This window comes from Sulfitobacter faviae (genome assembly GCF_029870955.1).
Lineage (GTDB): Bacteria > Pseudomonadota > Alphaproteobacteria > Rhodobacterales > Rhodobacteraceae > Sulfitobacter > Sulfitobacter faviae.
Window position 1 is genome coordinate 728,504 of record NZ_PGFQ01000001.1, and the last position, 461,373, is coordinate 1,189,876.

352 protein-coding genes, 7 tRNA genes, 3 rRNA genes, 84 pseudogenes and 1 riboswitch (2 of these 447 only partly in view) are annotated in these 461,373 nt (G+C 62.0%); of the genes and pseudogenes, 170 read left to right on the forward strand and 276 right to left on the reverse strand.

The genetic code is table 11. The features are described 5' to 3' along the window. From CUR85_RS03930 to CUR85_RS03990, 13 genes and pseudogenes are all read right to left on the reverse strand, one after another. Nucleotides 1-516 carry the 5' portion of a response regulator gene (locus tag CUR85_RS03930; protein WP_067268069.1) on the reverse strand. Its footprint begins 435 nt before the window's first position, so only the first 516 of its 951 coding nucleotides appear in the window; it begins with the start codon at nucleotides 514-516; its stop codon lies beyond the left edge, outside the window. A 271-nt stretch (nucleotides 517-787) separates the two neighbouring features. Beyond that, nucleotides 788-1,933 (reverse strand): hypothetical protein, encoded by a 1,146-nt coding sequence (locus CUR85_RS03935; protein ID WP_280321819.1) that lies wholly within the window; start codon nucleotides 1,931-1,933, stop codon nucleotides 788-790. After that, nucleotides 1,930-3,822 carry a glycosyltransferase family 2 protein gene (locus CUR85_RS03940; RefSeq protein WP_067268074.1) on the reverse strand — a complete coding sequence of 631 codons (1,893 nt, stop codon included), beginning with the start codon at nucleotides 3,820-3,822 and terminating at the stop codon, nucleotides 1,930-1,932. Before CUR85_RS03940 ends, CUR85_RS03935 begins: the two co-directional genes overlap by 4 nt. 6 nt (nucleotides 3,823-3,828) lie before the next feature. After that, complete coding sequence (locus tag CUR85_RS03945) at nucleotides 3,829-5,658, reverse strand: cellulose biosynthesis cyclic di-GMP-binding regulatory protein BcsB (protein ID WP_343245468.1); 1,830 nt, start codon at nucleotides 5,656-5,658, stop codon at nucleotides 3,829-3,831. 125 nt (nucleotides 5,659-5,783) lie between these two features. Then, nucleotides 5,784-6,119, reverse strand: coding sequence for an Hpt domain-containing protein (locus CUR85_RS03950; RefSeq protein WP_067268078.1), 336 nt, complete (start codon nucleotides 6,117-6,119; stop codon nucleotides 5,784-5,786). Between the two features lie 244 nt (nucleotides 6,120-6,363). Further along, nucleotides 6,364-8,664: a xanthine dehydrogenase family protein molybdopterin-binding subunit gene (locus tag CUR85_RS03955; protein WP_067268080.1), complete on the reverse strand. Its 2,301-nt coding sequence runs from the start codon at nucleotides 8,662-8,664 to the stop codon at nucleotides 6,364-6,366. A gap of 4 nt (nucleotides 8,665-8,668) precedes the next feature. Then, nucleotides 8,669-9,139 carry a (2Fe-2S)-binding protein gene (locus CUR85_RS03960; protein WP_067268082.1) on the reverse strand — a complete coding sequence of 157 codons (471 nt, stop codon included), beginning with the start codon at nucleotides 9,137-9,139 and terminating at the stop codon, nucleotides 8,669-8,671. Between the two features lie 152 nt (nucleotides 9,140-9,291). Next, nucleotides 9,292-10,041, reverse strand: coding sequence for an SDR family NAD(P)-dependent oxidoreductase (locus CUR85_RS03965; RefSeq protein ID WP_231886447.1), 750 nt, complete (start codon nucleotides 10,039-10,041; stop codon nucleotides 9,292-9,294). A gap of 36 nt (nucleotides 10,042-10,077) precedes the next feature. Then, nucleotides 10,078-11,699: pseudogene (locus tag CUR85_RS03970) on the reverse strand (ABC transporter ATP-binding protein). Next, nucleotides 11,696-12,535 carry an ABC transporter permease gene (locus tag CUR85_RS03975; RefSeq protein WP_082852163.1) on the reverse strand — a complete coding sequence of 280 codons (840 nt, stop codon included), beginning with the start codon at nucleotides 12,533-12,535 and terminating at the stop codon, nucleotides 11,696-11,698. Before CUR85_RS03975 ends, CUR85_RS03970 begins: the two are co-directional and overlap by 4 nt. After that, entirely contained in the window at nucleotides 12,532-13,503 is a 972-nt protein-coding gene (locus tag CUR85_RS03980) for an ABC transporter permease (protein ID WP_067268087.1), read from the reverse strand. Before CUR85_RS03980 ends, CUR85_RS03975 begins: the two co-directional genes overlap by 4 nt. Before the next feature lie 75 nt (nucleotides 13,504-13,578). Beyond that, nucleotides 13,579-15,153, reverse strand: a complete 1,575-nt coding sequence (locus CUR85_RS03985) for an ABC transporter substrate-binding protein (RefSeq protein WP_067268089.1) — start codon at nucleotides 15,151-15,153, stop codon at nucleotides 13,579-13,581. A 99-nt stretch (nucleotides 15,154-15,252) separates the two neighbouring features. Beyond that, nucleotides 15,253-16,071: a GntR family transcriptional regulator gene (locus CUR85_RS03990; protein WP_067268091.1), complete on the reverse strand. Its 819-nt coding sequence runs from the start codon at nucleotides 16,069-16,071 to the stop codon at nucleotides 15,253-15,255. On the opposite strand from CUR85_RS03990, the gene CUR85_RS03995 reads away from it, so the two are divergent. The 7 genes from CUR85_RS03995 to CUR85_RS04025 are packed head-to-tail and all read left to right on the forward strand — an operon-like array spanning nucleotide 16,036 to nucleotide 22,372. After that, nucleotides 16,036-17,064, forward strand: coding sequence for a histone deacetylase family protein (locus CUR85_RS03995; protein ID WP_067268092.1), 1,029 nt, complete (start codon nucleotides 16,036-16,038; stop codon nucleotides 17,062-17,064). The genes CUR85_RS03990 and CUR85_RS03995 overlap by 36 nt on opposite strands. Then, nucleotides 17,061-17,234, forward strand: a complete 174-nt coding sequence (locus CUR85_RS04000; protein ID WP_280321833.1) for a thiamine pyrophosphate-binding protein — start codon at nucleotides 17,061-17,063, stop codon at nucleotides 17,232-17,234. Before CUR85_RS03995 ends, CUR85_RS04000 begins: the two co-directional genes overlap by 4 nt. Beyond that, complete coding sequence (locus tag CUR85_RS04005; protein ID WP_280321835.1) at nucleotides 17,231-17,500, forward strand: thiamine pyrophosphate-binding protein; 270 nt, start codon at nucleotides 17,231-17,233, stop codon at nucleotides 17,498-17,500. Before CUR85_RS04000 ends, CUR85_RS04005 begins: the two co-directional genes overlap by 4 nt. Next, nucleotides 17,410-18,621, forward strand: a complete 1,212-nt coding sequence (locus CUR85_RS04010) for an acetolactate synthase large subunit (protein WP_280322862.1) — start codon at nucleotides 17,410-17,412, stop codon at nucleotides 18,619-18,621. Before CUR85_RS04005 ends, CUR85_RS04010 begins: the two co-directional genes overlap by 91 nt. A gap of 17 nt (nucleotides 18,622-18,638) precedes the next feature. Continuing rightward, nucleotides 18,639-19,928, forward strand: a complete 1,290-nt coding sequence (locus CUR85_RS04015) for an ArgE/DapE family deacylase (protein WP_067268095.1) — start codon at nucleotides 18,639-18,641, stop codon at nucleotides 19,926-19,928. After that, nucleotides 19,925-21,037: a phosphotransferase gene (locus CUR85_RS04020; protein ID WP_067268097.1), complete on the forward strand. Its 1,113-nt coding sequence runs from the start codon at nucleotides 19,925-19,927 to the stop codon at nucleotides 21,035-21,037. The genes CUR85_RS04015 and CUR85_RS04020 overlap by 4 nt, the downstream gene beginning before the upstream one ends. A 3-nt stretch (nucleotides 21,038-21,040) precedes the next feature. Continuing rightward, nucleotides 21,041-22,372, forward strand: coding sequence for an aspartate aminotransferase family protein (locus CUR85_RS04025; RefSeq protein ID WP_067268099.1), 1,332 nt, complete (start codon nucleotides 21,041-21,043; stop codon nucleotides 22,370-22,372). A gap of 10 nt (nucleotides 22,373-22,382) precedes the next feature. On the opposite strand, the pseudogene CUR85_RS04030 reads toward CUR85_RS04025, so the two are convergent. The 4 genes and pseudogenes from CUR85_RS04030 to CUR85_RS04045 all read right to left on the reverse strand — a co-directional run bounded on the left by CUR85_RS04030 (nucleotide 22,383) and on the right by CUR85_RS04045 (nucleotide 27,449). Beyond that, nucleotides 22,383-23,998, reverse strand: a pseudogene (locus CUR85_RS04030) (ABC transporter ATP-binding protein). Nucleotides 23,999-24,017: 19 nt separating this feature from the next. Further along, complete coding sequence (locus tag CUR85_RS04035; RefSeq protein ID WP_082852164.1) at nucleotides 24,018-24,836, reverse strand: ABC transporter permease; 819 nt, start codon at nucleotides 24,834-24,836, stop codon at nucleotides 24,018-24,020. A 2-nt stretch (nucleotides 24,837-24,838) separates the two neighbouring features. Next, nucleotides 24,839-25,795: an ABC transporter permease gene (locus tag CUR85_RS04040; RefSeq protein WP_067268104.1), complete on the reverse strand. Its 957-nt coding sequence runs from the start codon at nucleotides 25,793-25,795 to the stop codon at nucleotides 24,839-24,841. Nucleotides 25,796-25,877: 82 nt separating this feature from the next. Beyond that, entirely contained in the window at nucleotides 25,878-27,449 is a 1,572-nt protein-coding gene (locus CUR85_RS04045; RefSeq protein ID WP_067268106.1) for an ABC transporter substrate-binding protein, read from the reverse strand. 707 nt (nucleotides 27,450-28,156) lie between these two features. Here CUR85_RS04045 and CUR85_RS04050 point away from each other — a divergent pair. Continuing rightward, nucleotides 28,157-28,912 (forward strand): substrate-binding periplasmic protein, encoded by a 756-nt coding sequence (locus CUR85_RS04050; RefSeq protein WP_280321845.1) that lies wholly within the window; start codon nucleotides 28,157-28,159, stop codon nucleotides 28,910-28,912. Next, a complete protein-coding gene (locus tag CUR85_RS04055) occupies nucleotides 28,909-29,925 on the forward strand; it encodes a cation efflux transmembrane domain-containing protein (RefSeq protein ID WP_280321847.1) in 1,017 nt (338 codons plus the stop codon). Before CUR85_RS04050 ends, CUR85_RS04055 begins: the two co-directional genes overlap by 4 nt. Nucleotides 29,926-30,023: 98 nt before the next feature. On the opposite strand, the gene CUR85_RS04060 is transcribed toward CUR85_RS04055, so the two are convergent. The 12 genes and pseudogenes from CUR85_RS04060 to CUR85_RS04110 all read right to left on the reverse strand — a co-directional run bounded on the left by CUR85_RS04060 (nucleotide 30,024) and on the right by CUR85_RS04110 (nucleotide 38,994). Further along, the gene (locus CUR85_RS04060) at nucleotides 30,024-30,599 is read right to left on the reverse strand and encodes an SDR family oxidoreductase (RefSeq protein ID WP_231886282.1); all 576 of its coding nucleotides are present in this window, start codon (nucleotides 30,597-30,599) and stop codon (nucleotides 30,024-30,026) included. 7 nt (nucleotides 30,600-30,606) lie between these two features. Beyond that, entirely contained in the window at nucleotides 30,607-31,029 is a 423-nt protein-coding gene (locus CUR85_RS04065; protein WP_394376322.1) for a c-type cytochrome, read from the reverse strand. 10 nt (nucleotides 31,030-31,039) lie between these two features. Beyond that, complete coding sequence (locus CUR85_RS20050) at nucleotides 31,040-31,636, reverse strand: multicopper oxidase family protein (RefSeq protein WP_343245404.1); 597 nt, start codon at nucleotides 31,634-31,636, stop codon at nucleotides 31,040-31,042. After that, the gene (locus CUR85_RS20055; protein WP_343245405.1) at nucleotides 31,612-32,325 is read right to left on the reverse strand and encodes a multicopper oxidase family protein; all 714 of its coding nucleotides are present in this window, start codon (nucleotides 32,323-32,325) and stop codon (nucleotides 31,612-31,614) included. Before CUR85_RS20055 ends, CUR85_RS20050 begins: the two co-directional genes overlap by 25 nt. A 1-nt stretch (nucleotide 32,326) precedes the next feature. Further along, a complete protein-coding gene (locus CUR85_RS04075) occupies nucleotides 32,327-32,938 on the reverse strand; it encodes a potassium channel family protein (protein WP_082851957.1) in 612 nt (203 codons plus the stop codon). A gap of 30 nt (nucleotides 32,939-32,968) precedes the next feature. Continuing rightward, the gene (locus CUR85_RS04080; RefSeq protein WP_067261666.1) at nucleotides 32,969-33,520 is read right to left on the reverse strand and encodes a helix-turn-helix transcriptional regulator; all 552 of its coding nucleotides are present in this window, start codon (nucleotides 33,518-33,520) and stop codon (nucleotides 32,969-32,971) included. A 69-nt stretch (nucleotides 33,521-33,589) separates the two neighbouring features. After that, nucleotides 33,590-34,324, reverse strand: a complete 735-nt coding sequence (locus CUR85_RS04085; RefSeq protein ID WP_067261667.1) for a copper-binding protein — start codon at nucleotides 34,322-34,324, stop codon at nucleotides 33,590-33,592. 45 nt (nucleotides 34,325-34,369) lie between these two features. After that, a complete protein-coding gene (locus CUR85_RS04090) occupies nucleotides 34,370-35,728 on the reverse strand; it encodes a multicopper oxidase family protein (RefSeq protein ID WP_136720723.1) in 1,359 nt (452 codons plus the stop codon). 17 nt (nucleotides 35,729-35,745) lie between these two features. Continuing rightward, the gene (locus tag CUR85_RS04095; protein WP_067261668.1) at nucleotides 35,746-37,209 is read right to left on the reverse strand and encodes a TolC family protein; all 1,464 of its coding nucleotides are present in this window, start codon (nucleotides 37,207-37,209) and stop codon (nucleotides 35,746-35,748) included. After that, nucleotides 37,209-37,487: a hypothetical protein gene (locus tag CUR85_RS04100; RefSeq protein WP_136720722.1), complete on the reverse strand. Its 279-nt coding sequence runs from the start codon at nucleotides 37,485-37,487 to the stop codon at nucleotides 37,209-37,211. The genes CUR85_RS04095 and CUR85_RS04100 overlap by 1 nt, the downstream gene beginning before the upstream one ends. A gap of 81 nt (nucleotides 37,488-37,568) precedes the next feature. Next, nucleotides 37,569-37,838, reverse strand: coding sequence for a hypothetical protein (locus CUR85_RS04105; RefSeq protein ID WP_280321859.1), 270 nt, complete (start codon nucleotides 37,836-37,838; stop codon nucleotides 37,569-37,571). Between the two features lie 254 nt (nucleotides 37,839-38,092). Further along, nucleotides 38,093-38,994: pseudogene (locus tag CUR85_RS04110) on the reverse strand (DUF305 domain-containing protein). Between the two features lie 198 nt (nucleotides 38,995-39,192). Between CUR85_RS04110 and CUR85_RS04115 the strand changes: the two are divergent. Next, nucleotides 39,193-39,471 carry a metal-sensitive transcriptional regulator gene (locus tag CUR85_RS04115; RefSeq protein ID WP_067261676.1) on the forward strand — a complete coding sequence of 93 codons (279 nt, stop codon included), beginning with the start codon at nucleotides 39,193-39,195 and terminating at the stop codon, nucleotides 39,469-39,471. 24 nt (nucleotides 39,472-39,495) lie between these two features. Here the strand turns inward: CUR85_RS04115 and CUR85_RS04120 are convergent. Continuing rightward, a pseudogene (locus tag CUR85_RS04120) lies at nucleotides 39,496-40,593 on the reverse strand (ABC transporter ATP-binding protein); the annotation flags it as partial. Nucleotides 40,594-40,659: 66 nt separating this feature from the next. Here CUR85_RS04120 and CUR85_RS04125 point away from each other — a divergent pair. Beyond that, nucleotides 40,660-41,342: pseudogene (locus CUR85_RS04125) on the forward strand (transposase); the annotation flags it as partial. Between the two features lie 21 nt (nucleotides 41,343-41,363). On the opposite strand, the pseudogene CUR85_RS04130 reads toward CUR85_RS04125, so the two are convergent. Then, a pseudogene (locus CUR85_RS04130) lies at nucleotides 41,364-41,822 on the reverse strand (integrase core domain-containing protein); the annotation flags it as partial. Nucleotides 41,823-41,884: 62 nt separating this feature from the next. Here CUR85_RS04130 and CUR85_RS04135 point away from each other — a divergent pair. Further along, nucleotides 41,885-43,014, forward strand: a protein-coding gene (locus CUR85_RS04135; protein ID WP_280321862.1) for an IS3 family transposase whose coding sequence is annotated in 2 segments (ribosomal slippage) — nucleotides 41,885-42,128 and nucleotides 42,128-43,014 — 1,131 coding nt in all. Because the reading frame shifts where the segments join, the coding sequence is not laid out codon by codon here. A gap of 39 nt (nucleotides 43,015-43,053) precedes the next feature. On the opposite strand, the pseudogene CUR85_RS04140 reads toward CUR85_RS04135, so the two are convergent. From CUR85_RS04140 to CUR85_RS04170, 7 genes and pseudogenes are all read right to left on the reverse strand, one after another. After that, a pseudogene (locus CUR85_RS04140) lies at nucleotides 43,054-43,796 on the reverse strand (transposase); the annotation flags it as partial. 185 nt (nucleotides 43,797-43,981) lie between these two features. Further along, a pseudogene (locus tag CUR85_RS04145) lies at nucleotides 43,982-44,137 on the reverse strand (transposase); the annotation flags it as partial. Nucleotides 44,138-44,191: 54 nt separating this feature from the next. Further along, the gene (locus CUR85_RS04150; RefSeq protein ID WP_067263845.1) at nucleotides 44,192-45,802 is read right to left on the reverse strand and encodes a BCCT family transporter; all 1,611 of its coding nucleotides are present in this window, start codon (nucleotides 45,800-45,802) and stop codon (nucleotides 44,192-44,194) included. 48 nt (nucleotides 45,803-45,850) lie between these two features. After that, nucleotides 45,851-46,978: a mechanosensitive ion channel family protein gene (locus CUR85_RS04155; protein WP_136720669.1), complete on the reverse strand. Its 1,128-nt coding sequence runs from the start codon at nucleotides 46,976-46,978 to the stop codon at nucleotides 45,851-45,853. Between the two features lie 3 nt (nucleotides 46,979-46,981). Then, complete coding sequence (locus CUR85_RS04160; protein WP_136720670.1) at nucleotides 46,982-48,583, reverse strand: sodium:solute symporter; 1,602 nt, start codon at nucleotides 48,581-48,583, stop codon at nucleotides 46,982-46,984. A 60-nt stretch (nucleotides 48,584-48,643) separates the two neighbouring features. Next, nucleotides 48,644-49,411 carry a PRC-barrel domain-containing protein gene (locus tag CUR85_RS04165; protein WP_082851996.1) on the reverse strand — a complete coding sequence of 256 codons (768 nt, stop codon included), beginning with the start codon at nucleotides 49,409-49,411 and terminating at the stop codon, nucleotides 48,644-48,646. 92 nt (nucleotides 49,412-49,503) lie between these two features. Then, entirely contained in the window at nucleotides 49,504-50,520 is a 1,017-nt protein-coding gene (locus CUR85_RS04170; protein WP_067262704.1) for a sodium:calcium antiporter, read from the reverse strand. 207 nt (nucleotides 50,521-50,727) lie between these two features. Between CUR85_RS04170 and CUR85_RS04175 the strand changes: the two genes are divergently transcribed. The 8 genes and pseudogenes from CUR85_RS04175 (at nucleotide 50,728) to CUR85_RS04210 (ending at nucleotide 59,004) form a co-directional block, all read left to right on the forward strand. Next, nucleotides 50,728-51,339, forward strand: coding sequence for a gluconate 2-dehydrogenase subunit 3 family protein (locus tag CUR85_RS04175; RefSeq protein ID WP_231886308.1), 612 nt, complete (start codon nucleotides 50,728-50,730; stop codon nucleotides 51,337-51,339). Continuing rightward, nucleotides 51,339-53,123, forward strand: coding sequence for a GMC family oxidoreductase (locus CUR85_RS04180; RefSeq protein WP_067262700.1), 1,785 nt, complete (start codon nucleotides 51,339-51,341; stop codon nucleotides 53,121-53,123). The genes CUR85_RS04175 and CUR85_RS04180 overlap by 1 nt, the downstream gene beginning before the upstream one ends. A 22-nt stretch (nucleotides 53,124-53,145) precedes the next feature. Continuing rightward, nucleotides 53,146-53,964, forward strand: a complete 819-nt coding sequence (locus CUR85_RS04185) for a c-type cytochrome (RefSeq protein WP_067262698.1) — start codon at nucleotides 53,146-53,148, stop codon at nucleotides 53,962-53,964. Nucleotides 53,965-53,972: 8 nt separating this feature from the next. Further along, entirely contained in the window at nucleotides 53,973-54,473 is a 501-nt protein-coding gene (locus CUR85_RS04190; protein ID WP_209217573.1) for a c-type cytochrome, read from the forward strand. Beyond that, on the forward strand, nucleotides 54,470-55,411 hold the full coding sequence (gene coxB / locus CUR85_RS04195; RefSeq protein WP_067267234.1) for a cytochrome c oxidase subunit II: 942 nt from the start codon (nucleotides 54,470-54,472) through the stop codon (nucleotides 55,409-55,411). Before CUR85_RS04190 ends, coxB begins: the two co-directional genes overlap by 4 nt. Continuing rightward, nucleotides 55,408-57,944, forward strand: a pseudogene (gene ctaD, locus CUR85_RS04200) (cytochrome c oxidase subunit I). Before coxB ends, ctaD begins: the two are co-directional and overlap by 4 nt. Continuing rightward, nucleotides 57,941-58,270 carry a hypothetical protein gene (locus CUR85_RS04205; RefSeq protein ID WP_067267230.1) on the forward strand — a complete coding sequence of 110 codons (330 nt, stop codon included), beginning with the start codon at nucleotides 57,941-57,943 and terminating at the stop codon, nucleotides 58,268-58,270. Before ctaD ends, CUR85_RS04205 begins: the two are co-directional and overlap by 4 nt. A gap of 74 nt (nucleotides 58,271-58,344) precedes the next feature. Continuing rightward, complete coding sequence (locus CUR85_RS04210) at nucleotides 58,345-59,004, forward strand: cytochrome c oxidase assembly protein (protein ID WP_280321888.1); 660 nt, start codon at nucleotides 58,345-58,347, stop codon at nucleotides 59,002-59,004. A 5-nt stretch (nucleotides 59,005-59,009) separates the two neighbouring features. Here the strand turns inward: CUR85_RS04210 and CUR85_RS04215 are convergent, their stop codons facing one another. The 12 genes from CUR85_RS04215 to CUR85_RS04270 form a co-directional block, all read right to left on the reverse strand. Beyond that, entirely contained in the window at nucleotides 59,010-59,651 is a 642-nt protein-coding gene (locus CUR85_RS04215) for a potassium channel family protein (protein WP_067267226.1), read from the reverse strand. A gap of 10 nt (nucleotides 59,652-59,661) precedes the next feature. Continuing rightward, on the reverse strand, nucleotides 59,662-59,844 hold the full coding sequence (locus CUR85_RS04220) for a potassium transporter TrkG (RefSeq protein ID WP_425520109.1): 183 nt from the start codon (nucleotides 59,842-59,844) through the stop codon (nucleotides 59,662-59,664). A gap of 205 nt (nucleotides 59,845-60,049) precedes the next feature. After that, entirely contained in the window at nucleotides 60,050-60,685 is a 636-nt protein-coding gene (locus CUR85_RS04225) for a hypothetical protein (RefSeq protein WP_280321892.1), read from the reverse strand. Continuing rightward, the gene (locus CUR85_RS04230) at nucleotides 60,661-61,128 is read right to left on the reverse strand and encodes a hypothetical protein (protein WP_280321894.1); all 468 of its coding nucleotides are present in this window, start codon (nucleotides 61,126-61,128) and stop codon (nucleotides 60,661-60,663) included. The genes CUR85_RS04225 and CUR85_RS04230 overlap by 25 nt, the downstream gene beginning before the upstream one ends. Nucleotides 61,129-61,164: 36 nt before the next feature. After that, nucleotides 61,165-61,860: a c-type cytochrome gene (locus tag CUR85_RS04235; RefSeq protein ID WP_067267224.1), complete on the reverse strand. Its 696-nt coding sequence runs from the start codon at nucleotides 61,858-61,860 to the stop codon at nucleotides 61,165-61,167. A 3-nt stretch (nucleotides 61,861-61,863) separates the two neighbouring features. Beyond that, nucleotides 61,864-62,298 carry a c-type cytochrome gene (locus CUR85_RS04240; RefSeq protein ID WP_082852120.1) on the reverse strand — a complete coding sequence of 145 codons (435 nt, stop codon included), beginning with the start codon at nucleotides 62,296-62,298 and terminating at the stop codon, nucleotides 61,864-61,866. Nucleotides 62,299-62,301: 3 nt separating this feature from the next. After that, entirely contained in the window at nucleotides 62,302-63,591 is a 1,290-nt protein-coding gene (locus CUR85_RS04245) for a flavin monoamine oxidase family protein (protein ID WP_280321895.1), read from the reverse strand. Nucleotides 63,592-63,992: 401 nt separating this feature from the next. Beyond that, nucleotides 63,993-64,961: a Gfo/Idh/MocA family protein gene (locus tag CUR85_RS04250; RefSeq protein WP_169306115.1), complete on the reverse strand. Its 969-nt coding sequence runs from the start codon at nucleotides 64,959-64,961 to the stop codon at nucleotides 63,993-63,995. A gap of 17 nt (nucleotides 64,962-64,978) precedes the next feature. Next, a complete protein-coding gene (locus CUR85_RS04255) occupies nucleotides 64,979-65,623 on the reverse strand; it encodes a hypothetical protein (protein ID WP_136720673.1) in 645 nt (214 codons plus the stop codon). Nucleotides 65,624-65,827: 204 nt separating this feature from the next. After that, complete coding sequence (locus CUR85_RS04260; protein WP_156505615.1) at nucleotides 65,828-65,974, reverse strand: hypothetical protein; 147 nt, start codon at nucleotides 65,972-65,974, stop codon at nucleotides 65,828-65,830. A 17-nt stretch (nucleotides 65,975-65,991) separates the two neighbouring features. Then, the gene (locus CUR85_RS04265) at nucleotides 65,992-67,182 is read right to left on the reverse strand and encodes a zinc-dependent alcohol dehydrogenase (protein ID WP_067261967.1); all 1,191 of its coding nucleotides are present in this window, start codon (nucleotides 67,180-67,182) and stop codon (nucleotides 65,992-65,994) included. Between the two features lie 10 nt (nucleotides 67,183-67,192). Further along, on the reverse strand, nucleotides 67,193-67,888 hold the full coding sequence (locus tag CUR85_RS04270; RefSeq protein ID WP_082851966.1) for an SRPBCC family protein: 696 nt from the start codon (nucleotides 67,886-67,888) through the stop codon (nucleotides 67,193-67,195). Nucleotides 67,889-68,094: 206 nt separating this feature from the next. Between CUR85_RS04270 and CUR85_RS04275 the strand changes: the two genes are divergently transcribed. The 3 genes from CUR85_RS04275 to CUR85_RS04285 are packed head-to-tail and all read left to right on the forward strand — an operon-like array spanning nucleotide 68,095 to nucleotide 69,862. After that, entirely contained in the window at nucleotides 68,095-68,343 is a 249-nt protein-coding gene (locus CUR85_RS04275) for a hypothetical protein (RefSeq protein ID WP_280321899.1), read from the forward strand. Next, nucleotides 68,292-68,849 (forward strand): transporter substrate-binding domain-containing protein, encoded by a 558-nt coding sequence (locus tag CUR85_RS04280; RefSeq protein WP_280321900.1) that lies wholly within the window; start codon nucleotides 68,292-68,294, stop codon nucleotides 68,847-68,849. The genes CUR85_RS04275 and CUR85_RS04280 overlap by 52 nt, the downstream gene beginning before the upstream one ends. Further along, nucleotides 68,846-69,862, forward strand: a complete 1,017-nt coding sequence (locus CUR85_RS04285; RefSeq protein ID WP_209274061.1) for a cation efflux transmembrane domain-containing protein — start codon at nucleotides 68,846-68,848, stop codon at nucleotides 69,860-69,862. Before CUR85_RS04280 ends, CUR85_RS04285 begins: the two co-directional genes overlap by 4 nt. Nucleotides 69,863-69,960: 98 nt before the next feature. On the opposite strand, the gene CUR85_RS04290 is transcribed toward CUR85_RS04285, so the two are convergent. Together CUR85_RS04290 and CUR85_RS04295 are read right to left on the reverse strand one after the other, a co-directional pair. Then, nucleotides 69,961-70,815 (reverse strand): SDR family oxidoreductase, encoded by an 855-nt coding sequence (locus CUR85_RS04290; RefSeq protein ID WP_067264324.1) that lies wholly within the window; start codon nucleotides 70,813-70,815, stop codon nucleotides 69,961-69,963. A 356-nt stretch (nucleotides 70,816-71,171) separates the two neighbouring features. Beyond that, nucleotides 71,172-72,523 (reverse strand): IS3 family transposase gene (locus CUR85_RS04295; protein WP_280321906.1). Its coding sequence is split into 2 segments (ribosomal slippage): nucleotides 71,172-72,187 and nucleotides 72,187-72,523, totalling 1,353 coding nucleotides; the frame shifts between segments, so codons are not numbered across the junction. Nucleotides 72,524-72,615: 92 nt separating this feature from the next. On the opposite strand from CUR85_RS04295, the pseudogene CUR85_RS04300 reads away from it, so the two are divergent. The 3 genes and pseudogenes from CUR85_RS04300 (at nucleotide 72,616) to CUR85_RS04310 (ending at nucleotide 75,806) form a co-directional block, all read left to right on the forward strand. Then, a pseudogene (locus CUR85_RS04300) lies at nucleotides 72,616-73,852 on the forward strand (IS3 family transposase). Nucleotides 73,853-74,081: 229 nt separating this feature from the next. Beyond that, on the forward strand, nucleotides 74,082-74,390 hold the full coding sequence (locus CUR85_RS04305; protein ID WP_280321908.1) for a hypothetical protein: 309 nt from the start codon (nucleotides 74,082-74,084) through the stop codon (nucleotides 74,388-74,390). 156 nt (nucleotides 74,391-74,546) lie between these two features. Further along, nucleotides 74,547-75,806 carry a DGQHR domain-containing protein gene (locus CUR85_RS04310; protein ID WP_067260810.1) on the forward strand — a complete coding sequence of 420 codons (1,260 nt, stop codon included), beginning with the start codon at nucleotides 74,547-74,549 and terminating at the stop codon, nucleotides 75,804-75,806. Between the two features lie 473 nt (nucleotides 75,807-76,279). Here CUR85_RS04310 and CUR85_RS04315 read toward each other — a convergent pair whose 3' ends face one another. Next, the gene (locus CUR85_RS04315) at nucleotides 76,280-77,389 is read right to left on the reverse strand and encodes a hypothetical protein (protein ID WP_067260816.1); all 1,110 of its coding nucleotides are present in this window, start codon (nucleotides 77,387-77,389) and stop codon (nucleotides 76,280-76,282) included. 316 nt (nucleotides 77,390-77,705) lie between these two features. Between CUR85_RS04315 and CUR85_RS04320 the strand changes: the two genes are divergently transcribed. Further along, nucleotides 77,706-78,698, forward strand: a complete 993-nt coding sequence (locus tag CUR85_RS04320) for an IS1595 family transposase (protein WP_169306096.1) — start codon at nucleotides 77,706-77,708, stop codon at nucleotides 78,696-78,698. 63 nt (nucleotides 78,699-78,761) lie between these two features. Here the strand turns inward: CUR85_RS04320 and rsgA are convergent, their stop codons facing one another. The 4 genes and pseudogenes from rsgA to CUR85_RS04340 all read right to left on the reverse strand — a co-directional run bounded on the left by rsgA (nucleotide 78,762) and on the right by CUR85_RS04340 (nucleotide 84,151). Then, on the reverse strand, nucleotides 78,762-79,838 hold the full coding sequence (gene rsgA, locus CUR85_RS04325) for a ribosome small subunit-dependent GTPase A (protein WP_067260820.1): 1,077 nt from the start codon (nucleotides 79,836-79,838) through the stop codon (nucleotides 78,762-78,764). A gap of 4 nt (nucleotides 79,839-79,842) precedes the next feature. Further along, entirely contained in the window at nucleotides 79,843-80,382 is a 540-nt protein-coding gene (locus tag CUR85_RS04330) for a GNAT family N-acetyltransferase (protein ID WP_067260823.1), read from the reverse strand. Nucleotides 80,383-80,444: 62 nt separating this feature from the next. Further along, nucleotides 80,445-81,614, reverse strand: a complete 1,170-nt coding sequence (locus CUR85_RS04335) for a MerR family transcriptional regulator (protein ID WP_067260824.1) — start codon at nucleotides 81,612-81,614, stop codon at nucleotides 80,445-80,447. Nucleotides 81,615-81,873: 259 nt separating this feature from the next. After that, nucleotides 81,874-84,151 (reverse strand): annotated as a pseudogene (locus CUR85_RS04340) (adenosylcobalamin-dependent ribonucleoside-diphosphate reductase). Nucleotides 84,152-84,272: 121 nt separating this feature from the next. Between CUR85_RS04340 and CUR85_RS04345 the strand changes: the two are divergent. Beyond that, on the forward strand, nucleotides 84,273-84,737 hold the full coding sequence (locus CUR85_RS04345; protein WP_281429838.1) for a DUF1489 family protein: 465 nt from the start codon (nucleotides 84,273-84,275) through the stop codon (nucleotides 84,735-84,737). Nucleotides 84,738-84,740: 3 nt separating this feature from the next. Here the strand turns inward: CUR85_RS04345 and CUR85_RS04350 are convergent, their stop codons facing one another. From CUR85_RS04350 to hisS, 9 genes and pseudogenes are all read right to left on the reverse strand, one after another. After that, nucleotides 84,741-86,561: an AMP-dependent synthetase/ligase gene (locus tag CUR85_RS04350; protein ID WP_067260832.1), complete on the reverse strand. Its 1,821-nt coding sequence runs from the start codon at nucleotides 86,559-86,561 to the stop codon at nucleotides 84,741-84,743. Between the two features lie 11 nt (nucleotides 86,562-86,572). Beyond that, nucleotides 86,573-87,415: an ABC transporter ATP-binding protein gene (locus CUR85_RS04355; RefSeq protein ID WP_067260834.1), complete on the reverse strand. Its 843-nt coding sequence runs from the start codon at nucleotides 87,413-87,415 to the stop codon at nucleotides 86,573-86,575. Nucleotides 87,416-87,418: 3 nt separating this feature from the next. Then, a complete protein-coding gene (locus tag CUR85_RS04360) occupies nucleotides 87,419-88,627 on the reverse strand; it encodes an ABC transporter substrate-binding protein (RefSeq protein WP_231886255.1) in 1,209 nt (402 codons plus the stop codon). A 28-nt stretch (nucleotides 88,628-88,655) separates the two neighbouring features. After that, complete coding sequence (locus tag CUR85_RS04365) at nucleotides 88,656-89,726, reverse strand: branched-chain amino acid ABC transporter permease (RefSeq protein WP_067260836.1); 1,071 nt, start codon at nucleotides 89,724-89,726, stop codon at nucleotides 88,656-88,658. Beyond that, the gene (locus CUR85_RS04370; RefSeq protein ID WP_067260843.1) at nucleotides 89,723-90,727 is read right to left on the reverse strand and encodes a branched-chain amino acid ABC transporter permease; all 1,005 of its coding nucleotides are present in this window, start codon (nucleotides 90,725-90,727) and stop codon (nucleotides 89,723-89,725) included. Before CUR85_RS04370 ends, CUR85_RS04365 begins: the two co-directional genes overlap by 4 nt. Nucleotides 90,728-90,800: 73 nt before the next feature. Continuing rightward, a pseudogene (locus CUR85_RS04375) lies at nucleotides 90,801-91,615 on the reverse strand (ABC transporter ATP-binding protein). A gap of 211 nt (nucleotides 91,616-91,826) precedes the next feature. Beyond that, on the reverse strand, nucleotides 91,827-92,516 hold the full coding sequence (gene hisG, locus CUR85_RS04380) for an ATP phosphoribosyltransferase (RefSeq protein WP_067260848.1): 690 nt from the start codon (nucleotides 92,514-92,516) through the stop codon (nucleotides 91,827-91,829). Next, nucleotides 92,513-93,595, reverse strand: a complete 1,083-nt coding sequence (locus tag CUR85_RS04385) for an ATP phosphoribosyltransferase regulatory subunit (RefSeq protein ID WP_067260851.1) — start codon at nucleotides 93,593-93,595, stop codon at nucleotides 92,513-92,515. The genes hisG and CUR85_RS04385 overlap by 4 nt, the downstream gene beginning before the upstream one ends. Then, nucleotides 93,595-95,234, reverse strand: a pseudogene (gene hisS / locus CUR85_RS04395) (histidine--tRNA ligase). The gene CUR85_RS04385 and the pseudogene hisS overlap by 1 nt, the downstream one beginning before the upstream one ends. A gap of 177 nt (nucleotides 95,235-95,411) precedes the next feature. Here hisS and CUR85_RS04400 point away from each other — a divergent pair. After that, nucleotides 95,412-95,594 (forward strand): annotated as a pseudogene (locus tag CUR85_RS04400) (SlyX family protein); the annotation flags it as partial. A gap of 692 nt (nucleotides 95,595-96,286) precedes the next feature. Here CUR85_RS04400 and dnaE read toward each other — a convergent pair. Continuing rightward, nucleotides 96,287-99,823: a DNA polymerase III subunit alpha gene (gene dnaE, locus CUR85_RS04405; RefSeq protein ID WP_280321926.1), complete on the reverse strand. Its 3,537-nt coding sequence runs from the start codon at nucleotides 99,821-99,823 to the stop codon at nucleotides 96,287-96,289. A gap of 200 nt (nucleotides 99,824-100,023) precedes the next feature. Here dnaE and xdhA (CUR85_RS04410) point away from each other — a divergent pair, with 200 nt between their 5' ends. The 10 genes and pseudogenes from xdhA (CUR85_RS04410) to CUR85_RS04455 all read left to right on the forward strand — a co-directional run bounded on the left by xdhA (CUR85_RS04410) (nucleotide 100,024) and on the right by CUR85_RS04455 (nucleotide 111,812). Further along, nucleotides 100,024-101,415 (forward strand): xanthine dehydrogenase small subunit, encoded by a 1,392-nt coding sequence (xdhA, locus tag CUR85_RS04410; protein WP_067260861.1) that lies wholly within the window; start codon nucleotides 100,024-100,026, stop codon nucleotides 101,413-101,415. Beyond that, entirely contained in the window at nucleotides 101,412-103,826 is a 2,415-nt protein-coding gene (xdhB, locus tag CUR85_RS04415; RefSeq protein ID WP_067260866.1) for a xanthine dehydrogenase molybdopterin binding subunit, read from the forward strand. Before xdhA (CUR85_RS04410) ends, xdhB (CUR85_RS04415) begins: the two co-directional genes overlap by 4 nt. Next, entirely contained in the window at nucleotides 103,823-104,578 is a 756-nt protein-coding gene (xdhC, locus tag CUR85_RS04420; protein ID WP_136720549.1) for a xanthine dehydrogenase accessory protein XdhC, read from the forward strand. Before xdhB (CUR85_RS04415) ends, xdhC (CUR85_RS04420) begins: the two co-directional genes overlap by 4 nt. Further along, nucleotides 104,575-106,090: pseudogene (locus CUR85_RS04425) on the forward strand (ABC transporter ATP-binding protein). The gene xdhC (CUR85_RS04420) and the pseudogene CUR85_RS04425 overlap by 4 nt, the downstream one beginning before the upstream one ends. Before the next feature lie 42 nt (nucleotides 106,091-106,132). Next, nucleotides 106,133-107,214, forward strand: a pseudogene (locus CUR85_RS04430) (ABC transporter permease). Further along, on the forward strand, nucleotides 107,214-108,134 hold the full coding sequence (locus CUR85_RS04435) for an ABC transporter permease (protein WP_067263609.1): 921 nt from the start codon (nucleotides 107,214-107,216) through the stop codon (nucleotides 108,132-108,134). Before CUR85_RS04430 ends, CUR85_RS04435 begins: the two are co-directional and overlap by 1 nt. A 71-nt stretch (nucleotides 108,135-108,205) precedes the next feature. After that, nucleotides 108,206-109,279, forward strand: a complete 1,074-nt coding sequence (locus CUR85_RS04440) for a BMP family ABC transporter substrate-binding protein (RefSeq protein WP_067263602.1) — start codon at nucleotides 108,206-108,208, stop codon at nucleotides 109,277-109,279. Between the two features lie 159 nt (nucleotides 109,280-109,438). Then, nucleotides 109,439-110,377: an aldo/keto reductase gene (locus tag CUR85_RS04445; protein ID WP_067263586.1), complete on the forward strand. Its 939-nt coding sequence runs from the start codon at nucleotides 109,439-109,441 to the stop codon at nucleotides 110,375-110,377. Further along, nucleotides 110,374-111,027 (forward strand): DUF938 domain-containing protein, encoded by a 654-nt coding sequence (locus tag CUR85_RS04450; RefSeq protein WP_067263584.1) that lies wholly within the window; start codon nucleotides 110,374-110,376, stop codon nucleotides 111,025-111,027. The genes CUR85_RS04445 and CUR85_RS04450 overlap by 4 nt, the downstream gene beginning before the upstream one ends. Then, nucleotides 111,024-111,812: a glycoside hydrolase family 25 protein gene (locus CUR85_RS04455; protein ID WP_136720551.1), complete on the forward strand. Its 789-nt coding sequence runs from the start codon at nucleotides 111,024-111,026 to the stop codon at nucleotides 111,810-111,812. Before CUR85_RS04450 ends, CUR85_RS04455 begins: the two co-directional genes overlap by 4 nt. A 187-nt stretch (nucleotides 111,813-111,999) precedes the next feature. On the opposite strand, the gene CUR85_RS04460 is transcribed toward CUR85_RS04455, so the two are convergent. The 4 genes and pseudogenes from CUR85_RS04460 to CUR85_RS04475 form a co-directional block, all read right to left on the reverse strand. Beyond that, the gene (locus tag CUR85_RS04460) at nucleotides 112,000-112,710 is read right to left on the reverse strand and encodes a hypothetical protein (protein WP_169306097.1); all 711 of its coding nucleotides are present in this window, start codon (nucleotides 112,708-112,710) and stop codon (nucleotides 112,000-112,002) included. 32 nt (nucleotides 112,711-112,742) lie between these two features. Further along, nucleotides 112,743-115,232: pseudogene (locus tag CUR85_RS04465) on the reverse strand (GcvT family protein). Nucleotides 115,233-115,665: 433 nt separating this feature from the next. Continuing rightward, nucleotides 115,666-117,069 (reverse strand): FAD-binding oxidoreductase, encoded by a 1,404-nt coding sequence (locus CUR85_RS04470; RefSeq protein WP_067262984.1) that lies wholly within the window; start codon nucleotides 117,067-117,069, stop codon nucleotides 115,666-115,668. Nucleotides 117,070-117,169: 100 nt separating this feature from the next. Continuing rightward, nucleotides 117,170-118,154 (reverse strand): annotated as a pseudogene (locus CUR85_RS04475) (2-hydroxyacid dehydrogenase). 185 nt (nucleotides 118,155-118,339) lie between these two features. Here CUR85_RS04475 and CUR85_RS04480 point away from each other — a divergent pair. From CUR85_RS04480 to CUR85_RS04495, 4 genes and pseudogenes are all read left to right on the forward strand, one after another. Further along, nucleotides 118,340-118,819, forward strand: coding sequence for an SH3 domain-containing protein (locus tag CUR85_RS04480; RefSeq protein ID WP_067263001.1), 480 nt, complete (start codon nucleotides 118,340-118,342; stop codon nucleotides 118,817-118,819). Between the two features lie 76 nt (nucleotides 118,820-118,895). Continuing rightward, a pseudogene (locus CUR85_RS04485) lies at nucleotides 118,896-119,887 on the forward strand (NADPH:quinone reductase). 69 nt (nucleotides 119,888-119,956) lie between these two features. Continuing rightward, nucleotides 119,957-121,300 (forward strand): mechanosensitive ion channel family protein, encoded by a 1,344-nt coding sequence (locus tag CUR85_RS04490; RefSeq protein WP_067262993.1) that lies wholly within the window; start codon nucleotides 119,957-119,959, stop codon nucleotides 121,298-121,300. A gap of 62 nt (nucleotides 121,301-121,362) precedes the next feature. Continuing rightward, nucleotides 121,363-121,437 (forward strand) — tRNA-Gln (locus tag CUR85_RS04495). A gap of 1,418 nt (nucleotides 121,438-122,855) precedes the next feature. Here CUR85_RS04495 and CUR85_RS04500 read toward each other — a convergent pair. Together CUR85_RS04500 and CUR85_RS04505 are read right to left on the reverse strand one after the other, a co-directional pair. After that, nucleotides 122,856-124,178, reverse strand: coding sequence for an ATP-binding protein (locus CUR85_RS04500; protein ID WP_067264127.1), 1,323 nt, complete (start codon nucleotides 124,176-124,178; stop codon nucleotides 122,856-122,858). A gap of 431 nt (nucleotides 124,179-124,609) precedes the next feature. Further along, nucleotides 124,610-125,739 (reverse strand): IS3 family transposase gene (locus tag CUR85_RS04505; protein ID WP_156505796.1). Its coding sequence is split into 2 segments (ribosomal slippage): nucleotides 124,610-125,496 and nucleotides 125,496-125,739, totalling 1,131 coding nucleotides; the frame shifts between segments, so codons are not numbered across the junction. 63 nt (nucleotides 125,740-125,802) lie between these two features. On the opposite strand from CUR85_RS04505, the pseudogene CUR85_RS04510 reads away from it, so the two are divergent. Next, nucleotides 125,803-126,744, forward strand: a pseudogene (locus tag CUR85_RS04510) (IS3 family transposase); the annotation flags it as partial. Between the two features lie 203 nt (nucleotides 126,745-126,947). After that, a pseudogene (locus tag CUR85_RS04515) lies at nucleotides 126,948-127,815 on the forward strand (bifunctional allantoicase/(S)-ureidoglycine aminohydrolase). Here the strand turns inward: CUR85_RS04515 and bhcR are convergent. After that, nucleotides 127,796-128,644 (reverse strand): HTH-type transcriptional regulator BhcR, encoded by an 849-nt coding sequence (bhcR, locus tag CUR85_RS04520; protein WP_067265067.1) that lies wholly within the window; start codon nucleotides 128,642-128,644, stop codon nucleotides 127,796-127,798. The pseudogene CUR85_RS04515 and the gene bhcR sit on opposite strands and share 20 nt — an antisense overlap. 169 nt (nucleotides 128,645-128,813) lie before the next feature. Between bhcR and bhcA the strand changes: the two are divergent. From bhcA to CUR85_RS04550, 7 genes and pseudogenes are all read left to right on the forward strand, one after another. Continuing rightward, nucleotides 128,814-130,002: pseudogene (bhcA, locus tag CUR85_RS04525) on the forward strand (L-aspartate--glyoxylate aminotransferase BhcA). Beyond that, nucleotides 130,002-130,973, forward strand: a complete 972-nt coding sequence (gene bhcB / locus CUR85_RS04530) for a beta-hydroxyaspartate dehydratase BhcB (RefSeq protein ID WP_067265072.1) — start codon at nucleotides 130,002-130,004, stop codon at nucleotides 130,971-130,973. Before bhcA ends, bhcB begins: the two are co-directional and overlap by 1 nt. A 32-nt stretch (nucleotides 130,974-131,005) precedes the next feature. Further along, nucleotides 131,006-132,169, forward strand: coding sequence for a 3-hydroxy-D-aspartate aldolase BhcC (gene bhcC, locus CUR85_RS04535; protein ID WP_067265073.1), 1,164 nt, complete (start codon nucleotides 131,006-131,008; stop codon nucleotides 132,167-132,169). A gap of 195 nt (nucleotides 132,170-132,364) precedes the next feature. After that, nucleotides 132,365-133,330 (forward strand): iminosuccinate reductase BhcD, encoded by a 966-nt coding sequence (bhcD, locus tag CUR85_RS04540; RefSeq protein WP_067265076.1) that lies wholly within the window; start codon nucleotides 132,365-132,367, stop codon nucleotides 133,328-133,330. An 87-nt stretch (nucleotides 133,331-133,417) separates the two neighbouring features. Next, nucleotides 133,418-133,930 (forward strand): AmiS/UreI family transporter, encoded by a 513-nt coding sequence (locus CUR85_RS04545; protein ID WP_067265087.1) that lies wholly within the window; start codon nucleotides 133,418-133,420, stop codon nucleotides 133,928-133,930. Continuing rightward, nucleotides 133,927-134,265, forward strand: coding sequence for a glyceraldehyde 3-phosphate dehydrogenase NAD-binding domain-containing protein (locus tag CUR85_RS20065; RefSeq protein ID WP_331711015.1), 339 nt, complete (start codon nucleotides 133,927-133,929; stop codon nucleotides 134,263-134,265). Before CUR85_RS04545 ends, CUR85_RS20065 begins: the two co-directional genes overlap by 4 nt. Next, nucleotides 134,177-134,926, forward strand: a complete 750-nt coding sequence (locus CUR85_RS04550; protein WP_343245407.1) for an aldehyde dehydrogenase — start codon at nucleotides 134,177-134,179, stop codon at nucleotides 134,924-134,926. The genes CUR85_RS20065 and CUR85_RS04550 overlap by 89 nt, the downstream gene beginning before the upstream one ends. Before the next feature lie 121 nt (nucleotides 134,927-135,047). Here CUR85_RS04550 and CUR85_RS04555 read toward each other — a convergent pair whose 3' ends face one another. The 3 genes and pseudogenes from CUR85_RS04555 to puuE all read right to left on the reverse strand — a co-directional run bounded on the left by CUR85_RS04555 (nucleotide 135,048) and on the right by puuE (nucleotide 138,424). Beyond that, a complete protein-coding gene (locus CUR85_RS04555) occupies nucleotides 135,048-136,472 on the reverse strand; it encodes a uracil-xanthine permease family protein (RefSeq protein ID WP_067264941.1) in 1,425 nt (474 codons plus the stop codon). 61 nt (nucleotides 136,473-136,533) lie between these two features. Continuing rightward, nucleotides 136,534-137,016, reverse strand: coding sequence for an ureidoglycolate lyase (locus tag CUR85_RS04560; RefSeq protein WP_067264940.1), 483 nt, complete (start codon nucleotides 137,014-137,016; stop codon nucleotides 136,534-136,536). Continuing rightward, nucleotides 137,013-138,424 (reverse strand): annotated as a pseudogene (gene puuE / locus CUR85_RS04565) (allantoinase PuuE). Before puuE ends, CUR85_RS04560 begins: the two are co-directional and overlap by 4 nt. Before the next feature lie 147 nt (nucleotides 138,425-138,571). Between puuE and uraH the strand changes: the two are divergent. Next, entirely contained in the window at nucleotides 138,572-138,925 is a 354-nt protein-coding gene (gene uraH, locus CUR85_RS04570; protein WP_067264937.1) for a hydroxyisourate hydrolase, read from the forward strand. A gap of 21 nt (nucleotides 138,926-138,946) precedes the next feature. On the opposite strand, the gene CUR85_RS04575 is transcribed toward uraH, so the two are convergent. Continuing rightward, a complete protein-coding gene (locus tag CUR85_RS04575; protein WP_067264935.1) occupies nucleotides 138,947-139,846 on the reverse strand; it encodes a LysR family transcriptional regulator in 900 nt (299 codons plus the stop codon). A 100-nt stretch (nucleotides 139,847-139,946) separates the two neighbouring features. On the opposite strand from CUR85_RS04575, the gene CUR85_RS04580 reads away from it, so the two are divergent. Then, nucleotides 139,947-141,179: a urate hydroxylase PuuD gene (locus tag CUR85_RS04580; RefSeq protein ID WP_067264931.1), complete on the forward strand. Its 1,233-nt coding sequence runs from the start codon at nucleotides 139,947-139,949 to the stop codon at nucleotides 141,177-141,179. A gap of 84 nt (nucleotides 141,180-141,263) precedes the next feature. Here the strand turns inward: CUR85_RS04580 and CUR85_RS04585 are convergent, their stop codons facing one another. Beyond that, nucleotides 141,264-142,166: a LysR family transcriptional regulator gene (locus tag CUR85_RS04585; RefSeq protein WP_067264954.1), complete on the reverse strand. Its 903-nt coding sequence runs from the start codon at nucleotides 142,164-142,166 to the stop codon at nucleotides 141,264-141,266. 158 nt (nucleotides 142,167-142,324) lie between these two features. Here CUR85_RS04585 and xdhA (CUR85_RS04590) point away from each other — a divergent pair, with 158 nt between their 5' ends. The 5 genes and pseudogenes from xdhA (CUR85_RS04590) (at nucleotide 142,325) to guaD (ending at nucleotide 150,003) form a co-directional block, all read left to right on the forward strand. Then, a complete protein-coding gene (gene xdhA / locus CUR85_RS04590) occupies nucleotides 142,325-143,788 on the forward strand; it encodes a xanthine dehydrogenase small subunit (protein WP_067264924.1) in 1,464 nt (487 codons plus the stop codon). Nucleotides 143,789-143,804: 16 nt separating this feature from the next. Next, nucleotides 143,805-146,123 (forward strand): annotated as a pseudogene (gene xdhB / locus CUR85_RS04595) (xanthine dehydrogenase molybdopterin binding subunit). 3 nt (nucleotides 146,124-146,126) lie between these two features. After that, nucleotides 146,127-147,008, forward strand: a complete 882-nt coding sequence (xdhC, locus tag CUR85_RS04600; protein ID WP_067264922.1) for a xanthine dehydrogenase accessory protein XdhC — start codon at nucleotides 146,127-146,129, stop codon at nucleotides 147,006-147,008. A gap of 42 nt (nucleotides 147,009-147,050) precedes the next feature. Then, nucleotides 147,051-148,651: pseudogene (locus CUR85_RS04605) on the forward strand (xanthine/uracil/vitamin C permease). 56 nt (nucleotides 148,652-148,707) lie between these two features. After that, nucleotides 148,708-150,003, forward strand: a complete 1,296-nt coding sequence (gene guaD, locus CUR85_RS04615; protein WP_067264916.1) for a guanine deaminase — start codon at nucleotides 148,708-148,710, stop codon at nucleotides 150,001-150,003. Between the two features lie 515 nt (nucleotides 150,004-150,518). Here the strand turns inward: guaD and CUR85_RS04620 are convergent. Next, nucleotides 150,519-151,158: pseudogene (locus CUR85_RS04620) on the reverse strand (IS3 family transposase); the annotation flags it as partial. 201 nt (nucleotides 151,159-151,359) lie between these two features. Between CUR85_RS04620 and CUR85_RS04625 the strand changes: the two are divergent. The 5 genes and pseudogenes from CUR85_RS04625 to CUR85_RS04645 all read left to right on the forward strand — a co-directional run. Next, nucleotides 151,360-151,515 (forward strand): annotated as a pseudogene (locus tag CUR85_RS04625) (transposase); the annotation flags it as partial. 461 nt (nucleotides 151,516-151,976) lie between these two features. Continuing rightward, nucleotides 151,977-152,348 (forward strand): hypothetical protein, encoded by a 372-nt coding sequence (locus CUR85_RS04630; RefSeq protein ID WP_067264910.1) that lies wholly within the window; start codon nucleotides 151,977-151,979, stop codon nucleotides 152,346-152,348. A 139-nt stretch (nucleotides 152,349-152,487) separates the two neighbouring features. Beyond that, nucleotides 152,488-152,882: pseudogene (locus tag CUR85_RS04635) on the forward strand (copper chaperone PCu(A)C). A gap of 33 nt (nucleotides 152,883-152,915) precedes the next feature. After that, a complete protein-coding gene (locus tag CUR85_RS04640; protein ID WP_280321953.1) occupies nucleotides 152,916-153,275 on the forward strand; it encodes a hypothetical protein in 360 nt (119 codons plus the stop codon). Nucleotides 153,276-153,316: 41 nt separating this feature from the next. After that, the gene (locus tag CUR85_RS04645) at nucleotides 153,317-154,726 is read left to right on the forward strand and encodes a PepSY-associated TM helix domain-containing protein (RefSeq protein ID WP_082852073.1); all 1,410 of its coding nucleotides are present in this window, start codon (nucleotides 153,317-153,319) and stop codon (nucleotides 154,724-154,726) included. A gap of 42 nt (nucleotides 154,727-154,768) precedes the next feature. Here CUR85_RS04645 and CUR85_RS04650 read toward each other — a convergent pair whose 3' ends face one another. The 5 genes from CUR85_RS04650 to CUR85_RS04670 all read right to left on the reverse strand — a co-directional run bounded on the left by CUR85_RS04650 (nucleotide 154,769) and on the right by CUR85_RS04670 (nucleotide 160,092). Then, nucleotides 154,769-155,683, reverse strand: coding sequence for a D-amino acid aminotransferase (locus tag CUR85_RS04650; protein WP_067264895.1), 915 nt, complete (start codon nucleotides 155,681-155,683; stop codon nucleotides 154,769-154,771). Nucleotides 155,684-155,993: 310 nt separating this feature from the next. Further along, nucleotides 155,994-156,800, reverse strand: coding sequence for an ABC transporter permease (locus CUR85_RS04655; protein WP_197470906.1), 807 nt, complete (start codon nucleotides 156,798-156,800; stop codon nucleotides 155,994-155,996). Then, entirely contained in the window at nucleotides 156,793-157,560 is a 768-nt protein-coding gene (locus CUR85_RS04660; RefSeq protein ID WP_067264894.1) for an ABC transporter ATP-binding protein, read from the reverse strand. Before CUR85_RS04660 ends, CUR85_RS04655 begins: the two co-directional genes overlap by 8 nt. A gap of 81 nt (nucleotides 157,561-157,641) precedes the next feature. Next, the gene (locus tag CUR85_RS04665) at nucleotides 157,642-158,730 is read right to left on the reverse strand and encodes a cation:proton antiporter (RefSeq protein WP_280321958.1); all 1,089 of its coding nucleotides are present in this window, start codon (nucleotides 158,728-158,730) and stop codon (nucleotides 157,642-157,644) included. A gap of 342 nt (nucleotides 158,731-159,072) precedes the next feature. Beyond that, nucleotides 159,073-160,092 carry an ABC transporter substrate-binding protein gene (locus tag CUR85_RS04670; RefSeq protein WP_067267069.1) on the reverse strand — a complete coding sequence of 340 codons (1,020 nt, stop codon included), beginning with the start codon at nucleotides 160,090-160,092 and terminating at the stop codon, nucleotides 159,073-159,075. Between the two features lie 123 nt (nucleotides 160,093-160,215). Here CUR85_RS04670 and CUR85_RS04675 point away from each other — a divergent pair. After that, a pseudogene (locus tag CUR85_RS04675) lies at nucleotides 160,216-163,421 on the forward strand (4Fe-4S dicluster domain-containing protein). A gap of 65 nt (nucleotides 163,422-163,486) precedes the next feature. After that, the gene (gene rpe / locus CUR85_RS04680; RefSeq protein ID WP_067267065.1) at nucleotides 163,487-164,176 is read left to right on the forward strand and encodes a ribulose-phosphate 3-epimerase; all 690 of its coding nucleotides are present in this window, start codon (nucleotides 163,487-163,489) and stop codon (nucleotides 164,174-164,176) included. A 33-nt stretch (nucleotides 164,177-164,209) separates the two neighbouring features. On the opposite strand, the pseudogene CUR85_RS04685 reads toward rpe, so the two are convergent. The 15 genes and pseudogenes from CUR85_RS04685 to lepA form a co-directional block, all read right to left on the reverse strand. Continuing rightward, nucleotides 164,210-165,708 (reverse strand): annotated as a pseudogene (locus tag CUR85_RS04685) (class I adenylate-forming enzyme family protein). Between the two features lie 53 nt (nucleotides 165,709-165,761). Further along, entirely contained in the window at nucleotides 165,762-166,529 is a 768-nt protein-coding gene (locus CUR85_RS04690; RefSeq protein WP_067267062.1) for an oxepin-CoA hydrolase, alternative type, read from the reverse strand. Continuing rightward, complete coding sequence (locus tag CUR85_RS04695) at nucleotides 166,526-166,933, reverse strand: PaaI family thioesterase (protein WP_231886399.1); 408 nt, start codon at nucleotides 166,931-166,933, stop codon at nucleotides 166,526-166,528. The genes CUR85_RS04690 and CUR85_RS04695 overlap by 4 nt, the downstream gene beginning before the upstream one ends. After that, nucleotides 166,914-168,047, reverse strand: coding sequence for an acyl-CoA dehydrogenase family protein (locus CUR85_RS04700; RefSeq protein ID WP_067267058.1), 1,134 nt, complete (start codon nucleotides 168,045-168,047; stop codon nucleotides 166,914-166,916). Before CUR85_RS04700 ends, CUR85_RS04695 begins: the two co-directional genes overlap by 20 nt. Continuing rightward, nucleotides 168,044-169,243 (reverse strand): acyl-CoA dehydrogenase family protein, encoded by a 1,200-nt coding sequence (locus CUR85_RS04705; RefSeq protein WP_067267057.1) that lies wholly within the window; start codon nucleotides 169,241-169,243, stop codon nucleotides 168,044-168,046. The genes CUR85_RS04700 and CUR85_RS04705 overlap by 4 nt, the downstream gene beginning before the upstream one ends. 11 nt (nucleotides 169,244-169,254) lie before the next feature. Next, nucleotides 169,255-170,430, reverse strand: a complete 1,176-nt coding sequence (locus CUR85_RS04710; protein WP_067267055.1) for an acetyl-CoA C-acyltransferase — start codon at nucleotides 170,428-170,430, stop codon at nucleotides 169,255-169,257. Continuing rightward, on the reverse strand, nucleotides 170,427-172,523 hold the full coding sequence (locus CUR85_RS04715; RefSeq protein WP_067267053.1) for a 3-hydroxyacyl-CoA dehydrogenase NAD-binding domain-containing protein: 2,097 nt from the start codon (nucleotides 172,521-172,523) through the stop codon (nucleotides 170,427-170,429). Before CUR85_RS04715 ends, CUR85_RS04710 begins: the two co-directional genes overlap by 4 nt. A gap of 17 nt (nucleotides 172,524-172,540) precedes the next feature. Continuing rightward, nucleotides 172,541-173,329: an IclR family transcriptional regulator gene (locus CUR85_RS04720; RefSeq protein ID WP_067267052.1), complete on the reverse strand. Its 789-nt coding sequence runs from the start codon at nucleotides 173,327-173,329 to the stop codon at nucleotides 172,541-172,543. Further along, nucleotides 173,326-174,666, reverse strand: coding sequence for a TRAP transporter large permease (locus CUR85_RS04725; protein ID WP_067267050.1), 1,341 nt, complete (start codon nucleotides 174,664-174,666; stop codon nucleotides 173,326-173,328). The genes CUR85_RS04720 and CUR85_RS04725 overlap by 4 nt, the downstream gene beginning before the upstream one ends. Next, a complete protein-coding gene (locus CUR85_RS04730; protein ID WP_067267049.1) occupies nucleotides 174,666-175,199 on the reverse strand; it encodes a TRAP transporter small permease in 534 nt (177 codons plus the stop codon). Before CUR85_RS04730 ends, CUR85_RS04725 begins: the two co-directional genes overlap by 1 nt. Nucleotides 175,200-175,225: 26 nt before the next feature. Continuing rightward, entirely contained in the window at nucleotides 175,226-176,281 is a 1,056-nt protein-coding gene (locus tag CUR85_RS04735) for a C4-dicarboxylate TRAP transporter substrate-binding protein (RefSeq protein WP_067267047.1), read from the reverse strand. Between the two features lie 267 nt (nucleotides 176,282-176,548). Further along, complete coding sequence (locus tag CUR85_RS04740) at nucleotides 176,549-177,319, reverse strand: MBL fold metallo-hydrolase (protein WP_067267045.1); 771 nt, start codon at nucleotides 177,317-177,319, stop codon at nucleotides 176,549-176,551. A gap of 80 nt (nucleotides 177,320-177,399) precedes the next feature. Then, a complete protein-coding gene (locus CUR85_RS04745) occupies nucleotides 177,400-178,230 on the reverse strand; it encodes a 3-oxoadipate:acetyl-CoA acetyltransferase (RefSeq protein ID WP_136720465.1) in 831 nt (276 codons plus the stop codon). A 207-nt stretch (nucleotides 178,231-178,437) separates the two neighbouring features. Beyond that, nucleotides 178,438-179,460, reverse strand: coding sequence for a hypothetical protein (locus tag CUR85_RS04750; RefSeq protein WP_280321973.1), 1,023 nt, complete (start codon nucleotides 179,458-179,460; stop codon nucleotides 178,438-178,440). A 202-nt stretch (nucleotides 179,461-179,662) separates the two neighbouring features. Beyond that, nucleotides 179,663-181,465: a translation elongation factor 4 gene (gene lepA, locus CUR85_RS04755; protein ID WP_067266602.1), complete on the reverse strand. Its 1,803-nt coding sequence runs from the start codon at nucleotides 181,463-181,465 to the stop codon at nucleotides 179,663-179,665. A 235-nt stretch (nucleotides 181,466-181,700) separates the two neighbouring features. Here lepA and CUR85_RS04760 point away from each other — a divergent pair, with 235 nt between their 5' ends. Continuing rightward, nucleotides 181,701-182,042, forward strand: coding sequence for a hypothetical protein (locus tag CUR85_RS04760; protein ID WP_082852108.1), 342 nt, complete (start codon nucleotides 181,701-181,703; stop codon nucleotides 182,040-182,042). Between the two features lie 4 nt (nucleotides 182,043-182,046). Here the strand turns inward: CUR85_RS04760 and CUR85_RS04765 are convergent, their stop codons facing one another. The 7 genes and pseudogenes from CUR85_RS04765 to CUR85_RS04795 form a co-directional block, all read right to left on the reverse strand. Beyond that, nucleotides 182,047-182,508, reverse strand: a complete 462-nt coding sequence (locus CUR85_RS04765; protein ID WP_067266605.1) for an arsenate-mycothiol transferase ArsC — start codon at nucleotides 182,506-182,508, stop codon at nucleotides 182,047-182,049. Beyond that, a complete protein-coding gene (locus tag CUR85_RS04770) occupies nucleotides 182,509-183,012 on the reverse strand; it encodes a UPF0262 family protein (RefSeq protein ID WP_269451601.1) in 504 nt (167 codons plus the stop codon). Nucleotides 183,013-183,160: 148 nt separating this feature from the next. Continuing rightward, nucleotides 183,161-184,461, reverse strand: a pseudogene (gene hisD, locus CUR85_RS04775) (histidinol dehydrogenase). A gap of 50 nt (nucleotides 184,462-184,511) precedes the next feature. After that, nucleotides 184,512-184,841, reverse strand: coding sequence for a hypothetical protein (locus CUR85_RS04780; protein ID WP_136720467.1), 330 nt, complete (start codon nucleotides 184,839-184,841; stop codon nucleotides 184,512-184,514). A 30-nt stretch (nucleotides 184,842-184,871) separates the two neighbouring features. Continuing rightward, nucleotides 184,872-185,342: a DUF2948 family protein gene (locus CUR85_RS04785; RefSeq protein WP_067266611.1), complete on the reverse strand. Its 471-nt coding sequence runs from the start codon at nucleotides 185,340-185,342 to the stop codon at nucleotides 184,872-184,874. Then, nucleotides 185,339-186,608 (reverse strand): annotated as a pseudogene (murA, locus tag CUR85_RS04790) (UDP-N-acetylglucosamine 1-carboxyvinyltransferase). Before murA ends, CUR85_RS04785 begins: the two are co-directional and overlap by 4 nt. Nucleotides 186,609-186,611: 3 nt before the next feature. Then, nucleotides 186,612-186,788, reverse strand: a complete 177-nt coding sequence (locus tag CUR85_RS04795) for a hypothetical protein (RefSeq protein ID WP_168612795.1) — start codon at nucleotides 186,786-186,788, stop codon at nucleotides 186,612-186,614. A gap of 85 nt (nucleotides 186,789-186,873) precedes the next feature. On the opposite strand from CUR85_RS04795, the gene CUR85_RS04800 reads away from it, so the two are divergent. Then, a tRNA-Thr gene (locus CUR85_RS04800) sits at nucleotides 186,874-186,948 on the forward strand. A gap of 392 nt (nucleotides 186,949-187,340) precedes the next feature. Here CUR85_RS04800 and CUR85_RS04805 read toward each other — a convergent pair. After that, the gene (locus CUR85_RS04805) at nucleotides 187,341-187,862 is read right to left on the reverse strand and encodes a superoxide dismutase family protein (RefSeq protein ID WP_067264691.1); all 522 of its coding nucleotides are present in this window, start codon (nucleotides 187,860-187,862) and stop codon (nucleotides 187,341-187,343) included. A gap of 104 nt (nucleotides 187,863-187,966) precedes the next feature. On the opposite strand from CUR85_RS04805, the gene CUR85_RS04810 reads away from it, so the two are divergent. Then, nucleotides 187,967-188,043, forward strand: a tRNA-Arg gene (locus tag CUR85_RS04810). A 28-nt stretch (nucleotides 188,044-188,071) separates the two neighbouring features. Here CUR85_RS04810 and CUR85_RS04815 read toward each other — a convergent pair. From CUR85_RS04815 to CUR85_RS04825, 3 genes are all read right to left on the reverse strand, one after another. After that, nucleotides 188,072-188,431 (reverse strand): response regulator, encoded by a 360-nt coding sequence (locus tag CUR85_RS04815; protein WP_067264689.1) that lies wholly within the window; start codon nucleotides 188,429-188,431, stop codon nucleotides 188,072-188,074. Nucleotides 188,432-188,437: 6 nt separating this feature from the next. Further along, nucleotides 188,438-189,919, reverse strand: a complete 1,482-nt coding sequence (locus CUR85_RS04820) for a sensor histidine kinase (RefSeq protein WP_343245408.1) — start codon at nucleotides 189,917-189,919, stop codon at nucleotides 188,438-188,440. A 313-nt stretch (nucleotides 189,920-190,232) separates the two neighbouring features. Then, nucleotides 190,233-191,753, reverse strand: a complete 1,521-nt coding sequence (locus tag CUR85_RS04825; RefSeq protein WP_280321985.1) for a sensor histidine kinase — start codon at nucleotides 191,751-191,753, stop codon at nucleotides 190,233-190,235. 396 nt (nucleotides 191,754-192,149) lie between these two features. Here CUR85_RS04825 and CUR85_RS04830 point away from each other — a divergent pair, with 396 nt between their 5' ends. After that, nucleotides 192,150-193,955, forward strand: a complete 1,806-nt coding sequence (locus CUR85_RS04830) for a sensor histidine kinase (protein ID WP_231886362.1) — start codon at nucleotides 192,150-192,152, stop codon at nucleotides 193,953-193,955. Between the two features lie 15 nt (nucleotides 193,956-193,970). Here CUR85_RS04830 and CUR85_RS04835 read toward each other — a convergent pair whose 3' ends face one another. Both CUR85_RS04835 and CUR85_RS04840 read right to left on the reverse strand, forming a co-directional pair. Further along, nucleotides 193,971-194,678 (reverse strand): SDR family oxidoreductase, encoded by a 708-nt coding sequence (locus tag CUR85_RS04835; RefSeq protein WP_067264682.1) that lies wholly within the window; start codon nucleotides 194,676-194,678, stop codon nucleotides 193,971-193,973. Between the two features lie 67 nt (nucleotides 194,679-194,745). Continuing rightward, a complete protein-coding gene (locus CUR85_RS04840; protein ID WP_067264680.1) occupies nucleotides 194,746-195,465 on the reverse strand; it encodes a helix-turn-helix transcriptional regulator in 720 nt (239 codons plus the stop codon). A 621-nt stretch (nucleotides 195,466-196,086) separates the two neighbouring features. Between CUR85_RS04840 and CUR85_RS04845 the strand changes: the two genes are divergently transcribed. From CUR85_RS04845 to arsJ, 3 genes are read left to right on the forward strand one after another with little or no spacing between them, the layout of a single operon-like run. Then, nucleotides 196,087-196,929, forward strand: coding sequence for an arsenate reductase/protein-tyrosine-phosphatase family protein (locus CUR85_RS04845; protein WP_067264678.1), 843 nt, complete (start codon nucleotides 196,087-196,089; stop codon nucleotides 196,927-196,929). After that, nucleotides 196,926-197,924 carry an ArsJ-associated glyceraldehyde-3-phosphate dehydrogenase gene (locus CUR85_RS04850; protein WP_067264676.1) on the forward strand — a complete coding sequence of 333 codons (999 nt, stop codon included), beginning with the start codon at nucleotides 196,926-196,928 and terminating at the stop codon, nucleotides 197,922-197,924. Before CUR85_RS04845 ends, CUR85_RS04850 begins: the two co-directional genes overlap by 4 nt. Then, complete coding sequence (gene arsJ / locus CUR85_RS04855) at nucleotides 197,921-199,183, forward strand: organoarsenical effux MFS transporter ArsJ (protein WP_067264674.1); 1,263 nt, start codon at nucleotides 197,921-197,923, stop codon at nucleotides 199,181-199,183. Before CUR85_RS04850 ends, arsJ begins: the two co-directional genes overlap by 4 nt. A gap of 3 nt (nucleotides 199,184-199,186) precedes the next feature. Here arsJ and CUR85_RS04860 read toward each other — a convergent pair whose 3' ends face one another. From CUR85_RS04860 to CUR85_RS04915, 13 genes and pseudogenes are all read right to left on the reverse strand, one after another. Beyond that, nucleotides 199,187-200,692, reverse strand: a complete 1,506-nt coding sequence (locus CUR85_RS04860; RefSeq protein WP_136720469.1) for a mannitol dehydrogenase family protein — start codon at nucleotides 200,690-200,692, stop codon at nucleotides 199,187-199,189. A gap of 72 nt (nucleotides 200,693-200,764) precedes the next feature. Beyond that, nucleotides 200,765-201,769 (reverse strand): ABC transporter ATP-binding protein, encoded by a 1,005-nt coding sequence (locus tag CUR85_RS04865; protein ID WP_136720470.1) that lies wholly within the window; start codon nucleotides 201,767-201,769, stop codon nucleotides 200,765-200,767. A 15-nt stretch (nucleotides 201,770-201,784) separates the two neighbouring features. Further along, nucleotides 201,785-202,615 carry a carbohydrate ABC transporter permease gene (locus tag CUR85_RS04870; protein ID WP_136720471.1) on the reverse strand — a complete coding sequence of 277 codons (831 nt, stop codon included), beginning with the start codon at nucleotides 202,613-202,615 and terminating at the stop codon, nucleotides 201,785-201,787. Between the two features lie 12 nt (nucleotides 202,616-202,627). After that, the gene (locus CUR85_RS04875) at nucleotides 202,628-203,494 is read right to left on the reverse strand and encodes a carbohydrate ABC transporter permease (protein ID WP_136720472.1); all 867 of its coding nucleotides are present in this window, start codon (nucleotides 203,492-203,494) and stop codon (nucleotides 202,628-202,630) included. Nucleotides 203,495-203,611: 117 nt separating this feature from the next. Then, on the reverse strand, nucleotides 203,612-204,916 hold the full coding sequence (locus tag CUR85_RS04880) for an ABC transporter substrate-binding protein (protein WP_136720473.1): 1,305 nt from the start codon (nucleotides 204,914-204,916) through the stop codon (nucleotides 203,612-203,614). A gap of 115 nt (nucleotides 204,917-205,031) precedes the next feature. Beyond that, entirely contained in the window at nucleotides 205,032-206,063 is a 1,032-nt protein-coding gene (locus tag CUR85_RS04885) for a LacI family DNA-binding transcriptional regulator (RefSeq protein WP_067264013.1), read from the reverse strand. A gap of 227 nt (nucleotides 206,064-206,290) precedes the next feature. Then, nucleotides 206,291-206,865: pseudogene (gene eda, locus CUR85_RS04890) on the reverse strand (bifunctional 4-hydroxy-2-oxoglutarate aldolase/2-dehydro-3-deoxy-phosphogluconate aldolase); the annotation flags it as partial. Between the two features lie 3 nt (nucleotides 206,866-206,868). After that, complete coding sequence (gene edd / locus CUR85_RS04895; protein ID WP_067264006.1) at nucleotides 206,869-208,677, reverse strand: phosphogluconate dehydratase; 1,809 nt, start codon at nucleotides 208,675-208,677, stop codon at nucleotides 206,869-206,871. Next, a pseudogene (locus tag CUR85_RS20510) lies at nucleotides 208,674-209,572 on the reverse strand (glucose-6-phosphate dehydrogenase (NADP(+))). Before CUR85_RS20510 ends, edd begins: the two are co-directional and overlap by 4 nt. A gap of 63 nt (nucleotides 209,573-209,635) precedes the next feature. Next, nucleotides 209,636-210,136 (reverse strand): annotated as a pseudogene (locus tag CUR85_RS20515) (glucose-6-phosphate dehydrogenase); the annotation flags it as partial. Between the two features lie 148 nt (nucleotides 210,137-210,284). After that, nucleotides 210,285-211,211, reverse strand: coding sequence for a carbohydrate kinase family protein (locus CUR85_RS04905; RefSeq protein WP_067264000.1), 927 nt, complete (start codon nucleotides 211,209-211,211; stop codon nucleotides 210,285-210,287). A 3-nt stretch (nucleotides 211,212-211,214) separates the two neighbouring features. Continuing rightward, nucleotides 211,215-212,342 carry an ROK family transcriptional regulator gene (locus tag CUR85_RS04910; protein WP_082852037.1) on the reverse strand — a complete coding sequence of 376 codons (1,128 nt, stop codon included), beginning with the start codon at nucleotides 212,340-212,342 and terminating at the stop codon, nucleotides 211,215-211,217. A gap of 199 nt (nucleotides 212,343-212,541) precedes the next feature. After that, nucleotides 212,542-213,612, reverse strand: coding sequence for an alcohol dehydrogenase family protein (locus CUR85_RS04915; protein ID WP_067263994.1), 1,071 nt, complete (start codon nucleotides 213,610-213,612; stop codon nucleotides 212,542-212,544). 88 nt (nucleotides 213,613-213,700) lie between these two features. Between CUR85_RS04915 and CUR85_RS04920 the strand changes: the two genes are divergently transcribed. Genes CUR85_RS04920 through CUR85_RS04930 form a run of 3 tightly spaced genes read left to right on the forward strand, consistent with a single transcriptional unit; the run spans nucleotide 213,701 to nucleotide 215,187 of the window. Continuing rightward, nucleotides 213,701-213,865: a TetR/AcrR family transcriptional regulator gene (locus tag CUR85_RS04920; protein ID WP_280322004.1), complete on the forward strand. Its 165-nt coding sequence runs from the start codon at nucleotides 213,701-213,703 to the stop codon at nucleotides 213,863-213,865. After that, nucleotides 213,847-214,233, forward strand: coding sequence for a hypothetical protein (locus CUR85_RS04925; RefSeq protein ID WP_280322006.1), 387 nt, complete (start codon nucleotides 213,847-213,849; stop codon nucleotides 214,231-214,233). Before CUR85_RS04920 ends, CUR85_RS04925 begins: the two co-directional genes overlap by 19 nt. An 18-nt stretch (nucleotides 214,234-214,251) precedes the next feature. Then, nucleotides 214,252-215,187 (forward strand): DMT family transporter, encoded by a 936-nt coding sequence (locus tag CUR85_RS04930; protein ID WP_067266966.1) that lies wholly within the window; start codon nucleotides 214,252-214,254, stop codon nucleotides 215,185-215,187. A 13-nt stretch (nucleotides 215,188-215,200) separates the two neighbouring features. Here CUR85_RS04930 and CUR85_RS04935 read toward each other — a convergent pair whose 3' ends face one another. The 7 genes and pseudogenes from CUR85_RS04935 to CUR85_RS04965 all read right to left on the reverse strand — a co-directional run bounded on the left by CUR85_RS04935 (nucleotide 215,201) and on the right by CUR85_RS04965 (nucleotide 222,066). Continuing rightward, nucleotides 215,201-216,160: a 2-hydroxyacid dehydrogenase gene (locus tag CUR85_RS04935; protein ID WP_067266964.1), complete on the reverse strand. Its 960-nt coding sequence runs from the start codon at nucleotides 216,158-216,160 to the stop codon at nucleotides 215,201-215,203. Nucleotides 216,161-216,163: 3 nt separating this feature from the next. Continuing rightward, nucleotides 216,164-216,325: a hypothetical protein gene (locus CUR85_RS04940; protein ID WP_169306085.1), complete on the reverse strand. Its 162-nt coding sequence runs from the start codon at nucleotides 216,323-216,325 to the stop codon at nucleotides 216,164-216,166. Between the two features lie 10 nt (nucleotides 216,326-216,335). After that, nucleotides 216,336-217,691: an amidase gene (locus CUR85_RS04945; RefSeq protein WP_136720474.1), complete on the reverse strand. Its 1,356-nt coding sequence runs from the start codon at nucleotides 217,689-217,691 to the stop codon at nucleotides 216,336-216,338. After that, nucleotides 217,681-219,099, reverse strand: a complete 1,419-nt coding sequence (locus CUR85_RS04950; protein WP_067266963.1) for a TRAP transporter large permease — start codon at nucleotides 219,097-219,099, stop codon at nucleotides 217,681-217,683. The genes CUR85_RS04945 and CUR85_RS04950 overlap by 11 nt, the downstream gene beginning before the upstream one ends. Continuing rightward, nucleotides 219,096-219,679, reverse strand: a pseudogene (locus tag CUR85_RS04955) (TRAP transporter small permease subunit). The gene CUR85_RS04950 and the pseudogene CUR85_RS04955 overlap by 4 nt, the downstream one beginning before the upstream one ends. Nucleotides 219,680-219,754: 75 nt before the next feature. Then, nucleotides 219,755-220,884 (reverse strand): annotated as a pseudogene (locus tag CUR85_RS04960) (TRAP transporter substrate-binding protein). 234 nt (nucleotides 220,885-221,118) lie between these two features. Continuing rightward, a complete protein-coding gene (locus CUR85_RS04965) occupies nucleotides 221,119-222,066 on the reverse strand; it encodes an SDR family oxidoreductase (protein ID WP_136720475.1) in 948 nt (315 codons plus the stop codon). A 155-nt stretch (nucleotides 222,067-222,221) separates the two neighbouring features. On the opposite strand from CUR85_RS04965, the pseudogene CUR85_RS04970 reads away from it, so the two are divergent. Together CUR85_RS04970 and CUR85_RS04975 are read left to right on the forward strand one after the other, a co-directional pair. After that, a pseudogene (locus CUR85_RS04970) lies at nucleotides 222,222-222,694 on the forward strand (AraC family transcriptional regulator); the annotation flags it as partial. After that, the gene (locus CUR85_RS04975; RefSeq protein ID WP_280322019.1) at nucleotides 222,695-223,096 is read left to right on the forward strand and encodes a helix-turn-helix transcriptional regulator; all 402 of its coding nucleotides are present in this window, start codon (nucleotides 222,695-222,697) and stop codon (nucleotides 223,094-223,096) included. It abuts the pseudogene before it with no gap. A 42-nt stretch (nucleotides 223,097-223,138) separates the two neighbouring features. Here the strand turns inward: CUR85_RS04975 and CUR85_RS04980 are convergent, their stop codons facing one another. The 8 genes from CUR85_RS04980 to CUR85_RS05015 form a co-directional block, all read right to left on the reverse strand. After that, entirely contained in the window at nucleotides 223,139-224,026 is an 888-nt protein-coding gene (locus CUR85_RS04980) for a M20/M25/M40 family metallo-hydrolase (RefSeq protein WP_280322021.1), read from the reverse strand. Beyond that, on the reverse strand, nucleotides 223,945-224,277 hold the full coding sequence (locus tag CUR85_RS04985; protein WP_280322023.1) for a hypothetical protein: 333 nt from the start codon (nucleotides 224,275-224,277) through the stop codon (nucleotides 223,945-223,947). Before CUR85_RS04985 ends, CUR85_RS04980 begins: the two co-directional genes overlap by 82 nt. 69 nt (nucleotides 224,278-224,346) lie before the next feature. After that, on the reverse strand, nucleotides 224,347-225,519 hold the full coding sequence (locus CUR85_RS04990) for a M20 aminoacylase family protein (RefSeq protein ID WP_067266954.1): 1,173 nt from the start codon (nucleotides 225,517-225,519) through the stop codon (nucleotides 224,347-224,349). Continuing rightward, nucleotides 225,516-227,201 carry an ABC transporter ATP-binding protein gene (locus CUR85_RS04995; RefSeq protein WP_067266952.1) on the reverse strand — a complete coding sequence of 562 codons (1,686 nt, stop codon included), beginning with the start codon at nucleotides 227,199-227,201 and terminating at the stop codon, nucleotides 225,516-225,518. The genes CUR85_RS04990 and CUR85_RS04995 overlap by 4 nt, the downstream gene beginning before the upstream one ends. Before the next feature lie 3 nt (nucleotides 227,202-227,204). Further along, on the reverse strand, nucleotides 227,205-228,092 hold the full coding sequence (locus CUR85_RS05000) for an ABC transporter permease (protein WP_067266950.1): 888 nt from the start codon (nucleotides 228,090-228,092) through the stop codon (nucleotides 227,205-227,207). A 1-nt stretch (nucleotide 228,093) separates the two neighbouring features. After that, nucleotides 228,094-229,035, reverse strand: a complete 942-nt coding sequence (locus tag CUR85_RS05005) for an ABC transporter permease (protein ID WP_067266948.1) — start codon at nucleotides 229,033-229,035, stop codon at nucleotides 228,094-228,096. A gap of 112 nt (nucleotides 229,036-229,147) precedes the next feature. Next, on the reverse strand, nucleotides 229,148-230,758 hold the full coding sequence (locus CUR85_RS05010; RefSeq protein WP_067266946.1) for an ABC transporter substrate-binding protein: 1,611 nt from the start codon (nucleotides 230,756-230,758) through the stop codon (nucleotides 229,148-229,150). Between the two features lie 33 nt (nucleotides 230,759-230,791). Then, complete coding sequence (locus tag CUR85_RS05015) at nucleotides 230,792-232,366, reverse strand: M81 family metallopeptidase (protein ID WP_231886393.1); 1,575 nt, start codon at nucleotides 232,364-232,366, stop codon at nucleotides 230,792-230,794. Nucleotides 232,367-232,495: 129 nt separating this feature from the next. On the opposite strand from CUR85_RS05015, the gene CUR85_RS05020 reads away from it, so the two are divergent. Beyond that, nucleotides 232,496-233,302 (forward strand): IclR family transcriptional regulator, encoded by an 807-nt coding sequence (locus CUR85_RS05020; RefSeq protein ID WP_067266943.1) that lies wholly within the window; start codon nucleotides 232,496-232,498, stop codon nucleotides 233,300-233,302. Nucleotides 233,303-233,448: 146 nt separating this feature from the next. Continuing rightward, complete coding sequence (locus tag CUR85_RS05025; RefSeq protein WP_067266941.1) at nucleotides 233,449-234,867, forward strand: amidase; 1,419 nt, start codon at nucleotides 233,449-233,451, stop codon at nucleotides 234,865-234,867. A gap of 161 nt (nucleotides 234,868-235,028) precedes the next feature. Here CUR85_RS05025 and CUR85_RS05030 read toward each other — a convergent pair whose 3' ends face one another. Continuing rightward, nucleotides 235,029-236,483: an alanine/glycine:cation symporter family protein gene (locus CUR85_RS05030; RefSeq protein WP_067266940.1), complete on the reverse strand. Its 1,455-nt coding sequence runs from the start codon at nucleotides 236,481-236,483 to the stop codon at nucleotides 235,029-235,031. Nucleotides 236,484-236,683: 200 nt separating this feature from the next. On the opposite strand from CUR85_RS05030, the pseudogene CUR85_RS05035 reads away from it, so the two are divergent. Continuing rightward, a pseudogene (locus tag CUR85_RS05035) lies at nucleotides 236,684-237,574 on the forward strand (IS110 family RNA-guided transposase); the annotation flags it as partial. 234 nt (nucleotides 237,575-237,808) lie between these two features. Here the strand turns inward: CUR85_RS05035 and CUR85_RS05040 are convergent. The 4 genes and pseudogenes from CUR85_RS05040 to CUR85_RS05055 all read right to left on the reverse strand — a co-directional run. Next, nucleotides 237,809-238,405: pseudogene (locus tag CUR85_RS05040) on the reverse strand (IS3 family transposase); the annotation flags it as partial. A gap of 337 nt (nucleotides 238,406-238,742) precedes the next feature. After that, a complete protein-coding gene (locus CUR85_RS05045; protein WP_067266938.1) occupies nucleotides 238,743-240,020 on the reverse strand; it encodes a TRAP transporter large permease in 1,278 nt (425 codons plus the stop codon). 1 nt (nucleotide 240,021) lies between these two features. Continuing rightward, nucleotides 240,022-240,495 carry a TRAP transporter small permease gene (locus tag CUR85_RS05050; protein ID WP_280322036.1) on the reverse strand — a complete coding sequence of 158 codons (474 nt, stop codon included), beginning with the start codon at nucleotides 240,493-240,495 and terminating at the stop codon, nucleotides 240,022-240,024. A 148-nt stretch (nucleotides 240,496-240,643) separates the two neighbouring features. Next, the gene (locus tag CUR85_RS05055) at nucleotides 240,644-241,627 is read right to left on the reverse strand and encodes a TRAP transporter substrate-binding protein (protein ID WP_067266937.1); all 984 of its coding nucleotides are present in this window, start codon (nucleotides 241,625-241,627) and stop codon (nucleotides 240,644-240,646) included. 396 nt (nucleotides 241,628-242,023) lie between these two features. On the opposite strand from CUR85_RS05055, the gene uxaC reads away from it, so the two are divergent. The 3 genes from uxaC to CUR85_RS05070 are packed head-to-tail and all read left to right on the forward strand — an operon-like array spanning nucleotide 242,024 to nucleotide 245,308. After that, nucleotides 242,024-243,430: a glucuronate isomerase gene (uxaC, locus tag CUR85_RS05060; RefSeq protein WP_067266935.1), complete on the forward strand. Its 1,407-nt coding sequence runs from the start codon at nucleotides 242,024-242,026 to the stop codon at nucleotides 243,428-243,430. Beyond that, on the forward strand, nucleotides 243,427-244,881 hold the full coding sequence (locus CUR85_RS05065) for a mannitol dehydrogenase family protein (protein WP_067266933.1): 1,455 nt from the start codon (nucleotides 243,427-243,429) through the stop codon (nucleotides 244,879-244,881). Before uxaC ends, CUR85_RS05065 begins: the two co-directional genes overlap by 4 nt. Before the next feature lies 1 nt (nucleotide 244,882). Then, entirely contained in the window at nucleotides 244,883-245,308 is a 426-nt protein-coding gene (locus tag CUR85_RS05070; protein WP_067266931.1) for a GlcG/HbpS family heme-binding protein, read from the forward strand. Here CUR85_RS05070 and CUR85_RS05075 read toward each other — a convergent pair. From CUR85_RS05075 to CUR85_RS05095, 5 genes are all read right to left on the reverse strand, one after another. After that, complete coding sequence (locus CUR85_RS05075; protein ID WP_067266929.1) at nucleotides 245,305-246,183, reverse strand: NAD(P)-dependent oxidoreductase; 879 nt, start codon at nucleotides 246,181-246,183, stop codon at nucleotides 245,305-245,307. The two genes, CUR85_RS05070 and CUR85_RS05075, sit on opposite strands and share 4 nt — an antisense overlap. Nucleotides 246,184-246,256: 73 nt before the next feature. Further along, nucleotides 246,257-247,408 (reverse strand): mannonate dehydratase, encoded by a 1,152-nt coding sequence (uxuA, locus tag CUR85_RS05080; protein ID WP_067266927.1) that lies wholly within the window; start codon nucleotides 247,406-247,408, stop codon nucleotides 246,257-246,259. A 12-nt stretch (nucleotides 247,409-247,420) separates the two neighbouring features. After that, on the reverse strand, nucleotides 247,421-248,332 hold the full coding sequence (locus tag CUR85_RS05085; protein ID WP_067266925.1) for a sugar kinase: 912 nt from the start codon (nucleotides 248,330-248,332) through the stop codon (nucleotides 247,421-247,423). An 8-nt stretch (nucleotides 248,333-248,340) separates the two neighbouring features. Beyond that, nucleotides 248,341-248,652, reverse strand: a complete 312-nt coding sequence (locus tag CUR85_RS05090) for a cupin domain-containing protein (RefSeq protein ID WP_067266924.1) — start codon at nucleotides 248,650-248,652, stop codon at nucleotides 248,341-248,343. Nucleotides 248,653-248,661: 9 nt separating this feature from the next. Then, a complete protein-coding gene (locus CUR85_RS05095) occupies nucleotides 248,662-249,405 on the reverse strand; it encodes an SDR family NAD(P)-dependent oxidoreductase (RefSeq protein WP_067266922.1) in 744 nt (247 codons plus the stop codon). A gap of 334 nt (nucleotides 249,406-249,739) precedes the next feature. On the opposite strand from CUR85_RS05095, the gene CUR85_RS05100 reads away from it, so the two are divergent. The 3 genes from CUR85_RS05100 (at nucleotide 249,740) to kduD (ending at nucleotide 252,086) form a co-directional block, all read left to right on the forward strand. Beyond that, complete coding sequence (locus CUR85_RS05100) at nucleotides 249,740-250,435, forward strand: GntR family transcriptional regulator (RefSeq protein WP_067266920.1); 696 nt, start codon at nucleotides 249,740-249,742, stop codon at nucleotides 250,433-250,435. A gap of 72 nt (nucleotides 250,436-250,507) precedes the next feature. Then, the gene (gene kduI, locus CUR85_RS05105; RefSeq protein WP_280322049.1) at nucleotides 250,508-251,410 is read left to right on the forward strand and encodes a 5-dehydro-4-deoxy-D-glucuronate isomerase; all 903 of its coding nucleotides are present in this window, start codon (nucleotides 250,508-250,510) and stop codon (nucleotides 251,408-251,410) included. Then, nucleotides 251,331-252,086, forward strand: coding sequence for a 2-dehydro-3-deoxy-D-gluconate 5-dehydrogenase KduD (gene kduD, locus CUR85_RS05110; RefSeq protein WP_067266909.1), 756 nt, complete (start codon nucleotides 251,331-251,333; stop codon nucleotides 252,084-252,086). The genes kduI and kduD overlap by 80 nt, the downstream gene beginning before the upstream one ends. A gap of 63 nt (nucleotides 252,087-252,149) precedes the next feature. Here the strand turns inward: kduD and CUR85_RS05115 are convergent. The 4 genes and pseudogenes from CUR85_RS05115 to CUR85_RS05130 form a co-directional block, all read right to left on the reverse strand. After that, nucleotides 252,150-252,592: pseudogene (locus CUR85_RS05115) on the reverse strand (dihydroxy-acid dehydratase); the annotation flags it as partial. A gap of 73 nt (nucleotides 252,593-252,665) precedes the next feature. Beyond that, nucleotides 252,666-254,017 (reverse strand): IS3 family transposase gene (locus CUR85_RS05120; protein ID WP_280322053.1). Its coding sequence is split into 2 segments (ribosomal slippage): nucleotides 252,666-253,681 and nucleotides 253,681-254,017, totalling 1,353 coding nucleotides; the frame shifts between segments, so codons are not numbered across the junction. Between the two features lie 285 nt (nucleotides 254,018-254,302). Beyond that, on the reverse strand, nucleotides 254,303-254,806 hold the full coding sequence (locus CUR85_RS05125) for a hypothetical protein (protein WP_067268112.1): 504 nt from the start codon (nucleotides 254,804-254,806) through the stop codon (nucleotides 254,303-254,305). A gap of 465 nt (nucleotides 254,807-255,271) precedes the next feature. Then, the gene (locus CUR85_RS05130; RefSeq protein ID WP_067268114.1) at nucleotides 255,272-255,583 is read right to left on the reverse strand and encodes an ETC complex I subunit; all 312 of its coding nucleotides are present in this window, start codon (nucleotides 255,581-255,583) and stop codon (nucleotides 255,272-255,274) included. Between the two features lie 141 nt (nucleotides 255,584-255,724). On the opposite strand from CUR85_RS05130, the gene CUR85_RS05135 reads away from it, so the two are divergent. Next, nucleotides 255,725-256,009 (forward strand): antifreeze protein, encoded by a 285-nt coding sequence (locus tag CUR85_RS05135; RefSeq protein WP_067268115.1) that lies wholly within the window; start codon nucleotides 255,725-255,727, stop codon nucleotides 256,007-256,009. Nucleotides 256,010-256,096: 87 nt separating this feature from the next. Then, nucleotides 256,097-258,301: an excinuclease ABC subunit UvrB gene (gene uvrB, locus CUR85_RS05140; protein ID WP_067268117.1), complete on the forward strand. Its 2,205-nt coding sequence runs from the start codon at nucleotides 256,097-256,099 to the stop codon at nucleotides 258,299-258,301. Nucleotides 258,302-258,361: 60 nt separating this feature from the next. Here uvrB and CUR85_RS05145 read toward each other — a convergent pair whose 3' ends face one another. Together CUR85_RS05145 and CUR85_RS05150 are read right to left on the reverse strand one after the other, a co-directional pair. Next, on the reverse strand, nucleotides 258,362-258,631 hold the full coding sequence (locus tag CUR85_RS05145) for a hypothetical protein (RefSeq protein ID WP_067268119.1): 270 nt from the start codon (nucleotides 258,629-258,631) through the stop codon (nucleotides 258,362-258,364). 233 nt (nucleotides 258,632-258,864) lie between these two features. Then, nucleotides 258,865-259,221, reverse strand: coding sequence for a PRC-barrel domain-containing protein (locus CUR85_RS05150; RefSeq protein WP_067268120.1), 357 nt, complete (start codon nucleotides 259,219-259,221; stop codon nucleotides 258,865-258,867). A 181-nt stretch (nucleotides 259,222-259,402) separates the two neighbouring features. On the opposite strand from CUR85_RS05150, the gene CUR85_RS05155 reads away from it, so the two are divergent. After that, nucleotides 259,403-259,588 (forward strand): PLDc N-terminal domain-containing protein, encoded by a 186-nt coding sequence (locus CUR85_RS05155; protein WP_067268122.1) that lies wholly within the window; start codon nucleotides 259,403-259,405, stop codon nucleotides 259,586-259,588. A gap of 128 nt (nucleotides 259,589-259,716) precedes the next feature. Beyond that, nucleotides 259,717-260,118 carry a hypothetical protein gene (locus tag CUR85_RS05160; protein WP_280322065.1) on the forward strand — a complete coding sequence of 134 codons (402 nt, stop codon included), beginning with the start codon at nucleotides 259,717-259,719 and terminating at the stop codon, nucleotides 260,116-260,118. 327 nt (nucleotides 260,119-260,445) lie between these two features. Here the strand turns inward: CUR85_RS05160 and CUR85_RS05165 are convergent. The 3 genes and pseudogenes from CUR85_RS05165 to CUR85_RS05175 all read right to left on the reverse strand — a co-directional run bounded on the left by CUR85_RS05165 (nucleotide 260,446) and on the right by CUR85_RS05175 (nucleotide 264,937). Beyond that, nucleotides 260,446-262,733: pseudogene (locus CUR85_RS05165) on the reverse strand (glycosyl hydrolase family 28-related protein). A gap of 148 nt (nucleotides 262,734-262,881) precedes the next feature. Then, on the reverse strand, nucleotides 262,882-263,295 hold the full coding sequence (locus tag CUR85_RS05170; RefSeq protein ID WP_082852165.1) for a DUF4864 domain-containing protein: 414 nt from the start codon (nucleotides 263,293-263,295) through the stop codon (nucleotides 262,882-262,884). 61 nt (nucleotides 263,296-263,356) lie between these two features. Continuing rightward, nucleotides 263,357-264,937 carry a lysine--tRNA ligase gene (locus CUR85_RS05175; protein ID WP_067268127.1) on the reverse strand — a complete coding sequence of 527 codons (1,581 nt, stop codon included), beginning with the start codon at nucleotides 264,935-264,937 and terminating at the stop codon, nucleotides 263,357-263,359. A gap of 122 nt (nucleotides 264,938-265,059) precedes the next feature. Between CUR85_RS05175 and CUR85_RS05180 the strand changes: the two genes are divergently transcribed. Continuing rightward, a complete protein-coding gene (locus tag CUR85_RS05180) occupies nucleotides 265,060-265,482 on the forward strand; it encodes a tellurite resistance TerB family protein (RefSeq protein ID WP_067268129.1) in 423 nt (140 codons plus the stop codon). A gap of 127 nt (nucleotides 265,483-265,609) precedes the next feature. Here the strand turns inward: CUR85_RS05180 and dacB are convergent. After that, nucleotides 265,610-267,102 (reverse strand): annotated as a pseudogene (dacB, locus tag CUR85_RS05185) (D-alanyl-D-alanine carboxypeptidase/D-alanyl-D-alanine endopeptidase); the annotation flags it as partial. 100 nt (nucleotides 267,103-267,202) lie between these two features. Here dacB and CUR85_RS05190 point away from each other — a divergent pair. Further along, nucleotides 267,203-268,035: pseudogene (locus tag CUR85_RS05190) on the forward strand (DMT family transporter). Here the strand turns inward: CUR85_RS05190 and CUR85_RS05195 are convergent. The 3 genes and pseudogenes from CUR85_RS05195 to CUR85_RS05205 form a co-directional block, all read right to left on the reverse strand. Beyond that, the gene (locus tag CUR85_RS05195) at nucleotides 268,027-268,620 is read right to left on the reverse strand and encodes a nicotinate-nucleotide adenylyltransferase (RefSeq protein ID WP_082852167.1); all 594 of its coding nucleotides are present in this window, start codon (nucleotides 268,618-268,620) and stop codon (nucleotides 268,027-268,029) included. The pseudogene CUR85_RS05190 and the gene CUR85_RS05195 sit on opposite strands and share 9 nt — an antisense overlap. 82 nt (nucleotides 268,621-268,702) lie before the next feature. Then, nucleotides 268,703-270,249: pseudogene (locus tag CUR85_RS05200) on the reverse strand (alanine/glycine:cation symporter family protein). Between the two features lie 11 nt (nucleotides 270,250-270,260). Continuing rightward, nucleotides 270,261-270,698 (reverse strand): universal stress protein, encoded by a 438-nt coding sequence (locus CUR85_RS05205; RefSeq protein ID WP_067265219.1) that lies wholly within the window; start codon nucleotides 270,696-270,698, stop codon nucleotides 270,261-270,263. Nucleotides 270,699-271,051: 353 nt separating this feature from the next. Between CUR85_RS05205 and ettA the strand changes: the two are divergent. Continuing rightward, a pseudogene (gene ettA, locus CUR85_RS05210) lies at nucleotides 271,052-272,706 on the forward strand (energy-dependent translational throttle protein EttA). A 288-nt stretch (nucleotides 272,707-272,994) separates the two neighbouring features. On the opposite strand, the gene CUR85_RS05215 reads toward ettA, so the two are convergent. Together CUR85_RS05215 and CUR85_RS05220 are read right to left on the reverse strand one after the other, a co-directional pair. Further along, complete coding sequence (locus tag CUR85_RS05215) at nucleotides 272,995-273,144, reverse strand: hypothetical protein (RefSeq protein ID WP_280322071.1); 150 nt, start codon at nucleotides 273,142-273,144, stop codon at nucleotides 272,995-272,997. After that, nucleotides 273,141-273,971, reverse strand: coding sequence for a response regulator (locus tag CUR85_RS05220; protein WP_280322073.1), 831 nt, complete (start codon nucleotides 273,969-273,971; stop codon nucleotides 273,141-273,143). The genes CUR85_RS05215 and CUR85_RS05220 overlap by 4 nt, the downstream gene beginning before the upstream one ends. Nucleotides 273,972-274,343: 372 nt before the next feature. Between CUR85_RS05220 and CUR85_RS05225 the strand changes: the two genes are divergently transcribed. After that, a complete protein-coding gene (locus CUR85_RS05225) occupies nucleotides 274,344-274,550 on the forward strand; it encodes a cold-shock protein (protein WP_067265226.1) in 207 nt (68 codons plus the stop codon). 141 nt (nucleotides 274,551-274,691) lie between these two features. Next, nucleotides 274,692-275,243: a L,D-transpeptidase gene (locus tag CUR85_RS05230; RefSeq protein WP_067265327.1), complete on the forward strand. Its 552-nt coding sequence runs from the start codon at nucleotides 274,692-274,694 to the stop codon at nucleotides 275,241-275,243. Between the two features lie 243 nt (nucleotides 275,244-275,486). Here the strand turns inward: CUR85_RS05230 and CUR85_RS05235 are convergent, their stop codons facing one another. The 6 genes and pseudogenes from CUR85_RS05235 to CUR85_RS05260 form a co-directional block, all read right to left on the reverse strand. After that, nucleotides 275,487-276,467: an ABC transporter substrate-binding protein gene (locus CUR85_RS05235; protein WP_067265228.1), complete on the reverse strand. Its 981-nt coding sequence runs from the start codon at nucleotides 276,465-276,467 to the stop codon at nucleotides 275,487-275,489. 27 nt (nucleotides 276,468-276,494) lie between these two features. Then, nucleotides 276,495-277,334, reverse strand: a complete 840-nt coding sequence (locus CUR85_RS05240) for an ABC transporter permease (RefSeq protein ID WP_067265231.1) — start codon at nucleotides 277,332-277,334, stop codon at nucleotides 276,495-276,497. Continuing rightward, on the reverse strand, nucleotides 277,334-278,194 hold the full coding sequence (locus CUR85_RS05245) for an ABC transporter permease (protein WP_197470916.1): 861 nt from the start codon (nucleotides 278,192-278,194) through the stop codon (nucleotides 277,334-277,336). Before CUR85_RS05245 ends, CUR85_RS05240 begins: the two co-directional genes overlap by 1 nt. Continuing rightward, the gene (locus CUR85_RS05250) at nucleotides 278,194-278,979 is read right to left on the reverse strand and encodes an ABC transporter ATP-binding protein (protein ID WP_067265237.1); all 786 of its coding nucleotides are present in this window, start codon (nucleotides 278,977-278,979) and stop codon (nucleotides 278,194-278,196) included. The genes CUR85_RS05245 and CUR85_RS05250 overlap by 1 nt, the downstream gene beginning before the upstream one ends. Before the next feature lie 74 nt (nucleotides 278,980-279,053). Then, nucleotides 279,054-280,514 carry a dihydropyrimidinase gene (gene hydA / locus CUR85_RS05255; RefSeq protein WP_067265239.1) on the reverse strand — a complete coding sequence of 487 codons (1,461 nt, stop codon included), beginning with the start codon at nucleotides 280,512-280,514 and terminating at the stop codon, nucleotides 279,054-279,056. 73 nt (nucleotides 280,515-280,587) lie between these two features. After that, nucleotides 280,588-281,837: pseudogene (locus CUR85_RS05260) on the reverse strand (Zn-dependent hydrolase). Between the two features lie 156 nt (nucleotides 281,838-281,993). On the opposite strand from CUR85_RS05260, the gene CUR85_RS05265 reads away from it, so the two are divergent. Both CUR85_RS05265 and CUR85_RS05270 read left to right on the forward strand, forming a co-directional pair. Beyond that, nucleotides 281,994-282,632 carry a TetR family transcriptional regulator C-terminal domain-containing protein gene (locus tag CUR85_RS05265; protein WP_067265245.1) on the forward strand — a complete coding sequence of 213 codons (639 nt, stop codon included), beginning with the start codon at nucleotides 281,994-281,996 and terminating at the stop codon, nucleotides 282,630-282,632. Nucleotides 282,633-282,731: 99 nt separating this feature from the next. Beyond that, the gene (locus CUR85_RS05270) at nucleotides 282,732-282,944 is read left to right on the forward strand and encodes a hypothetical protein (RefSeq protein WP_067265247.1); all 213 of its coding nucleotides are present in this window, start codon (nucleotides 282,732-282,734) and stop codon (nucleotides 282,942-282,944) included. Nucleotides 282,945-282,968: 24 nt separating this feature from the next. On the opposite strand, the gene preA is transcribed toward CUR85_RS05270, so the two are convergent. After that, nucleotides 282,969-284,282 (reverse strand): NAD-dependent dihydropyrimidine dehydrogenase subunit PreA, encoded by a 1,314-nt coding sequence (gene preA, locus CUR85_RS05275; RefSeq protein WP_067265250.1) that lies wholly within the window; start codon nucleotides 284,280-284,282, stop codon nucleotides 282,969-282,971. A 25-nt stretch (nucleotides 284,283-284,307) separates the two neighbouring features. Then, nucleotides 284,308-285,638, reverse strand: a pseudogene (locus CUR85_RS05280) (NAD(P)-dependent oxidoreductase). A 331-nt stretch (nucleotides 285,639-285,969) separates the two neighbouring features. Between CUR85_RS05280 and CUR85_RS05285 the strand changes: the two are divergent. Then, nucleotides 285,970-286,176 carry a cold-shock protein gene (locus tag CUR85_RS05285; protein WP_067265254.1) on the forward strand — a complete coding sequence of 69 codons (207 nt, stop codon included), beginning with the start codon at nucleotides 285,970-285,972 and terminating at the stop codon, nucleotides 286,174-286,176. Nucleotides 286,177-286,225: 49 nt separating this feature from the next. On the opposite strand, the pseudogene CUR85_RS05290 reads toward CUR85_RS05285, so the two are convergent. After that, a pseudogene (locus tag CUR85_RS05290) lies at nucleotides 286,226-286,881 on the reverse strand (arylesterase). A gap of 50 nt (nucleotides 286,882-286,931) precedes the next feature. Between CUR85_RS05290 and CUR85_RS05295 the strand changes: the two are divergent. Both CUR85_RS05295 and CUR85_RS05300 read left to right on the forward strand, forming a co-directional pair. Then, on the forward strand, nucleotides 286,932-287,600 hold the full coding sequence (locus CUR85_RS05295) for an ABC transporter ATP-binding protein (RefSeq protein WP_067265258.1): 669 nt from the start codon (nucleotides 286,932-286,934) through the stop codon (nucleotides 287,598-287,600). Next, nucleotides 287,597-290,126: pseudogene (locus tag CUR85_RS05300) on the forward strand (ABC transporter permease). The gene CUR85_RS05295 and the pseudogene CUR85_RS05300 overlap by 4 nt, the downstream one beginning before the upstream one ends. 34 nt (nucleotides 290,127-290,160) lie before the next feature. Here CUR85_RS05300 and gcvP read toward each other — a convergent pair. The 3 genes and pseudogenes from gcvP to gcvT form a co-directional block, all read right to left on the reverse strand. Next, nucleotides 290,161-293,006: pseudogene (gene gcvP / locus CUR85_RS05305) on the reverse strand (aminomethyl-transferring glycine dehydrogenase). A 107-nt stretch (nucleotides 293,007-293,113) separates the two neighbouring features. After that, a complete protein-coding gene (gene gcvH / locus CUR85_RS05310) occupies nucleotides 293,114-293,473 on the reverse strand; it encodes a glycine cleavage system protein GcvH (RefSeq protein WP_067265267.1) in 360 nt (119 codons plus the stop codon). A gap of 21 nt (nucleotides 293,474-293,494) precedes the next feature. Then, the gene (gene gcvT / locus CUR85_RS05315; RefSeq protein WP_067265270.1) at nucleotides 293,495-294,628 is read right to left on the reverse strand and encodes a glycine cleavage system aminomethyltransferase GcvT; all 1,134 of its coding nucleotides are present in this window, start codon (nucleotides 294,626-294,628) and stop codon (nucleotides 293,495-293,497) included. Nucleotides 294,629-294,777: 149 nt separating this feature from the next. Further along, nucleotides 294,778-294,864: riboswitch (glycine riboswitch) on the reverse strand. Nucleotides 294,865-294,965: 101 nt separating this feature from the next. Here gcvT and CUR85_RS05320 point away from each other — a divergent pair. Beyond that, a pseudogene (locus tag CUR85_RS05320) lies at nucleotides 294,966-295,554 on the forward strand (gamma-glutamylcyclotransferase family protein). Nucleotides 295,555-295,660: 106 nt separating this feature from the next. On the opposite strand, the gene gltX reads toward CUR85_RS05320, so the two are convergent. Together gltX and CUR85_RS05330 are read right to left on the reverse strand one after the other, a co-directional pair. Beyond that, a complete protein-coding gene (gene gltX, locus CUR85_RS05325) occupies nucleotides 295,661-296,998 on the reverse strand; it encodes a glutamate--tRNA ligase (RefSeq protein WP_067265275.1) in 1,338 nt (445 codons plus the stop codon). A 65-nt stretch (nucleotides 296,999-297,063) separates the two neighbouring features. Beyond that, nucleotides 297,064-298,608 carry an MORN repeat-containing protein gene (locus tag CUR85_RS05330; protein WP_136720537.1) on the reverse strand — a complete coding sequence of 515 codons (1,545 nt, stop codon included), beginning with the start codon at nucleotides 298,606-298,608 and terminating at the stop codon, nucleotides 297,064-297,066. A gap of 205 nt (nucleotides 298,609-298,813) precedes the next feature. Between CUR85_RS05330 and CUR85_RS05335 the strand changes: the two genes are divergently transcribed. After that, the gene (locus tag CUR85_RS05335; RefSeq protein WP_280322098.1) at nucleotides 298,814-299,848 is read left to right on the forward strand and encodes a nitrilase-related carbon-nitrogen hydrolase; all 1,035 of its coding nucleotides are present in this window, start codon (nucleotides 298,814-298,816) and stop codon (nucleotides 299,846-299,848) included. Beyond that, nucleotides 299,752-300,243, forward strand: a complete 492-nt coding sequence (locus CUR85_RS05340; protein WP_280322100.1) for an NAD(+) synthetase — start codon at nucleotides 299,752-299,754, stop codon at nucleotides 300,241-300,243. The genes CUR85_RS05335 and CUR85_RS05340 overlap by 97 nt, the downstream gene beginning before the upstream one ends. Here CUR85_RS05340 and CUR85_RS05345 read toward each other — a convergent pair. Further along, nucleotides 300,240-301,765, reverse strand: a pseudogene (locus CUR85_RS05345) (cryptochrome/photolyase family protein). The gene CUR85_RS05340 and the pseudogene CUR85_RS05345 sit on opposite strands and share 4 nt — an antisense overlap. Next, nucleotides 301,762-302,442, reverse strand: coding sequence for an SDR family NAD(P)-dependent oxidoreductase (locus tag CUR85_RS05350; protein ID WP_248646544.1), 681 nt, complete (start codon nucleotides 302,440-302,442; stop codon nucleotides 301,762-301,764). Before CUR85_RS05350 ends, CUR85_RS05345 begins: the two are co-directional and overlap by 4 nt. Before the next feature lie 284 nt (nucleotides 302,443-302,726). Between CUR85_RS05350 and CUR85_RS05355 the strand changes: the two genes are divergently transcribed. After that, nucleotides 302,727-304,295 carry a 2-isopropylmalate synthase gene (locus CUR85_RS05355; protein ID WP_067265283.1) on the forward strand — a complete coding sequence of 523 codons (1,569 nt, stop codon included), beginning with the start codon at nucleotides 302,727-302,729 and terminating at the stop codon, nucleotides 304,293-304,295. Nucleotides 304,296-304,516: 221 nt separating this feature from the next. On the opposite strand, the gene CUR85_RS05360 is transcribed toward CUR85_RS05355, so the two are convergent. Further along, nucleotides 304,517-305,098, reverse strand: coding sequence for a VOC family protein (locus CUR85_RS05360; RefSeq protein WP_067265286.1), 582 nt, complete (start codon nucleotides 305,096-305,098; stop codon nucleotides 304,517-304,519). 189 nt (nucleotides 305,099-305,287) lie between these two features. On the opposite strand from CUR85_RS05360, the gene CUR85_RS05365 reads away from it, so the two are divergent. The 7 genes and pseudogenes from CUR85_RS05365 (at nucleotide 305,288) to CUR85_RS05390 (ending at nucleotide 311,883) form a co-directional block, all read left to right on the forward strand. Further along, complete coding sequence (locus CUR85_RS05365; RefSeq protein WP_040700660.1) at nucleotides 305,288-306,334, forward strand: rod shape-determining protein; 1,047 nt, start codon at nucleotides 305,288-305,290, stop codon at nucleotides 306,332-306,334. Between the two features lie 71 nt (nucleotides 306,335-306,405). After that, nucleotides 306,406-307,308, forward strand: coding sequence for a rod shape-determining protein MreC (mreC, locus tag CUR85_RS05370; RefSeq protein ID WP_067265288.1), 903 nt, complete (start codon nucleotides 306,406-306,408; stop codon nucleotides 307,306-307,308). Further along, nucleotides 307,305-307,565 carry a hypothetical protein gene (locus CUR85_RS20075; RefSeq protein ID WP_343245409.1) on the forward strand — a complete coding sequence of 87 codons (261 nt, stop codon included), beginning with the start codon at nucleotides 307,305-307,307 and terminating at the stop codon, nucleotides 307,563-307,565. Before mreC ends, CUR85_RS20075 begins: the two co-directional genes overlap by 4 nt. Nucleotides 307,566-307,635: 70 nt before the next feature. After that, a complete protein-coding gene (locus CUR85_RS20080) occupies nucleotides 307,636-307,842 on the forward strand; it encodes a hypothetical protein (protein ID WP_343245410.1) in 207 nt (68 codons plus the stop codon). A 15-nt stretch (nucleotides 307,843-307,857) separates the two neighbouring features. Beyond that, nucleotides 307,858-309,806, forward strand: a pseudogene (mrdA, locus tag CUR85_RS05380) (penicillin-binding protein 2). Beyond that, nucleotides 309,803-310,941, forward strand: a pseudogene (rodA, locus tag CUR85_RS05385) (rod shape-determining protein RodA). Before mrdA ends, rodA begins: the two co-directional pseudogenes overlap by 4 nt. 3 nt (nucleotides 310,942-310,944) lie before the next feature. After that, on the forward strand, nucleotides 310,945-311,883 hold the full coding sequence (locus CUR85_RS05390) for a 2-hydroxyacid dehydrogenase (RefSeq protein ID WP_067265299.1): 939 nt from the start codon (nucleotides 310,945-310,947) through the stop codon (nucleotides 311,881-311,883). 19 nt (nucleotides 311,884-311,902) lie between these two features. Here the strand turns inward: CUR85_RS05390 and CUR85_RS05395 are convergent, their stop codons facing one another. From CUR85_RS05395 to CUR85_RS05415, 5 genes and pseudogenes are all read right to left on the reverse strand, one after another. Next, nucleotides 311,903-313,915 (reverse strand): M3 family metallopeptidase, encoded by a 2,013-nt coding sequence (locus CUR85_RS05395; protein WP_067265302.1) that lies wholly within the window; start codon nucleotides 313,913-313,915, stop codon nucleotides 311,903-311,905. Nucleotides 313,916-313,963: 48 nt separating this feature from the next. Beyond that, nucleotides 313,964-315,001: a HesA/MoeB/ThiF family protein gene (locus CUR85_RS05400; RefSeq protein WP_067265304.1), complete on the reverse strand. Its 1,038-nt coding sequence runs from the start codon at nucleotides 314,999-315,001 to the stop codon at nucleotides 313,964-313,966. Then, a pseudogene (gene dut / locus CUR85_RS05405) lies at nucleotides 315,001-315,451 on the reverse strand (dUTP diphosphatase). Before dut ends, CUR85_RS05400 begins: the two are co-directional and overlap by 1 nt. A 9-nt stretch (nucleotides 315,452-315,460) precedes the next feature. After that, nucleotides 315,461-316,653: pseudogene (coaBC, locus tag CUR85_RS05410) on the reverse strand (bifunctional phosphopantothenoylcysteine decarboxylase/phosphopantothenate--cysteine ligase CoaBC). A gap of 81 nt (nucleotides 316,654-316,734) precedes the next feature. Continuing rightward, entirely contained in the window at nucleotides 316,735-317,613 is an 879-nt protein-coding gene (locus CUR85_RS05415) for an RNA polymerase factor sigma-32 (protein ID WP_067265311.1), read from the reverse strand. A 98-nt stretch (nucleotides 317,614-317,711) separates the two neighbouring features. On the opposite strand from CUR85_RS05415, the gene cobU reads away from it, so the two are divergent. The 3 genes and pseudogenes from cobU (at nucleotide 317,712) to CUR85_RS05430 (ending at nucleotide 320,399) form a co-directional block, all read left to right on the forward strand. Continuing rightward, nucleotides 317,712-318,233 (forward strand): bifunctional adenosylcobinamide kinase/adenosylcobinamide-phosphate guanylyltransferase, encoded by a 522-nt coding sequence (gene cobU / locus CUR85_RS05420; protein ID WP_067265314.1) that lies wholly within the window; start codon nucleotides 317,712-317,714, stop codon nucleotides 318,231-318,233. Further along, nucleotides 318,230-318,810 (forward strand): annotated as a pseudogene (locus CUR85_RS05425) (histidine phosphatase family protein). Before cobU ends, CUR85_RS05425 begins: the two are co-directional and overlap by 4 nt. Before the next feature lie 72 nt (nucleotides 318,811-318,882). Continuing rightward, nucleotides 318,883-320,399: pseudogene (locus CUR85_RS05430) on the forward strand (YifB family Mg chelatase-like AAA ATPase). On the opposite strand, the pseudogene CUR85_RS20520 reads toward CUR85_RS05430, so the two are convergent. From CUR85_RS20520 to rsmI, 4 genes and pseudogenes are all read right to left on the reverse strand, one after another. Continuing rightward, nucleotides 320,362-321,185 (reverse strand): annotated as a pseudogene (locus CUR85_RS20520) (alpha/beta hydrolase). The pseudogenes CUR85_RS05430 and CUR85_RS20520 sit on opposite strands and share 38 nt — an antisense overlap. Nucleotides 321,186-321,274: 89 nt before the next feature. Next, nucleotides 321,275-322,210 (reverse strand): glutathione synthase, encoded by a 936-nt coding sequence (gene gshB, locus CUR85_RS05445; RefSeq protein WP_067265317.1) that lies wholly within the window; start codon nucleotides 322,208-322,210, stop codon nucleotides 321,275-321,277. A 105-nt stretch (nucleotides 322,211-322,315) separates the two neighbouring features. Beyond that, complete coding sequence (locus CUR85_RS05450) at nucleotides 322,316-322,714, reverse strand: YraN family protein (protein ID WP_067265340.1); 399 nt, start codon at nucleotides 322,712-322,714, stop codon at nucleotides 322,316-322,318. Between the two features lie 22 nt (nucleotides 322,715-322,736). After that, nucleotides 322,737-323,594 (reverse strand): 16S rRNA (cytidine(1402)-2'-O)-methyltransferase, encoded by an 858-nt coding sequence (gene rsmI / locus CUR85_RS05455; RefSeq protein WP_067265320.1) that lies wholly within the window; start codon nucleotides 323,592-323,594, stop codon nucleotides 322,737-322,739. A gap of 87 nt (nucleotides 323,595-323,681) precedes the next feature. Here rsmI and CUR85_RS05460 point away from each other — a divergent pair. From CUR85_RS05460 to murJ, 4 genes and pseudogenes are all read left to right on the forward strand, one after another. Continuing rightward, nucleotides 323,682-324,862: pseudogene (locus tag CUR85_RS05460) on the forward strand (penicillin-binding protein activator). Beyond that, a pseudogene (locus CUR85_RS05465) lies at nucleotides 324,822-327,643 on the forward strand ([protein-PII] uridylyltransferase). The pseudogenes CUR85_RS05460 and CUR85_RS05465 overlap by 41 nt, the downstream one beginning before the upstream one ends. A 127-nt stretch (nucleotides 327,644-327,770) precedes the next feature. After that, on the forward strand, nucleotides 327,771-328,421 hold the full coding sequence (locus CUR85_RS05470) for a CHAP domain-containing protein (protein ID WP_280322120.1): 651 nt from the start codon (nucleotides 327,771-327,773) through the stop codon (nucleotides 328,419-328,421). Between the two features lie 10 nt (nucleotides 328,422-328,431). Beyond that, on the forward strand, nucleotides 328,432-329,973 hold the full coding sequence (gene murJ / locus CUR85_RS05475) for a murein biosynthesis integral membrane protein MurJ (protein WP_136720534.1): 1,542 nt from the start codon (nucleotides 328,432-328,434) through the stop codon (nucleotides 329,971-329,973). Here the strand turns inward: murJ and CUR85_RS05480 are convergent. Continuing rightward, the gene (locus tag CUR85_RS05480; protein ID WP_343245411.1) at nucleotides 329,970-330,629 is read right to left on the reverse strand and encodes a rhomboid family intramembrane serine protease; all 660 of its coding nucleotides are present in this window, start codon (nucleotides 330,627-330,629) and stop codon (nucleotides 329,970-329,972) included. The two genes, murJ and CUR85_RS05480, sit on opposite strands and share 4 nt — an antisense overlap. A gap of 101 nt (nucleotides 330,630-330,730) precedes the next feature. On the opposite strand from CUR85_RS05480, the gene trpS reads away from it, so the two are divergent. From trpS to CUR85_RS05500, 4 genes and pseudogenes are all read left to right on the forward strand, one after another. Continuing rightward, the gene (gene trpS / locus CUR85_RS05485; RefSeq protein ID WP_067264097.1) at nucleotides 330,731-331,747 is read left to right on the forward strand and encodes a tryptophan--tRNA ligase; all 1,017 of its coding nucleotides are present in this window, start codon (nucleotides 330,731-330,733) and stop codon (nucleotides 331,745-331,747) included. 209 nt (nucleotides 331,748-331,956) lie between these two features. Further along, a pseudogene (locus CUR85_RS05490) lies at nucleotides 331,957-333,061 on the forward strand (class II histone deacetylase). Nucleotides 333,062-333,070: 9 nt separating this feature from the next. After that, nucleotides 333,071-333,643 (forward strand): nitroreductase family protein, encoded by a 573-nt coding sequence (locus CUR85_RS05495; protein ID WP_067261520.1) that lies wholly within the window; start codon nucleotides 333,071-333,073, stop codon nucleotides 333,641-333,643. Then, nucleotides 333,634-334,368 carry an EI24 domain-containing protein gene (locus CUR85_RS05500; protein ID WP_067261519.1) on the forward strand — a complete coding sequence of 245 codons (735 nt, stop codon included), beginning with the start codon at nucleotides 333,634-333,636 and terminating at the stop codon, nucleotides 334,366-334,368. The genes CUR85_RS05495 and CUR85_RS05500 overlap by 10 nt, the downstream gene beginning before the upstream one ends. On the opposite strand, the gene CUR85_RS05505 is transcribed toward CUR85_RS05500, so the two are convergent. Further along, a complete protein-coding gene (locus CUR85_RS05505; protein WP_067261517.1) occupies nucleotides 334,301-334,594 on the reverse strand; it encodes a DUF1467 family protein in 294 nt (97 codons plus the stop codon). The two genes, CUR85_RS05500 and CUR85_RS05505, sit on opposite strands and share 68 nt — an antisense overlap. A gap of 2 nt (nucleotides 334,595-334,596) precedes the next feature. Continuing rightward, entirely contained in the window at nucleotides 334,597-335,001 is a 405-nt protein-coding gene (gene mce, locus CUR85_RS05510; RefSeq protein ID WP_067261515.1) for a methylmalonyl-CoA epimerase, read from the reverse strand. 126 nt (nucleotides 335,002-335,127) lie between these two features. Between mce and CUR85_RS05515 the strand changes: the two are divergent. Continuing rightward, nucleotides 335,128-335,846 (forward strand): annotated as a pseudogene (locus tag CUR85_RS05515) (response regulator). 9 nt (nucleotides 335,847-335,855) lie between these two features. On the opposite strand, the pseudogene CUR85_RS05520 reads toward CUR85_RS05515, so the two are convergent. Continuing rightward, nucleotides 335,856-336,577: pseudogene (locus CUR85_RS05520) on the reverse strand (GNAT family N-acetyltransferase). A gap of 149 nt (nucleotides 336,578-336,726) precedes the next feature. On the opposite strand from CUR85_RS05520, the gene CUR85_RS05525 reads away from it, so the two are divergent. From CUR85_RS05525 to CUR85_RS05540, 4 genes are all read left to right on the forward strand, one after another. Beyond that, on the forward strand, nucleotides 336,727-336,900 hold the full coding sequence (locus CUR85_RS05525) for a hypothetical protein (RefSeq protein ID WP_209274039.1): 174 nt from the start codon (nucleotides 336,727-336,729) through the stop codon (nucleotides 336,898-336,900). A gap of 58 nt (nucleotides 336,901-336,958) precedes the next feature. Then, entirely contained in the window at nucleotides 336,959-337,435 is a 477-nt protein-coding gene (locus CUR85_RS05530) for a hemerythrin domain-containing protein (RefSeq protein ID WP_067261510.1), read from the forward strand. A 112-nt stretch (nucleotides 337,436-337,547) separates the two neighbouring features. Further along, nucleotides 337,548-338,180 carry an MT-A70 family methyltransferase gene (locus CUR85_RS05535; RefSeq protein WP_067261508.1) on the forward strand — a complete coding sequence of 211 codons (633 nt, stop codon included), beginning with the start codon at nucleotides 337,548-337,550 and terminating at the stop codon, nucleotides 338,178-338,180. Then, on the forward strand, nucleotides 338,164-338,895 hold the full coding sequence (locus CUR85_RS05540) for a BglII/BstYI family type II restriction endonuclease (protein WP_231886277.1): 732 nt from the start codon (nucleotides 338,164-338,166) through the stop codon (nucleotides 338,893-338,895). The genes CUR85_RS05535 and CUR85_RS05540 overlap by 17 nt, the downstream gene beginning before the upstream one ends. A gap of 29 nt (nucleotides 338,896-338,924) precedes the next feature. On the opposite strand, the gene aspS is transcribed toward CUR85_RS05540, so the two are convergent. The 6 genes and pseudogenes from aspS to urtA all read right to left on the reverse strand — a co-directional run bounded on the left by aspS (nucleotide 338,925) and on the right by urtA (nucleotide 346,766). Next, nucleotides 338,925-340,700 (reverse strand): aspartate--tRNA ligase, encoded by a 1,776-nt coding sequence (gene aspS / locus CUR85_RS05545; RefSeq protein WP_067261506.1) that lies wholly within the window; start codon nucleotides 340,698-340,700, stop codon nucleotides 338,925-338,927. A 157-nt stretch (nucleotides 340,701-340,857) separates the two neighbouring features. Next, nucleotides 340,858-341,551 (reverse strand): annotated as a pseudogene (gene urtE, locus CUR85_RS05550) (urea ABC transporter ATP-binding subunit UrtE). Then, nucleotides 341,538-342,293 carry an urea ABC transporter ATP-binding protein UrtD gene (gene urtD, locus CUR85_RS05555; RefSeq protein WP_067261503.1) on the reverse strand — a complete coding sequence of 252 codons (756 nt, stop codon included), beginning with the start codon at nucleotides 342,291-342,293 and terminating at the stop codon, nucleotides 341,538-341,540. Before urtD ends, urtE begins: the two are co-directional and overlap by 14 nt. Next, nucleotides 342,290-343,471 (reverse strand): urea ABC transporter permease subunit UrtC, encoded by a 1,182-nt coding sequence (urtC, locus tag CUR85_RS05560; protein ID WP_067261501.1) that lies wholly within the window; start codon nucleotides 343,469-343,471, stop codon nucleotides 342,290-342,292. The genes urtD and urtC overlap by 4 nt, the downstream gene beginning before the upstream one ends. A 3-nt stretch (nucleotides 343,472-343,474) precedes the next feature. Further along, nucleotides 343,475-345,403 (reverse strand): urea ABC transporter permease subunit UrtB, encoded by a 1,929-nt coding sequence (gene urtB, locus CUR85_RS05565; protein WP_067261499.1) that lies wholly within the window; start codon nucleotides 345,401-345,403, stop codon nucleotides 343,475-343,477. A 76-nt stretch (nucleotides 345,404-345,479) separates the two neighbouring features. Continuing rightward, entirely contained in the window at nucleotides 345,480-346,766 is a 1,287-nt protein-coding gene (gene urtA / locus CUR85_RS05570) for an urea ABC transporter substrate-binding protein (RefSeq protein WP_067261497.1), read from the reverse strand. A 355-nt stretch (nucleotides 346,767-347,121) separates the two neighbouring features. Between urtA and CUR85_RS05575 the strand changes: the two are divergent. Together CUR85_RS05575 and CUR85_RS05580 are read left to right on the forward strand one after the other, a co-directional pair. Beyond that, a pseudogene (locus CUR85_RS05575) lies at nucleotides 347,122-347,870 on the forward strand (CobW family GTP-binding protein). Continuing rightward, nucleotides 347,851-348,197, forward strand: a pseudogene (locus CUR85_RS05580) (GTP-binding protein). Before CUR85_RS05575 ends, CUR85_RS05580 begins: the two co-directional pseudogenes overlap by 20 nt. A gap of 285 nt (nucleotides 348,198-348,482) precedes the next feature. Here the strand turns inward: CUR85_RS05580 and CUR85_RS05585 are convergent. The 3 genes and pseudogenes from CUR85_RS05585 to CUR85_RS05595 all read right to left on the reverse strand — a co-directional run bounded on the left by CUR85_RS05585 (nucleotide 348,483) and on the right by CUR85_RS05595 (nucleotide 351,669). Beyond that, nucleotides 348,483-350,032, reverse strand: a pseudogene (locus tag CUR85_RS05585) (TRAP transporter large permease). Next, nucleotides 350,032-350,526, reverse strand: a complete 495-nt coding sequence (locus CUR85_RS05590; RefSeq protein WP_067261494.1) for a TRAP transporter small permease subunit — start codon at nucleotides 350,524-350,526, stop codon at nucleotides 350,032-350,034. Before CUR85_RS05590 ends, CUR85_RS05585 begins: the two are co-directional and overlap by 1 nt. A 57-nt stretch (nucleotides 350,527-350,583) precedes the next feature. Beyond that, nucleotides 350,584-351,669, reverse strand: coding sequence for a TRAP transporter substrate-binding protein (locus CUR85_RS05595; RefSeq protein ID WP_067261492.1), 1,086 nt, complete (start codon nucleotides 351,667-351,669; stop codon nucleotides 350,584-350,586). A gap of 554 nt (nucleotides 351,670-352,223) precedes the next feature. On the opposite strand from CUR85_RS05595, the gene CUR85_RS05600 reads away from it, so the two are divergent. Further along, nucleotides 352,224-352,913, forward strand: coding sequence for a histidine utilization transcriptional repressor HutC (locus CUR85_RS05600; RefSeq protein ID WP_067261491.1), 690 nt, complete (start codon nucleotides 352,224-352,226; stop codon nucleotides 352,911-352,913). A gap of 193 nt (nucleotides 352,914-353,106) precedes the next feature. On the opposite strand, the gene CUR85_RS05605 is transcribed toward CUR85_RS05600, so the two are convergent. After that, complete coding sequence (locus CUR85_RS05605) at nucleotides 353,107-353,664, reverse strand: HutD/Ves family protein (RefSeq protein ID WP_082851949.1); 558 nt, start codon at nucleotides 353,662-353,664, stop codon at nucleotides 353,107-353,109. A 463-nt stretch (nucleotides 353,665-354,127) separates the two neighbouring features. Here CUR85_RS05605 and CUR85_RS05610 point away from each other — a divergent pair, with 463 nt between their 5' ends. Together CUR85_RS05610 and CUR85_RS05615 are read left to right on the forward strand one after the other, a co-directional pair. Then, nucleotides 354,128-354,766, forward strand: coding sequence for a hypothetical protein (locus CUR85_RS05610; protein ID WP_067261488.1), 639 nt, complete (start codon nucleotides 354,128-354,130; stop codon nucleotides 354,764-354,766). Nucleotides 354,767-354,768: 2 nt separating this feature from the next. Then, on the forward strand, nucleotides 354,769-355,569 hold the full coding sequence (locus CUR85_RS05615) for an ImmA/IrrE family metallo-endopeptidase (protein WP_280322143.1): 801 nt from the start codon (nucleotides 354,769-354,771) through the stop codon (nucleotides 355,567-355,569). A gap of 807 nt (nucleotides 355,570-356,376) precedes the next feature. Here the strand turns inward: CUR85_RS05615 and CUR85_RS05620 are convergent. The 3 genes from CUR85_RS05620 to CUR85_RS05630 all read right to left on the reverse strand — a co-directional run bounded on the left by CUR85_RS05620 (nucleotide 356,377) and on the right by CUR85_RS05630 (nucleotide 358,693). After that, nucleotides 356,377-356,919: a hypothetical protein gene (locus CUR85_RS05620; protein ID WP_280322145.1), complete on the reverse strand. Its 543-nt coding sequence runs from the start codon at nucleotides 356,917-356,919 to the stop codon at nucleotides 356,377-356,379. A gap of 384 nt (nucleotides 356,920-357,303) precedes the next feature. After that, complete coding sequence (locus tag CUR85_RS05625) at nucleotides 357,304-357,804, reverse strand: hypothetical protein (RefSeq protein WP_280322147.1); 501 nt, start codon at nucleotides 357,802-357,804, stop codon at nucleotides 357,304-357,306. 10 nt (nucleotides 357,805-357,814) lie between these two features. Beyond that, on the reverse strand, nucleotides 357,815-358,693 hold the full coding sequence (locus CUR85_RS05630) for a DUF4747 family protein (protein WP_280322149.1): 879 nt from the start codon (nucleotides 358,691-358,693) through the stop codon (nucleotides 357,815-357,817). 446 nt (nucleotides 358,694-359,139) lie between these two features. Between CUR85_RS05630 and CUR85_RS05635 the strand changes: the two genes are divergently transcribed. Continuing rightward, nucleotides 359,140-359,514: a hypothetical protein gene (locus tag CUR85_RS05635; protein WP_280322151.1), complete on the forward strand. Its 375-nt coding sequence runs from the start codon at nucleotides 359,140-359,142 to the stop codon at nucleotides 359,512-359,514. Here CUR85_RS05635 and CUR85_RS05640 read toward each other — a convergent pair. From CUR85_RS05640 to CUR85_RS05700, 14 genes are all read right to left on the reverse strand, one after another. Further along, a complete protein-coding gene (locus CUR85_RS05640) occupies nucleotides 359,511-360,359 on the reverse strand; it encodes a lysozyme (protein WP_280322153.1) in 849 nt (282 codons plus the stop codon). The two genes, CUR85_RS05635 and CUR85_RS05640, sit on opposite strands and share 4 nt — an antisense overlap. Before the next feature lie 63 nt (nucleotides 360,360-360,422). Next, a complete protein-coding gene (locus CUR85_RS05645; protein ID WP_280322155.1) occupies nucleotides 360,423-360,992 on the reverse strand; it encodes a hypothetical protein in 570 nt (189 codons plus the stop codon). 528 nt (nucleotides 360,993-361,520) lie between these two features. Continuing rightward, entirely contained in the window at nucleotides 361,521-362,276 is a 756-nt protein-coding gene (locus CUR85_RS05650) for a LamG-like jellyroll fold domain-containing protein (RefSeq protein WP_280322158.1), read from the reverse strand. A 12-nt stretch (nucleotides 362,277-362,288) separates the two neighbouring features. Then, nucleotides 362,289-364,112 (reverse strand): hypothetical protein, encoded by a 1,824-nt coding sequence (locus CUR85_RS05655; RefSeq protein ID WP_280322160.1) that lies wholly within the window; start codon nucleotides 364,110-364,112, stop codon nucleotides 362,289-362,291. A gap of 57 nt (nucleotides 364,113-364,169) precedes the next feature. Further along, nucleotides 364,170-366,284: a phage tail protein gene (locus tag CUR85_RS05660; protein WP_280322162.1), complete on the reverse strand. Its 2,115-nt coding sequence runs from the start codon at nucleotides 366,282-366,284 to the stop codon at nucleotides 364,170-364,172. 75 nt (nucleotides 366,285-366,359) lie between these two features. After that, entirely contained in the window at nucleotides 366,360-367,151 is a 792-nt protein-coding gene (gene istB / locus CUR85_RS05665) for an IS21-like element helper ATPase IstB (RefSeq protein WP_067266994.1), read from the reverse strand. Further along, complete coding sequence (gene istA, locus CUR85_RS05670) at nucleotides 367,141-368,670, reverse strand: IS21 family transposase (protein WP_136720741.1); 1,530 nt, start codon at nucleotides 368,668-368,670, stop codon at nucleotides 367,141-367,143. Before istA (CUR85_RS05670) ends, istB (CUR85_RS05665) begins: the two co-directional genes overlap by 11 nt. 186 nt (nucleotides 368,671-368,856) lie before the next feature. Further along, nucleotides 368,857-368,997, reverse strand: a complete 141-nt coding sequence (locus tag CUR85_RS05675) for a hypothetical protein (RefSeq protein ID WP_280322164.1) — start codon at nucleotides 368,995-368,997, stop codon at nucleotides 368,857-368,859. A gap of 56 nt (nucleotides 368,998-369,053) precedes the next feature. Continuing rightward, nucleotides 369,054-370,289 carry a phage major capsid protein gene (locus CUR85_RS05680; protein ID WP_280322166.1) on the reverse strand — a complete coding sequence of 412 codons (1,236 nt, stop codon included), beginning with the start codon at nucleotides 370,287-370,289 and terminating at the stop codon, nucleotides 369,054-369,056. Between the two features lie 19 nt (nucleotides 370,290-370,308). Next, nucleotides 370,309-371,130, reverse strand: a complete 822-nt coding sequence (locus CUR85_RS05685; protein ID WP_280322168.1) for a head maturation protease, ClpP-related — start codon at nucleotides 371,128-371,130, stop codon at nucleotides 370,309-370,311. Continuing rightward, nucleotides 371,117-371,683, reverse strand: coding sequence for a phage portal protein (locus tag CUR85_RS20085; protein WP_343245470.1), 567 nt, complete (start codon nucleotides 371,681-371,683; stop codon nucleotides 371,117-371,119). The genes CUR85_RS05685 and CUR85_RS20085 overlap by 14 nt, the downstream gene beginning before the upstream one ends. Further along, nucleotides 371,680-372,363 carry a phage portal protein gene (locus CUR85_RS20090; RefSeq protein WP_343245412.1) on the reverse strand — a complete coding sequence of 228 codons (684 nt, stop codon included), beginning with the start codon at nucleotides 372,361-372,363 and terminating at the stop codon, nucleotides 371,680-371,682. Before CUR85_RS20090 ends, CUR85_RS20085 begins: the two co-directional genes overlap by 4 nt. Before the next feature lie 9 nt (nucleotides 372,364-372,372). Next, nucleotides 372,373-374,082, reverse strand: a complete 1,710-nt coding sequence (locus CUR85_RS05695) for a terminase large subunit domain-containing protein (RefSeq protein ID WP_136720684.1) — start codon at nucleotides 374,080-374,082, stop codon at nucleotides 372,373-372,375. Then, nucleotides 374,069-374,443 carry a hypothetical protein gene (locus CUR85_RS05700; protein WP_120350094.1) on the reverse strand — a complete coding sequence of 125 codons (375 nt, stop codon included), beginning with the start codon at nucleotides 374,441-374,443 and terminating at the stop codon, nucleotides 374,069-374,071. Before CUR85_RS05700 ends, CUR85_RS05695 begins: the two co-directional genes overlap by 14 nt. A 125-nt stretch (nucleotides 374,444-374,568) precedes the next feature. Between CUR85_RS05700 and CUR85_RS05705 the strand changes: the two genes are divergently transcribed. Next, a complete protein-coding gene (locus tag CUR85_RS05705) occupies nucleotides 374,569-374,751 on the forward strand; it encodes a hypothetical protein (RefSeq protein WP_280322174.1) in 183 nt (60 codons plus the stop codon). A 311-nt stretch (nucleotides 374,752-375,062) separates the two neighbouring features. Here the strand turns inward: CUR85_RS05705 and CUR85_RS05710 are convergent, their stop codons facing one another. The 4 genes from CUR85_RS05710 to CUR85_RS05725 form a co-directional block, all read right to left on the reverse strand. Next, complete coding sequence (locus CUR85_RS05710; protein WP_211243586.1) at nucleotides 375,063-375,719, reverse strand: hypothetical protein; 657 nt, start codon at nucleotides 375,717-375,719, stop codon at nucleotides 375,063-375,065. Next, nucleotides 375,719-376,330, reverse strand: coding sequence for a hypothetical protein (locus tag CUR85_RS05715; protein WP_136720686.1), 612 nt, complete (start codon nucleotides 376,328-376,330; stop codon nucleotides 375,719-375,721). Before CUR85_RS05715 ends, CUR85_RS05710 begins: the two co-directional genes overlap by 1 nt. 19 nt (nucleotides 376,331-376,349) lie before the next feature. After that, complete coding sequence (locus CUR85_RS05720; protein ID WP_280322183.1) at nucleotides 376,350-376,982, reverse strand: helix-turn-helix domain-containing protein; 633 nt, start codon at nucleotides 376,980-376,982, stop codon at nucleotides 376,350-376,352. Between the two features lie 169 nt (nucleotides 376,983-377,151). Then, nucleotides 377,152-377,616 (reverse strand): hypothetical protein, encoded by a 465-nt coding sequence (locus CUR85_RS05725; RefSeq protein WP_136720688.1) that lies wholly within the window; start codon nucleotides 377,614-377,616, stop codon nucleotides 377,152-377,154. Between the two features lie 320 nt (nucleotides 377,617-377,936). On the opposite strand from CUR85_RS05725, the gene CUR85_RS05730 reads away from it, so the two are divergent. From CUR85_RS05730 to CUR85_RS05740, 3 genes are all read left to right on the forward strand, one after another. Next, nucleotides 377,937-378,170: a helix-turn-helix domain-containing protein gene (locus CUR85_RS05730; RefSeq protein ID WP_136720689.1), complete on the forward strand. Its 234-nt coding sequence runs from the start codon at nucleotides 377,937-377,939 to the stop codon at nucleotides 378,168-378,170. Nucleotides 378,171-378,254: 84 nt separating this feature from the next. Beyond that, a complete protein-coding gene (locus tag CUR85_RS05735; RefSeq protein WP_136720690.1) occupies nucleotides 378,255-378,455 on the forward strand; it encodes a hypothetical protein in 201 nt (66 codons plus the stop codon). A gap of 303 nt (nucleotides 378,456-378,758) precedes the next feature. After that, nucleotides 378,759-379,016 (forward strand): hypothetical protein, encoded by a 258-nt coding sequence (locus CUR85_RS05740; protein WP_120350088.1) that lies wholly within the window; start codon nucleotides 378,759-378,761, stop codon nucleotides 379,014-379,016. A 296-nt stretch (nucleotides 379,017-379,312) separates the two neighbouring features. Here the strand turns inward: CUR85_RS05740 and CUR85_RS05745 are convergent, their stop codons facing one another. Further along, the gene (locus tag CUR85_RS05745; RefSeq protein WP_280322186.1) at nucleotides 379,313-379,759 is read right to left on the reverse strand and encodes a hypothetical protein; all 447 of its coding nucleotides are present in this window, start codon (nucleotides 379,757-379,759) and stop codon (nucleotides 379,313-379,315) included. Between the two features lie 88 nt (nucleotides 379,760-379,847). After that, nucleotides 379,848-380,099 carry a hypothetical protein gene (locus CUR85_RS05750; RefSeq protein ID WP_280322187.1) on the reverse strand — a complete coding sequence of 84 codons (252 nt, stop codon included), beginning with the start codon at nucleotides 380,097-380,099 and terminating at the stop codon, nucleotides 379,848-379,850. A 93-nt stretch (nucleotides 380,100-380,192) separates the two neighbouring features. On the opposite strand from CUR85_RS05750, the gene CUR85_RS05755 reads away from it, so the two are divergent. The 6 genes from CUR85_RS05755 (at nucleotide 380,193) to istB (CUR85_RS05780) (ending at nucleotide 384,199) form a co-directional block, all read left to right on the forward strand. Continuing rightward, nucleotides 380,193-380,840, forward strand: coding sequence for a S24 family peptidase (locus tag CUR85_RS05755; protein ID WP_280322188.1), 648 nt, complete (start codon nucleotides 380,193-380,195; stop codon nucleotides 380,838-380,840). Continuing rightward, a complete protein-coding gene (locus tag CUR85_RS05760) occupies nucleotides 380,837-381,118 on the forward strand; it encodes a hypothetical protein (protein WP_136720694.1) in 282 nt (93 codons plus the stop codon). The genes CUR85_RS05755 and CUR85_RS05760 overlap by 4 nt, the downstream gene beginning before the upstream one ends. Beyond that, nucleotides 381,108-381,392: a hypothetical protein gene (locus CUR85_RS05765; RefSeq protein ID WP_136720695.1), complete on the forward strand. Its 285-nt coding sequence runs from the start codon at nucleotides 381,108-381,110 to the stop codon at nucleotides 381,390-381,392. Before CUR85_RS05760 ends, CUR85_RS05765 begins: the two co-directional genes overlap by 11 nt. Before the next feature lie 220 nt (nucleotides 381,393-381,612). Next, nucleotides 381,613-381,783 carry a hypothetical protein gene (locus tag CUR85_RS05770; protein WP_280322191.1) on the forward strand — a complete coding sequence of 57 codons (171 nt, stop codon included), beginning with the start codon at nucleotides 381,613-381,615 and terminating at the stop codon, nucleotides 381,781-381,783. Nucleotides 381,784-381,888: 105 nt separating this feature from the next. Next, complete coding sequence (gene istA, locus CUR85_RS05775) at nucleotides 381,889-383,418, forward strand: IS21 family transposase (RefSeq protein ID WP_136720741.1); 1,530 nt, start codon at nucleotides 381,889-381,891, stop codon at nucleotides 383,416-383,418. Beyond that, the gene (istB, locus tag CUR85_RS05780) at nucleotides 383,408-384,199 is read left to right on the forward strand and encodes an IS21-like element helper ATPase IstB (protein WP_067266994.1); all 792 of its coding nucleotides are present in this window, start codon (nucleotides 383,408-383,410) and stop codon (nucleotides 384,197-384,199) included. The genes istA (CUR85_RS05775) and istB (CUR85_RS05780) overlap by 11 nt, the downstream gene beginning before the upstream one ends. A gap of 261 nt (nucleotides 384,200-384,460) precedes the next feature. Here istB (CUR85_RS05780) and CUR85_RS05785 read toward each other — a convergent pair whose 3' ends face one another. The 9 genes from CUR85_RS05785 to msrP form a co-directional block, all read right to left on the reverse strand. Then, complete coding sequence (locus CUR85_RS05785; protein WP_231886287.1) at nucleotides 384,461-384,598, reverse strand: hypothetical protein; 138 nt, start codon at nucleotides 384,596-384,598, stop codon at nucleotides 384,461-384,463. A 94-nt stretch (nucleotides 384,599-384,692) separates the two neighbouring features. Then, nucleotides 384,693-384,769 (reverse strand) — tRNA-Met (locus tag CUR85_RS05790). 224 nt (nucleotides 384,770-384,993) lie between these two features. Then, nucleotides 384,994-385,108 (reverse strand): 5S ribosomal RNA (gene rrf, locus CUR85_RS05795). Between the two features lie 179 nt (nucleotides 385,109-385,287). Further along, a 23S ribosomal RNA gene (locus CUR85_RS05800) occupies nucleotides 385,288-388,190 on the reverse strand. A 457-nt stretch (nucleotides 388,191-388,647) separates the two neighbouring features. Beyond that, nucleotides 388,648-388,724 (reverse strand) — tRNA-Ile (locus CUR85_RS05805). Nucleotides 388,725-388,889: 165 nt separating this feature from the next. Then, nucleotides 388,890-388,965: transfer RNA gene (locus CUR85_RS05810), tRNA-Ala, on the reverse strand. Between the two features lie 149 nt (nucleotides 388,966-389,114). Beyond that, a 16S ribosomal RNA gene (locus CUR85_RS05815) occupies nucleotides 389,115-390,576 on the reverse strand. The 16S, 23S and 5S rRNA genes sit together here with 3 tRNA genes alongside, the layout of an rRNA operon. A 614-nt stretch (nucleotides 390,577-391,190) precedes the next feature. After that, nucleotides 391,191-391,838, reverse strand: a complete 648-nt coding sequence (gene msrQ / locus CUR85_RS05820) for a protein-methionine-sulfoxide reductase heme-binding subunit MsrQ (RefSeq protein ID WP_067265840.1) — start codon at nucleotides 391,836-391,838, stop codon at nucleotides 391,191-391,193. A gap of 64 nt (nucleotides 391,839-391,902) precedes the next feature. Further along, nucleotides 391,903-392,808: a protein-methionine-sulfoxide reductase catalytic subunit MsrP gene (gene msrP / locus CUR85_RS05825; RefSeq protein WP_067265838.1), complete on the reverse strand. Its 906-nt coding sequence runs from the start codon at nucleotides 392,806-392,808 to the stop codon at nucleotides 391,903-391,905. Nucleotides 392,809-392,931: 123 nt separating this feature from the next. Between msrP and CUR85_RS05830 the strand changes: the two genes are divergently transcribed. Then, nucleotides 392,932-393,369 carry a DUF302 domain-containing protein gene (locus tag CUR85_RS05830; protein WP_067265836.1) on the forward strand — a complete coding sequence of 146 codons (438 nt, stop codon included), beginning with the start codon at nucleotides 392,932-392,934 and terminating at the stop codon, nucleotides 393,367-393,369. Between the two features lie 121 nt (nucleotides 393,370-393,490). Here CUR85_RS05830 and clpB read toward each other — a convergent pair whose 3' ends face one another. After that, nucleotides 393,491-396,106, reverse strand: a complete 2,616-nt coding sequence (gene clpB, locus CUR85_RS05835; RefSeq protein WP_067265833.1) for an ATP-dependent chaperone ClpB — start codon at nucleotides 396,104-396,106, stop codon at nucleotides 393,491-393,493. A gap of 355 nt (nucleotides 396,107-396,461) precedes the next feature. Between clpB and CUR85_RS05840 the strand changes: the two genes are divergently transcribed. Together CUR85_RS05840 and pyrF are read left to right on the forward strand one after the other, a co-directional pair. Then, nucleotides 396,462-396,776 carry an orotidine 5-phosphate decarboxylase gene (locus CUR85_RS05840; protein ID WP_067265831.1) on the forward strand — a complete coding sequence of 105 codons (315 nt, stop codon included), beginning with the start codon at nucleotides 396,462-396,464 and terminating at the stop codon, nucleotides 396,774-396,776. A 244-nt stretch (nucleotides 396,777-397,020) separates the two neighbouring features. Then, nucleotides 397,021-397,716, forward strand: coding sequence for an orotidine-5'-phosphate decarboxylase (pyrF, locus tag CUR85_RS05845; protein WP_067265828.1), 696 nt, complete (start codon nucleotides 397,021-397,023; stop codon nucleotides 397,714-397,716). Between the two features lie 96 nt (nucleotides 397,717-397,812). On the opposite strand, the gene CUR85_RS05850 is transcribed toward pyrF, so the two are convergent. After that, the gene (locus CUR85_RS05850) at nucleotides 397,813-398,322 is read right to left on the reverse strand and encodes an NUDIX hydrolase (protein ID WP_280322198.1); all 510 of its coding nucleotides are present in this window, start codon (nucleotides 398,320-398,322) and stop codon (nucleotides 397,813-397,815) included. A gap of 60 nt (nucleotides 398,323-398,382) precedes the next feature. On the opposite strand from CUR85_RS05850, the pseudogene CUR85_RS05855 reads away from it, so the two are divergent. After that, nucleotides 398,383-399,635 (forward strand): annotated as a pseudogene (locus CUR85_RS05855) (DNA polymerase IV). Between the two features lie 2 nt (nucleotides 399,636-399,637). Here CUR85_RS05855 and CUR85_RS05860 read toward each other — a convergent pair. Then, a complete protein-coding gene (locus CUR85_RS05860) occupies nucleotides 399,638-400,498 on the reverse strand; it encodes an N-formylglutamate amidohydrolase (protein ID WP_067264175.1) in 861 nt (286 codons plus the stop codon). 145 nt (nucleotides 400,499-400,643) lie between these two features. Between CUR85_RS05860 and CUR85_RS05865 the strand changes: the two genes are divergently transcribed. From CUR85_RS05865 to CUR85_RS05880, 4 genes are all read left to right on the forward strand, one after another. After that, a tRNA-Val gene (locus tag CUR85_RS05865) sits at nucleotides 400,644-400,718 on the forward strand. 76 nt (nucleotides 400,719-400,794) lie between these two features. Next, nucleotides 400,795-400,920 carry a type B 50S ribosomal protein L36 gene (ykgO, locus tag CUR85_RS05870; protein WP_005850168.1) on the forward strand — a complete coding sequence of 42 codons (126 nt, stop codon included), beginning with the start codon at nucleotides 400,795-400,797 and terminating at the stop codon, nucleotides 400,918-400,920. A 126-nt stretch (nucleotides 400,921-401,046) separates the two neighbouring features. Next, entirely contained in the window at nucleotides 401,047-401,922 is an 876-nt protein-coding gene (gene yghU, locus CUR85_RS05875) for a glutathione-dependent disulfide-bond oxidoreductase (RefSeq protein WP_067264177.1), read from the forward strand. Between the two features lie 128 nt (nucleotides 401,923-402,050). Further along, nucleotides 402,051-403,067 (forward strand): Fe(3+) ABC transporter substrate-binding protein, encoded by a 1,017-nt coding sequence (locus tag CUR85_RS05880; RefSeq protein WP_067264182.1) that lies wholly within the window; start codon nucleotides 402,051-402,053, stop codon nucleotides 403,065-403,067. Nucleotides 403,068-403,508: 441 nt separating this feature from the next. Here the strand turns inward: CUR85_RS05880 and CUR85_RS05885 are convergent, their stop codons facing one another. The 9 genes and pseudogenes from CUR85_RS05885 to CUR85_RS05925 form a co-directional block, all read right to left on the reverse strand. Continuing rightward, complete coding sequence (locus CUR85_RS05885; protein WP_136720266.1) at nucleotides 403,509-405,179, reverse strand: ABC transporter permease; 1,671 nt, start codon at nucleotides 405,177-405,179, stop codon at nucleotides 403,509-403,511. Between the two features lie 54 nt (nucleotides 405,180-405,233). After that, nucleotides 405,234-406,460, reverse strand: a complete 1,227-nt coding sequence (locus CUR85_RS05890; RefSeq protein WP_067267745.1) for a phenylacetate--CoA ligase family protein — start codon at nucleotides 406,458-406,460, stop codon at nucleotides 405,234-405,236. Between the two features lie 93 nt (nucleotides 406,461-406,553). Next, entirely contained in the window at nucleotides 406,554-407,390 is an 837-nt protein-coding gene (locus CUR85_RS05895; RefSeq protein ID WP_067267747.1) for an ABC transporter ATP-binding protein, read from the reverse strand. 67 nt (nucleotides 407,391-407,457) lie between these two features. Beyond that, a complete protein-coding gene (locus CUR85_RS05900) occupies nucleotides 407,458-408,738 on the reverse strand; it encodes an ABC transporter substrate-binding protein (protein ID WP_067267748.1) in 1,281 nt (426 codons plus the stop codon). Nucleotides 408,739-408,820: 82 nt separating this feature from the next. Then, nucleotides 408,821-409,897: a branched-chain amino acid ABC transporter permease gene (locus CUR85_RS05905; protein WP_067267750.1), complete on the reverse strand. Its 1,077-nt coding sequence runs from the start codon at nucleotides 409,895-409,897 to the stop codon at nucleotides 408,821-408,823. 159 nt (nucleotides 409,898-410,056) lie between these two features. After that, nucleotides 410,057-411,045, reverse strand: a pseudogene (locus CUR85_RS05910) (branched-chain amino acid ABC transporter permease). Nucleotides 411,046-411,101: 56 nt separating this feature from the next. Beyond that, a complete protein-coding gene (locus CUR85_RS05915) occupies nucleotides 411,102-411,920 on the reverse strand; it encodes an ABC transporter ATP-binding protein (RefSeq protein ID WP_067267781.1) in 819 nt (272 codons plus the stop codon). Nucleotides 411,921-411,970: 50 nt separating this feature from the next. Further along, nucleotides 411,971-413,941: an AMP-binding protein gene (locus CUR85_RS05920; protein WP_067267753.1), complete on the reverse strand. Its 1,971-nt coding sequence runs from the start codon at nucleotides 413,939-413,941 to the stop codon at nucleotides 411,971-411,973. A gap of 159 nt (nucleotides 413,942-414,100) precedes the next feature. After that, a complete protein-coding gene (locus CUR85_RS05925; RefSeq protein WP_067267755.1) occupies nucleotides 414,101-414,523 on the reverse strand; it encodes a c-type cytochrome in 423 nt (140 codons plus the stop codon). 127 nt (nucleotides 414,524-414,650) lie between these two features. On the opposite strand from CUR85_RS05925, the pseudogene CUR85_RS05930 reads away from it, so the two are divergent. After that, nucleotides 414,651-416,560: pseudogene (locus CUR85_RS05930) on the forward strand (PAS-domain containing protein). Further along, a complete protein-coding gene (locus CUR85_RS05935) occupies nucleotides 416,557-417,273 on the forward strand; it encodes a response regulator transcription factor (RefSeq protein WP_067267759.1) in 717 nt (238 codons plus the stop codon). Before CUR85_RS05930 ends, CUR85_RS05935 begins: the two are co-directional and overlap by 4 nt. A 6-nt stretch (nucleotides 417,274-417,279) precedes the next feature. On the opposite strand, the gene CUR85_RS05940 is transcribed toward CUR85_RS05935, so the two are convergent. Both CUR85_RS05940 and fdhF read right to left on the reverse strand, forming a co-directional pair. Further along, nucleotides 417,280-418,473: a Zn-dependent hydrolase gene (locus CUR85_RS05940; protein WP_067267760.1), complete on the reverse strand. Its 1,194-nt coding sequence runs from the start codon at nucleotides 418,471-418,473 to the stop codon at nucleotides 417,280-417,282. A gap of 15 nt (nucleotides 418,474-418,488) precedes the next feature. Next, nucleotides 418,489-421,253, reverse strand: a pseudogene (gene fdhF, locus CUR85_RS05945) (formate dehydrogenase subunit alpha). Between the two features lie 173 nt (nucleotides 421,254-421,426). Here fdhF and CUR85_RS05950 point away from each other — a divergent pair. Genes CUR85_RS05950 through CUR85_RS05960 form a run of 3 tightly spaced genes read left to right on the forward strand, consistent with a single transcriptional unit; the run spans nucleotide 421,427 to nucleotide 423,778 of the window. Continuing rightward, nucleotides 421,427-422,077 (forward strand): histidine phosphatase family protein, encoded by a 651-nt coding sequence (locus CUR85_RS05950; RefSeq protein ID WP_067267764.1) that lies wholly within the window; start codon nucleotides 421,427-421,429, stop codon nucleotides 422,075-422,077. Between the two features lie 25 nt (nucleotides 422,078-422,102). Continuing rightward, nucleotides 422,103-422,726, forward strand: a complete 624-nt coding sequence (locus CUR85_RS05955; protein ID WP_067267765.1) for a glutathione S-transferase family protein — start codon at nucleotides 422,103-422,105, stop codon at nucleotides 422,724-422,726. Then, complete coding sequence (locus tag CUR85_RS05960; RefSeq protein WP_067267767.1) at nucleotides 422,723-423,778, forward strand: saccharopine dehydrogenase; 1,056 nt, start codon at nucleotides 422,723-422,725, stop codon at nucleotides 423,776-423,778. Before CUR85_RS05955 ends, CUR85_RS05960 begins: the two co-directional genes overlap by 4 nt. A gap of 3 nt (nucleotides 423,779-423,781) precedes the next feature. On the opposite strand, the gene CUR85_RS05965 is transcribed toward CUR85_RS05960, so the two are convergent. From CUR85_RS05965 to CUR85_RS06020, 12 genes and pseudogenes are all read right to left on the reverse strand, one after another. Next, complete coding sequence (locus tag CUR85_RS05965; protein WP_067267769.1) at nucleotides 423,782-424,513, reverse strand: SDR family NAD(P)-dependent oxidoreductase; 732 nt, start codon at nucleotides 424,511-424,513, stop codon at nucleotides 423,782-423,784. Beyond that, nucleotides 424,510-425,075 (reverse strand): annotated as a pseudogene (locus tag CUR85_RS05970) (DUF3833 family protein). The gene CUR85_RS05965 and the pseudogene CUR85_RS05970 overlap by 4 nt, the downstream one beginning before the upstream one ends. After that, a pseudogene (locus CUR85_RS05975) lies at nucleotides 425,072-426,306 on the reverse strand (MFS transporter). The pseudogenes CUR85_RS05970 and CUR85_RS05975 overlap by 4 nt, the downstream one beginning before the upstream one ends. Beyond that, nucleotides 426,303-427,090, reverse strand: a pseudogene (locus CUR85_RS05980) (DUF1365 domain-containing protein). The pseudogenes CUR85_RS05975 and CUR85_RS05980 overlap by 4 nt, the downstream one beginning before the upstream one ends. Then, nucleotides 427,087-428,406, reverse strand: coding sequence for an NAD(P)/FAD-dependent oxidoreductase (locus CUR85_RS05985; RefSeq protein ID WP_067267777.1), 1,320 nt, complete (start codon nucleotides 428,404-428,406; stop codon nucleotides 427,087-427,089). Before CUR85_RS05985 ends, CUR85_RS05980 begins: the two are co-directional and overlap by 4 nt. Before the next feature lie 137 nt (nucleotides 428,407-428,543). After that, on the reverse strand, nucleotides 428,544-429,557 hold the full coding sequence (locus CUR85_RS05990; protein ID WP_082852155.1) for a pyridoxal-phosphate dependent enzyme: 1,014 nt from the start codon (nucleotides 429,555-429,557) through the stop codon (nucleotides 428,544-428,546). After that, the gene (locus tag CUR85_RS05995) at nucleotides 429,558-430,802 is read right to left on the reverse strand and encodes a DNA recombination protein RmuC (protein ID WP_067267779.1); all 1,245 of its coding nucleotides are present in this window, start codon (nucleotides 430,800-430,802) and stop codon (nucleotides 429,558-429,560) included. Next, nucleotides 430,799-432,687: pseudogene (mutL, locus tag CUR85_RS06000) on the reverse strand (DNA mismatch repair endonuclease MutL). The gene CUR85_RS05995 and the pseudogene mutL overlap by 4 nt, the downstream one beginning before the upstream one ends. A gap of 296 nt (nucleotides 432,688-432,983) precedes the next feature. Beyond that, a pseudogene (locus CUR85_RS06005) lies at nucleotides 432,984-433,912 on the reverse strand (metal ABC transporter permease). After that, nucleotides 433,909-435,113, reverse strand: a pseudogene (locus CUR85_RS06010) (metal ABC transporter permease). Before CUR85_RS06010 ends, CUR85_RS06005 begins: the two co-directional pseudogenes overlap by 4 nt. Beyond that, entirely contained in the window at nucleotides 435,110-435,904 is a 795-nt protein-coding gene (locus CUR85_RS06015; protein WP_067266714.1) for a metal ABC transporter ATP-binding protein, read from the reverse strand. Before CUR85_RS06015 ends, CUR85_RS06010 begins: the two are co-directional and overlap by 4 nt. A gap of 3 nt (nucleotides 435,905-435,907) precedes the next feature. Next, a complete protein-coding gene (locus CUR85_RS06020; RefSeq protein WP_067266715.1) occupies nucleotides 435,908-436,897 on the reverse strand; it encodes a metal ABC transporter solute-binding protein, Zn/Mn family in 990 nt (329 codons plus the stop codon). Nucleotides 436,898-437,074: 177 nt separating this feature from the next. On the opposite strand from CUR85_RS06020, the gene deoC reads away from it, so the two are divergent. Continuing rightward, nucleotides 437,075-438,088, forward strand: a complete 1,014-nt coding sequence (deoC, locus tag CUR85_RS06025; RefSeq protein ID WP_067266716.1) for a deoxyribose-phosphate aldolase — start codon at nucleotides 437,075-437,077, stop codon at nucleotides 438,086-438,088. 44 nt (nucleotides 438,089-438,132) lie between these two features. Then, nucleotides 438,133-440,477 (forward strand): annotated as a pseudogene (locus CUR85_RS06030) (aldehyde dehydrogenase family protein). Between the two features lie 57 nt (nucleotides 440,478-440,534). Here CUR85_RS06030 and CUR85_RS06035 read toward each other — a convergent pair. The 6 genes and pseudogenes from CUR85_RS06035 to CUR85_RS06060 all read right to left on the reverse strand — a co-directional run bounded on the left by CUR85_RS06035 (nucleotide 440,535) and on the right by CUR85_RS06060 (nucleotide 447,682). Continuing rightward, nucleotides 440,535-441,967 (reverse strand): annotated as a pseudogene (locus CUR85_RS06035) (M16 family metallopeptidase). Next, entirely contained in the window at nucleotides 441,853-443,181 is a 1,329-nt protein-coding gene (locus CUR85_RS06040; protein WP_425520154.1) for a M16 family metallopeptidase, read from the reverse strand. The pseudogene CUR85_RS06035 and the gene CUR85_RS06040 overlap by 115 nt, the downstream one beginning before the upstream one ends. Before the next feature lie 82 nt (nucleotides 443,182-443,263). Continuing rightward, nucleotides 443,264-443,776, reverse strand: a complete 513-nt coding sequence (locus CUR85_RS06045) for a DUF3035 domain-containing protein (protein ID WP_067266722.1) — start codon at nucleotides 443,774-443,776, stop codon at nucleotides 443,264-443,266. Nucleotides 443,777-443,828: 52 nt separating this feature from the next. Further along, entirely contained in the window at nucleotides 443,829-444,317 is a 489-nt protein-coding gene (gene lspA / locus CUR85_RS06050; RefSeq protein WP_067266723.1) for a signal peptidase II, read from the reverse strand. 15 nt (nucleotides 444,318-444,332) lie between these two features. Further along, nucleotides 444,333-445,919 (reverse strand): bifunctional phosphoribosylaminoimidazolecarboxamide formyltransferase/IMP cyclohydrolase, encoded by a 1,587-nt coding sequence (gene purH, locus CUR85_RS06055; RefSeq protein ID WP_067266725.1) that lies wholly within the window; start codon nucleotides 445,917-445,919, stop codon nucleotides 444,333-444,335. A gap of 16 nt (nucleotides 445,920-445,935) precedes the next feature. Next, nucleotides 445,936-447,682 (reverse strand): annotated as a pseudogene (locus tag CUR85_RS06060) (heparinase II/III family protein). Nucleotides 447,683-447,846: 164 nt separating this feature from the next. Here CUR85_RS06060 and CUR85_RS06065 point away from each other — a divergent pair. Beyond that, entirely contained in the window at nucleotides 447,847-448,596 is a 750-nt protein-coding gene (locus CUR85_RS06065; protein WP_067266728.1) for a phosphate/phosphite/phosphonate ABC transporter substrate-binding protein, read from the forward strand. 3 nt (nucleotides 448,597-448,599) lie between these two features. Here CUR85_RS06065 and CUR85_RS06070 read toward each other — a convergent pair whose 3' ends face one another. Further along, nucleotides 448,600-449,871, reverse strand: coding sequence for an RsmB/NOP family class I SAM-dependent RNA methyltransferase (locus CUR85_RS06070; RefSeq protein ID WP_067266729.1), 1,272 nt, complete (start codon nucleotides 449,869-449,871; stop codon nucleotides 448,600-448,602). A 94-nt stretch (nucleotides 449,872-449,965) separates the two neighbouring features. On the opposite strand from CUR85_RS06070, the gene CUR85_RS06075 reads away from it, so the two are divergent. Next, nucleotides 449,966-450,271 (forward strand): DUF1674 domain-containing protein, encoded by a 306-nt coding sequence (locus CUR85_RS06075; protein WP_067266731.1) that lies wholly within the window; start codon nucleotides 449,966-449,968, stop codon nucleotides 450,269-450,271. A gap of 6 nt (nucleotides 450,272-450,277) precedes the next feature. Here CUR85_RS06075 and CUR85_RS06080 read toward each other — a convergent pair whose 3' ends face one another. Together CUR85_RS06080 and dapB are read right to left on the reverse strand one after the other, a co-directional pair. Beyond that, on the reverse strand, nucleotides 450,278-450,637 hold the full coding sequence (locus CUR85_RS06080) for a dihydrodipicolinate reductase (protein ID WP_067266732.1): 360 nt from the start codon (nucleotides 450,635-450,637) through the stop codon (nucleotides 450,278-450,280). Between the two features lie 79 nt (nucleotides 450,638-450,716). Next, a pseudogene (gene dapB / locus CUR85_RS06085) lies at nucleotides 450,717-451,534 on the reverse strand (4-hydroxy-tetrahydrodipicolinate reductase). 96 nt (nucleotides 451,535-451,630) lie between these two features. Here dapB and rbfA point away from each other — a divergent pair. From rbfA to CUR85_RS06130, 9 genes and pseudogenes are all read left to right on the forward strand, one after another. After that, the gene (gene rbfA / locus CUR85_RS06090) at nucleotides 451,631-452,074 is read left to right on the forward strand and encodes a 30S ribosome-binding factor RbfA (RefSeq protein ID WP_067266736.1); all 444 of its coding nucleotides are present in this window, start codon (nucleotides 451,631-451,633) and stop codon (nucleotides 452,072-452,074) included. Then, complete coding sequence (locus tag CUR85_RS06095; protein WP_067266738.1) at nucleotides 452,071-452,817, forward strand: phosphodiester glycosidase family protein; 747 nt, start codon at nucleotides 452,071-452,073, stop codon at nucleotides 452,815-452,817. The genes rbfA and CUR85_RS06095 overlap by 4 nt, the downstream gene beginning before the upstream one ends. Nucleotides 452,818-452,895: 78 nt before the next feature. Continuing rightward, nucleotides 452,896-453,820: pseudogene (gene truB / locus CUR85_RS06100) on the forward strand (tRNA pseudouridine(55) synthase TruB). A 6-nt stretch (nucleotides 453,821-453,826) separates the two neighbouring features. Continuing rightward, nucleotides 453,827-454,363, forward strand: a complete 537-nt coding sequence (locus CUR85_RS06105; protein WP_067266763.1) for a DUF1643 domain-containing protein — start codon at nucleotides 453,827-453,829, stop codon at nucleotides 454,361-454,363. A 99-nt stretch (nucleotides 454,364-454,462) separates the two neighbouring features. Further along, complete coding sequence (locus tag CUR85_RS06110) at nucleotides 454,463-455,389, forward strand: calcium-binding protein (RefSeq protein WP_067266765.1); 927 nt, start codon at nucleotides 454,463-454,465, stop codon at nucleotides 455,387-455,389. A gap of 167 nt (nucleotides 455,390-455,556) precedes the next feature. Further along, a complete protein-coding gene (gene rpsO, locus CUR85_RS06115; RefSeq protein ID WP_067266742.1) occupies nucleotides 455,557-455,826 on the forward strand; it encodes a 30S ribosomal protein S15 in 270 nt (89 codons plus the stop codon). 282 nt (nucleotides 455,827-456,108) lie between these two features. Then, nucleotides 456,109-458,250 carry a polyribonucleotide nucleotidyltransferase gene (gene pnp / locus CUR85_RS06120; RefSeq protein ID WP_067266744.1) on the forward strand — a complete coding sequence of 714 codons (2,142 nt, stop codon included), beginning with the start codon at nucleotides 456,109-456,111 and terminating at the stop codon, nucleotides 458,248-458,250. Between the two features lie 117 nt (nucleotides 458,251-458,367). Further along, entirely contained in the window at nucleotides 458,368-459,015 is a 648-nt protein-coding gene (locus CUR85_RS06125) for a hypothetical protein (RefSeq protein ID WP_280322234.1), read from the forward strand. Nucleotides 459,016-459,119: 104 nt separating this feature from the next. Next, nucleotides 459,120-459,818 (forward strand): glycosyltransferase family 25 protein, encoded by a 699-nt coding sequence (locus tag CUR85_RS06130; protein ID WP_280322866.1) that lies wholly within the window; start codon nucleotides 459,120-459,122, stop codon nucleotides 459,816-459,818. 7 nt (nucleotides 459,819-459,825) lie between these two features. Here CUR85_RS06130 and CUR85_RS06135 read toward each other — a convergent pair whose 3' ends face one another. From CUR85_RS06135 to CUR85_RS06145, 3 genes are all read right to left on the reverse strand, one after another. Further along, nucleotides 459,826-460,479: a peroxiredoxin gene (locus tag CUR85_RS06135; RefSeq protein WP_067266749.1), complete on the reverse strand. Its 654-nt coding sequence runs from the start codon at nucleotides 460,477-460,479 to the stop codon at nucleotides 459,826-459,828. A gap of 182 nt (nucleotides 460,480-460,661) precedes the next feature. Beyond that, the gene (locus tag CUR85_RS06140; protein WP_067266751.1) at nucleotides 460,662-461,309 is read right to left on the reverse strand and encodes a pseudouridine synthase; all 648 of its coding nucleotides are present in this window, start codon (nucleotides 461,307-461,309) and stop codon (nucleotides 460,662-460,664) included. Between the two features lie 49 nt (nucleotides 461,310-461,358). Then, a protein-coding gene (locus CUR85_RS06145; protein WP_067266753.1) for a GAF domain-containing protein crosses the window boundary here: on the reverse strand, nucleotides 461,359-461,373 show its 3' end. Its footprint extends 444 nt past the window's final position; 15 of the gene's 459 nt are visible here — the last part of the coding sequence; the start codon falls outside the window, past its right edge — the gene reads right to left on this strand; its stop codon occupies nucleotides 461,359-461,361.

Below are 461,373 nucleotides of genomic sequence, written 5' to 3' on the forward strand. Positions count from 1 at the left end.
GGGCGACAGCGACATCAGATGCCCCTGAAACCCGGATTTGCTGCCCAAAAGGCTGGGCACCGTGGCCTCTGACACGCTCGGCGCGGCACGGCGGCGGGCGCCGCGGTTTTCGCCCGAACGGCGGCGGTCCAACTCGGATTTCAGCCGCAGGCAACTGCGCATACGGGCCTGAAGCTCAATCCGGTTGAAGGGTTTCGTGACATAGTCGTTGGCCCCCGCCATGAAGGCTTCGGAGAGAGACCCCATGTCTGTTCGGCTGGTCAGCATAATGATCGGCACATCGCTCCATCTGTCCAAGGCACGGATACGGGCGCAAAGCTCGATACCATCAATATCGGGCATCATTATGTCCATCAGGATCAGGTCCGCCGTGGCCTCATCGCTTTCGATCGCGTCGAGTGCACTGCGCGGATCGATGAAACTGACGACATCGTCAAAGCCAAGCTCAGAAAGCGTCGCGCTGATGAAATCCTGCGCGATATCCGAATCGTCGACTGCGATAATTCGTGGGCTCATGATTTTAATTCCACTCGTTAACTCTTTCAAAAACACGCCATCGGCTGTTTTGAAAAACCTCCTCATACCCGGCATCTGCGATTGCTTCAGCTGCGGGAACCTGCGCAGAATTCTGTCTGCTGTGGCCTGCCCTTCCGCCTGTTGCGGGACCACGATGTACCTTGTGCGCGGCACGCCCCCTCAAGCGCCCAGTCGTAGGCAGGCTCACCGGCGATCACCAGCCGGTCGATATTCCCCAGACCGACGACGATCTCGGGGTTTCTCTCAACATCTACCATAATATCAGACTTGTCGCGCAAGAATGAAACGACCTCTCGCGCGGGCGGGACGCTGCGTTTTCCGCCCCGAGCATCGCGTTGCTCCAAGCGCGGGTCTCGTCATGGGCGACATGGCGCATCACCAACGCCGAGGTCAGCAGCGACAGTGCCAACAGCGCGATGGCAATCGGCTCGCGCAGGGACAGGTTCGGCCAAAAGCGGATCGCGGCGACCAAGACCCCCAGCATGGGCGCCAGCGCCATGGCCGGGTCGCCTTCGACATGGAAAAAGACGTTGAGCGTATAGCCGCCCAGCACCGCCCCGACCGCTGCCAAGAGCGGCATGAAGAGACGCGGCACCATGATATTGCGCAGGATCGCGATAAGGGCCGCCGGGCCCAGCCCGGCCAGAATGACCAGATGCTGCCGCAAGGTCAGCGGCGTGGCACTTTCCGACAAAAGCGGGATAAGGCGGCTGTCGAAGATCATGCTGACGAACATCAGCGCCCCCACGGCGGCGGCCACGGGATAGAACATCGCCACCAGATAGCCCGTCGAGGAGACCGCGATCATGCTGGGCCGTGCCGCGACGATCATGAAAGGCATCGCCCCGAGGCAAAGCATCAGGCCATAGCTGTCCGACAGGGCCACCACCAAAAGCCCCACGGCCACTTTCATCATATCCGGCGCGTTGCCCGTGAGGCGCAGATTGACGATCCCGCGTGCGAAAAGCCATGTGCCCAAGATGCAAAACATCGTCTCTGGCCCATCGGCCAAGGCGCGCAGGAAAAACGGGTTCAGCGCCAAGAGCAGCACCACCAGCGCCGAGGTCACGCCCGAAAACCCGCCCGTGTCGCGCAGGTTGAGGAACCACAGGACCAGCAGCCCCGCCCCCACCAGCGCGGAAAGCACGAAAGGCACCGGCACCTGCGTATCGGGCAAGACCGCCTGCCCCAAAAGCGACAGCGCATAGGGCACGGGCGGGTAGAAAGCATCGCTTGCCTTGAACTGCGCTGGCCCCTCGATCTGCACAATCGACTTGGCCCAAAGGTCGGTCACATCCATCGACAAAAAGCCATGCGCCTCAGTCCAGCCGAGGGTGAGCAAAAGCAGCAACGCCAGCGCGACAAAGCCGAAAGACCATGAGGCGGCGCGGATCATTGCGCGGCCTCCGTCGCTTCGGCACTGGCTTCGGCCACCTCATTGGCGGTGTGTTTGGACAGGCCGTGCTGGGTCTTTTCCCAATAGAACGGGTTAAAGATCAACTGCGACAGCGCCTTGTAAGAGGCCACGGTCATCAGCACCCAATAGCCCACCACGGTGATCCCCCAAGGCGCCAGATCGGTCCACCTGCGCCGGAAGGGTGCGACCATCGTGAGATAGATCAGCAGCCCATTGCCCGCCAAGAGGTTCACCAACGACAGATAGAGCACCGGCAGCGGGAAATAGGGGGTGATCACCTCGGTCCCGAAGATCAGCCAGATGGCGAAGATCGACCAAAAGACCGGGTTCAACAGGCCCGAGAGCACCGTGCCCCCGATGAAGAAGACAAAGCCAAAGACGCCCGCCGCCCCGACCGATTGCCACAGGTGAATGGGTCTGCGGCTGTGGACGAGGAAAGTTTGCATATAGCCCTTGATCCAGCGCGAGCGCTGGCGCACCCAGTTCGGGATCGAGACATTGGCCTCTTCAAAGGTCGTGGAATCGATGACGCCCACGCGGTAGCCCTTCTGCGTCAGACGAATGCCCAGATCGGCGTCCTCGGTCACGTTGAAGGGATCCCATGCGTTCAACTCGCGCAGCACGTCCATGCGGAAGTGGTTCGAAGTGCCGCCCAGCGGGATCGGCACGCCCAAACGCTCCAACCCCGGCAGCATCAGGTCGAACCACAGCGAATAGTCCAGCGTGAACATCCGCGTCAGCCAGTTCTCCCGCGCGTTGTAGTAGTTCAAACGGCATTGGATGCAGGCGGTATTGGGCGCGGATTGGTTGAAGGCGGCGATGACCTTTTTCAACTGATCCGGTTCGGGCTTATCCTCGGCGTCGAAAATCACGAGGAAATCACCCTGCGCATAGCGCAGCGCAAAATTGCAGGCCTTGGGTTTGGTCTGCGGGTGGGAGGCCGGGACGCGGATGATCTCGAACACGCCTTCAAGGTCGAGCTTGCGCGCCGCGTCGATGGTCTCGTGATCACCCTCTTCCAGCACGATCTTGATGTCGAGCTTGGCCAGCGGATAGTCGAGGTTGCGCAGCGCTTGGGCAAGGATCGGCAGCACCTCGGGCTCGCGGAACATCGGCACCAGCACGGTATAGATCGGCAGGTCTTCGTCGCGCAGCAGCGATGCCTCGGCCGCGATGGCCCGCGATGAGGTTTCCTGCGCAGCACCGCCGAGCCAGACCAGCAGCGCTTTGAACAGGAAGTTGCCGGTGTAGAACACCGTCAGCAGGACGTTCAGCACGATCAGCGTGGCTACGGGCGCAAAGGCCAGACCCAGCAGCAGCGCCGAGATCAGGAGGTAGATCACCAAGATTTGCGGCGGGGTCACGACGTTCTGCGCCGACATATCGGGGTCAAGCTCGGCCAGCGCAAAGACCGCCTCATGCGAATGTTTCTCGCGGAAGGCGCGTTGCAACTGCCATGACACATCGAAATGCGAGGCCACGACGATGGTCACGCCAGAGCCATAGACCTCGCGGATATGCAGCAGCGTGCGCGGGCCGGGGCGCGAGGTGGCCACCGTCAGCGTGCCATCCTCTGCCCGGCCAATCGGCACCGTCATGAATTGGTTCATCACCACCGGATCATACTGGCGGATCAGATCGTCATCGGCGCGGTCCTCGATCAGATCGACCAGCGCGAGCCCGTGGTAAAAGGCGATCTCGCGGTAGAGTGTCTGCGTGGTCAGCCAGCGCCGCGACAGAAGAACCTTGACCAGAGAGACGTTCCACTCCTCGGCCAGTTCCTCTGCCGCGTCGAGCTGTTCCGCCGTCAGCGCGCCACGGTCAAGCAGCAGCGAACCAATGGCTTCGCTTTCGGCATCCAACGGCACGGTGGCTTACGTCTCGTCTTTGCCGCGGCGGGCGCGGTAGACGCGCTGGAACACGATCAGCACAAGCAGCGTCACCAGCACCCAGATGGCCCCCACGATCCAGGGTCGGTACTTGGCCAGCATCTGAGCAAGGCTGGTGCGGTCGGGGTAGACGACATCAACAAGCGGGCTGCGGTCGGTGGCGGTGGCAAGGATCACCCCCTCCTGCCCGATCAGCGCCAGATCGCCGCGGTCCAGCATCATGGGGCGTTCGGGCGTCAGCTCTGGTGCAGGGCCATTGCCCGGACGCAGCCACAGGCCACGGGTGTCGCCCCGGGTGACGATCTGCACCACGCCAAGCCGCGACAGGTCTTCGCCCGAATAGATCAGGTTATCTTGACGGTCGCGCACCTCAATCCGGCCCTGATCGAAGGTGATCAGCGGCTCTGCATCGCCGGGGTTCTGGTCAGAGATTACAAAGAAAGGCTCATCCCCCTCAAGCGCCTCGACCGAGGCGCGCGGCAGGATAGGCGCGCGGTCCGGGATCACACTGCCCGCGACACCTGCGAGCCACGGCAGGGTCTGCGCGAAATCAAGCGAAAGCGCGGGGTCGAGCACGACCTGAACGCCATCGGCGAATTCCTGTCGCAGGGTAAAGAAGTCCCGATCCTGCGCTGTGGAATCCGAAAGAAGCAGGGCGCTGCCGGGCAGAATTTGCGCCGGATAGCCCTGCGGTTTGAAACGACATTCGCCGCCCGAAGGCTGACGCTGGATCGACACCCGCAGCAGGTTGTCCCGGCCCAGCAGGCCGCTCGGGACCGAAAAGGTAAGCTGCTCGGGCTTGCCGCTGCCAAGCGGGCGGTTGCCCAACAGCGTGTCATTCAGAAAGACCGAGGCCGTCGCCCCCCGCCCTTCGGGGTCAAGCGCTGCGGCGACATGCAGGTTCACGCCAGACACGCCCTTGCCCGCCGGAAGGTCGGAGGATTGGAACGGCACGAAGAAGTCTTCGGTCGAGACCACGGGACGCGGGGTGAGGTCGCCCTCCAGCGCCGACAGCGGCAAACGGTCGTCAAAACGGGCCGGTCCCCCTGCCACATCGACCACGGTCGCGCCTTCGTTCGACAGGGCCGACCATTCCGAGACCAGTTGCCACAGCCCCACCTGCGGATCGCTGCCGCGCAGGTTCAAGACGGGCAGCCCGGCTTGATTGTCCACGGCCATCTCGCTCGCCACGCCCGAGGTGGTCACGTCCAGTTCGATGACCCCTTCGGCCCATGCACCCGATGTGCTGACCCCGTCGCCGCCAAAGGTCAGCCGCCCGGCCTCAGCGTCAAACAGCGCTGCGGCGCGGGTCGCAGCGGCCAAGGCCGCGAGGGAGTCGTTGCCCCCGATGGCCAGACGCGTATCCGCAGGGCGCAGCCCGGCGAATGCCGCCGATGTGTCGATCTCAGACGGGTCCAATTGCAAGGTCACGGAAGAAGCCGCCGTGATCTCAAGAAAATCCCCCGAGGCGCGTTCGTCCACGCAGACCCGATCGCTGAAAGCCCCGGAATAGGACAGGCCCACGGCGATAAACCCGCCCGACACGTCCTCGGGGCTAAGCGGGACCGGAACGCTCAGCCGCCCTGCCCCATCGGGCAACGCCTGCGAGGTCACCGGACGGCCCGCGACCGAAACCTGCAAATAGCGATCCACCTCGGTGGTGGAGGCATGTTCAAGCTCAAGCTGCAAACGGCCCGAACTCAGCGCGTCCGGGTTGGGCAGCGGAATATAGATCGTCGCATTGCCCGATAGCTGCCGGAAGGACAGACCGTTTTGAAAACCAAGCTCCGCCAGATCGAAGGTCCGCGCGATCAGCCCCTCTTGGACCTGCTCTGTGGGGGGGTCGCCGCATCCTCACCCGGGGCCGTTTGAGCGTGAACTTGAAACGGCGCCAGGGCCGCCAACAAACCGATTGCGGGATACTTCATGGATAGGCTTTCTTAAATTTTTTCAGCGGCACTGCGGGCATCGGCCAGAGCCGTTTCAATTATACGAATGTCATCGGTCGACAAGGGCGCAGAGGATTCATCGGCATCTTCAGCCACGCGCAGCCCCTTGCGCAGGCGATCTTCGATCTCGGCATATTCCAGCATCGCGGCATTGCCAGCCAGATCGTGCAGCATGCGGTGGACCTTGCGCGCCTTGGTCTCGCGCGGGTCGGCGCCATCCGTCTCGCGCAGCGCATCGGCCACGGCCTGCAACCGCTCCGGCATCCCTTCGATGAAGCGCTTTCGCGTCGCGGCGACGCGTTGTTCATATGTCTCGGTAGGTGCCACAGATCGTCCTTCGTACCCGCCCGCAAAGAAGCCCAGATAGCTCGTTTAGATTATTGTTCGAAACCTGTCAGAATTATGGCGCAATGGGCGATTTTCTAAGTTTTTAAGCGTGAATGCCCAAAATTTGAGCCGTTGAATTTAGGCAGCCGCCGCGCTGCCCGGCAAATGCGCAGCCCGCCTCACTAGCCGGCGCCTTCAGACCAAATGGAAGACGGGCGCGACATGCCGCGCCCGCCTTCTCCGATCAGCTTTCCAGCGCCGCAAGAACCGCATCGCCGGTAATCGGCAGATGACGCACCCGCGCCCCGGTGGCGTTGAAGATCGCATTGGCAATCGCCGGGGCGATGACCGTGGTGCCCGGCTCTCCAAGACCCACGGGCACTTCCGTGCTCTCGACGAAAGCGACCTCGATCTGAGGCACATCGACCATCCGCAGCGGCGTGTAAGACCCAAGGTTCAGGTCGACGACATTGCCGTCTTCGATCCGCGTGCCCTCATGCAGAGCCATGGACAGACCCCAAAGCGCCGCGCCCTCGCATTGCGCGCGCGCGCCGTCGGGGTCGACCACAGTGCCGCAATCGAAGGCCAGCCACATCTTCTCGACCGCGACGTCACCAGTTTCGGCATCCACCGCCAGTTTCACGGCGGCGGCGGTCCAAGTCGGCATGGTGCGCGATTGGCCAAAGGTGGTGGCGATCCCGATTGCCGTGCCCTCGGGCAACTCCGTCTGGCCATAGCCTGACATCTCGGCCACGCGCTGCAAAACAGCCGCTTGCCGCGATGCCCCGCCCACCGCATTGGGGGCGGAACCTGCGTTGAGACCCTCGGCCTTCAGGTGATCCAGACGGAACTGCAACGGATCGGCGCCGACTTTATGCGCCGCCTCATCCATGAAGCTTTCAACGGCGAAGTTGGTCCAGCCCGGCCCGACCGAGCGCAGCCACCCGGGGCGGAAGGTTGCATTGGCCAGATCGTTCGAGATCGCCCGCACGCGATGCGCCCCGACCGAATACCAGTGATCCGCGCCGTCGATGGCGAAGGGGTCATAGGGTTCTTCGTTGACGCCCTTGGGCATGAAGCCCGGTGCCATCACCTGCGTCGGCCAACCGGCAGCGGCGTGATGCTCCATCCCGGTGATGGCTTTGCCCTCATCGAAAGCCATGCGCAGCTTTTGCACCGAAGGCGAGCGGATGCTGTCGAACTGGGCGTCTTCCTCGCGGGAGAAGACCAGCTTCACCGGCTTGCCCACGGCCTTGGAGGCGAGCGCGGCGGGCACGATGTAGTCGCCGTTCAAACGCCGGCCAAAGCCACCGCCCAGCATATAGCTGCGCATCACGATCTTGTCGGCGGGCACCTCCAGCGCGGCGGCCAGCGTCGGCAGGATCAGTGATTGCCACTGGTTGCCTGCATGGGTCTCCCAAACGCCATCGGCGTTTTGGAAGACGGTCGCGTTCACCGGCTCCATCTGGAAGTGCAGCACGGATTGCGTGGTGTATTCGGCCTCCAGCGTCTCGGCGGCGGCATCGAAAGCGGCGCGGGTCTCAGGCTGCTCGGTATGCAGGATCGACCCGGCATCGCTGTCGATCAATTCGCGAGAGCGGGCTTGGATATCGTCTTCTGAGACATCCGCCGTCTCGCCCGCCGTCCAATCGACGCTGATCTCATAGGTGGCCATCCGCGCGGCATGGAGCGTCTTGCCCAGCACCACGACCCAGCCCGGCACCGTGCCCGAGGGATCGTCCAGCACCACAGTCTCAAGATAGCCTTTGACCTCTTTCGCGGCACTGTCATCGACTGAATTGACCTTGGAGCCATAGCGCGTCGGCGGCAGCATCGGCACGCCATAGACCATGCCATCGACCTTGGCATCCAGACCATAGATCGCCTGCCCCGTGGTTTTCGTATCCAGATCAAGCGGATGCACGTCCTGCCCCACGAGCCGCAGATCGGCGTGAGGTTTCAGCGGCAGGGCCGCCAGTTCGTCTTCGGTAAAGCTGCGGTCGAGCCCTTCGGCCACCAGATCGCCGTAGCTGATGCTCTGCGTGCCATCGGTCACGGCCCCGTCGCGCGCAGTCAGACCGGCGGGATCGACGCCCCATTTGGCCGCCGCCGCTTCGATCAGCGCGGTGCGCCCGGCGGCGCCCGCCTGACGGTAGACCGGCCAGCTTTGCCAGATCGACCAGCTGCCGCCGGTGACCATCAGGCCCCATTTCTCAGCCGTGTCGACATGGGTGATATGCACATTTTCCCAAGCGACTTCCAGCTCATCGGCCAGAATGCGGGCGATGGCGGTGCCGACGTGCTGACCCATCTCGGCGCGGATGATGTTGACGTTGACCTGACCTTCGGCGTCGATCCAGTACCACATCGACGGCTCAAAGGGCTGGCCATTGGGCGCGATCGGCGTGCCATCGGGCACGGCAGGGTTCATCGCGGCATTCGACGCCTGCGGGAAGCCAAAGGCAACGCCCGCGGCGGTCATCGACACCAGAAACCCGCGGCGGGTCATCTGCGGTTGCGCGTCGGAGCCTTTCAGGCGGGACATCAGATTAGCCATTGTCGGAGCCTCCCATTGCGGTTGCGGCGTCGCGCACGGCTTGGCGGATGCGCGGATAGGTCATGCAGCGGCAAAGGTTGCCGGTCATCACCGCGTCGATGTCTTCGTCACTGGGGTTGGGCGTGTCTTTCAACAAAGACGCCGCCTGCATGATCTGGCCCGACTGGCAGTAACCGCATTGCGGTACGCGCAGGTTGCGCCATGCTTCTTGAACCGGGTGCTTGCCCTCTTCGTCCAGCCCTTCGATCGTGGTGACCGACAGGCCCTCTACGTCTCCCAGATAGGTGATGCAAGACCGTGTCGCGGTGCCGTCGATATGCACGGTGCAAGCGCCGCATGCGCCGATGCCGCAGCCGAATTTCGTGCCGGTGAGGCCGATCTCATCACGGATCGCCCACAATAGGGGCATGTCCGGGTCTGCGTCGACAGAGATCTGCCGCCCGTTCAATTCGAATTTTATCATGAAGTGGTTGTCCCTTGGGGTATGCTTTGCCTGAGGGGAGCGCGCGTATAGCTGCCCTGATTTGAGGGGCTGTACATAGGTCCAATGGCTGGGGATGACAGCGCAAGACTGCCCTGATCACGCAATTGTCAGAAAGCTCGCGCGCGGCGCGGTCAGACGTGCTGACCGCCGTTCACCTCGATCTCGGTCCCCGAGACATAGGAGCTTTCCGCGCTGCACAGGAAATAGATCGCCCGCGCGACCTCATCAGGCTGGCCGAGGCGGCGCATGGGGATGTCGCGCACGATCTTGTCGGTGCCTTCGCTGAGGATCGCCGTCTCAACCTCACCCGGGGCGATTGCGTTCACCCGCACGCCGAGGGGGCCGAAATCATGGGCCATCTCGCGCGTCAGCGCCGCCAGCGCCGCCTTTGAGGTCGCATAGGCCGCCCCGGCAAAGGGATGCACCCGCGACCCGGCGATGGAGGTGACATTCACCACCGACCCACGCCCGGCAGAAAGCTCATCCTGAAGCCCGCGCGCCAGAACCACGGAGGCGAAGAAATTCACATGAAACACCTCGCCCCATGTCCGCAGATCGGTGTCGAGCGTGCTGAGCCGCGCGCCATCCTCGCCCTTGGGCGAGACGCCCGCGTTGTTCACCAGAGCGTGCAAAGGGTTACCGCCCAAAAGCCTTTTGACCTGCGCGACCGCCTCTATCGTCTGGTTCGGATCGCTGAGATCGACCTGCACATGGTCCTCCGCCCCACCGGGCCAAGGGCATTCGGGCGAGAACGCCTGCCGCGAGCAGCCGATCACCCGCCAGCCCTTGTCGGCGAAAGCCTTGGCCGTGGCATGGCCGATGCCCCGGCTGGCACCGGTCAGCAGCAGCGTCTTTTGATCGTGATCCACAGGTTTCATCATCTGATCCATCTTAGGCGCAGCGGCTGAGGTAGCGCCCTAATCGGTCGCCGCCAGCGCGCGTTCATAGTCCTGCCCCGGAATAGCGTCGAGCAGGCTGCGCGTATAGGCGGTATCGGGGTCGTGCAGCACTTTGCTGACCGGCCCGGCCTCAACGATCTGGCCCTTTTGCATCACGATGATCCGGTCGCAGATCCGCGCCGCGACGCGCAGGTCGTGGGTGATGAAGAGCATCGACAGATGCAGCCGGTTTTTCAACTCGGCCAGCAGGTCAAGCACCTGCGCCTGAATGGAGACGTCGAGGGCCGAGACGGCCTCATCCGCGATGATGATCGACGGGTCCAGCGCCAATGCGCGGGCGATGCCGATCCGCTGCCGTTGCCCGCCCGAGAACTCATGCGGGAAACGTTTCATCGCGCTTTCGTCCAGCCCGACCAGTTCCAGCAACTCGCGCGCCTTGGCCTTGGCCTCCTTATCCGGCGTGCCATAGGCGATGAGCCCCTCGGTCAGGATGCGCGACACCCGCGCGCGCGGGTTGAGTGACGAAAACGGGTCTTGAAAGATCATCTGCAACTTGCGCCGCTGCGCCCGCAGTTCTGGTCCCGACATCTCGGCGATGTCGACGCCGTCCATCAGGACGCGCCCCCCATCGGGATCAAGCAGCCGCACCAAACAGCGCCCGACGGTGGATTTGCCCGAGCCGGACTCCCCCACAATGCCGATGGTTTCGCCTGCATAAAGCTCGAAACTCACGTCCTGCACGGCCTTCACCACCCGACGCTTGCCAAAGAGCGTGCCAGAGCCGGTGGAGAAGGTCTTTTGCAGGCCTTCGACCTTCAATAGCGGGGTGCGTTCGACCTCTGCCGCAGCTTCGGTCTTGGTCAGCCGGGGGATCGCGTCGATAAGGGCGCGGGTATAGGGGTGCTGGGGCTTCAGCAGCACCTCTTGGGCCGGGCCAGCCTCGACGATCTCCCCCTTTTTCATGACGATCACCCGGTCGGCAATATCGGCCACCACGCCAAAGTCATGGGTGATGAAGATCACCGCCATGCCACGCTTGCGCCGCAGGTCTTCGATCAGCTTGAGGATCTGCGCCTGCGTGGTCACATCGAGCGCAGTGGTCGGCTCATCCGCGATCAGGATGTCAGGCTCCAGCGCCAAGGCCATCGCGATCATCACCCGCTGCCGCTGCCCGCCCGAAAGCTGGAAAGGATAGGCCCGGATCGCCGCTTCGGGGTCGGGAATACCCACCTCCTCCAACAGCTTGAGCGCCCGGGCGCGGCGCTCGGCCCCGGTGAGCGCGCCGTGGGCTTCGAAAACCTCGGCGATTTGCGCGCCGATCCGCATCAGCGGGTTTAATGCGCTCAGGGGCTCTTGAAAGATCATCGAAATGCGGCTGCCGCGCAGTTTCAACATCTCTTTCTCAGACAGCCCAAGGATTGCCTGCCCGTCAAAGGTGATGCTGCCCTTGTCGGGCAGAACCCCCTGCGGCAACAGCCCCATCACCGCATTGGCCGACATGGATTTGCCCGACCCGCTTTCGCCCACGATGCAAAGGATCTCCCCCGGGGCGAGGTCAAAGTTGATGTCCTTCGCGGCATAGAGCCGATCCGCCCCATGGGCAGCGCGATAGACAGGTCACGGATGCTAAGCAGGGTCATTCGGATTTCCTCGTCAATCGCGGGTTCAGCGCGTCGTTCAGACCTTCGCCAATCAAGTTCAACGCCAGCACGGTCAACAGGATCGCCATGCCCGGCAGGAAGGACAGCCACCATGCGGTGCGGATCACGGTGCGCGCAGCCCCGATCATATAGCCCCAAGACATGATGTTCGGATCGCCCAGCCCCAGAAAGGACAGCGAGCTTTCCAGCAGGATCGCCTGCGCCACCATGAGCGAGGCCAGCACGATGATCGGCGGCAGTGCGTTGGGCAGGATGTGGCGGGTGATGATCTGAAGGTTGCCGAGGCCCGACAGGCTCGCCGCCTCGACGAACTCACGGGTTCTGAGCGACAGCACCTCGCCCCGCACCAGACGCGCGACCGGGGGCCATGACACGATGGAAATCGCGATGATCACAAAGGTCAGGCTGGGCTGGAAGATCGCCAAGAGCACGATGGCGAGCGCAAAGCTCGGGATGGTCTGAAAGAACTCGGTAAAGCGCATGAGCGCGTCGTCGATCCGGCCTGCGAAATACCCCGCCACAGCCCCCACCGGCACGCCGATGGCCAGCGCCACAATGGTCGAGACCAGCCCGACCAGCAGGCTCACATAAGCGCCATGGGCAAGCCCCGCCATGACATCGCGGCCAAGCGCATCGGTGCCCAGAAGCAGCCCGTCTTGGGTGAAAGGCGGCAGGAAGGGGCGCTGCACCATTTTCCACGGGCTCTGCGGAAAGAGGATGGGCGCGAGGATGGCGGCGGCTATGACGAAGGTCAGGATGACCAAGCCGATTACCGCGCCACGGTTATAGCTGAAACGTTTCCAAAAACTCATCATGTCGTCAGCCTTATCCGCGGATCAACAATGACATAGATGACATCCGTGATCAGGTTGAACAGCAGCACCATGGCCGCCGAGATGTAGAAGACCCCGAGGATCACGTTGTAGTCCCGCTGGTTGATCGCCTCGAACATCAGCCGCCCAATGCCGGGCCATGCAAAGACGGTCTCGGTCAGGATGGCCCCGCCAAAGATTTGCCCGGCCTGAAGCCCGGCCAGCGTGATCACCGGCAAGAGCGCATTGCGCAGGATATGCCGCCGCTGGATCACGCCGCGGTTCAGCCCCTTGGCGCGGGCGGTTTTCACGAAGTCCAGCCGCGAGACTTCGAGCATCGAGGCCCGCGTCATGCGCATGTAGATCGCCGTGAAGAACAGCCCCAGCGTCGAGGCCGGCAAGATCAGATGTTTCGCCACATCCAACACATGGGCGAGGCCGGTATAGCCCGCACCGATGGTGGAATAGCCAAAGCCCGGCAACCATTCGAGCCAGACCGAGAACACCAGAGTCGCCATCAGCGCCACCCAAAAGAGCGGGGTTGCATAGAACAGCAGCGCGAAGGTCGAGATGATCGTGTCACCCCATTGCCCCTGCCGGGCAGAGGCCGCGACACCGGCGGTCACGCCCAGCACCAGCGACAGCACGAAGGCCACGCCGGTCAGCAAAAGCGTCGCGGGCAGGCGGTCGCCGATCATCTCGGCCACCGGCATCTGCTGGCGGAAGGAATAGCCAAGGTCGAGCTGCACCGCGCCTTTGATGTAAATCCACAACTGCATGTAGAGCGGCTGGTCCAAGCCGAAACGCGCCCGCAGGTCTGCAAGAAATTTCTCGTCCGCCGCCCCGGCTTCGCCCGCCATGACCGCCGCAGGGTCACCCGGTGCCGCATGGATCAGCAGGAAATTGAAGACAAGGATCGCCAGCAGGATAAACACTGCCTTGACCAACCTGCCCAATATGAAACGTATCACGCTATCCGCCCCGTGTTGTTCTGATAGATGCCCGAGCCGCCGCGGCGGCTTGGGCCATGAGCGTTGTCGCTCTTGTTACTTATCGAGCCATACGTCGCGGAAACCGTCGTTCACGCCAAAGGCGGTGTTGACCGGGTTCTTCACGTCGCAGCGGTAGATGGTGGGGAAGCCCAGCTCCAGAAGCCAGATGTTCGGCACATCCTCGACGATCGCGTCTTGGATCTCCTTATAGGCGGCCTTGCGCTCTTCCGGGCTGGCCATCAGGGCCGCTTCGGCAAAGAGCTTGTCGGTCTCGGGGTTTTGGTAGTTCGCTACATTGTTCCAAGGCGAACCGGGGGCGGCATTGTCGCCCATATAGGTCCGCGAAACGCCAAGCGCCGGATCGCCGTATTGGTAGAGATAGGTAAAGGCGAGGTCGAAGTCGCGGTCGGCAACCTTCTGGTTCCAGCCCGCCACATCCGAGGGCACGATCTCGGACTTCATGCCGATCTCGCTCAGGTTCTGTTTGACCGCCTCGGCCCAGCGCTGCCAAGTCTCACCGTAAGGCAGGCCCAAGATGCGAATGGTTTCGCCGTCATAGCTGCTCTCTTCCAGCAGGTCTTTGGCCTTTTCCGGATCATAGGAGATATCCGGCGTGTCGCCGTCATAGAAACGGGTGGAGGAGGACAGCGGGCCGGTCGAAACCTTGCCCAGACCGTTCCACAGCGCGTCCTTGGCGAACTGGCGGTCGACGCCATGCATGATCGCCTTGCGCACCTTCACATCGTCGAGCGGCTTGTTGTCGTTGTTCACCCACATCCAAGACAGCGGACCGAAATATTCCCAGCCCTTGTCGGTGATGCAGGTGTTTTCCATCGCCTGAATGCGCGCCACGTCGAAATTTTCGACCGAGCCGCCGGGCAGCACGTCGACCTTGCCGGTCTCATAGGCCACGGCGCGGGAGGCGGCGTCGGGGATCACATGGTAATAGACTTCGTCAACGTAGGGCTTCCCCTCCATATAGTAGTCTTCGTTCTTCACCAGATGGATGAAGCTGCCTTTCTCCCATTTGTCGAACTTGAAGGGGCCGGTGCCGATGGGCGTGTTGTTCGCCTCGTTATTGGCGTAATCCGTACCTTCATAGATGTGCTTTGGGATCATCGGCGCGGTGCCCGCCTCAAAGATGCCGATGAAGGGGCCGAAGGGCTGTTTGAGGTTGAAGACAACCGTGTGGTCATCAGGCGTCTCGATGCTTTCGACATGTTCCATATAGGTGCGCATCCGCGAGTGGCTCTCGCGCAGGAACTTATCCATGGAGAATTCGACATCCTCCGAAGTGAAGGGCTCACCGTCATGGAACACCACGCCCTCGCGCAGCTTGAAGGTATAGGTCCTGCCGTCTTCGGAAATCTCCCATGATTCAGCCAACTGCCCTTCGGGCTGGAGGTCGAAATCATAGCGCAGCAGGCTTTCGTAGATATCGCCGCCGACCATCTGCGTCGGGCCGTTCTGCACAAGCCCGATCATCAGGCTGGGCGGCTCGGGCTGGATCACGACGTTAAGCGTGCCGCCGGACTTCGGCTCACCATCCTGCGCGGCCAAAGGCCCGGCCAGCGCCAGCGCCAAAACGGCTGCGGTTAATTTAGTGGTTTTTAGCATGTAAATCCCCATTGGTTTTGCTGAAACTCGCCCAAGGGCAGCGTCCGATCTGACGTCGGCTTCTTGCAGTCGCTTGGGTGGTCGCCGCGCGATTGGCGGCGTCTTGATGGCTCATTCACCTGTGGTGAATGATTGGATGTATCTTATGATCCCCTCCTTTGCGTCATCGATGTCTGCGCGCATTTCCGCAGCTGCGGCTGCGGGATCGCGATTCTCACAGGCTGCAATAATTGCCTGATGATGTCGAACCAGCCCCATCTGCTCTTGCGCATAGTACCCGGCGATTAGCGGCCCCATGCGGAGCCATAGCCCGCTGAGGATGGCCAGCAGGATCGGCATCTCTGCCGCCTCTACCAGCGCGAAATGGAACTCTTGATTATACTTCACCGCCTGCGGCCAGCGCCCGGCCACCGCTGCGGCCTCGTTCCGCTCCACGATCTTTTTCAGGCGGCGGATTTCCTTGGGGCCGACCACCTCAGCGGCGTGGCCTGCGGCAAATCCCTCCAGCTCGCGCCGGATGCTCGCGATTTCAAGATACTGCGCCTCTCTCAGCACCGGCACGCGCACATCGCGCACGCTGCGCTGGACCAAAGCCTCATCCCGCAAGAGCCGCTGCACCGCGTCGCGGACCGGGGTCGAACTGGTACCCAACCGCTCTGCCAAGCCGCGAATGGTGACCTTTTCATTCGGGCGAAGCCTGCCTTCCACCAAGTCCTGACAGACCCGATCATAAATCGCATCGCCCAATGAAACTTGATTGATCTCGGCCATCGCGCCCTCATCCTTACTGGCCGACTTGCTGCCAGTTTTGATGCATGATGCATCATTTCTATTGAGCCTGCAAATTAAAACTGCAATGCTCCGCCGCAACGACATCAGACCACAGGGAATGTGATGAAAGTCTTTTTCGACGAACGCCAGCTTGGCCATGCGCCGACACATTATTTTCGGCGCGGCGCGGCGATGCCGCATCAAGAACAGCCACAACGTGCTGAAATTCTACGCGATATGTTAATCGGCGAAGGGTTTGAGATCAGCAAACCCAAAGACCACGGGCTTGCGCCGATCAAGGCGGTGCACAACCCTGACTACGTCGATTTCCTGCCCGATGCCCATGCCCGTTTCGTCGAAAGCGCGGGGCCGGATGCGCTGGCCATTCCCACCATGCACCCCGGCGTGCGGCGCGGGAAAGAGCCCAAGGACATTCACGGTCAATTGGGTTGGTGGATGACCGACACTTCGACCCCGCTGACCGAAGGGTCATGGGATGCAGCCTATTGGTCCGCCCAAACCGCCATTGAGACGGCCCAAACGGTGGCGACAGGCGCCCGCGCGGCCTATGCGCTCTGCCGTCCGCCCGGCCACCATGCGATGCGCGATTGCTCGAACGGTTTTTGCTTTTTCAACAACGCCTGTATCGCGGCAGAGCGCCTGACCCAGACCTTCAAGAAGGTCGCGCTGATCGACATCGACGTGCACACCGGCAATGGCTCGCTCGACATCCTCTATGAACGCGGCGACATCTTCTTTTGCTCGCTGCATCCCGATCCGGCCACCTACCCCACCTTCTATCTCGGCCATGCCGATGAGACGGGCGAAGGCGACGGGGCGGGCAAATCGCTGAACCTGCTGCTGGAGCAGGGTGCGAGCCAAGATGAGGTGCTGGCCCTGCTCGACAAGGGCATTGCCGCGATCCGCGATTTCGGGGCCGAGGCGCTGGTCGTCTCGCTGGGCTTTGACATGGCCGCCGACGATCCGCTGGCTGCCGTGAAGGTCTATCCCGACGGCTTTGCCGAAATGGCCCGGCGCTTGGCGGCGCTGAACCTTCCCACCGCATTGATCCAAGAGGGCGGCTACCTTGGCCCCTCCCTTGCCGATAACGCAAAATCATTTCTCACGACATTCCGCGAGGCCACAGCATGAGCAAGACACCCCAAGATATGAATGGCGCGGAAAGCGTTGTGCGCAGCCTGCATGCGGGCGGGGTGGAGGTCTGTTTCGCCAATCCCGGCACCTCCGAAATGCAATTCGTCGACGCGCTGGACCGCACCAAACTGATGCGCTGCGTTCTGGGCCTGTTCGAGGGGTGGTGACCGGCGCCGCCGATGGCTATGCGCGCATGGCCGGCAAACCAGCGGTGACCCTGCTGCACCTTGCCCCCGGTTTCGCCAATGCCGCCGCCAACCTGCACAACGCCCGCAAGGCGCGGGTGCCGATGGTCAACCTTGTGGGCGATCACGCGCTGCGGCACCAGAAATACGACGCCCCCTGTCGGCGGATGTCGAAGGCGCCTGTGCGCCCTTCAGCGATTGGGTACGTTCGGGTCGTGACGCGGGCAGCTTTGCCGCCGATGCGATGACCGCCCTCGCGGTCGCCCAAGGCAAGCCGGGCAAGGTCGCCACGCTGATCGCGCCCGCCGACATCGGCTGGGACGCGGGCGGCCAGATGGCCGAGGTCGTGCCCCCCGCGGCCCCTGCCCCGCTGGACGAAGCCGCGCTTGATGCCGCGGTCAAAGCCTTGGAAAGTGGTGAGAAGACCGTGCTTCTGGTCGGCAGCGGTGTGCTGGAGAACCAAAAGGCGATGGCCCTGCTGCACGGCATCGCGGAAAAGACCGGCGCCGATATCCTCGCCCCGACCTCGAACCGCCGGTTGGAGCGCGGACAGGGGCGGTTTGCCGTCAACAAAATCCCCTATCCGATCAACGCGGCGCTCGAATGCCTTGCCCCCTACCGCCGCGCCATCCTGATCGAGACGCCGCCGCCGGTCGCCTTTTTCGCCTACCCCGAAAAGCCGAGCCTGCTGTTGCCGGTCGATTGCCATAACGTGACGCTCGCCGCCGTCGATGCGGATGGCGCCACCGCACTGGCCGCTGTGGCGGACCGTATCGGTGCGAAACCCGCCACCCCGCGCGACCACGCGCGGCCCGCGGCACCACAGGCGGGCGGCATCAGCCTGCAAAACCTCGGCGCGGCCTTGGCCAATGCGCTGCCCGAAGACGCAATCGTGGTGGATGAGGCCGTGTCCTCCGGCGGGGCGACTTTCCCGGCGGGCGACAGTGCCGCGCCGAACACTTGGCTCGCGCTGACCGGCGGGTCGATCGGCATTGGCATTCCCCTTTCCGCCGGGGCCGCCATCGCCTGCCCCGACCGCCCGGTGATCACGCTGCAAGCCGATGGTTCGGCCATGTACACCATTCAGGCGCTCTGGACCCAAGCGCGCGAGAATTCCAACGTCACCACCATCATTCTGGCCAATCAGTCCTATGAGATCCTCAAGGGCGAGTTGCACAACGTCGGCGCCCAACCCGGCCCCGACGCGCTGAGCATGCTGAACCTCGACCGCCCGCAATTGGATTTTGTGGCCATGGCCAAGGGCATGGGCGTGCCGGGCAAACGGGTCGAAGACATTGCCGAGTTGATGCGCACCATCGAAGAGGCCGCGAAAGAGCCCGGCCCCTTCCTCATCGAAGCGATGCTGTAACCCCGAAAGGACACGCCATGCCCCTTGATCCAGACCTCAAGTCTCGCATCCTTCAGGCTGTCGAAGACGGATTTGCCGAACAGGTAAGTTTTACCCAAAAGCTCGTGCAAATGCCCTCCCTGCGCGGCCATGAACATGCGATCCAAGACCTGCTGTTTCGCAGCCTGCAAAGCCGTGGCTACGCGATGGACCGTTTCAAGATGGACCGCGCCGCGATTGAGGCGCATCCCGGCGGGTCGAAATACTCGGACGATCATTCCGACGCGCCCATCGTCGTGGGCATCCACCGCCCGCGCGATGAGCGGGGCCGCTCGCTGATCCTGCAATCGCATCTCGACGTGGTGCCCGAGGGGCTGCACGACATGTGGGACGATCCGCCCTTTTCGGCCAAGATTGACGGCGATTGGATGTATGGCCGGGGCGCGGGCGATATGAAGGCAGGGGCGGCTGCGAATATCTTTGCGCTCGACGCGCTGCGCCGCATCGGGCTGCAACCGGCGGCGACCGTCTATGTGCAATCCGTGGTCGAGGAGGAATCCACTGGCAACGGCGCTTTGCAGACTTTCCTGCAAGGCTACACCGCCGATGCGGTCTTCATCCCCGAACCCGAAGAGGAAATGCTGGTCCGCGCCAACACCGGCGTCATCTGGTTTCAGGTGCAGTTGCGCGGCGTGCCGGTCCATGTGCGCGAAATGGGCGAAGGGGCCAATGCCATTGATGCTGCCACCCGCGTCATCACAGCCCTGCGCGAGATGGAGGAGGAGTGGAACGCCGAGAAAGGCGAGCACCCGCATTTCGAAGACGAGGCCCATCCGATCAACCTCAACATCGGCAAGATCGAAGGCGGCGATTGGGCCTCATCAGTGCCGTCATGGTGCAACATCGATTGCCGCGTTTCCATCTATCCGGGCCGCAGCGCCGAGGATGCCGCGCGGGAGATCACCGAGCGGGTCAAAGCCTTCGCCCAAAGCGACAGCTTCCTGTCGAACAACCCGCCCAAGGTGGTCTTCAACGGTTTCTACGCCGAAGGCTATGTGCTGGAGCCGGGCAGCGAGGCTGAAACCGTGTTGGAACGCGCCCATGAAGAGGCCATCGGCGCGCCGCTGCAATCCTTCATGACGGCGGGCTACCTCGATACGCGGGTTTATGCGCTTTACAACAAGATCCCCGCGCTCTGCTACGGGCCAAGATCGCGCAACATTCACGGGATCAACGAATCCGTCAGCCTCAGTTCGGTCAAGAAGATCACCCAAGCCATGGCGCTCTTCATCGCCGAATGGTGCGGGACCGAAGGCACCTACCCATGACCGAGGCCGGGATCACGCTCCACGGCGGCCTGCCCCCGTTTCTCAGCGGTGTGCTGGTGGAAGAGACCGGGACCCAGACCGACCTGCTGGCACAAGACCCGCCCGCCTTTGACGCGGCCCGCGCGGCGGAGGTTGCGCTGCGTTTCTATGGTATCTCGGGGCAGATCGAACCGCTTGCCGCTGAAAAAGACGCGAATTTTCTGATCACCCTGACCACGGGCGAGCAGGCGCTCCTAAAGGTCACTAATGCCGCCGAAGACCGGGCGGTGACCGACATGCAGACCGCGGCACTGATGCATCTGGCCGCCGCCGATCCCGAACTGCCCGTGCAACGCATCTGCGCCAGCCTAAACGGCAAAGCTGCCGAGGTCGCCACCGCCGCCGATGGGCAGCCCCATGTCGTTCGCCTGATGTCCTTCCTCGGCGGCACCGTGCTCAGCAATGCGACCCCGCAGCCGGGCCTCTACCGCGCCTTGGGCGATTTTCACGCGCGGGTCACCCTTGGGCTGCGCGGCTTCTTTCACCCCGCGGGCGGGCATTTCCTGCAATGGGACATCAAACAAGCGGGCCACCTGCGCCCCCTTTTGGCGGATGTGCAGGACGCCGCGCTGCGCCAGCAGTTGCAGCATAGGCTTGACCAGTTTGACGCGGAAACCGCCCCGCGATTGCCGCATCTGCGGGCACAGATCGTGCATAATGACTTCAACCCCCATAACATTCTGGTCGACGCGCCACAGGCGCAGCATCCCGTCGGGTTGATCGACTTCGGCGATATGGTGCATACGCCGCTGGCCTGTGATTTGGCGGTGGCCTGCTCCTATCAACTCGGCCAAGGCACGGATCCGCTGGGTGCCATTTGCGAGATGGTCGCGGGCTTCGCCACACGGCTGCCGCTGGAGGCCGAAGAGGTCGCGCTTCTGCCCAGTCTGATCCGCCTGCGCCATGCCACCACCTTGGCAATCGGCGCCTCCCGCGCGCGGCGCTATCCTGAGAATGCCCCCTATATCCTGCGCAACGCCGCCGCTTCGCAACGCGGGCTGGCCGCGCTCGACCATGTGGGCGACGCCGCCGCGATCAAATCCCTGCACCATGCTGCGGGAACGGAGTGACCGATGACCATGATCAACGCCTATGACAGCGCCCAAGCCGAGGCCCTCAGCCCCGCAGACCGCGCCCTGATCGACCGCCGCGCCAAAGCGCTCGGCCCCGCCTACCGGCTGTTCTACGACCAGCCGCTGCATATCACGCGCAGCGAGGGTGTCTGGCTTTGGGATAAGGACGGGCGCAGATATCTCGATGCTTACAACAACGTCGCATCGGTCGGCCATTGCCACCCCCGCGTGGTCGAGGCGATCACCCAGCAGTTGGGCGTGCTGAACACCCACACCCGCTATCTACATGAAAACGTTGTCACTTACGCCGAACGGCTGCTCGCTACCATGCCCGAGGCGCTTGGTCATGTCATGTTCACCTGCACCGGGTCCGAGGCGAATGACATCGCCCTGCGCATCGCCCGCAGCTATACCCGGCGCGAGGGCGTCATCGTGACCCGGCTTGCCTATCACGGGCTGACCGAAGCGGTGGCCGAACTCTCCCCCTCTCTGGGCGAATTCACCCCGCGCAGCCCGCGCATCCGGCTGATCGACGCGCCCGACACGCTGCGCATCCCCGAGGCGCAGCAGGGCGCTAAACTCGCCGCCGATCTGGGCCAAGCGATTGCCGAGATGCGCGCCGATGGGATCGAGCCTGCGGCCTTCATCGTCGATACGATCTTTTCCAGTGACGGGCTGCATCCCGATCCGGCGGGGTTCCTGCAACCAGCTGTCGATCTGATCCGCGCCGAAGGGGGGCTTTTCATCGCTGACGAAGTGCAGCCCGGCTTTGCCCGCACCGGCGATGCCTTCTGGGGGTTCGAGCGCCACGGGCTGGTGCCTGACATGGTCACGATGGGCAAGCCGATGGGCAATGGCTTCCCCCTTTCCGGCACCGCGATGCGGCCAGAGCTGGTGCAAGAATTTGGCGAAAAGGCGCGGTATTTCAACACCTTTGGCGGCAATCCCGTGGCCGCCGCCGCGGGCATGGCGGTGCTCGACGTGATCGCGGATGAGGGATTGCAGGACAATGGCACAGCCGTTGGCGGCTACCTCAAGAGCGGCTTGCAAGACATCGCGAGCCGCTACCCCGAGATCGGCCATGTGCGCGGCGCGGGGCTGTTTCTGGCGGTCGAATGCGTCACCGCGCGCGAGACCAACGCCCCCGATGCCGCCCGCGCCAAATTCGTGGTCAACCATCTGCGCCAGAATGGCGTCTTGATCAGCGCCACCGGGCCGGGGGCCAATGTGCTGAAAATCCGCCCCCCGCTTGTCTTGCAGCAGGCCGAGGCGACCCTGTTCCTCGACGCGACAGAAGCCGCCTTCGCCGCCGCGCGGGCCGAGGGGGGTTAACCCTGCGGCCCTACTGCGCCTCGCGCAGAGACCGCTCCCGCGCGCGGGCCTCGGTCAGCCATTCCGGGTCCATCTGCGGGACCGATGTCAGCAGCCGCTTGGTATAGGCCTGCTTTGGATCGCCGAAGATCTCATCACGCCCGCCCTGCTCCACGATCTGGCCATTCTTAAGCACGATCACCTTATGGGCAATCGCCTCAACCGTGGCCAAGTCATGGGTGATGAACATGAAGGTCAGGTCCAGCTCGGTCTGCAAACGCACCAAAAGCCGCAGGATCCCTTCGGCCACCAATTGGTCCAGCGCGCTGGTGACCTCGTCACAGATGATGAACTCCGGCTCGGCTGCCAGCGCCCGCGCGATGCCCACGCGCTGCTTCTGCCCGCCCGAGAGTTCGCTGGGTTTGCGGTCAAGGAAAGCGCGGTCGAGGTCGACCAGATCCATCAGTTCCGCCACCCGCGCCTGAAGCTCTTGCCCCCTGCGGCCCGTGAACTTGCGCACCGGGCGGGCCAAAATCTCGCGGATACTGTGGCGCGGGTTCAGCGAGGTATCCGCCGATTGATAGATCATCTGGATATTGCGCAGCGTCTCAGCCCCGCGTTTGGCCAGTTGCGGCTCAAGCGGCGCGTCGTTCCAGAAAAACTGCCCGGCGACGGGGGGCAACAGCCCTGCGATGACCCGGGCGAGGGTTGATTTACCCGACCCGCTTTCTCCGACGACGGCAGTGGTCTGGCCGCGCGGAAAGGTGAAGTTGAGGTTGTCCAGCACCGTCATCGGCCCATAGGCCGCCGAAACCCCCTCGCAGCGGATCAGCGCCGGAGCCTCCCCCGCCTTAGCGTCCGGGCGGCGGAAGGAGCGCACGGCCCAGAGCGAGCGGGTATAGTCCTCTTGCGGGGCGTCGAGCATGGTCTTGGTCGGCGCGGTCTCCACCGCCGCGCCATCCTTCATCACGCAGATGCGGTCGGCCATCTGGCTCACCACCGCCAGATCATGGGTGATATAGATCGCCGCCGTGTCATATTGCTCGACGATATCGCGGATCGCGCCCAGCACTTCGATCTGGGTGGTCACGTCCAAAGCGGTCGTCGGCTCGTCAAAGATGATCAGGTCGGGGCGACAGGCCATGGCCATCGCCGTCATCGCCCGCTGCAACTGGCCGCCCGACACTTGGTGCGGGTAGCGAAAGCCGATCTCTTCGGGGTTGGGCAATTGCATCTGACGGTAGAGCGCGACGGCGTCCTGCTCTGCCGCCGCGCGGCCCGAGACACCGTGTAGACGCGGCGCTTCGGTATATTGGTCGATCAGCGTCTTGGCGGGGTTAAAGCTTGCCGCCGCAGACTGGGCGACATAGGCGATGCGCTTGCCATGCAACCGGCGCAATTGCCCGCGCCCCATGCCGATCAATTCGGTGCCGTCGAATTCGACGCTGCCCCGGCAAAGCGCACCCCGTCGCGGACATAGCCCATCGCCGCCAAGCCAGCGGAGCTTTTGCCCGCCCCGCTCTCGCCGACAAGACCCAGCACTTCACCCCGGTCCAGTTCCAGATCGAGCCCTTTGATGATCACATTGGGCCGCGCGCGGCTGCCTGCCTCAAGCCGGAGACCGCGAATGTTCAGAAGATTTCCCATAAGCTTGGCCCCTGCTTGGTTAACTTTTCAGACCGCTGGCGCGGTGCAGCATCCAATCGACGATCAGGTTGATCGCAACGGTCAACAAGGCGATGGCGGCCGCCGGGATCAGCGGCGTGATATCGCCAAAGCTGATCAGGGTGGCGTTCTCCTTTACCATCGATCCCCAATCCGCCGTGGGCGGCTGAATCCCGATGCCAAGAAAGGACAGCGCCGCGATAAAGAGAAACACAAAGCAAAAGCGCACGCCAAATTCAGCGATCAGGGTGGACCAAATGTTGGGCAATATCTCGCGCCGCAGCAGCCACGGCGTGCGCTCTCCGCGCAGCTTGGCGGCCTCGACAAAATCAAGCCCGACGACATTCATCGCCGCCGCGCGCGACAGGCGATAGACCGGCGCCACATAGATCACCGCGATCACCCCGACCATATTGGGGATCGAGGGGCCGACAATGGCCAAGAGCATCAGCGCCAAGATCAGCGGCGGCACGGCCATCAACACATCGACGAGCCGCGACAGGACTTCATCCAGCCAGCCGCCTTTGAGCGCGGCCAGCATCCCCAGCGTGGCCCCGACCGAAAAGGAAATGGCCGTGGTCAGCAGCGCCAGCCCAACCGTATTGCGCGCGCCAAAGATCATGCGTGACAGCATATCGCGGCCCAGATTGTCGGTGCCGAGCGGATGCGCGCCACTCCACGGCAGATAGGCGTCGCCCACCACCTCCGTCTCGCCATAGGGCGCGATCCACGGGGCGAAAAGTCCGGTGATCGCCACGAGGACCAGCACCACCATGCCAAAGATCGCCGAAGGAGGCGCGGATTTCAGCAAAGATTTCATCGTTATCTCCCGTGCCGCAGACGCGGGTTGGACATGATCGAGATGATGTCGGCCAGAACGTTCAGCGTGATATAGACAGCGGCAAAGAACAGCCCCACCGCCTGCACCACCGGGAAATCCCGGCTGGAAACCGCATCGACCAGTAACTGGCCCAGACCGGGGTAGGAAAAGACGACCTCAACCACCACCACGCCGACCACCAGATAGGCAAGGTTCAGCGCCACCACATTGACGATCGGCGCCAGCGCGTTGGGCAGCGCGTGTTGCAGAATGATGCGCCAGCGCGGCACGCCCTTGAGGCGGGCCATCTCGATATAGGGCGAGGCCAGCACGTTGATGATGGCCGCCCGCGTCATCCGCATCATATGCGCCACGACCACAAGAATAAGCGTCAGCGCGGGCAGAAAGCTGCGATAGAGCGCGTCCCACAGCCCCGTGGCGCTGTCGATCCGTGCCAGCGTCGGAAAGACGCCCGCCTTGATCGACAGAAACAGGATCAGGACATAGCCTACGAAAAACTCGGGCATGGAGATGGCGGAAAGCGCGGTCAGGTTGACGCCGCGGTCAAACAGCGTGTTGCGCCACAGCGCCGCCAGCAGCCCAAGGATCACCGCCAGCGGGGCGGCGATAACGGCGGCATAGACGGCCAGAAACATGGTATTGGCAAGCCGCGGGCCCAAAAGCTCAGACACCTCGCGCCCCGAAGCCAAAGAGGTGCCGAAATCACCGCGCAGCACACCGCCAAGCCAATCGAAATACCGAAGATGCGCAGGCTGATCGAGGCCAAGCTCGGCGCGAAAGGCCGCGAGGGTCGATTCAGTCGCCGATTGGCCAAGGATCTGCTGCGCCAGATCACCGGGCAAAAGTTCGATGCCAACGAACATGAGGGCGGATACGACAAAGAGGGTCAGAATGCCGAGGGACACTCGGCCGATAACAAGCTTCTGAAGCCGGGACATTTTAAGGTTTTCTCCGGCCCGGGGCGGGCCATTGGTGCGGGAAACGGACGGCCCTTGGGGGCCGCCCGCGTGAAGCTGTGGCTTAGGACATCCACCAGCGTTCGATGAAGCGCTGGCTGTCGAGATCCCACATCTCGGACACTTCCTCGGGCATCTGAACGCTTTCGCTCATGGCCGAGACATATTGACCAAAGGCCGGGATCAGCGCGCCGCCCTGCTCTTTCACGATCTTCTGCATCTCGCCGTACATCTCGGCGCGGCGGGTCTGGTCCAGCTCAGGCCGGGCCTGCAACAGCAGCTCATTGAAGCGCTCGTTGTCCCATTTGGTCTCGTTCCACTCCGCATCGGCGGCATAGCCGGTCGAGAACATGAGGTCAGGCGTCGGACGGCCACCCCAATAGGAACAGCAGAAGGGCTTTTGCAGCCAGACGTTCGACCAATAGCCGTCATCCGGCTCGCGCTTCACTTCGATGTTCAAGCCAGCAGGCCGCGCGCTTTCGGCAAAGAGCACAGAGGCATCCACCGCCCCGTTGAACGCTGCATCCGAGGTCGAGAGCGTCACGTCGAGGCTTTCCAGCCCCGCCTGTTTCAGATGGTACTTCGCCCGCTCCGGATCATAGGTGATCTGCTCCAGATCGTCGTTGTAATAGGGCATGGAGCGCGAGATTGGTTGGTCGTTGCCCACGGTGCCATAGCCACGCAGAACCTTTTCGATCATGTCTTCGCGGTTGATGCCGTATTTCAGCGCCATCCGCACGTTCAGATCATCGAAGGGCGCCGTGTTGGTCTGCATCGGCATGATGTAATGCAGCGTGCCGTCTTGGGTGTGGATCTTCACGTTGGGCGCGCGGCCCAGAAGGTTGATGGTTTTGAGGTCGGGCCGGTCGATCAGGTCGACCTCACCGGTCATCAGCGCGTTCATCCGGGCCGCCGGGTCGCCGACTTTCAGGATCACGACCTTGTCGAAATGCGCGCGGCCTTCTTTCCAGTAGTCATCGCGGCGCGAGAGTTCGACCCGCACGCCCGGCTCGAAGACATCGATCACATAGCCGCCGGTGCCGATGCGGCTGTTGGGGTCAATCGTGCCATCGCCCGTGTCTTGGCGAATGCCGAGGTGGTAATCATTGAAGATGAACGGGAAGTCCGCGTTGCCCGCGGCCAGTTCAAAGATCACGACCTTATCGCCATCGGCGCGGATATCGGTGATCTGCTCAAGCAGCGGTTTGATACCGGATTTGGACTCGGGCCCCATGTGGTGACGGATCGAAGCGATCACGTCATTCGCCGTGGCCGTCTTGCCGTCCGAGAATTGCGCATTGTCGCGCAGGCGGAAGGTCCATGTGGCCGCATCGCTGCTGGCCTCAAAGCTCTCGGCAAGGTCGGGCTGGGCGGTGCCATCGGGGGCGATTTCGGTCAATGTGTTGAAGACCGCATAGCCGCTGGCGAACATGAAGTCATTGTTGAAGGTCGCAGGATCAAGGCTGTCGGAAGTGGAGCCTTGGGTAAAGCCCACCCGCAGGGTGCCGCCCTTCTTGGGTTGCGCCTGTGCCCGCGCTCCGCGTGGCAGGATCAGCCCTGCCCCCACGGCGGCGGCGGTCCCGGCTAGAAAGCTGCGACGGCTCGGGCCGGTTTGACGGTTTGTGAAATTGGTCATTGTATCCCCCTTTGTTTGTTTTCTTGCTCGAACGCTCTGACAAAGCGCTCGGCGTCTTGCAGCGGTGCCGCGTCATTGGCCGCCGCACTCGCACTGGCATGGGCGCTTTGCCCAGCCGCAGGCGCTGTCGAAACACGCGGCCAAAGGATGGCGCGCGCCCCTCTGCGCTGCGATCCGTCGCGGCATTTCGCCCGCCGCAACGATCTTGGCCATAGGCATAGCCGGTTCCGACACCGGGGTATAGATACCCCGGTCGCCTGTCGCGAAGTTACGTTACGGCTAGTGATGTTTTACGGGAAGATCAAGATGTTGAGGGGTGGCGGGTGGGGCAGCTCAGCCGCCACCCCCTGCTGCGTGCCCTGAAAACCTTTGGTTGGTCGGCGCATAAAGCCGCCGCAAAATTCCTTTGGCTTTGGTCGTCTGCGCACCCCAGGCAGTGTCGACAGCCTCGCAAATGCCAGTGACTGTAAGGTTCGTCGCGCGGGCGGTCGATGGTCACCCTGCGCCCGCCGACGGCATAGCCTCCGAAATGCGCGGGCTTCGCGCCGCGCCCGGGTGCAGAAACAGGCGCTCCAAGGATGCGCCCCCAATCCACGCCTCCGACGAAAATTAACCGAGCGGGCCGCGGGGGTGAGGTTGACCGTTACAGAAACCTTTCGGGTAACCGCCGGTTATCCCCCTGCGATCCGGCTCAAAGGAATAATGTGATGACGCCCCGCAAAGCTACGCCGCATGGTGCCAAAGGCGTGGACAATCCAATTGGTTTGAAAATTTTAATCCCCCTCGCTGCCCTGAGCCTGCTCGCCGCTTGCGACGACCTGCGGTTCCCTCGGGATGTGGAAGAAACCCTCGAAACCGTTCTTTCCGAGCAGAAAATGACCGTGGCGGTATCGGAAAACCCGCCATGGGTCGTGCTGGCAGACGGCCAACCGCCACAGGGGGTCGAAGCCGACCTGACCCGCGCCTTCGCCGAAGCCTTGGGGGTGGCCATCGAGTGGAAACACCTCGGCGCCTTCGCGGCGTTGGAGGGGGTGGAGAAGGGTGACATCGACCTTGCCATTGGGGGTTTCACCCGCAAGGACGTGACCCCGGTAAAAGGGGCCGCGCCGAGCTACGCCTATTTCGAGGAGTCCTTCGTCATCGGCAGCCGGGGGCCAGACGCCTTGGCCGATGACATCGAAGGCCAACGCGTTTTCGTACCGCCCCACCTGCCTCTTGCCGCGCTGGTTGAAAAGGAAGGTGGCATTCCGGTGGATCATTGGGCGGAAGGCCTCAACCTCGCCGCTCTCCCGCACTGGAAACTTGAGGAGAAAGACCTTACCGCCACCGAAACCACGCTACAGCGGGCACAGCATGTCTTTGCCGTGCAGCAGGGCGAAAACGCTTGGCTGATGGAGATCGAAGGCTTCCTTCGAGATGAGGCCGGAACCATCGGGGCGCGTCTGCGCGCATCTGCCCCATGACCCGCTCCATCCGCACCATGCCCGAAGCGCAGAAAAAAGCGCTGCACCGCGCGCGCTGGCTTGAGGTCATCTGGATCGCGGTCTTAGGGTCGATCGTGGCGGCAATCTATTTTGCAGTGGGCAGCAGCCAAGCGATGAAAACCGCATGGATCGAAGACCTGCTCAGCTTTGTGCCGCCCATCGCCTTTCTCGTTGGCTCATGGATCGAGGGATGGAAGCCCAACCGCCGTTTCCCACTGGGCTATATCCGTGTCACATCAATCGCTTATCTGATCGGCGCCGTGTCGCTCGGCGGGGTCGGGATCTTTCTTATCGTCGACTCTTCCATCGCGCTCATCAAACAGGAGCACCCCACCATCGGCAGTGTCGAGTTTTTCGGCACCACCATTTGGTTCGGCTGGGTGATGATCGCGGCGCTGGCCTATAGCGTCGTGATGCCGGTCATTTTCGGCCATTTAAAAATGAAACCCGCCAAGATGCTCCATGACAAGACGCTTTATGCCGATGCCATGATGAACAAGGCGGATTGGATGACAGGGCTTGCCGGGATCGTGGGCATCCTCGGGATCGGGATGGGCTGGTGGTGGGCCGACGCGGTCGCGGCCATCGTGATCGCCTTGGACGTGCTGCATGACGGTTTCAAACACACCGGCGCGGCGATCCGGGACCTCAGCGATGAGATGCCGCGCACGATTGAAGATAAGGATTTCGACCCGCTGATCGGAGAGGTGCAGAATACTTTCAACGCGCTGCCGTGGGTCCGCGAAAGCCGCCTGCGCCTGCGCGAAGAAGGGCGTTTTCTGACCGGCACGATCTATGTCGTGGCGCATGAAAACGGCGCTACGCCCGAGAGGGTCGAAGCGGCGGAGGCCGAATTGCTCGACCTGCATTGGCGCATTCACGACATCTCGATCATGCCGCGAACTAAGATTGCAGGGTCGGTCACGATTGAAGGCGCGGATGACGGCACTCTGCCGTTGCGTTCTGGCGCTCGGCGGCGTCCGGTGGGGTGACCGGGGGCGGATCGCGTCAGATTTAAAGCTGACCTACAGACACGCCCCCGCATCGACTTTGCCCCGCGCCATCGCACGCGGGGCAACATTCATCTGGCTTATGCGCCGACCAACGTGCCGCCGTTCGGATGCAGCACCTGGCCGCTCATATAAGATGAGTCCTCGCAGGCGAGGAACAGCAGTGACGGGGCCACCTCATTCGGCTGACCGGGGCGGCCAAGGGGGGTGTTTTCGCCAAATTCCTCAACCTTATCCGCCGGGAAGGAGGCCGGGATCAGCGGCGTCCAAATCGGCCCCGGGGCCACGCCGTTGACCAAAATACCCTTGGGCGCCAGCTTGCTCGCCATCGCCCGCAGGAAGGACAGGATCGCCCCTTTGGTCGATGCATAGTCGAGCAGTAGGTCCTGCCCCTTATAGGCGGTGATCGAAGTGACACAGATGATCCGCGCGCCCTTTTTCAGATGCGGCAGCGTCGCCTGCGTCATCAGGATCATGCCGATGATATTGGTGCGGAACGTGCGTTCGATCTGCGCTTCTTCGATGTCTTCGAGGCTTTCCTGCGCGTGCTGTTCGCCCGCGTCATTGACGAGAATGTCAATCTTGCCAAAGCTCTCCTTCGTGCGGCTTACGGCATCTTTGCAAAAAGCTTTCTCACCGACATCGCCCTCCAGCAACAGCGTTTCAATGCGCCCGATTGCGGCTTGCCTGAACAGCCTGTTCGCGGGGCGGCCAAGTCGATCGGATGTAGGCGAGGATGTCCCAGATATCCTCGTCCGACAGAACCTCTTCGAAGGCGGGCATGCCGCTGGCAAAATCATTGATGCCGCGCGCGGCCAAAGCGGCTTGGCCTCCGAATTTGGTATATTCGCACAGCAGCGTGTTGTCGTGGTGCCAGGTGTGGCCGGTGGCGTCATGGGGCGGCGCGGGCAGGATGCCGTTCTCGTTCGGGGTGCCCCAGTCGGGCTGGCCTTCCAGGTCGGCCCCGTGACAGGCGGCGCAGGTCTCGGCATAGAGCCTGCGACCAGCCTTGATATCGCGCCCCTCAAGTTCGTGGTTCGCCTGCGCTGTGGTCGCCCAAAGGAGGGCAAAGATAAGATATCGCATCATGTGACCTTCACCCATGTCCGCATGCCCCGATCGCGTGGCTCAGCATGTGGCAATGGATCAGCCAGCGGCCCGGATTGTCGAAGACACAAAGCACATCGCGGCTTTCGCGGGCTGCGACCAAAGTCGTATCACGCAGATCACCAAGGCTGCCATCGGCGGCGACTTCGTAAAAATGGTGGCCATGCAGATGGATGCCATGCGGGAAAGCGGTGTCATTCGCTAGGGTGATCCGCACGGTCTCCCCGCGCTCTATGGTGGCGAAAGGGTCCGGCGGCAGGTCCGAGACATCGTTGAAGGACCAGATATTCGCGCCGCCGTGATGCCCGCCCATCGCGCCGCCCATCATGGTCAGCCTAAGATGCTGCGCGGGGCTGCCGGGCGCCGGGAGGTTCGGGGCCGTGAGCGTGGGCAGAGGTCCGGCCTTGCGGTCGGTATTCTCGCCAGAAACACTCAGATCGGCCAAACGGTAGGCCCCTTGGCCGGTCTGCATGTCGAAGCCGACCGGGCCCGTAATATCGACGATCAAATCGGCCCGCTGGGCGGGGGCCAGCACTAGGTCGGACAGGTCGCGCGGCTGGTTCAGCGCCATACCGTCCAAAGCCACCACCGCCCCGAGACCCCGGACAGCATCAGCGGAAAGATCCGGTTGGTCGCCGCATTGATCAGGCGCAGGCGCACACGGTCGCCCTGCCGGACCTCATCCCGCGACAGGAAGGCGCGGGCGAAGTTCCCCATATAGCCCGCATGCGCGACGCTATGCATATCCGTGAACTCATCGACGAGGCTGCCATCTTCGTTAAGGATCCAGTCCGACAGGATCACGGTCACGTCGTGATCCACATCGACCGGCACGTCGTCTTCGACGATCAACGGCCCCATGAGGCCGCGAGCGACCTGCTCTTGTGAAATGTAGTGCGAATGATACCAATAGGTTCCCGCATCGGGCGGCACAAAGCTGTAGATTTTACTGTCGCCGGGGTTGATCAAGTCTTGGGTCAAGACCGGCACACCGTCCATTCGGTTCTCCAGCCGAATGCCATGCCAGTGAACCGCTGTGCCCTCTTCCAAAGCATTCTCGACCTTGATCGAAGCCTGCGCGCCGCGTTTGAGCCGAAGCTCGGGGCCGGGCGTCGAGCCGTTGAAGCCGAGCATCGCGGTGGTGCCTTCGCCCTCGGGCAGGATCTGTTGGGTCACGCTCTGGGCCTTGAGCGTCAAAGGCGGCGTGCCGGCAAAGCTTGGGCGCGGCAGGACCATCGCGGCTGAAGCGCTGGCGAGGAAGTGTCTTCTGTTCATGTCATGCCTTATCGGGATGGTTGAGATTCATGCTGCTGTCGATGCGCGGGCCGCCGGGGTTCAGACAAAGGTACTGGCTGCGCAAGCCGTTTCCAACTCGGGTGCGAGGTGAACCGCCGATGCGCGCAATCTGGCTCAGGGGACTGTGCCGAACCATTCGGGTCATACCCTCTCTGACAAGGGGGCACGGCCCCCCCATGACCTTCAAAAGGAAGCTTCCCGAGGCGGTGATCATAAGAAACCCGTGAAAGGCTTCGATGCCGGTAAGAAAACGCAAATGCCCTGCGGGGCTCAGGTCTCCGCGACCCAGCGTGGTGAAGTTGACCAGCGAGAAATAGAAATAGTCCATCAATGTGATCGGCTTGTCCGCCGGGCCGGACGCGTTCAGCACGCCGATCTGCAGCCCCTGCACGGCCCAGAGAAAGAAGAGCGTATAGAAGAAAGCCTCGATCACATGCGCGATCGTGATCGCCCCCACCGCGAGGCCCAAATTCTGGCCATGTGCCTCCGCACGGCGCCGGGTGATCGTGTCGGAGACCCTTTTGAGGACGAAATAATGAATTGCCGTGCAGATTGTTACGACCAGGACTGACAAAAGCATTGCTTGGATCATGAGGGGAGCACCTCTCTTCGTAGGGTCATGTCATGCCACAGCGGCAATTTTGGCACCTTTTGTTGGTGCAGGTCGCTGCGGGTCCTCGGGAAGCAGGACGTCATCCATCAGGTCCTCGATGAATGTGCTCAGCAACTGCGTGCGGCCCGTGACCGCGGCCTTGCGGTAGATCGCGTTTGTCTGCGCCTTGATCGTTCCCTCGGAAGTGCCGCGCAATTCCGCGATGTCGCGGGTGCTGAGGCCTTTGACCAGAAAGACGGCGACATCCCGCTCTGCCGGGGTCAGCCGCCAATCGGTGAAATGCTGAGACATCACGATTGAAAATTCAGAGGTGCATCTGCGCATCTTCTCTTCGGCAAGCCGCGCCCGTTGCAAACTGGTTCGAAGCGCGATCCAGCCGAGCGCCACGCCGAGGTTCAGGCCGATGGCCAAGACGGTTTGCTGGTACTCATGGCTCTGCCAGATCAAAAAATCAGGCTCCATGCCGATGGCGTCCAACAAAAAGCAGACGGTAAAGAAGATTGCCACGACGGCCTGAAGCGCCGCGATGGCCCAAAGGGCGATGGTTCCACGCGTTTTCATAGCTCAATATGCCTTATTGTTGTGGTGGAATGCAGGGCCGACCTAAACGACCGGCCCTGCAAGACGCGCTTACTTCATCGCCGTGACGGTCAGCTTTCCTTTGACACGGTCGGCTACGAATTCGATGTTCTGGCCTTCCTTCATCTTGGCGATCAGCGCTTCATCGGCTTTGAACACCATCGTCATCGACGGCATGTCGAGGTTTTCCAACGGGCCGTGTATAATCGTGACTTTTTTGCCCTTGGTGTCGATCTTTTTGACCTTGCCGGTGGAATAGACCAGCGGCGCCTCGGCGGCCGCATCGGACGGCGCCACGGTAAGCGGGCCGTGCATGCCGGATTCGTAGTGGCCGGGGATCAGGCAGGCGAATTCAAACGCGCCTTCGTTCGCGAAGGTCCAGATCACCTCACCCTCCATACCGGGGTCGAGGCGGACGGAGTTCGGGTCGTCATGCTCCATGTCCATCTTGGCCATGGCTTCCTTATGTTTGGCGTTGCCCTCCATCGTGTCGATGACGAACTCATGCTCGATCTCGCCCTTGTTGGTGACGGCGAAGCGGATGGTCTCGCCCTTTTGGATGTCGAACTCGGCCGGCTCGAAGATCATCTCGCCGTCATCGGTTTCGCGCATGATAACGTCGATGGTGCGGTCGACGGCCTCGCCTTTGGCGGGCATGCCGATGGCCATTTCTTCGTGCATGTCGCCATGGCCTTCATCGCCGTGGCCGCCGACGTGGGTGCCGGCGGCAAAGGCGGGGACGCTTATCAGAAGGCTAAGGGCGGTTGAAAGAAGAAGTTTGTTCATGTGGTTTCCTGTATCCTTTGGTTGTCGTTGCAGTCCGAGGGCCGCTTAGCCCTCGGAGGTCGGTTTCGGCGTGATCTGGGTTTTCGCACTGTGGTTCTGCGCAAAGTCAGGCAGTTCGCCCGTCCATTCATACGCCTCGGTGCCGGGCGGGTTTTCGTACCAGCCGGGGTCTTCGTAATCGTCCGCGTCGATGCCCTCGCGCACCTTCACGACCGAGAACATGCCGCCCATCTCCAGCGGACCATGCGGCCCCCAACCGGCCATCATCGGCACGGTGTTGTCGGGCAGCGGCATCGACATTTCGCCCATATCCGCCATGCCCGCCGTGCCCATGGGCATGAATTCGGGCTGCACCCTGCGGACCTGCCGGGTCATCTGGGTGCTGTTGGTGCCGATGAGCGTGGGCACGTCGTGCCCCATCGCATTCATCGTGTGATGCGACTTGTGGCAGTGGATCGCCCAGTCACCCAGATGGTCGGCCACGAACTCATAGGCGCGCATGGCGCCCACGGGGATGTCGATCGAAACCTCGGGCCATTGCGCCGATTCCGGCACCCAGCCGCCATCGGTGCAGGTGACCTTGAAGTCGTAGCCATGCATGTGGATTGGGTGGTTGGTCATCGTCAGGTTGCCGACGCGCACGCGCACCCTGTCGCCCCGGTTGACCACCAGCGGGTCGATGTCCGGGAAGATGCGGCTGTTCCAGGTCCAGAGGTTGAAATCCGTCATTGTCATGATTTTCGGGATGTAGGTGCCCGGGTCGATGTCGAAGGCATTGAGCATGATCAGGAAGTCCCGATCCACGCGCATGAAGTCCGGATCTTTGGGGTGGACCACGAACATGCCCATCATGCCCATGGCCATCTGCACCATCTCATCGCCGTGCGGGTGATACATGAAGGTGCCCGATTTGGTCAGGTCGAACTCATAGACAAAGGTCTTGCCCGGCGGGATGCCGGGATGGCTGAGCCCGCCAACGCCGTCCATCCCCGAGGGCAGGATCAGCCCGTGCCAATGGATCGTCGTATGTTCGGGCAAGCGGTTGGTGACATAGATGCGCACCCGGTCGCCCTCGACCGCCTCGATGGTCGGGCCGGTCGATTGGCCGTTGTAGCCCCAGAGCCGCGCGACCATCCCATCGGCCAGCTCCCGCTCGACCGGTTCGGCGACGAGGTGGAACTCCTTCACGCCGTTGTTCATCCGGTGCGGCAGGGTCCAGCCGTTGAGTGTGACCACGGGGTTGTAATCCGGCCCCGAGGTGGGGCGGGTCGGGGCTTGGGTCGCCGCGCTGTCCATGACAGCGGCCTCGGGCAAGCCCATGTTGAGGGTCTGGCCCCAAGCTTTGGAGGACACGAGCGTTGCACCCGCAGCGCCGGCCCCCAGCAGTTGACGTCTGTTCATCATCTGATTGCTTCCTTGTCTCAATGTCCAGCGCCGCCACCGGCGGCGATTTGGGTCTCTCCTTCGGCACCCGCGCCGCCGCTACCGCCGCCGTAGATCGCGGCCGTCAGCCCGGCCGAGGCCAGCCAGAAGTCACGTTTGGCGCTGGATGCCTCAAGCTGGCTCGCGATCTTCTCGCGGGCGTCGTTGAGTAGGTCGAAGGTGCTGGTGATCATGCCGTTGTTGCTGAGCAGCGCCTCATCATCAATCGTGCGGCGCAGGGGCAGCACGACATCCGCGTAATGCCGGGCGATCTGATGGCTTGAGCGGTAGGCCGTGGCCGCCGCCCGCGCTTCGGAGCGCACATTCACCGCGCGTTCCGCGAGGACATTGGCGGCTCGAAGATAGCCTAGCTCAGCCTTGCGCAGCCGTGCCTTGCCACTGTCGAAGATCGGAATGACGAACTCGAACTCGACCTGCGGGGAGGCGCTGGTCTCGATTTCGCCATTCTCCTCCTCGCGCTCGATTTCCAACCCGGCGATGACTTCGAGATCGGTCAACGTGCGGGTGGCATCGGTCAAGCCATAGGCTTTCGCCGTGGCGGCGAGCCCCAGCCGTGCGACTTCGAGGTCGACCCGGTTGGCCAGCGCCAGCCGCTCGATGCCCCCGTGGCCCCTGACCGTATTCGGCACGCGCGGCAGGGCATCGGGAACGTAATAGGCCACGTCCTGCCCCCAGAGCCCCATGAGACGGGTCAGTTGCTCTTTGGCCAATTGCGCATCCAGCCGCGCCTGTGCCAATCGCCCCGCCATTTCTGCATTGAACGCCTGCTCGCGGGCCTGCGCGGCTTTGTTGAGCGCGCCGGTCTTGCCCAATTGCTGCGCCAGTTCCGCCGAGGCATCGGTGGTGACCGAGGCCCGTTTCAGGTAGCTGACCGTCTCGAAGGCGGCGACGGCATTGATCCAAGCCTCCCGCGTCTCATTGGCCAGAGCCAGCGTATCGCTCACCGCCTGCATCTGGGCGTGCTGGAACTCTGCCTCGGCTACCGCGATACGCTGTTTGCGGGTGCGGGCATCCAGCAGGTTCACGGCAATCATGCTTTCTAAAGCACGATACAGTCCCACCTCGGGCGCACCGATGCCCAATAGACCGATGGACACGACCGGGTTCTCAGGCGTGGACTGTTGCCATACCTCTGCCGCCGATAGGCCGATCTGCGCATAGGACGCCTGAAGCCCTTTGTTGTTCAAAAGCGCGACCTGCACGGCGGTTTCGGCATTGATGGTTTTGCCCTGCACCATGGCGCGCACCTGTTTGGAGGTGGCCGCGGTCTCGGCCTGCGACTGTGCCCATACGGTGCGCTTGCCGATGGCTTTGGAGGTGCGCGCCTCGACAGTGGCAAAGCCAGCATCACGGGCCGAGAAACTTACCGGCAGGTCGGTTGTCGTGCAGGCGCCCAGGATCAGCGGAGTGATGACGGCGGCGGTTTTCAATTTCCAGCGCATCAGTGGTTCATCCCCTGCATCGGGGCCTGTTCGGCATTGAGCCGCCGCCAGTCGAGCGGCGCGACAACGCCGCGGCGCCGGTAGCCCGCGAAGGGCTGCTCGGCGGTCGGCGCAACGCTGCCGCGCGCGCTATTGTCGGCGGCGGTCATGGCGGCGACATTGGGCAGCGGCGTGGGGTGCTGAACATAGGCGGCGGTGACGTCAGGAAGGGGCGGAAGCGCCGTGGCACATGCGCCAAGGGTCAGGGACATGGTCCCTGCGATCAGTGGTCGTTTCATTGGTATTTGCCTGAGAATGAGGTGATCTAACCCGCAGCAGCACACTGCGGATGGGAAGGCCGTCTTCGGGCCGGGATCAACTCAGACGCGCGGCGGGCGCAACTGGCGGGAAGGCTGGCCCGAAACGACGGACCGGGAAACGCGGGTGAATTGGACGGACCGCAGATCGGAAATCCTGGAATTCTGCGAGGCATTGAGCGCTGCCGTAAGGCAGATGCCCCCGCAGCAAGGTTCGCCGTCGAGTTCCTCTGACAGGTCCAGATGCTCGGATTGCGCCACGTCTTGCTGCGCCGCAGGCGCTGCCGCCTCATGATCGTCAGAGTGATGCAGCGCTTGCGCGCTGTCATGCATGCCGCTTTGGGCATGTACCGATGAGGGCGGCAGCAGCAACAAACCACAGGCCAAAATCACGCCAAGCAGGGCGCGACAGAGGTATGATATGTTTGCCAAAGGACGCATGGGAAATAGGAGTGTCCCATGTGGCCAAGTCTGTCAACGCGTCCAGCGCTGGAAGGATGGCAATTAAATTCTCAGGCCCCTCTACCACGGCAGAGGACCTAAGGGGGGGAGGCCCGGCCAACTTGACCTGCCTCCCCCTGAACCCGTTATATCTCGCTCCTGCAGTCCAAGAACCCGCGGTAGCCAACGGTCAGTCCACGGTCGAGGTGGAATTTTAACTCGGCTTCCGAGCGGCTCAGGTCGCCGTCCGTATCGGTCCACTCCGCCCCGGCGAGGGGACAACGGTTACGTCGACGCCATCAGCGGTGAAGCCCGCACCATCGGCAAGGGCGGCTTGGTCAATGGTCTCATTGGATTGCATTTCGATCAAGGTGCCGGACAGTTTAATGCCCCCGGTGGTGCCCGCCATCACGAGGCTCGGATCGCCTTCGTTGGTGCGGCTGAACTGACAGGTGGCCTCAGCGCCGAGCAAGCTGTCTACATCCTCTGCGGTCAATGCCGCCGGGTCGACCGCGGCCACCTCGGCCGAAGACAGAGCCTCTTCCACCGTGCCGACCTCCGCCGCGCCTTCTTCTTTGCCAAGCTCCGGGTCGACCGCATCGCCGTTCTCTTCGATATCGGCGATCAGACTGCGCATCTCGGCAATTTCCTTGCGCTGTGCCGCAATGATGTCATCGGCCAGTTTGCGCACACGCGGGTCGGAAAGTTCAGCCCGCTCAGAGGTCATGATTGCGATCGAATGGTGCGGAATCATGGCGCGCATATAGCTGGTGTCGCCCACGGTGACTTGGCTGCGGACCAGCCATAGGGTGAGCGCGAAAACCACAATGGAGCCGATATAGATGGCGATGTTGATGGCTTTGTTCGAATACATCGACAACATGAAACTAAGCATGATGACCGCCATCACGGCCCCCATCAACAGCGCCATATAGGTCCGCGTTTCACTGAAGAAGACATGTTCGAACGCGTAGGTGTTGAGGTACATCAGGCCAAACATCACGATGGTCGAGGTCGCGATCATTGCGGCGAAACGCCAATAGGACATGGGTGTCTCCTTTATCAACTTCATGCGCGATGCGTTTTGGCACCGTGGCAATCAAGGGCCGGGGAGGCTATGATCGCCAGAGCCAATGCGGGCCCTTGTAACGCGCCGGCAGAATGCGAGTGAGGCGGCCCAGATACCCCCCTGTGGTATGTTAACCGGCGACGGTCGTCTTAGTTCCGATAGGTGGAGGCATCAAACGTGGAAGCAAAGCAAAACAAGGCAGCGATCCTCAAGCGGCTGGCGCGCTTGGAAGGGCAATTGCGCGGCGTCACGCGGATGGTCGAAGAAGGGCGCTATTGCGTCGATGTGCTGGTGCAAACCGCCGCCGTCCGCTCGGCCCTGCGCGCCGTGGAGCGCTTGGTGATCGAAGATCATGCCAACCACTGTATGGAAGAGGCGATCCTCTCTGGCGATCGGGAAGAACAGCGTCAGAAGTTTCGTGAGCTGGTTGCTTTGTTGGAAAAGGCACGGGACTGACAGGCGCTCCCTTTTTCGTTCCGGTCACACCCCTCCCGTCAGCCGCGAATATAGCCCGTTGCGCCTGCAAAGACTGTCGTGCGTCCCAGTCTCGACCTTGCGCCCGGCATCCATGACAACGATCTGATCGGCATGTTGAACCGTCTCCAAACGATGGGCGATGATCAGGGTCGTGCGCCCCTGTGACAGCCGCAGGAGCGCCGCTTGAATGTCCCTCTCCGTCTCACGGTCGAGGGCAGAGGTGGCTTCGTCCAGTATCAGCACCGGCGGGTTCTTCAGGAAAGCCCGGGCGATGGCGACACGCTGCTTTTGCCCGCCCGACAGCATCACGCCCCTTTCGCCTGCGATGGTTTCCAAGCCTTCGGGCAAGGCGGCCACCAGCGTGCTCAACTGGGCATTCTCAACCGCGGCTTCAAGTTCCGCCGCCGTGGCATCCAATTTCCCATAGAGGATATTTTCCCGCAAGGTGGAGCCGAACAGGAACACATCCTGAGACACGAGCCCAATCTGCGAGCGCAGGCTCTCCAGCGTCATATCCGCAATATCAACGCCGTCGATGGTGATCCGCCCGCCCGAGGGGGTGTAGAACCGCGGCAGCAGCGCCAGAAGCGTGGTCTTGCCCGCGCCCGAGGGGCCGACAAACGCGACGGTCTCTCCGGCGTTCACGGTCAGGCTTATCCCATGCAGGATCGGCAGCGGGCTGTCATAGGCGAAAGAGACGTCCTCGAAGCACACGGTGCCTTGGGTGATGGTCACGGCGCGCGCCTCGGGCCCGTCGGCGACGTCGCGCTCGGTCTCCAGCAATTCGGTATAGCGTTGAAACCCCGCAATGCCGCGGGGGTAAGTCTCGATCACGGCGGCAATTTTTTCCAGCGGTCGGGAAAAGACGCTGACCAGCAACAGAAAGCCGACAAAGCCCCCGGTGCTGAGCGATCCTTGGAGCACAAATCCCGCCCCTGCGACTATTACCACGACCTGCACGAAGCGCAGCCCCATGTAGTGGATCGCGCTGGCCTTGGCCATGATTGCATAGGCCGACAGTTTGGTATCGCGATAGGCGGCATTGTCGCGGGCAAAGAGCGCCTCCTCATGCCCCTCATTGCTGTCTGACGTCAGCACCTTTGGGACAGATTTGAGGATTTAAACAACGGAGGGTTTCTGGTTCATCGTAGCCTTTAAGGAGCGAAGATGAACAAGAAGCCCGGAACATCGAAAGACGCAGCTGACAAGCTGGTCAAAAAGATCCGCCGCAAGACCCGCCAGACCTACTCGGCGGAGGAGAAGATCCGCATTGTTTTGGCCGGATTGCGCGGGGAGGAAAGCATCTCGGCGTTATGTCGCCGCGAGGGTATCTCTGACAGCCTGTATTATACTTGGTCGAAGGAATTCCTTGAGGCTGGAAAGCGTCGCCTTTCCGGCGACACAGCGCGTCAGGCGACATCGCCTGAGGTGAAGGATCTGCGATCCGAGGCCATGGCTCTGAAAGAATGCGTGGCTGATCTAACCCTTGAGAACCGCCTGCTCAAAAAAAGCATGACAGGGGCTGGGGAGTTCGAGGAATGAGGTATCCAGCAACCGAGAAGCTTGAGATCATTCGCACGGTTGAGGGATCACACCTGCCCACAAAAACGACCCTTGATATGCTGGGTATCCCGCGCACGACATTTTACCGATGGTATGACCGCTACGTCGAAGGCGGCCTTGATGCATTGGCGGACCGCGCGCCTCGGCCGAAGTCGGTCTGGAACCGTATTCCGCAGGACCGGCGGGATGATCTGATCGAGTTTGCGCTGGAACATGAGGCGCTGACCACACGCGAACTGGCCGTCAAATATACTGATGAGAAGCGGTATTTTACATCTGAATTGACCTGCCCCCCACTGGTCCCTCGTTCATGACGAGAGTCTGCGGGTTTGATTTTGGTAGCCGTCGGTTTCGGTCTTGGCAAGCGCGCCGGGCGCGGAGCACTCAAATTGCTCAAGCGTCCAGCACGCTTCGACCGGTGTTTTGTTCCCGAGCGATGAGTGCGGCCTGACGGTGTTGTAGTCGTAACGCCAGAGCGCCAGCTTCCGGCGGGCGTCGTCCAGGGTGTCAAATATCTCCTCGTTCAGCAGCTCGTCGCGCAGGCTGCCGTTTAATGACTTGATAAAGGCGTTCTGCTGCGGCTTCCCTGGGTCGATATAGTGCTACGGAATTGCGTTCTGATCGGCCCACCCCAGAATGGCCCGGCTCGTGAACTCCGTCCCCCTCGCCATTGTCTCTCGGACCAATGGCGTTCCAATGGCTCGATCGCTGACTATGCATCCGGGTTTACCGTAGATCCGCACCAGCGCATCCAGCTCACGCGCAATGGACGTGTCACGGTTTGATGCCGCTCCTTTGATAGCATTTATTGCAGCAAAGGAGACGAACTATGGGAACGAAACGCACGGACGAATTCCGCGCTGATGCGGTGCGGATCGCGCTGACAAGCGGGCTGACACGCAGGCAAGTTGCCTCAGATTTGGATATTGGCTTATCGACGCTGAACAAGTGGGTGACGGCGCATCGTGACACCAATGTGGTGCCTGACAAGGACTTGGAACTTGCCCGGGAGAATGAACGGCTTCGGCGAGAGAACCGCATTCTCAAGGAGGAGAGGGAGATTCTAAAAAAGGCAACGCAGTTCTTCGCGGGGCAAAAGCCATGAGGTTTCGGTTCATCGAAGAACACCGTCACGCCTTCTGCGCCAAGCGGATGTGTGACGTGCTGGGTGTCAGCTCACGCGGCCTGCGCGCCTATCGCAACCGCCCTGCCAGCCAAAGACAGAGGACTGACATGGTCGTGCTGGCCCACATCAAGGAGCAATCCCGTCTAAGCTTGGGCAGCTATGGACGACCGAGGATGACGGAAGAATTGAAAGAGCTGGGCTTGAATGTCGGCCATCGTCGGGTTGGCAGATTGATGCGTGAGAATGGCATACGGGTCGAGAGATCGAAGAGATACAAGGTGACAACGGATAGTAATCACGCCTTCAACATTGCGCCCAACCTGCTGAACCGTGACTTCCAGGCGGAGGGACCCAATCAGAAGTGGGCAGGTGACATCAGCTATGTGTGGACCCGTGAAGGGTGGTTGTATCTCGCGGTTATCCTCGATCTGCATTCACGCCGGGTGATCGGTTGGGCGGTGAGCAACCGGATGAAGCGCGACCTGGCAATCCGGGCATTGAAAATGGCTGTTGCGCTGCGGCAGCCGCCCAAGGGCTGCATCCATCACACCGATCGTGGGTCGCAATATTGTTCGCACGACTACCAGAAGCTTCTGCGCCACCATGGGTTCATGGTATCGATGAGCGGCAAGGGCAATTGTTATGACAACTCTGCCGTCGAGACCTTCTTCAAGACGATCAAGGCAGAGCTGATCTGGCGGAGACCATGGCATACGCGAAGAGAAGCAGAGCTGGCCATCTTCCAATACATCAACGGCTTCTACAATCCGCGAAGGCGGCACTCAGCACTGGGTTGGAAAATCCCGGTCGCTTTCGAAAGGAAAGTGGCCTAAACGAGCACGTGGGGCGGCACAAAAACGCGACAGGTCCACAACACGCGCGCCGGAGATGCTGGTGTCAGCAATCAGGCACAGGTTTTCGCGGCTGCAATCGTCTATCACTGCCAGGATGCGGAGTTTCCGGGATGGGCCGAAGCTGTCAGCCAGGAAGTCCAGAGACCAGCGCGCATTGGGATACGCAGCCTCCGGCATCGGGGAGCGCGTTCCACGGGCCCGCTTGCGGCCGCGCCGCCGCTTCACTGACAACCCTTCTTCCCGGTAGAGCCGATACAGTTTCTTGTGGTTCATTTTCATGCCCTTGCGCTCAAGCAACACGCCAATCCGGCGGTAGCCGAACCGGCGCCGCTTTCCGGCGATCTCCTGCATCTCCTTGCGGATCTCAGGGCAGTCCGGCGGGCGTTCGCGCCGGACTGTCTTTGGGTCGACACCGACAAGCCGACAGGCCCGGCGCTGCGAGATGCCGTGATCCCGCATCGCCCTGAGCGCCGCCTCTCGCCGCTTGGTCAGCGTCGTCAGTTCTTTCCCAGAAGATCCTTCAGAACCACATTGTCCAGCATCGTATCGGCCAGCAGCCGCTTCAGCTTGGCGTTCTCGTCCTCCAGCGCCTTCAGCCTCGCGGCCTCCGACACCTCCATGCCGCCATACTTGGACTTCAGCTTGTAGAACGTTGCCGGGCTGAGCCCGTGCCTGCGGCACACCTCCGCCGTCGGCATGCCTGCCTCTTGCTCCTTGATCATCCCGATAATCTGCGCCTCGGTAAAACGGCTCTTCCGCATTCGTCTGCTCCTCTAGGGTTGGGCAGACTCTACATCATGGTGAGGGATTTCGCGGGGGGCAGGTCAGATCCTCGAACATTATTTCGACCGCCTTTCTCAAAGTTTTGGATCGCCAAGTAGATCAGCTTTGTTGCAGCGTCCGCGGTCGGGAATGATCCTCGCGTCCTTAGCGATTTGCAGATTACACGGTTCAAGCTTTCAATTGCGTAGGAGAGCCAGAATTTGGCGCCCTCGTTGTCAGCGATCCAAAGACCAAGAACCTCGCGCACGCCATCCCTGCTTACACCAAGAGCCACGTAGACGGCTTTGTTCTTGACCATGCGACTATCCACTACCCGGCAGGCATTGCGAAGTGATGTCCCGAGAGGGGCCTGACGGATTTCGACCCTAGGGCGTCAAAAATCCCTCAACTTAGGCCGTCCGTTTACCGACACATTATCGATATCCTCTAGCTTAAAGCCGCGCACCAAGGACGGTATCATCACGCAGACCAATACGAAGATCGGCAGTCCCACGACGGTAATCACCTGCTGCAAAGCGGTCAGCCCGGTGTCGCCGGTCAGCAGGATCAGCATCGCCGCGACCAGCCCTTCGGCAAGACCCCAAAAGACCCGCTGGCGCACGGGGCCGGGTTTGGCATGGCCGGTGCAAAGCATATCGACGACCAGTGAAGCGGAGTCCGACGAGGTGGCAAAGAAAATCGCCACGATGATGATCGCCACGCCTTGGACGAAGAGCGTGAAGGGGAAATGCTCAAGAAAGACGAAAAGTGCGAGTGGGATGCTCTCTGCCACCGCCCGGCTGATCTCGCCCGCCTGATCGCCCATCGCTTCCCGCGCCGCCGTGCCGATGCCGTCAAAGCCGATGGCCTGCCAGCCGAAGATCGAGAACCAAATTAGCGTGAAGGCCGTGGGCGCAAGCAGAACGCCGAAGACGAATTCGCGAATGGTCCTGCCGCGCGAAATCCGCGCCACGAACAGCCCGATGAAGGGCGACCAGGTCACGGTCCACGCCCAGTAAAAGACGGTCCAATCCCCCTGCCAGCCCCAATCCCCGTTTGACGGGTTCCGATTGGCCAGCATATCGTTCCAAAAGGCCAGCCGCGGCAGGTTTTGCAGATAAAGCCCCGCGGTTTCGACGATGCCACGTAAAAGAAACAGGGTCGATCCGGTCACCAGCACAAAGAGCATCAAGAGAACCGCCATGCCGATGTTGATGTTCGACAAAAGCTTCACCCCGCTGTCGAGCCCCGCCACGATCGAGCCGACAGCGACCATGGTCAGCACGGCGAGGATCATGATCTTCAAAAAGGTCGAAGCGTCCCAGCCAAAAAGCTCGGACAGCCCCGCCGCGATCTGCGAAGAGCCGAGACCGAGGGACACCGCAACGCCGAAGATCGTGCCCAAGATGGCCACGATATCAATGGCTTTGCCCACTGGCCCGTGAACACCCTCACGCAGCAGGGGATAGAAAACCGAGCTGACGCGCACCGGCAGATCATAGCGGTTGATGAAATAGGCGAAGGCCAGACCGGGCAGCGTGAAAATCGCCCAAGTGTGCAGCCCCAGGTGATAGATCGCGATTGAAATCGCATCTTTCGCCGCCTGTTCCGAATAGGGTTCCACCCCCGGCAGGGGCGGTTTCTGAAAATGGCTGATCGGCTCTGCCACGCCCCAGAACATGAGAACGGTGCCGATGCCCCCGGCGAAAAGCATGGTGAACCACGACAGGTTCGAATACTCCGGCTCAGAGCCTTTCGGCCCCAATCGGATATGGCCGTGGCGCGACGCGGCGGCCCAAATCAGAAAACCCAGCCAGACATTCACGCCCAGAATGAAGAACCAGCCAAGATTGGTCACGACCCAAGCCCGACCCACGGCGAAGATGTCTCCGATGGGTTCGGGGACCGCGATCAAAAGCAGAACGAAAAGCGCGGCGAGCCCGGCTGAAATGAAAAAGATGACCGGGTCCGTTTTCAGACCAAGACGCCGTGCGAGATTTTCCACCTATTTTTTCCTTTATTGTTCGTTTCCTTGGTCGGCCCTGCGGCCCCTCTAGGGCATCACCGGAGCCTCGCCTTTGGATGACATGTCCGGCTCATCACGGCTGCGGATCTCCATATTCCCGCGCAGACGCGGCAGGGCTTGGGGATGCTCTTTTTGCAGCCAATCGATCATCTTCTCGCGGATTTCACAGCGCAGATCCCATGCCTGCGGCGAGGTCCGGGCGCTAACAAGGCCACGCACGGCGATACTGTCTTTCTCGGTCTCGGAAACCTGAAGGTTGACCACCTGCCCGTCCCATAGGGGCGAGGCTTTGGCCAGTTCCTCAAGCTTCGCGCGCATTTCGCCGATCGGCACCGTGTAATCGAGATACCAAAACACCGTGCCGATGATCGACGCGCTTTCGCGGGTCCAATTCTGAAAGGGCTTTTCGATGAAATAAGACAGCGGCACCACCATGCGCCGCCAATCCCACAGACGCACGACGACATAGGTCGCGAAAATCTCTTCGACCCAGCCCCATTCGTCTTCGACGATCACCACATCTTCGAGCCTGATGGGCTGGGTAATGGCGATCTGAAGCCCCGCAATCAGATTGGTCAGCACCGGGCGGGCCGCCAGCCCGACGACCAGCCCCGCCGCCCCGGCCGAGGCGAAAAGCCCCGCCCCGTATTTCTGCACGCTCTCAAAGGTCAACAAAACGCCAGCGGCTGTGAAAATCCCCAAGATGATGGTCACGGTCCGGCGCAGCACCCGCGCTTGGGTCACGAACTTGCGGGCCGAAAGATTGTCTTCGACATCCAACCGATGCCGCCGCACGGCGCGTTCGGCGAAATGATTGGTCAGAAGGATCAGCGTCCAGCCGACGAGGATGATCAGCAAGACCAGAAACAGATGCGCCGCCCCGTCCTGCCAACCGTAAAGCCGCACATTGGGCAGAACCCAAGCAAGCGCTGCAACCACAGCGGCAAGGCGCAGCGGCCTGCGCGCCCGGCGCAGCAAAGACCGCCCGGTGATGTTCTTTTCCGAGATCACGCGGTCGAGAATACGGTATCCGATCCAATGCACCGCCAGCCCCGCCGCACAGGCCAGAAGCACGGCAAGCAGGGGGCTGACGAAATCGGGCGCGGCCTCAAGCTGCGTTGCAATACCTGTCGCTATGCGGTCCAGCGTCTCCATCGCTTAGGCCCACCAAACCACCATCGCCAGCGTGGCCACGACAAGCAGCCCGGCCCAGAGGGTGCGATCCTGCCACAGCGGTTTCTCCCATTGGGTAAAGATCTCCTTGGCTTCTTCCCCCTGCCAGACAAGGTCTTTGATATTCTCTTTTTCCTTCGGCGAGGTGGCGTAGGAAATACCGAAATGCAGGATGATCCCGATGGTCATCATGATCGAGGACATCACCGTATAGTGGATTTCCGGCAGCCCCATATAGGCCCAGTAATTCGTCACCTCTTTCAACACGAAAAGCGGAATGCCGATGATGAGGCCAAACATGATCGTCCAAAACGCGCCGTTGCCGTTCAACCGTTTGAACATCAGGCCGAGGATATAGACCACCACGATGGTCGGCACGATATAGGACAGCGAGGATTGGAAATAGCTGAACAGGCTTTCAAACCCGGCAATCATCGGCGCATAGATCGCACCAAAGACCATGACGCCCGCGGTGACCAGTTTGCCCATCCAGACCTGACGTTCTTCGCTCACGTTGAACATCGGCTCGACAAAGTCCTTTACCACCAAGGTCGAGGCAGAGTTCAGGGCGGAGTCAAGCGAAGACATGATCGCCGCAATCAACGCCGCCATGATCAGCCCGCGCACGCCAATCGGCATCAGCTCAAACGCCAGCGTGGGGAAAGCAAGGTCAGGCGTTTCAAGATCGGGGTAGAGCTTGAGCGCGATCACCCCCGGCAGCACCATCAAAAAGATGTTCGGCAGTTTCAGGAAACCGGCGAAGATCGCCCCGATCTGCCCTTCTTTCAGGTCCTTCGCGCCCAGCGTCCGCTGCACGACGAACTGGTTGATCGTCCAATAGTAAAAGCCCAGTAGGATAACGCCCAAGAGCCCCGTCCACGGCAGGAAATCATCGTCCGCGGGCAGGATCATATGGGTCATATCTTCGGGCGTGCCGGTGAACAGTTCCTCCCAGCCGCCGATCTCATCAAGGCCGATCCAGAACAGGGCGGCGGCCCCGATGATCAGCAAAATCGCCTGCACCGTATCGGTCACGACCACCGCCGAAAGACCGCCCAGAATGGTGTAGATGCCCGCGACCAAAGCCAGCACGGCGACGGCGGCCCAAAGGTTGAGGTAGCCGGTGACATTCGAGATCACCAACCCGCCCGCATAGAGCGCGCCCGCCGTGTCGATGAACATGATGGCGAGGATGGTGAAAAGCGAAAACGCCCGGCGCGAACGGACGTCATAGCGTTCTTCCAGAAATCCCGGCACGGTTGAGATTTTGGCCCGCAGGTAAGACGGCAGAATGAAGATCGCGAATAGGATCAAGACCAGCGCCGCGGTCCATTCGTAGTTGAAGATCACGACGCCATTCGCATAGGCCCCGCCCATCAGCCCCACAAAGCTGGAGCCGGACATGTTGGAGGCGAAAAGCGAGAAGCCGATCAGATACCAAGGCAGGGAGCGCCCGGCGAGGAAGTAATCCTCGGACCCGCCGGATTGTTTGCGCGAAACGTAAATACCATGGGCGACGACACCGATAAAATAGGCCACGACAATCGCATAGTCGATCAGGTGCAGGTCAAATTTCGCGCTCTCCATCTTGCTCTCCTAAAATATGCCTTGCGCTTGGTTCCGAAATTGAAACGCGCCCCCGGGGGCTCAGCCCTCCTCTTCCCAAGGCTCCATTTCTTGCAGCTCTTTCTCGGTCGCCGAAACATAGGCCCGCAGATCGTCTCCGCCCAAACGGCGCAATTCGATCATATCGAGCGGCACGGCGACCTGCGTTTCGCCCAGACCGAGGAAGCCGCCGATGTCGAGGATCACCATCTTGATCTGACCATCTTCGCTAAAGGTGACCTGCGAAATCTCACCGATCCAATTGTCGTTCTGGCCAAAAGCCGCCAGCCCGAGGAATTCTTCGGAATCCAGATCGCTCAATTTAACGATCTCGATCTTCTCGCCGCCCTCACGCATATCGGCAGCGCGCAGGCGCACGTCGTCTTCGTTGTATTCGGGGGCGGCTTTCAAGTCTTCTTTCTGGCCGGTATAGAGCAGAAAGAATTCGTTCTCTTCATCCGCATCCGGCAGGAACCGCAGATCATCAAGCGACAACACCCGTGTCGCCCCCTTGCCCAGAAATCCGCCCGCATCGACAATGATCCCACGCAGGGTGCCATCGCGGCTGATCACCACTTCGGACACCTGCCCGGCCATGGTCCATTCTTCCAAAGGCTCTTTCAATTCTTCGAGGTCGATATCGGCCAACGGCGCATCCTTGGCGGGCAGAAACAGCTTGTGGCCATTCAGGCTCGACAGGGCGATCATCGTGTCTTGGGGAATGAATTGCGGTGTCTCAGTCTCGGATCGCAGTGCCGTGGCGGCGAGGCTGCCAATCAGCGTAATTGCTAGAAGTGGCGCATTTCTCATGACTATCTCCTGCTGAAAATTCGGGCGGGCAAGGCCGGTAGCATCATGGGGATAACGGTAACTTGATGAGATAGTTCCCTTGTTACGTGAATTTACAGAACCTGCACCGCCAGCGCGCCCGCGTAGATCACCAACAGGCCGATGCTTTCCCAACCGATCCCCTTGCGCTGGCGAAAGATCAGGCCGAGGATCAGAACCGCCGTCATCATCATCGCCACGGTGAGCCAAAACAGGTCATCCGCCGTGATCGCGTGATAGAGCGAGCCGTCGCGATACCCGATGTCCGACAGGGTCAGGAACAGCGTGTCGAAAGTATTGCCGCCGATGATCCCGCCCACGGCCAATTGCAGCGCCCCGCGCCGCACCGCGACGAGGGTGGTGACAAGCTCGGGCAGAGAGGTGAGCACCGCCGTCATCGTGGCCCCCACCACGGTATCCGACAGATCGAACCGGTCCGAGATCTCCGCCGCGATCCGCGCCACGGCGAAGCCGGAAAGACCCATCAGCACCAGCAAGATCAGAAAGGGCACAACCAATGCGCCCACGGGTTTCTCGGCCTCTTCGTCGTCCTCGGGCTCATCCGCGCGGGTGTCCGAGGTGGATACCGGATGCCACATCGGCTCTTCCCGCAGCCGGGCGGTGGCACGCATGCCATAGGCGTAGAGCGCGAACAGCGCGACACTGGCGGGATGGATGCCCCAGAACGCCACCTCCGGCGCGGTGAAGGCCATCAGCGGCACCGTCAGCAGAAGCAGCAGCAACCCCGCCTGAAAGACATTGGCCAGATCAGCCGCCGCATGTTCGAGGTTGGCCCGCCGATAGATCATGTCCGCCAAGGCCAGAAAGGCCGTCTGCGCCGCGATGCCCCCGATGCCGTTCGAAAAGGCCAATGAGGCCCGCCCGTCCAGCGCCGAGGTCAGCGAGACGACGGTGCCGGACATGGAAGTGGCCGCGCCGAGCAGGGCCGCGCCAACCAGCGCCTCCCCCCAGCCGGTCCGGTCCGCGATCTGGTCGCTGAGCCCCGTCATACGGTAGCCAGTCACGAGAATGATAAGCCCGGCGAGACCGCCAAGAGCGAAGAGGATCGGGGTGGAAAGGCTTGCAAACATGCCCGGTCAACGCGCGAGGGGGCGATCCGTTCGCGCGGATTAGTGAAAAAGTTCACAAAGTTCCGGAACCCCACGGGAAGTTTACCGTTGTTGTGATGCAGACCTATTTTTCAAGCGGAGCCGCAATTTATGGCAAAGCTCTTTTCACGGCGAGCTATTTTAGCCCAAATCGCACTTGGTACAGGTGCCGCGACAGTCGGATTGCCGGTGCAGCACGCCTTCGCCGCCCGCGATGATCGGCCTTGGGCGTTTTTCACCAATGACGAAGCGCGGTGGATGGCCGCCGTGGTCGATGTTTTCATTCCGCAAGATGAGTTTCCCTCGGCCTCGCAAGCCGGTGTTGTCGACTTTATCGATTACCAGATGGCCACGGCCTATGGCGCGGGGAAAGGGCTCTACCTTGAGCCGCCTTTTCCCGATGGGGCTGTTGCCGAACAGGGATATCAGCTTGAATTCACACCGGCCCAACTCCTTCGCCAAGGGATAGAACAGGCGCGCCAATTGGGGGATTTTGCCACGATGGATGCCACCGCTCGCGCCGATCATGTCGAAGAACTATCGAACCGGGATGATTTTATCGGCACTCTGATCGCCGAATTGTGGAAGCTGACGCGGCAGGGTTATTTCGCCGATCCGATCTATCTGGGCAATCACGATTACGCTGGCTGGCGCATGGTCGGGTTTCCGGGGGCGCATGCCTATTACACCGAGCGGGTGGACGAGCACGAACGCTCGGTCACGCCGCCGCCGCGCGGCATTGCCCATGATCGTGGCGGCTCCCCCTACCCGCCCCGCGCGATTGGCGGAGGGTCTGACTGATGGCACCCAGAACGCTTCCCAAAACCGATGTCTTGATCATTGGCGGCGGCTGGACCGGCCTGACCGCAGCCTACGAATTGGCCCATGCCGGGCAGCGCTGCGTCGTGCTGGAGCGGGGCAAGCAACGCCATACCGCCACATCCTTCGGCGCGCCCGAGGAACATGACGAACTCAAATACGCCCACCGCTACGAACATATGGTCGACGTCAAGAAAGAGACGCTGACCTTCCGCCACAACCGCGACCAACAAGCGCTGCCGATGCGGCGGCTGGGGTCTTTCCTGCCCGGATCGGGCTTGGGGGGCGCAGGCATCCATTGGAACGGCCAGCTTTGGCGGCCCCTGCCCTCTGACCTTGAAATGCGCAGCCATTACGAAGAGCGCTACGGCAAGGATTTCATCGGCCCCGACCTCAGCATTCAGGACTGGGGCGTCACCTATGATGAGCTTGAACCGCATCTCGACTTTTTCGAACGGATTTGCGGAGCCGCCGGGCAGGCTGGCAATTTAAACGGCGAGGCGCTTGCCGGGGGGAACATTTTTGAGGGGCCGCGCAGCGCGGATTACCCCAACCCGCCGATGCGCCAGCCGATCTCCAACACGCTCTTTGGCAAGGCGGCCGAGCGGATGGGGTTGAACCCTTTCCCCATGCCCTCGGCCAATGTGACCAAAGCCTATGTGAACCCCTATGGCGCGCAGCTGCACCCCTGCACCTATTGCGGCTTTTGCGAGCGTTTCGGCTGCGGCTACTATGCCAAGGCCGACCCGATCATCTGCGTCTATGACCGGATCAAGGACCACGAGAATTTCGAGATCCGCCTGAACGCACAGGTGTTGCGCATCGAGAAGAGCGAAGACGGCAAGACCGCCACCGGGGCGATCTATCTTGATGAGAACGGCGAAGAGGTCTTTCAGCCCGCCGACACGATCTGCATGAACGCCTATGCGCTGTGGAACGTGCATCTGATGCTCGTCTCCGGCCTTGGCAAACCCTATGACCCCGAGACCCGCACCGGCGTCGTTGGGCGCAACTACAGCTATCAAACCGTGGCCGGGGTCGATGCCTTCTTCGACGACAGTGTGAAAACCGACCCCTATATGGGCGCGGGCGCGCTCGGCGTGGTGATCGACGATTACAACGGCGACAATTTCGACCATAGCGATCTGGGGTTCGTCGGCGGTGGTTATATCGCCTGCAAGCAGTACCATGGCCGCCCCATCGGCTATCAGCCGGTGCCCGAAGGCACGCCGAAATGGGGCGCGGAGTGGAAACGCGCGGTGCGCGAGAACTACAATCATCACGCCGATCTGGTGGTGCATGGCTCCTCGGTGTCGACGCCCGAGAATTACCTCGACCTCGATCCGACATGGACCGATGCCTATGGCCGCCCGCTGCTGCGCATGACCTTCGATTTCCCCGAGAATGACCGCAAGATGTCGGACTATGTGATGCAGCGCGCGATGGAAGTCGCCCGCGAGATGGACAATGTGACTTCCGTCAGCGGCAGCAACAACGCGGCGATCGACAGCCACTATGACATCGTCCCCTATCAGACCACCCATAACGTCGGCGGCGCGGTGATCGGCACCGACCCCGAAACCAGCGTGGTCAACCGCTATGGCCAGATGTGGGATCATCACAACGTCTTCGTTTTCGGTGCCTGCCTGTTCCCGCAGAACCTTGGCTACAACCCCACCGGGCCGCTGATGGGCCTCGCCTATTGGACGCTTGAACACATGAAACGCGACTACCTGCCGAACCCCGGCCCCTTGATGGATGCCTAAGACAGATCGAAAGGACCGCCCCATGACATTCCGTACCGTTCTGACGACCTGTAGCGCGATCGCCGTTCTCGGCATTTCCGCCGGTTTCATCCGCGCCCAGAATTACGAGGCCGCCCCCGGCATCTCGGCGATGGAGCAACGTTTGCAAGACGACGTTCTGCGCTTCAACGCGACGGTGAACACCGAGGTCGACGACGATGTGCTGGAGCTTGGCCGGCTGGTGGCCATGGGCGGATCCGAGGCGGGCGACAGCGGCATGGCCTGCATCACCTGCCACGGCGGCGATGGCGCGGGCGACGGCTCGGGCGCCTTCCCACGGCTGGCCGGTCAGGCCGGGTGGTACACCTATAAGCAGCTCAAGGACTATGCCTCGGGCGACCGGCAGAACCGCGTCATGTCGGGCATCGCCAAGAAGCTGACCGAAGAAGAGATGGAAGCGGTCGCGGCCTATTACGCCACGATCTCGGCCCCCTACACCCCGCCCTTGGGCGATGTGGACGGCATGACATTGCAATGGGGCGGCCAGCTTGGCGCGGTCGGCTCGGCTGAGCGCGGCGTGCCCGCTTGTGTGAATTGTCACGGGCCAAGCGGCCTCGGCAATCCGCCCTCGGTGCCCTACCTTGCCGGGCAATATGCCAGCTACATGGCGCATCAATTGCAAATGTGGAAAGAGGGCAAGCGCGACAATGACGTGGACAACGTGATGTCCGCCATCGCCAAGAAGATGACCCAGAAAGACATCGAAGCCGTCAGCGCCTATTACAACCGTGTCCGCCCGACGCAGCCGCTGCCGCCCGAGACCTCACCGCTGTTGGAGCCTTCCACGGCGCCGACGCAGTGAGCTGAGGCATGCGCGTCTTCACCGTCATATCGGTTCTGCTGCTGACCGGCCTCGCGATGGTCTGGTCGGCCTTGCCGCCGCAAAGCAGCCTTGCCGCCGCTGTGTCAGGCCCGATCCGAGAAGCCTCGCGGCAGGTGTCGGACTGGGCCCGGATCAACATTCGCCAAGGTCTGGTGGAAAAGACCCCGGATTACGAAGCCGCCTCGCGCCGGTTTCTGGATGCCGACCCGCAGCGCGGGGTTGCCCTGATCCGCCTTCATGGCTGCGGCGCTTGCCACCGCGTGCCGGGGCTGCGCGATGCCCAAGGCACCGTTGGCCCTGATCTGCATGACTTCGCCCGACAATCCTATGTCGCGGGCGTTTTGCCGAACCGCCCCGGCGATCTGACCCGTTGGTTGATGAACCCGCCCGCCCATAGCCCTGAGACCGCCATGCCGAACCTTGGCCTGAAACGTGACGAAGCGCGCGACATCGCCGCCTATCTTCTGGGATCGGAGGTGCGCGAATGAGCGAGACCGCACAGTCCACGCTTGGCGAATACGGCGTGCAATCCGCCCTCGCGCCAGAGGGGGTCGGCGCCACGGCGATCAACGGGCTGACCATCGGCATGACGGTCGCTTTCGGCGTGGTCTTCGTGCTACTGCTGCTCTTTGTCTGGGGCGTCCTCGCCGGTAAGCTCGCCCCGCGCAAATGGTGGATCTGGGCGGGGGGCATTGCCCTGCCGCTCGTCTCGGTGCTGATCCTGATGGGTTTTTCCACCGTCATCCTGCAACGCATCACCTTGGAAGACCCCAAGGCGCTGGTCATCGAAGTGACCGGCAAACAGTTCTGGTGGGACGTGGTCTATGACCCCGAAGGCTGGGCCATGCGCGGTGCCAATGAGATCGTCATTCCCAAAGGCCGCCCGGTGACCTTTCGCTTGAAATCCAGCGACGTGATCCATTCCTTCTGGGTGCCCAAGCTTACCGGCAAGATGGATATGATCCCGGGCCGGGTGAACAGCCTGCCGGTCATGGCGACCGAAACGGGGCGTTTTCGCGGGCAATGTGCTGAGTTCTGCGGGCTGTCGCACCCCAAGATGGCCTTTGAGGTCGTCGTAATGGAGCCGGAAGCCTTCGACGCTTGGATGCAGCGCAGCAGTGGCGAGGCGCGAGACGCGGCCACCACGGAGTTGACCCGCGGGCGCGATGTCTTTGTCGAGGCGGGGTGCCCCGCCTGCCATACCATACGCGGCGTGGCTGAGACCGGAACGCTCGGGCCCGACCTGACCCGCGTGGGCGCGCGTGGCAGTCTTGGCGCGGGGATGTACCGCATGAACCAAGGCACGCTCGCGGGTTGGATCGCAGACCCGACCGCGATGAAACCGGGGGCCAAGATGCCTTCTTACAACCATCTGCCGGGGCCCGACCTGCGCGCGCTCTCGGCCTATCTGGCGAGCCTTAAATGACGGACCGTAAAGCATATGTCGTGGATCTGCCCGAGGATCAGACCTATTCCGGCAGCGCCAAGGGCGCGCCTGACAAGGGGTTCGAGCAGATTTGGGATTACCCGCCGGGCATCCGCTATCTGTCCTCGGTCAGCCACCGGGTTGTTGGCAAACGCTTCCTCGTCACCGGCTTCGTCTTTTTCCTGATCGCTGGTTTCCTCGCCCTGCTGGTGCGCACCCAACTCATCGTGCCGGACAATACCTTCCTTGATTCCGAGACCTACAATCAGGTCTTCACGATGCATGGCACGATCATGATGTTCCTCTTCGCGATCCCCATGCTGGAGGGCTTCGCGGTGCATCTCATCCCGCTCATGGTGGGCGCGCGCGACCTTGTGTTTCCGCGGCTCGGGGCATTTGGCTATTACTGCTACCTCTTCGGCGGCATCATCGTGCTGTCGTCCTTCGTCTTCGACGCCGCGCCCGCGGGGGCTGGTTCATGTATGTGCCGCTCTCGACCAGCGCCTATACGCAAGACCTTTCGGCGGATTTCTGGCTCATCGGCATCACCTTCGCCGAGATCGCCAGCGTGACCGCGGCGGTAGAGATTATCGCCGCGATCCTCTGCACCCGCGCGCCGGGGATGAGCCTGACCAAGATGCCGATCCTAATGTGGTATCTGCTGATCACCGCCTTCATGATTGCCGTGGGCTTTCCGCCGCTGATCATCGGTTCGATCCTTCTGGAGGCCGAGCGCCTTTTGGGTCTGCCCTTCTTCGACATCGCGCTTGGCGGCGATCCCCTGCTCTGGCAGCACCTGTTCTGGCTCTTCGGCCACCCGGAGGTCTACATCATCTTCCTGCCCGCTGCGGGCATGGTGGCCACGATGCTGCCGACCTTCGTCGGCAAACCGCTCTTCGGCTACGGTTTTGCCGTGGCGGCGGTGGTGACGATGGGTTTCCTCAGCTTCGGCCTCTGGGCGCACCACATGTTCGCCACGGGCCTGCCGGTGATGTCGCTGACGCTGTTCTCGGCCGCCTCGACGATGGTGGCGATCCCGACGGGGGTGCAGATCTTCTGCTTCCTCGCCACGCTGGCACAGGGAAAGCCGCGGATGGAGGTGCCGATGCTCTTCATCCTCGGCTTCCTGTTTATCTTCGTGCTGGGCGGCCTCACCGGCGTGATGGTGGCCGCCGTGCCCTTCAACCTGCAGGCCCATGACAGCTACTTCGTGGTGGCGCATCTGCACTATGTGCTGATCGGCGGCTTCGTCTTCCCCATGTTCGGCGCGCTTTACTACTGGATGCCGCATTTCACCGGGCGGATGATGTCGGACACGCTGGGCCGCTGGGTCTTTTGGCTGATGTTCATCGGGTTCAACGTAACCTTCTTCATGATGCATCTCACCGGCATGCGCGGCATGCCGCGGCGGATCGCCAGCTACCCCGAGGGGCTGGGCTGGGACCGGCTTAACATGCTGTCGTCGATCGGCTCTTACATTCTCGCCGCGGGCGTAGTGCTCTTTGTCTTCGACTTCTTCTGGCACCAGCGTCACGGGCTGCGGGCGCGGCGCAACCCTTGGGGCGCGGGCACACTCGAATGGCTCTATCCGCCGATCCCGCCGGGGTTCAACTTTCACGCCATTCCCACCGTCCGCTCGCGTGAGCCGCTTTGGGATCAGCCCGAGCTGCTGGACCGCCCGGCCCATAAGGTCGAAGGCGCGCTGCGCCCCACCACCGACCACCGGCGCGAGACCATGGGCAATGACCCTGTGACCGGCGCGCCGATGCAGATCGTGCGCCTGCCCCATCCGACATGGGTGCCGCTGATCACGGCCTTCGGTCTGGCGCTTGGTTTCGGGGCGACGCTGGCCTCGGCCTATTGGCTGGTGGCTGTGGGTTTCACCATCGCGCTGGCGGGGATCACCGCCTGGATTTGGGAGCCGTCGGACAGCGGCGTGCTGCGCGATAGCGGCTTGGGCAAACTGCGCCTGCCGGTCAATATCGTCGATCCGCGCAGTCACCTGCATTTGGCAGTGGTGGGGACGATGCTGATCTCCGCCGCGCTCTTTGCCTCCTTGCTCTTTGCCGGGCTTTACCTGTGGAACACCCAGCCCCATTGGGCCGAGACGACCCCCGCCGCTGATCCGCTCATGGCGGGTCTGGCAGCCCTCGCCGCTCTGGGCCTGCTGCTGTTCAGCTGGGCCAGCCGCCGGGCGGCCTATGGGGCCAAGGTCAAATCAGTCATCGCCGTCGATCTGGGACTGGCCGTGGGGGCCATCGCCTTGGGCGCGCTGTTGTTCCTGTCGATCCAAGAGGTCGATCCCTATGGGTCGGCCTATGCCGCCGTGGGCTGGGCGCTCTTCGCCTTCGTGGCGGGATACCTTGCCGTGGTGCTCTACTGGTCGCTCATCAATGCGCTGCGCAAAGCCGTGGGCGCGGTCCAGCCGGGGCAGATGCTGCCCAACCTGCTCATCGCCACATTCGCCAAGGTGGTGGCCATCATGGGCGGGGTCACGGCGGCGGCCTATCTGCTGGCAGGAGGCGCGATATGAGAGGTCTGACCAAAGGCATCGCCAAACCGGCCCTGCTCTGGGCGCTGCATTTCACGCTGATCTACGCGCTGATCTCGGCCGCCTGCGCGCCGCGCGCGCTGTTGGGGCAAGACCATCTGCTAATCACTGCCGTCGTGCTGACGCTTGCCATGGCAATGGTGCAAATCTTTTGGATGTGGCGGGGCGCACATAGCGGTCGGCGGTCGGACCTGAACCGGGATGAGACCGCCCTTCTGCGCGCAGGATGGTGGACTGGGCTGATCTCGCTCATCGCCACGCTGGCCAATCTAACCCCGGTGCTGATCCTGCCCGGCTGCCACGGATAGAGAGAGAGGAGACCCCTCATGCAACAGGACGCCTATACCCCATTCTGCGGCACACCGCCCTCCCCGGAGAGCTTTTGACCCGCTGGACCCTCGACCCCTTCCTGCTGGTCGGGCTGGTGGCCTTCGCGGCCCTGCTTTGGTCGCGGGCCGAGCGGCGGGGCCAAGCGCTGAGCGGTGCAGCGCTGGTGGCCTTCTTGTTCATCTCCCCGCTCTGCGCGGCCTCGATGGCGCTGTTCTCGGCCCGGGTGGGGCAGCATATTCTGCTCACGCTGATTGCCGCACCGATGATCGCGGCGGCGCTGCCGAAGGTACGGCTGCCCCTCTGGCCCCTCGCCTTGGTCTTCGCCCTGCTGTTTTGGGGATGGCACAGCCCGACGCCCTATGCGGCGACCCTGCAGTCTGACCTTGTCTATTGGGCGATGCATCTGTCGCTGACAGGCTGCGCGATTGCGCTTTTCATGGGGTTTCGCGGTGCCGGAGCGCAGGCGGCGGTGCCTGCGGTCTTTACCGCGGCACAGTTGACCGCCTTTGCGGTGACCCTCACCCTCGCCCCCACGGTGTGGCATGGCTGGCACGAGCTGACCGCCCTGCCCTATGGGCTTTCCGCCTTGGCCGATCAGCAACTGGCGGGCGCGTTGATGTGGGTCGCGGGCGGCGGGCTGTTCATGGTGCTGGTGGCGCTTCAAGTGCGGCAACTGCTGCGGCATGACACGCTGGCCCAAAGCGCGGGCTGAGCGGATTAGCCTGCCGCGAAGGCTTTGGTCAGGTCTTCCTGCCTGTCGCGCGGCAGCACCACGATCAGAACGTCGCCCTCTTGCAGGGTGACATCCCGCCCCGGCAACTGCTCTTCCCCGTCGCGGATCAGCGCGACAAGGCGGCCTTGCCCCGGCAAGTCCAACCGCGCCCCGGCCAAACGCTCGGGCACGGTGACGCGGGTCAGCAGCAGATCGTCCTGTAGCAGCGGCTCTTGCATCGCGTCGTCATCGCCGGTCAGCATATCCACGATGTCTTCGGCGACTTTGGCATGGGGGTTGATCACATCGTCCAAACCCAATTCGCAACAGACCCGCAGCAGCGCATTCGAAGTGATCTGCGGGATCACCCGACCATAACCGATAGAGCGGCCAATGAGCGCCGCCAGTATGTTGATCTCGGAGGCATTGGTCACGGCGATGCACACATCGTCTTCGTCGCGAAAGGCTTCGCGCAGCACATCGGGGTTGCTGCCGTCACCCTCTATCATGCCGCAGTCGATCCGCTCTGCCGCTTGCTCCAACAACTCGCGCGACTTGTCGATCAACACGACCTCGCGGTCGGTCTCGATCAACTCCTCCGCAATGGCGAGGCCAAAGCTCGACGCGCCGATGATGACGATACGCATGGGTAATCTCCTAACTTGGGCGGGTCCAACTGCGTGGCAGCAAAAGCGCCAGCACCGCGATGAATTCCAACCGGCCCAGCCACATGGCGAAGGCGACCGAGAGTTTCAGATCGCCGGGCATGTCCGCCCCCACCGCCCCGGTTGAGAGGCCCACGGTCGAAAGCGCTGAAATCGTGTCGAACAAGGCGGGCAACGGGGGTAGCCATGGGCCACGAAGTGAAACCACAAGAGCCCCGCAAAGCTGAAATAGATGAGCACCAGCGCCAAAAGCGACACAACCGCTTCGGTCGAGACGGGCCGGCCACTGTGGCGCAGGGGGGCGATGGCATGTTCAGTGAGCCGCACATGCTGCACCGCATGGACCACTGCGCCGATACAGACATGCAGACGGCTGAGCTTTAGCCCCCCGCCGTCGATCCGGCATCGCCGCCCCAAAGCATCGCCAGCAACAGGATAAGCAAGGCCGGGCCCGCATCATAGACCGGCCCCGTAGAAAACCCCGCCGTCGTCAGCCCCGAGATCAGGTTCAGCGCATGGGCGTAGAGCGTAAGCTCGCGATCTTGGGAGGTGGTCAGCACCGCGGCGAGGTAAATGACCAAGGCCAGTGCAATCGCCACGAGCACCCGCTGGACCGAGCCGAGCTTCCAAGCCTCACGGTGCCGCCCCTGGCCGACAAAAACAAAGACCAGCAGCGATATCGCGCCCAACACGCAGGACAAGATAACCATGCCCTGCCCGAGCGGAGAATAGCTGGCCAGACTGTCGGCGCGCGGCGAGAAACCGGCGGTCGAGATGGCGGCGAGGGTCAGCACCAGAGCCTCACGCCAATCGGGGATCACCAGCATGGTCAGCAGCACCATCACCAAGGTCAGCGCGCTATAGACGGTCAGAAGCTGCCGCGCCTGCTCTCGGGTTGAAGCAATGCGATCCCCCTGCTGGATATCGACCCGCCCCAGACGCCGCGCCGGGCGGCCCCGCGGCAGCAGCAGAGCAAGCACCGCCGTGGCGATCACCAAGCCGCCGCACCATTGCATCCAGCCGCGCAGGACGTGCCCGCGAAGGGCCAGCTTTCCGCCTCCTGCGCGACCGTAAGGCCGGTGGTGGTGATGCCGCTCACCGCCTCGAAGAACGCATCTATGAGGGGCATGCCAAGGGTGACGAAAGCGGGTGTGGTCAACAGCGCGGCGATGAGAAAGACCAAGGCCACGGTCATCATCGCCTCCATCCCGCGCAGATCATCGGGCAGCGGGCGCGACCGCACCGCGACATGCACCATGCCCGAGAGGACAACAGGCGCGAGCAGGACCAGCGCCAGCAGCAAATCCCCCTCAGCCAATGCCCAAGCACCGGGTGGCAGGCACAGCGCGCCAAAGATCGGCGCGTGTTTGCCGAGGGTCAGCGCAATCACACGCGGCCGCGCGACGGTCATCACGGTCGAGGATCCCGACCGGAAGAAAGAGGCCGGGCGAATTGCCATCAGCTTGGGGCCATCTGTATCCGTGGTGGTGTAGCTTTATTCCGCATCAGGCGGCGTCTGCTGGTAGTATAGGGCAACCGCACGGATTTCCTCATCGCTAAGCGATTTGGCGATGTCTTCCATGACGTTAAGCGGCCCATTCGCCCGGTCGCCATTCTGCCACGCCACCAGTTGATCGGCGATATACTGCGCCGACTGCCCTGCCAAACGCGGGATCGCCGCGCCGCTTGTGTCGCTGCCACCGTGGCATTGGTTGCAGGCTGGCACGCTGTCACTGCCAGAGGCCGCAAGCGCGCCGCCCTGTTGCACCACATCCGTCGGGGCACCGTGATCGAACTTGGACAGTTTCGGCGCGACGGAGGCGTAGTAATCCGCCACGGCCAAACGCTCTTTTTCAGTCAACTGCGTGGCGATGGGCACCATGATCGGCGAAAACCGTTCACCCGCCATGAAGGCCTGAAGCTGCGCTTCGATATAGTCGGCAGGCAGCCCGGCCAGACCGGGCATCTCGCCCAAGCCCGCGCCTGCGTCATCCAGCCCGTGGCACGCCATGCATTTCATGCCGACACCACCCTGCTGCGCGCCGCCCGAGGCGACGGTGCGGCCCAAAGCGGTATCCGGGGCACGTTCCACGCCGCCATCATCGGCGTCGTCGAAGAGCGGTGGCGGAGACTGCGCCGCGGCAGCACAGGCGATGAAGGTGGCAAAGGGAACAAGAATTGAAAGTCGCATGGTCTACCCCTCCTCCAAATCGGCGAACTCGGCCCGCATACGCTTGACCTCTTCGGCGGTGACATCACCTTCGTAGTCATTGCCCAAGTTGGTTTGGATGTAGGACACGATCGCAGCGACCTGTTCATCATCCAGCCAATCGGCAAAGGCCGGCATGGCGCCATTGCCTTCAAGGATCAGGTTCACCGGATAGCGCTTGTGCCCCAGCCGCGGGTTGGCGGCCAAAGCGGGGTATTTCCCGGCGCCATATGCCCCCTCGCCCTCTGGCCCGTGACAGCCCGAACAGGCGCGGCGGTAAAGTTCGGACCCTTCGCTATCGGTGAATTTCTCGGTGGTGGAGCCCAGATCACGCCGACCGGCATCGACCTGAGAATTGTCCTCCTGCGCAAGGCTCGGCGTGGCGAGCGCCATGAGCAGGGGAAAGATCAGATAACGCATGGTTCAACCCTCCTTCACCGCGCGGTCATGGACCTGTCGCACCGCATCCAGCGCCGAGAGCAGAGAGCCTTCCTGCCAGCCCGGCAGATAGCTGATATGCTCCCCCGCGCAGACGAAACGGTTGTCCATGGTTGCGGCGATCTCATAATCGCGGCCCCGGTCATCCCAATCGGAGTAACAGCCCAGCATCCACGGCACCCGGTGCCAACTCAGCACCACACCGCTGCTGAATTCATCCCGGTACTGCGGGTGGATCCGCGCGCCCTGCTCCAACACGGTTTCAAGCCGCTCTTCGGGCGACATCGAATTGAAGGCATAGGCATGTGGCCCATAGGCATAGCAGCCCAGCAGCACGCCCGGACCATCGGAATGCATCTCAGCCGAGGGATAGCTGATCTCGGCAATCGGCAGGTCGGTCAGGGTGATGCCGCCATAAATTTGCTCATCCCGTTCCCAAAAGCGGCGCTTCATCTCCAGCCCCGCTTTCACCGCCTCATGGTAATGCAGCGCCCGCATGACGCGGCGCATGTCGCCAGAGACATCAACATCAAGCTGGCTGAGCACGGTGAAGGGGATGGTGCAGATACAGTAATCCGCCGTTTCAACCCCGCCGCTGCCTTCGCCATCGGCGCTGGAATACTCGACCTCGACCCCGCTTTCGGTCTGCCGGATCCGGTCAACTTTGGCGTTATAGGTGATCGTATCGTCCACCTCGCGGGCGAAGGCATGGGCGATCTCCTCCATGCCGCCCACGGGCTGGAACATCGGCGCATGGTGGCGGTAGGTCGTATGGTTGCGCATCTTTTCCCAAAAGCGGGATTTCAGCAGGTCTTCCAAGGCAATCGGCTCAGAAGGTTCAGGCGCGGCGTTGTAAAGCCCCCCGCCCGGCGCGCCATTCTCAGGATAGCCGCGGTATTCAGCGGTATCGAGACTGGCCTCATAGCTGTAATCGTTGTTGAGGATGCCAAAGGATTTCAGGGATTCCAAAAGGATCTCCGTGTCCTCTTTGGTCAGCGCGCTATCAAGCCGCCCTTTATCGACCGATTTGGCCAGCAATTCCGTGATCTGGCCCACGTAATCCGCCCAAGCATGGCCATAGCGAATTGGTTTGCCGTCAAATGCCGTTTGCGAATGGAGATAGGCGTTTTGGTTTTCCTGAACGAATACTTCGAGCGGGACGTTCAACCGGTGGCAATAGTCCAAGAGCGCCAGATGGTGATGCGGGATGCGCCACGGGCCGATGTTGATATATTGCCCTTTGGAGAATTCGACCTTTTGCTTATAGCCGCCCAATTCTTCGAATTCATCGCCGCCTTTGAGGGTCCAACAGCGGCCCCGGCGCGCTTTTGATACTCTAGGATGCTGACTTCGTAGCCCGCGTTGCGCAGTTCCAGCGCGGCGCACATGCCCGCAAGACCCGCCCCAGCACAACAACCTTGCGCCCCTGAGGCGCGCCGGAAAGTTCGATGGGGCCTTTGTAAGGGCTTTGCCGGGCATGCCCGAGGGAGGACATGGCGTGCAGCATGGTGGAGGAACCAGCGGCCAGACCGATCATTTTCAAAAGATCGCGCCGTGATGGGGGCCGGACGTTGGAGGGGTGGGACATAAAGACCGCTCCTATTTCAGGTAAATTTTTTGACCAATTAACGAAAGAACGCCCGCCGTAGGTCATTGTTCCAAGAAGGTCGGAAAAATCACGATCCGCCGCGATTGAGGTTCATTGCATCGAGCAAGACATTGACCTGCGCGGCGTCCTGCGGCGGCACGAGGCCAGTCGCATCCTTGCCTTCCAAAGTGTCCAAGAACGGCTCTACCCCCTCGCCCGCATCAAGCGGGGGAAGCTCTATGCTCTCGACCGGTTTCTGCTGGCCTCTGAGGCCGAGGTCCAGCACGCCCGCCCGCAGGCGCGCCCAACCGGCCTCGCCCACGATGTCCAACTCAAGGCGCATTTCGCTATCCGTCCAGCCCGCCTCAACCACGCCGGTGGCGGGCGGGGCCGCGAATTCGATCAGGGCCGCGCCGTGGTCATCCACCGGCCAGCCAAGCGCGTTACCCGTGACCGCATGGCCCGAGGCGATGGGGCCGACGAGCCATTGCAAAAGGTCGATGACATGCACCGCCTCATCCACGAACCCGCCATAGCAGGCGCGCGCCGGGTCGGTCATCCAGCAATCGAGGTCCAGCCAATCGGCATAGCCGCCGTCATGGGAAAAGCGTCCGCGGGCCTCTAGCACCCGGCCCAATGCGCCCCGCGCGATCCTCTCGTGCAGGTAGTTGAGCGCCGCGGACCTGCGCAGGAAATACCCCGTCGCCAAGACCAAGCCCTTTTCGCAGGCCAAGTCAGCGCAGCGGCGCGCCGCTTCGGCGCTGCCCGCCATCGGCTTTTCGACAAAGACCGGCAGACCGGCGTTCAGGGCGGCGGTGATGTCCTCCTCATGAAACACCGTTTCGCTGCACACAATCGCGCCGCGCACGTCCAATCGGGCAAGATCAGACAAGGCCACCCGACTGGCCTTGAGTTGGGCACAAAGCGCCTCTTGGCGCGCCTCATCCCGGTCGAAAACCTGCGAAACGCGCCAGCCGCGCTGTTCGATATGCGCCAGATGGTCGGACAGATGCACATGCGCCCCGCCGAGTAGAACCAAATTCTTGTCAGTTGTCATGGCTGTTTCCTCCCGCATCAATCGCCCAGCAGAAAGCGCGACAGCATGATCTGAACCGCAAAAACAGTGTCGCCGCCTTCGGTGTGGTTCACATAGCTGAGCAATGAAGCATCGAGCGGCGCGTTGCCATCGTCGAGATCGTAGTTCACCCCGACCTCATAGCCCGTATAGTCCAAAATATCGTCCCGCTCGACAAAGGCATAGGCATCAACCCGGTCGTTGAACGTATAGCCGCCTTCGAGCTTATAGACCCAATCGCCCCGCTCCGGCTCGACCCCCAGATCGACGGTGGCCCGCCACTCCTCGCTCACGCTATAGTCGAATTTGCCATGCAACTCGCCGCGCACATCTCCCGTCTCATCGCGCAGAAAGCGGGTGTAATAGGCGTCATAGGCCAGTTTCTCCGTCAGATCGCCACGGTGGCCCAGCGTAAGTTCGAATTGCGCGTCATCCCTTGGGTCGTCCAGCGATAGAACGAGGGCGTGGAAATAGGCCGGGCCATAGGCGACCTCTGCAAAAGCCTCGATCTCCGCGCTTTCGGCGGCACCGGGGCCATCGTTGAGACGGTAAAAGAATTTCGGCGTGACGCCCACCTCTAGGCTCCAATCCGAGGCAGAGGTGTTCCGCTCCATCTCTGGGGCTGAGGTGGTTGTCTGATCCACCGTTTGCGCCAAGACCCCGCCGGGGGCCAGAAGGCATATGATCGATATGGTTTTGTGAAACTGTGGCATCCTTTTCTGCCTTTCTATGAAATCGGTTAATATTCGCGGGGTCCAATTTGCCCCTTCTGCGTGCGTGAGATGGCGCCCGAAAAATGCCCGGGCGATACGAAAAAGCAGCGCGATTTTCTCGCGCTGCTTTGCCGTTCACTTCTCTTGCTTCACCACCTTTTGCGGGTTCTTTGGATCGAACTCCTCGGGGCGGTGCGCCGCGCCTTCGTGGTCGTCCTGCGCATTGTGGCGCTCACGATGGGGCGGGCGTTTCTCTTTGGCGTGATCTGGCTCGTTTGGCATGTCACTCTCCTATTTTGCTATGCGGCGGTGGCCTGCATGCCGGGTTTAAGGACCACTTTGGTCCAGTCGTTCTGATCGAAGCGGAAGTTGTGATAGCCCTTAGCGGCCTGCTCCAGCGGCAGGCGGTGGCTGATCATGAAGCGGGTGTCGATCTCGCCCTCGGCGATGCGGTGCAACAGCTCCTTGGTGTAGCGCTGCACATGGGTCTGGCCGGTGCGGATTTGCAGACCTTTCTCCATCATCGCGCCCAAGGGGAACTTGTCGAGGAAGCCGCCATAGACGCCGGGCACCGAGACGCGACCGCCCTTGCGGCAGGCCATGATCGCTTCGCGCAGCACATGGCCCCCATCGGCACCGACGCCGACGGCCTGTTTGACGTTGTCCATCATCGTATCGGGCGCGAAACCGTGGCTTTCCATGCCGACCGCATCAATCACAGCATCAGGGCCGTGACCGCCCGACATCTCCATCAGCGCCTCCAGCACATGGGTCTGGGTGTAGTCGATCACCTTGGCCCCCATCTGCCGCGCGAGGTTCAGCCGGTTCGGATAGTGGTCGATCGCGATGACCTGCGCGGCCCCCATCTTGAGCGCGCTTTGCACGGCGAAAAGCCCCACCGGGCCACAGCCCCAAACGGCGACGGTGTCACCCTCTTCGATGTCGGCGTTTTCGGCGGCCATCCAGCCGGTCGGGAGAATATCCGACAGGAACAGCACATCGTCATCGTCGAACCCTTCGGGAATGACGATCGGGCCGACATCGGAGAAAGGCACCCGCACATATTCTGCCTGCCCGCCGGGATAGCCGCCGGTCAGATGAGAATAGCCAAACAGCCCGCCAACCGCGTGGCCGAATTGCTTTTCGGTCAGATCCTGTTTGTCCGCCGGGTTGGAGTTGTCGCAGGCCGAATACTGGGTCTTTCTGCAGTGAAAGCAGGACCCGCAGGAGATGGTGAAAGGCACCACCACCCGCTGGTCTTTCTTGAGGGTGCTCTTGGGGCCGGTCTCGACCACCCGGCCCATGAACTCATGGCCCAGAATATCGCCCGCCATGACGCCGGGGATCACGCCATCATAGAGGTGCAGGTCAGAGCCGCAGATCGCGGTCGAGGTGACTTCGATAATCGCGTCGCGGGGGTTGACGATTTCCGGGTCCGGGACCGTATCGACCCGCACGTCGTGCTTGCCTTGCCATGTCAATGCGCGCATGTCTCTCTCCTCACTTGTCCGATTTGCGATTGGCGGAGGTGGCGATCTCGCCGGTCTCCATCAGCATTTTGAACCGCTTCAAATCCCGCCGCCCCTGAAGCGCGGGTTCGGCCTGAAACAGCTTGGCGATCCAGCGCCCCAACTCCCCGGCGGGCGGGTTATAGGCGATGATCGCCTCCACCTCGGTGCCCCGGTCGCCCGGCGCGTCGCGGAACGAGACTTTGCCCTCGGTATCGATCTGCGAACTGTCGAGGGCGCGCCACGCGATCTCTTCCCCCGGTTTGTCACTGACCACCTCGGTCTCGACCCGCAGGTCTGTTCCCGCCGGGCCTGCGATCATCCAACGGAACTGATCCTTGGCGGCGTCGATTGGCTCGACCGCCTTCACGTTCTCCATGAACTCTGAGAGCTTCGTGAAGTCGCGCCAGTGGCGGTAGAGTTCGTCACGCGGACGGTCGATCGTCACCGTGCGTCCGACAACGGCATAATCCCCGAAACGCGCCTGTTTCGCACTGCGCCCGGGCGCGGAATCTGCTGGCCGATGGCTCAGCCCGTCACGATCCCGCCGCGCGGTGTAGAGCGCATAGGCAGACGCCCCGGCAAGCGCACCGACGCCGAGCCCCCAGAACAGCGAGCTTTGCCGCTCTGTCAGCGCGTCCCGCGCGCCTTCGGCGGCGCTGCGTTGGTCGTAAGGATAAGATGTCATCAAGAAACCTCCTGTTGCTGAATATGGCAGACCGAGTGTTTCAACTGGAACGCGAGGGTCGCGGCAGGTGTTCCGAAGAAGTGGCTCCAAAGCGCGGCTCCGGCGGAAATCAACCGATCGCGCGTAGGGGTCGGGCTGCCCCTGACAGGAACCTTTCGGGAAACCGCCCGTTGATCCCCTGCGATCCGGCCCAAAGGAATAATGTAATGACGCCCCGCGAAGCTACGCCACATGGTGCCAAAGGCGTGGACAATCCAATTAGTTTGAAAATTTTGATCCCCCTCGCTGCCCTGAGCCTGCTCGCCGCTTGCGACGACCTGCGGTTCCCTCGGGATGTGGAAGAAACCCTCGAAACCGTTCTTTCCGAGCAGAAAATGACCGTGGCGGTATCGGAAAACCCGCCATGGGTCGTGCTGGCAGACGGCCAACCGCCACAGGGGTCGAAGCCGACCTGACCCGCGCCTTCGCCGAAGCCTTGGGGGTGGCCATCGAGTGGAAACACCTCGGCGCCTTCGCGGCGTTGGAGGGGGTGGAGAAGGGTGACATCGACCTTGCCATTGGGGGTTTCACCCGCAAGGACGTGACCCCGGTAAAAGGGGCCGCGCCGAGCTACGCCTATTTCGAGGAGTCCTTCGTCATCGGCAGCCGGGGGCCAGACGCCTTGGCCGATGACATCGAAGGCCAACGCGTTTTCGTACCGCCCCACCTGCCTCTTGCCGCGCTGGTTGAAAAGGAAGGTGGCATTCCGGTGGATCATTGGGCGGAAGGCCTCAACCTCGCCGCTCTCCCGCACTGGAAACTTGAGGAGAAAGACCTTACCGCCACCGAAACCACGCTACAGCGGGCACAGCATGTCTTTGCCGTGCAGCAGGGCGAAAACGCTTGGCTGATGGAGATCGAAGGCTTCCTTCGAGATGAGGCCGGAACCATCGGGGCGCGTCTGCGCGCATCTGCCCCATGACCCGCTCCATCCGCACCATGCCCGAAGCGCAGAAAAAAGCGCTGCACCGCGCGCGCTGGCTTGAGGTCATCTGGATCGCGGTCTTAGGGTCGATCGTGGCGGCAATCTATTTTGCAGTGGGCAGCAGCCAAGCGATGAAAACCGCATGGATCGAAGACCTGCTCAGCTTTGTGCCGCCCATCGCCTTTCTCGTTGGCTCATGGATCGAGGGATGGAAGCCCAACCGCCGTTTCCCACTGGGCTATATCCGTGTCACATCAATCGCTTATCTGATCAGCGCCGTGTCGCTCGGCGGGGTCGGGATCTTTCTTATCGTCGACTCTTCCATCGCGCTCATCAAACAGGAGCACCCCACCATCGGCAGTGTCGAGTTTTTCGGCACCACCATTTGGTTCGGCTGGGTGATGATCGCGGCGCTGGCCTATAGCGTCGTGATGCCGGTCATTTTCGGCCATTTAAAAATGAAACCCGCCAAGATGCTCCATGACAAGACGCTTTATGCCGATGCCATGATGAACAAGGCGGATTGGATGACAGGGCTTGCCGGGATCGTGGGCATCCTCGGGATCGGGATGGGCTGGTGGTGGGCCGACGCGGTCGCGGCCATCGTGATCGCCTTGGACGTGCTGCATGACGGTTTCAAACACACCGGCGCGGCGATCCGGGACCTCAGCGATGAGATGCCGCGCACGATTGAAGATAAGGATTTCGACCCGCTGATCGGAGAGGTGCAGAATACTTTCAACGCGCTGCCGTGGGTCCGCGAAAGCCGCCTGCGCCTGCGCGAAGAAGGGCGTTTTCTGACCGGCACGATCTATGTCGTGGCGCATGAAAACGGCGCTACGCCCGAGAGGGTCGAAGCGGCGGAGGCCGAATTGCTCGACCTGCATTGGCGCATTCACGACATCTCGATCATGCCGCGAACTAAGATTGCAGGGTCGGTCACGATTGAAGGCGCGGATGACGGCACTCTGCCGTTGCGTTCTGGCGCTCGGCGGCGTCCGGTGGGGTGACCGGGGGCGGATCGCGTCAGATTTAAAGCTGACCTACAGACACGCCCCCGCATCGACTTTGCCCCGCGCCATCGCACGCGGGGCAACATTCATCTGGCTTATGCGCCGACCAACGTGCCGCCGTTCGGATGCAGCACCTGGCCGCTCATATAAGATGAGTCCTCGCAGGCGAGGAACAGCAGTGACGGGGCCACCTCATTCGGCTGACCGGGGCGGCCAAGGGGGGTGTTTTCGCCAAATTCCTCAACCTTATCTGCCGGGAAGGAGGCCGGGATCAGCGGGGTCCAGATCGGCCCCGGGGCCACGCCGTTGACCAAAATACCCTTGGGCGCCAGCTTGCTCGCCATCGCCCGCAGGAAGGACAGGATCGCCCCTTTGGTCGATGCATAGTCGAGCAGTAGGTCCTGCCCCTTATAGGCGGTGATCGAAGTGACACAGATGATCCGCGCGCCCTTTTTCAAATGCGGCAGCGTTGCTTGCGTCATCAGGATCATGCCGATGATATTGGTGCGGAACGTGCGTTCGATCTGCGCTTCTTCGATGTCTTCGAGGCTTTCCTGCGCGTGTTGTTCGCCCGCATCGTTGACGAGGATGTCGATCTTGCCAAAGCTCGCCATCGTGCGGCTTACGGCATCTTTGCAAAAGGCTTTCTCACCCACATCGCCCTCCAGCAACAGCGCCCGACGGCCCTCGGCTTCGACCAATCGCTTGGTCTCTTCCGCGTCGCGGCTTTCGTTGCGGTAGACGATGGCGACATCCGCCCCCTCCCGCGCATAGAGCAGCGCCGTGGCGCGGCCAATCCCGCTGTCGCCCCCGGTGATCAGCGCCACCTTATCCTTAAGCCGGTCGGAACCGGGGTAGCGCGGGGTGTAATCGGGCGCGGGGTCCATCTTATGCTCCCGGCCGGGCTGGCTTTGCGGGCTGTCGAGGGCATCAAAATTCTGATCTGTCATAGCGTGCTCCTATCCTGCTACGGCCCAAAAATACGGGGCTTTCAAAAATTCAGTTTACCCAAATGCAATGTTTGCTTTGGCAAAATGGTTTCAATAAAGCGCGAGGATGAGAAAGAACTTGCTCATTGCTTTGACTGCCTGACCAGCCGCAGGGTACCGCTCGTACGATGCTTAGTTCGGTTCACCGCCCTCAAATGCGCGATCAGTTGCCAAGCAGAACGACGCCAAGGAACTTGGCACCAATTAGCTTAGTTCACTCCCAGACCAGTAGTTGGAGGGAGACTGTCCGTCGTCATATAAAATGGGACATCAGAGCGGCTTGAACTTTGGAGGCTCTGGTTCGTTTGCGTGATTGATTATGCTGCTTGTTTTTGATGTTGCAAGCGGCGGCTTTGGATCGTCATTTTCTTGATCTTTTCCCTTTCTCTGATGATGGCTTTGTCACGTCCAAAATAGACGTCAGCGGGTGTGACGTTGCTCAGGCTCTCGTGGTAGCGCTGGTTGTTGTAATAGTCGACGAAGGCCCCGATCTGGCGTTCAAGATCGCCGGGCAGGTAGTAGTTTTCCAGTAGAACCCGGTTCTTCATGGTCTGATGCCAGCGCTCGATTTTGCCCTGGGTTTGCGGATGGAACGGCGCACCGCGAACGTGATCCATTTTCTGGTCCCCCAGCCATTTGGCCAGGTCGCCGGATATGTAGCACGACCCGTTGTCGCTGAGCAGGCGCGGCTTGTGTCGGACCACGGCTTGGTCGCAGCCAGACGCCGTAAGAGCCAGCTCAATGGTGTCTGTCACGTCCTCGGCTCGCATGGTCGTGCAGAGCTTCCAGGCAATGATATACCGGCTGTAATCGTCCAGGATCGTGCTGAGGTAATACCAGCCCCAGCCGATGATCTTGAAGTAGGTGAAGTCGGTCTGCCACATCTGATTGATCGCCGTGGTTTTGTCCGAGAACTCATCGGCAGCCTTGATCACCACATACTCGGGTGCCGTGATCAGATCGGCAGCTTTCAGAATGCGGTAAGTCGATGATTCAGAGATAAAATACCGCTTCTCATCAGTATATTTGAGGGCCAGTTCGCGTGTGGTCAGCGCCTCATGTTCCAGCGCAAACTCGATCAGATCATCCCGCCGGTCCTGCGGAATACGGTTCCAGACCGACTTCGGCCGAGGCGCGCGGTCCGCCAATGCATCAAGGCCGCCTTCGACGTAGCGGTCATACCATCGGTAAAATGTCGTGCGCGGGATACCCAGCATATCAAGGGTCATTTTTGTGGGCAGGTGTGATCCCTCAACCGTGCGAATGATCTCAAGCTTCTCGGTTGCTGGATACCTCATTCCTCGAGCTCCCCAGCCCCTGTCATGCTTTTTTTGAGCAGGCGGTTCTCAAGGGTTAGATCAGCCACGCATTCTTTCAGAGCCATGGCCTCGGATCGCAGATCCTTCACCTCAGGCGATGTCGCCTGACGCGCTGTGTCGCCGGAAAGGCGACGCTTTCCAGCCTCAAGGAATTCCTTCGACCAAGTATAATACAGGCTGTCAGAGATACCCTCGCGGCGACATAACGCCGAGATGCTTTCCTCCCCGCGCAATCCGGCCAAAACAATGCGGATCTTCTCCTCCGCCGAGTAGGTCTGGCGGGTCTTGCGGCGGATGTTTTTGACCAGCTTGTCAGCTGCGTCTTTCGATGTTCCGGGCTTCTTGTTCATCTTCGCTCCTTAAAGGCTACGATGAATGACCTGCCCCCCGCGAAATCCCTCACCATGATGTAGAGTCTGCCCAACCCTGGAGGAGCAGACGAATGCGGAAGAGCCGTTTTACCGAGCCGCAGATTATCGGGATGATCAAGGAGCAAGAGGCAGGCATGCCGACGGCGGAGGTGTGCCGCAGGCACGGGCTCAGCCCGGCAACGTTCTACAAGCTGAAGTCCAAGTATGGCGGCATGGAGGTGTCGGAGGCCGCGAGGCTGAAGGCGCTGGAGGACGAGAACGCCAAGCTGAAGCGGCTGCTGGCCGATACGATGCTGGACAATGTGGTTCTGAAGGATCTTCTGGGAAAGAGCTGACGACGCTGACCAAGCGGCGAGAGGCGGCGCTCAGGGCGATGCGGGATCACGGCATCTCGCAGCGCCGGGCCTGTCGGCTTGTTGGTGTCGACCCAAAGACAGTCCGGCGCGAACGCCCGTCCCGCTGCCCGGCAGCACATGCACAGCATGTGCGAGAGGGGACTGCCCTGAGATCCGCAAGGAGATGCAGGAGATCGCCGGAAAGCGGCGCCGGTTCGGCTACCGCCGGATTGGCGTGTTGCTTGAGCGCAAGGGCATGAGAATGAACCACAAGAAACTGTATCGGCTCTACCGGGAAGAAGGGCTGTCAGTGAAGCGGCGGCGCGGCCGCAAGCGGGCCCGTGGAACGCGCTCCCCGATGCCGGAGGCTGCGTATCCCAATGCGCGCTGGTCTCTGGACTTCCTGGCTGACAGCTTCGGGGCATCCCGGAAATTCCGCATCCTGGCAGTGATAGACGATTGCAGCCGCGAAAACCTGTGCCTGATTGCTGACACCAGCATCTCCGGCGCGCGTGTTGCGCGTGAGCTGGATGCGCTGGTGCGGATCTACGGTAAACCCGGATGCATAGTCAGCGATCGAGCCATTGGAACGCCATTGGTCCGAGAGACAATGGCGAGGGGGACGGAGTTCACGAGCCGGGCCATTCTGAGGTGGGCCGATCAGAACGCAATTCCGTGGCACTATATCGACCCAGGGAAGCCGCAGCAGAACGCCTTTATCGAGTCATTCAACGGCAGCATGCGCGACGAACTGCTGAACGAGGAGATATTTGACACCCTGGACGACGCCCGCCGGAAGCTGGCGCTCTGGCGTTACGATTACAACACCGTCAGGCCGCACTCATCGCTCGGGAACAAAACACCGGCCGAAGCGCGCCGGACGCTTGAGCAATTTGAGGGCTCCGCGCCCGGCGCGCTTGCCAAGACCGAAACCCACGACTACCAAAATCAAACCCGCAGACTCTCGTCATGAACGAGGGACCAGTGGGGGCAGGTCATTATCTATGTCATGTGATCAGCTTGCTTGGCTGATATCTCGACGATCCGGTCCGCAAGTGCGCGACGAGACTCAATGAACCCGGCGGCGCTTGAGGGCGAAAGGCAGACTGCAACCGGTGCGTGTTGCTTGACTTGCCGGTGCTCCTAACACAGCTTGGCAGGACCGCCGGGGCAGAGTGATGGGGGAGTAGTTGATTAGAAACGTGAAAGATGGATTTGCCGAGATCGCCCTCTCGATCGCTGGTTCCATCGGTGTGGTGGGGTTAATTTCAGCTCTACTTGCCGCAAATGACGATAAATTAAAGGCAGGCACGGCCTTCGCAGGGTATTTCGAAGGTGGTCAGGTTGGTTTGACCATCTTGGCGGTATCAGGGGCCGCTTTTGGCGCTCTTCTCAGACATCCACAAAAAGATAAACTCGGTTCGTTTATCATGGGGATCATACTTCTTGCACCCATCATCGCGACGTCGCTGATCATCGGGCTCAATCCTGGTTTCGTCACAGGGGATTGACCGATACGGTTCTGCTCATTCTTTGGTGCCTTTATGCACTTATTCACTTGATTTGGTTCATATTCATTGTGCGCAGCCCAACCGTTCCCAACGCCCAGGAAGCTGGCAGAGTGGAGATAAACCGCGTGAGCACTATGAAAGAAAGGGCATCAAACCGTGCGCAATGAAATCAAAGCCCCGATCATACTCCCAGTTTCCAAGGTCCAGCAGCCCATCGGGGAGTTCTACGTCGGAACAATGGACGCCCGGACCCTTACCAGAATTTCATACACAGAGATCCGCGCGTTTATTGAAGGCACACAAGATACAATTGCGGGCATTCAGCGTGAGCGCTCGCAAAAGCGTATCGACGAGATAAGAAAGTATGTGAATCTGGATTACGCTACGTTTCCAACCTCTATCATTATAGCAGTGGCTCCCGAGTGCACGCGTCTTGTCAATCACGATCCGGACATGACGCAAGAAGAGGCCCAGAAGTTCTTCGAAACAGAAGAGGAAGAAATCGACGGGAATGCCCATGTTTTCAATCTGCTGCTGAACTCATACGGCGAAGAAGATAATGAGGCTGAAGACAGCGAAGATGATGGGGGCAAAACGACCTACATTCCTGTTGAAAAGATTGCCTTTATTATCGATGGCCAGCATCGGGTGGCGGGCCTGGAAGGCCTGGAAGACGATAGGGAGTTCGATGTCAACATTTCTGTCTTCGTCGGGGCTTCTGAAGCCGACAAAGCGGAGATTTTCGCACGCGTGAACCAATCACAAACGAAAGTGAACCAATCCCTCGTGGTTGACCTGGCATCCTATTACGAAGAGCGAGGCCCGGTGAAGTTTGCGCACGAAGTCGTTCTGGCTATGAATTCCGATAAAGATGGGCCGCTCCACGACAAGGTGAAGCGCCTCGGGAAAGCCGATCCTGGCAAGGGGCGAATCCAAACACTGGCCCAAGCTACGGTCGCGAAGCCTTTAGTCGACTACATCACTTCGGACCCGGAAGCAGAGCGCAACAAGCGATACAGGGGCATTTTCGGATCACGGCGCAAGCCAGATGCGTGGCGCAAGTTCATCTTCCAACCGTTTTACGATGAGGAAGACGATGGCGGAATGTTCCTGTGCCTGACTAACTATTTCGGCGCCGTGAAGGCGCGCTGGCCTGAGGTCTGGGACGACGCTCCCGCGGGCACGGTTCTCAACAGGACAACGGGCTACGCGGCTCTCATGAAATTTCTGCGGCCGGTCTATCTGCATTACTGTAACGAACCCGGTCAAATCCTGACACGCAAAGACTGCGATGAAGTTTTCGCGAGGATCGACATCGACGCAAAAGACATCAACCGCGAAGTGTATTTGCCGGGTAGTTCTGGTGTTGGCAAGCTGTATCGCGAAATGATGGACTACATAGATTGGAAACCTTAGCGAGGGTAAGAACTGGGCGCCCCGGAGACCGATGGCTGAAGAGCTGTTCTTGTGCCTCATTGTCGCTGCCGCGTGGAGGTCATCATACTTGATCCGCGGGGCAGCCCGTAACCAGAATGGCAAAGTCACCTGGAATCAGCCCATGATGTTCGGGGTCGGCGCCGCGATGCGGCATGTCCGCTTTTCGCCCGTCACGGCCAAGAAACTGCTCGGTCACAAATTTTTACTGGTATCGAGGGGCGGGAATGCGTTGCTGCTGCCCTGCTTTTCGTCAAAGCGACATCCGTCATTTGGTGAGACCAGGAAGGTTCGGACTGATTGCTCTTACGAACAAATCTATGAGTAAGAGCTGGCGCTACGCGCTTCATAGGACCGACCATTCGTTCACAGCGCAGCATTCGTATTTGGCAACGGTACGAACTGAAGGACGGGTCGACTTGGCCTCGGCGGGTTATATCGCCTGTGTTGCACTCCTAAGTATTTGGAAAGTCTATGACAACGTCTTTTCCGAGGGTCAAACCCACGGCATTGCAAGCCGCCTGAATAATCCTCAGCTTCTCTCGATTGGCGATATTTGTCCCGATTAGCCAACCATCAATAATCTCTTCCGCGCGAGCCAAATCTGGCCGCTTTGGGTAGATTTCCTCCGGTGAGCGCGCGATGTGATTGCGAGATTTGCCACGAGCAGCGCGTGCGATATCGACCATTCGATCGGGATACCGTTTCGCAATTTCACCAAGAATCTCCACCAGCGCTGACTTCGCCGTGTTAGTTGTTCTCGCCTCACCGAAAAGTTCGAAAGCAACCTGTCTACCACTGGAACTGGGTGAGCTGTTCGTCTTGGATGGCGTGACGAGCTTCGCGGGTCTAACTGAAGCCTCGACCGCTTTTGGCACCACGAGTTGGTCAACGCTCTTCGTGAGCGAAAGTGATTGAAGGAACGCCAAAACAGCAGTGCTGGACGGCCTGACGCCAGAAATCGCTTCAGTTTGGTCTTGAAGCAATTCTACCAGCAGCTCTTCCGGTTCCCCCACCAATGACTGCCATGCTTGTGGTATGCTGCGCTGTGCCTCTCGACGAGACCGCAGATCACGGAAGTCCACATCAACCGCATCTCGGGCTTCACCCGTCCTCACCCTCTCTCTCTGAAGATAACGCCTGAATGTTTCCTCCAGCTGATTTTGGTCTCGCTCGACAAGGTGGAGCTTTTGAACTCGGCGCTGCGAGTAATCGCCCTCCCCTGGCGGGTAGTAGAAGCTCCATTCCCGGCCATCCGTGAGAACGCAAATCGGAACACCTTTGTGGAAAGCATACTCGAATAATTGTTTATCTCCGAAACCAGCGCGCCCCACCCCCTTGACCTCGATGAAGACGCTTGGCTGCCTCACGCCACCAAAAAGGGCAAAATCTACCCGACCACCTGGCATCGAGAACTCCGGAACAATTTGAGCGGGGTCAGCATCATCCCACCCAAGTGACCGAAGGATTGGGAGGACGACACCAACCGAGACTGCGGCCTCGTTTTGGTATGCGCCTTCCTCAAGTCGTGAACGTATAGATTTGATGAGGTTTTCTAAGGACATTCGCCATCATTGTTGCGGCTTGGTTCACTTTGCAAGTCTCCAAGAACACGTTCTGCCGCCCCATATGACCAAGAGTTTGGCATCACCTAAGTTCAAAACGCCTTTCAGTCGAAAGCCTTCTGCCCCCACGTCCAAGGAAAGGGCTGAACCCACCGATATATGACGTCAAGGTGGCAAAAGACACCAATACTGGGAAATTGGCCATTTATACGCGCCAAATGGCCAAAACTTTTGGGGTGTCCGCAAACTGTGTTGGTGCGCTTCGTTATTTTGAAGAAAGGCCTATATTATTCCGCTTTTCCCGCGGAGGATGCCCTTGCTACACCACGACTTTCGCCGTTTTCTCGATGCCCTCGAAGACCTGAACCCGGCCCAGATCGAGGACGCACAAACGAAAATCCAGGATCTCCGACGAAAGACGGAAGCGATCTCGGAGATCGAAGCACGGACAAACCAAGATCACAAGTGCCCCTTCTGCGGCGACGAGCGCCGCCAGAAGTTGGGCCGCACGCGGACCAAAATCCAGCGCTACCGCTGCACCGGTTGCCAGAAGGCTTATTCGGGACGAACGGGCAGCGCCATCGGCCGCATCCATCGCCCAGACCTGTTCATGGTGGCGCTGCGGGATATGTTGGGCACCTCTGCACCGCAGTCGGTGCGCAAGCTCGCGAGACGGCTCGGGCTCAACAAATACACGGTCTGGCGCTGGCGGATTCTGGTGTTTTCGATCATCGGGAGCAGCATCTCATCGGCGAGCTTTTCTGGGATCATCGAGGCGGACGAGACCTACCAGCGAGAGTCTCGAAAGGGGTCTCGAGAATGGGTCCGCCACTTCGCCGATCCGCAGAACGTCCCGCGGCCGCCGCGCCCTCGTTGGGAAGACTTCACGACACAAGGGCTGAAGATGATGCGTGGTCTCTCAAGCTGGCAACTCCCCATCCTCACGGTCGCCGACCGTGGCGGTTCTCGCCTTTTTCGGCGGCTACCGAACCGCAAGAGTGCCACCGTGGAGCGCGCCATGAAGCCTCTGGTTCCGGATGATGCCGTGCTCTGCTCGGACGGAGGAACTGGCTACAGGAACCTCGCGGCGGCACGCCAACTGGAGCATTTTGTGGTCGGCAGCAAGCCCGGCAAACGCGTGGCCTCAGGCTGCTATCACATCCAGAATGTGAACTCACTCCACGCCTGCTACAAGAGGTTCATCAAGCCCTTCTGTGGTCCGGCCAGCAAGAACCTCAGCGGCTACATCCGTTGGCTCGAGGTGAGACTGGAGGGGATACGACCCGCGGAACTTGTCCGCGCATCGTAAATCTGGTGTCATGGCAGAGGTCCGCTTCAAGCCTGAAACGGACCGGGTTTGTAGGGCTTGGACCTATCGCTCTCGATCCGATTTCGCCTTCATTGCGCTGCGCACGAGCTTGCCAAAAGCACGATCCTTTTCTCGGCGTTCCGCGAGACTGGCAGAGTTGAAGGCGTCCTCGGCTTGGAGCTTGCGCCAGCGGGCGAGCCGGGCGGGGTCAAGGCTGGCGCCCTCAATCGCGGCCAGGATGGCGCAGCCGGGTTCGGTTTTGTGCTGACAGTCGGTGAAACGGCAGTTCGCGGCCAGCGCCTCGATATCTTCGAACACGTCGGCGATGCCTGCTGCGGCGTCGGTCAGCTGCAATTCGCGCATGCCCGGCGTGTCGAGAACGAGGCAACCGCTCGGCGTGGCATGCAGCTCGCGCCGGGTCGTTGTGTGCCGACCTTTGGCATCGTCATCGCGGATGTCTTGCGTGGCGATGGCCTGCGTGCTGAGGAGCGCGTTCGTCATGGTGGATTTGCCGACACCGGAGGAGCCGAGGAAAGCAACGGTGCGGCCGGGCTTGCACCAGTCGGCCAGCGCCTCAACCGGTTCGGCGCCGCGGGCGTCCAGCGCCACAACGGGCACCCTTTCGGACACGGCCTGCGCAGCGTCGATGTAGGGCACGGTGTCCTCTGCGATGTCCGCTTTCGTCAGGACGATCATCGGCTCGATCCCGGCTTCGAAGGCCAACGCAACGTAGCGCTCCAACCGCGCCACGTTGAAATCCGCGTTGCAGGATGTGACGACGAAGATCGTGTCGATGTTCGCCGCGATCAGCTGCACCTCGCGGCCGGTGCCCGGCGCTCGGCGCTTGATCAGGCTCTTGCGATCCAGCACCCTGCTCGACCGCGGGCGCGCGCGATCGAGCAACAGCCAGTCTCCCACGGTTGCCTCTGGTCCCGGCGGGATCGTCTCGTCGATGCCGTCGCCCGCCACCTGCAACCCGCTGCGATGCACCGCGACCACGCGAACTGGGGGCGTTTCGGTGAAGGCTTCGACGTCGATCTGGCTGGCCAAGGCTGGGCCCCAGCCGAGGCGTTCCAGCGCCGAGGGTGCGCGTCGCGCCGGTGTGGCATCCGGCAGGAAGGCGGAGTAGTCGCGGATCATCGGTCTACCAGAGCGCTGGATCGTCGAAAGCTGCAACGCAACGCGCAGGCCCGCGCAGGGGCGACAGCGGCACTCCCGTAAGGCTTTGGGCGATCCAGCCGTGTGGCTGCTGGAGCGGCTGTGGCGCGGGAAGGTCAGCCTCCGAAACGGGTTTGAACCCGACGCGGCCATAGAAGGCCGGGTCGCCATAGGTCACGGCGATATCCACGCCCTCCTGCCTGAGCAAGTCGAGACCGTGGGCGATCAGCCGCTGCCCTATGCCCTTGCCCTGATGCGCAGTGGACACCGCCACAGGGGCCATCATGAAGACCGTGCGCGGATCGTTTGCGTAGGTGAGGCGGGTGAAGATGATATTACCGAGTAGCGTGCCGTCCGCCCAGGCGGTGAAGACGCGCAGATCCTTAGCGGGTGTCTCCGTGATCAGTCGGCGCGCAAGGGCGCCGACCACCGCGCCTTCCTCCGCGCCCTCCGAAGCAGCGAAAGTTGATGCGAAGAGACCCGTGATCGCGTTGGCGTGTGTCTCGTAATCCGTTGAAAAGTTCATTGTCATGTCTCCATCGGCGGGCTGAACCCGCCAGTTGTTGGGAAATCGGTTCGCGCTGCCCGTCAGGACTTTTGCAGCACGAACATCTCGAAGCTCACGATCCCGTCGCAGGCATGGTAGGCGGCCAGTTCCGCGCGCAGATCCTCCACCACCCGCGTGCCTTCCAGCCGCTGCTCCATCTCAGCGACGCGCGCCTCGAGCGGGCGGTAGTAGGTGTCCATCGCCTCTCGCCCCATGTCGAAATGCCCGAGCAAGCGGAAGCCGGCGCGTTTCGCCTGTGCGAGCAGGACGGGCACGCGGGTCATCGCCGGGTATGCCGAGGCCCAGTAGGCGCGCAGCTCCTCGGGCGGTGTCTCGGTCCGCCAGACCATTTCGGAGAAGACGAGCGCGCCGCCGGGACGCAGGAGGGGCCGCCAGTTCCGCAGCGCACTCTCGACGCCGATGATGTAGGCGCTGCCCTCAGCCCAGATCACGTCCCACGGGGCGTCCGGCAGAGGCAGCTGCGCCATGTCCATGTTTCGCACCGCCACCCGGTCGCCGAGGTCCGCAGTCGCCAACCGCTCGCGCAGCCGCTCGAGCGCACCCGCGTCCGTGTCGGTCGCCAGGATGCGCGCCGAGGTCGCCTCGGCCAGAACCATCGTCGCCATGCCGGGGCCGCAGCCAATCTCGAGGATCGTTCTGGGCGCGAAGGGCACCATGGCGAGCGCTTTTCGCGTCGCGACCTCGGTCGCCGGCCCCCACCAGTCGAGGCTGGAGAAGACGTCCATGAAGCAGGCCATGTAGTCGTCGTGTGCGTTCATGTCCCTCGACAGCCACGCGACCCGCGCGGCCTCCTCACTGGAAAAACCCTGCATCATCAGCCAGGCGCGGTGCAGTTCGGGCGCCACGCGCTCGAGCTCCTCGTGCCAGTCCTTCAGGCTGCCGCGCCCGAGGAGCGCTGCGAGCAGGTCTCGCGACCGCGTCTTCTCGGTGATTTCGCGTTCCAATGTCTCAAGCCGATGGCCCAGCATCTCGCGGTCGAGCTTTCCATCGAGGCAGACCTGACACTCCTCCAAGCTGAGGCCGCCTGCCTGGAGCTGCTGCATAAGACGCAGCCGCTGCCGGTCAGCGTCGGAATATACGCGATAGCCATTCGCCTGCCGCTTGCCCTTCAGCAGGCCGAGCTTCTCGTAATAGAGCAACGTCGTGCGCGAAAGGCCCACGCTCTCCGCCAGTTCCGAAATCCGATACATCCGTCGCCCTACCCGCTAACACTGATTCTTGACCGTTGAAGCTGTCATAAGGTGTGAAGCTATAGACAGGTCAAGCTTCGGCAAGGAAGAAAGTCGGCTCCGTCCGCATAGTTGACCAACACGTTTTGCGGACACCCCCAAACTTTTTGTTTATATTACCAAAGAACTTGGAGATGGACGCGACTTGGTCGTCAAATGGTCATCTTAACGTGTCCGTGGTCAAGTTTTGGTGGTCGCTTCAACAATTCACCCCCAGAATTCACCCACACTTACTATGCCCACAGCTCCCGCAGGTCATGCAGCCCTCGACCATCCGCATGTCGAACTGACCGCAAGACGGGCAAGACTTGCCGCGCGGGGCGTCGAGGCCCACGACCTTCGCCTGCGGGTCGGTCTTCAGACCCATGCCCTCGCCCGCGATGAAGCCGGTGGCGATCATGTGGCGCTCGATCACGCCGCCGATGGCCGCGAGGATTGAGGGGATATATTTGCCCTGCATCCAAGCCCCGCCGCGCGGGTCGAAGACGGCTTTCAGTTCTTCCACCACGAAGGACACGTCACCGCCACGGCGGAACACGGCGGAAACCATGCGGGTCAGTGCCACGGTCCAGGCGAAATGCTCCATGTTCTTGGAGTTGATGAAGACCTCGAAGGGACGGCGGTGGCCGTTTAGCACGATGTCGTTGATGGTGATGTAGAGCGCGTGCTCGCTGTCGGGCCATTTGACCTTGTAGGTGTTGCCCTCAAGCTCCGCGGGGCGGTCCAGCGGATCGGACATATAGACGATCTCGCCGCCTTCGCTGACCTGATCGGGGCTGTCGGCGGGGGCCTTGTCGCTCTTCTCGGAAGAGACGCTCAGAACCGAACCGGTCACATCGTTGGGGCGATAGGTGGTGCAGCCTTTGCAGCCGGTGTCCCAGGCCTGCATGTAGACGTCCTTGAAGGCATCAAAGGAGATGTCCTCGGGCAGTTGATGGTCTTGGAGATCGAACTGTCGATCCATTTCTGCGCCGCGGCCTGCATCTTGACGTGGTCGGCGGGCGACAGGGTCTGGGCGTTGACGAAATAGTCGGGCAGCGGCGCGTCACCCTTCAGCTCGCGCCACATCTGCACGGCGTAATCGACGACCTCTTCCTCGGTCCGGCTGCCGTCTTTTTGCAGCACCTTGCGGGTGTAGGCATAGGCAAAGACCGGCTCAATCCCCGAGGACACGTTGCCCGCGTAGAGGCTGATCGTGCCGGTGGGGGCGATGGAGGTCAAAAGCGCGTTGCGGATACCGTGCTCGCGGATCGCTTCGCGCACGTCATCGTCCATCTGCTGCATGGTGCCGGAGGCGAGGAACTTTTCGGCATCGAAGAGCGGGAAGGCCCCTTCTCTTTCGCCAGTTCCACGCTTGCCAGATAGGAGGCGCGGGCGATGGCTTTGAGCCATGCCTCAGTCTGGGCCGCCGCCTCGTCAGAGCCATAGCGCAGGCCGACCATCAACAGCGCATCGGCAAGGCCGGTGACGCCCAGACCGATGCGGCGCTTGTTCTGCGCCTCGGCAGCCTGTTCGGGCAGCGGGAAGTTCGACACGTCGACAACATTGTCCATCATGCGAACGGCGGTGGCGACCAACTCGCTCATAGCGTCTTGATTGAGATGGGCGTCGTCCTCGAAAGGCTGTGCGACCAGACGGGCAAGGTTGATCGAGCCCAGAAGGCAGGCGCCATAGGGCGGCAGGGGCTGCTCGCCACAGGGGTTGGTGGCGGCGATGGTCTCGCAATAGTTCAGGTTGTTCGCGGCGTTGATGCGGTCGATAAAGATCACGCCCGGCTCGGCGTAATCATAGGTCGCCTGCATGATCTTGTTCCACAGATCGCGCGCCTGCACGGTTTTGTAGACCTTATCGCCAAAGACGAGGTCCCACGAGCCGTCGGCCTTCACGGCCTCCATGAAGGGGTCGGTGACCAGCACGGACATGTTGAACATGCGCAGACGCGCGGGGTCGGACTTGGCGGCGATGAAATCTTCCACATCCGGGTGGTCGCAACGCATGGTCGCCATCATCGCGCCGCGGCGGGAGCCTGCGGACATGATGGTGCGGCACATGGCGTCCCAGACATCCATGAACGACAGCGGGCCGGAGGCATCCGCAGAGACGCCCAGCACATCCGCGCCGCGCGGGCGGATGGTGGAGAAGTCATAGCCGATTCCCCCGCCCTGCTGCATGGTCAGCGCGGCCTCTTTCAGCATGTCAAAGATGCCGGACATGCTGTCGGGCACGGTGCCCATGACGAAGCAGTTGAACAGCGTCACGCGGCGCGCGGTGCCGGCGCCTGCGGTGATGCGGCCCGCGGGGAGGTATTTGAAATCCTCCAGCGCGTTGAAAAACTTGTCTTCCCAAACATCCGCCTTCGATTCGACCTGCGCGAGGTCGCGAGCGATGCGGCGCCATGTGTCTTCGACCGTGACGTCCTTCGGGGTGCCATCGGCCCCTTTAAAACGGTATTTCATATCCCAGATTTGTTCGGCGATCGGGGCGGTAAAGCGGGACATGAGGTAACTCCTGAGGTCAATGGCAGGGGCTCTTATTAGCTAGGCTCTGCCTGAGTGAAAACCGGAAAATTGCGCTCCATCATACAAGAATTTGCATGTGATTGAAATCCAACTACCTTATATGGCGTGGATCAAAGGAATCGCTGGGGGCGATGTGACCGGTAAAATGAACCTGATAAAGCTTTCGGTCGGCACCGAAGGCGTCGAAAGCCTTGCCAAATGGCAGGCGCGCAAGGACGTGCGCACGCATGACGGCTTGCCGCGCCATGTGACCCGCATGTGGCCCAAGCGCGAGGCCGAGATTCTCAACGGCGGCTCGATCTACTGGGTCATCAAAGGCGTGATCCAAGCCCGCCAGCGCATCGTCCGGCTGGAAGAGGTCACCCGCGCCGACGGCATCCGCCGCTGCGCCATCGTGCTGGACCCCGAGATCATCCGCACCCAGAACAGCCTGCGCCGCGCCTTCCAAGGCTGGCGCTACCTCAAGCCGGAGGACGCGCCGCCCGACCTGCCCGAGGGCCGCGAGGCCGAGGCGGAACTGCCCGTGGAATTGAACCGCGCGCTGGCCGAGATCGGCGTGCTCTGAGCCTCAGTCGGCGTAGAGCGCCTCGATCTGATCCCCATAGAGTTCGTAGACCTTGGCCCGGCGCACCTTCATCGTCGCGGTTACCTCACCGTCGTCGTGATCGAGCTCCTTGCGCATCAGCCAGACCTTCTTGACCTGTTCGACCCGCGCCAGATCGCGGTTCTGCTTGGCCACCTCCGCGTCGATCAATTCCTGCACCTTGGGGTGCTCGGCGAGCGAGCGGAAAGTGGTATAGGCGATCCCATGCCCTTCGGCCCAGAGCCGCACCGTATCCATGTCGATCTGCACCAGCGCCGTCACATAGGGCCGTTTGTCGGCCACGGCGACGACCTCCTTGATGAAGGGGCTGGCCTTGATGACATTCTCGATATGCGCGGGCGCGAGGTTCTTGCCCGCGGCATTGATCATGATGTCCTTCTTGCGGTCGATTAGCGTGATCGAACCGTCGGCCTCCTCGCGGCCCACGTCGCCGGTATGCAGCCAGCCGTCACGGATCGTCTCGGCGGTGGCCTTGGGGTTCTTGTAATAGCCCTTGAAGATGGTCCCACCCGAGAACAGCACCTCGCCATCCTCGGCGATCTTGGTGCGCACCCCGCTGACCGGGAAGCCGATGCGCCCGTCGCATTGGCCCCAGGAGCGCTGGATCGTGCCCACGCCCGAGGTCTCGGACATCCCCCAAGCCTCGCGGATATTCACGCCGATCCCGCGCATGAAACCCAGAAGCTCGGCGCTGATCGGTGCGGCGGCGGAGATCGCGAAACTGGTCCGCCCGAGGCCGAGATAGCTGCGGATATGACGGTAGATCAGCGCATCCCAGAAGGCATGGGCCAGCCGGTCCCCGGCGCTCCATTTGTCGCGTCGGATCATGCCGCGCCGCTGCGCGCCCTTCAGCGCCATCAGCGTCATCGGCCCCTTGATCCTTCCGGCGGTCTGCGCCTGCACCAGCACGCCCGCCTGCATCTTCTCCCAGATCCGCGGCACGCCGAAGAACACCTGCGGCGCGACCTCCCGCAGGTCGAGCGTGATGGTCCGAAGGCTCTCGCCGAAGTTCATCACAAACTGCTGCGCCAGCCCGTTGATCACCGTCACCGCCTGTTCCGCGATGTGGCACAAGGGCAGGTAGCTCAGCACATCCGTCCCGGGCGGGTAGTCGCCGAAGACATCGTGCGCCACGCCCACGCCGGCGTGGATGTTGCCATAGGAAATCTCCGCCGCCTTGGGCAGCCCGGTGGAGCCGGAGGTGAAGACCATCATGGCGGTGTCGTCGGGCTCGATCCCCGCCTGCCGCGCGCGCAGGTCGTCTTGCAGTTCCGAAAGCCGCGCCCGGCCCCGGTCGAGCAGATCGTCGAAACTAATCAGCCCCAGCAGGTCCTCGCCCCGCGTGCCCTTGGGGTTGAAGATCACCAGCTGGCGCAGCTGCGGCACTCGGTCACCCAACTCCTTGATCTTGTCGAGCTGCTCCTGATCCTCAATGAACAGCACCGTGCTGTCCGAGGCGTTGATCAGATGCTCCAACTCCGCCGCCGGGCTGGTGGGATACATGCCCACGACCACGCCCGCTGCCGCGTTGATGCCGAACTGCGCCTGCACCCATTCGCTGCGGTTCTCGCTCAGGATGCCGACGTGATCACCCGCTTTCAGACCCAGATCGACAAGCCCTGCGGCGGCGGCCTGCATGATCTCCTGCAGGCCGGCCCAGGTGATCTCGTTCCAGATGCCAAATTCCTTTTGCCGCATCGCCACCCCATCGGGGCGGTTCTTGGCATGGTTGTGCACCATGCGCACCAGCGGCGCGAAGTCGCCCTTGAACTCGTCGAATGCCATCACGGGCCTCCCTAGCTGAGCCAGCGTTTGCGGCGCTTGTAATGTTTCACGTCGCGGAAGGACTGCCGCGCGCCGCCCTCCTCGCCCATGCCAAGGTAGAAGGACTGGATGTCCTTGTCCCCGCGCAGCTTCTCCACATCGCCCTCCATGACGATCTGGCCGCTTTCCATGATGTAGCCGTAGTCGGCCACCGAAAACGCCACGCCCGCGTTCTGCTCCACCAGCAGGATCGCGGTGCCGTCCTCTTGGTTCAGCCGCTTGATCGTGTCGAAAATCTCAGCCACCACCTTGGGCGCGAGCCCGAGCGACGGCTCGTCCATCAGGATGAGCTCGGGCCGCGCGATCATCGCCCGGCCAAAGGCCAGCATCTGCTGCTCCCCGCCCGAGAGATAGCCCGCGATCTGCCGCCGCCGCTCCTTCAGCCGCGGGAAGAAGGCATAGACCTTGTCGTAATCCGGCTTCGCCTGCCGCCGGTCCAGCGCGTAGGAGGCGGCGATCAGATTGTCCTCCACCGTCATCTCGCTGAAGATCCGCCGCCCCTCGCGCACGTGAAACAGCCCCTGCTGCACCAGACGGTCGGGCTGGATCGACATGATCGACTGGCCCTTGAAGGAAATCCGCCCCTCGCCCACCTCGCCGTTCTCGAGGCCAAGCAGGTTGCTCGCCGCCTTCAACGTCGTGGTCTTGCCCGCGCCATTGGTGCCCAGAAGCGTGACGATCTTGCCGTCGGGCACCTCCAGCGACAGCCCGCGCAGCGCCTGCACCGTGTGGTGGTAGGTCACTTCGATGTTCTCGATGGTCAGCACGGGCGCTCCTTTCTCTAGGGTGTGGGGCGCCCGCCGGACGCCCCGCATTCATCAAACGGTGAACCAGTCCGATTTCGGCGTGAACAGCCCATCCTCCGGGTTGTAGCCATAGACGCGGCCGGTCCCGATGGCGTTGTTCTCCATGCTCACGGGCCCGCCAAAGAAGCCGCCCGAATCCCAGTCCGAAATGCCCGAAAGCTTCTCGGCGATGTTGTCGGGGGTCAGTTCCAGCCCGGCTTCGGCGGTATCGCGGAAGGCCTTCATGGCGATCTCCAGCCCGCACATGGTCTGGATCGCCCATGTCGACATGTAGTTCTCCAGCGGCGTGCCCGCGAACATCTGCTTGCTGAGTTCGGCATACTGCTGGTAGCGCGGCGCGTCTTCGCGGTCGTAGAAATAGCGGTAGGGCATGACGCCTTCGTAGCCCGCAAGGAAGGGCCCGGCCTCGGCGGTGATCCGGTCGGCGATCAGTTTCTCCATGCCCCAGAAGGTGCCCTTGAACTTGACCGGCAGGCCAAACTGCCGCGCGCCGTCGATCAGCTGCGGCCAGACGCCGGTGACATAGCCCTGCAGGATGCAGTGATCCGCACCGGATTGCGCCAGTTTGGTGACATGGGTGGGAATGTCAGCGCCCTCGGCCTTGGTGCTTTCCTCCAGCACGACCTCGAGGCCCAGTTCCTCGGCGGTCTTGCGGCCATGCTCAATCGGATCGCGCCCGAACTCGGTGTTGGAGAAGATGAAGGCCACCTTCTGCCCGCCCTCGTTCTTGATGTTCTGCAGCAGGATATCGAACTGGCTCTGATAGGTCGGCCCCGAGAGATACTGGTAGGGGTGCGTCTCGGGGTTTGCCAGTTCCGAGGCAAAGGAGGTCGAGCCCATGATGCGGGCGTTCTCGCCCTTGAGTTCAGGCGCGATCAGCTTCATCGCGCCGGTGCTGTCGGCGAAATAGCCGATCATGTTCTTGCCTTCCGAGGCCAGCGCGCGCTGGTAGTTATTGAGCGCGTTCTGCGGCACGTAGCCCGAATCCTCGGTGACGAAGCGGATCGGCACACCGGCCACGCCGCCCTCGTCGTTGAACAGTTTCGCAGCCATGGCGAAGGCAGGCGCGACCAACTGCCCCGCCGTGGCGAAGGGCCCCGTGAGCGGCAGCGAGGCGCCGAGCACATATTCCTTGGGCTGGGCACGCAGGATCATCGGCGTGCCGATGGCCGCCGTCGCGGCAGCCGTGGTGGCGAGGAAGGATCGGCGGTTCATGGTCATCTGTCTTCTCCCTGATGTGGCCTTTTGATTACCCGCGCGCAAACGGCCAACGGTTTGCGGCGCGCAGGATGCGATCGACGATCTGGTTGATGCCCAAAGGCTCCTTGAGCAGGAACAACACCAGCAGCACGCCGAAGGCGATCTGCTGGAGGGGTGCGCGCAGCTGCCCCGCCCCGGCGCTGTCCCCGGCGAGCGCGCCGAAGAGCACCTTGATCACCTCGGGCACCATGACGACGATGATGACACCGAAAACCGGCCCCATCGTGCGCCCCATGCCGCCGATGATCAGCGCCGCCACGAGGTTGAGCGAGAGCGCCAGTTCGAACTGCTCGGGCAGGATACGGGCGTAGAAATAGGCGAAGAGCGCCCCGGCAAGGCCGCAGTAGGCCGCTGAGAGAGCGAAGCTCATCAACTTGTAGCGCAGAAGCGAGATGCCAAGGATCTCGGCGGAGTAGTCACGGTCGCGGATCGCGATGAAGGCACGGCCCACCCGGGTGCGGATCAGGTTCTGCGCCGCAAGTAGCGAGACGAGGCCGACGACGGCGATCAGCCCGAACATTTCGCGCTTGGTATCCAGCTCCCAGCCCAGCAAGTTGGGCACATTGGTGTTGAGCCCCACCATGCCGCCGGTCCAGGGGGCAAAGAGGTCTTCCTCAATCAAAAAGATCACGATGAAATTCGCCGCCAGCGTCGCCACGGCAAGGTAGAGCCCCTTGACCCGCAGGCTCGGCAGACCCACAAGCACCCCCACCGCCGCCGCCAGTGCGACGGCCAAGGGCACCGAGACGAAGGGCATCAACCCCGCCGGGATCACCCCCGCGCCGAGGTTGCCGAAGATCGTCACCGCATAGGCGCCGATGGCGACGAAAGCGCCGTGGCCCAGCGACACCAAACCGGTATAGCCGGTCAGAATGTTGATCCCCACCACGGCGATCAACAGGATGCCCATCTGGCTGGCGATCAGGATGAGGTAGTCGTTGCCGAACAGCGTGAACAGGACAAGCGCAAGGATCGACCCGTAGACAAAGGCCTGTTTGTAGCGGTTGTTCAGCACCCGCTCGTCGGCGGCATAGCTGGACTTCAGATTGGCGTTGATCATATCCGCTCGACCTCCTTTTGTCCCATCAGCCCGTGCGGGCGCCAGATCAGCACCACCAGCACAGTGACGTAAGGCACGATCTCGGCCCAGCCGCCGCCCATCTGCCACTGGGTCATGGCCTCCAGCACGCCCACCACCATCGCGGCGATCAGCACGCCCACGTAGCTATCCAGCCCGCCCATCAGCACGATCGCTAGCACCGAAAAGCCGAAGAGCCCGAGGCTTGGCGAAATGCCGTTGCGCGTGGCGAGGATTGCGCCCGCGATGGCTCCGGTGGTGCTGGCCAGCACCCAGGCGCGGGAGAAGACCTTGGGGACCGAGATGCCCATGGAATAGGCGGTGGACTGGTCCTCGGCCGTGGCGCGGATGGCGATGCCGCCCTTGGTGAACTTCACGAAGGCGACGATGCCGCCAAACAGCAGCAGCGCCACGGCCATGTTCACCAGATCGGTGCCGAAGAGGAAGATCATCGTGCCGAAAAGCTCGAAGCGGATCGGCATGTTAGGCGCGATATAGGGCACGCTTGCGGCATCCGCCGTCCAGATCAACTGCGCCGCCCCCGACAGGATCGAGATCAACCCCACCGTCACCATGATCATGGCAAAGATCGACTGCCCCATCAGCGGGCGCATCAGCACCCGCTCGATCACCCGGCCGAGGATCGCGTTGCAGACCAGCGCCCCCGCCAGTCCCAGCAGGATGCGCGGCAGGTTCGCCACCCAGTCGAGCACCGCCGCCACGGGCGAAAACATCGGCAAATCGCCCCGCATCTCGACCATCCAGCCGGGCTGCCACGAGGCCAGCCATGCGGGCGCCCAAGGCTGGGCGGGAACGATCACGGCGAAGGTGAAATAGAAATAGGCGCCGAACATGATCAGGTAGCCATGGGCGAAGTTCACCACCTTGGTGGCCTTGTAGACGCTCACGATGCCCACGGCGATCAGCGCGTAGATCGCCCCGGCCATCAGCCCGTTGATCGCAAATTGCACGAACTGCCCCATCAGAGCGCCTCCCTTTCCATACGCCCGGAATTTTTCAAAAATTCCGGCCCGATTTCTTTTAAAGAAATCGGCGTCATGCCGCGGCCCCCAAATAGGCTTCGATCACCGCCGGGTTGTTGGAGACCTCCTCAGGCGTGCCGCTGGCGATCTGCTGGCCAAAGTTCAGCACGACGATGCGGCTACAGATGTCCATCACCATGTGCATGTCATGTTCCACCAGCAGGATCGTGGTGCCGAATTGCTCCTGCACGTCGAGGATGAAACGCGCCATGTCGGCGGTCTCCTCGCGGTTCATGCCCGCAACCGGCTCGTCCAGCAGCAGTACACGCGGGCGCATCGCCAGCGCGCGGCCCAGTTCGACCCGTTTCTGCAAGCCGTAGGGCAGCATGGTGATCGGATATTTGCGGATATGGTCGATCTCGAGAAAATCGATCACCTGCTCCTCGATCTCGCGGCGCAGCTCCAGCTCGGCCTTCTGCGCCGCGCCGAAATAGCGCAGCGCCTGCCAGACATTGGTCTTGAGCCGCGTGTGCCCGCCGAGTTTGATATTGTCGAGCACTGTCATGCCGCGAAACAGCGCGATGTTCTGAAAGGTCCGCGCGAGGCCAAGGCCTGCGCGCTTGTCGGGGCTGAGCGTGGTGATATCCTCTCCGTCAAAGGCAACGCTGCCCCGGTCGGGCCTGTAAAACCCTGAAATCGCATTGAAAAGTGAGGTTTTGCCCGCGCCGTTGGGCCGATCACCCCGGTGATCTCTCCGGCCTTGGCTTCGAAATTCACCCCCTGCAGCGCCTTGATGCCGCCAAAGGACAGATGCAAATCCTCAACCCTCAGCAATCGCCCACTCCCATGCGGCGACGGCTGCGGCCCCCCGCAAGGGGCGCGTGACATCCGATCATCGACGGATCCTCCCTATGTCCCGACCCCTGCCCCTTTTGGCGGTGCTTGTGGTATCGGCCTGTTGACCCTTTCACCCTATCCGAAGCGCGGCATCTCGCAAGTCTTTCGGTTAGGCGCGCGGGAAAGCGCCCCCGCGCCGGAGCGGCTCGGAAGGTGCAATGCTATGGAAGGGAAGGGAAAACCCCGTGGCTGTGACGCTACGTCAGGTCAGCTGTGCGATCAGGGTTTTCAGCGCTTTGCGGCTGTGATCCTCTAGGGGCGCCATGCGCGAGCGCCAGAGCGTCGCCTGCGATTGCAGGATCAGCCCGTCGCTGAGGATCTTCAGGTGATTGGCGCGCAGGGTTTCCCCGCTGGAGGTGATATCGGCGATGGCCTCGGCGGTCTCGTTCAGCACCGTGCCCTCGGTCGCGCCTTGGCTGTCGACCAGCGCATAGTCGGCCACGCCATGGGTGCGCAGAAATTCCCGCACCAGCCGGTGATACTTGGTGGCGATGCGCAGACGGAAGCCATGTTCGGCGCGGAAGGCGGCGGCGGCGGCGTCGAGATCATCCAGCGTGTCGACATCGACCCAAGCCTGCGGCACGGCAATGATTAGGTCGGCATGGCCGAAGTTCAACTCTTCCACCGGTTCGACCAACTGATCCCAAAGCGCCAGTTTTTCCTGCACCAGATCGGTGCCGGTGACGCCCAGATGGATCCGCCCCGCCGAGAGTTCGCGCGGGATTTCACCCGCCGAAAGCAGCACGAGCGAGACATCCTCGATCCCCTCGACCTTGCCCGCATATTCGCGGTCGGACCCTGTGCGTTGCAGGCTGACGCCGCGCGCGCCGAACCATTCAAAGGTCTTCTCCATCAGCCGCCCCTTAGACGGCACACCCAGTTTCAGCGTCATTGCCCGGCCTCCAGTTCCAGCATCAGGCCGGGGCGCATCACACCGCCCACCGCCGGGATTTCGTCGCCCTGCCCCAGCCGCCGGGTCAGCGCGTCATAGCGCCCGCCAGAGGCGATGCTGGGCAGATCGGGCCGCGAGGCGGCACGGAAGGCAAAGACGAAACCGTCGTAATATTCCATCGAAGACCGGCCATGGCTGGCCTCAAAGAGCAGCGCGTCGGTGTCGATGCCGCGGGCGCGCATTGCATCGGCGCGGGCCGCGACACGGGCCACGGCATCGCCGATGGCGGGCATGTCGACGGCCAGATCGCGCAGGCGGCTCAGCGCGTTGGGCAGGGTTTCCCGCACCTCCAACAGCGCCTCGAAAAGGTCGACCTGCTGTGCAGAGATCGGCGGCGTCTGCGCATCCTCGCGCAGGGCCGCGACGCGGGCTTCGATCTCGGCACGGGAGCGCAGCCCCACCATCGGCGCGTCGCATGTCACCTCGGCCTCGGCCAGCAACGCCTTGCGCCCCGCGGGCACAGGGCTGCGCCCGGCATAACGGTCAAGCAGCGCACGAAAGCGGCGTGGGCGCCAGATGTGGCGCATCAACGCCTGTTTGCGCGCAGGCGATGTGCCCAAGCCCTGCACCGCCGCCATCAGCACGCCGATGTCGCCGGTCACCGGGCGCACCGGCAGCCCCTGCATCGCCTCGGCGATCAGGGCGAAAACCTCGGCATCCGCCGCCGCCGGATCGGCACGGTCGAAGACCTCGAAACCCACCTGAATATACTCATTGGCGCGGTTCGGGTCGTGTTCCTGACGGCGGAAAACCTCGCCTGAATAGGTGTAGCGCGCGGGCTCGGCCCCATGGGCCATATGCATCTGCACTACGGGCACGGTGAAATCGGGGCGCAGCATCTGCTCACCGCGCAGCGCGTCCGAGGTGACATAGGCCCGGGCGCGGATATCCTCGCCATAGAGGTCCAGCAGCGTGTCCGCCGGTTGCAAGATCGGCGGCTCGACCAGAACGGCGCCCTGCCCCTCGAAAATCGCGCGCAGGGAGGCCGCGCGCGCCAGCGTTTCGGAACGTGTGGGCATCAGCTTGTCCGATCCAGAATATCGCGCACCGCTTTGATCAGATCGCCGCGCGGCATCTCATATTGGTTGGGGCGCTCTTTCCACTCGTCATGGCTGGCCTCTTGCGCCAGTTGCGCACCCAGCACCATGTCCTTGATCTGCACCACGCCGCGGTCCTTTTCGTCACCGCCCTCGATGACCACCACGGGGCTTTGCCGCTTGTCGGCGTATTTCATCTGGTTGCCGAAGTTCTTCGGATTGCCGAGGTAGACCTCGGCCCGAATGCCCGCCTGCCGCAGCTCGGCCACCATGGCTTGATAATCAGCCATGCGGTCGCGGTCCATCACGGTGACGACGACGGGGCCTGTCGCTTCGGCCTCAAGCCGCCCTTTGGCGGCCAGCGCGGCGAGAAGACGGTCAACACCGATGGAGACGCCGGTCGCTGGCACTTCCTGCCCGGTGAAACGCTTCACCAGATCGTCGTAGCGCCCCCGCCCGCGACCGAGCCGAAGTTCCGCGCGCGGCCCTTTTCGTCTTTGATCTCGAAGGTCAGTTCGGCCTCAAAGACCGGGCCGGTGTAATAGCCAAGGCCGCGCACGACCGAGGGGTCGACGACAATTCGATCGGAATGATAGCCCTGAGCATTTAAGAGATCAGCAATCTCTCCAAGCTCGTTGGCTCCTTCCAACCCCACTGCAGAACCCTCGACAATCTCTCGTAGGTAAGAAATTGTTAGCTTATTTCTTAATTCACTCGGCGCAACACCCTCGTTACTACTGTTCATAGCAACTTCTTGAGCATGATCGCGGAACTTGCGTAGGAACGGTCGCCCTTCTGCATCATTGCCCGTCATATCGTAGGAACCCAAAAGGCGGATGCGACTTTCGATTGTTTCATTTGCCCCGACAAATCTCATCACTGTGTCGACTTGCGCCTCGCCCAGCCCCGCACCTTTGGTGAAATCGCCACTGTCGTCCTTGCGGCCCTCACCCAAAAGCGCGCGCACGCCGTCGGGCCCCAGCCGGTCGAGCTTGTCGATGGCGCGCAGCACGATGCCGCGCTCAGCCTCTTTGTCGTCGCCCGAAAGCCCGGCCACTTCGAGCACGCCGTTCAGCACCTTGCGGTTGTTCACCCGCACCACATAGTCGCCACGTGCGATGCCGACTTCCTCAAGGCAGTCGGCCAGCATGGCGCAGATCTCCGCATCCGCCGCCACCGAAGGCGCGCCCACGGTATCGGCGTCGCATTGGTAGAACTGCCGGAACCGCCCCGGCCCGGGCTTCTCATTGCGCCAGACCGGGCCCATGGCGTAGCGCCGGTAGGGCATCGGCAGGTCGTTGCGGTGCTGGGCATAGACCCGCGCCAAGGGCGCGGTCAGGTCATAGCGCAGTGCGAGCCAATCGCCGGGCTTGTCGCCCTCGGCATCCTCCTGCCAAGCAAAGACGCCTTCGTTCGGGCGGTCAACGTCGGGCAGGAACTTGCCAAGCGCCTCAACCGTCTCCACGCCCGAGCTTTCCAGCGCGTCGAACCCGTAGCGGTGATAGACGGCGGCGATCTTGTTCAGCATCTCGGCCCGATGGGTCACCTCGGTCCCGAAATAATCGCGGAACCCTTTCGGGGTTTGCGCCTTGGGACGGGGGGTTTTCTTGGGCTTTGCCATGGCAAGGATCCTCGGTGCATCAATTGGCCTCGCGTCTAGCCCAAGCCCCCGCAAGAGCAAGCAACGCGGCATCCCGCCCCTGTCCCGCGCCGCCGGTCCGTGCTAGATCGCGCAAAAAGGATGCGCGCCATGACTGACCAAAGCCCTGATCACACCCCAGACCAAACAGCCGAGCATATCAGCCGCCTCGAAGAGCAGATCGCCCATCTGACCCGCGCGGTCGACGATATGTCAGAGATCGTCACCCGTCAGGAGGCCGAGATCGTCACCCTGAACCGCCGCGTCCATATGCTGATGCAGCGCGAAGGAGAGCGGGACGCTTCGGGCGGCGGCGCGGTGCTTTTGGGCGATGAGCGCCCCCGCATTACTGAGCGGCAGCGCCGCGCACCCGTCAATTGGCTGATTTCATTGCCACGGCGGCGACGGCCCCGTCGTGCACCAGCACTTCGGACCAGCGCGCGGTCTGGCCCAAACGCTCATAGGCGCTGACGAAAAAGGTGGTCTTGTCGAGTTTGCCGATCTGCCGCCCGCAGGGTTTCCCGCGCCCCGCACCGCAGAGACGGGCCTTGATCGCCTCATAGGCCGCGTCGGTCTCGGCGGTGGGCAGGTTCTCTCCCCCGGGCCGTAGTGTAGTTGCTCATAGACCGAAGGTGTGCCGAACAGCACATTGGCCGCCGTCAACTGACGCGCGCAATCATCCGCAAAGCCGGTGATGTAGAAACTGCGCGCCCCGGCGCTGCCGGGCTGCGAATCGAACAACCGATAGCCCCGCGCCGCGGGCTCCTCGACCAGTTGCCCCAATTCGCTCAGATCCAGATCGCAGACACGGGCCACCTCACCGAACGGCAGGACGGTGCCGAATGAAACCTCGGAGACCTGCGGGTTCGGCGCCGTGGGGGCCATGGCGCAGGCAGACAGCAACGCCCCCATAATCAAAAGGCCGATGCGTCGTTTCATGCTCTGCTCCCCATTGCTTGGCAGGCAGGTAGCGCAGCCACCCGCCGCCGTCCACTGGACGCGTAAATGACGCGGCGGCCGGGGCGGCGGGAAGGTCAGATTTCCTCGACCTCCATCACCCCGTCGAGCGAGCGGATCGCGCCCTTGATCTGCGGTGTCACCGGGAATTCGCGCCCCAGATCGACCTCGACCTCACCGGGCAGGCTTGGGTCCATCAGGCAGAACTGCACCGGCCCTTTGCCCGCCGCCTTCACTGCCTGACGCGCGCCGTCGAGCACATCGGCCACCGATTGAATGGCCCCCGGCCCGTCGATGAAGACGCGCAACCCCATGCTGCTCGCATCCGCCACCGCCGCGTCGATCGGCCCGATGCCGCGTGCCAGCAGCTTAAGCTGGTCGCTTTCCATCGTCGCCTCGACAGTGATGATGACCTTGGAGCCGACCTCAAGATGATCGCGCGAGGCTTCGAGCACGTCGGAGAAGATCGTCACCTCGTAGCCGCCCGTGGGGTCCGAGAGTTGCGCAAAGGCAAAGCGGTTGCCCCGCGCCGACTTGCGCTCTTGCCGCCCCGCCACCACGCCCGCGAGCCGCGCGTTCATCGCGCCGCGGGTCGAGACCTTTTCGTTGAGTTCGTCGAGCGTGAGGAAGGGCAGACCGGTCTCGCGCGCCCATTTGCGCTTCAGAGGCGGCATGTAATCGTCCAGCGGATGGCCCGAGAGGTAGAAGCCCACGGCCTTGAACTCCTCGGCCAGACGCTCCGCCGACTGCCAGTCGTCGCAGGGCAGCATCCGCGGCTCGGGCAGGTCGTCCCCCGCCTCGCCAAACAGCGAGACCTGGTTGCTGGCCTTCTGCTCGTGAATCGCCGCCGAATAGCTTACCAACCCGTCGAGCGATTGGAACACCCGCCGCCGGTTGCTGTCGAGCTGATCGAAGGCGCCCGAGCGCACCAGCATCTCCAAGGGGCGTTTGCCCACTCGTTTCAGGTCCACCCGCCGCGCGAGGTCAAAGAGCGTGGCGAAGGGCTTGTCGACGCCATCCACCTTGCGCCCCTCGGTTACCAGCCGCATCGCCTCCAGCCCGACGTTCTTCAACGCGCCCAGCGCATAGACCAGCGCGCCGTCGACCACCTTGAAGGTCGCATCCGAGCGGTTCACGCAGGGCGGCACCCACGGCAGTTCGAGATGTTTGCGCACCTCCTCGAAATAGATCGCCAGCTTGTCGGTGAGATGGATATCGCAGTTCATCACCCCGGCCATGAACTCCACGGGGTGGTTCGCCTTCAGCCATGCGGTCTGGTAGCTGACCACCGCATAGGCCGCGGCGTGGGACTTGTTGAAGCCGTAGTTGGCAAATTTCTCCAGAAGGTCGAAGACCTCCGCCGCCTTCTTCTTGTCGACGCCATTGGCCATCGCGCCCTTTTCGAACTTAGGGCGTTCCTTGGCCATCTCCTCGGCGATCTTCTTACCCATGGCGCGGCGCAATAGGTCCGCGCCGCCGAGCGAATAGCCCGCCATGACCTGCGCGATCTGCATCACCTGTTCCTGGTAAACGATGATGCCCTGGGTCTCTTCGAGGATGTAGTCGATGCTGGGGTGCACCGATTCCAACTCGCGCTTGCCGTTCTTGACCTCGCAATAGACCGGGATGTTCTCCATCGGGCCGGGACGGTAGAGCGCCACGAGGGCGACGATGTCCTCGATGCAGGTGGGCTTCATGCGCTTAAGGGCATCCATCATGCCGCTCGATTCCACCTGAAAGACCGCGACAGTCTTGGCGCTGGAATAAAGGTCGTAGGTCGCCTTGTCGTCGAGCGGGATGGTGGCCACGTCGTCGACATGGCCCTCAGGCGGCTCATAGATCTGGCGCCCGTCCGCGGCGATATGCAGATGCCGCCCGCCCGCCTTGATCTGGTCGAGCGCGTTCTGGATCACGGTCAGGGTCTTCAGACCCAGAAAGTCGAACTTCACCAGCCCGGCCTGTTCGACCCATTTCATGTTGAACTGCGTCGCCGGCATGTCCGAGCGCGGGTCCTGGTAGAGCGGTACCAGATGATCGAGCGGCCGGTCCCCGATCACCACGCCCGCCGCGTGGGTAGAGGCGTTGCGCAAAAGCCCCTCGACCTGCTGGCCGTAGGTCAGCAGCCGGTCGACGACCTCCTCGTTCTTGGCCTCCTCGCGCAGTCGCGGCTCATCCGCCAGCGCCTTCTCGATGGAGACGGGTTTCACCCCCTCCACCGGGATCATCTTCGAGAGGCGATCGACCTGCCCATAGGGCATCTGCAAGACGCGCCCGATGTCGCGCACCGCCGCCTTGGACAAAAGCGCACCGAAGGTGATGATCTGCCCCACTTTGTCGCGGCCGTATTTCTCCTGCACGTAGCGGATCACCTCCTCGCGGCGGTCCATGCAGAAGTCGATGTCGAAGTCGGGCATGGAGACCCGCTCGGGGTTGAGGAAGCGCTCGAAGAGCAGCGAGTAGCGCAGCGGGTCGAGGTCGGTGATGGTGAGTGCATAGGCCACCAGCGAGCCCGCCCCGGAGCCCCGCCCCGGCCCGACCGGGATGTCGTTGTCCTTGGCCCATTGGATGAAGTCGGCAACGATCAGGAAGTAGCCCGGGAACCCCATGCCTTCGATAATGCCCAGTTCGAAATCGAGGCGCTTCTGGTATTCCTCCACGCTCACCGCATGGGGGATCACCGCCAGACGCGCCTGAAGCCCCTCGTTGGCCATGCGGCGCAGCTCGGCGACCTCGTCGTCGGCGAACTTGGGCAGGATCGGATCGCGGCGGTAGGCCATGAAGGCGCAGCGCTTGGCGATCTCGACGGTGTTGCTCAGCGCCTCGGGCAGATCGGCAAAGAGCGTCGCCATCTCGGCTTGGGACTTGAAGTAATGCTGCGCGGTCAGACGGCGGCGTGGTTGGCTCTGGTCGACATAGGCGCCCTCGGCGATGCAGATCAGCGCGTCATGGGCCTCGTACATGTCGGGCTTAGGGAAATAGACGTCGTTGGTCGCCACCAGCGGGATGTCCATGGCATAGGCCATCTCGACAAAGCCACGCTCCGTCAGGCGCTCGGCCTCGGGCTGGCCGCCGTCTTCCGGGTGGCGCTGCAGCTCGACATAGAGCCGGTCGCCGAAGGCCTTGTGCAGCCGCCCCATCAGCGCTTCCGCCGCCGGGCGCTGGCCACCCTGCAAAAGCATCCCCACCGGCCCCGAAGGGCCGCCGGTGAGGCAAATGAGATCGGCGCTCAGCGCCTCGAGTTCCGCCAGCGTGACCTCCGCCGCCGCCCCGCCCTTGTCGAGGTAGAGGCAGGAATTGAGCTTCATCAGGTTCTCGTAGCCCAATTCACTCTGCGCCAGCAGCACCACAGGCGCGGGCGGGCGCGGTTTCTCGCCCGGCTGCACCTCGACATAGGCCACGTCGACCTGACAGCCGATGATCGGCTGCACGCCTGCGCCCGCCATAGCGACCGAGAATTCCAGCGCGGCGAACATGTTGTTGGTGTCGGTCAGCGCCAGCGCGGGCATTTCCGCGTCACGGCACATGCCGGGCAGCTTTTTCAGCCGCAGCGCGCCTTCCAGCAGGGAGTACTCGGAATGGCTGCGCAGGTGAATGAATCGGGGAGCATCTGACATGGGCGCAAACTATGCCAGCCGCCTGCCCGGCACCAGCGCCGGATGCGGCAGTGCTGCATTTTTCGCCCAAGGTATTTTTTCTTGCCAAAACGCCCCCCGCCCCGCTAGCCTGACCTCTACCTCGCCCGCGCCCGGTTCTACGCCGCATCGAACCCCGCGCATGTTTAAGGGCCACTTTGTACCGCGGCGGATGAGAACCAATGGACATCACTTTTCTTCTCAATGGAGAAGTCGTGTCACTCTCCAACGTGTCCCCGACCACCACCCTCCTTGACTGGCTGCGCGAAGAGCGTGGCCTGACGGGGACGAAAGAGGGCTGTAACGAGGGCGATTGCGGGGCCTGTTCGGTCATGATCAGCGACGAGAGCGGGCACCGCGCGCTGAACGGCTGTATCCTGTTCCTGCCGCAGATCAACGGCAAGGCGGTCACCACGGTCGAAGGCATGGCGGGCGCCGACGGCACCCTGCACCCGGTGCAGGAGACCATGGTCGAACATCACGGCAGCCAGTGTGGTTTCTGCACCCCGGGCTTCGTCGTCTCGATGGCCACGGCGCACCTCAACGGCTTGCGCGACCATGACTTGCAGCTTGCCGGCAACCTCTGCCGCTGCACCGGCTACGCGCCGATCATCCGCGCGGCCGAAGCCGCGGCGGACAAGCCCGTGCCAGACCATCTCTTGGGCCTCAAATCGAAGCTCAAGCAGGACATCCCCGCTCCCGCCAAGGCCGAGGGCGCGCCCCATGTGCAGCCCGAGAGCAGCGATGAGCTGGCCGCGTGGTACCTCGACCACCCCGAGGCGACGCTGATCGCCGGAGCGACCGACGTGGGCCTTTGGGTCACCAAGGGCTTCCGCGATCTGGGCGCCGTGGCATTCCTCAACCGCTGCGCCGATCTGCGCGGCATCACCGAGGACGAGACCGGCCTGCGCATCGGCGCCATGACGACCCTGACCGAGGTCGAGGCGAAGCTCTCCCCGCTGTTCCCCAGCTTGGGCGTGATGCTGCGCCGCTACGGCTCGACGCAGGTGCGCAACGCGGCGACTCTGGGCGGCAATATCGCCAATGGCTCGCCCATCGGTGACGGCCCGCCCGCGCTGATTGCGCTTGGTGCCACGCTGCACCTGCGCCGCGGCGACGACCGTCGCGAACTACCGCTCGAGGATTTCTTCCTCGACTACGGCAAGCAGGACCGCGCGCCGGGCGAATTTGTGGAGGCGATCACCGTGCCGCGCCAGCACGACACGCTGCGCTGCTACAAGCTGTCGAAGCGTTTCGATCAGGACATCTCTGCGGTCTGCGGCTGCATCTCGATCACCGGCAACGGTTCTGAAATCCTCACCGCCCGCGTGGCCTTCGGCGGCATGGCCGCCACCCCGAAACGCGCCGCTGCGGCTGAAGCGGCGCTCGTCGGCGAACCGTGGAGCGAAGACACCATCCGCAAGGCGATGGAGGCGATGCGCGACGACTTCACCCCGCTGTCGGACATGCGCGCCTCGGCCGCCTACCGGATGCAGGCCGCGCAGAACATGCTGCTGCGCTATTTCCACGACGCCAATGGCACCCCCACCAACCTGATGGAGGTCTCGGCATGAGCGTTGCAAAGCCCCTTCCCCATGACGCCGCGAAGCTGCATGTCACCGGCGCCGCGCGCTATGTCGACGACATCCCCACCCCGCGCGGCACGCTGCATCTGGCCTTTGGCCTCAGCCCCGTCGCGGCGGGCGATCTGACCGGTCTGGACCTTCAGGCGGTGCGCGAGGCTCCCGGCGTCGTCGCGGTGCTGTCCGCCGATGACCTCGCGCATGATTGTGACACCTCGCCCTCGAACCATGACGAGCCGCTTCTGGCGACCGATCAGGTGCACTACGCGGGCCAGCCGCTCTATCTGGTGGTGGCCACCAGCCACCTCGCCGCGCGCCGCGCCGCCCAGCTGGGCAAGCCGCAGATCACCCCGCGCGACCCGATCCTGACGGTGGAACAGGCGCTCGAAGCGAACAGCCGTTTCGAGGATGGTCCCCGCATCTACCAGAAGGGCGATGCCGAAGCCGCGCTGGCGAAGGCCAGCCGCCGCCTCTCGGGCCAGATCGAGATGGGCGGGCAGGAGCATTTCTACCTCGAGGGTCAGGCCGCCATGGCGCTGCCGCAGGACAACGGCGACATGCTGGTGCATTCCTCGACCCAGCACCCGACCGAGATTCAGCATAAAGTGGCCCATGCCATCGGTCGCCCCATGCATGCCGTGCGGGTCGAGACCCGGCGCATGGGCGGCGGTTTCGGCGGCAAGGAAAGCCAGGGCAACGCGCTCGCCATCGCCTGTTCCGTGGCCGCATCGCTGACCGGCAAGCCCTGCAAGATGCGCTATGACCGCGACGACGACATGATTGTCACCGGCAAGCGGCACGACTTCCGCATCAGCTATGACGTGGGCTTCGACGAGACGGGCCGCATCACCGCGCTGGACGTGACCCATTACACCCGCTGCGGCTGGTCGATGGACCTTTCGCTGCCCGTGGCCGACCGCGCCATGCTGCATGCCGACAACGCCTATCATCTGCGCGATATCCGCATCACCTCGCACCGTTTGCGGACCAATACCGCCAGCGCCACCGCCTTCCGCGGCTTCGGCGGGCCGCAGGGGATCGTCGGCATCGAACGGGTGATGGACCATATCGCGCATGAGCTGGGCCTCGATCCGCTCGCCGTGCGCCGGGCGAATTACTACAGCGACAACGCCCATCGTCCGACCGAGGTGGAGAACACCGGCACCGCAATCGACAACCGCACCCCGCCGGATGCCGAGGCCGATCTGTCATCACGCGGCGCGCCCCCTGCGCCCGGCGCGCAACCGTCGATCCCGGCCACCCCCTCGGACGTGCAGACCACGCCCTACCAGCAGCCGGTGACCGATTGCATTATCAACGCCGTGACCGACCGGCTGGTCGAGAGCTGCGATTACGAGGCGCGCCGCGCCGCCATCGCCGAGTGGAACGCGAAAAGCCAGCTGATGAAGCGCGGCATCGCGATCACGCCGGTGAAATTCGGCATCTCCTTCACGCTCACCCACCTCAATCAGGCGGGCGCGCTGGTGCATGTCTATCAAGACGGCTCAATCCACCTGAACCACGGCGGCACCGAGATGGGGCAAGGGCTGTTCCAGAAGGTCGCGCAGGTCGCGGCCTCGCGCTTTGGCGTCTCGCCCGAAATGGTCAAAATCACCGCCACGGATACCGCGAAAGTGCCCAATACCTCGGCCACCGCGGCCTCCTCCGGCTCGGACCTCAACGGCATGGCGGCGCAGAACGCCTGCGACACCATCCGCGACCGCATGGCCGCGCATCTGGCCGAACGCTACCAGACCACCCCCGATCAGGTGGTATTCGCCGACGGCATGGTGCGCATCGGCGGGGAGGAAATCACCTTCGCCGCCGCCGCCGCCTCGGCCTATGAGAACCGCGTGAGCCTTTCCGCCACCGGCTACTACAAGACGCCCGAGATCGAATGGGACCGGATCGCCGGACGCGGGCGGCCGTTCTACTATTTCGCCTATGGCGCGGCCTGCACCGAGGTGGTGATCGACACGCTGACCGGCGAGAACCGGATCCTGCGCACCGACATCCTGCATGACGCCGGCGCCTCGCTGAACCCGGCGCTCGACATAGGCCAGATCGAAGGCGGCTATGTGCAGGGCGCGGGCTGGCTGACGACCGAGGAACTCGTCTGGGACGAGACCGGCACCCTGCGCACCCATGCGCCCTCGACCTACAAGATCCCCGCCTGTTCGGACCGCCCGCCGGTCTTCAACGTGGCGCTTTGGGACCAGCCGAACCCGGCGCAGACCGTCTACCGCTCCAAGGCCGTGGGCGAGCCGCCCTTCATGCTGGGCATCTCGGCCTTCATGGCGCTGTCGGATGCGGTTGCGGCCTGCGGCCCGCATTATGGCGACCTGCAAGCCCCGGCCACCGCCGAGGCCGTGCTCGCCGCCGTTGGACGGGCGCGGAAATGACCGCGATCTTCGTCGAGGTCACCGCCACGCGCGGCTCGGCCCCGCGGGATGCGGGCACGGCGATGAAAGTCACGGCCGACAGTATCGACGGCACCATCGGCGGCGGGGCGCTGGAACATCAGGCCATCGCCCACGCCCGCCAGATGCTGGCCGAGGGCCGGTGCGAAGACAGCCAGACCCTGCCGCTCGGCCCCGGTCTGGGCCAGTGCTGCGGCGGCGCGGTCAGCCTGCGCTACACCACCACGCCGCGCCCGCTGGACGCGGCCACCCCCCAGCCCCTGCCGGATGTACAAGGCGACGCGCCGCTCTGGCTCTGGGGCGCGGGGCATGTGGGCCGGGCTGTGGTGGCCGCCTGCCCGCCCCGGGCCTTTGAGATCACATGGATCGACAGCGCCCGCGACCGTTTCCCCGACCAAATCCCGCCCCATGTCACCGTCACCCCCGCCGCCGACATGCCCCGGCTGGCCGCCCATGCGCCGCGCGACGCGCATCACCTGATCTTCACCTATTCCCATGACATCGACCTCGCGCTCTGTGCCGCCTTGCTCAAACGCGGGGCTGCGAGCGTCGGGTTAATCGGCTCTGACACAAAAAAGTCACGGTTTTCCCGCCGCTTGCGTGACATGGGGTTGGATCCCTCTGGCATCACCTGTCCAATTGGCGATAAATCGCTGGGCAAGCTGCCTGCGCAAATTGCCCATGGCGCGCTGATCGCCCTCATCGCCCGGACCCAGACAAAGGTTTCCGCATGACTGATTCACTTCTCGACCTCACCGGGTTGACCAAGGCCTACCCCGGCGTCGTCGCGAACGATGACGTTTCCCTGCGGATCGCTCCGGGCGAGGTTCACGCCCTGCTGGGCGAGAACGGCGCGGGCAAATCCACTTTGGTTAAAATGATCTACGGGCTGGTCAAACCAGACGCGGGCCAGATGCTAATGCGGGGCGAGAGCTTTGCCCCCACCGACCCGCACGCCGCACGGCAGGCGGGCGTGGGCATGGTGTTTCAACATTTCTCGCTTTTCGACGCGCTCAGCGTGGCGGAAAACATCGCGCTCGGCATGGAAAACCCCCGCGGATGCGCGCGCTCAGCCAACAGATTCGCGATGTGTCGGATACCTACGGCCTGCCGCTTGCGCCGGACCGCACCGTCGGTGACCTCTCAGCGGGGAGCGTCAGCGGGTTGAGATCATCCGCTGCCTGCTGCAAGAGCCGAAGCTGTTGATCATGGACGAGCCGACCTCGGTCCTGACGCCACAAGAGGTTGAAATCCTTTTCAAAACCCTGCGCAAGCTTAGCGCCGAAGGCACCGCGATCCTCTATATCTCGCACAAGCTCGAAGAAATCCGCAGCCTGTGCGACAGCGCCACGATCCTGCGCTTGGGCAAGGTCGTCGGCCATTGCACCCCGCGGGAGACATCGGCCCGCGACATGGCCGAGATGATGGTGGGCTCTGCGCTGAAAACGCCGACCCGCGACAGCAAGGAACCGGGCGAAGTGGCGCTGACGCTGAACAACCTCTCGGCCCGGTCGGCCCATGCTTTCGGCATGCCGCTGCGCGATATTTCTGTCGAGGTGCGGCGCGGCGAGGTGCTGGGCATCGGCGGCGTCGCGGGCAACGGGCAGGACGAATTGCTCAACGCGCTCTCGGGCGAAACACTGGTCGGCGCGGGCATGATCACCTTTGACGGGCGCGACATTGGCCTGCTCGGCCCCACCGCCCGCCGCGCGCTTGGCGTCTTGACCGCCCCCGAGGAGCGGCTGGGCCACGCCGCCGTGCCGGATATGTCGCTGACGGAAAACGCCATGCTGACCGGGGCCGCCCGTGAGGGGCTGGAGCGGGGCGGCATGCTCGACTGGGGCAAGGCGCGCAGCTTTGCCGAGAAGATCATCAAGACCTTCGACGTGCGCACCCCCGGCCCGGCCAACGCGGCGCGCTCGCTTTCAGGCGGCAACCTGCAAAAGTTCGTCATCGGGCGCGAGGTGCTGCAACGGCCCGAGCTGCTGGTCGTGAACCAGCCCACATGGGGGGTCGATGCCTCTGCCGCCGCCGCGATCCGGCAGGCACTGCTCGATCTCGCCTCGGGCGGGACCGCGGTGATCGTCATCAGCCAAGACCTTGATGAGTTGATGGAGATTTCCGACAATTTTGCCGCCCTGAACGAAGGCCGCCTGTCGCCCTCTCGCCCCGCGCAGGGGCTGACCGTCGAAGAGATCGGCCTTATGATGGGCGGCGCACATGGTATGGAGGTCGCGCATGTCTAAGCCGAACCTCGCATCTTTCACTCTGACCATTGGGGGTGATCTGTGATCCGCCTTGAAAAGCGTCCGCAGCCCAGTCGGGCCCTCTCGCTGTCGACACCGATCATGGCGGTGCTGGCCACTTTCATCTTCGGCGGGCTTTTGTTCGCGGCCTTGGGCAAAGACCCGATCGAGGCGCTGCAAACGATCTTTTGGCAGCCCCTGTTTGGCGATTACGCTTTTTATTACCGCCCGCAACTGCTGATCAAAGGCGCGCCCTTGGTGCTGATCGCCATTGGCCTCAGCCTTGGGTTCAAGGCGGGCATTTGGAACATCGGGGCCGAGGGGCAGTATATCATGGGCGCCCTCTTTGGCGCGGGCGTGGGGCTGGCATTCTACCCGCTTGAGGCGTGGTATATCTTCCCGCTGATGGTCATCGCCGGGGCGCTCGGCGGATGGCTCTGGGCGATGATCCCGGCCCTACTCAAGGTGCGTTTCGGCACCAATGAAATCCTCGTCTCGCTGATGCTGGTCTATGTGGCGGAACAATTCCTTGCCTCCATGTCATTGGGATTGCTGAAAAATCCCGAAGGCTACGGCTTTCCCGGCTCGCGCAACCTGCAACAATACGCTTCTGCCCATAACGCCGAACTCTTCGCAGGCTCTGGCATGCACTGGGGCGTGGTCGCAGCGCTGATCGCGGTGATCTTTGCCTATGTCCTGCTCGCACGGCACCGTCTGGGCTTTGCCATCCGCGTCACCGGGGAGGCCCCCGCGCGGCGCGCTTCTCCGGCGTGAACCCGGCGCGGCTGGTGCTGTTTTGCCTCGGCACCTCTGGCTTGCTCGCTGGTCTTGCGGGCATGTTCGAGGTCGCTGGCCCCTCGGGTCAGGTCACCATCGACTTTAACGTGGGCTATGGCTTCACCGCGATCATCGTGGCCTTCCTTGGCCGGTTGCACCCGATTGGCATCCTGCTTGCCGGGGCGCTGATGGCGCTGACCTACATCGGCGGGGATATCGCGCAGTCCAACCTCGGCCTGCCCGCCGCCGCCATTCAGGTCTTCCAAGGCATGCTCCTGTTCTTCCTGCTCGCGCTGGACGTTTTCACTCATTACCGGCTGCGCTTTGGCGCGGCGGAGGCTGCCTGATGGATCTTTCCGCAATCAACCCGCTCTTGTTCGTCGCAGGTTTCCTCGTGGCCGCGACACCGCTGATCTTCGCCGCCATCGGCGAATTGGTGGTCGAGAAATCCGGCGTGCTGAACCTTGGCGTCGAAGGCATGATGATCACCGGCGCGATCTGCGGCTTTGCCACGGCGGTCGAGACCGGATCGCCGCTTTTGGGCTTCGCCGCCGCCGCCGTGGGCGGTGCCGTGCTCAGCCTGCTCTTCGCCTTCCTGACCCAAGTGGCGCTGGCCAATCAGGTCGCCTCGGGCCTGTCGCTCACGCTCTTCGGCCTCGGCCTCTCGGCCCTGATCGGGCAGAGCTACGTCGGGATCAAGCCGCCGCGTCTGGGTGACATCGACTTCGGCCCGCTGGCCGATATCCCCGTGATCGGGCCGATCCTCTTCACCCATGACATCATCCTCTACCTCGGCATCGCGCTGGTTGCCGGGGTCTGGGCGGTGCTGAAATTCACCCGCGCGGGCCTGATCCTGCGCGCGGTTGGCGAAAGCCACGACGCGGCCCATGCGCTCGGCTACAAGGTCAAGCGCATCCGCACTGCGGCAATCCTTTTTGGCGGCGCTTGCGCGGGTTTGGGCGGGGCTTACATCAGCCTCATTCGCGTGCCGCAATGGACCGAAGGCATGACCGCTGGCATCGGCTGGATCGCCCTTGCCCTTGTCGTCTTCGCCTCCTGGAAGCCATGGCGCGCGCTTTTGGGTGCCTATCTTTTCGGCGGCATCACCCAGTTGCAGTTGAACTTGCAAGGCGCGGGCGTTGCCATTCCGGTAGAGTATCTGGCAATGTCGCCGTATATCATCACCATCATCGTTTTGGTGGTGCTGTCGGCGGACAAAAGCGCCGCGCCGGCCTCGCTGGGCCGTACCTTCCACGCCTCGAACTAGGGGCATAACGTCACGCGGCATCGCCCGCACATCAAGCCCCGGCAAAGGGGCACGCAAACAGGGGAAACCTCATGAAACTAACCACCCTTATGACCAGCGCGGCCCTTGCGCTCGGCCTTGCTTCGGGCGCTGTGGCCCAAGACAAGACCAAGGTCGGCTTTGTCTTTGTCGGCCCCGTGGGCGACGGCGGCTGGACCTATGAGCATAACGAAGGCCGTTTGGCCGTCGAAGAAGAGTTCGGCGACAAGGTCGAAACCGTCTTCGTCGAAAGCGTGGCCGAGGGCCCCGATTCCGAACGTGTGATGACGCAGATGGCGCTCGATGGTGCCGACCTGATCTTCACCACCTCCTTTGGCTACATGGACCCCACCATCAATGTCGCCAAGAAATTCCCCGATGTGAAATTCGAGCACGCCACCGGCTACAAACGCGCCGACAACGTCTCGACCTATTCCGCGCGTTTCTACGAAGGCCGCGCCATTCAGGGCCACATCGCGGGTTCCATGACCGAGAGCAACATCATCGGCTACATCGGCTCCTTCCCGATCCCGGAAGTGATCCGCGGCATCAACTCTGCCTATATCCACGCCAAGAAGGTAAACCCCGACGTTCAGTTCAAAATCGTCTGGGCCTACACGTGGTTTGACCCAGCCAAAGAAGCCGACGCCGCCAAGGTTCTGATCGAACAGGGCGCCGACGTGGTGCTGCAACACACCGATTCCACAGCACCCCAAGCGGCTGCCCAAGAAGCGGGCAACGTGATCACCTTTGGCCAAGCCTCCGACATGGCGCAATATGCCCCCAAGCCGCGCGTGTCTTCGATCATCGACAACTGGGCGCCCTATTACATCGACCGCGTTAAAGCGGTGATGGACGGCACATGGGAAAGCCAAGACACATGGGACGGCATCGGGCCGGGCATGGTCGGCATTGGTGAAATCTCCGACGCCGTGCCCGCGGAGGTGAAAGCCGAAGCGCTGGAACTGAAAGACAAGATCGCATCGGGCGAATACCACCCCTTCACCGGTCCGATCAACAAACAGGACGGCTCCGCATGGCTGGCCGAAGGCGAGACCGCAGATGACGGTACGCTGGCGGGCATGAACTTCTATGTCGAAGGCATCGAAGGCACCATTCCTGAGTAAACCGAACCGGCTCACCGACGACAGGGGCGCACGGGCAACCGCGCGCCCCTTTTTCGTCGCCGCCCCGAACGGGGCTCATGCGCGCAGTCCCGAGCGCCCCGCCGCCTGCCCCTGCGTAAACCCATTGCGCGCGAGCAGCGCACATGCCACCAATCTTGCATGACACAGATGCTCACCAGCCTTGATGGCACCCCCGCCAGCCGCCTCGCCTTCGGCACCATGCAGTTCGGCGGGCGCGCCGATGCGGCAGCCTCCCGCGCCATGTTCGACGCCTGTATCGAGGCCGGGATCACCCATTTCGACACGGCCCATGTCTATACCGACGGGGCGTCAGAGCGGCTGTTGGGCCAGTTCGTCCAAGACCGCCGCGAAAGCCTGATCATCGCCACCAAAGCCGCCTATACCGGCGGCGCGGGCCGGGCCAATATCCTCGCCTCTGCCGAGACATCCCGCCAGCGGATGCAGCTTGATACGCTTGATGTGCTCTACCTCCACCGCTTCGATCCCGACACCCCGCTGACCGAAAGCTTCGCCGCGCTGGCCGACCTGCAACAACAGGGCCATATCCGCCAAGTGGGCCTGTCGAACTTCGCCGCATGGCAGGTCGTCAAAGCCGCCCATATCGCCGCCGACTTCGGGCTTGAGATCGCGGTGATCCAACCGATGTACAACCTCGTCAAACGTCAGGCCGAGGTCGAGATCCTGCCGATGGCGCATGACCTCGACATAATGGTCGCCCCCTACTCCCCACTGGGTGGCGGGCTGTTGACCGGAAAATACGCCAAGGGCGGCACTGGCCGCCTGAGCGAGGATGACCGCTATGCCGCCCGCTACGGGCAAGAGAGGATGCACGGCGCCGCTGCCGGTCTTGCCGCCCTCGCGCGGGATCTCGGCACCCCTCCCGCAACCCTCGCCGTGGCCTGGGCGGCGGCCCATCCGACGAAGCCGACGCCGATCATCTCGGCCCGCTCCTTGGCCCAACTAGAGCCGTCGCTCGCCGCGCTGACCTACCTAATAACGCCGCAGACCTACGCCGCCATCTCGGCCCTGTCGCCCACACCGCCCCCGGCCACCGACCGGCTGGAAGAGCAGGCATGAGCCGCCTGCCCCCCAACGCCAGCGTCGCCGAAGAGGCAGGCGGCGACCGCCTCTTCGCCCCCGCCGCCGCGCGCAATCTCGACGCGCTTTGCGACCTGCTGGCCACCCACGCCCCGCCCCGGGGCCGTGCGCTGGAAATCGCCAGCGGGACCGGCCAGCATGTCGTGGGCTTCGCCAAACGCCTGCCGGGCCTTAGATGGCAACCCAGCGACATCGACACCGCCCGCCGCGCCAGCATCAACGCCTATGCAGCCGAGGCCGCTTTGCGCAATATCGCCCCCGCCCTGCCGCTCGACGCGACCGCGCCCGGCTGGGCGGGCGAACATGGCCCCTTCGACCTGATCATGCTGGCCAATCTGCTGCATCTGATCTCGACCTCCGCCACCCGGTGCCTGATCGAAGAGGCCGCCGCAGCCCTCGCCCCCGGCGGCACGCTGATCCTCTACGGCCCGTTCAAACGCGACGGCCAAACCACCTCCCCCGGCGATACCCGCTTTGACGCACAACTGCGCGCCGCCGACCCCGCGATCGGCTATAAAGACAATACCGAGATGGCCCGCTGGCTCAGCGATGCAGCCCTCAGCCCGATCGACGAAGTGGACATGCCCGCCAACAACCTCGCCTTCATCGCCAGAAAGCCCAGCCCATGATCCTCCGCCGCGCCTTGATCCTGTCGCTCCTCGCCCTCGCCGCCTGCGGCTCCCCCGGCAGCCCGCCCCCGGCCCCGCCCGGCGTGCTCTTCCCCGCTGCCTTCGGCGACAGCGATCCGGTGAGTTTCAAAGGCCGCACCCCCGCCGCCTACCCCGTGCACGGCATCGACGTGGCCCGTTTCCAAAACGATATCGACTGGAACACCGCCCGACGCGCGGGCGTGAACTTCGCCTTCATCAAAGCCACCGAAGGCGGCGACCTCAAAGACATTAACTTCGACAGCCACTGGCAAGGCGCGGGCCACGCCGCCGTGAAACGCGGCGCCTATCATTTCTACTATTTCTGCACCCCGCCCGAGGATCAGGCCCGCTGGTTCATCCGCAACGTGCCCAAGACAGGCGGCATGCTGCCTCCAGTGCTCGATATGGAATGGAACCCCTTCTCCCCCACCTGCGCCCATGTCCGCCCGCCCGCCGCCGACGTCCGCGATCAAATGCGCCGCTGGCTGCGCGTGGTCGAGGCCCATTACGGCCAACGCCCCATCATCTACACCACACCCAAATTCTACCGTGAGAACAACCTTAGCCGCTTCCGGGGGTACGACTTCTGGCTGCGCACCACCGCCAAAACCCCAGCCGAAACCTACCCCGGCCAAACATGGCGCTTCTGGCAATACAGCGCCACGGGCATCGTCCCCGGCATCGACGGCGACGTGGACCTCAACGCCTTCTCAGGCAGCCGCGCCGACTGGCAAAACTGGCTCGCCACCCGCGCCCTGCGCTAAAACCAACGGGAGGGCACCCCTCCCCCTCCTTCATCCTTTCTCAAATACCTCTGCGCCACCCCGCCGCAAAGGCGACGCGATCGGTTACCCCCCAAACCAAACCCCTCCAACAAAAACGCCACCCCGCCCGCTTCATCCTTTCGCAAATACCTCTGCACAACGCCCACCCCAGACGCCACGCCAGCCTTCACCCCCGCGCATAATACCGCGCCACAACGAACAGTCCGCCCACCAACAAAAACGGCAACAAGAATATCCGAAACACATGCACCCCCAGCACCGCCAAAAGCGCGCCGATCAACTCATCCGCGCGGCTCCAAAGGTTGCTGGCAAGCTGCCGATACTCCGTCAAACCCGGTTCTTCCTCACCCAAAGCCTCGCTGCCGCCGACATGCGCGGTGATCTCCTCGATCACCTCCATGTTCCGCAGATAGACCCCTTCGGTAAGCTGTCCCGCCAGCGGCTCAGACACCACCAAGGCAAGCGGAAGCGCCAACCCCAGAAACCCGCCATACCATGCCAACCGCCGGGGCAGCCCGGCATGACCGCGCTTGCTCAAAGCCCAAACCGCCAGCGCCACGGACAACAGCCCCAACCCAATCGCACTGACCGGCCCAAGCGCCACAGCGATCACCCCCGTGGCTACCATGACACCGAAAACCAGCCCCGCGATCCGCTCCACCGTGTCGTCAATCGGCTCCAACACCTTCAGTGGCCGCGCCGAGCTGGAGGCGATGAAGGACAGCCCCACCTCGATCTCCTGCGCGGTCGAAAGAAAAGCATTCAACGTGCGCAGCGTGACATAAGAGGCCGCCGCCGTGGTCGCCACATCCGCGGCATAGCCCTGCGCCGCGCCGACCACGGGATTGTCGCGCAGCAGCGCCGCCGTCAGCGCCAATACGCAGAAAAGTGCAAGCAGCCCCCGCCGGATCAACCGTCCGCCCGGATGCGCTGGTTCTTCGGATCATAGGGGCTGTCTTCGACCACCTCGGCCTCCCACAGTTGATCAAGCATCTTTACCTTCAGCCTCGTGCCTACCACCGCATCCTCGGGTTTGACATAGCCCATGCCGATGCTCTTGCCGAAGGCCACGGAATAGCCCCCGAGGTCAGACGCCCGGTCCGGGTCTCACCATTGTAAAGCACCTCACGGCCCCAAGGATCGGCATCCTCCGGCCCGTCGATCAGCACGGTCACGCATTTCGCGCGGATCCCGTGATCGACCATCGCCTGCTTCCCGTGAAACTCTTTGTTCAGGTCCACGAAGCGCGGCAAATCCGCTTCCAAAGGCGTCGCATCCCGGCCCAGCTCATGCCCAAAGGCGCGATAGCTCTTCTCCTGCCTCAGCCAGTTCTGCGCCCGCGCGCCGACCAGCTTCATCCCATGCGGCTTGCCGGCCTTCTCCAACTGGTCGAACAGATGGTTCTGCATCTCAATCGGATGATGCAATTCCCAGCCAAGCTCCCCGGTATAGGCCACCCGGATCGCGCGGACCGGCACCATGCCCAACTCGATGTCGCGCATGGTTAGCCATGGGAACCGCTTGTTGCCCAACACCGTCTCCGGCGCCGCATCCCGCACCAAGGCACCCAACACATCCCGCGACTTCGGCCCGGCAATCGCGAAGACACCCCACTGCGTGGTCACGTCATGGCACTCAATATAGCCGACCTCAGGCATTTTATCGGCAATCGCCTTGCGCAGGTAATCGCTGTCATAGGCCGTCCATGCCCCCGCCGAGACGAGGTAATATTCGTCCTGCGCCAAACGCACGATGGTATATTCCGTCCGCGTCGTTCCCGCCCCGGTCAAGGCATAGGTCAGGTTGATACGCCCCACCGAAGGCAGCTTGTTGCAGGTGAACCAATCCAGAAACGCCGTTGCCCCCGGGCCGCGGACCAGATGTTTGGTAAAGGCCGTGGCATCGATCAGCCCGACCCCCTCACGGATCGCCCGCGCTTCCTCTACGGCATATTGCCACCAGCCCCGCGCCGGAACGAGCGGCTGTCATGATCGCTAAACCCCTCCGGCGCAAAATAATTCGGCCGCTCCCAGCCATTCACCTGCCCGAATTGCGCCCCCCGCGCCGCCTGCCGGTCATAGGCGGGCGAGGTGCGCAGCGGACGGCACGCGGGCCGCTCCTCATCAGGATGGTGCAAGATATAAACGTGGTCGTAGGCTTCCTCGTTCTTGCGCGCGGCATATTCCGTGGTCATCCAATCGCCGTAGCGTTTGGGATCGAGGCTCGCCATATCGATCTCGGCCTCGCCCTCCACCATCATCTGCGCCAGATAATAGCCGGTGCCGCCCGCCGCGGTGATCCCGAAGGAAAACCCTTCCGCCAGCCACATATTGCGCAGTCCCGGCGCTGGCCCCACCAAGGGGTTGCCATCGGGCGTATAGCAAATCGGTCCGTTGAAATCATCCTTCAGCCCGCAATCCTCGGCCGAGGGGATGCGGTGGTTCATCGCCATATATTGCTCTTCGATCCGCTCAAGATCGAGCTGAAACAGATCGGCCCGGAAACTGTCCGGCACCCCATATTCAAACCGCGCCGGCGCGCCCTTCTCATAAACCCCAAGGATCCAGCCACCACGCTCTTCGCGCACATAGCTCTGCGCATCGGCATCGCGGATCACCGGATGCTCCCCGTTGCCCGCCGCCCGGTAATCGACCAAGACCGGATCGCGGTCCATGACGATGAACTGATGTTCCACGGGAATCGCTGGCATCTTGATGCCCAGCATCCGCGCCGTGCGCTGTGCATGGTTGCCGCTCGCAGTCACCACATGTTCCGCCGTGATGACGATCTGCTCCTCCGACGGCACAAGGTTGCCGCCCTTCTCGACCATCTTGGTGCAGGTCACTTCCCAATGCGTCCCATTCCAATGGAACCCATCCGCCTGCCACTTGCGCTCGATCGCCACACCACGCTGCCGCGCCCCTTGGCCATCGCCATGGTCACATCGGCGGGGTTAATATAGCCATCGGTCTGGTGATAAAGCGCCCCCTTTAAGTCCGATGTCTCGATCAGCGGCCACTTCGCCTTGATCTCATCGGGGGTAAGCCATTGATAGGGCACACCACAGGTCTCGGCGGTGGAAGCATAGAGCATATACTCATCCATCCGCGCCTCCGTCTGGGCCATGCGCAGATTGCCCACCACGGCAAAGCCTGCGTTCAACCCCGTCTCCGCCTCCAGCGTCTTATAAAACTCGACCGAATACTGATGAATATGGGTCGTCGCATAAGACATGTTGAACAAGGGCAAAAGCCCCGCCGCATGCCATGTCGAGCCAGAGGTCAACTCGTCCCGCTCCAAGAGCATCACATCATCCCAACCGGCCTTCGCCAGATGATAGGCGATCGACGTGCCAACCGCGCCGCCCCCGACAACCAATGCTTTGACTTGCGTTTTCATCTGCCAATCCCCCTGCGCTAGGCCCACTCCCGTTGTACGCAGCAGCACCACGCCCCGCAGGCAGCAGCCGACCCAACATCGCCAAAAACCGACCTTACCCGCTCCCCCAAAGCGCCACCTCAGCCCCAGCGCGCGCGCCCCCCCCAGCTTCATCCTTTCTCAAATACCCTGCACAACCTCTCCCACCGCACAACATCAAGGCAGACCACACCGCCCCCATCTTCATCCTTTCCCAAATACCCTGCACGCCCCCTCCCACCGCACAACATCAAGGCAGACCACAACGCCCCCACCTTCATCCTTTCCCAAATACCCTGCACAACCTCTCCCACCGTACAACATCAAGGCAGACCACACCGCCCCCATCTTCATCCTTTCCCAAATACCCTGCACGACCCACCCCGCCGCACAACATCAGGGCAAAACACCCAACTCACCCCGGCAAAATCTTCCCCGGGTTCAAAATATTCTGCGGGTCCAGCGCCGCCTTTAGGGTCGCCATCACATCCACCGCGGCCCCCAATTCCTTGCGCAGATAGGGCCGCTTGCCCTGCCCGATCCCATGTTCGCCGGTGCAGGTCCCATCCATCGAAATCGCCAGTTCCGCCAACCTGCTGACGAATGCCTCGCCGCGCGCGACTTCTTCGGGGTCGTCCATGTCGATCAACAAGGACGCATGGAAATTCCCGTCCCCCGCGTGGCCCACGATGGGGGCGATCAACTGCAACTCTTCCGCCCGCGCTTGGGCCGCCACCACGGCATCGGCGAGGCGCGAGATCGGCACGCAGACATCCGTGGCCACCGCCTTGCAGCCCGGTCTCAGCGCCAGCACCGCCCAATAGCCGTCATGGCGGGCCTGCCATAGCTTGCTGCGCTCTTCGGGGGTCGTCGTCGCGGCATAGCCGCTGCCGCCGAACTCTTCTGAGAGCATGCCAAAGGTCTCGGCCTGTTCCACCACGCCCGCCTCGGAGCCGTGGAATTCCAGCAGCAAAAGCGGCGTTTCGGGCAGGGTCAGCTTGGAATAGGTGTTCACGGCCTTGACTACATCGGCGTCCAAAAGCTCAATCCGCGCCACGGGCAGGCCGTATTGGATGACCGCCATCACGGTCTCGCAGGCCGCCTGTACCGTCGGGAAGGAACAGCGGGCCGAGGACATCGCCTCGGGGATGCCTTGCAGGCGCAGGGTGATCTCGGTGATGATCCCAAGCGTCCCTTCAGAGCCCACAAAAAGCCGCGTCAAATCATAGCCCGCCGAAGATTTCCGCGCCCGCCCGCCGGTGCGGATCACTCGGCCATCGGCCAGTACCACCTCAAGGCTCAGGACGTTGTCCTTCATCGTGCCATAGCGCACCGCATTGGTGCCGCTGGCCCGCGTCGCGGTCATCCCCCCGAGCGACGCATTGGCGCCGGGATCGATCGGAAAGAACAGCCCCTGATCGCGCAGATGGGTGTTGAGCGCCTCGCGGGTCACGCCGGGCTGTACCCGGCAATCCAGATCGCCCGCGTTGACCTCAAGCACGCGGTCCATCTGCATGACATCGATGCAAATCCCGCCCGCGGGGGCGTTCACATGCCCTTCGAGAGAGGTGCCCGTGCCGAAGGGGATCACCGGCACCCGATGGGCGGCGCAGATACGCACCGCCTGCGCCACCTCTTCGGTCGAGCGCGCCATGACGACCGCATCAGGCGCCTGCGTGTCGATCCATGTGGTGGTGTGGCCGTGCTGTTCGCGAATGGCTTGGCCGGTCAGCAGATTGTCCCCGAAGGCTTGTTGCAACTCGTCCAGCGCGGCGGCGATCCCCACCTCATTTCGCGGCAAATCTGCGATCTTGGTCACGTCTTATCTCCCAATAGTATCCTCACGCCGCAAAATCTTGCGGCGGTATCTTTGTAAATTAATCACACGAAAGGCCCGCGTTGCCGCAGCCGTCCGTGGGTCAGAGCATGGAGGGCACAACCTGATCCGGCGGGCGGTGGCCGTCATCGAAGGTCTTGATGTTGATCAGGACTTTCTCGCCCATCTCGATCCGCCCTTCCAGCGTGGCAGAGCCCATATGCGGCAGCAGCACGACGTTCTTTAGCTCGCGCAGGCGCGGATTGATCTCGCGACCATGTTCATAGACGTCCAACCCCGCGCCCTTGATATCGCCCGAGCGCAGCATCCGCGTCAGCGCGTTCTCGTCGATCACCTCCCCGCGGGAGGTGTTCACGATCACCGCGTCGGGCTTCATCAGACCCAAACGGCGGGCGTTCATCAGATGGAAGGTGCTGGGGTATGGGGGCAGTTGATGCTGATCACGTCCATCCGGCTGACCATCTGATCAAGGCTTTCCCAATAGGTGGCCTCTAGCTCGCCCTCGATCTCTTCGCGCAGGCGTTTGCGGTTGTGGTAATGCACCTGCATGCCAAAGGCCCGCGCCCGGCGCGCCACGGCCTGACCGATCCGGCCCATGCCCAGAATGCCCAGACGGCGCCCGCCAACGCGGCCCCCAAGAGTGCCGTGGGCGCCCAGCCGTCCCAATTGCCCGATTGCATCACCGCCATGCCCTCGGGCATGCGGCGGGTCACGGCAAGGATCAGCGCCATGGTCATATCGGCGGTATCGTCGGTCAGCACGCCGGGGGTGTTCGACACCAGCACGCCGCGCTGGCGCGCGGTGGCCACATCAATGTGATCGACCCCTGCCCCGTAGTTGGCGATCAGCTTGAGCCGCTCGCCCGCTTGGGTGATCAGCGGCGCGTCGATCTCATCGGTGATGGTGGGCACCAGCACATCGGCCTGACGCATCGCCGCGCCCAATTCCTCGCGGGTCATCGGCCTATCATCTTCGCGCAGGGTCACGTCAAACAGCTCTGACAGCCGTGTTTCCACGGCCTCTGGCAACCGTCGCGTCACTACAACACTCAACCGCTTCTTTGACATGCCTGCTCTCCCGGTCTTGGCGTCGCCTCGTTTCGCGGGCATGGTGTCTCATGCAGCGACGAGGCACAAGAACTCGCGCCGGAAAAAGAGCAACAATAACCCGCAGATTTGCACAGCACCGACCCACAGCAGTGAACCGCATAGCAGGCAATTCAATGATAACCGCTTTCTTTCGCAGCGCCCTGATGGTGGGCGCGCTGCTTTTGGCACAGCCGACCTCCGGCCTTGCAGAAGAGGCGCGTGGTCAGGTCACGAACCTGCCCCTGCCCCGTTTCGTTTCGATGAAAGCCTCCGAAGGCAATGTGCGCCGCGGCCCGTCCCTGTCACACCGGATCGACTGGGTTTACAAACGCCGCGACCTGCCGCTGAGGATCACCGCCGAACATGGCCATTGGCGCCGGGTCGAAGACCGCGACGGTATGGGCGGCTGGGTCCACTACTCGCTTTTGTCGGGCACCCGCACGGTGCTGGTCGAACAGGACATGCTGCAACTGCGCATCAATCCCGACCCCAAAGCCGCCGTGGTGGCGCGGCTCGAGCTGGGCGTCGTGGCCCGTCTGGGCGAATGCACGCTGGAATGGTGTGAGCTGCGCTCGGGCGGTTTTACAGGCTGGGCGCCCAAGGTGCGGCTCTGGGGTGTTGGCCCCAAGGAACTGCGCGAGTAGCGCACCCCTCGCCGCAATTGCATGATCCCGGCGCATGCGCCACTCTGCCCGCAAAACTCAAGCCGGAGAGAGCGCCATGCAAGCCATCACCTATGACCAATTCGGAGCCGCCGCCGACGTGCTGCGCCTGTCGAAGGTCGACAGCCCCGCCCCGCAAGCCGGAGAGGTCTGCGTCGCGCTCAGCCATTCGGGCGTGAACCCATCGGACGTGAAGGCCCGCGCAGGCACCCGCCCCGGCGTCAGCAAACCGCCCTTCCCGCAGGTCATCCCCATAGCGACGGCGCGGGAGAGATCGTCGCCGTGGGCGCGGGCGTCGATGCGGGCCGGGTGGGCCAGAAGGTCTGGATCTGGAACGGCCAGTGGCAACGCGGCTTTGGCACGGCGGCTGAGCAGATCACCCTGCCCGCCCATCAAGCCGTGCCCCTGCCCGATGGCGTCTCGTCCGAGGTCGGCGCGCAGCTTGGCATTCCGGGGCTGACCGCCTGCCACGCCGTCTTTGGCGGCGGCGGGGTGGCCGGGGAAACGGTGCTGATCCAAGGCGGCGCAGGCACGGTGGGGTATCTTGCCGTGCAACTGGCGAAATGGGGCGGGGCCAAGGTGATCGCCACCTGTAGCCCCCGCGACAACGATCTGCTGCGCGACGCAGGTGCCGATGCCGTGTTCAACTACGCCGACCCCGATCTCGCCGCCGCCGTGCTCGATGCCAATGGCGGCAAGCCGGTCGACACCATCGTCGAGACGGAGTTCGGCCTGAACATCACCACCGACACCGAGGTCATCGCCCCCAATGGCCGCATCGCCGCCTATGGCTCGGCGGCGGAGATGTCGCCGGTGCTGCCCTTCTATCCGCTGCTGTTCAAAGCGGTCACGATCGACATCATCCTGATCTATCTGCTGCCCGCAGGCCCGCGCGAACAGGCAATCAACCGGTTGCACCACGCGCTGGAGGACGGCGCCCTGCGCTGCCCCGTCGACACGGTCCTGCCGCTTTCTGAGGCCGCCCGCGCCCATGAGTTGGTCGAGGCCGGACAGCGCAGCGGGGCGGTGCTGCTCGATTGTCAGGGGTAACGCGCTAATTGGCCAAGCTGCCGCCCCGTCGCCCGGGGCGGTGGCCCATCCCGCTGACGGAGTTCCCCCATGCGCCTCACCGCCGCCCTGCCCCGCCTGTTTCTCTGCCTGCTGCTGAGCTGCGCGCTGCCCCTCACCCCGACCTTTGCGCAAACGAGCGACCAACCCGAAGGCACCATCGCCCTCGAAGGCGATGCCACGGCGGACGCCGCCATCGCCAAACGCATCCGCGCCATCCTGCGCGAGCTTGAGGGGTTCGAGAAGGTCCGCGTCTCTGTCGCCTCCGGCATCGTCACGTTGACCGGCACCACGCTCGACACCGCCAGCGCCGCGCGGCTGAACGATTTGGCGGGCCGTGTCGAAGGGGTGGTGGCGATCCGCAACGAGGTGCGCGAAAGCACCGATGTGGCCGAGCGGCTCAACCCCGCCGTAGAGCGTTTCCGGGACCGGATGGCGCAGGCCGTGGCCTTCCTGCCGCTGGCCCTGGTGGCGCTTGGGGTCTTTGGCCTGATCATCGTCGCGGGGCTGGCGCTGGCGCGGCTGCGCAACCCGTGGGATCGGCTCGCGCCTAATGCCTTTATCGCTGACATTTACCGCCAAATCATCCGGCTGGCCTTTGTCATCGCGGCATTGGTGGTGGCGCTGGATATCCTCGGCGCCACGGCGCTGCTCTCGGGCATCCTTGGCGCGGCGGGGATTGTCGGCCTCGCCATCGGTTTCGCGGTGCGCGACACGGTCGAGAATTTCATCGCCTCTATTATGCTGTCGATCCGCCAGCCCTTTCGTCCCAACGACACGGTCGAGATCGACGGCGACACCGGCAAGGTGATCCGCCTGACGAGCCGTGCCACGATCCTGCTGACCTTTGACGGCAATCACCTGCGCATCCCCAATGCCACCGTTTTTAAAAGCCGGATCACCAACTATTCACGCAACGCCGAGCGGCGGTTCACCTTTACCCTCTCGGTCGCCAGCGACGCCGATCTGGCCCGCGCCCGTGATTTGGCGCTGGAGGTGCTGAACGACCTACCCTTTGTCCTATCCAGCCCCGAAGCCGCCGCTTGGGTAGACGAGGTCGCCGATCACTGGATCAACATGCAATTCGCCGGTTGGATCAATCAAGAAAGCACCGATCTGCTCGCCGCCCGCAGCGAAGCGATTCGCCTGACCCTTTCGGCTTTCGATGCGGCGGGCCTCACCGCCGGGCCACCGGCCTATCAATTGATCTCTCATGGCGAATCGCCTTCGGACGGACCCATCGATTCGCCCCAAACGGCAGCCGCACCCACGAATCCCGCCGCTGTTCAGCCCGTCGAGCCCCAAACCGAGCGGGAATTGACCCGCATCGTCGCGCAGGAACGTGCCGAATTGCCCAGCAAAGACCTGCTCTCTGTTGATGCAGCCGAAGAATAGGCTAATTTCTTTAAAACGGGTCTTGCACCCCGGGCCAGAGAACTTTAGTTAGCGCCCTGTGTTGGGATGTAGCCAAGTGGTAAGGCAACTGTTTTTGGTACAGTGTACCGTAGGTTCGAATCCTACCATCCCAGCCATCACTCTCCCCGTCAGGTAGATAAGACACCCCGACCACCCGTAGGTCTCGGAGTGCCCCAGTTTAGTGCCCCACCGTTGACACACCTATAGCGGGTGCTGCGGGTGTGCCCCTCCCAGTTGACGGGAGAGGCGGGTTAGTGGGTTTTAAGTCGAGGTAGACTGCATAGCCACGGGCTAGAAGGCTCCCCAGTCAACACCGTTAGCGCGCCGATCAAACTCATCGTACAGGTTTATTCTCTTCGTTCATAAATTCTCCTAACGAAACGCCAGAAATGCCCTAAATTTGTGGGCTTCGGCAAAGTAAAATGGGAAATGTCGAGTCAGCATAAAACGAGATGCCCCCTGCCTAATGAGCAGGAACCTTAACTGACTTCGGATAAGAAGCGTGGAAGATACTCAACAATATGAGCTATCTCATCATAAGCCGCTTCGTTCCAAATTCCTATATAGACAGTTCGACGACAAATGCAACCGCCTAGCTGCCAATCGCGATCAAGTCGTTCGCCATCGGTTTCATAACCGGCGCTGCATCAACCCGGATCATCTGACTATCGGTGACCGGAGAGATAACCTGTACGATGAGTTTGATCGGCGCGCTAACGGTGTTGACTGGGGAGCCTTCTAGCCCGTGGCTATGCAGTCTACCTCGACTTAAAACCCACTAACCCGCCTCTCCCGTCAACTGGGAGGGGCACACCCGCAGCACCCGCTATAGGTGTGTCAACGGTGGGGCACTAAACTGGGGCACTCCGAGACCTACGGGTGGTCGGGGTGTCTTATCTACCTGACGGGGAGAGTGTTGGCTGGGATGGTAGGAACCCTTGCGTTTCGTTGTTTTGAATCACCTTTTCTACTCAACCAACAAAACTGGGGCAAAAGATGGGGCGGTTTAGGCCCTAGCCTCCCCGTGACAACCAGCCCAAAGCCACCTCCCGCTCTCAAGTTGGTAACGGTGTCCCCGTGAGCCTCGTTACGTCCTCTCGCCCAACCTCCCTGTTCAACAGACAATAGGCATATCCCCCGACGATTAGGATTGAGATCAGACCTACGGCAATTGCCACCTCTCGGGCTACAGGGACACCTGAGATGACGATCAACGCCCCTTTTGATACTCCTGCATTGACTGCGAGAGCCTCAATTACTGGAAGCCCGGCGATCTTACCTACAAGGGCACTATTCATCGCACCAGCCCCGGAACCGACTGCTGAGAACGCTGATACTAGCCCCGGGCTAATGGCCGCAGATGTCTCAGAAACGATAATTAACGCCCCGCTAGCAGTCTTCATCGCGAGGAAGCTGGATGTGGTGGCGGTGCCCAGCAGAGCGCCGGTGAAGGCTCCTACCGTTGCTCCAGCAGCGCCGACTATGCCCGTAGCGATCAAGGAAGCGGTACCTGAGACAGTTGAGTATCAAGAGACTATTTTCGCAATCGAACATAAGCCCGGAACACTGGATCAAGGAATTCATATGTCCCACGCTGATCATGCTTACGCACAAGCGCGGGACCATATTTTTTATCAATTAGCCTAGGAACAAGTTGATCCATATACTCAATGTCGAGCTCTTGCGCTGTTGTTCTGATGGCCTTTAGGCTAATTCCGCCTTCTACATCATCGAGCGAAACGTTTTCTTCAGCTAGCAATGTTAGAAGTAGAGCTCGACTGTTGCTGTCGCCGACAGCCCTCTGGTATTTCCTTTCAAGATGAGGGAAAGCCCGACCAGATGAAATCTCCTCGAGAACATCATTAAGGGTTCCAATCTCAATATTGTTTGTTCCAGTTAAATTCCCTTGTTCTACGCAACGCTTTCCTATTAGCTGTGTAAAATAGGGGTAACCCATAGATATATCAAATATCTTACTTATAACCTCATCACTAAAGACCAGCTTTCCATGATACGCAGCGCTTGCTCTTCGAAAAATTAGAGCGGTTTCATCTAAGGCCATTGGCTTAACATGTGCGTAGCCCTGTTCGATCAAGCGCTCAACCGATCCATGGTCTTCCACCAGGCTACTCAAATCGTCTGCGATACCTGATATAGCAAACTTCAGTTTTGAAGAGCTTAGCGACTTGATTAGCGACCCGATACCGGACTTATCTTCGATAACATCAAATTCATCTAGGAATATTATTAACCCATCGCGCTTTCGCCACCACCGATTATTGTGTTCAACGACAGAGCTGCAAAAATTCCGAAATGTCTGTATGATGTCTGCCTTTAGGCTAGCGGCATATTTTTCAGCGTCGTGGCCTTTTCCGCCCCACTTCAGCACCTTTAAATCCAGAGACGCACTTTCTTCTTGCGCTCTCGAAAACTCGACCAGTTCTTTTCCTTTGTCTGGAACGAGGCGAAGCAGTCCATCTACTGCGTCAGTGTCAGTGCATATCCGCAGCAAAAGCTCTTGGATATTACTTATCTGGGAGTCGCAAGTATAGAATACAGTGTAGTACTTTTTGGGGTCTTTTGGAACCAGGTGTGCCAACCCTGATCGTTCAGCAATCTCATAGTCACCTGTCGACATCAGCTGGATTTGCCGAAGAAGAGAAGACTTTCCTACCCCTCTTTTTCCAAAGACGGTGACAAGGCTTGAAGTCGTGTTTATGGCGCGAACAGAGTTTTCGATGAGGTCTGCCCTTCCGACAAATCTGTTTGGGTCCGTAATCACCGCAGATGTGAAACCGATCTCTGGATCAAGAAATTCGAAGTGGCTAGGCATTATTAACCTCCCGCCCTGCGGCATTATCTGTGCATTTTGTTATCAATTGTGGGAAGTATTACCCGTATCTTGTGCTCTTGGAAACCCTTGCGGTCCCTAATTGATCATGGTGAGCTCAGCCCCCAAAGATCTTGCTGAGAGACTGCAGGTATCAGCATTTAGTCCTCCGCTGAACCGAGAGAAATTGCGTATCTAAATCGATAGAAATCGATGGAGATTTGTGATGCTTTCACAATTACTTAGAAGTACCTTTACTTCGGCGAAGCTCCGTAAAAGACGGGTCGTTCTCGGTAGCTGCCAGTTAATACCGGTCTTGTTCTTGTTTTGCATTTTTGGGCTAGACTAAAAAATGGAGCATGAACTGAAAGAAGGCACCCTCGTCGTAATCCGTGCGCTCGACGACATCCCCGAGCACCTTGGACCTGTCGCGTTTTTGTGCCGCCCCACGTGCTCGTTTAGGCCACTTTCCTTTCGAAAGCGACCGGGATTTTCCAACCCAGTGCTGAGTGCCGCCTTCGCGGATTGTAGAAGCCGTTGATGTATTGGAAGATGGCCAGCTCTGCTTCTCTTCGCGTATGCCATGGTCTCCGCCAGATCAGCTCTGCCTTGATCGTCTTGAAGAAGGTCTCGACGGCAGAGTTGTCATAACAATTGCCCTTGCCGCTCATCGATACCATGAACCCATGGTGGCGCAGAAGCTTCTGGTAGTCGTGCGAACAATATTGCGACCCACGATCGGTGTGATGGATGCAGCCCTTGGGCGGCTGCCGCAGCGCAACAGCCATTTTCAATGCCCGGATTGCCAGGTCGCGCTTCATCCGGTTGCTCACCGCCCAACCGATCACCCGGCGTGAATGCAGATCGAGGATAACCGCGAGATACAACCACCCTTCACGGGTCCACACATAGCTGATGTCACCTGCCCACTTCTGATTGGGTCCCTCCGCCTGGAAGTCACGGTTCAGCAGGTTGGGCGCAATGTTGAAGGCGTGATTACTATCCGTTGTCACCTTGTATCTCTTCGATCTCTCGACCCGTATGCCATTCTCACGCATCAATCTGCCAACCCGACGATGGCCGACATTCAAGCCCAGCTCTTTCAATTCTTCCGTCATCCTCGGTCGTCCATAGCTGCCCAAGCTTAGACGGGATTGCTCCTTGATGTGGGCCAGCACGACCATGTCAGTCCTCTGTCTTTGGCTGGCAGGGCGGTTGCGATAGGCGCGCAGGCCGCGTGAGCTGACACCCAGCACGTCACACATCCGCTTGGCGCAGAAGGCGTGACGGAGTTCTTCGATGAACCGAAACCTCATGGCTTTTGCCCCGCGAAGAACTGCGTTGCCTTTTTTAGAATCTCCCTCTCCTCCTTGAGAATGCGGTTCTCTCGCCGAAGCCGTTCATTCTCCCGGGCAAGTTCCAAGTCCTTGTCAGGCACCACATTGGTGTCACGATGCGCCGTCACCCACTTGTTCAGCGTCGATAAGCCAATATCCAAATCTGAGGCAACTTGCCTGCGTGTCAGCCCGCTTGTCAGCGCGATCCGCACCGCATCAGCGCGGAATTCGTCCGTGCGTTTCGTTCCCATAGTTCGTCTCCTTTGCTGCAATAAATGCTATCAAAGGAGCGGCATCAAACCGTGACACGTCCAGAACTGACGACGCTGACCAAGCGGCGAGAGGCGGCGCTCAGGGCGATGCGGGATCACGGCATCTCGCAGCGCCGGGCCTGTCGGCTTGTCGGTGTCGACCCAAAGACAGTCCGGCGCGAACGCCCGCCGGACTGCCCTGAGATCCGCAAGGAGATGCAGGAGATCGCCGGAAAGCGGCGCCGGTTCGGCTACCGCCGGATTGGCGTGTTGCTTGAGCGCAAGGGCATGAAAATGAATCACAAGAAACTGTATCGGCTCTACCGGGAAGAAGGGTTGTCAGTGAAGCGGCGGCGCGGCCGCAAGCGGGCCCGTGGAACGCGCTCCCCGATGCCGGAGGCTGCGTATCCCAATGCGCGCTGGTCTCTGGACTTCCTGGCTGACAGCTTCGGCCCATCCCGGAAATTCCGCATCCTGGCAGTGATAGACGATTGCAGCCGCGAAAACCTGTGCCTGATTGCTGACACCAGCATCTCCGGCGCGCGTGTTGCGCGTGAGCTGGATGCGCTGGTGCGGATCTACGGTAAACCCGGATGCATAGTCAGCGATCGAGCCATTGGAACGCCATTGGTCCGAGAGACAATGGCGAGGGGGACAGAGTTCACGAGCCGGGCCATTCTGAGGTGGGCCGATCAGAACGCAATTCCGTGGCACTATATCGACCCAGGGAAGCCGCAGCAGAACGCCTTCATCGAGTCATTCAACGGCAGCCTGCGCGACGAACTGCTGAACGAGGAGATATTTGACACCCTGGACGACGCCCGCCGGAAGCTGGCGCTCTGGCGTTACGATTACAACACCGTCAGGCCGCACTCATCGCTCGGGAACAAAACACCGGCCGAAGCGCGCCGGACGCTTGAGCAATTTGAGGGCTCCGCGCCCGGCGCGCTTGCCAAGCCCGAAACCGACGACTATCAAAATCAAACCCGCAGACTCTCGTCATGAACGAGGGACCAGTGGGGGGCAGGTCACGCCGCATAAGATCGCGCTGAAAAGCTGCTGGCGTTGATGCGGCGATTAGCTTGGCAGATTAACAGATATCCCATTATCAAATCTCGCCGAACAGAGCTGTCGTCAGTTTACCGATGGTCGCCCCCTCTCCGTTTCGATTATCCTGATGGAAACAGCCCATTTCTTCTGGAGCATCCATGAGCACAAAATATTTCGCGCCACACGGGGGCACCCCGGACAAGAGCAGCTTCTTACCGATCGCGCCATCTTCAAGGATGCCTATGCCGTCATTCCGAAGGGCACAATGCGGGACATCGTTACCAGCTTTCTGCCCTTCTGGGAGGAGACGCGCCTTTGGGTCATCGCGCGGCCAATGAGTGGGTTTGCCGAGACTTTTTCTCAATACATCATGGAAGTGCAGCCCGGCGGGGGCTCTGACAAAGCCGAGCTGGACCCGGAGGCCGAAGGCATCCTTTTCGTGGTGGAAGGCACCGCGACTTTGCGGGTCGGTGGCGAGTCCTATAAGCTGAGCCCGGGCGGCTATGCGTATCTGCCCCCATCAAGCGGCTGGACCCTGCGAAACGAAGGAGACGAAGTCTTGCGGTTCCACTGGGTGCGCAAGGCCTATGAGGCCGTCGCGGGGTTGGATATGCCCGACGTATTGGTCCTGAACGAAAACGATATCGAACCGACGCCAATGCCCGGCACGGATGGCAAATGGTCGACAACCCGCTTTGTCGATCCGTCCGACCTGCGCCACGACATGCATGTCACGATTGTTACCTTCGAACCGGGCGGCGTGATCCCTTTCCTTGAGACACATGTGATGGAGCATGGGCTCTATGTTTTGGAGGGCAAAGCGGTTTACAATCTGAACAATGACTGGGTCGAAGTCGAAGCTGGCGACTATATGTGGCTTCGCGCTTTTTGCCCTCAGGCGTGCTATGCGGGGGGCCGGGGCGGTTCCGCTACCTGCTTTACAAGGACGTAAACCGGCATATGGCGCTTCGTCCCGGAACTGCGTCATACCCTCAGCATCAGCGGCTTAAGGCTGCGGCCGAGTAACGTCGCCTCCGATTGCGAGGCTCAATTCATGAGCCGCCTTGATGACGGGGCGGCTCAGTTCTTCGACCTCTGACGCGCCGACCCTGCTTGTCGGCCCCGATATCGAGATCCCCGCGACAGCTTCGCCATTCATGTCGAATACCGGCGCTGCGATACAGCGCATGCCCTCGTTTCTCTCTTCATTATCGACTGAAAAACCGCTTTCCCGAATGGCTTCGAGGTTCTGGCGCAGGGCTGCCGGATCAACGATCGTATGGGCGGTGAAGCGCGTCATCTGCCCCTTCGACAGAAGCTTGTCCAAACGCTCAGGCTCCATATAGGCGAGCAACGCCTTACCGATGCCGGAGGCATGCATTGGCGACAGGCTGCCGGGTGGGAAAAAGGCACGGATGTTCGCATGTGTTTCCACCTGGCTCAGAAACAAAACCGCATCTTCTTGCCCCTTGCCGATATTGGCTGTTTCACCGGTCGTTTCCATCAGCTTTCGCATGATGGGTCGCGCACGATCGACAAGGCTCGTGCGCCGAAGGAAACGCGCGCCGATCACAAAGGCGCGCGGGCCAACGTACCAAACCTGCTCTTCGTGATCGAATTCGACCAGCCCCCTGCCCTCGAGCGTTACAAGGATGCGGTAGACGGTCGCTGGCGATTGGCGCATTTCATCCGCCAGCTTGGTGAGCGGTTTGCCCTGTGCTTCGCTCAGATACTCAAAGACCTCCATGGCCCGGTCGAGCGATTTGATCGTGTTCTGCGCGGTCTTGTCCGTCCAGCCGCGCGGCCTTCCGCGTGCCCTGCGAGCCGCCCCAGAACCATTTTCTTGAGAATCCATAAGAACTTTTCGCTCACATGTGAAAGATAAACTCACGATATGAAAAATATAAGCCACTGACAAAACTCGGAATAACCAGAGCATTTAAAAAATGAAAGCTCATTTCAAAAAAGTATCAGCCCGCCTCGGCCCCGTCTACTGTGAGATCAACAACGGAAGGAGACCGTCCATGAGCTTTCAAAATCCCGTTTTCATCCCGGGCCCGACGAACATCCCCGAAAGCCTGCGCAAGGCCTGCGACATGCCGACGATCGACCACCGATCACCGCTGTTCGGCCAAATTCTGCATCCCGCGCGTGCAGGTGTTCGGCAGATCCTGAAAAGCGACAACGCAGAGGTCTTCATTTTCCCGTCCACTGGCACGGGGGGTGGGAAACCGCGCTGACCAATACGTTGTCGCCCGGTGACAAAGTGCTTGCGGCGCGCAATGGCATGTTCAGTCATCGTTGGATCGATATGTGCCAGCGCCATGGCCTTTCCGTGCAAGTAGTCGAAACCACATGGGGCGCGGGGCTTCCGGCGGATCGCTATGAAGAGATTCTGACCGCGGATAAGAACCACGAGATCAAGGCGGTCCTTGCCACACATAATGAAACGGCCACCGGCGTGAAATCGGACATCGCGGCGGTGCGCCGTGCGCTGGATGCATCGGGTCATCCTGCGATGCTGTTCATCGATGGGGTATCGTCGATTGCCTCGATGGATTTCCGCTTCGACGAATGGGGCGTGGACGTTGCCGTGACCGGGTCGCAAAAAGGGTTCATGCTGCCCGCAGGCCTCGCCATCGTTGGCTTCTCACCCAAGGCGATGGAGGCCACTAAGACCGCCACTCTGCCCCGCACTTTTTTCGATGTGCATGACATGGCGAAGGGCTACGCGAACAACGCCTATCCCTACACGCCTGCGGTGGGTCTGCTGAACGGGTTGAACCAGGCCTGTGATATGCTGCTGCGCGAGGGTCTGGAGAATGTGTTTGCCCGGCATCACCGAATTGCTGAGGGCGTGCGCGCGGCGGTCGGCGCTTGGGGCTTGATCTTTGCGCCACCGATCCTTCGGTCTACTCCGACACCGTCAGCGCCATTCGGACACCGGAAGGCTTTAACGCCACCGATATCGTGACACATGCCGCCAACCGGTATGGGGTCGCTTTTGGCGTGGGCCTTGGGGAGGTCGCCGGCAAGGTGTTTCGGATCGGCCACCTCGGCAGCCTTACGGATGTCATGGCCCTCTCCGGTATTGCGACGGCAGAGATGTGCATGGTCGATCTTGGACTGAACATCGAACTCGGTTCCGGGGTCGCGGCGGCCCAAGAGTATTATCGCGGCCATTCTGCGGCAGCGCAGAAGGACGCTGCGTGATGAAGGACACTCAGATGTACATCCCCACTTACGAGGACATGCTAGAGGCTCACGCGCGGATCGGCCCTCACATCCGTCGCACGCCGGTCCGCACCTCGGACTACCTCAACGAACTGGCCGGTTGCGAGCTGTTCTTCAAATGCGAAAATTTTCAGGAGCCCGGTGCCTTCAAAGTGCGGGGCGCCTCGAACGCGGTCTTCGGGCTGAGTGACGAACAGGCGGCCAAAGGTGTCGCGACCCATTCCTCTGGCAACCATGCCTCCTGCCTGTCTTATGCCGCTTTGAAGCGCGGCATTCCCTGCAACGTGGTGATGCCGCGCACAGCGCCGCAGGCGAAGAAGGACACGGTGCGCCGTTTTGGCGGCGTCATTACCGAATGCGAGCCGTCGACCAGTTCCCGCGAAGCGACCTTTGCCGAGGTACAGGCCGCGACGGGGGGCGATTTTGTCCATCCCTACAACGATCCGCGCGTGATCGCCGGTCAAGGCACCTGCGCGCGCGAGTTCATGGAGCAGACGGATGGTCTTGACGCGGCGGTGGCGCCCATCGGCGGCGGCGGCATGATCTCTGGCACTTGCCTCACCCTCGCGACCCTCGCACCTGAGACTCAGATCATCGCCGCCGAACCTGAACAGGCAGACGACGCTTACCGCAGCTTCAAGGCGGGCCATATCATTGCCGACGATGCGCCCAAAACCATTGCCGATGGGCTTCTGGTCCCGCTCAAGGACCTGACTTGGCATTTCGTCTCGAACCATGTGTCCGAGATCTACACAGCGTCGGAGCAAGAGATCCTAGAGGCGATGAAGCTGACGTGGAAACATCTGCGCGTGGTGATGGAGCCATCCTCTGCTGTGCCGCTCGCGACAGTTCTCAGAAACCCGGAAGCGTTTAAGGGCAAACGCGTTGGCCTGATCATCACGGGCGGCAATGTCGACCTCGACAGGCTGCCATGGCTGAACGCCGCTTGATCCCAAATGACTGAAAATTAAGGAGCACGGACATGAAAGATATGACCAATCTCGACGCATACGAAGTGGGCTACGATATTCCGGCAAAACCCGGCATGGACGAGGCCGACATTCAAACCCCGAGCCTTGTGCTCGATCTTGACGCGCTGGAGCGCAACATCAAGAAGATGGGGGATTACGCCAAGGCGCATGGCATGCGCCACCGGACCCATGGCAAAATGCACAAGTCGGTCGACGTGCAAAGGCTTCAGGAAAAGCTCGGCGGTGCCTGCGGTGTCTGCTGCCAGAAAGTCTCCGAGGCCGAGGTTTTTGCCCGGGGTGGCATCAAGGATATCCTCGTCTCGAACCAAGTGCGCGATCCTGCCAAGATCGACCGTCTTGCCCGCCTGCCCAAGCTTGGCGCCCGCACGATCTGTTGCGTGGACGATCTTGCCAATGTGGCCGACCTGTCGTTGGCGGCGCGGACACATGGCACCGAAATCGAATGTCTTGTCGAGATAGATTGCGGCGCCGGACGCTGCGGTGTGACCTCCACCTCTGACGTTGTTGAGATTGCCAAGGCCATCGACACGGCTGAGGGTCTTAAGTTCGCTGGCCTGCAGGCCTATCAGGGCGCAATGCAGCACCTCGACAGCTATGACGAACGCAAGGCAAAAATAGATATCGCCGTGGCGATGGTCAAAGATGCGGTCGATACGTTGAAAACCGAGGGTTTGGCGTGTGACATCGTCGGCGGTGGCGGCACCGGCTCCTACTATTTCGAGTCCAACTCTGGTGTGTATAACGAATTGCAGTGCGGCTCCTATGCCTTCATGGACGCGGACTATGGGCGCATCCTCGACAAAAACGGCAACCGCATCGACCAAGGTGAATGGGAAAACGCCTTTTTTATCCTCACAAGCGTCATGAGCCATGCAAAGGCAGACAAAGCGATCGTTGACGCGGGGCTCAAGGCTCAATCCGTCGATAGCGGCCTGCCGGTGGTCTACGGACGCGACGATGTCGAGTACGTTAAATGTTCGGACGAGCATGGGGTCGTGATGGATCCGAACGGTGCGCTCCGTGTGAACGACAAGCTGAAGCTGGTTCCGGGACACTGCGACCCAACCGCCAATGTGCATGACTGGTATGTCGGTGTGCGCAACGGCAAGGTCGAATGCCTCTGGCCTGTCTCGGCACGCGGTCACGCCTATTGATCAGCCGGTTCACGGCTGGGCGGCTGCGTCGTCGCCAAAGACCTGCGCCCCCCTGACCCGGTTTCTCCCGACCCGCACAGGGGGCGCTCTCATTCAAGATAGGTGTCAAACCGCGCTTATCTGCTCGGAGCCGGCGGCTCAAAGCTGCTGGCCCGCCTCCCGGACTGCTCTGACCCGAAGAATTTGGAGACTAAAATGCTGATCGTACCTGAACGTGAAATTGCCGACCTCATGACCCGCGCGGCCGCTTTTGATGCCATCGAAAAGGTGTTCGCCGCGATGGCCTCCGGCGATGCCTACAACTTTCCGGTCGTTCGCGAAGCGATTGGCCACGAAGACGCGCTTTATGGGTTCAAAGGCGGATTTGACCGCGCGGGCTTGACCTTGGGGTTGAAGGCCGGTGGCTATTGGCCAAACAATCTGGAGAAACGCGGGTTGATCAACCACCAATCCACTGTCTTCCTGTTTGATCCCGACAGCGGCAAGGTCAAGGCCATGGTGGGTGGCAACCTGCTGACCGCCCTGCGCACGGCGGCGGCCTCCTCTGTGTCGATCAAGCACCTCGCGCGCAAAGACGCCTCCGTGCTCGGCATGGTCGGCGCAGGTCATCAAGCCACCTTTCAACTGCGCGCCGCCCTGGAGCAGCGCAACTTCGAAAAGGTGATCGGCTGGAATTATCACCCGGAGATGCTGCCCAATATCGAAAAGGTGGCTCAGGAAGCGGGAGTTCCCTTTGAGGCCGTCGACCTGCCCGCCATGACCGAAGCGGATGTCATCATCTCGATCACCTCCGCCTTTGCGCCCTCGCTGATGGCCGATCATGTCAGCCCCGGAACCCATGTCGCCTGCATGGGCACCGACACCAAGGGCAAACAGGAGGTCGAAGCCGCCCTGCTCGGGCGCGCTGCCGTTTTCACCGATGAGGTTGCGCAATCCGTGAGTATCGGCGAGGCGCAGCATGCCATCGCGGAGGGGATCATCACTGAGACCGACGTTGCCCAGCTCGGCGCGGTGATTAACGGAGACCATCCGGGGCGCATCTCGAAGGATCAGATCACCCTGTTCGACGGTACCGGCGTGGGGCTACAGGATCTTGCTGTCGCGGCCAAAGTCGTCGATCTGGCTGTCGAGAAGGGCATCGCGGTCGAAGTGGACTTCTAGCCCAAGCCCATAGCCTCCCAATAACTCACGTTCCGGGTCGCGCCAGAAACGGCGCGGCCTTTCGCGCGCAACAAGACGGTAGCTTTCATGTTTCTGCCTCTGTCCCTGCTTTTTGTGGGCGCGGTTCTGATCCTGAACGGGTTCTGGATGTCCGGGCGGATCGCGAATCGGGAGATCGTTGTCATCAACCTGGCGACGGCAGCGATCACGGCTGCCGTGGCTGCCTTATCGCTGACCCGCGCAATGACCCCAGAAGATGTCCGGACCGTGGCCCTGACCCTGCTCTTCAGCGTGACCTACCTTTGGGTGGCGGTTAACCGGCTGACCGGCGCAGACGGTCGGGGACTTGGCTGGTTCAGCCTCTTCGTCGCTCTCTCGGTCCTGCCCCAAGCCTATCAAGCGATCGTGACAGCGGCAGGCTTCGTCGCTCTATGGCTCGGGTTGTGTTGGCTGGCTTGGTCAGGTCTGTGGTTCTTGTATTTCGTCACATTGGCGTTGCAGAAACAGATACAAGGTCCGACAACCGTCGCGACCCTGGGCGCTGGCGTTCTGACGGCTTGGCTGCCCGCCCTTGTCTTATTGTACGGAGCGCATCCATGACCGGCAAACTACGGGTTTTCATCAATGGCTTTGGCCGTATCGGCAGGACATTGCTGCGTCAGATCCTCGAAGACGACGCTCGGGCCGACGTGGAGATTGTGGGGATCAACGACATCGCCCCGCTGGAAACCTGCATCTACCTGCTTCGCTACGACAGTGTTTATGGCCCCCTTTGCGTTCCCGTGACTACAGGCGCCAATCAGGTGACGATTGGCGCAAAGACCATCCCCTTCACCCGAGCCAGATTTGCGGGCATTGGACCTGCGCGGCGTCGACGTGGTGCTGGAGTGTACCGGCAAGGTTCAGGAGCGACAGTTTGCGAAAGCTGGCATTGATGCCGGCGCGCGAAACGTGCTGATCTCGGGTCCATCGAAAGCGGCCGAACGGACCGTTGTCCTCGGCGCCAATGAGCAGGAGCTGGGCGACGCGCGGATCATTTCCAATGCCTCCTGTACGACCAACGCAATCGCGCCACTGCTGCGTACCATCGATCTTGGGCTTGGCATATCGCGTGCGCATGTCACGACAATTCACTGTTACACCGGAAGCCAACCCACGGTGGACCAGCCCGGCGCCAGTTTGGAACGAAGTCGCGCGGCCGCCGTCTCAATGATACCGACATCCACAAGCGCTGCCGATCAGCTATTTAACATACTACCCGAGTTTTGTGACCGGCTCAGCGTGGCCGCCGTTCGCGTGCCTTGCATCTCGGTCTCGGCTATCGACGCGACGCTTCAACTTGCCGAACAGCCCGAAGGGTCATGCGTGGAATTTCTGCGCGAGGCCTTTGCAGGCTCGGCATTGGTTGGGCTTTGCGACGACCCCTGTGTTTCCACCGATTTCCGGGGCCGCCCTGAATCTTTGGTGATCGCCCTTCCCGAAACGCAAGAGATCGAACACCGCCAACTGCGCGTCTTTGGCTGGTACGACAACGAATGGGGTTTCTCTGCAAGGATGCTGGATATGGCGTCGCGCATTGCACATAGGGGCTGCTAATCCCGCCCAGCAAGCTACCCGCATGATCCAAGACTGTCTTAGAGCAAAAAAATGCGGCGCAGGGTTTGCGCCGCATTCTTTTTTCATCATTCGCAACAGTACGCCTGCTGCAAAGGGTTTGTCAGACACTGTCAGTTTTGCTTAGCGAGCCCTTTCCATACCCGGACATCCCGCCGGAGACTTCCTCGGTGGATTCGCTTGAAAGCTCCTCGGGCAGTGCGAGGTTGAGCACGATGGCAATAACAGCCGCGGGCAGAATGCCGGAAGTCGCCAAGACCTTCAGAGTTCCCGGCAGGTACTGAAGCGCGTTCGGCTCAAGCTGCAGACCCAGGCCGAGCGACAGCGAGATGGCAAAGATCACCATGTTGCGCCGGTTCCAGTTCACATCTGACAGCATCGAAATGCCCGCCGCCACCACCATGCCGAACATGACGATGACGCCCCCGCCCAGCACTTCGATCGGGATCGAAGAAATTATGGCACCGATTTTGGGCACAAGGCCGCATACGATCAGGAAAAGTGCGCCAATGGTGACGACCATGCGGCTCATCACACCCGTCATGGCGATCAGGCCGACGTTCTGGCTGAACGATGTATTGGGCAGCGCGCCGAAAAAGCCCGAGATCGCCGTGCCGATCCCGTCGGCATAGGTCGCGCCCTGAATTTCGCGATCCGTCGCCTCCCGACCGGCGCCGCCCATGGTGATACCGGAAACATCGCCCACCGTCTCGATGGCCGAGACAAAGGACATGGCGCAGAAACCGACGATGGCCGCAACGGTGAATTCAAGACCAAAGTGAAGTGGATTTGGCAGAGCAAAGCTCGCGGCCCGCCCGACATTACCCAGATTGACCTGTCCGAGTGCAACGGCGACCGCATAGCCGACCAAAAGGCCAATCAGCACCGCCGATACGGACAACATGCCCCGGGTAAAGAATTTCAGCCCAAGCGTCACCAGGATCACCGTTCCGGCCATGAACCAGTTGAGACCCGAACCGTATTCTTCCGTACCGATTGCCGGCACGCCGCCCGCTGCGTATTGGATGCCGACCTTGACCAGCGCCAGACCAATCATAGTCACGACCAAGCCGGTCACCAGCGGCGGCAATGCAAATCGCAGCCTACCGATGAAAAGCCCCAGAAAGGCGTGGAACAGACCGCCCGCGACGATCCCACCCATCAAGACCGCGATCGCGTCGACGCCTTTGCCCGCGACGAGCGGGATCATAATCGGTATGAAAGCAAAGGATGTCCCCTGCACGATGGGCAGGCGCGCGCCAACAGGGCCAAGCCCAACCGACTGGAAAAGCGTCGCAATCCCTGCAAAGAACATAGACATCTGAATCATGTAGATCATTTGCGGGAAGTCAGGGCTGTTCGAGCCAAAGCCGAAGCCTGCAGCGCCGCAAACGATGATCGCCGGTGTGACGTTCGATACGAACATCGCCAGCACGTGCTGAATTCCGAGTGGCACCGCTTTTGTTAACGGCGGGGTATAATTTGGATCGCGGAGCTGGTCCGGCGTTCCGATAGATGCATCAGACATTGTGATTGTTTCTCCCTATTGATGCGTGGGCCGGCTCCCTTATTCTTTGCCGATTTATTGATTATCGCTCGATGATGAATGGCTCATCGAACCAGTGTTCCTCCAGATTTGGGCCGTCGCTGACCCGATCGACAACGATGAACAGCCCCGGATCGGACAGCGGACACAAAACCCCGTGCCAGACGTTCCGCCCGATGTTCACCGCCTGCCCTGATCCGGCAATAAACGCGCGGGGCGCGAACGGGGCCCCGTCCTTATCTTCCGCCAGCACGACAAGATATTCGCCTTCCTGCATCGGCATGAAAGCTTGGCTTCCCAGCGGATGCCGTTCCATCATTTCCATTGTGAAAGGCATCGAGAACGACTCGGATTGAAAGACGCTGACCCCGAGCCGACCATCAACGTCTAATGTCGCACGATCGTGGAAACGTCCGCAGCGCCCTTGGTTGATCAGCTTGTCGGGCATGTCCGACGCGTCGATCAGCTCTGCCAACCCCGCGATGGCTCCAGAACTGATTTTGTTTGCCGTCAAAATGTTACTCATGATGCAAACTTCTCAATCAGGCGCAGTTCTGCGATGCGTTCCACCTGCCTGCAGGCTTCGGAGAACTCGGTATCGCGGTCATTTCCGATGCGGCGGTGAAATGCTTCGAGAATGCTCGATTTCGTGTTGTCCTTCACTGCAATGATGAAGGGAAAGCCGTGCCGTTCCACATACTCTCTATTGAGTTTCTGGAAGCTCTCCCGCTCTTCATCGGTCAGCAGATCCAGCCCTGCCCCCTTCTGTTCAAGGGTGCTCTCCTTAGTAAGGCGGCCGGCAGCTGCCAGTTTTCCTGCCAAATCGGGGTGTGCGGTCAGAACCCCCAAACGCTGTTCTTCGGAAGCATTGCGGAATACCCGCGCTAGTGCGTTGTGAATACCTGCTGCATTGTCATGGGTCGCGCCAAGCTCAAGATCGAATGCGCCCTCTGCGATCCACGGGCTGTGTTCGAACACGCCGCCGAATTCGGCGACAAAGGTTTCCCGGTCCATATCAGATGGCACGATACCTTTGGCTGGCGGATGCAGGCTGGCCCAGTGATCGGCGATCTGTTCGCGCGTGGCGAACCAGACCCCCTCATGTGTCGCAAAATGCTCCAGAACCCGCTTCAGAGCCATGGCACGGCCCGGCCGTCCAATAAGACGGCAGTGCAACCCGATCGACAGCATCTTCGGCGCGCCCGCGACCCCTTCGGCATAGAGCATGTCGAAACTGTCCTTGAGATAGCTCTCGAACTGGTCACCATTCGTGTAGCCCGCTTGGATCGCGAACCGCATGTCATTGCAGTCCATCGTGTAGGGCACGATCAACTGGTCTTTGCCCCCGGCCCTGACCCAATAGGGCAGATCATCGGCATAACTGTCAGCGATATAGGCGAAGTTACCTTCCTCGGCGGCAAGGTCTACAGTATTCATGGAGCAGCGCCCGGTGTACCAACCGCGCGGGGCCTCCCCACCACTTCGGTATGCAGGCGGATTGCCTCGCGGATCTGGGCGCGTTCTTCGTCCGGCTCCATGTCCTTGTGTTCAATCCACTTCAGACCATGGCTGGCAATTTCCCAGCCCGCATCCTTCATCGCCTTGAGTTGTTGCGGCGCCCGCATCAGGGCAGTCGTCACGCCATAGACGGTGGTCGGCGTATCTTTTAGCAGATCGTGAACCCGCCAGAAGCCTGCGCGGCTGCCGTACTCATAGATCGATTCCATGTTCCAGTGGCGTTGACCCGGCCAAGGAGCGGCGCCGGTAATTTCCGAAAGAAAGGCTTCGGACGCGGCATCACCGTGCAGGATATTGTTCTCGCCGCCCTCTTCATAGTTCAGTACGATCTGTACGGCAATTTTTGCACCGTTTGGCCATTGCGCGGCCGGGATGCTACGACCATAGCCGGTCATATCTCTTGGGTAACGGTTCACTTGGATATTCCTTCTTGCTTTCTACATCCTAAACTCAAAAACCCAGACGCTTTTTCAAAAAATAATTAAAGGAGCCTTCTGCCCGTCGACATTTGTCACGGAAACCAATTCTGCGTAAACACGATTAACCTCGGAGGAGAAGTTTGAATGGCCGGCTACCTTACCACCCATGTGCTCGACACTGCGCGGGGCTGCCCCGCCAAGGGCTTAAAAATCGAATTGTTTCGCCTCACTGGTTCCGATCGGCATTTGTTGAAAACATTGACGACAAACGACGACGGGCGCACGGATGAGCAGATCTTGCCCGAGACAGCGTTCGAGCTGGGCGAATATGAACTGCTGTTCCATGCAGGTGCCTATCTGGATGCAAGCGACACGCCGCCTGAAGACCCACGCTTCCTAAACGTGATCCCCATCCGGTTTGGCATGTCCGAACAGTCTCACTACCATGTGCCCCTCCTGCTCTCTCCTTTCGGCTACTCTACATATCGCGGCAGCTGAAGCATCGCGGGCGCATCTCGGCTAGATCGTCGCGGCGATCCGGTCGACCATGAATTCCATGAACAGGCGCGTTTTCGGGTCTTGGCGGCGGCGGTGGGTGAACAGGCAGGCCATCTGGATCGGCTCGGGCGGCGTCTTTTCCGCGACCGGGACCAAAGCGCCGGTCCGGAGATGGTCCGCAATCTCGAAAACCGGTTTCATCGCGACACCATGCCCCGCAAGGGCCCAATCGGTGAGCACGTCACCGTCGTCAGATTCGTAGCGCCCCGAGACCCGAAAACGTTTGGGGCCGTCCTTTGTCTTGAGCAACCACCGAAATTCGGTCGCCCCCGGGAAGCGTAGGTTAAGGCATTCATGCCCTTCCGAAACCAAAGCATCTCCACCGACGGGCATGCCCCGCCGCACGATATACTCTGGCGAGGCACAGAGCACCCGTTCGACATCCGCAATCTTCCGAATGCGTAGATTGCTGTCTTCGGGCTGACCTAGGAAAAACGCGAGGTCCAGTCCTTCGGTCGTCAGATCCACCTTGCGGTCCGTCAAACGCAAGCGCACGCTGACCTCGGGATAACTCTTCAAGAAGTCGGGAACCTGCGGCGCGATCAATCGACGCCCGACACCCAAGGGCGCCGCCACATAAAGCGAGCCTTTAAGATTTTCGGTGATGTTGACGATCTGCGCCTCGGCGCTTTCGACGGCTTCGAGGATCTCAGTCGCGCCCCGGTAGAAAGCCTTTCCCTGCTCGGTCGGGGAAAGACTGCGCGTTGTCCGTTGGAAAAGCCTGACACCAAGCCGTTCTTCCAACTGGGAAATCCGAGATGACGTCACAGCAGGAGATATCCGCAGATCTCGTCCCGCGGCAGACATGCTGCCAAGTTCATAGACGCGCACGAAGGTGCGGATGTTATCGAAGTAGGACATTATTCTGTCTTTTTTGATGCTGCTTGGTCCCTCATCGCGATACCAGAACAAAGCAGTCTCGCCTAGTGTGCTGGAAAATTCGAATCTTAGGAGGCAAGCCATGTACGATTTGGCAATTCTGTGGGACTGGATCGCGTTCAGCGTGCGCTGGCTGCATGTGATCACTGCAATGGCATGGATCGGTGCATCGTTCTACTTTATCGCGCTCGACCTCATGCTGAAGCCAAACGACGCCCTGCCCGAAGGCGCCTATGGCGAAGAGTGGGAAGTGCATGGCGGGGGCTTTTATCACACCGTCAAATATCTGGTGGCGCCCGCCCGGATGCCTGAACACCTGACTTGGCACAAATGGCAAAGCTACAGCACTTGGCTGTCCGGCGCGGCGCTTTTGATGATCATCTACTGGGTGGGCGGTGAACTATTTCTGCTCGATCCCACCAAGGCCGATCTCTCGCTTTGGCAGGGCATCCTGATCTCCGGCGGCTCCTTGACGATCGGTTGGCTGCTATACGACGCGATGTGCAAATCGAAACTTGCCGATCACCCCACGGTTTTGATGCTGCTCTTGTTCGTGATCCTTGTGTTCATGTCCTGGGGATACAACCAGATCTTTACCGGCCGGGCGGCACTGCTGCATCTCGGCGCGTTCACAGCGACGATCATGACTGCCAACGTGTTTTTCCAGATCATGCCCAACCAGCGGGTCGTCGTCGAAGACCTCAAGGCGGGACGGACGCCTGATGCGAAATACGGCAAGATCGCCAAGGTGCGCTCGACACATAACAACTACCTGACGCTGCCGGTGGTGTTCTTGATGTTGTCGAACCACTATCCGTTGGCTTTTGGAACTGAGTTCAGCTGGATTATCGCCAGCCTGATCTTTCTGACCGGGGTCACCATTCGCCACTACTTTAACACGATGCACAAAACCGGAACCGGCCCACATTGGACTTGGGCAGTGACCGTGTTGCTGATGATTTTGATCGCTTGGCTCTCTACCATTCGGACAGGCGAGACTTGGGAGGACGCAGAGGCCCGTGCGTTGACGGCATACGAACAGACCTATGCCGCCGCCGAGGGGTTCGAAAATGCCTACGACACCGTCATCAGCAACTGTTCGATGTGCCATGCCCGAGAACCGGTCTGGGGCAATATGCAGTGGGCGCCGAAAGGCGTCTACCTTGAGACACCGGGCGACGTGGCGCGTCATGCTGAGCAGATTTATCTCCAAGCGGGCGTGAGCCATGCCATGCCGCCGCCGAACGCCGTACAGATGGATGAAGAAGCGCGGCGCAGCATTGTCGCGTGGGTGCGCGAAGTACGTCGTCAGTAGCGCTGCGCATTCCGCGTTGTTTTGGCTTTCGGCATGCAGGCAGCAGGCGGCGGACCAAACCCCGAGGATGAATGTGCTCAAGCCTCAGGCAAAGAAGCGTTTGCTGTTTCGCGCGATGTGATCAACGAAGAGACGGACCTTCGGATCCTGAAGCTTTTTGTGGGGATAGAGACAGCCAAAAATGGTCGGTTTTGGTGGGGCGTGAGGCAATACTTCGACCAGCCGTCCCGATTTCAGGTGTTCGCGCACGTCAAAGCGGGGTTTGTTGATGATCCCGCGCCCGGCCAGCGCCCAATCGGTCAAGACATCACCGTCATCGGCATCGAACCGTCCGCGAACTTCCAGTTTTCGGGGGCCCATATCGGTCTGAAGCGTCCAGTAATACTCTGGTGACCTCGGATACCGAAGTAGAAGGCAGTTGTGCGCCTGATCGTGAAGATCGTCAGGCGTCTTTGGCGTTCCAGAGCGAGACAGATAATCGGGCGAGGCGCACAAGGCCCGATCGCAATCCGCGAACTTTCGCAGCTTCATCGTGGAATCGCTCGGCTCGCCGATGAAGAACGCGATGTCGAGCCCATCGGCCATGATGTCCACCCGTCGGTCAGAGAGCCGCATCCGAATCTCAGTATCGGGATAGGTATCAAAAAACTCGGGCACCAAGGGCGCAACTATCCGTCGCCCGACCCCAAGTGGGGCCGTGATGCGCAGGGTGCCCCGCGGGGCGTCGGAAAAGCTGGCGACCCGGGCCTCGGCATTGTCCAAGGCCTGTAGAATGGCATGGGCTTCTTCGTAGAATACGGTGCCTACTTCTGTCGGGGTTATTGAACGTGTCGTCCGATTAAAGAGACGCACTCCAAGATGTTTTTCAAGCTCTTTCAAACGCTTGCTTGCAACGGCAGGGGTCAATCTCAGATCCCGGCCACCGGAAGTAATGCTTCCCAGTTCCATCACGCGAACGAAAACGCGCAGGCTTTCGATATAAGACATATAGGTGACCTCCTCACCCAATGAGGATGCCCAAGCCCCGATCTACTTTCAACGATCTGTTGAAAGTATTTAGCGTTTCAGGTGATTTTTTTACCTAAACAACTGTGTCTATCGTAGCGGCGACGATCACAGCCAGACTGGCGATTGGGAGGCACCCCGTGGACTATCAACGCGACATTCGTTTCATCCTTAACGGCACAGAGATGTCTTTGGCTGACGTACCAGCCAGCCAAACCCTTCTCGATTTTCTCCGGCTCGACCGCCGCCTGACCGGGTCAAAGGAAGGCTGCGCCGAAGGCGATTGCGGCGCTTGTACCGTGCTTGTGGGTCGCCTTGGCACTGCCGGCTTGGTGTATGAACCGATCAATGCCTGCATTCGCTTTCTGGCCTCCCTCCACGGGTGCCATGTGGTCACGGTCGAGCATCTCTCCGGCCCAGAGGGTCGGTTGCACCCCGTCCAAGAAGCGATGATCGACCATCACGGCAGCCAATGTGGCTTTTGCACGCCCGGATTTGTCATGTCGCTCTATGCGCTCTGGATGCAGACGCCCGAACCAACGTCGCAAGAGGTTGAAACGGCGTTGCAAGGCAATCTTTGCCGTTGCACCGGCTACGAGCCGATTATTCAGGCGGCTGTGGCCGTGTCGCGCTATGGCACGCCATCGTCGGATTTGCTGAACGCCGAACGCGAAGAGATAACAGCGCGCCTGCAGGCGCTTCATTCCAAAAAACGCATCGTCTCTGGTCCCGAAGATAACCTAAGCATCATTCCGGCGGACGTGGACGATCTGGCCGATTGCCTGTTGAGCTATCCGAACGCCACCATCGTCGCGGGGTCTACCGATGTCGGGCTATGGGTGACAAAGTTCCTACGGCAAATCGGACCTGCGATTTTTACCGGCCATCTGAACGCCTTGAAAACAGTCGAACGACAGGGGGATCAACTGATCATCGGGGCTGGCGCTAGCTATACCGATTGTCAGGCCGTCCTGTCGGAGCACCTGCCACATCTTATCCCATATTGGAACCGTATCGCGGGTTGGCAGGTGCGTAATATGGGCACGGTTGGGGGCAACATCGCGAATGGCTCTCCGATTGGCGATACCCCGCCCGTCCTGATTGCGCTTGGGGCCCAGATCACGCTGCGGCACGGCGATGCCCGTCGCAACATGCCCCTGGAGAAGTTTTTCATCGACTATGGCAAGCAGGATCGCGCAGCGGCGGAATTTGTCGAAAGCATTCAGGTTCCCCTGCCCGGCTCCGACGATTTGAACGCCGCCTACAAAATATCAAAACGGCGTGACGAGGATATCTCATCGGTGGCCGTGGGCATCCATATGACAGTTACCGAAAGCGTGATCAGCAATGCCCGCATTACCTTTGGCGGCATGGCGGCAACGCCTAAACGTGCGAAGGCCGCGGAAACTGCGCTGAACGGTCAGCGCTGGACGCGCGAGATCTTTGAGGCCGCGGCAGCAGCGCTGGCCGAGGATTTCGAACCGCTCACCGATTGGCGCGCCTCTTCGCGGTATCGAAAGCTCACGGCGCAGAACCTGCTGCGCCGGTTCTATCTTGAACAGGATGCGCAGAGCGCCGCTCCCGTTCAACTTATCAACGCTTAATGAAAGGAGACGACAGATGAAAGACAACGTTTCCATCACCGGCACCGCCCACAGCGATCGCATTCACGACAGCGCGTCCAAACATGTGACAGGCGCGGCGGATTACACCGACGATATTGCCCTGCCCGAGGGAACGCTCCACGCCTATTTGGGTGTCTCGGATGTTGCCCATGCGACGCTTTTGGGCATTGATTATACCGAAGTCCTCGCGACCTCCGGTGTGATCGGCGTTTTGACGGCCGACGATGTGCCGGGTGTCAACGACCTGAGCCCGACCGGGCTGAATGATGAGCCGGTTTTCCCCACCGATCTGATCCAATTCCATGGTCAACCGTTGTTCGCGGTGATCGCGAAGACACGCGACATTGCGCGGCGTGCCGCGGAAAAAGCCAAAATCAGTTACGATGGGCTGCCCCATGCGCTTGATCCCATTCAGGCGCAGCAGGCGGGATACCCGCATGTCACCGCTCCGCTGAAACTGGAACGGGGCGATGTCGATAGGGCAATGGAATCTGCAAGCAATCGGATCAAAGGCAGGATCACGGTCGGCGGACAGGATCACATGTATCTTGAAGGGCATATCGCCTTGGCCATTCCCGGGGAGGACGACGATATCGTCGTGCATTCCTCCACGCAGCACCCCTCCGAAGCGCAGCATATGGTGGCGCAGGTGCTCGGTGTGCCCTCGAATGCCGTAGTGGTGAACTTGCGCCGCATGGGCGGTGGGTTCGGCGGCAAAGAAAGCCAGATGAACCTGTTCTGCGCCGTCGCCGCGATGGCCGCGAAAAAGTGGAATCGCGCCGTGAAAATTCGCCCCGACCGGGACCAAGACATGACGGCGACGGGGAAACGTCATGACTTCGTGATCTATTATGACGTTTCTTTCGACGCGGCAGGACGCATCGAAGCGGTGAGCGGCAGCTTTGCTGCACGCTGCGGTTTTTCCGCCGATCTCTCGGGGCCAGTGACCGACCGCGCCCTGTTTCACGCCGATAACGCCTATTTCTACCCGAATGTTCGGCTTGAAAGCCACCCGATGAAAACAAACACCGTCTCCAACACGGCCTTTCGCGGCTTTGGCGGCCCGCAGGGGGTGGTGGCAGCGGAACGCATCATCGAAGAAATCGCCTATGCCACCGGTCAGGATCCACTGGATGTACGCAAGGCCAACTTCTATGGCGGCGCGGGGCGCGACCTAACGCCCTATCACCAGAAAGTCGAAGACAGCATTCTCGAACGGCTTGTCGGGGAGTTGGAGAACACCTCCGACTACCGCCAGCGGCGCAAGGAGATCATGGCTTACAATGAGACCTCGCCGGTGCTCAAAAAGGGGATAGCGCTGACCCCGGTCAAGTTCGGAATTTCCTTTACGGCGACGTGGTACAATCAGGCCGGCGCGCTCGTGCATGTCTATAACGACGGGTCGATCCACCTGAACCATGGCGGCACCGAGATGGGTCAGGGGCTGAACACCAAGGTGGCACAGATTGTCGCCGAGGCATTTCAGGTCGACTTCGAACGGATCAAGATCACCAAGACCACCACGGAGAAAGTGCCGAACACATCAGCGACTGCGGCCTCCAGCGGAACCGACCTAAACGGGATGGCCGCGCTCAATGCAGTAGAGCAGATCTAAGCGCGGCTCGTCGCGTTTGCATCGTCAACTTGGGATGTTTCCGCAGAAGAGGTGACTTTCCACGCAAACAAAGTGTTCATCGGGAAGGATATCCTGACATTTGATGCATTCATCAAACAGGCCTATCTCGCCCGCGTGCAGCTTTCGGCGGCGGGATTCTACAAAACACCCAAAATCCACTGGGACCGCAGCAAGGGACAGGGGCGCCCATTCTACTACTACGCCTATGGCGCGGCATGCTCTGAGGTGACAATAGATACGCTGACGGGCGAATATCGGGTTGAGCGCACGGACATTCTGCATGACGTGGGCCGCTCGCTCAATCCGGCTCTGGACCGGGGACAGGTAGAGGGTGCCTTCATCCAAGGCATGGGATGGCTTACGACCGAGGAATTATGGTGGGACGATGCCGGACGGCTGCGGACCCATGCGCCCTCCACCTACAAAATCCCCCTCGCCTCGGACCGCCCCCGCATATTCAACGTGAACCTTGCCGACTGGTCGGAGAACCGCGAATTGACCGTAAAGCGCTCCAAGGCCGTAGGAGAGCCGCCCTTCATGCTTGGGGTTTCGGTCTTCGAAGCGCTCTCGATGGCCGTCGCTTCGGTCGCCGACTACCGCGTGTGTCCACGTCTTGATGCTCCGGCCACGCCGGAACGCGTGTTGCTGGCCGTGACGCGGCTGCAGGCCATGGTGTGAACCATGTCGAATACCCCCACCTCTCTGACAGAATTCCTCGCGACACATTCCTCGGTCATCCGCGTCGCGCTGACCCGTGTGCGTGGCTCTTCGCCCCGAAACGAGGGCACGGAGATGTTTGTCTCTGACCAAGCGCTTGGGGGGACGATCGGCGGCGGCCAGCTGGAATTCATGGCGATCCAAGCTGCAAAGGACATGTTGCAGAGCGGAGACTTGGAGCGAGAGATGGACGTGCCGCTTGGCCCCGAGATCGGCCAATGCTGTGGGGGACGGGTCGAAATCCGCTTGATGCGGATGCGGCCCTCGGACAAGCGCGCCGCAGCAGAACGCGCGCGCCAGACAGAGGCGGCACTGCCTCATGTCTACGTCATGGGGGCCGGTCATGTCGGGCGCGCATTGGCCGACCTGTTCCAGCATTTGCCCGTCAAATGTATCCTAGTTGATCCCCGGCCAGAGGAGATCGCATATAACACGGCTGCGGTAGAGACCCGTATCAGCGTGCTGCCGGAGGCCGAGATCTGGAACGCACCGGCGGGCAGTGCCTTTATCGTGCTGACCCATGATCACGGGTTAGACTTTTTATTGGCATCTGCCGCCTTGCAACGCGGCGATGCCTTATATGTGGGCATGATCGGCTCGGCCACCAAGCGCGCGAAGTTTAAAAACTGGGTCCGCACGCATTGCGACGGCCAAACAATCGAACATTTGAATTGCCCCATCGGGGCATGCGGTAGCCGCGACAAGCGGCCCAGCGTCACTGCAGCTTTCGTAGCTGCCGAAGTGATCGCTGAATTGACCACTGAAACTGCCGCAACCGTCCCGATCGGGGTAATAGAAGCGCCCCCGGGGCGCACATATCTGGGCCGAACGGGGAGACTGGCCTAATCGGGCCAGAGGCGTTCCGCCCTATCAGTGGAGGAGACCGTCATGGACGTGAGGACGTATAACTACAAGCTGTTTGCACGCAGCGATTTCAACGCTTTCTGGGCGTTATTTACCGATAACCTAGTGAACTTGCTGATCCTGACCGGGGTTTGCCAATTCGTGTTTCAGATGCCGCCCGAGATCGTTTTTGGCCGCATCGTACCCGGCGCCGCCATCGCCATTTTGGCCGGTGTGGCGGTCTATACCTATATGGCCAAATGGGCGGCCAATCGACAGGACAAAGACGTGACCGCCCTGCCCTACGGCATCTCGACACCCGTGATGTTCGTCTATCTTTTCGGGGTCATCGGGCCAATTTACTGGGCCACGGACGATCCCTTGCTGGCATGGCAAGTCGGCATCGGCGCGGGCTTTATGGGTGGTATCGTGGCAGCACTCGGGGCCATCGTTGGGCCATGGTTGAAAGAGATCACGCCGCGTGCGGGCATGTTGGGCACCCTATGCGGCATTGCCTTGGTGTTTATCGGCTCTGTACCCTTGGCGCAGATCTTTGAAAGCCCGATTATCGCGTTCACCTCCCTGTTGTTCATTCTTTGGGGATTGATCGGACGCTTTCGCCTTCCCGGCAACCTGCCTGCCGGTCTGGTCGCAATCGCCGCCGGTACGATAATCGCTTTCGCCTTGGGAGAGTCCAAAGTGGACGTCAGCGGGATCGGGTTTTACCCGCCGGTTCCTTATATCGGCGACCTGTTTGCCGGCCTGCAATATCTGTTTGCGAACCCCGAACTTTTCCTCGTGCTGATCCCGGTGCAGATCTACAACTTCATCGAGACGATGAACAACGTGGAATCTGCCGAAGCGGCAGGGGATCACTATCCGGTTGGCCTGTGTCAGGTCACCGATGGCGCGGGCACGATGCTGGGTGCGCTCTTTGGTTCGCCCTTTCCAACGACTGTCTACATTGGTCATCCCGCCTATAAGCGGCTCGACGCACATGCGGGCTATATCATCGGTGTCGCCATCGTCATCGCCGCTGCCGCCTTTGCCGGGCTTCTGTCCTTTCTTGCGGGCCTGATCCCCGTTGCCGCGGCTGCGCCGGTCTTGGTCTTTGTTTCTGTCAGCCTGATCACCAACACGGCTTGGGCGGTAAAGCCAATGCACATGGCCGCCGTATCCTTTGCCATCCTACCGCATATCTCGGCGTTCTTGATGACCAAATGGGGATCGTTGATGAACGCTCTGCGCAGTTCCGGTGTCGAGGGGCTGCCCTCCTTGGGGGATGAAGCACTTACCGCCGCGCTTTTAATGGAAGGCGCGCATTACGAAGGTCATCTGGCCCTTAGTCAGGGGCGATTATCACCGGTCTTATCTGGGGTGCGATTGTCGCCGACACGATTGACGGGCGCTTCAAAATGGCAGGCGGCTTTGCAATCGCAGCCTCTTTGATGTCCTCGGTGGGGATCATTCATTCCTACAAGCTGCAGATGCCCCAGCTCGATCCCATCACGATAGGCTACCTGATCGTTGGTGCGTTCATGTACCTATATCCGATGGTCGCGCCGAAAGAAGACCTCACGCGCCGTATCGTCGTGCCCGACGAGCCCGACCTTATGGACGAAGATATGCCCACCCAACAGGCCTGACCCGTCACGGGCGGCATCTCGCCGCCCGCCCAAACCTTCCCAGACTTGAGAACCCTATGACCAAAAAACTGCTTCGCTGGCGCCTTTTGACGTTTCACCGCGCCCCGCAAGATGGCTCTGATACTGACTCTTACTGCTACCATGAGGATGCCGGTCTGTTGATTTGCGACGGCATCATTAAGGACAGTGGCCCTTTCGACAGCATATTGGCCAAAGCCCCTGACGTGTCCGTCACCGATCACCGCCCCTACCTGATGATGGCGGGTTTCATCGACACGCATATTCACTTTCCACAGGTGCAAGTGATCGCCTCATGGGGGTCGCAATTGCTGGATTGGCTCAACAATTACACTTTCCCGGAAGAGACCCGTTTTGCCTGCGAAAGCCATAGTGAACGCATGGCGCAGGCCTTTTTCGATCAGTTGATTGCCCATGGCACGACCAGCGCCGTGGCATATTGCTCGGTTCACAAGACCTCGGCAGATGCATTTTTCTCAGAGGCGACGCGGCGCAATATGCGGATGCTTGGCGGAAAGGTCTTGATGGACCGGGACGCACCAGCCGAGCTTCGCGACACGCCGCAAGAAGGATATGACGAAACCAAAGCATTGATTTCGGAATGGCACGGCAAGGGTCGGAACGGCTATGTGATATCGCCCCGCTTCGCCATTACGTCGACGCCAGAGCAGATGCAGATGGCCATGGCGCTCGCGAATGAGCATCCCGATTGCCACATCCAAACCCATCTGTCCGAAAATAAGGACGAGATCGCCTTTACCAAAGCGCTATATCCCCAGGCGCAGGACTATCTGGATGTCTACCAATCCTACGGTCTGCTGCGGAACAACACGTTGCTGGGGCACGCCATTCACCTTGAGCCGAGAGAAATTGATGCCTTGGCGGACACCGGCGCGCACCCCGTGTTTTGCCCGACATCGAATTTCTTCCTGGGCAGCGGGTTGTTTAATCACCACAAGCTAAATGCCCGTGGCATTCTGAACGGGATTGCGACGGACGTGGGTGCGGGCACGAGCTATTCGATGCTTCAAACCCTGAACGAGGGCTACAAGGTTCTGCAACTTCAAGGGCAGTCCCTGCATCCGCTCCAAGCCTTTGATTGGGCGACAAGGGGCAATGCTCAGGTTCTGGGTCTGGAAGACAAGATCGGTACATTGGCGGTGGGAACAGAAGCAGACGTTGTGATCTTGAACTCATCTGCCACAAGCGCGATGGCGCTGCGTATGGAGCGTGCCGAAAGTCTCGCAGAGGAGTTGTTCGTGCTGCAGATCATGGGAGACGACCGCGCGATCGAAGAAGTCTATCTGAGTGGTGTCGCGCAGAAGGTCGGCTGAGGTCAGACGGGCGAGGCCGGAGCGCGGGGGACAGCGGAACCTATCGCATTTGCAGGGACGCAAAGCTGAACCTGTGCAATCGCATCAAGACGTTCTCCAAAATGAGGCGCAAGCACGCGAGACAGCTTGGCCTTGATCGAAGACGCCATCGCAATGAACCCGCTAAACATTTCCCGAGCCCGGCCCCTCTCGCGCCTTGCAGGGAAAGTTGCCCATTCAGGCATCTTGGTTCCGAGTTACCTGATAAATGGCGGGAGCCACAGGCATCAACTCCGAAATTTCGGCGGTTGGACGTGGGTTAGGAAGCCCGCCGCCCTCTAGGCAATCCATACGACAAAGCCTTTCCCGCACCCCTTAACAAAAACCCACCCCCAAACCGCGCCGTAAAATGAATGCTACATATCATTATTGACAGTATGAAAGATTGCTTTCATTCTCGCCTTATCGAGAATTTCGGAGGCACCGTTGCAGACCTCAATCAGAACTCAGCTAGAAGGTGTCTTTGAAGAAGGGATGGCAACCCGTGCACCTGACAGGCTGGTGTCCGCGACGAGGCACAGGCATTCGCGGTACAGTCATAGATCATCGCCAAGATCTGGAACTTACGTGAGGCACTGTAGCAGCCGGACACGAAGTCAAGCGTTCAACGCGCGTTGACGCTCGCGGCGGCTGGCATCGCCACCCTTGTCCCGCGCGCCCGTTTCAGATTACGTCGTTGCTTCACGGACAACCCCTCTTTCCGGTATATTCGGTAGAGCTTCTTATGGTTCATGCTTATGCCTTTGTGTTCCAACCGCACCCTGATCCGGCGGTAGCCGAACCGACGTCGCTTGCCGGCGATCTCCTGCATTTTCTTGCGGATATCGGTATTGTCCGGTGGGCGCTCGTGCCGGACGGTTCTGGGGTCGACACCGATAAGCCGACACGCCCGGCCCCGCGAGATATCATGATCCCGCATCACCCGGAGCGCCGCATCTCGCCACTTTGTCAATGTCGTCGACTCTTTCCCTGAAGGTCTTTCAACACATCCTTGTCCAGTATGGTATCGGCCAGCAGGCACTTAAGCTTGGCATTCTCGTCCTCCAACGCCCTTTGTCAGACAGCCTCGGACACATCCATACCGCCACACTTGGCCTTCAGCTGGTGTGCAGGAGCAGCGACACACAGATCGCTTTCCCCATTATGATATGCGCCAATTCGCCCTTAGGTTTGCTCCGCGTCTTTAGACATGCGTTGAAAAATCGTCGGAAACCAATCCTCGCGCAGCTTTTCGCCTGGCGTCATACGGTAATCACCCCCGATGTTGAAAGGATGCGGAAGTTGAATTTTCTCGGCAGGATGAACGAAGAGATTCCGGTGAAAAAGACACGGTTTACCGAGGCCCAGATCATGGGCGTGCTGCGCCGGATGGAAGGCGGCGCTCCCGTGGAGTAGTGCGGTGAACACGGCATGAGCAGTGCCATGCTTTACAAATGGCGGGCCAAATATGGCGGTATGGATGCGAGCCTGATCAGGTCCGCACCTGGCGGTTCGAAAGCGGCTATAGATGCAAAAGGCAGCGAACGGCCGCTCTCTGCCCAGTTTGCCGTTTTCCGCGGCACACGACAGGTTCAGGCGAAGTCCTAGACGAGTGCGCGGTAGCGGGGCGGGCGTGAGAACCGTCGACATTAAGCATTGTCGTGGAGAGCCTAGAGACAGAGAGCCCCTAAGATGGCGCCTGATCAAGGAGCCCCGGTGCGCGAAGTTATGAGGCACGATCTGTAGCTCAGCGACCGTTCCAACGCTTAACACTCGGCACCATATAATAATGCTCTAAATAATGTAACTATATACCAATATCTTAACTCTGAATCCTACCATCCCAGCCAACACTCTCCCCCGATTGCCCCCCTGCGCAGCGCCCGGCCTACGACATCGCGTCGCAGATTAAAGCGCCCTATAGCCTTGCCGCGACAGCCGGGGTATCAGGGCGCATGTCCGCCGTTTCGCGCATATCCTCGCTTCGGGTCAGTCTGACCCTCTTGCTGCTGCTGGCCCTTGCCAGCTTGCCTTTCGCCCATCGGGCGACCGCGCAGGTGCAGCAGGATCCGGCGTTCATCGCCTTTATCCAAGCGGGCGGCACGTTGAGCGACCTTTGCGATGGGCCGGTCGAAGGGCAGAACCATGCGGCTTTGGATTGCGAAGCCTGCCGCATCGTCAACGCGCTGATCTTGCCCAACCCGGCGGATGTCTTTCTGCCGCGCGCGGCGCTGCACTTTGCCACGCCCCGCCTGACCCGCGCCTTGGGCGCGCCACGCAGTCCCGCCGGGGCGCCACCGCCTGTCAGGGGCCCTCCCTTCGTCTGAGCCACCACCTTTTTTTGCACATCTCAGACAATGGAACATGACAATGAAATCTCTCTATACCGTAGCCTTGGCTGCCCTCATCGCCCTGCCCGCCGCCGCGCATGAGTACACCGCAGGCGCTTTGACCGTCGATCACCCGATGGCTTATGAGACCCCGAAAACCGCCCGCGTGGGCGGCGGCTATCTGACGATCACCAATGGCGGCGACACTGCCGACCGTCTTGTCAGCATCAGCGCCGAGGGCTTTGACGAAGTCTCTCTCCATGAGACGACCACCGATGACATGGGCGTTGCGCGCATGTCTCATGTGGACGGCATCGACCTGCCCGCGGGCGAAACTGTCACCCTCAAACCCGGGGGCTGCATGTGATGTTCATGGGTCTCGACGGTGATCCCTTTGAGGAAGGCGAGAAAATCCCCGCCACCCTGACCTTTGAAAAGGCCGGAACCTTGGATGTGACGTTCAATGTGGAAAGCCGCCGCGGGCATGACGCGGGCGGAATGGATCACTCATCGCACGAGCATAAACACTAAGCCCAAGCCCATCGCAGGATGCGCCGCAAGGCGTTGACCGGCCCGCTTCAACACCTCTGCCTCTGGGCGGTGGTGTTGTTGTTTGGGGCGTTCTCGGCGTTCGCGCCCGGAACCATGCCAGAGCGCCAGCAAGGCGCGCTGACCATGGTGCTGTGCACGGGCCACGGGGTGGAGACGGTGACCATCGGACCAGACGGCGAACCGGTGCAGCCCGAGCACAAGCCCTGCGACTGGAACCAGCACTCCCTCGCTGCCCTACGCAGGGGGCTGGCGGTGCAGCCCTTGGCCGTCACCTTTCACCCGGCGCCACCGCTGCCCCCTGCCCCTGCCACACAGCCCAAACCGCGCCGCGCCTCTGTCAAACGCGCAAGGGCGCCGCCACGGGTTCTCTGACCTTCCAAACCACATATCAATTCAGTCAGAGGACCAAATACATGGTTTCCATCGATCCTGCAGGCGCGGCAGCCCTGCAAAACGACAATACGCAACGTGCGAACAGCTTTTACCGCGCCGCTTGGCGCTGGCATTTCTATGCCGGGGTCTATGTCATCCCCTTTTTCATCATGCTCGCCCTAACGGGGCTTGTGATGCTTTGGATTGCCTTCATTGGCGGGCGGGACGGAGAGCGGATCGCCGTCACGCCCCAAGACGCACCCCTCGCCCTCTCCGATCAGGCCGCCGCCGCACAGGCCAGCATCGAAGGCGGCACCCTTGTGCAATATGTCGCCCCCCGCGCCGATGATCTGGCCGCGATCTTTCGGGTGGACGCGCATGACGTGGCGACCATGGTCGCCGTTGATCCCTATACCGCCGAAGTCCTCGCCAGCTTCCCGCGCCGCAGCGGCTGGTACGACATGGCCGACAACATCCACGGCAGCCTGCTATTAGGCGTGACCGGCGACCGCATGATCGAGATCGCGGCCTCGCTCGGCATGGTGCTGATCGCCACGGGGCTCTACCTCTGGTGGCCGCGCGGCACTGGTTTGCGGGCGGCACTGCTTCCGCGACTGGGCCGTGGGCGCGCCTTGTGGAAATCTCTGCACGGGGCGATCGGGCTTTGGGTGTCGGTGGTGCTGTTTTTCTTCCTGATCTCGGGCCTCTCTTGGGCCGGTATCTGGGGTGAAAAGATGGTGCAGGCATGGAGCCAGTTCCCGGCAGAGAAATGGGAGGCTCCGCTGTCGGATGACCTCCACGCCAGCATGAACCACGGGCCCAAGGAGGTGCCTTGGGCGCTGGAGCAGACCCCGATGCCCGCCTCGGGCAGCGATGCCGGGGTGGCGGGATTGGCCGAAGGCACGCCGGCCACGCTTGATACCATCGACGCGCTGGCCCGGCAGATTGGCTTTGACGCGCGCTATCAGATAAACCTGCCCCGCGGCGAAGACGGGGTTTGGACGCTGAGCCGGGATTCGATGAACACCGATGCGATCGACCCCACCAGCGACCGGACGGTGCATATCGACCGGCACACGGGCAAGATCCTCGCCGATGTGCGCTATGAGGATTATTCGCTGGCCGGGAAGGCGATGGCCGTGGGCATCGCGCTGCATATGGGCACCTTGGGTTGGCCGAGCGTTTTGGCCAATACGCTGTTTTGCCTCTCGGTGATCTTTCTCTGCGTCTCGGGCGTGGTGATGTGGTGGAAACGCCGCCCGGCAAATCCTGCCGGTTGGCTCTCTGCCCCGCCCGCACCGCGCAATATGACGCTGTGGAAAGGCGCGGCTCTGGTCGGTCTGGTGGTGGCGCTGGCCTTTCCGATGGCGGGGGTCACCCTGCTGGCCGTGGGGCTGCTGGATTGGCTCCTGCTGCGCCGCGTGCCCGCGCTGAAGCGCATGGTCTCCTAAGATGCCGCCCGCCCCTTCGCGGGGGCGGGCACCCATCGGCGTTCAGGCCGTGTGCTGTTTGATCAGCTCTTTGTACAGCGCTTGGATGCGTTTGGTGACAGGGCGCTCGCCCGTGCCGATGGGTTTGCCGTCGATCTCGGCCACCGGGGTCTGCGCGCCGAAGGTGCCGGTGAGGAAAGCCTCATCCGCGCCGTAAGCCTCGTAGAGCGAGAAGTTCTTTTCCTTCATCGGGATGCCATTCGCGTGGCAGAGGTCGATGACCTTTTGCCGCGTCACGCCGTTCATGCAGTAGTCCCCGGTCGAGGTCCAAACCTCCCCCCGGCGCACGATGAAGAAGTTGCAGGCGTTGGTGGTGTTCACGAAACCATGCGGGTCGAGCATCAGCGCCTCATCCGCGCCCGCTTCCTCGGCCTGCAGGCAGGCGATGATGCAGTTGAGCTTGGAATGGCTGTTGAGCTTCGGGTCTTGGCTGTGCGGCAGGCCGCGCACCTGCGGGACGGAGGCGAGGCGGATGCCCTTGGACTGCAGCCGGTCAACGGGTTTGGAATGTTCCATGATGATCACCAGCGTCGGCCCGGTGGTGCTGAGTGACGGGTGCTGGAAGGGTTTGTCCTTGATCCCGCGCGTCAGCATCAGGCGGCAGTGCACGTCATCGTGCATGTCATTCGCCTCTGCCGTGCGGCGCAGGGCGTCGGCGACGCCGGCCTTGTCCATCCCCACATCGAGCGAGATCGCTTTGCAGGAGTTGAAGAAGCGGTCCATATGCTCATCGAAGAAGGCCCATGTACCGTTATAGAGGCGCATGCCCTCCCAGATGCCGTCGCCCAGCATGAAGCCCGCGTCATAGACCGAGACTTTGGCTTCGTCGCGGTGTACGATGTCGCCATTGACGTAGATCTTGATGTCGCGGTTGCGCGCGTCTTCGTCGGCGGCGTGGGTGGTGGTGTGTTCGGTCATGATGGGGGTCCGTTGGTGAGGGCGGTTGGCGCTATTGATACGCAAATGATGCGCTCTTACCACCCCGGTCCGGAACTGAGTGCTTGAGGTTACCACCCCGGCCCGGAATCAAGCCGGAGGCGCCGGGCCATCGCCTGCCCGCCCGTCACGCCGGAGGCGTGCCAGCCTATATGGGCGCACCTTTGGTGCGACCGGGTAGGCGATTTGGTGAGGCCGGACGTGACATATCGAGCGCACATCACGGTTGAACCATAAAGTGGAAGAAACTCACGACAGATCGCCCACCCGCGGGCAGGCGCTGGCCCTTGTGTTATACCCGCCAGCGCAACACGCGCCGCTCCACAAAGGCCACGGCCGACGACACCGCCACGCCCAGCAGCGACAAGATCACCACCCCTGCAAACAGCCGCTCCAGATCATACAAGCTCCCGGCCTGCAGGATATACGCCCCAATCCCATATTCCGCGCCCAGCATCTCTGCCGCCACCAGCAGGATAATCGCGATCGTCAGCGAAATACGCAAGCCGGACAGAATCCCCGGCATCGCACCGGGCACCACGATCTTGGACACGATCGACCACCAGCCGAGGCCGAAACTCTGCCCCATGCGGATCAGCACCCGGTCCACATTGTCGACCGCCGCATAGGTCGCCACCACCGTGGGCGTGAAGGTGCCAAAGGCGATCAGCGCGTATTTGCTGGCCTCGTCGATGCCGAACCAAATCACGAAGAGCGGCAGCAGCGCGATCTTGGGGATGGGGAAAATCGCCGCCACCAGCGGCACCAGCCCCGCGCGGACCAAGGAAAACAACCCGATCAACACGCCGATGCCGATGCCCAATGAGGCACCAATCAGCGCGCCCACTGCCAGACGGGTCAGCGAGGGGCCGAGGTGTTTGAACAGCATCCCCGACTGGTAAAGCTCTTGAAAGGTCAGCAAGACATCGCTGGGCCGCGGCAGGGTCAGGGGTGAGATGAAGCCGCCGCGCGTGCCCCATTCCGCCAGCAGGATCAGCACCACGAAAACCGCAAGCCCCACGCCGCGCCGGGTGCCGGGCTGGAAACCACCGCCGCGAAAAGTGACCTCGCGGGCGTTCACATCCGTCATTTCAGCCATCGATCAACTCCGCATCCGCCGCCGCGGCCTCATCACGCATCAAGCCCCAAAGGTGCTGTTGCTGCGCCTCCAATACCGGATCGCCGTGGCGCCGCTCGGCCAGCGGCATGTCCAACTCCACCACCTCACGCAGCTCACCCGGACGGCGCGACAGGACGACGATCTTATGCCCCAGCCGCACGGCCTCGGCGAGGTTGTGGGTCACATAGACCGCCGTGAAAGGCTGCCGCGTCCAGAGCGCCACAAGGTCATCCATCAGCAATTCGCGGGTCTGGCTGTCGAGCGCGCTCAGCGGCTCATCCATCAGCATCACGGCGGGGTTCACCGCCAGCGCCCGGGCAATCGCCACCCGCTGTTTCATCCCGCCCGACAACTGTTTGGGCAAAGCATCGGCGAAATCGGTCAGCTTGGTCCGGGCCAAGACATCGGCGATGATCGCCTCGCGCCGCGCCTTGCCCAGCCCATGCCCCTCCAGCACCAGCGCCACATTGCCGCGCACGCTGCGCCAAGGCAGCAGGGCGAAGTCCTGAAAAATATAGGTCAGCGGGTTCAGACAGCCCGCAGGCGCATCGCCCATTTGCAACACCCGGCCTTCGCTGGGGCGTTCCAACCCGCCCAGCATCCGCAGCAAAGTGGATTTGCCACAGCCCGACGGGCCAACGATGCAGACGATCTGGCCGGAGGGAATGTCGAGCGTGATGTCACGCAGCACTTGGGTATCGCCATAGTAATGGCTGACGGAGGAAAGCTTGAGGTCCATGCCGCCCTTTTTCAGCAAAAACGCCCCGCGCGCAATGTGCGATCCGCAAGAGGGCGCGACCGCCCTGCCCCGCCGGGCCGGTTAGGAGGGCGGCTCCCCCTTGCCGCGCAGCCCGTCCACCGCGATCCCGGCGGTGAACCCATGCACCAAGGTCGACAGAAGGATGGCAAAACCCACCATCGCCCACAACGGCTCCTCGTCCAGAAACTCAACCTTCCCCGCCGCATAGGCGAGGTAATAGATCGACCCGATCCCCCGTATCCCATAAAGCGCGATAACCCAGCGGGGGCGCGCCTCAAGCGGCGTGCCCATAAGCGACAGCCACCCAGCCAAGGGGCGCACGACAAAGATCAGCGCCAGCACGATCACCGCGCCCGCAAGGGTCAGATCGCTCAGCAATGCAGGCATCACCGCGCCGATCGCCACCAGCAAAAGCGCCGTCAGCGCATGTTCGACAGCGGCGGTGAAGTCATGCAAACGGCGGTGGAATGCATGATCCGCCTCGACCCGCCGGATCACCAGACCGGCCATCGCCACGGCGATAAAGCCATAGCCCTCGGCCAATTCGGTGGTGCCGTAGCACAACAGCACCCCCGCCAAGGCCACCACGCCCGAGGAGGTTTCGGCCAGCACCGCATTGCGCGGCACCGCAAAGAGAACCTGCCCCAAGGCCCAGCCCCCCGCAGCCCCCATGGCGGCCCCCACGGCGATGCGCCAGAAAACGTCACGCGCCAGCCATTCCACGCCCCAAGACGCTGGGGCCACCCCCTCTGCGGCGACCAGAATGCCGAGGTAGACGAAAGGAAAGGCCAAGCCATCATTCAACGCCGCCTCGGTCGTCAGCGCGAAACGCACCGGATGCTCGCCACCCTCATGCGGCGGGCCGACCTGCACATCGGCGGCCAGAACCGGATCGGTGGGCGCCATCACCGCCCCCAAGAGGATCGCACCCGCCGCGGTCATCCCCGCAAAGGCCCAGCCCATCAGCGCGACCGACAGGATCGTCAACGGCATGGTCAGCGCCAGCAACCGCGCCGTCGGCCCCCAGCGGGACCAATCCGAAAGCCGGTCGATCCTTAGCCCCGTCGCGAAAAGTGCGACGATGACGCAAAGCTCCGAGACGACCTCCCATGGAAAGGGCATCGCGCGGGGGTCGGGGAATGTCGGCATGCCGGGGACAAGGGCGAAAACCCCATGCCCAGCAGGATCAACAACCCCGAGGCCGCAGGCTCTCGACGGCTGAAAAAGCGGGGCAGCCAATGGGCAAGGATGACCACCGCCCCCACGGCCCCCAATGCGAAATGATAGCCGTTCAGGGCGAAAAAACTGCCGTCGCTCACTGCCGATTCCCGTTTTCTGCTCAGGGGCTTGGCCCCATATCAGCATCATAGGTATCTTGGCGCGGCGGCATTGCCAGTCATGCGCGGCGGAAATCCCCTCGCGGCCCGAAAGCAAAAGGCGCGCCCGTGGGGAGCGCGCCTTGCACAGCGTAGCCTTCAAAAGGTCGGGCGTTTAGCTGCCCACCGTCTCGACATAAGAGGTGTCGATCAGCGTCTCCAAAGTGATGTCGGCATCGACCAACCCTTCGGACTGGAACCACTCCAACTGATCGCGGACCGAGGCGACGTTCAACTTGGCCCCTTCGTTCAGGCGCATGGTGCCATTGATGATCGAAGGCGCGGCCTTGTCGCGCGGGCGGTCGGTGTAGACATATTTGTGGATCAGATCGACCATCTCATCCACGCCCGTATCACCGCCTTCCTTGGCGATCATCGCCGCGTTGTAATCGGCGACACCTTTGGAATAACCGGCGAGGAAATTCTTGGTCATCTCCTGCTCGTCCGTGGCGTTTTTGGTTGAGGTGAAGACCGTGGTCACCTGATAATCTGGCAGATAGGTCGCCACATCACCGATGATATGCACCGCACCTGACCCGGCCAGGGGCTTGGCGATATGCGGCACGATCGACCATGCGTCGATCTGGCCCGATTTCAGTGCGCCGATCACCGCGCCGACCTTTTGCAACGGCTTGAACTTGAGGTCGATCCCCTCCGCCGCGGCCATTTTGGAGCCCATGTAGTGGAAGGACGACCCCGCCTGCGTCATGCCAAAGCTCTTGCCGTCCAACATGCCCGGCGCAGTGATGCCCGCCTGATAGGCCGCGTCGGAGACGAGGAATTTCTGCCCGTCGATGCCCTGCTCTTCTTGCAGGCCGCCGCCGATCACCTTGACCGCGCCCTTTTGCGCCAGCGACACCAGCCCGCCGGAAATCGCGGTGATCGCATAGTCCACATCGCCGCTGGCAATCGCCACGGCCATCGGCTGCGCGGCCTCGAAGAAGCGCAGTTCGACATCCAGACCGGCCTCTTTGAAATAGTCCCGTTCAAAGCCGACGAAGCTGCCCGCGTGGCTGGTGAAACGCAGCGCGCCTAAGGTGATCTTGCGGTTCTGCGCCAGAGCCGGTGCCGCCAGCCCCACAGCCGTTGCGGCGCCCAAAGTTGCGATGGCCTGACGGCGGGTGAACAGGGTCATGATCTTACTCCTCCAAATTTGCCGCAGCATGGTCGGCGGCTGCGCAAAAAGTCAAGCGAGAGCGGTGTTTACCAATACAACCAAGGCTAGCATATCATCCCAAAGCATGGCATCGATTTGCCCATGAAGCTCTTTTCGTCCAAGACCCGCCCCATGCACCTCGGCCCCTTTCCGCTGGAACGGCTGCGCCGGTTGCAGGCACCGCATGACCGGCTGCCCAAGACCCCCGAGCCGGAACTGCGGTTCGAGCGGCCCGAGATGCCGCAGAGCATCTGCAACGCCATGGCCCCCTTTCAGGCGATGATGGATGTGCTGCGCGACGGGCCGGTCAACAGGGCGGGCGCGGTGATCCCCGACAGCCCGCAGGAGCGGGCCAACCACCTCAAATCCTTTGGCTATTACAACGATGCCTCGATGATGGGCGTCTGCGCCCTGCCGCGCGAGGCGCGGCTACCCCACCCGCGCCGCAGCCAAGGCACCGCGCAACTGGCCGAAGGTCTGCGCAGCCGCCAGACCAAGACGCTGGCCGCGGGCGTCGATGTCATCATGGCAAACCTGCGCGACGCCGTGGATGCGCCCGAAACCCCGATCGACGGCCACAGTCATGCGCTGGTGATCCTCACCGCCTACCCCGCGACCCGCGCGAGGGCGAGCCGGGCAGCGACTGGATCATGGACGCGCAAGCCGAGCGCGCCTGCCTGCGCGGCACCGAGAACGCCACCGTGCTCGCCGAATACATCCGCCAGCTGGGCTTCGCGGCCAAGGTGCATTCGGCCACCACCTCCGACGTGAACCTCGGCCAACTGGCCGTGGCGGCGGGGCTGGCGGTGTTGGAGGACGGCACCCTGCAAGTGCCATGGATCGGCCCGCGCTTCGGCCTCGCGGTGGTGACGACCGACATGGCCCTCGCGCCCGACATGCCGCTTGCCCCGCTGGCCGACCAGCCGTGGTCGGTGCTGAAAGGCCCGCATTGGCAGCTTGGCACCCACGGCGGGGTCAGCGCGCGCGACGTCGATCCTTACGCCCGGCGCGACTATGCCATGGGGCCGCATCCCTTCGAGACATTGAAGCGTGTCGATGAGCCGACGACCTACATCGACGCCGCCAACGTCCCCCGCGTGCCGAAACGCGGTGACCTCTTCGCGCGCGGGCAGTTCGGCGACATGGGGCCGAAGGTGCAGAACGCCATGAAGGGCGGGCATCACGTCATCAAATCCGCCCCCTCCGCCGCGCAGCGCCGCCTGCTGGGCGCGCTGATCCTGTTGCAGGACGGGCCGGTGAACGAAGATGCCCCCGAGGCCGGGGATGCCGCCCGCAACGCGGCGAACCTCAAGGCGGCGAGCTATTTTCTGGGCGCCGATGCCGCGGGCCTCTCGGCCTGCCCGGACTGGACGTGGTACAGCCACGACGCCACCGGCACCCCGATCACCCCGCCGCATGACCAAGCGCTGAGCCTGATCATCGACCAAGGCTATGACACGATGGAAGGCTCCTCGGGCGACGACTGGATCGCCGTGTCGCAATCCATGCGCGCCTATCTGCGGTTCTCGATGCTGGGCGGCGTGCTGGCGCAGCATCTGCGCAACCTCGGGCATTCCGCCAGGGCGCATACGGTGATGGACGGCGACGTGCTGCAACCGCCGCTGTTGCTGCTGGCGGGCTTGGGCGAGGTCAGCCGCATCGGGGAGGTGATCCTGAACCCCTTCCTCGGCCCGCGGCTGAAATCCGGCGTGGTCACCACCACCCTGCCCGTCGCCCACGACAATCCCATCGACTTCGGCCTGCAAAAGTTCTGCGAGGCCTGCAACAAATGCGCCCGCGAATGCCCCTCGGGGGCGATCACCGCGGGGCCGAAGAAGATGTTCAACGGCTACGAGATCTGGAAATCCGACAGCCAGAAATGCGCCACCTACCGGATCACCAACCAAGGCGGCGCCATGTGCGGGCGCTGCATGAAGACCTGCCCGTGGAACCTCGAAGGGCTCTTTGCCGAGGCCCCCTTCCGCTGGGCCGCCTCGAACATTCCCGCCGCGGCACCGCTCTTGGCCAGGCTCGACGACAAGGTCGGCAAGGGCCGCCTGAACCCAGTGAAGAAATGGTGGTGGGACATCGAGCGCAAGCCCTCGGGCCAGTTCGACACCCCTGCCCAGCCGGTCAACGCGCGCGACCTGCAACCGGAGTTGGACCTCAAGTTTGAAGACCAGACCCTCGCCGTCTACCCCGCCCCGCTGGCCCCGCACCCGTGGCCCTATCCCGACCCGATGAACCGCGAGGCCGGGATCAAGGCCCATGCCGCCCTGATCAGCGCCGACGAACACCGCCGCAAGACGGCAGCGGGGGAGACCGAGCACCTGCATCTCTACAAAGTCGGCAGCGACACCCCGGTGCTCGACCTGCGGATCACCGCGGTTGAGGAGTTAAACGCCACGACCCGGCTTTACGACATCGCCCACCCCGAGGGGCATGATCTGCCCGCTTGGACCGCAGGCGCGCATCTCGATCTGGTGGTGGCCCCGGAATACCTGCGCCCCTATTCGCTCTTGGGCGACCCCGAGGACCGCAGCCGCTACCGCATCGCCGTGCTGCGCGAGGAAGCGGGCCGCGGCGGTTCGGCCCTGCTGCACCGGGTGTTCTCCAAGGGACGGCGCATCTTCGTGGGCAAGCCGGTGAACCATTTCGAACTCATCGAAGACGCCCCCCACAGCCTACTGATGGGCGGCGGCATCGGCATTACGCCGATGATCGCCTTCGCGCATCGTCTGCATGCGCTCGGGCGGCCTTTCGATCTGCATTACTCCGCCTCGACCCGCGAAGCCGCGGCCTTCGCCAAGGAACTGGCCGCGATGCCATGGGCCGACCGGGTGCATCTGCATATCTCAGCCGAGGGCACCCGCGCCGACCTGCCCGCCATCATGGCCGGCGCGCCCGAAGGCACCCATGTCTACACCTGCGGGGCCGAGCCCTACATGCAGGCGGTGCTGAGCGCCGCCGAAGAGGCCGGCATCCCCGAAGAGGCGCGGCATTCGGAGTATTTCTCCACCCCCGAACTGCCGGACTACGAAAACCACCCCTTCACGCTGAAGCTCGCTTCGGGCCGCGAGATCGAGGTCGGGGCCGAGGAAACCGCCGCCGAGGCGCTGATCGCGGCGGGCGTGCCGGTGGACCTGAAATGCTCCGACGGCATCTGTGGCGTCTGTAAATGCGGGTTGCGCGGCGGCGAGGTGGAGCACCGCGACTTCGTGCTCTCGGCCAAGCAACGCGAGGGAGCGATCATCCTCTGCCAGTCCCGCGCAGCACAGCCCGGCGGCGTGCTGGAGCTGGATCTCTAGCCCTCTTTCCCCGGGGGCGGTCAGCCGTTATGAGGGGCCAACCCTCGTAACAAAGGCCTGCCCCCATGACTTTCGACCGTTCGATCAAGATCGCCCCCTCCATCCTTGCCGCCGATTTCGCCAATTTCGGCGCCGAATGCGAAGCCATCGAAGCCCAAGGCGCCGACTGGGTGCATGTGGACGTGATGGACGGGCATTTCGTGCCCAACATCACCTTCGGCCCCGCCACCTGCGCGGCGATCCGGCCCCATATCAAGGGCGTGATGGACGTGCATCTGATGATCGCCCCGGTCGATCCCTATATCGAAGCCTTCGCCAAGGCGGGCGCAGATTTCATCACCGCCCATGTGGAGGCGACACCCCATATCCACCGCACCCTGCAAGCGATCCGCGGCGCGGGTGCCAAGGCGGGCGTGGCGCTGAACCCGGGAACCCCGGCGAGCGCCGTGGCCGAGATCCTCGGCATGGTCGATCTGGTCTGCGTGATGACCGTGAACCCCGGTTTCGGCGGGCAGAAGTTCATCGACATGACCGCCAAGATCCGCGAGCTGCGCAGCATGATCGGCGACCGGCCCGTGCATATCGAGATCGACGGCGGCGTCGATCCCAAGACCGCGCCACTGGTGGTTGAGGCCGGGGCCGATGTGCTGGTGGCGGGTTCCGCCGTCTTCAAAGGCGGCTCGGTCAGCGATCCGGCGCCCTACGGCGAGAACATTCGCGCGATCCGCGCTGCCGCCGAAGGGACTTACGTCTGATAAAGATGCGGGGCGCTTCTGCGCCCCACCTCGTCACGCCAGTTGATCGGCAAAGGCCGTCAACAAGCGGTGCTTCAGGATCTTGCCCGTGGGCGCTGCGGGGAGATCAGTGGCCACGATGATCTGTGCGGGTCGTTTGTAGCCGGTGAGCCGTTCCTTGACGAAACCACGCAGCTCCTCTGCCGTGACCTCGTCCCCGGTGCCACCTGCACGAAGGCCAGCACCTCTTCATCGCCCTCGCGCCGCCGTCCGACCACCGCCGATTGCACCACGCGCGGGTGATCGTTCAGCGCGGCTTCCACCTCAGGCGGGTAGACGTTGAAACCGCCGTGGATGATCAATTCTTTTGAGCGTCCGAGGATGTGCAGCCGCCCCTCCTTATCGAGCTTGCCCAAATCGCCGGTGTGTAGCCAGCCTTCGGCGTCGATGGCTTTGTCGGTCTCGGTCGGGTTGCGGTAATAGCCCTTCATCACATGCGGGCCGCGCACCAGCACCTCGCCTTCGCCCGCGCCATTGCCACCGGGGGCTTGGTCGTCGATCTTGCACTCGGTGCCCGGCGTCACCGGCCCGACGGAGGTATCGGGGGAGCCAAGCGCATTGGTCGTGGCCGAGGCGCCCGAGCAGGTCTCGGTCATGCCGAAACCGTTTTGCAAGGGCAGTTCGTAGAACGCCTCGGCCTTGCGCTTCCACGCCGGGTCGAGCGGCGCACCGCCGGAGGAGACATAGCGCAGGGTCGGGCTTTCCAGTTTCGGCATGCCGCGCTCGCGCGAGTATTGCATGACCAGCGCGTGCATCTGCGGCACCGCCGGCAGGATCGTGACGTCCTCATGGGTCGCAGCATGAAGTTTCGCGGCGGAAAAGCGGCTCTCCTGCCGCACCTTCGCGCCCGCGCTGACGGCGGCCATCAGGACCGAGACGAGGCCGAAGACATGGGTCATCGGCAAGACGCCATAGACCACATCCCCCGGCACCATCTGCCGCAGATCGGCCGAGGCCCGCGCGCCGAAGCGCAGGTTGGAATGTGTCAGCATCACGCCCTTGGGGTCGCCCGTGGTGCCGGTGGTATAAAGCAGCACCGCCACGTCATGCAGGTCGGCATCCGGACTGCTGGGCTGTGGCGTGGCCAGATGCAGGCTGCCGAAATCGCCCGCAATCTCGCGTGCGTCCAGCCGCACCGCATGGGCCGCCGCCTCGGGCGAGACCTCGCAGGTCAGCAGAACCGCCGCCGGGGTGGCGTGGTTGATGATGCGGGTGACCTCGGCCTCGCTCTGGCGGGCGTTGACGGGGATCGCCACCGCGTCCAACTCCCACGCGGCATAGAGCCCGGCCACGGCGGAAACGCAGTTTTCCACCATCAACAGCACGCGGTCGCCCGCCTGCACCCCCGCGGCCCGCAACTCCGCCGCCAAAGCCCGGCGCGCGCGGTCCAGATCGGCAAAGCTCCAAGCCGCGCCGCTGGCGTCGCTCAGCGCCGCCGCCTCTGGGCGGGTCGCCAATTGCTCAGCTAGAAAATCCTGTACCCTGGCATTCATGGGTGTCTCCTCCTGCCTAATGGCGGCCCCCTCCTCCGGCAGCCGCCGCCCGGCTAAAACCGGGGCTTTCGTTTCTCTAAAAAGGCCGCGATGCCCTCGGCGGCCTCATCGCCGCCCGCGGCACGGGCCATGGCGTTGCGCTCGGCGTCGAGCTGCGCGGCCTCATCGGTCTCATAGGCCTGCCCGACCAAAGCCCGGATCGTGGCTTGCGCGTCGCGCGGGCCCGCGGCCAGCGTGTCGGCCAGCATCAGCGCCTCGTCGAGCGCGCGACCGTTGGGGCAGATGCGGTTCACCGCGCCCAGTTCGGCAAAGCGCATGGCCATCACCGGGCGGCCCAAGAGGCACATCTCCATCGCCAGAGGGCGCGGCAGGAGCCGGGCAAGCGAGGCGGTGAGGCCTGCGTCAGGCACCAGACCGGCCTTGACGTAGGCGGCGGTGAACTGCGCGTCCTCGCAGGCCACGATCATGTCGCAGGCCAGCGCCAGTGACAGGCCCGCACCCGCGGCACCGCCTTCGACGGCGGCGAGGACGGGCACCGGGCAGGCGCGGATCGACCGCACCAGATCATGCAGCGCATCGACCCGCTCGCGGCGCACTTCCTCGGTCAGCTTGCGGCGTTCGATCAGCACGTTGAGGTCGCCCCCGGCGCAGAAGAACCGCCCCTCGGAGGTCAGGATCACCGCGCGGATGCGCGGTTCTTCGGCCAGTCGCATCGCCTCGGCGATGGCGTCGTAGAGCGCGGGCGTCAGCGCGCCGCGCTTCTCGGCGTTGCCGTTCCAGACGATCAACCGATCGCCGCGGTCCTCGATACGTGCGCTCATGTCTTGGCCCTCTTGAATACGCCGGTGGCGCGCGACAGCAGGCGGCCTTCGGCATCGTGCAACTGCGCCTCGGCGTAGAGAATCTTGAAGCCCCCGCCGGTGACGCGCCCCGTGGCGATGATCTGACCTTCGCGGACCGCGCCGATGTAATCGGTGGTCAGCGAGAGCGTCAGCATCGGCACGAAAGGCCCGCTCATCGCGCAGTGCCGCGCGCAGGCGAAACCGGCGGCGACGTCGAGCATCAGCGTATGCAGCCCGCCGTGCAACACGCCCGAAACATTCAGGTGCTGCGGGCCGAGATCGAGCGTCACGCGGGTGCTGCCATCGGGGTTCGACAGGTCGGGTTGGAACCCGATCAGCTGCTGAACCCCGCTGGTCGGCGCATCATGCGGCGGATAGTGCAATGAACCGCTCCAGATGATGGTCGACATCGCCAAAGCGGTGGTCCGCCATGGTGATGCGCTTGGCGATATGCGCCAGTTCGTACTCCTGCGTCATGGCGATGCCGCCATGCATCTGGATCGTGTCCTCCGCGACCAGACGGCCAACGCGGCCCATCAGGTTCTTGGCCGCCGAGACGTGACGCTCGCGGCTGGCGCGGTCGTCCTCGAGATGGCCCGCCGCGTTGATCACGGCCGAGCGCGCCTGTTCGAGGTCGATGAGCAGGTCCGCCATGCGATGCGCCAGCGCCTGGAAGGTACCGATGGGGCGGCCGAACTGCTTGCGGGTGCCGAGATATTCGCGCGTGAGGTCGCAGGCGGTCTCCATCGCGCCGAGCGTCTCGGCGCAGAGCGCGGCGGTGGCTTTGGCGGTGCGGGTCTCGATGGCCTCGAATGCCTTGCCGGGCGCGCCCACACGGGCGCTTTCGGGCAGGGTCACGTCATCCAGCGTTACCTCGGCGGCGCGGCCACCGGCCAAGAGCGCATAGCCGGTGACGGTCAGCCCTTTGGCATCCGCGGGCACGAGGAAGAGCGAGATGCCATCGCGGTCCCCCGCCTCCCCGCTTTCGCGGGCGGAGACGACGAGCATGTCGGCGGCCTCGGCATTCGCCACCACGGCCTTGCGGCCGCTGAGCACGATCTGGTCGCCATTTTGCGTGGCCGCGGTGGTGACCCGCTCAAGGTCATAGCGGCTGCCCGGCTCGCCATGGGCGAAGGCCAATTGCAGCGCGCCGCCGATCAGTTGCTCGATATGCTCCTGCTGTTCTTCGGTCCCGAGGTCGGCGATCAGCCCCCCGGCCAGCACGGCGCTGTCCAGAAGCGGTTCGACCACCCCGGCGCGGCCCAGCTCTTCGAAGACCACGGCAAGGTCGAAGCCCGCGCCGCCGAAACCGCCCTGCTCTTCTGTGAAGAGCGCGCCGATCACGCCCAGTTCAGCCAGACCTTCCCAGATCTCGGTCGAATAGCCGGTCTCGCTCTCGAGGATGCGGTTGCGGGTTTCGGTGTCGTATTTGTCGCGCAGGAACCGCCGCAGGCTGTCCTGCAGCATCTGGCGTTCATCGGTCAGGTCGAAATTCATTTGCCACCTCCCAGCATGGTCTTGGCGATGATCCCACGCTGGATCTCGTTGGAGCCGCCGAAGATCGACAGCTTGCGGTTGTTGAAATATTGCGCGGCCACGGGGCCGGCCTCATGCGGGTCGGGCAGCGCATCGTTGCTGCCTGCCACCGCTTCGGAGGCAAAGGGCATGGCGTAGACACCGGCGGCGCGGCGCGCCAGATCGTTGATCTCCTGCCGGATGATCGTGCCTTTCACCTTCAGCATCGAGCTTTCCACGCCCGGCGCCTGCCCTGCGGCGGCTTTCGAGATGATCCGCAGGTTGGTCGTCGCCATCGCCATCAGGTCGATCTCAGCCTGTGCCACGCGGGCGGCGAAATGCGGGTTCTCGATCAGCGGGCGGCCCCCGGCCATCTCGGAGCGGGCGATGCGTTTGACGGCCTGCAGACCGGCCTGAGAGAAGCCCACGCCCGCGATGTTGGTGCGCTCATGGGTCAGCAGGTACTTGGCGTAGGTCCAGCCCTTGTTCTCTTCGCCGACGAGGTTCTCGGCGGGCACTTTCACGTTGTCGAAGAAGACCTCGTTCACCTCGGCGCCGCCATCCAGCAGGATGATCGGGCGCACGGTGATGCCCGGCGTCTCCATGTCGATCAGCAGGAAGGAGATGCCCTCTTGCTGCTTCACCTCCTTGTTCGTCCGCACGAGGCAGAAGATCATGTTGGCGTGCTGGCCCAGCGTCGTCCATGTCTTCTGGCCGTTGACGATGTAATGATCGCCGTCCTTCACCGCGGTGGTTTTCAGCGAGGCGAGGTCGGAGCCTGCGCCCGGCTCGGAATAGCCCTGACACCACCAGTCCTCACCCGAGAGGATGCGCGGCAGCCAGTAGTCCTGCTGCTCTTTCGAGCCGAACTTCTGCAGCACCGGCGCCAGCATCGACAGGCCAAAAGGCACGATGCGCGGCGCGTGGTGGGCGGCGGCTTCTTCCTCGAAGATGTGGCGCTGCACGGCGTTCCACGCGGCCCCGCCGAACTCCTTGGGCCAGTTGGTCGCGAGCCAGCCCTGTTCGTTCAGGATCGCGTGCCAGCGTTCGTGGTCGTCCTTCGTCAGTTCCTGCCCGCGGCGCACCTTCTCGGAGAGCTCTTTCGGCAGTTTCTCGGCGAGGAAATGACGCACCTCCTCGCGGAAGGCGCGTTCTTCGTCTGTATAGCTCAGGTCCATGTCGGCCCCCTTTAGTAGATTTCGAAGAGGCCAGCCGCCCCCATGCCGCCGCCGATGCACATCGTCACGACGCCGAGTTTCGCGCCGCGGCGGTGGCCTTCGCGCAGAATGTGGCCGGTCATCCGGGCCCCGGTCATGCCGAAGGGATGGCCGATGGCGATGGAGCCGCCGTTCACGTTGCACTTGTCCGGGTCGATGCCCAGACGGTCGCGGCAGTAGAGCGCTTGGCTCGCGAAAGCCTCGTTCAGCTCCCAGATGTCGATGTCATCGACGCTGAGGCCATGGCGTTCCAACAGGCGCGGCACGGCGAAGACCGGGCCGATGCCCATCTCGTCGGGCTCGCAGCCCGCCACGGCGAAGCCGCGGAAGGCGCCCATGGCCTGGAGGCCCTGCTGCTCGGCCTGTTTGCTGTCCATCAGCACCAGAGCGGCGGCACCGTCCGAGAGCTGGCTGGCATTACCGGCGGTGATGAAGGCCCCCTCGCCGCGCACCGGGGTGAGGCCCGCAAGCCCCTCCATCGTGGTACCGGGGCGGTTGCATTCGTCGCGGTCCACGGTGACCTCGCGGGTGGAGATCTCCTTGGTCTCCTTGTCCTGCACGCCCATGGTGGTCTGCATCGGCACGATCTCGTCGTCGAAGAGACCGGCCTCCTGCGCCTTGGCGATGAGTTGCTGGCTGCGCAGACCGTAGGCGTCCTGATCCTCGCGGCTGATGTTGTAGCGTTTGGCCACGATGTCGGCGGTGTCGATCATCGCCATATAGACCTCGGGCTTGTGCTCTTCCAGCCAGGGCTCCTTGACCGATTTCACATGCGGCTGGATCAGCGAAATGCTCTCGACCCCGCCTGCGACCATCGGGCCTGCGCCCTCCATGCAGATGGCATTGGCGGCCATGGCAACGGTCTGAAGACCGGACGAGCAGAAGCGGTTCACGGTCACGCCCGAGGCGGTGACCGGCAGGCCCGCGCGCAGAGCGATCTGGCGCGCGATGTTCGAGCCCGTGGCCCCTTCGGGGTAGCCGCAGCCGATCATCACGTCCTCGATGGCCGAAGGCTCCACGCCCGAACGTTTCACGGCCTCGGCGACGACATGGCCGCCCATGGTGGCACCATGGGTCATGTTGAATGACCCGCGGAAGGATTTGGCCAGCCCGGTGCGGACGGCAGAGACGATTACGGCCTGTTTCATTTGGCAGCTTCCTTGTTCAGATCATCAAAGTTGCGGTTGGTCTTGACCAGTTCGGCCAGCAGCGGCGCGGGTTTCCAGAACCACGGGTCCTGCTCGGCGAAGCCTTCGATCGCCGCCAGCACGTTGGGCAGGCCCTGAATGTCGGCCCATTTCATCGGGCCGCCCCAGTAGCGCGGGAAACCGTAGCCGAAGAGCAGCGTCATATCGATGTCGAGCGGGCGTTTGGCGATGCCCTCTTCCAGCACCTTGGCGGCCTCGTTGACCATGGCGCACATATAGCGGCGCACGATCTCGGCGTCGGTGAACTCGCGCGGGGTGATGCCGCGCTCCCTCTGCTCTTCCTCGATCAGGCGGGTGACTTCCGGGTTCGGCGTACCGCCGCGCTTGCCCTTCTCGTAGATGTAGTAACCCTCGCCGGTCTTCTGGCCGAAGTGCCCCTGCTCGCAAAGCCGGTCGATGTATGTCGGCACGCGCTCCTCGGGGTGGCGCGTGGCGGCCTTGCGCTTGCGTGTGGCCCAGCCGATGTCGAGGCCGGCGAGGTCGGCCACGGCGAAGGGGCCCATGGCAAAGCCGAATTTCTCCAGCGCCGCGTCGATCTTGTAGGGGCTGGCGCCGTCCAGAACCATGTGGTCCGCCGCGGTGCGATAGGTGGCGAGGATGCGGTTGCCGATGAAGCCGTCGCAGACCCCGGCGCGGACGCTGACCTTGCCCAGTGCCTTGCCAAGCGCGAAGCCGGTGGCGACCACATCTTTCGCGGTCTTGTCGGCGACAACGACCTCGAGCAGTTTCATCACATGCGCGGGCGAGAAGAAGTGCAGCCCGATCACGTCCTCGGGGCGCTTGGTGGCGGCGGCGATCTCGTTCACATCTAGATAGGAGGTGTTGGAGGCCAGCACGCAGCCCGGCTTGCAGACCGCGTCGAGCTTGCCGAAGACGTCTTTTTTCACGTCCATGTCTTCGAACACCGCTTCGACCACCAGATCGACGTCTCCCAGGCTGTCGTATTCGGTGGAGACGGTCAGCGCCGTGCCGGTCAGGTGATCGAACTTCGCCTGATCGATCTTGCCGCGTTTCAGCGCGCCGGCGAGGTTGCCGGAGATACGCTCATGCGCGGCCTTGGCGGCCTCGTCCTTCATCTCGATCAGCACGACCGAGAAGCCAGAGAGCAGCGCCGCGGTGGCGATGCCCGCGCCCATGGTGCCGCCGCCGATGACGCCGATGGCCTCCAGCTCGCGCGGTTCGACACCTTTCAGCTCTGGCAGGTTGCTGACCGCCCGCTCGGAGAAGAAGGCGTGGATCATGCCCTGCCGCTGGTCGGTGTTCATCAGTTCCGAGAAGATGCGGCGCTCGGCCTTCATGCCCTCCTCGAAGGGTTTTTCGACACCTGCCTGCACGGCGCGCACGGCCTCGGCCGGCGAAATCTGGCCGCGGCCTTTCTTCAGCGTTGCCTCATAGGCGGCATCCCAGTCGATCGGCGCGGGCGCGGGCATCTCGCAGATCGGACGGCGCTCGGCACCGCTGTCGAGCAGCTCACGGACGTAGGCAAGACCAACCTCCTGCGGATCGCCCTCCTCCACGCGGTCGACGATGCCCATTTCCAGCGCCTGCGGTGCCTTGATGTGGCGGCCCGTGGTGATCGCGTCGAGCGCGGGTTCCACGCCGATGAGCCGCGGCAGACGCTGGGTGCCGCCAGCGCCGGGAATGAGGCCGAGGTGCACTTCCGGCAGACCGACGCGGGCCGAGGGCTGGGCGATGCGGTAATGCGCCGAGAGCGCGACTTCGAGTCCGCCGCCGAGGCTCACGCCATGCATGGAGGCCACGACCAAGAGCGGCGAGGCTTCGATGCGGTTGCAGAGGTTCGGCAGATGCGGCTCCATCGGCGGCTTGCCGAACTCGGTGATATCGGCCCCGGCGATGAAGGCGCGGCCTTCGCCCACGATCATCACGGCGCGCACGCCCTCCTCGGCCTCGGCGCGGTCCATGCCGTCGGCCAGCCCCTGCCGCACGGCTTGGCTCAGCGCGTTGACGGGCGGGTTCTCGATGCGCAGCACGACGATGTCGTCGTGGCGGGAATAGGCGATCTTGTCGGTCATGTGATGTCTCCTTGTCTTTATCCGCGCCGTGACAGGGCGGGCGCCCGTCCGGTGCGTTGTTCGATGCCGCTGACCACGTCGCGCAGGGCTGGCCCCACTTGTGACAGAATGCGGTCGTCGGGCAAGTCCGCCGGCAGCGCGCCGCAGCTAAAGGACACCGGCTCTCCGAACTCACCGGCGTAATAGGGCACGCTGACCGCGTTTACATTGCGGGCATAGCGGGTGTCAGGCGGGGCCAGCACGAAGCCCTGCGCCAGCAGTTGCTCATAGCCCTCACGACGGAAATCGCGCAGCCGGTCGTCGGGTTCCAGCGCTTCGAAACGGTCTTCGTCGAGGCTGGCCAGCGTGGCCAGACCCGAGGAGGAGCCATAGACCGGAATGCGGTGCCCCGGCTCCAGCCAGATCGTCGAGGCCGTGCGCGGCCGCCAAGTGCGTACCAGCATCATCCGGTCGCCATCGCGCACGGCGATCAACGCCAGCGTGCGGGTCTCATCCGCCAGTTCCTGCATCGCATCCGACGCCATATCCACGAAGCTCACCGCGACAGAGGCGACGGAGCCGAGCGCTATCGCCGCGGGCCCAAGCCGAAACTTGTCGTTGCGCCCGCCATGGGCCAGATACCCCAACTCGCAAAGCGTATAGGTCAGCCGCGACACGGTGGGTTTCGGCAGCCCCGTCCGCTCGGCAATCTGGGCATGGCTCAGCCCACTGTCGCTGGCGCGAAAGGCCCGCAGAATGCCAAGCCCCCGCGCCAGAGTATTGGCGAACTTGCGGTCCGTGCCGGTATCGGATGCCGCCTGATTCATCGCGCCGCCATCGGGATCAGGAGCGAGATCATCGGGAAGGACATGATCAGGATCAGCACGATCACGTCGACGCTGAGAAAGCGTGTGATGCCAGCGAAGATCTTATCGATCGGCGCTTCGCGCCCCACCACGTTGGCGATGACGAAGACGTTGAGGCCGACGGGCGGGGTGATCAACCCGATCTCCAGCAGCTTGATGACCACAACGCCGAACCAGATGAGGTTTAGGTCATAGCTTTCGACCAGCGGGATCATCAGTGGCAGGGTCAGCACCATGATGCCGATGGGATCAAGGAACATGCCCAAAAGCAGGTAGATCAGCGCGATGCAGAGCATCAGCACCACCAGCGACATCTGCGCGTCAGAGACGAAGCCGACGATGGTGCCCGCGACGCCAGTCAGCGCGACGAAGGCCACGAAGATCTTGGCCGAGGCGGCGATGAGGAAAATGGCGGAGGTCTGCACGCAGGTTTCCTTGACCGCGGCCCAGAGGCCCGCCCAGTCGAGCTTTTTCTGCGCAAAACCGATCAGCGTGGCCGAGACGACGCAGACGGCTGCGGCCTCGGTCGCGGTGAAGATGCCGCCGTAGATGCCGCCGATGATGAGCACGAAGAGCAGCAGCGCGGGCCAGCTTTCGAGCGCTGCGGTCCAACGCTCCCCGGCGCTGTAGCGCTGGTCGGTCGAGGGGGCGACCGATGGATCGCGCCAGACCCAGACGGCGATGACCAGCACGAAGCCCATCAGCGTCAGCAGCCCCGGCAGAACACCGGCGAGAAAGAGCGAGGAGATCGAGGTCTCGGTGAAGATGCCGTAGATGATGAACAGCACCGAAGGCGGAATGAGCGAGCCCAGCGTGCCACCCGCCGCGACCGAGGCCGTGGCGAGGCGCGGGTCATAGCCCATGCGCAGCATCTCGGGCGTGCAGATCTTGCCCATGGTCGAGGCGCAGGCGATGGACGAGCCGGTGATCGCGGAAAACCCACCGCAGCCCATGACGGAGGCCATGGCCACCCCACCCGGCAGTTTGGTCAGCCAGACTTTGGCCGCGTGGTAGATTTTCGTCGTGATATCCGCGCGGTAAGCGATATGTCCAAGCGCCACGAAGAGCGGGATCATCGACAGATCGTAGGAATGGATAAGGTCGAAGGAGTTCGAGAACACCATCGAGGTGGTCGCCTTGATCGCGCGTTCGGGCATGAAAGTCCCAGTGCGGAAGGCGAAGATAAAGAAGGTGGCGACGGTCGCGACCGAGGCCAGCGTGAAGGCGATCGGCACCCGCAGGGCCAGCATGATTAGCACCGCGGCAAAGGCGATCATTCCGATGGTCGAGGCATCCATTAGCGCAGGTCCTCTTCAACCATCAGATCAGCCGCGTGATGTTGCTCATCCGAGACGACGCCGCCTGCAAGAACGGTGCGCCCGTCGCGCCATGTCAGCTCGGCCAGCCGCAAGAAAGTCGCGATCATCCCGATCAGGAACAACAACCGCCCCGGCCACTTGGGCAGGTTCAGGTCGCCATAGAAAAAGCTCCCCTTCTCCACCACGGAGAGGAATTCGCGCCCGCCGGAATAGATCAGCGGCGCCAGAGCCAACATGCCGATGGCAGAGCCTGCCACGATCAGCACCGAACGCGCGCGTTCGGGGAAACGGTCGGTCACGAAGGCGACCGAGACATGCGCACGGGCCGCGGTGGCGGCGGCGAGGGGCAGCAGGATGGCGGCAACCATGAGCTCTCGCACCATGGTCACGCTATCGGGCACCTGACTGGCAAAGAGCGCGCGGGCGATCACGTTGGAGGTGATCAACACCCCCAGGGCGATCACCGCCAAGGCCCCCAGTCCCAACAGGATTTTCTCCAGATTTACCAACATATGCTGCCCCTCCCCAGTGTCAGCGATCAGTTACCAGCGGCGTCCCATGGGTAGCCGTTGGCGTCACGCTCTTCGGTGTATTTGGCGATCAGCGCCTTATACTCTTCCAGCAGTTCCTCACCGGGCAGACCGGCGGAGCTTGCCGTTTGCACCCATTCGTCAAGGAACTTCTCACCGGCTTTGACCAGTTTCGCGCGGTCCCCTTCGGGCAGGGTGATGACCTCGACGCCCTGCTCTTTCATGGAGGCGATGGCCTTTTCGTTGGCGGTGGTGATCAGACGACCGAATTCGTCGGCCATGTCCGCGCCAACCTCGGCCAGCGTCTCCTGCTGCTCTTCCGTCAGGCTGTCGTGCATGTCCTTGTTCATAAAGATGCCAAGACCGCCGACCTGACCCCAATCGAGGATCGTATAGCTGTCCATCACCTCGGCCTGCTTCAGCGCCGCGACGGCATAGCTGTAGCCCTGCGAGCAGTCGATCAGCCCGGTGTCGAGGCCTTGGTAGGCGTCGTAGATCGACATGTTGACCATATTCGCGCCCTCCTCGCCAAAGACCTTGCCATAGGCGCCCACGCCGCGGACCTTCTTGCCCGAAATGTCGTCGACGGATTTGATCGCGCCGCCCTTGCAGCCGATGTTCACCTGAGAGGTGGTCCAAGTGCCGATGTAGACGAGGTTCTTGTCGGCGAGGTCTTCCTGAATGGCTTCGTTGCTGCGCATCAGCTCATCGGTGGCGCGCATGCCAACCCAAGCGTCGGGGTTGTTCACCGGCAGGTCGGCGATGCCGTAGCCCGCCATCTCTTGCGGGTAGTAGACTGCAATGACCGAGCCGGTGTCGGCCACGCCATCGGCAAGCGATTGCACAGCGGCATTGGCTTTGAACAGCGCCCCGCCCCACTGGATGTCGAGGCGCATATCGCCGTCGGACCGTTCGGCGACCTGATCGGCGAACCACTGCAACGCCTGCGCGCGTGCACCGCGGTTCGGCCCGGCTTCCCCATGAATCAACACGGTCTTAGCGCTTACCGCGCCACCAGCCAGCGCCAGAGCTGCGGCGCAGCTCAGGTGTTTGAAAATTGTCATGTCGGCTCCTCCCAGAGACTTGTTTCGCAATGCGAACCGTTGTTTCGCATTTGTCGCAGGTCACGCTAGTCCGCGGACCGAAGGCGATCAAGCGAAACTTGGGCCATCGGCAGGGAGAGCGGTTAGGCTATTGAATTTGTTAAGGGAAAATTTCCCGAAGTTTGGTGCAGGCGTGGAACAGCCCCACCATATCCCGGAATCGGCTGCTCGGATCGAGCGGCCCGTAAAAAAGGCAGCCACGCCCGCACAGGACGTGGCCGCTGAATTTTAATACCAGTCGCCGAATTTGACCTCGACATCAGTGCCGACGCGTTTGGCGAACTCTTGCGGGTCTTGGGTGCCGCCGTCTTTGCCCCGGAAGTGATAGGGGTAGACGTAAGCTGGCTTGAACTCGGCCACCGCCGAGGCGGCGGCGTTGGAATCCATGGTGAAGGGCAGGTTCATGCAGACGAAAGCCAGCGAGATATCGGTCAGCCCGCGCATCTCGGGCGTGTCTTCGGTATCGCCCGAGATATAGATGCGGAAGCCATCGAAGCCGAGGATATAGCCGTTGTCGCGCCCCTCGGGGTGGAACTTCTTGCGCTCTTCGGTGGTGTTATAGGCCGGGATCGCGTTGATCGGCAGGCCGTTGAACTCGGTATTCTCGCCATTGGCGATCTTGCTGGCCTTGGCGGCAAGCGCTTCGGGGAGCATGTCGAACACGGCGGGGTTGGTGATGATCTGCACGTCATCGCCTGCCAGTGCGGCCAGCGTATCGGCATTGTAGTGATCGCCATGCTCATGGGTGATGAGGATCAGATCCGCCGCCGGGAAATCGCTGTATTGCGCGGGCTCGCCCACCGGATCGACATAGATCACGCCCTTTGGCGTCTCCAACACGATGGAGGCGTGATCGACCGGGTGCACGGTGATCGGGCCTGCGTCGGTGTCGAAGGTATCACCGCTCTGCGTGGCGGCGCGGGCGGCGAAGGGCAGCAAGGTCACGACGCCAGCGGCAGCGGCGGAGGTGGCAAGGAAATGGCGGCGGGTCTGGGTCATTTCAGGCTCCTGTTGGTTGCTGGAACGGGACATAGCGGCCCCGCCCCGCATTTCAACGCGGCACCCGTTTTGCGGCAAGCCTATGAGGGGCGCAGGCCGAGAATCTCACGCGCTTGTGCAGCCGTGGCAACGGGGCGCTCATATTTCGCGCAGAGATCCGCCGCGCGCTGGATCAGCGCCGCGTTCGAAGGTGCCAGCGTCTCGCGGTCCAGCCGCACGTTGTCCTCGAGCCCCGCCCGCGTATGGCCACCCGCCGCGATGGCCCATTCGTTCAGCACGATCTGGTTCGGCCCGATCCCGGCGGCACACCACTGCGCATCGGGCGCCAAGCGGTTGAGCGTGTGGATGTAGAAATCAAAGGTCTCACGGTCCACCGGCATGGCGTTTTTCACGCCCATGACGAATTGCACATAGAGCTGGCCGGGAATGCGCCCGTCACGGTTCATCTCGGCGGCCTTGTGGATGTGGCTGAGATCGAAGGCTTCGATCTCGGGCTTGATCTCATGGGCTTTCATCTCCGAGGCCAGCCAATCGACCAATTCCGGCGGGTTCTCGTAAACCCGCGTCGGGAAATTATTGGACCCGACCGAGAGCGAGGCCATGTCGGGCCGTAGCGAAAGCATCCCGCCCCGCTCCCGCCCCGCGCCCGAGCGCCCGCCGGTGGAGAACTGGATGATCATGCCGGGGCAGTGCTTTTGCACGCCTTCCATCAGCCGCGCGAACCTCTCGGGGTCCGAGGACGGGGTCTCGTCCTCGTTGCGCACATGGGCGTGGCAGATCGAGGCCCCGGCCTCGAAGGCCGCGTGGGTCGACTCGACCTGCTCGGAGATCGAGATCGGCACGGCGGGGTTGGCGGCTTTGGTGGGGACGGAGCCGGTGATGGCGACGCAGAGGATGCAGGGGGTGGTCATGGGTGGTGGTCCTGTAGTGTGATGCAGAAGGTCGCATATGGCGGGGGCGGTGTACACTAGTTGGGAGAGAGCGTTGGAGTTCACTAGCCGCCACCGCGCGAGAACAGAGGGGCTAAGACCTGCATCCCTTAGCAACCTTTCAACAGATGGAATGGCTATTGAATATCGTACGAACGACCTGAAATTACAGAAACGCAGTTGCGCTCACTATGGGCTAATTATTCTAACCAACCAAACTAGGACACTGACCCCAATGGTCGAGATAACGCCGGCCATCGATGCGTAGGCTATTTCTTTCGCGAATCCTCGGCCCTTATTTACTATCTTCAAGTGCCTATCGATTTGTCGCGAACCGGCAACATTCAAATTTAGCATCGGGAAATACCCACGTGGCCAAGCATTGTTAGCGACATGGACATATAGCTTGTGTGATACCCAATTCAGAAAATAGTACAAGAGAGCAAGAATAAGAACGTTTTGGAAGTACAAATGATAGCTAGGGTTTAATGTCCACCAGTATCCGTTACCGGTAATTGTGGCAACAATTGCTGCGCAGAGAATACCAATACGCAGCTGTTCAAAGCTATTCACTGTCAACAGGTTTGAGCCAAAATCTTTCCAGCGCCCCCAATTTGGCGCCCATTTCGGCCTTTCAGGCACGGGGTGTTCAGGTAAGGCTTCGAACCAGTCCTTTATGACCAATTCTAAATTTCGCGAAATTAGGTAGTCAACATACTCAATTCTCACTTCAGCACATGAACTTGACCACGGTTGGCCGGGCTCGTGACCAACCATCGCGTTAGAACCATCTTGGTTCAGTACAAAACCGTGTAGGTCGATATTAATTGAGTAAGCAGCGACGTCTGCAGACCGCTCAGTCGGGATAACGAAATTAAAGTATATCTCTAGACATGAGATCGGGGAAGTTGAGCTAAAGTCATGATTAACAAATTTATCGTAGGACGAAATATTCTCACGGGACACCGCACCGCTGTTGTCTCGTTTCTCCACAATAACGGAGCGAAAGCCCGCAGAAGTAGGCTGCAAATGTTCTATCCACTGACCCAACTTCAAACAAAGTTGAGAAATGTCATTCCTTTCGATCCGATAGGACTTGTTAAGGCGCGAAAAATGGTACTCTTTTGTGCCAGTCACCTCATCGAAAAGAGCTTTAAGAACTGTAGATGGAAGGCGCGGGAACTCAGCGGTTTCCCCTCCGTCGGTCGTCAACTGCGCCTGGCTTGCAATGTTCTTGTTCCCATGACCGGACAAAACTCACTCCTTAAACCTAAGACTTGGACTGTTTAGAAAAGTGAGTTCAATATTGCAATGCACACCCACGAGTTGCAATAGCCTGCAAAGCGATAGGGCAAGACGAGAGTCATGACTTCGCTACGGGATGAAAAACGCAAAGTCGCTCATCAAATTCATTTTAGCTGTCCATCTTCAGCGCGGAAATAAACGCCTCCTGCGGGATATCGACCTTCCCGAACTGGCGCATCTTCTTTTTACCGGCCTTCTGCTTCTCCAGCAGCTTCTTCTTCCGCGTGGCGTCGCCGCCGTAACACTTCGCCGTCACGTCCTTTCGCATCGCGGAAAGCGTCTCGCGCGCGATCACCTTGCCGCCGATGGCCGCCTGGATCGGGATCTTGAACATGTGGCGCGGGATCAGGTCTTTGAGCTTCTCCACCATCGCCCGGCCACGCATCTCGGCGCGGTCGCGGTGCACCATGGTTGAGAGCGCATCCACCGGCTCGTCGTTCACGAGGATCTGCATCTTCACCAGATTGTCCTGACGGTAGCCGATCATCTGATAATCAAAACTGGCATAGCCCTTGGTGACCGACTTCAGCCGGTCGTAGAAATCGAACACCACCTCATTGAGCGGCAGGTCATAGACCACCATGGCGCGGGAGCCGGCATAGGTCAGGTCTTCCTGAATGCCGCGGCGGTCCTGGCAGAGCTTCAGCACGTCGCCGAGGTAGTCGTCGGGCACGAGGATCGTCGCCTTGATCCGCGGCTCTTCCATGTGATCGACCAGCGTCATGTCGGGCATGTCGGCGGGGTTGTGCAGCTCCTGCATCTCCCCGTCCTTCATGTGGACGTGGTAGATCACCGAGGGCGCGGTGGTGATGAGGTCGATGTCATACTCGCGCTCGAGCCGGTCGCGGATCACCTCGAGGTGCAAAAGGCCAAGGAAGCCGCAGCGGAAGCCGAAGCCAAGCGCGGCGGAGGTCTCCATCTCGTAGGTGAAGGAGGCGTCGTTCAGGGCGAGCTTCTCGATCGCCTCGCGCATGTCCTCGAAATCATTGGCGTCGACCGGGAAGAGGCCGCAGAAAACCACCGGCACCGAGGGTTTGAAGCCCGGAAGTGCTGTTTCGCATTTGCGTTTCTCATGGGTGATCGTGTCACCGACGCGGGTGTCGCGGACCTGTTTGATCGAGGCGTTGAGATAGCCGATCTCGCCGGGGCCGAGGCTGTCGACGCCGACCATCTTGGGCCGGTAGACGCCCACGTCGTCCACGTCATAGGTGCCGCCGGTTTTCATCATGCGGATGCGGTCGCCCTTCTTCAGGGTGCCCTCCACGATGCGCACGATACAAATGACGCCGAGGTATTGGTCGTATTTACTGTCCACCAGCATCGCCTTGAGCGGCGCGTCGGGGTCGCCGCCCGTGGGCGCGGGCAGCTTGTTGACGATGGCCTCCAGCACGTCCGGGATGCCGACGCCGGTCTTGGCCGAGATCAGACACGCCTCAGAGGCGTCGATGCCGATCACATCCTCGATCTGCTCGCGCACGCGGTCGGGGTCGGAGGCGGGCAGGTCGACCTTGTTCAGCACCGGCACGATCTCATGATCCGCATCGATGGCGGTATAGACGTTGGCCAGCGTCTGCGCCTCGACCCCCTGTGTGGCGTCGACGACCAAGAGCGAGCCCTCGACCGCCTGCATGGAGCGTGCGACCTCATAGGCGAAGTCGACGTGTCCGGGCGTGTCGATCAGGTTCAGCACATAGGTCTTGCCGTCTTTCGCCGGGTATTCGATGCGGACGGTGTTGGCCTTGATGGTGATGCCCCGCTCCCGCTCGATATCCATGTTATCCAGAAGCTGGCTTTGCATGTCGCGTTCGGCGACCGTGCCGGTGAGTTGGATCAACCGGTCGGCCAGCGTGGATTTGCCGTGGTCGATATGCGCCACGATGGAGAAGTTGCGGATGTTTTCAAGCGGTGTCATGCAAGGGGATATGGCGCAGAGCCGCGCCTGCGTCAATTGGCCATGAACGCGCCCATGCCCCCTGCCCGCACGTCACGGCGCTTTATCGCGGGTCGAAGGGCGCAGCCCCCCAAAGGAGAATTGCGCGAAGCCCCCTTTTGCGGCATAATGAAGGGCAGAGCAGATCGGGCCGACAAGGGGAAAACCCCATGGTCCAGAACAATAGGGCAAATCAATGCGGACAGTTGCAAGTTTGATGGCGCTCGCCATCTTGGCGGGTTGTGGCGGCACACGTTATTCCAGCGATGCCGCCGTCGGACGTTTCTCCCCCACACCGGTTCTTTTCGCCACGGGGCCGATCCAAAAGGCCTGTCTGGCCGATGGGCGCCGCGGCTCCAGCCATGCGCGCTGCGGCTGTGTGCAGGCGGTGGCGGATCAGACGCTGTCGCGCTCGGACCAGCGCCAAGGTGCCAAGATTTTCCGCGACCCGCACCGTTTGCAGGAAATGCGCCAATCCGACAACAAAAGCGAGAACGCTTTCTGGAGCACATGGAAAGCCTTCGGCCAAAGCGCCGCGGCGGCCTGTTCCAACACCTGATTGCTCAGTCTTGGCTGAGCGGCTGGCCAAAACGGTCAATCAGCCGTCCGACGATCTGATCGCGGGCGGCGCGAAACTGCGTGAGTTTGGCCTCGCGCCCCTCGCCCAGCCCGGTGGGGTCAAGGATCGGCCAATATTCCACGTCGAGATGATAAAACCGCGTCAGTTCCAGCGCCCGGCGCTGGCTGGCAGGGCTAAGCGCGATCACAAGGTCGAATGACCCCAGATCGTCGCCCCATTCCTCCATCTCGTCGAAACTGCGGCTGCGGTGGCGGTCGAGTTCCACGTCCAGCTCTCTGCACACGGCGATGGAGAAGCCGTCAATCTCCATGTCGTTCTTGACGCCAACCGATTGGACATAGGTGCCGGTGCCGTAGAACTTCTTCATCAACCCCTCGGCCATGGGGGAGCGGACGGCGTTATGATCGCAGCAGAAGAGAACGGATTGAGGCAGCACCTGCGTCATTTATCCGCCGAAATGCAGAACGCAGATCAGGGTAAATAGCCGCCGGGCGGTGTCGGTGTCGATCTCGGCCTTGCCCGAGAGCCGCTCTTGCAGCACGCGGGAGCCTTCGTTGTGAATGCCGCGCCGGGCCATGTCGATCGTCTCGATTTGGCTGGGGGGCAGTTTCTTGACCGCTTCGAAATAGCTTTCGCAGATTTGGAAGTAATCCTTCACCACCTGCCTGAACGGGCCGAGGGAGAGGTGAAATTCCGCTGCCTTTTCAGCCGCTTCGGTCTGCACGTCAAAGACCAGACGTTTGTCGCGGATAGAGAGAGACAGATGGTAAGGCCCTTCGGGCACCGGCCCCTTTTCGCGTTCGGGCAGGATGAAACTGTTCTCTTCCAGCAGGTCGAACATGGCCACCTTACGCTCCTGATCAATCTCGGGCGTGGGCGGCGGCATGTTCGCGTCATCAAGCGCGATATGGGTGATGCGGGTCATCGGCGCATCCTTTTTGCTGGCGATACCCTTTCGTGGATAGCGCAGCGGTGGGAAGGGGGCAATGCGCGAGAGCACGCGCGCCCGCGATTGCGCCCCGTCAGCGCATTTGACGATACGTCAGAAGCATCAACAGGGCCGAAAGCACGCAGGCGGGGGCAGCGCTGCCCCTGCCCTAGTCGTTGAGTTTGCGCAGACGCGCGGTGACCGACAGGCCATGTGCCTCAAGGCTTTCGGACTGGGCCAGCCGCTCTGCCGCGGGGCCGATGGCCTTGAGCGCCTCGGGCGACATCTGCGCCAGCGTCGTCCGCTTCATGAAATCCAGCACCGACAGGCCAGAGGAGAAACGCGCCGAGCGCGCCGTGGGCAGAACGTGGTTCGGCCCGCCGACGTAATCGCCAATCGCCTCGGGCGTCCATTGGCCGAGGAAGATCGCCCCGGCATGGGTGATCTTGTCCGACAGCGCCTTCGGGTCCGCCACGCAAAGCTCAAGGTGCTCCGGCGCGATGCGGTTGCTGAGGGCGGCGGCGGCGTCGAGGTCCGGCACGGTGATGATCGCTCCATTGTCGCGCCAGCTTGCGCCCGCGATGGCGCGGCGTTCGAGGGTGAGCAGACGCTTCTCAACCGCCTCTTCCACCGCGCGGGCAAAGGCAGGGTCGGTGGTGATCAGAATGCTCTGCGCGCTCTCGTCATGTTCGGCTTGGCTGAGCAGATCGAGGGCAATAAAATCGGGATCGTTCTCTCCATCGGCGATGACGAGGATCTCGGATGGCCCCGCGATCATGTCGATGCCGACCTTGCCGAAAACGCGGCGTTTGGCGGCGGCGACGAAAGCGTTGCCCGGGCCGGTGATCTTGTCCACCGGGGGATCGTTTCGGTGCCATAGGCCAGTGCCGCCACGGCCTGCGCGCCGCCGATGCGGTAAATCTCATCCACCCCGGCGATGCGGGCGGCCAGCAGCACAAGCGGGTTCAGCACACCATCGGGCGTCGGTACGACCATCGCCAGACGCGCCACCCCCGCCACTTTGGCCGGGACCGCGTTCATCAACACCGAGGATGGGTAGCTCGCCAATCCGCCGGGCACATAGAGGCCCGCGGCGGAAACCGGCGTCCAGCGCCAGCCCAGCGTGGCGCCATCGGGGTCGGTCCATTCCGCATCCTCGGGCAATTGCCGGGCGTGATAGGCGCGGATGCGGTCGGCGGCGAGTTCCAGCGCCTTGCGGTCTTCGGGAGAGACTTCGGCCACGGCGGCGTCGACCTCTTCCGCGCTGATGCGCAGGGTCTCGGCAGTCAGGGTCACGCGGTCGAATCTCTGCGACAGGTCGATCACGGCGGCATCGCCACGGGCGCGCACATCGGCGATGATCTCGGCCACCACGGCATCGACATCGGGGCTGTCCTCGCGCTTGGCGTTCAGCAGTTTGTCAAAAGCCGCTTCGAAATCGGCGGCAGAGGCATCGAGCGTGACGGGCATGGGTTCAAGCTTTCGTAGAGGGGCCGCCGCGCAGGGCTGGCCCGAAAATGTTAAGACGCCTGCGGGCGGCGCAGGCTCGGCTCGGCCCGCAGGCCTGCGGTTTTAGAGGTGGCAGCGGGGGCGGCACGCTGCGCCAGTCGCATGGCGCGGGTGTCTTGCGCATTGTCGAAGATCGCACGCGCCACCTGCGCCACCAAAATGGCGGAGAGACCACCCGAGACCAACGCGAGCGGCACCACCAAGGTCGCGACCGAGAGCGACGCGATGAGTTGCGCCGCGCCCAAGACGCAGCCCAGGAGGATCAGTGCCCAACCGGACACTTCGGTCAGCAGCGCGGTGATCCGGCCCCGCGTAAATCTATTCTGTTTCAGTTCAGGCATCTTGCGATCCTTGCCCGCCATGCGGCGGCGTCACTCAGGGTGAACGGGCCGTTTCTTGGACGGGGCGACATAGGGGCGGGTCACATCCTTGAGCGTCACCTCAAGCGCTTCGACTTCCAGCCGGATCGCGCCGTCTCCGGCCAAAGTCAGCGTCACATGGCCCGAGGGCGCGTCGCCCTCTTCAAACGCGATATCCAGCAGCGACAGGATCGTATCGGCATCGCCCTGCGGCACACCTTGGCTGGCGACACGTTGCACGTTGTTGAACATCAGCACCGATTGCACCCGCTCGGGCGCGTGACGCGCCGCCCCCGTATCCTCATGCCGCAGCCGGTTCAGCAGCAGCGCAAAGCGCGCGCCCGCGCGGTGCCAGCGCATTTCGGAGGCGGGAAAGACCGCGTCTTGGGTCAGCGAGGCGATCACCGTCAGATCCTCGGCATCCAAAGCACCAAGGTTCAGCGGCGCTTCGCGGCCATCTTCGAAACGTGCATCTTCGGTCATTTGTCGCTGATCCTTTCGATATCCGCCCCAACGCCGCGCAGTTTGGAGACCACATGCTCATAGCCGCGATCAAGGTGGTAGACCCGGCTGACCGTGGTCTCCCCAGTGGCGGCCAACCCGGCAAGGATGAGGGAGATCGACGCCCGCAGATCGGTCGCCATAACCGGCGCCCCTTTGAGCTTTTCGACCCCGGTGACCTTGGCCGTACCCCCTGCACATCAATCCGCGCGCCCATGCGGATCAGCTCCGGCGCGTGCATGAAGCGATTCTCGAAAATCTTCTCTTCCAGAACCGATGTGCCTTCAGCCGTGCAGAGCAGCGCCATCATCTGCGCCTGAAGATCGGTCGGGAAACCGGGGAACGGCTCGGTGGTGACATCCACCGCCGAAATCCGCCCGTTGCGCCGTGCGACCTTGAGGCCCGCATCAGTCTCACTTACGTCGATGCCCGCCGCGTCGAGCTTTTCGCAAAACGCCTCCAGCAGATCGATTCGCCCGCCCAGAAGCTCAACCTCACCGCCGCAGAAGGCCGGGGCCAGCATATAGGTGCCAAGCTCGATCCGGTCGGTCACGACCTTATGGGTGGCCCCGTGCAGGCTGTCGACACCCTGAATGGTGATGCTGGAGGTGCCATCGCCTTCGATCTGCGCCCCCATGGCCCGCAGACAATCCGCCAGATCGACGATCTCAGGCTCCCGCGCGGCGTTGTTGATGACGGTGGTGCCCTTGGCAAGGGTCGCGGCCATGAGGATATTCTCGGTCGCCCCGACAGAGGCGAAGGGGAAGTCGATCACCGCCCCCTTCAGCTTGCCGCCCGCGGCCTTGGCATAAAGATAGCCGTCCCGCAGGTCGATCTCCGCGCCCATCTTGGCCAGACCGTCGGTGTGAATGTCCATCGGGCGCGCACCAATCGCGCAGCCGCCGGGGAGCGAGACTTCGGCATGGCCCTCGCGCGCCAAAAGCGGCCCCAAGACCAGATTCGACGCGCGCATCTTGCGCACGATGTCATATTCGGCCCTTGTGTTGATCTCCCATGGCTTGCCATGGTGATGACCTTGCCGTCCTGCATCGCGGCCACTTCGGCGCCGAGAGACTGCAAAAGCTGTGTCATCGTGCGAATGTCGCTCAGACGCGGCGCATTGGTCAGCGTCAGCGGCTCTTCGCTCAGCAATGTGGCGGGCATCAGCGCCAGACAGGCGTTTTTAGCACCCGCGATGGGAATTTGCCCGTTGAGCGCACCGCCGCCCCTGACCAGAATGGAATCCATCGTTCAGCTGTCCTTTTCCGGCCCCTCGGGGCCATTGCCTGTATCCTGCGCCACATCCTCGGCCCGCGCGCGCGCCTGCGCCTTGCGCCGCGCCATATTCGCCTTGAGCGCAGCCTTCAGCCGCGCCTCCCGCGCAGAGGGTGTTTTCGCGTTCTTTTCCGGGGCGTTTTGCTTTGCCATGCCGCCTATCTAGCGCAGGGGGCAAGAAGGGTCCAGATCAGGGGTTGCGCCCCCTTTCGATTGCGGCTAATCACCCGTCCACGGCGCTGCTGTAGCTCAGAGGTAGAGCACTCCCTTGGTAAGGGAGAGGTCGAGAGTTCAATTCTCTCCAGCAGCACCATGAAACTTCCTTGTTTCCGGATATGTAACGTCTAGCACAAGCGCTGGTCTCTCGACTTACGCCCGACGCTACGCGTCAGTCTGAGTGCGAGAGTTCAATTCCCTCCAGCAGCACCATTAATCTTCGCTTTTTCCGGACATGTAACGTCTAGCACAAGCGCTGGTCTCTCGACTTACGCCCGACGCTACGCGTCAGTCTGAGTACGAGAGTTCAATTCTCTCCAGCAACACCATGAAACTCCTCTTAATTATCGAAGTACCCCCGCGAGAGTGCCGCTCGTTTCTTTAAAGCCTACGCTGCACGCCTATTCTATAAATCGAATCGACACCCCCGCCCCGATAGCCGGGACGGAAGTGCCGAAAATTCACATCACATCACGACGCCTCAAAACATCACGACGCCTCAAACACGCCACAAGCGATACGCGACCCCGCGTCGCCCGATGGCTGCGATTCGTAATCGTCTGCGCCGCTGTGGATGATGAAGGCCGCACCATCATCGTCTTTGATCATGGTCTCAATATCGAGCAGGTCGAGAAAGACTTCGGCTTCAAGCACCCCATCTTCACCCACGACCATATTGGGCATATCACCGGGATGCGGCCCACCTTCGACGAGCACACCGTGCTTGCGGTCCCCCGCGATATGGCCACCGGCGGATTTGAAATCCTCTGCCGAACAATCACCGGTCTCATGCAAGTGCACGCCGTGGGTACCCGCGGGCACGCCGGTTACGTCGATCTTGACCAAGGTGCGGCCCGACGCAGTCGTGTTCAGCGAAACATTGCCCGAAATATCATTCGAATTGCCCGCGACCTGAGCCGTCGCCGCCGTTTGCATATGGCTTTCGGCCTGCGCCGCCACGGCGCCAGTTGTGGCCAAAGCGGCCCCGAGTAGGATATTGCGCAGATACATGGCTTCCTCCTTTGGGTTATATGTCCGATGTCGGCTCAACCCGCCCGGCCCGCGTCGGGTTCCTCTTGATGCAGGGCGAGGCTTGCCCCTATAAGCGGCCGAGTGCTCCCTTAGCTCAGCTGGATAGAGCAGCCGACTTCTAATCGGCAGGCCGAGGGTTCGAATCCTTCAGGGAGCGCCACTTTCTTTCACACGTGGGCCCTCCCCACCTACGCGCGCGAAAAATCCTCGATCGCCGCGGCGATCAGATGCGGAAAGGTCGGTTTGCCAAGCATGGCGACAGGCTCAAGCGCGCTTAGCCGCTGTTGGGTGAGATCGTCCAGATTGCCGCTCATGAAGACGCAGCGGATGTTGTGTTCCGCCAGCAGCCACTGCGCGACCTCTTCGCCGGAATCGCCATTGGCGAGCCGTAGGTCCATGAAGGCCAGATCGGGCCGGGACTGCGTCACCACCTCCCGGCAGGTCGCGAAATCCTTGACCGGGCCAAGGACGGAATGCTGAAGCTGTTCGAGCTGCATCTGAAGGTCCAAGGCAATCAAAAATTCGTCTTCGACAATCAGAATATTCACCGGCCATCACCCGGCGGGCATGGGAACCTCAATTTCAACGCAATAACCATGCTCTGTTGCCCTCTTATCCATCGTCGCCCCAAGCTGGCCGACAATGCCCGCCACGATCTTCGAACCGAGACCGACCCTATCCACACTCTCCGCGTTGCCGATCCCATCGTCCGACACCGTTAACGCCAAAAGGGCTCCCTCTTGATGCAAACGAACATCAACCCTGCCCTGTTCCCGCGCGACGAAAGCATGTTTATGCGCGTTGGTCACAAGCTCATTGATCAGCAGCGCAAGGTTGATGGCCAAATCGGTCGGCACGGTGACCGACTGCGCATCGACGACAGTCTCGATCTGCTTGCTGTCGGTCTCGGTACTGGCTGAAAGGAAATCGACGAGCTGCGGGATGTATTCGCCCACATCCACATGGGTAACGTTATGCGATTTATAGATAAGTTCATGGACGGAGCTTACCGCATGCACCCGGAGCGAAGCCTGTTGCAGGCTGTGTTTGACAGACGCATCGTCCACCGACGCGGCTTCGAGACGCAGAATGCTCGACACCAGATGCAGGCTGTTCTTGATCCGGTGGTTCACATCGCCAAGCAGTGTTTCCTTCTGCTCAAGAAGCTTGTCACGCTCGGTCAGGGTCTTCTGCAAGACCTCTTCGCGCTTCTTGGAATGGGTCAGATCGAGCGTGGCACCGATGAACCGCGCGGGCTTGTCATGTTCGAAAAGAACTTCACCACGCGTGTTCAGCCAACGGGTCTCCCCATTGGGCAAGACGATCCGATAATCGGCGTTCACGGTGGCATCATTGGCCATCGTTTCGCCCAAGCTTTGGTTCACATGCGCCAGATCATCGGGATGGATACGCCGGAACAGCTTGGCCATGGGGATTGTCCCCTCGGTATCGGCATAGCCGAACAGATTGGCCAATTCCTGCGAGATATTCGCGGTCCCCGTCTGAAGGTCCAACTCACCATAGCCGATCCCCGACACCTGCTTGGCCAGATTGAGCCGTATCGCCTGATCACGGCGACCGATAAATTCCGAGGTGACATCCTCGACATGGTGGATCAGCGCGATCAGCTTGCCATCTTCAAACACGGGCGTGTTCAACGGTTGCCAATATTTCTCTTCAAAGGCCCCGTCGGCGCTGTCGCGAATGGGGATATTGTACTTCTGCACGGCCATGCGGTGCTGTTTGCCCGTGGCGGCGACGATCTCAAGCGACTTGCCCAGATTGTTGGTGCCATCGGCCGTCGCGTCGGAAGGGTCATCCGGGAAAGCGTCGAACAGATGTTTCCCGACAAGGTCCTCCGCTTTTGTCCCGGTCATGAATAAGTACCGGTCATTCACGTCGATGATAATCAAATCAGTGTCTAAAATAAGATAACCATGGGGGGACGCCGCAAAAATTGCAGATCTCGGCACGTCCCCGTTTGCCGATTTGCTCGCGCCCATAGGTCCCCTCCCAATACTTATCATCTTTAGCATTTACCGTAGTCCTATAATTTGGAACATAAAAGCAAAGAGATACTAATTTAAGTTAAGCGGCGCCAAAGCGCCCAGACAGGAAGGGCGGTAGGCAGCGCAAAATTGTATAAGCTATGTATTCCGGGAATGAATGGCGTTTTTTTTGACATCCCCGGTGAATAAATGACGCCTCTTCCGACCATTGTCGCTTTCGCATCCCAATTCAAGTCGCAGTGCTCTAAAGCGCATCAATTGAATTAAGACCGCGCGAATTCGCTCAATCGACGGGCGCATTTAGAAGGAGAGGCCCCGCCCCGAAATGGGAAGGGGCCGATCACGCGGCCACAAGCGCTTCCTCTGCCGCGATTTCCGAGGCGCAGAGGGGCAGATCGACGGTGAACTTCGTCCCGATGCCAACGGTACTCTCTACCCGGATGTCCCCCTCATGCGCGGCGGCGAGCTTTTTGCTGATCGCAAGGCCAAGCCCGGTGCCGCCATCGGCGCTTTTGCTGGCTGTTTCCGCTTGAATGAAGGCTTGGAAAATCCGCTGCAAATCCTCTGCCGGCATCCCGCAACCGTTGTCTTCGACCTCAAGTCGGCATGTATCGCCGACCTGCTTGGCGCGCATGCGAATGCTGGAGGCCGAAGAGAACTTCAGCGCGTTGCCCAAGAGATTGATCAGGATCTGTTTGCAGCGCCCGCGGTCGGCGAAAACGTCAAATTCATCATATTCGATTTCCAACACCGCCTGTTTTTCCTTGGCCAGCCCCTGAAATTGCTCTGCCAATTCGGCCAGCAAATCGCCCGCCGCAAAAGAGGTTCTGTTGAGCTTCACGGAATTCAATTCAATGCTCGTATAGTCGAGAAGCTCGTTAATAATGGTCAACAGATGGTCGCCCGCCGATTTGATACGCCCGCCGTAGCGCTCTGTCTGGTCGCCCAACTCATCGAAATGCACCTTTGAGATCGGCTCGTTCGGTTTCAGCTTGGCCATGGTATGGCCTTTGAGGTTGGTCAGGAAGCTGGCGTAGCCGTTGATGATGGTCAGCGGCGTGCGCAGCTCATGGCTGAGAACGCTCATGAACTCGGACTTGGCCCGGCTGGCATCGCGGGCTTCATCCCGTGCTTGACGCAGCTCGACGATGTTCTCCATCCGGGTGCGGTTTTCGATGAAATAGGTGAACAGCCCGCCGGTCACGATCATTGCAGCCGTTCCTGCGATGACCATCGCCAGCAATCTGAACTCATCCGGGTTGCTATGACCGCCGATCAAGGTTGTCGGCATCACGTGAAAAGCTGCCATGCCGGTAAAATGAAGGCCGATGATCGCCAAAGCAAAGCTCGCCGTCATTTTTGACCGGGCGTATTTTTCGCCCCGCCCACCAAAAGACAAAGCCACGATGGAGAGCACCATGGCCAGCACGACCGAAGCGACGAGATAATTCTGGTCCCAGTGGATCATACCTTCGATCCGATAGGCGACCATCCCGGTGTAATGCATGGCCGAGATCGAGAGCCCCAAGATCACCCCGCCGATCACATTCGTGAACCGCCTGCGGTACATCCCGGCGATCAAAATGCCCAAGGTGGACCCGATAATTGCGATCAACAGCGAGACGAAGGTCAACCCGAAATCAAAGCTGACCGGCGCGTCGGGCTGATAGGCCAGCATGGCGATGAAATGCGTGCACCAGATGGCGATGCCCGAGGTCACGGCGGTCAGAAAATACCACAACAACGCCTGTCGCGGCGTTTGTTTAAGCGCGTGCCGGTAAAGGTTTGCGATCACCCAGCTGCCGAATGCGCACAACAGCGCGGCAAGCAAGACCAGCGTCATATCGTGGTCCGAGTGCATAGAATGAGCCACAGTCAGCATTTTTAAACCTCAAGATAATGACGCCAGTGTTGCGCAAGGATTGCGTCGAAACCGTGTTCGGGGGGTTCTTTTTGGCGGTAATTTCATTTGATGAAACTCCAGCCCCTCGCAAACAGCGCAGGCGGGCTGTTTGCCGGTCAATCGCCCCCCGCCCCTGCAACCGAAGGCGTCAAGATGCCCGTTCTAAGCGCCGTTTCGCCCCATCCCCCGAGGGGAATCACAGCAACTAAAGCGCGGGAGTGACGGTACTTACGGCGCGGCTTTGCGCCCTAGGGTTGCATCTACCGGCCATAATACGTCACTACAGCGCCAAACTTGCGCCGTATTTTAATGCTGGTCTGCGCACATTCATTTTGGTTCATAGGTATTTCCGCCATGCTAACGTGTTTCCAAGGGCTGATGCTCGACCCGGTCTATTGGACCGTGCTCGCCGTCAGCACGATCGCCGCAGCTGTCGCCTTTTGGACGCTCAAGTTCCAAGAGTTCCATGGCAAAATTTACTATGCGCTCACCTTTTTGGGGATGATCTGGACCCTGATGATGGTCGGGGCCGAAGCGGCAACGCCCGCCTACGCCTGCCAGATGCAACAGGCGCAGCTTGCGTGGCTGGGGCATGGGCTGGTGCCGGTGGCGTGGTCCTTCTTTATCTTCGAATATGTCGGCCCCTCCAGCCGGTCGCGCGGATGGGTGAGCCTTCTGGCTCTGATTGCCGTGCCGCTTGCGGCCTTCGGCCTTGCGGCGACGAACGATTGGCACCACCTGATCTATACCGCCGAGACCGCGCTTCAGCCGGGCGACGATCAGATCACCTTTGCACATGGGCCGGGGTATTTCCTCGTTCTTGCGGTGCTCTATTGCTTCGTGATGGCGACGCTCATCTGGCTGGGCCGGGCGTTCTTTCGCGCGAAACGGGCCGCTTGGCCGCTGCTGACGATGCTGGTGGTGATCACGCTGATCCCCTTGGGCGCGAACGCGGCCTATGCGCTGCTTGGTTTTACTGTCGTCGGCCTTGATCCGACCGCCTTCATGTTCACCTTGGGCATCTTCGCCTTTTCGTGGTTGCTGGTCACGAACAAGACGATGGACATGCCCTCGGTCGGGCAATCGACCCTGTTTGACACGATGAGCGAACCGCTGATCCTTTTGGACGCGCGGCGCCGCGTCATCCGCTCGAACGCCGCGGCCAAGCGCAGCGGGCTTCTGTCCGATCCGACGTTGGGCGACGATCTGATCGCGGGGATCGAAGCGCAGATGGCGCAGAACGGCTCGGCCCATATCACCTGTAACGAACGGCTTTATGAGCCGCGCGTTCAACCCATCGAAAACCCCCTCGCCCCCGCGGGCCCCGCCATCGGCTGGAGCGTTACTTTCGTCGATGTTACCGAGCGGATCGCCACCACCACGGCCCTAGAGCGGGCCTTGAGAGAGGCGGATGAGGCGAACCGTGCCAAGGATGAATTCATCTCGGTCGTCAGCCATGAGCTGCGCACGCCGCTGACCTCTCTGAAAGGGGGCTTGGCACTGGCCCTCAGCGGCAAGCTGGGTGAGATCAAAGGCCCGCTGCGCTCCTCGCTCGACATTGCCCATCGCAACGGGGTGCGCCTGTCGCGGTTGGTCGATAATATCCTGCTGGTGCAAAAGCTTGAGGTGCAGGCGCTCTCGCTCGAATGGCTGCCGGTCGACCTGCCTGCCCTGCTCCGCGAGAGTATCGAGGAAAACCGCATGTATGCCCATGAGCGCGGCGTGCGGCTGGATATCGGCAGTGTCGGCCAGCCCGCCGTGGTCTTGGGCGATGCCTTTGCCATCCGGCAGGTGGTCGACAACCTGATATCGAACGCGGTGAAATTCTCGAATGTGGGGGACACGGTGGAGGGCACGCTGACCACCAACAACGGGCGCGTGCGGGTCTCGATCCGCGATCATGGGCGCGGCATTCCCGAGGGGATGGAGGAAAAGGTCTTTGGCCGTTTCGGGCAGCTTGACGACGACGGGCAGAAATCAACCCAAGGCTCCGGCCTCGGCCTGCATATCTCCCGCCAACTGGCACGGCAGATGGCGGGGGATCTGTTTTACGAAAGCGAAGTCGGCGTCGGATCGACCTTCCATGTCGAATTCGGCATCGGGGCCGGGGCAGAGGCCACCCCGCAAGCCGCCCCAAGCGCGCTGCAAAGCACCGACTGAGCGCCGCGCCCGCGCTTAAAGTTCGATACGGATATCGTGAATCCAAAGCTTCGGCGGGCGGGACAGGACAAAGACCACCACATCGGCCAGATCATCCGGCTCGGTGAAAATATGGTTCGGCACGTCCTCTCCGGCCTTGGCGAACATGCCGGTGTTGGTGCCAGACTGATACAGCCCGCCCACCCGTACGCCGGTGTTTTCCTCATCCGCCTTCAGCACCTCCGTAAAGCCGCGCACGCCGTATTTCGTGGCCGTATAGACTGACTGCCCCGCCTGCGCCACGACACCGGATTTGGAGACGACATTGAGGATGATCGCCTCGTCATTGTCGCGCAGCGCGGGCAGCGTGGCCTGTGTCATCTGCATGAGGCCCGTCAAATTGGTCTGCACCGTCGCTTGCAGCATTTCGGGCGCGATCGTGTCGAGCGGGCCTGCCTTGTGCCAAATCCCTGCGTTGTTGATCAGAATGTCCAAGCCGCCAAGACGGTCCACCACCTGTGCGGCGGCCCGATCGATCGCCGAAGGGTCTTGCAGATCGCAGGTCAGCCCCACCGCCTCTGCCGCGCCGGCGGCTTCGCAGGCTTCTGCCACGGCCTGAAGACGTGTCTCATCCCGGCCCAGAATGGCCAGCCGCGCGCCAGCCTCTGCCAGTTTGAGACAGATGTGACGCCCGATCCCGTCGCTGCCGCCGGTGACCAAAATACGTTTGTCGCGCAGTTCCATATCGCTCTCCTATGTTGCAGGCGGCTTACCGCGCGGCGAAGCCGCCGCCAAACCCTGCCCCGCCCGGTCAGATCGTGATGATCTGCGCCCGGATCGCCTTGGCCACCGCATGGGTCTTGTTGGTCACGTCCAGCTTGGCACAGGCGTTATACAGATGATGGTTCACCGTGCTGGCCGCCACCGTCATGATCTGCGCCGTCTCCCATGCCGTTTTGCCCACCGCGGCCCATTTCAGCACTTCCTTTTCACGGTTGCTCAGCCGTGGCCCCGGCGCGGCGGGGGCGATATCCGCCACCATATCACTTTGGATCAGACAGCCCAGATAGATCGCATCGGCGATGATCCCGCGCTTGTACTTGCGCCATTCGTGAATGCGCAGGTCAGAGTTCAGCGTCAGCACCGCCTTGCCATGCGCGTGGTCCCGAATGGGGATCGACACACCGTTCTGGCGCACGCCGAACTCCATCGCCTCGCCAAAGAAATTGCGCGTGGTCCGGTCGACCTTGGGCAGCTCGCTCCAGTCCACCGGCAGGGTACCTTCGAGGGATTTGTCGACCACCGGGTCGATCAAATGGTAGTTTTCCTCTTGGTAGCGTGTCAGCCAAGCGGGATCATAGGTCGAGTGAATGACCGGATCGCTGCCGCTGGCGCCGATCTTGTGAAACCCCAGATAGGACAGGTTGTTCAGCCCCATATCCTGCGCCAAGACCTGCAACATCTCGGCGGGTTTGATGTCGGGGCGTTGTTCTTTCAATAGGAGGTAGCGGTCGGAAAGCGGTGTCACCATAGGGCGGCGTTCAAAAGCTCATGTGATTAAAAACTGAGCATTCAGTTAGGACACCTCAACCAGTGAGGGAACATGCCCGCCGTCGAATGATTTCTCGGAATAGGGGAAACGGGCCAAAACGTTGCAATTTTGTCTCAATGACCAAGGGTCAAGCGAAAGGGCCGCCCGACGAAAGGTCGGCACGTCCGCCTGCCCGCGAAGCGGTGCAGAGCATAAAGCGGCCCCCGCCCGAAAACCAATGCGCCCCTTACAAAAACACGATCGTCCAACACAGCGGACAGGGGCGCGGCTTCCGAAAGCGGGGACCGAAACAGAGCCAAATGGCAGGCCCTGTCAAAAGGTCGCGTCAGCCTGAGCGCGCATCTTATGTCTGACGGCCATTCAGCACAGCCGCAAACTCGGATAGCAAGATTCGCGCCGGCGATCTTCAAGCATTTGTTATAGTTTGATTAAATTTCCGGCGCATCTTGACTGCGCGCGCCCGGGCGCGTCTGTAAAGCTGGTAATATTTATAGGTTTCGATGAATCGCCGCGGATAGGGGCGATACGGGCGCAGCCGATTTGGCGCTGTTACAAAAACTTCACTGGCGCAAAGCTGATTAATTCTGTAATTCATGAATTATGGAACAAGTGATCCCCAACCGCCTTGCCACCCTCGGCCATCCGCAGCGCCTCGCGCTGTTTCGGCTGCTCATGCGCCGCTATCCTGACAGGGTGCCCGCGACCGAACTGGCGCAGGCGCTCGGCCTCAAGCCCAACACCCTGTCGACCTATATCGGCGCGCTGATGCAAGCGGGGCTGGTGAGCCAAGAACGGCAGGGCACATCCCTGCGCTATGCGATCGATATCGAGGCCGCGCGGGACACCATCGGCTACCTGCTGAACGACTGCTGCCGTGGCCGGCCCGAAATTTGCCTCCCCCTCACCTCTTCAGATGGAAACGCGCCCATGACCGACGACAAGTTCAACGTCCTATTCATCTGCACCGGCAACTCCGCCCGGTCGATCTTTGCCGAAAGCATCCTACGCGACCTCGCAGGGGACCGGTTCAACGTCTATTCCGCAGGCACCCGCCCGCAGTCTGAGCTGAACCCTTTCGCCGTCGAAGTGCTTGAACAAAAGGGCCATGACGTGACCCACCTCAGATCAAAACATATCTCTGAGTTTCAGGCCGCGGATGCGCCTGCCTTCGACTTCGTCTTTACCGTCTGCAATCAGGCCGCCAATGAGGAATGCCCCACATGGCCGGGCCAGCCGATCACCGCCCATTGGGGGCTGCCCGACCCGGTCAAGGTGGAAGGCTCCGACGCGGAAAAGAGCCTCGCTTTCCAGCAGGCCTATGGCACCCTGCGCAACCGGATGCTGGGCTTTACCAGCCTGCCGCTTACCTCGCTCGACCGTATCTCGCTGCAAAAGGCGCTGGATGACGCTGGCCAAACCGACAAAGAAGGAACTTCCGCATGACCACCTACGCGATCAACGGCCTTGGCCGTATTGGCAAGCTCGCCCTGAAACCCCTGCTGGACCAAGGGGCCGAAATTGCATGGATCAACGATGCGGTGGGCGACCCAGAAATGCACGCGCATCTGCTGGAATTCGACACGGTGCACGGGCGCTGGCAGGCCGATTTCGCCCATGACGCCGACAGCGTGACGATCAACGGCACCCGCCTGCCCTTCATCGGGACGCGCGACCTTGGCGCGCTGCCGCTTGACGGGGTGGATGTGGTGATCGATTGCACCGGCGCCTTCAAGACCGAGGCGAAACTCGCCCCCTATTTCGAAGCCGGGGTGAAGAAAGTGGTGATCTCGGCCCCGGTAAAAGACGGGGATGCGGCCAATATCGTTTATGGCGTCAATGATGATGTCTATGATCCCGCACGGCACCGGATCGTCACGGCGGCAAGCTGCACGACCAACTGCCTCGCCCCGGTGGTGAAGGTCATCCATGAGGCGCTGCGGATCAAACACGGCTCCATCACCACGATCCACGATGTGACCAACACACAAACCATCGTCGACCGCCCCGCCAAAGACCTGCGCCGCGCCCGTTCGGCCCTGAACTCCCTGATCCCGACGACCACGGGCAGCGCTACGGCGATCACCCTGATCTACCCCGAGCTTAAAGGCCGGTTGAACGGCCATGCGGTGCGGGTGCCGCTGCTGAACGCTTCGCTGACTGACTGTGTCTTTGAGGTGGAGCGGGAGACGACCGTGGAAGAGGTGAACGCCCTGTTCAAAGCTGCCGCCGAAGGAGGGTTGAAAGACATCCTTGGCTATGAGGAGCGCCCGCTGGTCTCGACCGATTACACCAATGACACGCGGTCCAGCATCGTCGATGCGCCCTCCACCATGGTGGTGAACGGGACGCAGGTAAAAATCTATGCGTGGTACGACAATGAGATGGGCTATGCCCACCGTCTGGTCGATGTGGCGCTGATGGTCGGGGCAAGCCTGTGAGCCAGAGCGCGACCCGCCCTGAGGGGCTTTCGGCCTATATCGCGGTCACGGCGGCCTATTGGGCCTTCATGCTGACCGATGGCGCGTTGCGCATGTTGGTGTTGCTGCATTTCCACCGGCTTGGCTTTTCGCCGGTGCAACTGGCCTATCTCTTTGTGCTGTATGAGATCGCGGGCGTCATTACCAACCTCTGCGCGGGCTGGATCGCGGCGCGCTTCGGGCTCGCCTCGACGCTCTATGCCGGGCTGGGGTTGCAGATCGTAGCACTGCTGGCGCTGGCGCAGCTTGACCCCACATGGGCGGTTGGGGCCTCGGTCGTCTTCGTCATGCTGGTGCAGGGGGCCAGCGGCGTGGCCAAGGATTTAGCCAAGATGTCGTCGAAATCCGCCGTCAAACTGCTCGCCCCGGCTGAGGATGGCGGGCTGTTTCGCTGGGTGGCGCTGCTGACCGGTTCCAAGAACATGGTCAAAGGCTTGGGCTTTCTGCTCGGCGCAGCCCTGCTGGCGACGCTTGGCTTTGTCTGGGCGGTGCTCGGGATGGCGGCGATCCTTGCGCTGATCCTGCTCGCCGTGCTGACCGCCATGCCGCCCGGCCTGCCCAAGGGCCGCAAGGGAGCGAAGTTCTCGGAAGTCTTCTCAAAATCCGCCAATGTGAACTGGCTCAGCGCGGCGCGGGTGTTTCTCTTCGGCGCGCGGGACGTGTGGTTCGTGGTGGGCATCCCGATCTATTTTTACGCGGTCCTCTCGGATGGCACGGAGGAAAGCAACCGCGCGGCCTTTTTCATGATCGGCACCTTTATGGCGGTCTGGGTGATCCTCTACGGGTTGGTGCAGATCTACGCCCCACGCCTGCTCCGCGCGAAATCCCGCCCGGCAGGCGACCTGATCTCAGCCGCGAAGGGCTGGGCGTGGTCGCTTGCCGCCGTGCCCACGGCGCTGACGCTGGCGGCGCTGTTCAGCGACGGGCCGCAGGGCTGGCTTACCGTGACGCTTGTGATCGGCCTCTTGGCCTTTGGCGCGGTCTTTGCGGTGAACTCATCGCTGCATTCCTACCTCATCCTCTCTTTCACCAAGGCTGAGCGGGTGACGATGGATGTGGGGTTTTACTACATGGCCAATGCCGCCGGGCGGCTCTTGGGAACACTGATGTCGGGTCTAAGCTATCAGATTGGCGGCCTGCCCCTGATGCTGGGCGCGGCGGCGATCATGGTGGCCCTGTCGGCGCTGCTGGTCGGGTTCTTGAAACCCGACCAGAGCTAACCCTTAGCCCGCCTTGCTGGCGCGATCGTTGCTCTCATCAACTTGCGTATAGGCGTTCATCGCCGCGACTGCGCCTGCGTCCCAGATGAGCGAGAGCCAAGCGACAAAGGCATCGCGGAACGCCTCGGCCTGCGCCAGATCACCGTAAAGGCGCTCTTGCTCAAGCCAGGCTTCGGGCCGTTCCCGCGCGGCCTGCGCCACGGCTTTCAGCGCGTCCCAGATCGGATCGTTGGCCACGATTTCGCTGCCATCTTCGCGCGTGCCCGCACACATCCGGGCCCAGAGCGCTTCGACCAAGGCCAAACCAGTAACCGAGCGCCCCGCCGCCAGTTGATCCCGCAGGATCGGCAGCACGAAGCCGGTGTGCCGGGCCGAACCGTCAAAGGCGACGCGGCGGGTGGTATCGACGATGCGCGGGTTCGAGAAGCGCTGTTCGATCAGATCGAGATAGGCCAGCGGCGTCATGCCCGGCACCGGGGCGACCGTCTGGGTGATCTCTTCAGCCTGCACGCGGTGGAACATCGCGCGGATCGGCGGATGCGCCATGGTGGCGGAAATCGTCTCGATCCCCAGCACCTCACCGACATTGGCCAAGACCTGATGGCCCGCGTTGAGGATGCGGATCTTCATTTTCTCATAGGCGTGCACCTCGTCCGAGAAGGTCGCCCCTACCTCGTCCCAATCCGGGCGGCCCGCGCAGAAATCGTCTTCGATCACCCATTGGCGGAAGGCTTCATGGGTGACGGGGGCGGCGTCGTTCACGCCGAACTCCCGCGCCTGCCCGATCTCGGCGGGGCCGGTGGCCGGGGCGATGCAATCGACCATGGAGTTGGGGAAACTGGCGTTTGCCTCGATCCAATCGGCCAGCGCCGGGTCGGACATGCGCGCCAGCGACACGACCGCTTGGCGCAGGATATCGCCATTGCCCTGCAGATTGTCACAGCTCAACCCGGTGAAAGGCCCCTGCCCCGCATCGCGGCGCAGCCGCAGGGCCGCGACGATGGCCCCAAAGGCGGTGCGTGGGGTTTCGGGATGGGCCGCGTCATGGATGATATCCGCGTGGGCCGCGTCGAACCCCTTGCTGACTGGGTCAATGTAATAGCCGCTTTCGGTGACGGTCAGCCCGACAATACGAATGGCCGGATCGGCCATGGCGCGGATCAGGGCGCCGTTGCCCTCTTCGATCGGCAAGTAGTCGATCATCGACCCCACAACCTCGGCCGAGGTCTGCGCGGGGTCGAGTTCGATCAGCGTCGTCAAACAATCCTGCGCCAAGAGCTTCTGGCGCATGGCCGCATCATAGGGGCGCACGCCCGCGCCGAGGATCGCCCAGTCATGCGCTTGGCCGTTCTGCATCAAGCGGTGCAGATACCACGCCTGATGCGCGCGGTGGAAATTGCCGACGCCGATATGCACGATACCGGGGGTCAGGGCGCTGCGGTCATAGCTGGGGTGGGCGATGTCGAGATCACCCAGCGTCGCGTTCGAAAGATCTACCAGTTTATCCATGATCCACATCCTTAAAGGGCCGCGCACCGGGGAAAGGGTGCGGGGGTCGGCCTGTCATTTCTGCCGCTTGCATTACTCGACCCGAAGGCCCTGCGCGTCGAACCGGTGCAGCTTGTCCGCCTGTGGGGTCAGGAAAATCCGATCCCCATGTCGGACCGACAACTCGCCATCCACGCGCACGGTCATCGGGTCGCAGCCCGCTACGCCATGGACGTGCAAGAAGGTGTCGGAGCCCAGATGCTCGGCCACGCCGATGGTGCCCTCCCATGCGCCTTCGGTGGTGGAGACGTCGAAATGCTCGGGCCGGATGCCGATGGTCGGCGCGCCGCGCGCTTCGGCTTCGGCACCCTTGATCAGGTTCATCTTGGGCGAGCCGATGAAGCCCGCGACGAATTCGTTGCGCGGCTTGTAGTAAAGCTCAAGCGGGGAGCCGACCTGTTCGATATGGCCCGCCCGCAGCACGACGATCTTGTCGGCCATGGTCATCGCTTCGACCTGATCGTGGGTGACGTAGATCATCGTCGTGGCCAGCCGCTTGTGCAGCTCGCTGATCTCAAGACGCATGCCCACCCGCAGCGCGGCGTCGAGGTTCGACAGCGGCTCGTCGAAAAGGAAAGCCGAAGGTTCGCGCACGATGGCACGGCCAATGGCGACCCTCTGGCGCTGACCGCCAGACAGTTGGCCCGGACGGCGGTCAAGGTAGTCGGTGAGGTTCAGCGCCTTGGCGGCGGCTTCGATCCGGCGCTGCTGTTCATCCGCCGGAACGCCCGCCATCTTCATCGGAAAGGCGATGTTCTTGCGCACCGACATATGCGGATAAAGCGCGTAGGATTGGAACACCATCGCCAAGCCCCGTTTCGCGGGCGGCACGTTAGTCGCATCGGTGCCGTCGATCTCGATATGGCCCGAGGTGATGTCTTCCAGCCCGGCGATCAGCCGCAGCAGGGTCGATTTACCGCAGCCCGAGGGGCCGACGAAGACCGTGAACTCGCCATCTTCGATGGTCAGATCAAGGGGCGGAATGACTTCCACATCGCCGAAGCTTTTGGAAACCTGATTGAGTTTGATTTGTCCCATGTGACTGTCCCTTGCTTACTTGACCGCGCCGAAAGTCAGGCCGCTGACGAGTTGTTTCTGGCTGAACCAGCCGAGGATGAGGATTGGCGCGATGGCCATGGTGGAAGCCGCGCTGAGCTTGGCGTAGAAGAGGCCCTCGGGGCTGGAATAGCTCGCGATGAAGGCGGTGAGCGGTGCGGCCTTGGCCGCAGTGAGGTTGAGCGTCCAGAAGGCTTCGTTCCATGCGAGGATGAAGTTCAACAGCAGGGTGGAGGCAATGCCCGGCACCGCCATAGGCGTGAGGACGTAAAGCACCTCTTCGCGCAGGCTTGCCCCATCCATCCGTGCCGCTTCCAAGATCTCACCGGGGATTTCGCGGAAGTAGGTGTAGAGCATCCAGACGATGATCGGCAGGTTGATGAGCATCAGGATGATGACCAGTGCGATCTTGCTGTCGAGCACGCCGAACTGGATGCAGAGCAGATAGATCGGGTAGAGCACGCCCACCGCGGGCAGCATCTTGGTTGAGAGCATCCAGAGCAGGATATCCTTGGTCCGCTTGCCGGGAACGAAGGCCATCGACCATGCGGCAGGCACCGCGATCATGATGCCAAGGATGGTCGAGCCGCCCGCGATGACGATGGAGTTCCACAGGAAGCGCCCGTAGTTCGACCGCTCAAGAACCGCCTCGTAATTCGCCAGCGTCCAGTCGAAGCCGAGGAAGATTGGCGGGTCGGCGATGGCCTGTGCTTCGGTCTTGAAGCTGGTAAGGATGGTCCAAAGGATGGGGAAGAAGATCAGGAAACCGATGCCCCAAGCGAGGGCCGTGTTGACGATCTTGCGTTGCCTTGTGACTGCGCGTGCCATGATGTCTCCTCCTCAGGCGTCCAGGTTCTTGCCGACGATGCGCATCAGGAAGATGGCGACGATATTGGCGAGAATGATTGCATAGACACCGCCCGCCGATCCGAGGCCGATGTTCTGGCTTTCCAGCACGCGCTGGAAGATGAGATAGGTCAGTGTTTTGGTGCCAAAGGCCCCGCCCGTGGTCACGAAAATCTCCGCGAAGATCGACAAGAGAAAGATCGTCTGGATCAGGATCACCACGGTGATCGCGCGGCCCAGATGCGGCAGGGTGATATAGGCGAAACGTTTGGTCACCGGCGCGCCGTCCATCTCGGCGGCGTCCAGCTGCTCGCGGTCGAGCGACTGGATCGCGGTAAGCAGGATCAGCGTCGCGAAGGGCAGCCATTGCCAGGATACGATGATGATGATCGACGACAGCGAAGCTTGGCTCATCCATTGCACTGGGGTGGCGCCAAAGAACTCCCACAGATGCGCGAAGAGACCATAGTTCGGGTCCATGAACATGTTCTTCCATACCAAAGCCGACACGGTGGGCATGACGAAGAAGGGCGCGATGACGAGGATGCGGACAAAGCCCTGCCCCCACATCGGCTGGTTCAACAGAAGGGCAAGCAGGATGCCGAGGCAGACCGTGATCGCCAGCACACCACCGACGATGATCAGCGTGGTCATCACCGAGGGCCAGAAGGAACTGGAGGTGACGAAGCGCACATAGTTGTCGAAGCCGACCCAACCCAGATCACCGCCGCGCATCGGCAGGTATTTCTTGAAAGAGAAGTAGAGCGTCATGGTCAGCGGGATGAGCATCCATCCAAGCAGCAAGACCACCGCCGGGGCCATCATCAGGCGTGCCGCTGATCGGGAATGTTGGGTAGCCATCGGGCACATCTCCTCTGCCGGCGGCGAATGCCGCGTTTAGGTGAAGGGTATCATATCGGGTGGTGGGGCGGAAAAGGGCGGCGCAGGCCGCCGCCCTTTAGACTGTGAAGCGGCGGCTTAACGGTAGCCTGCGGCTTCCATTGCGTCGTTGGTCAGGTCTTGAGCCTTCTCAAGCGCCTCTTCGACGGTCTGCTGACCGGCATAGGCGGCAGAGAACTCTTGGCTCACATCGGTCGCGATGCCTGCAAACTCGGGGATCGCGGCGAATTGCACACCAACGTAAGGCGTCGGATCGACGGTGGAGTTCTCAGGATCAGCCGAGAGGATCGAGTCGAGCGTCATCTGCGCAAAGGGCACTTTCTGGTACTCGGGGTTCTCGTAAAGCGACTTGCGCGCACCGGGAGGGACGTTCGCCCAGCCTTCGTTCTCGGCGACCATTTCGATATAGTCTTTCGAAGTGGCCCATTCGATGAACTCTTTCGCGGCGTCTTCTTTCTGGGTGCCCGCCGGGATTGCCAGCGCCCATGCCCAGAGCCAGTTGGAGCGTTTGCCAAGGCCCGTGTCCGGTGCCAGCGCAAAGCCAACCTTGTCGGCCACGGTGGAATCCTCGGGGTTGGTCACGAAGGAGGCCGCCACGGTGGCGTCGATCCACATGCCGCATTTGCCCTGTTGGAACAGCGAGAGGTTCTCGTTGAAGCCGTTGGAGGCATAGCCCGCCGGGCCGCTTTCATCCATCAGGTCTTTGTAGAAGTTGATCGTATTGGCCCATGCCTCGGTGTCGAACTGGGCATTCCAGTCTTCATCGAACCAGCGCGCGCCAAAGGAGTTGGACATCGCGGTGATCAGCGCACCGCCCTCGCCCCAACCGGCCTTGCCGCGCAGGCAGATGCCGTTGATGTCGTTCTCACGATCGGTCATGGCGGCGGCGGCTTCGCGGATGAATTCCCATGTCGGGTCTTTCGGCATTTCCATGCCGGCTTTCTCCATCAGATCCGTGCGGTACATGATCATGGAGCTTTCGCCATAGAACGGTGCCGCGTAAAGCGTGCCGTCGTGGCTCAGACCACCGGCCATGGCGGGCAGGATATCGTCTGCGTCGTATTCTTCGCTGAGGTCGTCCAGCGGCACCAGCCAGCCGTTCGCGCCCCAGATCGGCGTCTCATACATGCCGATGGTCATGATGTCGAAAGAGCCACCCTTGGTCGAGATGTCGGTGGTGACGCGCTGGCGCAGCACGTTCTCTTCCAAGGTGACCCACTCCACTTCGTGGCCGGTCTCTTCGGTGAATTTGTCGGTATAGCCTTGCATGCGGATCATGTCGCCGTTGTTCACGGTGGCGATGGTGATCGTCTCGGCAACCGCGCCGCCCGCCATGATCAGGCCCAAGGCCGTCGCGGCGTAAAGTGATTTATCGCAGAACATCGATAGTTCCTCCCTCTATAGATGATGAACCGAGACTAACGACCTACGCAACGCGCAGTCAAATTAAATTTTACGCGCGATAACTATTTTCTGAGCAACTTGCGAACTCAATGACTTAGGCAGAGGCGCGCATCACCAGCTTGCCGTCAAATAGCGTTTCCTCGCGCTCGGTCAGCCGGGTTTCGCTTTCGATGATGCGAAACAGGGTACTGGCGGCACGATTCGCGATGGCCCCGTAATCCTGCGCGATGGTGGTCAGCGGCGGGCAAGTATAGCGCGAAAACGGGTGGTCGTCCTGCCCCGCGATCCGCATGGCGCAATCCTTGCCATGCCCCACGCGCAGCCCCATCCCATAGGCCGCCGAGAGCATCCCGATGGCCAGTCGGTCGTTCGAGCAAAGCACCGTATCCGTCTCGAACGCCCCCGCCGAGATCAGCTTGCCGCCCTCGGTCGCGCCGATCTCTTCAAAGTTCCAGCCCTCTCCCGGCACCTGATGGATATGCGGCGCAAAACCGTGCCGCTCCATCGCTTCCAGATAGGCTTGGCGGCGCTTGTTGGCGTTGGGGTTGCTGGGGGTCTTCATCTCGAAAAAACAGGGCGGCTCACCGCTGCGGCAGAGGTATTCGACGATCAAATCAACGCTTTGGAAGTTGTCGGTGCCGACGAAAGCCTCGCAAACCCCTTCGACATTGGCGTCAAAGGTCACCACCGGCACATCCTTGCAAAAGCGCGCGATCTCGTCACGGTCCGAGGCTTTGCCGAAGGGCGCCAGCAGCACGCCTGCCGGTTTCAGCGCCCGAAGCGAGTCGAGATTGGCGCGCTCCTGCGCCGGGTTGCCGTGCGAGCTGAGCAAAATCGGGCTATAGCCCTCGGCCAGACAGGCCAGTTCCACCTCGCGGCCAATCTCGGAAAAGAACGGGTCGGCGAGGTTGGGCACGACCACGCCGATGTTGCGGGTTTTGCGGCGGTTCTGGTTCACCGCATAGACGTTCGGGCGATAGTCATACTGGCTGAGCGCCGCTTCGATCCGCTCCCGGGTCGAGCGCCGCACGCTGTCGGCATCGTTAAAGTATTTCGACAGGGTGGGCCGCGAAATGCCGCTCACGGCGGCAAACTCCTCCATATTGCGGATCTTCTGCTGGCCCATCTTAACCCACCCTTGACAAAACGCTGCGCGCGTAAACTAAAGTCAATATAGAGATAAGTTCGTCCAGCCAGCAAGGGTTTGGTGGCGTCAGGCTTTCCGAGACCCTCTGGGGGGCAACGGAAAGCCCGCGCTCGGCCCCCTTCTCCGGGTTAACCGGCCTTGCCCAGTTGCGCCGCGGCGCGGGCCAGCGCTTCGATCCCCGCCCAGTCCCCGGCATCGATCAGCTTCTTCGGGGCGACCCAACTGCCGCCCGCGCAAAGCACATTTGGCAGGCTCAGATAGCTTTCCGCATTGTCGGGGCTGACCCCGCCCGTCGGGCAGAAGGTGATCTGCGGCAGGGGCGCGCCAATGGCCTTGAGCGCAGGCGCACCGCCCGAGGCTTCGGCGGGAAAGAACTTCAGCATGTCATAGCCGCGCTCCAACAGCCGCATCGCCTCGCTCGCCGTGGCGGCACCGGCCAGCAGGGGAAGTTCTTCCTCCTCGCAGGCCGCGATCAACGCGTCGGTGGCACCGGGCGAGACGCCAAAGGTCGCCCCTGCCCGTTTCGCCGCGCGCACGTCTTCGGGGGTGACCAGCGTCCCCGCCCCCACATGACCCCCGCGACTTCGGCCATGGCGGCAACCGCGTCGAGGGCGGCAGGGGTGCGCAGAGTCACTTCCAAAGCGGGCAGCCCGCCCGCGACCAGCGCCTCGGCCAAGGGGCGGGCGTCGGCGACATCTTCGATCACCAACACGGGCACGATCGGGGCAAGCGCACAGATTTCACGGGTGCGACGGCTGGCGTCTTTTGCAGTAAGGGTCATGGATCAACCTCCAAAAATGGTTGCGCCGGTGGTAGCAGAACCGACTGTGTCGCGGAACATAGCGAACAACTCGCGCCCCGTCCCGGCATGATAAGCAGAAAGATCAGCGGTGACGTTGGAACGGTCGTCGAATCCTTCGGCCAGCACGTCGAGCGTCCCCGCCACCGCATCGACGCGCAGCAGATCACCGTCCTGCACCCGCGCGATGGGGCCACCGTCGACCGCCTCGGGGCTGACGTGGATCGCCGCAGGCACCTTGCCCGACGCGCCCGACATGCGCCCATCGGTGACCAGCGCCACCTTCTGCCCGCGCCCCTGAAGGATCGACAGAAGCGGCGTCAGGCTGTGCAATTCGGGCATGCCGTTGGCTTTAGGGCCTTGGAAACGGACGACGACGACCAGATCGCCGGTCAGCTCTCCGGCCTTGAAAGCCGCCTTCACCTCGTTCTGGTCTGCAAAGACTCGCGCCGGGGCTTCGATAACGTGATGTTCGGGCGCCACGGCAGAGACCTTCATACAGGCGGTGCCGAGCGACCCGGCCATGCGGCGCAGCCCGCCGGTGGGCTGGAAAGGATCGCTGGCGGGGCGGAGGATTTTCTCGTTCAGGCTCTCGCCTGCGCCCTTTTCCCAAACCAGCCCATCGGCCTTCAGCTTCGGCTCGGCGGTGTAATGCTCCAACCCCTGCCCGGCGACGGTCTGGGTGTCGGGATGCAGATGGCCGGAGTTGAGCAATTCGCCGATCATATAGCCCAAGCCCCCGGCGGCGTGGAAATGGTTCACATCCGCCAGACCGTTGGGATAGACCCGCGCCAACAGCGGCGTGACGTCAGAGATGTCCGAGAAATCCTCCCAATCCAGAATGATCCCCCCAGCCCGCGCCATGGCGATGAGGTGGATCAGCAGGTTGGTCGACCCGCCCGTGGCGTTGAGGCCGACGATCCCGTTCACGAAGGCCTTTTCGTCCAGAACCGAGGCGACGGGCGTGTAATCATTGCCCAAAGCGCTCAGCGCCAGCGCGCGTTTCGCGCCTTCTTGGGTCAGCGCATCGCGCAGCAGCCCGTTCGGCGGCACAAAGCTCGCCCCCGGCAGGTGCAGCCCCATGAACTCCATCAACATCTGGTTGGTGTTGGCAGTGCCGTAGAAAGTGCAGGTGCCCGGCCCGTGATAGGCGGCCATCTCGGCGGCCATCAGCGCGTCGCGCCCGACTTCGCCCGCGGCGAACTGCTGGCGCACCTTGGCTTTCTCATCATTCGACAGCCCGCTTTCCATCGGCCCGGCAGGCAGGAAGACGGCCGGCAAATGGCCGAAAGCCTGCGCCGCAATCACCAGCCCCGGCACGATCTTGTCGCAAACACCAAGGAAAACCGCGGCGTCAAATGTGTTGTGGCTGAGCGCCACCGAGGCCGCCAAGGCGATCACATCGCGCGAGAAAAGCGACAGTTCCATCCCCGCTTCGCCTTGGGTCACCCCGTCGCACATGGCGGGCACCCCGCCCGCGACCTGCGCGGTGCCGCCCGCCGCCCGCACGGCCTCGCGGATCAGATCGGGGTAGCGCTCAAACGGCTGATGCGCCGAGAGCATGTCGTTATAGGTCGTCACGATCCCGAGGTTGCCCGCGCTGGTGGTTGCCAGCCGGTCCTTATCCGCGCCAGAGGCGGCATAGGCATGGGCCTGCCCGCTACAGGACAGATGCGCGCGGGCCGGACCCTTGGCGCGGGCGGCTTCCATCCGGTCGAGGTAAGGCCGCCGGGTCGCCTCGCTGCGGGCGATGATACGGTCGGTGACGCGGTCAATCGTGGAATGCAGGGTCATGTCTCGTCCTTTCGTGTGATCTCGCGCCAGCGGCGGCCGTCGCGGTGCATCAGCATCAGCGCCTCTTCGGGGCCGGAGCTGCCGGGGTCATAGGGGTACGGGGGTTGCCGGGTCTCTTCCCAGCCGTGAATGATCGGATCGGCCCAAGCCCAAGCGGCTTCGACCTCGTCCCCGCGCATGAAGAGCGTTTGATCGCCGCGGATCACATCCATGATCAGCCGCTCATAGGCGTCCTGCGGGGTGCCCTGTTCGCCCAAGGCATCGGCAAAGGTCATATCCAGCGCCACTTCGGCCAGACGCATCCCGCCGGGGCCGGGGTCTTTGATGGTGTTGCGCAGGGTGATGCCCTCATCCGGTTGCAACCGGATGATCAGCGCGTTGCCCTTGTGGCCCTCCGTCGCGGGGAAGATCATATGCGGCGGGTCGCGGAAGATCACCGCGATCTCGGAACTGCGCCCGCGCAGCTTCTTGCCCGTGCGCAGGTAGAACGGTGTGCCCGCCCACCGCCAGTTGGCGATCTTCACCTTCATCGCGACGAAGCTTTCGGTGCGGCTGTCGGGGTCGCCCGCATGGTCGCGGTAGCTGCCCGCGCCATTGGCGGCGCGGTACTGGCCGCGAGCAATGTCCTTCTGCGCCACCGGCTCCAGCGCCTCGATCACCTTCACCTTTTCGTCGCGCACCGCGTTGGGGTCAAAGCGCGAGGCGGCTCCATCGCCGTCAGACACAGCAGTTGCATCAGGTGGTTCTGCACCATGTCGCGCATGGCGCCGGATTTGTCGTAATATTCGCCCCGCCCTTCGACACCGAGGCTCTCGGACACGGTGATCTGCACATGGTCGATATGGGTGGAATTCCACAAGGGCTCCCACAGCGCATTGGCGAAACGCAGCGCCATGAGGTTCTGCACCGTCTCTTTGCCAAGGTAATGGTCGATCCGGTAAATCTGGCTTTCGTCGAAATTGGCACGCAAGTCGGCGTTCAGCGCCTGCGCGGTTTCCAAATCATGGCCAAAGGGCTTTTCGACGACGATGCGGCTCTCGGCTGTGGCGATGCCGTGATCATGCAGCTTGCCACCAATCGTGCCGAAGAGCGACGGCGAGACCGAGAGGTAGAAGGCCCGCACGACATCATCGCGCAACACGTCTTTAAGGTCCGCCCAGCCTGCATCACCCGATGCATCCACGCGAACGTAATGCACCATGCCAAGGAATTGCTCCAAGGCGGCACTCTCTTGGGCGAGCTTGGGGGCGAACTCCAGCAGGCTGTCGCGGATCATCTTGCGAAAGGCCTCGGCGTGAAGCTCGGAACGGGCCGCGCCGACAATCCGCGCAGCCTCTGGCATCTGGCCGACGATAAAGCGGTGGAACAGACCGGGCAGGATCTTGCGCCGGGCGAGATCGCCGGTCGCGCCGAAAATGACGAGGTCGAAAGGATCAACGGGGATTACGCGCGATACCATGGGGTCAGCCCTCCTGCCTGCGCAGGCGCGCTACGGCACCCTGTTTTCGATTGCCCAAAGCCATCACCACCCCTTCGCGCCCTCCTCCGGGCGGCCACTGGTAGCGCTAACATATCTGAGCGAAAAAGATAGGCGGTTCTTCAACATTTCATATTTCCTCTACCCAAGGCGGGTTCGCCCCGGCCCGCGAAACGGTCACGGCGGCAACCCGCGCGCCATAGGCCAGCGCTTCGGAAAGCACCTCTGGCGCAAGGGTGCCGAGAGCGGATTTATGCAACTGCCGAAGCTCCGACATCTTGGCCAGAACGCCTGCATTGAACGTGTCGCCCGCGCCGACCGTATCAACGATTTCGGCTTTCACGGCGGGCACTTGCACCTCTTCGCCATTCGCCAGATAGCCCGTCGCCCCCTCGCCCCCGCGGGTCAGGATGACAACCGATGGCCCCTTCTCTAACAACTCGGCCACCTTGTCGCGCAGCGACAGCGGCGCGGGGTTGATCCAGTTCAGATCCTCATCCGACACTTTCACGATATCCGACAGCGCCAGCATCCGGTCGAGCCTTTGGCGATAGCGTTCGATATCCTTGATGAAACCGGGGCGGATGTTGGGGTCGATCATCACCGCGCGGCCCTCGGCGTTGCGCGCCAACAGCTCGGCATAGGCATCCGCCCCCGGCTCGCAGGCCAGACTGATCCCGCCAAAATAAAGCGCCGAAACCTCGCCGGACAAGGCGGGCATATCCTCGGGCGTGATCATCCGCCCGGCGGAGTTTTCGTCATAGAAATCATAGGTCGCATGGCCGCCCACCAGCCGCACGAAGGCCAGCGTCGTCGGACGGTCGGACAGGACAACATGCGACACATCCACATGGCTTGCCTTCAACCCGTCGACCAACAGCCGCCCGAACATATCCGACGACAGGCCCGAGAGCATACCCACCTGCGCGCCGAGCCGCCCCAATGCGATGGCCGTGTTGAACACCGCCCCGCCCGCATGGGGCACAAAGCCATCGGGGCCCGCCTTGGTTGGGGTTGGGATCATATCGATCAGGGCTTCTCCGCAGCAAAGGATCATCTGTCAGCCTTTCAAAAATGCGTCACGGTCGACGAGGAAACGGTCCGAAAGCGGCAGGCTCGCCGCACCGAGCGCGCGGGCGTCGCTGCCGACGGTGCCTTCGCGCAATTCGGGAAGGGTGACGCCCGGGAGGGGCCGGCCGGAAAGGTGGCGGCGGGTGCGGGCGACCAATTCGGCGCGAACCTCTGCGGGCACCGACCCGTCGATCATCACCGTGTCGAAATCAATCAGACATGTCGCGGCCCGGATCGCCTGCGCCAATGCCTCGGTCGTGCTGTCGAGCCATGGGTGCAAGATGTCATCGCCAAAGCCCCAAGCCGCCGGATCGCTCCACGGCGCGCGGCGGGTCTCTCCGGCCTTTTGCAAGGCGCCCTCCAAAGTCGCCAAGGAAGCCACATCGACCAATTGCCGCGCCGCATCCCCGGCCAACGGCATGGAGCCGAGCGCCCCGGCATTGCCGCTTTTGCCGGTGTAGAGCTTGCTGTCCAGCACCAGCCCGCCGCCGACGAAATAGCCGATGTAGAAATAGAGGAAATCACGCGGCTTGTCCTGCGCGCCAAAGACCAGTTCCGCCCCACAAGCGGCAGAGGTGTCATTGCAGATATAGATCGGCAGATCGACTAGTTCCGCCAAAGCCGCTTCGATATCAAAGGTCTGCCACGCGCTCAGATCGCCGCCCGCGACTTCCCATTCCCAGATGCCAAACGGCAGGGCCACGCCCATCCCGGCCACCCGCGCCTGCTGCTCGGCGGAGAGGGAGGCAAGCGCGTCCTGCAAAGCGCGCGCGGCAAAGGCCATGACCACATCGGGCGTGGGATGGGCGTAGGTCTCGCTGCTGTGGCGGGTCACCTGCCCTTCGAAATCGGTCAGGATCAATTCGACGCTGCGCCGCCCGACCTTCAGCCCCAGAAAAAACGCGCCCTCGGCGTTCAGGCTGATCGGCACCGATGGCTGCCCCACCCGGCCCCGCACCCGCGCGCCTTTCTTCAGCAGACCCTCGGCTTCGAGGGCGCGCATGATGACGGAGACGGTCTGCGCCGAGAGGCCCGTGAGCCGGGCAATCTCGGCCTTGGACGTCGGCCCGCTGCGCCGGATGAGCGACAGGACCAGCCGTTCGTTATAGGCCCGCATCCCGCTCTGGTTCGAGCCGCGTGCGGCGCGGTCGGCGACTGTCTGTAGCTGCTGCAAACTGGCCTCCCCCCCGGTTCATGCGGCGTTTCACCGGAGAAATCCCAGATGGGAGCAAGTGAGTCAACGCTTAAATCAATCTGATTGACTTATTGCGCGATGAAGGGCCGACCGCCCAGAGACGAGCGGCCCGCTTTTGCGGTTAATCCGCCACCGTGATCCCGATTTTCCCCATATGGGACTTTTCGATGAACGCCTCCTGCGCCTGTTTCAGATCGCGCAGCGCATAGCTTTCCGCCACGACAGGCCGGATTTCCCCGCGTTCGATATAGCCCACCAGATCGGCAAAAACGCTCGGCTCTTGCCGGGTGCTGCCCATCAGGGTCAGGTCCTTGAGGTAGAGCGTGCGCAGGTCCAACTCCACGATCGGCCCGGCAATCGCGCCCGAGGTCACATAGCGCCCGCGCGTCACCAGCGCGTCGAGCAGTTTGGGCCAACCCGCCCCTCCGACGAGGTCGAGCACCACGTCATAGCTGTCCTCCGGCAGGGCCGCATCCCGGTCGAACGTCTCATCCGCGCCAAGCGCCTTCAGCGCCTCCATCTTGCCGGGGCTGGTCACCGCCGTCACATGCGCGCCGCGCCGTTTCGCCAGTTGCACCGCCGCAGAGCCGACCCCGCCCGAGGCGCCGGTGATCAACACACGCTCGGCCCCCAAAGCGGCCCGCTGGATCATCCCCTCGGCAGTCGAAAAGGCGCAGGGAAAGGAGGCGAGCTCAACGTCTGTGAGGGGGCTGTCGACCCGCAGCGCGTTGCTGGCCTCGGCGGTGGCATATTCCGCAAAACCGCCGTCTCGCTCCGATCCGAAGGTAACGAGATCATCCGGCCCCGCGCCCGCAGGGCTGTACATGGGCCGGATCAGAACCCGCTCGCCGATGCGGCCTTGATCGACACCCGTGCCCACGGCCACGACCTCTCCGCAGCAATCGGCCCCTTGGATGCGCGGAAAACTCAGTGCGCCAGACCAGCCGCCATCGGCGTCCGACGCGCCGCCGTAGCCCTCGCTCGCCGCCGAGCCGGTGTCGCCGCGCACCGCTTTGGAATACCAGCCTGTGCGGGTGTTCACATCCGTGTTGTTCACCGCCGCCGCGCCGACGCGAACCAGAACCTCCCCGGCGGCGGGCTTTGGCAGCGCGACATCCTCGCGCCACTCCAGCTTGTCCAAGCCGCCATGGCCGGTCAGCAGCATCGCTTTCATGGTCTTCGGTAGGGTCATCGCTCGGGCTCCTTCAGCGGCAGAATGGTAAAGTGTAGAATGATTGCTCTACTTGCGTAGGTAGAGCGCCCCCTCTACATCGTCAAGCATGACAGATACCAAAAGCAAGATCGCCGCCGGGCTGGAACGTGCCTTTGCCACCCGCGGCTTTGCCGACCCCAGCGTCGAAGACCTGCGCGATGCGGCCGGGGTGAGCCTGCGCACGCTCTACAAATACACCCCTCTCGCGCCGAAATGGTACTGGCCGCGCTAGAGAACCGGCAACAACGCTATCTGGCGCTGGTCTTCGGCGATCTGCCCGAGACCCCGACCGAGGCGCTGGAGACAATTCTGGCCCGCGTCGGGCAGTGGATGGAGACGGAAACCTCGCACGGCTGCCTGTTCCACGCCGCCGTGGCCGCCGATCCCGGCAGCGAAAAACTGCACGCCTTGCTCTCGCGCCATAAGGCCGAGGTCGCGGCCAAAGCCGCCGCAGCCGCCAATATGCCGGGTGCGGAGACTGAGTTGCTGCTGATCCTCGAAGGGCTCACGCAGACTTGGCCGCTGCGCGGGGCGCAGGCGGTGACCGCCGCGCAGCATTTGGCCAAAACGCTGCTGCGCGATGCGCGCCAGCACCAATGACATGCTAGGGACGTTTTCATGATGCAAGGCCACCGCTGGGGCGTGATCGCCATCCTTTTCGCCGCTGTGGTCTGGGGCACGACCGGCACCGCCGCCACCTTCGCCCCCGAGGTCAGCGCCGCCGCCATCGGTGCCGCTGCCATGGGGCTGGGCGGGATCGCACAGGCCCTCTGCGCCGGGCGGGGCATCCTGAACCAACGGCGGCGGCTCTGGCAACAGCGCCGCCTTCTGGTCATCGGGGCGCTGGCCGTGGCGATCTATCCGCTGGCCTTTTACGGCGCGATGCGGCTGGCGGGGGTGACGGTGGGGACGGTCATCACCATCGGCTCTGCCCCGCTGCTCTCGGCGCTGATCGAATACCTGTTGGATGGCCGCCGCCTGACCCTGCGCTGGTCCTTCGGGGCGGCGGTCGGGCTGATCGGCATGGGGTTGATCTGCTTGGCCGAGGGCGATGCCCATGGCAGCGCGGTAAGCGCACCTTCCGTCCCTCTGGGCGTTTTGCTGGGTCTGATCGGCGGCTTCACCTACGCGCTTTATTCGTGGAGCGCGCGCCGGATGATGCTGCAAGGCACCCGCTCTGCCGTGGCCATGGGGGCGACCTTTGGGCTGGGCGGGCTCTTGCTGATGCCGGTGCTGGCGGTTTCAGGCGGGGTGTTTCTGGCCTCTTGGACCAACGCCGCGGTGGGGCTCTACATGGCCGCCGTGCCGATGTTTCTGGGCTATATCGCCTTCGGCTACGGCCTTGCCCGGGTTGAGGCGAGCACGGCCACCGTGATCACCTTGTTCGAGCCGGTCGTCGCGGCGGTGCTGGCCGTGGTCATCGTGGGCGAACGCCTGCCCCCGCTGGGCTGGGTCGGCGTGGCGCTGGTGATCGGCTGTTTGGCCATCATCACCCTGCCCGCCCCGCGACGGCTGCGGCGGCACACACCTGCCCCGCCGCCGCGCGCCACCTAGGCGGCCGCTGCCGCTAAAGCTGATCCGGCGGCGTCTCACCCCGGAAAAAGTGGTCGAGATTGTCCAGCGCCTTGAAACCCATCGCATCACGGGTGGCCACGGTGGCGCTACCGACATGGGGCATCATCATCACGTTATCATGGGCCGCAAAGGCCGGGTTGCCGCCCGGCTCGGTCACGAAGCAATCCAACCCCGCCGCGCCGACATGGCCCGAGGTAAGCGCGTCGAGCAGCGCCGCCTCCTCCACCAGATTGCCCCGCGCGGTGTTTACGATCACGCAGCCCTTGGGCAGCCGCGCCAAACGCGCGGCGTTCATCAGGCCCACCGTCTCGGGCGTGGCGGGGCAGTGCAGCGAGAGGAAATCCGAGACCGCCAGCAGGTCGTCCAATTCGGCGTGATAAGTCGCCCCCGCCTCCGCTTCCGGGTCAAGACGGCGGCGGTTGTGGTAATGTATTTCCATGTCCAGCCCCCGCGCCTTGCGGGCAAAGGCCCGGCCCACGCCGCCCATCCCGATGATGCCAAGCCGCGCGCCGGAAAGCTGTTTGCCCACCAGCATCGCAGGCGACCACGACTGCCACTGCCCGCTGCGCACCAGCCGGTCCCCGGCAACCGCGTGACGGGCCGCCCCCAGCATCAACATCAGCGCCAGTTCCGCCGTGGCATCCGACAGAACACCGGGCGTGTTCGTCACCACGATCCCCCGCGCCTTGAGGCTGGGCAGATCGCAGTGATCGACGCCCACGGAATGGTTCGCGATGATCTTGAGCCGGGGGTCGAGCCGGGCCACCACCTCGGCGCTGAAATGTTCGGAATGACAGGGGATCATGCCATCGACACGCGCGCTCATCGCGATGATGTCCTCGGCGTTGCCGGGCTTGTCGGCGGGGTCCCAGATCACCTCGTAATCCCGCCGCGCGCGGTCGAGCGTGGCCTCTGACAGCTGCCGGGTGATCCAAATGACGGGTTTGCCCATGGCTCAGTCCCGATCTTTCCGGCTGGAGGTGAAAAAGTCATAGGCCACAAAAGCCAGCGTCACTGCGACGATGATGATCAGGTCGATGCTGGGCACCTCAACGGCGAGGATCAGCAAAAACACCGCAATCGCGGCAAAGGCGAGCAGGGCAAGTAGGCGGTTCATGGTCTCATCCTCATTCAGTTGCACCATCGGCCCAGTCGAAAAGCCACTGGGCGCTGCGCATCAGACGCCCGTCTTGACCGTGACCGCCGACCAGTTGCACCCCCATCGGCAAGCCCTCTTCCGAAGTCATCAACGGCAGGGTCACACAGGGGCTGCCGCAGAGCGTCCAAAGACCGTTGAAAATCGGATCACCGGTGGTCTTTAACCCGCGCGGCGCGGGGCCGGTGGCCGCGGGGCAGAGCAGTACGTCGCAACGGGTCAGCAGTTCTTCCAGCGCGGCGGTCAGCACCTTGGGCAGGTCGCGGGCCGATTGGTAATCGCGGGCCAGCACCTTATTGCCCGCCTCCATCGCCTCCCGCGCCACGGGTGAGAGCAGCTCGGCCCCGTCGCGCAGATAGGGGTAGAAGTGATAGGCCATCTCGGCAAAGTTGATGCGTTTGCGCGCCTCGGCGGCCTCGTTAAAGACCGGCGGCAGGGGCATCTCGAAAGCCTGATCGCCAAGGGCTGCGACCAGTTCTTCAAAGGCGGCGTGCAACTGCGGATCGGCACCCTCCCACCCCGGCGGGCGGACAAAGCCGAAAACCGGCGGGATCGGCGGCGCGCTGGTCGCCTCGGCCAAGAGCGCGGGGGTCGGGGCAAGCTCGGTCGCGCTGTCTTCGGGATCATGGCCAAACAGCACCTCGGCCAGCAGCGCGGCCCCGGCGGGATCGCTGGCAAAGACGCCAATGGTGTCGAGCGAGGGCGATTGCGTCAGCACTCCCCGGCGCGGGATCGCGCCGAAGGTTGGTTTGAACCCGGTGACCCCACAAAAAGACGCAGGCCGGATCACCGACCCGCCGGTCTGCGTGCCGATGGCCAAGGGCACCATCCCATCGGCCACCGCCGCCGCCGACCCTTGGGACGAGCCGCCGGGGCTATGCGCCGGATTATGCGGATTGGTGGTCTTGTTCGGATGCATGAAGGCCAGTTCGGTCGTGACCGTCTTGCCCATGATGATCGCGCCTTCGGCCCGCAGCCGCTCGACGATGAAAGCATCGCGCAGCGGCACCCGCCCCTTGTCCTGCGCCGCGCCATTTTCGGTGGGGATGCTGCGCGTGTCGATCACGTCTTTCAGCCCCACCGGCAGCCCGTGCAGCCGCCCCAGCGGCCTGCCCGCCCGGCGATGATTGTCGAGCGCTCGGGCCTGCGCGCGGGCGAATTCGGGGTCGAACCACGCCCAAGCGCCCACTACCTCCTCGCGCGCCTCAATCCGCGCGATGTAGCTTTCCACCAGCGCCAGCGCATCCAATGCGCCGGTCGCCAAACGGTCCCGCAACTCGACCACGCCAAGGGCTGCTGCGGCGGTCATCCGTGCCTCAGCGCCCATAGAACACCTCCGGCAGGTAGAAGACGATCTGCGGGAAGACATACATCAAGATCATCGACAGGATCACGCAGAACAGGAAGGGCATGACGCCTGCGAAGATCTGCGTCAGGCGCAGTTCGGGCGGGGCGATCCCCTTGAGGTAATAGGCCGACATCGCCATCGGTGGCGTCAGGAACGAGGTCTGCAGGTTCAGCGCCACGAGGATGCCGAAAAACAGCGGGTCGATTTCGAAGACGGCCAGCAGAGGCAGGAAGATCGGCACGAAGATGATGATGATCTCGGACCATTCCAGCGGCCAACCCAGCAGGAAGATGATCAGCTGCGCGAGGATCAGGAACATGATCGGCGACAGGTTCAGCGACTGCACGAACTCCGAGATCACATGCTCCCCACCAAGGTAGGAGAACACCGCCGAGAAGGTGTAGGAGCCGACGAAAAGCCAGCAGACCATCGCCGTGGTGCGCACCGTGAGATAGACGCTTTCGCGCATCCGCTGCCATGTCATCGCACGGTAAATGAAGGCGAGGAAGATGCCGCCGAGCGCGCCGATCGAAGCCGCCTCTGTCGGGGTGGCGAGGCCGAAGAGGATCGAGCCCAGCACAGCAAAGATGAGGAAGGCCAGCGGCAGGAAGGAGGTGGCGATCATCAGCAACAGCTTGCCCATCGGCATGTCTGGCACCTCATCCGCCGTGGGGCGCGGGGCCGAGGAGGGCTGCAAGAGCGAGCGCCCGATGATGTAGATCAGGTAGAGCCCCACCAGCGTCAGCCCCGGCAGGAGTGCGGCCGCATAAAGCCGCACGATGGAGACATTCGTCGCCGCCGCATAGACGATCAGCATGATCGAGGGCGGGATCAGGATGCCCAAGGTGCCGCCGGCGCAGATGATGCCGGCGGCGAAGGACGGGTTGTAGCGCGCCTTGAGCATCGCGGGCAGCGCCAGAAGCCCCATCAGCGTCACCACCGCGCCGACGATGCCCGTGGCGGTGGCGAACAGCGCGCAGGTGATCAGCGCGGCCACGCCCATGGAGCCGGGGATGTTCTTGGAGGCGATGTTGAGCGTGGTGAAGAGCCGGTCGACGATATTCGACCGCTCCACGATATAGCCCATGAAGAGGAACAGCGGCACCGCCGTGAGCACTTCGTTCGACATCACCGTGAAGGTTTGGTTCACGAAAAGGTCGAATATTCGGTTGTTGAAGAACCCGTCAAGCCAGGTCGACCATTGCTCCCATTGGCCGGCCCCCTCGTCCAGCCGGTCGAAACTGCGCCACATGCGGCGCGCGTCGAAATAGGCGTAGTAGCCAAAGCCGATGCCCATGGCCATCAGCGTGAAAGCAATCGGAAAGCCCAAGAAAACAAAGACGATGAACAGCCCAAGCATCATCAGGGCGATTTGCGGATCGGTCATGTGAGATGGCCCTTTTCGGCCTTGTTGGCTTCGCGCATCATGAGGTCTTCGGTCTCAAAGACGTCTTCCTCGGCTTCGAGCCAGTAGTTGGAACGTATGGCGATGAGACAACGGCAGACCTGCGCGATGCCTTGGATGAACAGCAGTATCCCCGCCGCCACGATGATCGCCTTGAATTGATAGATCGGAACCCCCGCCGGGCTGTTGACCGACACCTCGCCGTATTGCCACGAGCGGGCGGCATATTTCCAACCTGCGAGGATCAGCGCGGTGACGCCGGGGAAAAAGAAGATGATATAGAGCACGAGGTCGATCATGCCTTGGGTGCGCGGCTGGAACAGCCGATAGAGGAAATCCCCCGCACATGGCCACCCCGCGACAGCGTATAGGCCCCGCCCATCATAAAGAGCGTGCCATACATGATGAAGGACACGTCCAGCGCCCAAGCCGTGGGATTGTTCAGCACATAGCGCACAAAAACTTCGTAGCCCGTGCCGATGGACATCAGCAAAATGAGCCACGCAAAAGCCTTGCCGAACCATGCGGAAAGGTTATCGGCGAACCGAATGAAAGATATCATGATGCCCTCGGTATCTCGCACGAACCCCGGCACGCCATGCGCCGGAGTTCGCGGTGATGTTATGGGTTTGCGGGATCAGAGTTTGATCTTGCCGGGGAAGTAATGCTCATAGGCAAGCCCGTAATCCGGCGAGTTCATCAACTCGTAATAGGCCACGCGGTCGACCCATTCGCGCTGGCTGTCGAGGGTCTTTTTCATGAAAGGATCGGATTCCAGCTCGGGGATCAGCTCATCCCATGCTTTAAGCTGCGCATCCAAGATTTCCTTGGAGGTGCGCCGCACGGTCACGCCAGCCTCGTTTTGCAGGAACTGAAGGTCCGCCGAATAGCGGTCCATCGCCTTGGCCGTGTTCGCGGTCGAGGCCGCCTCAACCGCGTATTTCAAGATTGCCTGAAGATCGGGGTCGAGGTCTTCGAGGAACATCTTGGAGAACAGGAACTCAAAGCTCTCGGAGGCTTGGTGATAGGACGACAGATAGTAGTTCTTGGCCACGTCCTGCGCGCCGAAGTCCTTGTCCGACGAGGGGTTGTTGAACTCAAAGGCGTCGATCACGCCACGCTCCATCGCGGGCACGATCTCACCGCCCGGCAGCTGTGCCACCGACATGCCCAGCTTGGCCATCAGATCGGCCGCCAGACCCACGGTGCGGTATTTGAAGCCTTGCAGGTCGTCGACGGTATTGACCTCATTCTTGAACCAGCCGAAAGGCTGGGCGAACATCGGGAAGCCCATGTAGCCCACAACGTCGAGGCCCATGATGTCCTGCGTCAGCTCGTTATAAAGCTCCTGACCGCCGCCTTGGTAGAACCACGACAGCATGGTGGTGGCAGAGCCGCCGAAAACCGGGCCGGTGCCAAAGAGCGATGCGGCCTTGTTCTTGCCGTACCAATAGACCGGCACCGAATGCGCCGCGTCGATCAGACCGTCGTTCACCGCATCAAGCACCTGAAACGCCGCGACGACCGCGCCCGCGGGCAGCACGTCGACCTTCAGACGCCCGCCTGACATTTCCTCGACCCGCGTCGCATAATCGCGGGCAAAGTCTTGCCAGATGTTCGCGTCGTTCCACGACGTCTGCATCTTGATGACGATCGGCGCTTGGGCCAGCACCGCCGGTGCGGCCAGCATGCTCCCCGTCGCCGCCCCCCAGCAAGTGCGGACTTCGTCAGGAACGAACGTCGATTGAACTTTTTAGTCTCAGTCATGTTTCCTCCTCCCAGAGTGGCCGCCCCTTTGCTTACTTGAAATACGCTATTGGTCGGGCGACCCGAGAACAGAGACTAACCAAATGATCTCATTTGGCAAGAATAGTCCGCAAGAGACTCTTCAAGTGCAACTTTATTGTGCAAACGCCACGAAAATCGACACTCTCCTTCGATGCTGATGGCCTACGGATATCGCGCGTTCTGAGCAGGGCGGAGACAGGCCCCGCCCGCCCCTCAAACCGCCCAGCCAAAGCCGGTTTCCGCCTCGGACCGCTCCCAGAGCCTGACCATCGTCTCTTTGTCATAGGCATAGGGCTCCAACTTGCCGCGCCCGACCGGGCCGACCATCTCCATCCGACCTGTGGGGCCGTAGAGCGCGCGCTGCTCCAGCCCATCCTCGGTGGCGCACATGACCTCGGGATAGGCACCACGCTCCGCCGTTTGAACGATCGGCAATTTCGACATCAGCCACCAAGTGAACCGGGTCATCAGCCCGCCGCTGGTGCTGATCAAAGAGGTGGCCGAGGCACCGGGGTGGCAGACATAGACCGCCACGTTCCTCCCCGCCCGCGCGACGCGGTCTTGCAACTCATAGGCAAACATCATCTGCGCCAGCTTGCTTTGGCTATAGGCCGGGTTGGCACGGTAGTTCTTGTCCCAGTTCATGTCGTCGAACTGGATGGTGCGCAGGCCCATCTTGTAGCCAAGGCTTGCCACCACCACGATCCGCCCATTGCTTTCGTCGATCCGGTCGAAGAGCAAGCCGCAGAGCAGGAAGTGGCCGTAGTGATTGGTGCCGAGCTGGCTTTCGTGGCCTGCCTTGGTCAACTGGCGGTTTGGCACCTGCGCGATGGCGGCGTTGCAGATCAGCGCATCAATGCGGGGAATGTCGCGCAGAACCTCTGCCGCCGCGCGGCGCACCGACGGCAAATCGGCGAGGTCCATCTGCACGAAACGCACCTGCGCCGCCGCGCCAAATTCGTCTTTCAGCTTGGCCACCGCCTCTGCCGACCGTTCCGCGCTGCGGTTCAACATCACCACTGCGGCACCTTTGCGCAGCAAGGTCCGCGCTGCCTGAAACCCGGCCCCCGCATTGGCCCCGGTTATCACAAAGGTCTTCCCCTCTACCCCGTCAATCCGCTCAGGGGTCCAGCCGTGCGCGCCGAAAGTCTTATCTGTCATGGTCTCGTTCCTTAGCTTTACTGAGGCATCGCGCCCCGTTGACCCTGCAGATAAATCTCAGCACTCTACGGAAAATAGACCGGATTGTCGCGATTACTTGCCTGATCCTCTCACAGCCATTGCATGAAACGCCCTTGCGGTCCTAATCTGCACGCATGAGCAAAGACCAAATCCGCCATATCATCGAACGGCACAGCCAGACCGACGGGCTGACCGAAACCGGCATCAAGGGCGTGCAGTATTTCCGCGCCACCAGCGCGATCCCCTGCGCGCCTGCGGTCTATGAACCCTCTGTCATCGCCATCGTCAGCGGCGCGAAAGAGGCGGTGCTGGACGGTCAGCGCTATGTCTATGACGACAGCCGTTATATGTGCTGCCCCATGTCGATGCCGGTCAAAGCGGGCACGCCAAGCGCCTCGCCCCAGACCCCACTGTTCGGCGTCTACATCGCTCTGGATGCGCGGCTGATGGCGGAGCTTTCGCTTGAAATGGAAAGCGCGGGGAGCCTGCTCCCCCGACCCCGGCCGACCTGCGCGCCGAGGGGATTAAACTTGCGGCATGGGACGGGGCCTTCTCCGACGCCCTGCTGCGCCTGCTGCAATTAAGCGAAAGCGAAACCGACCGCGCCGTGCTGGCCGAAGCGCGCCTGCGGGAGCTGTACTACGCCATCTTGAAAGGAGAGGCAGGGCTCTTCGCGCGGCGGGCCTTCGGGGCGGGCAATGCCGTGGCGCGGGCCATCTCGCATGTCGCGGCCCATCTCGACGCGCCCATCTCCATCGACGCGATGGCCCAACGCGCGGGCATGAGCCGCGCGGTATTTCACCGCAAGTTCAAACAGGTAACGACGATGTCGCCAATACAATTCGTCAAATCCATGCGCCTGAACAATGCCGCCGTGAGAATCGCAGGCGGCGCCACGGTCAGCGAAGCGGCAATGGCGGTGGGCTATGTCAGCGCCTCGCAATTCAGCCGAGAGTTCAAACGCATGTACGGCCAATCCCCCGCGAATGGGGCGACGCGCAGCAGCTAGCCGCGGGGGTGGTTTAGAGGGGGTCTCCGCCCCTCCCCCCTTTCAAGCCGTCAACCGACAGAACAACCCCGCCGCCAGCTTCGCACGTTCGGTGAGACTGTCGACATAGATACGCTCCTGCAACGTATGCAGCCCCTTGCCGCGCACGCCGATGGAATCCAGCGTCGGCAGGCCAAGGAAACCGGTGAAATTGCCGTCCGACCCGCCCCCGGCAGAGCTTCCGGTGATCTCGATCCCCAGTTCGCCCCCAATCTCCTGCGCAAGCTTCAGCATCGCCATCGTGCCCGGCTGGTCGGGCTCCCAAACCGGGCGGGTGACGCCGCGGCGGATTTCCATGATCACATCGCCCTCGCCCGAGTTCAGCGCCATCATCTTTTCCACGCCCGCGTCGAGCTGCGCTTGCGTTTTCGCCATGGTGAGCACTTCGGCATCGCAGACCGAGGAGACGCAGTTGACCCACTGGCCCGCGTGAAAGACCCCGAGCGAGAAGGTGCAATCCTCGGTGGTCATGCCTTCGATCGTGCCCACGGCCTTGGCCATCTCCGCGATGGCCGAGCGGCCTTCGGAAAGCGCCCAGCCCGCGTGGCTGGGGCGCCCCCGGGTCTGGAGGTTGAACCGCGCGATGGCGTAGCGCCCGATCACCGCGCCGCCGTCGGGGCGGGCAGGTTCGGGGACGAGGATGTATTTATGGCGCTTCGCCTCCTCTTCGATCAGGCGACGAGTGGCGGGGGTGCCGATCTCCTCATCCGGGGTGAAAAGCACCGTCACCGGCAGCGGCGTCTCGACCCCGGCGGCCTGTAGTTTGCGTAGCGCATCGAGGTAGACGTAGTTGCCGCCTTTCATATCCATCAGACCGGGGCCGTAGCAGATATCGCCTTCGCGTTTGTAAGGCAGGCTCGCCAAGGTGCCGATGGGGTGAACCGTGTCCATATGACCCAAAAGCAGGATGCCCCCCTCGCCCGCGCGGGATGGGGCATCTCAGCGCGCAGGCTGTCGCCCAGCCCCATCGGGCTTGGAATACGCTCCGTCCGCGCGCCCAAGACCGCCAGATCGTGCTGCGCCACATCCATCATCCGGTTCACTGCCGCCCCGTCGAATGTGGGGCTTTCAGTTTCGATCCATGGGCGCAGCCCGGTGAGCATCTCTTCGGTATCAAAAGGCAGATCGAGCGGGTTGGTCATGTTCAATATCCTTTCCTCCGCCGCGCGACAGCGGGCGGTTGGCTTAAATTATATGATTGACGCAAGGGCCTAGCCGCCGACCTTTGGCAGGCGCGTCTCGACAATCCGCGCATAGATCGAGGCACCGACAGGCAGAATGGCGTCGTCCAGCACGAAGCCGGGGTTGTGCAAAGGCACGCTGCCCGCATGGCCCACCCGGCAATAGGCGCCCGGCACGACTTTCAGCATATCGGCGAAATCCTCCGACCCGCTGGCCTGTTCGGTCGAGACATGGGCGTTCTCGCCGCCCACCACGCTGGCCGCCGCTTCGACATAGGAGGTGGTCAGTTCGGGGTCGTTCATCAACACGTCAAAGACATTGCGGATGTCGACTTCGATCTCGATCCCATAGGCGCTGGCCATACCGGCGCAGAGGGCGCGCATCCGGGCCTCGGCCATTTCGATCACATCCTCATGGAAATAACGGATCGTACCCGCGATACTGGCGGTATCCGGCACCACGTTATAGGCCGAGCCCGCGTTGAACTTGGTCACCGAAAGCACGATCGGCTTGGTCGGCGGGGTGTTGCGGCTGACGACGGATTGCAACTGCTGCACCAGCGCCGTGCCGATGACGATGGGATCGCGCGACTGATGCGGCATGGCGGCGTGGCTGCCAGTGCCCTTGACGGTAATGTCAAAGAAGGCCGCCCCGGCCATGGCCGCACCGGGGGTGACATTGACCACGCCCGGCTCTGAGTTTGGATCGTTGTGCATGCCGTAAATCTCGTCGCAGGGGAATTTCTCAAAGAGCCCCTCCTCTAGCATCCGGCGCGCGCCGCCCAAACCTTCCTCGGCGGGTTGAAAGATCAGCACCACCGTACCGTCGAAATCGCGCGTCTCAGCCAGATAACGCGCAGCCCCCAAGAGCATGGTGGTGTGGCCGTCATGGCCGCAGGCATGCATCCGCCCGGGGTTGGTCGAGGCATAGGGCACGCCAGAATCCTCTACAATCGGCAGCGCGTCCATATCCGCGCGTAGCCCGACACGGCGGTTGCCGCCGCCCGCGCCCTTGATGATGCCTACGACCCCGGTGCCACCCAGCCCTTCGTGCACCTCATCCACCCCGTAGGCGCGGAGCTTTTCGGCTACGATGCCCGCGGTACGGACCTCTTCGAACCCCAGTTCGGGATGGGCGTGGATGTCTTGACGGATGGCGGTGAGATCGGCGGCGAAGGCTTCGATCTTGGGAAGGACGGTCATGCGGTGGCTCCTGTCGTCATGGTGGCGCTGCCGAGCGCGCGGTAGTTGGCAAAATCCCAATGGCGGCCCGGGGCCGCTTCGATCAGGTTGCGCGTGTAGTCGTGATGCGGGTTGGCCAGCACATCGCCCGCGGGGCCGTATTCAACAACCTGCCCGCGCTGCATGACCAAGACCTCGTCACAAATCTGCGCGGCGACGCGCAGGTCGTGGGTGATGAAGAGCATGGCCACGCCGAACTTCTCTTGAATGTCATCCAAAAGATCGAGCACCTGCGCCTGCACGCTCACATCAAGAGCCGAGACGGCCTCATCCGCGACGAGCAGATCGGGCTTCATCGCCACCGCCCGCGCGATGGCGATGCGCTGGCGTTGCCCGCCCGAGAATTGATGCGGATAGCGGTCGAGCGCATCGCGCGGCAGGTCCACCAGTTCCATCAGCTCAGCGGCATGGCGCATCGCCTCTTCGCGCGGGGTGCCGAAGTTGATCGGCCCTTCGCAAAGGCTGCGCGCCACGGTCCAGCGCGGATTGAGCGAGCGGTAAGGGTCTTGGAACACGATTTGCAGATGCTTGCGGTGATCGCGGAGCTGACGGCGGGAGAGTTTGGCGATCTCGGTCCCCGCGACATTCACGCTCCCCGCTGTCGGGTCGATCAGCCGCATGATGGCCCGTGCCACGGTGGATTTGCCCGAACCGGACTCCCCAACGATGCCCAGCGTCCGCCCCGGTTTGATGGTAAAGCTGACATCCTGCGCGGCTTTCACACCCTCGCTGCGGCGCAGGAAACCGCCGCCGCCATAGATCATGTCGAGCCCGGCCACACGCACCACTTCGCTTTGCGATGCCGCCGCCCTTGCGGGCCGCGGGGTGAGGTTGGGCACGGCGGTCAGCAGGGTGCGGGTATATTCCTTCTCCGGCTTGGTCAGCAGCTTTTCAATCGGCGCGCGTTCGACGATGTTGCCCTGCTGCATCACCGTCACGGTATCCGCGATCTCGGCCACCACGCCCATGTCATGGGTGATGAAGAGCACGGCGGTGCCGTGGCGCTCTTGCATCTCGGCGATGAGCTTGAGGATCTGCAACTGCGTGGTCACGTCCAACGCCGTCGTCGGCTCATCCGCGATCAGCAGATCGGGGTCGAGGATCAGCGCCATGGCGATCATGATGCGCTGGCGCTGCCCGCCGGAAAGCTGGTGCGGGAAGGCGTTGAAGATGCGGTTCACATCCGGCAGATGCACCTGATCCATCATGTCGAGCGTGCGTTTCTTGGCCTCGGATTGGCTCAGATCACTGTGCATATTCAGCACTTCCATGATCTGCTCGCCCACCCGCAGCACTGGGTTCAACGCGGTCATCGGCTCTTGGAAGATCATCGCGATCCGCCGCGCGCGCAGCTGGCGCATTTGCGCATGGCTGGCGCTGGTAATCTCGAAATCGTCCAGCGTGATGCTGCCGCTTTGCACCTCCAGCGCCGATTTCGGCAGAAGCCCCATGGCCGCCAGCGAGGTTACGGATTTGCCCGAGCCGGATTCACCCACCAAGCAATGCGTCTCGCCCGCGCGGATGGTGAGGTCGATCCCGTCGATCACCGGTTTCGCCTGTGGCCGCCCGGCTAGCCCGATGCGCAGGTCGCGCACTTTGAGCACCTCACGCGCGTCGGAGAAGTCTTTGGTCTTGAACTGCATCTCTCAGCCCTCCCGTTTCTTCATGCGCGGGTCGAGCAGATCGCGCGCGGTGTCGCCCAAAAGGTTGATCGACAGGATGCAAAGCGACAGCAGCAGCCCCGGCCAAAAGATCAGCCCCGGCTTGATTTGGAAATACGTCCGCCCCTCGGCCATGATGTTGCCCCATGTGGGGATCTCCGTGCTGACGCCCGCACCGAGGAAGCTCAGGATCGCCTCGATCAGGATCGCCGACGCGCAGATATAAGTGCCTTGGACGATGAGCGGTGCCATGGTGTTGGGCATTAGGTGCTGGATCAGGATCTTGGGCATCGACGAGCCGAGCGCGATGGCGGCCTCGACATAGGGCTCCTCCCGTGCCGAGAGCACGACCGAGCGCACCAGCCGCACCACGCGGGGCACCTCCGGCACCGTAATGGCGATGATGACCGAGCCGAGCGATGGCCCGTTCAGCGCCACGAGGGCAATCGCCAGAAGGATCGCGGGGATCGCCATCAGGCTGTCCATAATCCGCATGATGATGCCATCCGCCACCCGAAAGAAACCGGCGACAAGGCCGATGGCCAAGCCGATGGCAACGCTGACCAAGGCCGCCCCGACGCCGATCAGCAGCGACACGCGCCCGCCGGTCATCACCCGCGAGAACGTATCGCGGCCATAGGGGTCGGTGCCCAAAAGATACTCTTCGGAAGGCGGCTTGAGCCGCGCGGCGGAGTTCATCGCCAGCGGGTCATAGGGCACGTAAAGCGGCGCCAAGATCGACGCCAGCACGATGGCCAGGAGGATAAGCGCCGCCAGCAACGGGCCGATACCGACCCTTGCGCCCGCAGGCAGGGAAAGCAGTCCGGTCAGCACCTGAAAGGCGCTGTGACGGGATTGGGGTTGCTCGATCATGTCAGTACCGGATCCTTGGGTCGAAGAATGAATAAGAGACGTCAACCAAAAGGTTCACGAAGACGTAGATGCCCGCCGTCAGCAGGATCATCGCCTGAATGACGGGGTAGTCGCGCGCGAGGATTGCATCGACCGTAAGCCGCCCGATGCCGGGAATGTTAAAGACGCTTTCCGTCACCACCACGCCCGAGATCAGCAGCGCGAAACCGGTGCCGATGATGGTCAGGATCGGCACGGCGGCATTGCGCAGCGCATGGCGGAACAGCACGACATTCTCGCGCACGCCCTTGGCGCGGGCGGTGCGGATGTAATCTTCGCCCAGCACTTCAAGCATGGAGGCCCGCGTCATCCGCGCGATGAGCGCCACATAGATCGTAGCCAGCGTAAGCGAGGGCAGAATGGCGCGCGAGAAGAACGGCCCGATGCCCTCCGACGGCGCTTTGTAGCCCTGCACCGGCACCCAACGCAGTTCGATCGCGAAGATTTGGATCAGGATATAGCCAATCACGAAGACCGGCACCGAAAAGCCCAGCACCGAGAAGGACATCACCAGAAAGTCGACCCAAGTGCGGTGACGCCAAGCGGCGATCACGCCCATCGGCACCGCCAGCAGGACAGAGATGGTGATGGTCATCAGCGCGATGTTGATGGTCGGCCCCAGCCGGTCGCCCAACATGCCCGCCACTGAGGTGTTCGACAAAAGCGAGACGCCCAGATCGCCGCGCAGCAATTGCCCGATCCATGTGAAGAACTGTGTCAGCAGCGGGTCGTTCAGACCCAGACGGTCACGGATCCGTTCAAGCTGTGCAGGGGTGGCGGCATCGCCGGCGAGAATGGCTGCCGGATCACCGGGGGTGAGACGCAGCAGGAGGAAGACGAAGATGGCGACGATCAGCATGACCGGGATCGTGGCCAAGACGCGCTTCAGGATATAGACGAGCATTTTCCGGAAGGTCCCTTTCGGCGGAAAGAAGGCAGGCCCGGAAGCGGGGGCGCTGCCTGCGGGCAGAGATGACGGTGGAGAGCGCGGCGACCGCGCTCTCCGAGCGGCTGGATTACTCCGCCTCTTTGGTCATGTTCCAAAACACCGGCACGGGCGATGGCAGCATGTTCTGGATCGTGTTCCGACGCGCCTGCGGGATCAGATATTCACCCATCATGATGTAGTTGACGTTATCCATGACGTGTTTCTGGATCTCGACGGCCACTTCCTTTTGCGCCTCGGGCCCTTCGGCCTTCATGAACTTCGCGCGCAGCTCTTCGACCTTGGGGTCATCGGGCCATCCGAACCACGCCTCGTCGCCACGGCCACTGACCATCACATTGGTCAGCGGGTCCGAAATCTCGGGCACCATCCAGTTGGTGAAGAACATGTTCCAGCCGCCCTCAGAGACCGGGCTTTGCTGGGCGCGGCGCTGCACGACCGATTGCCAGTCCATCGACTGCATGTCGACTTCGAAACCCGCCTCGCGCAGGGCTTGGGCGGCCACCACCGGCTGGTTGATCAGGCTGATCACATCCGTCGGCGCCATCAGCACGATGGGCGTGCCGTCATAGCCCGCCTCTTCGAGCAGGGCCTTGGCCTTTTCCGGATCCGCGCCGCCGGTCACGATCTCAGCATCCGCTTCGTCGCCCAAGGGTGTCGAACAGCCAAAGATCGCGCCGCAGACGTTGTAATAGGCCGGGTCGCCCTGCATCGTTTGCAGCATGGACTCTTGGTCCAGCGCCGCCATCGCCGCCTGACGCACCAGCTTGTTGTCAAAGGGCGGGTGCAGGTGGTTGGGCCGACCGATGGTGACATAGCCAAGGTCATCGCGGGTCTCGACCGTGACCTCGGGGCTGGCGTCGAGGATCGGCAGCAGGTCGATCTGTACCTGTTCGAGATAGTCAATTTCCCCCGCCGAAAGCGCGTTGATCGCGGTCAGCGCATCGGGCATCGTGGTCCAGACCACACGGTCGACATTGACCACCTTGCCACCCGCCATCCACGAGGCTTCCTCGTCACGCGGGACGTAGTCGTCGAACTTCTCATAGGTGACGTTCACGCCGGGCTCGTATTCATCTTGGTTAAAGACGAAGGGGCCGGAGCCGATATATTCCGTGATCGTCTCATCCGCCGAAGTTTCGGCCACCCGCTTGGGCATGATAAAAGGCGGCACCGCGGATTGTTTGGAGATCACCGACAAAAGCGGGCCAAAAGGCTCGGTCAGGGTCCAGACGACGGTCTTTTCGTCACTGGCCTCAAGGCTCTCGGTCACGTCAAAGATCAACTGCCCGCCGCCGTCACGCTTGCCCCAGCGTTTGAGCGAGGCCACGACATCTTCGCCAGTCACCGGCGCGCCGTCATGGAACATCAACCCATCGCGCAGCGTGAAAGTATAGACGAGCCCGTCATCCGAGACGTCCCAGCTGGCCATCTGGGGCTGCGGCTCAAAGTTTTCGTCCACGGCGGTCAGCACGTCATAGACCATATAACCGTGGTTGCGGGTGATATGCGCGGTGGTGATGACCGGATCGAGAACCCGCAGGCCCGAGTGCATGACCGCCGTGATGGTCGTTTCGCCATCCTGCGCCGCCAGAGAGCCGGGTGCCAAAAGCGCCGTGGTCGCGGCAAAGGCGGCGGCAAGTCCGCGCGACTGTTTCAGTGCCGATCGTAGAGGTATCATGTGGTTTTCCCTTGTTGAGTGATCTTTTGGTTTTTATTGGGCCAAGGCGGTCTTGCCGCCCTGGTCGGGTGGTGCGCTTTGGGCACCATTGGCCCCGAAACGGGGGCCATTCGGAGACAGCCGAAGCCCCGCGCGCAGGCGCGTGAAGGGCAGATCGGCTGGATTGAGGGGCATCGGCCCCGGCGCACAGGCGACAAGGATGTCGCGCGCGATGGGGGCAAAGTCAGCGCGGAAATGGGTAGAGCTTTTGACCACCAAGAGATCCATCTCTTCGGGTTGGATACCGACAAAGCGGAACATCTCGCGGTCGGCCATCTGGGCGATGCGGCTGGTCACGACGACATGAACCCCGCCGATGCGCAGGCAGGCCGAGGGGCCAAGGTTCAGCGCCGTGCCGCCATAATAGGGGCCGGTCGCGCGCAGGGTTCCGTCGCAAAGATGCTGGACCGTCGCCACCGTTTCAAACGGCGCGTCATCCGTGATGTCGGCATGTCCGCCAAGACGCAGGTTAACCTCGGCATCGACCCCGGCCTGATGCGCCGCCTCGGCGGCGGCGGGGTCGACGATCAACCCGATGGCCGCATTCTGGGCCTCGGCCTTGACGAGCGCGCGCAACATGCCCGTGGTGGCCGACACGCCGCCCGCGCCGGGGTTGTCTTGGGTGTCGGCGATGACCACAGGCCCACGCCCCGGCCCGGCGGCACGCGACAGGGCCTCGGCCACCGCCCTGTCGGGATCATAGGCCTCATTCTCCAAGAAGGCGGGCGATGCCGCCTCATAGGCTGCGGCAAGCCTGTCGGCGGCGGCGTCCGCTGCGGTCTGCGTCTCGCCATAGGCAACAGCCACGGGGCCGCAGTCGGGAATATCCGCCGCCGGGAAACCCATGAACAGGCTGGCCGAGATCGCCCCCGCGGCTTCACAGGCGGCGACCCCCTCATAAAGTTCACGCCCCGGCGACATTTCGGTCGATTGAAACGGGATCGGCACCAAATATGACATCTGGCGAAAGGCTTTGGCCGGGCGTTGGCCGGTCGTCATGATCCGGTCGAGTTGGCGGGCCGCGGCAGCGCCGGTATCGGCCATGTCCACATGCGGATAGGTGCGAAAACCGACGAGCACATCGACATTCGCAACGAAATCTTCAGAGATATTGCCGTGCAGATCAAGTGCCGTGGCGATGGGCACATCCGGCCCCACGACCGCACGCAGACGGCGGACAAGCTCCCCTTCCCCGTCATCGAGATGCTCCGCCACCATAGCGCCGTGCAGGTCCAGAAAGACCCCGTCAAGCGGCCCGGCTTGCCGAATGCCTTCGATGATCTCGCCCGCAATCGTCTCATAGGCGTCGCGGCTCACATGGGCCGAGGGGATCGCCCCCGCCCAGAGGATCGGAACGATATCCCAGCCCTGCGCTTGGCCCACCCGCAGCGCACCCGCCATGCCAAGGTTGACCTCTTCGAAGGCGGGCAACATCGCCGCACCGCGCACCATGGGGACATAGCCGCCGCCCAGCTGGAAAGCCTGCATATCCGCCGGATTGGGGGCGAATGTGTTTGTCTCGTGCAGAAAGCCCGCAACAGCCACGCGCATTCCAGAACCACTTTCCAAACCTGTCTCCTTCGCCTTCTCGGCCCCGTCATCCGCGGGCCACGCCCATTGTGTATCGCATTGCAATACAGCTATAGTGCACAGCAAGCGTAAGCGGCGCTTTAACGATTCGTCAACTACAGGCCATTTATGAGTAGATTTTTCCGTGAAGACGCCCCGCAGGCGGCGCAGAATCAGGCAGAGGACGACCGTTTGTTCGTCCGGGCGGCAGATCGCGCAATGCAGGTGCTGGGCGCCTTTCACAACGCGACCGGGCCGATGACCCTTTCCGACATCGCCAAGACCGCAGGCATCGACCGATCCGCGGCACAACGGCTGGTCCATACGCTCACCAAACTCGGCTATATCCGGCGCAGCGGGGATGATCGCGGATACCTGCCCGGCATCCGACTGCTCGATCACACGCTCGATCTGCTACGGCTCGACCCCGTGGTGCAGAAAGCCACGCCGGTCCTGCTGGAACTGCGCAAATCCCTGCGCGAACGGGTCGATCTCAGCCTCTATGACGAGACGCGCCTGATCTATGCCCTGCGCATGCAAAGCAAACGCGAGACCTTTTTCGCCACCCTCGTGGGCCATAGCGTGCCGACCTTTTGCACCGCGGGCGGGCGTGCCGCGCTGGCACAGCTTACCGATGATGCGGCGCGCGAAATTCTCACCCGCGCGCCCTTGCACCCTTTCACCGCCAGCACCAAGACCGACCCCGAAGCGATCATGGCCGAGCTTAGCATCGCCCGCGAAAACCGATTTGCCGTGGTCTGCGATGAATATGCCTTGGGCGAGGTCGCGGTGGGCGTCGCCATCACCGACCGGAACGGCGCGCCTCTCAGCGCGATACATCTCGCAGGCTCCCTCTCGGAATACACGCCGGAGGAATTTGTCGCCAAGGCTGCCCCCCTCGCCATAGAGGCCGCCAGTGCCATCATGGCCGGGTGACCGCCCAAAGCCTCGAATATAGCCACCCCCGCCTTCGGCAAAGGGTTTCGCCGCGAATTTACTTGCGTTGCTAAATTCTTTCTCCGAAGTTCGCGACATCAGGGCGCGGATGCGGCTTTGAAAACGACTGAACGAAAGGAACCGGAATGACCGACAGTAAACCGCTTTGGCAATGGGACGCGCAGGAAATCGCAACCGCGACCCGCGCAGGAAAACTCTCGGCGGTTGAAGCGACCGAGGCGGCGATTGCCCGCATGGAAGAGGTCAATCCGGCTTTGAACGCGGTGGTCGAGAGCCTCGCCGATGAGGCCCGCGCCGAGGCTGCCGCCCTCGACAAAAGCGACGCGCCCAAAGGGCCGCTGCATGGTGTTCCGGTCACGATCAAGATCAACGTCGACCAAAAGGGCCATGCTACAAGCAACGGCGTGCCCGCCTTCAAAGACATCATCGCGCCCGAGGATGCGCCGGTGGTGCGCAACCTCAAACAGGCGGGCGCCATCGTCATCGGGCGCACCAACACGCCGGAGTTTTCCTTTCGCGCCGATACCGACAACCCGCTTTATGGGCGCACCCATAACCCGTGGGGGCAGCACCTTTCGGCGGGCGGCTCCTCCGGTGGGGCGGGGGCGGCTGTCATGGCCGGGATCGGCGCGCTGGCTCATGGCAACGACATCGGCGGCTCGCTGCGTTTCCCGGCCTCGGCCAATGGCGCGGTGACGGTCAAGCCGGGCCTAGGCCGGGTACCCGCCTACAACCCCAGCCAAAAGGCCGAACGCGGTCTCTTGGCGCAATCCATGTCGGTGCAGGGGCTGATCGTGCGCAAGGCGGCGGACCTGCATCTGTCGATGCCCAGCCTGATCGCCGCAGATGCGCGCGACCCTTTCCATGTGCCGCTGCCCTGGCGCGGCGACGCCATCGAAGGCCCGATCCGCGTGGCCTTCACCCGCGATGATTTCGGCTTTGGCTTGCACCCGGATGTGGCCACCGCGCTCGACAAAGCCGCCTCTGCCCTGTCCAACGCAGGCTACGCCGTCGAAGAGGTGGAACCGCCCCTTGCCTATGAAGCTGGCAAAAACGGCTATCGCGCCCTGATGGGCGAAGTCGAAGCGCTGATGGGCGAGGACATCCGTACCCATGGCTCCGACGATCTGAAGGCGATCTTTGAGGATTACTACGCCGAATACCCGCCCTTCAAAGGCACCGAACAGCTTGCCATGCTGGCCAAACGCACCCATTACGCGCGCGAATGGTCGCTGTTTCTTGAGGACTACCCCCTCGTGCTGACCCCCTTCATGTTCGCCCCCTTCTTCGCCGCCGGGCGCGACACCGAAGGCCCTGAGGGCGTGCGCGAAGTCTTGGGCAAGGGGCTTTGGTCTTTCGTGATGAACTTCACCGGCCTGCCTGCGGGCAACATTCCCACGCATATCGCGGAACTGCCCCAAGGCCCGCAGCCCATCGGCGTGCAAATCGCAGGCCGCCGCTGGCGCGAGGACCTGATCGTTGACGCGATGGCGGCGATCGAAGGTGAGATTGCCCCGGTTTGCACGCGATTGTGGGGGGCGTGAAGTAGCCTCAAAGCGTGCCGCCGATGGCCCGTATCTACTGTGAGGCTGGCCATTTTCTAGGGCCAGCTCAAGCGCCTCCCGACTTCTTGCGGCGGCGAAATCCGCTTTAGAGTTCACGAAATGGCAAAGGCGAGGGGCCACCCCCTCGCCTTGCCTTGCGTTCAGTCAGGCTTGGCGCCTTCCGTTTCACGGGCAACATTGCTGTTCCAGATCGTGTGATCGACGCCATCGCCAAGCTCGGCATATTCGGCGATCCTGAACATCGGCTCTTTCCCCGCCTTGCGCTGCGCGAAATAGTCCCGCGTGAGTTTGGCGACGGTCTTGGACAGGATCAGGATGGCGATCAGGTTGACCGTCGCCATCAGCGCCATGGAGGCATCGGCGAAGTTGAACACGGTCGTGACCGCCTGCAACGAGCCCCAGACCACCATCGCGATCACAAGCGCCTTTAGCACGAGAAGCGGGATACGCTTGCCCATCCCAAGGAACTCCATCGCGTTCTCGGCATAGGAATAATTCCCGATGATCGAGGTAAAGGCGAAGAACAGGATGGCGATCCCGATGAAGATCGGACCGAATGCGCCGATATGCTGTTCCAAAGCGATCTGCGTCAGCGCCATGCCGGTCGCCGCACCTTCGGAATAGTCGACCACGCCCGACAGCAAGATCATCAGCGCCGTGGCCGTGCAGATCACCAGCGTATCTATAAAGACGCCAAGCCCCTGCACCAGCCCTTGACTGGACGGATGGTGCGGATCGGGCACCGCGACGGCGGCGATGTTCGGGGCCGAGCCCATGCCCGCCTCATTCGAGAACAGACCGCGCTTCACACCGTTGAGCAGGGCCACCATGAAGCCCCCCGTAAAGCCGCCTGCCGCCGCTTCGAAACCAAAGGCCGATTTGACGATCAAGGCCAGCATGGCGGGCACATCGGCGATGTTCAAAACCACGACGAGCAGCGCCACGACGATATAGAGCCCGGCCATAGCGGGAACGATCTTTTCCGCGACCCGCGCGATGGATTTGATCCCGCCGAAGATGACGATGCCCGCAAAACCGCCGACGACAAGGCCGGTGACGAGTTTGGGAATGGCAAAGGCTTCCTCCATCGCGACGGAGATCGAGTTTGCCTGTACCGCCGAGAAGATCAGGCCGAAGCTGATGATAAGGCAGACCGAAAAGACATAGCCCATGGCGTTCGACCCGATGCCCCGGGACATGTAGAAAGCCGGCCCGCCACGGTATTGCCCATCCGCGTTCCGAACCTTGTAAAGCTGCGCCAAGGTCGATTCCGCATAGGCCGTCGCCATGCCGACGAGCGCCACAACCCACATCCAGAACACAGCCCCCGGCCCACCGAGGTAGATCGCCACAGCCACCCCAGCGAGGTTGCCCGTACCGACCCGGCTGGCGAGAGAGATCGTCAGCGCCTGAAATGGTGAAATGCCCGCGGCGGAAGTGTCACGCGAGGATCTGACCACGCGAAAGAATTCGGCGAAATGCCGGAATTGCAGGAACCCAGTGCGCCAAGTGAAGTAAAGCCCGACAGCCAGCAGGCCATATACGAGGACGTAGCCCCATAAGACGGTGTTCAGGAAATCGACGATTGCGGTCATATTCTTGTCCCCCTCGTTTGCATGTTCAACAACTAACGCGTCGGCAGACAAGGGAAAGCTTTAAACCGAAATGAAAACGCCCGGCGGGCGTCAGTGATGGGCTTCGCAAAATATGCGCACCGCCGAGCGAATGTATGGTATTAACCTGCTACGCGATCAGATGAAGAATGACGCAGGCCGCGCATGGCCCGCGCGAGACTGCGACTCAGTTCTTTCACGATCCGTTGGTGACCGGGACCGCCGACATTCAGGAACTGTCAAAGACCCATGAGATCGTCTCCCGTTCGAAGACCGAGCTGTGGCATCGCATCCTGACACATTATCTGCCGCTCTACTTCCCCGAGGCCGAACGATTTCACCGGAATTCGAGAACCGACTGGTTCCTGGCTTTCCTCGAGAAGTATTCAACCCCGCATATGATCACGGCGATGAGCCGGGAGGCATTCATTGCCGATGCATGGAAAGTGGTTGGACGCAAAGTGTCCAAAGAGCGTTTGCTTTCAGATATTTATGCCACGGCCGTTGGCTCGGTGGGCTTGCCAGTTCAGCCGGATTCTGACGCTGTCCGCATGTTCCGCTTGGTGTTGGCTGAAGGCAGAAGCCTGATCCGACAGCGCGATATCATTGAGGCGCGGGCCGTCGAATTACTTTCGGACCTCCCCGATTATCAGCTGCTGACAACCATTCCCGGGATCGGCCCGATCAACGCCATGACCATCCTGGCCGAGGCCGGTGACCTGCGTCGTTTTCGCCATCACCGGCGGTTTCTGAAGTTCTGCGGCATGGACCTTGCCACCGTGCAGTCGGGCATGTTCCGCGGCCAGAGCCGGATCTCGAAGTACGGCAATGCCCGGTTGCGCCGCACGCTCTGGATGACCGGCCAGACCGCAGTACTGAAGCGGACCAACAGCTTCCGCGACAAGTTCGAGCGCTACATCTCCAAAGACCGTCACAATGCCCATCTGCGTCGCAAGGCCTACACCGCAATCGCAGCAAAGATGGCGCGCACCGTACACGCCGTGGTCAAACACGGCGCACCCTATCGCCCCTTCTTCGAGGGGGTGAGCCCAGGCGGAAGGACCTCTCTCTGATGAGCCGTGGAGGCAGTGTGCTGACCTCGTAGATAATGTTTGGGCCTTCTGCTTGGGAAATGGGATCTCGTATTAAGGACGGTGAGGGCCGCCATCGCGCGTACCCTGTGTTTGCTATGGAAGAGATCATTTCTTGACGGCAGAGCCCGTCTGGGCAAGGATTGTAGGGCATCCGGTTTGCCGGATGCCCCATGACCTGCTGACCTAAACAGCCGGAAGTTCCCGACATAGGACGTTGTCGCAGACTATGCATCCGGGTTTACCGTAGATCCGCACCAGCGCATCCAGCTCACGCGCAACACGCGCGCCCGAGATGCTGGTGTCAGCAATCAGGCACAGGTTTTCGCGGCTGCAATCGTCTATCACTGCCAGGATGCGGAATTTCCGGGATGGGCCGAAGCTGTCAGCCAGGAAGTCCAGAGACCAGCGCGCATTGGGGTACGCAGCCTCCGGCATCGGGGAGCGCGTTCCACGAGCCCGCTTGCGGCCGCGCCGCCGCTTCACTGACAACCCTTCTTCCCGGTAGAGCCGATACAGTTTCTTGCGGTTCATTCTCATGCCCTTGCTCTCAAGCAACACGCCAATCCGGCGGTAGCCGAACCGGCGCCGCTTTCCGGCGATCTCCTGCATCTCCTTGCGGATCTCAGGGCAGTCCGGCGGGCGTTCGCGCCGGACTGTCTTTGGGTCGACACCGACAAGCGCCGTCAGATACCTCGCGATCTCCTCAATCTCGCACGGCAGGTCTCGCTCATGCAGAACCGTGCCTTTGCCGTCGACAACACAAATCGCGCAGGACCGCAGCGACACATCCAAACCAGCATAATATTCCATTCGAAATCCCCCTTGTTCACAGTTTCCCAGTGATCCTATCGGGAACTCGACCTCAGTTCAGGGCCAGTCCAATTACGCATGCTTTGGGCCGCTCCTAGCGGCGCGGCCTATGCAGCAGTGGCGAAGAACTCTGCACCTCAATTGGTCAGCAAGCGCTCAACCTGTCTTTTGCTGCTAAGATCACTAAGGTCCGCTTTCCCGGCCTTCACCCACCGGCAATACTACAAGATGGATGAATGGGCGATTCAGTGGCGCTTCGCCGCTACGCTCTGCCCCGAGACAGTGGTAGGTCAGACCGAAAGCAGTGCCCCCCCGCCTTCAAGCGGGGAGCGCAAAATCAGAACAGCGACGGCAACCAAAGCGATACAGCCGGAACATAGGTCACCAAGATCAAAGCGCCGAGGATCGCGATGTAGAAGGGCCAGATCGATTTCAACGCCGTTTCGATCTTGATTCGACCGACCGCACATCCCACGAACAAACAGGTTCCGACGGGCGGTGTACAGAGGCCGAGGCCGAGGTTCATCAACATCATGATGCCGAATTGCGTCGGGTCCATGCCAAGACCCTTTGCGATAGGCAGAAAGATCGGTGTGCAGATCAGAATAAGGGCGGCCATATCCATGATCATTCCGAGCACTAGCAGGATCACGTTGATCATCAGCAAAATGATGATGGGGTTATCCGAGATCAAAACCAAGGCTTCGCTGAGGCGGGCAGGTACTTGGTAGAGGGCCAGCAGATAGGCAAACGAGCTGGCAAAGGCGATAAGGATCATGACCATCGACGTCGTGCGCACGGTACCGACCAAAGCGATCTTGAAGGAGTGCCACGTCAGGCTCCGATAGTAGAACTTGGTCAAAAGGATTGCGTAGATCGCACCGAAGGCACCGGATTCCGTCACGGTAAACACACCCGACAGCGTACCGCCGACGATAATCACGGCTGTCAAAAAGCCGGGTATCGCGTCGGCGGCACTGCGTCCAACCTCACGCCATCCGGGGAATGGCTCGGATGGATAGTTATGTTTGACGGAAAGGATATAGGCGGCGATCGCAAGGCTGATGCACATCAACAGACCGGGGACGACCCCAGCAAGGAACAGTTTGGAGACAGAGATCCCGCCACCGGCGGCAACGGCGAAGATGATCATGTTGTGGCTGGGAGGGATGACAATCCCGGCGATGGACGACGTCACCGTGACATTCACCGCAAAGTCGGGCCGGTATCCACGCTCTTTCATAACGGGGACAAGGATCGATCCAAGCGCCGAGATATCCGCCACGGCAGAGCCGGAGATGCCGCCGAACAGCATAGACGAAAAGATATTCACCATCGCAAGGCCGCCCTTGAGGTGCCCTACGAGGGCCGAGGCGAGCTTGACCAGTCTCGCAGCAATCCCGCCGTGAAGCATAATCTCGCCCGCGAGTACGAAGAAGGGGATCGCCAGCAGGGAGAAGACCGAAACGCCCGCTGTCGCACGCTGGAAAGTGATGAGCATCGGAAAGCCTTCGATCCAGAAGGCAGAGGCGGCAGCGATGCCCATGGCAAAGGCGACGGGCAAGCCGATGAAGACGCCGATGGCAAACACAAGCAAAAGGATCATCAGGCCCATATCAGGACTCCTGCGTTTCGAATTGGGGATGCCAATCGGAATAGGTAAGAATGCGAATGATGCCGCGCGTGCCCGCATGCAGCACGATCAAGGCGCCGCACAGGGTGATGGCGAGGGTGCGAAAGCTTTCGGGGATTTCCAGCATAGGCAGGTTGGAATCCCAGCCGAATATCATCAATTGCGTGCCTGCGTAAAACATGACGCCACCGAACGCGGCGAGGATAAAGTCGATTGCCATCATGATGACTTTTTGCACCGGAATGGGCATGACGTCGCGAAACAGTGTGACGCCCAGATGGGTGTTGTCCCGAACCCCGCGGCAGCGCCCAAAAATGCAATGTAGCAGATCAGAAGCAAGGCAAGCTGCTCGACCCAAGTTGGCGTGGCGTTCAAAACATAGCGGCCAAAGACCAGCCAGCCGAATGTAACGATTAGAACGACGAGGGCGATACACGCCGTCAGAATGCTGGCCCATTGAACGGCCGCCAGTACGGTTTCACATCTTTTCAGAACGGTCTTCTTGCCACTCATAACAGTCTCGCCGTGTTCAGTTTTTTGTCCGATGCAAAACAGCCCGCGCCGCAAAGGACACGGGCCGTTTCATTCATTCACTCAAAGCAGGTTCACTCAGCGTTGCGGATCATGTCCACCAACGGCGCAAGATCAGGGTTCGCCTCAAGGAAGCTTTCGTAAACCGGTGTCATCTTGGCTTGGAAAGGCGCCTTGTCTTCCACGGTGTTCACGATTGTACCGCCGGCCTTGACAGTCTCCATCGAAGCCGCTTCGCGGGCCTGCCACAGTTCACGCTGCAATTCGGTAGAGGCTTGTCCCGCCTCTTTCACGATCTTTTGCTGCTCGGGTGTCAAAGAGTCGAAAGTCTTTTTCGACATGCAAAGGCACTCGGGAATGATCAGGTGCTCGGTCAGCGAGTAGTATTTTGCGACCTCATAGTGGCTTGTCGATTCGTAAGAGGGCGGGTTGTTCTCCGCGCCATCGACGACGCCTGTCTGGATCGACTGGTACACTTCGGAGAATGCCATCGGCGTCGCGTTGCCGTCCATGGATTCGACCATCTGCACGAAGAGGTCGTTGCTCATCACTCGGATTTTCAGACCTTCGACATCGGCCGGCGTGTTGATCGGGCGGGCGGAGTTGTAGAAGGACCGGGCGCCAGCGTCATACCAGCCAAGCGGCTCAACACCGCGGGCGCGCATGCCTTCGGAAATCGCCTCGCCCACTTCGCCATCCATCAGTTTGTACATCTGCGGGATCGAAGAGAAGATGAACGGCAGCGAAACGACGTTGGCCTCCGGCACGGAAGTTCCGAACGGGCCAAGGCTGAATTCACCGAAATCCAATACGCCGAGGCGAAGCTGTTCGATCGCGTCAGGCTGGCTGCCCAGAACGCCATTGTGGAAAGTCTTTGCCGTCAATTCGCCGCCCGTGGCCTCAGAGATGGACTCTGCGAAAAAGTCCATGGCGATAGACACCGGATATTCCTCAACGTGAATGTTCCAGCCTCTGAGCTCTTTCGCCGAAACGGATGTCGCCGCGAGTGCGATACAACTGCCGAGCAGTGCGCTGCGAAGTGTAAAACCTATTGTCATGTGATCCTCCCAGATACGTTTGACTATTTGGAACGTTGATGTGCCCTCCCACATCACTCGCTCACCATAACAGGTATACTAGTATGGCCTGTCCGTGTTTGAGTCAATTATCCATCTGCGAAAGTGGTATTTTTTGCACGAGACCGCGGTTTTTACTAAGGTTTTTAGGGGGTCAGTGATCGATCCGCGTCTCTTGTTAGGGGGGGCGGTTATTTATCGGGCACCCTACCATCGCTCGAACTGGCGGGTGCAAAGGATCACGCTCAACCTCTGACTTTCTTTCACCAGCTGTAGGAAAGACTTCGAACAGAAGAAGGTCATCAGTTCCTTATATCACGTGACAGATCAACCCGTGCTGACTAGAATACCAGATGCGACATCAGCAAAGGCCCCGTGATGACCCTGCTTCACCCCGACCGCTTGTTTCCGGTTGAACCCAAGCTAAGAGAACTGGCACGCACGCTTTATGATGGGGTGCGCGATCTACCCATCATCAGCCCTCATGGCCATACTGATCCGCGCTGGTTCGCGGAAAACAAAGCTTTCGCCAACCCGCCCGAGCTGTTCGTCACGCCCGATCACTATGTGTTCCGGATGCTCCATTCTCAGGGGATCGCGTTGGAGGATCTGGGTGTGCCGCGCGTCGATGGCGGCGCCGTCGAACAAGACCCGCGTAAGATTTGGCAATTGTTTGCAAGCAACTATCACCTGTTCCGCGCCACACCTTCGCGCATTTGGATCGACCAGGCGCTGCAAGAGGTCTTTGGCGTCACCCAGCGTTTGTCTGCGACCACGGCTGACGAGATTTACGACCAGATCGACGATTGCCTCGCGCAAGAGACCTACCGCCCCCGTGCGCTGTTCGAACGCTTCAACATCGAAGCAATCTCCACTACCGAAAGCGCGATTGATGACCTGCGCTGGCACCGCATGATACGGGAAGGCGGCTGGTCGGGAAGGGTGGTCACGGCCTACCGGCCCGATGCCGTGATCGACCCCGAGTTTGAAGGATTCGCCGACAATGTCGCGACCTTGGGCGAACTGGCCGGTGAAGATACGACCACTTGGGCCGGATACCTTGCCGCCCATCGAAACAGGCGTGCCTATTTCAAGGAGTTCGGGGCCACGTCCACAGATCATGGCCATCCCACCGCCCGAACCGAGGACCTCTCGCAAGAGGCAGCCGCCGCCCTGTTCGACAAAGCCCTGCGTGGCGCCTGTACGCAGGAAGAGGCGGATGCGTTTCGCGGTCATATGCTGACTGAAATGGCACGGATGTCGCTGGATGACGGATTGGTCCTGCAAATTCACCCCGGGTCCTATCGCAATCACAGCGGGCCGATCATGGAACGCTTTGGCCGGGACAAAGGCTATGACATCCCAACGCGCACCGATTATGTCCACGCGCTGCGCCCTTTGCTGAACGCCGTGGGGCAAGACCCGAAAATGACCATCATCGTTTTCACTCTGGATGAGACGGCGTTCGCGCGGGAGCTTGCGCCCTTGGCTGGAGTCTATCCCGCGCTGAAACTGGGGCCGCCGTGGTGGTTTCACGACAGCGCCGAAGGCATGCGGCGGTTTCGCGAAACGGTCACGGAAACGGCGGGTTTCTACAATACCGTGGGCTTCAACGATGACACGCGGGCCTTCTGCTCAATCCCCGCGCGGCACGATGTTGCGCGGCGCGTCGATTGCAGTTTTCTGGCCACGCTGGTTGAGACAGGCCGACTTGACCGTGACGAAGCCGACGAAGTGGCCCATGACCTGTCCTACGGGTTGGCCAAGGCGGCCTATAAACTATGACTCAACCCCGTCTGCAACGCTCGACCGATCCGCGTCCGAAAACCGGTATTGTCCATCTCGGCCTGGGTGCATTCTTTCGGGCTTTCGGCGCACCGATAACCAGCGATGCCATGGTGGCAAGTGGCGGCGATTGGGGGATCGTCGGGGTCTCTCTTCGCAGTTCGGGTCTGCGTGACGCTTTGCGGGATCAGGGCTGGGCCTACACCGCCGTTTCCGTAGGAGCGGAGGCGGAAACCCCGCGTGTGATCGAGATCCTGAATGACGTGCTCGTCGCACCGCAAAACCCTGACGCGGTGTTGAAAGCGATCGCCGAAGCGGATGTGCGTATCGTGACCCTAACGGTGACCGAAAAGGGCTATTGCCACGTCCCCGCGACGGGAAAACTGGACCGCGATCACCCCGATATCGCACATGATTTGACGAGCCAGCTTCCTAGATCCGCCATCGGATACATCGTGCGCGCTTTGGCGGAACGTAAGCGCGCGGGCGCACCGGCTTTCACAGTGATGAGCTGCGATAACCTTCCCCAGAACGGTCGGCTTTTGCGCGGGCTGATCCTTGAGTTTGCGGCCCTCGTAGACCCTGAGTTGGAGCGCTGGATCGCCGAGAACGCCCGGTTTCCCTGCACGATGGTTGACCGTATCACGCCTGCGACAACCCAAGATGACATTGCGCGGGTCGCCGCGCTGACGGGCCGCTATGATGCCGCGCCGGTTGTGCATGAGCCCTTTGCCCAATGGGTTATCGAAGACAGCTTTGTCGCGAATGCACGGCCCGATTGGGCCGCCGCGGGTGCCGAACTGGTGGCCGATGTCGCTTTCCACGAAGAAATGAAGCTGCGAATGCTGAACGGCGCGCATTCCGCTCTGGCCTACACAGGTTATCTGACAGGATATGAAACCATTTCCGACACCGTGGCCGATCCTGTGTTCGAGCGGTTTGTTCACGGTCTTTGGGCTGAGATTATGCCGACGGTCACAGCACCGGCAGGCGTGGATCTGAGCGATTATGCCACCGCATTGTTCACCCGTTTCGCAAATCCCAATATCCGGCACCGCACATGGCAAATCGCAATGGATGGCAGCCAGAAACTGCCACAACGGTTGCTGGGAACCATGGGCGACGCTCATCAATCCGGCCGCGATACACCGCTCATGTGTTTGGCGGTTGCGGCATGGATGTTCTATGTGCGCGGCATCGATGAGGCGGGCGATGCCATCGATCTTCGCGACCCTCTGGCCAGCGAGCTCCATGCACTGACCGCCAATGCAGACGGCCCGGAAGCAACCGTAACCGCGCTGCTGGGAATGAGCGCGGTGTTCCCCGAAGGCTTGGCGCATCAACTGAAAGCACCTTTGACCGCCGCCGCGAAAGAGGTTTGGGCCTTTGGCGTGCGCAGGGCGATTGAACGGGCCGTTAGTGCCCCACAAGAAATAGAAGAAAGAACATAGAATGCAGACTATTCACCGTCTTGATTGCGACGACGCGCAGCGCATTATCGAAGCCGCAAGGAAACACGCCGAGGCAATCGGCGTGCCGATGTGCATCGCGGTCATGGATGAAAGCTGTCACTTGATCGGGTTTCTACGCATGGATGGAGGGAAAATCCCCAGCATCACGATGGCCATCGACAAATGCTTTACCGCGACGGGAACCCAGAAGCCGACGCAGGCCTTGGCCGAACCCAGCATGCCGGGCGGCCCGGTCTACGGGCTCACCTCCGCCCATGGCGGGCGTTTTGTCGTGATTGCAGGCGGGCTGCCGATATTCAAGGATGGCGAAGTGATCGGGGGTATCGGCGTAAGTTCGGGAACACCGGCCCAAGACCTTGAGGTCGCGCAGGCCGGTGTTGACGCGTTTGACGCAAAAGACGCCTAGCCTTTAAGCTTCAGGAAATAATCAAAAATTTCGGGCACGTTGCCATCGCTCATGCCCGCATCGACGGCGGCCTGAAGGTTATGCGACGTGCCTTCGGCAATCTCGGACCGCGTGCCAAGATCGCTGACCATTTCAAGGAAATAGGTGATGTCCTTGTTGGCATTCGCCAATGAGAACCCAAGGTCGCTTACACCATCGACGGCGTATTTCTTACAGAACTGCATGAAGGGGGAATTGGACGGGCCTGCCGACATGATCTCGAACAACTGCGCAGTGTCGAGGCCCGCACGGTCGGCAACGGCGAAGGCTTGGCTCATGGCGCTGACGGTCGTCATGCCCATAAAGTTGTTGATCAATTTCGTCGTATGCCCCGCACCGAGCGCGCCAACGTAGAATACGTTTTCACCCAGAATATCGAGCACCGGTTTGACCGAGGCGAATATGTCCTCATCCCCTGCGGCCATGATATTCAGCAACCCATCCTTGGCGTGGGCAGGTGTACGGCCCAATGGCGCATCGATCATGCCCGCGCCTTTGGCGGCGAGGTCGGCACCGATCCTGCGCGTGGAGGCCGGAATGGATGTGCCGAAATCGATCAGAACGGCGCCCTTTTTGATCCCAGCCAAGATGCCATCGTCGCCGTAGACCAGGCTTTCCACGACGTCGGAGGTGGTGACGCAAAGCATGATGATGTCGCAAGCCTCCGCCATCTCCCGAGGGGTGGCCACCTCGCGGGCTCCGCGGGCAACTGCCGCATCAACTGCCTTTCTATTGCGGCCCATGATAACGGGTTCGATGCCGTTCTTTTGAAGGCATTCGACCATATTGCCGCCCATGAGGCCGAGCCCGATAAAGCCGATAACAGGGTTTTCCATTTTCTACTCCTAGACGAACAAGTAATCTCTTGCCTTACCTTACGTTCATACAGACTAGTATACTAGAAGAAAGTCATCTGTTCAGGACAGTGATGATCCCGCGCAGTTCGGCCAAGCCGCGCAACCGCCCGATAAGGGTATAGCCGGGCTGGGTTTCCGTTTCGGCATCCGACAAAAGGGCGTGACCGTGATCCGCACGAAAAGGGATCTCAGCATTGCGTAGCCTCTCGGCCTTCAGGATTTCATCCACCACCGCGACCATGTCGACATCGCCCGTCAAATGGGCCGCCTCGCTAAACGACCCGTCGTGCGATTTAGCCACGTTACGCAGATGGACAAAGTGGATGCGATCCGCAAAGGCGCGGGCAATTCGGGGCACGTCGTTATCCGCATGAGACCCGAGCGAGCCGCTACAAAGCGTCAGGCCATTCGCAGGCTCAGGGTGGGCGTTCATGATCCAGTCGATAGCGCTTTGCGTCGATACGATGCGGGGCAGGCCCAGAATGTCGCGTGGGGGATCATCGGGGTGGATGCACATGCGAATGCCAAGCTCGGCTGCGGCCGGAATGATTTCCGCCAGAAACCGCGCGAGATTTGCGCGCAGATCATCATGGGTCAGCCCGTCGTATGTGGTTAGAACCTCGCGCAACCCGCTGATATCGTACCTGTCATACGCCCCCGGAAGGCCGGACATGATCGCGTGCAAGAGCGACGCCTTGTCCTCTTGTGAAGCCGTGTCATGCCACGCGCGGCCCTGACGGACGGCATCGGGGTGATAGGTTTCCGCTGCATCCTCGCGCCCCAGCATATGAATTTCGAACGCGGCCATCTTGGCTGCTGAAAAGTGCAGACAAGTGCCACCGCGCGCGACAGGTGCCGTTAGGTCGGTGCGGGTCCAATCAAGGATCGGCATGAAGTTGTAGCAGACGGTGGTGATGCCTTCGGCGGCAAGGTTCGCGAGGGATTGTCGGTAGTTTTCGAACAGGCCCGGCAGATCACCGGTCCCGCGTTTGATGTCTTCGTGAACGGGCAGGCTTTCGACGACATCCCATGTGAACCCGGCCGCCGAAATCTCGTTCCGGCGTTTGGAAATGGCGTCACGGGTCCAGACTTCGCCGTAGGGGATCGCATGCAGCGCGCTCACGATGCCCGCCGCCCCTGTCTGTGCGACCTGATCCAGCGGAATAGGGTCGAACTCACCGAACCAGCGCCAAGTCTCCCGCATCCTTCCGCCCTTTCAAATTTTGGATGGGCCCAGATTGATGTCGACCAACGCCCCACGGCCCTGAACGACTGCGCCGGACAAACGACAGGCCGTCGCGATACTGTCTGACAATGGCTGCCCACCGACATGCCCCGCAAGGATTGCCGCGTTGAAGCTGTCACCGGCAGCCGTGGAATCCACCACATGCGTTACCGGTGCGACGGCAATAGTTCCGCGATCCTCTGGACTGACATAGTAGACGTCACCGGCGCCATTCTTGACGACTACGATGCTTGCCCCTGCCGCGCCGTAGCGATCTGCCGTGGCTTGTGGGGACGTATCCTCGAACCAATCCGCCTCATCCTCGAACGAGGGTAGGACAATGTCGGACACCGCAGCACCCGCCATGATGACCGAAAGCATCGTGTCGCTATCGTCCCAAAGACGGGGGCGAAGATTGGGGTCGAATGCGATCGTTTTGCCGCTGGCACGAGCCGCTTTCAAAGCAGAAATGAACGCGTCGCGGTCGCCAGCCTCAAGGATCGCCAAGGTGATCCCTGAGAAATAGATTAGATCATGCGCGTCAATCGCGCGTTCCAATGCGGGGAGGTCAGCGGCCAGTTTGCGGGCCGCCGATTGACCACGCCAATAGGAGAAACTCCGTTCGCCATTCTCCAAAGAGATCAGGTAGAGGCCCACGGTCCGGTTCGGCACCTCGACACAATAGCTGTCATCGACGCCGGCAGCTGTGATCGTATCACGCAGCTGGCCTGATATCGCGTCATCCCCCAGCCCCGTAAAATAGGACACTTGGCTGTCGGGGGCGATGCGCGCCAAATACCACGCGGTGTTGAACGTATCTCCCGCAAACCCAAGTTTGAACGCCCCCGCATCCTCCTGCGGGGAAAGCTCGGCCATACATTCGCCTATGGATAAAATCCGCATACCGAAGGCTACAGGAAATCGTCACGCCGAGGCGTGAAACAGTCGATCAACGTGCCCGGCTCAAGGCAGACGCATCCATGGGTCAGTTGGGTCGGAATGACAAAGCTATCACCGGGCCCCACCTCTTTTTCGACATCGCCAAGGGTGAAGCGGAAACGCCCTGTCTCGACATATGTCGACTGCACATGCGGGTGATTATGCAGCGCGCCAACCGCGCCGGTTTTTGCAAAGCGGAACGCCACGACCATCATCTCAGGATGGTCCGAGAGCACTTGGCGGGTGACGTTTTCGCCGGTGGAAACAACAGGAAAATCGGCCATCTTCGATCCTTAGCTGAACAGCATACCGCCATTGATGTCGATATTTGTCCCCGTGAGGAAGGCACTGTCATCGCAGGCGAGGAAGAGCGCAGCACTGGCTACATCATCCACGGTGCCTTGGCGTTTCAGCGGGGCGTTCGCCTCGTACCCGCGACGGCCCGCATCGGGCGTGTGGATGTTGTGGAAATCCGTGTCGATCATGCCGGGACAAAGCGCGTTTACGCGCACATCGGGCCCAAGCTCTTTGGCCAAACCGCGGGTCATGGTCACAATGGCACCCTTGGAGGACGCATAGGCCACCGAACCGGGGCCGCCGCCATCACGCGCCGCCTGACTGGCAAGGTTCACGATCGTCCCCGTTTTGATGTGTTCCAAGCAGGCTTTGGTCATCATGAATGTGCTGGTCAGATTCAGCGACATGACCGCATTCCAGTGATCAAGGTCCATCTCCGCCAGTGTTTTGCGTGCGATCAGCCCGCCTGCGTTGTTCACCAGGATATCAATACCGCCGAATGCTTCGAGCGTTTTTGCCACCAGATCATCGACGTCTGCCTGTTTGTTCAGATCACCCTGAACCGCAATTGCCTTGCCGCCAGCGGCTTCGATCTTGGCAACCACATCGTCGGCACCTGTGGAGCTGGCGAAATAGTTGATCGCGACATTCGCGCCTTCTTCCGCAAATTTGAGCGCGACCGCCGCCCCGATATCCCGACCACCGCCAGTGATGATGGCTGTTTTTCCTGCAAGTTTCATAAATCTACTTTCTTCTGACTGGCGTGGCACAACAATATGTTGGCCGGTTTCTGCGAAGCGTCCAAAGCAGCGCGATCCATCGTATCGGCATATGCTGGGCGGCGCGGGAAATGCCCCCCGCCCAGTAATTTACAACACGTCTCGCCGCGAACTTCGGTCGAATCAACTCGATCTGAGTACTAGCATACTAGTCATTTATTGAGTAGGGTATCCCTAGACTTCTGGATCTGGCGGCTTCAAAGAAGCAAAAGTGAGTGAGCCGCTCCTGTGGGGCCAGTATGCCCAATGCCACGAGACGGCGAAATTCACGGCCCCTTTAAGAGAAGGTAGCGACATGGCGAAGGTAACCAAATTGAGCGAGCGGCGCACCAGCGTCGATGAGGTGTTCGATTACCTGCACAGCGAAATTTCGACATTGGCATTGCTTCCCGGCGACAAGATCTCCGAGGCGGAGATCGCAACGAAATTCGGTTTTTCGCGCCAACCCGTGCGCGATGCCTTTAGCCGGTTGGCGAATTTAGACCTGCTGTTGATCCGCCCGCAACGCGCAACTGAGGTAAAGCGGTTCTCCATGCGGGAGATCGAGAAATCCCGCTTCGTGCGCGCTTCTGTGGAATACGAAGTTCTGCGCCGCGCCGCTGCAAAATGCGATGCCGATGGTACGGCAAAGATCGACGCGGCCCTAAAGCTGCAAGAGCAGGCGATACAGGACCACGATGTCGATGGCTTCGGCAAGCTGGACTATGAGTTTCATGAAACCCTTTGCGGCATCGCGGATGCAGAATTCGCCTTCGACGTGATTATGCGGGAGAAGGCGAAAGTAGACCGCCTGTGTCGGCTTGGGTTGTCTAAGGAACAGCGCATGCCTGAGCTTTTGGCGGATCACAAAGCAATCGCAGAGGCGGTCAAGGCGCATGATGCAGACCAGGCTGTCGCCGCAGGGGCGCTGCATTTGTCACGTCTCGATGAGACGATCCAAAGCATCACCGATACCAACGCCAGCTATTTCGAAACATTTGAGGACCAGTAGGGGCACGGGAGTACCCCTACAAAGCAAGGCCTATTAGAGCCTTCGATCATTCAGGCATCACGGGAGGAAACGATGCATAAGACCAACCTACGCCGCGCAATTGATCCGCGCCACGCCAAGACGATGAGCAGCGCGGAACTGCGTGCGGAGTTCATGATCGAAGACCTGTTCAAGGATGACGAGGTCAATCTGACATACACCCAATATGACCGCATGATCGTGGGGGGCGCCAAGCCGAAAAGCGGGCCGCTCGCGATTGATGCGGTCGACCAGACGGGCACGCCATCTTGGCTGGATCGCCGCGAGGCTGTGTTGGTCAATCTCGGCACAGGCGGCACTGTTGAGGCGGGCGGAGAGACATATTCCTTAGGCCGCTGCGACATGCTGTATCTTGGCATGGGAACCGGCGCCGTAACGCTCAGCGGAGAGGACGCGTATTTTTATATCATCTCCGCCCCCGCCCACCGCGCCATTCCTGCGCAACTGGTAACCATCGACGATGCACGGCAGGTTCCGCTCGGGTCGCGCGATACCTGCAACGAGCGTGTCATCTACCAGTTCATCCATCCCGAGGGGATCGAGAGCTGCCAGATCGTCATGGGAATGACGAAACTCGCCCCCGGTTCGATCTGGAACACGATGCCCGCGCATGTGCATGAACGCCGCTCCGAAGCCTATATCTACATCGATCTGCCCGAAGATCAGAACGTCGTGCATTTGATGGGTGAACCGGATGAGACCCGCCACATGATCGTGCGCAACGAACAGGCGGTTCTGTCCCCCCGTGGTCGATACACAGCGGCGCTGGCACGGCTGCTTATTCCTTTATCTGGGCGATGGCGGGCGACAATATGGCCTTCACCGATATGGATATGGTCGCGATGGAAGACCTCAAATGAGCCGCTTTTCACTGCAGGGAAGCCGCGCATTTGTGACCGGCGCGAACACAGGCATCGGTCAGGCAATCGCGATTGATATGGCAGCCCAAGGCTGTCACGTCATCGCGGTGGGTCGGTCCAGCATGGCGGACACGCTAAAGGCTATTGCCGAAGCAGGTGGCAAAGCTGATGCGGTGCAGGCCGATCTGGGAACGGTCGCAGGCGCGGTCGCCGCGTTCGAACAGGCTGTGGCCGAGTTCGGGCCGATTGATACACTGGTTAACAACGCAGGCATCATCCGCCGCGCGGATAGTCTGGTGTTCACGGAGGCCGATTGGGACGCCGTGATGGATATCAACCTCAAGGTCGTCTTCTTCCTCAGCCAAGCCTTTGCCAAGGCGCGCGTGACGGCACAACAAGGCGGCAGTGTAATCAACGTTGCATCACTGCTCTCGTTTCAGGGCGGCATTCGCGTGCCATCCTATACAGCATCGAAAAGCGCCGTGGCGGGGCTTACGAAAACCCTGTCTAACGAGTGGTCGGCACAGGGGATCACGGTGAATGCTGTCGCGCCGGGCTATGTCGTCAGCAACAACACCGCAGACCTGCGCGCAGACCCCGAGCGGAACAAAGCGATCCTCGACCGTATCCCACTGGGTCGCTGGGCCGAGCCCGAGGATATCGCGGGTGCGGTCACGTTCCTCGCCTCCCCCGCCGCGCGTTATGTCACGGGGATTACGTTGCCTGTCGATGGCGGCTGGCTGGGGCGGTAGAGCGGGGCGCCAACTCACGCTCGAATGGCGTCCGCCCTCTTTATAGGATGAACAAATCGGTCATCAGTGACTGTCCCTCGGCCTGCTCTTACGGGCGACATCGCGATAGGTGGGCGCATCGCGCAATGTCATCCCTGTGTCCAATCCGGTTGTTAGCTCGCGGAAGTACTGCTGCCACGGTGTCTGGCTGGCGGGCATTTGATATCCCCCCTCCCTGACAAGTTGACGCGCCCGCTCGGCCAGCTCGTCCAGCGGTACCAGCATGTCCGCGGTGCCTTTTCCCAGATCAAATCGCACCCGGTCACCGGTTTTCAAAAGAGCCAAGCCGCCTCCCTCCGCCGCTTCGGGTGAGGCGTTAAGGATCGAAGGCGACCCGGACGTGCCAGACTGCCGCCCGTCGCCGACGCAGGGCAAGGCGGCGATCCCTTTATTCAGCAAATAGGAAGGGGGCGCATGTTGACCACTTCAGCCCCGCCCGGATAGCCCTTCGGCCCCGCACCTCGCATTGTCCGTCGTCATATAAAATGGGACATCAGAGCGGCTTGAACTTTGGAGGCTCTGGTTCGTTTGCGTGATTGATTATGCTGCTTGTTTTTGATGTTGCAAGCGGCGGCTTTGGATCGTCATTTTCTTGATCTTTTCCCTTTCTCTGATGATGGCTTTGTCACGTCCAAAATAGACGTCAGCGGGTGTGACGTTGCTCAGGCTCTCGTGGTAGCGCTGGTTGTTGTAATAGTCGACGAAGGCCCCGATCTGGCGTTCAAGATCGCCGGGCAGGTAGTAGTTTTCCAGTAGAACCCGGTTCTTCATGGTCTGATGCCAGCGCTCGATTTTGCCCTGGGTTTGCGGATGGAACGGCGCACCGCGAACGTGATCCATTTTCTGGTCCCCCAGCCATTTGGCCAGGTCGCCGGATATGTAGCACGACCCGTTGTCGCTGAGCAGGCGCGGCTTGTGTCGGACCACGGCTTGGTCGCAGCCAGACGCCGTAAGAGCCAGCTCAATGGTGTCTGTCACGTCCTCGGCTCGCATGGTCGTGCAGAGCTTCCAGGCAATGATATACCGGCTGTAATCGTCCAGGATCGTGCTGAGGTAATACCAGCCCCAGCCGATGATCTTGAAGTAGGTGAAGTCGGTCTGCCACATCTGATTGATCGCCGTGGTTTTGTCCGAGAACTCATCGGCAGCCTTGATCACCACATACTCGGGTGCCGTGATCAGATCGGCAGCTTTCAGAATGCGGTAAGTCGATGATTCAGAGATAAAATACCGCTTCTCATCAGTATATTTGACGGCCAGTTCGCGTGTGGTCAGCGCCTCATGTTCCAGCGCAAACTCGATCAGATCATCCCGCCGGTCCTGCGGAATACGGTTCCAGACCGACTTCGGCCGAGGCGCGCGGTCCGCCAATGCATCAAGGCCGCCTTCGACGTAGCGGTCATACCATCGGTAAAATGTCGTGCGCGGGATACCCAGCATATCAAGGGTCATTTTTGTGGGCAGGTGTGATCCCTCAACCGTGCGAATGATCTCAAGCTTCTCGGTTGCTGGATACCTCATTCCTCGAACTCCCCAGCCCCTGTCATGCTTTTTTTGAGCAGGCGGTTCTCAAGGGTTAGATCAGCCACGCATTCTTTCAGAGCCATGGCCTCGGATCGCAGATCCTTCACCTCAGGCGATGTCGCCTGACGCGCTGTGTCGCCGGAAAGGCGACGCTTTCCAGCCTCAAGGAATTCCTTCGACCAAGTATAATACAGGCTGTCAGAGATACCCTCGCGGCGACATAACGCCGAGATGCTTTCCTCCCCGCGCAATCCGGCCAAAACAATGCGGATCTTCTCCTCCGCCGAGTAGGTCTGGCGGGTCTTGCGGCGGATGTTTTTGACCAGCTTGTCAGCTGCGTCTTTCGATGTTCCGGGCTTCTTGTTCATCTTCGCTCCTTAAAGGCTACGATGAACCAGAAACCCTCCGTTGTTCAGATCCTCAAATCTGTCCCAAAGGTGCTGACGTCAGACAGAGAAAGGTGCTGACCTATTAGCTCGGGACAGAGCGGTCCGTTTGAAGGCGATTCAGAGTTTCGATGCGCTGCGCCAGTATCAATGTCCGGTTCAGTGAAGCAGCGTTGTAGGTGGATGACACGACGAACGGCAGGAATGGGCCGGCCTAGGCGATCGCACCCCCAGTTGCGAAATTGGCTTCGGGCGGTTGGCATGTCGCTAGCTATGCGCCTCCGCCAGATGCCATGCCTCTCGATAAGGATTGAGCCAACCAAGGGGGCGGCCAATCTCTAGTCCCATCTTGCTGTAGTCAGGCAAAAAGCGTCTCATATTGCTATCGTTGCGCTGTTGCCCGCGCTTTCCAGGTGTCGCGAGCCAAAGAGCGTGAGACTCCTTCACGGCGGCGGCGACCTCCGCACTCGGCACGATGAAACAATTTGGTGGGTCGACCAGCGAGCTCCCGAAGTCGAGGAAGGCATAAAGCAGGTTTTCAGACACAATGTCTTCATGCTTCTTGCCCATGTGCCAGCCGCCATCGCTGCCTTTGTCAACGCGCGTCTTGACCTGAATTGCACATAGCTTCTCTCCAATGTCATCGGTGACAATGAGGTCCGCGTTTGGGACCCCGACTGGAGCCAGTGCGGCAATCAAGCCGCGCCGCAGAAACTGACACATGACGTAGTGCTCACCGGCTGCGCCCAGAAGCATAGTTGCGGAAGGCATAAGAAAACTCCCCCGGGTGTTCTACTCGGCACATTCCTTCAGCCCACGGCCAACCGCAAGACATGGGCATGGCTTACGGAAAGGTGGCAGGCTTTGAATGACCGCTTTGGCTGGCCGCGTTGCAGCACCCAGACCTTGTCTGAAGGTCGGCTTCGGGCCGTTCGCGTCGGCGATGCGACTCCCAAAACCTAGGCAGATTCTTTAGCCCCAAACAGCATATTGGGAACAAGTTGGCAAAACGAGACTTAAAAAATCTTAGCGCTTATATGACATCTGTTTTCGCCCCTACACCAGTCGGCCAATGGCTTGGCATAGGTCATCACTGAATTTTAGCGCCTAAGAACCTGACCAATCGCAGAATGCGACCCGCTAGATATCGACGCCGCCAGACGCCGCCATACCATATGTGGAGCACGGGAAAAACTTAGCCTCCCATGGGAAAATCTTAGGTATGTCTTCACACCCTCAGTGCGTCCACGCCCCACGGCGACCGGTCGCGAAATTCTCGCCATAGCCGCCGGGGCGGACGTTGGGCTTGCGCTTGTTGGGCAGTTGCACCTGCGCGTCGATGCCATGATCGCGGGCGTATTCTTCGGCGGCTTCGCGGGTGTCGAACTGCAAGCGCACTTGGCTTTGCGTATCATCTGACGACGTCCAACCCATCAGCGGATCGACCCTGCGCGCTTCCGCGGGCGAAAACTCAAGCAGCCAGACACGGGTCTTGGCCGTGCCGGAGGACATCGCTGTACGGGCGGGTTGGTAGATACGTGCGCGCATTTCGGGACTCTCGCTTCAATAACCTCGGGCTTTATCTAATATTCCGTGCCAAGGGGCAAGGGAATGCAGGCCCGCGCAAATAAACCCTACCATGCTGCGCTGCAGAGACTACATCAAGATCACCCCATTGGAGTGTTCCATATGACCCCCTTCGCCCTCTTCGCCCTACAAAGCCAGATCGCCGCCCTTGCGGTGGAAACCCAGATCGTGATGTCGCTGCGCCTCTTGGGCATGGCAGGCGCGCTGCCCGCCCGCCCCGGTGAGAACAACCGCATGGTGGCCGAGAAAGGCCCGGCCATGGTCAAAGCCTTCACCGCCGGGACGCAGGCCATGATGCTGGGCAAACGCCCCGATCAGATTATCGACGCCTCGCTCGCCCCTCTGGCCCGCAAGGTGCGACAGAATCGCAAACGGTTAATGAAGTAGCGGCAAAAGCGCCCTTCGCGGCCCCCTGCCCCTTGAACCCCGCGTGAAAGAGGGCACCTATGGGAAGCTTGACGAAGGATACCCGCGATGCCCTATGCCCATTCCGACAAGACCGAGGGGATGCCGATGCTGGCAAACCCCGCCCCAGACGTGCGCAACCGCCCCAAGCTGGAGGGCGGCCATAAGTTCAAACTGGTCACCGAATTCGACCCGGCGGGCGACCAGCCCACGGCGATCAAGGAACTGACCGAAGGGGTGAACTCGGGCGAACGCGATCAGGTGCTTCTGGGCGCCACCGGGACAGGCAAGACCTTCACCATGGCCAAGGTCATCGAAGAGACGCAGCGCCCCGCCATCATCCTCGCCCCCAACAAGACGCTGGCGGCGCAGCTTTACGGCGAGTTCAAGGGCTTCTTCCCCGACAACGCGGTGGAATATTTCGTCTCCTACTACGACTATTACCAGCCCGAGGCCTATGTCGCGCGCTCCGACACCTTCATCGAGAAGGAAAGCCAGATCAACGAGCAGATCGACCGGATGCGCCACTCCGCCACCCGCGCGCTTTTGGAGCGTGACGACGTGATCATCGTGGCCTCGGTCTCCTGCATCTACGGCATCGGCAGCGTCGAGACCTATGGCGCGATGACCCAAGACCTGAAAGCGGGCAGCATGTACGACCAGCGCAAGGTCATCGCCGATCTGGTCGCCCAGCAGTACAAGCGCAACGACGCGGCTTTCCAGCGCGGCTCTTTCCGGGTGCGCGGCGACAGTCTGGAAATCTTCCCCGCCCACCTCGACGACCGCGCATGGCGGCTGTCCTTCTTCGGCGAGGAGTTGGAAAGCATCACCGAGTTCGACCCGCTCACAGGTGAGAAGACCGACACCTTCGAGCAAATCCGCGTCTACGCCAACAGCCACTACGTGACCCCGAAACCGACGATGCAGCAGGCCATTCAGGGCATCAAGAAAGAGCTGCGCACCCGGCTTGACCAGCTCGTCGCCGACGGCAAGCTGCTGGAGGCGCAGCGGCTGGAGCAGCGCACCAATTTCGATATCGAGATGCTGGAGGCCACCGGCGTCTGCAACGGGATCGAGAACTACTCGCGCTATCTGACGGGGCGCGCCCCGGGCGAGCCGCCCCCCACCCTCTTCGAGTTCATCCCCGACAACGCCATCGTCTTCGCCGACGAAAGCCACGTCTCGGTGCCGCAGATCGGCGGCATGTACAAGGGCGACTACCGCCGCAAGTTCACGCTGGCCGAACACGGCTTCCGCCTGCCGTCCTGCATGGACAACCGACCCCTCAAGTTCGAGGAGTGGGACGCCATGCGCCCGCAGTCGGTCTTCGTCTCCGCCACCCCGGCGGCATGGGAAATCGAGCAATCGGGCGGCGTCTTCACCGAACAGGTCATCCGCCCCACCGGCCTTTTGGACCCCAAGGTCGAGATCCGTCCCGTGGAGATGCAGGTCGACGACCTGCTTGATGAGGTGCGCAAAGTGGCCGCCGACGGTTACCGCACACTCTGCACCGTGCTGACCAAGCGCATGGCCGAGGACCTTACCGAATACATGCACGAACAGGGCATCCGCGTGCGCTACATGCACTCGGACATCGACACGATCGAGCGGATCGAGATCCTGCGCGACCTGCGCCTCGGCGCCTTCGACGTGCTGATCGGGATCAACCTGCTGCGTGAGGGGCTCGACATTCCCGAATGTGGGTTGGTCGCCATCCTCGACGCCGACAAGGAGGGTTTCCTGCGTTCGGAAACCTCGCTGATCCAGACCATCGGCCGTGCCGCGCGGAACGCCGAAGGCCGCGTCATCATGTACGCCGACCGCATCACCGGCTCGATGGAGCGCGCCATGGGCGAGACCGAGCGCCGCCGCGCCAAGCAGATCGCCTATAACGAGGAACACGGCATCACCCCCGCCACGGTGAAAAAGAACGTCGAAGACATCCTCGCCGGACTCTACAAGGGCGACGTAGACATGAACCGCGTCACCGCCAAGGTCGACAAGCCGATGGCGGGCGGCAACCTGCAAGCCGTGCTCGACGGGCTGCGCGCCGATATGCGCAAGGCCGCCGAAAACCTCGAGTTCGAAGAGGCCGCGCGCCTGCGTGACGAGGTCAAGCGGTTGGAGGCCGTGGACCTTGCCGTCGCTGACGACCCGATGGCGCGCCAGCAGGCAGTCGACCGCGCCGTCGATGCCGCGCAGCAAGCCTCGGGCCGCAGCACCTCAGGCCGCGGCGGAATGCGCGGCGGCAATGTAAAACGCCGGAAACGCTAAAGAAAAAGGGCCGCCCTACTCGGGGCGGCCCTTACACAATCCTGCACCAAAACGCCGCAGCTACCGTCGCAGTGCCGCCACCAAGGCCAACACCAGCGCAGCACCGATCGCAGCGATGACCAGCAGCAACAGCAAGCCTCCCGCGGCCACCACCGTCACGCCCAGCGCGGCAAGGATGAAGGGCAGCGCCACGGCGCCGACGACCCCTAGAACAAGGTAAAGAATACGGTTCCGCCCCGCCACGGCCCCGGCAATGGCCCCGGCGGCAAGCCCGACCACCACGAGCGCGATCAGCGCCACCGCGCCAAGCGTATCAAGAAAGGCTTCCATCGAAGGGTTCTCCTAAATCAAATGAAGGGTACAAATGGCACGCCGCATGCCCCAAGGGTCAGCAGCAGGCCGAGAGCGATCATTCGGCGCATCGGGGATTCCTTTCCAATCACGGCCAAACCAGCCGCACTTTCATCAGACCCGATCCGCTGCGCAAAAACAATGGGCTGCGCAGACTATCGCCGCAGCGAAAGGGAGGCGTCATCGCCTCCCTTAACCATTTGGAGCGCCTATCAAATCCAGTAATAAGGCACGCCGTAGTGATCGAACGTCCGCTCTTGCCACGCGCGGTCGCTGTGCCACTGCTCGGTCCGTTCCGGCGCGCCTTTGACCGTTGCCTCGTCGATGTTGGTCATGAAACCATCGCGGGACGGGTCGTAGTTCAACGCGTTCCACGGCACCGGATAATGCTCTTCCCCGAGCCCCAGAAAGCCGCCGAAGCCCATCACGGCATAGGCGACCTTGCCGGATTTCTTGTCGATCATCAGGTGGTCGATATGGCCGATTTCGGTCCCATCCGCGCCGAAAACGGCGGTGCCGTTCACGTTGTCCGAAGAAACCAGCGATGCGGGTGCTGTCGTGTCAGTCATGGCTTGTTCCTCTCATGATTTCTGTACCAACAAAACCCAAGGCAGGCGGCGCCGGTTCCCGCAATACGGGCAGACTGGCGGGGATCGGCTCAGCGCCCGCGCGGCGCGGTCCGGGAACAATTGGGCGCGCCCTTGGGTTGATCACTCAATAGAAACGCACGCATTCGAGAGGGATCAAACAATGGAATATGGACTTTTAGGGCTCATCATCCTCATCGCCGACATCTACGCCATCTATCAGGTCGTTACCTCCAGCGCCTCGGGCGCGGCCAAGATCGCATGGGTCTTAGGCATCATCATCCTGCCGGTGCTGGGCTTCATCGTCTGGCTCATTGCAGGCCCCCGCGGCAACAAGGCCCACGTCTAAGCCCACGTCGGGCGACCCTGACATTGCAACTGCGAAACCCGGTGCCCTCGGCGCCGGGTTTTCACGTTCCTCCCGGCAAGCAACGATTTGTTAACCGCTATTAACCAAGATCGCAGCAGGAGCCTGCCATGCGATCTGCCCTTTGCCTTACCCTGCTGGCCTGCCAGTTCAGCCCCACCACCGCCCACGCCGGGCCGTGGCTGCGCGAGGAAGGCACGACCTTCATCTCAAGCTCCTTCTCGGCGACTTACTTCTACGACCTCTCCCAAAGCACCTATATCGAATACGGGCTGCGCGAGCGGCTCACCCTCGGCTTCGACCTCAACACCGCGCAAAGCCGTTTTGGCTTGCAAAGCGGCCATGCCACCGTCTTCCTGCGCTTCCCCTTGGGAGAGCCGAGCGAGACGGGCCGCTGGGCTTACGACATCGGCGCCGGGGCAAGCTGGTCGGGGGACTTCATATCCCCCACCTCAGGGCCGGGCTGTCTTGGGGCCGCGGCTTCACCTTGGGCGAACGGAACGGCTGGATGACCGTCGATACCTCCGCAAGATGGGAGTTCGGCTTTTCCCAAGAGGTCATTAAGATCGACAGCACCGCCGGGCTCGACTTCACCCCCGTGACCACCGGAATGGCGCAGGTCTTTCTCACCTACACCGGGGGGAGACCTATGCCAAATTCGCCCCCTCCATCGTCCTGTCGCCCAGCTTCACCAAATACCGCCTGCAATTGGGCAGCGAAATCCCCTTCGACGCGCCTGAGAATTCGGCCCTTACCCTCAGCCTCTGGCGGGAGTTCTAAAGCAATTGGCCCCGCCGATCTCCGGCAGGGCCACTTCACAGCTCAGCGCAGCGCCACGGTTAGCGGTTGTCCATCCGCACCATGACAGAGACCTTGCCCTTCACCGGCGTTGGCCAAACCACATGCAACTGATCCCGGTCCGGCCCTTCGGCGTGTTTCACATAAGGCATGTCGAACTGCGCCACGTTGTTGCCGTTGCGGATCGCCCCATGGGCCACCACCGCATCGCTGTTGAGCGCTTGCCCCTCGAACGGCAGGTGACCAGCGGTATCGATCACCCAAGTCTCTGACGGGGTCGATTGCGTGAACTCGATCTCGGCCATATTCTCAACCTGCGTGGTCACCGCATGGAAGGAATTGCCTTTCATCACCACGTTCTTGCACCGCGACAGGTCAAGATCGGCAAAGGTCGTATCCACCCGCTCGGCCCGGTCGATGCTGCCGTTAAGGCTCCGGAACCGGTTGCCGGTGATGGTCACCCCACTCAGGAAATGCCCCGCACCATGCGGTTTCACCACGATATAGCTGAACCACGGCGCCACCTCCCCGGACAGAAAGATATTGTCGCTGATGCTGAGCGCGCTGAACGAATAGCCCGTGGTGAAGGCCGGGGTCGGGTCCTGCTCATTCGTCCATTCGATAAAGCAATTGTCGACGTAATTCCCGGTCACCACCGCGCTGGTATGGGCCGAAGCAAGGATCAGCCCCGCCGAGCGCACACCGTTGTCGACCGCATCCCCTTGAAAAAAGTGATTGCCCGTCACGATGCTGTTGCCCCCCGCCAGCAGCGCGAAATGGCGGAATTTGGTGGCGCGGCAGTCGCGCAGCTTCACGTCGTTGGCGTTGGTGTTAAGCGCGATGGAGGTCCGGTTCGGCACCGTCAGCGCATCCTCTGCCGACAGGAACTGACAGCGGTCAATCAACATGCCCTGACAGCCCCCGCCGATCGAGGTGACGCCACGGTCTTTCGGGCGGCTGACAAAACAGTCCCGCAGGTGAAAGATCAGCCCCGAGGGCGCGAGGTTGATCGCGCTGCACCGGTTGTTGCACTGGAACTCGATATCATCGAGCACGAATTTCGACAGCGAGGCGAAGCCGCTGAAATCCACCATGTATTGGAACTTGCGGAAGGTGAAATTCTGCGTCCCCTCCGCGTCGTAAAGCGGCGCGTTGAGCGTGATCTCCTGCGTGGCAACATTCTTGGACCGCACATAGATCTCGCGCCCCACCCCGGCCCCTTCGACCAGCGCGCCCACCGGCACATTGGCGATATTGGTCACATTGGTCAGCTTGCGCGCGTCCGAGGCCGCGTAGCGCGCCTGCGACGTCACCACCACCGTGTCCCAAGCGCTGCTTGACGCGGCCTCAAGCTGGCCGTTGCGGATCACCCGGCGGGTGGCATAGCTGGTCTTGTCCGGCACCGCGGCCTGCATGTCCAGCGGACTGGTGACGGTGATCTTGCGCCCGCCCATGTCGAGCGAATCGTGGTCGGCGTTGTTCAGAAGCGCCTGAAACGCCTTGAGGAAAGCCCTGCGCTCGTCTTCGAAGGCCTCGATGTAATTGGGCAGATCGAAGTTGCGGCGCAGCAGCAGGACAGCGCTGTCGGGCATGGTCACATGGCCCTCGAATTTGACCGGCGTGTCAAAGCTCACATCCCCGTTCAGCAGGTAGTTCCCCGCAGGCACCAGCACCGTGCGCCCCGCCGCGGCGGCATTTGCCGCCTCGAAGGCCGCGGTATCGTCGCTCACCCCGTTGCCCACGGCACCAAAGTCGCGCACATCGACCTGCGCCAGCATGTCCCGCAGGAAGACCGAGGTGACATCCTCAATCACGATATCATCGATGCGCACCACACCGCCCGTCGGCCCGGTCAGGTCCAACCCGAAATGCCCATAGACCGCCCCGGTGCCCCAGACCATATCGACCCCGCCGCGGTCGCCGCTGCCGATGATCGCGCTGACCTCGACCACCTCGCCATAGGCCGTCAGCGTGACCGACGGCCCGGCCTCCGTCACGCCGCTCACCCGGCCCCCGCCCGCCTGCGCCGGATAGCCCGCGATCCGCACCGTCGGCAGGTTGCCACTCACCGCCTTCACCCGCGCCGTGACCCGCAGATAGCAGCCCGGCAACAGCGTCGTCTGGCCCATGTAGCGCAGCTTCTGCGTGGCTTGCGTCTTCAGCAGTTCCAACGCCCCGCCAAAATCCTGATCCGCGGGACAAAGGCGGCATTGGCCGCGTTCTCATAGGTGTCCGACCCCGGCGTGCCATCGCCGCTCGACCAGACATCCAGCCCCGCCGCAAAGGGGGTGGGCATCAACACCACGCCATCGGTAATCGCCTTGTTCATCGCTTTTCCTTTCCCCGGTCCGCACCTCCCACCGGGGCGCGCCGCTCAACTGCTCAGGCTCGGCGAGGGCCGAACCGCGAGGTCAGGGAAGTATCAACGATGTGTTAACCCGCATTTGCCCCGCCGCGCGGGGGCGGCGCAACAATGGTCAAACATTGGCCCCCGGCGCGTCGAGGATTTGCACCGCGCCGATGCGCCAGCCCGCCTCCGTCCGCTCCATCAGATAGCCCAACAGATGCGTGAACCCCTGAGGATCAACCACCTGCACCACCTGATAAAAACGTGCCCCATCCGCGCGCCGGTCGAGGAACCGCACCTCCGCCGGGTTCTGCACCATCGGGTAGCCATTGCTCACCATGCTGCGAAAGTTCTCAGGGGTCTGGAAATAGCGCTGCAAATTCGGCGTGGCGAATTCTAATGCGGCGGCGAAATCATTCGCGCGAAAAGCGTCGAACTGGCGGTTGATCGTCTCTTCGATCTCGGCCTGCTGCGCCATCGCGCCAAAGCTCAGGAGGGCCGATAGCACCAGCCCTCCGAAGAACGTGAACATCCCTTTGCGCATTGCCTTTCCCCCTTTGCCCTTGCTGAATGATCTAAGTCACGCAAGGGCAGAGGCAAAAGTTTCACGCGCCGGTCAGCTTGCCCGCCAGCGCATCGTCGATCAGCGCGACGGTCTCTTCCACGCCGTAAAGCGCGATGAAGCCGCCAAACCGCGGCCCCTGATCGGCACCCAGCAGCACTTGGTACAGCGCCTTGAACCAGTCTCGCAGCGGGTCGAAACGCTCCTTGCCGACGGCAAAGACCATGCTTTGCAGCGCCTCGGCATCCAGCCCGCCGTCCCAGACCTTGAGCCGGTCGCGCAGGTCTTCCAGCGCCTCGCGCTCCAGCTCGGTGGGCGCGCGGAACACCTTCGTGGGCTTCACGAAGTCGTTGAAATAGCGCACCGCGTGGCCCGCCGCCGCATCCATGCCGGGGTTGGTCTCGGGCGTCGCCTCAGGCGCATAGCGCTGGATGAAGCCCCAAAGCTGCGACTTGTCCTCGGCGCTCGACACGGAGGCGAGGTTCAAGAGCATCGAGAAGGGCACCACCATGTCCGACTTCGGCACATCGCCGCCGTGGATGTGCCAGACGGGGTTATTCAGCCGCGCCTTCACGTCCTGCGTCTCATAGGCGCGCAGCTGCTGGTGGTATTCGTCGACCGCCTTGGGGATCACGTCGAAATACATGCGCTTGGCCGTCTTGGGCTTGAGGAACATGAAATACGACAGGCTCTCCGTGCTGGCATAGGTCAGCCACTGGTCGATTGAGATGCCGTTGCCGGAAGACTTGGAGATCTTCTGCCCGTTCTCGTCGAGGAACAGCTCATAGCTGAAATGCTCGGGCTTCTTGCCGCCGAGGATCTCGCAGATGCGGTCGTAGATCGCGGTGTTGGTGGCGTGTTCCTTGCCATACATCTCGAAATCCACGTCGAGCGCGGCCCAGCGGGCACCGAAATCGGGCTTCCACTGCAACTTCACATTGCCACCGGTGACCGGCAGGGTCATCTCGTTGCCGTCCTCGTCGTCGAAGGTGATCGTGCCGTCCTTGGCGTTGACCTCCTTCATCGGCACATACATCACGCGCCCCGTTTCGGGGTGGATCGGCAGGAAGATCGAATAGGTCTGCGCGCGCTCTTCGCGCAGGGACTTCAGCATCACCGCCATGATCTCGTCGTACTTCTCGCAGGCGCGCAGCAGCACCTCGTCGAACTGGCCCGAGCGGTAGAATTCGCGCGCGGAATAGAACTCGTACTCGAAGCCGAAGGTGTCGAGGAAGCGGCGCAGCATGGCGTTGTTGTGATGGCCAAAGCTCTCATGCGTGCCGAAAGGGTCCGGCACGGAGGTCAGCGGCTTGTGCATATGCTCGGCCAGCATCTCTTGCTGCGGCACGTTGCCCGGCACCTTGCGCATACCGTCGAGGTCGTCCGAGAAACACACCAGCTTGGTCGGGATGTCGCTGATCTCTTCAAAGGCGCGCTTGATCATCGTGGTGCGCAGCACTTCGCCGAAGGTGCCGATATGCGGCAAGCCCGAGGGGCCATAGCCCGTCTCGAACAGGACGTAACCCTTCTCCGGCGGCTTCTTGGCATAGCGTTTGAGCACCCGGCGCGCTTCTTCAAAGGGCCATGCTTTGCTGCTGAGTGCCGCGTCTCGGGTCTCGGACATGTCAGATCATCCATCTTTTGGCGTCCCTGCGCCCAATGCGCACGGGGTCGCCCGTTCCTATTGCTTCACTCCCTGAGGGTCAATATTCTGCACCGCAACATACCTGTGCAAAGGATACCGCGATGCCCGACACATCTTCCCTCTCGCTCAGCGCCCAAGACAGCCTTGTCGCGCTGATGATCGCGGTCTCGGCCTCGGATGAGGACATCCGCACCGCCGAACTGGTCAAAATCGAATCCGCGCTGAACCTGCTGCCGGTCTTCTCGGGCTATGACAATGATCGCGTCTCGACGATTGGCAAAACGGTTTTCGACCTGTTCGAACAGGAGGACGGATTGGATGCCCTCTTTGGCCTGATCCGCGAGGCCCTGCCGGAGCGTTTGCATGAAACGGCCTATGCGCTGGCCTGCGACGTGGCCGCCGCCGATGGCACGCTGGACGAGGCCGAGCTGCGCCTGCTCGAAGAAATCCGCTATGAGCTTAACATCGACCGGCTCCACGCCGCCGCGATCGAACGCGGCGCGCGGGCGCGGCACCTGACCTGAGCGCGGGTTAGGACTCTTCCAGCGCGACTTCCGGCTCGGCCCCGACCTCGGCTTCGGCATCAGGGTCGGGCGCCGCTGGCGTGTCGGGCGCGGCTTCGCCCTCCGGCTCGGGCTTCACGGCGACGTTATACAACAGGCCCCACCGCTCCAGCAGCCCGCGTTGCACACGTTTGGCCCGCGCGTTCCAAGCCCGCGCCCCCGGCGGACGCTCTCGCTCGGCCCGACTGATCTTGGCCCGTTCCTCGATATTCGCGGTCAGGATCGCAAAGGCCAGCACCCGGTCCTCGGGCGTGGTCAGGAACCCGGCCAGCGCCGAGACGAAGTTCAGCGTGCCGGTCTTCGCGTCGATCTCAATCGGGTTGTCGCGCTCAGGGCGGCCCCGATCATCGCGCAGATAGACCGGTTTCAAGATCGGCCGCAGCCCGGTGCCATGAATGCGCGCCAGCCCCCCGGCCATGTCATGCACGGTCATCTTGCTGTCGTCGCCAAGCCCCGAATGGTCAATCATCGCCGGGCTTTCCATGCCCAGTTCCTCAATCGCCCATTTGTTCATCTCGGCGGCAGAGGCCCGCAGGCTCGGCACCGTACCCAACCGTTTGGCGCTGGCAGCCATGCCGACCATCTCGGCGGTGAGGTTGGTGGAGTATTTCAGCATGTCCTTGAGGATCGGCCGCAGCTTGGTGCTGCGGTGGGTAACGAGGGTCTCGCCCTCTGGCAGCGTCTCGATCAGCTCTGCATCGCCCAGTTTGATGCCATGGCTGCGGGCGATGGTGGCAAATATGTCGCCTGCATAGACACCGGGCCGCCGGATCGGCAGCCAACGCGCCCCGCCCGAACCCAAGGCCCCTTTCGCAACCGTCCAGACATCGCGCTCAGGCCGGTTTTCGTAGGTATAGACCGGCCCGCTGCGGTCCACGACTTCCATCGTGGCGACGCGCACGGCGGGGGCATAGCGCGCCGCGCGGCCCTCCATCGTCACGTCATAGCCGTCGCCACTGCGCTTCCACTCGAAATGCACGCGGTTGTAGTTCAGCGCGATGCCTGAGACGCCGGGGTTGTAGCCGACATGGTCAGGCTGTTCGGGGTCAATCGCAAAGGTCGCGGGCAGGGCGCCCTCATAGACCTTGAAACCGCCCTTCACGCCGATGATGCCCGCCTCTTTCAGGTCTTCGGCCATCTGCCCCAGATTGTCGCTGTCGAGGGTCGGATCCCCCCACCGACGAGGATCAGATCGCCCTGCACCTCACCATCGACGACACCGCCGGTCGCCAAAAGGCGCGTCTCGAACACATGATCCGGCCCCAGTTGATCCAGCGCATAAAGCGCGGTGATCGCCTTGATGCTGCTGGCGGGCGGGATGCCATCGGTGGCGTTGGACGCCTCCAGCCAGATGCCGGTGTCGACATCGACCACGGCAAAGGCCACCGTGCCGGTGATCCCGCTGTCGGCGATGATCTCGGACACATTGGGAATGGCCTGTTTATACAGGTCGGCATCGCGCCCCACGGGGCGCAACGAAGTGGTCGGCGGCTCGGCCCAAGCAGAGGCCGCCGCCAGTGCAGCGGCAGCCGTCCCAAGGAAAATGCGGCGTGTGAAACGTCGTGAAAAACTCTGGCTCATGGGCTTGATATAAACCCCAAGCGGCGTTCGGCCACAACCGGTCTGACAAGGGTGGAGCTTTCGCGGTTGCACAAAACCGCCGACCTGCTAACCCAACGTCATGCAACGCGCTATTCCGATCATGTTCATCGCCATGTCACTGATCCCCGCAGGGGACAGCGCGGGTAAAATCCTGACCTCTGGCATGGGGGTTGCGCCGGTCTTCGTGGCATGGTCGCGCTTTGCCATCGGGGCGCTGATGGTGCTGCCGTTCCTGCCCCGTGGCACATGGGGCTGATGCGCGATTGGCGGCTCTGGCTGCGGGCCGGCACCTTGGCCTTGGGGATCACCTGCATTCAAACCGCGCTCAGGACCGAGGCGATTGCCAATGTCTTTGCCGCCTTCTTTATCGGGCCGATGATCAGCTACCTGCTGGCCGCGATCTTTCTGCGCGAGCGCATCAGCCTGCTGCGCAGCGCGTTGATCCTCATGGGTTTTTGCGGCGTGCTGCTGGTGGTGCGCCCGGGGCTGGGCGGTGGCACGGGCGGGCCGGGGCTCCTTTTTGCCGTGGCCGCGGGGCTGTTCTACGGCGTCTTTCTCACCATGTCGCGCTGGCTGTCTGACCTCGCCCCGCCCCTTGCGCTGACTTTCACCCAACTGGCGATGAGCGCGGTGATGCTGCTGCCTTTGGGGTTGATGAACCTGCCCGAAGCCACCCTGCCCGTCGCGGGGCTGGCCACCGCGAGCGCGCTGTTTTCGATGCTGGGCAATCTGCTGCTGCTCTATGCCTACCGCCGGGCGCCTGCCACGCGGCTGGCGCCGTTGGTCTATTTCCAACTGATCGCGGCGGTGCTGCTGGGGTTGTTTCTGTTCAGCACCCTGCCCGATGCGCTGACTTGGGCGGGGCTTGCGGTGATCATCACCGCGGGCATCACCTCGGCCCGGCTACGCTGAGCGCCAGCCCCCCGCCGCGCGCAATGCGGTGGAAGAGACATCGACCATCGGCACATTCACGAAACACCAAGCCGGCGCCGTGGCCCGGCCCAGCAACTGGCTGTTTCGTCCTGCAATCCGGTAGGGCGCATAAAGCGCCGCCGCCCGGCTCATCCGGGCCGAGATGCGCTGCCCGGGCCGCGCCAGCACGCCCACCGGCACCGTCTCCATGATCTGCCGCCAGTCTTGCCAGAGGTGGAACTGCGCAAGGTTATCGGCCCCCATCAGCCAGACGAACCGCACCCCGGGATAGTGCCGCCGCAGCGCCGCCAGCGTCTGTGCGGTGTAGCGCGTGCCAAGCTGCGCCTCGATATCCGTGATCTCGACCTTGGGGTGATCCATCACCACCCGCGCCCGCGCCATGCGCTGCGCCATGGGCGCCGGGCCATGCTCTTTCAACGGGTTGCCGGGGCTCAGCAGCCACCAGACCCGATCCAGCCCAAAGCGTTTCAAGGCCTCGCGGGTGATATGCGCATGCCCCTCATGCGCCGGGTCAAAGGACCCGCCCAACAGGCCGACGACCTGCCCTTTGGTGGCGAATGGCATGGTATTGCGCAAGAAAATGGCCCCCGATCCGAAATCAGGGGCCAAAGGAGGGGCATTGCAGCCCTTTGTCAATGCGAAGCCCTTACTTGTGCTTCACGATCTCGCCCGAGCGCAGCCGCGCGACATAGCTGTTCAGCTCCCGCTTCACGATCGGCATCAGGAAGTAGAGCGCGATGATGTTCACGATCGCCATGGAGAAGAGCATCGCATCGCTGAAGTCGATCACCGGCCCAAGGCTCGCCGCCGCGCCGATCACGATGAAGAGGCAGAAGATCACCTTAAAGGTCAGCTCCTTCGCCGCCCCCTCGCCAAAGAGATAGGTCCATGCCTTGAGCCCGTAGTAGGACCAGCTGATCATGGTCGAGAAGGCAAAGAGCACCACCGCCACCATCAAGAGCACCGGGAACCACGAGAAGGCCCGCGCATAGGCCGCCGAGGTCAGTGCCACGCCACTCACGTCGCCCTCAGTCGCGATCCGGCCCGCCTCGGCGTTCCAGATGTAGAGACCGGTTTCCGGGTCTTGGTTGAGCACGCCGCTGATCACGATGACTAGTGCGGTCATGGTGCAGATCACCACCGTGTCGATGAAGGGCTCCAAAAGGGCCACGTAACCTTCGGTCACCGGCTCCTTGGTGCGCACCGCCGAGTGGGCGATGGCCGCCGAACCGATGCCCGCCTCGTTGGAAAACGCCGCGCGGCGGAAACCCTGGATCAGCGCGCCGGTAAAGCCGCCGACCACGCCAAGGCCGGTGAAGGCGCCCATGAAGATCTGCCCGAAGGCCCAGCCGATCATATCCCAGTTGATAATCAGGATCAGGATCGAGACCAGCACATAGAAGATGCCCATGAAAGGCACGATCTTTTCAGTCACCCGCGCGATGGATTTCAGACCGCCCGCGATCACCGCAAAGGTCACGCCCGCAAGGACCACCCCGGTGATCCAGCCCGGATAGTCCCCCAAGACACCCGCAAGCTGGGCATGGGCTTGGTTGGCTTGGAACATATTGCCGCCGCCAAGCGCGCCGAGGATGGTGAAGATCGAGAACAGCACCGCCATGAAGCCCCCCAGCGGCAGGCCCCGCTCGGAGAAGCCTTTGACGATGTAATACATCGGCCCGCCCGAGACATGGCCGTCGGGAATTCATTGCGGTACTTCACACCAAGCGTACATTCGGTGAACTTGGTCGCCATGCCGAACAGACCCGCGATCACCATCCAGAAGGTCGCCCCCGGACCGCCGATGCTGACCGCCACCGCGACGCCCGCGATATTGCCCAGACCCACGGTGCCCGACAGCGCCGTCGCCAGCGCCTGAAAGTGGCTCACCTCGCCCGCGTCGTCGGGATCGGAGTAATCCCCCTTCACAAGCTGGATCGAATGCCAGAACCCTTTGAGCTGGATGGCCCCAAAATAGACGGTGAAGACCACGGCCCCTACGACGAGCCACAGCGCGATCCAAGAGAAATTCGTCCCCGGCAGCGGGGCAAAGATGAATGACACATACCAGCCGGTGTAATCGGCAAAGATCTGGTTGATACGTTGGTCGATGCCCGCAGCCTCTTGCGCGGCGGCAAGGCCCGGCAGCAATGACGCAAAGGCCGCCATCGCAAAGGTCAGTAACTTGTACATGGCGTTTCCTTTCAGGGAATGATCGTGACCGGCACGCTGGAGCCCGCGACCAACCGGCCCGTCACTCCACCAAAGAGCCGCTTGAGGCCCCGCTCACCAACCCGCCCGACGACGATCTGAACCGCGCCGCGCTTCTTGGCCACCGCTTCGAGGATATCGGCCACGTCGCCATGCCGCACGAGTCCCTCGACCTCGACACCGGCGGCCTTTGCCTCGGCCACGGCAGGGTCGAGCACCACGTCATGGGCGCGCTGCAACTCCTGTTCGCGCCGCTTGTGGCGCTGCTCGTTCTCTTCCTTGGTCTGAAAGGTGAAAGGCGACCATTCGATCACAAAGCAAACGGTGATCGAACAATCCCCGATCTGTTTGGCCTGTGACTGGGCAAACGCCAAGGCTCGCGCGCCGGCCTCCGACCCGTCCAGACCCACAACGATGGTGGATTTTGTCATGAGTATTTCCCTGTTGTTGCGCTGAAACCGGCGCACCGCGAACGGCGAGAACCGCCTTCAACCTCCCTACTCTGCGGTAGGCGGTTTTTACCGTCCAACCGCAGATTGAATAAATTCTAGCGCGAAAACGGCAGAAAAGTCGACCGGATTTCACCGATCGACTACGCGGATCGCCTGCCAAACCCTTGCAAAACCATCCAATAGCCTGCCCAGCCATGCCGCCTGCGCGCGCCACGGGCGCGCCACGCAAACCGCCGCCAGGCAAGGTGCCTGCGCGGTACAGAGTGTTTGATATTGCCCCGCCCGGGCGATATTGGACTGCAAACCCCAAAACGCGTTGCAAGGATTCTCCAATGGCCGCCTATCAATACGTCTATCACATGTCCGGCGTCTCCAAGACCTATCCCGGGGCAAGAAGACATTCGAAAACATCCACCTGAACTTCCTCCCCGGCGTGAAGATCGGTGTCGTCGGCGTCAACGGCGCGGGTAAATCCACCCTGCTCAAGATCATGGCCGGGCTCGACAAGGATTTCTCGGGCGAGGCATGGGCCGCCGAGGGCGCCAAGGTCGGCTACCTCCCGCAGGAGCCGAAGCTCGACCCCGAAAAAACCGTCCGCGAAAACGTGATGGAGGGCGTGGCCGAGAAGAAGGCCATCCTCGACCGTTACAACGAATTGGCGATGAACTACTCAGATGAGACCGCCGAGGAGATGGCCAAGCTGCAAGACGACATCGACGCGCAGAACCTCTGGGACCTCGACAGCCAGATCGACGTCTCGATGGAAGCGCTGCGCTGCCCGCCAGACGACGCGATGCCGGAAAACCTCTCGGGCGGTGAGGCGCGCCGCGTGGCGCTCTGCAAGCTGCTTCTCGAAGCGCCCGACATGCTGCTGCTCGATGAACCGACCAACCACCTCGACGCCGAGACCATCGCTTGGCTGCAGCAGCACCTGATCGACTATAAGGGCACCATCCTCTGCGTGACCCACGACCGCTACTTCCTCGACGACATCACCGGCTGGATCCTCGAACTCGACCGCGGCCGCGGCATTCCTTACGAGGGCAACTACTCCGACTGGCTGGAGCAGAAGGCCAAGCGGCTGGCCCAGGAAGCCCGCGAAGACAAGTCCAAGCAGAAGACGCTGGAGCGCGAACTCGAATGGATGCGTCAGGGTGCCAAGGCGCGCCAGGCGAAATCCAAGGCCCGTATCGCGGCCTATAACGAGATGGCAGAACAGTCCGAGCGCGAAAAGCTTTCCCGCGCCCAGATCGTCATCCCTAACGGTCCGCGCCTCGGTAACAAGGTGATCGAGGTCGAGGGCCTGAAGAAGCACATGGGCGATAAGCAGTTGATCGACGGGCTCGACTTCTCGCTGCCGCCGGGTGGCATCGTTGGTGTGATCGGCCCCAACGGCGCGGGTAAATCCACGCTCTTCAAGATGCTGACCGGGCACGAGAAACCCGACGAGGGCAGCATCGAATACGGCGACACGGTTGAGTTGTCCTACGTCGACCAGAGCCGGGACGACCTGAACCCCGAAGACACTGTCTGGCAGGCGATCTCCGGCGGGGCGGAGCTGATCAAGCTCGGCGATGCCGAGGTGAACTCCCGCGCCTATTGCTCGTCCTTCAACTTCAAGGGCGGCGACCAGCAAAAGAAAGTGGGCTTGTTGTCGGGCGGTGAGCGCAACCGCGTGCATATGGCGCGGCTGCTGAAAGAGGGCGGCAACGTGCTGCTCTTGGACGAACCGACCAACGACCTGGACGTGGAGACGCTGCGGGCGCTCGAAGACGCGTTGGTGGATTTCGCGGGCTGCGCCGTGGTCATCTCGCACGACCGTTTCTTCCTCGACCGGATTTGTACTCATATTCTGGCGTTTGAGGGCGAAGCGCATGTGGAATGGTTCGAAGGCAACTTCGAGGACTACGAAGAAGACAAGAAGCGCCGTCTGGGTGCCGATGCGCTGGAGCCGAAGCGCCTGAAGCACAAGAAGTTCGCGCGGTAAGGATTGCGACTTAGCAATTTGGAGGGCGTCGGATTTCCGGCGCCCTTTTTTCTTTGCGCGACGCCGCAACAGCCCCGCCCGGTGGCACGCCGGGCATCGCCCTCCCTCCCCCCGGAGGGCGATTTAGCGACGCTACAACAGCTTGCCAGACCTCCACATCTTGCAGCGCCCTGCCAAACAGCGCGGTAGCGGATCGCCCCCCAGGGAGGGCGATGCCCTTACGCTTACCTTTAACGCAAAAACCCGCCCGCAATGCGGACGGGTCTATCCCCTCAAAGGCTCCAGCCCTCAGCGTTCGTCGTCGATCGCCGTTTCCAGCTGGGCAAAGAGGTTATCCTCATCATGCCGCACCAGACCGTGCAGTGGATCCCAGCTTTGCAGATATTCGCGCAGCTTATTGCTTGCCGACAGACCCGACCAAAGGCGCTGTTCGGTCACCGAATGCACCTGCAAGGACGGGCCAGCCCGCCGTTCATGCCCTTGCCGTCCCAGTTCTTCTCCAGATGCTCGCGCATCCGTTCGGCCATAGAGGCCGTGTTCAACCGTGCGCGGCTCATCACCACGCCGATGAAACGCCCGCTGCCCGCATAGGCCAGATGAAAACGCATGCCCTCCAGCGAATGCACCGAAGCGCGGGCCACCTGCTCCATCTGGCGGCGGAAGGCCGGCGCCTTGACCGCGCGATAGATGCCGCGCGCCCCCTCGACCGAGATCGAAAACAGGCTCATCGAGAAACAGCCGCTTGGCAGGCGCAGCAGGTAATTCTCAAGCGCGGAGACGTTGCTACAGGCCGAGACATCGAGATCGAAATCCTCGTCAAAGCGGATCTGCATCATCTGCGTCAACTCGGCCAGCGTATGCTGCGCCTCGCGCTCGCGCAGCAGAGACGCGTTGAGCATGCTGGCGGCATTGATCCGCGCGCTGAGTTCGACACCATCCAACGGTTTACAAAGGAAATCCGTGGCACCCGCGTCAAAGGCCCGCTGCATCATCGCAGGCTCTTTGCTGGCGGTGATCATGATGATCGGCACGGCGCGGTAAAAGGGCACATCGCGGATCATCTCGCACAGGCTGATCCCGTTGATGCCCGGCATCATGATATCAAGCAGGAAGGAATCGAAGGGCCGGTTCGACTCCTGCATGATCTCCAGCGCTTCTTCCGAGCTTTCGCAGCAAGTCAGCTCGTAATTGTCATTCTCGGTCAGGCAACCTGTGAGCAGATCAAGGATGACCGGGTCATCGTCTACGGCAAGGATACGCATCATGTCTCGTTACTCCACATGGGGGCGCTGGCAGGCGCACTTAGGGCTTTCTGGCAAAAAACCATCTGCGCCGGGCAGTAATGAGACCGGTTTGCGGCAAACTCGGGACGGTGCGATTTGGCGTGTTTCCCGCAAAACATGGGGTTCACGAAACTTCGTGGCGGGAATTTGCCGAAAACCACGCGGCGAAGCGCGCCCAAACCCGCCAAAATGCGATGCCCCTTGAACGAATCCCCCCGAGTGCAATATAGACGGTGCAGACGTTATCTTTTTCGACCCACTGTCTCCCTCATACGGCGCTCAGTCTATCGATCCAGACCAACCACGCCGGGCCATCGCACCAACGCGGATGGCATCAATATGGAGACTACGGATATGGCCACTGGCACCGTAAAATGGTTCAACACAACTAAAGGCTTCGGCTTCATCGCACCCGACGGCGGCAGCAAAGACGTTTTCGTGCACATTTCCGCTGTTGAGCGCGCTGGCCTGACCGGCCTGGCCGACAACCAGAAAGTGACCTTCGACATCGAAGCTGGCCGTGACGGCCGTGAATCCGCGACCAACCTCGCGCTGGCCTAAGGCCCGGGGGCTTCGGCCTTGATGCAAGAATTCGAACCGACCTGCTGACACCGGCAGGTCGGTTTTTTTGTGTCGAGCCTTGCTAAAATAGCCTCTCATGGCAAAATGCGGGGAAACCGCATTATTTTGATGGAGCCTGCCATGCGCCGCCGTACCTTTTTGACCAGCACCGTGGCCGCAGCCGCCCTTCCCCTGATGGCGCAGGCCCGCACCGCCGCCTATGACCCTGCCCCGCAGATGGTCCCGGTCAAGGCGCAATATGCGCCCGGGCAATTGCTGATCCTGCCGCGGAGCCATTACCTCTATTTCGTGACGTCGCCGGGCCAAGCGATGCGCTATGGCGTGGGCGTCGGCAAAGCGGGGCTGGAGTTCACCGGCACCGCGACCATCGACGTGAAAAAGGAATGGCCCACATGGCGGCCAACCAATGAGATGATCGAACGCGATCCGCAAGCCTACAAACGTTTCATCGGCAACACCGACGCCCAGCCCGGCGGCCCCGGCAACCCCTTGGGCGCGCGGGCGCTCTACCTGTTCCAGAACGGGCGGGACACCTATTTCCGCATCCACGGCACAACGCAGCCGAACTCCATCGGGCGGTCCGTGTCGAACGGCTGTATCCGGATGCTGAACGAGCATGTGATCGACCTCTACCAGCGGGTGCCGATTGGGACGAAGGTCACGGTGCTCTAAGGCCCCTTTCGACAACACCCGGCCCGGAATCAAGCCGCAGGCACCGGGCCAACGCCTGCCCGCCCGGACGGGTAGGCGATTTAGTGAGTTCGGGTGCGCCATTGCGAAGGCGCATCACGGCTGAACCATAAAGTGGCACGAGGCTCCGTCGGATCGCCGACCCGCGTGCAGGCGCTGGCCCTTCCCACCAAGAAAAAGGGCCAGCGCAGCGCCGGCCCCTTCCCTCATCATAGACGCCAAAGCTTACTGGAGCGCCTTGTCCGTAATCTCATGGGTCCAAGCACCCTCAGGCGCCTTGGTGATCATGCCACCTTCCATGGTGATCGCCGCACTGCGATCAAAGGCCGCCTCGTCCAGCCGCCCGTCGCTGCCCTCGGTCAGCTTGGCGATCTCGCCCATCATGCGGGTCTGGTGCTTTTCGGTCTGGGCGCCGGTCTGGTCATTTTCCAGCACGATCTCGGCGGCTTCCTCGACATTCTCCTCGGCGTATTTCCAGCCTTTCATGGAGGCCCGGACGAACCGCGCCAGCTTGTCGACCATCTCGGGGTCTTCGAGGTTCTCCTCGGTGGTATAAAGGCCGTCCTCCAGCGTGGAGATGCCTTCGTCCTCATATTTGAAGACCACCAGATCCTCGGGCGTCAGCCCTGCGTCGATCACCTGCCAATATTCGTTGTAGGTCATGGTGGTGGCGCATTCGACCTGCTTTTGCAGCAGGGGATCGACGTTGAAGTTGATCTTCTGGATCGTCACCCCACCGTCGGAGCCATCGGTCGGATAGCCCAGCTTGCCCATCCAACTCATCAGCGGGATCTCGTTGCCGAAGAACCATGTGCCCAGCGTGTGGCCGGGGAAATCCTCGGGGCTTTCGATGCCATGTTCCTTAAGGCAGGTGAGCATCAGGCCGGATTTCGCGAAGGGCTGTGCGATGTTGACGATGGGCGCGCCCTTCTCCCGCGCGGCCAGCGCCGAGGGCAGCCAGTCCACCATCACGTCGGCCCCGCCGCCCAAGAGCACTTGCACCGGCGCGATGTCCGGCCCGCCGGGCTTGATCGTGACGTCGAGCCCCTCTTCTTCGTAGAAACCCTTGTCCTTGGCCACATAGTAGCCCGCGAACTGGGCCTGCGTGACCCATTTGAGCTGTAGCGTCAGGTCGTCGGCGGCCTGCGCCACGCCCCCCCAGAGGCCCAAGGCCGCCCCGGCGGCGATCTTCGTGATGCTTTTCATTTTTATCTCCCTGTTGGTTGGTCGTCTCTAGTTCCTTTGGCTGGGGTGCCAGAAGGTCACCCGTCCTTCGATAAGGGCCATGATACCATAGAACGCCGATCCGGCTATTGCCGCGACAACAATCTCGGCCCAGACCAGATCAAGCGCAAGCTGACCCACCGAGGTGGAGATGCGAAAGCCCATCCCCAGCACCGGAGAGCCGAAGAATTCAGCAACGATGGCGCCAATGAGGGCAAGGGTGGTGCCGATCTTCAACCCGTTGAAGACAAAGGGCATCGCCGCCGGCAGCCGCAGCTTCACAAGCGTGCGCCAATAGCCCGCCGCATAGGTGCGCATCAGGTCGCGCTGCATCGCGTCGCTGGCCTGCAGCCCCTGCACCGTGTTCACCAGCATTGGGAAGAACACCATGACCACGACAATCGCCGCCTTGGACTGCCAGCCGAAGCCGAACCACATCACCATGATCGGCGCCATCCCGATGATCGGCAGCGCGGCGACGAAGTTGCCCACCGGCAAAAGGCCGCGTTGCAAGAACGGAAAGCGGTCAATCGCCAGCGCCGTCAGGAAAGCCGCGCCGCAGCCGATGATATAGCCGCTCAGCGCCCCCTTGATGACGGTCTGCACGAAGTCGATCCACAGGATATCGAGCGACGTGGCCATGCGCGCCGCGATGACCGAGGGCGCAGGCAGCAGCACTTGGTTAATCTCGAACCCGCGCACCACGCCCTCCCAAACGGCAATCAGCGTGATGCCAAAGACCAGCGGTGCCGCTAGTGACGCGCCCCGCGAGGGCCGCTGCCGCGCCAGCCAGACGTTGAGCGACAGGCCCGCGACCCATGCGACGATGGCAAAAACAACCCAGCCCATCACGCCATCCCCATCCGTTTCAAGGTCAGCCGCTGCACCAGCCCGATAAGCCCCACCATGGCCGCCGCAAGGGCTGCCGCCATCAGAAGCGCGCTCCAGATCTGCACGGTCTGGCCGTAGTAGCTGCCCGCCAGCAAGCGCGCGCCAAGGCCCGCGACAGCCCCCGTCGGCATCTCGCCCACGATCGCACCCACCAGCGAGGCCGCGACCCCCACCTTCAGCGAGGTGAAGAAATAAGGCATCGAGGACGGCAGCCGCAGTTTCCAGAAGGTCTGCCAGCCGCTCGCGTTCCATGTCCGCATCTGGTCAAGCTGCATCTGGTCGGGGCTGCGCAGCCCCTTCACCATGCCCACGACCACCGGGAAGAACGACAGATACATGCTGATGATCGCCTTGGGCAGCAGGCCCGAAAGGCCCACGGCATTCAGCACCACGATGATCATCGGCGCGATGGCGAGGATCGGAATCGTTTGGCTGGCGATCACCCAAGGCATCACGCTCATGTCCATCGTGCGGTTGAACACGATGCCGACGGCGAGAAGCGTGCCAAGCGCGGTGCCCATGACGAAGCCCAGAAAGGTCGCGCTGAAGGTAACCCACGTGTGGTAGATCAGCGAGCGTTTCGAGGTGACCTTTTTCTCCACCGTGGTCTTCCACAGTTCCGCGCCGACCTGATGCGGCGCCGGCAGTTTCGGTTTCTCCTGCGACCAGGTGTCGGCCACCAATTCCGAGAATGTCAGCGTCTTGTCGGCGCGTGCCGCGACATCCCGCGCCCATTGCGCGTTGAGCGCGACAGCCGCGCCATACCAGATGACGATCAACAGACCCACGACCGTGAGAACGGGGATAATGTTACGCATCAATCGTCCCCATGCCCGGCGCGCAGCCCCTCGCGCACGCGGTGCGCGATCTCGAGGAATTCCGGCGTCTCGCGAATCTCCAAAGGCCGTTCGCGCGGCAGCGGGCTTTCGATCACGTCGGCGATCCGTCCCGGGCGCGGGCTCATCACCACGATCTTGGTGCTGAGATACACCGCCTCGGGGATCGAATGGGTGACGAAGGCAATGGTCTTTTCGGTCCGCGCCCAGAGCTTCAAGAGCTGCTCGTTGAGGTGGTCGCGCACGATCTCGTCCAGCGCGCCGAAAGGTTCGTCCATCAGCAGGATGTCGGCATCGAAGGACAGCGCCCGCGCGATGGAGGCACGCTGCTGCATCCCGCCCGAAAGCTGCCAGGGAAACTTCTTCTCGAACCCCGAAAGCTCCACAAGGTCGAGCACCCGTTTCACCCGCTGATCCTGCTCGGCCCGGGGCACGCCCATGATCTCCAGCGGCAGACGGATGTTGCCGCCGATGGTGCGCCATGGGTAAAGCCCTGCCGCCTGAAAGACGTAACCATAGGCCCGCGATTTACGCGCTTCCTCGGGCGAGACACCGTTGATGGTCACGCTGCCGCCCGTGGGCTGCTCGAGGTCGGCCATGACCCTCAGAAAGGTCGTCTTGCCGCAGCCCGAGGGGCCGATGAAACTGACGAAATCTCCCTTGTGGATCTCGAGGTTCACGTCTTTCAACGCGTGGACCGGCCCGTCATTGGTTTGAAAGGTCAGGTCAAGATTGCTGGCGCTGATCACGCTCTGGCTGTCATTCACGTATTTTACTTCCCTGTTGGTCGGCCGCTTTTAGCGCGGCACTTTACCTGGTTGTCGTGGCGGCTCTACATGGCTCAGATCCCCGCCGGAATGTTGAGAGGATCGCGCTTGATCATCTTGGGGCTGTTGAGTTCCTTCCATTTGCTGAGGGCGACGTTGGCGCTCGGGAAGGCCGGGCGCGGCACGAAACGGCCCCGGCCGGGCTGCGGCTGGCTGTTCTGACCCCAAGCCCAGATCACCTCGCCGCGGCTCAGGGTATAGCGGCTCTGCGCCTTGACCTCGAAGCCCTCAAAGACGTTGTAATCCAGCACCGAATGATGGTTCGCCGGGCTGATCGTCTTGGTGATCTTCGGGTCCCAGACCACGATATCGGCATCCGCCCCTTCGACGATGGCACCCTTCTGCGGATAGATGTTCAGGATCTTGGCGATATTGGTCGAGGTCGTGGCGACGAACTCGTTCGGGGTCAGGCGGCCCGTTTCCACCCCTTCGGTCCAGAGCACCGCAAGACGCTCCTCCAGCCCGTTCGAGCCGTTGGGAATGATCCGGAAATCGTCACGCCCCGCGCGTTTCTGCTCGGTCGAAAAGGCGGCGTGGTCGGTCGCCACCACCTGTAGGCTGCCCGATTGCAAACCGGCCCAGAGGCTGTCTTGATGGTCTTTCGAGCGGAACGGCGGCGACATGACGCGGCGCGCGGCATGGTCCCAATCGGTGTTGAAATACTCAGACTCGTCCAGCGTCAGGAACTGGATCAACGGCTCGCCGTAAACCCGCATCCCCTTCTGCCGCGCCCGGCGGATTGCCTCATGGGTCTGCTCGCAAGACACATGCACGATATAAAGCGGCACGCCCGCCGTATCGGCGATGGTGATGGCGCGGTTCGCGGCCTCGCCCTCGAGCTCCGGCGGGCGGGAATAGGCGTGGCCCTCCGGCCCGGTGATGCCCTGATCGAAATACTTCTGCTGCAACTCGGCCACCAGATCGCCGTTCTCGGCATGGACCATCGGCAGCGCGCCCAACTCGGCACAGCGCTTGAAGGAGGCGAACATCTCGTCATCCTCGATCATCAGCGCGCCCTTGTAGGCCATGAAGTGCTTGAAGCTGTTCACCCCCATGTCGACCGCGTCTTTCATCTCGTTAAAGACGGTCTCGTCCCAGCCGGTGACGGCCATGTGATAGCCGATGTCCGAGCAGATCTGCGGCGCCGACTTGCGGTGCCATTCGTTGATCGCGTTCTTGATACTGCCATTCGCGCCGGGCAGGCAGAAGTCGACCACCATCGTGGTGCCACCCACCGCCGCGGCCCATGTGCCGGACTCAAAGGTCTCAGCCGCCGTGGTGCCCATGAAGGGCATCTCTAGATGCGTATGCGGATCAATCCCGCCGGGGATCACATAGGCGCCTTCCGCGTCGATGTATTCGTCACCCGTAAGGTCCTCGCCGATGCGCTTAATCTTCTCTCCCTCGATCAGCACGTCGGCTTTCCACGTCCGGTCCGCCGTGCAGACCATGCCACCCTTGATTACCTTGCTCATCTTTCTCTCCCCATCTTTTCTGGCCAATCACGTCGGGGGGCCGGGGCAGCACCCCAGACCTCCGCCCGCGTGTTCAGCCCTCTATTTCCGCTGTCTCCAGCACCGCATGGAGCAGCACATCCGCCCCCGCCTTGGCCCAATCCTTGGTGATTTCCTCTGCCTCGTTATGGCTTAGACCATCGACACAGGGGCACATCACCATCGCCGTGGGGGCCACGCGGTTGATCCAGCAGGCATCGTGGCCCGCGCCAGAGATCAGGTTCATATGGCTGTAGCCCAGCCGTTCGGCGGCGTTGCGCACAGCCGTCACGCAACCCTCGTCAAAGGCCACGGGATCAAAGCCGCCGACCTTTTCAAATTCGATCTGCACATCCATATCGTCGGCGATCTTTTGACCCTCTTCACGCAGACGGGCCTCCATATCCTCGATGACCGACAGTTCGGGCGACCGGAAATCGACGGTAAAGACCGTCTTGCCGGGGATCACATTGCGCGAGTTCGGATAGACCTCGATATGGCCCGCCGCGCCGACCGCATGAGGCGCGTGGCTGAGCGCGATCTCGTTCACCTTCTCCAACACCCGCGCCATGCCCAGCCCCGCGTCGCGGCGCATTGGCATGGGGGTGGAGCCGGTGTGGCTGTCCTTGCCGGTGATCGTCACCTGCGTCCAACTTAAGCCCTGCCCGTGGGTCACGACGCCGATGTCCTTGCCCTCGGCCTCCAAAATCGGGCCCTGTTCGATGTGCAACTCGAAGAAGGCATGCATCTTGCGCTTGCCGACTTCCTCTTCGCCGCGCCAGCCGATGCGCTGCAGCTCGTCGCCAAAGCGCTTGCCCTCGGCGTCGGTGCGGTCATAGGCCCAATCCTGCGTGTGAATGCCAGCAAAAACCCCCGACGACAGCATCGCGGGGGCGTAACGGGTGCCTTCTTCGTTGGTGAAGTTGGTCACGACGATCGGGTGTTTGGTCTTGATGCCCAGATCGTTCATCGTGCGGATGATCTCCAACCCGCCGAGCACGCCAAGGATGCCATCGTATTTCCCGCCGGTCGGCTGAGTGTCGAGGTGGCTGCCCACATAGACCGGAAGCGCATCGGGGTCGGTGCCCTCCCGCTGGGCGAACATATTGCCCATCTGGTCGAGCCCCATGGTACAGCCTGCCGCTTCGCACCACTTTTGGAACAGCGCGCGGCCCTCGGCGTCTTCGTCCGTCAGCGTCTGGCGGTTGTTGCCCCCGCCACGCCGGGGCCAATCTTGGCCATTTCCATCAAGGAATCCCACAGACGGTCGGGATCAATCTTGAGGTTCTCTCCGGGCGCGGGCATAGGTCACTCCTCTGTCATCGGCTTGGGCCGTGTTGTTTTTTTACCATTTGGTAAATCCACGATTGCGATTAGGTTAGGCTCTGTCAAGAACTGGTTTGAAACAACCCGCCGCCGATCCGGCAAACGCCTTTTTTAGCAGCACCAAGGATCATTGCCTTGCCCGAAAGCACCGCCAAGAAACCCAGCCGCATCCAGCAGCGCAACCGCCGGGTGATTCTGGATGCCGCGCTCGAAGTCTTTTCCAAACACGGCTACCGGGGTGCCACGCTGGATCAGATCGCCGCCGAGGCTGGGCTGAGCAAACCGAATATTCTCTATTACTTCAATGGCAAAGAAGACATTCACGTCACTTTGCTGTCGCAGCTGATGGAAACATGGCTCGACCCGCTGGTGGAACTGGACCCCGAAGGCGACCCCCGGCGCGAGATTTTGGACTATGTCGAACGCAAGCTGACCATGTCGCGCGAATTGCCGCGCGAGAGCCGTCTTTTCGCCAATGAAATCCTGCAAGGTGCCCCGCGGATCGAGCCGGAATTGCACAGCCATCTCAAACCCCTGTTCGATGAGAAATGCGCCGTGATCGCGGGCTGGGTGGCGGCGGGAAAACTGCCCGCGCTGGACCCGCAGCACCTGATATTCTCGATCTGGGCGACGACCCAGCACTACGCGGATTTCGAGGCGCAGGCGCAAATCCTGCTCGGTGCCGAGACCGACCCCCGCCCCCGCGCGCAGGCCCATCTTCAGGCGATGTTCGGCGCGCTTTTGGACCAGCCCGCGCCAGCGCCAAACGGTTAACCATAGCGGCCAGTGGCGCCCTGCGTTTAATCCCCCGTTAACACATGACACCCAGTCTGACTGGCGGGTGTGGGCTCCTTCCAAGGTAAAGGGGGAGTGATGAATGTAGGCGATATAAAGGGCGCAGGGGCTGCGCGGGATGCGAAGGGCGCAAATCCGGCAGCGTCCGATGAACCAGAGGGCGCGCCGCCCGTCACCCGCGAAAAGATGGCCCGGGATGCGGCAATGGCGCTGATCGTGGCGCGGCGGGAGGTGGCAGAGATACCGCCCCCCGCTGCCGATACCGCCGCCCCGCCCCGCAGAAAGTCCTGAACGCGGGGCGCGGGGGGTCTTGTCTTACTCCGCCGGTTCGACCGCGTGGACGGAGGGGTTATTGGGGTGCGTGGTCCAATTGGCATAGTCCGGCGTCACCGTCTTGCCCGTGCGCAGGTCGGTGGTGCCCGCCGCCAGTTCCTCCATCGAGATGCAGTCTTCGACCGGGCAGACATTGACGCAGAGGTTGCAAGCGACGCATTCCTCTTCGATCACGGTAAAGGTGCGGTCTTCGGACATGGCGATGGCTTGGTGGCTGGTGTCCTCGCAAGCCGCAAAGCAACGCCCACAGGAGATGCAGAGGTCTTGGTCGATCTTCGCCTTGGCGACGTAGTTCAGGTTCAACTGGTTCCAGTCGGTCACGTTCGGCACCGCGCGGCCCACCAGTTGGTCGACCGAGTTCAGCCCCTTCTCGTCCATATATTCCGACAGGCCCGAGATCATCTCTTGCACCACCTTGAAGCCATAGGTCATCGCCGCAGTACAGACCTGCACATTGCCCGCGCCAAGGGCCAGAAACTCTGCCGCGTCGCGCCATGTGGTGACGCCGCCGATGCCGCTGATCGGCAGACCGTGGGTCTCAGGGTTTCGGGCGATCTCGGCCACCATGTTGAGCGCGATGGGTTTGACCGCCGGGCCGCAATAGCCGCCGTGGGTGCCCTTGCCGTCGATCGTGGGCTCGGGCGCGAAGAGGTCCAGATCGACCGAGGTGATCGAATTGATCGTATTGATCAGGCTCACCGCATCCGCGCCGCCGCGCTTGGCGGCCTCGGCAGGGTAGATCACGTTGGTGATGTTGGGCGTCAACTTCACGATCACCGGCATGCGGGTGTACATCTTGCACCAGCGGGTGACCATCTCGATGTATTCCGGTACCTGCCCCACGGCAGAGCCCATGCCGCGCTCAGCCATGCCATGCGGGCAGCCGAAGTTCAGCTCGATCCCGTCGGCGCCGGTTTCTTCCACATGCGGCAGGATCGCTTTCCACGCCTCCTCCTCGCAGGGCACCATGATCGAGGCGATGAGCGCGCGGTCGGGGTAGTCGCGTTTCACCGCTTTCATCTCGCGCAGGTTCACCTCCAGCGGGCGGTCGGTGATGAGCTCGATGTTGTTGAGCCCCAGAAGCCGCCGATCCGCGCCCCAGATCGCGCCGTAGCGCGGGCCGTTCACGTTGACCACCGGCGGCCCTTCGGAGCCAAGGGTCTTCCAGACCACCCCGCCCCAGCCTGCCTCATAGGCGCGGCGCACATTGTATTCCTTGTCCGTTGGCGGGGCGGAGGCCAGCCAGAACGGGTTGGGGGATTTGATCCCGATGAAGTCGCTTCTCAGATCAGCCATTTTGTTTCTCCCTCTCGGCGCGGCCTCAGCCCGCCGCCCCCATCAATGTGGTGTGAATGTCCATCGCCGCGTCGCGGCCCTCCGCCACGGCGGTCACCGTCAGGTCATCGCCGCCGCTGGTGCAGTCGCCCCCGGCCCAGACCCCGTCGAGGCTGGTGCGCCCGGTGCCGTCGACCTTGATCTTGCGCCCGTCGAGTTCGGGCAGCCCCTCGCCCAACAGCGTCTGACCGATGGCCTTGAACACCTGATCCGCTTGCAGGCGCAGGGTTTGGCCGGTGCCCTTCATCGCCTCATCGACATATTCAAACTCGATCTCACGCACCGATCCATTGCCATGCACGGCAATCGGCACCGCATGGGTCACGATCCGCACCCCCTTGGAGGCGGCGAGGTCTTGCTCGAACACGCTTGCATTCATCCGGTCGCGCCCGCGGCGATAGACCAGCGTCACATTGAGCGCGCCCAGCAGTTTCGCCTGCACCGCCGCGTCCACCGCCGTCATCCCGCCGCCGATCACCACCACGTCGCGGCCAATCGGCACGCCGGAGATATCGCTGGCTTGCCGCAGTTCGGCGATGAAATCGACCGCATTGGCAACCCCGGCCTTATCCTCGCCCTCGGCCCCGAGGGCATTGACGCCGACCAGCCCCATCCCGAGGAAAACCGCATCGTAATCGGCCTTCAGCTCATCGAGAGTGACATCCCGGCCCACGGCAACCTCATGCCGGAAGGTGATCCCGCCGATCTGCATCAGCCAATCCACCTCGGCCTGCGCGAAGCCGTTCGGGTCTTATAGGCCGCGATGCCATATTCGTTCAGCCCGCCGGGCTTGGGCCGCGCGTCGATGATCTCAACATCGTGGCCCAGCATCGCCAGACGGTGCGCGCAGGACAGACCCGCTGGCCCTGCGCCGACAACGGCGATGCGCTTGCCCGTGGCTGCGGCCCGTTCAAACGGATGCACGCCCTGCGCCATCAAATGATCCGTCGCATAGCGCTGCAACTGGCCGATCAACACCGGCTTGCCCTCGGCCACCTCGCGCACACAAACCTCTTCGCAAAGCGTCTCTGTCGGGCAGACCCGTGCGCACATGCCGCCGAGGATGTTCTGGCTCAGGATCGTCTTGGCCGCCGCATCGGGCGTGCCGGTGGCGATCTGCCGGATAAAGAGCGGAATGTCGATGTCGGTCGGGCAGGCCGTCATGCAGGGCGCGTCGTGGCAAAAGTAACAGCGGTCCGCCGCGACCAGCGCCTCATGTTCGTCCAAGGGCGGATGAAGATCCGAAAACCCCTCGGCATAGCTCTGCGGTTCTAACCGCCCCGGAACGATCCCCGGCTCAAACACATCTCGTGCCATATCAAAATCCCTGTCGTTTTCTTGGTGTTTTGAAAACGCTCTCATGGAATCATTTTTTTATCAACTGGTAAATTTTTGAAAAGCGCGCCTTCCGGAAAATCCCGAGATGCCTGCCAGTTTTGTAACAGGCAGGTTATATTTCATGGGCGCTTCCTTGCTTGCGCCCCTTCGCCCCGTAAAAATCCTTGATTTTAAAAATAGAGATTCCAATATCACAACTGCGACGCGAAGACTTTTCGACCCGGCTGCCCTAAGGCTCCAGCGATCACGAATTCGACCGAGCCGCGCTGCCGCATGTTGCGGGCAGATCAAAGAGAGGGAGACACGGGGCATGGCTACTGGCACCGTAAAATGGTTCAACACGACAAAAGGCTACGGCTTCATTGCACCGGACGCGGGCGGCAAAGACATCTTTGTCCATATTTCCGCAGTGGAGCGTGCAGGGCTGACCGGGCTGGCCGACAACCAAAAGGTCAGCTTTGACGTCGAAGCGGGCCGCGATGGCCGCGAAAGCGCGAGCAACATCGCGCTGGCCTGAACGGGCCACATCACGAGGATCGAAACGGACGCTGCGGCGTCCGTTTTTGTTAGCGGCGCTCGGCGGCGCGGGCGGCAAGCTCTGCCACCGCCGGGCCGATGTCTTCCACGATCAACGCCACGCCTTCGGCATTGGGGTGGATGCCGTCGCCTTGGAGATAGCGCTGCACCGTCTCGCTCCGCGCGCTGGCGGCATTCTTTTCCTCGGCCAGCAGGCCGGTAAAGAAGTCCGGGTAGAACAGCGTGCCGTAAGCCTCGGCCAAATCGGGGTAGAGCCCTTCGAAATCCGCCTTATAGCCCGCCCCATAGTTGCCCGGCGCGCTCATGCCGACCAAGAGCACCTCCACCTCCGCCTTTTCCGCAGCGGCAAGGATGCCGTCGATGTTGCCGCGCGCCTGCGCCGGGTCCAACCCGCGCAGCATGTCGTTGCCCCCAGCGTCACGATCATCGCGTCCACCTCGGGCGTCAGGGTCCAGTCGACCCGCGCCAGCCCGCCAGCGGTGGTATCGCCCGACACGCCGGCGTTGAGGATCTTGGCTTCGACACCCTCGGCATCCAGCCAGTCTTGCAATTGCGGCACGAACCCCTCCTCGGCGGGCAGCCCGTAGCCTTGGGTCAGGCTGTCGCCGAGCGCTGCAATCACCACCTCCTCGGCCTGCGCCGCGCTGCCTAAAATAAAGGCAAAACAGATCAATACCTTGCGCATCCTTCGCGGACCTCCATATCCATCACGTATCCCAAGCCAAAGGCGACCCGATGAGCGACCCTGTCTATGACCTTCAAGATGTCACGCTGAGCCTCAAGGGCAATGCCGGCCCCGTCGATATTCTGCGCGGCATTTCGTTGCAGGTCCAGCAAGGGGAGAGCATCGCGCTGACCGGCGCTTCCGGGTCGGGGAAATCATCGCTGCTGATGGTCATGGGCGGGCTGGAGCGCGCCACCGGCGGCAAGGTCACCGCCCTCGGCCATGACCTGAGCGCGTTGCGCGAAGACGGGTTGGCCCGGTTCCGGCAGGGGCGCATGGGGATCGTCTTTCAGTCTTTCCACCTCATCCCCACCATGACCGCGCTTGAGAATGTCGCCACCCCGCTGGAGCTTTCGGGCGCCGATGACGCCTTTGACCGCGCCCGGGCCGAGCTTGAGGCCGTGGGGCTGGGCCACCGGATCAACCAATATCCCGCGCAGATGTCGGGCGGCGAGCAGCAGCGCGTGGCACTGGCGCGCGCCGCAGCACCCCGCCCTGCGATCCTTTTGGCGGATGAGCCGACAGGCAGCCTTGACAGCCGCAATGGGGCCGCGATCATGGACCTGCTGTTTGAACTGCGCGACCGCCATGGCGCGACGCTGGTGTTGGTCACCCACGCCGATGATCTGGCGCAGCGCTGCGACCGGGTGGTGGAACTGCGCGACGGGCGTCTCGCATGAGCCTGCGCCTTGCTGCCCGTTTCGCCCGCCGGGAAATGCGCGGCGGCCTGCGCGGCTTTCGCCTGCTGCTGGCCTGTCTTGCGCTTGGCGTGGCCGCACTGGCCGCTGTCGGGACCGTCCGCGCGGCGATCGAAGCCGGGTTGGAGGCCGAGGGCGCGGCCCTTCTGGGCGGCGATGCCGAGCTTGATTTCACCTACCGTTTCGCCACCCCGAAGAACGCGACTGGATGGCCGAACGCGCCACGCGCGTCTCCGAGATTGTCGAGTTCCGCTCCATGGCCGTCACCGGTGCGGGCGAGACCTCCGAACGCGCGCTCACGCAGGTAAAGGCGGTCGATGACCTCTATCCGCTGATCGGCGAGATGGTTCTGGACCCCGCCCTGCCGTTGGAAGATGCCCTTTCGCCGGACCCCGCCGCCCTGCCCGGCGCGGTGATGGAGCGGGCGCTGGCGGATCGGCTGGCCCTCTCCCCCGGTGACACCTTCGCCCTTGGCGAGGCGGAGTTCACCCTGACCGCGCTGATCAAACGCGAACCGGATTCCGCCGCCAGCGGCTTTTCCCTTGGGCCCCGCACACTGGTCAAACGCGCGGCACTCGAAGGCTCCGGCCTGCTTGCCCCCGGCACGCTTTTCAACAGCAAATACCGTCTCGAATTGCCCCAAGGCACCGCCCTCGCCCCGCTCGAAGCAGAGGCCAAGGCGCGTTTTGCCGATGCCGGAATGCGCTGGACCGACGCGCGCAACGGCGCGCCGGGCGTGGCGCGTTTCGTCGAACGGCTGAGCGCCTTTCTGGTGCTCGTCGGGCTCTCGGGCCTTGCCGTCGGCGGGGTCGGCGTGGCGGCAGCGGTGCGGGCCTATCTGCAACGCAAAACCGCCGTCATCGCCACCTTCCGCGCCATGGGGGCGTCCCGCGCGACGATCTTTCAAACCTATTTCATCCAAGTCGGCATTCTGGCCATGGTCGGGGTCGCCCTTGGCCTGCTGATCGGGGCGGGGCTGCCCTTGCTGCTCTCGCCGCTCATCGAGGCAAGCCTGCCCCTGCCCGCGCGTTTTACCATCTACCCCGCCCCACTGATTGAGGCCGCGCTCTACGGGCTGCTGACCGCTGCTCTCTTCACCCTCTGGCCGCTCGCGCGCAGCGCTGATGTCCGCGCCGCGACCCTGTTTCGCGACGACTGGCAACGGCAATCACCTTGGCCCGCCGCGCCCTACCTCGTCGCGATGGCGCTGCTTCTGGCCGCTCTGCTTGCGCTGGCGGGTTGGTTCAACGGCTCGTGGTCGCTCACGCTTTGGACACTGGGCGGATTGGCCGCGACGCTGGCGGTGCTAGCGCTGGCGGCGGCGCTCTTGCGTCTGCTGGCCCGTGCGGCGGCCCGCCGGGCGCGGGGCCATCCGCGCCTGCGGTGGGCGCTGGCGGCCATCGGCGGCCCCGGCGAAGGGGCGACGGCGGTGGTGCTGGCGCTTGGCCTCGGCCTCTCGGTGCTGGCCGCCGTGGGTCAGATCGACGGCAACCTGCGCCGGGCAATCTCGGGCAACCTGCCCGATGTGGCGCCCTCCTACTTTTTCGTCGATATCCAGAAAGACCAGATGCCCGGCTATACCGCGCGGCTTGAGGGCGATCCGGCCGTGTCGCGCATCGAAAGTGCGCCGATGCTGCGCGGCGTGATCACCCAGATCAACGGACGCCCCGCGCGTGACGTCGCGGGCGATCACTGGGTCGTGCGCGGCGACCGGGGGTGACCTATGCCGCGCAGCCGGGCGAAGACACGCGCATCACGGCGGGGGAATGGTGGGCGCAGGATTACAGCGGCGATCCGCAGATCAGCTTTGCCGCCGAAGAGGCCGAAGAGATCGGGCTGGAACTGGGCGACACGCTCAGCGTCAACATCCTTGGCCGCGACATCACCGGCACGATCACCAGCTTTCGCGAGGTCGATTTCTCGACCGCCGGGATCGGTTTCGTGCTGACGATGAACCCCGCCGCCCTTTCAGGCGCGCCGCATAGTTTCATCTCGACCGTCTATGCCGAACCCGAGGCGGAGGCCGCGATCCTGCGCGATCTTGCCAGCGAATACCCCAACATCACCGCCATCCGCGTGCGCGATGCGATCGACCGGGTGGCGGCGGTGCTGGCCGGGCTCGCCTCGGCCATTTCCTTTGGCGCCTTGGCCACGCTGGCGACGGGGTTCATGGTGCTGATCGGGGCCGCCGCCGCAGGCACCGGCGCGCGCAGCTATGAGGCGGCGCTGCTGAAAACCATGGGCGCCTCGCGCCGTGCCATCGCCACCAGCTTTGTGCTGCGCGCCGCGCTGCTCGGCCTCTTTGCCGGGGCGGTGGCGTTGCTGGCCGGGATCACCGGTGGTTGGGCCGTGAGCCATTTCGTCATGGAGACTGATTTCGCCGTGGTCTGGCCCAATGCGTTGCTGATCATCGCGGGCGGCGTCTTGGCCACGGTGCTGGCCGGTCTGGGCTTCGCGCTGAAGGCGCTGAACGCCCGGCCCGCGGATATGCTAAGGGCGCAGGAATGATCCCGCGCCCTTAGGTGGTTTCTGGGTCTGAACCTTACTCCGCCGCTTCGGCGTAATCCTCCAGCGGCGGGCAGGTGCAGATCAGGTTGCGGTCGCCATGCACGTTGTCGACACGGTTGACCGGGGGCCAGTATTTGTCGACGCGGAAGGCACCGGGCGGGAAGCAGCCCTGCTCACGGCTGTAGGGCCGGTCGCCCCATTCCACCACCAGATCCTCCACCGTGTGCGGCGCGTTCTTGAGCGGGTTGTTGGCGCGGTCCATGCGGCCTTCCTCAATCTCGCGGATCTCTTCGCGGATCGCCAGCATCGCATCGCAGAAACGGTCCAGCTCGGCCTTGGTCTCGGACTCCGTGGGTTCCACCATCAGCGTGCCCGCCACCGGCCAAGACATCGTCGGCGCGTGGAAGCCGCAGTCGACCAGACGCTTGGCGACATCCTCGTTGGTGATCCCCGCGGTCTCCTCGTAAGGGCGCACGTCGATGATGCATTCATGCGCCACCCGGCCGGAGGGGCCTTTGTAGAGCACGTCGTAAGCCCCTTCGAGCCGCTTGGCGATGTAGTTGGCGTTCAGGATCGCCGCGCGGGTCGCCTGCGTCAGACCGTCCCCGCCCATCATCAGGCAGTAGGACCAAGAGATCGGCAGCAGGGAGGGAGAGCCGTAGGGCGCGGCCGAAACGGCGGCGCCTTCCTCGTTCGGGTGCCCCGGCAGATGCGCGATCAGATGCGATTTCACGCCGATGGGGCCCATGCCGGGGCCGCCGCCGCCATGCGGGATGCAGAAGGTCTTGTGCAGGTTCAGGTGGCTCACGTCGCCGCCCAGATCGCCGGGGCGCGAGAGACCCACCATGGCGTTCATGTTGGCCCCGTCGATATAGACCTGCCCGCCGTGGTCATGGGTGATCTTGGTCACCTCATGCACAGTCTCCTCGAACACGCCGTGGGTCGAGGGATAAGTGATCATGCAACCGGCGAGGTTCTCGCTGTGCTGGTCGGCCTTGGCGCGGAAATCCTCAAGGTCGATGTCGCCGTTGGAGGCGGTCTTGATCACCACGACCTTCCAGCCGACCATTTGGGCCGAGGCTGGGTTGGTGCCGTGGGCGCTCATGGGGATGAGGCAGATGTTCCGGTGCCCCTCGCCCTTCGAACGGTGGTAGGCGGCGATGGTCAGCAGGCCCGCGTATTCGCCCTGCGCGCCGGAGTTCGGCTGCATGGAGATCGCGTCATAGCCGGTGATCTCGCAGAGTTTGTCCGAGAGATCGTCGATCATCTCGCGGTAGCCAAGCGCCTGATCAGCGGGCACGAAGGGGTGGATGAGCGAGAACTCGCGCCATGTCACCGGCATCATCTCGGCCGCGGAGTTCAGCTTCATCGTGCAGGAGCCCAAGGGAATCATCGCCCGGTCGAGCGCGAGGTCGCGGTCCGCGAGGCGACGCATGTAGCGCATCATCTCGGTCTCGGCGCGGTTCATGTGGAAGATCGGGTGCGTGAGGTAATCGCTCGTGCGCAGCAGCCCCTCGGGCAGACGGTACTCGGGCGTGAAATCATCATCCGCCTGACGGATGCCGAAGGCGCGCCAGACCGCTTCGATCGTGTCAGGGCGGGTGCGCTCGTCGAGCGTGATGCCGACGCAGTTCTCGCCCACGCGGCGCAGGTTGATGCCCTCGTCCACGGCGGATTTCATCACCGCGGCCTGCAGGGGCCAACCTCGACGGTGATCGTGTCGAAATAGGCATCCGGCTGCACCTCGAAGCCCGCGGCCTCCAGCCCCTTGGCCAGACGCACGGTCTTGCGGTGGATGCGCTGCGCGATAGCTTTCAAGCCTTCGGGCCCGTGGAACACGGCATACATCGAGGCCATGACAGCCAGCAGCGCCTGCGCGGTGCAGACGTTCGACGTGGCCTTCTCACGGCGAATATGCTGCTCGCGAGTCTGCAACGACAGGCGATAGGCGCGGTTGCCATGGGCGTCGATGGAGACACCAACGATCCGCCCCGGCATGGCACGCTTCATGGAATCCTTACAGGCCATATAGGCGGCATGCGGGCCGCCGTAGCCCTCGGGCACGCCGAACCGCTGGGTGCTGCCCACGGCGATGTCCGCGCCCATGGCACCCGGCTCTTTCAGCAGGGTCAGCGACAGCGGGTCGGCGGTGACGATGCCCACGGCCTTGACCTCGTGCAGGGCCGCCATGTGATCGGTGAAGTCGCGCACATGGCCATAGGTGCCGGGATACTGGAAGATCGCGCCGAAGACCTTCTCGGCCTCCATCTCCTCGGGCTCACCGACGATGACCTCGATGCCCAGAGGCTCGGCGCGGGTCTTCATCACGGCGATGTTCTGCGGGTGGCAGTTGGCGTCGATGAAAAAGCCCTTGGCCTTCGATTTCGAACTGCGCTGCGCCATGGTCATCGCCTCGGCGCAGGCCGTGGCCTCGTCGAGCAGCGAGGCATTGGCAATCTCCAGCCCGGTGAGGTCGCTCACCATGGTCTGGAAGTTCAAGAGCGCTTCGAGGCGGCCCTGCGAAATCTCGGGCTGGTAGGGCGTATAGGCGGTGTACCACGCCGGGTTCTCAAGGATGTTGCGCTGGATCGCCGGGGGCGTGACGGTGCCGTGGTAGCCCTGACCGATCAGGCTGGTGAGCACCTTGTTCTTGCCCGCCACGCGACGCATGTGCTCGAGCACCTCACGCTCGCTCATCGCCTTGCCGAAGTCGAGCGGTTCTTTCGCGCGAATCGCTTTCGGCAGCGTGTCGTCGATCAGCGCATCAAGGCTCTCGGCGCCCACGGTGTCGAGCATCTGAGACATCTCGGTAGGGGACGGGCCAATGTGACGCCGATTGGCGAAATCATAGGGCAGATAATCGGTGGGCTTGAAGCTCATGTCGGGTTCCTCGTCACGGCGCGGCAGGGCGCCCCCTGTTTGTGGCGCGCCGCCCATGGGGCGACGCAGGTGATCAGCATCGCCGGTCCCCCGGCGCGCGCGGCGGTTTAGCCGATGAATTTCTGATAGGCGGCTTCGTCCATGAAGTCGTCCATCTGGCTGGCGTCAGAGACCTTCATCTTGAAGAACCACGCCTCGCCCTGCGGGTCGTCGTTGACCATGCTGGGGTTGTCGGTCAGCGCGCCGTTCACTTCCGTGATCTCGCCATCGATGGGCGCAAGGATGTCCGACGCCGCCTTCACGGATTCGATCACGACGACCTCGTCGTCCTTGCTGACGGTGGTGCCTTCCTCAGGCAGTTCCACGAATACGACATCGCCCAGCTGCTCGGCGGCGTGGTTGGTGATGCCCACGACCACTTCGTCACCCTCGACGCGCAGCCATTCATGCTCTTCGGTAAATTTCATAATGGAGTTCCCTGTGTAGATTCAGCGTTTGAAGTTCGCCGCGACGAACGGCATTTTCGTGACAGTCAGTGGCAAGCGCTTGCCGCGCACCTCGCCCCAAAGCGCGGTGTCGACCTTCGCATGCTCGGCGCTGACATATCCCATGGCAACCGGGCCGCCAACCGTCGGACCAAAGCCGCCCGAGGTCACGCGGCCAACCTCATTGCCACCCTCGGCGGCATCATAAATGGCGACCCCCTCACGCATCGGCGCGCGCCCCTCGGGCAGCAACCCCACGCGCTTGCGCGGCGCGCCGTCGGCCAGTTGTTGCAAGATCACCCCCGCGCCCGGGAAGCCGCCCGCGCGGGCGCCATCTTCGCGCCGCACCTTCTGGATCGCCCAGTTCAGCGCCGCCTCGACCGGCGTGGTGGTGGTGTCGATGTCGTGACCATAAAGGCAAAGCCCGCCTTCCAAGCGCAGACTGTCGCGCGCCCCAAGGCCGATCGGTTCGACCTCCTCCATCGCCAACAGCTTCTGCGCCAGCGCCACCGCGTCACCATTGGCGACGGAAATCTCGTAGCCATCCTCCCCGGTGTAACCCGACCGCGACAGGGTGACCGTGATCCCATCAAGATCGACGTCCCGCGCCACATCCATAAATTTCATATCCGCCACCGAGGGCTGCAACCGCGCCAAGGCGGCCTCGGCCTGCGGCCCCTGCAACGCCAGCAGCGCGCGGTCATCCAGCACCTCGATCTCGCAACTGTCCGACAGGGCCTCCCGCATCAAGGCGATGTCATCATCCTTGCACCCGGCATTCACCACGACAAACAGATGATCGCCCAGATTGGCCAACATCAGGTCATCCAGAATACCGCCATTGGGATCGGTAAACATGGCATAGCGCTGGCGCATCTCGCCCAAACCCAGCACATCGACCGGCACGAGCCGCTCCATCGCCAAGGCCGCATCCTCATAGCTGCCAGACTTCGCTCGAACGACGACCTGCCCCATGTGGCCCACATCGAACAACCCGGCGGCGGCGCGGGTGTGCAGATGTTCCTTCATCACACCAAGGGGGTATTGCACGGGCATGGAATAGCCCGCGAAGGGCACCATCTTGGCCCCCAGTTCCACATGCAAATCATGCAATTCCGTCTGCTTGAGATCGCTCATCCGGTTCGCCTTTCCTGTCGCTTCCGGATGACCTTTTGACCATGCCGGCACCTTAGCGCCGCAAATGCCGCGCCTGATGCCCCCTCTGTCCTTCCGCCTGAGATCGTTATCCCTTCGGCGTGCGCATCCGCGCCCCTCTCCAGAGTCTTGGTCACATCACGGTCCTGGGGCCTGAGAGTTTCCGGGGCGGTTGCTCCTTCGGCATCGGTGTTAACCGATTCTCCCGTGACGATTGGGCCTTTCGTATGCTGGGGCATACCTCTGCGTCAAGCATGCTTGTGAGCGGGTGCGACACATGTTTTCTTACCGGCAACACGGCAGATGGAAAGCACCCCACATGACCCCCTATTTCTTTGGCTACGGCAGCCTCGTGAACCGCAACACCCATAGCTACCCCGATGCCCGCCCGGCGCAGCTCGACGGCTGGCGCCGCCAATGGGTCCGCACCGAAGGCCGCGATATCGTCTATCTTTCCGTGGTGCAGCACCCCGCTACCCGCATCGACGGGCTGATCGCCGCCGTGCCGGGCGCGGATTGGGCCGCGCTGGACAAACGCGAATACAGCTACGAACGCCACGCCTCAGGCGGCGCGGTGGTGCATGACCTGACCCCCGCCCCGACATCGCCCATTACGCGATCCCCGCCGACATCGCGGTGACCCACGGCGATCACGTCATCCTGCTCAGCTATCTCGATGTGGTGGTCCAAGGCTTCCTGCGCGAATTCGGCACCGAGGGCGCGGCACGCTTTTTCGACACGACCGACGGCTGGGACACGCCCATCCTCGACGACCGCGCAGCCCCCTCTACCCGCGCCACCAAACGCTGACAGAGGCGGAAACCGCCGTGGTCGACCACCACATGGAACGCCTATCAGTGCAGATCAAAGAACGCGCCGAAACAACCTTCGCCGCAAGGAACTTCTAAGGGCCAAAACACGCCCCCCCAAAACCTCCTTCATCCTTTCTTAAATACCCTCGTGGGTCCGGGGCAGCGCCCCCGGGAGGCTGCCTCAAGCCCCCAAGCCCGCCAATCAGCCGCGCGCCTTCACCACCTGCAACAGCGGCATCACCTGCGCCATCTCCGGCCCGTGCTCCTGCCCCGTCAGCGCCAGACGCAGTGGCCGGAACAGCCCGCGCCCCTTCCGGCCCGTGGCTTCCTTGACCGCTGCGGTCCAGCTGGACCAAGTGGTCTCATCGAAAGGCATTTCGGGCAGCAGCAGCATGGCCTCCGCCACGAATTCGCGGTCTTCTTCGGCGATCACCGGCTCCGCCCCGTCGCGGAACATGGCCCACCAGGGGCCGAGGTCTTTCAGGGTCGAGATATTCTCGCGCGTCACGGCCCAGAATTGCGCGGCCTTGTCTTCCGGCACGCCGAGGGCGGTGATGTCGTCTTTCACGGCTTCCAGCGGCAATTGCTGCAAGTAGCGCCCAGTCAGCGGGAAGAGGTCAGCCACGTCGAATTTCGTCGGGGCCGAGCCGAAGCGGTTGATGTCAAAGCCGTCGATCAGCTCTGCCATATCCGTGCGCAGTTCCACCGGATCGGAGGACCCGAGCCGCGCCATCAGGCTCAGAAGCGCGAAGGGCTGGACGCCCTGCTCGCGCAGATCGCGCAGCGCCAATGTGCCCAAACGCTTGCTCAACGCCTCGCCCTGTGGGCCGGTCAGCAGCGAGTGGTGCGCGAAGGAGGGGACATTACCCTGCCCAAGCGCCTCCATGATCTGGATTTGCGTGGCGGTGTTGGTCACATGGTCCGAGCCGCGCACCACATGGGTCACGCCCATCTCGGTGTCATCCACAACGCTCGCCAATGTATAAAGGATCTGCCCGTCGCCGCGGATGAGCACCGGGTCACTGACCGAAGCCGCATCGATGGAAATATCGCCAAGGATACCATCGTCCCATTCGATCCGCGCGTGATCCAGCTTGAAGCGCCAGACACCATCACCACGTTCGGCCCGAAGGGCAGCTTTCTCTTCGCCCGACAGGTTCAGCGCGGCGCGGTCATAGACCGGCGGCTTGCCCATGTTGAGCTGTTTCTTGCGCTTGAGGTCCAGCTCTGTCGGCGTCTCGAAAGCCTCGTAGAAACGGCCCTTTTCGCGCAGGTCATCGGCGGCGGCGTGGTAGCGGTCCAGCCGCTCGGACTGGCGCTCGACCCGGTCCCACTCCAGACCCAGCCATTCGAGGTCTTGCTTGATGCCATCGACATATTCTTCCTTGCTGCGCTCGGGATCGGTGTCGTCGATGCGCAGGATGAAAGTGCCGCCCGCCTTGCGCGCGATGAGGTAGTTCATCAGCGCGGTGCGCAGGTTGCCCACATGGATATAGCCAGTGGGGGACGGGGCGAAACGGGTGATTGTGGGGTTGGACATCTGGCGTACTCCTGTTGCGCGCGGGATTGCCACAGGGCGCGGGCGTTGTCCAGCAAAGGCGGGGGTCAGCCCCCGTCTGCTGCGGTGCCGGTCTGCGTGGGCGTAGCCTCTGACGTATCCGCGTCGGTGCTGTCTTCGGGCGCGGGTGTTTCGGTGGCCGCTTCTTCACCGTCAGCCTCTTCCGAAGCCGCCTCCGCCGCCTCCGAGGTTTCGGCCCCGGCGGACCCATCGCTCAGCGCGCCATTCTCCCATTCGCCCGAGGCTTCCTCGCCGCTGGCATAGCGCATGGTGCCGCTGCCCTGCCGCTTGCCCGCTTTGAAGGTGCCCTCATAGACATCGCCATTGGCATAGGTCGCAACACCCTGCCCTTCGATCTCACCCTCGGTCCACTCGCCCTCATAGACGAAACCGCTGGCCATGGTGATCTTGCCCTGCCCGTGGCGCTGGCCGTTCCTGAAGGCCCCCTCGTAAACGGTGCCATCGGGATAGGTCGCCTTGCCCTGCCCGTGCCGCTGGCCGTCCTGCCAGCCGCCCTCATAGCGGTAGCCATCTGCATAGGTCATCACGCCTTGGCCGTGGTTGCGGGCATCTTTGAACGCGCCTTCATAGACCACGCCGTTGGTATAGGTGGCGATCCCCTCGCCCTCGATCACCCCGGCGACCCATTCGCCCTCATAGGTCGAGCCATCGGGATAGGTGATCTTGCCCATGCCATCGGCCAGATCATTGCGGAAGGTGCCGACATAGACCGACCCGTCGGGATAGGTCACCTGCCCCTCGCCTTCGATCTGCCCGGCCACCCAAGAGCCGGTGTAAACATAGCCATCGGTGCCGGTAAATGTGCCCTGCCCGTCGCGGCGGTCATCCTTGAAATCGCCCTCATAGGTGTCACCGTTTTCATAGGTGACCTTGCCCTTGCCCTCACGGCGGCCTGCGACCAGCGTGCCTTCGTAGACGTCGCCATTGGGTTGGGTCAGTGTGCCGGTGCCGTCGATCTGGCCGTCTTTCCATTTCCCCACATAGACCAGCCCGTCGGGCATGGTCAGCGTGCCTTCGCCGCTGCGTTTACCGGCTTCAATCTCCCCTTCATAGACCGCGCCATCGGGGTAGGTGATCGTGCCCACGCCCTGTTTGACGCCATCGACCCAATCGCCCTTGTATTCATAGCCACCGGGGCTTTGCATCACGCCCTTGCCGTGGTGTTTGGCGTTGCGGAACTCGCCCTCATAGCGCACGCCATTGGCGTAGATCGCCACGCCCTGCCCCATGATCGCGCCCGCTTCCCATTCGCCCTCATAGGTGCCGCCATCGGCAAAGGTGATCTTGCCCAGACCGTCTGGCTTGCCCTTGGCGAAATTGCCCTCATAGACCGATCCGTTGGGGAAACGTGCGACACCTTCGCCCTTGATCTCCCCCTCGACCCACTCGCCGGAGTATTCATAGCCATTGGGCAGCTTATAGGTGCCGGTGCCATGCTGAAGACCGCCTTGAAAGGTGCCCTCATAGATGCCGCCGTCGTCATATTCCTTGGTCAGCACCTGCCCGTCCTGCGCCGCAAGCGGCGTGGCCAGAAGGGCGATCAGACAGAGGGGCAGGCTGCGGTGCAACATGGGCGGAAATTCCCGATCTCGTTAAGTGGCATTTGGCCCGAGGTTACGGGTGATAGAGGGCAGAGGCAACGTGTTTGCAAGAGGGGCACGCCGGTTTGGGCGGATCCCGCGCACCCGGTGCTGCGGGTCAGCTCTGCGCACGGGGGTTTCGCCCCCGGTCCGATCTGCTAGATCCACCCGGTGCCAGCCAGCCCGGAGCCTTGCCATGTCAGACCGTTTCCGCCTCACCCTCGGGCAGTTGAACCCCACCGCCGGTGATCTGCCCGGAAACGCGGCATTGGCCCGCGACGCATGGCAGGCCGGGCGCGATGCAGGCGCGCAGATGGTCGCCCTGCCCGAACTTTTCCTGACCGGACATGACGCGCAAGGGCTGTCGCAAAACCCTGCCTTTCAGCGCGATGTCTTGGCGCAGCTTGAAGCGCTGGCCGCGCATTGCGCCGATGGCCCCGCCTTGGCACTTGGCGCGCCGTGGGTCGCGGCAGGCAAGCTCCACAACGCATACCTCCTCCTGCAAGGTGGAAAGATCGCGCACAGGGTGCTGCAACACGCGCCCCGACCGCGCACGCCCTTCGATCCCGCGCCGATCAGCGGCCCCTATGCGGTGGCGGGGCTGCGCATCGGCTCTCCCATCGGCGCGGATTGTGAGACGGGCGACGTGGCCGAAACGCAGGCCGAAACGGGGGCCGAACTGCTGTTGATCCCCCATGCCGCGCCCCATTTGCGCGGCGCGATGGAGCGGCGCCTCAACCACATGGTCGCGCGGGTGATCGAGACGGAACTGCCGGTGATCCACCTCAACATGACCGGCGGCGAGGGTGAGACGGTTTTCGATGGTGCCACATTCGCGCTGAACCCCGGCGGCAAGCTGGCATTGCAGATGCCTGCCTTCGACACAGCGCTTGCCCATGTCGATCTGGAGCGCGGGCCGGAGGGCTGGCGGATCGTGGAAAGCGCCTTCGCGCCGCAGCCGGAGGCGCTGGAACGGGACTACCGCGCCTTGGTCGTGGGGCTGCGGGACTATGTTGCCAAAACCGGCGTTTCCAAAGTGCTGATCGAACAGGCCGGGGGAACGATACCGCGCTCGCGGCGGCAATCGCGCGGGATGCCTTGGGGGCCGAGAATGTCCGCCAGATTGACGTGCCGATGTCAGAACATCTGCACGCCGCGCTGCGGGATGAACTGGCTGCGCTCGGGGCAGAAGTCAGCGCCGAGACGCTCACCCCTCCCCTGCGCGGCCTGATGCTGCACGCCTTGGCCGATGACGCGGGGGAGATGCTGCTCACCGCACAGAACAAATCCGCCGCCGCCATGGGGATTGCGGCCCTGATGGGGGATTTCAACCCGGTCAAAGACCTTTACCAAACCGAGGTGCGGGCGCTTTGCGACTGGCGCAGCAAAAAGGTGCGGGCATGGATGCATGGGCAAGCGCCCAGCCCGACCCCCGACACGGAAGAGGCCGGTGCCGAGGACGCGATCCTGCGCATCCTGCTGGAGGACGGCGGCCACGTTGATGACTGTGTGGCGGCCGGCTACGCGCCGCAGAGCGCGCAGAGGATTGCAGGGCGGATCGCGGTGGCAAAGGCGCGCAAGGGGCCAACCGTTCCCGGCCTGCGTTTGAAAGCAGCGACGGCCTAGACCGTCTCGCCCGCGTCCAACCGCTGCAACCATTTATCCGCATCGCGCAGAACCGCCTCGCGCCGGTCGGCGTCCATACGATCCCAAGTGGCATAGATGTTTTTCATCCGCATGTTGCCCTGAAACCGCTCGCGGTGACGGTCAAGGAAATGCCAGTAGAGCAGATTGAAGGGGCAGGCCTTCGGCCCCGCCTTGGTGCTGACGCTATAGCTGCACCCTTTGCAGTAATCCGACATGCGGTTGATATAGGCCCCGGAGGAGACATAGGGTTTCGAGGCGATCACCCCGCCATCGGCGAATTGGCTCATGCCCACCGTGTTGGGCGCTTCGACCCATTCATAGGCGTCGGCGTAGACCTCCAGATACCACTCATGCACCTGATGCGGGTCGACCCCGGCCAGCAGGGCGAAATTGCCCGTCACCATCAGCCGTTGGATATGGTGGGCATAGGCGTGTTTCTGGGTCTGGCCAATCGCCTGCCGCAGGCAATTCATCTGCGTGTCGGCACCCCAATAGAAGTCGGGCAGATCCCGGTCGTGGCGCAGCACGTTGCGCACCACATAGTCCGGCCCTTCGAGGAAATAGATGCCGCGCACATATTCGCGCCAACCGAGGATCTGGCGGATGAACCCTTCGGCGGCGTTAATCGGCACCTCTCCCGCCTGCCAGGCTTCCTCGGCAGCGCGGCAGACCTCCAACGGGTCCAGCAGCCCGAGGTTGAGATAGGGTGAGATCAGCGCATGAAAGAGATAGGGCTGCCCCTCCAGCATCGCGTCCTGATAGTCGCCGAAACGCGGCAAAGCGTGGGCGATGAAATGCGCCAGCACCTGCAAGGCTTCCGCGCGCGTCGTGGCAAAGTCAAAGGGGTGCAGATCGCCGAAGTTGTCGCCAAAGCGCGCGCTCACCAGTTCCAGCACCGCCTCCACCTCGGCATCGGGGCGAAGGTCAGCGGGTCGGGGATATCCAGCCCTTCCTTCGGAGGTTTGCGGTTGTCGTGGTCGAAATTCCACTTTCCGCCTGCGGGGTCGTCGCCCTCCATCAACATCCCCGTCTCGCGGCGCATCTCGCGGTAGAAATACTCCATCCTGAGCGCCTTGCGCCCCTCGGCCCAATCCTCAAACCGTTTGCGGCTGGCGATGAAACGGTCATCCGGCACAAGCCGTGTGGGGATCGGCGCGTGGGTCAGCGCGTTGATCAGCCGCCACTCCCCCGGCTCGGTCACGATCACCTCACCCGCGCCCGTCTCTTCCGCACGGCGGAGCAATTCGCCCACGATGGAACCCGCATTCTCGGGATCGTCCAAGGGGGTGTAGCGCAGCGTCCAGCCGTCTTCCTCCAAGGCACGCGCGAACTTGCGCATCGCGGCAAAGACCAGCGCGATCTTCTTAGGGTGGTGGCGGACATATTCCGCCTCTTGCGCCACTTCGGCCATGACCACCACATCGCATGCCTTATCCGCCGCGCGCAGGGACGACAGGTTTAGCGAGAGTTGATCGCCCAAGACCAAGATCAAACGGCTCACCACGGCACCGCCTTTCCGGCCCAGTCAAAGAACCCGCCGCTCTCCTCCGGGGTCAGCCCGTCGATCACGCGCAGCAGATTGCCCGCCGCCTCTTCCGGTGGGACGGCGGGATGGCGGCCAAGGTATTTCTCGGTAAAGGGCGTCTCGACCGTGCCGGGGTGCAGCGCGACGCAGATGCTCTGCGGATGGGAGCGCGTCAGCTCGATCGCGGCGGTATGCACGATCTGGTTCACCGCCGCCTTGGCGCTGCGGTAGCTGATCCACCCGCCCAGACGGTTGTCCCCGATGGAGCCGACCCGCGCCGAGAGCACGGCGAAAACCGCCCGCCTGTCGCGGGGCAAAAGCCTTGCCGCGTGGCGCAGCACCAGCGCCGGGCCGACCGCGTTCAGCGCGAATTGATCCAGCATCGCCTTTTGCGTGACGGCACGCAGCGATTTCTCTGGCGTGGCCCCGTCGATCTCCAAGGCGCCGGTGGCGACGATCACCGCGTCGAAAGGGCCGCTCAGCCCCTCCAGCACGGCATTGACCGATGCCTCATCCGTCAGGTCCAGACCATCGCCCGCGCGGGACAGGGCCGTCACCGTATCGCCGCGCGCACGCAGAGCCGCACTCAGCGCCGCGCCGATCCCGCCGCTGGCCCCGATCACCAGCACCCGCGCGCTCATGCCGCCGCCCATGGTATCGCTTGTCGCTCCATCCTGATCTCCCTTGCTTATAGGCAGATAGGCGACGCTGACGCAGGGGCAAACAAAAGCCGCAACACCCCCTTTTCATTTGAAAAGACGGGCGTATAACTACTCCCATGACACAGGCCGTCCATATCCCGACCCTGCCGCGCAACTGCGCGGGCCTGCTGCGCGCCAACTTGCTGCACCTAATCCGCCTCTGAGCGTGCCCTTCGGCGCGCCCGCTCAGAGGGATGTGTTGCGCGCCAAGGATACCAGCAAAGAAAGAACCCAGGATGACAGATATGACGAAACAGGACCGTGTGCTGATCTTTGACACCACCTTGCGGGATGGCGAACAATCCCCCGGGGCGACGATGACCCATGCCGAGAAGCTTGAGATCGCCTCGCTCTTGGATGAGATGGGCGTCGACATCATCGAGGCCGGTTTTCCCATCGCCTCAGAAGGTGATTTCAAAGCGGTTTCCGAAATCGCGCGGCAGAGCCAGAATTCCGTGATCTGCGGCCTTGCCCGGGCGCAGTTGGGCGATATCGACCGTTGCTGGGAAGCGGTGAAACACGCCGCCCAGCCGCGCATTCACACCTTCATTGGCACCTCGCCCCTGCACCGCGCCATTCCGAACCTCACCCAAGACGAGATGGCCGATCGCATCCATGAGACGGTGAGCCATGCCCGCAACCTCTGCGACAACGTGCAATGGTCGCCGATGGATGCCACGCGGACCGAGCTCGACTACCTCTACCGGGTGGTGGAGATCGCCATCAAGGCGGGCGCCACGACGATCAACATCCCCGACACCGTGGGCTACACCGCCCCGCGCGAGAGCGCCGATCTGATCGCGAAGCTTCTGGAAAACGTGCCCGGCGCGGATGAGATCGTCTTTGCCACCCATTGTCACAACGACCTCGGCATGGCGACGGCCAACAGCCTCGCTGCCGTCGAGGCCGGGGCGCGGCAGATCGAATGCACCATCAATGGCTTGGGCGAACGCGCGGGCAACACGGCGCTCGAAGAGGTCGTCATGGCGCTGAAAGTGCGCAACGACATCATGCCCTATGAGACCCGCATCGACAGCCGCAAGATCATGAACATCTCGCGCCGGGTCGCCGCCGTCTCGGGCTTTGCCGTGCAGTTCAACAAGGCCATTGTCGGCAAGAACGCCTTTGCCCATGAGAGCGGCATCCACCAAGACGGCATGCTGAAGAACGCCGAGACTTTCGAGATCATGCGCCCCGAGGACGTGGGTCTGACCGAGACCAACATCGTCATGGGCAAGCACTCGGGCCGCGCCGCGTTGCGGTCCAAGCTCGAAGACCTCGGGTTTGAACTGGGCGACAACCAGCTCAAGGATGTTTTTGTGCGGTTCAAGGAATTGGCCGACCGCAAGAAGGAAATCTACGAGGATGACCTCATCGCGCTGATGCGCACCGCGACGGACCCCGAGGAAGACCGCATTCGCCTGAAATCGCTCAAGGTCGTTTGCGGCACCGATGGCCCGCAGACCGCCGATATGGTGCTTGAGATCGACGGTGCGGAGCAGACCACGAACCAGACCGGCGACGGCCCCGTCGATGCGGCGTTCAACTGCATCAAGGCGCTGGTGCCGCATTCCGCGCGGTTGCAGCTTTATCAGGTGCATGCGGTGACCGAAGGCACCGACGCGCAGGCGACGGTTTCCGTGCGGATGGAGGAAGAGGGCCGCATCGTGACCGGCCAGTCGGCGGATACCGATACCGTGGTGGCGAGCGTGCGGGCCTATATCCACGCGCTGGGCCGCCTGTTGGTGCGGCGCGAGAAGGGCGGCACGGACAAGCGCGAGATTAATTATAAAGATGTGAGTTGAATTATAGGGCGGGGGCAACCCCGCCTTTTTACGTATACAGTATGGAAGTAGGGCATCGCCTGCCCGCGGGGTGGCGAACCAAACCTTAATTCATACCACTTTATTGATCTGCCATGGCGCACCCTCAAAATGGCATACCCAGCCTCACTAAATCGCCTCCCCGTCCGGGCGGGCAGGCGATGCCCGGCGCCTGCGGCTTGATTCCGGGCCCGGTGGCAACTTCAATACGGGTTCTTCGCCCCGCGATCGTCACTCAGCGACGCCTGCCCCCGCTCCACGATCTTCACCACTGCATCCGCGAGATGCTGCCGCTGGATATGATCATCCCCCGCCGCCACCCGCAGTTTGTGGGCCTCCAGCATCACCTCGGCATGGCTCGACCCGCGCGGTGGGATGAAAGTGTAGCAAGCCAGTTCGATCAACAGCCCCAGCGGATCCTTGAAATAGATCGAATGCATGAAGCCCCGGTCCTTCACGCCGGAATGCCCGATGCCGCGCGCCTCCAACCGCGCTGGCACCTGATCGAACATCGCGCGGTCGACCTCGAAGGCCAGATGATGCACGCAGCCCGGGTCCATCGGCGTGCGGTTGTGCACCCGCTTGCGGTTCTCATTCGTAAAGATCGTGATCAGCCGACCATCGCCGGGATCGAAATACAAATGCCCCTCGTCCGGGTCATCAAGATTAGGCTGGTCAAAGATGAAAGGCATCCCCAACACCCCCTCCCAAAAGTCGATCGAGCTTTGCCGGTCCGCCCCGGTGAGGGTGATGTGATGCACCCCAAGTGTCTGTATCTTCTGCATGGTATCGCCGTCCTCCGCCTGTGCTGCGCCCTAAATATTCCGCTCTATGATAGCGCGGCGGCAATATCGCGCCACCTTTGCGGTCTTGCCCCTTTCACCCTGACCCCGTGCGCCCTATAAGAGCCAATAGCCCGCGCGTGGACCCATGCAGGCGGGCCTGTCCGAATAGTTGCAAGGCTCCGCTACTTTATGTCCATCCTCGATCAATTCCGCGGCCTGTTCTCCTCTGATATGGCGATCGACCTTGGCACCGCGAACACGCTGGTTTACGTCAAGGGCAAGGGCATCGTGCTGAGCGAACCTTCGGTTGTGGCCTATCACGTCAAGGACGGCGTCAAGAAAGTGCTCGCCGTGGGTGAAGACGCCAAGCTCATGCTGGGCCGAACCCCGGGCAGCATCGAGGCGATCCGCCCAATGCGCGAAGGTGTCATCGCGGATTTCGACACCGCCGAAGAGATGATCAAGCACTTCATCCGCAAGGTGCACAAGCGTTCGACCTTCTCGAAGCCCAAGATCATCGTCTGCGTGCCGCATGGCGCCACCCCGGTTGAGAAACGCGCGATCCGCCAGTCGGTGCTGTCGGCAGGCGCGCGCCGCGCCGGCCTGATTGCCGAGCCCATCGCCGCGGCCATCGGCGCGGGGATGCCGATCACAGACCCCACCGGCAACATGGTCGTCGACATCGGCGGCGGCACCACCGAAGTCGCGGTGCTCTCGCTAGGCGACATCGTCTATGCCCGCTCGGTCCGTGTCGGCGGTGACCGGATGGACGAGGGCATCATCAGCTACCTGCGCCGCCAGCAGAACCTCCTGATCGGGGAGACGACGGCCGAACGGGTCAAGACCTCCATCGGCACGGCGCGGATGCCCGACGACGGGCGCGGCACCTCGATGCAGATCCGCGGCCGCGACCTGTTGAACGGTGTCCCGAAAGAGATCGAAGTCACCCAAGCCCAGATCGCCGAGGCGCTGGCCGAGCCGGTGCAGCAGATCTGCGAGGCGGTGATGACCGCGCTGGAAACCACGCCGCCCGACCTTGCCGCCGACATCGTCGACCGGGGCGTCATGCTGACCGGCGGCGGCGCGCTGCTGGGTGATCTCGATCTGGCGCTGCGCGAACAGACCGGCCTTGCGATCTCGGTCGCGGATGAGCCGCTCAACTGCGTGGCCCTCGGCACCGGCAAGGCGCTGGAATACGAGAAACAGCTGCGCCACGCGATCGACTACGACAGTTAACACTGGCAAGTTAGCCAGACCCGGCACGCGGCGAAGACGCCCCGCCTGACCGGGTGGGAGTTTCGGCACAGATGGCCAAGGACCGTTCCAGTTCCAGCGATTTCACCGGCCCGCTGCGGCGGCTGCTGCTGGTCGTGTTGGTATTGGCGCTGACCGGCATCTTCCTGCTTTGGCGCATCGACAGCCCCCGCGTTGAACGCTTTCGCGCGCAGGTCACCGACCGCTTCGTGCCTAATCTCGACTGGGCCATGGCCCCGGTCACCGGCACCATCAACCTGCTGCGCGACTTCCAAAGCTACCAGCGCCTGAGCGAGCAGAACCGCGAGCTGCGCTCGGAACTGCGGCAGATGCAGGCGTGGAAAGAAGCGGCCCTCCAGTTAGAGCAAGAGAACGCGCGCTTGCTGGACCTCAACAACGTGCGGCTCGACCCGCGGCTGACCTTCATCACCGGCACGGTGCTGGCCGACAGCGGCTCGCCCTATCGCCAGTCGGTGCTTCTGAACGTCGGTGCGCGCGACGGGCTGGTCGAAGGCTGGGCCACGATGGACGGTATCGGCCTTGTGGGCCGCATCGCAGGCGTGGGCAAGAACACCGCGCGGGTGATCCTGCTGACCGATGCCTCCAGCCGCATTCCGGCGACGATCCAGCCTTCGGGCCAACGCGCCATCGTGGCGGGCGACAACAGCGCCGCGCCGCCCTTGGACTTCATCGAGAACCGCGAGCTGGTGCGCCCCGGCGACCGGGTGATCAGCTCGGGCGATGGCGGCGTGTTCCCCGCGGGCATCCTGATCGGTCAGGTCGCTGCCGATCCGGGCGGGCGGCTGCGCGTGCGGCTGGCGGCAGACTACGAGCGGCTCGAGTTCCTGCGCGTGCTGCGCCACCACGGCAATGAAACCGTGCCAGACACCGCCCATGTCATCACCTCCGACGGCCCCTTGGCCGATCCGGCGGCGCCGGTCGGAGTGCAGCCATGACCGATCTGTCGCGCAGCCGCCTTTGGGTCATGCGCCTGAGCTTTGTCGCGCTGGCGCTGGTGATCCTGTTCTTCCACCTCCTCCCGCTTGAGACGACCCCGCGCGCTTGGGCCGGGCCGGACCTGCTGCTGGGCTTTGCCTGCGCTTGGGGCTTCGACGGCCCGAATACGTGCCCTCGCTTTTTCTGGCGCTGGTCTTTCTGCTGGCGGACCTGTTGCTGCAACGCCCGCCCGGCCTTTGGGCGGTGCTGGCCCTGATCGGGGTCGAGAACCTCAAATCGCGGGGCGGCATCTGCGGGATGCGAGCTTTGCCGCCGAATGGCTGACCGTGGCGGTGATCTTGACCATGGTGATCTTTGCCAACCGAATTCTCCTGAGCCTTGCGCTGGTGCCCACGCCTTCGCTGACGCTGAACCTCACGGAATTGGCACTGACGACGCTCGCTTATCCGCTGATCGTGGCGGTGACCCATGGTATCATGGGCGTGCGCAAGACCGCGCCGGGCGACCTGGATGCGCTTGGCAAACGGGTATGATCGGAGAGCGATGAGATGAGACGGAGCCGCGCCGACAATGATGCAACCCACACGCGCCTGACGCGTCGCGCCGCCCTTTTGGGCGGGGCGCAGCTGCTGTTCATGGGCGGGCTGGCCGCGCGCATGCGCTATCTACAGGTCGATCAGGCCGACCAGTTCCGCCTGCTGGCCGAAGAGAACCGCATCAACATCCGCCTGATCCCCCCGCCCGGGGTGAGATTTTTGACCGCAACGGCATACAGCTTGCCGATAACGTGCCCTCCTACCGGATCGTCATGGTCCGCGAAGATGCGGGCGACGTGGAAGCGGTGATGGAGCGGCTCGCCCAAGTCATCGAGATCGACGAGGAGACCCGCGAACGCGCCATGACCGAAATGTCGCGCTCTGCCCCCTTCCTGCCCGTCACCATCGTTGATGACGTGAGTTGGGAAGTCGTGAGCAAAGTCAGCGTCAACGCCCCCGCCCTGCCCGGCGTCACGCCCGAAGTGGGCCTGACCCGCGTCTACCCGCGCGGCGCGGATTTCGCCCATGTGGTGGGCCGCGTAGGCAGGGTGAGCCAAGCCGACCTCGACGCGCTGGAGAACCCCGACCAGGTGTTGCGCATCCCGCGGTTTCAAATCGGCAAGATCAACGTCGAAGCCCGGGCCGAAAACCTGCTGCGCGGCGCGGCGGGCACCAAACATGTGGAGGTCAACGCCACGGGCCGCGTGATGCGCGAGCTGGAGCGGCGCGAGGGGCAGGCCGGGGCCGATCTGCAACTGACCGTGGACGCCAATCTGCAACGCTATGTGCAGGCCCGTCTGGGCGAGGAAAGCGCCGCTGTGGTCATCATCGATTGCGAGAATGGCGATCTGGCCGCGCTTGCATCCTCGCCCAGCTACGACCCGAACCTCTTTATCGGCGGCATCTCATCGGCGGATTACAACCCGCTGCTGAACTCGAAATACCGCCCCTTGGTGAACAAACCCATACAGGGCACCTACCCGCCCGGCTCGACCTTCAAGATGATTGTGGCGCTTGCCGCCATCGAAGAGGGCATCGTCACCCCCGATGAGACGGTCTATTGCCCCGGCCATCTGGAAGTCGCGGGGCGGCGGTTCCACTGCTGGAAACGCGCGGGCCACGGCTGGGTCGATCTGCAACATTCGCTGAAACAATCCTGCGACGTCTATTACTACGATCTCGCGGTAAAGGTCGGGATCGAAAAGATCACCGCCATGGCGAACCGCTTTGGCCTTGGGATCAAACATGATCTGGCGCTGTCCTCGGTCGCGGGCGGGCTGGCGCCCACGAAACAGTGGAAACGCTCGGCCCGGGGTGAGGATTGGGTCGTGGGTGACACGGTCAACGCCTCTATCGGGCAGGGTTTCACCCTCTCCTCCCCGCTGCAATTGGCGGTGATGAGCGCGCGGATCGCCACGGGCCGCGCGGTGACGCCGCGGCTGATCAAATCCATCGACGGGGTGGAGCAACCCAGCGGCGCGGGCGAACCGATGGGGCTGAACGAAAACAACCTGCGCCAATTGCGCAAGGCGATGTACGATGTGGTGAACGACCGCCGCGGCACCGGCTACCGCAGCCGCATCATCGACGACACGATGCGCATGGCGGGCAAGACCGGCACCAGTCAGGTGCGCAACATCACCGCCGCCGAACGCGCCCGCGGCGTGACCAGCAACGCCGACCTGCCGTGGGAACGCCGCGACCACGCGCTCTTTGTCTGCTTTGCACCCTATGACAAACCGAAATACGCAGCCTGTGTGCTGGTAGAACACGGCGGCGGCGGCTCGACTGCGGCGGCCCCGATTGCGCGCGACGTGATGTTGCAGGCCATGGCGGGCGGTGAGCCGCCACTCGAAGCCTACCCCAAGTCCGACCGGGGCCGCATCGCCACCCAGCAAGAGGAGCTGCGCAACACCACGCCCGAGACCACCGCCAATCTGGAGGGGGAGGATCAGGCATGAGCTATCTTGAGCATACGGTCAAATCCGTCCCCACAGGGCTGCGCAAGATCCTCTTTATGAACTGGCCGCTGGCGATCCTGCTGACCAGTGTCGCGGGCGTCGGCTTTCTCATGCTCTATTCGGTCGCGGGCGGGTCATTCTCCCCTGGGCCGAACCGCAGATGAAACGTTTCGCCATGGGCATGGCAATCATGTTCACCGTGGCGATGGTGCCGATCTGGCTTTGGCGCAACCTGTCGGGCGTGGCCTATGGGGCGACCTTGGTGCTGCTGGTCGCGGTCGAACTCTTCGGCTCTGTCGGCATGGGTGCGCAGCGGTGGATCGACATCGGCTTCATGCGGCTACAACCGTCGGAACTGATGAAAATCACGCTGGTCCTGTTTCTGGCCGCCTATTACGACTGGCTGCCGGTCAAGAAGGTGTCCCGCCCCTTCTGGGTGCTGGTGCCCATTCTGATCATCGTGATCCCCACCGCGCTGGTGCTGAAACAGCCCGACCTTGGCACCTCGATCCTGCTCTTGACCGCCGGGGGCGGGCTGATGTTCCTCGCGGGGGTGCACTGGGCCTATTTCGCCGCCGTCATCACCGCCGCCATCGGGCTGGTCACCGCCGTCTTCCAGTCGCGCGGGACACCGTGGCAATTGCTGAAAGATTACCAATACCGCCGCATCGACACCTTTCTCGACCCCAGCCAAGACCCGCTTGGCGCGGGCTATCACATCACCCAATCCAAGATCGCGCTTGGCTCGGGCGGCTGGTCGGGGCGCGGCTATATGCAGGGCACCCAATCGCGGCTGAACTTCCTGCCCGAGAAACACACCGACTTCATCTTCACCACATTGGCCGAAGAGTTCGGCTTCGTCGGCGGCGTCTCCCTTCTGGGGCTTTACGCGCTGATCATCCTGTTCTGCGTGGCCTCGGCGGTGAAGAACAAGGACCGCTTCTCAAGCCTGCTGACCCTTGGCATCGCACTTAACTTCTTTCTCTTTTTCGCCGTTAACATGTCGATGGTCATGGGGCTGGCCCCCGTGGTCGGCGTGCCCCTGCCGATGGTGAGCTATGGCGGCTCGGCCATGCTGGTGCTGCTGCTGGCCTTCGGCTTGGTGCAATCGGCGCATGTTCATAGACCGAGGTAATTCATGACGATCAACATTCTCTTCGCCGCCAAAGCCGAACGCTGGGACGGCTACGAACAGCCTTTGAACGAAGCGCTGCGCAAAGCACTGCCGGGGCAGGAATTCACGCTGGCCACCGATCTGCCCCCCGAAGAGGTCGACTATATCGTCTACGCCCCCAACAGCGACTTGCAGGACTTCACCCCCTATACCCGCGCCAAGGCGGTGCTAAACCTCTGGGCTGGGGTGGAGGCGATCACCGGCAACGAGACTTTGAAGATCCCGCTGGCGCGGATGGTCGACTTCGGCCTGACCCACGGCATGGTGGAATGGTGTACCGGCCACGTGCTGCGCCATCATCTGGGGATGGATACCGACATCCTGCGCAAGGATGCCAAATGGGAGCCGCGCACCCCGCCGCTGGCGCGTGAGCGCAGCGTGGCGGTGCTGGGCATCGGCGCGCTCGGCCAAGCGGTGGCCGAGGCGCTGGTGGGACTGGGCTTTGACGTGACCGGCTGGTCACGCAGCGAAAAGCAGATCGAGGGGGTACGTTGCCTGCATGGCGACGAAGGTCTGACGGAAACGCTAAAGCGCGCCGAGATCGCCGTGCTCCTGATGCCCGACACACCCGCCACGCAGAATGTGCTGAATGCCGAGACGCTGGCGCAGATGCCCGAGGGCGCCTTCATCATCAACCCCGGTCGCGGGCCGCTGATCGACGACGATGCGCTCTTGGCGGCGCTCGACAGCGGGCAGATCACCCATGCAACGCTGGATGTCTTCCGGGTCGAGCCCCTACCCGAGGATCACCCCTATTGGGCGCATCCGAAGGTGACCGTGACCCCGCATATCGCGGCGGCCACGCGCAACGACACGGCCTCGGAGGTCATCGCCGAGAACATTCGCCGCAGTGAGGCCGGGGAGCCCCTGATACATCTGGTAGACCGCGACCGGGGGTATTGACCCCCGGCCACGTCGGCATTCAGGCCGCCAGCCTGCGCCCCTTGAGCAGCGCTTCGACCCCCGGCAGACGACCCCGGAAGGCGGTGTAAAGCTCTGCCGGATCGCGGCTGCCGCCGGTCGAAAGGATGTGTTCTTCCAACGCCTCGGCACGTTCCGCATCAAAAGCCCCGTCCGCTTCCTCAAAGGCGGCGAAGGCGTCGGCGTCCATCACCTCGGACCACATGTAGCTGTAATAGGCGCTGGAATAGCCATCGCCCGAAAAGACATGCGCGAACTGCGGGGTGGCATGGCGCATCCGGATCGCCTGCGGCATGCCGATGCTGCTGAGCACCTCGGCCTGTTTCGCCATCGGATCGGCAGGCGGCTCGCCGTCGTGGAACTCCAGATCGACAAGGGCGGAGGCGATGTATTCCACCGTCTGAAAGCCCATGTCGAAGGTCGCGGCGGCCAAAACCTTGTCGAGCATCTCGCGCGGCATCGCCTCGCCCGTGCGGGCATGGGTGGCGAATTTCTGCAGCACCTCGGGCTGGTCCAGCCAGTGCTCGTAAAGCTGGCTCGGCAATTCCACGAAGTCGCGCGCCACCGAGGTGCCGCTGACGCTTTCATAGGTCACGTCCGAGAGCATCTGGTGCAGCGCATGGCCGAACTCGTGGAACAACGTGCGGGCGTCGTCGTAGGACAGCAGCGCCGGATCGCCCTTGGCGAAATTGCAGACGTTGATCACCACGGGGGCCTGTTCGCGCGGGAACTTCGCCTGCGCGCGCATGGCCGAGCACCACGCGCCCGACCGTTTCGAGCCGCGCGCGAAATAATCACCGATAAAGACCGCCACATGCTGGCCGTCCCGCGTCACTTCCCACGCCCGGCAATCGGGATGGTAGAGCGGCACGTCGAGGGCTGCGAACTCCAGCCCAAACAGCCGGTTGGCGCAGTCGAAGGCCGCGTCGATCATCCGGTTAAGCTGGAAATAGGGCTTCAGCGCGGCCTCATCGAGGTCATGCTCAGCCGCGCGCCGCTTCTCGGCGTAGTAGCGCCAGTCCCACGGCTCCAGCGCACCGTTCACACCGTCCTCGCGCATCAGCGCGGTCAGCACCTCGGCATCGGCGTCGGCCTGCGCCTTGGCCGGTTTCCAGACCGACATCAGCAGGTCGCGCACCGCCGCGGGCGTCTTGGCCATCTCGGTTTCGAGCTTGTAGTCGGCGAAGTTGTCGTAGCCCAGAAGCGCCGCGCGCTCCTTGCGCAGGGCCAGCGTCTCGGCCGCGATCTCGCGGTTGTCTGTCTCTCCGCCGTTCGCGCCCCGCGCTTCCCACGCGCGGAATGCCTTCTCGCGCAGGTCGCGGCGGTCCGAAAATTGCAGGAAGGGCGTAATGAGCGAGCGCGACAGCGTGACCACCGGGCCTTGCGCGCCCTTTTCTTCGCCCGCAGCCCGGGCGGCATCGATCACGAAATCCGGCAGGCCGGTCAGATCGTCCTCGGAGAGCGGCATGAACCAGTCGCGCTCGTCCGCCAGCAGGTTCTGGGTGAACTGCGTGCCCAGCACCGCCAGCCGCGCCTTGATCTCCTTCATGCGCTCGGCCTCCGACCCCGTCAGCGCGGCGCCTGAGCGGACGAAGCCACGGTGCGTCAGCATCAGCACGCGGGCCTGTTCCTCGCTGAGGTCGAGCCTGTCGCGCGCCTCCCAAACGGCGTTGATGCGGGCGAAGAGCTTCGTGTTGCCCGAGATCGCCGATTGATGCGCGGCGAGCTTGGGGGAGAAGTCGCGCTGCAGTGCCTCCCGCGCCGGGTTGCTGTCTGCGCCTGCGACGGTAAAGAAGACGCTTAGAACCTTGTCGAGCGCCTCGCCCGAGGCTTCCAGCGCTTCGATGGTATTGGCGAAGCTGGGGGCTTCGGGGTTCTCGGCAATAGCGTCGATCTCGGCCCGGTGGGCGGTGAGCGCCTCCTCCAAAGCGGGGGCGAAATCATCGTCGGAAATGCGGTCAAAGGGGGCGATGCCGAAGGGGGTCTTCCATTCGGTCAGAAGCGGGTTTGTCATGCAGGTCTCCTTTGCGCCCAAGATGGGGCGCGCAGGGGTGACTTGCAATCACCCGCCGCAGGTTTCGCAGCCCTTCCGCCGTTTCAGCCCGATCTTGCGGGTCTCGCCATAAAGCCCGTCGTAGATCATCATCTCGCCGCGCAGCACGCTGCCCGCCCCGGTGATGAGCTTTACCGCCTCCAGCGCCATCATCGTGCCGATCACGCCGGGCAGCGGCCCGATCACCCCGGCCTCGGCGCAGGAGGGCGCAAGCCCCGCCGCCGGCGCTTCGGGGAAAATGCAGCGATAACAGGGCGCGCCGCGGGCGGGGTCGAAGACGCTGAGCTGCCCCTCCCATTGGCTGAGCGCCCCCGAGATGAGCGGCGTGGCCGTCGCGACGCAGGCCGCGTTCACCCGGTAGCGGGTATCGAAATTGTCGGTCCCGTCGAGCACGAGGTCATAGTCGGCCACCAGATCCTCGGCGATCTCGTCGGTCAGGCGGCGGTGGTAGGGGCGCACGGTGACATGGGGGTTCTGCGCCAGCATCTCGGCCTGCGCGGAGAAGACCTTGGGCGTGCCGATGGCGGCGTCCTTGTGGATCACCTGCCGTTGCAGGTTCGCGTTCTCGACCGCGTCATCGTCGATCACCCCGATGGTGCCGACGCCCGCCGCGGCGAGGTACTGCAGCACCGGCGCGCCGAGGCCGCCCGCGCCGATCACCAGCACCTTCGCGTTCTTCAGCGCCTTCTGCCCGGGGCCGCCGACCTCGCGCAAAACGATGTGCCGGGCGTAGCGGTCCAGCTCACTCTCCGAGAAACGGCCCGAGGTGGGGGCTTCAGTCGGCGCGTCCGGCGTGGCGCGCGCGCGCAGGGTCGCCAGCCCCTGCCGGTAGAGCAACACCAGCACGACGAAACCGCCCAAGAGCAGCCAAGGCGCGGCGCTGCCGCCGGTGGCGAGGCGCAGCGGATGGGTGGCCGGAAACAGCAGATGCAGCGCGACCAGCGCCAGATACATCAGGCCAATCAGCCCCGCGCGCAGCCCGCGCGGCAGGCCGAGGAAGCCGCCGCCGAACCAAAGCGCCGCCGCGATGATCAAAACAGCCAGCATCACTGCGCCCCCGTCGAGCCGAACCCGCCCGCGCCGCGCGGGGTCTCATCAAGGCGCTCGGCCAGATCGAAGCCCGTCTGCACCACCGGGGCCACGACCATCTGCGCGATGCGCATGCCATGTTCGACGGTGAAGGCCTCCGCCCCATATTGCCCATGATCACCCCACCACGCCGCGATAATCGCTGTCGATGGTGCCGGGGCTGTTGATCAGGGTGATCCCATGCTTCAGCGCGAGGCCCGAGCGCGGGCGGATCTGCACCTCGAACCCCTGTGGGATCGCCATCTGCAACCCGGTGGAGATCAGCGCCCGCGCGCCGGGGGCCAGAACGACGGCGCCGCCGGGCAGATTGGCCCGCAGATCCGCCCCCGCCGCCCCGGCGCTTTCATAGGCGGGCAGTGGCAGGCTGCGGTCCGCGCCCTCGGCCCAGCAGAGGTTGATCGTGGTCATAGCGCCCCCTCAGGCAAGTGCTGCGGCGATACGTTCGGCCAGACGGGCGGCCACGGCATCTTTGCCCATGCGCGGCCAATCCTCGGCCCCGGCCTCGGTGATCAGTGTCACGGCATTCTCGCGCCCGCCCATGATGCCGGTGGCGGGGGAGACGTCGTTGGCGACGATCCAGTTACAGCCCTTGCGCGCGCGTTTCGCGGTGGCATGGGCCAACACGTCGTTCGTCTCGGCGGCGAAGCCTACGACGAGCGCGGGGCGGCCTTCGCCGCGCTGGCTGATGGTTTTTAAGATGTCGGGGTTCTCTGCGAAAGACAGGCTCGGCAGCCCGTCTTTAGATTTCTTCAGCTTACGGTCCCCTGCCCCTGCACATGCCAATCGGCCACCGCGGCGGCAAAGACAGCGGCATCGGCGGGCAGCGCGGCCTCTACCGCCTGCATCATCTCTTGCGCCGTTTGCACCGGCACGACCTCAACGCCCTCGGGCGGGGCGACTTCGGCGGGGCCGGTTACAAAGACGACCTCAGCCCCCAGATCCACCAGCGCCCGCGCGATGGCTGTGCCCTGCGCCCCGGAAGAGCGGTTGGCGATATAGCGCACGGGGTCAATGGGCTCATGCGTCGGGCCGGAGGTGACGAGGATGCGCTTGCCCGCAAGCGGCCCCTGCCCAAGCCGCGCCTCGACTGCCGCGACAATCTCAAGCGGTTCGGCCATCCGCCCTGGCCCGTATTCGCCGCAGGCCATATCACCGTCATTCGGCCCGACCATGGCGATGCCATCGCCGCGCAGGGTGGCGATGTTGCGCTGCGTCGCGGGGTGCTGCCACATCCGCACGTTCATCGCAGGTGCCAGCAACACCGGCGTATCGGTGGCCAAAAGCAAGGTCGATGCCAGATCATTCGCCGCCCCCTGCGCCATCTTGGCCATCAGGTCTGCCGTGGCGGGGGCAACTACAAGTAGATCCGCCGCGCGGCTCAACTGGATATGCCCCATCTCGGCCTCATCACCGAGGTCGAAAAGATCGCGAAAGACCTTCACACCGGTCAGGGCGGATACGGAAAGCGGGGTGACAAACTCTTCGCCCGCGTGGGTCAGAACCGGTGTCACCTTGGCCCCACGCTCGCGCAGACGCCGGATCAGATCGAGGGATTTATAGGCGGCAATGCCGCCGCCGATGATCAGCAGAATATGTTTGCCCGACAGCATAAAGGCCCCCCGTTTGCATTAGGGAGACCTTAATCCGGGGCGGCGCAATCTGCCAGCCCCGGCGGGCATCGCAATGCGGCGTCAGGCCAGAAAGGCAAAGACCTCACGCGATTGCATCTCGAGCGATTTGCGCATCTTGCCAAAGGCTGCGGCCTCAAGCTGGCGGACCCGCTCTTTGCTGAGGCTGAGTTCATCGCCAAGGCTTTCCAAGGTACGCGCCGGATCCCGCAGCTTGCGTTCGCGCACGATGAATTGCTCGCGCTCGGACAGGCCCTGCATTGCCGCCAGCAACCAGTTGCGCAGCTGCGCCGTGTCATGCTCTTCCTCAACACGCTCCGCCGCCTGGGCGCTCTCATCAGCCAGCGCTTCGATCCACTCGCGGCCCTCATCCTCAGCGCTCTGCGTGGCGTTCAGCGAATAGTCCGAGCCTGACAGACGGCCTTCCATCATCTCGACATCATGCAGCGGCACGCCAATCTCGGTCGAGATCATCTGGCGCAGCTGGTGCTTGTCCAGCGTCTCGCCCATGGCGGTGGCCTCGCGCTCCAACCGGGCTTGCACGCGGCGCATGTTGAAAAACAGCGATTTCTGAGAGGAGGTCGACCCGGTCCGCACCATCGACCAATTGCGCATCACATGGTCCTGAATGCTCGCCTTGATCCACCAGACCGCATAGGTCGAGAAACGCACGCCGCGGTCGGGGTCGAATTTGTCGGCGGCTTTCATCAGGCCCAGACCGGCCTCTTGGATCAGGTCGTTCATCGGCGCGCCGTAGCGCTTGAACTTGCCCGCCATCGAAATCGCCAGACGCATGTAGGCGGTGATCAAACGGTGCAACGCGGCCTCATCCCGGTGATCGCGCCACGCATAGGCCAATTCCAACTCCGTCTCGGCATCGAGCAATTCGGCCTTCATTGCGGTGCGGGTGAGTGAAAATTCGCGAGCGGTCTGCAATGACATTTGGTATCCCCCTTGAGAAATGCGCGGCGCACCTTGTGATGGGCCTTTGGTGGAGATACGCAGAGACATGCCATTTGGTTCAAATATTTGGTGAGAAGATGTTGCCTAGAACTACCTTTGCCCTAGGCGGGGCGGCCTCGGGCAAGTCGGAATGGGCAGAGGCCCTCCTAAATTCCAGCGGCATGTCAAAGACTTACCTCGCCACCGGTCGCATCTGGGATGACGAAGTTCAAGAACGCGTGAACAAGCATCAAGCAAGGCGCGATGCGGGGTGGCGCACCGTCGAATGCCCGCTCGATCTGACCGAACCGCTGGCGAAACTGCCCGCCGGCGAAATCGTGCTGATCGATTGCGCGACCATGTGGCTGAGCAATCACCTGATGGAAGGCAGCGATCTGGAGGCCGCGCAGGCGCAGCTTTTGCAGGCCCTGCGGGGCTGTGCGGCACATTGGGTCGTGGTCTCGAACGAGGTCGGCCAAGGGATCGTGCCCGACAACGCCATGGCGCGCCAATTCCGCGAGGCGCAGGGGCGGCTCAACACCGCCTTGGCCGCCGAGGCAGAAACGGTTGTGCAGGTCGTCGTCGGCCTGCCGCAACTGTTGAAAGGGGAGATGCCATGACCATTTGGCACTGGGTGCGCCACGGCCCGACCCATGAGAAGAACTTCGTCGGCTGGCGCGATGTCCCGGCGGACCTTTCCGATGCGCCCCGACTGGCGCGGTTGAACCTGCATCTGCCGAATGAGTCGCTGCTCGTCTCCTCGGACCTGATCCGCGCTGTGCATACGGCGGATGCGCTGGCCCAGCCCTCCCGCCGCCGCCTGCCCCATGAGCATGAGCTGCGAGAGTTGCATTTCGGCGCTTGGGACGGGCTGCATTTCTCCGAAGTCGCCGCGCGTGACCCGGACCTCAGCCGCGCCTATTGGGAGACCCCGGCGATGTCATGGCCCCCGAGGGTGAAAGCTGGAACCAGACCAAGGCGCGCGTCGACCGGGTGGTGGCACGGATCAACGCGGCCCACCCCAATGCCCATGTGATCGCCGTGGCCCATTTCGGCGTCATCCTCACGCAGGTGCAGCAGGCCCAAGGCGGCGGCCCGCTGGAGGCGATGGCCCATAAGATCGACAACCTCTCGGTCACGCATCTGTCCCACGACAACGGCCAATGGCGGGTCGAAGGGATCAATCATACGCCCTGACCCACAGTGCCGTTAACCATTCCTAAACCCGTCTTGCCTACCGATTAACCATAGCAAGACGGAGCAGGGGCAATGGTGTCGCGGGCCTATACGGTCGCATTTCAAGGCGTCGATGCGCGTATCGTCGAGGTGCAATGCGCGGTCACCGCCGGGCTGCCGGGCTTTTCCATCGTGGGGCTAGCGAACAAGGCCGTGTCGGAAGCTCGCGACCGGGTGCGCACGGCGCTCAGCGCCTTGGCCATCGCGCTGCCGTCCAAACGCATCACCGTCAACCTCTCCCCGCCGACCTGCCTAAGGAAGGCAGCCATTTCGACCTGCCCATCGCGCTGGCGCTGCTCTCGGCCCTCGATATCCTGCCGGATGACATCACCCAGAATGTGGTGGCCTTGGGAGAGCTTTCGCTCGACGGGACGCTGATGCCCGTGGTCGGCGCCCTGCCCGCCGCCATGGCCGCCGCCGCCGAGGACCGCAGCCTGCTCTGCCCCGCGGGGTCGGGGGCGGAGGCCGCATGGGTGGGCAAGACACAGGTCATCGCCGCCGCCAATCTGGGCGACGTGGTGCGCCACTACACTGGGCAAGTACCGATCGCCCCCGCCGAGCCGGGCGAGGTGCCCCTCGCATTGGCGGGCCGCGACCTGCGCGAGGTTAAGGGCCAAGAACGCGCCAAACGCGCGTTGGAGATCGCCGCGGCCGGGCGGCATCACCTGATGCTGGTCGGCACGCCGGGGTCGGGCAAATCCATGCTGGCCGCGCGACTGCCCGGCATCCTACCGCCGCTGACGGCAGGTGAAGCGCTGGAGACCTCGATGATACACTCCCTCGCCGGGCTGCTGGATGAGGGCGGCATTTCCCGCAGCCGCCCCTTTCGCGAGCCGCATCACACGGCCTCTATGGCCGCGATCATCGGCGGCGGTCGGCAAGCGCGACCGGGGGAGGCATCTCTGGCCCATAACGGTGTGCTGTTCATGGACGAATTCCCCGAGTTCAACCGCACGGTCCTCGAAACCCTGCGCCAACCGATCGAGACTGGCGAGGTCATGATCGCGCGGGCCAATGCCCATGTGAAATACCCTTGCCGCTTCATGCTCGTCGCGGCGGCGAACCCCTGCAAATGCGGCTACCTGCCCGACCCGGCCCGCGCCTGCGCCCGTGTCCCGGCCTGCGGGGAAGACTATCTCGGGCGTATCTCCGGCCCACTGATGGACCGGTTCGACCTGCGCGTCGACGTGCCGCCCGTCAGCTACAGCGATCTCAACCTGCCCGCCAATGGCGAGACCTCGGCCGAGGTCGCGGCAAGGGTCGCCGCCGCGCGGGCGCTTCAATCCACGCGCTACGCGCCGCATGACGGGATTTCGGCCAATGCCGATGCGGCGGGTGACTTGCTTGAAACCGTCGTCAGCCCAGATGCCGAAGCGCGCGCGCTGCTCCTGCGCGCAGCAGAACGGTTTTCCCTGTCGGCGCGCGGGTATCACCGGGTCATGCGTGTCGCGCGCACCATCGCCGATCTTGCGGGGGAACCCGAGGTCCGCCGCCCCCATATGGCCGAGGCGATCAGCTTTCGCCTGCCCGATCCGGCGGCAGGGCATTGATCCAATCGGCGAGGGCCGCAAGGCTCTGCCGCGCCTCGGGCAAGTGGTTCTGAAACAGCGGCCAGACATGCGGCAGGTCATGGAGCTCCTGCAAACTGGCCGACACGCCCGCTTCGCGCAGACGGGCCGCCAATCGGCGGCTGTCATCGCGCAGGATTTCGCTGTCACTTACGGTGAGCCAGACGGGCGGTGCGCCGTTGAAATCCGCGAGAATGGGACTCGCCCGAGGGCTCTCCGCATCCTGCCCCGAAGATAGAGCCGCGCCATTTCCGTCGCGCGGGCGGCGGGCAACAACACGTCGCTTTCGGCATTCTGAGTGAAACTTGGGCCGGAAAACGTCAGGTCCAACAAGGGGGAAAGCCCAAAGGCGCCGGCAGGCAGCGCCGCCCCCTCGCGGCAAAGCTGCGCCAAAAGGTCGAAAACCAGCGCGCCGCCCGCGCTATCGCCGCCAATCACGATATCCCCCGCGGCGATGCCCATTTGACACAGCGCATCCCACGCCGCGCGGATGTCTTGCGCAGGTTTCGGAAAGGCCGCTCCCGGCACGCGCGCATAGCGCGGCAGCACCGCCCGCGCGCCGGTTAGCAGAGATAGGCGCGCGACCATCGCCCGGTGCGTCTCCGGGCTGCCAAACACGAACCCGCCGCCATGGACGTAGAGGATCACACGCCCTTGGGAGGCCTGCGGCGGCGTAAGCCAAAGCGCCGATCCCGCCCCCGGCAGATCACGCCATTCCGCATGCACCTCGCGCGGCCCTTTGAAAAAGAGCCGCGCCTGCACCTCCATCGTGGCCCGCAGGAACTGCGGGTTTGCGTGCGCCAGCAAAGGTTTCTCTGTCAGACGCAGGTAGCGGTTCAGAAGATGCTGGCGCAGGCTCACCCGCGCTTGGCCTCAATCGCCTCCCAGATTTTTCCGGCGATATTCTCGCCATCGAACCGTTCCAGTTCTTGAATGCCGGTGGGAGAGGTCACGTTGATCTCGGTCAGATAGTCACCGATCACATCGATCCCGACAAAGATTTGGCCCTTTTCCTTGAGCAACGGCCCGATGGCCGCACAGATCTCGAGATCACGCTCGGTCAGCCCGACCTTCTCAGGCCGCCCGCCGACATGCATGTTCGACCGCGTCTCACCCTCCGCCGGGACGCGGTTGATCGCGCCCACCGGCTCCCCCTCCACGAGGATGACGCGCTTGTCGCCCTTGGATACGGCAGGCAGGAATTTCTGAACGATGAGCGGCTCACGCGAGAAGCCGGTGAACAATTCATGCAGGGAGGTGAGGTTGCGGTCATTGGCGTCCAACCGGAACACTCCGGCACCGCCGTTGCCGTAAAGCGGTTTCAGGATTACATCGCCATGCTTCGCCTTGAAGCCTTTGATGGTCGAAAGGTCGCGTGCAATCGTGGTGGGCGGCGTCAGATCGGGGAAGTCGAGAACCAGAAGTTTTTCGGGGTAATTGCGGACCCAAAAGGGATCGTTGACCACCAAGGTGGTTTCTTTCAGCCGGTCCAGCAGGTGGGTCGAGGTGATGTAATGCATGTCGAAAGGCGGGTCTTGGCGCAGCCAGACCACGTCGAAATCCGCCAGATCGACCTCGCGCTCTTCTCCGAACCGGGCATGATCGCCCTGCACGCGCTGCACGGTAAAGTCATAGCCCCGCGCGGTGATCCGCCCCTCTTGGTACGCCAGATGGTCGGGCGTGTAGAAGAACAGCTCATGCCCCCGCGCCTGCGCCTCTTCGGCCAGCCGAAAGCTGCTGTCGGCATTGATGTTCACGTCCCCGATCGGGTCCATTTGAAAGGCGATTTTCATCGGCGTCCCCCGCTGCTTACCTTTGTCGTGATCCGACCCGGACCGACGGTGCAGGCTTCTGGGATCGCTTCTTAGATGGCGCAGCAGGGGCCTATGCGCAATGGGTCAGCCGTGGCCAAAGGCGTTTTCGATGATTTCGGTGGCCCCCTGCCCATCGACAAGCGCCACGTCAAAGCGCACCTCGGTCAGGCTTCCTGCAGGTTCGCCGGCAAGAAATTCCTCGGCGGAGCGGTAGATGCGCTGCATCTGTCGGGCAGAAAGGCTTTCGGCGGCCCGCGCGAAACTACCGCTTTGTTTCACCTCGACAAAGATCAAGGCAGCCCCATCGCGCAGGATCAAATCAATTTCACCAGCGCGGCCCCGCCAACGGCGGCGGGCGATGGCAAAACCACGCCTTTCATAGTCCTGCGCGATGCGGTTTTCGGCGGCGATCCCGGCGTGATAGGCCATGCGCCCCCGTTGGCGTTTGGTCGCAGTTCGTATCCCCGTATCACCCTGCGCCATTTTCATCGCTCCGACCTATGTTTTAACCTTTGCCGAGCGCCAATGCCGCTTGATAGACCTGCCGCCGTGGCAGGCCATGGGCCTGCGCCACCAAATCGACAGCGTCACGCATCGACATTTCTGTAAGCGCCCGTTGCAAATCTGTTTCTAGGTCAAGGTGATTAACAGAGTCTGAACGGCTGCGATCAATCAGCACGACCACTTCGCCTTTTGGCGCCTTCGCTTGATAAAGCTCGGCGAGATTTTCGAGGGTATCGCGCTGGATCTCTTCGAATTTCTTGGTCAACTCCCGGCACATTGCCGCTTTGCGCCCCGCGCCCAGTGCCGTTGCCGCATCGCGCAGCATGGCGCCAAGCCGTTTGGGCGATTCGTAAAAAACCAGTGTTCCCGGCACGTCGCGCAGCTTTTCCAGCGCCGCGATGCGTGCCGATTTGCTGTTGGGCAGGAAACCCGCAAAGAAAAATGCATCCGTCGGCAGGGCGCCCAAGGCCAGCGCGGTCAGCACGGCCGATGGCCCCGGCGCGCAGGTCTGCATCACGCCCGCTCCGGCTGCGGCGCGGCTTAATTCAAACCCCGGATCGGCGATCAGCGGCATGCCCGCCTCCGACGCATAGGCGACTGATTTGCCCTCGCGGATGGCCGCGATCAGCCGCTCTTGCACCGATGTGCCGCTGTGATCGTGCAGCGCCAGCACCTTGCGCCCATCAAGCGGCACCCCATGAATTTCCATCAGCCGCCGCAGGCTGCGCGTGTCCTCTGCCGCCAGCAAATCCGCCGAGGCCAGCGTGTCGAGCGCGCGCAACGTGATATCGCGTGCGGTGCCGATGGGGACGCCCACGAAATAAAGTCCCGGGGCTAGCTCTGTCTTGTCAAATTTCAACGCTGGACCCGCCTTTCGCAGTCACTATGATCGCGGCCATGTTCCGGCGACCATCGTCGTCTTGCCACCACCGGGGAGTGAATACAAATGATTGCCTGTTTCCGCGCCATCCGCAAGAAGATGCACCTGCTCTTGCTGCCGCTCTTCGCGGTCCTGCTGGCGGCCTGTCAGCCTGTCGCCACGGGTGGCGCCAATTCCGGCGGCCCGCGCATCGACCCTGCGGCCCCGTTCCCGTGGCGCTCTTGGTTCCGCGCGGCGGCACGGCCAGTGATGAGTTGCTGGCCAAGAACCTCGAAAACGCTGCGCGCCTTGCGATGCGCGATCTAGATGGCGTCCAGATCGACCTGCGCGTCTATGGCACTGCGGGCAATGCCAGCACAGCCGCATCCGTCGCTGCGCAGGCGGTGAATGAAGGGGCCAAGATCATCCTTGGCCCGGTTTACGGCGAAGCGGCCAATGCGGCTGGGGTGGCCGTGGCCTCCTCCGGGGTTAACGTGATCTCCTTCTCGAACAACCCGACCATCGCGGGCGGCAATGTCTTCGTGCTCGGGCCGACTTTTGCCAATACCGCCAACCGGTTGGTGAGCTTTGCCAAACGCAACGGCAAGGACAAAATGGTCGTGCTGCATGGTCAGGACCTTGCCGGACAGCTGGGCCGTGACGCGATCGTTCAAGCGATCAGCGCCAATGGCGCGACGCTGGCAGGCACCGTCGATTACGCGCTGAGCCAAGAGTCGGTCGTGGCCGCCGTGCCGCGCGTCAAAGCAACCATCGAAGGCAGCGGCGCCAATGCGCTCTTCCTCACCACCTCCTCGGCCAGCGCCTTGCCGCTTTTCGCGCAGCTTCTGCCCGAGGCTGGCATCCAATCGGCCACCACGCAGTATGTCGGCCTGACCCGTTGGGACATCCCCGCCCAGACACTGGAACTGCCCGGCGTTCAGGGCGGCTGGTTTGCCCTGCCCGACACGGCGGCGAGCGGTGCCTTCTCGAACCGCTACACCGCGGCCTATGGCAGTGATCCGCACCCGCTGGCCGGGCTGGCCTTTGACGGGATCGCGGCGATCGGCTCCTTGGTGAAGGGCGGCAAATCCAACGCGCTTTCCGGGGCCGCGCTGACCCAGGGGGCGGGTTTCCAAGGCGCCAGCGGCATCTTCCGCCTGCGCCGCGATGGCACCAACGAACGCGCCTTGGCCGTGGCCACGATCCGCGACAACCGCGTCGTCGTGCTTGACCCGGCACCGCGCGGCTTTGGCGGGGCTGGTTTCTGAATTGGACCTCGCGAAACCGACAACAACATCAGGCGCGCATCGACACCCGCGCCTGATTTGCGCGCCCGAGCAAATCTTTGACGACACGGCCATTTGGCAGGCTCTCGCCCAGCGCGACAGCACGCTGGAGGGCGCAGCCCTCAGGGCCGAGATCGTCCCCCTGATCCAAGAAGCCCAGCAGGGGGGCCGCAAAGCCATTGCGGCGGGCTTTGCTGAATCGCCCTTCGATGCCCGGGCGATGACCTCTTCCTACACCTATCTCACCGACCAACTGCTGCGCTGCGTCTTGCAGATCGCCACGCAGGTGTTGCACCCCAACCCGAACCCGACCGAGGGTGAACGGCTCGCCATGATTGGCGTGGGCGGCTATGGCCGGGGAGAGATGGCGCCTTTTTCCGATGTCGATCTGCTGTTCCTCATCCCCTACAAGGCCACCGCATGGTCGGAGAGCGTGATCGAATCGATGCTCTATATCCTGTGGGATTTGAAGCTGAAGGTCGGCCACGCCACCCGCACCATCGACGACTGCCTGCGGCTGGGGGCGGATGATTTCACCATTCAGACCGCCCTGCTGGAAAACCGCTTCATCGACGGCGATGTGACCCTTGCGCAAGAGCTTTCCGAACGGCTCAAGAACGAACTTTTCTCAGGCGCGGGAAAGGATTTCATCGAAGCGAAACTGGAGGAGCGCGACAATCGCCACCTGAAACAGGGTGAGCGCTATATGGTCGAACCCAACGTCAAGGAAGGCAAAGGCGGGCTGCGCGATCTGCATTCGCTGTTCTGGATCGCCAAATTCATCCATGACGTCGACCGGGTCGCGGATCTGGTCGATCTCGGCGTGTTCCGCGCCGATGAATACGACACCTTCCGGGAGGCCGAGGCCTTTCTCTGGGCCGTGCGGGGGCACCTTCACCTGATTGCCGGGCGCGCGACGGAACAGCTGACCTTCGACATGCAGGTGCAGGTCGCCCAAGCCATGGGCTATCAGGACATCGGGGGCCGGCGGGGCGTCGAAATCTTCATGCAGGCCTATTTCCGCCATGCCACCGCGGTGGGGGATCTGACGCGCATCTTCGTCAGCGGGCTCGAAGCGTCCCATATGAAGGCCGAACCGCTGCTGGAACGCATCTTCCGCCGCCGCCCGAAAATCCGCGAGGGGTTTCAGGTGGTCCACAACCGCATCGCGGTGAAGGACGACGAAGAGTTTCTACAAGACAAGCTAAACCTGTTGCGCATCTTCGAAGAGGCACTGCGCACGGGGATGTTGATCCACCCCGATGCGATGCGGCTGATCAAGGCCAACCTCGCGCTGATCGACGATGATATGCGCCGCACGCCCGAAGCCCGGCGCATCTTCCTCGACCTGCTGTTGAAACACGGCAACCCCGAACGTTCACTGCGGCGGATGAACGAATTGGGCGTCTTGGGCGCTTTCATCCCTGAGTTCGAGCCGATCGTCGCGATGATGCAGTTCAACATGTATCATTCCTACACGGTGGACGAGCACACCATCCAATGTATCGCCAACCTCGCCCGGATCGAGAAGGGCGAGCTGGAAGAGGAACTGCCCGTCGCCTCCTCGATCCTGAAACGCGGGTGAACCGCAAGGTGCTCTATGTGGCGCTGCTGCTGCATGACATCGGCAAGGGGCGGCCCGAGGATCATTCTATCATCGGTGCGAAACTGGCGCGGCGCATTGGCCCTCGGTTGGGGCTGAAACGCGACGAGGTCGATACCGTGGAATGGCTGGTGCGCTATCACCTGCTGATGTCCGACATGGCCCAGAAACGCGACATCGCCGATCCGCGCACAGTGCGCGATTTTGCCAAGGCGGTGCAGACGGTCAAACGGCTCGACCTGCTTTGCGTGCTGACGATCTGCGACATTCGTGGCGTCGGGCCGAATACGTGGAACAATTGGAAAGCGGTGCTGATCCGCGCGCTCTATCGCCAGACCGAGCGGGCGCTGGAAACCGGGCTCGAAGACCTCAACCGCGAAAACCGGGGCGCGGAGGCCAAGAAAGCCCTGCGCGCCGCGCTCTCCGATTGGCCGCGCAAACGTCTGCAGCGTGAGACGGCCCGCCATTATCCGCCCTATTGGCAGGGTCTGCATGTCACCGCCCATGTCGCCTTTGCGGAACTGCTGCGCGACATCGGCAATGACGATATCCGCATTGATCTGCACCCCGACGAAGACCGCGGTGCGACGCGGGCCTGTTTCGTCATGGCCGATCACCCCGGCATCTTCGCCCGGCTCGCCGGCGCGCTCGCGCTGGTCGGCGCCAATGTGGTGGATGCGCGCAGCTACACCACGAAGGACGGTTTCGTCACCGACGCTTTCTGGATTCAGGACAGCGAGGATCAACCCTATGAGGCCAGCCGCCTGCCGCGGCTGCGCGAGATGATCCTCAAGACCCTGCGCGGCGAGATCGTCGCCCGCGATGCGCTGAAATCCCGCGACAAGGTCAAGAAACGCGAACGCGCCTTCAAGGTGCCCACGCATATCACCTTCGACAACGAAGGTTCGGAAATCTACACGATCATCGAGGTCGACACCCGCGACCGGCCCGGTCTGCTCTATGATCTGACGCGCACCTTGGCGGCCTCCAATGTCTATATCGCCAATGCGGTGATCGCGACCTACGGCGAACAGGTGGTCGATACCTTCTACGTCAAGGATATGTTCGGCCTGAAATACTATACCGAGGCCAAGCAGCGCACCTTGGAGAAACGCCTGCGCGAAGCGATTGCCGCAGGGGTGGAGCGGGCCGAAGGCTAGGGTTCCTTCGGCTTGCCCCAACGGCAAAATACCGCCACCGGCTATTTTCGCGCTTTGTTTTTGACCTCGGATCCTGAAAATCCCTTTCAACCCGGCAAAAGCACGGGATTCCATGAATGAGGGACATATGAGCGTGACACGCGCCGCACTGCCGAACCGGGGCCTGACGGCCCTTTGCGCCACACTTCTTCTCACGGCAGCCTGCGCCAAAGCGCCTGATATCCCGCAGTCCTACGATTTCGGCGGCATCGATCCCCAGCGGCATTTCATGGCTGTGCAAACCGCCCAAGACATGCGCGCCAAGGGCCAGCGCGTTTGGTGCGTGCCCTTCGCCCGCAATGTCAGCGGCATCCAGATTCGCGGCAATGCGGAGACATGGTGGGGCAAGGCCAAGGGGCTTTACCCACGCGGCGATGATCCCGTCGTCGGTGCTGTGATGGCCTTCAGCGCCACCCGCTCCATGCCGATGGGCCATATCGCTGTGGTTTCCGACATCGTCTCACCGCGCGAAATCCGGGTGGATCACGCCAATTGGAAGCGCAACGAGGTTTCACTGAAAATGGCGGTGATCGACGTCTCCGACGACAACGACTGGTCCGCCGTGCGCTTGGAAAGCCAGCCGGGCGCCTTTGGCAGCACCTATCCCATCAACGGGTTCATCTACCCCACGGGGGATAAGCGCCGGTTTGCCAAACCGGCGGGCGGGGCCATTCAGCCCCGCTCACCGCGATTGCACCGGGTGAACGCCCGCGCTAGGGATCACCGCAGCGCAATTTAAGGCTCCTCCGATGAAACCTATCCGTCTTATGTCCGGCTTTTTCACTGTCGGGGTCTGGACCCTGCTGAGCCGCGTGCTCGGCTTCCTGCGCGAAGTGCTGCTGCTGTCACTCATCGGCCCCGGCCCGGTCATGGACGCTTTCGTCGCCGCCTTCCGCCTGCCCAATATGTTCCGCCGCTTCTTTGCCGAGGGCGCGTTCAACGCGGCCTTCGTGCCGATGTTCGCCAAAAAGCTGGAGGGCGAGGAAGGCGCCGGGACATTCGCCCGCGATGCCTTCAACGGCTTGTCGCTGGTGGTGCTGGCGCTGACCGCTTTGGGCATGATCTTCATGCCCGGCCTGGTCTGGCTGACCGCCGAAGGTTTCGTCGGAGACCCGCGCTTTGACATGACAGTCGCCTTTGGCCGCATCGCCTTTCCCTATATCCTCTGCATGTCACTGTCGGCGCTGTTCTCGGGCATCCTCAACGCCACTGGGCGCTTTGCTGTAGCCGCCGCAGCACCGGTGCTGCTGAACATCTTCGTCATCGCCGCCATGACCTTTGCCGCGCTCACCGGGGGCGAAGTGGCGCTTTGGCTGATCTGGTCGATCCCCGTCGCAGGTGTGGCACAGCTGGCGCTGACATGGCGCGCCGCGGCCCAAGCGGGTTTCCCGCTGCGCCCCTCCCGCCCGCGTTGGACCCCCGACATGCGCGCGATGATCGTCATCGCCCTGCCCGCCGCGCTGGCCTCGGGCGTGATGCAGATCAACCTCGTGGTCGGGCAATTGGTGGCGAGCCAATATGACAAGGCCGTCTCATGGCTCTTCGCCGCCGACCGCCTCTATCAACTTCCCTTGGGCGTGGTGGGCATCGCCGTGGGCATCGTGCTGCTGCCCGACCTGTCGCGCCGCCTGCGGGCCGGAGACGACGCAGGCGCGCAAACCGCGCTCAGCCGCGCCGCCGAGATTTCGCTGGCGCTGACGATCCCCTCTTCGGTCGCCCTGATCGTGATCCCCTTCGCGCTGGTCACCGTGCTATTCGAGCGCGGCGCCTCGGGCGTCGATGACACCGCTGCGATTGCCACGGCGGTGATGGTTTACGGCCTCGGCCTGCCCTCCTTCGTGCTGCAAAAAATCCTGCAACCGGTCTATTTCGCCCGCGAAGACACCCGCCGCCCCTTCCATTTCGCCGTGATCGCCATGGTGGTGAACGCGGCCCTCGCCATCGGCCTTGCCCCCTTCATCGGCTGGATCGCCCCGGCGGTCGCCACGACGCTGGCAGGCTGGACGATGTTTGCCTGCCTCGCCATCGGCGCGCGGCGCTTTGGCGACGCCGTCAAATTCGACGCGCGGTTCCACAAACGCATCTGGCGCATCCTCATCGCCTCCGCCGCCATGGGGGGCGCGCTCTGGCTGGGCAATGCGGCACTGCAACCGATGCTGGGCCTACCGTGGTGGCGCGGGCTGGCGCTGGTGCTGCTGCTTATCATCGCTGCGGTCAGCTACTTCGGTGTCGGCCAGCTGATCGGCGCATTCCGCCTGTCGGAGTTCAAATCGGCGATGCGGCGCGGTTAACGCTGCTGCAACCGCGCCCGCAGTCGCGCCCATTCCCCGGGCGCGACCAGAAAGCTCAGCCCGAAACCACAGATAAACCCCGCCAGTTCCGCCACCCAGAGAAAACCAGTCTCGAAAAAGATGCCCCAGAACAGCTGCAACCCCATCAGCAGCGCGATCAGCGTAAAGGCCTGATACTGCGGCCCGCCCGAGCCCAGCAGCCGCCGCCACATCACGAAACTATAGCCGCCGATCAGCCCGTAAACATTGGGATAGGCCCCGGCGAGCCAAACCGGATCGTTCAACAGCGCCCCGTAAACCAGCGCCCCGCCGATCCCCGACAGCACAAAGATCGCCAAAAACGCCAGTTGTCCCATCGCCTCGGCCACCATCTTGCCCAAGGCCAAAAGCAGCACCACAGCGAAAATCGCATGGGTAAAGCCCAAATGGATGAAGGGGTAAGTCACCACCCGCCAGATATGCTCGATCGGGTACTGGCCTGCGCCAATCATCGCATCAAAGATCAGCCCCGAAAAACCAAAGTCGCGCACCAGCGCCAGTCGCCAGCCTACGGCAGCGGGGCCGCCCACCAGCCCGGCCTCGGCCAAAGAGAGCACCACCTCGACCCCGGCGATGGCCAGAAACAAAATGACAACCGCGGGCGGCAGCGGGTTCACGGGGGCTGGAGGTCTGGGTCTTGCATGGGCGCTCCTTGACGGGGTTCGCGGCCAGAAGTAAGCCTGCCGCGCAAGACTTTCCAGCCCAGAGGTGCCTCCCGATGTCCGAGACCCAATTCACCCCGCGCGTGTTTTCCGGCATTCAGCCCTCGGGCGACCTGCATTTGGGCAACTACCTCGGCGCGCTGAAACGTTTTGCCAATGCGCAGGAAAAGGGCGTACAATCGATCTACTGCATGGTCGACCTGCATGCGATCACAGTCTGGCAAGACCCGGCGGACCTGAAGAAAAGCACCCGCGAGCTCTGCGCCGGATTCATCGCCTCGGGCATCGACCCCGAAAAATCCATCCTAATCAACCAAAGCCAAGTGCCTGAGCACGCGCAGCTGGCTTGGGTCTTCAACTGCGTCGCGCGCATGGGCTGGATGGGCCGCATGACCCAGTGGAAGGACAAGGCCGGCAAAAACGCCGAAGCCGCCTCGCTGGGGCTTTTCGCCTACCCCGCGCTGATGGCCGCCGACATCCTGATCTACCACGCCACCCATGTGCCGGTGGGCGAGGACCAGAAACAGCACTTAGAGCTCACCCGCGACATCGCCGCGAAGTTCAACCACGACTACGGCGTCGACTTCTTCCCGCTCACCGAACCGGTGATCGAAGGCGCGGCCACCCGCGTCATGTCTCTGCGCGACGGGTCCAAGAAGATGTCAAAGTCCGACCCCTCGCCCGCGAGCCGCATCAACCTGACCGACGATGCCGACACGATCGCCAAGAAGTTCCGCAAGGCCAAGACCGACCCCGACGCCCTCCCGTCCGAGGCCGAGGGGCTGAAGGACCGCCCCGAGGCGCGCAACCTCGTGAACATCTACGCCGCCCTCAGCGACCGCACCGTCGATCAGGTGCTGGCGGAGGTCGGCGGCCAGCAATTCGGCACCTTCAAGCCTGCGCTGGCGGAACTGGCCGTCTCCAGAATGGGCCCGATCACCGCCGAAATGCAGCGTCTGATGGCCGACCCGGCCGAGATCGACCGCATCCTCGCCCGCGGCGCGGAACAGGCGCGCGAGATCACCGCCCCGATCCTCAAACGCACCTATGAGATCGTCGGCATGGTCGGCTAACCACCAAAAACCCTAGCGCCCCCCAAAGGCGCTAGGGCCACCCCAAGCCCCCGCTTTCCACCCAAAGCGCCCCCTTCCCCCCCTTCATCCTTTCTCAAATACCAAATCCCGCACCCACCTCACGCGCCACCGCCCGCGTGAGCCCCCGCGCCATGGACAATCCCGCCGCCCTGCGCCACCTTCCCCGCAAGGATGAAGGGGAGCACAAGATGACCACAGGTTTTTTCTGGGACGAACGCTGCTTTTGGCACGCAGGGGGCAACTACGTCTTTACCACGCCGGTGGGCGGGCTGGTGCAGCCCCTCGCCGCCGGGGCCTGCCGGAAAACCCCGAGACCAAGCGCCGGATGAAGAACCTGATGGAGGTGACGGGGCTCTTCGCCGAACTCGACACCCGCAGCGCCGCCCCCGCCAACCGGGAGGCTTTGGCGCGGGTGCATCCCGAAACCTATCTTGATGACTTCAAGCGCCTCTCGGATGCGGGGGCGGTGAGCTGGGCCATGCGGTGCCCTTCGCCCGTGGCGGCTATGAACTGGCCGCGCTCTCTGCCGGGCTGTCCATCGCCGCCGTCGATGCCGTGGCGCGGGGCGAGCTTCAGAACGCCTATGCCCTCAGCCGCCCGCCGGGGCATCACTGCCTGCCGGACCTGCCCAACGGTTTCTGCCTTCTCGCCAATATCGCCATCGCCATCGAAGCCGCGCAGGCCAAGGGGCTGGCAAAGCGCGTCGTCGTGCTGGATTGGGACGTGCATCACGGCAATGGGACCGAGGCGATCTATTATGACCGCGATGACGTGCTGACCATCTCGCTCCACCAAGAGGGGAATTACCCCATCGACACCGGCGGCCTGAAAGATCGCGGACGCGGGGCGGGCGAAGGCTATAACATCAACCTACCGATGCACGCAGGCTCGGGCCATACCGCCTACCTCCACGCGATGGACCGCGTGGTGATCCCAGCGATCGAGGCTTTCGCCCCCGACATGATCATCGTCGCCTGCGGCTATGACGCGGCGATCATCGACCCGCTGGCGCGAATGCAGGCCACCGCCGAAACCTTTGCCGAGATGACCAAACGCATTCGCAGCACCGCTGAGCGGCTTTGCGATGGCAAGCTGGTGCTGGTGCATGAGGGCGGCTATTCCGAGGCCTATGTCCCCTTCTGCGGCCATGCCACCATCGCCGCGCTGAGCGGCAGCGAGATTGACGCGCCGGACCCGATGGCGCGGTCGCTGAATGCGCGCCAACCCTCGCCCGCCTTTGATGCCTTCCTCCGCCAGTCGATTGACGATATGGCGCAGCAACTGGACCTGTAAGAGACCCCGATGCCCGTAGCTGATCCTTCCGCCCTCGCCTTTTTGCAAAACCGCCGCTCGCGCCCGGCCAAGACACTGGGCCTGCCGGTGCCCGATGCCAAGGCCCTGCGCCCGCTTCTGACCGCCGCCGCGCGCACGCCGGATCATGGCAAGTTGGAGCCCTGGCGTTTCGTGGTCATCGACCGTGCCGCAATGGCGCGTTTGGCAGAGGTGGTCGAGACACGCGGCGCGGCGCTTGGCCTTGGGGCCGAGGACATCACCAAAGGGCGCGGGCAGTTCGATCAGGGCAACCTCGCCGTGGCGGTGATCGAGGTGCAAAAACCCTCTTCCAAAATTCCGCCGCTGGAGCAGACCTATTCCGCCGGGGCGGTTTGCCTCGCGCTTCTGAATGCCGCCCTCGCCGCAGGCTGGGGCGCCAATTGGCTCAGCGGTTGGCCCGCCCATGACCGGGGTTTCATGGAAGAGGGCTTGGCCCTCGCCCCGCATGAGCGCATCGCGGGCATCATTCACATTGGCACCGAAACCACCGCCCCGCCGGAGCGTCCGCGCCCGGACATCGACGGGATCACCACATGGCTGTAGGCGCGATCTTCAGGTCATTCACCCGGGCGCTTGGCCAATTGGGCGATGCGCGCTTTCGCAAGGTGGTGCTCTTGGGCGTGGGCCTGTCGCTGGCGCTGCTGATCGCGGCCACGGCGGGCTTTGCCTATCTGGTGGATTGGGTCACCCCCGAAGACGCTTGGCTGCCCGTGCTAGGCGAGGTCAACTGGCTCGACGATTTGCTGAGCTGGAGCGCGCTGATCCTGCTCATGGTGCTGTCAGTCTTTTTGATGGTGCCCGTGGCCTCGGCGATCACCTCGATGTTTCTCGATGAGGTGGCCGATGCGGTGGAAGAGGTGCACTACCCCCATCTGCCCCCCGCGAACCAAGTCAGCATGGGCGACGCCATCCGCGACACGGTCAATTTCATGGGCGTGCTGGTGGGGGCGAACCTGCTGGCGCTGGTGCTTTATCTGCTCTTCGCCCCAGCGGCGCTGTTCATCTTCTGGGGGCTGAACGGGTTTCTGCTGGGGCGGGAGTATTTCACCCTCGCCGCGCTGCGCCGCCACGGGCGGGACGAGACCAAGCGCCTGCGTCGCCGCCATGCGGGCACGATCTGGATGGCCGGGGTGCTGATGGCGGTGCCGCTTTCGGTGCCGCTGCTGAACCTGCTGATCCCGATCCTAGGCGCGGCGACCTTTACCCACCTGTACCATGCGTTGGTGCCGCATTCGGATGCAGCCAGCCTTCGATATCCGCCACGCTGATCCAGCCCGACAGGATGATCGTCGCGCTGATCGCCCAGATGATCGCGGCGACCAGCGTGGTCCACAGCGCCTTACGGCCCAGATGATGCTGCTCGGGCGCGCCCGCATGGGTGCCCGGCACCACCTCGCCCGCGTCGCCTTGGGTTTGCACCCGGATCGGCAGGGCGATCAGGAATGTCATCGACCAGATGACGGCAAAGAGGACGAGCCCCGAAACGATCCCCATGATCAGACCTCCTCAAGCTCGACGAGCGCGCCGTTGAAATCCTTGGGGTGTAGGAACAATACCGGCTTGCCATGCGCCCCGATCTTCGGCTCGCCCGAGCCCAAGACACGCGCGCCGGTGGATTTCAGATGGTCCCGCGCGGCGAGGATGTCTTCGACCTCATAGCAGATGTGGTGGATGCCACCCGCCGGGTTCTTTTCCAGAAAGCCGTTAATTGGGCTGTCTTCGCCCAAGGGATGCAGCAATTCGATCTTGGTATTCGGCAGTTCGATGAAGATCACGGTCACCCCGTGGTCCGGTTCGGCCTGCGGCGCGCCGACCTTGGCCCCAAGCGCGTGGCGATACTGATCCGCCGCCGCTTCGAGATCCGGCACCGCGATGGCCACATGGTTAAGACGTCCGATCATCCTGAATGCTCCTCGTGATTTGCCAGCTTTATGCCCGCCGCCCCGGTAAACAACAATGCGTCACGTTAACGCGTCATTAGCCAACGCGGCGTAACGATGGCGCAGCATTTGTTGTTGGAGGCGATGATGGACGATACCGACCCCTTTGAAAGACCGACCCTCACCCCCACGGCGGAGCGGCCTCTGCTAGGCCTTACCGTTCTGGTGGTCGAAGACAGCCGTTTCGCCTGTGAGGCGATGCGCCTGCTCTGCCTGCGCTCGGGCGCGCGGATCAGACGGGCGGACTGCCTGCGCTCGGCCCGGCGGCATTTGCAGGTCTACCGCCCCAGCGTGGCGCTGGTCGACCTTGGCCTGCCTGACGGCAGCGGGTTGGACCTGATTGCAGAACTCATGCAAAGCACACCCCGGGTCGAGGCGATCATCGCCATCTCGGGCGACAGCCATATGGAGCCTGACGCCCGCGCGGCGGGGGTGGATGGCTTCCTGTCCAAGCCGATCACCTCGCTATCCTCCTTTCAGCAAGCCATCCTCGCCGCACTGTCCGACGACCGCCGCCCCGGGGGCCGCGCATCCTGCCGGATGAGGATGTCACCCCCGACCGGATCGGTTTCCAAGATGACATTGCCCATATCGCTGACGTGCTGGGGGACGCGCCCGACAATCAAACGCTGGATTACGTCGCGCAATTCCTGTGCGGGGTGGCCCGTTCGGCCAATGATCAACGTTTGGAAGAAGCCGCACGCGCCTTGGCCCATAAACGCGCCCTCGGCCAACCCGCGGGGCCTGAGACCGCAGCCATCACCGGCATGATCCGGCACCGCCTTGCCGAAAAGCTGGCGATCTAGCCTGACGGGTTAAAGCGTCGGATCCCTGGCCACCCGGACAAGGCGGGTCAGATCGCCAAGCCGCTCTTTCTGCTGCCCCTGCTCGTCGAAATTGCCGGGGGCAAGCCAAACCTCGAACGCCTCTTTCAGCGCGGGCCATTCCGTGTCGATCGCGGCGAACCAAGCCGTGTCGCGATTGCGCCCTTTGACGATGGTCGCCTGCCGAAAGACGCCCTCATAACTCAGCCCCAGACGCTGCGCCGCGCGGCGCGACGGACGGTTGAGCGCGTCGCACTTCCACTCGAATCTGCGATAGCCCGCCTCGAAGGCCCATTGCATCATCAGGAATATCGCCTCGGTCGCTGCCGGGGTGCGCTGAAGCGCGGGGCTGAAGTTGATATGGCCCACTTCGATGCTGCCCGCCTCGGGCTTGATCCGCAGGAAACTCGCCACGCCCAGCCATTGGTCCCGCGCGCGGTCTTTCACCGCCATGAAATAGGGATCGGCCTTTCCCGCAGTGTCGCGCACCCAACGGTGGTACTGCGCCGCCGAAGAGAATGGCCCGTAGGGCAGATAATCCCAAACGTGATCCTCCCCCAGATAGGCGGGGTAAAGCAGCGCCGCGTGTTTCTCGGCCGAAAGCGGTTCCAACACCACATGCTGCCCGGTGAGCACCTCTCCCCCGGGCGCGGCGGCTCGGACCAATTCTCAACAAGGGGGCCAACGGGGCGCGGGTCAGATTTACTGTTCATGGAAAAGTTATGCACCGGCGTTTTCGAGCCGCCAAGCTGAATAAACTTGAAATAATCGCATCAGACCCCAGTCTTGGCCTCCAAGCTACACATTGATGCCACAATCAGCCTTCAGCATCGTCGCAACCGCAAAGACCCGGGAGGGTGAGATGAGCCAGCAGCACAGAAAGGACAGCGCGACACCCGCAAAGCCGGTCGACTGGATCGTTGTGGGCGCGAATGCGCTTGGGCTGGTCGTCGTCGCCTTGGCCGCATTTCACGCGCAAACCGGCGGGCTGTTCCAAGAGGTTGCCAGCCAAGCGGCGCAGGGAACGGTCTTCTAAGGCGGGAACCTGCCGGTGGCTGCGGCGTTAGCCACAGGTAACACCAAAGGATTTCCCCATGCCCTCCATCTATGACGCGATCAAAGAAGATCATGATGAACACCGCGCCCTGCTGAACACCATTGCCGACACCGAAGGCGACAGCGCCGAGCGCCGCAAAGCTTGGGATCGCTTTTACCATGACGTGAAATCCCACGCCGCCGCCGAGGAAGAGACCTTTTATTCCACGCTGATGTCCGAAACATGGGGCCAAGATCACGCCCGCCATTCGGTGCATGAGCACCAACAGCTTGACGACATCATGGAGGAATTGCGCGAAACCGATATGTCCTCTTCGGCTTGGCTGACTCGTTTCAAGCAGCTCAAGCATGATTACGAGCATCACATGGATGAGGAAGAAGACGAGCTTTTCACCCGTGCCAAGAAGGTTATCGGCGAGGAACAGAACGACGCCTTCGGCGACAAGTTCCTGAAGCGTAAGGAAAAGGAAGCCAAACTCATCGAGGAAAAGCGCGAAGACAGCCTTGAGGATTGACCCAAACCGCTCTTCCCTGCTAAATGTGTTCCCTTAACGTTCTTGTGGATATCCAGCCCCGCCGGGCAGGTTGCGGTTGCAAGAAAGCCCGAGGGAACGCAATATATTGGATATGAGCGATAATCCATCACAAGACCTACGCGACTTTCTGGGGAAAGACCGGTTTGGATGCGTCATGGCGGACCCGCCGTGGCGCTTTACCAACCGCACCGGAAAGGTCGCGCCCGAGCATAAGCGCTTGGCCCGTTATCCCACGATGACGGTTGAGGATATCTGCGCCCTGCCCGTGGCCGATCACCTCGAAGACCGCGCGCATTGCTACATGTGGGTGCCAAATGCGCTGCTGCCCGAAGGGTTGCAGGTGCTCAAGGCTTGGGGGTTTGAGTATAAATCCAACATCATCTGGCACAAAATCCGCAAGGATGGCGGCAGTGATGGGCGCGGCGTGGGTTTTTACTTCCGCAATGTGACCGAGATTTTGCTGTTCGGCGTGCGTGGTAAGAACGTGCGCACGCTCGACGCCGGGCGGCGGCAGGTGAACATGCTGCAAACCCGCAAGCGCGAGCATTCGCGCAAGCCGGATGAGCAATATGACCTGATCGAAAGCTGCTCTTGGGGCCCCTACCTCGAACTCTTCGGGCGCGGCGTGCGCGAGGGTTGGACCGTTTGGGGCAATCAGGCCGAGGCGGATTACAAGCCCGATTGGAAGACCTACAGCTACAATTCCAGTGTCGCGGCTGAGTAATCTGGCGCGGCGCATCGACGACGCGGTTTTCGACGACGACAGGCTCGTCGAAGATCTGCTGCCCGCCGATCTGCGCGACCGCTATTCCGTCACCAGCTACCGCAGCGCCGCCGCCGTGCTGCAACAACGCGCGCCCGAGGAATTGGCCGCGATCATCCGCGTGCTGCGCCAATTCACCATCAGCCGCGATGAAATCCGCGCGCCGGGGGGCAACCGCATGTCGGCCACCACCCGTTTCGCGCAATATGCCGCAGCCGAGAATTTCCACGAAGAGGTGCGCATCAAGGCCGACCTGCTGGTGCAACTCACCGCCGGCAAAGGCGACAGCGCGCCCGAGGTTGACCGCATCATCCGCGAAGACTTCATCCACAACCATATGGTCGATTTCTGGCGCGGCCGGGTGGCGTTCGACTATGAGTGGAACAGCAAGGACCAGACCTATGACCGCGACCTTTACGCCTTTCGCAGCTTCTTCGAAGCGGGGGTGATCGACGTGGGCGTCATTGTCACGCGCGAACTGTCGAACGATTTTTTCAAATCGCTCGGCAATTGCTTGGACAAATTCGGCAATGAGACCGACAAGACCGTCAGCGCGAAATTCGGGGCCAGCACCACCGGCACCCACAAGCTGATCAGCCGCATCGCCGCCGGGCGTAGCGGCGGCTGCCCGGTTCTGGTGCTGGGCATCCTACCGGGCAATATCACCCCCGACTGAGCCGGGGGCGAGATTTCAGTCAGACAGGATCACTCCTGCGGGATGACCCGCAGCCCCAGTTCCATCAGCTGATCGCTGCTGGGCTCGGAAGGGGCGTTCATCATCAGGTCTTCGGCGCGCTGGTTCATCGGGAAGAGGATGACTTCGCGGATGTTTTGCTCTTCGGCCAGCAGCATGACGATACGGTCGATGCCCGCGGCACAGCCACCGTGGGGCGGCGCGCCGTATTGGAAGGCGTTGACCATGCCGCCAAAGCGCTTGCGCACCTCGTCTTCGCCGTAGCCCGCGATCTCAAAGGCTTTGAACATGATCTCCGGCTTGTGGTTCCGGATCGCGCCCGAAACCAGCTCGTAGCCGTTGCAGGCGAGGTCATATTGATAGCCCAGCACCTTGAGCGGATCGCCCTCCAGCGCTTCCATCCCGCCTTGGGGCATGGAGAAGGGGTTGTGTTCGAAGTCGATCTTGCCGGTCTCTTCGTCGCGCTCGTAGATCGGGAAATCCACGATCCATGCAAAGGCGAAACGCTCCTTGTCGGTGAGGTTCAACTCCTCGCCGATGACGTTACGCGCGCGGCCCGCGACGGCCTCAAAGCTCTTCGGCTTGCCGCCGAGGAAGAAGGCCGCGTCGCCGACACCCAGACCCAATTGCTGGCGGATCGCTTCGGTGCGCTCAGGCCCGATGTTCTTGGCCAACGGGCCTGCCGCTTCCATGCCGCTGCCCTGATCGCGCCAGAAGATATAGCCCATGCCGGGCAGACCTTCCTTCTGCGCGAAGGCGTTCATGCGATCGCAGAACTTGCGGCTGCCGCCTGTGGGCGCGGGAATGGCGCGGATTTCGGTGCCTTCCTGCTCAAGCAGTTTGGCAAAGATCGCGAAGCCGGAATCGCGGAAGTGCTCGCTCACCACCTGCATCTTGATCGGGTTGCGCAGGTCGGGCTTGTCGGAGCCATACCAAAGCGCGGCGTCCTTGTAGGAAATCTGCTCCCAAGTCTCGTCGACCTTCTTGCCGCCGCCGAACTCTTCGAAGATGCCTGCGATCACCGGCTGGATCGTGTCGAAGACGTCCTGCTGCGTGACAAAGGACATCTCCATGTCGAGCTGGTAGAAATCGGTGGGCGAGCGGTCGGCGCGCGGGTCCTCGTCGCGGAAGCAGGGCGCGATCTGGAAGTATTTGTCAAAGCCCGAGACCATGAGCAGCTGTTTGAACTGCTGCGGCGCCTGCGGCAGGGCGTAGAACTTGCCCGGATGCAGACGCGACGGCACGAGGAAGTCGCGCGCGCCCTCGGGGGAGGAAGCGGTGATGATCGGCGTCTGGAACTCGCGGAAGTTCTGATCCCACATGCGCTTGCGGATCGAGGCCACCACGTCAGAGCGCAGCGCCATGTTCTTTTGCATCTTCTCCCGGCGCAGGTCGAGGTAGCGATAGCGCAGACGTGTCTCCTCGGGGTATTCCTGATCGCCAAAGACCTGAAGCGGCAGTTCCGCGGCAGAACCCAAGATTTCGATGTCGCGCGCGTAGACTTCGATCTCGCCCGTGGGCAGCTTGGGGTTCACAAGGCTCTCGTCGCGCGCCTTGACGGTGCCGTCGATGCGCACACACCACTCCGCGCGGACCTTCTCCATCTCGGCGAAGGCCGGGCTGTCGGGGTCGCAGATCACCTGCGTGATGCCGTAATGGTCGCGCAGGTCCAGAAAGAGCACACCGCCGTGATCCCGCACCCGGTGCACCCAGCCGGACAGGCGCACATTGTCACCCTTGTTCTCAAGGCTCAGATCGGCACAGGTATGGCTGCGATAGGCGTGCATGATGGTCCCTTCCTAGGGCTATTTCAGGTTTCGCGCAGGTACACCGTTTGACGGTCGGGAAGTCAAGACTTTGCTGCCACGCGCCCCTACAATAATAGGAGGTTTCCGCGCCTAGCCCCCAGCCGGAGTCCTGCGCGATCCCGCTTTGAGAGGTCAGCTAGAGCGCAAGTGCATCCAAAAGCTGCTCTCTTTTCGCTTCTGCCTTTGGGATCGATTGGGTGATCTGGCCGCGCTGCATGACGTGGAAATGATCCGCGTTGTTATAGGCAAAATCAAAGTTCTGCTCGACCAGCACGATGGCCAACTCCCCCGATCGCGCAGAAGCCGGATGGTGCGGCCAATCATCTGGATGATATTGGGCTGAATCCCCTCGGTGGGTTCATCCAACAGCAGCACGCTGGGCCGCGCGATGAGCGCGCGGGCAATGGAAAGCTGCTGTTGTTGCCCGCCCGAAAGGTCCCCCCGCGCCGGGTCTTCATTTCAGCGAGGACGGGGAAAAGATCGAAAATCTCATCCGGGATCCTACGCTCGGACTTGGGCAGGCAGGCAAAGCCCGTCTCAAGGTTCTCTTGCACGGTCATCAGCGGAAAAATCTCACGCCCCTGAGGCACATATCCGACGCCCGCCTTGGCCGAGAGCGCCGCACGCCCCGGTTGCAATTCCACGCCATCAAGCCTGATCCTCCCGTCTGAGAAAGGGTGCCGCCCGGCGATGGCTTTCAGCAGGCTCGTCTTGCCGACCCCATTCGTGCCGGTCACGCAAGTCACCTGCCCCACGGGCGCGTTCAAGGTGATGTCATGGAGGATCTGGGATTGCCCGTATTTCAGGCTCAGGTTCTCAATCTCCAGCATCGCTGCGCCCCAAATAAACGTCAATTACAGTCTGATTGTTGGTCACATGATCCAGTGACCCTTCGGCCAGCACCGATCCTTCGTGCAATACGGTCACCTTGCAGTTCAGCCGCCGCACGAACTCCATATCATGCTCCACCACGATAACGGCGCGAGTCTCGGCCGCCTTTCTCAGGATGTCGGTGGTGTGCTCGCGCTCATGCGCGGTCATGCCTGCGGCGGGTTCATCCACCAGCAGCAGGCGCGGCGATTGCGCAAGCAGCATCCCGATCTCCAGCCATTGTTTTTGCCCATGGCTCAACTCTCCGGCAGGGCGGGAGAGATGGGCGGTGAGGTTGATCTCATCGGCGATCTGTTCAAGCCGCGCGGCCCCCTCTGCACTCTTGCGATAGAACAGGACCGAGAAGGTGCCCCGCGGGTTCTTGAGCGCCATGGCAAGGTTTTCGCGCACGCTTTGCGCCTCGAAAACCGTGGGCTTTTGAAACTTGCGCCCGATCCCCAGCATGGCGATCTGGCTTTCCGACAGACCAATGAGCGAGCGGCTGTCTTCGCCGAAACGAATATAGCCCTCATCCGGCTTCGTCTTGCCGGTGATGATATCCATGAAAGTTGTTTTGCCCGCCCCATTGGGGCCAATGACGGCCCGCAACTCCGGCTCCCCGATCTGGAGGCTGAGGTTCTTGATCGCCTGAAACCCGTCAAAGGATTTCGAAATTCCGGACATTTCCAAAAGAGAAGTCATGACTTGCGCACCAGTTTGTCAAAGAGGCCGCCGATGCCCTTGGGCGCAAACAGCGTGATAAGTACAAAGCTGAGACCAAGCAGCACCAGCCACCAGTCGACCCAATGGATCGTATAGACCCCCAGATCGATGCTGGGCGCGCCGCCCCCCGTGAACCAACTGGACAGGAGCGAGACCACCGCCGCCCCGATGACCGCCCCGTAAAGCCGCCCTCGCCCGCCAATGGCGACCCAGACCGCCAGATAGATTGAGGCGATGGGCGCGATCTCAGCCGGGTTGATAATGCCCGCCTGCGGGTAATAGAGCGCGCCCGCGATGCCTGCGACGATGGCGGTGATGGTAAAGACGAAGAGCTTATAGCTTTCCACATGATAGCCAAGGAAACGGACGCGCGATTCATCGTCGCGGACGGCTTGGATGATATTGCCCAGCTTGCTGTCGGTGATCCAAGCGAAGAACAGATAGCCCAATGCGAGCGCCACGGCGGAGCCGAGGAAAAAGACGATTGAGACCACGTCTTGCCCGCTATCGGCGAAACCGGGGATGTTTTGCAGGCCCGACAAGCCGTTGTTGCCCCGCAGCCCGCTGTCGTTCTGGAAGAGGTAAAGCGCCAGCGCCAGCGTCATGGCTTGGGTTAGGATCGACAGGTAGACCCCATTGACGCGGCTGCGGAACGCAAGCCAGCCAAAGACCAGCGCCAGCGCGCCGGAGATCAGCACGACGAAGGCCAATTGAATCCACAGGCTGTCCGCAAAGGCCCAGATCAGCGGAAAGTCGGATGAGCCGACAACCCCGAAAATCTGGTTTCCGATCGCGTCCGATATCTCCTGCGGCGTGGGCGGGATGGTCTGACCGGCGAGGCTGTCGGCCACGATGATCTCGGTGCGCGCATACATGAGCCACATCCCGATAGCGTAGCCCCCGATCCCGAAAAAGGCGAAATGCCCAAGGCTGAGGATGCCGCAATATCCCCAGACCACATCCATCGCGATGGCCACAAGGCACAGGCAAAGGGTCTTGCCCAAGGTCTTGACGAAAGAGGTCGAGACAAGCCCGGTGCCGACCGCTTCGGACATCACCGTGACAAGGGCCGTGAACAGGCCCAGCGCGGCGAGGAAGTAGAGAACCGAAGGATTGCGCCCGATGAAGGAACTGCGTTGGCTGTGCGTCTGGGTCATGGCTCAATCCGCCGCTGCCCGGCCTTTGGGGGCGACAATGCCCTTGGGCCGGAATTGAATGAACAGGATGATGAAAAGGATCATATAGGTCTGGGCCGCCAGCGTGTTGGAAGGGTTCAACCACTCGATCCCCTTTTGCAGGAAACCGATCAGACCGGCGCCCGCCAGCGTGCCGAAGACCGACCCGACACCGCCCACCACGACGGTCATGAAGCTTTGCACGATGTAATTCGTGCCCATTTCAGAGGTGACCTGCGCATAAAGCCCGATGCCGACGCCCGCGACCCCGGCGATGCCGGAGCCCAGCCCGAAGGTCATCATGTTGATGCGATCCGGGTTGATCCCCATCGAGGCCGCCATGCCGGGGTTCTGCGTCACCGCGCGCACCTCCAAGCCAAGGCGCGTGCGCTTGAGGATATACAGCAGCAGGAACAGAAAGATTAGCGCGAGCACGAATATGGCGATGCGGATGAAACTGATCTGAACCACATCCGAGATCACCAGCGCCCCGCGCAGCCATTCGGGCGATGTCAGCGGGCGGGCCTGCGTGCCAAAGATGTTCTTGGCGATCTGCTGGAGGGCGATTGAGATGCCGAAGGTCGCCAAAAGGGTCTCAAGCGGGCGATGGTAGAGATGGCGGATCACCAGCCGCTCCATCGCGACGCCCGCGCCAAAGGTGACGGCAAAGGCCAGCGGCAGCGCGATCAGAAGCGACACCGTGTAATCGGGAACGATGAGCTGCACCACATAGCCGGTATAGGCGCCCATCATGATAAACTCGCCATGGGCCATGTTGATGACCCCCATCTGCCCAAAGGTGATCGCAAGCCCAATCGCGGCGAGGAAATAGATCGAGGCCAGCGAAAGACCGTCGAGTGTCAAATCCAACGTCTGCGCCCAGCCGACCCGCGTTTCGACCGCGTCGAGCGTGGCGCGGGCCGCGTCGGTGATCGCGGCGTCCTCCTCTGCGTAGCGTTCATAAAAGACCGCGTTCTGCAAAGCGGTATCAATATCATCCTGCGTCACAAGAGGCGGCACGCTGCCTGCCTCGGCAAGCGCGCGATAGGCATCTACACGCCGCGCCGGGTCATCCAACTGCGCCAGAGGAACGCCGCCCACGCGCCCATCAACGATATTGGCTTCCAGCGCCGCGCGTATCTCGCCTTGTGGCACGATCGCAGGGGCGAGGCCCGCCTCCACCAGCGTCTCATAGCTTGCCGAGGGTGCTGCCGTGGGATCAAGAATGCGGGCGATGTTCCCCTCGGGCTGCTGTTCGGCCACACCGGTCTTGACCGAAAGGATCTGGCTCAGCACCGCCCGCGCTTCGAGTGAGGTGTCGGAGGACAGGCTTTCAATCGCGCGGATGCGCTCATCAGCCGCCTGCCCAAAGCGCGCGGTCAGGAAATTGGCCAATTGCTCCTTCCGGGCGCGCAGGGCGGGGTCATCCTCCCCGTCGAGTGACGCCACGAGCGGGCCAAGCTGGCTGGCATCGCTGCGGCGTGCAATGCTTTCAAGCGCGGCGCGGCGGCGCGCAGGGTCGGGATCGGACAGTTGAAACTGCACCAAGGCCGTGCCGATGACCCGCCGCACGCCGCCATTGGGGCGCAATTGGCTGAACCCATCCGAGGGCGCTGTGGCCTCCTCGCCCGTATCTATGTCGCGCAGCGCGAGTGTATCATCCGCCTCGTCCCCAAAGTAGAACAGGCCCGAGGTATCGTCTTGCCAGACGTTCCGCTCGGCCCATTGCTCCAGAAAGGCTGGCACCTGCGGCAAGCCCGAGGCCACCAGATCGTCCAATAGGACACCGACCGATTTACGCGAGGGTTTGACCACCTCTGCTTCGTGGGTCTGCAAAAGGGACTGGAGGTCCTGAGCGGATGCAAAACCGACAGAGGCCAGCAAGCATATCAGGCTGAGCAGCATTCGAACCATGAGGTATGGGGCTTTCGGAGAGGGAGTGGTCAAAACGGATGCCGGGCACGGCTGAGGACGCGCCCGGCGCTTGGGTTCAGTAGTTCGAAGTCAACTGAACGCAGGTCTCGGTCTCTTTGTTGTACATGCCGCATTCGAGGTCTTTCCAATCGGAGACCAGAACCGCCGATTCAGGCAGGAAATCCGTCCATGCATCGCCCGGCACTTCTTCGGTCTGGCTGATGATGTCGAATTGGCCGTCTTCGGTAATTTCACCGATCAATACAGGCTTGGCGAGGTGGTGATTGGGCAGCATGACAGCTGTCCCGCCGGTGAGGTTCGGGAATTCCTGCCCATACATCGCCGCACGCACCGCATCCACATCCGTGGTGCCTGCTTCGGTGACCGCGTTCACCCACATGTTGAAACCGATGTAATGCGCCTCCATCGGGTCATTGGTCACCCGGTCTTCGCCCATCGCCTCTTTCCACGCGGCGACCCATTCGTCATTCTGCTCGGATTCAGCCGATTGGAAATAGTTCCACGCCGCGAGGTGCCCCACGAGGTCAGCGGTATCGAGGCCCGAAAGCTCTTCCTCCCCGACCGAGAAGGCGACGACCGGAATGTCATCGGCAGAGATGCCCGCCGCGGCCAGTTCTTTGTAAAAGCCGATATTCGCATCGCCATTGATGGTTGAGATCACGCCCACCTGCGAGCCATCAGCGCCCAGTTCGACCACATCCGACACGATCGTGGACCAGTCAGAATGGCCGAAAGGCGTATAGTTGACGAAGATGTTCTCTTCGGGAATGCCCTTATCCAGCAGATATTGCTCAAGAATGTTGTTGGTGGTTCTGGGATAGACATAGTCAGTGCCCAGCAGCGCGAATTTCTCGACGCCCAGTTCCTCAAGGAAATAATCGGTGGCCGGAATCGCCTGCTGGTTCGGGGCCGCACCGGTGTAGAACACATTGCGCGAGCTTTCCTCGCCCTCATACTGGACCGGGTAGAACATCAGGCCGTTCAGCTCTTCCAGAACGGGCAGCGCGGATTTGCGCGAGACCGAGGTCCAAGAGCCAAAGATAACATCCACCCCCGAGACGGTAAGAAGCTCACGCGCCTTTTCGGCGAACAGCGGCCAATCGGAAGCCGGGTCAACGACGACCGCTTCGATCTCACATCCCAGCAAGCCGCCCGCGGCGTTCTGCTGCGCGATCAAAAGCTCCATCGTGTCTTTCAACGTCGTCTCGGAAATGGCCATCGTCCCCGAGAGGGAGTGCAGCACGCCAACCTTGATCGGATCGTCGCAGGCCGCAGCGGCGGCTGATCCTGCGAGCAGAAGGGCAGCGGTCGCCGTGACTGTGCGTTTGGTGGAAAATTTCATGACGGTATCCCCGTTTGGTGTGCGGAAGAGCAAAGACGCGATGATGCCTCTTCCACACAGCGTTTATTGTTATCGCGCGCGGATGCCCCCCTTGCCGGACAACTCCTTTGGCGCCGCCCCATAGCGAGGCCCCTGCAGCCTCAATTTCAGGGCGCGTTGCAACAAGCCCTAACCCAAGGTCGCTTTCTGCGGCGCAGCAACAACGCCCTTCGATTGGGCGGTTTGAGGTGGACCTGCCAAAATTTGGGCGCTGAGCGCATGGATTTGGCACGCGCGGGGCATCGGCCTACGGGTTGCACCACATATTGTGATGTTATAACGTTACCGAGATTATCCATAGCAAAGCCCGCAAACCATGCCCGCCACCGACAAACGTATTCCCGTCACCCTGCTGACCGGCTTCCTCGGCGCGGGGAAAACCACACTGCTCAATCACATCGTCGCAAGCGAGGAGGCCCCCAAAATCGCAGTCGTCGTGAATGAGTTCGGTGAGGCCGGGCTTGACCACGATCTGATCGAAACCGCCGACGAAGAGGTCATTCTCATGCAATCGGGCTGTCTGTGCTGCTCGATCAGGGGGATCTGTCGCGAACGCTGCAAGACCTCAAGCGCCGTAAGCAAACGTGGCGCGTACAATTCGACCGCGTTGTGATCGAGACGACGGGGTTGGCCGATCCCGGCCCCATTCTCCAGACCTTCTTGGCCGATCCCTATCTGGCCCGCAAATTCCGCGTGGACGGGGTGGTGACGGTCGTCGATGCCGCGAATGGGCCGGACACGCTGGATCACCAGTTCGAAGCCGTCTCGCAGGTGGCGATGGCCGAGTTGCTGGTGCTCAGCAAATCCGACTTGGTGACCCAGCAAGCGCTTGCCGCCTTTGAAGGCAGGCTGCGCGACCTCAATCAAACGGCGCGCATCATCAAGGCCGAACGCGGGCTTATCCCGGTCGCATCGCTCTGGGGCTTAGCGGTATGCGGCGGGCGGTTGATGCGAGCAACGTTATGGAATGGCTCACGCCCGTCCAAGCGGCGGATCCGTTCGACAACCTCTCGGGCTTCGCCGCGCCCACGGCATCCGCCCCATGATGCAAACCCACCAACATGATGCGCGGATCGGGTCGGCCTCTATCGTTCTAGACGCACCGATCCCGGCCGAGGTTTTCGACCTTTGGCTCGACACGCTGGTCAGGCTGCGCGGGTCCGATCTTTTGCGGGTCAAAGGCATTGTGCATCTGGAAGACGTCCCCACGCCCTTTGTCTTTCACGGCGTGCAGCATCTTTTCGATCCGCCCGTCCCCTGCGCGACTGGCCAAAGGACGACCAGCAGTCCCGCATCGTCGTCATCGCCCGCGATATGACCAACCCCGAACTGAACCGGAGCCTCGATATGCTGCGTGCCCGGCGCGATCGGTCTGGGCGACAGGCGGGATAGCAGCTTGACCCGGCATGGCTCTTCGGCCACAGATTATGGCTTTCAGGCGATTATTGCTGGGATAAAAGCCGTTCGTCTTAACGTAGAGCCCCCTACTAACGAGCGGTGTAGCCATCATCGATCGGCCTCGGCTTCATCACGCCTTCCTAAACATCATCCAAAGGAGCCGCCATACTCGCGTGCTATGCAGCCCCGCAATTGCCGCTAGTCATATTTGAAAAGGCCGACTACGGGGGAATGGCCCATAGAGGCGCACTCATGCCCCTATCCCCACTCCGCCCTCCTTTAGAACAGGACCGCGGGCAGCCATGTCGCGAGGAATGGCAACAACCAGATCAGAGATAAACCTACGATCTGAAGGCAGATGAAAGGCATTACCCCCGCATAAATTTGCCCCGTAGTAATCTCTTTCGGGGCCGAACCACGTAGGTAAAACAAGGAGAAGCCGAACGGCGGTGTTAGAAAGGAAGTCTGAAGATTGATTGCAATCAAAACACCCAACCAGATCGGATCATGCCCCAACAGGATAAGCGATGGGGTGATCAGCGGCAGCACGATTACCGAAATTTCTACGAAATCAAGGAAGAAGCCCATAACGAAGATCACGATCATGCAGAAAACAAGCGCACCGTTCGGGCCGCCTGGCATTTCGGCAAGGATACTAGCCACCCGTTCTTCTCCGCCTAGTCCGATGAATACAAGGCTGAAGAAGCCGGCTGCGATAATCGTCGCGAAAATCATAGAGGTCATGGTCATGGTTGATTTAATCGCTTCCTGCACGACCCCTTTGCGCAACGCCGCTCGCAGAGCGAATACAATTGAAAAGCCTCCAAGGGCCGCAAGCCCGACATAGAAGAATCCTAAGACATAGGCACTGAGAGACAGATCATTACGTTGAAAACGCACTGGAAAGGCACCAGCCAGAACACCCAGAGCAACCAAGGCCAATGTCCCCAGTAAGATAACACGAGGTGACATGCCGATCCGATACCCGGTCATCAACAGCGCGCCAATAGCACCGACTGATGCGGCTTCGGTCGGAGTGGCGATACCGCCTAGGATGGCACCCAACACCGCAATGATCAACAATACAGGCGGGATCACTGCGCCGATCACCTCGCGCCAATCGGGCTTAGCCAGATCAAGGGGCGCAGGCGGCATTTCCTGTGGGCGCAGCCATCCGCGCACTACAATATATACCAAGTAAAGACAGACCAGCAGCAATCCGGGGATCATGGCCGCGGCAAAGAACTGGCCGACCGACAGCGTCTCCACCGAGAATTTTCCCTGCTCATATTGTGCTTGCTGGAAGGAGGTCGACATCACATCCGCCAATATGATCAGAAGGGTCGATGGGGGATGATTTGCCCCAGTGTCCCCGCCGTGCAAACAATGCCCGACGCGACCCTCGGATTATAACCTGCACGCAGCATTGTTGGCAGTGCAATCATTCCCATTGCGATCACGGTCGCCCCCACAATACCAGTAGAAGCAGCTAGCAAAGTGCCGACCAGTACGACCGAAATACCAAGACCACCACGCAACTGCCCAAACAGGCGGCCCATCGTATCCAATAGTTCCTCAGCAATACGGCTTTTCTCAAGCAGCGCTCCCATCAGTACGAACAAGGGAATAGCGATCAACACTGAGTTGGTCAGAATGCCAAACATGCGCTGGCCCAACGCGCCCAGCAAGCTGATATCCATTTGCCCCAAGAGCCAACCCAGATAGGCAAAGATTACAGCCACGCCCGCAATACTGAAAGACACGGGAAAACCCAGAAGGATCGCCGCCATTAGGGCTGCGAACATGATTAGGTCGAGGTACTGGATCATTAGGTCTCTTTCTCAGCCAAAAGGCGGATCAACAGAGCGAGCGATTGCAGCATCACTAAGACGCAGAACGCTGGGATCAAAGACTTGAGTAGGAACACCGCTTCGATCCCACCCACCGAGATTGGACCTTCAAGGATTTTCCATGAATTGCGCACTGATGGCCAAGACCAGTAAATCAAAGCGACCATCGAAGGCATCAATAGAAACAGATGGCCAAAAATGTCGATCCGCTTTTGCGTTTTTGCCGAGACTTTCGCATAGAACACATCGACCCGTACGTGTTTGTCGACCAGCAGCGTGTAACCCGCCGCCAGCATGAACAGGGTGGCGTGCATGTAGAGGACGCTTTCTTGCAGCGCGATGGAATTCAGGCCAAAGGCATAGCGTCCGACCACTATGATGAATTGCACAAGCATCATTGCCAGCGCCAGCCACCGCACGACATAGGCCACCCCTAGGTTGACCCTGTCCAGCGCACTTGCCAATTGCTCCATTGCCTGCCCCCTTAACAATTACAAAGGGCGCAGCTTTCGCCGCGCCCTTGCAAGCTATCAGTAACCCATTACGAGATTACGCGCGTTCATCTGTCCGTTGTCAGCATAGACCATATATCGGCCGACCGAGTCGCGATACGCAACGAAACTCTCGGTGATACGCTTCACCAACTCGTCGTCGTCATTGCGCAGGTCATCAATGACTTCGCCAGCGGCCTTACCCATTGCCGTAATGACATCTTCGGGGAACATCTTCACCTGAACGCCATGATCAGCAACCATTGCCTTCAATGCGAGGGCATGTTTGGTCGTGTATTCGGTCCAAACCTGATTATACAGACTATCACAGGCCGCTTTCACGACCAGTTTCAGATCGTCTGGCAGGTCATTGAACACCTCCGCGTTGATGCCACATTCCTCAGCCGATGAGGGTTCGCCAACACCGGGCCAATAGTAGTTCTTGGCAACTTGATAATAGCCGAGCGCACTGTCGGTCCAAGGGCCAATGAACTCACCTGCGTCCAATGCGCCGGTTTGGAGAGCTTGGAACATATCCGCGCCGCCCATCGCTTCGGCAGCCATGCCCATCTTCGCGGCCATTTCCGAGGCCAGCCCAGTGGTCCGGAACTTCATGCCCTTCAGATCTTCAGCAGATTTGACTTCCTCGCGGAACCATCCCCCCCATTGCGGGCCGGAGTTACCGCAGAGGAATGGTTTGATACCGAAGCGCCCATACATTTCGTCGTAGAGCTCCTGCCCCCCGCCTTGCATCAACCAGCCAACTTGCTCATCTGCGCGCAGACCGAAAGGTTGCGATCCAAACAGCAGAATGCCCTTGGACTTCGATCCCCAGTAGGCCGGCACAGCGTGATAGAGCTCAGCGGTGCCCTCACTTACCGCGTCAAAAACGCCCCGCCCGGGCACAAGTTCACCAGCGGGGTACAGTTTGACCTCAATACGCCCGCCAGAAAGCGTCGTGATACGGTCGGCAAGCAGCTGAGCCGCCACGCCAGGCCCCGGCAGGTTTTTCGGCCACGCCGTGACCATCTTCCATTGGCGTACATCTTGCGCAATGGCAGGGGTTGCTAGAGCGGCGGCTGCGGTGCCTATAGCCCCGGTCGTCAGAAATGTCCTTCGTTGCATGTGACCCTCCTACAGTCATGCTAGTGAGACCAAGGCGCAGGTTAATTTTTTCCGCCCCAATCAAATCCGTGCATAAAGCTATTATGTAGACACATAATAGAGTCAATCTTTCCTAGTATAAATCCCGGCCAAGCAGGCAAACCCCGCGCAATTATTGTGCGCAGAATCTCGGTCGCGCCCCCACGGGTTCGGATTATTCTCGAGTTGCGCAGGCAGCCCTCTCGCGGAGACCCCCCGTTTGTAGGTGTCGCCGACTAGACTATGTGAGTGTAGGGAAGCTCGTCCGCGCAGGTGCATTTTTCCGCTGCCTCGAACACTGACAAACCAGACAGCGCCATATCCACATGGCGACTGTGGCCCGGGCGGCTACGTTCGAACTGGGCGATCATTGCTACAAGCCGCGAACAAAACGTCACTCAGCAGAGCTTTTCAATTCACGTGTCCAGAGCCTCAACGGTTGGATGCCTATGTCTGGCCTTTTAAACTTTATGTCTATACCTTATGGGATCGTTTCATCGGGTCCCCCTTTTAGTCATAGAGTTGGAGAGCGCATCATGTCCGTAACCTTCCGCGAGGTGAAAGCTGATATGCTCCGTCAGATCACCCGCGGCGAACTGGCCCCCGGTAGTGCAATGCCAAACGAAGTTGACTTAGCTGCGCGCTATGGCTGCTCGCGTGCCACTGTCAATCGCGCGATGCGCGAACTCGCCGATGATGGCTTTATCGAACGACGCCGGAAGGCTGGCACGCGCGTACGGCAAAATCCGGTCAGGCATGTGCGGATGAACATCCCTATTGTCCAACAAGAGATTGAGGAATTTGGCGCGGTCTATCGGTATGCACTGGTGCAATGCCAAGCCGAACCCGCACCGAACTGGCTACGCGCCCGGATGGCGTTGGAACGCAATGATCGTGTCCTACATCTGATTTGCATGCACTACGCCGATGATGCAGCGTATCAGCACGAAGATCGGTGGATTAACCTCAGCGCCCTGCCAGAGGCTGAACGGAACGATTTCGCCAATGTGGGTCCGAATGAGTGGTTAGTGTCCACCGTCCCCTTCACGGATGCACAGATCAGCCTCCACGCGGTTACAGCCGAGGCCGCTATCTCTGAGTATTTAGATTGCAGCGAAGGCGACGCTCTATTTCAGACAGAGCGCCTGACCTGGCTTGAGGGCCGGACGATTACCTTCGTGCAGCTGACCTATCGCCGCGGTCATCGCATCACCATGCAATATTGACAGGCGAGAAAGCTGGCGGATCGACGGTGCTATGAACATGGACCCTTTGCCAAAAAGATAGAACCTCACCCTGTCGAGCTAGCATTTTCGGCTGGTTCAGATCATTCTTTAAGAGTGCTTTAGTTGGCAGCCGTCTTAGAAATTTGAAGCTCCTGGCCGAGAGGGAGAAGCGACAACACCGTCGCTGGGACGGTCATGGTCGATCATGATGACAGCGCAAGGTGATGGCCAGCGCGATAGCATCATGAGCCAAATCGAGACATAGCGGCCGGTCTTTGCTAATGGCCGTATCACCCACTTGCAACGCAATCCCCTCCACCTGCGCATTGCCTGCAATCAGGTGCAACACGTCAGTTCGCCCTACTTGGCCAAGCTCGCTGCTGCCAGCCTCACGAGCAACATGCGCCTCGCCAACGCATCTTTCGGCATCAAACATCAGGTTGAAGCCACGTATCGGACCTTGGCTCAGCGTGGCTATTATCGGCATAGCCCCGTCAAAGGTCACAGGAACCGCATGCCGCGCCATCATAGCGCCATCCGGTCCGTGGAGTACCAGACCATCACCCTTGATCACGGTCAGAATACGGATCAGGCGCGGGAAACTGGAAAACCCTCCTTCCCTATCGACATCGGCCATGCTTAATCGCCACAAAGGGCCGCTCGCATCTTCTTCTTGAGCGATATTGCGAGTGATCCCGCCGCCATTTTCCCAAGGTGATTCGACCAAGTCATGTTGCCGAATAAACTGCATATCCCCCCGCGCCACAATCTGGCCTTATGTCCCCGATCAACACATTACCCTGTAAACGTTTTGGGAAACGAAGTGTAGAATGAACAATATTCTACCGGTTGCTTGAGCGCCTGGTTTCACCAGGCCTGAAATAGGTGCCGAGGGCCGTGAGAGCGAGAGCTGACAGGAAGCCCACATGGAAAGATACGGCACGCGACTCGTTAGGAAGGTGACGATACGGGAGTTGCGCGTGAGAAGGGCCAGCAAATCGGACAAAGAAAGACGACCGCCATGTTGCGGGAGCGCGATTTGGGCGCTGGCGTGAGGCAGTGCGGCCATGAGAAATACCAGGGCTATATCCTAGTTTTAAGATGACAAAAGGTTGAGCTGGCCGAGCGCGACGACGAAGCGACGGGAAAATACGTCCTTGACCGATGTCCCAAAATTATGCATCATTTGATGTGAAATTTTGGGACATAAAAGCATGCTTGAAGAAGTCGTGATCATCGATCCAGAAACCATTGCATCTGAAATTGCCAAACTGGGTTTAGACCTCGAAAAGCTAATTGAAGTTGTCAGGTATGCTGACAATGAGGGCGCGCTCTGCACGCGGAACGATCCAAAAGGCTATCGATTGATCACAGTTAACGCGAAAGCAGCACGCGGCCTCCGCGAGCAATTCTGTGGCGACGAGTGGGTTCATGATGAGGCCGGCAATCAACCTGGTATTTTGAATGAACGTCTAAGCCTTCGCATAATACCCTGCAATTTTGACGAAAATGCCGGAAACCCTCTGTTAACCCCAACGAACTGGACGGAAAAGGGGACTGCGTCCGGCCGTAAGGTACGCTGCAATGGTACTGGCTGGCTTCCCGGATTGGACTCCCCGATTATTGAGACCGAGGATGAAATTGTTACTTTAGTTCTTGGCATCTACTCGCAGGATGGCGAACCGCTCTCTGCTGAATTGTCTTACCCAATCGATTTCTCAGGGGGTAAGTACACAAAATTTAGTAAGCGCATCGTTGTACTCAACTCGGATTCTGATAATGGAACCCCGATTGATGACAGTGACATGGGTGGCCCGACCGAGATTGTCGAAATTGATGTGAAACGGAAGTAGGCATGTTAGTTCCAGAACGTGTTGAGTTGGTCCGGCTACGGCTTGGACTGACGAAGATAGGATTCGCTGAAAGCCTTGGCATTGACCGCAAAACGCTCCAGCGTTTTGAGAAAGATGGCTATGACCTTCCGCAATCATGCATTCCGCGGCTGACTGACCTATCGGGATATCCCGAAGATTTTTTTAGGGACCGCGCAAAGATCGAATACCCCAACCCTTCTGGTGTTAGTTTCCGATCTCTACGGTCGCTTACAGCGGCCTCGCGCAACTCGGCAATGGCAGCAGGCGCAGTAGCATTCATCTTCGATGACTTTGTAAATTCGGAATACACGTTGCCAACCCATGACGTGCCAACGGAGGTGAAAAGCGTTTCACCGGCCAAAGCAGCGCTCGGGCTACGCGCACAGTGGGGGATCGGCCTACGGCCTATTGGCAACCTTACCAATCTGCTTGAAGCGAAAGGCATCCGTATTTTCTCCCTAGTAGAGGAAACGCGTCATCTTGATGCGTACTCACTTTGGCGGAATGACAAACCATATATTTTTCTTAACACTCTTAAAACTGCTGAGCGCAGTAGATTTGATGCTGCGCACGAGTTGGGGCATCTTGTTTTGCACCGCCACACTGGCTCAACGCACTCAAGCGCAGAGTCTGAGGCCGACACATTTGCTTCTGCCTTTTTAATGCCAAAGGAGGATTTGTATGCCGAAATCCCTCGAGTGCGTTCGCTGAGCCAGCTGATTGAGAAGAAGAAAAGATGGGGGTTTCCGCTGCGGCACTTGCATACACACTACATAAATTAGGAAAGATCACCGATTGGCACTATCGCAGCTACTGCATCGCCCTAGGTAAGTTTGGAAGAAATGTGGAGCCAAACCCCATGGAAAGAGAGTCCTCTCAGATCTGGGAGAAGGTTCTAACTGATCTATGGCGAAGAGGAATGCCCATCAAGTTGGTCGCTGAGAAGCTCAATGTGCCAGAGCGGGAGTTAAATAGCCTCCTCTTTGGCATAGCGTTTAAGCAAGCCCAACATGCAGAAGTGATAGAGCGTGAACCTCTCAGAGCCGTCTAAGTGAATGGTATGAGTGGAATTCGCCGCAGTGCTCGATAGCAATCGATAGCGCGATTTGGCCGATGGCGTGAGGTCGAAAAACCATGACGCAAACCCAGAAAACTGAGCACCGAAATGTGCGTGAGAAGCTCAAACCTCATAGAACCTCGGTGTAAACGAGCAATGAGGGGACTTATCCACCTGATCTTAATAGACAACCGCTTCCCAACTAAAGCACCGGATACCGTGCATTTCACCACTGAAACACGGGGTACTGGGAAACGAGTTTTGCCTGCTACTAGGATCTCCCAGCCAGGACATATGTGCCTCGTGGCGGGGATTTCGAATCCCCTCGACTTTGCCCGTTTTCAATAGGTTGAGTCTGCTTCAATCACAGGGACATGCGCAGAACAGGGCGTGAAACTGTGAGCGGGTCAAGAAACCAAGAAAGCGAGGGCCGGTACAACGATGAGTGCCACAAATATCGGGCCTACGACCTCCAAGGGCCACCCATTCCGATCAAACCATGCTGATACCCTCGAAAACATCGATTACGCCCCTACTTCGCTTCAGCCCCTGTACCTTTGAGCGGGCTATCGGTGACAGCTCCCGCAATATCTGAAACACCCAACCAAAAAAACACCAGGGACGCGACGCCGGTCAGGACCGTAGTTATGTGCACGGCATCGGTGAACCACCGCAAACCCCTGGAGATTGGCTTTCCGACGATATAAGGGTGTTCCCATGTGTAGGTTACATTACTCGCGACAGCTACCTGAAGGTACATCACGCAGTAAGCGAGACCCGAGCAACTCGCGGCGGCCAAAACCCCCCATGCGAACCACACAAGCGCACCAATGCTAGCGCTGATATTTAGGGCAAGCGGCCCCGAGCCGTTCGAGACTGTCGCCACAAACCCGAGCATTGCGATCGCAGCGCCGCCGTTGATGAGTAAAAACGCCTTCGTCGCCGTAGCTGTTAAAGAGATCGCGGCCTCGTTCGCAAAATCGATGTAGGACCGCCACTCAGAATGCGCCAGGCGCGCGTCATCAATCTGATGCCTGTGTCGTTCGTACTCAGGGTCGTTGTTTGAGCTAGTCACCCAGCACCCTCCTCCTATTCAGACTTAGGCGCGCACATGGGCGCCCAAAACCATTTACCGTGCACCCACATGCGCCGCTGGCGACACTTGCTGCACCACTGGTGACGCGGGGTGCACATGCTTTTCCGCCAATCGTGGTCGCCGCAATCATCCATGCTACGGCCCGCTTGCGCTTTCGACGTAGGGAGCGGCTGAACCGGCGTTCTGCCCTGCGGCGCGCGGAACCCAATGGCCCCTTTCTCCTCTTCTCGATCACTCGCATTCGCATAAGGTCATCAATGCTGGATCCTCCTGCCAAAGGGTAAGATGCTGACCGATGAATTTGTGAATAGAGATATTGTAGTTCGGGTACTGCTTTACGGCCCGGCAACATATATCACCTGACTAATTCGGCCCTAAATCATTGTCCAGCGGCGCTGCTTTGTTCTTCAAGTCTGCAAGCAGAACAATGTTGGACGCAGCTGCAAGGCCACAGAGGATGCTGTATGCGAACGCCCAAAAACCCAGAAGCGATAGTAAAAGCGTATCGTAGGCCTCCAACGCAAGAACCAATATCAGTGCGATAATCTGGACCAACATAAAGTGAAAGAAAGTCGCCACTGTTTTCATGAATAGCGAATTATTGTCACCGTCTTGGTGTAGGATTCTCAAGAAAGTGCCGGAGGTCATTGAGAACATTATCGCAAGCGCCCCCAAGCTAAAGGAAATTAAAGATGGCAAGACAGACAGGGCGAGCGCGGCCCACATGCGCTCACCGGAATCGTCAATTGGCAACCAAATTCCTATAAGGACTGCTGTCAAAATGAGTGACACCAGAAAGAATGGGGATTTGACCAGTGCCCAAAACCCACCATAAGCCTTCCAATATATCTTAAATGCCTTCATTGGTTCAGCATCACTCTAATACGTCATCTTCGACGGTGGCAGCGATAATGTTCAGCTCCGGACCGTTTCTTGCAACCCGGCCGATTGCAGCAAAGCTAGAATCTTCTTCCTGTTTTTCTTCTTCTATTTCCGCGGGCATATTTTTAGTATTCCGCTCTTCCGGTTCTCCGAATTCATTTTTACCGACAGTCTTAACCGAACCATTATTTCTTGCCAGCTCTGCAGCAGCCCTCCAGTGCGGCAGAAGAACCAGCGTTTCCTCTCCCCTTGCTCTAGACAAAGTAGCCTGAAGACGTCCTGCCTTCATGGCTTCCAGTTCGGCCAGAGCTTGTGCATGTTCTTCTGAAAGATCATCTGGATTTGGCAACTTCAAATCGATCTCAATCTTTCGTATAGCCTTTAATGAAAGCACATATTCTATGGCATCAGCGCGAGTTCCAACAAAAACCGAAACCTCTTCGACCACTCCTTCTCCCGCCTGTGCAAGTATCTTCGAGAATGCAACCTTGGCAGTGGAGGGAGTAATGGTTCTGCCTTCGTCGTTAGACAGTTCAATGTAGAGGGCATGCTCTTTTTCTCTAAACGCGAAATAGAAAATCCTTGAGTTGAATCCGATATTCTCTGGCAATTCCACGCCTGCTTCATTCAAAGACATTTCTTTCAATGACATTTTGTCGACTGAGGGTGAGTTTGGGTCAATCTCTGTCCACATAGCTAAGCGGCCACGAAAGATCCCATCCTGAGACGCGGTTATTCGAGATATCCTAGTGAACTGGTCGCTGCGGAATTTGACAGGAGGTTGCTCGGCAGCGATTTCAAAAAGTCTCCTGTAGATTCCCGTAGGGTGCGGGTGGGATACAACGTTGAGCAGAGAATAAGTCTTGAACATAAAGGTTTCCTAAAATTTTCGTAGCGGCGCGCCGACTATAGGAAACGTTGCATATTCGAACAACGCTGCAAAGCAAAGAACGATACTTGCTTCAAGTCTAACCCCTTCCTTTGCCGGACTACCGCCGCTCGATTGCGTCAGCCGAAAATTCGCCAGTGGCGCTGTTGAACATTAGCGCCGCCCCCTCAAAATCGAACTCTGACGACTCCTGCCAGGATAGGTAGTGGGCGATTGCCTTTTTTATGGCCGTAGCGTCCATGCTGATTTCAGAGCGCGGTCGGCTACTCGATGGTGAGCCACCACCGCCCCCCACTTTGTCCGCTCTTCGGGCATCATGGCGTTGTAAACATCTTCAATTTGCTTGCTGGGCATAGGTCGCCGGTACCCCAGAACGCAAAAAGCCCGCCCCTGCATCAACAGAAATGAGCCTCATTTCACAAGCAGCCATGCACATCACACTGCCGTGCCTGATAGATGATCCACTCAGCGACCGGGCGATCGCGCGCGATAGCTTCAATCGTCGCTGGCTGCGCCTTCGGTGGCCGTTGGCTCACGTCCTTGAACAGAGCGTCGCTGCTCACATTGCTCGGGGTAGACAGGACCCGGCAGAGAGCGGAATCCAGATCGTTGTTAGTAAGACCTTCAATTTCATTCTGCGTTCCTTTCGATTCCTCAATGTGCTGGAGGCGGTCTGTGTTTTGCTTGGCGCGGAGATTGCGCTCACGATCATCTGCGGCATCTGCTCTCAGCCAAACCACCACGCCGATCAGGACCGCCATCCCTACCCCGCTGGCGATCAACTGCGCCTGAAGATGGCCTAGACCAGACATAGCGCGACCTCTTCGACGCGGCGGCGGACTAGCCCGCGCACGACCTTTCCGCCCGCCTTGTTCCACCAGCTGATCGCCTCGCATCCGCCCTTGATGTCGCCGGCGTTGAGGCGACGGGTGGCGGTGCTGGTGCCTGCGCCTGTCCAGCCGACATTGAAGGCGAGACTGGTGAAAGCGGCTTTGCGGGTTGGCGGTAGCCAGTAGGTCTGAGCCTTCCCGCTGACATAGGCCAGCCATTTGTCGCGGTACTCTGCAATTTCCTCGATCAGCAGCGCCTTGCACTCGGCGTCGGTCTTGCGCTGCCCGGGCCCCGCGGTGCGTGTGTGGCCGTAGCAAATCGTCCAGACGCCGACGATGTCGCGATAGGCATCGTTTCGCTTGCCCTCCCACTTAGCGATAAGCTGAAAAGCGATTTCATCGAAGGGATCTTCGGCTACGGGTGGCGCGGGGATCAACGGCGGACTTGGCTTCGACGCCATGGCCGGGATGATCTGCGCCTCAACGCTCGCTCGCACCTCCGGCTCCGGTAGCACGGCATCTTCAACCAGCGCACCGCCGATGGACTTCACCAACATGAGCGCGCCAAACAGGAATGCCGTCCAGAAAATCAGCCGGCGGCCGATCCGCGTCTCAGGCACCTGCCGCACAAACCGGCCGGCGATGCCGAAGGCGAAGAAGACCAGAGCCGCTGTGCCGAGCGGGTATGGGTCAACCTCGATCGCAAACAGGCCATAAAGGACGTTAGGCACAACCAGCGCCAGCGAGCCAAGCACCATACTGACGAAGGAATACGAGCGTAGGACTGCCCGCCAGTTTTCAACGATGTATTGGTTCATGGGCATTCTCCAAAGTAGAAAACCCCGCAGGCGGGGCATGAGGTTGATGATGTGGATGGGCGGCTAGGGCCGTGGCCCCTCTAGCAATTCAAAAGCGGCAGTGCTGGTCTGGTCGAAAACTTCCTTGCCATCGCAGGTATAGGCAAGGATCAAATAGACTGTGACGCGACCGGGACGAAGGTTGACCGGCGGCGTGTACCCGGGGCGCAATGGCGTAGGATTATTGCTGATCTGCCGGGCGGCTTGCCGACGTTCTCCCGGTGTCGGGATGTTCAACATGTCAGTGAAAATTGGCTGCGAATATCGAAGAATGCATTTCTCGCCAAGCCGCGTGCGCTCGGCCACAAAATTGAACACGATCCGCTCACCCTGGTAGACAGGTTCAGCGACATAAGTCAGCCCCGGAACCTCACGGATTACACGATCCTCGCCCTGCACCTGCGCCATGCGATCTTGTAGATCAGCTATGTCAGTTTGTACTTCCTCCCATTGGTCTAGCAAGTCGCGCAAAGGACCATAAGTTACAGACCACGCCCCGCCAAAGAAGCCGACGATGATGCTAATCGCGCCGAGAACCTTTGCGATCTCAATCAGGCGACCTGATAGGCTAGATGGAAAGTCGTCTGAGGTCATAAATCTGGCCTTTGTTCAGAGTCAGAAGAGATGGGAGATCGGTCAGGCAGGCTATCTATCTGATAAGGCAAATTATTGCCGTAGCCGCGCCAAGCTTTGCTCTACTAGATGGAGAGTTAGTGTTCGTGTAAAATGCCCATTTTAAGGAGGTGATATGCCTAAAATAGATTCGCACATTTTCAGAAACTTACGGCGCAAGAAGGCCCAATGGCCGTGGGGCTTTATCGTCGCGGTAACGGTTCTCTGGCTGCTCGCTATTGCTACCGTTTTAAATTGATCGACTATGTGTGCTTGTACAATTGCGGGTGATTTCAGTCAGCTTGGCCGGTTAGCATAGTTGGCTAGGAAGCCCAAGCCGCCGCTCATAGGTGCTGCGGCAGTGGTCCCGCTCATCACGGCGAAACACGCGGTCAAAGGTCAGCACCCACAGGCGCCACAAACCACGGTCACGACGCCACCACGCATAGGCGCAAAGCGCCATGTCCCAGCCCACCAGCCGGCGACTGACGGCTTCCCAGAAGGAATGCGTCAGATCACAATCGAGGTGCGAGCGGCAGAAAACTCCTTCAATGCTGCATAATTTGCCGCGTGCTCGGAGGCGCTCAGTCCTTTGTTGTAGACAGCCACACTGGCAAGCTGGGCAGTCCCATCTACGCCTTGTGTGTTCGCATTCGCACCAGCTCTGAAGGCTACCCCTCCCCCTTCAAGAGATGAAATGGTCAGCGCCGCCGTTGCGGTCAGCATATCCGCATCGGAAGCATTGCGGCGATAGACTGTGATGCCGGCGGCCGTGAAGGTTGCCCCGATATACTCCCATGCACCCGATGCAGGGCTTCGAGCCAGACTAACGGACTGCTGCGTCTCCGCCCCCTTGTCCGCCGCAGCAACCAGAGAGCCACTTGCTGTTAGATAGAGCCGCAAATGCGATTGGGCGGTGTTTGCATAGGTCGATAACAGGACAGCGTTCGCATCATTGCCTCGGATAAGTCCGCACAGTGTCACCTCACCGGGAACGCCAGCGGCCAGCGCCTGCGTGTCCGTATAAGGCAGTTGGATGTAGCTGGCCGCACTTGGAGCGATTGAGTTTGCGTCCCGCGCAGGAGTTCCGATGCGGGTGGCCCGCTGATAGCGCAAAGATTGGTCAAACGTATCGTCGTTGTTCGGCCAGTCAGAGCCAAAGAACCCGGCCCATTGAAGGGCGTTTGCTTCGGGCCAGCTTACGCCGCCCCAGCCCGCACCGCCCGCGATTGGATTTGATACTGTGATGATTTCTTGGGTCGCCATAATGTAATTCCTTTACTCGACGTTGATTTCTGTGATGGGGGCAAAATGCGGGACAGCCACGGCGCTGCCGCTAACATCGACGGTGCGGGTGGTGCTGTCGCGCAAGCACCCACGCTGGCCTGTATCTGGCCCTGCGAAGCTGCCGAAAACGTCAGCGTCCGCATCATCGACTTGGCCACCGATCCAAGCGTATTTTATCCGCAGTTCGACTGAAGGAATGTCGCTATCGGTTACGATCTTGACGAACCTATTCCGCGATACGGTTACACTGGCGATGCCAAGGTTGGCACCAGTGTCCATGCGTTGCACTTCAAAGCCGCAGTCGCCGGGGTTTGCTATTGCAACATCGTCCAATACAAGCGGCAAAGTGGGAGCCGTGTATTCGATTTGGATGACCCGATCCGCAACTCTCTGCGCTCGCACCATGTCAATCTTGCCCACCGGGACGCCGGCAGCAACTTGGCCCGCAGCATAGCCGCCTGAAAACGCTGCCCGCTTTACATCACCTCCCGTCAGAAGGTGGGAGCCTGTGCCCCCGGCACCATAGTCATACTGGTAAGTCGTCCCGCCATAGACATAGTTTGGGTCATCATTGCATAGGCGCACGATTTCAGAAGCAAGCGTCATGTGCGTTCTGTTGTAATAGAAGGCAGAAGCGGGCTGCATCATCACCATGACAACGCTGTGTCCCTCCCCAAACACTTCATCGACCTTGGCCTGCAACGGTCGACGAATGCCATTTTCGATCTGCCGCCGCCAAACTGTGGGGCTAGTGAAGAGCGCAATATCAGCCTCGCCTTGCCAGAACACGACAGGCACAATTCCGGGGACCATATTCCCCGCATCGGCAATGTCGGCAAGTGCGTCTATGGCTGTCTCCAAGCGGGAGTAAAACTCACCGCCTTCGGATAATTCGGCAGCGGTGCGTCCTCCCTGACAGGCTGTGATGGTCACAATGTCGCCGGGGTCTTTTCCCGCTGCCGCGAAGGCCGCCTGCAAGCCCTCTGCCGCACCTCGCGAACCGTCTTCCTGCCCTTCGGTGACATGATCAACAAGGCTGGCGAAGCTGGCGGGGTCGTTCCATTCTGCCGAAGTCAGCAGCGAACCCGCGTTGAACATTTTAAGGCCAGCAGCGAGGGTCGTGCTGATCGCTGTCGTATCCGACCCGAGAAACGGCGACTGGCCGTAAACGAGAAGAAGATTGAACTCGCCTAAACCAATATCAACAGGGCGTGAAGGTGAACCGGAATCTAGCTCGAGAATAGACCCGTCCGCAGTCGTCTTTAGGTATGAGAATGCATCCGTATTCCGCAGATATTTACCTGCATCCTCTACCTCTCCTCGTGCAGCCGCGAGGCGCTGACCAGAAGCGCCGATGATAGAAAGAATATTGCCCTCCTGATCAGTGGTGAGTGCCTGAAATGCAGTGGTTTCTCGTTCATTTCGTGCGTTTGGCATAATCCCGTTTGCCCCCATGATTGAGCCATCGTTTTTTTCCAGCAGAAGGACATTCCCTGCTTGATCCGTGACAAGGCGCACAAAAGCATCGGTCTGGCGGATAATCGTTTGCGCCTGGATGAGATCGACTTGAGAACCGACGCCGCTGAGACCAGTTTGAACAATGCTCAAGTCATCCAGAATGACTTGAAGTGCAGAGGGATCACCCATCGTCTGGGCAAGCTGAATGAAGAGCTGGCGCAAGGCGCGTTTTTCAATCTTCTTTGTCGATGTGGAGCGGTCGCCAACGGGCAGGTCCCCAACGCCACCTTGCCCATCACCAGTATAGCCCTCAAAGTCTCGCAGATCGCGATTCACGTCATCAACAAATGGCATCATTTGCCCCCATGCAGATTGGCCCGCCAAAGCGAGCGAAATTTGGAATTCGGAAACCGTTTAAGTTGTTGTGATGTTGGCCGGCCCAGCAGGCAGACCTTCGACGCCAGACACGTTGGCAGCCGCAACCCAGTAGTTGTATTCGGTCGCTGCGGTGATCGTATCGTCCGAGAACTCGGAGATTTGACCCGATACACCGCCTGTCGTGCCTATCAGCACTGCGTCATCAAAGACCGCCGTAACGCCGCGGTAAATACGGAGCTCGTAAAACTCTCCGGCCGGGTTGCGCCAGTTTAGGTTGACGCGCCCGGTGCCGTTGGATGCGAACAGTTCAGAAGGTGCGCCCGGTGGCGTTGCGTCGATTTGCACTGTGATAGTGCCGAGGTTTTCCCACTCGTCCGGCTCATAGAACACGCCATCAAAGCGGGCTTGCGCGTTGTAATCTCGCCCATCCTCAACCGCGCCTGATTGCGCAGTGTATCCGGTCGCCTGCATGTCGGTCCATGGGCCGTAGGTTGTGCTGGGAATGCCCTCACTGCCGCCATCATCATAGGTCGATGTGCGGTATTGCGCTTCGATCACAATATCGTCGCGGCCTGCGATTGGCACGGCGTCAACCTCAAGGACCGAGATGCGATTGCCTGCCGATGCCTGAACCACCCGCTGAGAGAAAACCGCCGAGATTTCCGGTGCTTCGCTGTTGCCCGATACTTGCAGCGGCGTAGGCGGGTCGCCCGCTTCCTCTGGCGTCCATTCCCCAGATGCCCGATCCACCTTTGCCAGGTCGATGCGGCATAGCAATTCAATCGGGTCAAATTCGTGGTCTAGCACCTCGTACTCGCCTTGGATCACGCGGCCCGAACCGTCTTCCGGTTGGTAGTCTAGCAGGATCGTATGACGCTGCGCATGTTCGCGCGGGAAACGTGCCTTTAGACCGACAAGGTTGGTGATGATCGAAACCTTGGCCCGGTTGTCATCGTGAAACTGCTCCTTTGCCAAGCGCCGCGCCTGCGCACGGTTCGGACACATCGCCAGTTCGTATTCCTTGACAATTTCGCCCTCAACCGCCAGCCGCGTCTCGTCGCGCCAAGCTTCAACTTCCGTGACCGTGTATTTCTGCGAAGCGTCCATGTGCAGCACCCGCAGAACGTTATACCCTTCGCGTTCGCTGATGGCCTCGCTGGTTTGGATTTCTCTGATGTCTTTGGCCGTGATGGTGCAGGCCGGGGTGCCGAAGCTGCCGCCGATCAACCCGATGCGCCCGTCCTGCATTTCATAGGCACGGATTCCGCTACTCGCATGCATCCTGTCCAGCACGTCAGACGGCGGCTCATCCAGCGTCCAGTAGCCCCAAAGTCGCAGGCGGGGCGCTGTGCCGCCCTCAAGCTGCGGCACGGCTTCATCGGCCACGTCAGCCATTGCTGAGACGCTATCCCAGTTGATGTCCGTCGCGTCGATCTTGAACCCGTCCTCATGCGTGAGGAAATGCGACTGTACCAGTGCCGCGTTATCGGCATATGCCGTCGAAACATCTCGTGGGTCGTAGACCGCCTGCCCCTTAATGACGCACTGTAAAACGGTGCCAGAGGTCTTGGGGAAAACCTTGCTAAAATCGTTCCCTTTCGGTGCTTTGATCTGCCCCAGAAATGTGGCCTGATTGGTTAACCTACGATCTACATCCCAAGACGCGAATTCCGCCGTAAGGTCCGCATAGTCGCCACCAAGCGCCGAACCATCGCGGGTTTGAATGTTGACGTATGGCGCAGTCTTCCCTTCGGTTACGTCACCGTTCTCATCCAGTGCCACAGGAACGCTATCGACCCAGAATTCGTCGAAGCTGGTTATAGGTCCGTGCGCCACCATGACGAGCTGATAGAGCACCCCGTCCTTTACTTCGAAGAATGCCCTGATGCCGCCAGCAAGATTCTCACCTACATAGATGCGGCGCGGGGCAATGGCTTGACTGATAACCGCTTGGATGTCGGATTGAGACACGCTCACGCTTGGTGCGAGCACACGAGAAATTGCGCTCAGAGCCAGCGACACCGCCGCATTTGCCACCGCTACGCCGATAGACGTGGCTGTAGCAACGGAAAGGCCAGCTGACGCAGCAAGATAGGCACCTGCATAGGCAATGTTGAATAAAGCTGTCCCAATAGCTGTAAAAATTGCCATCAGTGTTGATTGTCACTGAGAACTGACCCGGTATTTTCACCGAGATTTGACCCACCCTCAGTTATGCGTCGTGGTCTATGATGCGGTCAATGTTTTGGCCTCCTTTGCAGTTTTCTTTGCTGCCTCAGAACTGACCTTGAAGCGGTAGCTGTCGTTTCCGGTTTCGAGGATGTGGCAGCGGTGGGTAAGCCGATCCAAGAGAGCGGTGGTCATCTTTGCATCCCCGAAGACCTGCGCCCATTCTGAGAAGCTAAGGTTGGTGGTGATGATCACACTGGTGCGCTCATAGAGCTTACTGAGCAGATGGAAGAGCAGCGCCCCGCCAGATGAACTGAACGGCAGGTAGCCGAGTTCGTCCAAAATGACCAAGTCGACCTTCGTCAGCGTCTCAGCCAGTTTCCCTGCCTTTCCAAGCGCCTTCTCCTGTTCCAACGCATTGACCAATTCTACGGTCGAGAAGAAGCGGACCTTGCGCCTGTGGTGCTCAATCGCTTGGACGCCAATTGCAGTGGCCGTGTGGCTCTTGCCCGTTCCGGGACCGCCGATCAAAACGACATTTTCGGCCGCTTCGATAAACTCGCATCGATGTAGCTGCCGCACTGTCGCTTCGTTGACCTCACTCGATGCAAAGTCGAAGCCCGTCAGATCCTTGTATGCGGGGAAGCGGGCGACTTTCGTGTGGTAGGCGATAGACCGTACCTCGCGTTCGGCGATCTCAGCCTTGAGCAGCTGTGACAGCATTGGTGTGGCAGCTTCGAACGCTGGCGCGCCCTGGGCGACCAAGTCTTCAATCGCATTTGCCATGCCGTACAGCTTGAGACTGCGTAGCATGATCACGATAGAAGCTCCTGCTGGGTCATGACGCATGGCGCTTCTCCTTAGTCTGTCGCAACCCGTCATAGCGATCGACGTTGGCCTCTGGCGTTGACTGCAATGCCAGTGCGTCCGGCGGATCGACCTCGGGGTGATCTGTCGGTCTGCGGTCGATCAATCGATGCAACAGGTTCAGGATGTGCGTCTTGGTGGGGACGCCCGCTTCAAGTGCCAGCTCCACTGCGCACAAAACGTCATCTTCGTTGTGCTGAAGGACCAGAGACAGAATGTCGACCATCTCTCGGTCACCGCCTTCTTTACGCAGCATGTGATCCTGAAGTTGCCGGAAGGCATCCGGCATCTCCGTGAACGGCGCACCATTGCGTAAGGCACCTGGTTTGCGTTGGATGACAGCGAGATAGTGACGCCACTCATAGATGACCTTGCCGGGCTTGCGATGAGATCGCTCGATGATCCGCGCATGCTCGCAAACCGTTTGCCCTTCAGCGACCACGACCAGCCGTTCGGGATAAACATGCAAACTGACACGTCGGTTCGCGAAGCTGGCGGGAACGCTGTAGCGATTGCGTTCGAACGTGATCAGGCATGTGGGTGACACACGCTTACTGTGTTCGATAAAGCCATCGAATGCCGGCGGCAGTGCCATCAGCGTGGGCTTCTCGGCCTCCCACACGTCAGCGATGGACCCCGGCAAAGCCTTGTGCGGTGTCTCTGCCCAAAGGGCGATACAGCGATCTTCAAGCCATTGGTTCAGCTCGTCCAGATCGGCAAAGACCGGCATGACTTGCCACATGCGGTTGCGCGCATCCTGCACGTTCTTCTCAACCTGGCCTTTCTCCCAACCTGCGGCTGGATTGCAGAACTCGGGCTCAAACACGTAGTGGCTGGCCATAGCCTTGAAGCGTGCATTGACGTCCCGCTGCTTGCCTCTGCCCACACGATCAACGGCGGTCTTCATATTGTCATAGATCCCGCGACCAGGCACGCCGCCGAAGACGCGGAATGCATGCCAGTGGGCGTCAAACAGCATCTCGTGCGTTTGCAGCGGGTAGGCCCGCACCAAGAAAGCGCGGCTGTGTGACAGTTTGATATGCGCGACCTGAAGTTTGGCGCGCTCACCGCCAATGTTGGCCCAGTCCTCGCTCCAATCGAATTGGAAGGCTTCGCCGGGCGCGAACACCAAAGGCACGTAGGTGCCGCGCCCCGTCGTCTGTTCCGCTCGATGCCGATCTTCACGCCATGCCCGGGCGAAAGCTGCTACGCGTTCATAGGAGCCATCATATCCCAGCTTCACCAGATCAGCATGCATTTGCTTCACTGTCCGCCGCTCTTTGCGTGACTTCCGCGTCTGGATTAAAAGCCAGGCTGACAGCCGATCCGAATAGGGATCCAGCTTGCTTGGACGCTTGGGCGTCTTGAACTGCGGTTCCACCGCACCTTCACGCAGATACTTCTTTATCGTGTTCCGAGACAAACCCGTCCGCCGGGCAATCTCCCTGATTGGCATCTTGTCACGCAATGCCCAGCGTCGAATGACACTCAAAAATCCCATGTCGATCACTCCAAATCCCCCAACCAAAACCGTCGGGGAAGTGTGTTCACATGGGTCAATTCTCAGTGACAATTTATGGGGCTACCGGGTCAGTTCTCAGTGACAATCAACAATCGTGTGATCCTTGGCTTCCTGCACCGTGACGGGCAATGCGGCAGGCGCTGTGACGCGGACGGGGGTCATTGCTTATTTCCCGCCGTAGGGAAACGGATCGAGGCCGAGCTTCTTCGCCTGTGCGGCTGTCATGCTGACCTTGGGGCCCGGCTTTTTCGTGGCCTTCGCGGTCGGCTTCTTCTCTTCCGGGCCTGGTTTCTTTTCGTCGCTCATCTTTTCAACTCCATTGAGAGAGGGGAGCCCCGGCCATCGCGGCCGAGGCGATTGGCTTAGACGCCGTCATCCATTTGCAGGATGCGGATAGCTTTGGGATCGACCACAGCCCCGCCGACGCGCTTGGTGGTGTAGAACAGCACCTTGGGCTTTGCGGTGAACGGGTCGCGCAACACGCGAACGCCGGTACGATCGACGATCAGATAGCCGCGCGCGAAATTGCCGAAGGCGATCGGCGTGGTGTTGGCGGCCATGTCGGGCATGTCCGGCATTTCCGTGACCGGATATGCCAGCAGCTGCGAGGGCTGACCCGCAACGCTGGAGGGCTGCCACAACTGGCGACCATCGGCGTCGCGCAGTTTGCGGATTTTGCCCAGAGTGGTCCGGTTCATGACAAAGCGCGCGCCGTTGGTGTAGCTGGCCGGCGTTCCGTAGATGAGATCGAGCAGCTCATCTTCGGTCACAGCGGTTGTCGCTGCGGCAGGATCAACACCGATGGCACCCAGTGGGTTCGCCCCGGCATTTGCGGCACCGGTCGCGTAGCTCAGGAAACCATTCGGCTTGTTGACGCCATTGCCCGCGACGAAGGCCAGACCTTCTTGCTTGGCGAACTCGGTCTGAACCTCATTCGCCAACCAGCTTTCCAGATCGACCGCGGCATCGTCGAGCATCCCCTGCGTCGCGCCGGGGTTGGCGTAGATTTCTCCGGGGGTGATCACCATCGAGCCGAAGGTCGGCGTGCTGGTTTCCGGGCGCGCCTCTTCCTCGCCAACCCAGCCGGAGCCGGTGCCGCGCAGGTTGAACAGCTTGGTGAACCCCGCCGTCGAGATGTTCTGGACGGATGCGATCGAGCGCATGGCGGAGACTTCAACCAGCTTGTCGGTGATGGTGCGGTCCCATTCCACCGGCGCCAGAAACCCACCTTCTGGATCGGCACCTTTGTTCAGATTGGCCTGAACTTGGCCTTTGCTGAAATGCGCCTGAAAGGCTTCGGTGTATTCCGCATCTTTCACCGCGTCGGGGCCGGTACCGCTCAGCGACATCGCCGCGATCTTGGTATTGGCCGCATCGATCGCTGCCTGAAGTTCGCCCACGCTCGTGTTGATCCGGTCAACCTGCTCAGACTGGACCACATCGCCCATGCCTTTTTTCAGGTCTTCCAGTTCCTTTTGGTGCGCTGCCTTGAACGCCTCGAAGGTCTTGCCCTGCTCCTCGATCAGAGCCTTGATATCGGTGCTGGCATCAGCGCGCACACCGACAAGCCCGCGAACGGGTTGTGTGAAGTGTTTCATTTGAAACCCCTTTAGATTTTCAGTTTTTCGGTGTTGCCGCGAAGCGCGGCGATGATGTCAGCGCTCGGCATGACGTCAGGAGGCGATACGTCAGCCCCCCTTGCAGTTCCGCGAGGAGGCTACGGCGCTCCCGGCGGGACAATCCTTGTGCGGCCATGCTGGCCTCGATCTTGGCAATGGCCGAAGCACGTTTGCCGCTGTCTTTGTCTTGCTCGATCTCGGCATCAGAAAGATACCCATCCGCAAGCCCGGTCTTCACCGCGTCCTCACCCGTGAAGAACGTCTCAGCATCCATCCATGCTTCTACATCTTCCGCTTTCGATCCGGAGCGCTCGGCATAGAGGTCACGCATTGCCCGGTCGAAGGGCTCCATCATTGCCGCCGCGGCCTGCATATCGTGCCGGTTGCCGATCGTGATGCCCCAGGCGTTATGGACCATAAGGAATCCAGTCTTTGCCACTTTGATCTCATCACCGGCCATGGCGATCACCGATGCGGCGGACGCGGCAAGGCCCAGCACATTGACCGTGACCTTGGCTTTGTGTTCACGCAGCATGTTGTAAATCGCCACGCCTTCAAAAAAATCGCCACCGGGGCTGTTTATATCGACCCGAACGTCGCGCTCACCGATCGATCGCAGCGCCCCGGCGATCCGCTTGGATGTGACACCGTCGCCATAATCGCCGCCGCCGATCTCGCCGAGAATGGAGATTGATGCCTCATCGCTCGTTGCAGCATGGATGCCCGCGTTCCAGCGGTCGACCACATCGGTGCGCGGTTGCCATTCCATATTGGAGAGGGCTTTGAACGCTTTGATCTCGGGAAGTTTACGCAGGCTCATTCTGCCCTCCTATCTTTTGCTGGCCGAGTGCCGCCGGCAGATCATTTCGGCGCTCAAGGTCCATCCACTCGCGCGGCTCGTCGGGATGCAGCCATGGCGTATGACCGCCTGCGCCGAGCCCCTTGGCGAAGAACTCCGCCTGATCTTTCATGGACCCGCGCAGCAATGCGCCGGCGTTGAACTTAACCTCATACTCATCGGCCTCGCGCTCGGTCAGCAGAGAGCGTTCGATCGCCTGCTGCCAGGCCTCGAACCAAGGGTTCAGGCCATAGCGAACGAAGAACTGGCCCAGCACATCAATGCCCGAGCCCCATGACGTATCGTCGACCCCCAGAAGCGGGCGCGGGACGCCGAAGGGGCGTGCCGTTTCTTCGATCTGGTGCTTTCGTTGCTCCAACCCCTGCCCGTCCTTGCCGGGGTGCTGGCTGGAAACGAGATCCATGCCCTCTTCGAGAATCTTCCATTTGTGCGCGTTCTCGGTGCCCGCATCATCATTCATGCTGGCCTTAAGCCGCTCATAGGCCTCTGGTGAGAGCTTCTCTTTGTGCTTCAGCGCGCCCCCACGATCATGCCGTTGCGGAACATGCGCGCCGCTGACTTCTCAGCCTGCTGTGCAAGCCCGATGGCTTCGGCAGACTGCTTGACCAGCGACAGGCCGGTGATCCCGTCATCGGAAAGCCCATAGCGCAGATGGAACACTTCGGACTGCGGCAGCGTGATGGGCCCGCGATTGCCCCGCGTCACCACATACTCCAGCGCCCAGTCGTCGCGCTGCTTCACCGTCACCCGATCCCCAGCTATTGGCACAAGCTGCATCACGCGGTTGCCGCTGCGCACGATCATCGCATAGGCGTCACCGTCTGTCAGCGCACGCTGCTGCATTAGGCTGCGGAACTCAAAAGCAGTCTGCCATGCGTTCGGCTTGCGGTGCAGCACCCGAAACAACGGATGATCGCTGGCCTTCGACTTGTCCGCTTTGCGCTGCATATGAAGCGGCAGCATCCCAATGCTGAAGGCAATGAGCGACACGCAGCGCAGGATGGTTGTATTCTTCATTGCCGACTTGGCGTTGATATGCGCCCCGGATTCCGTCATCCCGCCGCCGCCCGTGCGCATGAACTCCAAGAGTGCTGGATCATCCAGACCGCTGAACACAGCCCCGCCCGGAACGCTGGCCTGCACCTCCTTTTTGCTCTCTGCGGCGGGGCGCCGGAACAGATTTAGAATTCCCATAACACCGCCTTAAAACGTGAGAATGCCGCGCTCTTCGTATACCGATGGCCCGCCGTGCCCGACCGGGTTCCAGCTCATCAGCATCACGGCGTTGAACAGCGCCATGAGCGGGTCGATCTTTGCCGACCCGCTGCGCGCCTTGGTCACCAGTACGGCGTTGCCGCGGGTCTCTGTCTTTGCATTGCCCACACACCACCGCATGAGCCGCTGGTCGCAATGCACCAGCGTCTTGTTCTTCAGCTTGACCGGCGTCCCCTTGATCGCCGCGTTCAGCTTGTAGCCCTGGCTGATCGCCCGGATGTCCTCGATCTCAAACCCGGCCTCGATCAGCGCATCGACAATCGAAGCCACGCCTTCGGGGTCCATGCCGATCCCGTCTTCTTCCGGCAGCAGCCCTGCCTCTTGTAGCCGCTGGCAGATCGCCACGATCTCAGGGTTGGCCTCGGCATCGAGGTTGTCGACCAGCGTCAGGTCCCCGGCCTCGACCAACTCATGCAGTTCGGGCGCGATGCTCTTGCGCAGCGTCAGCACACCACGATCCGCCCAAGCCCGGCCCCAGTGCATCCAGCGCTTGGTTTCCGCGTGACGCCCCAGCACCGAGACGCCCAGCAGATCGTCAAGCCCGCCCCCGTCGAGACCAACCACGCAGACCTCGGAAGAGGCGATGATCTCATCCAACGTCATTTCCGGCCGCCCGGCCCCGGCCCAGTGATCCGCGCCGATCCACCGCTCGGAGTGCAGGCCCAAGCCGATCTCAATATTGAGATGCTGGCTCATCCAAATCTGTTCAGCCTCGGGGCTGATCGCACCGTTGTTCGTGTAATCGTCTTCCAGACGCTGCTGACTGATGGAGCGGCCAAGGTTCGGCAGCACCAAGGGCCAGTTCTCGCGATTGCGCCAGTACCGCTCCTTTTTCTGCAACGCCTCCGGAAACTCATAGAGCACCGGCAACATGATCGGCCGCGCGCCCGCCTTACCGTCCCGGATCGCCCGGGCCTTGCCGATCTCTGCCTTCCAAATCCCCGCCGGTTCTTTGTCCGACTGGGTGGTGATCATCATCAACTGACCACCGGTCATGGTGATCCCGCCGCCTCTGATCTGCTGCATGACCTGCTGAGCGCCGTTCTTCTTGCCGAGTTCGTGCAGCTCATCGATGATTGTCATCACCGGGATTTCCCCGGTCACGATCGAGGTGTCGAAAGTCTTTACCTCCAGTTCGGTGCCTGTCTTGTAGCGCGTGATCGTTTTCGTGTGGTCCTGAACCCGGAATACCTTGGCCAGCTTCTCATCCAGCCGGATCATGCCCTGCGCCTGATCGAAGAGCCGGTTCGAGATGTTCTGTGATGGCCCGATCAGCAGCATCTGACCATTGGGCGACTCGTTCATGTAAAGCGCGGTCAGGGCGAGCCCCGCGCTATAGGTCGTCTTCGAGCTCTTCTTCGGAACCATGCAGAGCAGTTCCCAAACGAGCCTTTCCTTCGTCTCCGGATCCTCGCTGGCCAGAAAGGCGACCAGCACATCGCGGAACCAATCTCCGCAGGCCTTACTCATCGGCGGGTTGCCTGCGACATCGGGCAAGCGCAGCCGGTTGAAGAACGCCAGCGCCTTGCGCGCCTTGGTCTCATTCAGCGGCACATCCGCCATTGGTGTTTCGCGGCGGCGCAGCCGTTCCCACCAATCCGGACAGGCGAACCGCGGCAGCGGTTCAGTGCAGTCCATGGCTCGATTCTTGGTTCAACTCGCGCTCAAGTTCATCGTCGGCCTCATGGCCCATGAGCTCGCGGCGCTGTTTAACCCCCGGCGATTGCTGGCGCGGCTGGTCACTGCCCATCTCGCGCTCGGCGATCTCTCGCTCCGCCTTCTCGAGCAGCGGTTCCAGCGCCCGCATGGCCGAGACGCTGCCCTTATCCGCCTGGGCGTCGAGCCGAAGGATGTTGCGAGCCCGCATTTCTGCGATCGCCATCTCCCGCGCCATCTTGGCCTTGATTTTCCCACTTTGAAAATAATGCTTCCTCAGTGTGGGTACGCTGATGCCCAGTTCCCGCGCGATCTGTGAGTTGTTCAAACCCGCGACCAGCAAAGCTCTGATCTTGCTCGCATTTTTTGAAGTGGCGATATGACCGGTTCGACCCGGACCACCGCGCCCCTCAGGGATAGGGTCACCCAGTAAGTCAAATCTCTGATCCACCAGAAAAAAATCTCCGAATGATGGGGCTGCCGGTTTCCGCTCTGGCGGGGTGGCAGACTTTTACCCCCCTCCCCTCGGCGTTCCTGCCGCTGCTTTTCGCTGTCGTGGCAGGCCTTGCAGAGGCACTGCAGGTTGTCGCGATCCCAGAACAGGTCCGGATCGCCCCGATGCGCGCGCTTATGGTCAGCCACCAGCTTTGATGTGTTCGCCTCAATCCATTTGCACCAAGCGCAGGTGAAGCGCGCCTCTTCGAGCACTGACCAACGCAACCGACGCCAGCGGGCGAGCGAGTACCACCGGTGCGACGAATGCCGCGGGCCTTCGGCTTTGGCAGGCTTCTTTGGGTCCGCGTTCAACCGCGAGGCAGTCCGACCGATCCGTGAGCCCATGCCCCGACCAGCAAGCCTACCCATGCGACACCTCCGCCCACCCACAAACGCAACGCGCCCGGAGAGGGTGGTCCTCGCCGGGCGCGTTGGGGGTGCTGGCGTCATGTCTAGGGGGGCTAGATTTATTCGGCAAGTACTTTTTTCCAAGGCGTACGTGCTGGCAGTTCATGCGTCACATTCCAACGGGACATATCATTCTGAATTTGCAGACAAACTCGAAGCTCCAGCAGGGCTGACCACCACTGCAAATAATTGCGGCGCGCCGCCGCGATCTGATCCGCAGCAGGACGGAACACAACCGGACACACCCGGATGTCATGGCGCTTCACCTTACGACCGCTGCAGTCAGCCACCTGCCCAAGCGTTTCCGTTACAGCGCGGCGACCGTGCGGGTTCACATGCCAACCTACCGGCTCACATCGCGTGACTGCTCCGACATAAGCTTCAGGCAGAGCACGCGCCCGTGCTAACTCAGCGATCTGCACTGCCATGCGTCGACCACCGCAACCGTCGGGCAGCACAGCCACCGCCGAGGCAACGATGTCAGCGTCATGATCCGGGTATGACCGGCCACCGCCATCGATCTTGCAGCCCAGCAGCCCGCGCTGCGCCATGCGGTAAGCGTTGCCGACATGGCCGTATCCCGGCGCCAATGTGCCTTCATCCTCAAAATCGATCGAGGCGCACTCATCGGCGAATGCCCATTCCAACAGCCGCTGGATCGAAATCGGCTTGCGGACGCGGCTCATCGCCTCAGCCTTCAAAGGTACCATCTGCATCACGCGCCCTTCTCATCCAGCCAGCCGCGAAGCATGGCTTCGGTTTCGTGATAGCGCCGCAGCCAGTTCCGCTCTTCGCCGGTGACCAGCACGCCGCGCGCTTGGCGATCCTCGATAAGTTCGACCCGCCGCGCATAGTCCGCAGCCCGCTCGTTGATCCCGGCCCATTCGCGATCCGCGAGCGGTGGCCGCTTGTGGCTCTTCCAGAAGGCATACTCAGCGACCAATCGGCCCGGCACTGCGGCGGCTTTGCGACCAGCGGCCGATACGAACCACGACCTCAGCCCCGGCACATCCTGCAACGGCATCCGCTCTCGCGCCTCGGCAAATCCCAGAAGGCTGACCCGGCTGGGCCAGAAGACCTTGTTGGTGCCTTCGCCCTTGGTGCGCATGCAAGCAGCCAGCACCCGCAGGGATTCGTCGGAGAGATACCCGAGGTCATCTGCCATCTGATCCAGCTTGCGGCGCTGGTCTTCGGCGGAGGTGTGATGCTTGAACCGCATCCCATCCTTGACCAGAGGATCGATGAAGAGCCTGCGCACCCGGGCCCGGTTGGTTTCCTGCGGCGCAGCGGCTTCCTGCGCGCTGTCGGTGGTTGTGATCTGATCCATTTGCCCCATTCCCCTTTTCTCAGCCCAGCCCCAACGCTGCCTGTTCGGCATCGGTGAGAAGCTTCGCAGCGATGATGTGATCGATAACCCACGGCTGAAGATCGGCGAGCGCATCAGCCCGACCTTCGCGCCATCTGGCGACAGCGTTTTGCGCCTCGCGCTGAACCATCGGATTTGGGGAAAACTTGGCCCCCTGCGCCCTTTGGTTCTTCTGTGGTTTATCTATATTATGCACGAAGGCAGATTTGCCCCCTTTTCCGTGCAAATCTGCCCCCTTTTGCGAGACAGGAAAGGGGGCATTCCTACCCCCTTTTAAGGGTGCATTTTTGCCCCCTTTTAGCTGCACGATCTTGGCCCGCGTGAGGAAGCCGTATTGCGTGCTGCGCCCCCGGCCGACACCCGCAAGAACGACGATCCATTCAGCGTCGACCAGTTCCTTGATCACCCGCTTGATCGTGTCTTCAGAACAGCCGTGAATGTCAGCCAGCTGACGCCGGGACGGGTCGCACCGGTGGGTTTCCCGGTTGGCGAATTCCAGCACCAACGTGTCGGCGACAAGCCGAGCCATGGGGCTCAGGCTGCTGTCGCGGCGGACGCTTTCCATCCAGCCCCATCGCTGCTGGCGCCACTCTTCCGGCGCGATTACGCGCAACTCCCCTCGAAAGGAGACGGCTCGATGTCGTATTTGCGCCTTGGGTCCACAGGTTCCGTCCTCACATGCCTGTTGGCACGACGAAACGCCGTGCCTTTGCCTTACTTGTCGGCCTGCGTTAACCGCCTGCCGAACCATTCCGATTGGTTTTCAGAACGACGCGCCCCTCTTACGGAGGCTGCGCCGCCTGCTCTGTGCTGTCGGGTGAACCGGGTGGTTTAAGAATCAGCGGCCACTGGGCGCGGAATTCAGCCTTGTCAGGCCGCCAGCGGATGTACTGGCCCCGGAAAGGCAAACCGTAGAGGCGGTCATAGTGGACCTGTAGCGAGCCGAAGTCGCTGAAACCTTCATCCCGCGCGAGTGTCTCGAACCATTCCGGCGTGACCATCACAGCATTGCCAAGCGTTACCTTGCCAGCCTCGATGACGATCTCTTCGGAGCGGCTACAGGGCGCGACGATCAGGCGGTGGCACTCCGGCGACTTCATCCAGAGCGGCGGCACAGCGCCGCAAAAAGCATGGACAGTGCCGCCGACTGCCACATGGGGCCGCTTGCCATGAGGCTTGATCACGCTGGCCTTGATGCCAAAGATGATCGCGCGGGCGTCTTCTGGCGGGAAGTTATAAGCGACCATTAGGCGGCCTCCACCAAGGAGGTGATACCTTTGGGCCTCCAAGCTGTTCCCACCAGTCGGCGGCCTAGTCCCAACCACAATAAGTAGAGGGAATCACCCCGTACGACAAAACATGTTGTATTGGGCAAGGCTTTTATTGCGCTTTTTGCCCCAGAAAAGCCTTGATGTAGGGTACGGGTACTGCAGTAAAGTGAGGCCCCGGGCCGAAGATCACAACTCTTCGACCCGGGCAGTTCAACCGCAACTGTGATCGCGGCAAACCAGGCCCGGCGGAATCTCGAAAAACGCCGGACCACATTGCCAGAGAAGGAGATATTCCCATGGCAACCTACGAACACCATATGACTGGTGTAGCGCTCAATGACATTTCGATTAAGCGAAAGCAACTGACGCTTGATGAGGCGGTAACCGCCCATATTTTGCGCCAGCAAGGCGAGACCTTTACGGATGTCGTTCAACGGCTGGGCACCAACGCAAACCGCGTTGGTGAAGTGTTTCGAGGAGATGTGTTCCCCGAAGCCGCGATGCTCGCACTGAAGAAGCTGACGACCTGAAATTGTGGCGGCGGTATAGCAGCCGGAAGAGCTGCCGGGAGGAACCGCCGACCCCTTTAGCGCCTGATTGGAGAAGATCGAGCCATGGGATTTGAAGTAACCAACGAAATGATCCGACCGGATAAAGGAACCGCGTCGCTGGTCCTGCACGATCCTGAAACGAACTCTCAGATCATCGTGAATGTGCATATCTCTATAATTGAAGAGCCAACCCGCAAAGAGTTTCTGGCTAAGTCGAGGCAAGCTGTGAAGACTGCTTTGGCGGATGCGATCAAGATGCTTTGAAACTTGCCACAGCCCGAACGAACGCAGGGCTGTCAATAACTTGTGTCGCTCAATGGTTAGGTCAAACCTCTGATAATAAGCAGACATCCGGCACAGGCCCACGGCCGTAGGAAGGCAGCCTTGCGGTCGATGCATTGACCGATCAGGCGGGCATGTAGGATTTATGTTGGTACGTCGGGGCAGCGAGTACGAATCGCCACCCCGACTAGCGATACCGCGCCGCTGAACTGCGCGACACACCGCGATCATCGGCCCACTGAGAGAACGCCGATTGATCGCCATAGTCAGGAAAAGGAACCTCCCATGACTATCTCTTACCGGTCCATCGGACCGGACGGCAGACACCCGATGACGGGCGTCCTTCTGAACCCATACGCCATTCGGCGCAAATTCTTTACCTTCGACGATGCTGTAACCATTTGGATCATGCGCTTGCAATGCGAAGATTACGTTGTCATCCAACATTTCATGGGCGCTTGCTCGTACCGAATTGCAGAAGTTCTGTCCGGTGAGGTGCATCCCGATGCCAAGAACGAGGCAATCCGTCGTCTCACCTGCTGAACTGAGCAAAAAGGGCGCGCAGCCGTTGCCGGCCGCGCGCCTTAGTTCAACAGGGAGTAGACCCCGGCGCCGCACCACAGGCTGGCCCGGCGCCGGGCGGGGCTTTGCGCGGCACCGCGCCCCATCGGTGAGGGAAAGCGCATGAAACGCCCTGCCACGCAAATTGGACGGGGCGGCGCGCATCCCCAGACGCTGCGCACCGCCCCGGAACCGCGGCTCGACAGAGGGCGGATCGCAACGATGCCCCTCCGAAGCCTGCGGATGACGAAAGCGAAAAATCGAAACCGCTGAATTGTTCACGCCGCACCGCCAGTCCGCACAGCAGCCGGCTTCCCGCGGGCAATCGGGGCCAGCAACTCCATCAGCTCCAAGGCAATCGGGCGCAGGACAGCAGCTTCACGGTGATCGACGTGACCGTCAGTCAACGCCTCCGCCAAGAGCGATGAGAACGCGGTCGCGGCGCAAAGCGTAGGCATGTGCTCAGGAAGACAAGCCTCACCCTTTCGGGCTGATTGACCCACCATGCCTAAAATGTCGGAAGTGAACCCCGGCCCAAGCGCGGCGAAAAGCGACATCAGGCCAGCGGCGGTCGGCGTCACACCCTCTTCATAGCTGCGAAGGGTCCGAGCCTTGATGCCTGTGACCTCTTCCAAAGCCTCAAACGAGTAGGTCTTGCCGTGGCCAACCCGGAGACGAAGCGCGGCGTCGATCTTGTCTGAAAGTGCTTCGCTGGAAATCTTCATGTTTGTTTCCATGGTTTTGATGCGGTGACCAAAGCAGGTTCAGTGCATGACAGGGTATTTTGACAGAGAGGGAGGAAGGGGCGCGGCATTAGGCGGCGTCCTTGGTGAAACTAGGCAGACCGGCCAAAGCTGGGGGTTTCTCAATGCCTTCCGGCCAGTTTTGGGCGAACCAGACCAAAGCGGCATTGTACCGTTTGATTGTTATGTCTGATCCCGCACGAAGAGCAGATAGCTTCTTGCTATCGCCGAATACGCGATGAGAGACGGTTCGGTCGAATTCAACTCCCGAAGCTCGCTTGTAGGCGTCCGCAACCGCCAAAAGGGTCTCAATTGTGTTCATGACCGGCAATATGCGGTTATTTTACCGCATCGTCAACGGTCATGTTACCGCTCCCTCGATTGCGCCACGTGCGGTAATTATGACCGCATGGATATGGGTGAAATTCTCCAGCGAATTCAGCAGCGCGGGAAAGAAATAGGGCTCTCAGAGCAGGCTCTGTCTAAGGAAGCCGGGCTGTCGAAAGATGGCATCCGGAATTGGCGGCGCAGATTTCAGGCTGGCGATGAAAGCGCCGGGGCAAACGTCACATCTATCAGTAAAGTCGCGGCGGCACTGGGCGTTTCGGAGTTATGGCTGCTTTACGGAGTGGAGGAAGATCAACCCCGCCCCACCGTCGCAATCGCCGGCGCAGTAGGTGCAGGTGCGATGGTCCCAGTCTTCGACGCCTATGAAAAAGGCGACGGCCCGCAAGTTGAGTGTCCTCCCCAGTTATCGCCGCATGGCATAGTGGCAGTCGAGGTTCAGGGCGACAGCATGGAACCGATCTATTCCGCTGGCGATCTACTGTTTTATACACGAGAGACCCCTGACGGCGTTCCGGCAGAAGCCATCGGTCACCGCTGTGTCTGCGAAGACGTGAACGGCATGGGTTGGGTCAAACAAGTGCGCTCGGGTTCTGAGAGAGGGCTGTTCAACCTCATTTCGTTAAACCCCGGCGCCGATAACCAGCATGACGTACAACTGAAATGGGCCGCGCGGGTGCGTATGCACCTGCCTGCGGATATGGCGAGACGAGCATGACAGAAACAACTAACAGTGCACTTCTAGACAAACTGGCCACTCTGGAACAGCGAGTTGAAAGCCTCGAAGTGGAATCGAGATTGCTCAAGTTGGCATTATTCCAACTGACCGTTCAAGATCTGAACGTGTTGGTTATTTCTGAAGAAGACGATCACTCGGAAGTAGTGAAGGCCTATGAATCACTAAAGGAATCCATGGCAATAGTTCACGGCGTAACAGACGATGATAGACCTCTGGGCCAGATACCAGCCGACAAGGAGGCCAAAAGTGAGCGATAAAGTCAGAGATATCTCGGGACAGAACCGCTCCCAGCAACAGATCATTGCTCAAATTGAGAGCTTGAAAAAATCAGATACTCGATCACATAGTGGTGGAGGTGGAGGTGGCGAGATGGAACAGCGTGTCCGACAGTTGGAAGCCGATATGTCCTTTATCAAAGGCAAGCTAGATGACATGCCGACTAAGGACTGGATGACGACCCGGTTGATTTGGGTAGTTGGAGCCCTTGTAGCGCTTTCCGGTCTTATTCAGCTTGTTGTCGAGAAAGTTTGAACTTGTACTATAGCTCTTAGTTTCAGAGCGCCTAGGTCAGTACCAAACCCGCCCTTGTGGCGGGTTTTTTCTTTACCACTGCCAAGCCGGTAGGCATTTCACAGCATGGGATGGATGTCGGCAAATCGCCGATTTGCGGTAATATAACCGCATCGCCATTGACTGCGGTAATATTACCGCTTAACCTCCCTCCATACCGCCCCGGTAATGGAGATGGAAAATGCAAACCCGCAGCACCGAAACCGCCCATGCGGTCGTCACGAACCCTGAACACTTCCACACGCAGCCCACAATACTCGCCTGCGCCTGGGACATCCTCATGGCCGAGCGCGGCAAGCGCGTAGACCTCGATCGTCTCGGACCGCCCGCGCATATCGTTAAGGCCTGTTGATTGTCACTGAGAACTGACCCGGTAGCCCCATAAATTGTCACTGAGAATTGACCCATGTGAACACACTTCCCGACGGTTTTGGTTGGGGGATTTGGAGTGATCGACATGGGATTTTTGAGTGTCATTCGACGCTGGGCATTGCGTGACAAGATGCCAATCAGGGAGATTGCCCGGCGGACGGGTTTGTCTCGGAACACGATAAAGAAGTATCTGCGTGAAGGTGCGGTGGAACCGCAGTTCAAGACGCCCAAGCGTCCAAGCAAGCTGGATCCCTATTCGGATCGGCTGTCAGCCTGGCTTTTAATCCAGACGCGGAAGTCACGCAAAGAGCGGCGGACAGTGAAGCAAATGCATGCTGATCTGGTGAAGCTGGGATATGATGGCTCCTATGAACGCGTAGCAGCTTTCGCCCGGGCATGGCGTGAAGATCGGCATCGAGCGGAACAGACGACGGGGCGCGGCACCTACGTGCCTTTGGTGTTCGCGCCCGGCGAAGCCTTCCAATTCGATTGGAGCGAGGACTGGGCCAACATTGGCGGTGAGCGCGCCAAACTTCAGGTCGCGCATATCAAACTGTCACACAGCCGCGCTTTCTTGGTGCGGGCCTACCCGCTGCAAACGCACGAGATGCTGTTTGACGCCCACTGGCATGCATTCCGCGTCTTCGGCGGCGTGCCTGGTCGCGGGATCTATGACAATATGAAGACCGCCGTTGATCGTGTGGGCAGAGGCAAGCAGCGGGACGTCAATGCACGCTTCAAGGCTATGGCCAGCCACTACGTGTTTGAGCCCGAGTTCTGCAATCCAGCCGCAGGTTGGGAGAAAGGCCAGGTTGAGAAGAACGTGCAGGATGCGCGCAACCGCATGTGGCAAGTCATGCCGGTCTTTGCCGATCTGGACGAGCTGAACCAATGGCTTGAAGATCGCTGTATCGCCCTTTGGGCAGAGACACCGCACAAGGCTTTGCCGGGGTCCATCGCTGACGTGTGGGAGGCCGAGAAGCCCACGCTGATGGCACTGCCGCCGGCATTCGATGGCTTTATCGAACACAGTAAGCGTGTGTCACCCACATGCCTGATCACGTTCGAACGCAATCGCTACAGCGTTCCCGCCAGCTTCGCGAACCGACGTGTCAGTTTGCATGTTTATCCCGAACGGCTGGTCGTGGTCGCTGAAGGGCAAACGGTTTGCGAGCATGCGCGGATCATCGAGCGATCTCATCGCAAGCCCGGCAAGGTCATCTATGAGTGGCGTCACTATCTCGCTGTCATCCAACGCAAACCAGGTGCCTTACGCAATGGTGCGCCGTTCACGGAGATGCCGGATGCCTTCCGGCAACTTCAGGATCACATGCTGCGTAAAGAAGGCGGTGACCGAGAGATGGTCGACATTCTGTCTCTGGTCCTTCAGCACAACGAAGATGACGTTTTGTGCGCAGTGGAGCTGGCACTTGAAGCGGGCGTCCCCACCAAGACGCACATCCTGAACCTGTTGCATCGATTGATCGACCGCAGACCGACAGATCACCCCGAGGTCGATCCGCCGGACGCACTGGCATTGCAGTCAACGCCAGAGGCCAACGTCGATCGCTATGACGGGTTGCGACAGACTAAGGAGAAGCGCCATGCGTCATGACCCAGCAGGAGCTTCTATCGTGATCATGCTACGCAGTCTCAAGCTGTACGGCATGGCAAATGCGATTGAAGACTTGGTCGCCCAGGGCGCGCCAGCGTTCGAAGCTGCCACACCAATGCTGTCACAGCTGCTCAAGGCTGAGATCGCCGAACGCGAGGTACGGTCTATCGCCTACCACACGAAAGTCGCCCGCTTCCCCGCATACAAGGATCTGACGGGCTTCGACTTTGCATCGAGTGAGGTCAACGAAGCGACAGTGCGGCAGCTACATCGATGCGAGTTTATCGAAGCGGCCGAAAATGTCGTTTTGATCGGCGGTCCCGGAACGGGCAAGAGCCACACGGCCACTGCAATTGGCGTCCAAGCGATTGAGCACCACAGGCGCAAGGTCCGCTTCTTCTCGACCGTAGAATTGGTCAATGCGTTGGAACAGGAGAAGGCGCTTGGAAAGGCAGGGAAACTGGCTGAGACGCTGACGAAGGTCGACTTGGTCATTTTGGACGAACTCGGCTACCTGCCGTTCAGTTCATCTGGCGGGGCGCTGCTCTTCCATCTGCTCAGTAAGCTCTATGAGCGCACCAGTGTGATCATCACCACCAACCTTAGCTTCTCAGAATGGGCGCAGGTCTTCGGGGATGCAAAGATGACCACCGCTCTCTTGGATCGGCTTACCCACCGCTGCCACATCCTCGAAACCGGAAACGACAGCTACCGCTTCAAGGTCAGTTCTGAGGCAGCAAAGAAAACTGCAAAGGAGGCCAAAACATTGACCGCATCATAGACCACGACGCATAACTGAGGGTGGGTCAAATCTCGGTGAAAATACCGGGTCAGTTCTCAGTGACAATCAACAGACCGCGCTTCGGTCACCCGCCAGCTCCGCGCGGTGGAGACTGAAATTCGTAACGGAACCGGCGCGATCCTCGCCGGTGTGAACAGCCCTGCCCTCATTGAAGCCCTGTCGAAAGCTGAAGCGCGGAAGCTCAAGTTGCAGGCCCAACAGCGGCAGATCGAAGACGCCCGGCCGATGCTCCCAACTGACTTAGAAGAGGTCTACGCTGCGCATGTCAGAAAGCTGGAAACGATCCTCGCAGAACCCGAATTGGTCATCCATGCGCGCGATATTCTGCGGGTTCTGGTGGAAACCATCAGCGTCGAGGAAGTGGAGGAAGGAAAACACCTCCTGGGCATCGAGGGAGATTTGACAAAGTTCCCAATGACATACGCAAAAGCCGCCCCGAAGGGCGGCTTTGCGAACAAAAGTTCGATAGGCTTGGTTGCGGGAGTAGGATTTGAACCTACGACCTTCAGGTTATGAGCCTGACGAGCTACCGGGCTGCTCCATCCCGCGCCAATGCCCTCCGTTTAGACTTATAGCGCGGGAGCTGCAAGCGCATTCGAACAGAGAAAGGTAATTTTTCTTGAGATTTTTTCTGGCATGCTTACCGTTTGCGCCGCCAAAACTCGAAGGCCGCCGGAAAGCCCCCTCAAACGCAAACCGCCGCAGCATTGAGCTGCGGCGGTTTTGTTAATCTGATCATCGTCGAGAGATACTGTAGTCTAGGAACTTATTAGGTTTGGCGATGACCTACTCTCCCACGTCTTAAGACGCAGTACCATCGGCGCTACGGCACTTAACGGCTGGGTTCGGGATGGGACCAGGTGTTTTGCTCGCGCTATGATCACCAAACCGAATAAATTCCTAGCAGCGCTCTGCGCAGCAGAGCGGCGGCGGGAGGCAGGGTATCCGAAGGATGCCCGTTCCCGCTCCGTCTCCATTGGAGCGCAAAGCGTGTTTGTCCAAGTCATGTACGACTGATTGTATGTGTATGCTTTTGATCAGTTTAAGCAGTCTTGCTTCTACTGGATCAAATCAAGCCTATCGAGCAATTAGTACCAGTCAACTGAACGTATTACTACGCTTACATCTCTGGCCTATCGACGTGGTGGTCTACCACGGCTCTCAGGGATACCTTGTTTTGAGGGGGCTTCCCGCTTAGATGCCTTCAGCGGTTATCCTGTCCGATCATAGCTACCCAGCACTGCTATTGGCATAACAACTGGTCCACCAGTGGATCGTTCACCCCGGTCCTCTCGTACTAGGGGCAACTCCTCTCAAGTATCCTACACCCACGGAAGATAGGGACCGAACTGTCTCACGACGTTCTAAACCCAGCTCACGTACCTCTTTAAACGGCGAACAGCCGTACCCTTGGGACCTGCTCCAGCCCCAGGATGAGATGAGCCGACATCGAGGTGCCAAACACTGCCGTCGATATGGACTCTTGGGCAGTATCAGCCTGTTATCCCCGGCGTACCTTTTATCCGTTGAGCGATGGCCCTCCCACTTGGGACCACCGGATCACTATGGCCGTCTTTCGACTCTGCTCGACTTGTCAGTCTCGCAGTCAGGCTGGCTTCTGCCATTGCACTCAACGAGCGATTTCCGACCGCTCTGAGCCAACCTTCGCGCGCCTCCGTTACGATTTAGGAGGCGACCGCCCCAGTCAAACTACCCGCCACACAGGGTCCCGGAACCGGATAACGGTCCGCGGTTAGACATCAAGCAGAACAAGGGTGGTATCTCAAGGGAGGCTCCACCGAGACTGGCGTCTCGGTTTCAAAGCCCACCACCTATCCTGCACATGTTCGGCCTAATGCCAGTGTGAAGCTGTAGTAAAGGTGCACGGGGTCTTTCCGTCTAACCGCGGGTAACCGGCATCTTGACCGGTAATTCAATTTCGCTGAGTCTATGTTGGAGACAGCGGGGAAGTCGTTACGCCATTCGTGCAGGTCGGAACTTACCCGACAAGGAATTTCGCTACCTTAGGACCGTTATAGTTACGGCCGCCGTTTACCTGGGCTTCAATTCAGAGCTCTCACTCCTCCTTTTAACCTTCAGGCACCGGGCAGGCGTCAGACCCTATACGTCGTCTTGCGACTTCGCAGAGCCCTGTGTTTTTAATAAACAGTCGCCACCCCCTGGTTTGTGCCCCCAGCCCCTAGTTGCCTAGGAACCGGGCCTCCTTCTCGCGAACTTACGGAGGTATTTTGCCGAGTTCCTTCAACATAGTTCTCTCAAGCGCCTTGGTATTCTCTACCTGTCCACCTGTGTCGGTTTAGGGTACGATCTGATGATGGAGCTATTTCCAGGGACCGCTCAGCAGCCCATCCAATCCGATAAGGATGAACTACCTCTGCGATCCGTCACTTCCATCTGGCCCAGGAATATTAACCTGGTTCCCATCGACTACGCCTTTCGGCCTCGCCTTAGGGGTCGGCTTACCCTGCTCAGATTAGCTTTAAGCAGGAACCCTTGGACTTTCGGCGAGAGTGTCTCTCACACTCTTTGTCGCTACTCATGTCATCATTCTCACTAGTGATCTCTCCACCGGATCGCTCACGCGCCGGCTTCACAGAAAGCTCCTTGTGTCCAATACGTCCCGAGGGACGATAAGGACACATGGAACTATGTCACACTACGCTCTGCTACCATGCAATAAATGCATCCTCGGCTTCGGCTCATGGCTTGAGCCCCGTTACATCTTCGCCGCAAGACAACTTATTTAGACCAGTGAGCTGTTACGCTATCTTTAAAGGATGGCTGCTTCTAAGCCAACCTCCTGGTTGTTTTGGTCGTCTCACCTGCTTTCCCACTTAGCCATGAATTAGGGGCCTTAGCCGGAGGTCAGGGTTGTTTCCCTCTCCACGACGGACGTTAGCATTCGCCGTGTGTCTGCCATCCAGTACTCCTCGGTATTCGGAGTTTGGTTAGGATCAGTAAGCCTGTGGGGCCCCATTACCCATCCAGTGCTCTACCCCCGAGGGTATTCGGATGACGCTCTACCTAAATAGATTTCGCAGAGAACCAGCTATCTCCGAGTTTGATTGGCCTTTCACCCCTAGGCACAGCTCATCCCGATCTTTTTCAACAGATGTGGGTTCGGTCCTCCAATAAGTGTTACCTTATCTTCAACCTGGCCATGCCTAGATCACTCGGTTTCGGGTCTGATCCCACGAACTCGACGCCCTATTAAGACTCGCTTTCGCTGCGCCTACACCTAACGGCTTAAGCTTGCTCGTGAGACCAAGTCGATGACCCATTATACAAAAGGTACGCTGTCACATCGCAAGGATGCTCCAACTGATTGTAGGCGTTCGGTTTCAGGTACTGTTTCACTCCCCTCGTCGGGGTGCTTTTCACCTTTCCCTCACGGTACTGGTTCACTATCGGTCAGTAAGGAGTACTTAGCCTTCGAAGGTGGTCCTCCGATCTTCAGACAGGATTTCACGTGTCCCGCCCTACTTAATACGTCCAATCATGCTTCTTATACGGGACTGTCACCCACTTTGGTTGCGCATTCCAACGCATTCTAATCACACTCATGGCTCGGCTGGTCCCCGTTCGCTCGCCGCTACTAGGGGAGTATCAATTGATTTCCTTTCCTCCGGGTACTTAGATGTTTCAGTTCCCCGGGTTTGCCTTTTTAAGCCTATATATTCAGCCTAAAAATACCTGGTCTTACACCCTGATAATCACTTCGCTGGCGACCACCCAGTGTTTTGATCGAAGATCAAAATGTACCGACCAAAGGTCGGCACGGAGTGTTCATTGCGAAGCAATAACAGAGTATAATCAGGTGGGTTGCCCCATTCAGAAATCCATGGATCAAAGCTTATTCTCAGCTCCCCATGGCTTATCGCAGAGTATCACGTCTTTCATCGCCTCTTACTGCCAAGGCATTCACCAAACGCCCTTTTCGCGCTTGATTTGATCCAGAAAAAGCAAGACTTAGCGCCTCGCGCGAAGATCAGAAGCTGGTAAGAAACTGACCCTCTTATTCTGCATCAAAAGCATACTTTACCCGCCCAGACTGTCGTCTGGACAATGAGCGATGCAGATAGCTGCCGTCCGTGCAGGAGGCAGCGTCACCGCTCTGGTTAGTGTACTTGACTTGGACAACATATTCGTTTCAGCCGCGATATGCCTGAAGGACCGAGGAAACAGTCCGTCAAACACCGGCCCCGAAGGGCAGCAACTGAGATCATCCCCTCACGCGGGGCGATCAAACATGTTGTTAGTATCTCTCTTTACGATGTCAATCACGTGCATCCGAAGGATGTCACGCTACCGTCTGGATTGAATGAAGCTTGCTTCATCCGGGAACAGACGTTCAAACACATGAGCATGTGCTTGAAGGTATGTTCTATATACCACCCTAGAAGGGGTGGTGGGTCGAGGAGGACTTGAACCTCCGACCTCACGCTTATCAGGCGTGCGCTCTAACCACCTGAGCTACCGACCCAGCTGATTTGCCGAAGGCAAATCGGCGTCGCCCGTCAGGGCATTCCGAAGGAATGTCCCGGGAGGGCCAGCGTGGTTAAGCTGGTCTCGATGGGCTGATTGCTGCCCTTCTCGCACGTCCGTTGGACGGGCAACCAGGGCGACGCCTTTTGCTTTGCAAAAGGCTTGGTGGAGCCTAGGAGGATCGAACTCCTGACCTCCTGAATGCAAATCAGGCGCTCTCCCAGCTGAGCTAAGGCCCCAAACTATTGAGACCCACGCGTTCAGCGCAGGACCTATTTCTGAAGAGATATGAGGACGGCTCGGTTCTATATATTGACCGGCTTTGTTTGCCGATCTGCTAAGTGTTCCACGAGTTGAGCGAGGCTCAACTGGCTAGGAACATCCTTAGAAAGGAGGTGATCCAGCCGCAGGTTCCCCTACGGCTACCTTGTTACGACTTCACCCCAGTCGCTGATCCTACCGTGGTCCGCTGCCCCCAAAAGGTTAGCGCACGGCCGTCGGGTAGAACCAACTCCCATGGTGTGACGGGCGGTGTGTACAAGGCCCGGGAACGTATTCACCGTGGCATGCTGTTCCACGATTACTAGCGATTCCGACTTCATGGGGTCGAGTTGCAGACCCCAATCCGAACTGAGACAGCTTTTGGGGATTAACCCATTGTCACTGCCATTGTAGCACGTGTGTAGCCCAACCCGTAAGGGCCATGAGGACTTGACGTCATCCACACCTTCCTCCCGCTTATCACGGGCAGTTTCCTTAGAGTGCCCAGCCGAACTGCTGGCAACTAAGGATGTGGGTTGCGCTCGTTGCCGGACTTAACCGAACATCTCACGACACGAGCTGACGACAGCCATGCAGCACCTGTCACTGCGTCCCCGAAGGGAACGTCCGATCTCTCGGAGTGGCACAGGATGTCAAGGGTTGGTAAGGTTCTGCGCGTTGCTTCGAATTAAACCACATGCTCCACCGCTTGTGCGGGCCCCCGTCAATTCCTTTGAGTTTTAATCTTGCGACCGTACTCCCCAGGCGGAATGCTTAATCCGTTAGGTGTGTCACCGAACAGTATACTGCCCGACGACTGGCATTCATCGTTTACGGTGTGGACTACCAGGGTATCTAATCCTGTTTGCTCCCCACACTTTCGCACCTCAGCGTCAGTATCGAGCCAGTGAGCCGCCTTCGCCACTGGTGTTCCTCCAAATATCTACGAATTTCACCTCTACACTTGGAATTCCACTCACCTCTCTCGAACTCTAGACTGATAGTTTTGGAGGCAGTTCCGGGGTTGAGCCCCGGGATTTCACCCCCAACTTTCCAATCCGCCTACGCGCGCTTTACGCCCAGTAATTCCGAACAACGCTAACCCCCTCCGTATTACCGCGGCTGCTGGCACGGAGTTAGCCGGGGTTTCTTTACCAGGTACTGTCATTATCATCCCTGGCGAAAGTGCTTTACGATCCTAAGACCTTCATCACACACGCGGCATGGCTAGATCAGGCTTGCGCCCATTGTCTAAGATTCCCCACTGCTGCCTCCCGTAGGAGTCTGGGCCGTGTCTCAGTCCCAGTGTTGCTGATCATCCTCTAAAACCAGCTATAGATCGTAGACTTGGTAGGCCGTTACCCCACCAACTATCTAATCTAACGCGGGCCGATCCTTCTCCGATAAATCTTTCCCCCGAAGGGCGTATGCGGTATTACTCACCGTTTCCAGTGGCTATTCCGCAGAGAAGGGCACGTTCCCACGCGTTACTAACCCGTCCGCCGCTAGACCCGAAGGTCTCGCTCGACTTGCATGTGTTAGGCCTGCCGCCAGCGTTCGTTCTGAGCCAGGATCAAACTCTCAAGTTGAAACGCATTACTGCGTATCCTTGACGTCGAACCTCTGCACATCGACCTGCATCCATTACTGAAAGATGCAGACCATTCTCTGTTTGTTGTGCTTCAGCTACAAAGTAGCGAAAGCCGTCCAAACAGTGAAGCTGACACTCTATCATCGGGCCGAAACCCTAAGAGCGCGATATACAGACGTTGATCCATCGAATGAACCAAACCGCCCACATATCTCTTCAGATATCAAATTTTCAAACAGCGTTGAGACAAAAGAAACTGAGATGCGCCCTAACTTCTTGGCGCGCCCCGCCTCTAATACCTCGAATTCTTATCCGCCTCGCGATCCGAACATTCGCGTCTCCGCTGCCGTCCGCCCCGTCTGGCACCCCAGCGGTGCGTTTCAGCGCCGCCGGTAGAGGGGTTCTAAGGTTAGTGGGGCAAAGCCGCAAGCCGTTTTTTGAAGTTTTGTGCAGTTTTTGTGAAAGTCCTATAGAAGCACGTCAAAACAACGACTTACGGCATGCGAGACACTGCAGAGGTTAACGCAAACTCCCCTAATATGCCCACGTTATGTTAACGCCATCAGTTATCCACATGCCACAGCCCGGAATCGCGCGTTTCAGGCGCGTGAATCACGACCCTTGTTGCCCCTTCCGAGTCGCCCATCCCCGCGGGCCTTTCTGCCAAAGGCCCCCTAACGGCAGCCGATAGATCAAAAGCCCCGCGACGAGACCGGCATAGACCAGCGGCTCTAGCTGAAACCCTTTCGCCAGCCATAGGAAATGTAGGGCTGCCAAGAGCGCTGCTACATAGGTCAGCCGGTGGAGTTTGCGCCAACGTGCCCCCAGCCTGCGCAGCGACCAATTGTTGGATGTCGCTGCCAGCGGCACGAGGCAGAGGAACCCGGCCATACCGATGGTGATATAGGGCCGTTTGAGAATATCCGCCCAGATACGCGACAGCCCCTGCACGTCGAGCAGCGCCCAGACCGTCAGATGCGCGAGCGCATAGACGAAGGTCATCACACCGATCGCCCGGCGAAAGCGTAGGAGGCTCACCCCAAACACCCGGCGCAACGGGGTGATCGCCAGACCGGCGATCAGCAGGCGCAGCGCCCAGACGCCATAGAGATGTTCGAGCCCCTTTACCGGATCACGCCCCAGCCCGCCGGTGAGCCCTTGGTAAAAGAACCACGGGATGGGCAGGGCCAGCAGGAGATAGACTGCCCAGACCGGGATGCGGCGGGCGGCCCGGTTCAGGGCACCAGCCAGACGCGTCATGCTGCGGCCACGCCAGAGAGCGGCGCTTGAGCGAAAGGACGGTGCATATATATCGCGGCAGGCATCAGAAGTTCGCCGTCAGGTCCATGCCCTCGTAAAGCGACGCCACCTCTTCTTCGTAGCCGTTGAACATCAGCGTCGGCTGGCGCCCTGCGAAGAGCCCGCCACCGATGGGGCGCTCATCGGCCTGCGACCAACGCGGATGGCTGACCTTGGGGTTCACATTGCTGTAAAAACCATATTCTCGCGGCGCGGCCTTGTTCCAACTGGTGGGCGGCTGCGTGTCGGTGAGCGTGATGCGCACCACGGATTTGATGGATTTATACCCGTATTTCCACGGCACGACCAACCGCAGCGGTGCGCCGTTCTGGTTTGGGATGTCCTTGCCATAGATGCCGGTGGCCATGATCGTCAGCGGGTGCATCGCCTCATCCAGCCGCAGCCCTTCAACATAGGGCCAGTCAAGCACGGGGAAACGCAGGCCCGGCATCTCTTCGGGGCGGTAGGCGGTTTCAAAAGCCACGTATTTCGCGCCGGATTGCACCCCGGCCATATTGAGCAGATCGGCCAGTTCGAACCCATTCCACGGCACCACCATCGACCACGCCTCGACACAGCGCAGCCGGTAGATGCGCTCTTCGATGGTCATCGCCTTCATGATATCCTCGAAAGCGTAATCGCCCGGCTTGTCGACCATGCCCGCAATGGTCACGGTCCAAGGGGCGGTCGTCAGCGCGCCTGCGTATTTCGCAGGATCGTCCTTACCGGTGCCGAACTCGTAGTAATTGTTGTATTGGGTGATGTCTTCGTAGTCATTCGGGGTCAGCCCCTCTTGGGCCGCGGCCCCCTGCCCCAGCCCGGCAAGGCCCAGCCCTGCCATCGCACCGCCCATGATCTGCCGCCGGTTGAGGTATTGCGCCTCATCGGTCACGTCACGGTCCGTCAGTCGATTGATCCAGCGATTGGCCATTTCAGCGCTCCCTACTATACTCATGCAAAGTTAGCGCCCGCCGGAAGCCATACCAAATCCTTTCGCCCGGATTTCAGCCAGCACACCGGAATGTCAGGCGCCGTTATTCAAAGGAGTGCCGCCATGATCCGTTTTCTTTTCGCCGCCGGTCTGATCTGGGCCAGCGCCGCCCAAGCGGATGAGATGGTTACCTATACCACCGACCAGAGCTTTGGTGATGTGACCTTCGGGGTGGAGAACGCGATCCTGAACCAAGGGCTCATCCCCGAGAACGTCAGCCATGTCGGTGAGATGCTCGACCGCACCCGCGCCGATGTCGGGTCGGACGTGGCGCTGTTCGAGGCGGCGGAGGTGTTCAGCTTTTGCTCGGCTGCGCTGTCGCGCAAGGTGATGGAGGCGGATGTGATGAACATCGGCTTTTGCCCCTACGACATTTTCGTCATGCAACTGCCTGAGAGTGAAGAGGTGACCATCGGCTACCGCGCCTTTCCCGATGGCGCGATGCAAGAGGTGCAGAGCCTGCTCGACAAGATCGTGAAAGAGGCGATTGGGGAAGAGTGAAAAGGGCATCGCCCTCCGGGGGAAGAGAGGGCGATGCCCGGCGTGCCACTGGGCGAAAGGTTTCTGCCTCCGGTCGCAAGAAGGGCCGGAAAACCCGGCCCTTCTCTTCATCTATTAAGGTTTAGTGCACCGTAGCGTCATCCGGCTTGGGCCGGTTTGACGCGGCCACCTGATCGCCGATGATCAAGCCATCGGCCCCGGCGCGAACGGTGACGGTGTCGCCGTCCTTCACATCCCCGGCCAAGAGCATCTCGGCCAGCGGGTCCTGCACGGTACGCTGGATCACCCGCTTCAAAGGACGCGCCCCGAAGACCGGGTCATAGCCCTCATCCGCCAGCCATTTTCGCGCGGCGTCGTCGAGATCGAGTGTGATCTTCCGCCCGGCAAGTCGCTTGAGCAGCCGTGCCATCTGAATATCGACGATCCCGTCCATGTCCTTGCGACCCAGACGGTCAAAGATGATCGTCTCGTCCAGACGGTTCAGAAACTCGGGCCGGAAATGCGCCCGGACCGCATCCATCACGTCACGCTTGGCCGCCGCCATATCGCCGCCCTCGGGCAGTTGGCTCAGCGCCTGCGCCCCGAGGTTGGAGGTCAGCACGATCAGCGTCTGCTTGAAGTCGACCGTGCGGCCCTGACCATCGGTCAGCACACCATCGTCGAGCACCTGCAAGAGCACGTTAAAGACATCGGGATGCGCCTTTTCGACCTCATCGAAGAGCACGACCTGATAGGGCCGGCGCCGCACCGCTTCGGTCAGCACACCACCCTCGTCATAGCCGACGTAGCCCGGAGGGGCACCGATCAGACGGGCCACGGCGTGTTTCTCCATGAACTCCGACATGTCGATGCGCACCATCGCATTGTCATCGTCAAAGAGGAACTCGGCCACGGCCTTGGTCAGCTCGGTCTTGCCCACACCAGTCGGCCCGAGGAAGAGGAAGCTGCCCAAGGGGCGGTTCTCATCGTTGAGCCCTGCCCGCGCGCGCCGCACCGCATTGGCCACGGCCTTCACGGCGGCGTTCTGCCCGATCACGCGGTCATGCAACTGCTCTTCCATTCGCAGCAGCTTGTCGCGCTCACCCTCAAGCATCTTGCCCGCCGGGATGCCGGTCCAACGCTCAACGACGGAGGCGATCTGGTCGGGGCGCACGGCCTCTTCGACCATCATGTCATCCTCACGGCCCTCGGCGGCTTCGAGGTCGCGTTCCAACTGCGGGATCACGCCATAAGATAGCTCGCCCGCGCGCGCGAGGTTGCCTTCGCGTTTCGCGATGTCGAGTTCGGCCCGCGCTTGGTCGAGCTTCTCCTTGATGTCACGCGCCCCGGCCAGCTTGTCACGCTCGGCCTGCCACTGCGCTGTCATCTCGGCACTGCGATCTTGCAGATCGCTGAGGTCTTTTTGCAAAGCCTCCAGCCGATCCTTGGACGCGGCATCGTCTTCCTTCTTCAGCGCTTCCGCCTCGATCTGCAGCTGCAGGATCTGACGGTCCAGCGCATCCAGTTCTTCAGGCTTGCTGTCGACCTCCATCCGCAGGCGGCTTGCCGCCTCGTCCATCAGGTCGATCGCCTTGTCGGGCAGGAAACGGTCGGTGATGTAGCGATGGCTGAGCGTCGCCGCCGCGACCAGCGCGGTGTCGCTGATGCGCACGCCGTGGTGCAATTCATACTTCTCTTTAATGCCGCGCAGGATCGAGACGGTGTCTTCCACCGTCGGCTCCTGCACGATCACCGGCTGGAACCGCCGCGCGAGTGCCGCGTCTTTCTCAACATATTTGCGGTACTCTTCGAGGGTGGTGGCACCGACACAGTGCAATTCCCCCCGCGCCAGCGCAGGCTTCAGCAGGTTCGAGGCGTCCATCGCGCCATCGGCCTTACCGGCACCGACCAGCGTGTGCATCTCGTCGATGAAGAGGATCACCTCGCCCGCAGCTTCGGTCACCTCGGTCAGCACGGCTTTCAAACGCTCCTCGAACTCGCCGCGGTATTTCGCCCCGGCGATCAGCGCCCCCATGTCGAGCGCGAGAAGCCGTTTGTTGCGCAGGGATTCAGGCACGTCACCATGCACGATGCGCAGCGCCAAGCCTTCGGCGATGGCGGTTTTACCGACGCCCGGCTCACCGATCAGCACCGGGTTGTTCTTGGTGCGGCGGCTTAACACCTGCATGGCACGGCGGATCTCTTCGTCCCGGCCAATGATCGGGTCGATCTTGCCCTCTTCGGCCCGCGCGGTCAGGTCGAGGCTGTATTTCTCCAGCGCCTCATAGTTGTCTTCGGCAGTGGCGCTGTCGGCCTTGCGGCCCTTGCGCACATCATTGATGGCGGCATTAAGCCCTTGGGCGGTCACCTGCCCCGCTTCCAGCGCCGTCTTTGCGCCGGATTTCACCATGCAAAGCGCGGTCAGAATGCGCTCGACAGTGACGAAACTATCGCCTGCTTTCTTGGCAATCGCTTCGGCCTCGGCCAGCACCTTGGCGGTGGTGCCGTCCAGATAGACCTGCCCCGCATCGCCGGTGACTTTCGGAATCTTGCCAAGCGCCAACTCAAGCGCCTGCACCACGCGCGCCCCGTCGCCGCCCGACGCGGCAATCAGATTCCGCGCGAGCCCTTGGTCGTCGTCCAACAGCGCTTTGAGGACATGTTCCGGGGCCAGCCGCTGGTGGCTTTCCCGTGTTGCAATGGTCTGCGCCGCCTGAATGAAGCCGCGCGATCTTTCCGTGAACTTGCTCAAGTCCATGGGTCTCTCCTTTTCTACAAGCGCTCTAAAATGCCGCGCCCGATATGTGGCACGCGGCGGTCTGAGCCTCGGTATCAATTTGGGAAGCGGTGTTGCCGGTTCAAGACCATCCAGATGCAAAATACCGCCGAGAGCGGCGCCGCCAATAGGAAAAAATCAGCCAATAAGGCAAAAATACGGCAATTTTGAGACATAGAATACATCCCTATGTCACTGATATAAATACATTGTTAACCTTTATCCACAGAAGCTGTAACCATAATGAAACCATTTTGCCGCCTCTCGCGTTTACCCAGCAGAGGAGAGCAGGACAAAGCAGCCTGCCAAGGTTCAGAAGAACGCAAGAGGTGAAACGATGCAGACGCGCCCGATCCAGTTGACAGATGTCACCTATAATGCGGCCACTCAGTGTTTCGAAGCGCTGGTGACCGTTCAAGACGGAGAGCAGCTGCGCCGTTACGCCTGCGCCATCGATGCCCCGATTACCATGTCATACCACGATGCCGCTGACGGGCTGTCCCGTCAGGCGCTTCGCCGCCACGCACAAAAGCGTGGCCTGAGTTCCGAAGTTCTGCGCCACGTCCCCGCACAGCGGGCCGGACGCCGCAGCTTCGACCCGCTGCGTTGGCTGGAAGAGGTCATGCACCTCCCCGGTCGCGACGCGGCTTGACCCCCTTCCGCGCGGCGCCTGCCTGCCGCGCGGCTGCCCGCGGACCTGCCGCCACCTCATCTGTCCCGATGTGGCGTTCCGCAAACCAGAGACCAGTGCCTGCCTGCTAAGTCTCTGATCACTTGGCCCGGACCCGCTCAGCGGTGTTCGGGCCTCTTTTTTGCGCCCTACCCGCATGAATGATGGACTTGCCCCGCGCTGCGGCGTAGGTCAAAGCCGTTTGAAATTTGGCAGGAGCCCTCGCATGTCTGATGACCGTCTGATTGTCGCCCTTGATGTTCCCCATGCAGTCGCGGGGCTGGAACTGGCCGAAAAGCTCGGCGATGCCGTGGGCTTTTACAAAATCGGTCTTGGCATGCTGACCGGCGGCGGCTTGGCCCTGGCCAATGAACTGAAGCAAGAGCATGGCAAACGCATCTTCCTTGATATGAAACTCTTCGACATCGGCGCCACCGTTGAGGCGGCGGTGCGGGGCCTTGCGCAGTTCGATCTGGATTTCCTGACCGTCCATGGCGACCCGCATGTGGTGGCTGCGGCCAAACAGGGGGCCGCGGGCACCGATGTGAAAATCCTCGCCGTCACAATCCTCACCTCGCTGGACCGCGCTGATCTTGACGCCGCGCTGATCCAGCCGGGCGATCTGGGTGATCTGGTGCTGACCCGCGCGGGCCGGGCGCTGGACGCGGGCGCGGATGGGGTCATCGCCTCCCCTCAAGAGGCCGCCGCGATCCGCGCCCTGCCCGAAGCGGGCGGCAAACTGATCGTCACCCCCGGCGTGCGCCCCCAAGGGGCTGCATTGGGCGACCAGAAACGCGTCGCGACACCGGGGCAGGCCATCACGGACGGGGCCGATCACATCGTGGTAGGCCGCCCGATCTGGCAGGCCGAAGACCCCGCCGCCGCCGCCCGCGCCTTGCTTCAGGAAATTTCCGAAGGTTAACAACGGGCTCGCCCCCGCCTGTAGCAAATCGACCACAGCGCGCCGACATGCGCCGCGAGCACTTCCATCAACGTTAGGCGAAAACCGCCCCATATGTTATGTTGAACTCAGGTGATACTCCCCGACGAACTGGTTCTTCCTGATGTTCGTCACCTCCCCCCGCTCACGCAGGCGGGGGCCTTTATTTGCCCTACATCCCCCCATTCGCGTGCTCTGCAAGATAGACCCGCAAGCGGTCCTGAAAGGCGGGCACGGCGCGGGGTGGTTGAGAAACTCCGTCTCGGTCATCAAGCGCCAGCGCTGCCCCTCGTCGCCGAAAACGATCTCGGCCTCCGCCTCCGCAGGCAAGCGCGCGACGAAGAACCATTTGATCCGCCCGCTCTCGTCAAAGCGGCCCTCCCAGATCACGGCATCTTCAGGCACCACGATCCCCAGTTCTTCGCGGCATTCGCGCAGGGCGCAGGCCAGCGGGGTCTCATCCCCCTCGCGGCCCCCGCCGGGCAAATCCCAGTGATCGGCAAAGAGCAGCCCCGGCGTGTCATCGCGCAGGATCACGGCCAGCTTCTCCCCAAGGTAGAGCGCGAGCTTGGCGCCATCAAAGACCATGTTCAATCCCTCGCGATCTGTTTAGAATCGTCGCCCGAACCCTGCCCTCCCGGTGTACCCATGGCTACCCTCTGTCGCGATTGTCTAACTGAAATCCCGCCGGCGCGGCGCTGTCCGCGCTGCGGCAGCCCGCGCGTGCTGTCCCACCCGGAACTCTTTGACCTCTCCATCGCCCATATGGATTGCGACGCCTTCTATGCCTCGGTCGAAAAACGGGACAATCCCGAACTCGCGGGCAAACCCGTCATCATCGGCGGCGGGCGGCGCGGGTCGTGTCGACCGCCTGCTATGTCGCGCGCATTCGCGGCGTGCGCTCCGCCATGCCGATGTTTCAGGCGCTCAAGCTTTGCCCCGAGGCGGTGATCATCAAGCCGCGGATGGAGGTCTATGTCGAAGCCTCCCGTGCGATCCGGGCTATGATGGAAGAGATGACCCCGGCCATCGAGCCCCTGTCACTGGACGAAGCCTTTCTCGACATGACCGGCACCGCGCGGCTGCACGGTCAGCCCCCGGCGATGATGCTGGCGCGGCTTGTGCGGCGGATGAAGACCGAACTGGGGCTGACCGGCTCCATCGGGCTGAGCCACAACAAGTTTCTGGCCAAGGTCGCCTCGGACCTCGACAAGCCGCATGGGTTTTCCGTCATCGGCGCGGGGGAAACGGCAGACTTTCTGCGCGACAAACCGGTGGGCATGATCTGGGGCGTCGGTGCCGCTACCCAGACCGCGCTGGAAAAGGCAGGCATCCGCAGCTTTTCCGATCTCTTGCGGTGGGAACAGACCGACCTCATCGCGCGCTTTGGCAGCATGGGGGACCGGCTGTGGCATCTGGCACGGGGCCAAGACACCCGCCGCGTCTCGCGCCACCGCCCGGTGAAGTCGATCAGTAATGAAACGACATTCTCCGACGATACGGGCGATGCAGAGATTCTGGACGGCCATATCTGGCGTTTGGCGGAAAAAGTGGCGGACCGCGCCAAGGCGAAAGAGATGGCGGGCCGGGTGGTGACGCTCAAGCTCAAACGCGCCGATCATACCGTGCTGTCGCGCCGCCTCTCGCTGCATGACCCGACCCAATTGGCCGACCGGATTTACCGCACCGCCCGCGCCCTCTTCGACCAGGTCGATCACCAAAGCGCCTATCGGCTGATCGGCGTGGGCCTCTCCGAGCTGTCGGGCGCCGAGGGGGCGGATATGGCGGGCGATCTGCTCGACCCCGGGGCGGCACAACGCAGCCGGGCCGAGCGCGCCGCCGATAGCATTCGCAGCCGTTTCGGTGAAAAAGCCATCGTCAAAGGCCGCGCGCTGCGCTGAGCCTACTCCGCGGCGAGCGGAAGCCGCTCCTGCCCGATCTGCGCCACCTCAGCCACCACACGCTGCAACGCCGCCTGCACCGCTTCGAAAGCGCCATTGGGGCGAATCAACCGCTCGTTCATGTAAAGCGCGCGGTCGATTTCCACCTGCACCGCATGCTGTCCCCGGGACGGGCGGCCATAGGCTTGGGTAATATAGGCCCCCGCGAAGGGCGAATTGCGCGTCACGACGAAGCCCGCATCGACGAAAGCCGCTTCGATCCGGTCGACCACCTCACCCCCCGCCGCCGCGCCGAAACGGTCCCCCAGCACGACATCGGGCCGCCGCATCCCACCGCGGGCCACGCCGTCCATCGCCTCATGCGGCATGGAATGGCAATCGACCAGCACCGCTTGGCCATGGCGGCGATGCGCCCCGCTGAGCAACTCCTGCAATTTCGCGTGATAGGGCCGCCAGTAGCTGTCGATTCGCAACTGCGCCTCTTCTTGGGTCAGTTTGCCGCGATAAATCGCCCGGCCATTGGCCACCACACGGGGAATCACCCCGAGCCCCGAGGCCACGCGCGGGTTATGGCCCTGCCGCGGAATGCCTTCGATGACCGACGGATCCAACTCCTCAGGCGCGCGATTGAGGTCGATATAGGCCCGCGGGGCCCCGGCTTTGATAAAAGAAGCGCCATGCAGCGGTGCGCAGTCGAACAAGAGATCAACAAAGGCATCTTCGGACGAACGGATCGCATGTTCGTCCAAAACCGTCCGCCGCAGGAAAGACGCCGCATAATCCCGCCCCGAATGGGGCGATGCAAAGACCACGCAAGAGCGGTTTCGGTCCGGATGCAGTACTTCGTAAGCGGTCATCGGCATAATAAATTCCTCTAAGTCGAACATAGCGTGTTTATTCCGCGCCAAAAGCCCTTGATCCCGCCGCCGACTCCTTTTATAGGACCCCAACGGCGCGAAATTTCGCGCCCCATTTAGTTTTGGGGCCGTTACGGAAACGCTGAAAAGTGGGTGATTAGCTCAGCGGTAGAGCACTTCGTTGACATCGAAGGGGTCACTGGTTCGATCCCAGTATCGCCCACCATTTATTCATCGACCCGCCCTTGGCGGGTTGCCCGCAACCCAGGCGCTGGCCCGCGCCACGACATGAGGAGACGACCATGAAGGTTCGCAATTCGCTCCGCTCGCTCAAGAATCGGCATCGCGATTGCCGTGTTGTGCGTCGCAAAGGCCGCGTTTACGTCATCAACAAGACGCAGCGCCGGTTCAAAGCCCGTCAGGGCTGAGCTTCGCAGCTATTCGATTTAAAGGCCGCTCCTTCGGGGGCGGCTTTTTTCGTTGCGCCTATCTGCTTGCAACCCCGGCGCAAAACCCCACTTTCAAGGCAGGCTTGAATAACAAGGAAGACCATCATGTCGGACACGCCCGAATATACGCCCCCCAAAGTTTGGAAATGGGAATCAGAGAGCGGCGGCAAATTCGCCAGCACCAATCGGCCCATCGCCGGCGCGACCCATGACAAGGAACTGCCCGTTGGGGAGCATCCCTTTCAGCTTTACTCCCTCGCCACGCCCAACGGGGTCAAAGTCACGGTGATGTTCGAAGAACTGCTGGCGGCGGGACACAAGGCGGCGGAATATGACGCATGGCTGATTGATATTTCCGAGGGCGATCAGTTCGGCTCCGGCTTTGTTGAGGTGAACCCCAATTCGAAAATCCCCGCGCTGATGGACCGTTCCGGCGACGCGCCGCAGCGGGTCTTCGAATCGGGGGCGATCCTGCTCTATCTCGCCGAGAAATTCGGCGCCTTCTTGCCCCAAGACCCCGCCCGCCGGACCGAGGCGCTCTCGTGGCTCTTCTGGCAGATGGGCAGCGCGCCCTACCTCGGCGGCGGCTTTGGGCATTTCTATGCCTATGCGCCCGAGAAGTTCGAATACCCCATCAACCGTTTCGCGATGGAGACCAAGCGCCAGCTTGACGTGATGGACAAACATCTGGCCGAACACGAATATTTCGCCGATGAATACTCCATCGCCGATATGGCGATCTGGAGCTGGTATGGGCAGCTGGTCCTCGGTCGGCTCTACTCCGCGGCAGAATTCCTCGATGTGACCTCTTACAAGAACGTGATGCGTTGGGCCGAGGCGATTGACGCGCGCCCTGCCGTGACGCGGGGCCGGATGGTCAACCGCGCCTTCGGCGATGACCTGTCGATGCAATTGCACGAGCGTCACGATGCCAGCGATTTCGACACCAAGACCCAAGACAAGATCGGCAGCAAAGACTGACCACGCAGCCCCCGGCCCGGCTTGGCCGGGGGCTTTCCAACCAAATCTCTCGGAATTGGTTGCAGGAAAGGGTGAAATCTGTTTCTTACTATTTCAGTCAAGTTATCCCAATGGAACAGGACCCTGATATGACCTTCTGCAAAACATCGACTGCCGCCGCCGCGCTGATGGCGCTGGCCCTGCCGGCGCTGGCCGATGGCGAGTTGAACCTCTACTCTTCGCGTCACTACGACACCGATGAGCGGCTCTACTCCGACTTTACCGAAGCGACCGGCATCACCATCAACCGCATCGAAGGCAAGGCCGACGAACTGCTGGCGCGTATGGAAGCCGAAGGCGCGAACTCCCCCGCCGACGTCCTGCTGACCGTGGACACAAGCCGCCTCAAACGCGCCAAGGACTTGGGCCTGCTGCAAGCCGTCGAGAGCGAGACGCTGGAAGAGCGCATCCCCTCCAACCTGCAAGACGACGACAACCAGTGGTTCGGCCTGTCGCAGCGTGCGCGGATCATCTTCTTCAACAAAGAGACGATGGACAACCCGCCCGAGACCTACATGGACCTCGCCGATCCGGCGTACAAAGGTCAGGTCTGCATCCGGTCCTCGACCAACACCTACAACCAGACCCTGCTGGCCTCTATCGTGACCCATGAGGGCGAAGAAGCCGCGACCGAATGGGCGCAGGGCGTGGTCGACAACATGGCGCGCGCCCCGCAGGGCGGCGACACCGACCAGCTGCGCGGCATCGTTTCCGGTGAGTGCGACATCGCGGTCTCCAACAGCTACTATTTCGCCCGTGCGATCCGCACCGATGTCGATGGCGTCAGCGCCGATATCGGCAAGATCGGCGTGATCTGGCCGGATCAGGAAGGCAACGGCGCGCATATGAACCTCTCGGGCGGCGGTGTGGCCAAGAACGCGCCGAACCGTGAGAACGCGGTGAAGTTCCTTGAGTATCTCGCCTCGGATCAGGCGCAGGTCTACTTCTCGGCGGGCAACGACGAATTCCCCACCGTGGAAGGCGTGGAGCTGGCCGACAGCGTGAAGCAGTTGGGTGAATTCAAGGCCGACGACGTGAATCTGTCGGACGTGGCCGAGAACATCGGCACCGCGCAGAAGATCTTCAACTCGGTCGGCTGGGAATAATCAGCACGACATCGCGCAGGAGGCGGGCTTTCGGGCCCGCCTTTTTTATGTGTTGTGCTGCCTCCAAACGCCCTGCCCGGCGCCACGGCGGGCATCGCCCTCCCTCCCCCCGGAGGGCGATTTTGCAACGCAGGCCCATGACGCAGCGCCTGCGCCTTTGGCAATGGCATTGCAGAAAGCAGGCCGATCATCGCCCCCCAGGGAGGGCGCTGCCCTCATCGCCAGACGGCCCGGAGTCAAGCCGCAGGCGCCGGGCCATCGCCTGCCCGTCCCGTCACGCCAAAGGCGTGCCGATCAATAACGGCGCACCTTTGGTGCGACGGGGAGGCGATTTGGTGAGGCTGGGTGGAAGTCATCGAAGTCACGCCAAAGCGGCATCGTAAAGTGGCACGAAGCCACGTTAGGATCGCCACCCCACGGGCAGGCGCTGGCCCTCGGGAACTACCGCTGCCGCCCCACCTGTCGGCAGATCAGGATCACCGGCAGCAACCCCATCGCCACGATCACGAGGCTCGGCACCGCGGCCCCGTTCAACCGCTCATCACTCGCCAACCGATACGCCTGCACCGCAAGCGTGTCATAATTGAACGGCCGCATGATCAGCGTCGCGGGCAGTTCCTTCATCACATCGACGAAGACGATCAGCAGCGCGGTCAGCAGGCTGGGCGCGAGGATCGGCAGATGCACCCGGCGCAACGTACCCAGAGGCGTCTGCCCCAGCGAGCGTGCGGCGGCATCCATATTGGCATGCACCATGGACTGCCCGCCCTCGTAGGCGCCAAGCGCCGCGGCCAGAAAGCGCACCAGATAGGCCAGCACCAGCAGCCAGATCGACCCGGTAATCAGAAGGCCGGTGGAGATATCGAAGGTCTCACGCATCCAAGCGTCGAGCGCGTTGTCGAAGGCCGCGAAAGGCACCAGCAGACCCACCGCGATCACCCCGCCCGGCACCGCGTAGCCAAGCCGCGCCACATAGGCCGCGCCCTGCGAGACCCGCCCCGGGCGCAGCCGCCGGTAGAACCCCACGCTGATCGCCGCCAGCACCGTGAGCACCGCCGCGACCCCCGCAAGCGTCACCGAATTGCGCATGAAACCAAGGTAGCGCGGGCTGAACAGGCTTTGCTCACTGTCGAGCCCCATGGTCACGAGGATTACCACCGGCAGCACCGCCCCAAACAGCACCGGCACCCCGCAAAGCACGATCGCCGCCGCGGCCTGCCAGCCCTTCAACTCGGCCGGCGGCGCGGACTGGGTCCGGCGCGCGGGGTCGTGATACTTGGCCTTGCCGCGCTGCGCCCGTTCCAGCATCGCCAGCAGCAGGGCGAAGCTCAACAGGCAGAGCGCCAATTGCGCCGCTGCCGCGCGGTCGAACATGGAAAACCAGCTGGTGTAGATACCGGTGGCGAAGGTCTGCACGCCGAAATAGGCCACGGTGCCGAAATCGGCGATGGTCTCCATCACCGCCAAGAGCACGCCGCCCGCAATGGCGGGTCGGGCCAGCGGCAGGCTGACCTTGAAAAACGCGGCCCATGCGCTGGAGCCGAGCGCGCGGGCGGCCAGAAAGGTCGTCCCGCTCTGCTGCAGGAAGGCCGCGCGCGCCAGCAGATAAACATAGGGATAGAGCACCAGCACCAGCATCGCGGCGGCCCCGCCGAGCGAGCGGATCTCAGGGAACCAGTAATCGCGCGGCCCCCAGCCGGTGACGTCGCGCAGCACCGTCTGCACGATGCCGGGATGGTCCAGCACATGGGTATAGGCATAGGCCAGCACATAGGCCGGGAAGGCCAGCGGCAGCACCAGCGCAATCTCTAGAAACTTCGCCCCCGGAAAACGCGTCATCGTGACCAGCCACGCGGCCCCCACACCGATGGCGAAGGTGCCCAGAGAGACCAGCAGCACCAAGAGAAGCGTCGTCACCGTGTAGCGCCCTAGCACCGTGTCGATCAGGTGCTGCACCGTCTCCGTCCCGCCGCTGAGGGCGGCGATCAGCACCGCCAGCATCGGCAGCGCGCAGAAGAGGGCCACGGTCAGGGCAACGCCCGATAGCGCGCGCAGCCCGTCACGGGCGCGGCGCAGGTGGGGCGTCTCGGTGGAGGCGGGGTTCAGCGTCATGCGCCCTATTTCGACGATTTCACTCGGAAATGCCAGAGGGCGCGACGCCGCGCCTCAGTCGTAGCTGCGGGTATCCTCGATCACCAGCCCGTCGCGCGGCAGGCTGCCGGGGGCGACCAGTTCGACACGGCCCTTGAGCTTGAGCAGATCGGCCACGGATTGGGCATAAGCGTCCTTATCCTCTCCGGCGGTCTCGATCTGCACCGTCATGACATCGGCCTCGCCTTCGCGGCTGGCGATGACGCGGGCCTTCTCGATCTCGTCGTGCTGCGCGACCAGCGCCGCGACCTGCTCGGGCCGGACAAACATGCCCTTGATCTTGGTGGTCTGGTCGGCGCGGCCCATCCAGCCCTTGATGCGCATATTCGTGCGCCCACAGGGGCTTTCGCCCTCCAGCACGGCGCTGAGATCGCCGGTGGCGAAACGGATAAGCGGGTAATCGGGGTTGAGCGTGGTGACCACCACCTCACCGACCTCGCCCGGGGCGACCGGGATGCCGGTGCCGGGGGTGACGATCTCGACGATGACCTGCTCGTCGACGATGAGCCCCTCCATCGCCGGGCTTTCATAGGCGATATTGCCCAGGTCAGCGGTGGCGTAGGATTGCAGGCAAGTGATGCCGCGCTCCTGGTAGAAGGCGCGCAGGCTGGGAAAGAGCGCCCCGCCGCCGACCGCCGCCTTGGTGATGTTCAGCTTCACCCCCATGACATCGGCCTTTTCGAGAATCACCTTCAGGTAATCCGGCGTGCCGGCATAGGCGGTGGAGCCCACGTCGCGGGCGGCGGTGACCTGAAGCTCGGTCTGGCCGGTGCCGGCGGGCAGCACCGTGGCGCCAACGGCGCGTGCGCCGCTTTCAAAGATCATGCCCGCGGGGGTCAGGTGGTAGCCAAAGCAATTGTGCACCACGTCGCCCGCGCCGATCCCGGCGGCATGCAGGAACCGCCCCATGCGCCACCAGTCGGGATCGTTGCTCGAAGGCTCATAAATCGGACCGGGCGACTGGAAGACATGGGAGAAGTCATGCACCGGCTTGGTGGTGAAGCCACCGAAGGGCGGCTGGCCGGCCTGCGCCTTGCCCAGTTCGGATTTGCGCAAAACCGGCAGATCGGCCAGCGCTTCGGCGGAGGTGATCTGCGCGGCATCCACCCCTTTGAGCGTGTCGCCATAGCCCGCCAAGCCCTGCGCGCGGGCGATCTGCTGCGGCAAGGCCTGCGCCAAATCGGCCGCCCGTTGGTCGGCGCTGCGGGTTTCCAGATCGTCGAAATGGGGCTTGGTCAGCATCCCTGTCACTTTCCTGCTATGGCATCACTGGAGAGGGCATAGGCCCGCTCAGATCTCATCTTAAGTCTTTCCTTCGGGTCCGGGCGGGCCGGCTTAGCTGAGCCAGCGCTTGCGGCGGCGGTAGCTGCGCACGTCGCGGAAGCTTTTGCGGCCTTCGTCGGACATGCCGAGGTAGAATTCTTTCACGTCCTGGTTCTCGCGCAGGTCTTTGGCGGGACCGTCCATCACCACGCGCCCGGATTCGAGGATGTAGCCGTAATGCGCGAAACGCAGGGCGACGTTGGTGTTCTGCTCGGCCAGCAGGAAGGTCACGCCCTCCTGTTCGTTGACCGATTTCACGATCTCGAAGATCTGCTCTACCAGCTGCGGGGCCAGACCCATCGACGGCTCGTCCAGAAGGATCGTCTCGGGCCGCGACATCAGCGCGCGGCCGATGGCGCACATCTGCTGCTCGCCGCCCGAGGTATATCCGGCCTGTGAGCGGCGGCGCTCCTTCAGACGGGGGAAATAGTTATAGACCATCTCAAGGTCCTGCTGGATCGCGGCATTGCCGTCGCTGCGCGTATAGGCGCCGGTGAGCAGGTTTTCCTCGATGGTGAGGTGCTCAAAACAGTGCCGGCCTTCCATGACCTGCACGACCCCCTGTTTCACGATCTCGGCGGGGTCCTGATGCTGGATCGCGCCGCCGCGGTACTTGATCGAGCCCTTGGTGACCTCGCCACGTTCCGAGGCCAGCAGCCCCGAGATCGCCTTGAGCGTCGTTGTCTTGCCCGCGCCGTTGCCGCCCAGAAGCGCGGTGATGCCGCCCTTGGGCACATTCAGGCTGACGCCCTTCAGCACGAGGATGACGTGGTTGTAGATCACCTCGATATTGTTGACCTCGAGCAGGTTGTCGACTGCGACGTCATTGGTGTTGGCGGCATCCAGCATGGGCATGACCTTTCTTGGGGTTCGAAGATGTCCCCGGCCACCCGCAAGGTGGCCGGGAGCAGGGTTCTTAGCAGTTGCCCTCGATGGCGTTTTCCTCGGCATAGGCCGAGCTGTCGGCATCGATCAGCGGCTGGATCACGTCCTGATCGGACTGCATGAAGTCCGACACGAGGTTCCATTCCTTGGCCTCGGCATCCCACTGGGTCACGGCCACGAAGCCTTCGCCGCCGTGGTTCTCACAAGTGACGCTGAACTCAGGTCCGAAGTCCGGCAGGCCAAGCGCCGCCATCTTCTCTTCGGTGATCTCGAGCTGCTCCATCCCGTCGCGCATTTGGCCGCTGGTGATGTCGGTCACGCCGTGAATCTCCTGCGCAGTGCGCGCGGCCTCGGCCACCAGCATCGCGGCGTAGATGCCACGGTTGTACAGAACGGAGCCGACCTGATCGCCCGCGCCCGCGGCTTTGCCCGCGTCGACAACGTATTTCTGAAGGTCGTCATAGAGCGGATAGTCGGAGCCGACGTTGTGGAAGGTCAGCGCCTTGTAGCCATCGGCCTTGGCGCCCGCGGCCAGCACGTCGTTCTCGGAGCCGGACCACCAGATGCCGATGAACTTGTCCATCGGGAAGCGGATGTTGGCGGCTTCCTGAACGGCAACTTGGTTCATCACGCCCCAACCGTACATGATCACATAGTCGGGCTTGTCACGGCGGATTTGCAGCCACTGTGATTTCTGCTCCTGACCGGGGTGGTCGACGGGCACTTCCTTCAGCTCGAAACCATGTTTCTTGCTCAGTTCCTGCAGGGTGCGGATCGGCTCCTTGCCATAGGCAGAGTTGTGGTAGACCAGCGCGATCTTCTTGCCCTCAAGGCTGCCGCCCTCCTGCTCCATGATGTGTTTCACCGCGACCGAGGCGCCATCCCAATAGTTGGCCGGGAAGTTGAAGACATGGCTGAAGACATTGCCGTTCTTGGCCGAGGTACGGCCCAGACCGGAGGTCAGCATCGAGATGTCATCGGCGGTGACCTTGGGGATCAACTGGTAGGTAATGCCGGTCGAGAGCGGCTGGTACACCAACGCGCCTTCACCTTTGGTGGATTCGTAGCATTCCACGCCCTTCTCGGTGTTATAGGCAGTCTCGCATTCCGGGACGCGGATAGGCTCGCCACCGATGCCGCCGTCACGCTCGTTGAGCAGGGTGAAGTAATCGGCATAGCCGTCGGCGAAGGGGATGCCGCCCGCGGCATAGGGCCCGGTGCGATAGCTCAGCGACGGAAAGACAAGGTCCGCCATCACAGGGCTTGCGGCCATCAGGCCAGCTACGGCCAGTGTTCCCAGTTTGTATTTCATCGGTGTTTCCTCCCTTGGATTGTCCGACTTGGGTGTTTGGGCCGGGTTTCCTCCCTCCGGCCTCGCTTTTCATGGCTCCCGCTTAGTGCGGGAAGGGCCACAATCTCAGTTTTTCCTTGGCCACGCGCCACAGCTGCGCCAGCCCGTGCGGCTCTGCGATCAGGAAGACCACGATCAGCCCGCCCACGATCACCAGCTGCAAATGCGCCACGATATCCGTGGGCCAGCCCAGCCAGTCCACGCCGACGATCTTGAGCAAGACAGGCAACAGTACAAGGAACGCCGCCCCGGCGAAGCTGCCGAAGATGCTGCCCAAGCCCCCGATGATGATCATGAAGAGCACGAGGAACGATTTGTTGATGCCAAAGGCTTCGCCCACTTCCACCGCGCCGAGGTAGATCGAGAAGAACAACGCGCCGGAGATGCCGATGAAGAAGGAGCTGACCGCAAAGGCCGTGAGCTTGGCGCGCAGCGGGTTCACCCCGATGATCTCGGCGGCGATGTCCATGTCGCGGATGGCCATCCACTTACGGCCCACCGAGCCGCGCGTCAGGTTGCGTGCCACCAGCGCCGAGCCCACAGTGAAGATCAGGCAGAACATATAGGTCGCCCAGGCTTCGGTATTGGGGCCGGTGATCAGGATGCCGAAGGTGTCCCGCTCGGGCGCGCTAATCTGGCCAGAGGCGGAGTAGTTGTAGAACCACGGCACCCGGTTGAACAGCCACACGAGGAAGAACTGCGCCGCCAGCGTGGCCACGGCAAGGTAAAAGCCCTTGATCCGCAAGGACGGCAGGCCGAAGAGCGCGCCCACCGCCGCGGTGATGCCGCCCGCCAGCAGGATGTGGATGAACATGCTGACCTCGGGCATGGCCGTCATCAGCTTGTAACAGGCGTAGGCCCCCACCGCCATGAAGCCCCCGGTGCCGAGGCTCACCTGCCCGCAATAACCCACGAGGATGTTCAGCCCGATCGCCGCGATGGCGTAGATCAGGAAGGGCAGGAACAGCGAGTTCACCCAGTAGTCGTTGACCACGAAGGGCACGACAAAGACCGCGATGAACAGCACCAGATAGTAGCGGTACCGGTCGAACCGGATCGGGAAGGTCTGCTGGTCCTGGGCGTAGGATGTGTTGAAATCGCCCGCTTCACGATAGAACATTAGACTGCTTTCCCTTCTGCGGTAGTCATTTGCACTGCGCTTGCCTGCAATGCCCTGCGATAGGGTGCGCGCGTGCCGCGCACCAAGCCGTTATCAATCCGGGGCTTCGCCCTTTGAACAGGCGAAACTGTCCCCCGGACAGTTTCCGGGTAGCCTGTATCAAACCCGTTCAATGATCTTCTCCCCGAACAGGCCCTGCGGGCGGAAGACAAGGAAGACCAGCGCCAGCATATAGGCGAACCAGTTCTCGGTCGCGCCGCCAAGGAAGGGGGCGCCGATGAGGAACTCGAAGAGCTTCTCGCCCACGCCGATGATCAGCCCGCCGACGATGGCGCCGGGGATCGAGGTGAAGCCGCCCAGCATCAGCACCGGCAGCGCCTTCAGCGCGATAAGCGAGAGCGAGAACTGCACGCCCGACTTGGCCCCCACATGATGCCCGCGACCAATGCCACGAAACCCGCGAGCGACCAGACCAGGATCCAGATGAAGTTCAGCGAGACACCGACCGAAAGCGCGGCTTGGTGGTCGTCCGCCACGGCGCGCATGGCGCGGCCCTGCTTGGTGTATTGTGCGAACATCACCAGCCCGATCACGAGCACCGCCGCGACGATGGAAGCCACGATATCGAGGTTGTCGATGAAGAAGCCGTAGCCGGTGGCGTTATAGGTGAATTCGTCGATCCAGACGTTGATGCCCTGCGGCAGGCCGACGTCGAGCGTCTTGATCTCGGACCCCCACATCAGGTCGCCCACCCCTTCGAGGAAATAGGCCAGACCGATGGTCGCCATGAAGAGGATGATCGGCTCTTGCCCCACGAGGTAGCGGAAGACGAAGCGCTGCACGCAATAGGCCAGCACGATCATCACGACCATCGTCAGCACGATGGCAAGGAACGCCGGAATGTGCCAGCCGAAGTGATGCACCTCGGTGCCAAGGATCGCGTTGATCAAATGGCCGAAAGGCACCTGCCCTTCCATCACGCCCACCAGCGTCAGCGCGGCGAACAGCGCCATGACGCCTTGGGCGTAGTTGAAGATGCCCGAAGCCTTGTAGATCAGCACGAAGCCGAGCGCCACGAGCGCGTAAAGCACCCCGGCCATCAGCCCGTTGAGAAAGACCTCGATCGTAAACGCCAGTTGCTCAGGCATCATTGGCCCTCCCCAAAGTCAGAACGGCAGTGTCGTTGCGGGTGATCAAACGGGCCTCAGTCATGGGCCACCCCCAGATAGGCGTCGATCACCTCTTGGTTGTTGCGCACCTCGTCGGGCGAGCCGTCGCCGATCTTGCGGCCGTAATCCATCACGACCACGCGGTCGGACAGGTCCATGACCACGCCCATGTCATGTTCGATCAGCGCGATGGTGGTGCCGAACTCGTCGTTCACGTCGAGGATGAAGCGGCTCATGTCCTCTTTCTCTTCGACGTTCATGCCCGCCATCGGCTCGTCCAACAGCAGGATCGTCGGCTCGGCGGCCAGCGCGCGGGCCAGCTCGACCCGTTTCTTCAGACCGTAGGGCAGACGCGCCACGGGTGTCTTGCGGATCGCCTGAATCTCAAGGAAGTCGATGACCTTTTCGGCGATCTCGCGGTTCTCAATCTCTTCACGCTCGGCCGGGCCTTTCCAGAAGGACTGCGCCAGCATCCCGGTCTTCATCTGCGTCAGACGCCCCGTCATCACGTTGTCGAGCACCGACATGCCCTCGAAAAGCGCGATGTTCTGGAAGGTCCGGGCGATGCCCTGCTGGGCCACCTGATAGGGTTTCATCGGGGGCCGCTTGGCGCCCTTGTACCAGACCTCGCCCTCTTGGGGCACGTAGAAGCCGCTGATCACGTTCAGCATCGAGGACTTGCCCGCCCCGTTCGGCCCGATGATCGCGCGGATTTCGCCCTCGCGGATGTCGAAGGAAATATCCTTGATCGCCTCCACGCCGCCGAAGCGCAGGGTGATGTTCTTCATCTCCATCACCGTCGGGCCGATGGTGCGGCCGTCGTCGGTGACATAGCTGTCAGCCTGATCTTTCACGCTGTCCCTTTCCATAGTTCCCGCCTGCCCGGCACTGACGCTGGCCGCGCTCATTCCGCTGCCATCCGGCGGCTGACCGGCTGCACCGCGGCCTCGCGGATTTCGAGCGTCGCCTTGATCGAGCCCTTGCGGCCGTCCTCGTAGGTCACTTCCGTCTCGGTGCTGACCTTGTCGGAGCCGTCATAGAGAGCGGCGATGATGTCGGCGTATTTCTCCTCGATGATCTTGCGGCGCACCTTGCGGGTGCGGGTCAGCTCGCCATCGTCGGCGTCGAGTTCCTTGTGCAGCACCACGAAGCGGTGCACCTGACAGCCCGAAAGCATCTCGTCCTCGGCGACCGAGCGGTTCACCTCCTCCACATGGGACTGGATCGTGTCCATCACCTGCGGATGCCGCGCCAGTTCCTGATAGGAGGCGTAGCCGATGTTGTTGCGCTCGGCCCAGTTGCCCACCGCCGTCAGGTCGATGTTGATGAAGGCGGTGCATTCGGTGCGCTGGTTGCCGAAGACCACGGCCTCGAGGATGTTGGGGAAGAACTTGAGCTTGTTCTCCACGTATTTCGGCGCGAAGAGGCTGCCGTCGGCCATCTGGCCTACGTCCTTGGCGCGGTCGATGATGCGCAGATGGCCCGAGCTTTCCTCGATGAAGCCCGCGTCGCCGGTGGCGACCCAGCCTTCCGGGTCCTTGGTGTCGGCGGTGCTTTCGGGGTTCTTGTAGTATTCCACGAAAACGCCCGGCGAGCGGTAGAAGACCTCGCCATTGTCAGCGATTTTCAACTCCACGCCCGGGCAGGTCACGCCCACGGTATCGCTGCGCACCTCGCCATCGGGCTGCGCGGTGATGAACACCGTTGCCTCGGTCTGGCCGTAGAGCTGCTTCAAGTTGATGCCGAGCGAGCGGTAGAAATCGAAGATCTCCGGGCCGATCGCCTCACCGGCGGTATAGCCCACGCGCACGCGGCTAAAGCCGAGGGTGTTCTTCAGCGGGCCATAGATCATCAACTCGCCCAGTGCGTATTTCGCGCGGTCCCAAGCGGACACTTTCTTGCCGTCCAGAATGGCAGGGCCGACCTTGCGGGCATGGGCCATGAAAGTGTCGAAGAGCCACTTCTTGAACCGGCTCGCGTCCTCCATGCGGATCATGACGGAGGTGAGCTGCGTCTCGAACACGCGCGGCGGGGCGAAGTAATAGGTCGGCCCAATCTCGCGCAGGTCGACATGCATCGTGTCGGCGCTTTCGGGGCAGTTGGTGCAGAAGCCGGTCCAAAGCGCCTGACCTACGGAGAAGATGAAGTCCCCCACCCATGCCATCGGCAGATAGGCGAGGATCTCGTCATTGCGCTTGAGGTCGTCGAACTCCGACGACGACTTCGCCGTCTCGATCACGTTGCGGTTGCTCAGCACCACGCCCTTGGGCTTGCCGGTGGTGCCCGAGGTATAGAGCATCACGCCGGTGGAATCGTAATCCAGCTTGGCCTGACGCGCCTCCAACTCGGCGATATGTTTCTCGCGGTTGGCGCGGCCCATCTCCTGCACGGCGGTATATTGGTCGAGCTTGGAATGGTCGTATTTGCGCAGGCCGCGCGGGTCGAGGTAGATCATCCGCTCGAAGTCGGGCAGCTGGTCCTGCACCTCAATAATCTTGTCGACCTGCTCCTGATCGCCGACCACGGCAAGGCGCGCGCCGCAGTGGCCCATGACATAGGCCATCTCTTCGGCATTGGCGTCCTGATAGAGCGGCACTGGCACGGCACCGGCCATTTGGGCTGCCATCATCGCCCAGTAGAGATAGGGACGGTTGCGCCCGATGATGGCGACGAAATCGCCCTCGTTCAGCCCCAGCTCAAGAAACCCGAGCGCCAGCGCCTCGACCTCGTCGCGGGTCTGCGACCAGGTCCAGCTCTGCCAGATCCCGTATTCCTTCTCCCGGTAAGCGGGGGCGTTTGCGAATTCACTTGCGTTGCGGTGCAACAGCGCCGGCACGGACTGAGGTCCGTCGGCACGCGTCAGCGGCTTGGCCAAATTGTCTTCCTCCCATGCCCGCCCTCCCCGGCGGGTTCGATCGCTTGTGCGATTCTATGATCCCACAAGTGACGTTCTCTTTTTTGTGGAGGTCAACTTTTTCCTGATCTTTTCCGAATTCTAACGAATTGTTACAGCACCCCCGCGGCCCATTTTCCGCTAGTCGATCCCATTGGCGCGCTGCACTTCGCGCACATAGGTCACGATGGATTTCACCTCTGCCGGGGTAATCCCTTCGACCGGAGGCATATTGCCGAAAGACCAGTGATGCTGGCGCACGCCATTGGTGGCCGCGACCATGAAGGATGCATCGCCGTGGTGGCTGGGCTCATAAATCTTATGGATCAGCGGCGGACCAACCCCCTCGCGCCCGGCGGCGTTGACCCCGTGGCAGGCGGCGCATTTTGCCTCGAACGCCCGTGCGCCGATCTGCGCGGGTCCGCTCAGGCTCTCTGGCACGGTGACCTTCACCATGGCCGCGCCGCTGGCAGTGGGGGCCGGAGTCTCTTCGCTCTGCCACCAGATATACCCGCCTGCCAAGACCAGTGCCGCCGCTGCGCCTGCTCCGATTTTCTTGTTCATGCTCTGCCTTTCAGATTTCCATTCGGCGCGCTTCTCGGGGCCTCCAGCGCAAGAAGGTCAAGCGCGATTTACGCGCGGCTCTTTGCCTTTCGCCCGCGCGGTGCTAGCCCTATGCGAAAGGATGCCGATGCAGATCACCGACGACCAAACCAAAGCGCTGACCAATGCCGGTCTGAACCTGATCGCTCAGGCGCTGACCATCTATGACAGCGACCTTCGGCTCGCGGTCTGCAACGCCCCGTTTCAATCCATGTTCGACCTGCCGGATCGGCTGGTGACCCCCGGCGCGCCCTTTGAGGATACGATCCGTCATCTGGCTGGCACCGGCGAGTATGGCGAGGTGGGGGATGTCGACGCTTTCGTCGCCGAACGGGTGGAACAGGCCCGCGCCTTCGTGCCGCATTACATGGAGCGGACCCGCTCGAACGGGCGCACCATCAGCGTCGAAGGCTCGCCCCTGCCCCAAGGCGGCTGGGTCACCGTCTATACCGATATCACCAACACCAAGCGGCAAGAGGCGCTGTTGCGCGCACGGTCGGACGCGCTGAGCGATCAACTGCTGTCCCATGCCGAACAACTCGCCGCCACGAACCGCCAGTTGGAGGCGACGATCACCGCGCTGGAGGAAGCCAAGCGACAGGTCACCGAAAGTGAGGCCCGCACCCGGCTCACGACCGAAATGATGCCCGCCCATATCGCCCATGTCGACGCGAGCGGGCATTATATCTACTCCAACCGCCGCCTCTCCAGCGTGATGCCGGGGCGGCCCAGCAACATCTACGGGCTGCATATCAGTGACGCGCTTGGGGCGGCGGCCTATGCGCGGATCAAACCCGCGCTGACCCAAGCCTATGCGGGCAGCCCGGCGGTGATCGAATTCACCCATGACGAATCCGCCCGCCGCATCCGCGGTGCCTTTACCCCAGACGGGCGCGGCGGGGTCTATATCCTGTCGATGGACATCACCGAAGAGACCCAGACCCGCGTCGCCCTGCAACAGACGCTGAAACGCGAGTTGGCCTCGCGGATGATCTCTGGGCTGGCGCATGACTTCTCGAACCTTTTGACGATCATCCTCGGGATGCAATCGAAACTCGCCCGGCTGCCCGACATGCCGCCACAAGCGGGTGAATTGGTCGAAGGCACCTTGGCCGCCGCACGGCGGGGCGGCACGCTGCTCAGCTCCATCGCTGATGTGACCGAACCCCGCGCCCTGCGCCCCGCGGCCACCGACCCCGCCGCGTTGCTGAGTGAGCTTTCGACCCTCGCCGCCCCCACCCTGCCGCCGAAATGCGCGCTGGTGGTGCGCAATGACGCGCCCGAGGGCGCGGTGCTACTCGACAAAGGCCGGGTGCAGGATGCGCTGTTGAACCTCATCCTCAACGCCCGCGACGCCTGCGGCGCGCGGGGCACGATCACGCTGACCCAACGGCTGGTGCATGACACATGGATCGAATGGGTGATCCACGACACCGGGCCGGGCTTTGCGCCCTCGGCGCTGGAGCGTGGGGTCGAGCCGTTCTTTACCACCAAGGGCAGCGAGGGGTCAGGGCTGGGCCTGTCAATGGTCTATGACATGACCAAATCCTCAGGTGGCGACCTGCGGCTGAGCAATGCGCCCGAGGGCGGCGCGCAGATCAGCCTGCGCCTGCCCTACCGCGCCGCCGTGCCCGCCACCACCGGGCTGGTGCTGCTGGTCGAGGACACCACCGATATCCGCGCCGTGGTGCGCGACATGCTGATGGATCAGGGCCATTCGGTGATCGAGGCCACCAGCGCGGATGAGGCCACCGCCCTCATCGCCGATCTGCCCGACATCGCGCTGGTGCTGTCGGACATCCAGCTTTCGGGCGAGGGCACCGGGATCGACCTTGCCCGCCGCGTCGGCAGCAGCCTGCCGCTTTTGCTGATGACCTCCCTGCCCCCGATCACCCGCTTTTTGTCGAGGCCCAGACCCTCGCGCCGGTGCTGCGCAAACCCTTTGAAAAAGACGATCTGCAAGCGTTGATCGCCCCATTGAAAGCCACCGCCCCATGAGCCGTGATACCGCCCCGCGCCCGCTGGTCACCATCCTCGACGACGAACCGGAGATCCGGCAGATGCTGTCGGACACGCTGGAGGAAGCGGGCTTCGACACGCTCAGCTTTGGCCGCGCGCGGGCCTTTGAGGCCGCATTGGCGAGCCATACGCCGGATGTCTGCCTCGTCGATCTGTCGCTGCCTGACACCGACGGGCTGACACTGGTGCACCGTCTGGCGCTGGAGCAGGGTGCCATCGTGATCATCATCTCGGGCCGCGCGCAGGTGCAGGATCGGGTCACGGGGCTGGAGCTTGGCGCCGACGACTACATCATCAAACCCTTCGACCCGGCCGAGGTCGTGGCCCGCATCCGCGCCCGCCTGCGCAGCGCCAAGCCGACGCCGCAGGCCGGCACCACGGCGCGGTTCAACGGCTGGACCGCGCATTTCGACCGCTATGTCTTGCAGGACGCCTCGGGCGCCGAAGTGACTTTTTCCCATGCCGAGGGCGAGGTGCTGCGGCTCTTCCTCGACGCGCCGAAACGCCTGATCAGCCGCGCGCAAATGCAAGAAAGCCTCGGCGGCGTCGCCTCGGAAAGCTTCGACAGGGCGATGGACGTGCGCATCTCGCGGCTGCGCACGAAGCTTGGCGAAGACCCGAAGAACCCGCAGTTGATCAAGACGATCTACGGCGCGGGCTATATCTTCCTCGGCGATGTGGACTGGGACTGAGCGCGTTTAGAGCGCCGCCACCGCCCGCCCCAACACCTCGACTGCCGCGACCAAATCGGCCTCATCCGTGTCTTCTTCGAAGGCATGGCTGATCCCGCCGATCGACGGCGCGAAAAGCATCGCCACCGGCATCAGCCGCGCCACATTGGTCGCGTCATGCAGGGCACCCGAGGGCATCTTGCGCCATTTTCCGGGCGCCACCGCTTCAGCCGCCTTCGCCAGCGCATCGCGCAGCCGCGCTTCCATGGCAACCGGCTCCAGCCCCAGCATCGGGCCAAAGGACAACTCCATCCCGCGTGTCTCGGCCACCTCTTGCGCGGTTTCGCGGATGATCTTCTCCATCCGCCCCAGACGGTCGCTATCGCCGTCGCGCCATTGCATGGAAAACACCGCCTTGCCCGGCACGATGGACGAGGCATTGGGGTGCAGGCTGACATGGCCGATGGTCCAGACGGTGCTCGGCGTCACCACATTGCGCAGCCGGTCGTTGAGTAGACTGTTGAATTCCGACACCGCCTGAAAAGCATCGCGCCGCACCGCCATCGGCGTGGTGCCCGCGTGGTTCTGCTGGCCCTCGAAGATCACCTTCATATCGCGAATGCCGACGATGTCGCTGACCACGCCGATCTGCTCACCACTGTCATCCAGCGTCGGCCCTTGTTCGATGTGCAACTCGATATAGCCGGTGAACTGCGCGGGATCGACGGGGCCGGTGACCATATCCGCCATCGCGCGGCGCGCCTCGGCCAAGCTGACCCCGGCGTCATCCGTAAAGCCATCGGCTTTGGCCTGATCCAAAGCGCCGGACCAGACCGTCGACCCGGTGGTCACGCCAAAGCGCCCCTCTTCGTCCTGAAAGGACACGACCGAGACCGCAGGCCCTCCGGCCTCACCCGCCGCGCGGGCGACTTCAAGCGCGGCGATCACGCCCAAGGCCCCATCAAGCCAGCCACCCTCAGGCTGGCTGTCGGAATGCGACCCCAACAGGATCGACGGGCCGTCAGCAAGCCCAAAGAGGTTGCCCATGGCATCGACCTCGACCTTCAGCCCCGCATCGCGCATCCGCCCGGCAAGCCATTCGCGCGCTTCCACATCGGCGGCGGAATAGGCCGGGCGCACCACGCCCTTGCCCACACCCGCAGCGCCAATGGCGCGCAGGTCGTGCAGGTCTTTCAAAAATCGGGCGGCATCAATCTTCATTCTTCCAAACTTTCCTTACTCGGCGGCGACGGCCCCTTTCGCCGCCTCCACCCTGACGGCAGAGAACTTAAACTCCGGGATCTTGCCATAGGGGTCAACCGCTGGATTTGTCAGGATATTCGCCGCCGATTCGACATAGGCGAAGGGCAGGAAAACCATGTCGGGCGCCACGGCGCGATCCGCGCGGGCCATGATCTCGATACTGCCGCGTTTGGTCGACAGCCGCACATGCTCCCCCGGGGGCACGCCAAGGCGGCGCAGGGTCGAGGGGTGGAGCGAGCAATTCGCCTCCGGCTCCAGTCCGTCGAGCACCTTGGAGCGCCGGGTCATCGAGCCGGTGTGCCAATGCTCTAACTGCCGCCCAGTGGTCAGGATCATCGGATAGGCGTCATCGGGCGCGTCATCCGGGGCCACGATCGCGGCGGGGGTGAATTTGGCGCGGCCTTCGGGCCGGGGGAACCCGTCGCTAAAGACAATGGCCTGCCCGGGATCGTTTTCGCTGAGCGACGGGTAGGTCACCGCATTCTCCTGCGCCAGCCGGTTCCATGTGATATTGTCGAGCGAGGCCATGTTGCGCTTCATCTCGGCAAAGACCTCCGCCGGGCTTGTGTAGTTCCAGCCCAGCCCCAGCCGCTTGGCCAGTTCCACCTCGATCCACCAATCCTCGCGCGCTTCTCCGGGCGGCGTCACCGCCGGGCGGCCCATCTGCACCTGCCGGTTGGTGTTGGTCACCGTGCCGGACTTCTCGGCAAAGGCAGAGGCGGGCAGGATCACGTCGGCATAATTCGCGGTCTCCGTCAGGAAGATATCCTGCACCACGAGATGGTCGAGCTTCGCGAGCGCCGCGCGGGCGTGATCGACATCCGGGTCCGACATCGCCGGGTTCTCGCCCAGCACATACATCGCCTTGATTTCGCCCTCGTGCACCGCGTCCATGATCTCGGTCACCGTCAGCCCCTTCTCGGCGCTGAAATCATCCGAGCCCCAAACCTCCGTGAAAGCCGAGCGCACGCCGTCGTCGCCGACGGGCTGGTAGTCGGGCAGGAACATCGGGATGAGGCCCGCGTCCGAGGCGCCCTGCACGTTGTTCTGCCCGCGCAGGGGGTGCAGCCCGGTGCCGGGGCGGCCGACATGGCCTGTCATCAGCGCCAGCGAAATCAGGCAGCGCGAATTGTCGGTGCCGTGGATGTGCTGGCTCACCCCCATGCCCCAGAAGATCATCCCCGCTTTGGCCCCGGCGAAGGTCCGCGCCACGTCGCGCAGCACCTCGGCCTCAATGCCGCAGACGGCGGCCATGGCCTCGGGCGGGAAGACCTTCAGATGCGCCTTCTCGGCCTCCCAGTTCTCGGTATAGGCTTTGATGTATTGTTCGTCGTAAAGACCTTCCTCCACGATCACATGCATGATCGCGTTCAGCATCGCCACGTCGGTACCGGGGCGGAATTGCAGCATATGCGACGCAAACCGGCGCAGGCCCTGCCCGCGCGGGTCCATGACGATGAGCTTGCCGCCGCGTTTGGTGAACTGCTTGAAATAGGTCGCAGCGACGGGGTGGTTCTCCACCGGGTTGGCACCGATCACGATGGCCACATCGGCATTCTCGATCTCGTTGAAGGTGGCGGTGACCGCGCCGCTCCCGACATTCTCCATCAGCGCCGCGACCGAGGAGGCATGGCACAGCCGCGTGCAGTGATCGACGTTGTTGTGACCAAACCCCTGCCGGATCATCTTCTGGAACAGATAGGCTTCCTCATTGGTGCATTTGGCGCTGCCGAAACCCGCCACTTCGCGCCCGCGCCCTTTCAGGCCCTTGGCGGCAAAATCGAGCGCCTCGTCCCAGGTCGCCTCGCGGAACACCTCGCCCCAGTTGCCGGGGTCGACGTTCAGCCCCTTGGCGGGCGCGTCGTCGCGGCGGATCAGCGGCTTGATCAGGCGGTGGTCGTGGTGGATGTAATCAAAACCAAAGCGCCCCTTGACGCAGAGCCGTCCCTCGTTCGCTGGGCCGTTGATCCCTTCGACATATTTGACCTTGTTGTCCTTCACCTTGAGCGAGATCTGGCAGCCGACGCCGCAGAAGGGGCAGACGCTGGCGACCTCCTTGTCAAAGTCGGCAGAGTCACCGACCTGCCCCTCGTCGACCACGCTTGCGGGCATCAGCGCGCCGGTGGGACAGGCCTGCACGCATTCGCCGCAGGCCACGCAGGTCGAGGCACCCATGGGATCGTCGATGTCGAAGACCGGATAGGCGTCATGGCCGCGTCCCGCCATGCCGATCACGTCGTTGACCTGCACCTCACGGCAAGCGCGAACGCAAAGGTTGCACTGGATACAGGCGTCGAGATTGACCCGCATCGCCACATGGCTGTCGTCCAAAAGCGGCACGCGGTCACGCTCCAACTTCGGAAAACGGCTTTCCTCTACGCCATTCAGCGCCGCCATTTCGCGCATGTGGCTCGACTTGTCATGCGCCACGTCCTGCGCGGGTTGGTCGGCCAGCAGCAGTTCCATCACCATCTTGCGGGCATTCTCGGCCCGCGCGTTGTTGGTGGTGACGACCATCCCCTCGGCAGGTTCGCGGATGCAGGACGCCGCCAGCACGCGCTCACCCTCGATCTCAACCATACAGGCGCGGCAATTGCCATCGGGGCGGTAGCCGGGGCGGGTTTATGGCACAGATGCGGGATTTTCAAACCCCGACCGTTGGCCACTTCCCAAATGGTCATGCCGGCCTCGGCCTCGACGGTCTGCCCATCAAGCGTGAATGTGATCCTCTCGGCCATGGCTGCCCCCTCCCCTTGGCTATTGCCCAAACTATAGGCAAAATCCGGCGCTTGTCAGGGGCCAATCCCGACACCCCGTCACGGATAAACGCCGCGCCAGTGCATTGCGGCGCATTGCATTGTATGGCCCGACAAGCTGCCCTATCACTTGGGCGAACAGTGAAAGCCATTTGATGTCCCACATTACCCTGATCCGCCACGGCCAAGCCAATTCCACCGCCAAGGACGAGCTGAGCTATGACCAACTCAGCCCGCTTGGCCATGAGCAAGCCGCGTGGCTGGGCGACCATCTGCGCCAGAGCGAGACCTACCACACAAGGCTCTATACCGGCACGTTGACCCGTCATATCGAAACGGCGGAGGGGATGAACACCGGGCTGGAGCCGATCCGCGACGCACGGTTGAACGAGCTGGCGTATTTCACCCTCGCCAATCTAATGGAGCAGCAGCACAAGGTGCCCTTCCCCCGCGAGGGTGAGTTCGTGCACCACCTGCCGCAGGTCTTTGACTATTGGAAAGCGGGCAAGCTTGCCGATACGCCAGAAACCTATGAAAGTTTCGAGACGCGGGTGCAATCCGTCCTCGCCGAGATCGCCGAGGGCGAAGGCCCGGCGCTGGTGGTGACCTCGGGCGGGTTGATCTCTCTGGCGATGGCGCAGGCGATGGGCGTGGGGATTCCGGCGATGGCGCGGCTGGCGCTGGCGATCATGCATACGTCGATGCACCGGCTCTTTCCCATCGGCGGGCATTGGTCGCCGGTGCTGTTCAACGCCGTGCCGCATCTTGACCGGCCCGACCGCCGCCTTGCACAAACGCATATGTAACCCCTCGCCCGCGAAAGGCTGACCCATGCTGAAACTTCACTACGCCCCCGGCACGATCTCGGTCGCCGTTGCCATCGCCCTCGAAGAAGCGGGGCTGGCCTATGAGCCGGTGAAGGTCGATTTCGCCAGCGCCGAACAGACCGCAGCACCCTATCTGGCGCTGAACCCCAAGGGCCGGGTGCCGACCCTCGTGACCGAAGCGGGCAGCGCCCTGACCGAGACCGGCGCGCTTTTGGACTATGTCGCCGCCCGCGCGCCCGATGCGGGGCTGGTCCCTGCCGACCCTGAACACGCAGCCCATATGCGCGGGGTAATGTACTACCTCGCCTCGACCATGCATGTGGCCCACGCGCATAAAATGCGCGGCCACCGCTGGGCCGATCAGCAATCCAGCTTTGACGATATGAAAGCCAAGGTGCCGCAGACCATGGCCGATTGCGCCGCCTATATCGAGAACCACGCCTTTAGGGGTGACTTCGTGGCGGGCGATGCCCTGTCGCTGGCCGATCCCTATCTCTTTGTCGTCTCGGGGTGGCTGGCCGGTGACGGGGTCGACCGTGCGGCCTACCCACGGCTCGACGCCTTCGCCGCCCGGATGGAAGACCGCGACAGCGTCAAGACCATGCGCGCGAAAGGATTCTTGGCATGACCCACCTATGGCTCCGCGCCGAGCAGCGCGACAATGAGACCCGCACGGGGCTGACGCCCGAAGGGGCCGCCGCGCTGATCGCACCCGGCATGAAGGTGAGCGTCGAAGACAGCGACAGCCGCGTAATCCCCACCGCCGCCTATGCGCAGGCGGGCTGTGAGATCGTTCCGGCCCATAGCTGGCCAGACGCCCCGCGCGATGCGGTGATCTTTGGCCTAAAGGAACTGCCCGAAGACGGCACGCCCCTGCCGCATACGCACATCATGTTCGGCCATGCCTACAAGGGCCAATCCTCGGGCCGCAAACTGCTGGAGCGGTTCAAGGCGGGCGGCGGCACGCTGCTGGATTTGGAGTACCTGACCGATGACACTGGCCGCCGCGTTGCCGCCTTTGGCTATTGGGCCGGTTTCGCGGGAGCGGCCGTCTCGGTCAAATGCCGCATCGCGCAGCTGCGCGGAGAGACCTGCGGCCCGGTTGCGCCCTACGCTAACGCCGAAGCGCTGAAAGCCGCATTGACCGAAGAGCTTGCCCAAGTTGACGCGAGCGGCGACCGCGCGCTTGTCATCGGGGCCTTAGGCCGGGTGGGCCGTGGGGCGAGCGATCTTTGCGCGGCACTTGGCATCCCCGTCACCGGTTGGGACATGGCAGAGACGGCCCACGGCGGGCCCTTCCCCGAGATCCTCGACCACGCCTATTTCTTCAACTGCATCCTCGCAGGGCCAGACACCCCCGCCTTTATCCGCCCCGATGCCCCTCAGGCCGAGCGCGCCCTGCGCGTGATCGGCGACATCGCCTGCGACCCCGACAGCGCCTTCAATCCGGTGCAGGTCTATGACCGCGCGACCACTTGGGCGGAGCCAGCGCTGCGCGTACATGACGCCCCGCCGCTGGATGTCATGGCCATCGACAACCTGCCATCCATGCTGCCGCGCGAAAGCTCAGAGGATTTCGCGGGCCAGTTGCTGCCGACCCTACAGGCGCTGCCAAAGACGGATCATGCCGTCTGGCAACGTGCGCGAGATCTGTTCACTCAGCATGTCGCCGAGGTCTGACCTTCAGGAAAAGAACCGGTAGTACAGCCAATCCGGCAGGAAACGCCCCAAACGGAACAGCAGTGAGAAGCCGTAAGGGAAGTCCAGTTTAAAACTGTCCCTGTTCATATGCTCGAAGACGCGGCGCGCGGCGTCATCGGGCTCCATCAAAAAGGGCATTTTGAAATCGTTCTTGTCGGTCAACTGGGTCTTGATAAAGCCCGGGTTGATCGCCTGCACCTGCACGCCGGTCTTGCGCAGATCGGCATGCATGCATTCCGCCAGCGACAGCGTCGCCGCCTTGGAGGCCGTATAGCCGATTGACCCGGGCAGCCCGCGATAGGCGGTCAGGCTGGAGGTGATGACGATATGACCGTGATCCCGCGCCACCATCTGCGGCACCACCTGCCCCAGTACGCGCATCAAGCCGGTGAAGTTCACATCGGCCATGGTCACCCCATGTTTCGCGTCCCAATCCTGCGCGCCAAAGGGCCAATAGGCCCCCGCCAGATAGACCAGCCCGTCGATTGGCCCCACATCCTTCGCCGCCTGCGCCACGTCTTCGTCATCGGTCACATCCATGATCCGCACCCGTGCCCGCCCCGGCAGCGCCTGCGCGAGTTCGGTCAGCTTGTCTTTGGACCGGGCAGAGAGGATCACCTCGGCCCCGGTGCGGCTCAGCTGATGCGCCAATGCTGCGCCAAGCCCGTCGCTCGCGCCCACCAGCCAATAGGTCTTGCCTTGCCAGTCTTTCATCTTTCCTCCGTCGGTCGCAGGGTGGCGACCAATTCTGCTACTTTGATCCCGAACTTCCGAAACTGGCTGCGATTGACGATGGTGCCATCGGGGTGAGATACATCCAATCGACGGTTTTCAGCACATGGCTGCCCAGTTCCTCGGGCAGTTGGATACGATAGCGCAACTGCAATGTCGGACCAGCCTGAACGCCCTGCCCCACCCCGATCACATCCGGCGCGGTGCTGGTGAAACGGCCATTCTCGCCCAGTGTCACGGTCCACTCGCGCTGCTGACGCGAGCCATCGTTATAGCGAAAACTCTCGGCCACGGTGGCGACATCGCCCTCCCAAGACACGTCGAACTTGGCCGTGAAACTGCTGGTGACCCGACCAAGGGGGCCGAAAATCACGCCCTCGCAGATCATCTCATCGCGCAGATGCAACCGCAGGTCGAAGACGGGGAAAGAATCCACATAGTCGCTGGGCGATTGCCCGTGAAACTCCCCCAACCGGCGGCGCAGGAAGGTGAGCAATAGACCAAGGCCCAGCCCGACAGCGATAAAGATCAGCGGCTCTGTCACGATGTCTCCACGTCTTTTGCACCGGCGAGAAGAGCGATCGCCAGCAATTTCAGGGCGCAAGGTACACCGGCATAGAACCAGATCAACAGGGAGATGGATGTATCGGAACTGGTTCCCGTTGCGGTCTGCAACCCTGCGCCTTCTAAGGCGGGAAGTAGGGCCGCCGCCGCGAAAGCCAAGGTCAGTTTGGACACGAAAGACCAAAGGCCAAAGCCTTCGGCCGCCGAGGGAGAGATCTGCGCCATGCGGCTGGCGAACATGGCAGGCAGTAGGGTCAGGTCGGCCCCCAAGACAGCGCCGGAAGCCAGACAGACCAAGGCGAACAGCACGACATCCCCCGGACCCAAAAACAGCGCCCCGCCGAAAGCGGCGATGCCCAAGGCCATCGCCGCCAAGAGCACCCGGCGCGGGCCGTGGCGTTCGGCCAGCATCCCCCAAAGCGGTGCTGCCGCCGCCGCCGCGATGAAAAACAGCAGCAAGAGCGGCCCCTCCCATCCCGGTGCCTCAAGCGCCAGTTCGACATAGAAGAGAAACAGGGTCGAGGTCACGGCCACCGGGGCGGCATTGACCAAGGCGATCAGCAACAGCCGCCGCGCCAGCCCGTCGCGCAAGACGGTGCCGAAACCGCTCGCGCCCGGCAGCTCTGCCGCCCGCCACTCCTTGCGCATCGCGACCACGGCCCAGAGCGCTAGAACCGCGAAGCCCACCGCGAAACCGGCAAAGGGCCGGTCCAGCGCCAAGCCCAGCAGCAGGGGCGCGACCGAGGCGAGACAGACGCCCAAAAGCGCCCCGGTCTCGCGCCAGCGCGCGAGGGTCAGATGCCCGGCCCCGGCAGGCTGTCGGCCTTGGCCACCCCTTGGGCATAGAAACAGATGGTCAGAAAGCTGAAGGCCGAGAAGACCAGCGTCAGCATCAGGGCAAACCACAGCACGGGCGCCATCGGCGCGGGCACCGCGAAAAGCCCTAGCATCGCCAGCGCCATCACCGCCCCCGCCCCCGTCACCGCCAGCCCGCGTTTGTGGCGCAGCGCTTGGGCCAGCCATCCGAGCGCGGGGTCTTGCACCACGTCCAACAACCGCAATCCAAAAAGCACAGAACCAAGCGCCGTCAGCGATACCCCGTATTCATCGACATAGAACTTCGGCGCGTGAATGTAGATTGGCAGCCCCGCCGCGGCGAGCAATGCGGCGAAAAGCGCATAGGCGGGCAGCCGGGCCGCGCGCGCCCTCATCGCCCGCCCGCGCCATGGGCCGCATCACGGGAAACCTCGACCTGCGGTGCCTCGGGGCGGTTGCGGAACCCGGCCCCCTTGAGGCAGAGCTTCAGCGCCTGCCAGTGGATCAACGCCAGCACCCGCCGCGCCCCAAAGGGGCGGCGCAGCAGCGACCAGAGGATACGGCCATTCGTCAGCGGCGCACGCGGCCCGGTCAAGGTGGCGATCAACCCGTTCCCCCATCCGAGAAATCGATCCAGATGCCGATCCGCTCAGCGCTGATGTCAAAGCGAAAGACATAGCCGCCCGAGATGTCCTGAAAGGGCGAGACATGCATGAGCTTCGCGGCCCGCAAGCGATCCTCGGGCGCGATGGGGCGCAGATCGGGGTGGTGGCAGAGATAGGAATGCCGGTCACCATAGGTATTCGTGACCTCGGCAATCACGGCAATCAGCGCATCATCCGCCCGACGGCAGAGCCAAAAGCTGACCGGGTTAAAGACATGGCCCAGCACCCTCGGCTGCGCCAAAAGTTCGATCCGCGCGACCCCGGAGATGTCATGCGCCGCCAAAACCTCGCGTACCCAAGGGGCGCCGCGCCCCTGCCCCGGCGCGCCGCCGTGGTCGCTGTCGTGCAGGCTGGTCACATTCGCACCATTGCGGGCGAAAAGCGCGGGCGTCCTTAACGCCTCGGCCTCGGCGTCGCAGATCACATAGTCGACCGAATAGCGGAAACGGTTCTCGACCGCGCCCTTGCGGCCATGGAAGGTCTGGCCGCGGATATGATCGACCTGCGCCGTCACTCCGCCGCCAAAGGCGCCACCCGCGCGGCTTGCATCCGCTCGACCACATCCACCGCGCTGGCCAGCCCGTCTTCGTGGAAACCATTGCGCAGCCACGCCCCGCAGAACCATGTGTTATGGCTGCCGTTAAAGGCGCGCACCTCGTCCTGCGCGGCCAAGGCGGCAAGGTCATAGACCGGGTGGCGCAGGGTCACTTGGTCATAGATCAACTCCTCGCGGATGGTGCGTTTGGTGTTGAGCGTGACAAAATGCGGATCGTCCTGCGGGATCGGTTGCAGCGAGTTCATCCAGTAGGTCAGGTCGATCCGGTCGGACTTCTGCTCACGATCCTCGGTATAGACCCATGACGCCCAAGTGGAGCGCCGCTTGGGCATGATATTGGCATCAGCGTGCAGCACGATGTCATTGGGCTGGTAGCGGATGGCGCCGAGGGCGCGCTGCTCGGCCTCCGTCGGATCGGAAAGCATCGCCAGCGTGTCGTCGGAATGGGCGGCAAAAATCACCTCGTCGAAGGCCTCCCACTCCCCGCCATAGGCGCGGACCTCGGCCCCCTGCGCCGTGCGGCGCACCGCCTGCACGGGGCTGTCGGTGCGCAGGTCGACACCTTTGGCGCGCAGCGCACTCTCCAACCGGTCGACATATTGGCGCGAGCCGCCTTTGACCGTGTACCACTGATGCTGGCCGGAATAGTTCAACAGCGCGTGGTTCTCGAAGAAATTGACCATGGCATGGGCGGGGAAATCCATGATCCTTTCCGCCGGCGTGGACCAGATCGCGCCCGACAGGGGCGACAGGTAGAAGTCGCGGAAATATGGCCCGGTGCCCAGCTGGTCGAGAAACTCTGCGATGGTCATCGACGGGTCGCGCGACACGGCCAGCGCGTTCTTGTTGAAATGCAGAATGTCCCTCAGCATCCGCAGGAAAGGCGGGCTGAACATATTGCGTTTCTGGGCGAAGATCGCGTTGAAATTGGTCAGTGCATATTCCAGCCGCCCGCCATCAATCGACGCGCCAAAGCTCATGTTCGAGGGCACGACCGGCACGTCCAACTCCGCAAAGAGCGCCGCAAGATGCGGGTAGTTGGCATAGTTGAACACGATGAACCCGGTATCGACCGGCTGATCGCCATTCTTGCCCGCGATCACCGTCCGCGCATGGCCGCCGATCTTGGCCCCCGCCTCATAGAGGGTGACGCGGTCCGCAGATGCCAGCATATGCGCTGCCCCCATGCCGGAAATCCCGCCGCCGATCACGGCAACACGCCGCCCAAGCGGCTGTTGAGGGAGGGTACTGTCGTTCAGAGCTTCAAAAGGCATAGGCGTCCTGCTTTAGTCCGGAACTTTGGATATGGGGCACCCACGGGTAAAGGGGAGTTAAAGTTGCAGCGCCCGATAGATTTTCTTGGAAGAATGCACGCAGCACCGCGACCGCGTGCAAAGCCCCTTGGAGGGCACTAGGACAGCAGGCTGTCGAGCGCCGCTTGCCCGCGGCTGAGCTGGCCCAAATAGCTGTCGGTGTCGATATTGGCCCCGCAGACGATCACGCCGACGCGCCGCCCGGCCAATTGCCCGCGCAGGGGGCCGAGCGCGCCCGCCATCGCGGCCCCGGCGGCAGGTTCCACCGCCAGTTTCGCCGCCTGTTGCAGCACCACCATCCCGGCGCAGATCGCATCGTCGCTGACCGTGACCACATCATCGACATAGACCGCGCAGAGCGCATGGCCGAAAGGCAGCGCCATCGGCGGCCCAAGGCTGTCGGCGATTGTGTTAACCTGAGGGATGGTCACCGGCGCGCCGGAGGCGAGGCTTTGCGACATGCTGTCGGCGCCCTCGGGCTCCACGCCATAGACCCGACAAGCGGGGTTGACCGCCTTGACCGCGGCGGCGACACCGCTGATCAACCCGCCACCGCCGACAGAGACGACGACCGCGTCCAAATCCGCCACCTGCGCCATCAGTTCCAGCCCCACCCCGGCGGTGCCGAGCGAGGTGTGCAACCCCTCGAAAGGATGGATAAAGAACCGCCCCTCTTCGCGCACCAGTCGCTCGGCCTCGGCAAAGGTCTCTTGCCCGGCGGGTTTCAGGATGACCTCGGCCCCGGTGGCACGGGCGAGGGCGACGCGAAAAGGGTTGGCGTTGTCCTGCATCACCACCTTGGCGCTGATGCCAAGCTTGGCCGCAGCCCAGCCTGCGGCGATGGCGTGGTTGCCCGCGCTGGCCGCGGTGATCCCGCGCCCGCGGGTGTCATCGTCAAGCTGTCGCGCCACCGACAGCGCGCCGCGGGCCTTGAAGGTGCCGGTATGCTGAAAACACTCCAGCTTGAGCGCGACCCGCGCGCCGCCCAGCACCTCGTCGACCATGGGAGAAGACAGCGTCACCACCGGTGTTTGCAAGATATCGCTGCGCAACGCGGCGGCCCGCGTCTGCATCGCCTCCAGCGTCATTCCGGTAATGTCCACGTCGTTCATTCAGCCGTTCCCTTCGGGTGTCCTTAGGGGAACAATAGCCTCGGTTTTGGCTTCTGCCAGTTCTTCGAAGTCGAAATTATGCAAGCGCCCCGCGCGTTTGGCGGCTTTTTCGCTGCTGACTTTGATTTCTTCCACGTCCCGCCGCGCTTGGGTGAAATGCCGGTCGAGGTTGCCGACACGCATCGCCAGACGCTCGACATCCTTGTTCAGATTGCCCAACTCCTTGCGGATCGCGCCTGCCTGTTCGCGCATCCGCGCGTCCTTCAGGATCGCGCGCATGGTATTGAGCGTGGCCATGCAGGTGGTCGGGCTGACGATCCAGACGCGTTTCTCAAAGCCTTCGCGCACGAGTTCGGAAAAATTCGCGTGCAACTCGGCATAGACCGCCTCGGAGGGCAGGAACATCAAGGCGCCTTCCGCCGTCTCCCCCTCCAGAATATATTTGTCGGCGATGGCATTGAGGTGCACCCGCACGGCGGTCTTCATCTGTTGGGCGGCGGCGCGGGTCTCGGCTTCGGTCTTGGCGCGGCGCAGGGCCTCATAGGCCTCCAGCGGGAATTTACTGTCGATCACGATCGGGCCCGGAGGATTGGGGAGATGGATCAGGCAATCGGGCCGCTTGCCGTTGCTGAGCGTGGCTTGCAGCGAATAGCTGTCCGAGGGCAGCGCTTTCGACACGATATCCCGCAACTGGATTTCACCAAAGGAACCGCGCGTTTGCTTGTTGCTCAGGATGTCTTGCAGCGACAGCACGTCGCCCGACAGTTTGGTGATATTGTCCTGCGCCTTGTCGATGGAGGCGAGCCGCTCCTGCAACTGCGCAAGGCTGGAGGTGGTGCGTTTGGACGAGCCGTGCAGCGTCTCGGTCATGCGCTGCTGCATCTCGGCCAGCGAACGGGCCGAGCGGGCGGCGTTGTCGGCCAGACGGTCCTGCATCTGCTGCTGCACATAGGCCAGCCGCGCTTCCATCGTCTGCATCATCTGCGCTTGGGTATTGCTTTGCGTGTCCGAGACCATTTGCAGCCCGCCGCGCAGCTGCTCCTGCCCCTGCCCCAACTGCTGCACATGGCCGCCAAGCACGCGCATCTGCTGCGCCAAGGGGGCGGCCACACGCGCCGAACGGCCCGCGGCGCGGACCGCCATGATCAGCAGGATGACGATGAGCAACAGCAGCCCCGCGCCCGCAAAGGCCAAGAGCGTCACAGGGTCGGAAAGGGTCAGGGTCGTGCCGGCAAGCTCCATCAAGTGCGCCCGAACAGCCGTTCGATGTCGGCGAGTTTGAGTTCAACATAGGTGGGCCGCCCGTGGTTGCACTGGCCCGAATGCGGCGTCGCCTCCATCTCGCGCAAGAGCGCGTTCATCTCTTCGGCGCGCATCCAGCGGCCCGAGCGGATCGAGCCATGACAAGCGACCCGGCTCAGGATCGCTTCGATCTTGGCCTGAACGATGTTGCTGCTCTCGCCCTCGGCCAATTCATCAAGCACGTCGAGGATCAGCGCACGGGCGTTCACGGTGCCGAGGATCGCAGGCGTCTCGCGCACCGCGATGGCGCTGCCGCCGAAGGCTTCGATGCCAAGGCCGAGTTGCGCAAGCTCCTCCGCCAGTTCCAGCAGGCGCGCGCAGTCATTGGCGGACAGTTCGACGATTTCGGGGATCAGCAGCGCTTGGGCCGCGACGCCGTTCTCGTTCATCTGGCGCTTGAGTTTCTCATAGACCAGCCGCTCATGCGCCGCGTGCTGATCGACGATGACCATGCCATTGGCGGTCTGGGCGATGATGTAATTTTCGTGCACCTGCCCCCGCGCGGTGCCAAGCGGGTAATCGGGGCGGGCGCGGCCTCTTCCGCTTCGGGGGCGGCGGCGTGGCTCGACGCGGGGGTCTCGGGCAGCGGCGTGCCCTCCACCCGGCCCCAAACGCCTGCGGTCTCGGCAAAACCGGGGGCCTGCGCCTGATAGGCGGCCTCTCGTGCGGCGGGGCTGGGGCGGTCCCTGCCCGCGCGGTCCATCTGGTAGACCCGCGCGCCCTGCGGCTCGGGCTGCATCGCGCCCAGGGTCGCCTGCGCCACGGTGGTCGAGGCACGGTGTCCGGCCTCGGCCAGCGCGTGGCGGAGGGCCGAGACGATCAGCCCCCGCGCCAACCCCGGATCGCGAAAGCGCACTTCGGATTTCGCGGGATGCACGTTCACATCGACCAGCGTCGGCGGGCATTCCACGAAAAGCGCCGCCGCGGGGTGACGGTCGCGGCTGAGGAAATCGAAATAGGCGCCGCGCAGCGCGCCCGTCAGCAGCTTGTCCCGCACCGGGCGGCCATTCACGAAGAGATATTGCGCCACGGCAGAGCCGCGCGAATAGGTCGGCAGAGCAGCGAAACCGGTCAGATGCAGCCCCTCGCGCATGGCGTTAATGGGCAGGGCATTCTCGGCAAACTCCCGGCCCAGCACCTGCGCCAGACGGCCATGCAGTGCATCGAAAAGATCGCCCTGCTCGGCCTCGGCGCGGAACACATCGCGGCCCTTACCGTCACCCGAGACATCGCGCAGCACGAAACGCACGAAAGGCTCGGCCATGGCGAGCCGTTTGATGACATCGCCGATCGCCTGCGCCTCGGCCCGGTCGGTGCGCAGGAATTTGAGCCGTGCGGGCGTGGCGAAGAACAGATCGCGCAGGGTGACGATGGTGCCGCCGTTCAACGCCGCCGGGCGCACCTCGCCCATGCGGCCCCCGTCGACGGTGATCTCGGCCCCGTCGAACCCGGCCGCGCGGCTGGTTATTGTGAGCCGCCCGACAGCACCGAGCGACGGCAGCGCCTCGCCGCGAAAGCCGAAGGTGTGGATATCCAGCAGGTCAGAGCCGTCGATTTTGGAGGTCGCATGACGCGACAGGGCCAGCGGCAAATCTTCGGGCGCGATGCCGCAGCCATCATCCGTCACGCGGATCATCGTCTTGCCGCCATCTGCATATTCCACGGTGATGCGCCGCGCGCCCGCGTCGATGGCGTTCTCGACCAATTCCTTGACCGCCGAGGCGGGCCGTTCGACCACCTCGCCCGCGGCGATGCGGTTGATCGCGGAATCGTCCAATTGACGGATGACGGGGCGAACTTCGCTTATATTGGGGGTCGGGCTGGGCATACCGCAAGACCTAGCATGGCGGCTTTTGATTCTGCCAGATGTGAATGCGTCTATGAGGGCCGGGTATCAGAGGTTCTGGGCAAAGTCAGCGGACCGCCGCCAAAGGTGGGGCGATCCGCTGCTGGGTCGGCTACTCGGCGCACTGGTGCTTTTGTTATTCCGGTCTTATCAGAGCGGCGGGCGACCCGGGTACAACTCGTCTCCGGCGGAGCTTGCCACTTGTATAGACGCAGGACGAATCACAGGTCAAAGCAAAAGCGAATCAGTCGCCGATAAAACGAATCGTTGCGATTCGATTAAGCGGTGGGCGCGGCGGCACCTCTATGCCGATGCGGCCCCATCACTGCCGCGGCGCCAAGGATCAGCCCTGAGACGGTCGCGATCATCCCCGCCGCCGAGACCGAATCCCGCAGCCCGATCCACAGCGGCCCGTAACCTGCCAAGACATAGCCCAAAATCGCGGCCACGGTGGCAAAACCCACCGACCATGCGATCTGGTGTTCCAGCCGATTGGTCATCATCCGCGCCGCAGCGGGCGGGCAGATGAACATGGCGATCACGATGATGCTGCCCACCGCGTCAAAGGCGGCCACGGCGGCAATGGCAGCAACGATCACCAGCCCAAGGCCCAATGGCCCGGTCTTCATCCCGATGGTGCGGGCAAAGCCTTCGTCGAAGGTGCTGATCTTGAGCGGTCGCCAGAACACCGCCGTGAAAAGTGCAACGAAAAGAAACGTGACCGCCATGCGCGGCAGTTCCACCGGGATGGTCGCCAGCGCCTCGGGGTCGAGCAGCGACCCCAGCCGGTCGCATCCAGCCAGATCAGGCTTTCGAGATTGCCATAAAGCGCATGTTCCACATCGAGATGCACATTGCTGGTGTCGGATTGTTCCAGCAGCAGCACGCCGCCCGCGAACATCGCGGTAAAGACCACGCCCATGGCCGCGCCGGATTCGATCTTGCCCAAACGCCGCACGCCTTCGATGGCCAGCACGGCGACCAGTGCCGCCCCCGCCGCGCCCAACAGCATCGGCCAAGTGCTGACCACACCGGTCAGCAGGAACGCCACGACGATCCCCGGCAGCACCACATGGCTGATTGCATCGCCGATCAACGCTTGGCGGCGCAGCACAAGGAAGTTCCCCGGCAAGGCGCAGGCCACCGCCACGAAGATGCCCGTCAGCATCGGCACCAAGGACAGGGGGACGAATTCGGAACCGTTCATGCCATCACCCCGCCGCGCATGTCGATGCGGCTGTCGATTTCGCGGATTTGGTCGGCGGTCAGCACCGTCTCGATGGGGGTCAGACCGTCATATTGCTGGGCCGCCGCCTCGTAAGCCGGATCGCGGCGGATCAGTTGCCAGCGGGTTTCATCGCGCAGCGCCTTGGCCGCGCGGCCCCGGCCCGCCTTGGTGGCGACCCCATCGGGCAGCGCATAGCCTTCGGCCCGCAGCAGGCGCAGGGTGAGTTGTTCATAGATCGGCTGCCCATGGGCCAAGGCCAAGAGCCCCTGCCGCAGATGGACCCGACGCTGATAGCGCCGATGCCGCAGTAGCGCCGACAGCGCCCCGCGCCCCGGTGCCAGCAGCAGCGACAGCGCAAAGAGCGCGAAGCCCACCAGAACGATGATCGGCCCCGTCGGCAGGTTCGGCTGCGCCGCCGACAGCGCCGCGCCGATATAGGCCGCGATGCCGCCGAGCGCGCCCGAGATCAGCACCACATGGTCGGTTCGCTCGCTCCAGAAACGCGCGGTGACGGGCGGGATGATCAGCAGCGCCACGATCAGGATCAGCCCCACGATCTTGAGCCCAACCACCGTCACGGCCAGCACCAGCCCCATCATCGCCAGATCCGTGCGCGGCACGTTCTGCCCGATGGCGGTGCCATATTCGGGATCGAAAGAGGCCAGCGTCAGCGGGCGGCGCAAGAGCAGCACCAGCGCCAGCGTCAGCGCCGCCGCGACGGCGATGATCAGCGCATCGCTGCGCAGCATCCCGGCGGTGGAGCCCAAAAGGAAATCCTCTAGCCCCGCCTGACGCCCCGCGCTCATGGTCTGGATCACCGTGAGCAGCACGATGCCAAGGCCAAAGAAAACCGACAGGACCGAGCCAATCGCCGCATCCTCGGCCAATCGCGTGCGGTTGCTGAGCCATGAGACCAAGAGCAGCCCCACCCCGCCGACAGCGCGGCCCCCAATAGCAGGCCGATCAGGTTGCGCCCATCGCCGCCCAAAGCGACCATCACCATGAAGGCCAGCGCCACGCCGGGCAGTGTCGCATGCGAAATTGCATCGCTCACCAACGCCCGTTTGCGCAGAAACAAGAAGGTGCCACCAACGCCTGCCGCCATGCCCAAAAGCGTGGCCCCCAGCGTCACCAGCGTGGCATTATAGCCCAGTTGCAGTGTCAGCGCGTCCCAGATCATGACAGTTGCAAGGCATCCATCTGCGCGCCCGCCAAACGCCCGCCATAGGCGTCTTGCAGGTGGTTGGACTTGAAAACCTCCGCGACGCTGCCCTCGGCCACGCGGTGGGTGTTGATCAGGAAGACATTGTCGAAATACTCAGGCACCGTGGACAGATCATGATGCACGGCGACGACCGTCTTGCCCGCATCCCGCAGCGATTTCAGCACCGCGATGATCGCCTTTTCCGTCGCCGCATCGACCCCGGCAAAGGGTTCGTCGAGCAGGTAAAGGTCTGCATCCTGCGCCAAGGCCCGCGCAAGGAAAACCCGCTGCTGCTGGCCGCCCGAGAGTTGGCCGATCTGGCGGGTGGCGAAATCCTCCATCCCGACGCGGGCCAGACAATCGGCGGCGCGGGCGCGGTGCACGGGGCGGATGCGGCCCAAAAGGCCCAGTTGCGGGTAAAGCCCCATCAACACCACGTCGATCACGCGGGTCGGGAAGTCCCAATCCACGCTCGCGCGCTGCGGCACATAGGCGATGCGGTGGCGCTGTTCGGCCACCGGCTTGCCATAGACGGTGGCGGTGCCCGCCAGCGGGGTAAGGATGCCCAAAGCGGCCTTGAGCAGCGTCGATTTCCCCGCCCCGTTCGGCCCGATGATCGCCGTCATCTTGCCCGGCGCGACGGTCATATCCACCGAAAAGACCGCAGGCTTCTGCCCGTAGGAAACGGTCATCCCGCGCAGGGCGAGCGGGCTGTCGGCGCGGGCGGTCGGCGCGGTGTCACGCGTGCTGGCGAGTTCGAGTGTCATGGATCAGCTTCCCTGTGCCAGCTTGCCGCTCATCCCGCCCGCATCGACCGGCGCGCCGAGCGCGCGGGCGATGGTGGTGACGTTGTGATCGATCATACCGATATAAGTGCCCTCATAGCTGCCCGGTTCCCCCATGGCGTCACTATAGAGCGACCCGCCGATCACGACCTCATGACCGCGCGCCGCAGCCCCCTCGACCAGTGCGCGCATGTTACGGTCGGACACCGAAGTTTCGACGAAAACCGCGCCGATCTCGCGTTCAACAAGCTCATCAACCAGCGAAGAGATGCGGTTGAGCCCCGCCTCGCTGTTGGTCGAGATGCCTTGAATGCCGATCACTTCGAAGCCAAAGGCGCGCCCGAAGTAGCTGAAAGCATCGTGCGCCGTGACCAAGACGCGCTGGCCTTCGGGCACCTGCGCCACGGTCTCGGCGGCATAGGCGGCGAGTTGGTCCAGTTCCGCGCGGTAGGTCTTGGCATTCGTGGCAAAGGTCTCGGCCCCCGCCGGATGTGCTTCACTCAGCGCGCGGGTCACCTCATCCACCACGGCGGTCCATGTGTTGGGGTCCATCCAGACATGCGGGTCATAGCGGCCCTCGTAATCCGGGTGGCTAAGCAGCCCCTCCTTGGGCAGGGCTTCGGCCACGGCGATCACGGCGCGTTTGCGGCCCAGATCCTCAAAGAACCGCTCCATCTGCGCTTCAAGGTAAAGGCCGTGCCAGAGCACGAGATCGGCCCGGGTCAGCGCCACGATGTCGCTGCGCGTCTGGCGGTAGCTGTGCGGATCGACGCCCGACCCCATGAGCGAGCGGACCTCGACCAGATCGCCACCGATCCGCCGGGCGGCGTCAGCGATCATGCCGGTGGTCGCAACGACGTTGAGCTTTGGCGCGGCAAAGGCAGCGGGCGCGGCCCCGAGCAGGGCAAATGCGCTCAGGCTGCCGATCAAAGCGGTGCGGCGGGACGGGCGAAAGGGATCAGATGCATGTGTCATGGGGGTATTAGTGAGAACGATTCTCAATTAAGTCAACAGTTGAGAATCGTTCTCATTAACAATTTCCACATTTCGCCTGTTTTCCAGGCATTCGGCCGGTGACGCGAGGTTAGCGTCGCTTGCTTTGGCCCCTGCACCATGCCATTTTGCGCGCCTGACCAAACCGGAGAGACCCCGATGGCCACCCAGACGACCCCGCAGCACCGTGAGACAGAGACCGACGCGCCGGGCCATCTGCCCCAGGTCACCGAACCCCGCGTCGAACCGATGCCGCTTGATATGGATTGGCTGCGCTCGGTGCAGGCGAACACCTCGGCGATCGAACGCCGCGCCGCCGCCCTGCCCGCCCGCCGTTCGCTGAAAAAGGACCACCAAGCCGCGTGGCTGCTGCGCGCGGTGACCTGTATCGACCTGACGACCCTTTCGGGCGACGATACCGCGCGCCGGGTCGAGCGGCTTTGCGCCAAGGCGCGGCAACCGATTGCGCCCGATCTGCTCAACGCGCTTGGCATGGCGCCGATCACCACCGGCGCGGTCTGCGTCTATCACGAGATGATCCCCGCCGCGCGGCGCGCGCTGGAGGGGACGAACATTCCCATCGCCGCCGTCTCAACCGGGTTCCCGGCAGGGCTGTCGCCCTTGGAACTGCGCATTCGCGAGATCGAGATGAGTGTTGAGGCCGGTGCGAGTGAGATCGACATCGTGATCTCGCGCCGTCACGTGCTCTCGGGCGACTGGCAGGCGCTTTACGATGAAATGCGCGCCTTTCGCGAAGCCTGCGGCGAGGCCCATGTGAAGGCGATCCTCGCCACCGGCGAATTGGGATCGCTGCGCAATGTGGCCCGCGCGTCGCTGGTTTGCATGATGGCCGGGGCCGATTTCATCAAGACCTCGACCGGCAAGGAAAGCGTGAACGCCACCCTGCCCGTGAGCCTCGTCATGATCCGCGCGATCCGCGAGTATTACGCGCGCACCGGCGTGCGCGTGGGCTACAAGCCCGCGGGCGGCATCTCGAAGGCCAAGGATGCGATCACCTATCTGGCGCTGATGAAGGAAGAGTTGGGCGACCGTTGGTTGCAGCCTGACCTGTTCCGCTTTGGGGCGTCCTCGCTCTTGGGCGATATCGAGCGGCAGTTGGAGCATCATGTGACCGGCAATTATTCGGCGGCTTACCGCCACGCGACCGCCTGAGCCCGTTGCAGGCTGCGGGAAGGTATTTGGAAAAGGATGAAGGCATGAGCGTGTCCGACATATTCGAAAGCATGGAATACGGGCCAGCCCCGGAATCGGCGGCAGATGCGCTGGCGTGGATCGTCGATCAGGGCGGGCGGTTTGGCCATTTCATCGATGGCGCCTTCACCGCGCCGGGGGCGGGGTTTGACAGCACGAACCCGGCGACGGGTGAGGTCTTGGCCAGTCTCACGCAGGCGTCGCAGGGCGATGTGGATGCCGCCGTGAAGGCGGCGCGCAAGGCGCAGCCCAAGTGGGAGAAGCTGGGCGGCCATGGCCGGGCGCGGCGTATCTATGCGCTGGCGCGCCTGCTGCAGAAACACGCGCGGTTGTTTGCGGTTTTGGAGGTCTTGGACAACGGCAAGCCCATTCGTGAGGCGCGCGATATCGACGTGCCCTTGGCGCAGCGGCATTTCTATTATCACGCGGGCATGGCGCAGTTGATGGAGAGCGAACTGCCCGATGCGCAGGCGCTTGGGGTTTGCGGGCAGATCATCCCGTGGAACTTCCCCTCCTGATGCTGGCGTGGAAGATCGCGCCCGCGCTGGCGATGGGCAATACCGTGGTATTGAAACCTGCGGAATACACTTCGCTCACCGCGCTTTTGTTTGCCGATATCTGCCGCCAGGCCGGGCTGCCCAAGGGTGTGGTCAATATCGTGACGGGCGATGGCACCGTAGGCGAGATGATCGTCGGACATGAGGATATCGACAAGATCGCCTTTACCGGTTCCACCGCCGTTGGCCGCCGCATTCGCGAGGCGACGGCGGGGTCCGGCAAGGCGCTGACCTTGGAGTTGGGTGGCAAATCGCCTTACATCGTTTTCGACGATGCCGATCTGGATAGCGCCGTCGAAGGGCTGGTTGATGCGATCTGGTTCAATCAGGGGCAGGTCTGCTGTGCCGGGTCGCGCTTGCTGGTGCATGAGCCGGTCGCGGATCGGTTTTATGCCAAGCTGCGCGCGCGGATGGAGAAGCTGCGCGTCGGCGATCCCTTGGACAAGAGCATTGACGTGGGCGCGCTGGTCGACCCGGTGCAATACAAGCGCGTGAGCGAGATGGTCGAGGCCAATACCGCCGGTGAGCGTTTCGTGGCACCGGGGGCGATGCCGGAGAACGGCTGTTTCTATCCGCCCACCCTGATCACCGGGCTGAACCCGGCGGATCGGCTGATGCAGGAAGAGATTTTCGGGCCTGTGCTGGTCTCCACCACCTTCCGCACGCCCAGCGAGGCGGTGCAGCTGGCCAATAACACGCGCTACGGTCTGGCGGCGACGGTTTGGACCGAGAATGTGAACCTCGCCCTCGACATCGCGCCAAAGCTTGAGACCGGGATCGTCTGGGTCAACGGCACCAATATGATGGATGCCGCAGCCGGGTTCGGCGGCAAGCGCGAAAGCGGCTTTGGCCGCGAGGGCGGTTGGGAAGGTCTGGCGGGCTATACCAAGCCCAAGACGGCGCGGAAGCCTTTGAAGGAGATCGAAGCCTTCTCAGGTGAGGGTGCGCCGGAGGATGGGATCGACCGGACCGCGAAGCTTTATATTGGTGGCAAACAGGCGCGGCCCGATGGCGGCTATTCGGCGCCGGTTTGGGGCAAGTCGGGCGGGCTGTTGGGGCATGTGAGCCTCGCCAACCGCAAGGACCTGCGCAATGCTGTCGAGGCGGCGCATGCGGCGAAGGGCTGGTCGAAAACCACCGGCCATCTGCGGGCGCAGATCCTGTACTACATTGCCGAGAACCTTTCCGCACGCGGCGATGAATTCGCCGCACGTCTGGATGCGATGCAGGGTACGAAGACGGGCCGTCGGGAGGTCGATGCGGCCATTGACCGGCTTTTCACCTATGCCGCTTGGGCCGACAAATACGATGGTCAGGTGCACGGGGTGCCGATCCGTGGCGTGGCGCTGGCGATGAAGGAACCCGTGGGTGTGATCGGCGCGCTTTGCCCTGCCGAGGCGCCTTTGCTGGGGCTGATCTCTTGCATGGCCCCCGCCATCGCCATGGGCAACCGGGTGATCCTTTCAGCTTCCGACCCCTTCCCGCTGGCGGCGACGGACTTCGTTCAGGTGCTTGAGACATCGGACGTGCCCGCGGGCGTGGTGAATATCCTGACCGGCCCGCAGGCGGATTTGGCCGAGGCGATGGCGCGTCATATGGATGTGGATGCGGTCTGGTCCTTCGGCGCCGCGGCGCTTTCCGGCATTGTGGAGAAAGGGGCCGCGAGCAACATCAAACGCAGCTGGGTCAACCACGGCATGGCGCGGGATTGGTTCGGGGCCGAGGGCGCGGGGCGCGACTTCCTGCAGGCCGCGACCGAGGTCAAGAATATCTGGGTGCCCTACGGCGAATAACGCCCACCGCCCGGCCTATGCAGAAGCGCCGCCCCCTGTCGGGAGCGGCGCTTTTTTTCATTCCTGCGCTGTGTCTGCGACCTCTAGCCCTTCGGGCTGGCCGACGACAACGAAATGCAGGTTTTCGGGCTCCAGCAACTCAGCGGCGACGCGTTTGACGTCTTCGAGCGTGACCGCCTCAACCCTGTCGTTGCGGGTGGCGATATAGTCGGTCGGCAGGCCCAGCATCTGCATGCCGACGAGGATGTTGGCAATGGGCGTGTTCCCATCGAAGCGCAGCGGATAGGCGCCGGTGATATAGGTCTTGGCGGCGTCCAGTTCCTCTTGCGTGATGCCTTCGGCAGCGGCCTTGGCCCATTCGGCGCGGATCACCTCGATCGCTTCGGCGATGCGGTCATTGGACGAGCTGACGGAGCCGAGATAGGTCTCGGCCAGATCACGCGGGGCGAGGTAGGAATAGACGCCGTAGGTCAGGCCACGTTTCTCGCGCACCTCGGTCATCAGCCGGGATTCGAAACCGCCGCCGCCAAGGACGTGGTTCAGCACCGTCGCGGTGAACCAATCGGGATCGTCCTGCGCGAGGCCGGGCTGACCAAAGAGCGCGACGGATTGCGGCGTGGCGAAATCGACCACAGTGGTGCCGCTGGGGATATCGACCTCGGCCCGGGGCGGCATCGGCGCGCCTTCGGCGGGCAGCCCCCCAACAGCTTGTCGAGCATCTGGCCCAACTCCTCGGGCGTAATGTCGCCCACCGCGCCAACGATGATGCGGTCCCGCGCCAGCACCGCGCGATGCGCCGCGAGCAGATCGTCACGCGTCAGGCCGGCGACGCTTTCCAGCGTACCATTGAGCGAACTGCCATAGGGGTGATCCCCAAAGGCGATCCGGTCAAAGGTCTGTTGGGCGATTTTGTTGGGGTCTTTCTGGTTCGACTGGATGTTCGAAATCACTTGGCCGCGCACCCGCTCAATGGCGTCTTCGTCGAAACGCGGCTCCTGAAGGGCCACGCGCAGAAGGTCGATTGAGGGCGCGCGGTTCTCGGTCAGGAAACGTGCGGACACGGAAAGCGCATCGTCAGAGACATCAAAGCTGAGGTTCGTGGCCAGCGCTTCGGTCGCGCGGCTGAAGGCGCGGGCGTCCATCTCGCCTGCCCCTTCTTCCAAGAGGCCGGTCATCAGGTTGATCGCGCCGCGTTTGCCGGGGGCATCGAGAGACGCGCCGCCACGGAAACGGATTTCCAGTGCCACGAAGGGGATCGAGTGTTCCTCGACCAGCCAAGCGGTGATGCCGCCGGGGCTGGTCACCTCCTGAATATCGACCTCGGCACGGGCGGGGAGTGCGGCAATTACCGTCAGGATCAGGGCGTAGATCAGTCTCATTGCGCGTCCTCCTTCATCAGCCAACCGGTGACCGATGCGCGTTTGTCGAACAGGTCGTGGGCGGCCTGCATGATGTCTTCGGCGGTGACGGCTTGAAGCACATCGGGCCATGCCTGCACGTCTTCGACCGTGAGGCCGATAGCGAGGGCCGAACCATAGCGGTGCGCCACGCTGTCCGCGTCGTCGCGAGCGTAGATTTGGTCGGCGCGCAACTGCGCCTTGAGACGTTCGAGGTGTTCCGGGTCGACACCGGCCTCCATGAACTGCGCGAGCGCCTCGTCCAGCGCCTCTTCGGCCTGTTGCAGGCTGACGCCGGGCACGGGCAGCACGACGAGGTCAAAGGTCGTGTCGTCCAGCGTGTCGGCCTTGTAGAAGGCGCCGGTGTAATTGGCGATCTGCGCGTCGAATTGCAGTTTCTCGGCAAGGTAGGACGTGGTGCCGCCGCCCAGCAATTCGCTAAGCAGCAAGAGCGCCGCCGCTTCCTCCTGTTCGCCGCTGTCACGTTCTTGGGCAAGATAGGAGCGGCGGACATAGGGCTGGGCCACGCGGGCGTCTTTGTAGATCAACCGACGCTCGGCGATCTGGGGCGGCTCTTCGGTGCGCAGACGTTCCGGCAAGGCGGGGTTGGCGGGGATTTGACCATAGGTGGCCTCGGCCAGTTCGCGCACCTCTTCCGGTGTTACATCGCCCGAGACCACGAGGATCGCGTTGTTGGGCGAGTAGTAGAGTTCATAGAACGACAGGGCGTCTTCGAGGTCCAACTCCTCCATCTCATGTTTCCAGCCGATGATCGGCACGCCGTAGCGGTGGTTGAGATATTGCACGGCGCTGAGTTGTTCGCTGAACAGCGCGGCGGGGTTGTTCTCGGTCCGCTGATTGCGCTCTTCGAGGATCACATCGCGTTCGGTTTCGATGTTTTCGGGGGTCAAACGGATGTTCTTCATCCGGTCGGCCTCCATCTCCATCATCAGGCCAAGGCGGTCTGCCGCGACGCGCTGGTAATAGGCGGTGTAATCGTAGCTGGTGAAAGCGTTGTCGCGCCCGCCGTTGGCGGCCACGGTGGCCGAGAACTCGCCCGCTTCCAGCTTATCGGTGGCCTTGAACAGCAGGTGCTCAAGGAAATGCGCCACGCCGGAGGCACCTTTGGGCTCATCCGCTGAACCTGCACGGTACCAAACCATTTGCTGCACGACCGGGGCACGGTGGTCTTCGACGACCACGACCTCCATGCCGTTATCAAGGGTGAAATGGGTGACCGCTTCGTTCTCGGTCTGCCCCGCCTGCGCGGCGGGGGCTGTGAAAAGCGTTGCCACCAGGGCCGCCATCATCGGCAGTCGGATCATTGCTTACCTCGAAATATATCGCCTCTCGCATTACCTACGCGGTCTGGCGCTACTTTCAAGAAGCCTAGCGAAAACGTGTGTCCTGCGGCGGGTAGGACGGCGTGCGTCCGCCTGCCCTGCGCCAGCGCTCCGCCTCGCTATGGGCGTCGAGGATCATGCGCTTGTAGGCTTGGCCGTAGCGATCAACCGGTACGATGCGGAATTGGGTGAAACGGCCCTTGCGCTTGCGGAATTTCGCGTCGGCCTCGGCCAAGCTCTCACGGATTCCGGGCTGCACGCCCATCCGGCCCGCATGTTGGACCAACGCCGCATCCCCCGCCGGGATGCCAGTAGAGGTATCCAAACGCCCGCCGAATGCCGCCACCCCTTCGGCCACCGCCGAGCGGTCGGTCAGGTTCGCCTGCCCCGGCGCAGGCGTGGGCAGGGTGTTCAGGTTGTCAGGACGCTCCAGCGGCTTGACCGGTTGGATCAGGAACTCATCAGGCCCTTCAGAAGTCGGCTGCAAATCGCGAAGGCCCTGATTGCTGCAGGCGGCGAGGGCCAGCGGGATCAAGCTGATGAGGGCAATGCGGCGCATGGTGTCTCCTTTCAGGGTCTGCTTGTTCAATATCGCAGGCAAGCGGGCAATGTCACTGACCTTTTTTGCCCCGGCGTTTGGGCGCGCTTTTCGGCTCTCCGGTAAAGAGGATCAGCCCCAAGGCCCCGGCAAAGATAAAGACATCCGCCAAGTTGTAGACGAAAGGGTTGTTGATGCCGCAGCAGGAGTTGTTCAGGAAATCGAGCACATAGCCGTAGATCAGCCGGTCCGCCACATTCGCCAGCGCCCCGCCGACCAGCAGGCCACCGCTGAGCTGCGCCCAACGCCCATGCGGGCTGCGCCAGAGCCATAGGGTGACGCCCGCGCAGATCACCAGCGCCACCACGATCAGCACCCATTGGCTCATGTCGCCGCCGAGGCCAAAGTTGATGCCCCGGTTTTCCCCGTAGCGGAAATTCAGCACCGGCGGCAGCACGTCGATGGAGCGGACACGCGCCAGTTCCATCATGTGAATGACCACATATTTGCTGATCTGGTCGATCAGAAAGGCCACGAAGGCCGCGATGCCGAATGTCCGCATGGGGCTCCCCTTTGCTTAGTGCCGGAAGTGGCGCATGCCGGTGAAGACCATGGCAAGGCCCGCCTCATCCGCCGCCGCGATCACCTCGTCGTCACGCATGGAGCCGCCGGGCTGGATCAGCGCCGTGGCACCGGCCTCGGCCGCGGTGATGAGGCCGTCGGCGAAGGGGAAGAAGGCATCAGAGGCCACGACCGAGCCCTGCGTCAGGGGGGCTTCGATGTCCATCACCTCGGCCATGTCTTGGGCCTTGCGCGCGGCGATGCGGGTGCTGTCGACGCGGCTCATCTGGCCCGCGCCCACGCCCACAGTGGCGCCATCCTTGACGTAGATGATGGCGTTGGACTTGACGTGTTTCGCCACAGTCCAAGCAAAGAGCATGTCATCCAGTTCCTGATCCGAGGGCTTGCGCTTGGTCACGACTTTCAGGTCATCGCGGGTGATGCGACCCACGTCCTTGTCTTGCACGAGAAAGCCGCCCGAGACCTGACGCACCGCCAGTTCGGCGGCGGTCGGATCGGCGAGGCCTTCGGTGGTCAGCAGGCGCAGGTTCTTCTTGGCGGCGAAGATGCGCTTGGCATCCTCATCCGCGCCGGGGGCGATGACGACCTCGGTGAAGATCGCCGCGATGGCCTCAGCCGTCGGCCCGTCCAGCGGCTGGTTCAGCGCGATGATGCCGCCAAAGGCCGAGGTTCGGTCACAGTCGAAGGCGCGGGTGTAGGCTTCCAGCAGCGTCTCGCCCCGGGCCACGCCACAGGGGTTGGCGTGTTTGATGATCGCGCAGGCGGGGCCGTCCTTGGGGTCGAACTCGCTGACCAGCGCGAAGGCCGCGTCGGTGTCGTTGATGTTGTTGTAGGACAGCTCCTTGCCTTGGTGCTGCACCGCGTTGGCCAGACCGGGGGCGTTCGAGCCATCGGTGTAGAAGGCCGCCTGCTGATGCGGGTTCTCGCCATAGCGCAGGGTCTGGGCCAACGTGCCGCCAAAGGTGCGGCGGCGCGGCGTGGCCGCGACCTGCGCGGCCATCCATGTGCTGACGGCGGTGTCATAGGCAGCGGTGCGGGCATAGGCGGTCTGGGCCAGCCGTTGGCGCAGGGCGTAAGTGGTCTGGCCGTCGTTGGCCTCCAGCTCCGCGATGACCTCGGCGTAATCCTCGACATCCACCACCACATTGACGAAACCGTGGTTCTTGGCCGCCGAGCGGATCATCGCCGGGCCGCCAATGTCGATATTCTCGATCACCTCGGCGTATTCCGCGCCCTTGGCGACGGTTTCCTCGAAGGGGTAGAGGTTCACCACCACCAGATCGATCGCGCCGATGTTATGTTCGTTCATCGCGCCGACGTGTTCGTCATTGTCGCGCAGGGCCAACAGACCGCCATGCACGACCGGATGCAGCGTTTTCACGCGCCCGTCCATCATCTCGGGAAAGCCAGTCACATCGGCCACATCCAGAACCTCAAGCCCCGCGTCGCGCAGCGCTTTCGCGGTGCCGCCGGTGCTGAGCAATTCGACGCCCCGCGCCGCCAAAGCCTTGCCAAGGTCCAAAAGACCGGTCTTGTCGGATACGGAAAGCAGGGCGCGTTTGATGGGATAGAGGTCGGGCATGGGGCTGGTTCCTTGGTCAGTCTTCATCAGCATAGGGATCGTCGATCGACAAATCTCGCACGCCAATCGCAGTTTCCTGCGCTTTTGACAACGACCAGCGCACCCGCGTGGCATAGTTCATGGCATAGCCCGAGAGCACGATCTGCTGCGCGGCGCGTGGTTTCAGGCGGGTTGTCTCGAGGTAAACCCCCGGTTCCAAAGACAGATTATGCGTGCCGTCATGGCGAAACACCCAAATCTCCCCGCTTTTCAGCGCCATTGAGATCGCAGCCCCGCCAAGGTCCAAGTTGGCATCTACATCCGGGTGCAGGTGAAACCGAATGTCGAAGGCGACCCCCTTTGACTGGGCGGCGTTCAGCACTTTGTCAAAGCGCCGCTTCTCCGCCCCCTCTATCGCCAGCAACATATCCTCCCCCGAGAGGCCGCGCCCGTCTGCGGTCAACTCCAGCCGCCGCGCGTGGGTCAACCCGTGGCTGCGCAGATAGGCGTCATGCGCGCCTTCGAAACGCAGCCCGTCCGCCGCCTCTCCAATCTCGACGGGCACATGGCGCGGGCCCGCGATCAGCGCTTCCGCCCCGCTATGCGGATCAGGCTCCGCCAGTCGCGCGCTGGAATGACCAACAAGCGACAGGGCCGAATGCGACGGCGTGGCCCGCCCCGCCCGCCGCCACTCCAGCCCGAAAGACGCGCCGGAGCCGCAGTTCACCACCAAGGGCCGCCGCCCCGAGGTCAGTTCGAACGCCAATGTCGAGGCATGGGCGTTGGTCGAGGCCGCACCGCTTGGCGGGGCTGCCGCATCGACGATCACGCTGGTGCGGCCTGCGGACAGTCTTGCAAAGCCCATGGCCAGCCCATCGGGCTGCCGCGTCCTGACCTTGGCCGCCGCCAGCGCGTGGTCCAGCCAGCCCTCCATGCCGCGCCCGCCGCCGTGAAACCGCGCCAACGCCCCATCCGCATGGCGCAGGCTGCGCAGGGTCGGCGCGATGCGCTCGATCGCGGTCAGATGCTCCTTGGGCGTGCTGCGGCCCGCATCGCTCAGCGCAGCGGCGGCCCATGTCAGCAGGGTGAAGACCGCCAGCAGTTCCTCGGGATTGCGCGTGGGCAGCCCGCCTTCGTCATCGATCTGGCTGGCGCATTCCCGGGGGAGGGCCTTGACCGCCGGATCGGCCAGTTCCGCCAGCCCCTCCAACGATAGGCTGGCATAGATCAGCCCGGCCAGCGCCTCGAAACGCGGCAGGCCGGGGGCCGCCCCGCGCCATCGTTTCGACAGGAACCGGGTCTGCCGTTCGAGGGATCGGTAGAAGGCGTCGCTCTGCTCGGCCTCGGTCCCGCGCAGCAGGAAAAGCGCGTGGTTGATCCAACGGATCAACCGCCGCCCGGTCAGCGCCGGGGTCCAGCCCGGCCCCTGCCCGCGCCCGAAACGGTCGATCCAGCCCCAAAGCCACGCCTGCGCCGCCCCCGCGCCCGCGCATCGCCCACGGCAGCAAGGTCATCGAGCCACGCAAAACCGTGCAACTCCGCGGCAAAGGCGGGGTCAGGCGGGGTCAGGTCCCACATGGCGGTTTGCGGTGCGGTCAGCAGGCTGCCGGCAAAGAGGTAATTGCCCGCCATCAACTGCCGCCCCGCGCGAAAGAGCCGATGGTGCGCGGCTCGGGCGAAGAGGTGAACGCGACGACGCGCCCCCGGCCCCGGGTCGCACGCCAAGCATGGAAGCGGTTCAGAAACCGCGCCCTGCGGGCCATGACGCTGGAAAGATTAATCATATCAAGCTGCCCCTGACGCTCTGCTGGCGTTTGGCGGCAGCATAACCGCGGCCCCACAATGAGTCACCGGATTTTCCCCACGCGGCGGGGGATCGGCGGGGAACCGACGCTTGCCACCGCGCGGCGGCGCGGCCTAAACAGGAACACCCCAAGCGGAGCCGCCGATGATCGCCAGCCTGATGATGTACCTGCGCCCCGAGACCGCCGAGGCGACAGGGCGCTACTGGGCCATGATCCGTGACGCGCTGCGCGCGCAGGGCACCCCGGCCCCGGAAAGGCTGAGCAATGATGCCGAGGAATTCGCCGTCTGGACCGCGCCCGACCTCACCCTTTCCCAGACCTGCGGGATGCCTTACCGCCTGTGGCTGCACGACCGTGTCACGCTGATCGGCACGCCGGACTTTGGCGTCGCAGGCTGCCCGCCGGGGTATTACAACAGCGTTTTCGTGGTCCGCGCCAATGATCCCCGTGAAACAATTTCCGATTTCCACGCGGCGCGGTTCACCTACAACCAAACATTCTCGCAATCAGGCTATGCCGCCCCTTACGCGCATTGCCGGGCGCGGGGGTTTTGGTTTGCAGAGCGCAGCCAAAGCCACGGCCACCGCGCCTCGGCCAAGGCCGTGGCCGAGGGACGCGCGGATATCGCGGCGCTGGATGCAGTCTCTTGGCGGCTGATCGAAAGCCATGACGCTTTCGCGGGTGACCTGCGGGTGCTGGAACGCACGGTCCCGACCCCCGGCCTGCCCTATATTGCGGCAGCGGATGCCGATGCGGTGGCAATAGCCGCGGCGGTGCGTGCGGCCATCGCCGGGCTCATGCCGGAAGACGCCGCCACGCTAGGGCTCCGCGGCCTCATAGACATCCCGAAAGCGGCCTATCTCGCCGTGCCCTCCCCACCCGACGGGGCGTGAGGGTCAGTCCTTGCGCAGACAGGCGATATAGAACCCGTCCATCCCGCCTTGATCGGCCCAGAAATCGGGGCGCAGGCGCAGCCCGCCCTCTTCGGTGTGCCAATCAGCCTCGACCCCCGGCAGTTCCAGCGCGGCGGTGTCGACGTTCATGTCGCCATGCCGCTCCAAGGCTTCGTCGACCTGCACTTCGCCCTCGTCGGGCAGCAGGCTACAGGTGCAGAACACCAACCGCCCGCCGGGCTTGAGCAGGCTCCAGGCGTGGTCGATCAACTCGGATTGCAACTCGATCAGATCACCGAATTCCGATCCGTCCTTGGCATAGGGCAGGTCCGGGTGGCGGCGGATGGTGCCGGTGGCGGAGCATGGCGCGTCCAGCAGAATGGCGTCGAATGTACCCTGCACGGCGCGCGCGTCCTTGATCAGCGTCTTGGCCTTCAGCCCGACGCGGGCGAGGTTTTCCTTCACCCGCTGCATCCGGGGGTGCGACTGGTCAACGGCGGTGACGACCGCCCCCGCGGCGGCCAGTTGCATCGTCTTGCCGCCCGGCGCGGCGCAGAGGTCCAGCACAGTCTCGCCCTCCCTGGGCGCCAGCACCCGCACCGGGATCGCGGCGGCGGCATCTTGCACCCACCAGTCCCCCTCGGCAAAGCCCGGCATGGTGGAGACCTGCCCGGCATCCGTCACCCGAACGGAGCCTGTCGGCAGCAGCGTGCCCCCCACGGCCTTTGCCAAAGTGGCAGCGTCGCCCTTGGCGGTCAGATCAAGCGGTGCGCCGGCGAAATGCGCCTGTTCCATCGCGGCCATGGCATCGGTTCCCCAAGCCTCAGCCAGCGGTCCGCGCAGCCATTTCGGCAGGCGCGGCGCGCGCAGGGCATCCCACGCCTCGGGCCCCTGAGCGGCGATCTTGCGCAGCACCGCGTTGGTCAGCCCCTTGAGATGGCTCAGCGTGCGGTGCTGCGAGACGAGGTTCACCATCGCATTCACCACCCCATGCGCGGCCCCGCCCTGACAAAGCTCAACCGTGCCGACCCGCAGCACATTGCGCACGGTCAGCGGCGGTGCCTTTTGCAGGTGTTTTTGCAGCAACCGGTCCGCCCGTTCCAACCCGCGCAGCGTGTCCTGCGCCAGACGCTGCGCCCGCGCCCGATCATCGGGGGGCAGCTTGTCCAGCGCGCCCGCGGCAAGAAGCTCGGACATCAGCCGCGGCTCATCGCCCAAAATCTGATCCAGCAGATATACCGCGCTTCTGCGGGCCTGAACGCCTGTGTCTGCCATGGTCATATCCTATCTGGGTCTGGCTTGAGGGGTTGCCGGGTTGTCTGGGCCAGCGGGCGACGTATATCAAGGGAGAACTTGGCTCAAGAGGACCATGATGCCCGATCAACGCCCCATTCCCGACAGCAGACCCGGCCCTGACCCGACGCCCAGCCCCAAACCGGACCTGCCCCCGCAGCCCAAACCGGGGCCGAAACCGATTCCCGACACGCCGCATGACCCGACGCCGACCCCCGGCCCCGACCTGCCTGCCGCCGCGCAACGCGCCTTGGCCGAGGCCGCGGCCCGGCGCGAGGCCGCCGCCGCGCTCGACATGCCCACCGAACTTGGCGGGCGCGATGGGCCGGAGCCTGTGCGCTATGGCGACTGGGAAAAGAAGGGCATCGCCGTCGATTTCTAAGCTGTCTTAGCGCAGGGTCAGCACCGCCGACTCACCCGCACCTTTGTCAGAGGTGAAGCGGATTTTCGCGCCATCGCGCATGACCACTTGGCAATTATAGCCCAGATCCTTGCCGCCCCAGATCAGCGTGCGGCAGAAATAACCGTCTTTCCACGACCACTTGCCGGTGACCTCCCAAACCGCGCCCTTGCCGGAAATGGCCCCACCTGAGGTGACCCGCAGATCGACCAGCGGGCGGGTCAGCCTTTTGCCATTCACCGCCGCAACGAAGTCTGACTTGTTCTGAATACGGGCATATTCCGCCGCAGCGGGCAGACCAACAGCCGCGAGCATCGCTGTCACGGCCAGTGCAAAGGTAATCTTCATCGAAACCTCCCTTGGGGTGAGTTGCCTGAGGCACTCACGTAGCCAAGGAAGGTAAAGTTTCAGACAATTTGCCTGCGCCTCAGCCCTTCAGGCCAAGTACGTCCAGCATGTCATACTCGCCCGGTGCTTTGCCCTGCCCCCAAAGAGCGGCCTTAAGCGCCCCGCGGGCGAAAAGCGCACGGTCCGAGGCAACGTGGCGCAGGATGATCCGCTCTCCGGCGGCGGCGAACATCACGTCATGTTCGCCCACGATATCGCCGCCCCGGATCGCGGTGAAACCGATATCGCCCTTTTGCCGCGCGCCGGTGATCCCATCGCGGCCCCGGTCCGAAACATCCGCCAGTTTGACACCGCGCCCCTCGGCGGCGGCTTCGCCCAGCATCAATGCGGTGCCCGAGGGGGCATCGACTTTCTGATTGTGGTGGGATTCGATGATCTCAATGTCGTAATCCACGTCCAGCGCGGCGGCGACCTGCCGGGTGAGCTGCGTCAGCAGGTTCACGCCGAGGCTCATGTTCCCCGCACGAACGATGACGGCCCCTGTTCGGCGGCAGGGGCAAGCTGCGCGATCTCATCTTCGGTCATGCCGGTGGTGCCGATGACATGGACGATCCCGGCCTTGGCGGCCTCACCGGCAAAAGCGATGGTGGCCTGCGGCGCGGTGAAGTCGATGACGGCCTGCACCTTGCCAAAAGCCTCTGCCGCATTGTCTGTCACAGTCACGCCCGAGGCCGTGCCGCCCATCGCCTCGCCCAGATCGCGGCCAATCCAGTCATGGCCCGGACGCTCCAGCGCCGCGGCTAGATGCATTTTGTCGCTGGCGATGATCTCACGGATCAACATTTGGCCCATGCGGCCAGAGGCGCCGGTGACGGCAATGCCGGGGGTCTGTGTCATACTCGGTCTCCTGCGGTTCTGGCCGTGACTGGCAGGGCCGGTTTAGCCCGTCGCGGAGCGCTTGGCAAAGTGCAACCGAAGCCTTAGATGGGGGGCATGGCAAAGAACAAGTTTCATGAGGGCCCCGGCCCGTCGCAACGACAACTCCGCGTGGGCGAAACCGTCCGCCGCGCCTTGTCCGATGTTCTCGCACGCGGGGATGTGCATGACACCGATCTCAATCGGATGTCGATCACCGTGGGCGAGGTGCGCATCTCTCCCGACCTCAAGATCGCCACGGCCTATGTGCTGCCCTTGGGCGGGGAAGGTCAGGATGAGGTTCTCAAACTGCTGGCCCGCAACAAAAGCGAATTGCGCCGTCAGGTCGCCAAGAAACTGACGCTCAAGTTCTCGCCCGATCTGCGCTTTCAGTTGGACCAGACCTTTGACCGGATGGACGACACCCGCCGCATGTTGAACCAAGAGGTGGTGCGCCGCGATGCGGATGCCCCCGATGACGACGGTGCCGGTGACAGTGCCGACGGCGCGCCGGATCAGTGATCCGCGCGGGCCTGATCGCATTCGCGCTTCTGGCGCTGAAAGGCACGCCTGCGGACGCTGCCGAATGCCGCAACATTACCTTTGACGGCAGTTCCTACACGGTCTGTGAAGTCGATCTGGAGCGGGATGACCTGCGGCTCTTTCTCAACAATGAGGCGGGCGCGCCCTATGGGTTCTTCGGCTCGCTCGACGAGGCGTTGAAAGCGCAGGGGCTGCGGCTCGGTTTTGCCATGAACGCGGGCATGTACCACGAAGACCGCTCCCCGGTTGGGCATTACATCGAAGATGGAGTCGAGACGCGCGGCGTGATTGACAGTGCTGGCCCCGGCAATTTCGGCCTGCTGCCCAATGGGGTCTTTTGCCTGCGCAAGGGCCGCGCCGATGTGATCGAGACCAAGCGCTATCTCAAGGCCAAACCGAACTGCCGCTTTGCCACGCAATCGGGGCCGATGTTGGTGATCGACGGGGCGCTGCACCCGCGATTCCTGCCCGACAGCACTTCGCGCTATATCCGAAACGGGGTTGGCACCACGGCAGATGGCAAACGCGCGGTTTTCGCGATTTCCAACGATGTGGTCACCTTTCACGAATTCGCCCGGCTCTACCGGGATGAGTTGGACCTGCCTAACGCGCTGTATTTCGACGGCAATATCTCGCGCCTGCGCGCCCCCAGCCTGCGCCGCAGCGGGGCGGGCTTTACCACCTTGGGGCCGATCGTAGGCATCGTGACGCCCGCAAAGTGAGCTTTTCGGCGCATGAGGGCTGGGCAGCGCGGCGCGGCTCCGATAGAGGGCAGCACCACAAAAGCGAAGGGGCAAGACATGGCACGCAAACGCAAGGGTCGCGATATTTCCGGTTGGCTGGTGGTGGACAAGCCCGCGGGCCCCACCTCGACCGCCGTGGTCAACAAGGTCCGCTGGGCGCTGGAGGCCAAGAAGGCGGGCCACGCAGGCACGCTCGACCCCGAAGCGACCGGCGTTCTGGCCATCGCCTTGGGCGAAGCGACCAAGACCGTGCCCTATATCACCGACGCGCTCAAAGCCTATGAGTTCACCGTGCGGCTCGGCATCGCCACCAATACCGACGACGCCGAGGGCGAAGTCATCGGCACCTCTGACCTGCGCCCCGATGACGCCGCGATCAAGGATGCGCTGAACGGCTTTATCGGTGACATCCAGCAGGTGCCGCCGCAGTTCTCCGCCGTAAAGATCGACGGCCAACGCGCCTATAAACGCGCCCGCGACGGCGAAGAGATGGAGATCGCCGCCCGCCCCTCTGGGTGGAAAGCCTGCTGCTGGTCGACCGCCCCGATGCCGATCATGTCACGCTTGAAATGGTCTGCGGCAAAGGCGGCTATGTCCGCTCCATCGCGCGCGATCTGGGGCAGAAGCTTGGCTGTCTCGGCCACGTCCGCGAATTGCGCCGCACATGGTCCGGCCCGTTCGAAGCGGCCAACGCCCTGACGCTGGCGCAGGTCGATGAGCTGGCCCGGACACCGGAACTCGACACCTATCTGTTGCCGCTGGCCGAAGGGCTGGCCGAGCTGCCCGAAGTCAAAGCCACCCCGAAGGCGCCACCCGCCTGCGCAACGGCAACCCCGGCATGGTCATCGCCCATGACGTGGAATATGGCGATGAATGCTGGGCCTCGTTCGACGGGCAGCCTGTCGCCGTGGGCCGCTTCAAGGCGGGAGAGCTGCACCCCAGCCGGGTGTTCAACCTGTCGTCGGACGCGAATGAGGGCTGAATGGCCCTGATCACCCGCAGCCACACCAAGGGCGACGCACCTTCGACCGCGGTCTACTCGCCCTGCGAGCAATACCGCTACAGCCTCACGCGGATCTGGGACGCAGGCGCCCCGCAGGTGATGTTCGTGATGCTGAACCCCTCCACCGCGACCGAGGTGCAGAACGACCCGACGGTCGAGCGGTGCGAGCGTCGGGCGCGGGTACTAGGCTTTGGCGGCTTCCGGGTGACCAATATCTTCGCCTTCCGCGCCACCGATCCGCGCGACATGCGCGCCGCGCCCGATCCTATCGGCCCCGACAATGATGCCACGCTGGTCGAGGGGGCCGATTGGGCCGACCGCATCATCGCCGCTTGGGGCGTGCATGGCGCCCATCTCGACCGCGGTCTGGCCGTCGCCGCACGACTGGCTGAGGGGGAGAAACCGCTCTACCACCTCGGCCTCTCCAAAGCCGGGCATCCGCGCCATCCGCTGTACCTGCCCTACACCCAAGAGCCGGTTCTGTGGCAGCCCGAGCCCCCGGCGCGGGCAGGCATTCGTTAACCATTTCCCCGCTATTCCTTTGATTTTACAGCCACGACATGCCCTTTTGAAGCTGGGACGATGTGTGGGGCATCAAGCAATCAACGGGTGGAACTGCGGATGTTGTGGCTGGCTGGGGTAATGGGTCTGATGGCGGTCGGCGCCGTCACTTTCGTGGAAATCGAAACGCCGCCGGAGGACGCGTTGCCTGAGGGGGACAGCCCGGGCGGCGGCACCACCACGGTCGGAGATATCCTGTCGGGCAGCGATGACGGTGAGACGGTGGAGGGCGGCCCCGGCGACGACCAGCTTGGCGGCTACGGCGGGGAGGACCTGCTTCGTGGCGGCGGCGGGGATGATGACCTGCACGGCCACGGCGGCAATGACACGCTCCAAGGTGGCGCGGGCGGCGACATCCTGCATGGCAATGGCGGGGATGACGACCTCTTCGGCGGCGCGGGCAACGACAGCCTCTTCGGCCATAGCGACGACGACTTTCTCTATGGCGGGGCGGGCGATGATGCGCTCCAAGGCGCGGCGGGGGATGACCTGCTGGAGGGCGAAGCCGGAAACGATGCCCTGCAAGGCGGGCTTGGCGACGATGCGCTGCGCGGCGGCGCGGGCGTGGATACGCTCTTTGGCGGCTGGGGCGACGACACGCTCACCGGGGCGGATGACCTACAAAACCCCGATTTCCTGAACGGCGGCGGCGGCGACGACCTGATAATTGCGGGCGCCGGGGATGTGGTGACCTCGGGCGACGGCACCGATCAGATCGCCTTGGGGGACTGGATCGGCCAAGGCGGGGCGGCGCAGATCACGGACTACCACGCGGCGGACGATTCGCTGCTCTTTGTCTGGGACGACAGCAGCGCGGGCGGGGCGGAGCCACCGCTCTCCATCCTGCCCGACCCGGAGGATGCGGGCCAAACCCTCGTCCTGCTGGACGATATCATCGTCGCGCGGGTGGCGGGGGACAGCATCACGCTAGACGATATCGCGCTGATCCCGCTCTCTGCGGCCTTCGACCTCGGCCTCGCGGCCTAAGGCGGTCCGGAGCCCATGCGCAAATCACCCTTTGCCAAAGGCGGAAATTCCTCCTATACGCCCCATCGCCTGCTGATTCCGTCAGCGGGTGATATCTCCATGGGCCTGCGCTGGACGACATCCCGGCCTGCGCCATCCATTTTAACTCTTTTCGAAAGGAGACCCCGATGTCGATCACTGCTGAAGAAAAAGCAAAAGTCATGAAAGAATTTGGCACCAAAGAAGGCGACACCGGTTCGCCCGAAGTTCAGGTTGCCATTCTGACCTCGCGCATCACCACGCTGACCGAGCACTTCAAGACCCACAAGAAAGACAACCACGGCCGCCGTGGTCTTTTGAAAATGGTCGCGACGCGCCGCAAGCTGCTGGATTACGTTAAGGCCAAAGACGAGTCCCGCTATCAGGACCTGATCAAACGCCTCGGCCTGCGCCGCTAATCGCGCGCAAGCCGCCGGAAGTTCCGGTGACAGGACGACCAAAACCTCCCGGCCCCTGCCGGGAGGTTTTTTGTTGCGCGCAGACCGGGGCGCGCTGCGGCGGAAAGAACCCGCCGCTTATGGCCCCGAGGCGATAGAACGCTTCCCATTTGCCATGAAAACATGTATGCCCGCGCAATCTGAAATCCGGCGCCCGGACTCCAGCGCCTGAAAAAGAAGATACCGGAGTCAGGGGCAATACGGCCCCTATGCAATGGCCAATGGGCCAAAAAGGAAACGTAGATGTTTAATGTAACAAAAAAATCGATCCAGTGGGGCGAAGAGACGCTGACACTGGAAACCGGTAAGGTTGCCCGTCAGGCGGACGGGTCGGTGATTGCCACGCTGGGCGAGACCAGCGTCATGGCCAACGTGACGTATGCACGTCAGCAAAAGCCCGGGCAGGATTTCTTCCCCCTGACCGTGCACTACCAAGAGAAATACTATGCCGCCGGTAAAGTACCGGGTGGCTTCTTCAAGCGTGAGGCCCGCCCCACCGAGAAGGAAACACTGACCGCGCGTCTGATCGACCGTCCGATCCGCCCGCTCTTCGTCCCCGGCTTCAAAAACGAAGTTCTGGTGATGTGCACCGTGCTGAGCCACGATCTGGTCAACGACCCCGACATGGTCGCCATGATCGCCGCCTCCGCCGCGCTGACACTCTCGGGCGCGCCCTTCATGGGTCCGATCGCGGGCTGCCGTGTGGGCTATGAGGGTGGCGACTATGTGCTGAACCCCACCATCGACGACATGCAAGACCTGCGCACCAACCCCGACCAGCGCCTCGACCTCGTGGTCGCGGGCACCAAGGACGCAGTGATGATGGTCGAATCCGAAGCCTATGAGCTGTCGGAAGAGGAAATGCTGGGCGCCGTGAAATTCGCGCATGAGCAGATCCAGCCGGTCATCGACCTGATCATCGATCTGGCCGAGGAAGCCGCGAAGGAGCCTTTCGACTTCCAGCCCGAAGACTATTCCGATCTGTCGGCTGCCGTGAAAGCCGCTGGCGAAGACGAAATGCGTGCCGCTTTCGCGATCGTGGACAAGCAAGAGCGCACCGCCGCCGTTGCTGCTGCCCGTGAGACGATCAAGAGCAAGCTCACCGAAGAGCAGCTTGAGGACAAGAACCTCAGCTCCGCAATGAAGGGCCTTGAGGCCAGCATCCTGCGCGGCGACGTGGTGAAAACCGGCAAGCGTATCGACGGCCGTCGCACCGACGAGATCCGCGACATCGTGGCCGAAACCGGCATCCTGCCGCGGACCCACGGCTCGGCGCTTTTCACCCGTGGTGAGACGCAGGGCCTCGTGGTGACCACGCTCGGCACCGGCGACGATGAGCAGTTCATCGACGCGCTGCACGGTAACTTCAAATCGAACTTCCTGCTGCACTACAACTTCCCGCCCTACTCGGTCGGCGAAGTGGGTCGCGTGGGCCCTCCCGGACGCCGCGAAGTCGGCCACGGCAAGCTCGCATGGCGCGCCCTGCAGGCGGTTCTGCCCGCGGCAACAGACTTCCCCTACACCATCCGTCTCGTCTCCGAGATCACCGAATCCAACGGCTCCTCGTCGATGGCATCGGTCTGCGGTGGCTCCTTGTCCATGATGGACGCGGGCGTGCCGCTGAAATCGGCCGTGGCCGGTGTGGCGATGGGTCTGATCCTCGAAGATGACGGCTCCTACGCGATCCTGTCGGACATCCTGGGTGACGAAGACCACCTCGGCGACATGGACTTCAAGGTTGCGGGCACCGAAGCCGGTATCACCTCGCTGCAGATGGACATCAAGGTCGCAGGCATCACGCCCGAGATCATGGAGAAAGCCCTGGCCCAGGCCAAAGAAGGCCGTATCCACATCCTCGGCGAGATGAACAAGGCGATCTCGGGCGCCGCGGACTTCTCCGTCCACGCCCCGCGTATCGAGACCATGCAAATCCCGACCGACAAGATCCGCGAAGTGATCGGCTCGGGCGGCAAGGTCATCCGTGAGATCGTCGAGGTTTCCGGCGCCAAGGTCGACATCAACGACGAAGGCACCATCAAGATCGCCAGCCCCAACGGCGAAGCGATCAAGAAAGCCTATGACATGATCTATTCGATCGTGGCCGAGCCCGAAGAAGGTGCCATCTACACCGGCACCGTTGTGAAAATCGTCGATTTCGGCGCCTTCGTGAACTTCTTCGGCAAGCGCGACGGTCTGGTGCATGTCTCCCAGATCGAAAACCGCCGCCTGAACCACCCTTCGGACGTTCTGAAGGAAGGTCAGGAAGTGAAAGTCAAGCTTCTGGGCTTCGACGATCGCGGCAAGGTGCGCCTGTCGATGAAAGTCGTCGATCAGGAGACTGGCGAAGAGATCACTGCCGAGAAGAAAGAAGCGGCAGAAGGTTAATCAAAAACTGCTGCGGACCCTCACCGGGGGTCCGCAGCTTCCCCTTGGGGCAGTACGAGACATGCGCGCAGAAAATCTGGTCACGATTTGCATCACCATGGGCTGCGCCCCGATGTCTTGCAACAAACACTCGAAAGCCTCGGCCCGGAGCTGCGCAAGCTGCCGATCATTGGCATCAACGACTTCGGCGATGCCGAAACCAGCGCGGTCTTCGACCGGCTCTGCCCTCATGGGCAGCGCATCGATCTGGGCAAACAGGTCGGCCACCACCCCGCCGTCGACGCCATGTATGCCAAGGTGCGCACGCCTTATGTCTTTCACATGGAAGACGATTGGGAGTTCACCCGCCACGATTTTTTAGATGACGCCCTGCGCCTGCTAGAGGCCCATCCCGATGTCTCTTCGGTCTGTTTCCGCGACACTGATAACTTCTTCATCGAAGATGCGGCTCGCGCCCAGATCGTCACCGAAGAATGCGCCGGCATCCCCTATGCGCGGATGGATGCGCTCAGCCCCAAATGGTACGGCTATACTTTTAATCCGCATCTGGCCCCGATTTCCCTTTGGAAAGAGGTCGGCGGCTTCAGCGGTTTCAAACGCGAAAGCCACATCTCGCGCCAATTGCGCAAACAGGGTAAATTCACCGCTTTCCTGAAACCCGGCGCTTGCCAGCACATTGGGTTTGTCAGCGTCGCCCACAAACCGCCCTCCGCCTTCAAACGGTTCAAGAACTGGCTGCGCGGGCGGCCCACCCCCAAAGTTTAACCCGTATAAGCCTGTCATCGCCCCGCGCGCCGCAGGAATGAGGTCATAACGATGCCACAGCGCCCGAAGGGATTCGTCATCAATCTGGCCGCCTCCCCCAGCGACTGGACAGTGCGAAGGCCGAACTGGACACCGCACAGATCGAAGCCGTCCGCGTGGATGCCTTCGACGGGCGCGAGATCGATCTGGCCCAATTCGCCCCCTATGACGATCGCAAAGCCCGACGTTTCATGGGCCGGTCGATGACCCAAGGCGAGGTCGGCTGCTACGTCTCGCACCAACGCGCCGCCGCCGCCTTCCTAGAGAGCGGCGATGAACTTGGTTTCGTCTTCGAAGATGACATCGCCCTGGAACCCACATTCAGAACCGTCGTGCCAGAGCTGATAGAATGGCTGCGCCCCCGCACCGATTGGCACTGTGTAAATCTGGGCGCGACACGCCTGAAAATCACCAGCCCCATGGCCAAAGTCGCAGGCGTGCCGCTGCTCCGCGCCCATTACTTTCCGATGCTCGCCCACGCGCTGATCTGGAACCGTGCCGGGGCCGAGGCCTTCCTCGCCGCCTCCGAACCTATCTTCTGCCCTGCGGATAACATGCTCAGACAGGTGCTGACGCGCTCCGACATGGGGCTTGCCACAGCCCAAAGCCTCGTCACGGCGGGCCGGTTCGACAGTGACATTTCCGCTCGTTCTGGAGGAAACAGAGGGCAATTCCGGCGTTCCCCCCTCTATGGCCTGCGCAAACAGCGTAGGTTGCTGCATGAAAAAGCGATGGCCTTCGCCCATAAGCTTAGCCATCGCTAAGGGCAGGTCAGCCCGGCAGCTGCGCTTTGCGCAAATAGGGCAACACCGTCTCAAACGCCCCGAACTTCGCCTTGGCGTCCTCATCCGACACCGTCGCGGGGATGATCACATCCTCACCCACCTGCCAATCCGCAGGCGTCGCCACAGCGTTCTTCGCCGCCGTCTGCAACCCGTCCAAAGCCCGCAGAACCTCTGCAAAGTTCCGGCCCACGTTCATCGGATAGGTCATGCTCAGCTTCAACTGCTTATCCGGCCCGATGATGAAAACCGATCGCACCGTGGCGCTGTCATTAGGCGTGCGGCCATCGGGCAAATAGGCTTCGGCGGGCAGCATATCAAAGGCTTTCGACACCTCCAGCCCCGCATCCGCGATGATCGGGAAACCGGCCTCGGCCCCTGCAACCTTCTCGATATCGCCCTTCCACTTCTTATGCTCTTCAACACCGTCGACACTGACGCCAATCACTTTGGTGCCGCGCTTTTCCCATTCCTCGGAAAGCAGCGCCACGGCGCCGAACTCGGTGGTGCAAACAGGGGTGAAATCCTTGGGATGGGAGAACAGGATCGCCCAATTGTCACCGACGAAGTCATGCAGGGAAAAACTGCCCTGATCGGTTTCGACTGTAAGATCGGGAATAGTGTCGTTGATACGCAAGCCCATGATATCCTCCGGGTCAATCTGTGAACAGATAGGTCAGAGGTAATCGCAAACCCCACCGGTTTCACCCCCGATCGCCACAAAGCCCAACTTCACCGCAGCGCCACGGCCCCTTCCCCTTCATCCTTTCTCAAATACCAATCCCGCCCCCACCTCACGGCGCAAGGCCGGGCACGGAGCGCAGCTCAGAAAGGCGCCTTGGCCCGCACCTTCGTCGATGCGCCACCCTGCGGATGATTGAACCGCAATTCCTCGCTATGCAGCATCAACCGCGGAAAATCCCGCGCGGGCCCCGTGGCATAGAAAGGGTCGCCCAAAATCGGATGCCCAAGCGCCAGCATATGCACGCGCAGCTGATGGCTGCGCCCGGTCTTGGGGAAAAGCCGAAGGCGGGCAGTCTCCCCATCGTTCTTGACCATCTTCCAATCGGTCTGCGCAGGCTTGCCAGTCTCATGGCAGACCATCTGCCGGGGGCGGTTGGGCCAATCGACGATCAGCGGCAGATCGACACTGCCGGATTTCTCCGCAGGCACGCCCCAGACCCGCGCGACATAGGTCTTGCGGGTCATGCGCTTTTCGAACTGCAACCCAAGGTGACGCTGCGCATGGGGCGTCAGGGCAAAGATCATCACGCCCGAGGTGTCGCGATCGAGCCGGTGCACCAGCAGCGCTTGGGGAAAGACCGCCTGCACCCGCGTGATCAGGCAATCGGCCAGATGTTCGCCCTTGCCCGGCACGCTGAGCAGCCCTGAAGGTTTGTCGACCAGCAGAACTTCGGCATCTTCATGCAGAATGACCAATGGGTCCTGCGGCGGGTTATATTCGCTATCCATGGCTCCCCCTCGCAGATGCAGCCCCGCGGATCAAGCGGGGGCGATGCCGTCAGGCGACGGCGGC

What these genes read in the sequence shown, in the direction of transcription:
- kduD (WP_067266909.1), top strand. Translation starts at nt 251,331, where the DNA reads ATGAGCCGCTTTTCACTGCAGGGAAGCCGCGCATTTGTGACCGGCGCG.
- CUR85_RS04655 (WP_197470906.1), bottom strand. Translation starts at nt 156,800, where the DNA reads ATGGCTGAAATGACGGATGTGAACGCCCGCGAGGTCACTTTTCGCGGC.
- CUR85_RS06075 (WP_067266731.1), top strand. Translation starts at nt 449,966, where the DNA reads ATGATGCCCGATCAACGCCCCATTCCCGACAGCAGACCCGGCCCTGAC.
- CUR85_RS05500 (WP_067261519.1), top strand. Translation starts at nt 333,634, where the DNA reads ATGGCTGTAGGCGCGATCTTCAGGTCATTCACCCGGGCGCTTGGCCAA.
- CUR85_RS04915 (WP_067263994.1), bottom strand. Translation starts at nt 213,612, where the DNA reads ATGACCCTACCGAAGACCATGAAAGCGATGCTGCTGACCGGCCATGGC.
- gshB (WP_067265317.1), bottom strand. Translation starts at nt 322,210, where the DNA reads ATGAAAATCGCCTTTCAAATGGACCCGATCGGGGACGTGAACATCAAT.
- murJ (WP_136720534.1), top strand. Translation starts at nt 328,432, where the DNA reads ATGAAACCTATCCGTCTTATGTCCGGCTTTTTCACTGTCGGGGTCTGG.
- CUR85_RS04240 (WP_082852120.1), bottom strand. Translation starts at nt 62,298, where the DNA reads ATGCGTTATCTGATCTTTCCCCTGCTCATGGCGCTCGCCACGCCGAGC.
- CUR85_RS05495 (WP_067261520.1), top strand. Translation starts at nt 333,071, where the DNA reads ATGCCCGTAGCTGATCCTTCCGCCCTCGCCTTTTTGCAAAACCGCCGC.
- xdhB (WP_067260866.1), top strand. Translation starts at nt 101,412, where the DNA reads ATGAGCGTTGCAAAGCCCCTTCCCCATGACGCCGCGAAGCTGCATGTC.
- CUR85_RS05160 (WP_280322065.1), top strand. Translation starts at nt 259,717, where the DNA reads ATGCGATCTGCCCTTTGCCTTACCCTGCTGGCCTGCCAGTTCAGCCCC.
- CUR85_RS05175 (WP_067268127.1), bottom strand. Translation starts at nt 264,937, where the DNA reads ATGTCCGAGACCCGAGACGCGGCACTCAGCAGCAAAGCATGGCCCTTT.
- CUR85_RS04645 (WP_082852073.1), top strand. Translation starts at nt 153,317, where the DNA reads ATGGTTTCCATCGATCCTGCAGGCGCGGCAGCCCTGCAAAACGACAAT.
- mce (WP_067261515.1), bottom strand. Translation starts at nt 335,001, where the DNA reads ATGATCGGACGTCTTAACCATGTGGCCATCGCGGTGCCGGATCTCGAA.
- CUR85_RS05270 (WP_067265247.1), top strand. Translation starts at nt 282,732, where the DNA reads ATGAATGTAGGCGATATAAAGGGCGCAGGGGCTGCGCGGGATGCGAAG.
- CUR85_RS05000 (WP_067266950.1), bottom strand. Translation starts at nt 228,092, where the DNA reads ATGATCGAGCAACCCCAATCCCGTCACAGCGCCTTTCAGGTGCTGACC.
- CUR85_RS05155 (WP_067268122.1), top strand. Translation starts at nt 259,403, where the DNA reads ATGGAATATGGACTTTTAGGGCTCATCATCCTCATCGCCGACATCTAC.
- CUR85_RS04155 (WP_136720669.1), bottom strand. Translation starts at nt 46,978, where the DNA reads ATGGAGACGCTGGACCGCATAGCGACAGGTATTGCAACGCAGCTTGAG.
- CUR85_RS03995 (WP_067268092.1), top strand. Translation starts at nt 16,036, where the DNA reads ATGAAAGTCTTTTTCGACGAACGCCAGCTTGGCCATGCGCCGACACAT.
- CUR85_RS04285 (WP_209274061.1), top strand. Translation starts at nt 68,846, where the DNA reads ATGACCCGCTCCATCCGCACCATGCCCGAAGCGCAGAAAAAAGCGCTG.
- CUR85_RS04235 (WP_067267224.1), bottom strand. Translation starts at nt 61,860, where the DNA reads ATGCGACTTTCAATTCTTGTTCCCTTTGCCACCTTCATCGCCTGTGCT.
- CUR85_RS04630 (WP_067264910.1), top strand. Translation starts at nt 151,977, where the DNA reads ATGTCCGCCGTTTCGCGCATATCCTCGCTTCGGGTCAGTCTGACCCTC.
- istA (WP_136720741.1), top strand. Translation starts at nt 381,889, where the DNA reads ATGGGATTTTTGAGTGTCATTCGACGCTGGGCATTGCGTGACAAGATG.
- CUR85_RS05360 (WP_067265286.1), bottom strand. Translation starts at nt 305,098, where the DNA reads ATGCAGAAGATACAGACACTTGGGGTGCATCACATCACCCTCACCGGG.
- CUR85_RS04185 (WP_067262698.1), top strand. Translation starts at nt 53,146, where the DNA reads ATGACATTCCGTACCGTTCTGACGACCTGTAGCGCGATCGCCGTTCTC.
- CUR85_RS05220 (WP_280322073.1), bottom strand. Translation starts at nt 273,971, where the DNA reads ATGATGCGTATCCTTGCCGTAGACGATGACCCGGTCATCCTTGATCTG.
- CUR85_RS03975 (WP_082852163.1), bottom strand. Translation starts at nt 12,535, where the DNA reads ATGATGAGTTTTTGGAAACGTTTCAGCTATAACCGTGGCGCGGTAATC.
- CUR85_RS03985 (WP_067268089.1), bottom strand. Translation starts at nt 15,153, where the DNA reads ATGGGGATTTACATGCTAAAAACCACTAAATTAACCGCAGCCGTTTTG.
- CUR85_RS04930 (WP_067266966.1), top strand. Translation starts at nt 214,252, where the DNA reads ATGATGCAAGGCCACCGCTGGGGCGTGATCGCCATCCTTTTCGCCGCT.
- pnp (WP_067266744.1), top strand. Translation starts at nt 456,109, where the DNA reads ATGTTTAATGTAACAAAAAAATCGATCCAGTGGGGCGAAGAGACGCTG.
- CUR85_RS04490 (WP_067262993.1), top strand. Translation starts at nt 119,957, where the DNA reads ATGCGCCTCACCGCCGCCCTGCCCCGCCTGTTTCTCTGCCTGCTGCTG.
- CUR85_RS05230 (WP_067265327.1), top strand. Translation starts at nt 274,692, where the DNA reads ATGCGCCGCCGTACCTTTTTGACCAGCACCGTGGCCGCAGCCGCCCTT.
- pyrF (WP_067265828.1), top strand. Translation starts at nt 397,021, where the DNA reads ATGTCTGATGACCGTCTGATTGTCGCCCTTGATGTTCCCCATGCAGTC.
- CUR85_RS04935 (WP_067266964.1), bottom strand. Translation starts at nt 216,160, where the DNA reads ATGGGCAAACCCGTCATTTGGATCACCCGGCAGCTGTCAGAGGCCACG.
- CUR85_RS04075 (WP_082851957.1), bottom strand. Translation starts at nt 32,938, where the DNA reads ATGATCCAAGCAATGCTTTTGTCAGTCCTGGTCGTAACAATCTGCACG.
- CUR85_RS05760 (WP_136720694.1), top strand. Translation starts at nt 380,837, where the DNA reads ATGACAGAAACAACTAACAGTGCACTTCTAGACAAACTGGCCACTCTG.
- CUR85_RS05905 (WP_067267750.1), bottom strand. Translation starts at nt 409,897, where the DNA reads ATGTTCTATCGTGAAGCGGGCGATTTCAACACATCCTACGCCCAGGAC.
- CUR85_RS04715 (WP_067267053.1), bottom strand. Translation starts at nt 172,523, where the DNA reads ATGACCGACAAGATCGCCTATTCCCGCCACGACGACATCGTCGTGCTG.
- CUR85_RS05685 (WP_280322168.1), bottom strand. Translation starts at nt 371,130, where the DNA reads ATGAGCCTGCGTAAACTTCCCGAGATCAAAGCGTTCAAAGCCCTCTCC.
- CUR85_RS05630 (WP_280322149.1), bottom strand. Translation starts at nt 358,693, where the DNA reads ATGTTCAAGACTTATTCTCTGCTCAACGTTGTATCCCACCCGCACCCT.
- CUR85_RS05050 (WP_280322036.1), bottom strand. Translation starts at nt 240,495, where the DNA reads ATGGGCCAGCATTCTGACGGCGTGTATCGCCCTCGTCGTTCTAATCGT.
- CUR85_RS04160 (WP_136720670.1), bottom strand. Translation starts at nt 48,583, where the DNA reads ATGGAGAGCGCGAAATTTGACCTGCACCTGATCGACTATGCGATTGTC.
- CUR85_RS05850 (WP_280322198.1), bottom strand. Translation starts at nt 398,322, where the DNA reads ATGGTCTTTGATGGCGCCAAGCTCGCGCTCTACCTTGGGGAGAAGCTG.
- CUR85_RS05880 (WP_067264182.1), top strand. Translation starts at nt 402,051, where the DNA reads ATGACCTTCTGCAAAACATCGACTGCCGCCGCCGCGCTGATGGCGCTG.
- CUR85_RS20075 (WP_343245409.1), top strand. Translation starts at nt 307,305, where the DNA reads ATGACCGATCTGTCGCGCAGCCGCCTTTGGGTCATGCGCCTGAGCTTT.
- CUR85_RS05600 (WP_067261491.1), top strand. Translation starts at nt 352,224, where the DNA reads ATGTCCGTAACCTTCCGCGAGGTGAAAGCTGATATGCTCCGTCAGATC.
- lspA (WP_067266723.1), bottom strand. Translation starts at nt 444,317, where the DNA reads ATGCGGACATTCGGCATCGCGGCCTTCGTGGCCTTTCTGATCGACCAG.
- CUR85_RS05075 (WP_067266929.1), bottom strand. Translation starts at nt 246,183, where the DNA reads ATGGAAAACCCTGTTATCGGCTTTATCGGGCTCGGCCTCATGGGCGGC.
- CUR85_RS05390 (WP_067265299.1), top strand. Translation starts at nt 310,945, where the DNA reads ATGACGATCAACATTCTCTTCGCCGCCAAAGCCGAACGCTGGGACGGC.
- CUR85_RS04725 (WP_067267050.1), bottom strand. Translation starts at nt 174,666, where the DNA reads ATGGATGCCTCGACCATCGGAATGATCGCCTTTGCCGCGGTGCTAATC.
- CUR85_RS05095 (WP_067266922.1), bottom strand. Translation starts at nt 249,405, where the DNA reads ATGAAACTTGCAGGAAAAACAGCCATCATCACTGGCGGTGGTCGGGAT.
- CUR85_RS04700 (WP_067267058.1), bottom strand. Translation starts at nt 168,047, where the DNA reads ATGAATTTCGACCTGACCGATGAACGCCAGATGCTGCAGGACAGCCTG.
- CUR85_RS04925 (WP_280322006.1), top strand. Translation starts at nt 213,847, where the DNA reads ATGGTACTGGCCGCGCTAGAGAACCGGCAACAACGCTATCTGGCGCTG.
- CUR85_RS05935 (WP_067267759.1), top strand. Translation starts at nt 416,557, where the DNA reads ATGAGCCGTGATACCGCCCCGCGCCCGCTGGTCACCATCCTCGACGAC.
- CUR85_RS20090 (WP_343245412.1), bottom strand. Translation starts at nt 372,363, where the DNA reads ATGGGAATTCTAAATCTGTTCCGGCGCCCCGCCGCAGAGAGCAAAAAG.
- CUR85_RS04965 (WP_136720475.1), bottom strand. Translation starts at nt 222,066, where the DNA reads ATGACAGATAAGACTTTCGGCGCGCACGGCTGGACCCCTGAGCGGATT.
- CUR85_RS05415 (WP_067265311.1), bottom strand. Translation starts at nt 317,613, where the DNA reads ATGTCATTGCAGACCGCTCGCGAATTTTCACTCACCCGCACCGCAATG.
- uxuA (WP_067266927.1), bottom strand. Translation starts at nt 247,408, where the DNA reads ATGCGGGAGACTTGGCGCTGGTTCGGTGAGTTCGACCCTATTCCGCTG.
- CUR85_RS05950 (WP_067267764.1), top strand. Translation starts at nt 421,427, where the DNA reads ATGTCCCACATTACCCTGATCCGCCACGGCCAAGCCAATTCCACCGCC.
- CUR85_RS04250 (WP_169306115.1), bottom strand. Translation starts at nt 64,961, where the DNA reads ATGACAACTGACAAGAATTTGGTTCTACTCGGCGGGGCGCATGTGCAT.
- CUR85_RS04980 (WP_280322021.1), bottom strand. Translation starts at nt 224,026, where the DNA reads ATGGACACGGTTCACCCCATCGGCACCTTGGCGAGCCTGCCTTACAAA.
- coxB (WP_067267234.1), top strand. Translation starts at nt 54,470, where the DNA reads ATGAGCGAGACCGCACAGTCCACGCTTGGCGAATACGGCGTGCAATCC.
- CUR85_RS05340 (WP_280322100.1), top strand. Translation starts at nt 299,752, where the DNA reads ATGTCAGAACATCTGCACGCCGCGCTGCGGGATGAACTGGCTGCGCTC.
- CUR85_RS05675 (WP_280322164.1), bottom strand. Translation starts at nt 368,997, where the DNA reads ATGAGCGACGAAAAGAAACCAGGCCCGGAAGAGAAGAAGCCGACCGCG.
- CUR85_RS05955 (WP_067267765.1), top strand. Translation starts at nt 422,103, where the DNA reads ATGCTGAAACTTCACTACGCCCCCGGCACGATCTCGGTCGCCGTTGCC.
- CUR85_RS04190 (WP_209217573.1), top strand. Translation starts at nt 53,973, where the DNA reads ATGCGCGTCTTCACCGTCATATCGGTTCTGCTGCTGACCGGCCTCGCG.
- CUR85_RS04820 (WP_343245408.1), bottom strand. Translation starts at nt 189,919, where the DNA reads ATGCTAAAGATGATAAGTATTGGGAGGGGACCTATGGGCGCGAGCAAA.
- CUR85_RS04670 (WP_067267069.1), bottom strand. Translation starts at nt 160,092, where the DNA reads ATGACCCTGTTCACCCGCCGTCAGGCCATCGCAACTTTGGGCGCCGCA.
- CUR85_RS04360 (WP_231886255.1), bottom strand. Translation starts at nt 88,627, where the DNA reads ATGACCATGAACCGCCGATCCTTCCTCGCCACCACGGCTGCCGCGACG.
- CUR85_RS04330 (WP_067260823.1), bottom strand. Translation starts at nt 80,382, where the DNA reads ATGAACTTTTCAACGGATTACGAGACACACGCCAACGCGATCACGGGT.
- lepA (WP_067266602.1), bottom strand. Translation starts at nt 181,465, where the DNA reads ATGACACCGCTTGAAAACATCCGCAACTTCTCCATCGTGGCGCATATC.
- urtD (WP_067261503.1), bottom strand. Translation starts at nt 342,293, where the DNA reads ATGACTTCTCTTTTGGAAATGTCCGGAATTTCGAAATCCTTTGACGGG.
- urtA (WP_067261497.1), bottom strand. Translation starts at nt 346,766, where the DNA reads ATGAAATTTTCCACCAAACGCACAGTCACGGCGACCGCTGCCCTTCTG.
- CUR85_RS04090 (WP_136720723.1), bottom strand. Translation starts at nt 35,728, where the DNA reads ATGATGAACAGACGTCAACTGCTGGGGGCCGGCGCTGCGGGTGCAACG.
- hydA (WP_067265239.1), bottom strand. Translation starts at nt 280,514, where the DNA reads ATGAGCAAGGTAATCAAGGGTGGCATGGTCTGCACGGCGGACCGGACG.
- CUR85_RS04840 (WP_067264680.1), bottom strand. Translation starts at nt 195,465, where the DNA reads ATGGTGACACCGCTTTCCGACCGCTACCTCCTATTGAAAGAACAACGC.
- CUR85_RS05645 (WP_280322155.1), bottom strand. Translation starts at nt 360,992, where the DNA reads ATGACCTCAGACGACTTTCCATCTAGCCTATCAGGTCGCCTGATTGAG.
- CUR85_RS05150 (WP_067268120.1), bottom strand. Translation starts at nt 259,221, where the DNA reads ATGACTGACACGACAGCACCCGCATCGCTGGTTTCTTCGGACAACGTG.
- CUR85_RS04885 (WP_067264013.1), bottom strand. Translation starts at nt 206,063, where the DNA reads ATGGGCCAGCAGAAGATCCGCAATATGGAGGAGTTTGCCGCCGTGAGC.
- CUR85_RS05640 (WP_280322153.1), bottom strand. Translation starts at nt 360,359, where the DNA reads ATGAACCAATACATCGTTGAAAACTGGCGGGCAGTCCTACGCTCGTAT.
- CUR85_RS05615 (WP_280322143.1), top strand. Translation starts at nt 354,769, where the DNA reads ATGTTAGTTCCAGAACGTGTTGAGTTGGTCCGGCTACGGCTTGGACTG.
- mreC (WP_067265288.1), top strand. Translation starts at nt 306,406, where the DNA reads ATGGCCAAGGACCGTTCCAGTTCCAGCGATTTCACCGGCCCGCTGCGG.
- CUR85_RS05590 (WP_067261494.1), bottom strand. Translation starts at nt 350,526, where the DNA reads ATGGAGCAATTGGCAAGTGCGCTGGACAGGGTCAACCTAGGGGTGGCC.
- cobU (WP_067265314.1), top strand. Translation starts at nt 317,712, where the DNA reads ATGTTGCCTAGAACTACCTTTGCCCTAGGCGGGGCGGCCTCGGGCAAG.
- CUR85_RS06020 (WP_067266715.1), bottom strand. Translation starts at nt 436,897, where the DNA reads ATGACACATGCATCTGATCCCTTTCGCCCGTCCCGCCGCACCGCTTTG.
- CUR85_RS06065 (WP_067266728.1), top strand. Translation starts at nt 447,847, where the DNA reads ATGATCGCCAGCCTGATGATGTACCTGCGCCCCGAGACCGCCGAGGCG.
- gcvT (WP_067265270.1), bottom strand. Translation starts at nt 294,628, where the DNA reads ATGAGCGATCTCAAGCAGACGGAATTGCATGATTTGCATGTGGAACTG.
- CUR85_RS04370 (WP_067260843.1), bottom strand. Translation starts at nt 90,727, where the DNA reads ATGGGGCAGTTCGTGCAATTTGCGATCAACGGGCTGATGGCCGGGGCG.
- CUR85_RS05285 (WP_067265254.1), top strand. Translation starts at nt 285,970, where the DNA reads ATGGCTACTGGCACCGTAAAATGGTTCAACACGACAAAAGGCTACGGC.
- CUR85_RS05625 (WP_280322147.1), bottom strand. Translation starts at nt 357,804, where the DNA reads ATGAAGGCATTTAAGATATATTGGAAGGCTTATGGTGGGTTTTGGGCA.
- CUR85_RS06015 (WP_067266714.1), bottom strand. Translation starts at nt 435,904, where the DNA reads ATGACACTCGAACTCGCCAGCACGCGTGACACCGCGCCGACCGCCCGC.
- rpsO (WP_067266742.1), top strand. Translation starts at nt 455,557, where the DNA reads ATGTCGATCACTGCTGAAGAAAAAGCAAAAGTCATGAAAGAATTTGGC.
- CUR85_RS03935 (WP_280321819.1), bottom strand. Translation starts at nt 1,933, where the DNA reads ATGATCCGCGCCGCCTCATGGTCTTTCGGCTTTGTCGCGCTGGCGTTG.
- CUR85_RS05965 (WP_067267769.1), bottom strand. Translation starts at nt 424,513, where the DNA reads ATGAAAGACTGGCAAGGCAAGACCTATTGGCTGGTGGGCGCGAGCGAC.
- CUR85_RS04805 (WP_067264691.1), bottom strand. Translation starts at nt 187,862, where the DNA reads ATGTATCTGCGCAATATCCTACTCGGGGCCGCTTTGGCCACAACTGGC.
- CUR85_RS04355 (WP_067260834.1), bottom strand. Translation starts at nt 87,415, where the DNA reads ATGCGGGGCGTCCGGCGGGCGCCCCACACCCTAGAGAAAGGAGCGCCC.
- CUR85_RS04165 (WP_082851996.1), bottom strand. Translation starts at nt 49,411, where the DNA reads ATGAGAAATGCGCCACTTCTAGCAATTACGCTGATTGGCAGCCTCGCC.
- CUR85_RS04690 (WP_067267062.1), bottom strand. Translation starts at nt 166,529, where the DNA reads ATGAGCGCACGTATCGAGGACCGCGGCGATCGGTTGATCGTCTGGAAC.
- CUR85_RS04315 (WP_067260816.1), bottom strand. Translation starts at nt 77,389, where the DNA reads ATGTCCTTAGAAAACCTCATCAAATCTATACGTTCACGACTTGAGGAA.
- istA (WP_136720741.1), bottom strand. Translation starts at nt 368,670, where the DNA reads ATGGGATTTTTGAGTGTCATTCGACGCTGGGCATTGCGTGACAAGATG.
- CUR85_RS04705 (WP_067267057.1), bottom strand. Translation starts at nt 169,243, where the DNA reads ATGGACCTGAGCTATACAGACGAAGAACGCGCCTTCCGCGAGGAGGTG.
- CUR85_RS04290 (WP_067264324.1), bottom strand. Translation starts at nt 70,815, where the DNA reads ATGACAGATCAGAATTTTGATGCCCTCGACAGCCCGCAAAGCCAGCCC.
- msrP (WP_067265838.1), bottom strand. Translation starts at nt 392,808, where the DNA reads ATGGCCAATCGCTGGATCAATCGACTGACGGACCGTGACGTGACCGAT.
- CUR85_RS04865 (WP_136720470.1), bottom strand. Translation starts at nt 201,769, where the DNA reads ATGGGACAAATCAAACTCAATCAGGTTTCCAAAAGCTTCGGCGATGTG.
- CUR85_RS05205 (WP_067265219.1), bottom strand. Translation starts at nt 270,698, where the DNA reads ATGACAAAATCCACCATCGTTGTGGGTCTGGACGGGTCGGAGGCCGGC.
- CUR85_RS04335 (WP_067260824.1), bottom strand. Translation starts at nt 81,614, where the DNA reads ATGTATCGGATTTCGGAACTGGCGGAGAGCGTGGGCCTTTCGCGCACG.
- CUR85_RS05395 (WP_067265302.1), bottom strand. Translation starts at nt 313,915, where the DNA reads ATGACAAACCCGCTTCTGACCGAATGGAAGACCCCCTTCGGCATCGCC.
- CUR85_RS05400 (WP_067265304.1), bottom strand. Translation starts at nt 315,001, where the DNA reads ATGCTGGCTGTTTTGATCATCGCGGCGGCGCTTTGGTTCGGCGGCGGC.
- CUR85_RS04985 (WP_280322023.1), bottom strand. Translation starts at nt 224,277, where the DNA reads ATGACCAACCCGCTCGATCTGCCTTTTGATACCGAAGAGATGCTCACC.
- istB (WP_067266994.1), bottom strand. Translation starts at nt 367,151, where the DNA reads ATGCGTCATGACCCAGCAGGAGCTTCTATCGTGATCATGCTACGCAGT.
- CUR85_RS04280 (WP_280321900.1), top strand. Translation starts at nt 68,292, where the DNA reads ATGGGTCGTGCTGGCAGACGGCCAACCGCCACAGGGGTCGAAGCCGAC.
- CUR85_RS05885 (WP_136720266.1), bottom strand. Translation starts at nt 405,179, where the DNA reads ATGACGCTGAACCCCGCCTCCACCGAGACGCCCCACCTGCGCCGCGCC.
- CUR85_RS05090 (WP_067266924.1), bottom strand. Translation starts at nt 248,652, where the DNA reads ATGGCCGATTTTCCTGTTGTTTCCACCGGCGAAAACGTCACCCGCCAA.
- CUR85_RS04665 (WP_280321958.1), bottom strand. Translation starts at nt 158,730, where the DNA reads ATGCCGACATTCCCCGACCCCCGCGCGATGCCCTTTCCATGGGAGGTC.
- CUR85_RS05635 (WP_280322151.1), top strand. Translation starts at nt 359,140, where the DNA reads ATGCACATCACACTGCCGTGCCTGATAGATGATCCACTCAGCGACCGG.
- CUR85_RS04545 (WP_067265087.1), top strand. Translation starts at nt 133,418, where the DNA reads ATGTTTCTGCCTCTGTCCCTGCTTTTTGTGGGCGCGGTTCTGATCCTG.
- CUR85_RS04105 (WP_280321859.1), bottom strand. Translation starts at nt 37,838, where the DNA reads ATGCATGACAGCGCGCAAGCGCTGCATCACTCTGACGATCATGAGGCG.
- CUR85_RS05525 (WP_209274039.1), top strand. Translation starts at nt 336,727, where the DNA reads ATGAGCCAGCAGCACAGAAAGGACAGCGCGACACCCGCAAAGCCGGTC.
- CUR85_RS05840 (WP_067265831.1), top strand. Translation starts at nt 396,462, where the DNA reads ATGCAGACGCGCCCGATCCAGTTGACAGATGTCACCTATAATGCGGCC.
- CUR85_RS05990 (WP_082852155.1), bottom strand. Translation starts at nt 429,557, where the DNA reads ATGAACGACGTGGACATTACCGGAATGACGCTGGAGGCGATGCAGACG.
- CUR85_RS05895 (WP_067267747.1), bottom strand. Translation starts at nt 407,390, where the DNA reads ATGCTGGATGCCGCCAACACCAATGACGTCGCAGTCGACAACCTGCTC.
- CUR85_RS05740 (WP_120350088.1), top strand. Translation starts at nt 378,759, where the DNA reads ATGACTATCTCTTACCGGTCCATCGGACCGGACGGCAGACACCCGATG.
- CUR85_RS05680 (WP_280322166.1), bottom strand. Translation starts at nt 370,289, where the DNA reads ATGAAACACTTCACACAACCCGTTCGCGGGCTTGTCGGTGTGCGCGCT.
- CUR85_RS04845 (WP_067264678.1), top strand. Translation starts at nt 196,087, where the DNA reads ATGGAACAAGTGATCCCCAACCGCCTTGCCACCCTCGGCCATCCGCAG.
- CUR85_RS05125 (WP_067268112.1), bottom strand. Translation starts at nt 254,806, where the DNA reads ATGCCTTCCGCAACTATGCTTCTGGGCGCAGCCGGTGAGCACTACGTC.
- CUR85_RS04100 (WP_136720722.1), bottom strand. Translation starts at nt 37,487, where the DNA reads ATGAAACGACCACTGATCGCAGGGACCATGTCCCTGACCCTTGGCGCA.
- CUR85_RS05085 (WP_067266925.1), bottom strand. Translation starts at nt 248,332, where the DNA reads ATGCGGATTTTATCCATAGGCGAATGTATGGCCGAGCTTTCCCCGCAG.
- CUR85_RS04780 (WP_136720467.1), bottom strand. Translation starts at nt 184,841, where the DNA reads ATGCCTGAACTGAAACAGAATAGATTTACGCGGGGCCGGATCACCGCG.
- clpB (WP_067265833.1), bottom strand. Translation starts at nt 396,106, where the DNA reads ATGGACTTGAGCAAGTTCACGGAAAGATCGCGCGGCTTCATTCAGGCG.
- msrQ (WP_067265840.1), bottom strand. Translation starts at nt 391,838, where the DNA reads ATGACGCGTCTGGCTGGTGCCCTGAACCGGGCCGCCCGCCGCATCCCG.
- CUR85_RS06110 (WP_067266765.1), top strand. Translation starts at nt 454,463, where the DNA reads ATGTTGTGGCTGGCTGGGGTAATGGGTCTGATGGCGGTCGGCGCCGTC.
- CUR85_RS05070 (WP_067266931.1), top strand. Translation starts at nt 244,883, where the DNA reads ATGCAGACTATTCACCGTCTTGATTGCGACGACGCGCAGCGCATTATC.
- CUR85_RS06045 (WP_067266722.1), bottom strand. Translation starts at nt 443,776, where the DNA reads ATGCGCCGCATTGCCCTCATCAGCTTGATCCCGCTGGCCCTCGCCGCC.
- xdhC (WP_136720549.1), top strand. Translation starts at nt 103,823, where the DNA reads ATGACCGCGATCTTCGTCGAGGTCACCGCCACGCGCGGCTCGGCCCCG.
- CUR85_RS05725 (WP_136720688.1), bottom strand. Translation starts at nt 377,616, where the DNA reads ATGGTCGCTTATAACTTCCCGCCAGAAGACGCCCGCGCGATCATCTTT.
- CUR85_RS04995 (WP_067266952.1), bottom strand. Translation starts at nt 227,201, where the DNA reads ATGCAGTTCAAGACCAAAGACTTCTCCGACGCGCGTGAGGTGCTCAAA.
- preA (WP_067265250.1), bottom strand. Translation starts at nt 284,282, where the DNA reads ATGGCTGATCTGAGAAGCGACTTCATCGGGATCAAATCCCCCAACCCG.
- uvrB (WP_067268117.1), top strand. Translation starts at nt 256,097, where the DNA reads ATGCCCTATGCCCATTCCGACAAGACCGAGGGGATGCCGATGCTGGCA.
- CUR85_RS05180 (WP_067268129.1), top strand. Translation starts at nt 265,060, where the DNA reads ATGCCCGACACATCTTCCCTCTCGCTCAGCGCCCAAGACAGCCTTGTC.
- CUR85_RS05890 (WP_067267745.1), bottom strand. Translation starts at nt 406,460, where the DNA reads ATGCTGACCAAGCCCCATTTCGACGATCTGGAAACCCGCAGCGCCGAC.
- CUR85_RS04870 (WP_136720471.1), bottom strand. Translation starts at nt 202,615, where the DNA reads ATGGCACGCGCAGTCACAAGGCAACGCAAGATCGTCAACACGGCCCTC.
- CUR85_RS04225 (WP_280321892.1), bottom strand. Translation starts at nt 60,685, where the DNA reads ATGCAATGGTGCGGCGGCTTGGTGATCGCCACGGCGGTGCTTGCTCTG.
- CUR85_RS05730 (WP_136720689.1), top strand. Translation starts at nt 377,937, where the DNA reads ATGGCAACCTACGAACACCATATGACTGGTGTAGCGCTCAATGACATT.
- CUR85_RS05605 (WP_082851949.1), bottom strand. Translation starts at nt 353,664, where the DNA reads ATGCAGTTTATTCGGCAACATGACTTGGTCGAATCACCTTGGGAAAAT.
- CUR85_RS05020 (WP_067266943.1), top strand. Translation starts at nt 232,496, where the DNA reads ATGAGTAGATTTTTCCGTGAAGACGCCCCGCAGGCGGCGCAGAATCAG.
- gltX (WP_067265275.1), bottom strand. Translation starts at nt 296,998, where the DNA reads ATGTCCAACCCCACAATCACCCGTTTCGCCCCGTCCCCCACTGGCTAT.
- CUR85_RS05240 (WP_067265231.1), bottom strand. Translation starts at nt 277,334, where the DNA reads ATGGGCTGGGTTGTTTTTGCCATCGTCGCATGGGTCGCGGGCCTGTCG.
- guaD (WP_067264916.1), top strand. Translation starts at nt 148,708, where the DNA reads ATGACCAAAAAACTGCTTCGCTGGCGCCTTTTGACGTTTCACCGCGCC.
- CUR85_RS04080 (WP_067261666.1), bottom strand. Translation starts at nt 33,520, where the DNA reads ATGAAAACGCGTGGAACCATCGCCCTTTGGGCCATCGCGGCGCTTCAG.
- CUR85_RS05235 (WP_067265228.1), bottom strand. Translation starts at nt 276,467, where the DNA reads ATGAAAAGCATCACGAAGATCGCCGCCGGGGCGGCCTTGGGCCTCTGG.
- CUR85_RS04025 (WP_067268099.1), top strand. Translation starts at nt 21,041, where the DNA reads ATGACCATGATCAACGCCTATGACAGCGCCCAAGCCGAGGCCCTCAGC.
- CUR85_RS05025 (WP_067266941.1), top strand. Translation starts at nt 233,449, where the DNA reads ATGACCGACAGTAAACCGCTTTGGCAATGGGACGCGCAGGAAATCGCA.
- CUR85_RS04795 (WP_168612795.1), bottom strand. Translation starts at nt 186,788, where the DNA reads ATGGCAAAGCAAAACGCCCCGGAAAAGAACGCGAAAACACCCTCTGCG.
- CUR85_RS05100 (WP_067266920.1), top strand. Translation starts at nt 249,740, where the DNA reads ATGGCGAAGGTAACCAAATTGAGCGAGCGGCGCACCAGCGTCGATGAG.
- CUR85_RS04920 (WP_280322004.1), top strand. Translation starts at nt 213,701, where the DNA reads ATGACAGATACCAAAAGCAAGATCGCCGCCGGGCTGGAACGTGCCTTT.
- CUR85_RS04765 (WP_067266605.1), bottom strand. Translation starts at nt 182,508, where the DNA reads ATGACGCAGGTGCTGCCTCAATCCGTTCTCTTCTGCTGCGATCATAAC.
- CUR85_RS05505 (WP_067261517.1), bottom strand. Translation starts at nt 334,594, where the DNA reads ATGGGGATCGTTTCGGGGCTCGTCCTCTTTGCCGTCATCTGGTCGATG.
- CUR85_RS05065 (WP_067266933.1), top strand. Translation starts at nt 243,427, where the DNA reads ATGACTCAACCCCGTCTGCAACGCTCGACCGATCCGCGTCCGAAAACC.
- CUR85_RS05010 (WP_067266946.1), bottom strand. Translation starts at nt 230,758, where the DNA reads ATGATACCTCTACGATCGGCACTGAAACAGTCGCGCGGACTTGCCGCC.
- CUR85_RS05130 (WP_067268114.1), bottom strand. Translation starts at nt 255,583, where the DNA reads ATGCGCGCACGTATCTACCAACCCGCCCGTACAGCGATGTCCTCCGGC.
- CUR85_RS04455 (WP_136720551.1), top strand. Translation starts at nt 111,024, where the DNA reads ATGATCCTCCGCCGCGCCTTGATCCTGTCGCTCCTCGCCCTCGCCGCC.
- CUR85_RS04740 (WP_067267045.1), bottom strand. Translation starts at nt 177,319, where the DNA reads ATGACCCAGACCCGCCGCCATTTCCTTGCCACCTCCGCCGCTGCCGCT.
- CUR85_RS04575 (WP_067264935.1), bottom strand. Translation starts at nt 139,846, where the DNA reads ATGTCCTACTTCGATAACATCCGCACCTTCGTGCGCGTCTATGAACTT.
- CUR85_RS03965 (WP_231886447.1), bottom strand. Translation starts at nt 10,041, where the DNA reads ATGATGAAACCTGTGGATCACGATCAAAAGACGCTGCTGCTGACCGGT.
- CUR85_RS04710 (WP_067267055.1), bottom strand. Translation starts at nt 170,430, where the DNA reads ATGAAACAGGCCGTAATCGTCTCTGCCGTCCGCACCGGGCTGGCCAAA.
- CUR85_RS04730 (WP_067267049.1), bottom strand. Translation starts at nt 175,199, where the DNA reads ATGTTGGTAAATCTGGAGAAAATCCTGTTGGGACTGGGGGCCTTGGCG.
- aspS (WP_067261506.1), bottom strand. Translation starts at nt 340,700, where the DNA reads ATGCACGCCTATCGCAGCCATACCTGTGCCGATCTGAGCCTTGAGAAC.
- CUR85_RS04345 (WP_281429838.1), top strand. Translation starts at nt 84,273, where the DNA reads ATGGCGTGGATCAAAGGAATCGCTGGGGGCGATGTGACCGGTAAAATG.
- kduI (WP_280322049.1), top strand. Translation starts at nt 250,508, where the DNA reads ATGCATAAGACCAACCTACGCCGCGCAATTGATCCGCGCCACGCCAAG.
- CUR85_RS04760 (WP_082852108.1), top strand. Translation starts at nt 181,701, where the DNA reads ATGGCGCTCGCCATCTTGGCGGGTTGTGGCGGCACACGTTATTCCAGC.
- CUR85_RS05530 (WP_067261510.1), top strand. Translation starts at nt 336,959, where the DNA reads ATGCCCTCCATCTATGACGCGATCAAAGAAGATCATGATGAACACCGC.
- CUR85_RS04880 (WP_136720473.1), bottom strand. Translation starts at nt 204,916, where the DNA reads ATGTTCTGCGATAAATCACTTTACGCCGCGACGGCCTTGGGCCTGATC.
- CUR85_RS05365 (WP_040700660.1), top strand. Translation starts at nt 305,288, where the DNA reads ATGTCCATCCTCGATCAATTCCGCGGCCTGTTCTCCTCTGATATGGCG.
- CUR85_RS05900 (WP_067267748.1), bottom strand. Translation starts at nt 408,738, where the DNA reads ATGAAATACAAACTGGGAACACTGGCCGTAGCTGGCCTGATGGCCGCA.
- urtC (WP_067261501.1), bottom strand. Translation starts at nt 343,471, where the DNA reads ATGACCCAGACGCACAGCCAACGCAGTTCCTTCATCGGGCGCAATCCT.
- CUR85_RS04830 (WP_231886362.1), top strand. Translation starts at nt 192,150, where the DNA reads ATGCTAACGTGTTTCCAAGGGCTGATGCTCGACCCGGTCTATTGGACC.
- CUR85_RS04825 (WP_280321985.1), bottom strand. Translation starts at nt 191,753, where the DNA reads ATGCACTCGGACCACGATATGACGCTGGTCTTGCTTGCCGCGCTGTTG.
- CUR85_RS04990 (WP_067266954.1), bottom strand. Translation starts at nt 225,519, where the DNA reads ATGACCGTCCTTCCCAAGATCGAAGCCTTCGCCGCCGATCTCACCGCC.
- CUR85_RS04445 (WP_067263586.1), top strand. Translation starts at nt 109,439, where the DNA reads ATGACACAGATGCTCACCAGCCTTGATGGCACCCCCGCCAGCCGCCTC.
- CUR85_RS04745 (WP_136720465.1), bottom strand. Translation starts at nt 178,230, where the DNA reads ATGACCACCCCCTGCATCCTCTGCGTCGCCATCACCGGCTCCGTCCCC.
- CUR85_RS05695 (WP_136720684.1), bottom strand. Translation starts at nt 374,082, where the DNA reads ATGGACTGCACTGAACCGCTGCCGCGGTTCGCCTGTCCGGATTGGTGG.
- CUR85_RS05770 (WP_280322191.1), top strand. Translation starts at nt 381,613, where the DNA reads ATGCAAACCCGCAGCACCGAAACCGCCCATGCGGTCGTCACGAACCCT.
- CUR85_RS04650 (WP_067264895.1), bottom strand. Translation starts at nt 155,683, where the DNA reads ATGACCGAACACACCACCACCCACGCCGCCGACGAAGACGCGCGCAAC.
- CUR85_RS04205 (WP_067267230.1), top strand. Translation starts at nt 57,941, where the DNA reads ATGAGAGGTCTGACCAAAGGCATCGCCAAACCGGCCCTGCTCTGGGCG.
- CUR85_RS05660 (WP_280322162.1), bottom strand. Translation starts at nt 366,284, where the DNA reads ATGGCAATTTTTACAGCTATTGGGACAGCTTTATTCAACATTGCCTAT.
- CUR85_RS05030 (WP_067266940.1), bottom strand. Translation starts at nt 236,483, where the DNA reads ATGACCGCAATCGTCGATTTCCTGAACACCGTCTTATGGGGCTACGTC.
- CUR85_RS06135 (WP_067266749.1), bottom strand. Translation starts at nt 460,479, where the DNA reads ATGGGCTTGCGTATCAACGACACTATTCCCGATCTTACAGTCGAAACC.
- CUR85_RS05710 (WP_211243586.1), bottom strand. Translation starts at nt 375,719, where the DNA reads ATGCAGATGGTACCTTTGAAGGCTGAGGCGATGAGCCGCGTCCGCAAG.
- CUR85_RS05195 (WP_082852167.1), bottom strand. Translation starts at nt 268,620, where the DNA reads ATGCCATTCGCCACCAAAGGGCAGGTCGTCGGCCTGTTGGGCGGGTCC.
- CUR85_RS05940 (WP_067267760.1), bottom strand. Translation starts at nt 418,473, where the DNA reads ATGAAGATTGATGCCGCCCGATTTTTGAAAGACCTGCACGACCTGCGC.
- CUR85_RS05655 (WP_280322160.1), bottom strand. Translation starts at nt 364,112, where the DNA reads ATGATGCCATTTGTTGATGACGTGAATCGCGATCTGCGAGACTTTGAG.
- gcvH (WP_067265267.1), bottom strand. Translation starts at nt 293,473, where the DNA reads ATGAAATTTACCGAAGAGCATGAATGGCTGCGCGTCGAGGGTGACGAA.
- edd (WP_067264006.1), bottom strand. Translation starts at nt 208,677, where the DNA reads ATGACCCTGCATTCCACGATTGACCGCGTCACCGACCGTATCATCGCC.
- bhcD (WP_067265076.1), top strand. Translation starts at nt 132,365, where the DNA reads ATGCTGATCGTACCTGAACGTGAAATTGCCGACCTCATGACCCGCGCG.
- CUR85_RS05170 (WP_082852165.1), bottom strand. Translation starts at nt 263,295, where the DNA reads ATGCGCAAAGGGATGTTCACGTTCTTCGGAGGGCTGGTGCTATCGGCC.
- CUR85_RS04045 (WP_067268106.1), bottom strand. Translation starts at nt 27,449, where the DNA reads ATGACCAATTTCACAAACCGTCAAACCGGCCCGAGCCGTCGCAGCTTT.
- CUR85_RS04275 (WP_280321899.1), top strand. Translation starts at nt 68,095, where the DNA reads ATGACGCCCCGCGAAGCTACGCCACATGGTGCCAAAGGCGTGGACAAT.
- CUR85_RS20065 (WP_331711015.1), top strand. Translation starts at nt 133,927, where the DNA reads ATGACCGGCAAACTACGGGTTTTCATCAATGGCTTTGGCCGTATCGGC.
- CUR85_RS05595 (WP_067261492.1), bottom strand. Translation starts at nt 351,669, where the DNA reads ATGCAACGAAGGACATTTCTGACGACCGGGGCTATAGGCACCGCAGCC.
- rsgA (WP_067260820.1), bottom strand. Translation starts at nt 79,838, where the DNA reads ATGATCCGCGACTACTCCGCCTTCCTGCCGGATGCCACACCGGCGCGA.
- CUR85_RS05750 (WP_280322187.1), bottom strand. Translation starts at nt 380,099, where the DNA reads ATGAACACAATTGAGACCCTTTTGGCGGTTGCGGACGCCTACAAGCGA.
- CUR85_RS04270 (WP_082851966.1), bottom strand. Translation starts at nt 67,888, where the DNA reads ATGACATCTTATCCTTACGACCAACGCAGCGCCGCCGAAGGCGCGCGG.
- ykgO (WP_005850168.1), top strand. Translation starts at nt 400,795, where the DNA reads ATGAAGGTTCGCAATTCGCTCCGCTCGCTCAAGAATCGGCATCGCGAT.
- CUR85_RS04035 (WP_082852164.1), bottom strand. Translation starts at nt 24,836, where the DNA reads ATGAAATCTTTGCTGAAATCCGCGCCTCCTTCGGCGATCTTTGGCATG.
- CUR85_RS20055 (WP_343245405.1), bottom strand. Translation starts at nt 32,325, where the DNA reads ATGAACAGAAGACACTTCCTCGCCAGCGCTTCAGCCGCGATGGTCCTG.
- CUR85_RS04000 (WP_280321833.1), top strand. Translation starts at nt 17,061, where the DNA reads ATGAGCAAGACACCCCAAGATATGAATGGCGCGGAAAGCGTTGTGCGC.
- CUR85_RS05045 (WP_067266938.1), bottom strand. Translation starts at nt 240,020, where the DNA reads ATGGGCCTGATGATCCTTTTGCTTGTGTTTGCCATCGGCGTCTTCATC.
- CUR85_RS05985 (WP_067267777.1), bottom strand. Translation starts at nt 428,406, where the DNA reads ATGCCTTTTGAAGCTCTGAACGACAGTACCCTCCCTCAACAGCCGCTT.
- CUR85_RS04435 (WP_067263609.1), top strand. Translation starts at nt 107,214, where the DNA reads ATGGATCTTTCCGCAATCAACCCGCTCTTGTTCGTCGCAGGTTTCCTC.
- urtB (WP_067261499.1), bottom strand. Translation starts at nt 345,403, where the DNA reads ATGGTTCGAATGCTGCTCAGCCTGATATGCTTGCTGGCCTCTGTCGGT.
- CUR85_RS04180 (WP_067262700.1), top strand. Translation starts at nt 51,339, where the DNA reads ATGGCACCCAGAACGCTTCCCAAAACCGATGTCTTGATCATTGGCGGC.
- CUR85_RS04440 (WP_067263602.1), top strand. Translation starts at nt 108,206, where the DNA reads ATGAAACTAACCACCCTTATGACCAGCGCGGCCCTTGCGCTCGGCCTT.
- CUR85_RS03990 (WP_067268091.1), bottom strand. Translation starts at nt 16,071, where the DNA reads ATGGCCAAGCTGGCGTTCGTCGAAAAAGACTTTCATCACATTCCCTGT.
- CUR85_RS05650 (WP_280322158.1), bottom strand. Translation starts at nt 362,276, where the DNA reads ATGGCGACCCAAGAAATCATCACAGTATCAAATCCAATCGCGGGCGGT.
- CUR85_RS04555 (WP_067264941.1), bottom strand. Translation starts at nt 136,472, where the DNA reads ATGTCTGATGCATCTATCGGAACGCCGGACCAGCTCCGCGATCCAAAT.
- CUR85_RS04260 (WP_156505615.1), bottom strand. Translation starts at nt 65,974, where the DNA reads ATGCCAAACGAGCCAGATCACGCCAAAGAGAAACGCCCGCCCCATCGT.
- CUR85_RS04560 (WP_067264940.1), bottom strand. Translation starts at nt 137,016, where the DNA reads ATGAGTAACATTTTGACGGCAAACAAAATCAGTTCTGGAGCCATCGCG.
- CUR85_RS04480 (WP_067263001.1), top strand. Translation starts at nt 118,340, where the DNA reads ATGGTGGGCGCGCTGCTTTTGGCACAGCCGACCTCCGGCCTTGCAGAA.
- CUR85_RS05735 (WP_136720690.1), top strand. Translation starts at nt 378,255, where the DNA reads ATGGGATTTGAAGTAACCAACGAAATGATCCGACCGGATAAAGGAACC.
- CUR85_RS05145 (WP_067268119.1), bottom strand. Translation starts at nt 258,631, where the DNA reads ATGGAAGCCTTTCTTGATACGCTTGGCGCGGTGGCGCTGATCGCGCTC.
- CUR85_RS05925 (WP_067267755.1), bottom strand. Translation starts at nt 414,523, where the DNA reads ATGAACAAGAAAATCGGAGCAGGCGCAGCGGCGGCACTGGTCTTGGCA.
- CUR85_RS05960 (WP_067267767.1), top strand. Translation starts at nt 422,723, where the DNA reads ATGACCCACCTATGGCTCCGCGCCGAGCAGCGCGACAATGAGACCCGC.
- CUR85_RS05755 (WP_280322188.1), top strand. Translation starts at nt 380,193, where the DNA reads ATGGGTGAAATTCTCCAGCGAATTCAGCAGCGCGGGAAAGAAATAGGG.
- CUR85_RS04385 (WP_067260851.1), bottom strand. Translation starts at nt 93,595, where the DNA reads ATGCCCACACGTTCCGAAACGCTGGCGCGCGCGGCCTCCCTGCGCGCG.
- bhcC (WP_067265073.1), top strand. Translation starts at nt 131,006, where the DNA reads ATGAAAGATATGACCAATCTCGACGCATACGAAGTGGGCTACGATATT.
- CUR85_RS05745 (WP_280322186.1), bottom strand. Translation starts at nt 379,759, where the DNA reads ATGAAGATTTCCAGCGAAGCACTTTCAGACAAGATCGACGCCGCGCTT.
- uraH (WP_067264937.1), top strand. Translation starts at nt 138,572, where the DNA reads ATGGCCGGCTACCTTACCACCCATGTGCTCGACACTGCGCGGGGCTGC.
- CUR85_RS05535 (WP_067261508.1), top strand. Translation starts at nt 337,548, where the DNA reads ATGAGCGATAATCCATCACAAGACCTACGCGACTTTCTGGGGAAAGAC.
- CUR85_RS04950 (WP_067266963.1), bottom strand. Translation starts at nt 219,099, where the DNA reads ATGACCGATCCGCAAATCGCCCTGATGATGCTTGGGCTGTTCATCGTC.
- CUR85_RS04945 (WP_136720474.1), bottom strand. Translation starts at nt 217,691, where the DNA reads ATGGGCGCTGAGGCACGGATGACCGCCGCAGCAGCCCTTGGCGTGGTC.
- CUR85_RS05225 (WP_067265226.1), top strand. Translation starts at nt 274,344, where the DNA reads ATGGCCACTGGCACCGTAAAATGGTTCAACACAACTAAAGGCTTCGGC.
- CUR85_RS04095 (WP_067261668.1), bottom strand. Translation starts at nt 37,209, where the DNA reads ATGCGCTGGAAATTGAAAACCGCCGCCGTCATCACTCCGCTGATCCTG.
- istB (WP_067266994.1), top strand. Translation starts at nt 383,408, where the DNA reads ATGCGTCATGACCCAGCAGGAGCTTCTATCGTGATCATGCTACGCAGT.
- CUR85_RS06140 (WP_067266751.1), bottom strand. Translation starts at nt 461,309, where the DNA reads ATGGATAGCGAATATAACCCGCCGCAGGACCCATTGGTCATTCTGCAT.
- CUR85_RS04050 (WP_280321845.1), top strand. Translation starts at nt 28,157, where the DNA reads ATGACGCCCCGCAAAGCTACGCCGCATGGTGCCAAAGGCGTGGACAAT.
- CUR85_RS05005 (WP_067266948.1), bottom strand. Translation starts at nt 229,035, where the DNA reads ATGCTCGTCTATATCCTGAAGCGCGTCTTGGCCACGATCCCGGTCATG.
- CUR85_RS05330 (WP_136720537.1), bottom strand. Translation starts at nt 298,608, where the DNA reads ATGTTGCACCGCAGCCTGCCCCTCTGTCTGATCGCCCTTCTGGCCACG.
- CUR85_RS04265 (WP_067261967.1), bottom strand. Translation starts at nt 67,182, where the DNA reads ATGCGCGCATTGACATGGCAAGGCAAGCACGACGTGCGGGTCGATACG.
- CUR85_RS06040 (WP_425520154.1), bottom strand. Translation starts at nt 443,181, where the DNA reads ATGGCGGCCCTGGTGGCAACGCTTTTCACAGCCCCCGCCGCGCAGGCG.
- CUR85_RS05135 (WP_067268115.1), top strand. Translation starts at nt 255,725, where the DNA reads ATGACCCCCTTCGCCCTCTTCGCCCTACAAAGCCAGATCGCCGCCCTT.
- CUR85_RS04910 (WP_082852037.1), bottom strand. Translation starts at nt 212,342, where the DNA reads ATGCGGGCCTATAACGAACGGCTGGTCCTGTCGCTCATCCGGCGCAGC.
- CUR85_RS04040 (WP_067268104.1), bottom strand. Translation starts at nt 25,795, where the DNA reads ATGTCCCGGCTTCAGAAGCTTGTTATCGGCCGAGTGTCCCTCGGCATT.
- CUR85_RS05355 (WP_067265283.1), top strand. Translation starts at nt 302,727, where the DNA reads ATGACAGATATGACGAAACAGGACCGTGTGCTGATCTTTGACACCACC.
- CUR85_RS04055 (WP_280321847.1), top strand. Translation starts at nt 28,909, where the DNA reads ATGACCCGCTCCATCCGCACCATGCCCGAAGCGCAGAAAAAAGCGCTG.
- CUR85_RS04875 (WP_136720472.1), bottom strand. Translation starts at nt 203,494, where the DNA reads ATGGCTACCCAACATTCCCGATCAGCGGCACGCCTGATGATGGCCCCG.
- purH (WP_067266725.1), bottom strand. Translation starts at nt 445,919, where the DNA reads ATGCCCGACCTCTATCCCATCAAACGCGCCCTGCTTTCCGTATCCGAC.
- CUR85_RS05450 (WP_067265340.1), bottom strand. Translation starts at nt 322,714, where the DNA reads ATGGCGCAGGGTGATACGGGGATACGAACTGCGACCAAACGCCAACGG.
- CUR85_RS06080 (WP_067266732.1), bottom strand. Translation starts at nt 450,637, where the DNA reads ATGAAGATTACCTTTGCACTGGCCGTGACAGCGATGCTCGCGGCTGTT.
- CUR85_RS04450 (WP_067263584.1), top strand. Translation starts at nt 110,374, where the DNA reads ATGAGCCGCCTGCCCCCCAACGCCAGCGTCGCCGAAGAGGCAGGCGGC.
- CUR85_RS04020 (WP_067268097.1), top strand. Translation starts at nt 19,925, where the DNA reads ATGACCGAGGCCGGGATCACGCTCCACGGCGGCCTGCCCCCGTTTCTC.
- CUR85_RS04350 (WP_067260832.1), bottom strand. Translation starts at nt 86,561, where the DNA reads ATGGCATTCGACGAGTTCAAGGGCGACTTCGCGCCGCTGGTGCGCATG.
- CUR85_RS04015 (WP_067268095.1), top strand. Translation starts at nt 18,639, where the DNA reads ATGCCCCTTGATCCAGACCTCAAGTCTCGCATCCTTCAGGCTGTCGAA.
- CUR85_RS05335 (WP_280322098.1), top strand. Translation starts at nt 298,814, where the DNA reads ATGTCAGACCGTTTCCGCCTCACCCTCGGGCAGTTGAACCCCACCGCC.
- hisG (WP_067260848.1), bottom strand. Translation starts at nt 92,516, where the DNA reads ATGACGCTGAAACTGGGTGTGCCGTCTAAGGGGCGGCTGATGGAGAAG.
- CUR85_RS04085 (WP_067261667.1), bottom strand. Translation starts at nt 34,324, where the DNA reads ATGAACAAACTTCTTCTTTCAACCGCCCTTAGCCTTCTGATAAGCGTC.
- rbfA (WP_067266736.1), top strand. Translation starts at nt 451,631, where the DNA reads ATGGCAAAGAACAAGTTTCATGAGGGCCCCGGCCCGTCGCAACGACAA.
- xdhC (WP_067264922.1), top strand. Translation starts at nt 146,127, where the DNA reads ATGTCGAATACCCCCACCTCTCTGACAGAATTCCTCGCGACACATTCC.
- bhcB (WP_067265072.1), top strand. Translation starts at nt 130,002, where the DNA reads ATGAAGGACACTCAGATGTACATCCCCACTTACGAGGACATGCTAGAG.
- xdhA (WP_067260861.1), top strand. Translation starts at nt 100,024, where the DNA reads ATGGACATCACTTTTCTTCTCAATGGAGAAGTCGTGTCACTCTCCAAC.
- CUR85_RS04660 (WP_067264894.1), bottom strand. Translation starts at nt 157,560, where the DNA reads ATGGACCTCAAGCTTTCCTCCGTCAGCCATTACTATGGCGATACCCAA.
- CUR85_RS06070 (WP_067266729.1), bottom strand. Translation starts at nt 449,871, where the DNA reads ATGGCAGACACAGGCGTTCAGGCCCGCAGAAGCGCGGTATATCTGCTG.
- yghU (WP_067264177.1), top strand. Translation starts at nt 401,047, where the DNA reads ATGTCGGACACGCCCGAATATACGCCCCCCAAAGTTTGGAAATGGGAA.
- CUR85_RS04850 (WP_067264676.1), top strand. Translation starts at nt 196,926, where the DNA reads ATGACCACCTACGCGATCAACGGCCTTGGCCGTATTGGCAAGCTCGCC.
- CUR85_RS04580 (WP_067264931.1), top strand. Translation starts at nt 139,947, where the DNA reads ATGTACGATTTGGCAATTCTGTGGGACTGGATCGCGTTCAGCGTGCGC.
- CUR85_RS04585 (WP_067264954.1), bottom strand. Translation starts at nt 142,166, where the DNA reads ATGTCTTATATCGAAAGCCTGCGCGTTTTCGTTCGCGTGATGGAACTG.
- rpe (WP_067267065.1), top strand. Translation starts at nt 163,487, where the DNA reads ATGACTTTCGACCGTTCGATCAAGATCGCCCCCTCCATCCTTGCCGCC.
- bhcR (WP_067265067.1), bottom strand. Translation starts at nt 128,644, where the DNA reads ATGGATTCTCAAGAAAATGGTTCTGGGGCGGCTCGCAGGGCACGCGGA.
- CUR85_RS04230 (WP_280321894.1), bottom strand. Translation starts at nt 61,128, where the DNA reads ATGGCAATTCGCCCGGCCTCTTTCTTCCGGTCGGGATCCTCGACCGTG.
- CUR85_RS05350 (WP_248646544.1), bottom strand. Translation starts at nt 302,442, where the DNA reads ATGGGCGGCGGCATGAGCGCGCGGGTGCTGGTGATCGGGGCCAGCGGC.
- deoC (WP_067266716.1), top strand. Translation starts at nt 437,075, where the DNA reads ATGGCCACCCAGACGACCCCGCAGCACCGTGAGACAGAGACCGACGCG.
- CUR85_RS05470 (WP_280322120.1), top strand. Translation starts at nt 327,771, where the DNA reads ATGAGCGTGACACGCGCCGCACTGCCGAACCGGGGCCTGACGGCCCTT.
- dnaE (WP_280321926.1), bottom strand. Translation starts at nt 99,823, where the DNA reads ATGTCAGATGCTCCCCGATTCATTCACCTGCGCAGCCATTCCGAGTAC.
- CUR85_RS04860 (WP_136720469.1), bottom strand. Translation starts at nt 200,692, where the DNA reads ATGGATAAACTGGTAGATCTTTCGAACGCGACGCTGGGTGATCTCGAC.
- CUR85_RS04170 (WP_067262704.1), bottom strand. Translation starts at nt 50,520, where the DNA reads ATGTTTGCAAGCCTTTCCACCCCGATCCTCTTCGCTCTTGGCGGTCTC.
- trpS (WP_067264097.1), top strand. Translation starts at nt 330,731, where the DNA reads ATGTCCGAGACCCAATTCACCCCGCGCGTGTTTTCCGGCATTCAGCCC.
- CUR85_RS05055 (WP_067266937.1), bottom strand. Translation starts at nt 241,627, where the DNA reads ATGACAATAGGTTTTACACTTCGCAGCGCACTGCTCGGCAGTTGTATC.
- CUR85_RS04500 (WP_067264127.1), bottom strand. Translation starts at nt 124,178, where the DNA reads ATGCCGCAGGGCGGGAGGTTAATAATGCCTAGCCACTTCGAATTTCTT.
- CUR85_RS05295 (WP_067265258.1), top strand. Translation starts at nt 286,932, where the DNA reads ATGAGCGACCCTGTCTATGACCTTCAAGATGTCACGCTGAGCCTCAAG.
- CUR85_RS04735 (WP_067267047.1), bottom strand. Translation starts at nt 176,281, where the DNA reads ATGACAATTTTCAAACACCTGAGCTGCGCCGCAGCTCTGGCGCTGGCT.
- CUR85_RS05245 (WP_197470916.1), bottom strand. Translation starts at nt 278,194, where the DNA reads ATGCGTAACATTATCCCCGTTCTCACGGTCGTGGGTCTGTTGATCGTC.
- CUR85_RS05705 (WP_280322174.1), top strand. Translation starts at nt 374,569, where the DNA reads ATGATGGGGCTGCCGGTTTCCGCTCTGGCGGGGTGGCAGACTTTTACC.
- CUR85_RS04065 (WP_394376322.1), bottom strand. Translation starts at nt 31,029, where the DNA reads ATGCGATATCTTATCTTTGCCCTCCTTTGGGCGACCACAGCGCAGGCG.
- CUR85_RS04835 (WP_067264682.1), bottom strand. Translation starts at nt 194,678, where the DNA reads ATGGAACTGCGCGACAAACGTATTTTGGTCACCGGCGGCAGCGACGGG.
- CUR85_RS05830 (WP_067265836.1), top strand. Translation starts at nt 392,932, where the DNA reads ATGATCCGTTTTCTTTTCGCCGCCGGTCTGATCTGGGCCAGCGCCGCC.
- CUR85_RS04940 (WP_169306085.1), bottom strand. Translation starts at nt 216,325, where the DNA reads ATGAACCGCCTACTTGCCCTGCTCGCCTTTGCCGCGATTGCGGTGTTT.
- CUR85_RS04720 (WP_067267052.1), bottom strand. Translation starts at nt 173,329, where the DNA reads ATGAATCAGGCGGCATCCGATACCGGCACGGACCGCAAGTTCGCCAAT.
- CUR85_RS04905 (WP_067264000.1), bottom strand. Translation starts at nt 211,211, where the DNA reads ATGATCCTTTGCTGCGGAGAAGCCCTGATCGATATGATCCCAACCCCA.
- CUR85_RS03955 (WP_067268080.1), bottom strand. Translation starts at nt 8,664, where the DNA reads ATGTCCCGCCTGAAAGGCTCCGACGCGCAACCGCAGATGACCCGCCGC.
- CUR85_RS05715 (WP_136720686.1), bottom strand. Translation starts at nt 376,330, where the DNA reads ATGGATCAGATCACAACCACCGACAGCGCGCAGGAAGCCGCTGCGCCG.
- CUR85_RS04785 (WP_067266611.1), bottom strand. Translation starts at nt 185,342, where the DNA reads ATGACCGAAGATGCACGTTTCGAAGATGGCCGCGAAGCGCCGCTGAAC.
- uxaC (WP_067266935.1), top strand. Translation starts at nt 242,024, where the DNA reads ATGACCCTGCTTCACCCCGACCGCTTGTTTCCGGTTGAACCCAAGCTA.
- CUR85_RS05610 (WP_067261488.1), top strand. Translation starts at nt 354,128, where the DNA reads ATGCTTGAAGAAGTCGTGATCATCGATCCAGAAACCATTGCATCTGAA.
- CUR85_RS05860 (WP_067264175.1), bottom strand. Translation starts at nt 400,498, where the DNA reads ATGCCGATGACCGCTTACGAAGTACTGCATCCGGACCGAAACCGCTCT.
- CUR85_RS04365 (WP_067260836.1), bottom strand. Translation starts at nt 89,726, where the DNA reads ATGATCAACGCCAATCTGAAGTCCAGCTATGCCGCCGACGAGCGGGTG.
- CUR85_RS03960 (WP_067268082.1), bottom strand. Translation starts at nt 9,139, where the DNA reads ATGATAAAATTCGAATTGAACGGGCGGCAGATCTCTGTCGACGCAGAC.
- CUR85_RS04215 (WP_067267226.1), bottom strand. Translation starts at nt 59,651, where the DNA reads ATGCGTATCGTCATCATCGGCGCGTCGAGCTTTGGCCTCGCCATTGCG.